This window comes from Gluconobacter sp. P1D12_c, assembly GCF_018812105.1.
Taxonomy (GTDB): Bacteria; Pseudomonadota; Alphaproteobacteria; order Acetobacterales; family Acetobacteraceae; genus Gluconobacter; species Gluconobacter oxydans_A.
Window position 1 is genome coordinate 1 of sequence record NZ_JACSIQ010000001.1, and the last position, 461,373, is coordinate 461,373.

Genomic DNA, 461,373 nt, shown 5'->3' on the forward strand with positions numbered 1-461,373 from the left:
AACGTYAGGCTTAATTGAAGCATCTTAAAAAGATACATCAGCGTCTAACACTTCGACACTCAGGTCTCAGGAAAATAATCCCAAAACCAGCAGCACCAAAACGCCGCCAACATATCCCTTCCAATTCCATATTCAATTTTCAAAGATCARCATCTCAACCAACCCCGCCAGACCCTCGAAGAAGGCCCCGCCGCGTCGGTGAACGGGCTTATACGGCCACCCACACACACCGTCAATCAAAAAATCATATAAAAATCAAAAAAGTTGCTGAAATTTTTCCTGACGACTCAAACCGTGCTCTCACGCCTTTTAACGCTGGCTGCACGCCCTTAAGATTCTAGCTGTATAAGTCCCTCACGCTGAACCATGACATTACTCACCTGAACTTAACGCTTATAGTGGATCATCATATGGCGTGCGGCACGCCACACACATTTTGTGAGCCGTTTTCGTTTCTGGAGTCCCCGAATGACGGTTGATGCACTTCTCTCAAACAGCAAACAACTCTCACCAGACGAAGTCGAGTGGCAGCTCATTATCGATGCCATTGACCCCACCATCCGTTCTGCGGTTGCCGAAATGGTAGAGAACCATGCTGCTGCAAGTGTGGAAGTCTTCTATTCGACCCTCCTGACCCACCCTGAAGCAACGCCTTTTCTTTCCAACCAGATTGTTAACGACCATCTTCATTCCGCCTTGCTGAAATGGCTGCAATCTCTCTTCTCATCTACAGCGCCCGACCTCGCGCAGCTTGTAGCGACGCAGCGCCGGATCGGATTGGTCCACGCCCGCATGCGCGTCCCGATGCACGTCGTCATGCATGGAGCACGCCTTCTTAAAAACACTTTGAGAAAACTACTTTTCGAGATTTTCCTCACGCCTGCCGATCTATCGACCGCCATCGACTACATCGAAAACATGATGGATCTGGCTATCGAAATGATGAGCCGAGAGTTTGTAAGGGATCTACAAAAAGAAATTGAGACAGACGAAGCGTATCGACTTGTTACGCTCGGACAGGACGTCACTCTTGAACGAGAGGTTCAACGTGCAGCACTCCTTGACTGGGGGCACAAGATTTTACTCGCCATTTGCTGCAACGCTCCCCCTCCCCTCCCCTCACTAGAAAGTTCAGGATTTGGGCTTTGGCTTAATCACAAAGGAAGCCTCCTGTTTCCGAATACGATGGGTATCGAGCACATTCGAACGTCAATGCGCCGTATAGATCGTGTTCTCATTCCAGCTCTATCGGCTCAGGTTCCCCCTGACACAGCTCGCATTCATGAGCTACAGGCCCAGATAGAAGAAATCCGCTTTCTCATGGATGATCTCTTTAAAGAGAGTGAGGCACTTGAAAGCGGGCGCGATCCTTTAACCTCAACGCTCAATCGTCGTTTTCTACCGACGATCATGGCGAGGGAAGTCGCGCAATCTCTCCGTCGGGAAGTTCCGTTCAGCATTCTTATGATCGACATTGATCATTTCAAATCGATCAATGATCGCTACGGGCACACTGGTGGGGACGCCGTCTTGAGAGGGGTAGCCGAAAAGCTAATCTCATCCTGCCGGACGAGCGACTTTATCTTCCGGTATGGTGGTGAAGAGTTTCTAATCGCGTTGGTTGAGACGGATATAAAGAGAGCGTTCCAGGTTGCGGAGCATATTCGCGAAAACGTCACGCATATTCTCACTCAGCCAACAGGTTCTTCGTTTTCTGTGACTGTTTCGATCGGAGTGGCCACATTTGATGGACATCCGGACTATACCCATCTCATCGAAGATGCCGATCGCGCCCTCTATTATGCCAAAGCTGAAGGAAGAAATCGAAGCGTCATTGCTACCGATGCTTTAGCGAGCCTTCCGCAGCTTCAGTAAATTTATATACTCTAGGAAAAACACTCTTATCTGAATTTGTTCTTACACAAATTCAGATAAGAGAAGCGCACTTGAGAGCTTACTGCTCGTTCATTGCGGTATTCAGGATTGCAGCAAGACGGACACCTGCCTGCTGCAACCGAAGCTCGATGATTGGCCAAGCAAGAGCTGTATAGGCGTCCTTAATATCTGCCCCTTTAATCTGGGGAAGTGCGCCATAAGCAACAGACCGTGCCAGGGAATGGCTTTCGTCAGCCCAATCAATAACGGCATGGCGAACATCACCACCAGAAAGATCAGCTACCCAGTATGCCGTCTCATCAGGTGTGATAGTCGCCCCCAGTCGAGTGGCTTCATCACGAGCACGACTGAAGTCGATGGAATAATGAGGCCCAACAACCAAATTAGCCTGCCGATCCAGCACGCCTTCATCCCATAGGGCATGAAGATTCATATGCCCATTTGCGGTATCGCCAAAATATGACAGGCGGATAGCATTCCCGCCTTTATCATTATTCCGCTCCGCAGCATGCAACGGCTGATGCAAGTCGCCAACCAGATGTACAACCCACTTCAAAGCATAAAGCCGCCGCTCCGGAGAGGCCGTGTGATCAGCGAGCGTTTTTTCCAGCTCGGGCAGTTTCTCAACAACGCAGTTTCCATCCGCACAGTCGCGGGCCTGGTCATATGCTGGCTGAGAAACGTCTGTATCAACGTAATGCCAAAGTAGCGTCTCTGGCTCTCCGCCCTTCTTTTTGGGAACATGTCCGATCGTATCTGGCCATGATGCCACCTGATCCAGCGTTTGATGACCTTCCATTGCCAAAAGTGCCGTTGTTGCTTTCGCAGCCGCTGGCGTCAGGCGATCCTGCGCAATATCCGCGACAATCGCATGACCATACGGTCCCCAGGCGAACGCCTGAGAAGTCATTCCTATCGTAGCAGCACAAAGCAAAGGGACAGAAAGAAGCCAGGAGCGCATAAAAGAACCATCTCGGACGTTATGAAGTCTGATTGCTTTTCTCACCCTTCCCAAACACTCACAAGTGACTCTCTCGGTACACTGAAGCGATTAAAATGACCGAACGGTTCGGCCTACCCCTTCCCTCATGGCTTCTGACCTCGTAGAGAGGATAAAGACTAAAATGACTGAAATGGCGTGACGCAATTGCAAAAGCCACCTGCCCCGCTAGACCCGTCTCAATCTCCGCAGTGGAGCCTTACGTCAGAAGGGAACAGCCCTCTTCTGACACTTCGGGGTGTGTGGCTGGCAAGAACAGGAAACATTCCTCAGTTTCCGAAAGACGGGCTGCGTGCAGCGCCTGCTGGAAGCACCATCACTTTTGATATGTCCCCCATCACCGACTGGGACACAGGGCTAATCGCATTTCTTTGGGACATTAAACGGAGCGGGCACGACAGACATATTACTCTGGATGCTCAAAGCTTACCGGCCCCTGTAAGACAGCTTCTCGAACTCCTACCCGACGCCTCTGATGGTCCTCCTCCCGCGTCCGCCAAGCGTCTCCCTGTTCTTGAACAGATTGGCGGACACACGATCAGTAGCCTCACTGAAATCGGTACTGTTACGAGTTTAGGTGGAATGACCCTTCGCGGAGGGCTTCAGGCCCTTACGGGGCGAAGCCGGATGCGTCTTTCAGATCTTCTGAGTGACACTGCAAATGCCGGCCCTCAGGCATTGCTGATTGTAGGCATCGTCAATTTTTTGATTGGTGCCATTCTTGCGTTCGTTGGGGCGGTTGAGCTTCAGAAATTTGCTGCCGGTATTTACGTTGCAAGCCTTGTTGGCATCGCCATGGTTCGCGAAATGGCCGCCGTCATGACCGCCATCATCATGGCAGGACGAACCGGAGGCGCATATGCAGCGCGCATTTCCACCATGCAGGGCAATGAAGAAATTGATGCCCTCAACGTCTTCGGCATTCCAACATCCACTTACCTGATACTTCCGGCAGTTCTATCGCTCGTTATCACGATGCCATTTCTCTACCTCTACGGCTGCCTGATCGGCATGCTGGGAGGGTTCGTGGTCGCAATTTCCATGCTCGATATTACGGCTGCTGGCTATTTTCATCAGACGATCACGTCCTTCGGTATCGGCCAGTTTATTTTCGCATTTGTTAAAAGCATTGTCTTCGGTGCCTTCATCGGGCTGACCAGCTGCCGAATTGGCTTGAAGGCCGGACGATCAGCCGCTGATGTCGGCATCGCGGCTACTCGGGCTGTTGTGGTGGGAATTGTCGGGGTCATTGCGATTGACGCCATTTTCGCCGTTATCGCCGACGTGCTGGGAATCTGACACATGACCGATACCCGAAAAACCGTTCTTTCAATGCAGGATGTCACTCTCGCATTTGGACCGAAGGTTATTCAGAAGAACATCTCTTTAGAAGTTAAGAAGGGCAGTATTTTTGCCGTTATGGGCGGCTCTGGCTGCGGCAAGAGTACACTTCTGAAAAGTATGATCGGCCTGCTTCGCCCCACGGCTGGCGAATATCAGGTCGATGGCGAAGATTACTGGTCTGGCACTGAAGCAGAACGAACAGAGCTCAACCACAGGTTCGGCGTTCTTTTCCAAAGCGGCGCTCTATGGAGTTCCATGACACTCGGGGAGAATGTCGCCCTTCCCCTTCAGATGTTCACGGATCTCAAACCAGATGTCATTCGTCGGCTCGTGGAACTCAAACTAGGGTTTGTAGGTCTCCTGCCAGCCATCGACATGTCTCCATCAGAAATCAGTGGTGGCATGCGCAAGCGTGCTGGTCTCGCGCGGGCCATCGCACTGGATCCGGATATCCTGTTTTTTGACGAACCCTCTGCGGGTCTGGACCCCATCACGTCTGCCCGCCTGGATGACCTGATCCTCAATCTCCGAGATGGTCTCGGCGCGACGGTCGTTATCGTCAGCCATGAACTCTCCAGTCTGTTTCATATCGCCGACGATGGCATATTTCTGGACGCTAAAAGCAAAATCCCCATCGCACATGGCTCTCCGCGAGACCTGCGCGACCACTGCGACGAACCTCAGGTCCATGCTTTCATGCATCGGGAACGCAACGAAGAAGGACGCAATTGATGAACAAGCAGGCTCTCGTAGGCGCCTTTGTTGTAGGTGGGATCGGTCTTGGCGTGGCAGCTTTTGTGCTGTTCGGCAATTTCCATCCCTTCACCCGTATGGAAAAAGCTGTCCTTATTTTTCATGGCGCATCGTCCGGCCTATCCGTGGGGGCGCCCGTTACCTTCCGTGGGGTTCAGGTGGGCGCGGTCGATAAGGTCGTCATCGAATATAACCCGGAGACACGAGACGCCTATATTCCGGTCTATGTCACGATGCGGCCAGATAACATTACCCTTACAAACAGTAGTGCCCATCATTTTCCAACAATCCGGGACCTCGTATCCCAAGGCCTCCGTGGAGAAATGAATCTCAAGAGTTTTGTCACAGGCTCTTCAGAGATCGACCTCGATTTTGCGCCTGATACGCCAGCAGTCATGCATCCTGACATTGCCACCCTTACGGAAATTCCGACAAAGCAGTCTTCCATCCAGGCGATGACCCAAACCCTGCAGAACCTGCCTATAAAAGAGCTCGGCGACAACGCTAACGCGACCCTCGCAGCTGTCCGGGAGCTTTCTGACAAGCTGGACAGGGATATGCCGACCCTGATCGAAAGTATTCGTGCGACATCCGACCATAGTCGCGACATGATCGATGCAAGCAAAGACCTTGTTACGCACCTTCAACCGGAGCTTGAACATACCCTCAACAGCCTGAACCGACTGGCTGATGCCGGGTCCGATCAATTGACTGCACGTGGCAAAGAGCTTCAGGCCCTTCTGCTGAGCAGCAATCAGACGATCCAGAAGGCTGGTGAGAGTCTGAACAATATTCAGAGCATTACATCTCCGCGCTCAGCGGACAGGGCTAACCTCGAAGCCAGCCTGCGCGATATCGCAGCAGCAGCCTCTGCCCTACGCGGCTTCGCAAACGATGTTGAACGTAATCCGCAACTTCTTCTGACAGGACGTCACTGATGAGACTGCACCTCGCCTCGCTCACTCTTGCCGGACTGCTTCTCAGCGGCTGCACCTCTCCACCAGTGCGGTTTTATACGCTAGGCGCGCCCGCGATCGGAAATGATCTACCGCCCAGCACCGTATCGGCAACCGTATTAGCTGTCGATCCTGTCATCGTTCCTGACTACCTCGATAGTCAGGACATCCTTGTCAGAAATGGTGATCTTCTGGATCGCAGCGCGAATGGACGATGGGCAAGTCGCCTGTCCAGAGGCATTACAGATCTCGTGACAGCGCAGCTCTCTCGCAGCTGGCCTGCTGTGTTCGTCACCACCCATCCAACAGCAGGCTCTCCACAAACCCGGCTGGCGATTACTATCAACCGGCTGGATGTCACAAAAGCCGGTCAAGGTACGCTAGAAGCAGATTGGTCCTTTATCCCGGCAGACGAGCATTACCCGGTTGTACACCAGCGCGCCAGCTTCAGTACTCAGGGATCAACAGCCACGGATGACGGGATCACTGCCGTGACACGCGCGCTCGTCGATCAGCTTGCCGCTAAAATTGGAAATTCGTCCCCCGGAATGTGAGGGATTTTCAAATTTATGGAGGCCTTGGAAAAAAGACCTCCCCTTTGATCTGTCTAAGCTTCTGGCTGCGCATTCATCAAAGCAGCCACAGCATCCCATGTGGGAGCAGCATCAGCAGCGCCATGACGTGTTGTTGCGAGCGCCCCGCACGCTGACGCAACCCGGACAGCCTCATCGAGTAGCTTTCCCTGCGCCAGAGCAAATGCAAGCCCGGCATTGAAACAATCCCCAGCCGCCACAGTATCGATGGGCTCTATGTGGAATGGCGTACTGTGGCCGCTCCGTGTTCCATCATGCCAGAAAACGCCCCGGCCCCCCATTTTCACAAGGACGGATTTCACGCCCTTTGCCAGAAGCAAGTCCGCAGCCCTCGCCGCGTCTTCTACAGTTTCTGGCCGAATGCCTGTTAGCTGAAAAGTTTCACTTTCGTTCGGGGTTATAATATCGATTTCCTGCCAGAGCGCGTCCAGAAGCCCTTTTTCCGGTGCAGGCGCCGGATCGAGCACAACTATAGCACCCTTGGTCCGCGCTTTGCGGGCTGCTGCCAGAACTGCCTGCTGCGGCACTTCAAGTTGCAATAGAAGTACTGCCGCACGCTCAATCCAGTCTGACGCCGCGTCAACATCGGTTTCATCGACTGCCATGTTCGCACCACCAACGACGGTGATACAGTTTTCTCCGCTCCCATCTATACCAATCAGCGCAATTCCCGTGGCATGAGAAGCGTCTTCCTTTAGCGGAGAGAGATCCACCCCAAAGCGCTCCAGTTCCTGGCGCGCCTGCGCACCAAAACTGTCATGCCCGATACGCCCTGCCAACGCCACCTGCACGTCAGAGCCCGTCGCCAGGCGTCCAGCGGCAGCAGCTTGATTACTGCCTTTACCGCCGAGCATGACGGCATAGCTTTCACCATGTACGGTCTCTCCGGGGAGAGGCAAGCGAACAGCCCGCGCGGTTACATCAATATTAATGCTTCCGAAGGATAGGATCAGAGGCTTTGAGTTTGGCATCGGTTTGATCTCAGAAAATGCGAAGGATATTTCTTTAGCATTGGGACAGAGAAAGCGTCAGCAGCAAAGGAACATCTTGTTTCCACGGGCTTTTTTTTTGCATCCTTACTCCCGTAATTCCGCGATTGTTTTTTATTAAAAAGCCATGAATTTTTGATATTAATGGTTTCATTACTAGGATAGGGTTTCGCAGGCCTTGGGGAAACAAGGGGGCCTTTTACCGGCGTTTCCACAGCAGAACCAAAAACATTTTAACTGACAGGGTAAGTCTAATTATGTCCTCTGCCAATCGACAGACATCCTCTCGAACTGCCACGAAAAAGGTAGCGTCCACCTCTCGTAGCAAAAAAGCCACCCCTGTCGTTCTGGAGGCCGTTATCGAAGAGTCTCCTGTCGTGGTAGAGCCAGTTGAAATCACGGAAGAGCCTGCAAGCGGCCCATTTCTTCCTGACCTTGTCTGTGCTTTCGACAAGGCATGGTACATGCGCGAATACCCGGATGTGGCAGCATCTGGCCTGGATCCGGCAACGCATTATCGGGAAGCCGGATATCGGGAAGGTAGAAAACCCAATCGCTTTTTTGACCCGGAAAAGTATCGTGCAGCCAACCCGGATTTAATGGAGTATGAAGATGATCTTCTGATGCACTTCATCTTCTACGGTCTGAACGAAGGTCGCAGCATCAGCTAATCCCTCTTTCAGCTTATTACACAGCAGGGCGCAGACGTCTGTCATTTCATGAACCCATGCGCCCTGCAGCTTGCCCTTCCCTCCTGAACAGAAGAGAGTTGTATCTCCGAACTCTGTCAGGAGTCCCTGTCTCGTGAAAAAATCTCGCCCCCGTCTCGCTATCGATATGGATGAAGTGATTGCTGACGCCTTCACCGCTCAGCGCCTGTGGTACAAAGACACGCACGGATATCGCTGGACAGAAGACGAGTTGAAAGGGCACCATTTAGGGGATCTGGCAACTCCGGAACACGCTGCGGGAATGCAGGCACTTCTGCACGAGGGACACTTCTTTGCTGACCTTGAGATCATGCCCGGCGCCAGGGATGCGCTAAAATTTCTAAGCCAGCATTTCGACATTTTTATTACGACAGCCGCGATGGAATACCCGGCGTCCTGCGCTCCCAAGTTCCAATGGCTTCAGAAACACTTTCCCTTCATTCCCGCTCTAAACATCGTATTCTGCGGCCATAAAAGCATTCTTGCTGCCGATTTCCTTATTGATGACAACGTACGACATTTTCAGCATTTTCAAGGACAGGGAATTCTGTTCTCTGCTCGACACAACCTGAATGTGGAATGGTCTCCGCGGGTCGCTAACTGGAACGATGCCGTTGCATACCTGATGCAGCAGCATCCAGAAACAGAAGCTCCGTAAAACGCTTCTTTTGAAGCCTCGAAACCAGAAATTACAGCATTGTAAGCTAATAGTCTTTTTTGCTTTTGGATTTGTGGTTCTGTTTGAGATACAGGTTTTCACCCTAATTTTTTCAGCTTCTGGTCAGTGAGCACATTCCGTTTATGTCCACCCCTTATCGCGCTGGTGCGTTTCGCCTCTCCCCTGAAGATTATCGCGCGCTAACGGATGCCGCTCAGGCAAATCCAGAAGCATACTGGCAGGATCAGGGAAAAAGGCTGGACTGGATTAAAGTACCATCCCGCGCGCAGGACACGGGGACGGGGTGGTTTTCAGACGGAACGCTGAACGCCAGTTTCAATTGCCTGGACCGGCACCTCGAGACCCGTGCAGATCAGCCGGCTCTGATCTGGCAGGCAGAAGAAGCGGAGCACATCATCCGCCTCACATATCGTGACCTGCATGAGCGCGTATGCCGCTTGGCGAACGTTCTGCGCGATCATGGTATTCGTCGCGGTGATCGCGTTGCAGTTCACCTGCCAACCGTGATCGAAGGCGTCGTGAGCATGCTGGCCTGCGCACGGCTGGGTGCCATCCATGTCGTACTGTTCGGCGGCTTCTCGCCTGAGGCTATTGCAGACCGGTTGGCCGACAGTGGCGCCAGTCTGGTGATCACGGCCAATGTCGGGCGGCGTGGCGCGAAACGCATTCCTTTCAAGACGACAATGGACTCTGCTCTGAGCCTGCGTCCGGACAGTTTGTCCGTGAAGTACGTTCTGGTTGTTAGTGTCACAGACGAAGCCGTCCCCATGCAGGCGGGCCGTGATGACATGCTCAACCCACTGCTGGCATCGGCTTCAGCGGCTTGCCCAATTGAAACGATGGCCTCCACGGACCCGCTGTTCCTACTGTACACGTCCGGGAGCACAGGCAAGCCAAAGGGCATTGTGCACGGAACAGGCGGATACCTGACCTGGGCCTCCTACACACACGAACTTGTCTTTGATCATCAGGCTGGTGATGTGTTCTGGTGCACGGCCGATATCGGCTGGATTACCGGTCATACCTACGTGGTTTATGGCCCGCTCTCAAACGGTGGCACCGTTCTCCTGTTCGAGGGCATGCCGTCTCATCCGAAACCCGGTCGCTGGTGGGATGTTATTCAGGCCCATAAGGTCACCACATTCTATACATCTCCCACCGCCATTCGTGCCCTGATGCGCGAAGGAAACGATGTTCCCCGTGAATACGACCTGACCTCTTTGCGGGTACTTGGAACTGTCGGTGAGCCGATCAGTCAGGAGGCATGGTCCTGGTTCGATGATGTCATCGGTGGTGGGCGTTGTGCCTTCGTAGATACCTGGTGGCAGACTGAAAGCGGTGGCATCCTGATTTCGCCCGTCCCAGGGGCTGTCAAGGAAAAGCCAGCGTCTGCAACACTCCCACTTCCGGGCGTAAATCCCATCCTGGTAGACGACAAGGGACATCCGCTGGAGGGCGCAACAGAAGGTGTGCTCTGCCTTGATGGATCATGGCCGGGTCGCGCGCTGACGATCTGGAATGACGATGCGCTCTTTGAAACAACCTATCTTCGCCCCTACCCCGGCCATTACTTTACGGGCGATGGCGCACGACGGGACGAAGACGGCTATTACTGGATCACCGGTCGGGTTGATGACGTCATTAATGTTTCTGGGCATCGCATCGGCTCTGCCGAGATTGAAGACGCACTGGCTGCAGAACATGCGATTGTTGAAAGTGCCGCGATCGGTATTCCACATGACCTGAAAGGTCAGGGCATTGTCGTATATGCTGTGGCCCGTGATCCATCCCATCCCGATTTGGAAATGCTTGCCGTTCGCGCCATAGCTGCGAAAGTCGGGCGTTATGCGGTGCCGGAAAAAGTATATATCGTCCCTGATCTTCCAAAAACGCGCTCTGGCAAAAATGTCAGACGCCTGATGCGCAAAATTGCCTGCGGCGAAACTGACGGCCTTGGAGACCTCTCCACCTTGGCTGATCCAGAAATTGTGGAAGTTCTGATCGCTATTGTTCAGGGCTAACCAACCGGCACGATCAGCTTTTCCAACAAAAGCTGGTCGTTGTCCTGCGAGGTTAATGTGATGGAGCTTCCCTGGCGCCGAAAGCTTCCCGCATCATGGCGAACGGATGTTCTGGCAGGACTTTCGCTCGCTTTTACAAACATCCCGCAAGTCCTTGGCTATGCCCGCATTGCGGCCATGCCATCCGTCACCGGGCTTTATACAGTTCTTCTGCCTCTGGTGGGCTTTGCCGCCTTCGGCTCTTCCAGGCATCTTCTTGTCGCGGCAGATTCCGCCACTGCAGCCATTCTCTCTGGCGCCATTACAGCCATGGCTGCACCAGGAAGCGCGCACTACATGGCTTTGGTCAGCGCTACCGCGCTCCTTGCCGGGATGCTGCTTCTGGCCGCCAGATTGTTTCGCCTCGGTTTTTTGGCAGACTTTCTTTCTCGAACAGTCCTTGTTGGCTTCATGACAGGGGTCGGCGTCCAGATCGCCATTTCCATGTTTCACGACATGCTCGGCATCCAGACGACATCGCATAACCCCGCGAAGCAGGCGGTCGAAACTCTCACTCAGGCCGATCATCTCAACCTGACATCCACCCTTACCGCCGGCGCCACCGTAGGCGGCTTGCTCCTTCTAAACCGGTTTTTCCCACGATGCCCTGCCGCATTACTGGCCGTCGTTGGCGCTATTCTGGCAGACAGAACTATCCCATTCCTGACGCGGAATCTCCCGACGCTTGGCCCTATCCAAAGCGGAATGCCGACCTTCCAAATACCCATTATCAGCTGGAATGAACTGCTTGCGCTTTTTCCAGTGGCAGCCTCATGCGTCTTCGTCATCATCACCCAAAGCGCTGCGACATCCCGCGTGTACGCAACACAATTCGACGAAGAACTGAATGAGAACAGGGATCTGACGGGATTGGCAGCTGCCAACATACTTGCAGCAGTCAGTGGTACTTTCACGGTTAACGGCAGCCCAACCCAGACAGCTATGGCGGTACGAGCAGGTGCCCGGAGTCAGGTGGCACAAGTTGTCTTTTCTCTTTCCACCCTGATCGTGCTCCTCTTCCTCACCACGCCTTTGCAATACCTTCCACAATGCGTACTCGCCGCGATTGTCTTCACTGTCGCGCTGGGAATGATCGAAATCCGCGCACTTCTCTCAATCCGTCAGGAAAGCCCGGGGGAGTTCTGGCTTGCGCTTGTGACGGCGGCAGTCGTTGTTGGCGCCGGAGTAGAACAAGGCGTTCTGACAGCCATCGCCCTGTCGCTGTTTCGTCATGTGCGCCACAGTTACGATCCTCACACGGCCGTTCTCCAGCCCTTTACTCCTCAGGGAACACTGGAAGCCGTTCCAGCCCGCGGCGGCCTGGAGAGCGAGCCTGGGCTCATCATCTTCCGCTTTTGTGCTGACCTCTTCTACGCCAACTCTACTCGCTTCAACCGAGACATCCTGACGTTGCTTAGCGATGCCCCTCACCCCGTTCACTGCGTTCTCATTGAATGCAGCCCCATCACGGATATTGATTATTCGGCAGCCAACGACCTGCGCCTGTTACTCGCAACACTCAAACAGAGGCGGGTGACGATGATTTTTGGACGTGTAAGCCAGGATCTCAGGGCAGATATGAACCGGCATCATTTGATAGCCGCAATCGGTCCAGAAAATATTTTTGAAGAACTTCACACTGCCCTTGCCGCCGCCAGGCGTTATACAGACGCGACAAACCATACACCGGGTAGCTTCGTTCCAACACACACGCCATCATGATGACCTTCTGGACAACACCAAGATGATATCCCCCGCTTACTGGAAGACCGTCAGACCATGATGGATGGCGAACAGGACAAGAAAAAAGATCTCGGCAGGCGGCAAAGCAAAAAGGATCGCACCGCGACGGCCCTAGCGTGGGAGGCACTGCGACTGTTTTCTACTCAGGGATATGAAGAAACGTCTGTCGAGCAAATCGCGGAAGCTGCCAATGTCTCCCGCAGGACACTGTTTCGATACTTTTCAGGCAAGGGGGACATCATCCTGGCGTGGACCAGCGACATGACTCAGGCATTTAATGATGCGATTGCGTCTGCCAGTCCGGATGCTTCGCTGCAGGATATGGTCCTTCTGGCCCTTCTTCCGGTTGTTCGACGGATCACCGCCAACCGAGAATACGCCTACGCGCTCGTACAACTCCTTGAGCACGAACCCGCACTTCGGAGTGTCAGCCTGCAGAAATATGAGGAATGGGAAGAGGCGCTTGCCAAAGCCCTCATGGACCGCCTCCCCCCCACAGATATGCCATCACTGGCAGCGCGCCTGATTGCGCGGACTGCAATTGCAACTTATCGCACAGCTGTAGACGAATGGATGAAGACGGAAGGCCGCACAGATCTGGAACATATCCTGCGCCGTGCCTTTACGTTCCATCCTCTTCTCTGGATGGAAGACAGCCCTCTCAGCCTTGGCTGAAAGGGCTTTATTGCCTCAGAGATCCAGTTCAATCGTGAAGTGATACGTCCGCGGCAGGCCAGCAACCGCAGAGTTTGTAGCGCTTCCACCACCGTTGATGCTCGATGGGTAAACAGAAGCCCAATAGCTCTGGTTCGTGACGTTATCGACCCCGAAGCGGAACACGAGAGGCTGATGATAAACGTGCGTTGCATAGCGCGCGCCCAGATCCAGCGTCACATAAGATGGAGCAAACGTGGTGTTATATACATTGGCCGCCCGGCGCCCCATGTAATGCACGTTCGCATTGACAGCGCCGCCTTTAAGAAATGGCAGTCGATAATCAATCAACATGTTCGCCATCAAAGGTGGTACGCCAACAACCTGCTTGTAGGACGTCTTGGCCACACCCGTGTTCAAGAGTTGAGCATCCAGCCAGGTCATACCGCCCAGGATGCTCAGGTCCTGCGTCAGATTTCCGGAGGCCTGGAATTCAACGCCATAGTTCCGCTGCACACCGTAATTGGAATAAACATACGTAACAGGGTCTGTATAGGCGAATGGACGTGACATTCTAAAGCCGGCAATATTCAGCTGCAGTCTCTTGGCCACCAAAATCTTGTAACCAACCTCATACTCTTCTGAACGCAGGGGAGCTGTCACTTCGTTTTCATTCACAGCACCTGCTGGCGCCGAAGTACCAGCCTGCAAGGACCGCCCCCAGGTGAAGTAAGCCGTCTGATTGGCTGCCGGCTTATAAAGCAGACTTGTCATCGGGCTAAAGGCAGCGGCACGACTGTAGGACGACGTTTTCGTGCCACTCGTTCCATAGTTATTGGTGCTCAGCCAACTCCAGGCCAGCGTCCCCATGATGGACCAGTGCTTGCCCAGAGAAATCGTATCCCCGGCCAGCAGGGACTGCGTCATGGTATCGGCAGATTTATAACGTCCGGAATAATAAGGCTGTGCACTCGGAAATCTTTGGGGGTTACCAATTGTCGCCTGTCCCAGAGTCAAAGTACCGGTCGATGACGTCGGGTTGTAGTTCCCCATGACGTAGCCGTTGGTTCCAATCTCGATCTGGTGCTTCAGTGGGCCCGTATGGAACGATCCATTCAAATAAGCCATATTGCTGCCCGCTACGAAATCATTCGCCGTCGTCGCAGCTGAGATTGTCTGACGGTAAAGTCCCGCAGAGTTCAGCAGCTGGTTACCCGTACTGAAAACATTTCTGGCAGCATTCTGCCACATCCCACCCAGCTTCAGGCTCCAGTCATCATTGAAGTGATGAATGATCTTCATCAGGGCAGTATCGGTTTCCATGTTGTAACCGGCTTGCTTCTGACCGTATCCCTTCTGGCTAAGATCAGGAGCATCCGGTAGCTGAATAGTCGTTGCGTACGAAAAGCCACCCGGATAGCCGCGCTGGGCATAAGTGTACTGGCTGGCATCAATCTGGATGACTGTCTTCGGTGAAAGGTGAATGTCGAAATCACCGCTCACCAGGTTACGCCGCAGGTGGGAGTCTGCGACGTACCCCTCTCCGTTCTGGTTCAACAGGTTCAGGCGGTAGCCAAACCACTTGTTGTGGCCGACCCGACCTGAGACATCGAGACTTTCCATGGGGGCGCCAATGGAATCAACACCCACAACAAAACGCTCTGTCTGTCGGTCCGTCGGACGCTTCAATGTGAAGTCAAATGTGCCCGCCGGATTTTGCGGACCATACACCGCACCAGCCAACCCATTCAGAACCTGGACACTATCAAACTGCTCCGCAGCATAAGGTGTGGTGATGACCATGTTGAGGCCATCCATGCGCGTATTGGCAATAACGTCGCCCTCAAACCCACGGGACTGAGGCCGACTGGTATTCGGATCACCGCGCATTTCAAGCTGGGCAGATGGCACGAATGCAATCAGATCATTGATGTTTCTGGTCTGCTGGTTAACCAAAACGTCGTGGGGCACCACCATGACAGACATCGGCGTGTCCAGAATGGATCGCGTGCCAAGGGGGCCAAGAGAGGCTTCCTTCGTGCGGTATTCTGCTGCCGTGCCACTTCCGTTACGACGATGAACAGTGATATTCTCAGGTTCAGACGCGCGTACAGACTTCTTCGCGGCTGCTTCCGGAGTAGCTTTTTCTTTGGTTTCTGCCGCATAAGAGGGAACATTGCCCATGACAGATCCAGCCAGAAGGTACAAAGCCAGCCGCGAGAGTTTCATGCCTGAATCCTGTTCGTTGTTCTAAATTCTCCGCACCTTCTACATTTTGGCACTCAGTGCCACAATTTGAGTTTGCTCAAACTGCCTGATGTGGCGATCTTTTGAGGCGCACTGTCTCTTCAGAAACACAGTTCGTCATGGTCTGCATTCCGGAGCGCCGTTCTCTTAACTGGGATGTGCTGCTGGAAACCGCCAGAAAGCGGCTTTCTTTAATGCCCGATGTATCGTCCAGGCCGATGGAACACCATGAGCACACTGCTCATGGCAAAAGCGCTTACGGCTGACAGAACAGCCTTTTCCCACGGCAAAAAGAAAGCAGACAGCGTCAGAATGGCTGCATCAATCATGATCTGAACGCGGCCGGCGTTCAGGCCACGGCTTTTCTGAAGCCAGAGCGTGATAACGCCTGTCCCGCCTACACCCGCCTGATGACGAGCCAACGAGAGAATACCCATCCCAATCACTGTCCCGCCGAATATCGCCGCGAACAGAGGCTGGACATACGCAAGTTCCATAACGCTCGGAATAACGCTCGCGAGGGCAGTAATACCAAAACTGGCAATCGTGGTCTTAAGCGCGAAACGGGCACCCATGGCGCGAACGGCAAAAAGAAGAAACGGTATGTTGATGACCGTGAACAGATTTCCAGGCGTCATCGGCACGATATAGGACAACAACAAGGCAATACCTGCCACACCACCGGTCACAAGCCCGGCCTTGTGCAGACACATCAGCCCCATCACAATCAGAGAACAACCAATCAGGAAGGCGTAAACATCTTCTGCGTGGGAGTGACGCAGCCCTGGGCCATAAGGCGAAGTCATATCCGGAAATCCAGTCGATCGGCGGCTAAAGCTTTAAAAATAGCCGCGTCAGATCCATGAGAATTTCGCCAGATAGTGTAGTCTTTGCCCCCTGCACAGCCCCTTTCATTCCAAGGGAATATTGTTTCAATCGGGCTTCCCTATTCTTGTTTGAAACTGCTGATAGCAACCCGTTTGCGTATGTTTGGAAACACGCTTTTCACAGCTGGCGATTCTTGGACCCGCGTCATTATGAACGCACTGAGATCACACATTTCCTACGATACCGGGTTCGATAGCCGGCCATTCGCGATATGCTCGTGAGCAACCTCCTCCTAGCGAAGGGAAACCGAGAGGATTTTTCCGGAAATCTCGCAACAAAGTCCGAGGTTTTGTCTCTCTGTTACAATGGTGACCAATTTTCGCCACATCGGGAGACCTTTGATGGCGCATTACGAACGGAGTTTTTTATGTCCACCAAGACTAAACGATCTGTAGCTCTGCTGATGGGCTTGGCACTCGCTATCGCCCCTACAATAGCGAGTGCTCAGGGAGGTCCAGGAGGCGGCCGTGATGGCGGTGGCCCGGGTGGCGGCGGGGGACATCGCGACGGTGGTGGCCCGAATGGTGGTGGAGGACATCGTGACGGCGGCGGCCCAGGCGGTGGCGGACGCGGCCAAGGTGGAAATGGTTATCGTGGAGGCCCCGGCGGGGGCGGCGGTGGTTTCCGTGGCGCAGGCCCTCATCGCGGCATGTGGCGCTCTGGTGATCGTTACAATGGCGGGGGCGTGTTTGTTGATAGCTGGCACAGATACCCCGGCCTTTATGCCCCACCTCCGGGATATCGCTGGATTGATTACGGAGGAAGCTTTCTCCTCGCCGCAATCACAACAGGCATCATCAGTAACGTCATTATGGGCAATGTGAACGGCCCGGCGGTGGTCGCTCCGACGCCGTATCCGAGCTACGGGCCTACCCCCGCTCCATACCCCGCACCTGGATACTAATTTCCAAGTTTGACAAAAGGCGCGTTGAAGACGACGCGCCTTTACGAACCTTTTCCACAATAAACATCATAGACGGCCATCAGATATCGGTGGCCATACACCGTCTGAGACGGACTGCCCTTACCCAACAGTGAGAACCAAGAGCCAATTGCTTGAACTAATTCAACGGCTGCGGAGGCTCTTCCAATGGAGGAGGCTCTGTTGGCAAAGGTGACGGCGGCATGGGAGGCTGAGGCGGTCGCGGGGTTGGTAAATCAACCACCCCTGCACTGACCGTCTTCAGACCAAACGGCGGATATGGCGAAGGCCCCGGCTCTTCGGGCAATTCCACATCGGGCCATTCGTCTGGCTCTGGCGTTTCTTCTTCCTCAGATGGGTCGTCAACCATCGGGTCACCATCTGGAAATAATGGATCCGTCGTACCCGGATAATCCATTCGGAAGACAGATTTGGAAAGTGATGTGCTGATCAGGATCGACATGTTCGCCTCCTACAGGGTGAACACTAAATTCTTCACCACAGCAAAGGTTCAAATTATCTCAAAAGAAACCTGATAGGCGCATGATATATGAGCGCGCCGGGAGAACGGAGAAGCAAAGCGACGGAGGTCACTTTCTTATAATATACTGCATGCCTCTCCAGTGACGGACACGGCGGTATTGGAAACGGCATCCGCACACGTCAGTTTTCTTTGCGGCCCGGATTGTCCCGTAGTACACTAGCCCTTATGCGCTACCTTCCTCTTTTTGCCCTCATTTCTCTTTCCGCATGCTCATCAGCCCCGTGGTTGACTGGCCAGACAGACAGCCATTGTGTGCGTGAGCAGATGCTTACCGGGACACAGGGCAATCCTCTTCCCTTTAGCCATGCGATGCAGGTGTGTGCGGTCGCAGCGCAGAAGAGCAACGACGGGCATCCAAGGCCTCTCGATCTTAGAGACGATGCGACACTGCAGGCGATGGCAGAAAACCCGGATTACAACACGACCTCTGCCTCATTTGTTCACCGAGAGGCAAAAACGAAGGTTCCAGGCGGTGTTCGAAGAGTGAATATCGACTAAAAACTCCCTACTCAGGGGAAGAGGTATGGACACGAAATTTTTCAGGATGCGAGAAATAAAGCAGCTTTAATAAGATTTTTATGCATAAAATTCATACAAGTAGCGGGCATTATCTTTTATAATCGCAACAAATAAATATACGCTTTGAATAGTATTTTACAGTCTGAGTAACATTTTATTTTACTCCACTCAGATGTTTTCCCTTGCATCTCAAACGCAATACCCCCATTGTCCTTTTAGCGGGTGCTTTTACTGGGGTAACCGGCGCATGTTGCGCCATTCTTTCTCCGTAAAAGTTATGATTTCGTGTGTGTTTTGTGCACGACCGCTATTGTTAAAAAAGGAGCCTCGTTATGGCAACAGGCACCGTAAAATGGTTTAACTCCACCAAAGGCTTCGGCTTCATTCAGCCGGACAATGGTGGTCAGGACGCGTTCGTTCACATCTCTGAACTTGAGCGTGCCGGCATCCACACCCTCAACGAAGGTCAGCAGGTCTCTTACGAGCTCGAAGCTGGCCGTAACGGCAAGACGTCTGCAGTAAGCATTAAGGCTCTTTGAAGCTTTAATCAGCAGCTCGTCTGTGCGAAAAGCCGCTCTTCGGAGCGGCTTTTTTTATGCCTGAACGCCAAATCTTAATTTAGGCGTATATGCTCCTTAGCCTCGTTAACGCTGCACACCCCTACAACTCGCCAGATTCAGATTTTTAGCGCCCCAAAACAAATACAGAAAAAATATTTTACGTGTCATCAAAGGTAGAAACAGATATGTGCAAATATAATTTTATTGTCGTGTATCTCTACTGATTTGAAGAAGGTTCTGTATGGCGCTATCCGCTCAAAAGAAAGAATGGATGGGTTTGTTCTTTGCAATCTTCCTTGTCACGACCTTAGCAATATTTGGGTGGATCGGATGGCAGAAAGTATCTGGCGATGATTCCATCACACATGTCACCATCGCAAAAATCGTCTCTGTAGACAAAATCAATGCGGGCTTGGGTGCACCAACGTCATACAAAATAACGTATGACCTGCGCGGAACAATGATCAGTAATTATTTTACGGATGATTGGTACCAGACACACAAGACAAGAAAGCATTTTCTTGTCACATACCGAATGTCGAACGGCTACCATATCGACAGCATTCGCTAATATCGAAATTTACAATCCACAGAGAGGGCTATTCATCGCCCCCTCCGCACAGTGCAGGATCAGGCCAAGCCTTCTTCCTGCAGCGCCCGCTTTGCAGACGGGCGAGACATCACTCTCTCCCGCAATGCCCATGCTTTGCGGTGATGAGAAATATCCAGTTTCTTGAAAACAGCCCACGTCATGATAACAGCCGCGTAAGCGTCGGCTTGCGTGAAGTCGTCTCCAAGCCAGTAAGCTTTGTCGTCAGACAGCATATCCTCGAACTGCGTCATCCGCCAATGGATCTGTGCATGAACAGACTTCTCAGCCTCCTCCGTCAGGTTCGGGGCAAACAGGCCGCCGAATGCGCTGTGCAGATCACCACAGAACCCGAGAGCTTCCTGCAGCCTCGCTCGTTCCAGTGTGCCGTAGGCTGGACGAAAAGCCAGAACGTCCGAATGATCTCCAATATACTGAAGAACCGCCGAATTCTGGGTTAAAACAACACCCGGCTCAATCTCGATTGCCGGTACGGCTCCTCGTGGATTGATGGCAAGATAATTTGCGCCGGTCTCTGTTTTCTTCGTGGTCGTATCTACTTTTTCAAGCGTATACGGCTGACCGATTTCATTCAGAATAATATGCGCTGCAAGCGAACACGCACCAGGCTTATAGTAAAGCTTCATAATCACTTCTCCATTGCGCGAAGACGCAGGGAATAGAATGATCTTATTCCTCATCAGAGAAAAGGCGGGAAATATCCCGCCTTCTTTATGTGAGAAAAAACTCAGGGCTGCTTTTCAAAAGCTCCCGCAATGGTCAGGCTAACGTCATCGCCAACATAGGGAACATACTTTTTGACGCCGAAGTCACTGCGATGGATCGTTCCGGTAGCTTGGAAGCCAACCGTATAGGCCTTGTCCATCGGGTTCACACCAGCGCCAACGAAGTGCACATGCAGAACAACCGGCTTTGTGATGCCATGAAGTGTCAGATTACCACTGACAACCGCATCTTCAGCACCTACCGGGGAAACTTCCGTCGAGACGAAAGTCGCATCCGGATATTTCGCAGCATCAAACCACTCATTGTTTTTCAGCTCATCCGTCAACACCGAGCTGGATGTCGCCACGCTGGAAACCGGAATTGTCACGGAAAGCTTCGATTTCTCCGGATGGCTGGCATCCAGCTTCAGGCTGCCACTCACGTTAGAGAACTGTCCCGAATAGTAGGAAAAACCAAAGTGCAAGACTGAAAAATTGACCTGGGTATGGCCAGCTTCAACCTTATAAGAGCCACTCTTCACATCGGCCGGCGCAGCGGCAAAGGCCGTAGTGGATACCGCAGCGCAAGCAAGAGCTGCAAAAGCACCAGAGAGTATTTTCTTCATGGGAAGATCTTTCTTTTTTGAATTGAAACAGAAGCAAGTTCAACCGAAGCGGAAGCCGGACAACGCCTTCCCCATGACGGTATCATTATAATCTCGGACACCCGGGTCCGTTCCTGCCGCCCCCGCCACAAACATCAATGGTAACAGATGCTCGGCCTTCGGATGGCAGTCCTGAGCAAACGGAGCTTCTGCCCATTGCGCCAGCCGGGACGAACGCTGGTCAGGCTCTTCACTTACAGACCGATAAAGCCAGTCATCGAAATGCCGGGACTGCTCATCAGCCTCTGCGCCTGGACGCAGGAAACGTCGCAGATTGTGATACGTCATCCCCGCCCCCACCAGCAGCACGTTTTCATCTCGTAGCGGGGCCAAAGCTCTGCCGATTTCCATCACGTCCTCAGCCGTCGCATTCAACGGCAAGGAGATTTCAACGACAGGAATATCGGCCTTTTCGAACGCCAGCATGAGCGGAATGAACACTCCGTGGTCAAACCCACGATAGGCATCTCCACCACTCGCAATTCCAGCCTTTGCAAGAAGCTTCTGGATGTATTCAGCAAGCTTCGGAGAGCCTGGGGCCGGATACTGGAGCTCATAAGTGTGGGCGGGAAAGCCGTAATAATCATAGATCAGTTGGGGATGGGTACCTGTTGTCACAGTAACCCGGTCAGTCTCCCAATGCCCCGACATAACAACCAAAGCAGCAGGACGCTGAGGCAACGTAGCAGCGACCCCACGCAAATGCTCCGCCATTCGATCCCAGACATCCGGCCAGTCCATGAAAAAGCAGGGACCACCCCCATGAGGAATAAAAATAGCAGGCTGGCGTTCTATCGGCCCTGTCTGCCTCGAATTATCCGTCATGAGAAACTCCGTCGTCAGTCGATCTGTCGCGAAGGTTGTCATCAAACTGCGACAACGATAATCCTGACTACAGGAAAGTCATCTGGCACCAGGAGTGTGAAGTGCTCGACCGGATTACCAGTATGCAAGCCTTTGTTAGGGTAGTGGGACAAGGAAGCTTTGCTGCCGCCGCACGGTCTCTGGGCCTATCCCAGACGATGGTGACAAAACACGTTTCAGCGCTCGAAGCTCATCTGGGCGTGGCACTTTTCCATCGCAGCACGCGCCGCCTCTCACTGACTGAACCTGGACAACTCTATCTCGATCGGTGCCAGAAACTCCTGAGCAGCCTTGAAGACATGGAGCAGGAAGTCACCGCCGGCGCAGCCGAGCCCCGCGGGCTGCTGCGCATGAACACGCCCGTATCTTTTGCCATTCGCCATGTCGCCCCTCTCCTACCGGAATTCAGCCAGAAATACCCTTTGGTGACAGTCGAACTGGGCGTGGATGATCGCCGCGTCGATCCCATTGCCGAAGGCTGGGATCTGACCCTCAGGATCGGTCATCTGTTGCCCAGCAGCCTCAAAGCCCGGCGTCTGGCCCATATCAATTTCACGCTTTGCGCCGCTCCCTCCTATCTAGCGAAACACGGCACTCCGGCCACGGTCAGTGACCTCGAACATCACACCTGCCTCGGCTACACCCTCAGCGACCCCGTGGGCACCACACGCTGGAGTTTCGGACGCCGGGGAGAACGGACCATTCCGGTCAAAAGCAGCCTTCGCTCCAATAATGGAGACGTTCTGCGCACGGCAGCATTGGCGGGCCAGGGCATTCTTTATCAGCCAACATTTATTGTCGCCGATGAACTTCATTCAGGCCTTCTCAAGCCTATCACGCTCGATACTCCCTTGCTTGAAGGGCCAGATCTGCATGCAGTGTATGTGCCCACAACGCACGTACCGCTCAAAGTCCGAGTGATGATCGATTTTCTGGCGGCACGTTATGCGCCCGTTCCTCCATGGGAACGAGCAGGTCATCAGTCCTGAAGACGATATCTGGCTCTCACCAGAACATCCTGTTCAAGCATTTGCAGAACGTCCCGCTGCTCCTGAACATCAACAAGAACGACCACTCCGCGAATTGTCGATCTCGCCCCCGTCACATGATCCTGAAAAACTTGGGCCAAGACCATCGACAGCCCCTCTCGCGAGCAGCAGGAACACCCGATGCCGTGTCTCTTGCGAAATGGAGAGGGTGCCGGCAAGGACACTACGTCTGACCAGCCCTCTCCCGGTACATCTGCTACAAGAACGACGTCTGCCCTGCGCGATGACGGCCAGTTAGAAAGATCCGTGACAACCGAGAGAAAGAGCTGAGACATCAGTTATTCAACCGGCCGCTTGGCGCCGCAACAGGGTGGCGCCCCCATGTGTTGGTGACAATAACGCCAGCCATAACAATGGCACCGCCAACGAGTGTCCGGAACGTCGGAATCTCATGGGTCAGAATATAGGCCAGAACCATCGTGACAGGCGGGAGCAGATACAGCAGCGCAGCGCCCCGCGTAGCTCCCAGATGCCCGATCACAAAAGCCCAGGCAGCATATCCGATTGCGGCGGGGAAAATGCCCAGTTCCAGCACGGATGCCCGTCCCGCCCATGATGCATGAGAAAAGCTGGCCAATCCTTCTGGCAGCCATGGCAGCAGGAACAGAGCACCACTGATCAAGATATAAGCGATCGTTGTGAGAGCACCGTACCGGCGGATCAGCCCTTTCTGAAGATTCGTGTACAGCGCTCCGCAAACAGCCGCTCCAAACACGAATGTCGCACCTGAACCGAAAGACAATCCCCCGGCCTGCCCTTGGGCAATTAGAACAACACCGGCAAAACTCAGGATGGACCCAGCCCATCCCAAAAGAGACATGCGCTCACCAAGAAACGCCATGGCGATGAGCCCGGCCATAAGAGGCGCTGCGCTGATAAGGAGGCTCGCGGCCCCCGCGGAGACTGTCACTTCGCCGCAGTTGAAAAAGATATTGTACAGCGTGATGCCCACCGCACCGCATCCCAAAACCTGCGGGATATCCGCTTTCTGCAGGCGAGCTGGGCGTTTCCAAAGCAGCCAACCACCCGCAGCAATGGCGGCGATGGCATACCGCACGGCCGCGAGCGGAATAGGCGCAAAATCATGCAGGGCAATACGCACAACCGGATACGCACTAGCCCAGGACAGAATAGCGACTGCTATAAAGAGTGGAAGGAAACGACCAACTGAATTTGTCATTGCTGTTCCGCGAGAAGGGATTCCCAATTCAGGGAGATGCACCACATATGACAGGCCTCTTAAAAGAAGGACAGGACAGATCCGGTTTGCCAGCAGCTTCCCTCAACCGTTATACAGGCATGCCTCCATGCCGGGTCCAATCGCCTGGCATAATATCCTGTCCTGATTTTATTCCTGAAGAGCGCCTCAATGTCCTCACGTCCCCATCTGCTTGATGCCCTGTCAGACCAGGTTCTGCTGTGTGACGGTGGTATGGGATCGCGCGTGCAGATGCTCGATCTGGAAGTTGAGAAAGACTACTGGGGCCAGGAAAACTGCACGGAAATCCTGAATCTTTCCCGCCCTGAGCTGGTTCGTGAAATTCATCGCGGCTATTTCGAGGCTGGCGCGGATATGGTCGAGACCAACACGTTTGGTGGCTCGATCGTCACGCTTGCTGAGTTCGACCTCCAGGACCGCAGCCGCGAAATCAACCGTGTTGCTGCCACGCTGGCCCGAGAGGCGGCAGAGACCTTCTGTGACGGCCGCCATCGTTACGTCATGGGCTCCATCGGCCCAGGCACAAAACTGCCAACACTTGGCAACATCGATTATGACACGCTTGAAGCTGGGCTGATTGAACAGTGCCGTGGCCTGATTGACGGCGGTGTCGATGGGTTCCTGATTGAGACGTGCCAGGACACGCTCCAGATCAAAGCTGCCGTCAACGCGGCCAAAGCCGCACGGATCGAACTCGGGTCGGACGCTCCTATTTTCGTACAGGTGACGGTTGAAACCACCGGCACCCTCCTCGTTGGACCCGACATCGCCGCGGCAGCCACAACCGTCAACGCTCTGGACGTCCCGTCTTTAGGACTGAACTGTGCGACCGGCCCGCAGGAAATGGCAGAGCACGTCCGCTGGTTGTCTGAAAACTGGCCAGGCCTGATTTCCATGCAGCCCAATGCCGGTCTCCCGGAACTGGTAGACGGTAAAACGGTCTATCCTCTCAGCCCGGACGAAATGGCTGTGTGGATGGAGCGTTTCATCCGTGAAGACGGCCTCAACCTGATTGGCGGATGCTGCGGAACGTCCACTCCTCATATTCAGGCTTTGGACGGCATGCTGCGCCGCGTGGGTGGCGAAAAATACCGTCCTGCTCCGGTCAAGCGCAGCACGATCTGGATGCCGTCTGTATCCAGCCTCTACTCGCAGGTGCCGCTGCGGCAGGAAAACAGCTACTTCTCCATCGGAGAGCGCTGCAACGCCAACGGCTCCAAGAAATGGCGTGAACTTCAGGAAGCGGGCGACTGGGATGGCTGCGTCGCTGTTGGCCGGGAACAGGCTGCCGAAGGCTCCAATGCTCTGGACGTCTGCACGGCATTCGTTGGCCGAGACGAAGTCGCGGAGATGAACGAAGTCGTCACCCGCTTCACGTCATCCGTGAATGCGCCTCTGGTCATCGATTCAACCGAAACGCCAGTCATTGAGGCCGCTCTGAAGCTGCATGGTGGCAAGCCGATCATCAACTCAATCAACTTTGAGGATGGTGAAGAGCAGGCGCATGCCCGCATGAAGCTGGCAAAGAAGTTCGGCGCCGCGATGATTGCCCTGACCATTGACGAAGTGGGCATGGCCAAGACGCCAGAAGACAAACTGCGCATTGCAGAACGTCTGGTTGATTTCGCCTGCAATCAGTACGGGCTGCCCCAGTCCGACCTGATGATCGACCCGCTGACCTTCACCATCGCAACCGGCATGGAAGACGACCGTAAGCTCGGCGTCTGGACACTTGAAGGTATTCGGATGATCCGGGATAAGTTCCCTGACATCCAGATCGTGCTGGGTCTTTCGAACATTTCCTTTGGTCTGAATCCTGCGGCACGTGCAGTTCTGAATTCAGTATTTCTGGACCATGCCGTCAAAGCAGGTATGACCGGCGCGATCGTGCATGTTTCAAAAATCCGTCCGCTGCACCTGATTGCACCGGAAGAAGTGAAAGTCGCGGAAGACCTGATCTTTGACCGTCGGACTGCCGATTATGATCCGCTCCAGAAGCTTCTGGAGCTTTTTGCTGGCCGAAAAGCTGCGGATGCCGTTAAAAAGCGCCGCGCTGAAACACCTGCGGAACGCCTCAAGGACCGGATTGTAGACGGGGACCGTAAAGGCATCGAGGACGACCTTGATGCCGCCATGCAGGATATGGCCCCGCTCGACATCATCAATACCGTTCTGCTGGACGGCATGAAAGTCGTGGGCGAACTTTTCGGGTCTGGCAAAATGCAGCTTCCGTTCGTGCTGCAATCTGCCGAGACCATGAAAACAGCCGTAGCCTGGCTTGAGCCGCACATGGAGCGCAAAGAAGGCCAGCATCGCGGCACGATGGTTCTTGCTACGGTGAAGGGTGACGTCCACGACATTGGCAAGAACCTTGTGGACATTATTCTGACCAATAACGGATATCAGGTGATCAACCTCGGCATTAAAGTGCCCTTGGCTGACATGATGGCTGCGGCCAAGGAACATAATGCTGACGCTATCGGCATGTCGGGGCTGCTCGTAAAATCCACCGTCATCATGCGTGAGAACCTCGCGGAGATGAAACGGCAGGGCTTCGATGTTCCCGTTATTCTTGGTGGCGCGGCTCTGACCCGAAACTACGTCGAAGAAGAATGCGCCCTGTCTTACGGAGACGGCGAGCCAGGCCGCGTCGCATATGCCAGAGATGCGTTTGATGGATTGTCCCTGATGGACAAGATCGCGCAAAATGAGTTTGACGGCTATCTGGGGGCGATCCAGAGCCGCCGTGCGGGCAAGGCAAGCCGCAAAAATGCACGTGCTCCGGAAAGTGCTGAAACTCGTGGCTTCGGCACAGTTGATCCTGCCACCGCACGGGAGCGTCGCAATCGGATCTCAGGCGAACTGCCTCCTCTCACGCCACCTTTCTGGGGCGCCCGGGTTGTGGAAGCTGCGCCTAACGCCGTGCTGCCGTTCCTGAATGAGCGCTCACTCTATCAGTTCCAGTGGGGCTTCCGGAAACAGGGACGCTCCCTTGAGGAGTTCATGGAGTATGCGAAGATGGAACTTCGCCCCGTCCTGAAGCGCATGCTGGCGCTCAGTGCGGAACAGGAAATCCTTCGCCCGCAGGCCATTTATGGATACTGGAAAGCTGCAGGTGACGGAAACGATCTGATCCTGTTTGAAGAAGACGGCAAAACAGAAGCCGCACGCTTCACCCTGCCCCGCCAGCCGAAGGACGACGGCGAGTGCATCGCGGACTTCGTGCGTGACATCAATGATGAGCATCGCGACGTTGTTGGGCTTCAGGTTGTCACCGTTGGGCAGAAAGCGTCAGATCTTGCCCGGGAATGGTTCGAGGCCAATCGCTATCAGGATTACCTCTATCTGCATGGCCTTTCGGTCGAGATGGCGGAAGCCATGGCTGAATACACCCACAAACGGATCCGTGCAGAGCTTGGTTTTGCGGCGGAAGATGATCGTGACATGGAGAAAATGCTCTCCCAGTCCTATCGCGGGTCACGCTATTCCTTCGGCTACCCTGCCTGTCCCCGTCTTGAGGATCAGGAACCAATCCTGCGCCTTCTGGATGCCGAGCGCGTCGGGATTTCCCTGTCTGACGGGTTCCAGCTTCATCCTGAGCAGTCAACGTCCGCTCTCGTGGTGCTGAATCCGCGCGCCAAATACTTCACTGTCTGACTCAACGGAGAACCACGGTCATGGCATCACAGCAAATCGGCGGGCTTCTTGCCCAGCTTCGACTCATCAACGGTGAACGTGGCTTCTTCGCCAACTTTTTTGGCCTCTTCTGCGTGGCCTGTCTTTTGGGACTGGCCAACATGTTCAGCCGCTCTGTCCTGCACGCAGATATGGGATGGCTGCTTAAACCACTCATGGTGGTTATGGCCCTGTATTTCTTTCTTCCCTGTCTCCTGTTGCTCATTCTCGACAGACGCAGCACCAACTAACTCTTAATTCAGCCTACACCTTCAAAAAGACGCCCCAACATGGGGCGTTTTTCTTATCTGTGTTCCGTGAACGCGCCGCATATAGATTGTCTTTTCAGCTATCGGATTTATAATAATTTTACAAAATTGAAGATTTTTCATTTCGGATATTCCATGACGGTTCTTTCCCCCTCCGCAGAAGAGCGCCTGCACACTGTTCTCTCCCGGCTTGAAACACGGCTGGGCAGCCGGATCAGCAGGGCCCCTTCTGTGCTGGAAGAACATAGTCACGGTGAAGCCATGGAAGCAGCTCGCCTACCAGGAGCTGTCATCTTCGCTGAAAGCACGGACGATGTTTCAACCGTTCTGAAGGAATGTCATGCCTCCCGCGTACCTTTAGTCGCGTTTGGTGCTGGCACTTCTGTTGAAGGGCATGTCACGCCGCCAGAACACGCCATCAGCCTCGATCTCTCCCGCATGACCGGCATTGTGGAGATGAACCCGGAGGATCTGGACTGCCGCGTCCAGGCTGGTCTCACCCGACAGGCTCTCAACACACAGATCCGCGATACCGGACTTTTCTTCCCCGTCGATCCTGGCGGTGAAGCTACGCTGGGCGGCATGTGCGCGACCCGCGCTTCCGGAACGGCAGCCGTGCGCTACGGCACGATGAAGGAAAACGTGCTGGGTCTGACTGTCGTGCTTGCAACAGGCGAAGTGATCCGAACCGGCGGTCGCGTCCGCAAATCTTCCACTGGTTATGATCTGACGTCCCTCTTAATCGGCTCTGAAGGCACCCTCGGGATTATTACGGAAATCCAGCTCAAGCTGCATGGCCGCCCTGACACCCTCTCCGCTGCAGTTTGCCAATTTGAATCTTTGAACGATGCCGTTCAGACTGCAATGGAAATCATCCAATGCGGCATTCCGATTAACCGTGTGGAATTAATGGATAGTGTTCAGATGGATGCATCCATCCGATACTCCAAACTGACCGGTTATCGCCCTCTTACAACGTTATTTTTTGAATTTGCTGGCGCGCCTGCAGCCGTACAGGAACAGGTGACAGCAACCCAGGAGATCGCTCTCGCAAACAACGGCTTAGGTTTTGCCTGGGCCGAGAGCGCGGAAGACCGGGCACGTCTGTGGAAAGCTCGCCATGATGCCTACTGGGCCGCAAAGGCCATCGATCCAACCGCCCGGGTCATCTCAACAGACTGCATTGTTCCAATCTCACGACTGGGGGAGCTGATTGCCGGTGTCTCAAGCGACATTGCCGCGTCAGGTCTGAAAGCCCCGCTTCTCGGCCACGTTGGAGATGGAAATTTCCATACGCTCATCATCACTGAACATTCCCCAGACGGCTATGCTCAAGCCCTGGATCTGGACCGAAAAATTGTCGGTCGGGCGCTGGCTCTCGGGGGTTCCTGTAGTGGCGAGCACGGTGTTGGACTGGGAAAACTGGAGTTTTTGGCTCAGGAGCACGGTGAAGGCTCACTCGGCGTCATGCGTGCGCTGAAGAATACGATGGACCCTCACCATATTCTCAATCCGGGAAAGCTGCTTCCCAACGGGCCCGTTTATCGGGGATAACACCACCCTTCTGATATTCTGCTTTTACGGACCCTGCCTGCAATGTCTTCAGCCTCTGCCGCGTTCCCGGATGTCGTTCTGATTGGAGGCGGCATCATGAGCGCAACTTTCGCCGCCCTCCTGAAAGAACTGTCCCCCGAACTCTCCATTACGCTGTTTGAAACACTGGAACAGTGTGGGCAGGAAAGTTCAAAGGCGTGGAACAATGCCGGGACCGGGCACGCAGGAAACTGTGAACTGAATTACACGCCGCAGCGTGCAGATGGCAGCGTGGATATTTCCAAGGCTCTGGCGGTCAACACCGAGTTCGATATTTCCCGCCAACTCTGGGCGCACTGGGTACGGACCGGCCGCATTGCAGATCCGAGCACGTTCATTCACGCCTGCCCTCATGTCAGTCTTGTCTGGGGTGAAGCTGACGTTGCTTTTCTTAAAGCGCGCTACACCGCCATGGCTAACCACCACTGCTTTGACGGAATGGAATATAGCGAAGATCCTGCTGTCATTGCGAGTTGGGCCCCTCTTGCGATGGAAGGTCGGGATCTGTCTATTCCTGTGGCGGCCACCCGCATTAAAAGCGGAACGGATGTCGATTTCGGGGCCCTGACCAGAAGCCTTCTCTCTGACTTGCAGACCGCCCCCGGCTTCCACAGCTTTTATCGTCATCGCGTGACGGACCTGACCAAAACAACCGATGGTCGTTGGCGTGTCACTGCGGTCAATATGCAAACCGGGGCGCACAGGACTGTCCTGACGCGATTTGTCTTTATCGGCGCAGGAGGTGCAGCACTGCCCCTCCTTCAGAAATCCGGTATTCCTGAAGCACGCCGGTACGCAGGCTTCCCAGTGAGCGGCTTATGGCTGCAATGCACCAACTCTGCCATCACGCAGCGCCATCATGCGAAAGTTTATGGAAAAGCGCCCGTCGGATCTCCCCCGATGTCTGTCCCACATCTGGATACGCGGGTGATCGACGGGAAATCCTGCCTTCTTTTTGGTCCGTATGCGGGTTTTTCCACCAAATTTCTCAAGAGCGGCTCCTGGAGGGACTATTTTCACTCCTTGAACAGCAGCAACATCATTCCCGCCATGACCGCAGGCAAAGATAATCTTTCGCTCCTGAACTATCTGGTGCGCGAAATATCACAGAGCAACCACAAGCGCTTCCAGTCCCTTCTGAACTTCTATCCGCAGGCCGATGAAAGCCAGTGGACGAAAATTGTGGCTGGGCAGCGAGTTCAGATCATCAAGCCGGACAAAGGTCTTCATGGTGTCCTGCGCTTCGGCACAGAACTGGTCCGCAGTTCCGATCAGTCGCTTGTTGCAATTCTCGGTGCATCGCCGGGCGCATCCATCGCGGCCTCAGTAGCTCTGCAAGTCGTGGAAAAGTGCTTTCCTCAGAAGATTTCTTCAAATAAGTGGCTGCCACGTCTTAAAGAGATTTTCCCCGCCTATGGGGTGGATCTGAAACAGAACGCTGCCCTTTGCCGTGAACTACGTACGAGCACCGCTGCTACCTTGAATATTGATGCCTGAGTGCGTCTAAAATTGTAGAAAAGCATTTATCCGTTGTGTATACACAACATCGATGCATAACCGTATTGCTCTTTTCCGGGCTGAACGAGGTCTTTCGCGTAAAGACCTCGCTGAAGCCGTACAGGTTAACCCCCAGACGATCGGCTATCTGGAACGCGGCGATTACAAACCCAGTCTGGAACTCGCGATGAAGATCTGTGCGGTTCTGAAAGCAGAGGTCGAAATGGTTTTCTCTCTGACGCCATTTGATTCACTGGTCGAACAGATGCGCAAGCGTATGGAGGCTGGAAAGCAGTGACATTCTCTCCTCGCCCCACTGACAAATTTTTTAGCGTCATGGACAATGTAGCCAATATCATTGGCCGTCCTGTTTTCTGGCTTGGGGGACTGTTTCCAGACGGAACACCCGTGTCACCGACAAGCACAATTCCCCTCTGGAAACCTGTCACGATTGCAGTATGCGCGACCATACTTTTCCAAGCGCAATATTCCTGCTGAGCCCCGGCTGGATGATGTCAGTATTCTTCATCAGCGGAACGTTTCTTTTGAATATTTGCGCCCGGATAAAACTGCAGCATCCTTTATACAGACTGAGTGCCTGGGACAGGGATGAACGAGAGCAGCAAACCATCCTGACATGCCGAAACTCTGCCCTCGTCGTGATGAGTGCAGGAGCTGTCATCATGCCTCTGTTACTGGCTTTTACGCTCATTCATGACCAATTTCAGCTGAGCCAACTGAAAACAATCAGCCTCATTACTCAAGCTTTCCTGTGCCTGAATTATCTTGTGACCCTCGCGTCGGCAGCACAAATTGGCACATTGGCCTGGCTGGAACGCGATCAGCCATCATCACCGGATGCCGCCTGAAATTCCAATTTTTCCTGTCCAGCCCAAAACATAAAAAAGGCCGGCCTTCGTCCCCCGACGAATAGACCGGCCATATCAAGCAGACCTGAAGAGCGGTCAGGCTGCCTGAACTGTATCAACCTTTGGCTTGCTGGCGCGCACTGGGGCAGCACTCGCCGCATGCGGCGTTAGGGTGCGCTGAACTGCATTCTGCCAGCCGTCCAGCATGATGCGGCGCTGGGCAGGATCCATACGCGGCGAGAACAGACGCTCCTGAGCCCAGGTTGCTGCAACTTCTTCCAGGCTACCCCAAACACCAACGTACAACCCGGCAAGGAAAGCAGCGCCAACGGCCGTGGTCTCAACGTTTACAGGGCGCTCCACATCGGCCTTGAGCATGCTGGCGAGGAACTGGGCAAACCAGTCGTTAGCGGCCATGCCACCGTCAATACGCAACGTCTTGGCCCGCATCGCACCGTCCTGACGCATGGCGTGAACGAGGTCATAGGTCTGGTACGCAACAGATTCCAGCATCGCGCGGGCAATGTGTGCCTGCGTCGAGCCCAGCGTGAGACCACAGATCATGCCGCGTGCTTCAGGATCCCAATGTGGCGCGCCAAGTCCAACGAAAGCCGGCACCATGTAAACACCATGGCTGTCCGGAATACGGGTTGCCATATCATCGGTCTGTGACGCATGCGTGATGAGTTGCAGACCATCACGCAGCCACTTGATACCGGCACCCGCGACGAAGATGGATCCTTCGAGAGCATAGGTCGTCTTGTTGCCAATCCGGTAACCAATGGTCGTCAGTAGACGGTTATTGGACTGAATTGGCTTCTCGCCTGTGTTCAGGAGCATAAAGCAGCCCGTACCATAGGTTGCTTTCGCCATGCCTTCTTCAAAACAGGCCTGTCCGATCAGAGCAGCATGCTGGTCACCCGCCATACCACCGATCACGATGGACTCACCGAACAGGCCAGGCTCTGTTTTGCCAAACAGGCCGCTATTGTCCTGGACTTCAGGCAGAAGCGCACGAGGCACATTGAACAGGTTCAGCAGTTCATCATCCCACTGAAGGGTGTGAATGTTGAACAGTGAGGTACGGCAGGCATTCGTAATGTCGGTTGCATGGCGTTTGCCACCCGTCAGACGCCACAGGAGGAAGCTGTCGATCGTGCCTGCAGCCAATTCCCCTGCTTCGGCGCGCTTGCGGGCACCTGCAACGTTATCAAGAAGCCAGGCAATCTTGCTTGCTGAGAAATATGGGTCCAGCAGAAGGCCCGTCTTATCACGCACAATTTCTTCAGCCCCCTGCTCACGCAGGCGATTGCATTCCTGAGCCGTCCGGCGATCCTGCCAGACAAGCGCATTATGAATGGGCTTGCCGGTCTTGCGGTCCCAGACCACGACAGTTTCGCGCTGATTGGTAATGCCAATCGCAGCAATCCGCCCAATGCCACCAGCCGTGGAAATCGCTTCACGCGCCGTCTCGAGAACGTCTTCCCAGATATCTTCCACGTCATGCTCGACCCAACCCAGCTCAGGATAGTGCTGGGGGAATTCGCTACGTGAAATGGACACGGCGCGGGCATTGCTGTCGAAAACAATACTACGAGTCGATGTCGTGCCCTGATCGATCGCGAGAATGTAGTCTTTCTTTGCCATGCTACTTACTCCGGAAACGGACAGATCAAGAGACCTTGTCGATGACGGGACCTGTTGAGGCAGGTACGGAAGGGTTCGAAACAACGAGCACAGGCTCGGCTAGGTTTAGCGCTTCAGATGATGGCGCAGATGCTACCACAGAAATCCGAGGCATGAAGGGGCGAAGACCATACTGGTAGATCGCGGCACCAATCGGACCACCGACCATTGGCGCTGCAATGGGCACCCACCAGTAGTTGGACGGAGCCGGAATGGCAGCCTGCCCCCACCCTGCAAAGAAGCAGAACAGGCGTGGACCAAAGTCACGAGCCGGATTGATGGCCCAGGCTTCCAAATATCCGGCAGACGCACCGATGATTGCAACCAGAAGACCAATGATCAGCGCACCGGAATTCGCCTGCGGAGCCTGCGTATTGTACTGGCAGGTTACGGCAAAAATACCGAACACCAGAATACCGGTCAGAACAGCCTCATCCCAAAACGCATGAGCGACACTGATGAAATCGCCCGGATGCGTGAAGAACACACCAGCAGAGCCGCCATCCAGTGCACGCGTCAGGCCATGAGCCGCATTGTAATGGTCAATGACAGGCACATAGAGCGAGTACACGAGTGCCGCGCCTGCCAGACCACCCAGAACCTGAGCACCGATGTAGGGTACGACCTTCTTCCATGAGAACCCACGGAAGAGCGCAAGTGAGAGCGTCACAGCCGGGTTGGCGTGCGTGCCACTGACTGCCCCGGTCGCGTAAATCGCAACCGTAACGGACAGTCCCCAGACGATACAGACGCCCCAGTAGGCCGTCTTGTACGGGCTGGGGTCGTAAAGCGAATACATGGCAGCGACGCCATCTCCGAAGAGAATGATGATGGCGACAGCAAAGAACTCAGCAAGGAGTTCACCAAGGTAGCGTTTATTCTCTGACATGACCGGATGTCCGACATGAGAATTGAAGGAAAGATCAGGCGACGTCCTGCCGCCATGTTCCGGAGGTCTCGGAGCCAGCCGAACGTTCTGTTCCGGCACGCTCCTCGATATAGGTCTGGAGTGCGGCTTTCTCGGCATCGGTCATGAACAGACCCAGCTTCGAGCGGCGCCACAGCACGTCCTGCGCAGACCGTGCCCATTCGTTGTCGATCAGATAATCGACTTCGCGCGCACTCAGTGTCTTGCCGAACCACTGCCCCATATCGGCTTCTGCCTGCGTAGCGATATCAAACGCCCGCAAACCGTAATTCCGCATAAGCCGCCATGCTGTGTAAGGAGCCAGATGAGGCGCATACGCCTGCAGCTTCGCCACCTGACGGTCAAAATCAGCCGGTGCAAAATCCCCGCCAGGCAGTGGCGTCTCAGCAGTCCAGGATGGACCGCCGAGCACGGGAAGATGTGGAACCAGTTTCTCAAGTGCATGCTCGGCCAGCTTGCGGAACGTTGTGATCTTGCCGCCAAAAACAGACAGGATCGGTGCACCAGACGCATCAACATCCAGCACGTAGTCACGCGTTACAGCGGAGGCATTACCAGAGTTGTCGTCATAAAGCGGACGAACACCGGCATACGTCCAGACCACATCATCCGGGCTGACTGACTTTTGGAAATAGCGGCTGACGCTTTCGCAAAGATACTTGATTTCATCTGCCGAGATTTCAACCTTGCCAGGGTCCTGCTCCCAGGGAACGTCCGTCGTGCCGATGAGTGTGAAATCCTGCTCGTAGGGGATCGCGAACACAATCCGCTTGTCCGGATTTTGCAGGATATAAGCCTGCTTGCTCTCGAACAGGCGCGGCACCACAATGTGGCTTCCCTTGACGAGACGCACCTTGTTACGGCTTTGTACGCCAACACGATCCTGAAGAAGCTCTGCGACCCATGGTCCAGCTGCATTCACAATGGTCTTGGCCTGAACCGTCCGTTCTTCACCACTGTCGCGGTCAAGAAGCGTTGCGGTCCAGAGCTGTGGCCCGCGTTCAGCTTTCACAAGTTTGGTGCGCGTGTTGATGGAGGCCCCCAGACGGGTGGCATCCATGGCATTGAGCACAACCAGACGACTGTCCTGCACCCAACCATCGGAATATTCGAACCCACGCACGTATTCGCTCTTGAGCGGGCGCCCTGTCACATCCGTACGGAGGTTCACCGCGCGCGTTTTCGGCAACGTCATGGTCGTGCAGAGGTGATCGTACAGGAACAGGCCTGTCCGTAGCAGCCACGCAGGACGCAGCATCTTAGAGTGCGGCAGAACAAAACGCATCGGCCAGATGATATGCGGCGCAATCTTCAACAGACGCTCACGCTCAATCAGGGCCTCGCGCACCAGCCGGAACTCGTAATATTCCAGATACCGCAGACCACCGTGGATCAGCTTGGTGCTGGCAGAAGACGTATGGCTTGCAAGATCATCCTGCTCGACAAGGATGACCTTCGCACCACGGCCTGCGGCATCACGGGCAATGCCGCAGCCGTTAATGCCCCCACCGACCACAAGCACGTCATAAGGCGCGCTGTGCGGACTTGAAGGCGAAACTTCACGAATCGATGACATAACAATCTCCTGCCACCACGCTCCAAAACGAGCATCTGATGTTCGTTTTCGCGCATATTGAACGATAAAGTAAAGAGGGATCTTCGGTTTATAACAGATTAGTGTTATTTTTTTCGCGCACTACTGTGATGTTTGAGCGATATGTAGCGTCACATTTGCCGCTTCCAGCAGCGCCTGAAATGCGTCCGAGACGGGGCGATCGGTAATCAGATCGTCAATATCTGCCAGTCCACCCACGCGCCCCATGGGCTGCCGACTGAATTTTGTATGATCTGCCAGCAGCAGAACACGGCGAGAATTTCGGATAATCGTACGGGCACACTGAATTTCATTCAGGTCGAAATCCAGCAATGTCCCGTCATCTGCGATACCGCTGATACCGATGACGCCGAACTCTGTCCGAAAAGAATCCAGGGTCTCAATCGCAGCAGCACCCAGAATTGCACCATCTTTGGGCCGAAGCTCTCCCGCCGCGATCACGGTTCTAAAATCAGGTCTTCCGGAAATAAGAGACGCGACATGGAGGTTGTTAGTCACGACCCGCAGGTCACGATGTCCACCCAGAGACCGGGCGAAAGCCTCGGTTGTCGTACCAATATTAATAAACAGGGACGAACGGTCAGGAATAAGAGACGCCGCGCAATGGCCGATCGCATCCTTGGCCTTCAGGTTCAGAATCTGCCTTTCATTGTAGGCGATATTTTCAATGGTGGAGTTCGGTGTCGCTCCACCGTGATGTCGGGTCAGAAGCCCCTGCTCTGCCAGAAATCCAATATCCCGCCGAATGGTTTGAACCGCCACATCGAACTGCTGTGCCATGTCCTCGTTCGACACATAGCCCTGACTGCGAACCAGTCGGATGATCTGTTCCTGACGAGGGTTGATCCTGATGGTGGGGTTGCTCATGCACACTGACCTGAAATGATTTCCAAGACAGTGTGACAACACGAACAAAAACGCGCAATCACGAACTTTGTCAGTGACAGAACCCGTGACGCTTTTTAATCACCCCACCATCAAAGACGTTTCAGATTTCAATATTCTGAAGAACCTTGAAGCCTTCAAAGACTGGCGGCCCCACGGTCAACACTTTGCCTTGTCCGGCGCCGGCATGAGCAGCACGGAACTGCTCAGACTGTGTCCAACCAACAAAAGCCTCATAAGATTCCCAGACCGTATGAGACGCATAAAGAACATGATCTTCTTTGGCTGGTCCCTGTAGGAATTGAAAACTGACAAATCCCGGGACTGTCTTCAGCAGGACTTCCCGCTCCAGCCAGCGCTGCCGAAAAGCATCTTCGCTATCAGGTCGTACTTTGAAACGGTTCATTGCAATATACATGGTGTCTCTCTCTTGTTGATATCTTCCGGCATGACGAGATCATGCGGAACAACGAACGGACGCCCCGTGCTGCAATGTTGATGAATGCAGCCATCAGGAATCCCAAAAACGTCGTGGAGGAGTTCAGAAGTCAGGATGTCACGGGGGAGACCGTGTGACTGTATCCGCCCCTGATGCATAACGACGATACGATCGGCACAGGCCGCAGCCCAGTTCAGATCATGAAGAACCAGCAACACGCTTCCGCCATGCGCGGCATGCATCTTTGCAATCTGAAGAATGAGGCGCTGCCGTGCCATATCCTGTGCGGACAACGGTTCATCCAGCAACAGACAGCCAGGCGCGCCGTTCCGGGCTGCGGCCTCAAGCTGCGCCAGCACTCGCGCGAGATGGACGCGCTGCCTTTCTCCGCCGGATAGCGTCATAATGTCGCGTTCCATGAACGATGACAGCCCGACGCGATCCAGCGTATCCTGTGCAATCGCGACACGCTCAGCCATCGGGCGGCCCTGCCCCGAAATAGCAGTCCCCATGAGAACCAGTTCCAGCGACGTGAAGCGCGCACGCATCGGACATTCCTGGGGCAAGAGCGCCCGGCGGCGAGAAAGTTCGCCCGCAGAAAACGATCCAATTTTTGAGCCATCAAAGCGTATCTCACCGCCATGTAGCGGCATTAAGCCGCATGCGAGCTTCAGGAGCGTACTTTTGCCCGCGCCGTTAGGTCCCACAACAGCAACAATTTCTCCTGCCGCGAGCGCCAGATCAAGATTGTGAACAATCTCACGACCACCTGCTCTGGCTGAGGCGTTCTGAATTTCCAGTGTCATGATGGAATGTCCGCTCCATGAATGCGGCTCAAAAGCCAGACAAAAACCGGGGTTCCGAGTGCTGCGGTAATTATGCCAACAGGCAGTTCCGCAGGAGCCGCAACCAGTCTGGCAATCGTATCAGCCGCAGTGAGAAGAATAGCCCCAAGAAGAGCGCTCCCAGGCAGAACCAGACGGTGGTCTGGACCGGTGACCAACCTCACAAGGTGAGGAACCACAACGCCAACAAACCCAATGGCGCCCACAAACGCGACTACCGGCCCAACGGACGCAGCCACCCCCAGCATTGCCAGCCGTTTTGTCCGCTCGACAGGATACCCCATCAAAGCAGCATCCGCTTCACCAAGAAGCATGGCGTTCAGAGGAACAGCGAGACGTGTCGCAATCACGCCTGCAAGGACAAGAAATGGCGAGAGCAGGCCAATACGCTCCCAATTTGCTCCAGAAAAACTCCCGAGAGTCCAGAACGTCAGATCCCGCAGAGCCGTATCATTGGCCCGAAAAATGAGAATGCCAGTCAATGCACCAGAAAAGGCTCCGAATGCGACACCAGCCAACAGAACAGTCGTGACAGAGGTGATGCCAGCGCGGGTCGCAAAGACGTAAAGAAGGAGTGTGACGAGAAAGCTGCCCAGCATTCCAGCCAAAGGCACGGCCCAACCGTTTAGAAACCCTGACTGAGCCATATCGACGCCCAGTACGATGACGCACGAAGCAGCCAGAGCGGCCCCGGAAGATACACCAATCAACCCCGGATCAGCCAATGGATTTCGAAAAAGCCCCTGCATCGTTGCACCCGCAGCCCCCAAAGCTGCACCTGCCATCGCGGCGAGCACGACACGTGGCGCACGAATATGCGCGATCACCATCCAGGCCAGATTTCTGGTCGCAACGTCAGGTGCATGCAGGAGCGTACCAATGCCTGCCCCGCTTGCACCAACCTCGACTGCGACCAGCATGACAAGAATTAGCAGCGGCAGAAGCGATAGTAAGATCCAGCCCGCATGCACGCGCATTGCCCTCACGCAGGATGCTCCGCTTTCGCCATCAGTCGTGCCAGATCCAGCGCAGCTTCGGGCGTTCTCGGACCAAATCCCAGAAGGCGCTCCCCTTCCATTTCTACAATGGCTTTTTTTTGCCCCGCTGGCGTCAAACTAAATCCGGGATCGCTCAAGAGAGCTTTGCGGATATCCTCGCCCCCTTGGTTCATAGTGAGAATGATATCGGGCTTCAGGGTTACAAGGGATTCCGTGTTCAGAAGCTTGTAGCCCTGCAGATCTGCCCCAACATTGACGCCTCCTGCAAGCCGGATAACGGCATCGGCAGCCGTGCCCCGCCCCGCCGCTAGCGGACGGTTATTCGTCATGCGCATAACAAACAGGACGCGCGGTGACGCAGCATGTGTGTCGCGCCAGTTTTTAAGAGCAGAAAACTTCTGCTGAATATCCTGAGCAAGCTGCGTGCCTGCCTGCTCACGGTTCACAACTTTTGCCAGAAACTGCGTCCGGCCAATAATAGCGTCGGGCGAAGGCGTTGAATCTACGAACACAATGGGAATATCTGACGCCACCAACTGAGACATGGCATCGGCTGGGCCTGCTGCGTCCATCGCAAGAATGAGATCCGGCTTGACGGATAAAACCCCTTCCGAGGAGATGGCCCGCATATAGCCCAGAGATTTTTTATCTTTCAGTGCGGCTTCCGGCCAGGTCGAAGTCGTATCAACGGCGACAATTTGATCGGCTGCACCAAGACGATAAAGCGTCTCGGTGATTGTTCCCCCAATGCAGGCAATTCTGGAAGCGGCTCCCAGAACAACCTGACGACCGCGACTGTCCGTCACCGTCCGGGTTGCTGCATGCAGGCAGGATGGCGTCAAAGCACTGGCACAAACCAATGCAAGAAAATTGCGGCGTTCCAATCCTGATTTATTCATCGCCCCTGCCCTTCTCGTATCGGCAGACATTCGCCGCCGAAAAAATACGATATCATGCAATCAAAAGTCATTCTCATTTAAAGACTAACTCTTTCATTCTGACTGGCGGAGAAAATCTCCTCCGAGTTCAAAGCGGCCATCTGATCCAGACAGCTGGAGAAGCGGGCGAAAGCCTCCTCAGCAGCCGAAACACAAATTGCCCGATCCAGATCAGCGCTATCAATCGCCGCCTTAAACGTTTTCCACGACAGGCCCCGACCTTCCGGTGCAGGAGCCAGGTGCCGCGCCCCGAAACTTTCTGTCAGCCCAAGAGACATTGCCATCTTGGACAGGATATTCGCGCCCAGCTTCGATCCTTCAGCAACGTATAGCCAACCTACGGCAACCGAAGGGTTGAACGGAATCACGTTCCCACGATGCGCCATTGGGGCTGCCAGACCCAGATCACGCATGTCAGCTTCCACCCAGGGAAACCGGTTGCGTGTCTCAAGATCGGGAAGAAGGTTTCGTAACATTTCGTTTTCGTAAATATTTGTCATATCTCTCAGGAAGACATACTGAGACAGAAGAAAGATCCGATACCCGTCCAGACTGGAAAAAATTCCCATGGACATGATCTTGTGATCGGTCCGGTCATGAATGGATTTTGTCTTTTCCCGTAGCGCCAGGGAAAGCGTATTGTCGGTGAAAAACGCGCTCATATCCGCCATTTCTCCTTTTAATCTCAGTCGGAATAAAGACGTGAACCGTTGGCTCTCCTGCCTGAAGAAGAGAGTCGACACGAGGCCTGTGTGGCATATTCATCGATCCGCTTCAATGAAAATGAGAATCACTATCATTTAGATTGACGCCATGAAATTCCATCGCCATTAGATGCGAACAATTCTCATTTAAGGGTGTAAGTTTCCATGAGCAGGCAAAGCGCTCGTCCAACACGTTTTCTGCGACAGTCCATGCTGGCAACGTCTGCGCTCGTCTGCATTTTTGCAGCTTTATCATCTGCTCAAGCCCAGACGAGCAAAGACTCTGAGAAGGTGACTGATGCAAAAACAGACGGCATCCCAGCACGTCCCGGGGCAGCCTCTACAGTTCAGCTCAAACCCCTCCACGTCCGTGGGCAGGCTGCTGCAGACATCATTGATTCCATGAAGGTTGATCCGGATGCGGACTATAGTGCCGTCGGAAAGCCGCGTGTCATGACTACAACGACCACGCTCAAAACCCTTCAGTCCCGCATGATTGACAGCATTTCGGACTATGCTCGTCGCGTGGACGCGGGAGTGAATTACAACAATAATAATCTCAGCATTAATATGCGTGGACTGGATCAGAACCGCATTCTCACCACCATAGACGGCATTCGAACAATCTGGGCGAATGACGGCGCACGTGGTGTCAGTGGGGGTGTTTCATCCTATGATTTTAATTCTCTTGGCTCGATCGACATTGTCAAAAACGCGAACTCTGGCTTTTTCGGAACAGGTGCGCTCGGCGGCGTTGTTTCACTCAAGACACTTGACCCGGAAGACCTTCTGACAGGCAACAAAGCCTACGGCGGCCTGACCAAACTGACATATGACGGGTCCAGCGAGAGTGGATATCTCAATCAGGCCCTTGCCGGACGTTATCATAATACAATGATTTTAGTGCAGGGCGGCTATCAGACTGGCAGCCAAACCGGAAATATGGGCGGCACAGGCGGCGTTGGATCCACACGATCTGACAAAGATCCAGCCTCCTACACGCAAGGAAACTTTCTGGGTAAAATTCACCAATACGTGGAAGGCGGTCATCGCTTCGGTTTGACCGGCGAAGTATTTGATCGAAATTATAACGAAAATACCCTAAGCAGTATTAGCTCAACATATAGCCGCTATCACACACTGGAAGAAAGCAAGCGCACGCGCGTTTCAGGAAGTTACGATTACAAATCGGAAAAACCAACAGCCTTTATCAGTGAAGCACATCTCATTGCTTATTGGCAGAAGGTCAATTCAATCACAGATACAGCAGCCAATCGTCTGACAGCGCCCATTGGCGAATATGACCGAGACAGTAATCTCGCTGTCCAGTCTTATGGAACGACGGGCTCAATCACGTCCAATGTTTTCACCGGCCCATTTCATCATGTGATTACCCTTGGCGGAGAAGCCTACATCACGGATACGAGCCAGTATGCTGCTGGCCTCGATAATTGCACGGCACAAGTTTATGCGTGCAGCTTCTTGCATGTAAACCAGTCTGATATGCCCGACGTTCACGGAACTGATCTCGGAGCAATTGTTCAGGATCGTATTGGTTTCGGAAAAATGGAATGGCTGCACGTCACACCAGGCTTCCGCTTCGACCACTACAGACGCAGCCCACAAGACACGCCCAGCTACACCAAGAATGCGGCGTATGAAGGCACACCAAACGGAGCCAGTGGCTCGCATTATTCCCCGAAGGTTCTGGTCGAAGCTCGGGTCCTGAAAAACCTCACACTTTACGGGCAATACTCTCAGGCCTTCCGTGCTCCGTCTGCGACAGAAATGTATCTGACCTATGGTGGTACAGGCAGCTACGTCTCAATCGGAAACCAGAACCTCAAACCGGAAACCAGTCGTGGCTGGGAAGTTGGCGCGCGATATGGAGATTCCAAACGAGGCGCCACAGTTTCGTTCTTCGATAATTACTATCACAATTTCATCGATACGATCACAACAACGGCAGCAGCAGCCGGCATCGGCGGATATTACCCGTTTGGTGTTTTCGAATACGTTAATCGCCAGCATGTCCGTATTTACGGTGTAGAAGCACGCGCTAACTGGACTTTCGCCAATTATTGGCAGGTATGGACGTCCCTTGCCTATTCTGATGGTCAGGATACCGATGAACATGTTCACCTGAACTCCGTTGCACCATTCCGCGGAATTGTGGGCGTTGCTTATAACCGAGAGCACTGGGGCGCGAATTTCTCCACCACCTTCGCGGCTGCACGTAACAAGGTGCAGAACATGGCGTCTAATGTGAATAAGACTCCGGGCTATGCGCTCTTCGATTTAACGGGTTGGTACTCACCGAAATTCTTCCCGAACCTCCGCGTTCAGGCAGGCATGTATAATATGTTCAACAAGCGTTATTATAATGCACTGGATGTGCCTGACAGCATCAGTGTCCCTAAGTCCTATTACACGCAACCTGGCCGTAGCTTCAAAGTCACGACGCTTATCAATTTCTAAACGTCAGAAACCAGTCCTGAAGCACCGTGACCCACGCCAGAACACGTCACGGTGTTTCAAAAAAAACCCAGGGTCTCGCACCCAACCCCAGCTTTCACTGTTCGCAGTACTTTACGACTGGAAAGCTGGATTTCAGTTAGCGTCCCGTCATCTTCATTTGCGACAAGCACAGTTGTTCCGTCTGGACGGAAAGCAGCGTCCATTGGCTTCTGCCCCACCGGAACGGGGTACTGGTCCCACTGTGGCAGACTGATCAATGTCACAATCGGCTCGAAATCTCCGATAACCAGAAGCCATTTTCCATCGGGACTAACGCGCACAACCTGCGCACTTTTACGGTGATGCTTCAGTTCAACTTCCTGACGCAGCTCTCCCGCATCTACATCCATAAGAAATAAAGTTGGTTTGAGCGCATTACTGACCACCAGGAATTTTTCATCCGGCAGATGATCGATGCCAGCAGAGGGCGCGGGCAGAACGATCGTGCGCCTGACGCTGTCATCACCAATACGAAGAACGGTCAGCGTCGCGTCTTCTTCGTTTTCCGTGACGATCAGCTTACGCTGCGGCAGAACAGTGAGCCTGTGTGCATTCCGGGAAAATACCTGCAGGATATGAGTAACTCTTTTCGTCTCAGGATCAATCACCGCCACAGCAGAACTGTTCTCACAGCAAACATACAGCAACCCGTCCGGCCCAAACCGTAATGTATGCGGTGCCTCAAGAGGTGTCAGATCAATGTCCGAAATTCTGGTTCTGGCATACAGATCTATAACGGAAACAAAATGGTTTGGTATGGGATTGTTGCCGTGAAAACCATTCCCATATGCTGGAACAAATGCAAGCCCGCGCGTCTCATCTATAGCCAGCTCATGCGGCAGACTTGGCATCCCCCCAATATGATCCAGCACTTCAAGCGTTGTTGGATGTAGGAAAAGAAGCTGTGCCCCCTTCTTGTCCACAACAATTAGCCCACTGCAATGACTAAGGGTCATAGGACTGTCCTTACTCTTATTTGTGTCAGGTTACTCCCGATATAAAACAATATAAGAGGCATTTAGTTTTGAATGGTCTGGTCAGGATGCTGTCACAAAAATGCCAGCCCTAATAAAAACCCAGACCAAGTGTTTGGCAAAAAACACGTTAGAGAGAACTAACAGTCGATAATTCTTCTAAATTCAAAGAAACAGTTTCAGGCCATCATTGCCATGGGCATGTCAGCAGACGGAATTTCTGCAATATGCAATTTGACACCTGCCCCCATCATTCTGTCAGCGGTCTCTTCAGAGAGGCCTGAGTCCGTGATGACAGCATCAAAATCCGTTAGGTTTGCCAGATGATTCAGCGCGCTAATTCCAAATTTACGACTATCCACCATTAAAACGCGGCGATCAGCCATGTTCATGAGCGCACTCTTGGCTTTGATCAGATCTTCGTCCTGATGATAGGCAGAAAGACCGTGAATAGCCGAGGTAGACATGAATAATGTGTTGATCCGAAGCGACGTAACGCTGCGTTCACATAAAACCCCGAGAAATGCATCAAATGTTGGATTGTAACGCCCACCCAGTGCAATCAGGCTGATATCACGAGACCGCCCGATCTTCGTACTGATCCCCAGACTGTTCGTCACAACTGTAAGCTGACCGATTGCTGTCAGGCGTTCGGATAGAAAGCGCGATGTGGTGGAGTCATCCAAGGCAATCGTATCGCCTTCTTCGATCAAACCAGCAGCAATCGCTGTAATACCAAGCTTTTCCTGCACAGCCTGTCGAGCACGAAGCATGATGCTGCTTGCTGCCACAGCATTCGAAAGCGTCGTAACGCTTTCACCAACTTTACGGATCAGGCCCTGTGTCGCAAGCGCGTGCAGGTCACGGTTCATGGCTGCACGGGTCATGGTGAACTGAACCAGCAGATCCTGGATCAGAACACAGCCATGCGCCGTAACGTAATCCAGAACGGCTTGACGCCGTGCGGACAATGCGCGGCTTCCATGAAGAATATCTGGCATCATGCAGGTGCTCTTTCCTCGATCACACGATCAATCAGCTTTTCGAAGTCAGGAACTGACCAGCCTGCGCGCCCTACAAATACGCCATCCACATTCGGCTGGCTCACATAGCTACGGGCATTATCCTGCGTAACACTTCCGCCATAGAGTAGCGGTACGCGATCGCCGATATCCTTGCCGGCAATTTCGCACAGAACATCCCGCAATCCGGCATGGACTTTTGCAACACAGTCGGTGTCTGCAGCCCGTCCGCCCGCACCGATGGCCCAGACCGGTTCGTAAGCAATCAGAATATTCGGAAGGTCTGCATGTGCCACGTCGTGCAGCGCAATTTTGAGCTGGCGGGAGAGTGTCTCCGCCGTGACACCGAAATCATACTCTTCGAGGCTTTCGCCAATGCAAAGCAGGGGACGCAAGCCATGACGAAGGGCAGCGGACATCTTGCGACTGACAGTCCAGTCCGTTTCCGCAAAATGCTGCCGACGTTCCGAATGGCCGATCAGTACGATATCTGCACCGCACTCCTTCACCATGCCGGGAGAAATTTCGCCCGTCCAAGACCCGCTCTCTTCCCAGTGCATGTTCTGTGCGCCGACAAGTACGTCCGTACCCTTCAGAACACTCGCAACAGCCTGCAAGGACGTAAATGGTGTGATGATGAAAGGCTTTACGCCATCCGGCGCTCGATAGGCCTTAAGCGCTTCTGCAGCAGCCAAGGCCTCGGCAGGTCCCTTGTTCATCTTCCAGTTCGTACCGATCCAGACCGTTTTGCGAGTCACCATTCATCTCCCGACAAGAAGGCAGCGACCATCGAATCTTGATCGCTAAACCCAAGCCATGTTTAGCGTTAAATCATAACACTCCAAAGACATGAAGTTCCGAAGGGAGTGATATTTTCAATTCAACTCTCCGTACCTGCTCTCCAGCAAAGATCTGAAGGCAGGTACGGAGGCGCTGAAAACAGGAACTTTATTGCCTCTATGAGTTTTTTAAGCTGCCCGCTCCAGCAGAACGCTTTCCGTCACCTGACTATCGGCATCCGCTGGGCGCAGGGTGGCAATGCCCTTGCGGGCAAGCCCATCATGATAGAAATGCGTAGCTTCGTTAGGAGAGAGGTCCCCATCCGTAACGCGACGCATCGCTTCAATCAGCAAGAGCGGGTCAGCTGCATCCACAATCTTGCGGCCGAACAGTGCCGCTCTGGCACCACTGTTCTGGGCCTGATGAATCAGCTCCAGACAGTCACGCGTCGTCCCGCTTCCACCGCCCATAATCCCAACGATAACGCTTGGATCGTACTCGCACAGCTCCGCAAACGCCTCGCTGCCATTAAACGGCACCTTCAGGAAGACAGGCTTTTCTTCCTTGCGAAGACCCGCAAGCGCACGGGTAACCATATCATTCAGGAACACTCCGAAATCTTCAGGCGCGATATGCCCTTCATTTGGGTTGAAGACTTCGAGGAAATAAGAAAACCCGTTGATCTTAGCCTCTTCGCGGAATCGAGCGAACTCTTCCAGAGCCAGCGTATCTTGGTCAACATCGCCGTTAAACGTCATCGAATAGAGGCCAAGGTTTGTCTGCGCCCGCTCCAGTGACGCAGAGCGAAACGGAACAGACTTCTGCGAGCGATAATGCCCTCCCCGTCCACGCCAGAGGTCTGTCGTGTCGTTTGCACGAATAGCCGTCTGAACTTTGGTCCCGTCAAACGCATCACGCTCCAGCAGATCTTCCAAAATGGAAACCGAGGTCAGCATGATATCCACAATATCCTGACGGATAATGGACTGGATCTCTGACAGATATTGCGGCCGTGTACGGAACAGCGACTGTCCGGCCCGAGGATTGCGGCGATTACCCATCGCGCTGATCCCGGCTGCCATATCTGAGTCCTTGGCGTCAGCAAGGATGAAATCATAACGCGTGTCCTTGCCAGCGCGCATGCGTGCAATTTTTTCTTCGTAACGGTTCATGGCTCAAGCTTTCAGAATTTCTGGGGTTTCAGCCGATAGAGGGAACTCACCCTGAAGGTTGTGGCGCTGCTGCCCTTCCCTCCACGCGTCCTGAGCCTGACGTGCGGCTTCCCGCTCATCCCAACCCAGCGTTCCTCCAATGATATTTGCAACTTCCAGCACGACTGCCGGCGTCATGGCGCCACTGAGTGCAATGGTCGTACGGCGGTAAAGAACGTCCGACAGACGGCGAACCAGCTCATTTTCAGCAATGAACATCAGTTCACGACGGGTGTAGGAGGGTAGCGTCCGAAGAGGAGCATCTGCCGCCTCCTGACAAAATCCCGCGATCTTTCTGGCCAGCGTTCCGTACCGATCCAGCAGCACGGACGCACGCGGGCGCGGCAGCCCATAAGAACTCGCAAACCTGTCCAGATAGGCTGTGTGCTGATCTGCATCCGGGAAGCCACGGCCGCCGCCGATGGCCAATTCCTGGGTTGATGTGCTTCGTGGGTGCCCCAGCAGCGCCAGTACTCGGTCCGCGACTTCTTCGCCTAACCCACGGAAAGTCGTCCATTTTCCACCCACGAGAGACAGAACAGGCGTTGCACCCACCCTGTCTTCATGAACGATGTGATCACGACTGATCGCAGAAGGATCAGCGGCATTGGTGGCTGGTAGCGGACGAACGCCACTATAACGGTAGGTGACCTGCTCCCTTCCGATATGGAAACCGGGGAACAGATCAGCCAGCATCCGCAGCATGTAATCCTGCTCTTCGTCCGTACAGACTGCCTTGTCTGGATCATCGATCCGGATATCGGTAGAGCCAACCAGGACATGACCAAAAAACGGATATGCAAGACAGATCCGTCCATCCGGCGTCCCGAAATAGACCATCCGGCCCTTCAGTTCCCGGAGCAAGTCATCATGCTTCAACAGCAGATGAGACCCTTTTGTCCCGCCAATATATTTCGTTGGATGCCCCAGGGTCGTATTGATCTGATCAATCCATGCGCCACCCGCATTAACCAGAACACGCGCCTTTACCGTTCTCACGTCATCGGTGAGCACGTCTCGCAGGACGAGTTGTCCGCTTTGGAAAGTCTCGGGGACAACATAGGTTACGGCCTCACAGTTCGGAGCTGTTTCCAGCGCATCCTGCACGCATTCATATCCGAGGCGTTCAGGCTGCGTGATCGCAGCATCGTAATACTGCGCTGTTGCGACAACATCCTTCGCCATATGGGGCCATTCACGGCGCGTTTTCTGGCTGAGGGAAAGGGAATGCCGTGGCATGACGCGAGCACGGCGCCCCAGGAAATCGTAAATCTGAAGCCCAACTTCCAGAACCAGCGCGCCACGATCCGTCATTTTGCCGCCAAGGTTCAGGAAGCGACGAAATGATGTGACGATCCCTCCAAGCCATGTGCGGATTGGCAGAACAGTCGGCAATGGCCGAACGAAATGCGGGGCATTCCGCAGAAGCAGATTTCGCTCCAACGTCGACTGCGCCACGAGCTTGAACTCGCCCGTTTCCAGATACTTGATACCACCATGGATCAAGCGGGAGGGTGCGCAGGATGCCCCTGTACAGATGTCGCTTCGATCCAGAATAAGCGTCTTCACACCCTGAAGAGCCAGTTCACGAAACAAGCCAGCACCATTAATGCCAGCCCCGATAATGACGACATCAAATTCGGCATTATCCGGCACGGCTGAAAGTGTCTTCACGAATGCATTTCCTTCGCGATTTCGGCTGAGAGCGCATAATTCATGACGGGCCCCATTGGGGTTTCCGGGCCATCGCTGACTTCGCTACCGGCCTCGTACAGACCGGACCAAAAAGGTTTCATCGCCAGCGTCAATGCGACATATCGGCGGTAAATACCCTCATAGATCCGTGCGCGAGCGGGGGCCGGCTGATAGACATTCATAGGAATTTCCTGAGCAGCCACCGCCTCCTCAAGATCTCCATAAAGCCCAACAGCAACACTTGCCGTCAGAGCCGCGCCCAAGGCTCCAGCCTCCCGAACGCTGGAAATTTCGACTGGCATATTGAGAATATCCGCAAACATCTGGGCAATAGAGGCCTGACCGCTACCGCCGCCCGAAACACCGAGGCGATGCACATCCCCTGTTTGACGCAGGGTTTCAACATGCTCGCGATGGTTGAAGATTGTTCCCTCAATCATCGCCTGGAACAGATCTGCTCGATCATGCCAGGACTGCACCCCGAAGAGAGAGGCACTTGCTGGCGCTTCGTAAGGCGAGCCAAAAAGAAACGGATGATACAGCGGTATTGGTCTTTCACCGCGAGAACGCCCAAGCTTCGCCTCAACTTCCTTCGTGAGAACTTGCGCGGCCTCTTTTTCCTCTGGAAGAAGCATGCGCGCGAGCCATTCCAGATTACTGGACGATGCAGGCGAGATGGCCATGCAGTTCCACAATCCATGGCGATAACCCGCCCGGCAGGACCAGCCATCACCTATGACAGGGCGACTGCGGAAAATTTCGTTGATAGAAAAAGTGCCCGCCGTAATCGAAAGATCACCTGGTCGCGTATAGCCTGACCCTACAGCGGCAGCCGTCACATCGTGGAGTCCGACAGCAACTGGCGTTCCTTCGCGTAGGCCGGTCGCACGAGCAGCTTCTGCCGTGATCGTTCCACCCTGGTCACATGACAGTAGCATTTTAGGGAGCGCACCGCGGATTTCACGCAGGTCCAGCACATCAAGGATGCTATCGCTGTAGTCCTGCGTGTAGAGATCCGTGAAAGATGTACTGGCCTCTGTCAGATCTGTCGCAATTTTCCCGGTCAGACAAAGCCGGATCCAGTCTTTGGCAAAAAAGACGGTACCAATGGCCTGATAACGATCAGGTTGATGGCGCTTCATCCATGCCAACAGGGTTGTGGCGGAGTAAGGGTACGGACGCTGCCCCGCAATAGGGACGATCTTTTCCAGCCGCCCTTCCCGTTTCCATTCATCATGAATTTCTGTGGCCCGACTATCGAGCGACATAATCCCACGGCCTAACGGTTGACTTGAGCGGTCAAGAACGAAAAGTCCATCACCGTGCGCAGTGACCCCAACGCCAGCAATATCCGCACCACTCAGTCCAGAAACGTCCAAAGCTTCCCGGACTGCCTCTACAACAGCCTGCCACGCCTCATGCATATCCCGCTCAACGTGGCGCGGTTCATCCGTATGCTGGGGAACACGACGACGGCCAGTCCCCACAATTCCACCTGTCTTCGAGAAGATGACAGCCTTCGTCGTAGTAGAACCGCAATCGATCCCGATCGTGAAATCCTGGCGCATTTCGCCCTCCGGACATTCTCGCCATCAGCTTTAGCAAATTGCCCAACTGATAACACCATAAATGTTATTATTAGGTGATATAAGTGTTATCATGCCTTCGTCAATGTGATAAATATCACTTTCGTCGCGTCAAGAATCTTTGTGTGATTAATCCCGTGAAAAGCACACCGCAGAGCCGATCAGAACATTACAAATTTGGTCAGCGCTGGTATGTAGATGTCGCGATGCCATAATTGGCCTTACCCGGTGACAAGGATCTTTTTGACAGATGACTGATGGTTCGGGCGTTCCAGCTACCTCTCCCGCCGTCCTTCTCAGCAAACGCCGGGATAACAGTGCCCGTCAGCAACAGATCCTCGACGTCCTTCTGGAGACAGGAAGTGCCACAATTGAGAATCTGTCTGAGCGTTTTGACGTCAGCAGGATGACAATTCACCGTGATGCTCACGCACTGGCAGCGCAGGGTCTGATCGACAAACTGCACGGCAGCATTGTTCTCAAGAATCGTGTCGTCACTCAAAAAACCGTCAATTTCCGAAAATCACGCGCGCCCGACCTGAAAGAATCAATTATTCAGCGGGCCATTTCGATGATTACGCCGGAGCAAATTCTTGTTCTGGACGACTCAACAACGGTCGCAGCGATGCTGCCGCTCCTTCCGGCTCTCGCGCCCCTGACCATCATTACGAATGCCGTAGGCGTCATTCAGGCGCTTGCTCCCTATCCCAACCTGAAACTGATTTGCCTGGGGGGCGACTATAACCAGCCTCGGAATGCTTTTTTTGGTTTGGTCTGTGAGCAGGCTGCAAAGTCGCTTCGCGCCAATACGATGTTTCTTTCCACATCTATCATTCACAACGAAACAGCGTTTCAGAACGATCAGGACGTTGTGAAGGTCAAACAGGCACTCATGCAAATTGCGGATCAGACCGTACTACTGGTCGACAGCACAAAATTTCGAAAAGGCGGTCTGCACCGCCTCGCCGCACTAAGCGATTTTGACGTTGTTCTGACAGACTCCCAATTGAAGCCCGCTATTCGCAAAGCACTTATTCAGGACGGAATTCACGTCGAAACTTGTGGTTAGGAATTTAACGGCGAAAGTATGGAGACCAGAATAACAGGGTAGGTATATTCCATACAAAATATATCATATGCGCAGACCAAATTTTGGCTCCGATGGCACTCGCATTACCTTAGGACTGTTTGCACTCATTTAGTCTTCTAACAAAGTTCCAACACCAGCTGTACCTGCGGCCAGCTATCGCCAAGACCAGCCCCATACAGTTGGTGTTAAGAGCGTCACGGCTGAGGACTGCATATGCTCAGACGTCAACAAGAATCGCAGTGACTATGTCGGCGCCGTTACCTTTTTTTCTGAAGGAGAAGGTTCTCTAGTGATGACTTAATCTTCACAAACCCGCGAACATAAACTCAAGCCGGACACATCAATGTTCCTTCCGTCCATGACAGTTGTGTACATCGGACGCAGTACTATCTGACAGAAATCCTCAGCACATCGTACCGCCCATGGGTATCTGGGCAAGAATGGCGCTTTACCGTCAATCAGAACCGTTTCTGATCTCGTGTTTCAAAAAATAACATAAGCTGAAAAAATGAAATTAACGATATATTGACGAAAAAAGCAGGCTTCGCGTATCAGGGCGTGAGAGCTTCTTTGAGACACAGGAGATGCTGAAATGTGCGGCATTACGTTAAACGATTTCCTGAGTGTCACGAGATGGACACCTGCAGATCTGGCCATCCAGATTGATCGCCCTGAAAGCGATGTCGAATGGTGGCTCGATAACCATGAACACATTCCTGAGCGACTAAAGCTCTGGATGAGTAAGATCGTGGATACTTTTCAGAACAACCCGCCCCCCAAAGGCTATGCTATGGAACGCTCCAAAGGATGTCTATTTAACGATGACCCCTCTGCGACTGTGGTTTGCTCCATTTGTCGCTTTAAAGGGAAATGCCATCTCACGTAATGTCGGCCTCAACGTAACTTTGCATCGATAGTATTAGTCGACGAAAACTGCGCTAGCCCTTTTTTAAGCGCAGTTTCGAAAGCAGCAAGAGTTTCCGGACCAACATAATGTTCAATGCCTTCGGCATCGATCCGGGCATTTTCCTCACTAATTCCCAACGCCAACAGAAACGCCTCCACAATTCCGTGCCGATGACGGGCCTTATGCGCCATCTGCTGGCCAGCATCCGTCAGGAAAACGCCCCGATACGGCTTTTGTGTCACCAGCCCTTCCGTTGACAGGCGAGCCAGCATCTTAGCCACCGTTGGCTGAGACACACCAAGACGACCGGCAATATCGACTTGGCGCGCCTCCTGCCCCTCAGCCAGAAGATCAGAAATCAGCTCGACATAATCTTCTACCAGCACCTTCTGCCTAGCAGCTCGATTGGCCCTGAACCCTTCTGAGTGGAGTTGCATGTCCACCAGGGATTTCTGCTTTTTCTTCTTCTGTTCCATTCTCAAGAAAACCGCTCAATCAATTATTCCCGACCGAATAAAACATTCTTCCTGTTAATTCCAGAGGCCTTTGAGCAATCTTCTGTGGAAGAAAAATAAGACAATGTTCATGAATATAGCATATTGCATATTTTGTAGTTCCAAGCTTGAATGACATTCTGATGTCCGACCAACGCTCCGATGCCCCCACCCAGAAGTCCGCGCCCAGCAAAGCCTGGCGCTTTTCGCGTCATGACGATGCGGAACGACCAAGCCTGCCTGAAGTGTTTTCAAGCGTTCGGGTTCCTGAAGGGTCAACAACGTGGCTAAAGCGCTTCCTCGCTTTCGTTGGGCCCGGATACATGGTCTCAGTTGGATATATGGACCCAGGAAACTGGGCGACGGACCTGCAAGGCGGCGCGCAGTACGGCTATACGCTGCTCTGCGTCATCATGCTGTCCAACCTGATGGCAATTCTTCTCCAAGCTCTCTCTGCACGCCTTGGCATCGCCACTGGTCGGGATTTGGCACAAGCCTGCCGTGACCATTTTCCCCCTGCACTGAACGTAGTGCTTTGGCTGGCATGCGAGTTAGCGATTATCGCGTGTGATCTGGCTGAAGTGATTGGAACGGCCGTTGCATTGCAACTGCTCTTTGGCATCCCCCTTCTGGGTGGCGCGCTCCTCTCCATTCTGGACGCCTTTATAGTTCTTCTGCTGATGGGTCGCGGCTTTCGGTATCTGGAAGCTTTTGTCATCGGCCTTCTTTCGATCATTGCACTCTGCTTTGGGGTACAGCTCGTTGCGGCCACACCACCCGTTGCAGCAATCCTGAAGGGCCTTATTCCGACGCCGGAAATCGTGACCACGCCGGGAATGCTCTACATTGCGATTGGCATTATCGGTGCCACAGTCATGCCGCATAACCTGTATCTGCATTCGTCTATTGTACAGACGCGAGCCTATGAGCGAACACCCGCTGGACGTCGTGATGCCATTCGGTGGGCAACATGGGACAGCACAATTGCTCTCATGCTCGCGCTGTTTATCAACGCGGCGATCCTCATTGTGGCAGCCGCAGCTTTTCATGAGACAGGCCACCAGAATGTGGCCGAGATCGAAGATGCGTATCATCTTCTCTCCCCCATTCTTGGGCTCGGCATAGCCTCTACGCTTTTCGCACTGGCACTGCTGGCTGCGGGCACAAATTCAACCGTTACCGGAACACTGGCAGGCCAGATTATTATGGAAGGCTTCCTGCGCCTCCATATCCCGCATTGGGCAAGACGACTGCTGACCCGCGGCCTGGCGATCATTCCCGTCGCGGTGGTAACTGTACTCTACGGAAGCCATGGCGTAGGCGCTCTTCTGATGGCTAGTCAGGTCATCCTGTCCCTTCAGCTTCCTTTCGCAGTCATTCCCCTTGTGATGTTTGTGTCTGACCGTCGCAAGATGGGCGAATTCACAATCAACCGCTTCATGACCGCACTGTCATGGATCGTCGCGGGTCTTATTCTCATCCTGAACTTTAAACTTCTGTACGACACTCTGGTCGGCTGAACGACACCCCAGAAAAATTGAGAACCAGCTATGGCAACAGCATTTTTGCGCTCAAAATTCGCTCCTCAATATAGCAAATGCTATATTAAAAAGCACCCCGCAAACTCGAGAATTTCAACTGTACCTTTTCGGATAGCAATTGCCGGAACCACGCTCCTCACAGGGCTGCTGGCAACTGATGTGTGTGCTGCCGATAATGCGCCATCCAGCGAGCTCCAAAAGAAGATTTCCAAAAAATCTGAAAAGAGAGCTATTCAAACCAAAGACAAACCCGCTGAACACGTCACTGTCATGGGGCACCTAGATCAAGCCCGCGGACGTATCTTCCCCGGCCTGGGCGCAGTCTCCTACGGCATCGATCAACGACAGATCCAGGCTACGCCTCAGGGGCAGAATGCTTCTTTCAGCCAGATTATGCTCAGAATGCCTGGCGTCGTGCAGGACAGCTACGGAGAAGTGCATGTCCGTGGGGAACATGGCGGCCTGACTTACCGGGTCAACGGTGTCCTGCTTCCCGAGGGCCTGAATGGTTTTGGTCAGGAACTGGATACACGCATTATCCAATCGGTTGACCTGCTGACGGGAACCCTCCCCGCTCAATTCGGGTTCCGTACGGCCGGCATTGTGGACGTGCATACAAAGAGCGGGTCCACCCTGAAAAATAACCAGCTTTCACTCTATGGCGGCAGCTACAACACTTTTGAACCGTCCTTACAATTGGGCGGTTCAAAAGGGCGCTTTGAATATTTTACGACGCTGTCCATGAACCGGAATAATATTGGTATCGAGAACCCAACCGCGTCCTTCCGCGCAACGCATGACACAACGCAGCAGGAAAAGGCGTTTGGCTATTTTTCATGGAAGCTAAACGACACCGACCGTATCTCACTCCTGACAAGTGCATCTTACGCAGATTTTGAACTTCCAAACACGACAGGCCTGCAACCGGTTTATCAACTTGCAGGAACAGACTGGTCACATCCCTCTGTGCAATCACGCTTTCTGGATGACAGCCAGACAGAGCAAAACTATTACGCAGTCGTTTCATACCAGCACAGCGCCGACAAACTGAACCTTCAGCTCTCACCGTATTTTCGTTACGGGCGCATCGATTATACGCCAGACCCGGCTCGGGACCTTATTTTTCAGGGTGTGGCTGAACACGAGGTCAATGACTTTACAACTGGCGGCGCACAATTCGATTTGTCTTATGATATCGCTCCGCACCATACCCTTCGGGCCGGTCTTCTGGGTCAATACACCTCCGAGCGCCTCGATACTGACTCTCTTGCATTCCCGGTAGACGAAACTGGCCAACAGACTTCGTCTACCCCTCTCCGGCTGATAGACAACACGGGCAACTGGTCCGTTGAAGCTGGGGCTTACCTTCAGGATGAATATCGCATCACCCGCAAGCTCACTTTCAATTATGGTATTCGCTACGACCGGTTTGCATCGTCTTTTGGAAACGAAGGACAATTCAGCCCGCGCGCCAACCTGGTGTGGAAGCCGTTCCGAAGCACGACCTTGCACATCGGCTACTCCAGGTTCTTCGCACCGCCTTCTCCACAGTACGTTTATCCTTCAACACTGGCGCGTTTTGCAGGGACCACAAATGCCGCAGCCAATTTGACAGATACGCCCACGAAAGTTGAAACCTCCAATTACGTGGACGCTGGCATTCTCCAGCATATTACCCCCGAATTACAGATTACAATCGACGCCTACAGCAAGTGGGCACACAATCTTACAGATCTTGGACAATTTGGCCGCGCTGTTATCCTCGCGCCATTCAGCTATCGCCGAGGTCACGTCTATGGTGCCGAGTTTGGAAGCTCCTGGAGGCGCGGCCCCTGGTCTCTATTTGGCAATTTCTCGTTTGTGAAAACGGCAGCTCAAGAAATCAACTCCGCCGAGTACCAGTTCGATCCGGAAGAATTGAGCTACATTCGCGCACATGCCATCCAGTTAGACCACCAGGGACAGTATACGGCCAGCACTGGCGCATCCTATTCCAGCAAGCATCACCTGGCTTATATAGATTTCCTGTATGGATACGGCCTGCGGAGTGGCTTTGCCAATCTTGATAAACAGCCCCAGTACGACATTTTTAACGTCGGATACCAGTACACTTTCACCCGCGTCCCGCTGGGGCATGATCTGAAAGTTCGCGCTGACATCGTAAATCTGTTCGACAAACGCTACCAACTTCGAGACGGTAGCGGCGTCGGCATTTATCAGGCGCAATACGGACAACGACGAGGCACTTATTTCTCACTCGTGTCCGATTTCTGAAAACACCCTAGCCTCAGGCCCGCTCAGGGTCTGAGGGAAGTCCTTTACGACGCAGCACAGGCTGACCGGCCTCGGGGCGCACCGCCCAGAGCATCAAAAAGGCTCCATAAAGAATTGCAAATGCATCTACTGCCAAAGCTGAATCCTGCATGCGTGATAATGGTGTAACCACAAGTGCGGAAATCGGCATCATCCATGTCAGAATCGCCGAAACTATCAGTAAAATGCGAATAGCTTCCCGCTCCCTAAGCCAGAACGCCACCCCATTGCACAGCAGGAAAATCCCGAAATAAACAAGCTGCACAGTGACCGTTTGACTGCTAGCGGGCAGCAGAGGCGCCGCGCACAACACAGCTGATATACCGGCTACACACCCAAGCGAACATCCGATCGTCAAAGCACAGAGTATTCGTGTTGATTTTGTATCCTCTACACGTCCTGTTCCGCGCTCACGACGCCTGCGCGACACCACCCAGAGCTGGTTGCCCGCATAGAACATAAATGCGCCACCAAGCCCAAGAAGCACATATCCCCACCGTACACTTTCTCCGCCAAAACTGCCAAAATGCAGAACGAAGAATGATGTCAGCACGGACTGCGACCAGCTCTGATGACCGGGCATATACTCGGTAGACATGAGCCTGCCGCTATATGGATCGACGCCCGCAAATCCTCCACCCGCCCCACGCGCGCCATAGCGTGGGTCTCGTCCCGTTATTCTGAGAGCCAAATGACCACCATGAGCGCTGCTATAAGCCAGAGTATCGGGAATGAACCCCGGCGCTTGTGTCGCAACAGTTTTAATAATCTGATCTGGATCGAGAGGCTTCCGTAGCTCTGCGGCTGGACCATGAGAATGCGGCCCATGACTAGGGCCTGCTGGACCATGCTGAGCCTGCGGGTGTTGTATCAGGAGCGCCTGCTCCGCCATGTAGATCTCATCATGAAATGCAAACACCACTGAGGTGAGCGCCATGATGATATGAAAAGGCAGAGAAAACAGGCCCAGCATACTATGCATGTCGAGCCACATTCTTTTGACGTTTTGACCCAGTCGAATTGCAAACAGGTTTTTCACAAGCCCTGGAATTACGATGAGCGTCCCTGAAATCAGGGCCACCGCATAAAGCAACGCGACCACGCCCATAAGGAGCCGCCCGGCCTCATGAGGCATGGAAAGCCCGACCTGCTGATGAAGCATATTGATGAAATGTGCGGCCTGTGAAGGCTCCTGACGCACTGTTACCAAAGAGCCATCCGGTGCCAACGCTGAAAAATTGGCAAAAGACGGGCCGTGCATCCGCTCTGGCATTCCCCAAATCAAGGACGCGGGCTGAGAAGGCGTTGGATGCAAAACAATCGTATAATTACGTTGCGCTTCCGGATGCTCAGAAAATGTCTTTTCCAGCAGTTCTGGCATTTTCTCCAGTGATACTGGCGGCGGCAAAGCCACTGGTGCCGATGCCCAATCCTGCAAAGGCCGCTCGAACATCGTTGCTGATCCGGCATAAAATGCCACGAACAGGAAAAGGCCACAGACAATCCCGACCCAGCTATGGATTTCCCGATACATGCGGACAATGTCAGCGCGGATTTTCACGACATCATACTCCGCACACCCATATAAATAGCCCAGAGAACAGCATTCGCTATTCCAAGCGTTCCCCACGCACGCCAGCCTGATCGAAACAGAAAGCAAGTCCCGAGAACTCCCGTCCAAACCGGAACTACGAGCCACATCAGGAACTGTGAACTAACTGCCCTAGGCTGCCCGTCAACATGCGCGAGTAGACCGAGAATGCCCATCAGAGCAAAGGAAAGCGTGAGTCCAAGGATAAAACCGGCGCTCGCTTTGGGAAACCAGTTACGACTGCTTAGCATCACGGGAGTGGATGTCATGACATCCTCCTTCGCCAAACCGCGGCAGCCAGAGGAATCAAAGACCAGACAATCATAATAAGCGTCAGAAACTCGGAAACTGCGGTGCCGCTACCTTCGCTTGCGAGCAGCATGAGCAAGGATGCACAAAGCAGCGTGCTTCCGGAAATCATACAGAGCCGAAATGCTGGACGCTTCTTACACAATTGTTGAGCAGGCGACGCCATATAGAGCATAAGCGCACCACCTGCCCCCAGAACCGCCGCGACCCATATCGTTATCATAACGTTTTACTCGAATTACCAACGATATTCCAAACGAGCAGTCAGATTACGACCCTGCCCATAATAGCAGGCGGACACGGCTGTGCAGGTCGCAACAAAACGCTTGTTGGCGATGTTTCGGGCATTAAAGGAAAAGGACAATCCTTTGTAGCGCGGATGAGCCGTCGCGAAATCATACCGAAGGAACAGATCGAACAGCGTATAATCCGGAATATGCAGAGTGTTTGCCGTATCCCCGTAGCTTGTGCCTGTATAACGCACACCACCGCCGAGACCGACACCCGCAAAAGTGCCGTGCTGGATGCGCTGGTCTACGAAGAGAGACGCCATCCACTTTGGGGCCTGCCCAAGATAATTACCAACCTGAGATGCCGTATTGGAACGAGTAATCTTCGCTTCGCTGCGGGTACCGGTAAAGATCACCGACATGTCCCACGGCAGGTTTGCCTTGCCTTCAAGTTCCAGTCCACGAACGCGCCCCTGCCCTGTCTGGACCAGGCACGTTGATGTGCCACAGAGTGTGCCGTTCGGATCATAAGTGGTCATATTGTTTTGGGTAATCTGGTATCCACCAAAAGTGACATAGATACTCTTCCCGTACTGATACCGAATACCACCTTCATACTGATCACCAGTTGTCGGCTTAAAGGCCTTTCCCCCCAATGACGTGGATGGATCAGAGACTTGTGGCTGAAACGACTGAGCGTAGCTGAAATAGGGCACGAGACCGTTATCAAACAGATAAACGGCACCTGCTCGCCAGGTGAATGCATTGGAATTCGTGATGTACCTAGATTTGGTGAGAACATTGAGCGTGTTATCGCGCGCCCAATCCTGACGTCCACCAATCGTGACCCGAAGGCGGTTGAACTTCAACTGATCCTGAAAATAAATTCCGTTCTGGCTGCTAATGGTTGCCGTATAGACCTGCGGGCTCAGATTGTCTGAATACCCAGCACTCCCACGTGCTTTCGGATTAAAGATATTCAGGATCGGCAGAACATAGGAAGACGCCACCAGATCGCGGCTATGCCGCCAGTTCGTATAGAAATAATCAGTGCCAACCAGGAGTAGATGCCGCACAGGACCTGTACGGACATGCCCTTCAAGTTGCGTATCCGTCGTAACACCCTGAGACTGCCCCCGGCCTTCCACAGCACGTCGATTAACCGTTTCGCCTGCAACACATCCAGCCACTGTCGCCGCGCATTTGGCTAGCGTATCGCCAGAAAGCACCGTCGCTCTGTAAAGCGTGTTCAGATACGTGTAACGTGTATTATTTCGGACCGTCAGGAAACGGTTGAATTTATGCTCCAGAAATGAGCCTGCCAAAGCTTGGTTTCGGTCAAACGTATCCCAATTCGGCTCACCAATATTTGCATCATTCGCGATATGGCGCCCCTTGGATGCATACAGCGTGCCCGTTGCTGGCAGGAACTGGAATGTGGAGCCACCCTGATCCCGCTGATACTGTGCAAGCAAAGTCCAGACCGTCTTGGGTGTAATTTTCCAGGTCAGGCTCGGGGAGATGTAGTAACGGCCGGTCCGTACTTCATTGACCTGAGTATCACCATATCGAGCAAGGCCGACAATCCGGCCTGTCAATGCCCCATCGTGCGTCAGTCGGCCAGACACATCCCCGGAGGCTTGCCCCTGCCAGTTGGACAGGTTGGTAAATCCGCTGCTCTGTAAAAAGAACTCGCCTTCGCTCTTTTCCGTCGGGCGCTTCGTCACAAGGTTGACTACGCCCCCTGGTGCCGTCTGACCATAAAGAGCGCCGGAAGGCCCCTTCAGGACTTCAATCTGCTGAAGTGCAAACGGATCAAAGGACGTTCTGGTCCACTGCCCGCCTGATGGCAGACGCAATCCATCGACAAAGTTGTTGTTGGATGAAAAACCACCTGCACCAAACCCACGGACAGATACTTCATCCACTCGACTGTCGATGCCGGATGGCTCAGCCTGTACTCCCGCAGTATAGGCCAGCGCATCCGCAATTGTCGGAGATGCGCGCAGTTCGATTTCTTCGCGGCTGACGATGGAAATGGACTGGGGCGATTCAATAATCGGTGTGCGTGTCTTTGTCGCAGAAGACGCATGGGACATGCCGGTCGCCGTCACGACAATAACTTCCGCTTTGGACTTTGGCGGCTGTCCAGTCTTCTGAAGTTGTTTCTGGCCCTTGGACTGAGCTTCATCCGTAACAACAGACGTATCTGCACCTGTAGCGGCGGAAGTCAGTCCTGCCAGCACAAGAGCGGGAAAGACAGTATATTTGACGACAGAAAAAGACATGCTGGCCCACCGAGAGAGGATCGGAACTTGGAGCCCTCATATTTGCAATTGATAATTATTGTCAATTAGATGTTATCAAGGAAATTGCATCAAAGAATGCCTAACCCCACCACAGCCAGATATACCTCAATAAATATTATTGTTTTTCAATTATATAGAAGGTGAATACGCTCTCTCCGGTTCAATGACTGGCGCGAAAAACGTTCCATCCCGTATGCTGAACAAGACGCTCAAGGGCCCGTGTTCCCAGCAGCGAATTGCCCTGTGCATTCAAACCCGGTGACCATACCGCAACCGACGCTACACCGGGAACAACGGCCAGAATGCCCCCCCCAACGCCCGACTTTCCTGGCAACCCAACCCTGATCGCAAAAGAGCCGGACCCGTCATAATGTCCACACATCATCATGAGAGCGAGTACGGTCTGGGCATTCCGCGTGGAAATGACGCGCTCGCCCGTTCGGGGATTAATACCGCCCGTCATCAGATAGGTGCCCATTTCCGCAAGCTGCCTGCAACTCATGGTCAACGCGCACTGATGAAAATAGAGGTCCAGCGTTTCATCAACGGGATTATGAATATTCCCGAATGTCCGCATGTAATTGGCCAGAGCCTTGTTGCGAAATCCGGTTTCTTCTTCCTGCCGCGCCACATCCCGGTCAATCAGGATGGTATCCGGATCTGAGCTTATGGGCTTTAGAAATCCCAGAAGCTCACTCTGCGCACCGTCCAGGCCATATTGGGATGTTAGAATGTCCGATACGACAATCGCCCCCGCATTGATGAACGGATTCCTCGGAATGCCGTTTTCACTTTCGAGCTGGATGATCGAATTGAATGCACTCCCTGACGGTTCCTGCCGCACGCGGCTCCAGAGCCCGGCGTCCACCGCATTAAGCGCCAGTGTCAGGCCGAAGACCTTTGAGACGCTCTGAATGGAAAAAGCTTCTTCAGCATCCCCAACAATGTGACTGCCGCCTTCTGCATCGATAATGGCCATTCCAAACCGGCCAAGATCGACGTTTGCCAACGGGGGAATATAGTTTGCCACCTGCCCCCGATCTGTCTCGGCACGCATTTCTTCTGCGATTTCCGTGATAATGGCGGTCAGTGACGGCATGAGGGGTCATCTCCAGTTCAGGCGCTTGTAAGACCTTTCACAGAGCAGCCTATTGAAAAAAGGCGTTTTTTAAAAACAGGAGCCATGCATCTTACGCGCAGCTCTTTATTCAGGGTGAAACAACGCGATGACGAACAACCTCACCCACAATCACGAGCGCGGGGGAAGAGACCTGTGCTTCGGCGGCCTGAGCCGCCATTGTTCCGAGTGTTCCCGTCAACACGCGTTGTCCGGGCTGGGTTCCCCGTTCCACGATGGCTGCCGGCCAGTCTGACGGCAGGCCATTTTTTACCAGACCAGCCATCAGAGCTGGTAACGTCGAAATTCCCATATAAATAACAACAGTCTGACGACGATCCGCCATGTCATCCCAAGGCAGATCGAGCACGCCATCCGCCCGTGCGTGCCCCGTCACAAACAGACACGCCTGAGCACAATCCCTGTGTGTCAGGGGAATGCCCGCATAGGACGCACATCCGCTGGCAGCGGTAATGCCCGGCACAACACGAAAGGACACACCCGCGTCCACTAGCGATTCAATTTCCTCGCCACCGCGCCCGAAGATGAACGGATCGCCCCCCTTCAGACGCAGAACACGCTGACCGGCTTTCGCGTGACGGACCATCTCGCTGTTAATTTCGGACTGTGGCATCGCGTGGCGATTACGCTGCTTGCCCACAAAAATCAGCTCCGCATCCCGTCGAACACGTTCGAGCAACACTTTGGGTAACAGATTATCGTAAAGCACCACGTCAGCATTCTGCATGAAGTGGAGGGCCTTCAATGTCAGAAGATCGGGGTCGCCGGGCCCAGCCCCCACAAGCCAGACCTCGCCAGCAGCCCGCTGTGCTGACAGGAGCACATCAAGCACACTGTCAGCCCGAACCTCATCGCCTGCCAGTGCAGCTTCTGCGCCTGCTCCGTCCAGAAAATCTTCCCAGATCCGTTTCCGATCCTGAACTTCCGGATATTGGGCAGACACCCGCGCCCGGCGCGACTGCATATACGCGGCGAGTTGCCCCGTCCCATGCGGCATCCAGCTTTCAATTTGTTCCCGCAGTCGACGCGCCAGAACCGGTGCTCCACCAGCGGTTGAAATTGCAACACGTACAGCTCCACGCCGAACCTGCGCAGGCGTAATGAACGTGGACGGCTCCGGATCATCAACGGCACAGACTGGAATATTTAACGTGTCAGCAAGAGCAGCCACTACGCGATTGACGCTCCGATCGTCTGTTGCCGCATAGACCAGACGACACCCCGGCATAACAGTCTGTAAAATATCGGCGTCAACGCGACCGCCTACATGCCGCGCCAATCCCGCATCCACCCACTCCTGAACAACGGTATTCAGGGCTTCCGCAACAATCTCGATCTGCGCACCATGATCAAGCAAAAGCCTGCCTTTGTTGACAGCAACTTCGCCACCGCCAACCAGCAATACACGTGCGCCCTCCAGACGAAGGGAAATGGGAAACCAGCCTGTCTCAACCCCGGATGCGGGCATTTCTATATCCATGTGCGTTCAGAATAACAGTTCCAGAACGGAACGCTGTTTCTCTTCCCTACACGCCCACCCCGAACAGGCAAAGACAGGATGCCCTCAGAAAAACCCAAACGACCTTGAGTTCAGGCTTCTCTGTAAACGGTAAGGGTCACCGGTGCCCGTACCCTCCGCCACCACCAACGTAAGGTCCGCCTCGGCCTTCGTGATGATGATGCCCCCGTCCATGATCGTATGGTCCGTAGCACGCCATCAGAGGTGCCATCATGGCAAAAGCAAGCACCATCATTGCAAGACGCTTCATGGGAAAATCCTTTTGAAAGACTGAACCGATAAGATTCCTATTGAGGAAATATGGCTGCTTTCCGGCGACAGTTTCCCCTGATGTGACGCGGCAAGCCCTTGAAGAACCGCTTGCATTTCTGTCCTGCACGGACGGGGAGTTACCATTTTAACCATTTTCGCATATAATTTCGTACGACTGTAGGACAACCGTTCGCCTGCACTCGCCCCAGGAGCGCGACATGATGGCTGAATTTATCGTCAAGGCGATCAAATCGATTCAGAACGGTATGGGTTTTCCAATCCTTCTTGGAATTCTGGTTTTGCTCGTGATCGCCGGATATCTGGTGCTTTACGCACTGGTGATGTGACAGGACGCCATCTTTCAGGATCAGGCCTGACTTTGGCCTCAAATTCCTAATCGTCAGGACCGATTTTGATGACCACACACGAGATCAAGAAGCGTCTCGACTTTCTCCGCGAAGCCTCCAAGCTCAAAGATGTGCTCCGCCGCGCTTTCACTCTGGGTGGTCAAGCTGAAAGCACCGCAGAACACACTTGGGGTCTATGCCTTCTTGTCATGACCTTCGCCGACCAGCTTGAAGGCATCGATCTGCTGCGCCTCCTTAAGATCTGTATTCTCCATGACCTGGGCGAAGCCATCCATGGCGATATTCCGGCCATTTCCGTTGAAGCTTCTAGCAACAAGTCCCAGCAGGAACGTGAAGATCTCCTAACCGTTATGGCTCCTCTTCCCGAGCATTTGAAAGAAGAGTTTCTTGAGCTTTGGGATGAGTACGAAAATGCCTCCAGCCCTGAGGCCAGGATGGCAAAGGCTTTCGACAAACTCGAAACAATTTCCCAACATAATACTGGCATTAACCCGCCAGACTTCGACCATGAATTCAATCTGACTTATGGGCGCCGCTATACCGACCACTCAGCATTAACCCGTGCGATCCGGGACGTCATTGACAGTGAAACCATGCGAAACGCTGAGAAAGTCTGAACATAGACTGACTGTTTCGAAGAATTTTGTTTCTCGACAAAAAGAAACAGTTTCCCCAAAAATACCCCATCATGGTTTCTGCGTCAGGGAATGACCTGATGATCCTTCGCTGCTCCAGACACAAACGGGGCGCATAAACTCGCATTTCCGGGAGATCGGCAGGCCACAGCATGACCAGCCACCATTCTGGCACTCCAGCCGCTACACGCTCCCGATTAAGTCTTAGAAAACTGACGTGCTGCGGTTTCAGCGCCGCCCTCTCCTGCGGCTCAGCCTGGGCACAAAGTACCAATACGGCGGGCACAACCTCATCCAACGCCTCCGGCAGCACGACATCCACAACGGAGCATATCGTCGTTACCGGCCATAAACCGGAAGGAGCCGTCCTTGGTGCGCCAAAACCACTCATGCAGATTAGCGCAGATGAGATTAAGTCCTATGGCGTCGATACCGTAACGGATCTGTTGACCACCATTTCACCTGAGACACGCTCTGGACGGGGAGCAACAGAAAATGCTCCCGTTGTTCTTTTAAACGGCAAACGAATTTCCGGCCTTCAGGAGGTTAATGACCTTCCCTTTGAAGCAATTGCGCGTGTGGAAATTTTTACGGAAGAAGAAGCCCTCCGTTATGGCTACGCCGCAGATCAGCGCGTCGTAAACATCATCACCGTCAAACACTTCCGGTCCGTTCGTGCGCGCGTATATGGCGAAACATCCACGGATGGCGGCGGAGAAAATGGCGCACTTTCCCTTAGTTTCACGCAATTGCAAGACGAACGACGCATCAACCTCAGCGCTCGTTACACGGCCAGCTCCTGGCTGAGAGACAGCCAGCGCAGCGTGGCTCCCCCGGCGGCAAACTCACTCTATGCCACACAGGGCAACCTCAGTACGTCAGATGGTGCGAGTCTGGACCCGGCCCTTGATGCTCTGTCCGGACAGACAGTCACTACGGCAGGCAGCCCATCCTTGCCTTTTGGGCAGGCTGCAACGCTGGACGATATTCTTCCTTACGCGAACAATCCCAATACCAGCACGAATGCCTCAGCGTATACGCTTCAGCCACGCAAACACGAATTGAACCTAAACGGGGTTTACGCTGATCGTATCACTGAAAATATCAGCTCATCTCTCAATGTGAGTTTTGATCATCAAGATCAAATCAGTCTGCAGGGGCTACCGCATGGGGTACTCACGCTGCCTGGCGGAAGTTTCTATTCACCATTTACCCAGTCTGTTCAGCTTTTCCGCAGCTTTGGAAACATCGCCCCCCTTCAGCAGACCGCACACACCGAAACAGGACACGCCGGCCTTAATTTTAATGGCGAGCTCGGGGACTGGAAGTGGAATGCCAAGGGCAGCTACGATTACACTCAAACAGTCACGAACAGCCAGACTGGGCTGTCGCTCACAACGGCCCAAGCAGCCCTGAATTCCAACGACCTTTCTTTCGACCCATGGGCAACAGTTTCTCCAGCCTGGTTAGGCACGCGCCTCGTCAATCACGGTCGCACCACAAGTAATCAGGGTCAGATCAGCGGACTGCTCTCCGGTCCGGTTTTCACGCTTCCTGCTGGAGATGCCTCCACCAGCATTGCAGCCACGGGAACACTCAGCCAGCAAAACGCTGTATCCACCGTCAATACCGTGACATCTCGCGCGGCCATCAGCCGAGATATTGGTACAATTCGGATCAACGGCGACCTTCCGATCGCAAGCCGAAAGAACCACTTTCTGTCTTTTCTTGAAAAGCTGGATGCCAATGTGAACGGTGCGGTCAGCCAGGTGTCCCACTTCGGAACATTGGGAACAGTCGGTGGGGGCGTCACATGGGCGCCTCTCACATGGATCCAGCTGCCGCTCTCCATCACTGAACAGACAGAAGCACCCGCAGCCTCCTCCCTTGTGGCGCCCACAATCGAAACTCCGAACGTCACAACATATGACTATGTGCGTGGAGAGTCCGTTCAGGTCACGACTGTATCTGGAGGCAACCGGAACCTGCGGTCAGCCGATCGACATGAAATCAGTCTTGGTGCCATCCTGTCACCTCCGTTTCTGGACGGATCACGACTGCACATCAATTACGTGCACGACAACACACATAACCCGGTTCTATCTCTACCCACTGCCACCGCAGCCATTCAGGATGCTTTCCCGGATAACTACCAACGAGATGCTGACGGCGTTCTGGAACGTGTGGATTTAAGGCCAGTCAACGCCGACTATGAGAAGCGGACAGAATGGAACACCACTTTCTCGCTTTCACGCCCCTTCGAAAATGAGCCTGACAAAGCGCACCATAAAGGACGGCCAGGCAATACCACGCAGGGTCGGTATTACGTTGTCCTGACCCAGGTCTGGCGGTTGAACGATACTGTGCGATTACGATCCGGCCTCCCCGCGATAGACCTCCTAAACGGCGGAACGATAGGTGGTCTTGGCGGCAAACCCCGTCATGAAGTGGAACTTCAGGCAGGGGCCTATCGAAACGGTATTGGCATCAGGCTGGACGGCAAGTGGCAATCGAGCACATCAACTCTGGGCAGCACGTCCGCAGGCAGCCTGTATTTCAGTAGCCTCGCAACCCTGGATTTTTCGGTTTTCGTTACTTTGGGAGACGTCCCCCGCTGGAAACACAGCGATTGGGCTCAGAATTTTAGAATCATGTTGTCGTTGGATAATGTCTCGAACAACCGCATTCACGTTCATAACGGAACCGGCGCCACACCGGCTGGATACCAGCCCGCCTTCATGGATCCCATGGGGCGGACTATCGGGTTGTCCCTTCGAAAATCGCTCTAAAATCGATCATCACGCCTTCTTGGCACTGCCGTCCAAAGATGTGCGGAAGGTTAGATTACACACTGACACAGAACGCGAGCTTGCCTTCAAACAGTTGAGATCCTTGCAATTCTGCAGATTTCTCGCGTGTAGGCCTCGTCCCCAAACGGTCCATGTTCATCTCTCCGTAGAGGTGAATGCAACGTTTGGTCATAAAATGTGAGTTTAGATTTTCTCTTGAGACCCTATGTGTGAAGCAGATTTATGACAACGATTTGACAGCCATGAAAGTTTCCTGCGCCTGATGTCGGCCGAAGAACCGCCTTTACAACTCCCGAAAGTGGCCGGTATCCGACGCGTCATGAGCAATGTTGGTGTGTTGCTTGGAGGACGTGTCGTGAATGCGCCCCTGAGCCTCCTCCATATCTGGATGGCAACACATTTCCTTGGAAGTTATGGCTTTGGTCTCATCGCCATGATGTACGCCTTCGCGCGTACCATGGGCGATCTGGTCGATTTCCAGTCCTGGCAGACAGTGCTGAAATATGGCCTTCGCCCGCTGACGGACGGAGACCGGAAAGGGTTTCAGCGCGTCATAGCGTTCAGTTTTCTGCTGGATGGTCTTGGAGGGTTGCTTGGGTTTTCTGGCGGCCTGTTCATCAGTATCTTTGCTATGAAAATGCTGGACTGGCCGCCTGAAATTCACCAGACAGGGACGATATTCTGCCTGTCGATCCTGTTCATGGCATCCGCCACACCCACAGGTCTTCTGCGCATCTTCAACAGATATGATCTGATTTCCATTCAGGGCGTCGTCGCCACTCTCGTTCGCGTCGTGGGTACTTTTTTCCTCGCCGTTAAAGGCGCGTCCGTACCAGCATTGGCATTCGTGTGGATGTTCGCCGAATTTGCAGCTTGGGCAACACTCGGGTTTATGGCCGTCCGGGAGTTGATCCGCCGAGACCTGATGCGTGGACTGACAAAAGAACTAGGCGATCTGATCCCTGACCTGCTGAATGGGCATTTCTTTCGAACCCATCGCGGTATCAGGCGCTTTGCGCTTTCCACAAACCTCAATTCTGCCCTGGCTCTGACCTTCGGGCATATTGGAACGCTTGTAGTGGGAGCGTTCGTTGGCCCCGCAGGTGCCGGGTATTATCGGGTAGCCAGCCAGATTGCCGCGGGGATCGCCAAGCCAGCCGCACTGATTCAAACAACCGTGTACCCGGAAATGGCACGCCTTTGGCGTGATCGCGCGACAACCAAGCTTTACCGCCTGACCATTCAGGTAGCTCTTGCCGCCGGTGGGATCGGGACAGTTCTTCTTGCCGTGACCCTCCTGGCAGGGCGCCCCCTTTTACAGCTTTATATCGGCCCAACAGGTGCAACGCAGACGATGCCAGTTACACTCTGGCTTCTCGCGGCGGAAGTTGTTGCTGTCTGGGGCCTTCCGCTCGAACCCCTCCTGTTCACAACAGACCGCTCCGGCGCTGCGACATCTGTGCGTTTCCTGGACTTTCTTGTGTTTTTTCCTGGGCTTGTTCTCGTTGTCCGCAGATACGGTCTTGATGGCGTTGGCCCCATTACACTCTGCGGGGTCATGCTCCTGATCGGACTTCAGCTTCTTCTGGTTCTTCGTAAGCCCTCTCTGCGCACGATTTCCCAACCATGAAAGTCGTCTTTCCCTTAATCGCCCAGCGACACCAGACGCTACACGCTCTACCAATCGCACTGGAAATGTCAGCTCGACATCCAGAAGTCGCCGTCCATATTGCGTGCCTGACAGCAAGTCATCTCGAACTCGCACGTTCGTTGGCTACGCTCTATCCGGAGTCTCGCGTTCAGTTTGACCTGCTTCCGATTTCAGATGCACTTCGGCATCGGATTGAAGCACAGGGGCTACGAGTCCTTGACCGCCTCATGGGGCTGTTTTTCTCCCGGAAGTATTTCAAGGGCTTCGATGCCATCATCGTTCCTGAAGCGACCTCTCTTCAGCTTCGACACATGGGCGTTCGGACACCCCGTATGATCTGGACGGGCCATGGGGCCGGAGATCGTGCCATCGGCTTTGCCAAACATCTCAGAAAATTTGATTATCTTCTGGTTCCCGGCCGTAAAGTCGAAGAGCGGATGCTGGAAAAAGGGATCATCCGTCCCGGCTTCTATCACCGTGGCACATATGCAAAGTTTGATCTGGTTCGCCGGATGCATGCACGTCGACCACCGCTTTTTAATAACGGTCGTCCGACAATCCTGTATAATCCGCATTTCGTGCAGCGTTTCTCGTCATGGCGCATGATGGGCAAGAAGCTGCTTGATTTTTTTGCAGCACAGGATCAGTACAATCTGATCTTTGCTCCTCATTTCCGGCTGTTTGATAACCATCGCCCGGAAGGAGAAGCCCTCAGACGAGAATATGCGGGTCTGTCCCATATGCTAATCGACCCAGGGAGCGAACGAAGTATCGACATGACCTATACCATGGGCGCAGACCTCTATCTCGGGGATGTCAGCAGTCAGGTGGCGGAATTCATGATACGACCGCGCCCATGCCTGTTTCTCAACGCTCACGAAGCAGCCTGGCAGGATAACCCCAATTATCAGTCTTGGACGCTTGGCCCGGTGACGGATAATATTGCCAATCCTGAACAGGAAATCATGAAGGCGTTCGATACACACTCACGTTTTCTTGAGACCCAGCGCCAATATGTACTAGAGACATTCGAAACTTTGGGCGAACAGCCCACGGCACCCGCCGCAGCGGACGCCATAGTTAACTTTCTACACAAGGCCGCCTGATGTCCGGCGATCCTAATGGAGCTAGTCTAGGTTTGACCGAGGACACCCAGAACCCAACTCTTCCCTCCGCTCCGACGCCGAGCCGCTCTGGCCTGACCAGACGGTACGGGGACTTCACGAGCTTTGCCGCAGCCCTGGACTATGCAGCCCAGGGCGAGAGTGGATTCAATATCTACTCTGGCCGCGGGCAACTGCTGGAAGCCTTGCCGTATCGAACGCTCCGCGAACAGGCAATTTCCATGGCCCAGCGTCTGCTTGGCCTTGGACTGGCAGCAGGAGACCGGGTGGCCATCGTCGCAGAAAGCGATGGTGACTTTGCCCGTATCTTCTTCGGTTGCCAGTATGCAGGGCTCGTTCCAGCTCCGCTGCCGCTTCCTGTCGCTTTTGGTGGACGTGAAGGATATGTTTCCACCCTTCGTGGCATGATTCAGAGCGCTGCAGCACGTGCGGTTGTGGTTCCGGACGTAATCGGAAGCTGGACATCGGAGATCGTTGAAGGGCTGGATCTGGTTTTCGGCGGCTCCCCCGCTGACCTCTACCGTCATGCTGAAGCCAATGTAGAGCTTCCGGAAATTAAATCCGAAAATCTGTCCTATCTCCAGTTTTCATCCGGCAGCACGCGTTTCCCAATGGGCGTTTCTGTCACTCAGGCTGCTGGAATGGCCAATGCACGCGCAATTGCCCGTGACGGTCTCAAGGTTTATCCCGCAGAAGATCCCCGCGATGATCGCTGCGTGTCCTGGCTGCCACTCTACCATGACATGGGCTTGGTCGGATTTTTCCTGACTCCCCTGACATGCCAGTTGACGGTTGATCTGCTGCCGACCCGCGAATTCGCACGTCGCCCCCATGTGTGGCTGGACCTGATTTCGCGCAATCGCGGCACGATCGCCTACAGCCCCTCCTTTGGCTACGAGCTATGTTCGCGTCGCAGTGGCCAGGCCGATCTGGACCTCTCCTGCTGGCGCATTGCGGGGATCGGCGGCGACATGATCCGCCACCATATCCTCGAAGGCTTTGCCGAGCGTTTTGAGTCCAATGGATTTGATGCCCGCGCATTCGTCGCGAGCTACGGTATGGCCGAAGCGACGCTGGCCATCAGCTTTGCCCCGCTCAACACCGGCATTCAGACTGACACGATCGATCTGCGCACGCTGGAAAAAGACGGCCTCGCACAGCCCTCCAATGATCCTTCTCACGCGCTCCGCACTTTTGTGCTTTGCGGTGAAGCACTTCCTGAGCACGAGATTGAAGTCCGTGACCCGCTCGGTAACATTCAGCCTGAGCGTCACGTTGGCTGTGTTTTCGTCCGTGGACCGAGCCTCATGTGCGGCTATTTCCGCCGCCCCGAAGAGACCGAAGCCGTTCTAGATGCTGATGGCTGGCTGAACACTGGCGATCTTGGCTACCACCTGAACGGCCAAATTGTCGTAACGGGCCGCGCCAAGGACCTTATCATCATCAACGGCCGGAATATCTGGCCGCAGGATCTGGAATGGTCTGCCGAGAGCGAGATCAGCACACTTCGGTCCCGTGATGTCGCAGTCTTCTCCCTGGAAACGGAAACAGGTGAGAATATCGTGGCACTTGTTCAGTGCCGTGCAACCGAAGAAGAAAACCGCAACACGCTCCGTGATGAAGTCACGAGCCTGTTCCGCCGGCAGCATGGTGTGGACGTGCAGGTTATTCTGGTTCCGCCCCGCACCCTTCCACAGACGTCTTCCGGCAAGCTGACGCGTGCCCGTGCCAAGACAATGCTTCTGTCAGGTCAGTTCGATCTACAGACCGAGCCAACCAACTCCGCAGCCTGACGGACACACCTGACCGCTTTTCCTCTCCCTGCTCAGGGAGGGGGTGGCGAACAGACGTGCTTTGACGCATAAAGCGCTCACAAACTGCATAGTAAGACCGAGAGTTCAATTCCATGACTGACAGCGTCGCCGGCATCTCCGGAATGATCATAGAAAAGCTGCTTGCCAACCCGAAAGTGCCGCGGGACATCAATGGCAACAGCAAGATCGTCGAAGATCTGGCTTTTGACAGCCTCGCCGTCATGAACTTCGTCATGGAAATCGAAGATGAGCTGGACGTGTCTGTCCCGCTCGACAAACTAGCAGATATCCGCACCATCAATGATCTGGCTGCCTGCCTTCATACACTGAAGGCAAGCCACGCGTGATTGACATCTTTGCAAAACATGCCGCCCTCCGGGCGGCCTATGAAGGATTGACGGCAGTTTCGCCACGCAATCCGTTCGAGGTCGTGATTGAACGCCCGCTCTCAGCCACGGTTGGTCTGATCGAGGGGCGCGAGACGCTTCTGTTCGGAACTAACAATTATCTGGGCCTCAGCCAGTCAGGACACGCAGCGGAAGCCGCGATTGAGACAGCCCGCACAATGGGCGTCGGCACAACGGGCTCCCGAATTGCCAACGGCACTTTCGGCCTGCATCGCAAGCTGGAAGAGCGCCTCGCCTCTTTCTTCGGCCGCAAGCACTGCATGGTGTTTTCTACGGGATATCAGGCCAACCTCGGCACAATTTCCGCGCTGGTCAACAAGGACGATGTGCTGCTTCTGGATGCAGACAGCCATGCCAGCATTTATGACGGTGCAAAACTGTCTGGTGCGCAGGTCATCCGCTTCCGACACAATGACCCGGCCGATCTTGAGAAGCGCCTTGCACGCCTGAGCGATCATCCTGGCGCCAAGCTGATCATCGCAGAAGGCATCTATTCCATGACGGGAAACGTTGCCCCGCTGGACAAGTTTGTCGAAATCAAGAAGCGCCATGGCGCCTACCTGATGGCTGATGAAGCACATTCCTTTGGTGTGCTGGGTGAACACGGTCGCGGCGTTGCGGAACTCCAGGGCTGTGAAGACGGCATCGACTTCGTAGTCGGAACCTTCTCAAAGTCGCTCGGAACAGTGGGCGGCTATTGCGTCACGGATCATGATGGCGTTGATCTGATGCGCCTCTGCTCTCGCCCGTATATGTTCACAGCCTCCCTCCCCCCGGAGATCATCGCGGCAACGCTGGCTGCTCTTGATGATATGGTTGCACATCCAGAACTTCGCACCCGCCTCCAGGACAATGCCGCACGTCTTCATGCCGGGTTGAAGGCCGCAGGCCTACAGACTGGCGAACATGTTTCGCCGGTGGTTGCCGTGACGCTTGAAACGGTGCCTCAGGCTGTCGGGTTCTGGAATGCCCTTTTGGAGAATGGCGTTTACGTTAATCTGTCTCTCCCGCCCGCAACACCTGACAACCGTCCGCTGTTGCGCTGCTCGGTTATGGCTGCTCACAGCCCTGAAGAAATTGATCAGGCAACCGCCGTCTTCAAGCAGGTTGCCGAGCATTTCCGAGACTGAGTACGGCGTCGCTTAAAACGCAAAAAGGGGACGGTTCCAGACAGTCCCCTTTTTTTATGGGCTTTATCCTGAACAATAACGTCAGGCGGCTTTGCGCAAACGCTTCATACGCAAAAGCAACGCAGGCAAAGTAAGCAAAGGATGTCGCCGCTCAAAATCAGAGAGGGCTAGATCAAGCCCTGTATGACGCTGGATTTTCCACGCCAGATAAGACGCACCGTTTTCAAAAGTAAACGCAGCTTTCACAAGCCGAGCAACGTTTCGAGGCTTGCCTGACGTCCCAACAAGCGCCCAGCGCCGTGCTGCCCGTTTGCGCAAAGTCGGCGACACAGCCGGCTCAAGCATTTCGCCCACTGCAGAATAACCAAGATGCGCTCGCGCCCATCCCAGGGTCAGCATGCTACTGAACCGCACCTCTTGGCCAGCAAGCAAACTATTGCCGCGCCCCTTTTTCTCAACACGCAATTCTGAGGCGTAAGTATGAGCAAAAAGGGTCCGCCAGTATTCAAGCGCCGTCATGTGCGGCGCACCCAGGAGGGCAGCCCAGCAGGACGCAGTCGTTACACACCGCGCCAGCAAGTCCAGCAACATATCCGCTGCATGCTCGTCTCGAACCCACACCAGACGTACAGGCTGACAGAACCGAGCCCATAGTGTCGTATCGAGCGCGCCAAGTGACGTACGGTCTTCGAACTGCTCCCGCGACAATACCGCAATCTTTGCGCGCAACGTGCGATGACCGTCTTTGAACTCTGCGTAACGGACATTCGGGGGAAGAATCAGGTTGCCGGTCCGAGCGACCATACTGCCCGTAAAATCCTTTGAGCTTTCCGTCACGATATAAAAATCGAGAATCCCGTCCGGGTCTGCTGCGCGCAGCACCGAACCATAAAACAGAACACCCAGAGGCGGACGTGGGAAAGCACGAGCCAAAGCATCGGCGAAAGCTACAGTGCCCTCATCAACCGGCGTTGTCAGCTCTTCAATCAGGAGTTTTTCAAGGACATCAGGCATGGAGGAAACGGAAGGCTGGCCCACGTTCAAGGCGAATACGTCCACTCTCTGAGGGCGTAAAAACTTCCCCGTCGAGGACAAAGTCACTTCTTGTTTCAAGCATCATGTCGTCCGTTCGGCCACTCACATAGTCAGGATGCCGCCGCAACCAGCGGGGCGCACGTCCACACAGAAGCGCAGCCGTCGCACGGGCAAGGTTTTCCGGATAGGCGCTGACATCAAGATATCGCAGACCTTCCACATTCGGTTCCGCATCCCAGAATGGCCAGATTCCATGGGAAAGCCGTGACAGGCCCGTTGAAAGGAACATGAAGCTGTTCCCGTCATAAGCATGACCAGACGTTTCAACCCGTAAAGGCTCGCCCGCCAGCCAACTCTTGCGGCTTTTCCGGAACAGCAGACTGATAACTGTGCTGAACAGCGTGAAACCCACTGCCAGATCATGCGGAGCAAACCGCACGACGGTCGGAGAATGTGCGGTACGGACAGCTCTCGCGTAGCCCGTACACCCCCCGAACAATCCCAGAACCGGCTTACGATCGGTATCTGGCCAGGACAGGCAGATAGGCGTGCGAGTACTTGATCGCATGGCAGCTCCCTGCTCCAGGCGGTCAATGGCTTCCATTCCCCTCAATCCAAATCCGACATCACCCGCAATGAGGTTGGTGTTCCCCGAGGCAATGACAGCGATGTCAGGAAGACGATCAGCGGGATACGCGCGGGCGATAGCTGTCAGCGCTGCGCTAATGGTTCCATCTCCGCCATCAATAGCGATGGTTCGGACTCCCTGCCTGCAAAGGTGATGAACATGCTCTGTCATTCCTTCACGGCTGTCTGATGGAACGAAATTCTCTCCGAGAAGCGCCTTGGCCTCCGTAGCGAATACGGAACCGCCGCGCCGGTTCTTACGGCTGCGAGCATTATGAATAAGGGCAAATCGCACTATAGGGGGAATTCTTCGTTTTTGTTCGGAGCTATGCGGGCGGGTCTAGCACGGCTATGATGTTTCGGCCAGAATGCGAGCTTCCCCTTCCGGCAGAAAGACTGACAAGGCTTCATTTCCTCCATGCCCCATGATCTTCCCGCAGAAACGTCTTCTCAGCGGGAGACGTGCGCCGTCGTTCTGGCCCATCTCTCGGACCCTCACCTCCCACCTCCTCCGGTTCGTTGGTGGGAAGCTCTGAACAAGCGGGCTCTCAGTCTCATTTCGTGGAAAAAGCACCGTCGGCACGTTCACCTGGCGGCTACATGCGCGGAAATTGTACAGGATATTGCCAGAGCCAACGTCGATGCCATTCTTGTCAGCGGAGACCTGACAAACTTCGGTACGCCGGCAGAGTTTGCCCTCGCTGCCGAATGGCTAGGAAAGCTCCCAGCGCAGGCATTGGTCATTCCGGGCAATCATGATTGCATGATCCGTCAGTCCCCTGAAAAGGGGATCCTGCAATGGGAAAAATGGTCCGCAGCGACTTACCCGTACGCACGCATCCACAACGGCGTTGCCATTATCGGTGTGAACTCCGGCATCCCCACCCCACCATTCATGGCTTATGGCCGGGTTGGCCACAAACAGCTCGCCCGACTGGAAGCTCTGCTGACCCAGTTAGGCGATGCCGGACTCTGTCGTGTTGTCATGATCCATCACCCACCCCGTAAAGGACTGGTGCCATGGCGGAAGTCGCTGCTCGATCATCCCGCCGTGGCAAAGCTTCTTCAGAGAACCGGCGCTGAAATTGTTCTCCATGGGCACTCCCATGACGCGACCCTGACCCACATTGCCGGAACCGAAATACCGCTTCTTGGGGTCGCATCCGCATCCCTGACAGACAAACGTGCTCATCGACAGGCCTGCTGGAATCATCTGACCATTCGCCCCAGAAAAAGCGGTTGGACGATTGATCTTGCCCGACACCGGCCGGATGGGAGCATTACGGAGCAGGCCTCCTGGTTCCGCCCGCAAGGTACGCAGGCATGAAGCAACGCGCCTCCATTCTGGACAGATATCTGCTGTGGCAGATGATGCCACCGTTCGTTATCGCCCTCTTTGCGATGCTCGTGGCGCTCCTTCTGGAACGTCTGCTCGTCCTGTTCGATTATCTGGCCTCAGCCGGAAGCTCCCTTGCGACCTGCATCGCGCTGCTGACAGACCTTCTGCCGCATTATTTCGGGATCGCTCTTCCTGCCGCTCTCTGCATCTCGGTCTTTCTCACCATCCATGGAATGAGCGACAATAACGAGATCGACGCACTCCAGGCTGGGCGTGTGTCTCTGCTGCGGATCAGTCGGCCCTTCATGATCGTTGGTCTGCTGCTGGGGGCCGTGAGTGTGCTGCTCTACGGCTATATCCAGCCGGTTGCACGATATGATTACCGGGCAGGCTTCTATTTCGCGGCTCATACAGGCTGGGCACCGCATCTTCAGGCAGGAATGTTCGCGTCCACGTCTGATACGGCAGTGATGACGGCAGACAGCGTCAGTCACGGCGGCACCCACATGAGGCGTGTCTTCATCCGGGAAGTGAACAAGAATGGTCTTGCTCACATCATCACCGCGCGCCGCGGTATGCTCACAATTTCAGACAAAACCCGCAGCACCCAGATGGATCTCTGGGACGGTGAAATCGTCGACGATCCCTTCCCCGGAGCTGCTAATCACAAACCGACGGTCACGCATTTCTCGCATGTCGTTCGCGTCATTGATCATCCTGCAAAAGAGACGACCTTTCGCTCTCGTGGAATTGACGAACGGGAACTGACACTTTTCGAGCTCGCACATGACCTTCGTTATGGCGTACCCGGCATCGAATATCGGACGCTTCGTGCAGAAATCGATTTCCGCATCGCGCATGCCCTTGCCATTCCGTTTATCCCTCCCCTGGCCGTGGCACTGGCCATTGGCTCAAGACGGAGAAAGTCCGTGTGGGGATTGATTGCGGTTTCGGGCATTCTTGTCGGGTTTGATCAGATGCTGATGTTTGGACATAGCCTGGCTGCGACGGGCCGCCTTCCCATCTGGCTTGCCATCTGGGTGCCGGAAGCGCTCTTCTGCATTGGCTGTCCCGCCACTCTGCTGCGCCGGTCGCGCGGTTCCTGGAAACGCCGCAAACTGGTTCGCCCATCATGACCGCCCACGCACCACACTATGTTCTGTATCGTTATCTGAACCGTGCACTTCTGGGGCGCTTCATGCTCTGTGGTGGCGTGCTGGTCTCGCTGCTTGAGATCCTTGCGCTCCTTGAAAAAACGACGCCCATTCTCAACCGAAATCTGGGCTTCAAGGGCATCCTGACATTTGCACTGCTGCATCTTCCTGCGCTCAGCGTCGAGATCATGCCTCTGGCATTCATGGTCGGAGCATTGTTCCTCCTGATGCAGATGACGCTGTCATCCGAAATGTCCGCCCTTCGTGCAGCCGGACTTTCCACGATCAATCTTTACAAGCGCTTTCTACCTGCCATCCTGATTGTGGGTTTCACCGGAACAGCCATGCAATACTGGCTCATCCCCCCTTGCGAAAACGCGCTTGCAACATGGTGGAACAAAACGGACCCTGATGCAGCAAAACCCGACACGCCCGCAAAGCGTATTCTCTGGTTTCGTGCAGGGCCGACTCTTGTCCGGATTGGCCAGTTTGCGCACGGTGGGGCGTTCCTGCGGGATGTTACTATTTATCACCGGGACCCGGGTGGCCTTCTGACAGGGACCGAGCACGCCGCGACCCTGACGTATGACGGCAAGGACTGGCACCCGACGGGAGCGCAGGATCTTACGCTGACGGATAATGGCGCTTTTGTAAAAATCACTGGTGGTGACAATAATTTTGCCATTCCGGCGACACCATCAATGATCATGACGTTATCGGAAGATAACGCTGCCGTGACCCCAAGTCAGATCGGGGCCATCCTCCACAAAGGTGCACCTGCCAGTCTTCCCCGCGCAACGTACCGCATGGCGCTCTTCAGTGGCATTATTCTTCCGCTTCAGGTCGCAGTAATGCTTTTATTAGCGCTACCAGTGATCTATATCCCCCCTCGGGCAGGACTTCGAAACCCGCTTCCGGTCTATGTACTGGCCGCGGGAATGGGCTTCGTGATCCTGCAGGGAATGATTTCCGCACTGGGCAATGCTGGAACGCTTGCCGCGCCACTGGCGGCTTGTGCGGGCCCACTTCTGGGCGCCCTCCTTGGGCTGACCTGGGTCCTGAGGATGGAGGAAAGATGAGCAAGTTCAAACCATGGCAGAACATGTCGTCCCTCCGAACGGGGCGCAGCTTCGATCTTGGCAAGATGTCGCTGCCTCAGTTGTGGATTGCCTATCTCACCTACCCTACCATCCTTCTGTACTTCTTATTGATCGTTGCCGCAGCTTTCGGAGCACTTCACTTCTCCCATAACCTGCTGACAACGCTGATACCCGTTCCTGTCGTAATCGTGGTGTATCCACTGGCTTGGTACATGATCCATCGCTTCATCCTGCATGGACGCTGGCTATACCGGAACCACTGGACCGCTTCGCTCTGGAAGCGCATCCACTTCGATCACCATCAGGACCCCCATCTACTGGATGTGCTGTTTGGATCACCCCTGAACACCGTCCCGACCATGGGCATCATCACCATGCCAATCGGATATCTGATCTGCGGCTGGAGCGGGGCATTCTGCGCCCTGTCCACAGCCCTCGTGATGACGTGCATCTATGAATTTTTTCACTGCATCCAGCATTTGGCCTACAAGCCGCGCTGGAAGTGGGTTGCCCGGATCAAGCAACTTCATGTTCTTCATCATTTCCATGATGAAAATGGCAATTACGGGATTACAAACTACGTGCCAGACCGCTTTTTTGGCAGTTTCTACCGTGAAGCCCGTGACCGCGCACGCAGCCAGCACGTCTTCAATCTTGGCTACGATCTGGATGAAGCCAAGCGCTATCCCTGGGTCATGAACCTTACAGGCGCTCCGCCCAAAGATCGTCCTGATGGGGCACGCTCTTCCTCCGACAACAGCCGCACAGCGTGAGCCTTCCTGTTCTCGTACTTGCTGGCTCTCGTGATGGTGAGCATGATGTTCTGGCACAACTCGGGAAAGTCTCGCACAAAGCGCTTCTTCCGGTTAACGGCCAACCCATGCTGGGGCGCGTCCTGCGCGTGCTGGAAAGCATGCCTGCTCTTGGGCCCATCACGATCAGCATTGAAGCACCAGACCGTATCCGGGACATTTCCGGCCAAGCCCATGTCCTCCAATCGGCACCGTCTCCCAGCGAAAGCGTTGCTGAAGCTCTCAGCAAGGTTGGGACGCCCTGCCTGGTGACAACGGCCGATCACGCGCTGCTGCGTCCAGAATGGATTTCAGAATTTCTTGGTAAAACGGCTGGATGTGATCTTGCCGTAGGCGTCGCTCTTCGGGAGACTGTAGAGCGAGACGTCCCGACCACGAAGCGGACCTATATTCGCCTCGCGGATATGAGCTTTTCCGGATGTAATCTTTTCTGGATGGGCACACCTCAGGCTGCGGAGGTGGTCGAACTGTGGAAGCGGCTTCAAAAAGACCGCAAACGCCCCTTGAAAATGGCGCGGATACTCGGGTTCGGAACACTTCTTCGGGCACTGACAGGCCGCCTGGATTCCACCGCTCTATGCCGTCGGATCGAAGTTTTGACGGGCGCGAAAATACGTCTCGTGCCGCTTTCTGACGGTCAGGCCGCCGTAGATGTCGACAAGCCTTCTGACCTGACACTCGCTGAACAGCTTCTGGCACAACGATCTTCATGAAAATCGCCTACGTCATCAACTCGCTCGAATGCGGTGGCGCGCAGCTTCCCATTCCGGACATTGTCTCCGTTCTCCAGCAGCGAGGTGGCGAAGTCACAGTTTTCAGCCTCGAAAAGCGTGATGGACTGGCCATTCCCGTTCTGGAAAGCCACGGCATTGAGGTTCGTGTACGGTCAGGCGGCAACAAAGACCATTTAGCGGCCTGGCGCTGGCTGCGTGATGAAATGGACGCATTCCAGCCGGATCTGATCTGGACGTCCTTGACCAGAGCTACGCTCCTCGGCCAACGCGCAGCCAACAGGCTTGGTGTCCCGGCTGTCCACTGGCAGCACTCTGCCCGCCTGAAATCCGCCAATAGCTTCCTGCTCCGGCTACTCTGCCGGAAAGCGAAGCTGTGGATTGCAGATTCCCCTACGGTTGAAGATTTCGCCCGCAAAAGTCTGGGACTACGGAACCGCGTTATTTCCTGGCCAATTTTTCGGGCCAATCCTCATAGCCCCACAGCAAAGGCCTGGCGCAAAGGACAAACTGTCCGCATCGGGAGTCTTGGCCGACTGCATGCCGTCAAAGGGTATGACCTGCTTTTCGAAGCACTGGATCTGCTCCGTGATCATCCGGACCTTCCCCCCTATCGACTGTCCTTAGCCGGAGACGGCCCAGAAAAAGAAGCACTGGAGCAGATCGCCAGGGAGAAAAAACTCCCGGTCGATTTTCTTGGACATTGCGATAAGCCGTTCGAATTTCTGTCGACGCTGCATCTATATGTTCAGCCATCCCAGTGGGAGGGCATGTGTGTTGCCGCCCATGAGGCCATGGCCTGCGCGCTGCCCGTAATTGCCACGCCGGCGGGCGAAATCCCCCACACCATGGAAGACGGGCATTCCGGTCTTGTGGTCCCGTTCAACAACGCCCCGGTTCTGGCCAGTGCGATTGCTGAACTCATCATGACGCCGGGAAAGCTCAAACCCATGGGGCGCCTCTCGCGGGAACGCGTTCTGGAGCGGTTCGGCCCGACGGCGTTTCTACGTCAGGGAAATGCCGTTCTGGACCGAATTCCTGGCTTTAACCCAGCCCCAGACGACGTTTCACATTCATAAGATCCCGACGTGGGCCAATTCCAACACGCTTGACGTCAACAAGCGTCACTTGACCAGCGGCTGAGAGCGTGTGGAAACCGTCCGGAAAACGACGGCGCAGCACGGCAGGCGCATCCAGCACATCACTTGGCGTTACTTTCGGCAACCCGCGCTCAAGCCCTTCAATTTTCAGCAGACGAATGCCTTGGCCATAAGTGTCACGGCAGTCTTGCGTGGGCAGAAAGAGCTCTCCATCGACAACAACCGGCGTACCACCCGGACGCGCTCCCGCACGGTCACTCAAAAACAGTCCAAGATGTGTCCAGGGCCCCGTAAGACTATCTGCTACAGAGATGTGCAGAGCGCTTTGTCGTTCGTCTCGCGTACCTGCGGGCGTCCAGAACATCCACCAGCGCTCGGCGTAATGGAACGGCGTGGCGTCAATTGCGGCCTCTCGGAAATCAAATGCTTCGACCTTTTCCCATTCCAACGGAAAAGCTTTGGCCCGATACAGGGTCAGGCGGCCTGAAGCACTGGCCTCGGGCAGCATGTACGTCTCCCCGCCATGCTCAAAGACGTACGGGTAGGACAGATGCCAGTCCTCACACAGGACAGGCTGTTGCTGAATCAGCTTTCCCGTCCGGTCATAGACCAGAACATCAATGGTGCCTTTGGGGGCCCGATAGTCGAAGGCTTCCGCAAAAACATGCAGCTTTCCGTCCCGCCAAAGACCAAAAGGATCGGCCAGAAAACGGTGATCTCCGATATCCGGCAGGGTCGTCACCTCAAACCCGTTGAGACTACCCGCTCGGATCAGGTCCGCCAGAGGAGCATGGATAATGGCGCAACGCCAGTGGTCCGTGCGTAGAAACGGCATGCCGACTCTCCTTGAAAAACGCGAACAGGGGCAGACGTAAAGCGCAGATCCGGGCAATATGGAACCATGAGTTCGGTCCTTTCCGAGATCCCGCCTGGTTTCCCTGAACGACAGTTTGCCATCCGGCGTGCTGTTTTGGGGCTGTGTCGTGCCATGGGCTGGGCAGCAATCAACGAATTTGCTCTTCCCTCGGCCGGGCGTCGCGCAGACGTGATGGCCCTCCTGCCCGATCACAGCCTGTCCTGCATTGAGATCAAATCCGGACTCCGCGATTTCCAGACAGATCAGAAATGGCCGGATTACCGGAACTGGTCGGACAGGCTGTACTTTGCGGTGGATGATGGCTTTCCGCTGGAAGTTCTGCCTCCGGACGTTGGCATTATCACTGTCAGTCTCAGCATGGTGCCCAATAGCCTCTTCCACAGTGTGGTGGCGGAATGCGCCATCATCCGTGACCCCGTAGAACACCGGATCGCACCGGCACGCCGGCGGACAATTCTGCACCTGTTTGCCACCACGGCCGCCAGTCGCCTCATGTCTCTTGAGGATCCGGCCATCACAGCCTCCCTGCGCGCAGCACGCCGCACAGAATAGGATATGTCCATGAGTTTTGACCCTATTGCCGTCCGTCTTGAAGCCGCCCGCAGTGTGGTCCGGGACGCAGCGGCCCTCGCCCTTTCCATGCGCCCTCAGCCTGGTGGCCCGACGGGCACCCTCAAAGGCCGTCAGGACTATCTGACGGAAGCAGACGGAGCAGTTGAAGCGCTCGTCAGCCGTCGGATTCAGGAGCTCTTTCCGGAAGATGGTTTTCAGGGCGAAGAAGGCGGCCTGACGCGTGAGGGGCAGTTCCGTTGGGTCGTGGATCCGATTGATGGAACCTCCAATTTTGCACGCGGGCGAGACCGGTGGTGCGTGTCGCTGGGTCTACTTGAGGGCAATGTGCCCGTTGCTGGCGTTATTGAGGCTCCAGCCCTCAATGAAGTGTTCACTGCTCAGAAAGGCAAAGGCGCCTTCCTGAACGGAAAACCCATCAAAGCCTCCCCTATTAGCAACCCGCAGGAAGCCATGATCGAAATGGGATGGTCCTGCCGGGTGTCGACAGAACTATTTGGAAAAAAAATCGGTGCCATCATGTCTCTGGGCGCCATGCCGCGTTCAGGTGGGTCCGGAGCCCTGGCGCTGGCAGACGTCGCATGTGGCCGCAGCGATGGTTACCTGGAAATTGTGATCCAGCTTTGGGATGTGGCCGCAGCACTGATCATTCTGGAAGAAGCAGGCGCTACTGTCTCGCCGTTCCTTCAGACGGGCGGCCTGACAGGGGGAGCCACTATCCTTGCGGCTGCACCGGGCATTGCACAAATCCTGTCAAACGCCGTGAAGGTGGAAATCTGACACGACCTGTTGCCCCGCACTCGTGATTTGGCCTCATTTCACGCATAGTGCGGGACAGATCCATTTTTGCCGTTAGCAGAAGGTAAGTTTTATGACCCTGTCCGGTCTCCTGCGTTCGACCGTTCTTGCCGCCACAGGGTGTGCAACGCTCGCTGCGTGTTCTGGCACAACCACCACGACAGCAAGCGAACAGCAGATCGTTGTGGATAAAGCGACGCTGGCTGTTCAGGACCTGTTTGCAAAAACAACCTCGACATCCCGCTCACAGCAGCTTCTGGCGGAAGCCAAAGCCGTCATGGTGTGCCCGTCTGTTCTGAACATGTCTTTCGGTCTGGGAGGCTCGGGCGGTCGCTGCGTCCTCATGAGCCGCGATGCGCGTGGGTCATGGTCTGATCCCGCATTTTACCGTCTGAGCACGGGGTCTCTGGGCGTTCAGGTTGGCGTCCAGAATTCCGAGATGATTTTCTTCATCATGTCCCAGCGCGGCATTCAGGCCCTGCTGGATAGCCAGTTCAAGTTTGATGCGACAGCATCTGCATCTTTCGCCACGATCGGAACTGGTGTTGAAAGCAGCACGGCCGGAGCAAAGAATACGGACATCTATGCTGCACAGAAGGCTCAGGGCCTTTATGCGGGCGCAGCCCTTGGTGGCTCCAAGCTGACAGTGGATAGCGGCGCGAACCGCGCTTACTACAATCAGGCTGTTGGTCCTGAAGACATTATCGTGACGATGCGCGTCAACAATCCGTCTGCCGATCCGCTTCGTCGCATGATGATGAACATTGCGAAACTACCAACGGCATCCACTGCCCGCTCAACAAGCGCAACGGCTCCAGCCTCTCAGGGAAGCACGTCAACGGATATCGACCCCGTAAGCAGCAGCCCTTATCCCAGCAACTACGACACCTCGAAGCCGTACAGCACCCAAACGCGCGGCGTGCAAAGTTCATCTCTGAACCCTGTGAAGTAAGACAAAAAAAGCCCCGCACATGAAAATGCGGGGCTTTTTTTATTGTGGGACGACCGGGATTTTTTCTCGGTATGCCCGGATATTTCGGTCCTGCTCCTGAAGTGTCTCAGAGAAACTATGACCACCCTCACCCGTAGCGACGAAATATAACGCCTTACCTTCCGCTGGATGTGCCGCAGCCTCAAGAGACGTCTTGCCCGGTGAGCAGATTGGCCCCGGTGGCAGACCGGTTTCCAGGTAGGTATTGTATGGGCCAGGGACCTGAAGATCGTCATGCGTCAACGGGCGGTCTAACGTCCCCAGACCTTCGCTAAGGCCATAAATGACGCTTGGATCCGTCTGAAGGCGCATGCCAAGTTTGAGGCGGTTCAGAAAGACGCGCGCCACCATTGGACGTTCAGTCGGTACCGCTGTTTCCCGCTCGATCAGGGATGCAAGCGTCACCAGATCCTGTGGGTTCTGAATCAGGCCATCCAGAGCTTCCACATCCCGCTTGTCCCAGATGGACTGCACCTGAGCGTCCATCATGCGTTTCAGGCGATCAACCATGGATTGCCGTGCAGTACCACGAACATAGGCAATCGTCTGAGGAAGGACGCTTCCCTCCACGATTTGAGGGACGTCTCCCGTCAGGAACGGTGCTTTGCGAAGAATATCCGCAATCTTCAGCGCAGTCAGACCTTCAGGAACAGTCAACTGATGGGAGACAGGTTTACCATGCCGCAAAATTTCCAGCACGTGAGCCACAGACGCTCGTGCGGGAAACTGAAGTTCCGCCGCATGAATCTGTCCATCCCGATGCGTCAGGAAGGCTGACAGCCGGAAGAAGGCTCCCGAGGACCATGTTGGGGAAAGAATTCCGTCATCCTGAAGAGCTTTTGTAACCGTCGCATTATTACCGCGCGGAATGACAAAGGCTTTTGTTTCAGGAAGCGGACCAGGGTCAGTGTAATGACCGTACCCGGCCACCGCTGCTGCGACAAAGAGCAGCGGCGCCATAAAGATTGCCAGCTTACGGCCAGCCTTGGGGGGAAGAAGAGGTTTTCTGTTTTCTTCGCCGTCCGGCTGGCTTTCAGGCATAAATCAAAACGACTCCGCTTAGTCCTTGCAGCGCTTCAGGATAATGCTGGCATTCGTGCCGCCAAACCCGAAGCTGTTGGACAGAGCGACATCAACCTTACGCTTCTGAGCCTTCAGAGGCACACGATCGATTACGCTTTCGCGTGCCGGATTTTCAAGGTTCAGCGTGGGCGGCACGATGCCGTCACGGATGGCCTGAAGGCAGAAAATCGCCTCCACAGCACCAGCTGCGCCAAGAAGATGACCAATGGCGGACTTGGTGGATGACATCACCAGGTTCTTGGCATGGTCGCCGAAGAAACGCTCGACCGCATCCAGTTCCAGATCGTCAGCCATGGTGGAGGTACCATGCGCGTTGACGTAGTCGATATCGGATGCCTGAAGACCACTGTTCTTCAGGGCGGCCTTCATGGCACGGAACGCGCCTTCATGACCTTCAGCCGGGGCTGTGATGTGATGCGCGTCGCCGGACAGACCATAACCGCCGATTTCGCCATAAATCTTGGCACCACGCGCCTTGGCATGTTCGTACTCTTCAAGCACGACCACGCCAGCACCCTCACCCATGATGAAGCCATCACGATCCTTGTCCCACGGACGGGAGGCCTTGGTCGGATCTTCATTAGAACCGGTGGAGAGCGCACGTGCCGAGCAGAAACCGGCAATACCCAGCGAACAGATGGCAGCTTCCGCGCCACCGGCAATCATGACGTCTGCATCACCGTACTGAATCAGACGGGACGCATCGCCAATCGCATGCACGCCTGTAGCGCACGCTGTAACGACAGCGTGGTTCGGTCCCTTGAAGCCGTAACGGATCGAAAGGTGACCGGAAATGAGATTGATAAGCGCAGACGGGATGAAGAACGGTGACAGACGACGGGCCTTGCCGCTCGAAACTGTCAGGGAACCTTCATAAATCGTCTGCAGACCACCGATGCCGGAGCCGATCATCACGCCTGTGGCGCAGCGATCATCTTCGTTCTCAGGCTTCCAGCCCGAGTCCTCGACGGCCTGGATGGCAGCGGCCAGACCAAGATGGATGAAGCGATCCATTTTCTTCTGGTCTTTGACCGGCACCCAGTCAGACAGCGTGAGACCGCCTTCTTCGGTCGGTCCCTCAGGAACCTGACCAGCGACCTGCGCAGGGAGTTCGGAAGGATCAAAATGGGTAATACGCCCGATACCGGACTGCCCTTCGATCAGACGCTTCCACGTCAGTTCCGCACCCACCGCAAGTGGGCTGACAACACCGATTCCGGTAACGACGACGCGTCTTCCGTTTATTGCATTCCCGCTCATCGATGCCTCATGTCTCACGTTGTAAACGACCATACGATGCGGCCTATAAGCCGCTCCGTGTATCCGCCCCTGGTAATCGAGGCGGGATGGGACCAGCCTTAGACCAGTCCCGAAAGCGCCTTAGGCAGCCTTCTGCTTCTCGATGTAGTCAATCGCGTCCTTGACGGTGGCGATCTTCTCGGCTGCATCTTCCGGGATCTCGACGGAGAAAGCTTCTTCGAAAGCCATGACCAGCTCAACCGTGTCGAGGCTGTCTGCGCCCAGATCGTCAATGAAAGACGCTTCCGGCGTGACCTTGCTTTCTTCAACGCCGAGGTGCTCGACAACGATCTTCTTCACCTTGTCAGCGATATCGCTCATCTGTTTGTTCCTTCTGCCCGTTCAGGGCGTTACAAAAAACTCGTATTGCCGTCTGCCAGTCCGGGAACCCATCTGGGCTTCCAGCGCAGGCCACCTCTCCTTTCGGAAAGGCGTTGCCACCGGCCGAACCGGACATCGGCCTTCATCAGACCGGGCAAAGCAGCGCGCGATTAGCACGCTTTGACCTGAAACGCCAAGCGTCTCAGACCATGGCCATGCCACCGTTGACGTGCAGGGTCGTTCCCGTGACCCAAGCAGCCTCGTCAGAAGCCAGATACACCACTGCCGCGGCCACGTCATCCGGGTTTCCCATTCGACCGAGCGGAATAGAGCCAACCAGCTTTTCGCGGATACCCTCAGACAGCACATCCGTCATTGGCGTTTCAATGAAACCAGGAGCCACAACATTGACCGTCACACCGCGAGGACCTGCTTCCTGAGCCAGAGACTTGCTCATACCAACGATGCCAGCCTTTGCCGCTGCGTAGTTGGCCTGACCCGCATTTCCTGTCGTTCCAACAACCGACGCGATGGAAATGATGCGGCCAGCGCGACGGCGCAGCATACCCTTAAGGGCAGCGCGGGCCAGACGGAACGGGCTTTCCAGATCCACCGTCATGACCTGCGACCAGTCACTATCCTTCATGCGAATGGCGAGCGTATCGCGCGTCAGCCCCGCATTGTTCACCAGAATGTCCAGCGGAGCCCCGGCTACTTCTTCAGCCTTAGCCACAAGACCATCAGCTTCAGACGCATCCGACAGGTTGGCAACCGCAATATGCGTGCGCTCACCCAGGCTGTCTGCCAGTTCCTTCAGAGCCGCTTCACGCGTACCGCTGAGAACAACCGTTGCGCCAAGGGCGTGAAGCTGACGGGCAATAGCTGCACCGATGCCACCGGATGCACCCGTGACGAGTGCGATCTTGCCAGAAAGAGAGAACATGGTTCGTTGTCCTTACAGAGCCTTGAGCAGGGCTTCGATTTCAGCAGGTGTGCCAGCATTGTCCGTGGCAAGATCAGGAGCAATACGACGCGCCAGACCGCACAGCACCTTGCCAGCTCCCAGTTCATGCATGTTTGTCACGCCCATGGCCGCCATGGCCTGAACGCTTTCGCGCCAGCGGACCGTTCCCGTAACCTGCTTCACCAGAAGGTCGCGGATCGCATCAGGATCCGTGACCTTCGCAGCAGTCACATTGGCAATAACCGGGACGCTTGGCGCATTCAGTGTAGCCGTTGCAAGCGCTTCGGCCATTTCACGACCGGCAGGCGCCATCAGCGACGAATGAAACGGCGCGGAGACCGGAAGTTTCACAGCCCGCTTGATGCCACGCTCCTTGGCAAGGGCAATGGCGCGGTCCACGGCATCCATGTGTCCAGACACAACGATCTGGCCACCGCCATTATCGTTAGCGATCTCAAGGATCTGCCCCTGGGCTGCATCTTCGCAGATGGACTGCGCCTGCTCAGCCTCAACCCCGAGAAGAGCTGCCATGCCGCCCTCACCTGCAGGAACAGCCCGCTGCATTGCCTGACCGCGCAGACGCAGCAGACGGGCACCTTCAGCAATACCGAGCGTGCCAGCAGCTGCAAGAGCAGAATATTCTCCAAGAGAATGACCAGCCAGCAAAGCGGCCTTGTCTGCCAGCTTAAAGCCACCTTCGGTTTCAAGGGCGCGAACTGCAGCGAGCGATACAGCAAAAAGCGCTGGCTGCGTGTTCTCGGTCTTTGTCAGTTCGTCCGCTTCGCCGGAGAACATCAGCTTTGACAGGTGCACTCCAAGGGCATCGTCAACTTCCTGAAAAACGGCACGGGATGAAGCAAAGGCATCATGCAGGGCCTGCCCCATTCCGACTGACTGACTGCCCTGACCCGGAAAGACAAAAGCGTGAACCGACATGGATCCCCCTGCTGGCATGAAAAACAGGCTCAGGGTGATGCTGTTTCACACGCGATCTGTCAAATTCTGCGTTATCTGTCAGGCGTGAATGTCGCGTATGCCTCACCGGGAATTTTAACCCGGACCCGGCCAAAAGGCTTACTGGAACGGAATACCGTATCCTCTGCATAGTCCTGCGGCCGAAGCAGAACAGTCATTGGCTCCCTGCTCGCGTTTGACGCCAGCACCCGAACGGTGCCGCTCGTCACCGCTTCAAAATTCGCTCCCGGAGCAATATCTATCTTGAGCCGATGAGCATCAGGCATGAACCAGGACAGGATCACACCCGTCAGATCACGGATGCACGCATTGACCTGACGAAGCCAGTGACGGGCCTCTGTGCCGGTAAATGTCTGCGGCGCAGGCAACGCGGCCACCAGAGACAGCTCCGTTCTGACATTATGCCCGATGGCTTCTGTCTGAAGGACTGGCGGGTTCTCTGCCTTCAGGCGGTCTGTCAGCGGGAAATGCATGTCCCGGTCCTGGCCGAAGAACAAGGGAATATCGCCATCCCGGCTATGAATCATAAGCCGCGCTTTTGAGGGATAATCATGGTCAGGCAGTAATTCGCCTGTGAAATGAAGTGAAAGACCCTCTTTTGCCGCCTGCGGGAAGCGGTCAAACCGCTCATAGATGCGTGCGATGTCCTGATATGTCGCAACGCGCACGTCATGTCGGCCAGCGACAATAAGATGCTCCTCAGAAGCACCGCGCGCCTCGTGAAGACCGACACAGGAAAGGAATGCGATGAAACATCCCGTCAGAAGACGATAGGTCATGAATTTACTTTACAACAAATGATGTCTTATTCAATTTTTTGCAGAACAATCAGAACCTGCGGCAGCCTTACTGGATTATCCAGATATTCGATCAGGCGAAACATCCCGCCCCAAGCTTTAAGAATATAATTCCGTGGTATGATGGCCTCTCCATAATGCGCCTGAGGCTGAGGACGCCTTGCAGACGCGGCATGCAGGAACCGCCCGGCTTCAAAATGTGAATTTGCCTGCGCTTCATCCACAAAACTGTTTGCACAGGCTTCATGCCATGGATGCTCCAGCTGCATCCCAGAAGCACGACGCAAGCGCTGCTCTGCACAAAACGACAGAAACCGCCGGCTCTGCGTCGTAAAGACAACCAATCCATCTGGCTTCAGAAGCCGATAAAACTCCCTCATCCAGTGGCCGGCCAGAAATTCATCCAGATGTGAAAATGTCGACCAGGACGTGATTAGATCCAGCGTACTGGGCACGAGCGGCAATGGTGGCACCAGCCCTGCCTGCAAGAAGGCAAGAAATGGATTGGCGCGCCGTGCTGCCATGAGAAAGCGGTCCGTATGCTCGACGCTGACAAGGGACTGTGATCGCACATCTTTCATGAAAAGACGCGCCATCCGCCCCCACCCACATCCGAAATCAAGAACGGAAGTCTCAGGCCTCACAGGCCTTCCCGCGTAAGCGCAATACGCCTTTATCTCTCGATAAAAGACATGCGCCTCATGAATGGAAACCTCCCCGTGATGCCCATGAATTTCACGCTGAAGATCATCCGGGGGGAACTCTGGCATCCGAACGCCCCGCACCTCGTGTCCCCCAAGGGACGAGACCAGAACATGCAGCCATTCTTCATCCGCAAGCCCGTGAAAGGCTTCAAAAACAGCATCCGTCCTGTCGGAGTGGGTCATTCTTCTACCGTTACGCCATATCAGTAACGATTTATTAACGCATTTCCACCGACAAGAGAACCAAGCCGCCCCCCATGAAAAATTCTGCCCCGCGCTTTTCAGATACACCGCAAGAAAGAGTTCTCACATAAACTGGATATGGCTCTTAAATCCCAAAAGAGCAGCATCCCGCAGATTGTATTGGGCGTTCGGGTGAATGTAATACTCAAACAGAGGCGTAAAAATTACACCCTTCACAACGTGGATAGCGTAGTTGAACTCCATCACGACCGCGTCCTGCTGAACACCTGTCGCATGATTGGGGAGTGATTGCCCTTTACGGATCAGCCCAGCTTCACTTCGGCTCACACCGGATGCAATCTTGGTGTAGGTCAGAGAAAATCCGAGCGTATCGTAGGGTCGAGACTTCAGAAATCCGCGGTTAACCAGTGCGCCATAAACGAGATACCGGCGCAGGGATGTATGAGGATCATTGTAAATAAGCCCCGTCATCGCCGTCAGGCCTGAGCCCTTTGCCCGATAGTGCAGCAACTGCTGATCCAGCATGACCCATGTTGACCAAGACGCGCTTCGCTTTTTATGCGCAAGCCCGCTCTCTGCATAAGAACCGTCATATAGATCGTAATAGTTGTCAGTCTGCGGCGTACTGAAGAGCTGGGCACCGAACTTGTAATGACCCGGCAACGTGCCATGCCCGAAAACCGGTTCCCAGGCTGTTTCAATCGGTGCCGCATATCCGATGATATTGGCTCCATTGAACTTAAAGCCGGTCCGATGCTGATAGACTTGATAAATTCCGTTTTCGATCGGATATACCCCTGTCTGGACATAGACAGAGCGGACCGGCCGTCCTCGAACCCGGAATCCCCAGGTCGCAGCAGGATAGCCGGCGTCAAAATTCGTGTCCGTAATCCCTTTGGGACGACCGCAGAAACTACCGTTCTGGAAATTGCAGAACAAAGGGCTCGCCGCAAAATCCGAAATTTCTGACATACGGCCAGCTGCGATCGCCAGACGCCCACCGTAAAGCGTCTCTTCGCCATACATATAGACCAGATGCACGACAACATTTCCGCCGCCGCCATAATCTTCGGAAGCATGATTGAGCCAGTCACCAAACATGCGATTGGCCGTCGTACCGTACCGCCCCACCGTAATCATGTGCGTCGCAAAACCAGGCAGACCAGCAAGCTTTTCCCAGTCTACATCAAGCTGCATGGCATACTGGCCCGCATTGCTCGCGCCCTGCTTGTAGTTTTCAAATCCCGACGTTGTTCCGCGCGTCGGTTTCGTTATCGCTCCGGCAAATTCATTCGTATTATCGACGAGGAAATTGATGCCACGCTTACGCAGCCAGCCTGACAAGGGATTGGAGACGATAGCCTCAGGATGGGAAAATGCTGGAACGGTTGTTTCACGCGATGCATGGACAGGAAGAGGCGTTGAAACCAACTGACTTGGCGCAGATCCAATATCGCGGTCCATGACCTGAGCAAAAGCAGGCAGCGATATGAAAATACTGAAAAACCACACGAACCATGAGATTTTCAGAGCATAACCCAGCACACGAAGATGCAAATCTGGCGCCCCTATTTGAACAGGAATAATGTCACATCACGACCTCTGAAACGAATTGCGTCCGATCCAGAGTGAGCGTGAAAAATCCCTACGCGACGGAGCACGGTAGCGTAATTAACATTTTAGAATTTCTCGTAAATTTGATTAATAATTCACAAACATAAAATAATTAAAATATTTTTTATTATTTATCTCAAAGTAAAAATACTTATAAAAGTGAAGTACATTTTATACTAATATTTGAATATATAAAAAATATTCAATTTAGAAAATTGTTCATGTAATATTTCTTTCACATGAAACACGTTTGCGTGCCTATTTTCGAAAACATGTCTTTTTTTGTGGAAAATCAAAGCCTGAAAGCAGAAGACGTTTACCATTCGTGCGAACCACATTTCGTGGCGCATGAAGAGAGAGGAAATTTCTGCATGTCTCTTTCTGGTAAAATTGCCGCTGTAACCGGGGCGGCTCAAGGTATCGGCAAGGCCATCGCTCTTCGTCTGGCGCGCGAAGGAGCTGACATCATTCTACTGGATGTCAAACAGGAAACCGTTCAGCAAGCCGCCAAGGAAGTTGAAGCTCTTGGCCGACGTGCTATCGCTCTAACGGCTGACATCAGCAATCGCGATGAATTTCAGAAGACTTTGAAAGAGGCCTCCAGCCAGCTTGGCGGCCTCGATATCATGGTCAATAATGCCGGCATCTGTCAGGTGAAGCCTATTCTGGACGTCACCCAAGAAGAAGTTGAGAAGATTTACCGCATCAATGTTCAAGGCGTGATCTGGGGTATCCAGGCTGCAGCCAACATTTTCAAAGAGACCGGCAAGAAGGGCAAAATCATCAATGCCTGCTCCATCGCTGGCCATGAAGGCTTTCCGCTTCTCGGGATCTATTCTTCCACAAAGTTCGCAGTTCGCGCTCTTACGCAGTCGGCCGCCAAAGAACTGGCAGCCTTCGGTATCACCGTGAACTCCTACTGCCCGGGCATCGTCGGAACGGATATGTGGGTCGAGATCGACAAGCGCATGTCTGAGATTACCGGCGCTGAGCTGGGCGCAACGTACAAGAAGTATGTTGAAGGCATTGCGCTCGGACGGGTCGAAACAGCAGACGACGTTGCTGGCTTCGTCGCATTCCTGTCGGGGAAAGATTCCGATTACATTACTGGCCAGTCCATCCTGATCGATGGCGGCCTCGTCTACCGCTAAGGCTGTAGATACAAAAAAGGGCCGGAGAAATCCGGCCCTTTTTTGAAATCCTCAGGCATCCCGCGGGATAAGGCGTCCACGCTGCCATGCTTCGGCAGCGTCGTCCGGGTCCTGCCCTTCAACGCCGATGTTATAGTCCAGCGCACTCATGACCTTGTTGCCGAGCATCATCTCGGACAGTTCATCAAGAAGATCCGTGTCTGCCTTGCGGGCTACATCTTCCCGCAGAACCATGCGCGCAGACATTTCCCCGCCAAGCAGCTTGGCAGGGTCCTCAACCAGCGTCAGCAACGCGGTGTGAAACACCGCATGAGGCTGAGTGGCGACCACAAGCGGAGATTCGCCGTCTGCCTGCGCCTTTTCCAGACGACCGATCAGAGCGGCTTCCCCCACAACTTCAAGCGGCAGGGAAGAAAGGGCAGGAAGCTGCTTGAGAGCTTTTTCAAGAATCTCGCGGCTGTCTTCTGCAACGATCACCCGATCCACTTCAGCTGATGTCAGCGCATTGACAGGACCGAGCGCACGCAGCGCAGCAAACGAAATCTGTGGCTGATACAGATCCCCGATGACACGAAAGCCAGGTCCAGCGAATTTTTCATCACGCGGGAACCAAGCAGAGACCAGAAGATCGACTTCGCCCTGCTCCATGGCTTCCGCCACATCTTCAGGGTCGAGGTCCACAAACTCGACGTCCACCTCATGCGCTTCGAGAACACGGGCGACCGCACTGGCACACCCGGCATGAAGCGAGGTGTACAGATGGCCGATCGTCATTTGCGTCATGAGGCAGTCCGTCAGTCAGAAAATTGAAACGTGAGACCGTGGATAAGCCTCACGCTTCATTTTGTCACGACCCTTACCAGATCTTTACGCGCTGATCCGGGGCCAGATAGAGCTTGTCGCCCTCTTTTACGCCGAATGCATCATACCAGGCATCAATATTGTGCGCTGGCATGTTCACACGCGTGACGGCTGGGGCATGCTCATTCGAAAGCATCTGCTGGCGTAGCGCATCCGGACGATCCTTCTCACGCCACACCTGTGCCCACCCCAGGAACACGCGCTGATCGCCCGTCAGGCCATGAACGGTTGTCTGCGGCTTGCCATGCAGGGAGTCATGATAAGCCTGCAGACCGAGGTTCAATCCACCAGAATCCGCAATGTTCTCGCCCATGGTCATCTTGCCGTTCACATGCGTGCCCGGCAGAGGCTCCTGCGCGTCATATTGTGCACCAAGACGATCCGCCAGCTTCTGGAAGGCATCCGAAGATGCTTTGGTCCACCAGTCATTCAGACGGCCATGTTCATCATAATGACGGCCCTGGTCGTCAAAGCCATGGCTCATCTCATGACCGATCACGCCACCAATGGCACCGTAATTCACAGCCATATCGCCCTTCGGATCGAAGAACGGCGGCTGAAGGATGGCAGCCGGGAAAACGATCTCGTTCATCGTCGGATCGTTGTAGGCGTTCACGGTCTGCGGCGTCATGCCCCACTCGTCACGATCCACCGGCTTGTCGAGCTTGTTCAGCTCATGCTGCCAGTTAAACGCGGCGCCACGCACAGCATTGCCATACACGTCGCCCTTGCGAACTACGAGGTTGCTATAGTCCCACCACTTTTTAGGATAGCCAACCTGAATAGCGAAGTGATCCAGCTTGTTCAGAGCAGCCTTACGAGTCTGCTCGTCCATCCATGTGTTGTGCTCAAGGCGATCATGGAAGGAAGACTTCACCTTCTGCACCAGCTCCGTAATCTGAGCCTGTGCTGAGGGCGGGAAATAACGGGCAACGTAGATCTTGCCCAGAGCCCAGCCCATGGCGCCATTGGTCACGCGCGTCGCACGCTTCCAACGCGGAGACTGCTGCGCCACGCCCGACAGCGTGCGACTGTTGAAGTCAAAGGACGCGTCAGAGAAATCATGAGACAGATAGGCTGCGGCATTATCTGCCAGATGGAAGGCTAGCCAGGCCTGAAGTACGCTGTAATCAGCCTTCTTCAGAACGCGGGACATGGCTGCAATGCCATCCGGCTCACGCACATCCACCTTGCGGTCGGCAATATTTTCGGCCGGAAGCCCTGCAGTCGTCAGGAACGTGACCCAGTCAAAGTCTGGAGCGATCTTTTGCAGCTGCGTGACCGTCATCGGGTTGTAGAGCTTGAGCGGATCGCGCGTCTGATCGCGGGGGATCTCAACCTTGGCAAGCGCCGTTTCAAGATCGACAACAGCCTGCGCGTTCTTGGCTGGATCAGCCCAGCCCACAAGCGTCAGCATCTTCGCGATATAAGCCTGATAGGCCTTCTTCTTGTCGGCCAGCTTCGGGTCTGTGTAGTAGCTAATATCAGGCAGGCCCAGGCCACCGCTGACGCCAATGCTCATGCCCTGATCGAGCATCAGCATGTAATGTTCCGGATCTTTCTGATCCTGCTCGACGCCAATCTGGAACGTCGAGAACGCCATGGAATTCAGGGACGTACCAAACGCTTCAGCCAGGCTCTTGGCATCACTGACCTTGCGGATCTTCTCCAGATCCACAGCAAGCGGCTTGGCTCCCAGAGCATCAACGGCCTTCTGGTCCAGATAGCTGGCGTAGAAGGTGCCGATCTTGCCCATGTCATCAGACGGCTCGGCAGAAACGTGCTTCTGTGCTTCGCTCAGGATCGCCTTCTGGCGCTCCATGGACAGTTCGTACAGAATACGAAACGGACCATAGCTGCTCATATCGCCTGGAATTTTCAGGTTCTTGAGGTACGTGCCGTTGGCATATTCGAAGAAATTGTCGCCCGGCTTGACGCTATGATTCATGCCGGCTTCATCAAAGCCCCAGCCTGAATTGTAACCGGCGGCCTGGGCACTTGCGGCTGTAAGGCCCATAGCCAGCGCAAGTACACTCGCACCTTGCGTCAGGCGGCGTTTAACAGAAACTGTAGTCTTCACATTATGCCTCATGTTCTGGCGATCGCCGTAGCATGAGGCATAAAAGATCATTTCGTCAAAAGGCCGTCCATACAAACGGAGACTTTTTGTTACTTCCCGCTTTTGCGGGTTGTCTTGCGTGCTTTGTCAGCCAGCGCGGAGACGGCCAGTACGTCATAATCAAAGACCATGACCTTATCGAGATATGGCCCGGCAAATTCCTTGAAGGCCTCATGGGCGGGGTCAAAGAACGCCGGATCTGTCACGACGGGCTTGCCAACATAGTAGTTCCGGTCCCCTTCAGAGCGGAACGTCACGAGGAACGCCTGCTGCAGGCCGCCCTCTACACCTTCCCCACTATTCTGGAACCCGGTCTCAATGCTGACCACAACCGGGCGACCGTCCGGGCGACGGCTGTCCTGCGCAAGATGCAGAAAACGGCCGGACACTTCTGCACGCTGTGCCGTCGTGGCGTCCTTCTTGTACCGAAACATCACCATGTGCCGCACGGTGCCAACATGCCAGTCCGCTGCTGTAAACTGCGCGTATCCGACCTGTCGGGCAAGCTGCTGGGAGGCCACCGTTGCGGCTGCCGGTGTATCGCTTGTCACCGGGCCTGATGTCGCGATCGGCAACGAGTACGGATCTGCTTTGGCTGAGAAGCCCTGCGACAGCCCTGCGATGGACAGAAGGGCAGCTGCTCCCCAGATAAAGCGACGGGACAGAAGTGGTCGAACGTCCATTCTCAAGCTCCAGTTACAAGACAGAAAATGCAGCCCTTCATGGCACGAAATAGCCCCTTCCGTCTTGTGAATTTCCGTAAGTCTGACGAACCCTCAGGCCGCAATCTGGCGCTGAAACGATTTGCGACGCCACTGGATCAGTCGATACACCCCATTCGCTGCCAGCTTCTGCCAACGGGAATGCGGAGTGAAGCCGATTGTCTTGAAGATCATCGCCGTCACACGATCAATGTGCTTCTGCTGATAAAACCCCATGGCTTTGGACATGTAAGCCGCAATGCACCGCTTGTGATCATAGGGCATGTCCGGGGATTCATTGGTCGTGTGATAGGCGGACGCCAGTTCATCGTCCTCACTCTCGGTCACACGCCCAAGAGCAATACGCGTCCGTGCCCAGACACTGAGCTTCTCGCGCTTCAGATAGCGATGCATGTGATCATAGAAGAGTTTGAAATGCCGGTATTCATCGGCGGCAATCTGCTTGCAGATGGCTTTTAGCAAGGGCTCATCCGTCGCATCCGCCAGTGCCGTGTAAAAAGACGACGTTCCCGTCTCGACCATACAGCGCGCAATCAGTTCGCCTGTGCGGGACCCGCGGATAGACGCATCGACGTCTGCATCAATCTTGTAACTTGCGCGATAGCGCTCAAACGCCTCTTCATAGTCCCAGCTCGGATCTGCCAGCATGGCCCAGCGGCCCAGAGCATCTCCGTGCTGAACTTCTTCCACTGCCCAGTTGGCTGTTGCTGCGCTGAAGTCCGGGTCTCCTACAAAGACGTGTCTCAGATATTCAGCGTAGTCCAAGCCATTCTTTTCAACGACTGAAGCAGACTTCACCAGAGGAATGATATCCGGGTCCACGCGGGATGGATCAAAGGAATCCCAGTCCATCTGCTCGATACGCCAGTGTTTCATCGCTTTGCCTCGTCCGTTTTCCGGCTCATAATCATGACGATGAGATGACACGCCGGGGCCATTTTGGGTAGGTGTGACGCAACAACGTTGGAGAAAGCCCCGTGACGGCTCAGAAAATGACACAGCCAGACGTCCGCCACGACTGGACGCGCGCTGAGGTTGAAGCGCTGATCAACCTCCCCTTCCCGGACCTGATGTTCCGCGCCCAGGAACTGCACCGTCGTTATTTCGACCCCACAAAAGTGCAGATTTCCACGCTTCTTTCGATCAAGACAGGCGGTTGTCCCGAAGACTGCGCCTACTGTCCGCAGAGCGCCCGACACGAAAAAAGCGTGAAGGCCGAACGTCTGATGGCCGTCGAAAAGGTGATGACCGAGGCGCGTGCAGCAAAGGCAGCAGGCGCAGGCCGATTCTGCATGGGCGCTGCTTGGCGCTCCCCGAAGGACCACGATCTCGACTCCGTCTGTGAGATGATCGAAGGCGTGAAGTCCCTTGGTCTCGAAACATGCGTCACGCTGGGAATGCTGGACTCCGTACAGTCTCAGCGCCTGAAGGATGCCGGGCTGGATTATTACAACCACAACCTCGACACCTCTGAGGAATTCTACGGCTCCATCATCACCACCCGCACGTATCAGGAGCGCCTCGATACGCTTTCCAACGTGCGTGATGCGGGCATCAATGTCTGCTGTGGCGGAATCGTGGGTATGGGCGAAGATCTGTCCGACCGCGCCGGCCTGCTGATGACACTCGCCAACCTGCCGAAGCATCCCGAGAGCGTGCCCATCAATCTGCTCGTTCGCGTTGAAGGCACACCGTTAGGTGAAGCTGAAGCTGTCGATCCGATCACATTCGTTCGCATCATCGCTACGGCCCGCATCATGATGCCGGAAAGCCATGTGCGTTTGGCAGCAGGGCGTGAAAACATGACCGATGAGGCACATGCTCTGTGCTTTCTCGCAGGTGCCAACTCCATCTTCTGTGGCGAGAAGCTCCTCACGACGCCAAACCCTGCTGAACACCGCGACCGTCAGCTTCTGTCCGCTCTGGGCATGACGCCGATGGTTCAGTCTGAAGCAGAAATGGGAACGCTACGTCCTGCCGTTCCGGACGTTGCTGCCTACGAAGCGGCTCTGTCCTAACCAACAAGGGCGAGGCATGCTGTTTGCAGCGCCTCGCCTCATACATTGCTGATTAAGCTTTCAGACGCGCCGCAATATCAGCCACACGACGGCCATAGCGCTCAGCCGTCAGCAGATCTCCCTTCTGAACACCATCGACACCCGCATTTGCCGGAGCGCGCGCCAGAAGACCAACTGACCCGCCCAGATTGTTCGGATCGTCGCCCGTTGCCTCAAGAGTGTTGGACGGCGGAATTCCCAAACTCACCCAGATGCCACCATGCTGGGATGCAAGTGTTTGCAGCGTAATCAACGTCACCTGCTTGTCCCCGTTCGGACTGGCGGAGTTCGTGAAACCACCGAACACCTTGTCCTGCCAGCCTCGCGTGAACCAAATTTTGGACGTGGCATCTGCAAATTTCTTAAACTGCCAACTCACATTCCCCATGTAGGTTGGCGTTCCAAAGATGATGGCATCCGCGTCATCCAATGCGGCCCACTCTGCCTCGGTAATTTCGCCATCCGCGCTAATTGCCACGAGTTGAGCCTGAGCACCCTGAGCCACATGCTCCGCCACCACTTTGGTGTGCCCATACCCTGAGTGATAGACGACCAAGACTTTAGACATCGTTCCTGTCCTTCGAACCAAGAAATGAAACATAAAATTCGATACGTGGTATCCATTGGAAACCAGTACTCTTTCTGGTATTACGCTGGAAAATTCGGGACAAGAAGGCACTTTCAAGACACATGGTAACCTCGCAGAAACCAGACACCCCTGCACGAAACCTCTGTTTCAACGTCTATGCGAAAGAGTGTCCGACGCGTCTGGTGCTGGACCGGCTTGGTGACAAATGGGCCCTTTTGGTGCTGGACCGCCTTCAGAATGACGTTGTGCGCTTCAATGCCCTCAAGCGGGACATCAATGGGATCTCGCAGAAAATCCTGTCTCAGGTGCTGAAAAACCTTGAGCGTGACGGGCTTATTTTAAGACAAGCTTATCCAACCGTGCCCGTCACTGTTGAGTATAGCCTCAAACCTCTTGGAGAGACCCTGATCCAGGCTGTTTCAAGCCTCACGCACTGGGCTGAAACCCACATGGCTGACATTCAGGACTCCCAACGTCTTTACGATGAGGCAAAAAACAGCGCGCTCTGATATTTTGCGCTTTTCATAAAGCCGTTTTTCAACTTTTCCCTTGGCCTCATAGCCGTTCTTTCCTAAACCCTCGCCCTTCGCGAATTCGGGACGGGACCAGCCAAAATGACGACGCAACCTCTTAAAGCGCCAAAAATTCGCGTCGGCATCGACTTTGGAACGACCAATAGTGTCGTCGTCATCGCAGATGAACAGGGCAACACGCAGCCTGCCGTCTTCAACTTCATTGACAGCCCGTCTTCCGAAACCTGCCGCACCCTGCTCTGTCTCTGGATGGATCAGGAGGGCAATCGACGCGTTCTTCAGGATGCTATCGGGCTTGATGCCATTGAGGCCTATCTGGATGATCCGGCAGAAAGCCGCCTGATCATGTCCATGAAGACCTATCTGGCTCAGGGCTCGTTCCGCGAGACACGTGTTTTTGCCTCGACCATGACGCTTCAGAACCTGATCGCCCGGTTCCTGCGTTCCCTGATGGACAAGGCCGGCATTACACCAGAGCAGGTCAGCACAACGATCGGCAGGCCCGTGCGCTTTGCTGGTGAACTGGCCGATGACGATCTGGGTGTGAAGCGCCTGAAGGAAAGCTTTGTGGAGGCAGGTTTCGCTGAGCCGAACGTCGTGCTTGAGCCCGAAGGAGCTGGCTGGCGCTTCATGCAGCGACTGGATGCGCCAGCAACCGTGCTGGTAGGAGACTTCGGCGGCGGCACAAGCGATTTCTCTGTCATGCGCTTTGACCCCCATGGCACACCGCGCACCGTCACGCTGGGTCATTCCGGTGTCGGGATTGCAGGAGACCAGTTTGACTTCCGCATTATCGACAATGTCGTCGCACCCGCACTCGGTCGGGACACGACATATCGGGTGATGGGCGGGCAGCCTCTTCCCGTCCCTATTGAATGGTATGCGAGCCTCGGGCGCTGGCATCGCCTGTCCCTGATGCGGACCCCTCAAACCCTTCGCAGCATTGCAGACGTCGCCAAGACGGCCTCTGATCCGCAGAAGCTGCGAAATCTTCTGCGTCTGATTGAAGATCAGGAAGGCCAGAACCTGTATCGGGCGATTGGTCAGGCCAAAAGCGATCTCTCACGGCACGACAGCACGGTCCTGAAGTTCACCCACCGGGACCTGAAAATCGAGCAGACGATCACGCGTGCAGATTTCGAAAGCTGGATCAAACCCGATCTGGAAAAACTCGCAGCAGCCATCGACGATGCCCTGAACGTTACAGGCCTCGGCATTGACGATATCGATCACGTCTTCCTCACCGGCGGCACGTCTTTCGTTCCGGCTGTTCGGAAGCTATTCACGGATCGCTTTGGTGAAAGCCGGGTCGATGGCGGATCAGAATTCGTCTCTGTCGCTGAAGGTCTGGCCCTGATCGAAGTGGAAGCACGAGCCTCGGTCTGAATGTTCAGGCCGGGCTACTGGTCAGGCGATCTGGAGAAATGGGGCTCATCGCACGGGCAGAGACAACGGCCTCGCGGAATGTGCCTTCCACAGACAACTTGAAGGCCGTATCCGTATTTCCATAAGCCCGGGTCGTGAGACAGACACCTGAAGAGGTGAAAATTTCCACGACCGAACCATCTACGAAAATATCCAGCATATTGTGAGCGGCCAATGGCAAGGGTGCGGAATCTCCATTGGCCATCAATTCTTTTCCGGGCCGGTATGGATCGTAATCAAGCTCCAGAAATGACCCCTGCCCTCCGAATGTCAGGCGCCCGGCTTCAGTTCCGATGAAAGTCAGACGAATTCGGCCGTTCGGTCCATCTGGAGCGGCCCAGGTCGAGGGCGTGAGCTGGCGGAAATGCAGGCCTTCCAACGCCGTCAGATTGGGATGGGGTGCAAGACGCAGAGCGGCATCTCGGTCAGCCGTGAGAACCCGAGGCAAAGACATGACACCACTCCAGCCCGCTTCCATGGCCCCATGACTGCGCTCAGGCTTCTCAGGCACCCAGCCCCAGAGAACACGCCGCCCGTGCTCATCCAACATGGTCCGTCCGGCGTAGAACGAGCCATACCCAAGCGGCTGAATAATGCGCGGATGAAATGCGCCTTCGCTGTAAATGCCTGAAGCATAATAAACAGTGCTGCCCAGCGAGTAGATCAGGACCCAGCTATCGCCGAGCGCAAAAAAGTCTGGGCATTCCATGGCATCGTCGTAAGCGCCAGCCTGATGCGTGGGGCCATAGAAAAGAGTGCGATAGGTCCAGTCTTTTAGATTTTCGCTGTCGTATTTCAGAATGACGCCACCCGGACCAAACTTGGATTGCCGAACGTTGGCGCCGAGCAGCATGTGCCATCCCTCGTGATCCTTCCAGACCAGCGGATCGCGAAATCCATCAACATGCAGTCCTGGCGGGGGCTCAGACAGAACCGGCACGGGGTTCTGCTTCCAGTGCATCATCTGGAGATCAGATGTCGCCGTGCACTGCACGGATGGCTCAATCCCCGTGTAAAAAGCGATCGCCTGATCTTCAACGATCACAACGCAACCACTGAAAACTCCGAGGGCATCTGGTCCCCCGGGGACAGGGCTCATCGCAACGGGTTCGTGACGCCAGTGAACGAGATCAGGGCTGGTCGCATGGCCCCAGTGAATATTTCCAAACGCAGCTTTGTCCGGCCCCCACTGATAGAACATGTGATAGCGACCATTGACCCAGACCGGGCCGCAGGGATCGTTCATCCACCCATAAGGAGCAATCAGATGATATTGAGGGCGCAATCGATCCGCGGCCATCACGGCGGCTGACGGAAGACGATAAGGTCGCGCCTGACTCCTGTGCGTCAGCCCCAGAGCGAGCAAGGCCACTCCAGACCCAAGAACCATTCGCCTGGATGTATGGCTCATCTTCTCTCCTTCTCGTTCCGATTTCGTTACTATCGAATGAGAGGGGCTGCTCTGGCAATGACGGAAAAAATTTCCTTTGATCAGCGAATGGCTGCTGCAGGCGCACTCACGGCAGAGACCGTAATGGAGGCTTTCTCCACATGGCCAGTCTGCTGCACGCTTCGGCTTGAGAGTTCCTGCTGTCGTAAAGCGGCAGCGGTGTTCATGTCACCCTGTGCTTCAGCCGCCTGAGCAGCAACCAGCAGAGCACGCCGCATTCCCTCATAATCCTGCGCATCTCGTCTCTTCTGTGTCAGGGACATGGCCTGCTCCAGCGCAAGTGCTGGCGCATGATTCAGGAGTGCCAGACGCGCCGCCAGATCCTGATGATCCAGCATGGCAGCAGGGTCTTTTGAGGGAGCCAATAATGCTTCCATGCGGGCCAACTGCGCTGTGTCACCCTGATCTGCAGCCCCCAGACCAGCCAGATAAGCCGCACGATTGCGAATGCCCATATCAGGCGACTGAAGTGCCACGAGCGCTGACGACTCAGAACCCGTCAGATCATGCTGCCGATAGAGCGCTGCACTTCTGACAAGCTCCAGATCACTGGTCTGACTGTACTGACGCAGCTTCAGAGCTTTTCCGGTGCGATCGAGCGCGGTCAAAGCGTCGGCAGGCTTGTTTTCTTCCAGCAGGGCCGTCGCAAGATTGAAGCCCGCATCATGGATCTGGGCAGCATCATCCCGGATAAGGGCACGGTCCATCGCCGCACGGTACTGACTTTCAGACTGGTCTGGATGTCCAAGCTCAAAAGCGCTCCGCCCGGTGTCCATGGCGTTTTCATAAGCCTGATCCGGATCAGGCCCCTTCGTCACAGACGAGCAACTTGCCATGGCAAGACACAGCAGAATCATGCGCTTCATGGACGGACAGCCTCCGCTGGCAGACGATGACTGGGCGCTTTCTGCGCTGTACCACCCAGCAGCCATAGGCCCCTGAGCTGATCTGTCAGCTTGCGGAGGCTATTGGCACTCGCTTCCGCCTGCGTAATGAGTGCCGGGAGCTGGGCCGTTGCGGCGCTGGTATGGTTAATCGTTTCCTGCACCTGCGGCATGCTCTTGCGAAGAGTGTCCGTGGCCGATTTGGCATTATCCATCGTGCCATCAGCTTTCGTCATGACACCCCCAAGCTGCTTTTCGATCGGCTGAAGGCGGGCAATAACTTCTGTAAGATTTTCCAGCGCCTGATTGGCTTTCTGCAGGGTATCATCCTTCGAAAGAAGCCCCCCAACCGTGCCCTTGCCAGCCCGCATGTCCGTCAGCATGTCATTGACCTGCTTGGTAATGGCCTGAACGCTATCCATTGCAGGAACGAGCTTGTTTCTCAGGTCCGTAACCGTCTGGGTGATCACGTCTGCCGGGTTTGCCTCTACCGTTGCGTTCAGCACGGCATAGCCCCAGTCCATGTCTTCCCCACGGCCACGGCCTAACTCGATATAGCTGGCACCTGCCACCACGAAACGATGCCGGATCACCGCGGCACTATCCTGACGGATGAAGGGCACAAACTGTGGCTCGATGTAGCCCTCGGCATACATGCGGCCAGTGCTGTTCAAATCCAGATGGCGAATTTCACCGGCATGTACGCCCATGATCTCAATGTCGTCACCAATAGCCAGCCCAGCCACGCCGGTTTCCGGCAGGACAAAGTGAATCTTTTTCTCGGGTGTCAGCCACTGCTTGAGAAAGCCGGCTTCTGCCACCGCCACAGCAAAGAGGACGATGGTCACAAGGACCAGCAACCCCACCCATTCATCCGCATAGCGGTTCTGGAAAAGCGGGCGGGCAGTGTCAGGGCGGCGTACGCGAAACATCAAGACCCTCGCATCGAAAACAGTCCATCATCATACAGTCGGAGGCGAATGGTCGCATCCGCTTCATATGCCCCCCAGCCGCTGTCATTCGGGGCAAGCCAGACAACAGCACAGCCCCGGTCACGCGCATCCGTCAGCGCAGACAGAAAGGCATTCATGAGCGGAGGGTTGGCACTTCCCATCGGATTTTCCAGCAGAAGAAGTGCGGGCTCCCCCAGAAACGCACGCACGCAGTCCGCGCGGCAACGATCCAGAGGAGACAGTTTGCCCGGAGAAACGACTGGCAGACCAGGCAGGCCAAACTGCATTCCCAACTGCACGGCCTGTTGCATCAACCGTTCCTCGGGCACCCGAGTATGATGCAGTTGTGGCCAGAGAATGTTCATGTGAGTGCCATACAGGTCGATCCATCCGCCATTGGCCACCATCCGCCCGATCCGCCCCCGCAAAGCCGCAGCCCGGCGTTCATCCAGATCAGACCATTCAAGCCCCATGCAGCGGGCAATTCCGTCATCTAGGTCCACTAGCCCGACACACATATCGGCAAAGAGGCTGGCCTGCTGCATATCCCGACATTCAATCAGGGCGCAGTCACCCGGATTCAAACGCAGGTTATAACGGACAGAGGCCAGGCCACTGCCATCAAAGCGTGGACGAGCATCCAGCAACTCCAGAATAGGATCGAGGATGTTCAGTTCAGCAGACGGGACTGTCTTTTCGTCGGCCATATCAACCGAGCCAGACGCTGAGGACGACATTAATCGTCATGATGGACAGAATGCCACGCGCAAATCCTCGGGGCATCAGAGACGACAGATCGTCTTCAGTCGTGGCATCCATCCCGGACAGGCATGAGCACACACCCACCGCAAAGCCACTGAAAATGAATTTGGCCGGAATGGCGAAATAGTCGACCGGGTGCATACTGCTCACCACCTGATCCAGAAACGCCCAGACCGGCATGGTGATGACACCTTCAACACGGCACACAGCATAACCGACCAGCAATGCCGTCAAACTGAAGATGATGCCCAGCGTGAACCCACTGATGGTCATGGCGAGACTTCGCGGCAGCAGAAACGCCACGAACGGATCAATCCCCATGCCCGTCAGAACGCGCATCTGACCACCCGTCGTCAGGGTTCCCAGTTCCGTCAGCATCAACATCCCGGAACGCCCGAGAAGAATGACGCCAACCAGCACCGGAGCAATCTCCCGCACCATCACGGTAGACAGGATCGAGCCCGTCATCTGGGCCATCCCGGCAAAACCCAGCCAGTAAACGGCCTGCGCCACAATCCCGAACCCTGTCAGAGCGGCCGTCACCAACACACTCAAAAGACCACCGCCTGTGGCCTGCTGAAGGGAATGCCAGAATTCGATCCGCACAGTCCGGCGCCATGACGTCGGTGAGAGACCAACACGAATGACACCCCACGAGGCACCAATGACCATCAGGGTGAACCGCATCTGGGTCCGGGTAAAATGCCCCAGAGTGCCCAGAGCATTCTGCACGCGCGGAATACGATCGAAGCGGGTTTTCATCGCCGCCCTGCCAGAATGAAGCTGCGGGTCACACCGCTGTTTGGCAGATAGAACATGCCCCGGGCTCTGAAGAGGAAATGCTCCCGAAGCTGAAGATAGGCCTGTTCCGAAACCTGAATTGTCCCCGCATCCGGCGCGCTGGCGGCCAAAAGCTCAGCCACATTGATAGCCTCGCCCCACAGATTAAAGACGGACGGCTCCTTGCCGAGCATCGCCGCCATAACAGGGCCAACATCAATGCCCACGCGGAAGACCGGATCAATATCTACGGACGCCAGCAGTGACAGGCAGGCTTCACGGATGGACACCGCAGCATCTGCCAGACGCAGCACGGCACCCGGATCGGGCTCCTGCGAACATCCGCCAACCAGCACAAGACGGTTACTCACCACCTGAACAGAGAACAGCCCTGTTTCCCGGGCAATGCGTTGAATATCCTCACTGAGCGACGAGACAACTTTCATGGCGCGCTCGGCGCTGTGGCTATCCATTGCATAAGGATCAGCAAAGGAAATCACCATGACCGGCACCTGTGGGTAAATCCCACTTGGCACCACGCCGTCCTGAACACCCGAACCCGGTGGCAGGAGGAAGCCCTCATCGTAACGCGTGTCTTTTAGCTCATGCGACACGCTTGGACGCGCCCCAGCCTGCTGGTCGCCCTGATCCAGAGCTTGGGAAAACCGTAGTGCCACGACCGACGAAACAATCGCGACAACATGCTCCATCGCATCTGCTCTGGAGGGATCTTCCAGAACAATAACACCAACAGCCTGATGCCCACGCATAACCGGATGAAAGACGAGCGACTTGGCCTCGACGGATCGCATGATGATGCGCTGGAAATTCTGACTGCGCTCATCCTGACGCGCATCTTCAATGAAAAGGGAATGCCCTTCCATCAAAGCATCGAAAAGCTTGCTGTGCTCGCGTTTCGTAATCTCGATGCCCGTGCTGTGAACATCCCGCACGGGATCAAAAGCGTCTTCGCACAGTAGACGTTCTCCATCCGGCAGCAATCGCCAGAGGCTGGCACGGCGTGAGCCAGTCCGCGCTGCCAGAGCTTCGGTCAGGATCGGGACATCATGCGACGCTTCAAACAGATCCGGGGTACTGGCAATTTCATACAAAGAGGCATTTTCCGCGCGCATCTGCTCACGACCGACTTCAAGCCGTTTGCGCAGGCGTTCGATACGCCGCCCCTGTATGATCAACCCAAGCGCCAGCAAAGAGGCCAGCCCGACGACCAGTGCTGAAAACCAGAGGTTCTGACGACGCGCCGTAACGGCAAAGTCCGAGAAATCGTTTTCTGGCGCATTCAGCAACAGAACCCAGCGCCTGTGCACGAAGGGGAGCGTCGCGGCGATGGTCACGTAATTCTTGTTGCGCGCCGTCACGAGGCCCGGCCCAGGTCCTTTGACCCTGAAAGTATTCAGAGCCCGAATGAAAACAGGCTGCGTCTTCGGATCAAGCTGCATATGGGCGGGATCGAAGGACGGCTCCGCCCCATCCTCGCCCATATTATGCCCGGCGATGATCTGCCCCTTCATGTCCACGATCACCGCTCGACCGCTGCGGCCGACCTGAAGCTCGTTAAGAAAAGACGTCAGCCGGTTCAGGGAGATATTGGTAGCGAAAACCGCGTGGTGCCCATCCTTCATCGGGAAAGCAATGGACGCGGTGATGGTAAACTCGCGAGCCGCTAAATATGCGTAAGGGTTGGTCCAGTAGAGCGCTCCATCTCCCCGTCCAATCCTTTTGATGGCGCCCTGAAACCATGGACGCGCCGTGACATCATATTTATCAGCCGGATCAAATGCCGTGCCCAGATATGTGCCATTCTGGTCCACGTATGTGTGCCGATAGACTTCATGACCATTCTCGACCTGAAAATGGGTCTGCTCGTAGTCCTTGCCGTGTCGTGTCACCATCCAGAACTGGCCCTGATCACTGGCCAGATAAAAGCTGTCTACCTGGGGCGTATGAGCCAGCATGGAACGGCCATAGAGCATGAACGAGTCTGGTGACGTATCCGTCAGCGGTGAACCAAACATGTCCGGGGCAATGCTTGCACTGTCAGATGCCGGAGACAGATAATTCCGGACCTCTTCCGTCACATACTTCTGCTGGCTGCGCAGCAAGTCCGAGGAAAGCGCAATCGCGCCCTGACGGGTGGTCCGATAGTTGTGCAGACTGATCGCAATAATGGCGGCAATGACCAGCAGCACACCAACAATAGGCCCAAGAAACTGCAGAACCTTTTGCCGGCTACTGGCTGGGCTACGTGTCGGATCAACAATCTCGGCAGCTGACAAGGGCGTGTTACTCCGGAAGCACGGATAGTCTGATGGTATTTCTGACAGGCTTTGACATGCCAATATCTCCTGCCGATTAATCTACCGCAACCCATACGATACTGAACGAACGCTCGAACCAGCAGGTTTTTTGCCTGCTTCCAATAAACTTTCGTCAATTCTTGCTCTGTACAAAGAGACAGCTTAATCCGTATCGTACAAGTCCTCTTTTATTCGTCTTCAGTCGGCAGCATATCATACTGCCCCGCCTTTCATTCACGCATGCCCCGGTGCCTCCCATGATTGAACTGCTCCCCCACCGCTCTGTTCTGACTTTTTCAGGCGCTGACAGAGCGTCGTTCCTGCAAGGGCTGATCACGAATGACGTTCAGTCCCTCTCACCTGGTAACGCGGTCTGGAGCGCCCTTCTGACGCCGCAGGGCAGATGGCTAAGCGAGTTTTTTCTCTTCAGCGATGGCGATCATATTCTGATGGACTGCCCATCAGAGCATGCAGAAATGCTGGTCAAAAAGCTCTCACGCTTCCGTTTGCGTGCAGACGTCAAAATTGAACTGACAGCACTGCATGTCATTGTTGGTGCCACTGAGACGATACCACCTGAAGCGCTCTGCTCCGCGACAGACCCACGCTGCGAGAGCGCCGGGTGGCGAGCGATTGTCTCCCAGCCACCTGTCGAAACCACACAGGGCCATGACTGGCTGGACCGACGCCTCACTCTTGGCCTTCCCGACACGGACGACTTCGAGAGCGAAAAAACGCTCGCCCTGGAAGCCAATCTGGACCTGCTGCACGGCGTGTCATGGAAAAAAGGCTGCTACATGGGGCAGGAGTTGACCGCTCGCACCCATTATCGTGGTCTTCTCCGCCGCCGCATCCTGCCAGTCACGGTGAAAGACGGCACTTTTCCGGAAACAGGCGGCATTCTCACGATGGGTGACAAAGAGGTCGGTGAATTGCGCTCGCGCCATGGATCGCACGCCCTGGCCCTCTTGCGGCGTGAGGCGTGGCTGTCGCCAGACCTTGCTTTTGAGGGCAAACCAGTCTCCGTTGTGTGGCCTGACTGGTTCCCTCTGGAGATGCGTTCGTGACCTATACCCCGCCTGCCCCCGCCATCGTCGATGACATCGTCAGCCAGACGAAGTTCGATGCGAATGGTCTGATTTCCGCCATCGCGCAGGACACGAAAGGCATCATTCTCATGCTTGCGTGGATGAATGCGGATGCTCTGCGGGAAACACTTTTGACGGGACGTGTATGTTACTGGTCCAGGAGCCGACAGTCTCTCTGGCGCAAAGGCGAAACGTCAGGCCAGCAGCAGCATCTTATTGAAGCCCGGCTGGACTGTGACATGGATGCCGTGCTGATGATTGTGGATCAGACTGGTGTCGCCTGCCACACCGGGCGTCGCAGCTGTTTTTATCATGGCGTCACACCAGACGGGCTGCGCGACACCGCACAGCCCGAAATCAGCACCAAAGAACTATACGGTCACTGACTGACGTTAACCGGCACCTCCGCTCCCGGCAGCGGCCAACCCGGCATCATGAACGTTGCCGGGCAGTTGTCCTGCACCTGCGGGGATGAGAGATAAGCGCCACTCCCCGGGAAGACTGAAAGCTTCTTCGGGTCCAGAGTGAACCAGAACTGCGTCAGGACAACCCGACCCTCGTGGTCCGCCTCACACTGAAACTGAAGCGCTCTTTCCTCCCGAACGCCCGTGAGTTGCACGAATATCGACAGCAGATCGTCTTTCCTCACCTGGAAGCCGCTATGCTGTGCGAGCCACTGTCCATAAGCTGAAGACGCAAAACGATCCCGCAGGATCATGGACGTAACGAAGAACTTGTCAGCGTCATATCCGAAACAGCGGGCATGCTTGGTATATTCATGCACATGCAGCGGGTGCTTGAGATGTGGCACCACGCTTGCCAGCGCATTCTCAGTGGCAGGCTGAAGCTTTGGCGGCGCGTCGTCATGGTCATAAATATCGCACCCCTTCATCCACCACTGCTGCACGGGCACTGCCTGCGCTTCCAGGGCATGCGGCTCGGATGCCCAGAGCCCATGTAGCCCGATCAGATGGTTATGCGGTTGCCCTGTGAGGCATCCTCCGCCCGTTGCACAAAAGCCGGGCTGCCAGGTCAGGGCCAGTGTATCGTGGCTGAAATCCGCATGCGTGACAGGGGTCAAGGCTGGCCCAACAGGAGCCTGCGACGAGACGCAGCCCCCCAGAACAAGCAGGGCGGCGACTACAAAACGTCTCATGCCTTTAGTCCTTTGGCGTGATGGCTCAGATGATCAGCAATGACGGTCTGGATAAACCAATAGGAATGGTCACTGTTGTCATGTCGGCGCATTTCCAGCGCTTGCCCACATTCTTTTGCGGCTTCGACAAGCGCGTCCGGACGCAGGTCTGCGAGATACTGATCCTGAAGCCCCTGATCCACGAGAATTGACGTTGGATGCTTATGCCCGCTCCGCAGTAAAAGCGTGGGATCACATTCCTTCCACTTCGCAGGGTCTCCGCCGAAATAGGCATCAAAGGCTTTTCGGCCCCACGGAATAACGCTGGGATGACAGATGGGCGCGAGGGCTGAAACTGTTTTCCAGAATTCGGGATGGTTTAGGGCCTGATTGAGAGCTCCCATGCCGCCCATGGAATGGCCCATGATCCCGCGTCGATTTCCATCCAGCGGAAACAGGCTTTCGGTCAGAGCGGGAAGCTCCTTCCGGATATAGCTCTCCATCCGGTAATGGGCACTCCATGGCGCGTGCGTCGCATCCACGTAGAACCCAGCCCCGGTTCCTAAGTCATATTCATCATCTTCACCGGCTGTTCCGGTGTTCCGGGGAGACGTATCAGGCGCCACAAGCGCAATGCCGTGTTCCGCAGCGAAACGAACGGCATTGGACTTGATGAGAAAAGTCTCGTGCGTACAGGTCAGACCGCCGAGAACATGAATAACCGGAACCTTTTCTCCCACCAGAGCCTCTCTGGGCAGAAAAATCCCAAAAGTTGCAGGCACGCCCAGCTCAGCCGACTGATGCCTCAGAAAACGGACAGACCCGCCACAACAGGCATGCTGCCCCAGCGTCTCAACATCAGTCATGCTCAATACTCCACGACGCTGCGGATGCTCTCGCCGCGCGTCATGAGGTCAAAACCGTGATTGATTTCGGAGAGCTTGAGTTTGTGGGTGATGAGGGAATCAATGTCGATCCGTCCCTCCATGTACCAGTCCACAATCTTGGGAACATCCGTGCGGCCCCTCGCCCCACCGAAGGCTGAACCAATCCAGCGGCGACCCGTCACAAGCTGGAATGGGCGCGTGCTGATTTCCTGCCCTGCCCCGGCCACCCCGATCACGCAAGACACACCCCAGCCACGATGAGCACTTTCCAGAGCCTGCCGCATAAGGGTGACATTCCCCACACATTCGAAAGTGTAGTCTGCGCCGCCGCCGGTCATCTCAACCAGATGCCCCACCAGATCACCGTTCGGGCCCAGGTCCTTGGGATTAACGAAGTCCGTCATGCCGAACTCGCGGGCCATCTGCTCCCGGGCCGGATTGACGTCAATACCGATGATGCGTGTCGCCCCGACCATCTTGGCGCCCTGAATGACATTCAGGCCAATCCCGCCAAGCCCAAACACGGCGACAGTCGATCCCGGCTCCACCTTGGCCGTAAACATGACTGCCCCGAGGCCAGTCGTGACACCGCAACCGATGTAGCAGACCTTGTCGAACGGAGCATCAGGACGGATTTTCGCAAGGGAAATTTCCGGAAGAACCGTAAAATTCGCGAAGGTCGAGCACCCCATATAGTGATGGATTGGCTGGCCCTTGTATGAAAACCGGGATGTCCCATCCGGCATGACGCCCTTGCCCTGTGTGGAGCGGATGGACGTACACAGATTGGTCTTGCGAGACAGGCAGGACGGGCACTCACGGCATTCCGGCGTGTAAAGCGGTATGACGTGGTCTCCCGGCTTCAGATGTTTGACGCCCGGCCCCACTTCCCGAACGATACCCGCGCCCTCGTGCCCGAGAATGGCCGGAAAGAGGCCCTCAGGGTCTTGACCGGAGAGCGTGTACTTGTCCGTGTGACACAGACCAGTCGCCTTGATCTCGACCAGAACTTCACCCGTTTTCGGGCCTTCAAGCTGCACGGTGTCAATTTCAAGAGGCTTTCCGGCCTCAAAGGCAATCGCGGCGATGACATCCATCTGAACTGGCTCCCTGATATATGTGTACAAAGTGTCTCATGAGGGAAACGGGACGCAAGAGCCGCGTTACGCTTTACACTCTTCTCATGCCCTGACACTTGACGCTCGAAAGGTTTCTTTTCCGGTTCGAGTGGCAAAAGAGTGCAAGAGAGTGGACATCTTTTGGTGTTGGCCGGTCACACTTTTCACGGTTAGTTTCACCGGCCATACCGTTTTCAGGCAAGGAGCACAGGCTTGATCGTCAATCGCCAACACGGGCTAGCCATTCTTTTCAGAGAGTCCTTGCCACCTCTTCTGATTCTGGCGCTCTGGGACCTCGTGGTCGTCATTCTCTTCCAGATCTATCATCAGGAGTGGATGGACCAGCCAGCGCTGCCCATTTCTCTCATGGGCTCCGCACTGGCCATTTTCCTGGGCATGCGAAACAACGCGGCCTATGCCCGGTGGTGGGAAGGACGAACCCTCTGGGGCTCCATCACGAACAACTGCCGGTCGTTTGGCCGTGAGGCTGCATCCCTGCTCGGCGGCCGGCCTGACCTGGCCAGATTGATGGCGGCCTACCCGCACGTCCTGCGCGCAGCTCTGCGCGGCGACAAGACCGGCGAGGAAGTAGATCGCCTCCTTCCATCCGATATCCGTGAAAAAGTCTTCGCCTGCTCCAACACGGCAAACGCCCTGCTTTACGAAATTGGTCTTGGTGTGCAGCAGGAAGTAGCTCTCAAGAATATCGACGGCGCCGTCCATGGTACCGTGGATCGCATCCTATCCGATATCGCCAATGCTCAGGGCGGCCTTGAGCGTATCCGCAACACGCCGCTCCCTGTGCAGTATTCGGTCATTCCAGAAATCGCGACGCATCTTTTCTGCATCATTCTACCGCTCTCTGCCGTGCAGACCCTGGGATGGATTACGCCGCTTGGTTCCAGTGTCATCGGGCTTCTGTTCCAGATGCTGGATCGCAGTGGCCGTGACCTGCAGGAACCGTTTATTGCCAGCGTTCATGCCCTCCCGATGCACACGATGGCGCGGACCATCGAGCGTGACCTGCTTCAGCCGATTGGAGAGCCTGCTCCGGGCGTCATTCAGTCCAAGCACGGCGTTCAGCCCTGATCGGACATGATAATGCAGGACAGGACGGGGTTTTTCTGGTACCATTCGTGACTATGAACACCTTCAAGACCCCCCCGAAGGGCGGCATGACCGACGAAATGGCTCGTGCCGCAGCCAAGTACACCGCCCGTCAAACCGACCCTGAACACGGCACTGACCCGTTCAGCGAAGGTGACTCCATCGTCTATGCCGCCCATGGCGTAGGCCGCGTGGAAAAGATTGGTATGGTCGAAGTGGCCGATACCATGATCGAGATGATCCAGATCTCGTTCCCCGGCAATCAGATGATGCTCCGCATTCCGCTTGCGAAGGCCCGTAAGGCTGGTCTCCGCAAGATCGTGACGCGGGATATCGTGGACAAGGCGATGACGGTCATCAAGGGCAAGCCGCATGTCAGCAAAGGCATGTGGGCCCGCCGTGCTGTCGCCTATCAGGAAAAGATCAACTCCGGTGATCTGATCCAGATTGCGGAAGTTCTTCGTGACCTGCGTCGTAACGTCGACAGCCTTGATGGCAGCTTCTCCGAGCGTAAGCTTTTCGAAGCTGCACAGGAGCGCTTTGTTGCGGAAGTTGCCGTTCTCGAAAATACGGACCCCGCAACGGTCCTCGAGAGCCTGACCAAGACCATGAAGGCCGCCTGAGCCTTCCAGAATTCTGTGATGTTTTCGCTTAATTACGAAAACATCACAGTTTGAAAAGCATCCTTCAGGCCGCTTCCGCGTTGGCGACACGGAAGGCCGCTCCCGGATGCCCTATCCCATCTTTAAATCACTGACGTTCAAGGAGAGGTGAGGACCTATGCCCGCCCCTTACAGCAATCGTTTCGCCGGCAAGAAAGTACTCGTTACGGGTGCGTCCCAAGGTATTGGTGAGGCAACAGCCTTACGCTTTGCAGAAGAAGGCGCTCAGGTTGCGCTGAATGGCCGCAAGGAAGACAAGCTGATTGCTGTCCGCGACAAGCTTCCAAAGGTTTCTGGCGGTGAACACCCGATCGCCACGGGTGACATCTCCAAGGAAGAAGACGTCCGCCGCCTGATGCGCGAAAGCATTGAGGCCATGGGTGGACTGGATGTGCTGGTTTGCAATGCAGGCTATCAGATCCCTTCCCCGTCTGAAGACATCAAGCTGGAAGACTTTGAAGGCGTGATGGCCGTCAATGTGACGGGCGTGATGCTGCCCTGCCGCGAAGCCATCAAGTACTGGCTCGAAAACGGCATTCAGGGCGCGATCATCGTGAACTCCTCTGTGCACCAGATCATCCCGAAGCCTCATTATCTCGGTTATTCCGCCTCCAAGGGCGCCGTGGGCAACATCGTCCGCACGCTGGCTCTGGAATATGCAAGCCGTGGCATCCGCGTGAATGCAGTCGCACCAGGTGCAATCGTGACGCCGATCAACATGTCCTGGGTCAACGATCCAGAGCAGTACAAGAACGTGGCTGACCACATTCCGATGAAGCGCCCGGGCGAAGGACGTGAGATCGCGGATGCCGTCACATTCCTGGCCGCCGAAGACAGCACTTACATCACGGGTCAAACCCTCTTTGTTGATGGCGGCCTGACGTTGTATGGTGACTTTGAAAAGAACTGGTCCTCGTAATTTATGACATCTTCCCTCACTGTTCTCATCATTGAAGATGATTTTCTGATCCGGACCTGTCTTGTGGAGTTTCTGCAAGACAATGGGATTACAGTGAGGGAAGCCAGTAACTGCGTGGAAGCCATTGCCTGTATTTCTGCTGAACGCAGCCTTGATGCTCTCGTGGCAGATATGTCTCTTCCTGATGGCGACGGCATGAGCCTCAGCCATCAGGCCAGAGAAAAATGGCCTGATCTCCCCGTGATTTACATTAGTGGTCATGGGGACCTTCGGCGGGATGAAGCCTCTGACAATCCGGCTCTGGCCCGCTTTATCTCCAAGCCTTATTCGCTTGCAGCCATTCTGAAAGCACTTCGGGAGATGGCTGAACCTGTTTCAGGATAACACTGTGACGGCTAGCCAAAGTACTTCTACGACGGACGGTGAGGCCCTCACCCGCGCTGAAAACGCCATACAGGCAGGCAATCCGAAACAGGCACTGGACATTCTGGGGCCACTCCCCCCGAGTGACGCCGTTCATCTGGCGAAGGGGCGCGCTTTTTTCCGTTCCGCTCGGTACGCGCAGGCTGCGATAGAACTTGAAGCCGCGAGCAAGCCTTTCGGCGGCCATGCCATCACTACCCTCATTGAGGAAGCAGTTTCCCTTCGTCGCCGGGCTGATCTGCTCCTGCTTATCAAGGAATGCCGTCGCCTCTCCCCGCAAGACACACGTCTTCTGGATGCCTACGGCACCATTCTGATGCATATGGGGCGCTTCGAAGAAGCCGACGTCGCCTTCCGGGAGAGCCTGCAAAGACGCCCCAACGATAAAAATACCCTTAATCTTCTTGTCATGAACCTGACGGAACAGGGCCGGTTTGACGAAGCATTGTCCATTATGGATGACCTCCGCCGCCAGCATCCGGAAGACTGGAAGATCGGCTGCAATACAGCTGCGATCCTGAACAACATCGGCAGGCTGGAAGAGTCAGCTAATGTCTATCGAGAGACCATTCCGCTCGCTCCATACGAACCAGCGCTGCGACTGAACCATTCCATTGCCATGCTCAAGAGCGGTCGAATGGCGCAAGGATGGACAGAACATGAATGGCGCTTTGGCGTCCCTGGGCACACCAACCTGCCCAAAGACACCCTGCTGCCCAATATTTCCCCGACTCTCAATCTTCAGGGCAAGCGCGTGCTCGTCACGCAGGAGGAAGGACTGGGTGATACGTTGATGTATCTGCGGTACATCCCTGCGCTGGCACGAACAGGTGCAGTTGTGCACATCTGGGGATCTTCAACACTGGCAGATCTGTGCCGTCGCGTTGAAGGGGTAGCCGTTGTTCAGCATGGCGGCGAGGCCCCTGCTTTTGACTATCACTGCCCCTTCATCAGTCTTCCCCGCGCATTCTCGGCCACACCTGACGCCATGGGTGCTCCCGTTCCTTACCTAACGGCTGATCCTGGCAAGGCGTCTCAGTGGAAAAAATCCCTGAAGGCTGATCGTAATCTGCGTGTTGGTCTAGTCTGGGCCGGAGGTGCACGCCCGGAAAACACTGGCGCGCAGATGGTGGACCGTCAGCGGTCAATGCCTCTTGCGGCGCTGGCACCCCTCGCGGATGTAGAAGGCGTTACGTTCTACTCCCTGCAGAAAGATGACGCAGCGCTTCAATGCCTGGATTTTCCGGCTCCGCTGGTGGACTTCATGCCCCAGTGTTTGGACATGGACGACACAGCTGCCTTGGTGTCCTGCCTTGATCTGATCATCTCCGTGGATACATCCATGGTTCACTTGGCTGGGGCGTTAGGTAAACCGGTCATCATGATGGACCGCTTCAACAATTGCTGGCGTTGGCTCCACGAGCGCGAAGACAGTCCGTGGTATCCACAGATGCGGATCGTCCGCCAGACCCGTTTCCGGGAGTGGTCGGACGTCGTGACCCGCGTGAAGGTCCTTCTGGAAGACGCCGTTCAGGCTCAGTAATCAAACCCGTAAGACAGACCCACACTTGAGCCGGGATCGTTCTCTGGCGTGGTAAAGCCTGTCACCTGGCCGCCCGTCCCGACTGTCGTATTGAGCTTCAGCCGCTTGGTCAGATCAATCTGGACCTGAGCCTGCGTACCGGAGCCAGAGGTGGCCTGTTTTGCGCCAACATACACGCCCTTCATAACGTATTTTCCCGCTTCAACGCTGGTCCCACCGTTATCAACGCCACCACCGCCACCGACAGCCAGTCGGTCCAGACCAAGGGCATTCCGCACCTTCCCAAGTGGATCGAATGATGATCCGCCGGCAAGCTGTGCGACGGCGGCAGCAAGCTCTGCAAGCTGCGTTGTGGAAAGTGAATGGGCATCCGTTCCGAACAGCAGAATGGCCATGACTTCATCGCGAGGCTGAGTCGGTACAGACGAGAAGTCAATCTTCGGCGCACTGGCATAACCCGTGACAAGAAGGCTCGCGAGCGTTCCCTTGGCATTACGGTCCGCGCGGAAATCCAGTGTCGGGTCAAGCTTGTGGTTAACGCCTGTTCCGTTGAACGCGACGCGACCATGCGTGAAGTTCAGATTAATTCCCGCCAGATTGAAGTTGCCCCGCTTGAGATCGAAACCGCCTGTGATGGACGGGGCGCTACTCGTGCCGCGTACATGCAAGCGGCCCTGCATTTCCGCATCCAGGCCATGCCCCTGGACCACAAACTGTCCCGGCGAAATTACATCAATCCCCAGTCCGATGATGAGGCTGCTGGTATTGTCAGGTGCCTTCTGCCCCGGCCGGACTACGTCAAGCTGCGCGACCGATGCTGGCATCGAGTTCGGAATATTGACCGTCACGCTTGGTAGAACAATCTTCCCATCCACATCCACACGCGTCGTGGCCTGACCGTGGATGTGCAGGTCCGTGTTAATGACGGCTGTTACAAGATCACTTGAGACAGGGCGGGCCTTGTCGGAAATAACCTTGATGTCCACCGGCAGACCGGGACGGAAAATTCCAACCGTACCGTCAAGTGCGATCGTTCCCGGCCCAGCGTGAGCCAGAATATGCTCCAGCGTGAGACTATCGCCCGAAGCGACAACGGCACCATTGATATCCGTCAGACGAACGCCCTGTGCATAGTGGTCAAATGAAACGTTCTGAAGCTCTACACGTCCCGTCGCCCGTGGCTGGCTGGCCGTGCCTGCGACGTTCAGATTGATGCCAACCTGCCCTTTCGCTGCCATTCCACTCGCACCGAGCACGCCATTGGCAACGGAAAGATCGACATGACCTGTTGTGGCCAGTGCAATCGCTCCTTCCTTGGAAAGAGGCGCTGTTCCCCGAACAGCCAGAGCAACTTTCGGCCCGGCTCCAAGCGTCACATCAACTTTAGCCGTCTTTCCGGCCAGACCGATATTGGCCAGAATCTCAGCTGCTGGCAGTGATGCTGCGGGGCCTGTCTGCATTTTCAGGCCATGCGCCGTCAGAGCGACAGTCCCGGTAGGAGCGTCAATCGTTCCCGACAGCTTTGCCTTCGCAGAAATGACACCACTGGCAGCAAGTTCGGGGGCAAAAGGCTTGGCTATGGCGGGGGTCAGCCGGTCAACAGTCGCCGTAAGCGCCAGACGAGGTTTGATGGACCCGGCAATATCAATCGTTGCAGGCGCAACACCCTGTGGGGCCAGTGTCGCCCGCAGATGATCGACCCCCATGACATCTCCGAAAGAGACGTTCGCAGGGCCACCCAGCCGGATATACTCTTCCTTGGCCATTGCCGTCAGACGGTCCACACGCACCGTCTTTTTGGGCAAGTTGAGCAGAACCGCCGCATCCACGTTGGCCGGTGAACCCATGACGTTCTGGAAGGCGCCATTCAGGGTCACCGCCATGGCGGACTGAGGACCTTTGACTGTGGCATGAGCTTTGCCGGTAATATCCCGAGAGCGAACACCCGTTAGATCCAGCGTCAGATCTGGAGCGGGATCGTCAATCGGGTTGGAAATCGTTCCTTTTAGATTGAGAGCCTGCACACTGGCCTGAGCCATGGCGAGTGCACCGTCCAGTCCCAGCTTGACCTGCGGTGGCGTGCCCTGCGGTTCAGTCGTATGGATGGCCAGCGCCAGATGACCTTTGATGGCCTGCCCAATCAGTCGCTGGAAATCCGAAAGATTTTTTATGCTGACGTCCAGATCGCCCAGCGGCACTTTCGCGCCATTCGGGAGGCGGAGTTTCCCCTGCCCCGTCAGGCTGTTCCAGCTCAATTTGTTCAGATCGAGATGGAAAGCACCGTCATCCGTTTTCTGAACAGCCGTATCCAGCGCCAGCGGGGCATGATCCAGTGTTCCATGTGCCGTAAGGGTACCTTGTGGTCGGCCGGGCAAATGCTGGAAATCAGCATCCAGCGCGACTGGGCCCTTGGCGACATCCTTGGTGCCGAACTCACCCTCAAGCCCTGCTTTGACAGCCAGATCATCGGTAGGGCCATCGGCCGTTGCCGTTAGGGTCATGTTGCCCAGAAGTGCTGGGCTGGCCTGCCGCAGATCAGGAAGAGCAACCGTTGCTTTGGTTTGCATCGTGTTGCCATGCGCCAGATCAACAACGGCAGACACCAGTAAATGAAGCGCCTGACCGTCCAGACCAAAACTCTTCACCGTCAGAACATTGGCGGGTGACTTGCTGAGCTGAAGCGCCAGATGACCATCCTTGCCAATCAGATGGAGAGCCTGTGGCTGACCACCCGTAACAGAGATCGTGCCTGAGCTCTCAAGTGTCAGATCATCATGATCGGTCACTGGCATGGCGAAGTCAGCAGCAAGGACCGCGCTACCACTCAGATCCGTACTTCCGATCGCAGCAAGAGGATGCAGATCTGGCAGCGCCAGTGTCACATGACCCTTGGCCGCTGGCTTGACATCAACATTGGCTGCGACGTGCATCAAAGGATGGTCAATCCTGGCGATAACTGGAAGTGTCGCCGCCAGAGGATGAGCCGTCACATCCAGCGTCAGAGGCGCCGAAGCCAGAAGCGTTGGCTGGCTTCCCGGAATGCGCAGACCATCCAAAGCAGCTTGCAGATGGGCAACGGTATCTTCTGGCTTGGCGGCTTCCGTGCCATCGAACGTCGCGTGCAGATGGCCGATGGATGCGCCGCCAGCAGTCAGAGCATCAATATCCAGAAGCCCCTGTCCGGCAGGTGCCTTGAGCGGACCGTGTAGATCCGTGTTCAGAGCTATCGCGTTCCAGCCAATGCCAGGTTTCAACGTCATCGCAGGGGCATTGGCCTTGACGTGAAGGTTCGCGACGTTCGTGTAGAGATTGATCTGCCCTGTTGAAGATGCCGTAATCGGTCCGGCACTCAGGCCGAAATCAAGGACCGCCGCCGTGCGGGGGCCTGCAAGGTTCAGATGCATGTCCACAGGATCAAGCTGCGGAAGCTGTCCGAGTGTGGTTGCAAAGCCGTTGACACCTTCCTTGAAGGTAACGGCGAGAGCCAAACGATCTTTCGGTGTCTGGGCTGAAAGCGTAAGTCCCCCGGCCGCATCCAGGCGGGCCAGTTGCAGGGCAATATCCATCTTGGGCAATGTCTGCATCGTCACGCCATTCAGGAATGGCGCGATAGATGCAATATGAGCGTGACCGTTCAGGCTGAACAGCGTTGCCTTGCCCGTGAAATCAGGACCAATTTCGATCCGACTGACTTTCAGGGCATCCAGATCAACCTGGATATTCAGCTTTGATGGGCTGGAACTGGCTTGGGTTTCAGTCGTCTCTGCCGTTGTGTCAGAAATTGGTTTGCGCAGAAGAGCGAGGCGGTCAGCGCTCAGAACCTTGACGTGCGCATCCATGCCCGCAAGGGACAGAGGCGACCAGCGCAGTTCAAAATTATCCAGTTCGAGCCAGACACCCTTGCTGTCCTTCACGGCAAGTCGCGCAAGCTTCAAATGCTGCGGAAGCGCACCGGACAGACCGGAGATCTGCACCATTCCACCCGTGAGTGGACTAACCTTCTGTTCAATCAGGCGTTGGCCCGGGCCGATGTTGATCCCGACAAGAACGACAACCAGCGCCAGAACAACCAGTCCGAGCGGAACGCCAATAACGAGAGAGACGATCCAGAGAATAATCCTGCGGGCGCGCATCAGAATGTCTCTCCAAGACCAATATACAGTTCCCATTTGTCGCCGTAGGCTGGTCTGTTCATCGGCAGCGCGACATCGACACGAATTGGCCCGATAGGAGTGAAATAGCGCACCCCTCCGCCATAACCCACGCGAAGTGTTCCCTGTCCGGGGCGGGAACCTGTGCCGACCTGTCCGGCGTCCACGAAGCCTGCCAAACCGAGGTTCATGGGCAGTCTCTGCCTGAACTCAACTGTGCCGGCATCCAGAGAGGTGCCACCGATCGCATATTTCGTGTGACCGTATTGCGGGCCTACACCCTGATATCGGAAGCCACGCACTGTCGCCGGTCCACCCGCATAGAGTCGTTGATCTGGCGGGATCTGATACGTTGAGGCGCCCTGCACAGACCCAACTGTTCCACGAACCGCGATAACGCTCTTGCCCGGCTTCGTCAGGCCGATCTTGGCCAGATCGAAATAAGTGGAGACCTGCGCGGACAATAGTGTGAAGAACGATGTTCCGTTCTCCAGCGACACAGAAGGTGTGGCAGACAGAGAGGCCCGAACACCATGCGTGGCCGGATCAATCGGATTTTCCAGCTGAGTGCTATCGTAGGCCGCACTCAGAGGCGCCGATACGATGAAATAGCTTCGTGTATCGCCGAACTGCTGGATCTGCTCCTGCATGCCCATCAGGCCGCCGGACACATACCAGAACTTGCCGAGACGACGTCCGATGCCGCCACGAATAAGGAAGGCGGTCTGATGATAGGAGTACAGAAGCTGACGAATAGCTTCGACACGCAGGCTCAGGTTTTGGTTCTTATGTAGGAAGTCCGGTTTGCTGAAGTCCGCGTAGACATCATAGCCCAGCCCCTGCTGCGCTGACCCTCCAAGACCCGTAATAAGAGCTGTGAGCTTGAGCTGCTCTGCATTGCCCAGCAGATTATGGTGCGTCCAGGTTGCACCGGCACGCCCACCCAGATCCGTCGAATACCCGGCCTGCACCGCAACAGTGCGTCTTTTTGCTTCCTTGAAGCTGAAATTGACCGGCATGGCCTGAAGAACGCCAGGCATGAGCGTCTGGCTTGCGGGAAGTGTGATGATGGGCGGCGCATTATGCACCTGAACGGAAGAAAACACGCCGACTGCTGCCAGATCCTGACGGGCCGCTTCAATTTTGGAGGGCTGGTAAAGCTGCCCTTCCCGGATCGTCAGACGCCGCCGCAGAAAGGACTGATGCACACGCTTGAGGTCATCCATCCCGATTGGACCGATGACAACCTTCGGCCCTTTCCCGACACGAAAAACGATATCAAGGGTCTCATCATGCGGCTGAAGATAGGCCAGCGGCGTAGAGACATCCGCGACGGCGTAACCCTCTTCCTGCAACTGGGTCAGCAGGTTGCCCTGGGCAGCCAGAACGTCTGAAGCAATCGCGGGCTGGCCCGCCTTGAGCTTAAAGGCCTTCTGTTCGTCAGACGTAAGCTCGACCGGCACTCCCTGCCCCGCAGCCTGCCCGGAGGTATCAACGGCGCCCATTTTGTCGGCAGTCTGCGCTTTACTCGAGACCGGGGCAGCACTTCCTTTGGGGGATGGCACTATTTTCGGAACGCCAGAAACATCCGGCTGAGGTTCTGCTTTCGGTGGCGGTGTCGTCAGGATAATTTTGCCAAGGTGAAACTGGTTTCCCTTGCTGACGGAAATCGTGATGGTGACTTTGGCGTCTTTGGGAAGAGTGTTCAGCACGTCCGGCACGGCCGGATCACGTCCGTCTAACTCTCGTGCTCCCGCCTTGATAAGAATTGTAACCGTCCCGGCATAGTACCCCTGAGACTGCAGTGCCGTGTCCACACGGTCATAATCTGACCTGATACGGCCAGCGAGGGCATAGGGCCCGACGGCATGCGTATTCTGAAGCGATTGCAGCTGGGAGGACGCATTTACAGCGGCATCAAGATCAGCATTTTTCGTTGGCTGTATCGTGACCTTGTAGGGAACAGCCTGTTCAGCAGTTTCGCCGGCTACGGGCGCCGTATCTGCCTGGGCCCTGGGCGTATGGCAGCAGACTGCCATTGCCCCAATGGCAAGAGAAAGGGAAACAGCAGATGAGCGACCGCGTGACTTCACCGGAGGTCCTGATAATCCGTTTTGAGAAATGATCGACCCCGAAGAGGCCGAACCACGAAAAGCGAACCGATCGGATGTGGCCGCATACCCTTGTGGCAGTACCCCACGACGCACTGTCAAGTCCATGACAGAAAGACCTTTCGAGGCAGGTATACAATGTTCGTAAGACAAACGAGATTGTCTCCAGCGCCTGAAATCCTTATCACTCAGCACCCATGCCCCATCCTGATGCTCAGCCACCACTCGGCCGCCGTCGCCATAACCGACCGATCATTGACGAAAGTGTCAATTTTCCGGCCGAACAGGCAACGACCCAGTTCTCTGCTTTCAGCCGTACTGCCTGTGTGGCAAGGCTCGCAGCTGTTCTGATCTGGGCATTCTGGGTCTCTATCATCCAGTTCGTACTCATTCGCCTTCCTGGCTCCGGCAAGATTCGGGTGCCCCGGATATTCTGGCGCATGATCAGCTGTATTCTCGGCTTGCAGGTTCGCATCGTGGGAACAAGAGCCGGAAAAATCCTGAACGCCAAGGACGTCCAGCGCGGAGAACGTCCTATCATTTATGTCGCGAACCATTGCTCGTGGCTGGATATCCCTGTTGTTGGCGGCACGCTTCACACTGTTTTTGTTGCGAAAGGTGAAGTTGGCTCCTGGCCACTGATCGGCACCATCTCGCGGCTGGGCAGAACAATATTTGTAAGCCGCAACAGGCAGAATACTGGCAAAGAGCTACAGGAAATGACTGAACATCTCTGGAATGGAGATGACATCGTTCTGTTCCCTGAAGGAACATCGACGGACGGCTCCCGTGTTCTGCCCTTTCTTTCCTCGTTTTTTGCCGTCGCAAAGCCTGGACGGCTTGATCAGGCTGGCATGCCAAAGCCTCCACCAACGCTCGTTCAGCCTGTGTCTATCGTTTATGATCGCCTGGAAGGGCTGCCAGTCGGCCGCAGTCGCCGATCTGTTTTCTCCTGGTACGGAGACATGGACCTGACGCCTCACCTGTGGTCTTTCTGCCAATGGCGCTCAATGCGGGCTACAATTCTGCTGCATCCCCCGTTGGATCCGGAAAATTTCCGTTCCCGGAAAGAGCTGGCAAACGCCACATTCAAGGCTGTCAGCGAAGGCGCAGCACAACTCCGGCAGGGACTGGTTCCTGACGACCAGAACTGAACTTCATTATCTTTGGACCAAACCAAGGTTTGTCTTGACTTGCAGGCGAGCGCCGCGTCACTTTCAGTTTCATTGATGGGAGCAATTCAGCGTCCATCCGGAGATGGTGATGCCGCTTCAGGCCAGTCTGACATGCCGGTCCAGTCTCATGTTTGACCTTTCCTCTGTCAGGGTGGGCTTGACCCCGCTGCCCGCAGCCCTGATGTGTGTGCCTGATATTGCCAGCCCCGGATTGAAACCTTGACCACCGAGACTTCCGCCTCCGCGCCCGCCCCTGCCGAACGTGCCCGTCATGGCCTGCATGTCATTACATGGGGCTGCCAGATGAACGTCTATGACAGCGCGCGCATGGCCGATGTCCTGCGCCCGCTGGGGTATGGCCCTGTCGACACGCCAGAGGCTGCTGACATGGTGATTCTCAACACCTGTCACATCCGTGAACGGGCTACGGAAAAGGTTTTCTCCGAGCTTGGACGGCTGCGCAAAATTCGTGATGAACGAATTGAGAACGGTCAGGATCGCAGCATCATTGCTGTCGCAGGATGTGTGGCACAGGCCGCAGGAGAAGAAATTCTTCGCCGTGCGCCATACGTCGATCTGGTGCTTGGGCCTCAGACCTACCATCGCCTTCCGGAAATGGTGGCTCGGGCCGCACGCGCTGGTGGCGCTGTCATCGAAACAGACTTCCCGGCCGAACAGAAATTTGACTTCCTGCCCGCCGAAGCTGCGCCGCAATCCTCAGGCAATCTCACAGCCTTTCTGACCATTCAGGAAGGCTGCGACAAATTTTGCTCTTTCTGCGTCGTTCCCTACACGCGAGGCGCGGAAACCAGCCGCCCCGTTGCATCGGTCATGGCAGAAGCCCGCCGGATGGTTGCTGCAGGCGTGCGGGAAATCACCCTGCTGGGCCAGAACGTCAACGCCTATCACGGCGACAACGGCCAGGGCGGAAGCGCAACACTGGCTGAGCTGGCTGCCGAGCTGGGCCAGCTGGATGGGCTGGATCGCATTCGGTACATGACTTCACACCCACGCGATGTGGACCAGAGCCTCATTGACGCGCACCGTGATAACCGTGCCCTGATGCCTTTCCTCCATCTGCCGGTTCAAAGTGGTTCGGACCGCATCCTGAAAGCCATGAACCGTGGCCACACGGCGGATGAATATCGCGAGAGCGTCCGTCGCCTGAGGGAAGCTCGTCCAGACCTGGCACTGTCTTCTGATTTTATCGTGGGACATCCCGGTGAAACAGAAGAAGACTTTGAAGCCACGATGCAGCTCGTCCGCGATATTGGCTTCGCCATGGCCTACAGCTTCACATATTCCCCCCGTCCCGGCACCCCAGCCGCTGGCCAGCCTTTTCAGGTGGCCGAAGACGTGAAGACCCGTCGTCTGGCAGAGCTTCAGGCCCTTCTGCGTGAACAGCAGGATGCGTTCAATGCAGACATGGTCGGCACGGTTCAGGATATTCTCATTACGGGGAAAGGCCGCAAGCCAGGACAGCTTTCCGGCCGGTCTCCGTATCTCCAGCCCGTTCATTTCGAAGGGCCGGACCATTTGATTGGCACCATCGCCAAGGTCGCCATCACCACTCGCATGACCAACTCACTTGGTGGAACCCTCATCCGGGAGACAGCCTCCGCTTGCTGACAACACCCCCGACGCGCTCCGTCGCCGCCCCTGGTGGTACCGAAGGCAATCGCACCGTCGCATTGCGCTTCAATGACAATATTCTCCTCCAGAGACTTCTGGGAGATCATGACAGGCACCTCGTCCAGCTTGAGGAGGGGTTCAATGTCAGGCTTTCATGCCGCGGCAACAAAATCGCCATTTCAGGCGAAACAGATGCCGTAGGCCGCGCTCAGGCAGCTATCGTTGCGCTGTACAATCAGCTTGAACAGGGCGGCACTATCGACAGCTCGCAGGTTGATGGTGTGATCCGGATGACTGCGCTCCCTACACGGCATCACGAACGCCAACGCGCTGCTGTTCCCCCGGCCCCACCCTCCAGGCAGCAACAGCCTCGTCGCGAAGCAGGTCAGCACAAACCTACCCCTCAAAATTTCCAGACCTCTCCGACGTCTGCTCCTCTGACCGATCTTCCGGCCATTCGCACCAAACGCGGTGTGATTGCTCCGCGGTCTCATGGGCAGGCCGCATATATGGAAATGTTGGGCCGGACTGATCTGGTTTTCGGAATTGGCCCTGCCGGAACCGGCAAAACATATCTGGCAGTTGCTCAGGGCGTTGCCATGCTTCTTGCCGGACAGGTGGACCGGATCATTCTTTCCCGCCCGGCTGTTGAAGCAGGCGAGCGTCTGGGTTTCCTGCCCGGCGATATGCGGGAAAAAATCGACCCCTATCTTCGCCCGCTTTACGATGCCCTGAATGACATGATGCCGGGTGACCAGGTCGTGCGACGGATGGGCACGGGCGAGATCGAAGTTGCCCCGCTGGCTTTCATGCGCGGCAGAACGCTCGCCCATTCTTTCGTCATTCTGGATGAAGCCCAGAACACGACCCCAGCCCAGATGAAGATGTTTCTGACCCGCATGGGTGAAGGCACACGCATGGCTGTTACAGGTGACCTCAGTCAGATTGATCTGCCCAACGGGGTATCATCTGGGCTAAGGGAAGCCGTCGAGACCCTGGAAGGTATCAAGGGAATCGGCATCACTCGCTTTACATCCGTTGATGTGGTGCGCCATCCGCTGGTCGCCCGTATCGTCGATGCCTATGAACAGAAAGCGCCTGCCCCCCTGGATAATTTCCGGGATCGGCCGCGCCGGGATAACAATGGAACCTCCAAGTCGTCACGCCGGTACTGACATCATCATCGAGGACGCCAGATGGCGTTCCTCGGTCTCTGATACAGAGCGCACGATCCATCGTGCGCTCACCGTCGTCGCCCGTCAGGGTGGCCCGGATTTCAGCCGGTCTCCTGCTCCGTCGATTCTTCTCTCGACAGATCGGATCGTAAAGCGGCTCAATGCCCGCTTCCGCAACAAGAACAAACCCACGAACGTTCTGACGTTCGAGCCGGTCTCTCCCCTTCACGGCGGAGATATCATTCTGGGTTACGAGACAGTCCGGAAAGAAGCGGATGCTGCCCATCGCAGCATGCGCGCTCATCTGTCCCATCTCGTGGTTCATGGGGCCCTGCATCTTGCAGGCTACGATCATTATCTTCCCGGCGAAGCCCGGGACATGGAAGGGGTTGAAACCCGCACGATGCGCCAGCTTGGTTTTGGCGATCCATGGCGACAGGCAGGAAGACGGGCATGAGCGAAGACATTACTGACCGTTCAGACGACGGTAGAAAGAATTCCCGCGGATTGTTCGGACTGTTCGGCCGCCGCAACCGTGATCAGGGTCTGCGCGAGTCCATTGCTACACTTGTCCACGAAGCCGCCCAGCCCTTCGAAGAGACGGGAGATGAGCCGGAACTGGACAGGCAGGAACGTGCCCTCATCATGAATGTCCTGCGCCTGCGAGACATCACGGCAGATGACGTGATGATCCCGCGAGCAGATATCATTGCCATGTCAGAGAGCATATCCTTCAACGATGCCCTGGATCACATGCGTCGGGAAAACCATTCCCGTATGCCGGTCTATCGCGGCCAGCTCGACGATATCGCGGGCATGATCCATGTGAAGGATCTGGTGGCGTATGTTGATGACCCTGAGGCATTCGACATCCGCCCGCTTCTTCGTCAGCCGCTGATGATTGCTCCGACCATTCCGGTGCTTGATCTGCTGCTACAGATGCGTCAGCGCCGGATGCACATGGCCCTTGTCATTGATGAATACGGTAGCATCGACGGCCTCGTCACGATCGAAGATCTGATCGAGACGATTGTGGGTGATATTTCGGACGAACACGACGACCCTGTCACGACCCCGTGGGTAGAACGCGCGGATGGGTCTTTCGATATTGATGCCCGTCTGCCCGTCCGCCAGCTTGAGGAACGGCTGGGGGCTGTGCTCACAGATGCTGAGCGCGAAGCCGAGATCGAGACAGTTGGTGGACTTGTCTTCCGTCTGGCAGAGCATGTTCCGGCAAAAGACGAAGTTCTGACCCATGAGAGCGGGCTGGAATTTCGCGTTCTGGATGCGGATGCGCGCCATATTCGCGCCTTGCGGATGCGGGTGCCGGAAAGCTGGGAAAAGAGGCCCCTGCCCGATACGGGACAGCAGGACGACGAACGCGGGTCTTGACGTCTGAGCCAGATCAGCGTTGTGAGTAGGACATCTTGTCCGTAGTGGAGCCTTGTCCATGACCCTTGGCCGTCGTGCATTTCTCGTTGCCGGGCCTGCCCTTGCGGCAGTTGCGTCATTTTCTTCCGCGCATGCAGAAGAAAATGGACTTCCCTCGACTGATCCCCGGATGGGTCCGCGCGTTCTGGGATCGCCAGATGCCAAGGTTCAGGTCGATGAGTGGTTTTCGCTCACCTGTTCTCACTGTGCTCACTTCGCACAGACCATCTTTCCCCAGATCAAGACCAACCTGATCGATACTGGAAAAATCCGGTATCGCTATCATGACTTCCCCTTGGATCAGGTCGCACTTCTGGCCGCCATGCTAGCCCGGTCTCTTCCTGCAGATCGCTACGCCCCTTTTGTGGACGATCTTCTACGGACACAGGATCAGTGGGCATTTGCTCAAAACATCGATCCCATACAAGAACTGAAGAAGCGCGCCACCCTGGCAGGCATCTCAGCGGCTGAGTTCGACAGGATCAACACCGATAATGCTCTGCGTGAAGCCATTGTGAACCGTCAGGACCGCGATGGTGCTTTTCTTCAGATCCAGGGTACTCCTTATTTCCGCATCAATGACGTTCCGGCACCGGATGTCGTCTCCAGCTATGATGCGTTCGCCAAAGCAGTTGCAAAGGCTTCCTGAATGACCCGTCCCATGATTTCCCGCCGCTTCATCCTGTCCGCAGCACCAGCGTTGGCCGTTGCTGGTACGGCAGCCCGTGCAGCAGATGCGCCGCCGGCCCTGCCTGCCAATGACCCGCGCATGGGACCGCGCATCATTGGCAATCCGAATGCCAAGGTGCTGGTACAGGAGTGGTTTTCCCTGACCTGCACGCATTGCGCCCATTTCGGAACGGAAGAATTCCCGAAGATCAAAGAACAGCTCATTGATACCGGTAAGATCCGCTATCAGTTCCATGATTTCTGCGGAGACCGCGTCGGCCTGACCGCCGCCATGGTGGCCCGTTCCCTGCCAGAAGACCGATACGTACCTTTCATTGGTGCACTGCTCTCCAGCCAGATGCAGTGGGCCTTCGCTTCGGGTGGCGACCCGATGCAGCGGCTTCAACAGATGTCGGCTCTGGCGGGCGTCTCCGCTGCCCAGTTCAAGAGCATCAGCGAAGACACGGCGTTCATGCAGGCCATGTTCAATCAGGTGCAGAAGGATGCGGACACCTATAGCATCCAGGGCACGCCATATTTCCGCTTCAACAACACGCACTACGATCAGGACCCGGAAACCTACGAGAAGTTTGCCGATCTGGTCTCCAAGGCCTCCTGACCTCTTTCAGGGCGTTTCATAAACACCAATGTCAACGCACACCACGACGATCAGCCGCCTGACGATCGGCGGCTTCAAAAGCTTCGCCGATGAGGTGCGCGTTGACATCCTTCCGGGCCTGACGGGCATTATCGGCCCGAATGGCTGTGGCAAATCCAATGTTGTCGAAGGCCTGCGCTGGGCCATGGGTGAGACTTCCGCCCGCGCCCTTCGGGGTGGCGAGCTGGACGATCTGATCTTTGCAGGAACAGGCGCACGTTCCGCCCGGAACATCGCTCAGGTCACGCTCCATCTGACCGGCGCGAAGGGTCTTGCCCCTGCTCCGTTTCAGGATGCTGAAGACCTCGAAATCACGCGTCGTGCAGAGCGTGGCTCGGGCAGCGAATACCGTATCAATGGCCGCGTCATGCGTGCGCGTGACGTACAGACGCTTTTTGCTGATCTGGCGTCCGGTGCGCGCAGTTCCGCCATCGTCAGCCAGAACCGTGTTGGCCAGCTTATCGCAGCCAAGCCGGAAGAGCGTCGCCTTCTGCTGGAAGAAGCCGCTGGCATCACCGGCCTTCATGCCCGCCGTCATGACGCGGAACTGAAACTCCGCCAGACCGAGACCAACCTGTCCCGTGCGGAAGACCTTCGCCTTCAGATTGAAGAACGCCTTGGCAGTCTCGAAGAGCAGACCGTTCAGGCGCGGAAATATCGTGAGCTCTCCGAGAAACTACGTGAAGCCGAGGTTCAGCTTCATGCGCTTCTCCATGCCCGCGCCAATCTTGCCGTACAACGCAGCAAAGATGATCTGGCCAAAGCCCGTGAGGCTCTCCGAAAAGCTGAGCAGGAAGCCGAACACGCGACTATCGCGGAATTCGAAGCCCGCAAGGCCACGCCACAGGCCCGAGAAGAAACAGACCGCCTCCGCAGTGCTTTAGAGCGCCTGAAAGTGCAGTCCGAGACGGCACGGGTCGATGTCACGCGTGCAAGAGAAGCAGAGGCCGAAGCACTGGCGCGCTTCCAGCAGGCCGAAACAGATTTTACCCGAAGCACGGAACGGCTCTCGCAGGATCGAGCCGCCCAGGCGGCCGCTCTTGCAGATTTGGAAGCGCAGGAAAAGGAACACGCCCAGCTTCCTGAACAACGCGCTCAAGCCACCGAAGAGCAGAACCGGCTCGCAGCACTTGAGCGAACGCAGACAGCATCTCTGGAAGCAGCGGTCCGTCTGCGGGACGCAGAAGCGATCCGCCGCGATGGACTCAAAAGCGCTCTGGATGCGCTGACAACGCGGCTCGATGCTGAAACAGGCGCTCTTCAGGCGCTTGAAGCAGAACTGACTGCGCTGGAACAAGAACGACCTGACGATGCTGCTCTGGAGAGCCTGCGCCAACAGGTTGATGTCGCCATCAGTGAAGCTGAAGACGCCAGACAGATCGAAGCTGCTGCTCTTGCCACGCTTCAGGATGCGCGTCTGGCAATGGAATTGCAGGGCCGCACACTCGAAGACGGACGGCAACGGCTGACTGCTCTGGAAAAGACCGAGGCAGATTTGAAGCGTCGCCTTCAGGCGGCGACAGACCGCCTGTCTCAGGACCGGAGCGCCCATGCCCAGACAGCAACCGCTCTTCTGACGGATGCAAAGCGCGCCGAGCTTCGTGCTCAGAGGGAAAAGACCCTGCAGGCATTGGAAGATATTTCTGCGCGGGAACTCATAGCACGGCAGGCTCTGGATGAGGCCAATGCGGCATGGCTTGAAACCCGCGCGAAGGCCGAGGAAGGCGTTCAGCGCCATAAGGGTCTTCTGCGTGCAAAAGAAAGCACACAGCAGGCCGCCAATCAGGCGACCCAGCGCACAGAAACGGCTCTTCGAGAGCGGGATACCGCCGCGAACGTTCTTGTGCCGGACACTGACGTAGCAGTCCTTCGAGCAGCCGTCGCAGATCTGGAAACGAGACTGGACGCCCTTCAAGGCGCTCTTTCCGAGGCTGAAAAGGCCCTTTCTTCCGCGTCCGAATCGGAGAGCTCTACTCGTGAGACTCTGACTCGCACAGAAGGCACGATCCTGCGCCTGCGTTCGGAATGTGAAGGGCTGGAACAGACGCTTGCAGCCGTTGCCGCGCAGCCAGACCCTCTGGAAGACAGACTTGATATTCCTGCGGATCTGGCACGGGCCGTCGCTGCAGCACTGGCGGATGGGCTCGATGCCTCGCTCGCGCCCACGACCGTCGCAGCCGACCGTCGATGGCTTGCTCTCACAGCGCTAGACAGCCCACGGATTGATTCCTGCCCGCCCCTCTCGTCTCTAGTTGCGGCACCAGACGCTGTTAAACGCTGCCTAGACGCTGTTTTCCTGCTGGATGATCCCGGTAGAGGTGCCGCTCTTCAAACACATCTCCAGCCCGGTCAGGCGCTTGTCTGCCGGAATGGCGCTCTGTGGAGATGGGACGGTTTCATTCGCTCGGGAGACGCGCCTGATGCCGGCGCCGCCCGTCTGGAGCAAAGGCAACGCCTGACACAGGCCCGCGCCCTCCTAACGGAGCAGGAAAAGGGCCTTCCGGCCGTACAGAGCGCTTTCCAAGAAGCCCAGCGCACTCGCGTCGAAACGGAACAGACCTTGCAACGTCTTCGGTCGGAACGTTCGGGGCTGGAGCCTGAACTGAGCAAGGCCCGCACGCAGCTCTCGTCACGCGAACAGCAGGCTGCACTGGCAAAAGGTCGATGGGAAGAAGCGGAACGTCGTTTGTCAGACGCCGAGGCCGCTGCGAAAAGCGCACGCTCGGACGCTGAGAAAGCCGCGGCCGATTATGACGCTCATCCTTCTCCGGCAGCTCTGACGGACACGGCTGGACATGCGGCTCAGGTCGTGGAGGGGACTCGAACAGCTCTCACGGCACTGACGCGGGACCTCCAAAAAGCCCGAACAGAGACCGAACAGGCTGATCGCACGTTGGATCAGGCTGTTCTGCGTCATGAGACAGCGCAGACACGCCTTCAGGAACTGGAAGAGACCTTGAAAAGGCTGGAGCGGGACATTGATGCTCTTCAAACAGAACTTGAAGCCACAAGAACCGCCACAGACCGCCCGGATCTTCCGGATCTGGAGCGCCGTGAAGCCGTAGCCCGTCAGCAACATCAGGACGCCCGGCAGAAACTTGAAACCGCGAGTAAGACCACGGGCGACCTCCGCCAGAAGGCAGATCGCCTTTCTGCCGAATTGCAAACCCTGGACCAGTCCGCCACAGCAGCCCTCGCGCGCCGCACAGCTCTTGCGCCACGTGCGGCGGAGCTTAAGGCGCTCGTCGAGAAGCTCACAAAGGACCATCAGGCGCAGGACGCTGCCATAGCAGAACGTCCCAACCCCGCACGTCTGGAACGAACCGTACTGGACGGCACTGCGGAGCTGGAACAAACGCGCACGGCACTTCAGGCGGTCCGGGAGAGCCTGTCTCATCTTGCGCTGGAAGATATGCGCCTGAACGGGAGTATCGCGGCGCTCAGAGGACGGCTATCCGACCTTGAGGGACAGATTTCTCTAGCCGTTCAATCCCATGCGGAACTGGAAGAGCGCCGGAACACGCTGGAAGACGCTTGGAATAAAGCAGCCCATAGTCCGGTTCGCCTCGAAGCTGCCTTGAAGCAGCAGGATCTGGATCTCGAGAAGGCTCAGGCGGCCTATGATGAAGCCCGCGCCAAAGACGAAGCCACCGATCAGGCTGGTCAGGCTGCGCAGGAGCGTCGTCGGGAGGCTGATTTGGCTCTGTCCTCCGCACGCGAGGCCATTGCCCGGCACACGGAACGCGCTGAACAGGCGATGGCTGCCCGTGAACGTCTATTGACGGAAAGCGACCCGCCAGAAGGAGGCGTTTATCCGTCAGATCTGTCAGAGCAGGCTGAAACGTCCACCCGCCGCCGCCTTTCCCGCCTCACCCGGGAACGGGACGATCTGGGAGCCGTCAATCTACGGGCCGAGACAGAATATCAGGATGCAAAGCAGACTGCCGAGACCATCGCCCGCGAGCATGAAGAGCTGACAGCGGCCATCAATCGACTGCGTGGCGGCATCGGAACCATCAACCGTGAGGGGCGCGAGAGGCTTCTGGCCGTCTTCACGGAAGTGGACCGGCATTTTCAGTCATTGTTCTCACGCATGTTCGGGGGTGGCCGTGCACATCTGGGTATGGTCGGGAGTGATGACCCACTGGAAGCCGGTCTGGAAATTTTTGCCCAGCCGCCGGGGAAAAAGCTCTCCACCCTGTCCCTGCTGTCCGGCGGCGAGCAGGCTCTGACAGCCCTTTCTCTTATATTCGCGACGTTCCGCTGTAACCCTGCGCCAATTTGCGTACTGGATGAAGTGGATGCGCCGCTCGATGATGCCAACGTGGAACGCTTCTGTTCCCTGTTGGCCGATATGACCAAGGAAGCCGGTACGCGCTTCCTTGTTGTGACCCATCATCAGCTCACCATGGCACACATGGACAGGCTTTATGGTGTTACGATGCAGGAACGTGGTGTAAGCCGGGTATTGTCGGTTGATCTGGGGCGTGCTGCCGCTCTTGTCGAAGGCTGAAGTCTTTTTTCTTCAATCGAAAATTGACGTTAAGGCGTTGAAGCCTTTTGATAGACAAAAAGCCTGAAAGATCGAACCAATTTTCCCCGAACCACCTCTCTCTGCCCCGATCATGACGCGAATCCGCGAACACGGTCTTCGTGTAGTGGGAGACGTGCACGGTGATCTCAACGCTTTTCGTCACGCGACAGCGACGGAGCGTTTTATCATTCAGCTTGGGGATCTGGTGGATCATGGGCCGGACAGCGCAGGTGTGATGGAGCTCATGCTCGACCTGCTTGAAACCCAGCGGGGCCTCTTCATTCTCGGCAATCACGATCGGAAGCTCGGTCGTGCCCTGGAAGGGCGTCGTCTGCGGCGAGACCCACCGCTTGAAGAAACGCTGCGCCAATTCGCGCTTCCCGAGTACGAAGGACTTCAACAGCGCACTTATGACGCCATTGCGGCAGCCCCGACATGGCTTCAGCTCGGCCGCGCGCTGTTCGTACACGGCGGCTTCCATACAGCGATGCTCTCAGAACCCGCAGTCCCGGGTCTGGGCGAAATGTCCGCGCCCCTGTCCCGCGCTCTTTTTGGCGAAACCACCGGCCGCATGCAGCCGGACGGATATCCCGAACGCCGCCTGACCTGGATCAACCGCATTCCGGACGGAATGACGGTCTATGTCGGCCATGACCGCCGCTCGACTGACGGACGCCCCTGGCGCCGGACAGGGCGTCTTGGCGGCACGGCTGTCTTCACGGATCTGGGCGCAGGAAAAGGCGGCCACCTTGCATGGATCGATATCAATGACTTCTGACAGCTCTTCCGCCCTCGCAGAACTTGAGCGCCTGCGTGCCAGCATCGACAATATCGACGCCGCCCTGATTCATATGCTGGCAGAGCGGTTCCGCTGCACCAAGGCCGTTGGCGAACTCAAGGCGCGTTCCAGCCTGCCAGCCGCAGACCCTAATCGGGAAGCCCGGCAAATCGAACGCCTGCGCCAGTTGGCACGAGACGCACATCTGGACCCTGATTTTGCTGAAAAATTTCTCGCATTTGTCATTCGTGAGGTCATTCGCCATCACGAGGCCATCGCTGCCCAAGCCAACGGTACCCACTGAATGACCGACCGCCTGCTCCTCATCCTTCGGCATGCTGAAGCGGGTCCGCACCTTTATTCAGGATCGGGTGATATTGAGCGGCCACTGACACCAATGGGCCATCAACAGGCGGCCAGAATTGGTGCCCAGCTTGCAAAGCTGGGGTTACCAGGGCCTGTTCACGTGCTTTGCAGCCCTGCACGCCGAACACGGGAAACGGCAGAGGGCGTGCTCTCTCCTCTTCCAGCCGCGGCTGTTCCACAGCTTGAGAGCAACCTCTATGGGGCTGGCCTCGACACGCTTTATGGCTTCATTCACGCCACACCAGAAGATATCCGGACGCTACTCCTGATCGGGCACAATCCGGCCATAGGAACACTGGCTCACGACCTTGCCGGGCCAGCTCTCCAGAGTGATACTTTTGCGGCTCTGAGACATGGTTACGCGCCTGCAACCTTAACCGTTTTTCAGACACAGGAAGACTGGATGAATATCCGGCCTTCCACTGTCAAAGCCAGTCAGGTTCTTATCCCTTGACTGGCGTACCAGCCTCGCTCAGGCGCAAAGAAGGCTGATGCGTTTTTCAGTGGTCTGAGGCTTTACATAGGGGCCAGCCTCAAGAATTTCGATTTCCAGAACACCGGCGTCAGTGGCCGAACGCGCCCCGAGTTCGAGAAGAGCATTGCCATTCGTCCAACGAATTCCTGACGGATCTGCTGGATACCATCCCTCAGCATCTGCGGGCTGGCGCGCCATAAGTTCTTGCATTCCATCTCCATCCCAAAGACGGATCGTGCGCGTCAGAACGCCGAGCATCCGGCGGTCATCCAGATAGGGACCAACCGAATCACACAGCCGAGACGCGCGTGACACCAAACGAACCGTGCGCGTACCCGTCGGAAGTGAAAAGAGGAGCCTTCCTCCGACCTGACGCATAGGAGCAATACGCTGCCCTAAACGTGTTTCAAGATGGAGGTTATGTACACTCGTGGTCTCAGGTTCAGACGCCACATTCAGGCCAAGCTGTTCAGAGCGCTGAGCCAAACGAGCATGAACAGGCTCTACGACTGCCCGATCCGTCACCAGTGGTGCAGAAGCGTCATGCTCCCAGCTTTTTACAACAGTCGAGAAGTGAGCAATGCTTCCTGGCTGAGCAAAGCTGTTGCGATTTCCTGTGTCGAGATAGCTCTCTGTCGTCAGACCGTTCGCCACAATCACATCATGGCTGGCTGTCTCGACATGGTAGTAATCATAGGACGTGATGTCTGTTGCGTAGGTAATGCTGCTGCCATTCACGAGCATACGCACTGGAATGAAAACACCATTGAGATAAAGGCAATGCTCTGGCGTCAACAGCAGATCCGTATGAGGAACGCGCTTAGACACGGCCCCTTTGCAGATGCGGACCGGATAGCCAGCTTCATCCAGATGCGGCCCTTTACGAACCTGTGCTTTCTTGCGTCCTACCCAATTCAGACGTTCAACCTGCTCGGTGCCGTCCCGGATGACCACAACTTCGTCCCCGGCACGCAGGTCTTCAACAGCGACCTCACCAGTCGGTGTCTGGATAAGGCTCCCTCCAAGAAAGCAGACCGGACCTAGCTCAGCGATTGTTGAACCGTCATCATCTTTCGTCAGGGTCACACCATTGCTGCTGTAATCGCCCTGCATCCGCGTGGAATAAACGACATTTCCACCAGAAGTGACGTTCAGATAATAAGCGCCCCCACTACTCACAAAGGTCGCTGTTTCCCCGTCCGAATAGCTGAGCCCATCAAGGTCAATCCGCCCGCCTGACGACAGGATCGTCTCGGTCAGGATGCCCCCGCTTTGGAGCGTCAGGACAGCACCCGACGAAATAACAGTCGTATCTGCAACCGCTCCGGATGCAACGTAGAACGAGGCTCCACTGCGAACTTCAGCATGATCAACAATCGAGCCAGACAGAGCCGAAAGGGCAGCGCCGGGATTCAGCTGTGTATGGGTCAACTGACCGCCCGAAGACGTAACCTGCATTCCCCCGCTGCTGACGGCTACATTGTAGGCATGACCGCCGTTCGTAACAGCCTGAAGCCCCCCGGACAAAACAGTCGCGTTGTAGGAGGTACCCGCGGACCCGACGGTCAGGGTTCCACCATTGCTGATGGTCAGAAAACGATCTTCTCCTTCGTTAGAAACAGCACCACCGCTCACAATGGTTACCCTTTGAATAGAGCCACCATTTTCAACGGTCAGAATATTACCCTCTCCGCTGACGCTACCCCCGGAGACTGCCTGACCTGAAGAAACTATCTGAGACATGAAGATCCTGTTTTGACGGGAAAGGAAATCGCAGATTTTCTAAACATGACGATGTGAAGAGCGCGGGTTGTAGCGGAAACGCATTCAAAAACACAATTTTATTAACAAAAACTTTAAGACGCGCAGTTTCACGGCTGTTTTTAGGTTTTTCCGCTTTTTTTGAGGCCATCGACGGCCTGACAGGTAGTGTCTCTGGACAGGGAAAACCCCTACACCCTAGACTTTAATCCTTTCCGTCCCTCTGCCAGACAGGCGCCTGTTCCATGCACGATCCAAAGTCCGAAACTGCTACCCTTCATGCTGGCGGCGCTTCCATGCAGGCGCCCCTCCTGAAAGGCACCATGGGGCCGGACGTCGCAGACCTGCGTGGAATCCAACAGAATCTGGGTATTTTTTCCTTTGATCCGGGCCTGACGGGAACGGCAACCTGCACCAGCAAGATCACATTCATTGATGGCGATGCAGGAACACTTCTTCATCGGGGCTATCCCATTGAAGACCTCGCCCTGAATGCAAGCTTCACGGAAACGGCCTACCTGCTGCTTTACGGAGAACTGCCGACCACCCCGCAATATCAGGCTTTTCAGGCCGACATGAACACCCACCGGCTGCTCAATGAGCAGATCCGCAATTTCTTCAACGGTTTCCGCCGCGATGCCCATCCGATGGCTATTCTGTGCGGGACTGTTGGTGCGCTGTCCGCTTTTTATCATGATGGTCTGGATATTTCTCAGGCAGAAGACCGGGATCTCTCTGCCCGCAGGCTCATTGCCAAAGTGCCGACCATTGCAGCCTGGGCTTACAAATATTCCATCGGAGAGCCTTTCATCTATCCAGATGAAGAGATGTCGTTCTCCGAGAATTTTCTGCATATGCTTTTTGCCCGCCCGGGCAATCACTACCGGGTCAATCCGGTTCTGGCGCGCGCCATGGACCGTATCCTGCTTCTGCACGCCGATCATGAGCAGAACGCATCAACCACGACGGTTCGACTTGTTGGTTCTACCGGCGCGAACCCTTACGCCTGCATCTCTGCAGGCATTGCCGCACTCTGGGGACCGGCTCATGGGGGAGCCAACGAAGCAGCATTGAACATGCTTCAGTCTATCGGAACACGTGAGGGCATCCCTGCTTTCCTGGAGCAGGTTAAAGATAAAAATTCCAGCGTTCGTCTGATGGGCTTTGGCCATCGCGTCTACAAGAATTTTGATCCTCGCGCGAAAATCCTACAGGCGACGTGCCATGAAGTAATTTCCGAGCTTGGCCTGGAGCGCGATCCGCTGCTCGACCTGGCCAAGGAACTGGAAAGAGTGGCCACAGAAGACGATTATTTCGTCAGCCGTAAGCTCTATCCGAATGTGGATTTCTACTCAGGTCTGATCCTGAAAGCTCTCGGGATTCCGACAAGCATGTTCACTGTTCTGTTCGCGGTTGCACGGACAGCGGGCTGGGTCAGCCAATGGAAAGAAATGATTGAAGATCCGGCCGGGCGGATTACGCGCCCTCGCCAGCTTTATGTAGGGGAAACAAAGCGGGAGTTTGTTTCCATGAGTGACCGGGGCTGAAAGGCCCCTGTCACATGGGCCGGATTAGCAATCGCAGCCCGGAGTCTGGCCATCAGCCTTGCGGACAACATGATGGTCGATCCATTCCGCAACAAGGCGACGTGCTTCCGTAATGGAAGATTCAGGATGATGGATGCGGTAGAGCGTCGTGCATGCAGCAAAGGCTTGCATGTCCGGCTGACCGACCTCACGCAGTTCCTGATAGGCTGTGACAACGGCACGTTCGCATTTCCGGCCGATCCGGCTGGTTTCGATGCTCACTTTTGATCCTGCTTCAGAAGAGGAAAAACGGTCTTACTCCTTAGGGGGCAAGGCCTGACTGCGCAAGCATAGATTGGGTCTCCCTATAACAGCAACAAGTGCGTACGAATTTGGCACTACCCTTTGCGTCTTGTGGCCGGTAAACCACAGAAAACGACGTCAGTGGAGAGCAGCATGACACAACATGGAGAGAGCCCGATCGCGGGTCGCACCCAGTGGGACCGGGACGCAGCCCTGACCACCGCCCGCATCCTTCTGGAAATCAAGGCCGTCAACTTCCGCCCGGAAGAGCCTTACACCCTGACGTCAGGCTGGAAGTCCCCGGTCTATATCGACTGCCGCAAGATCATCTTCTTCCCCCGCGCCCGGACCAAGATCATGGAACTGGCTGTCGAGAAGATTGGCCGCCACATCGGCTATGAAAGCATCGATGCGGTTGTCGGCGGCGAGACGGCAGGTATTCCGTTCGCTGCGTGGATCGCAGACCGCATGATGACGCCGATGGCGTATGTCCGCAAAAAGCCGAAGGGCTTTGGCCGCAATGCGCAGATCGAAGGCGATGTGCCCGATGGCATGCGCACCCTGCTGGTCGAAGACCTGACAACGGACGGCGCATCCAAGATCCGATTCGCCAACGCCCTGCGCGATGCAGGCGCCATCGTGAACCACACCTTCGTCGTGTTTTTCTATGGTGTCTTCCCCGGCGCCCACAAAACGCTGGCAGACATGGATATCTCCCTGCACGCGCTGTGCACCTGGTGGGACGTTCTGGAAGCCTGCGCAGGCGGCGATTATTTCTCTGAAAAGGACAGTGCCGAGGTTCGTCGCTTCCTTGAAGATCCCTGTGGCTGGTCCCGCAAGCACGGCGGTGTTGGCAGCGCCGAAGAAGCGCTGGCGCTCAAGGCCAAAGCAGAAGGCTGACGCCCGTGGGCTCTCCTGCCCTTTTGTCCCGATGCCTTGTTTTTGACTCGGGCATCGGAGGGATGGGTGTCGTTCAGGCTCTGCGCGACATCCTCCCCGCCCTCACGATCGACTATCTGGCTGACACCGCGCTGTTTCCATATGGGGAACAACCTGATGACCGCCTGACCGGCCGCATTGTCAGCCTGCTCGAAGCAGCCTGCCGTGAGGTTCAGCCAGACGTTCTGGTGATTGCCTGCAACACGGCGAGCACTATCGCCCTGCCAGCGCTCCGGGAACGTCTCTCCATCCCCGTTGTCGGATGCGTCCCCCCTATCCGCTGGGCTGGACGTGTTTCCACAACACGGACCGTTGGCCTGCTGTCCACGTCCGCAACAGCTCGGCGCCCCTATGTACTGGAACTGCATCGAGAGTTTGCCTCGGATTGTCGTCTCATCACCCATGGTGCGCGCGGGCTGGCTGATCTGGCCGAACGCGCCTTTCTGGGCGATACCATTCCGGATGCAGACGTCGAACGCGAACTGACCTGCCTGTTCGAACAGCCTCATGGCGAGGATATCGATACCGTCGGGCTTGGTTGCACGCATTACACGTTTCTGATGCCAGCGTTGCAACGCCTTGCACGCCCCAATCTGAACTGGCTTGACCCGGCTCCGGCCGTCGCCCGTCAGGTGCGGACTGTGCTTGAGACACTCGCCCCCATCGCAACAGACAACGTCGCAGCACCGCCCCGACTTTTCATGACAAGCGCACCGTTCAATGCGCCACGCCTGGAAGCCGCCGTAAGCCGTTTAGGTTTTTCGGAATGGTCTCTTTTCAGCCCGCTCGCACTGACGGCCTGAGAGCAAAGTCTACGCCAGCCCTGAGCGGACTGACGCAGAACAGGGTTTTTTAGCGCGCCCGGTTCACCGTGAACTGAACAGTCTCAATCAGAAGGCGACGCAGTTCGCTGTCCGGGAAAATGGACAGGGCTTCAACAGCCGCATCTGCATAGACCTGCGCCCGGGCGATCGTCGTATTGATTGCACCGGTTTTCGCAATCAGGTTTAGAGCGTGAGGCAGATCTTCGTCAGTCTGCTCGCCTTCCCCGATAACGCGCTCCCAAAACACACGCTCTTCCGGTGAGCCGGCCTCATAGGCGGCCAAGACTGGCAGAGTGATCTTGCCTTCCCGCATGTCATCGCCAACGGTCTTGCCCAGAACCTGCTGGTCCGCGGCATAATCGAGAGCATCATCGACAAGCTGGAACGCCATACCAAGATTGGTGCCAAACTGCTCCAGAGCATCCTCTTCGGCATCCGGACGCTCAGCGACGACAGCGCCAACACGACAGGCCGCCGCGAACAGTGCGGCCGTCTTGCCGTGAATGACTTCGAGATACCGCTCAACAGGCGTCGTGAGATCGTTCTGCACAACCATCTGAAGGACTTCGCCTTCAGCAATCGTTGCAGACGCATCTGACAGGATCGCCATGACCTTCAGGGAGCCGTCTGCCGTCATAAGCTGGAACGAACGGGCGAACAGGAAGTCCCCCACCAGAACGGACGCCTTGTTGCCGAACACGGCATTGGCTGAAGCCAGACCACGACGCAGCGTGCTCTCGTCCACGACATCATCATGCAGCAGGGTTGCGGTGTGAATGAACTCCACGCAGGCTGCGAGCCCGACATGACGCTGATGGTCAGGGCCCGGCTGATAACCACACAGCCGTGCTGAAGCGAGCGTCAGAAGGGGACGAAGGCGCTTGCCGCCAGCAGCCACCAGGTGAGCGCCAAGCTGCGGGATCAGGGGGACAGGGCTCTCCATCCGCGCGATAATGGCGCGGTTGCAAGCCAGCATGTCCTCTTCGAGATAGGCTGACAGCGCTGACAGTGCGCTTTCGCCACCTGTACCCTGAACCACAGCTTTATCAACGGTCACGGCAGCATCCGGTGCGGCAGAATCCAAGGGTCTTTACTCCAGTTCCTGCACACTATCCCAGGACTGCCCAGGACCGTGCAGGCACGATATGATGTGGCGTATCCCTGCTCGTTCTTCCTGTCTGGAAAAGCGACCAGGCCATATTAACGCCGGACGACAGGTTGGAATGACCATATGAGCGGCAGCAGGAAGGTGGTCAACCCATTGCAGCCCCCTAAGGCCCATCTGAAGAGCACTTCCCTCCTTTCTGAAAACGAAAGGGACGGAACATTGCTCAACGGACGACTCCACTACCGACAATTTCGAAAGGGCTATCGTACGGGGCTTGAGCCCGTCCTGATGGCGGCAGCGGTCCCTGCACGAGGCGGAGAGACCATTCTGGAAGCAGGATGTGGTGCAGGCGCAGGATTGCTATGCCTTGCAGCACGTGTTGCTGGCGTGAGCGGCATTGGGCTGGAGGCCGATGCGGACACAGTAAAACTGGCGGCTCACAATTTCCTGAACAACCCGTTTTCAGACTCGCGAACATCACTTTCCGCTCTTCAGGCCGTACTCCCGACGATCCCATCATCTTTGCGAGCTCTGGCTCCGACAGCCAATGGTCGCTTCCATCACGTGATGGCCAATCCTCCTTGGCACAGCGCACATGGTACGCCCTCCCCCGACGAACGACGGCGGCTGGCCCTCAGCGCAGAAGACACCGACCCACAAGCGTGGATCCGCAGCCTCACCCGCTGGGTTCTGCCCGGTGGAACACTGACGTTCATCATATCCGCAGCGATCACGGACAGAGCCTGCCAGACGCTTTTGGAAAACGGGTGCGGTTCACTCCAGCTCTACCCCTTCTGGCCCAAACAGGGACGGGAAGCGAAACTGGTGCTGATCCAGGCCATCCACGGCGGCAAAGGCATCTTTCGCCTGCGTCCGGGACTGGTTCTGCATGAAGAGGATGGCCGCTTTACCGATGCGGCCGAACGGGTTCTGCGACGGGGAGAGAGCCTGCCCGAAAGCTGACTCTTTCCTATCCGCAGATTATTCGAAGACGCTGCCTTCGAAGGCTTCTTCCCAGGTGCCGGACGTAGAGGCACGGGAGTATTCCGTAGAGCGGTTTTCGAAGAAGTTGGCATGCTCAACAGCGTTCAGCATGTCATCAATCCACGGAAGCGGATTTTCTTCCTCACCATAAACCGGATCAAGACCAAGCTGCGTCAGACGACGATCCGCAATGAAGCGGATGTAACGCTTGACGTCTTCCGAGGACATTCCTTCAACCGGGCCCATTTCAAAGGCCAGATCAATAAACGCGTCTTCGTGCTCAACGGTCGTGCGGCAGATTTCCTTCAGTTCTTCACGGAAATCTTCCGTCCACAGTTCCGGATTCTCACGAATGAACGTCCGGAACAGACGGATCATGGACAGGCAGTGCAGCGTTTCATCACGCACGGACCAAGAGACAATCTGCCCCATACCCTTGAGCTTGTTGAAGCGCGGGAAGTTCAGCAGGATCGCGAACGATGCGAAAAGCTGAAGCCCTTCCATGAAGGCGCCGAATGCCGCCATGGTCTTCGCGATCTCACGCTTGTTGTCGATGTTAAACGACTGCATGAAATCGTATTTGTCCTTCATCTCCTTGTACTTCAGGAAGGCCGAATACTCTGTTTCTGGCATCCCGATGGTGTCGAGAAGATGAGAATAGGCCGCAATGTGGATCGTCTCGATGTTCGAGAACGACGACAGCATCATCAGCACTTCAGTCGGCTTGAAGACCTGGCTGTAATATTTCATGTACGCGGAATTCACTTCCACGTCCGCCTGCGTGAAGAAGCGGAAGATCTGCGTCACGAGATGCTGCTCGGCTTCCGTCAACGTACGGTGCCAATCCTTCACGTCATCAGCCAGCGGCACTTCTTCCGGGAGCCAGTGAACGCGCTGCTGGGTTAGCCAGGCATCATAGGCCCACGGGTAGCGAAACGGTTTGTACACCGGGTTCGCAGTCATCAGGTCATAATGCTGCTCGGTCGCTGGCGTTTCGCCAGCATTCGGGGTCGTGTTGCTCATGACCTTACCTTCCTCAAAGACACGTTCTTCCTGTGGTCGCGTTTCATCCGATCCGGACGAGACAGACACGTGAAAATTCGTGTTTTTCAATACCTTAGTCCGACTGAAGACCATCGCAGGGGCGCAGCGACGCACAACCCAGGTCATCCAGAATCATTCTGAAGCAGATCATAACGTCCGACGCTGCATCAGTCGACAATCCATTCGCTTGTGGGACGAAAACACGGGGGTTATGCAATCAACACAACCCTCCACCTGGAGCTTCCATGCCCCCGAAAATGCGTCGCTTCTGGCCTTGCTCTCACCTTCTCGCGCTGATCCTCCTGCCAATCTGCATCTACCTGCCGGAATGGCTCGGATTACGCTCCAGCGACCCAATGATGACGACATCACTGATGGTGCAGAACTCCGCCAGTGCCGCGAAGGGACTGATACCGGGACATCCAGGCTGGATCGACGGTTGCGCAGGCGTTTTCGTAGAAGCCCTCGGCCGACTTGTGGCGCACGACTGGGTGCATGGTGTCATTCCCTGGTGGAATCCCTACAGCGGTGTCGGCATGCCTTTGGCGGGCGAATACCAGCCTGCCGCATTTTTTCTACCATTCGTGCTGTTTCTGGGGCTGCCGAATGGTCTTTTGATGATGAAGTGCACTCTGCAAATCATCGCGGGTCTGTCGACATATGCTTTTTTAAAACAGCTGCGCCTCGATCCGCGTGCCGCGCTGATGGGGGGCCTGCTCTACGCTTTCAACGGCACCTATGCATGGGCTTCGGACGGCCCGTCTGAACCCCTCGCCTTTCTGCCCCTCGCTCTCTATGGCGTAGAACGCGCCCGAACCGGGAATTGGGGCTGGCTTGCTCTGAGCCTGACCTATCTCCTGTTGGCAGGCTTTCCCGAAACTGCCTTTCTTTTAGGACTGATCGCGCTGGGGCTTGCCGTTCTGCGCTTTTTCCAGACTACTCCTGACAGCAGATCCCGCTTTGCCCTTCACATCTGCCTTGGGGGCCTCACGGCAGGTTTGATTGCCGCCCCGCAACTCCTCGCCTTTCTGACATTCCTACCCCATGCTGACATCGGTGTTCACGGCGGCATCAATGATGAGACCTTGCCGCATCAGGCATGGTCGATGCTGCTATTCCCCTACATCAACGGCCCCATATTCTACGGCTCCGAATTGGATGCATGGTATGCCCTAGGAGGCTATTGCGGGCTTACTCTTCCGTTTCTGGCTTTATGCGCCATCGGGGGCAAGAATGAGCGAGGGCTGCGCTTCCTGCTGCTCGGCATTTTCCTTGCTGTAGTGGGGAAACAGGCCGGCGTTCCGGGGCTCACTCAACTCGTCGATTTGGTGCCAGGACTTGGGCACACCGTATTCTTTCGCCTTTGCGAACCCATGGTGGAAAGCTGTCTGATCTTTCTTGCAGCCTTCGCCCTGGATGACATGTTCCGTGGTGTGTGGCACCGCAGAGCAATCATCCTGTCTGCTTGTGTGATGAGCGCCCTGATTGTCACGACTTATGGTCTGGATCATCAGTGCCTGACTAAACTTCGTTCAATTTCCGAAGGACCAGTTTCCTCCCACATTTATGCGGTGGCATCTCTAATTTTTGGCAGCCTTTGCTTGGCTGTTGTGGTTTTTCTTGCAGTGAGCAGGAAACATCCGAAAATTATTGGAACGGTTCTCTTTTGTGAGACCCTTTTATTATTCGGAATTCCTCTTCTAAGCGCCTATCCGGAACAACCCCATCCAGACCAACGCCTTATTACGGCACTACAGGGTGAAACCGGCCTACAGCGCTTCGTGACCATTGGCCCGATTGAGCCGAATTATGGCGCTTATCTGCGGATCGCCTCTATCAATCACAACGCCATTCCCACGCCGAAAGCATGGATCGAGCGCCTGAAACAGGACTTCGGCTCAAAAGTTGACGCCGTAACCTTTAATGGCTCCTATCCTTTTGCTGAAAACGGGGATGCCTTTCTGGAAGCCTCTTTAGCCCGGCATCCTGATCTATTTTCCAAACTTGGCGTGTCAGCCCTGCTGGTTCCTCCGGGTCATGGCATGCCAAGCATCGCGCCCTATCCTCTAGAAAACCGCCAGCCAAACGGCTTTCCTCTGACGCCAAACGCCCCAGAAGTCACAATCAATATTTCATCATGGGAAAAGCCGGTCAGCCGCCTCGCAACGCTGCAATTGGGCACTTACGCTGGAAACTCGAATGGAATTCTAATCCTGTCCATTTGTTCCGACACGCAATGCGCAACGGGTCAGACACGGCTGAAAGAGGCAACAGACAACGGTCTGACGTCGATCGAACTGGATAGAATCATTCCCGCCGATGCCCACACCCTGACATTAAGCCTCAAAGAGGCCACCACAGACGTTATGATCTGGTCCACCGTGAAGGATCATGTGGCTTGGCCGCGCATCCGCTTTGAGACAGAGGCTGTACGCGAAGCCATGATGCCCGTCCTACACACGGGAACCGGAGATCTCATCCGACTGAAGAACACTGCCCCCTATTTTGAGACTGAAGCAGCCTGCACCCTTACTCTGAAAGACCGGGAGACGCTTGCCACAAACTGCCCGGCGCCGACTTATCTGATCCGTCGCGAGGTGATGCTGCCGGGATGGACGGCCGAGGTGAATGGCACTTTCATCGCCCCGGAAGTGTGGGACGGATTATTTGAACGTATCCCGCTTCCTGCAGGGCCAACCCGGATCCACTTTCATTATGCACCTCCCGGCGCAACATTCGGATGGATCGCTACAGCACTGGGGCTCGTCCTGCTTTGGCTGGGTTTCCGTCGTGTTAGAGCGCCTGACACGCCCTGAGAACATAAAAAAACCCAGCTCCCCAAACGAGGAGCCGGGCTTTCCAAACCGATAGTCCCAACCTGCCTTACTGACAGGCGAGGCACTCGTCGTAATCGCCACTGCTCATTTTGCCACGCGGAGCAGCCTGCAGGGTAGCTTCGTACTTCTCGTCGTCCAGAATGTCGCTCTTCACGGCCAGCGTAGAGACCGCATCGGCACGCTGCACCGACAGGGAACGGCAGTAATACAGAGACTTCAGGCCTTTCTTCCAGGCCTGGAAGTGGATCTGATGCAGGTCGCGCTTATGCACATCCGCCGGCAAGAAAAGGTTGACCGACTGTGCCTGACAGATGAACGGCGCACGGTCTGCCGCATGTTCAACAACCCAACGCTGATCCAGTTCAAAGGCCGTCTTGAAGACGTCTTTCTCATCCTGCGTCAGGAAGTCCAGATGCTGAACGGAGCCTTTGCTCAGGGTGATGTCAGACCACACCTTGTCCGTGTTCTGGCCGCGCTCTTCAAGGATCGTGGTCAGATGACGGTTACGGACCGAGAAGGAACCAGACAGGGTCTTCTGAAGGAAGACGTTGGCACTGATCGGCTCGATGCCGGGGCTGGCATTACCCGTAATGATGGAAATGGACGCCGTCGGAGCAATCGCCAGCTTGTGCGAGAAACGCTCCATGAAGCCGTATTCTTCGGCATCCGGGCACGGACCACGCAGTTCTGCCAGTTTCTTTGAAGCCGCATCGGCCTGAGCGCGGATATGCTGGAAGATCTTTTTGTTCCAGACCTTCGCCATCACGCTTTCGAACGGGATCATCCGGGCCTGAAGGAAGGAATGGTATCCCATCACGCCAAGACCGACAGAGCGTTCCCGTGCAGCGGCGTACTTGGCACGCGCCATGTCATCCGGGGCACGGTCAATGAAATCCTGCAGAACGTTATCGAGGAACAGCATGACGTCCTCGATGAACTGCGGATCATCCTTCCACTCGTCCCAGGTTTCCAGGTTCAGGGAAGACAGGCAGCAGACAGCCGTCCGGTTCTTGCCGTGATGGTCGATACCGGTTGGCAGCGTGATCTCTGCGCAGAGATTGGAGGTCTTGACCTCAAGACCGGCCAGCTTGTGATGCTCGGGGCGGGCGCGGTTCACATGATCCGAGTAGATGACGTACGGCTCGCCCTGCTCCATACGGGCCGTCAGGATGCGGATCCACAGCCCACGAGCAGACACCTTGCGGATGATGCTGTGATCCTTCGGGGACAGCAGCGGCCATTCCTCGTCCGCCTCAACAGCGCGCATGAAGGCGTCTGTGATCAGAACGCCATGATGCAGGTTCAGGGCCTTACGGTTTGGGTCACCACCCGTTGGGCGGCGCATTTCCGTGAATTCTTCGATTTCAGGATGCCAGACCGGCAGATACACAGCCGCAGACCCACGACGCAGGGATCCCTGCGAGATAGCCAGTGTCAGGCTGTCCATCACGCGGATGAACGGAATGACGCCGGACGTCTTGCCGTTACGGCCGATGTTCTCGCCGATTGAGCGCAGATTGCCCCAGTAGGACCCGATGCCGCCGCCTTTGGATGCCAGCCAGACGTTTTCGTTCCAGAGGCCGACGATGCCTTCCAGACTATCTTCGGCTTCGTTCAGGAAGCAGGAAATCGGCAGACCGCGGGACGTTCCACCGTTAGATAGAATCGGTGTGGCAGGCATGAACCAGTGGCGCGAAATGTAATCATAAATACGCTGGGCATGGCCCTGATCCGCCCCGTAATAGGACGCAACACGCGCAAACAGATCCTGATAATGCTCGCCCGGCAAAAGGTAGCGGTTGTTCAGAGTCGCCTTGCCAAAATCCGTCAGAAGCGAATCACGTGAACGATCCACACGGACGGCATGATGACCCGGAAGCTGTACGACATCATCGAACATGTCTGGCGTTTCTTCCCCCTCCCCGACGGCTTGCTCGCCAACAGGGTGGTCAACAGGCGGAAGCACGTCATGCGGGCGGTCGGCCGTATGTGGCGTGTCCATCGTCACGTCATGAAGTGTCATTGCGCTCTGCTCCGGCAGTCTGATTTTTTCGATTTGATATCCTTCCAATTCCACACCCGTGCCCGTCACTGCAAGCGAACTCTTCTCTTGCAAATTGGAACAAGCTGTGAATTTGGAGTCATCCATATCTAGGGGCATAAACGATCCACACCCCTATATATTGGGGCAATCGCAGAAAACCGCCATAGGTTCCCATTCATCCCCAATGGGCTTTTCCTGAGTGGCATCACAACCACACCACCCGGTTTTTTCACGGCAACGTTTCCTGTCTGGTCACGTTGGAGACAGCATCCCCAAACACGCGGAGAGCGTCTCATGACTATCAACAAGAAAGCTTCGGCCCACTGGAGCGGCACCATCAAGGAAGGCAAGGGCACCATCTCGACGCAGAGCGGCGCCCTTCAGGACCAGCCTTATGGTTTCAATACGCGATTCGAAGACAAGCCCGGCACGAACCCGGAAGAACTGCTCGGCGCGGCCCACGCCAGCTGCTTCACAATGGCGCTATCTCTGATCCTTGGTGATGCTGGTTTTACAGCCGACTCCCTCGATACGGAGTCGACAATTTCCCTGGATAAGGTTGGTGATGGCTTTGCCGTCACGAAGGCCCATCTGACGCTTCGTGGCACGGTGCCGAACGCGACTGAAGCCGACTTCCTGGATGCTGCCAACAAGGCGAAGATTGGCTGCCCGATGTCCAAGGTTCTCAATACGGAGATCACCCTGGACGCCAAGCTCACCAGCTAAAGCCTTGATGGCTGGGATCAGTTGTCCCAGCCGCACTGCGCATGATTGCGCAGCAGATGGTCTGCCAGAACACAGGCCATCATTGCTTCCGCCACAGGCACGGCACGGATACCGATACACGGATCGTGTCGTCCTTTGGTGCGAACCTCCACCGAATCCCCTGCACTGTTAATGCTCGGCACGGGCGTCAGGATCGAACTGGTTGGCTTGATGGCAAAGCGGGCCACGATCGGTTGCCCCGTGGAGATGCCTCCCAGGATGCCGCCTGCATGGTTCGATGCGAACTGCGGTCCGGGCGCAATCGGGTCGGCGTTCTGCTCACCGCGAAGAGCCGCGACGGCGAAACCATCGCCAATCTCAACGCCCTTCACGCCATTGATGCCCATCAGAGCACCAGCAAGGTCTGCGTCCAGCTTGCCATAGACCGGCGCACCAAGACCGGGGGGCAAACCTTCTGCAACAACTTCAACAGTGGCCCCGATGGATGAGCCATCCTTGCGAATGGAGTCGAGCAGCTCTTCCCAAGGACCGACGCTCGCAGCGTCCGGGCACCAGAGCGGGTTTCGTTCCACTTCGTCCCAGTCCCAGCGGGCCGGATCAATGGTCTGACCACCAATGCCTGTCAGGGCTGCGCGAATCTTCACGCCTTCTCCGACTAACGTTTTCAGCAGCACACGTGCAACAGCACCGGCCGCAACACGCATGGCTGTTTCACGCGCGGACGAGCGACCACCACCACGGTAATCACGGATGCCATATTTCAGATCATAGGCAATGTCAGCATGGCCCGGGCGATAGCTCTGGGCAATCTCACCATAATCTTTCGACCGCTGATCGGTGTTTTCGATCATGAGCGAAATAGGCGTGCCGGTCGTCTGGCCTTCAAACACCCCCGACAGTATCCGGACCTGATCCGGTTCCCGACGCTGGGTCGTGAAGCGGGACTGCCCCGGCCGACGGCGATCAAGCCAGGGCTGGATGTCCGCTTCGGACAGCTTCAGGCGAGGTGGACAGCCATCTACGACACAGCCAATGGCCGGCCCGTGGCTTTCACCCCAGGTGGTGACGCGAAAGAGTTGCCCGAAGCTGTTGTCTGACATGTCAGTCCCCGGAGCTGACAGCTGCAATGTCCGGAGCTGCCGGGTTCTTCATGCCAACCGTATGGTAGCCACAATCCACATGGTGGATTTCGCCCGTCACGCCGCTGGAGAGGTCGGAGAGCAGGTACATGCCCGAACCACCAACGTCCTTCAGGGTCACGTTACGCTCCATCGGGGCGTTGAGCTGGTTCCAGCGCAGGATATAGCGGAAGTCGCTGATGCCGTTGGCTGCCAGCGTCATGATCGGGCCTGCGGAAATACCGTTCACGCGGATATCGTCACGGCCGAGATCAGCGGCCATGTAACGCACGGAGGCTTCTAGAGCCGCCTTGGCAACACCCATGACGTTGTAGTGCGGCATAACCCGCTCTGCACCGAGATAGGTCATGCTCAGGAACGAACCACCAGCATTCATCATGGCAGACGCGCGACGGGCGACGGACACGAAGGAATAGCAGGAAATGTCCATGGCCTGCAGAAAGGCATCCCGCGGCGTGTCGATGTAACGGCCGCGCAGGTACTGCTTGTCAGCAAAAGCGATGGCGTGAAGCACGAAGTCGATCTTGCCCCACACCTTTTCGATTTCATCGAACGTCGCATCGATCGCGGCATCGTCGCTGACATCACACGGCAGAACCAGATCAGAGCCAACGCTTTCCGCGAGGGGACGCACGCGCTTGCCAAGAGCTTCACCCTGATAGGTGAAAGCGAGTTCCGCGCCCTGTGCAGCACAGGCACTCGCGATGGCCCAAGCAATAGAATGCTTGTTGGCAACGCCCATGATGACACCGCGCTTACCCTTCATGAGGGTGCCGGTCACGGGAGCCGGAATGTTGTCTTCTGTTTCAGACATTGAAGGTTTCCTGAATCGCGTTGGCGTGTTAGCGCCGTGGTCGCACAAGAGATGCCAGCAAACAAGAGTAACACGACACTCAATGCCTCTTGGACGGCAGTTTCCAGCCGTAGTGTGGATTTCAGGCCCATGAGGCAGGTCAAGGCAACTGCTCCTGCTTCCTCTATATAGTGCCTCTGACGCCATAATTCGGAGCCGGAACCTGACAGGGTCTGTTCCGGGACCCGGACGGAGCCGCTATGGTTCTCACATCGCCCTTTCGGGCTGTCCCCGCTGCTTCAGGAGACTTCCATGCCCTCTCTGCCCCTCATCGAGCTGACTTCTGATCCATTTGCCCTGTTTGCAGCCTGGATGTCAGACGCGGAAGCGTCTGAGTCTAATGATCCCAATGCCATGGCTGTTGCAACATCCACGCCAGATGGCCGCCCTTCCGTTCGCATGCTTTTGCTCAAGGGCGCGGACGAGCGCGGGTTTGTCTTCTATACCAACGTGGAGAGCCGCAAGGGTGGCGATCTGCTGGCCAATCCGCATGTCGCTCTGCTGTTCCACTGGAAGTCCCTGCGTCGGCAGATCCGGATCGAAGGACCGGTTACGCAGGTCAGTGACGAGGAAGCAGATGCTTATTTCGCCAGCCGGTCGCCCATGTCCCGGCTGGGGGCCATTGCATCTGACCAGTCGCGTCCTCTGAATGAACGCAGCACCTTTGAAGAGCGCCTGAAGGCCGCAGAAGAAAAATATGGCAATGGCCCTATTCCGCGCCCGAACAACTGGACAGGTTTCCGCGTTGCTCCAGACGCCATAGAGTTCTGGCAGGACCGGCCTTTCCGCCTCCATGACCGAGCATTATGGACTCGTGATGGATCTGAATGGAACGTCACGCGTCTTTATCCGTAAAGATAGAGAACACCCTTTTCCCAAGGTGGGGAGCCTTACGCTATGCTTATCGAAATCAAGAACATCCTTCTCCCCCTCACCGGGGCCGACGATCTGGATTCAGTCATGTCGGTGGCCCTGGATTTTGCCCGTCGTTTTGATGCACACCTGTCTGCTGTCGTTGTCGGATCAGATCCGACCGAAGTTGCCACACTCGCTGGCGAAGGCATTTCTGCCGGAATGGTGACGGAAATGATTGATGCGGCGGCCACGGAAGCTCACCGCCGCGCCATCAGGATCCGACACAGCTTCGATAGCTTCGTGCATAATAACGGACTTCGCCGCGTCGAAGCCTCCAAGATCGGCATGTCCATTGGCGGCGGTGTCAGTGCCAGCCTCGAAGTGCTGGATGGCACGGAACATGATGCTCTGACATGGCGCTCACGTCTGGCAGACATGACGCTCGTGCCCAATCTCATTTCAGCCACTGACCCGCGCGCATCAGAAACACTGCATGCCATTCTTTTTGACAGCGGGCGCCCTCTGGTCATTGCTCCGCCAATTGCTCCGAAAACAGTAGGCAGCCGCATTGCCATTGCCTGGAACGGAACGCCCGAGTCTTCGCTTGCACTCCGCTGCATCCTGCCATGGGCGCATACCGCGGAAGGCGTTCAGGTTTTGACATGCCAAGAATATCAGCGTCGCGGCCCTACGGGCGACGATGTTGTCCGTTATCTGCGTCTGCATGGCATTTCCGCTACGACACGCGCCTGCGACCCCATCAATAAAGATGTCGGTGCTGGCCTGTTGAAGGGGGCTGAAGATTTTGGCGCCGATATGCTGAGCATGGGGGCCTACTCCCACTCCCGTCTTCGCCAGATGATTCTGGGGGGCGTGACCCGTCATATTCTTGAGAACATGAAACTCACGGTTCTCATGAGTCGCTAATCATGCGTCCTTTTCGGGAGTTCTGCGTTGAAACAGTCATCTGACGTCACACCCAGAACCCCGGAAGGACACATTATGATCTCCCGACTTGCTGGCCCAGCTTTTTGCCTGAGTGCTCTAATCGCCATGCCCGTGCATGCCATGGATGTACCTCAAGCGCCGGATATTTCAGCTTTTACACTTCAGGAACCTGCCAACCGCCTGAGCCTGCATCTCGTCTCTTCCGCCACATTGGGTTCTGGTTACAACACAGCCTTCTATTCACGCGACCAACAAGCAGGCGCCCTGACGCTGACGACTGACGGTCTCCAGCCAAAAATCCGCAGCAAGGTCGCCCCGGAAACACTGCTGCGCGAAAATACCGCCTGGTATTTCCAGCAGACGAACTCTGACATGAAGGCAGCGCTGCACATTGATCGCCTTCCTCGAAACGGAAAAGTCGTCATTGGCCGTCTGGCAAGCACCCAGCACCCAGTGGCAGAACTGAGTGTTCAGGGTGACCGTATTCTTGCTGTGGTAGACAATGGCACATCCAAGCAGAACGTCGTTGTCGGGACGGTCTATCCCCATCAGACCGTTCGCTACGAAATTCACACGTCTCCGAATGGTTTAATGCGTATCATCGTCAATGGGACGGAAAATCACTTCTCTCTGCCCTCGGCCGCAATAGCACAGGGTGTCTGGTTTGAAGCGGTTGCCGGGGAACAGGGCTGGCATATGCCGTCTCATGAGGATATGGCCCGTGTGACCTTCACGGGACTTCAGGTTCATCACGAAGCTGCCTGACAGGCTGTCACAAAGTTTTGCGAGCGCCACCTGACCATGCTACCCGACTGCTCATGATATCGCCCGCTCGCATGATCCATGTCTGGTTAGGTGCCTGCCTTCGCTCCACACACTGGGATGTCGGAGGGACCATACAGTCCAGAGCGCTGCTGACACAGGCTGATGAGGGAGTCGTCGTAGCCTTCTGGCACCGCTCCCTGACACTGGCGCCCGCGCTCTGGTTCTGGGCCCGCAAAATTGAACCGAGAATAAAACTGCGGGTCCTGATTTCGCGGAATGCCGACGGTCGCCTGATCGCGGACGCCGTCCGCCCATGGGATATCATCGCCATCCATGGCTCTACATCCCGCAAGGGAAAGGACAAAGGTGGCGCCGCTGCCCTGAGAAGCGCCCTACATGAATTAAAGCAGGGCGCATTCATCGCCATCACACCGGACGGTCCCCGAGGCCCTGCGGAGAAGGTTCAGCCAGGGATACTGGCACTTTCGCGAATTTCCAGACGCCCCATCGTCCCTTTGGGTTTGGCATGTAACAGCATTCGCCTGCCCTCGTGGGATGGTCTTGCCCTCCCCCTTCCGTTCGGACGAGGGTCCCTCGTGGTGGGTGAGCCACTTCTTGAACCCGATACAGAAACGCTCCGCCTTGCTCTTAACACGGTCGCTCGCCAGGCGGAGGACCACGTCCAGAACCAGAACCTATCTGTAATGGACCGCTTCTGGGGAGCAATTGGTACTCTTCTGGCACCTACTCTAACAATTATGCTGCGCGTCCGCCTGAAACGGGGCCGGGAATTGCCAGACCGTCTGCATGAAAGAATGGGGCTGGGAGGCGGTCAGCGCCCAAAAGGCGCCCTGCTCTGGATTCACGCAGCAAGCGTAGGTGAAACCCTATGCGCCCGACCGTTACTTGATGATCTGCTTGAAAAGCAGCCGGATTTAAATGTCCTGTTTACCACAGCCACTGTGACAGGCGCAGAAATTGTCAGTCGCCACCCGGAATTCGGACGCCGCGTCCTTCATCGTTTTATTCCTCACGATGTGCCACGGTGGTTTGGCCGATTTCTCAAGCGCTGGCAGCCGGACGGTGTTGTCTTTGTAGAAAGTGAGCTCTGGCCCGGGATCATTGCAGCCTGCTACCGCAAAGCTATTCCCGTCATGCTGGTCAACGGTCGCCTCTCGGATCGCTCGGCTCGCCGGTGGAAAAAAGCCGCCAACCTGACTGGACGCATGTTTTCTCGCCTCTCCTGGGTTGCAGCCCGAGGCCCGGAAGACGCGGCACACTTCCGCTCGTTAGGCACAAAAGCCGTTTATGAAGATGGAGACCTCAAACAGGACGCTCCTCCTCTGTCATGCGTCTTCGCTGAATTGGAACGACTTCAGGACGTGATTGGAAATCGCCCGGTTTTCGTCGCGGCTTCGACTCATCCTGGTGAGGAGGAACTGGTTCTGGCAGCAGCAGCGCTTGCCAGAGAAAAACAACCTGACCTTCTGACGATCCTCATCCCCCGGCATCCAAAACGCGGCGAGGAACTGGCTTCGCGCTTTGATCTGCCCCGGCGATCCGTTGGGCAGAAGCCGAACAACAAGACTCATGGCTGGATTGCCGACACATTGGGGGAACTGGGCCTGTTCTACAGACTCGCGAATTGCTGCTTCCTGGGCAACTCTCTCGCGGGGAAAGGCGGTGGCCATAATCCTTTCGAGCCACTTCGCCTGGGCATTCCAACGGCAACCGGCCCTCTTATGGAAAACTGGCGGGAAGCGGTTAGCCTGCTGCACGATTATCTTCACATCGTTAAGGATATCGATAGTCTGAGCCACTGGATCACTGGACCTCATGTCACGCCTTCACCCGCAGTGCTTCAGCGCTCCGTGGTGTCCAGACTAAGCCCCCGCATTCTGGAGACACTTGAACGATGAGACTACGGGCTCCGCGATTCTGGTCCATCCCGAGGGTAGGCCCTGCGGCATTCATGCTACGCCCTTTGGCAGGAATCGCGACCCGTTTGACCCGTCGCCGCATGACCCGCAAAGGCTACCGAGCCGTAGTCCCTGTACTATGCTGCGGTAACGTGACTGCTGGGGGCACAGGAAAAACACCCCTGACACTGGATCTGGTCCAAAGACTAAAAGATCGTGGACATTCTCCGCATATTCTCAGCCGCGGTCATGGGGGCAGAGAGAAAGGTCCGCTGGAGGTCAATCCGGGGCGTTCGAGCGCCCGCGATGTTGGCGATGAGCCTCTTCTTCTGGCAAAAGCCGCGCCAACATGGGTCGGAGCAGACCGTGCCCAGACCGCGAGACTGGCGGTTGGTCAAGGCGCTGACTGTCTTGTAATGGATGACGGTTTCCAGAACCCTGGCCTTCACAAGGACCTCTCGGTGTTGGTTGTGGATGGCGTCGTAGGGTTTGGCAATGGACAGGTTATGCCCGCCGGTCCTCTGCGTGAACCGGTGCTGGATGCTCTAAAGCGTGCACAGTGTGTGGTCATCATCGGGGAAGACCGCCAAGGCCTGCTGCTCACCCTTCCACCGTTTCTCTTCAAAGCTCAGGCCAGACTGGTTCCCGGCCCTGAAATCCGCGGTCTGCAAGGCCGGAGAGTCGTCGCTTTCGCGGGGATCGGCCGCCCCGATAAATTCTTCACCATGCTGCAGGACGCAGGCGTCTCCCCTGTTCGCTGCCTTCCCTTTCCGGATCATCATGCCTACTCGGCCAATGACATCCAGCGCCTTGAAACGCTGCGTCGGGAATCCGGAACCACGCTCGTGACCACAGCCAAGGATGCGGTCAAACTTCCCCCCGCTTTCCGGGCGCAGGTCACCGTCATCAACGTTGAGCTTCTTTGGGCGGACCCAAAAGCGCCGGACCATATTCTGGATCTTCTGTTCCCTCACTCATGACTTCAATTCCACATCGGGCGGAAGCCCTGCTTGTGCGCGTCCTGCTGGGCTGGCTGCGCATTCTCCCCCCTGCGGCCGCGTCCACACTGGGTGGCTCCGTCGCGCGCCATATCGGACCTCTTATTCCCGTTTCCAGAGTGGCCGACCGAAACCTGCAACTGACCATGCCACAACTGACCAGGGAAGAGCGGCGCGGCATCGTCAAAGACTGCTGGGAAAACCTGGGGCGCACCGTGGCGGAGTTTCCGCATGTGGGCCGATTGAAACAGAACACGCCGACCGGCCCAGGATGGCGTGTTGAAGGATCAGAATATCTGGAAGCCGCTCGCGCAACGGGGCGCCCGATCATTTTCTTTTCCGGCCATATTGGCAACTGGGAACTTATGCCCCCGGTCGTCGCACGATTCGGGATGCCCTTTGCTTCCTTCTATCGGGCAGCCAGCAATCCGATTGTAGATTCCATCATCCATGCCCTGCGCCGCCGAGCTATGCGCATGGATGTTCCGATGTTCCCCAAAGGAGCACGTGGAGCACGCTCTGCGCTGAAGCACCTGTCTCACGGCGGGCATTTAGGCGTGCTTGGCGATCAGAAAATGAATGATGGCATCGAGGCCCGTCTTTTCGGTCGTCCCGCCATGACAGCCTCTGCAACTGCCGTGTTTGCTCTGCGGCATAAAGCCTTGATTGTAACCGGACATGTGCGCCGCGAAGGGCCTGCCAGACTGGTACTCGTTGTGGATCCCCCCATTGATCCACAACCTACCGAGAATCGTCAGGCAGATGTCCTGAAGCTGACACAGCAACTCAACGACCGTCTTCAGGAGTGGATAAAGCAGGAGCCCGGCTCATGGCTCTGGCTTCACCGGAGATGGGACAAGGCGCTGTATCGGAATATGACAACAACATGTTGAGCCATGCAATTTTTGCATGGCAGATTTGTCACAGTGGGGAAAGTTTATGTCGCGGAAAGGGGTTTTGGCGTCATTTTAGATTGTGAAAGGGGCCGTTTGGATTTTAGCCTGACCTTATCGCAATCCACGGGCTCCCCCGCCCCGCTCTGATGAGGACTTTCCTGATGGCGCAGGCAACTCCCCTATACGATCTTTCACCCGTTTCGATGGGCGGTAATGTCGTGACGTTGAGGCAGGGTGTTCTCCCTCGTCACCGCGAATATCTGTCACGGTGGCTGGAAGCCGGAATGCGGATGGGTCTCTTCGATGCAGAAATCACACCGACGGATTCCGGGGTCACGAATTTCGATGGAACAACGCCCATTGAGCATGTTCTGGTCTGGGTCCGTGAGAACCCGGATCCAGCCTACATGCTCCGCCCGCAGGGGATGCGTTGGGTCCTGATCGATCATCTGCGCAATCATGAACTGGGCAGCTACGCCAGCTTCGAACTGGCTCTTCACACTATTCGCCCGGTTCTGCCGCTGGCCGAGACCTACGCAGCCTGATCTGCGCGGTCAGGCTCACCCCTGACACGCCAGTTGGCTTTCAAGAAAAGCCATAAAAAAACACGCGCCAATCGCCATGGACGCGTGTTTCTGTTTCTGAACCAGCAGTATTTTCTCAGCTTGGACGGACCGCAATATCCCGCGATGCTGGAACAACGATGCGGGCACCTCCGCCACGCTGAATCTGGAAAATAGCCAGCGCGCGAGTGACATGACCGTCAGCGCGCAGGCGGAACAGGCCATCCACACCCATATAGCCGTCCGGACGGGTCAACGCCTGAACGGTCGGGCCTCCCTGCTTCATCAGGTTGCCGGCAAGAGCTGCGGCATCATAGGCGAAATCCGTCACAGGTGATGGCGCCTGATGATAAACCGCCTTGTATTGGGCCACGTACCCATTGCGATCCTTGGCATCGGGCGCAGCATACCAGGCACCATGCAGGGCACTGAGCTTGCCATCAAATGCCTTCCAGAGTGCTGGCCCCATGATCTGCACCTGATCTGACGTCACTTGGTCAGCGTGTAGCGCAGTGATGATGCGCCCTAGCTCCACACCGGTATCTGCCAGCAGAAGAGCATCAAACGGAGGGGGCGGCACCACTGGCGCAGCAACTGGAGTTGCTGGGGGCTGCGCAGGCGTTGTCGAGTCGGCAGGCGAATCGGCCGTAGGATCAACAGCCGATGGACCGGTCGGCGTCGAAACCACAGGTGCCGGCGGCTGGCGATTGGCAATATCTGAAAGGGATTTGAGGCCATTGTCGATGGTTTGCGCATCCATGGAATGGAAAACGATCTGCGGATCTTTCAGACCGTCATCCCGGCAGGCCCGCTGTAGTCCTTCCGCCATCGCATGCCCCAGCGCACTATCTGGCAAAAAGGCTGCAAAGTTCTTGCGGCCCGTTGCGCGTGCAGCATCCACCATCCGGCGAACCTGCTGCTCCGGCGTCAGTCCCATCACCCAGACGCCAGGACGAGCCTGCGTGGAATCGCTTGTGAACGCCAGAACAGGCTTGCCTGCTTCAACAGCCAGCGGTGCGAGAGCCGCAGTTTCTGTAGCCGTTAGCGGCCCAAGGAGCATGGCATCGCCACGCGTCAGGGCGTCATGGGCAGCCTGAGCTGCGCCACCGGCGGCGTTGCTGTCATGAACGTCCAGCACAGGCGAGCCTTGTGAAGACAGAGCCAGCTTGGCTGCATCACGCATTCGCGCACCGATGGCACCGTAGCGTCCCGTCAGGGGAAGGATAAGGCCAACGTCATGTGCGCCAGGAGCCTGGCCTGAGCCGGGAATTCCACCCACGCCAGATGTCAAAGAGGAGTTTCCGCCGGAGCAGGCGGCCAGCGTCAGGAAGGTTCCTGCGGCCAGCCCAGTGCTTACACCCTTGCGCAGACGGCTCATCGGTCCAGAATAGACCCTTGAGTTCGTCACCGAGGATGCAGATGTCCGAAAAGTCATGTTCCGCTGAAACTCCCTTGAGCGATACGGCTGAAACGTTAACGACCGCCCCGCCTTCGGAGCATGGCCCGAGAGTGGGGGGACAACTGATATTGGTTGCGACGCCGATCGGCAACCTGGCCGATATCAGCGAGCGCGCGATTGAAGCCTTGAACAGTGTTGAAGCTATTTTATGCGAAGATACACGCGTTACGGCAAAATTATTGATGTCGCGCAACATCTCCACTCCCACACGAACGCTTCACGATCATAACGAACAGGATCGCGCACCGTTCTTTGTGGAAAAAATGGTGGCTGGTGCCAGCTTTGCCGTGGTGTCAGACGCAGGCACTCCCCTTGTCTCAGACCCGGGCTATCGGCTCGTCCGGGCAGCGATCGCGGCTGGCGTTCATGTTACGGCCATTCCGGGTCCAAACGCTGTCATCACGGCTCTGACTCTTTCAGGCCTCCCCCCTCTTCCCTTCATGTTTCTCGGCTTTCCCGCGCCGCGAAGCGAAGCCCGCAAGACAGGCTTCGCGACGCTTCGGGCCGCAGAACAGGCTGGCGTTCGTTCCACTCTGATCTGGTATGAGGGGCCGCACCGCCTCGTCGAGACACTGGAAGATCTGATCACCGTCTTCGGCCCTGACCGCGAGGCAGCGGTTGGCAGAGAACTGACAAAACGCTTCGAAGAGATGGTGCGGGGAACGTTGGCGGAAGTGCTCGCCCATTTCCAGGAAACTGCACCACGGGGTGAGATTACACTCCTGATCGGCCCCTCAGCGGAAGACGATAGCGGTGCAGACGATCTGGATACGCATCTCCGGGAAGCGCTGACCAGTCATTCGGTGAAGGATGCGGCCACTCTCGTGGCGGGAATTATCAAACTGCCCAAGCGCACGGTTTATGCCCGCGCACTGGAGCTTTCCCGCGAAACAAAGGACTGAACGTCAGTCCTCAGACTTCGGGAGCGTGAACAGAGACTGGGATACGCTTCCGCCCGTCCTGATGTCTGACAGGGCGATACGCGTTGTTCGGCCCTGAGCATCCACGACTTCCCACCCCAAAAGAGCAAGTGGCGCTTCGGAGAACATGAGGGTCAGATTCCCCTCACCCGGGCTCTCCGTTTTTTCAACCTGAAGGTTGATCTGACCGTTCTTACGCTCAAATCCTGTTACCGTGACATCCCCTGAAAGCTTCAGATCAGGCCGCAGCAGCAAACCGAGGGGAGTACGGTCCAGCGGCATAACCGTTACCTGTCCGACGCTCCGATCCTGAAAAACGACCTTGCCATCATTGGCGACAAGAAGAAGCGGGCTGGGACTGTCATAGTCGAAGCGCATTCGCCCCGGACGATCAAGCGTGGCTGTCCCGGCAACAGCTTTCCCATCTGGTGCAATTTGTTGAAACCGCGCCTGAAGCGTTGTGATCTGCGCCAGCGTATCCTGAACGCGCGCAACCCAGCCCTGATCCACAGGACGGAGTTGTGCGGGAACGGCCTGAGCCATGGCAGGGAGCGGAAGAGCTGCTACGGATATGAAAGCGCTGGCCACAGCCGCGCGGAAGAAAAGACGGTTCATCATGCCTCTGGAACTGCCGATCAGGTCACGGGTTGCAAAAAGCTTCGCACCTGCATTCCATAACGTGTTCCTGCACAAACCGGAAACTGATCGCAGCAGGGCTTAACGCCCTACTCCAATACGTCTGACTTCAGATCGATGCTTCGCGGAACAGCGGCTTCACATTTCCGCCCCATGCACCTTCATACAGGGCAAGCCAGTACTCAGCCTGGTTGGGACCACCATCTGCAATCAGATGCAGCGGGTCCAGGAACTGTGCTTCGTTGCGAACACGGGCACGAAGTCCCTGCTCCGCGAGAGCCACAACGCGCTTTGCCAGTGCTTTCAGGCCACCGGGAAAATCAGCCTGCATGCCCTTGGCAGGAACATCCGCACGGAGTTGCTGATAAACCTCCCAAGGCTGTTCCAATACCAGCTTTTCAGCGGCTTCCAATGTTGCGGCATCGTAGAACAGGCCAACCCAAAGCGCAGACTGGGCAACCATCATCTCCGGACGACCGGCGTCCGCGCCACGCATCTCAAGGAACTGCTTGAGGCGCACGTCAGGGAAAACAGTCGTGAGGTGATCCTCAAAATCACCAATAGTCGGCGTCAGACCGTCCAGAGCGGGCTGCGCACTGCCTTCCAGCCAACGCCGGAAGGAGCAGCCACTGGCGTCAATGTTTTTCCCGTCCCGAGCGACGAAATACATCGGCACATCCAGCGCCCAGTCCACGTATTTCTCGAAGCTGAAATCTTCTGCGAAGAACAGCGATGGCTGGCCTGAACGCTGATTATCGGTATCGGTCCAGATACGGGCGCGGTTGGAAAGGAAGCCGTTTGCTTTGCCTTCCACAAAAGGCGAATTCGCAAACAGAGCCGTGGCCAATGGCTGAAGCGCCAGCGATACACGCATCTTGCGGGCCATATCGGCTTCATCACCGAAGTCCAGATTGACCTGCACAGTACAGGTCCGCGTCATCATATCCAGGCCCAGCGTGCCAACCTTGGGCATATAACTGCGCATGATGGCGTACCGACTCTTGGGCATCCACGGCATCTCGTCGCGCGCCCAGAGCGGCTGGAAACCAAATGGCAGAAAGCCCAGTCCGAGTTCAGCTGCAGGACCGCGGATCAGATCGAAATGCTCCTGCATCTCGCTCTGCGTTTCCTGCAAGGAGACAACCGGCGCACCGGAAAGCTCGAACTGTCCAGCGGGCTCCAGAGAAATGGACCGCCCTTTCTGGCTGTTCTGTCCTGCCAGACCGATCAGCGCCTCACCGTCGTGGATAGGAGCCCAGTCCGGTCCCTCCAGTTTCCGCAGCAGCGCGCCAATACCTTTGGGTTCATAAGGCGGCGCTGACAACGGTGTACGCCCATCATCCTGCCCCGGCAGTACAAAGCCGAACTTCTCGTGTTCGGTTCCGATCTTCCATTCGGACCGTGGCTTGGAGCCCCGTTCCAGAACCTCGACGAGCTGCGCCCGATTCTCGATCGTTGCGCTATTAGACGTGCCGGGATTGGACATGGCGGTTTTGCCTCGATTTGCGATCGTTGTTCGATATTGATTGAACTTGTAGCACCTCAGACTGTCCTGTCACCCTCAGGCCCCACGGCGCAGTGCAAGTCGCGCCAGTCCGGCGCAGACAGCCGTCTCGGCGCGCAGCACCAGCGGCCCCAGTGTCAGCGCATGAACAGCAGGATGCTTCTGAAGCAGCGCCACCTCCGCATCGGAAAAGCCACCTTCAGGCCCAATGAGAAGAGCAGATGCGACCAAAGGGCCATCCGCCCCGGGACGTCGCTCAAGAGCCGCAAACAGCGGCTTGTCCTCAGGCCATTCCGCAAGAACGGATTTCAAGGGCTCCAGCGGCTGGATTTCAGGAATATCCAGCCGCTCGCATTGTTCAGCAGCTTCACTGGCAATCAGGGCAAGACGGTCGAGGTTCAGACGGTGCGTGTTGGTTCGTTCGGTTACGACGGGCCGAAAACACGTCACTCCGAGTTCAGTCCCCATCCGGATAACGAGTTCTGTCGCATCACGCTTGAGGGGCGCAAACAGCAGCTCCACTCCCTCTGTGACCTGAGGTGCGCGCTCTCGCGTTCCCAGCCGCACTGTTCCCTTGTCTTTTCGTAAGGTCTGGATGATGGCATTCCACTCTCCATCGCGCGCATTAAAGACACGTACCGGATCTCCAGTGCTCTGCCGCATGACATTGCCAAGATAGTGGGCCTGACTGGCGGGAAGAGGAAGTTCCAGCCCTTCCGTGAAGGGAACATCCGGCACTTCAAGATAAAGACGGGGATCAGATCGGCTCATCCTTTTCCGATAGCGCGCAACAGCCATTGACGGAAGCGCATCTGCCCCTCATCACGTGCTTTGATGAGTGAAACCCGCCCCCATACCGATATCAGCCTGACAGGCTGGACCGGCCGCCTGCCCGAACCATGGCGGTCCTACGCACTTTTGGCCCGACTGGATCGCCCGGTTGGTACATGGCTGCTGTTTCTCCCGGGGGTTTGGGGATTGTTCCTTGCCCTTGATGCGCCGCTCGGTCTCCGCGTTGTCTACACAGCGCTGTTCGCGTTCGGCTCACTCGTTATGCGCTCTGCCGGATGTGTGGTGAATGACATCTGGGACCGCGATATTGATGCCAAGGTTGCTCGAACCGCGGGCCGTCCGCTTGCCAGTGGTGCGCTCTCCCTGAAGCAGGGCCTTAAGCTGCTGGCCTTTTTACTTCTGTGTGGTCTGGGCGTTCTGGTGTGCCTGCCCCGCGCATGCTGGCTTCTGGCGCCCTTTGCTTTGCTGCTTGTGGCGCTCTACCCTGCGGCGAAGCGTGTGACGTGGTGGCCACAACTCGTCATGGGCTTCACGTTCGGTTTTGGTGCGCCCATGGGCTATGCCGCAGCAGGAGGCGGCCTGGATGGAAATGGCGCGCTGCTGTATGGCGCCGTCATCCTTTGGCAGCTCGGCTTTGATACCATCTATGGCTTCCAGGACATGGAAGATGATGCCCGCATCGGTGTTCGCTCCACGTCTCGCTTGATGGAAAAGCGCGCTCAGCCCTTTATTGCCACCTGCTACAGCCTGATGCTTCTGGCGCTGGGACTCGTCGCCATTCATGCCCATCTGCATCTGGGGTTCTGGCTGTTCTTCCTGATCGCCGGTGGCCTCCTTCTTCAGCAGGCTCGCACGCTGAACCCATACGATGCGCCAAACTGCCTGCGACAATTCAAGCAGAACGTTCCAATCGGTTTCCTTCTGGCTCTGGCCTTTATCTGCGGAAGACTTTGAACATCATGTCTGTCAGACTGCAGGACCCCGCGGCATTTATCCGCGAGAATACGGCGGTCGAGACCGCCAGCCTTGTTCCCGAAATTCCCCTGCATCTGGCAACAGACATCACTCCCATCTGGCAGGCCAGCGAAGCCTTCCTCGAAGCGCACGGTATTGAGCCCCCGTTCTGGGCATTTGCATGGCCAGGCAGTCAGCTTATTGCGCGATATATCCTGGATAATCCGCAGCGCGTTGAAGGCAGAAGAGTTCTGGATGTGGCGTGTGGATGCGGATTAGCCGCCATTGCCGCCGTAAAAGCGGGTGCGTCTATCGCAGCGGCCAATGATATTGACCCTATGGCTCTCGAAGCAACGGCCTTTAACGCCACGCTCAATGCCGTGACAGTAGTGCCTTGTCCAGGCGATCTTGTCGGTTCAAAGCCGGACTGTGATCTGCTGGTAATCGGAGATGTCTGTTACAACGAGGCGATGGCTGCACGCATCATGCCTTGGCTGCTGGAATGTGCCCGGCACTGCGAAGTCTGGCTCTGTGATCCGGGGCGCCATTATGCCCCAAAGCTGGATCTGGACATCCTGATTCAACAGAACGTCCAGACCACTCAGGAGCTGGAAAGTACCGATCAACGAACGACGACGCTCTTCAGTCTGCGAGGTATTTCCGCCCAAGACTAAGGGCAGATCCCGTTAGCGCGGCGATCATCGCCCCTCCAAGGCAGATGAAGGCTGGATGTGGGAAGATCGTGAAAAGAGCTGCGACGAGTAGCGCACCCGTCGTCTGGCCACCCAGTCGAGCGACGGACAGCATGCCGCTCGCCCCACCTTCCCGCCCAGCCGGCGCAGAGACCATGATGGCCCGATTGTTGGGTGGCTGGAAAAGCCCGAACCCACATCCCGCCAGAAGCGTCCGCCACGCGATCGCAGCGTTGCTTGCGTCCAGGGGCAACAACCAGAGCAACATAAAGCCGAATGCTGTCAGGAGCAGTCCGAGCGAGGAGAGAACTGAAGCGGGAAAGCGGTCAGCAATCTTTCCAACGACAAACGACATCACCGCGACGCCAACAGCCCAAGGCGCAATCAGCAAGCCAATCGTGGAATCTCCACGATGAAAAGCCGATGCCAAGGTGAACGGCATGGCGACGATGTAGAGGTTGGAGGCCACAAAACCAAGAAATCCGACCAGACACGCCAACAGAAAAGGCCGCCGCGCGAGAAGATCCACCGGGACAATAGGCTCACGCCGTCCCTTCTGATACCGCAGGAGGAGCCACCAGCAGATGATGCCCGCTCCCGTGAGCAACGATCCGGGTAGAAAATCGCCGTGCATCAATCCGTCCAGCCCGATGCCTAGCAAAGCGAAGGACGCTATGGTCAGAAGCGAACCCGGAATATCTGCCTGCGTCTCGCTCCGCGGTGTCTGCGGCAACGCGAAATGGGCCATGACGAGAGCGGCAAGTGCGAGTGGGAGATTGATCCAGAAAATCCAGGGCCAAGTCGCGACCGAAAGGACGATCGACCCAATCGTCGGACCAAGAGCGACGCCAATCCCAACAAACAGACCGTTCAGAGCAATGCCCTTACCAAGCTCTGCGTGTGGATAAATGAAGCGTACGAGCGCAATATTCACGCTCATGATGCAGGCACCACCCACACCTTGAAGGGCGCGCGCCAATGTCAGTTCCAGCAGGTTCTGGGACAGGGCACAGCCAACAGACGTAATGAGGAATAGAAAAATCCCAATCTGGCTCATGCGGGCGAAGCCTACTCGGGAGCCAAAAGACGCGAGTGGGAGCAGACAGGACAGATTGGCGAGCTGATAAGCGTTCACCACCCAGATCGCCCGAGACGACGGGGCATTCAGATCATGGGCAATGGAGGGAAGCGCCACGTTTGCTATGGCGTAATCCAGAACGGAGAGAAGCAGCCCAAGAAGAACGGCTGACATTGCTTTGGCACGCTGGGCTCCGTAGAGCCCAGCGTGCCGTTGAGGGTCGACGCCGAGATCACTCTCGTCCGCCGCCTTGGCTTTCATCACGATTTAACGTCCCAGATTTCTAAGTTTCTTGCCCGAAAACAGATTGGCCTCAAGTGTCTCCAAGGAAACACCTTTCGTTTCCGGAACCATCATGAGGGTGACGAGAACAAAAAGTCCATTGAACGCTGCAAACATAATGAATGTTGATGCTGCCCCCATAGCCACCATGATCATGGGGAAAGTCTTGGAAATGGCCCAGTTTGCAGCCCAGTTCGTAACCGTTGAGCAGCCGATTCCAAAATCACGTCCGCGCGTTGGCTGAACTTCGGAGCACAGCGTCCAGACCAGCGGCCCCTCTCCGATTGCGAATCCAGCGACGAACAACAAAACAAATCCACACAGTGCAATCTGCGCCTCAAAGCTCGACGCGCCCACAGCCAGCAACGCACCCACGCCCAGAAGCGCAAAGCCCGCGATTGCGCAGCTTAGAATAAGCAAAGGACGGCGCCCCCACTTGTCCACGCAGGCAATTGCAACACCCGTCAGAATCATATTCGTCAGACCCACGAGTGTCGTGGCCCAGATGGACGCGTTAACCCCGAAATGAGCGGCCTGAAAGACCCGTGGTGCATAATACAGGAGCGCGTTGATACCCGTGAGCTGCTGCATGACCTGCAGAAGCATTCCGAGATAGACGGAGCGGCGAAAGTTGGGATTGCTCCGGAAAAGGCCAAAGCCAGCGTCGCTGCTTTTGTGAAGACGCGCCTGAATATCTGCGAGCTCAGCTTCTGCCACTTCTTCATCAGACCGAAGGCTATTGAGCACGCGACGCGCATGATCCTTGCGTCCCTGCATCATCAGCCAGCGCGGGCTGTGTGGCAGGATCAGGACAATGCCCAGAAACAGGGTGGCAGGAATGGCCATGATCCCCAGCATCCAGCGCCAATGCTGACCTGTCGCCAGCAGACTGTCAGACACAAAGGCCAGAAAAATCCCGAGCGTGACCATGAGCTGATAGAATGAAATCATGGAACCGCGCGCAGATTCCACCGTGATTTCAGAGATATAGAGAGGAGCAGCAAACGCCGCCAAACCGACAGCAAGGCCCAGAAAGACGCGCCCAATAATTAGCACCAGAGCAGAAGGCGCCAACGCGCACAGTAACGTTCCCACAAGGAACAGAACTGCAGCCACGAGCATGGCTCCTGTCCGGCCGTAGCGGCTGGAGATCCGACCGGCGACGAGAGAGCCGAATGCTGCCCCCGCCATCATCGATGATACGATCCACCCTTGCAGGGCGTCACTCGCGTGGAAATCTGTAGCGATAAAGGGCAAGGCGCCAGCGACAACGCCGGTATCGAGACCGAACATCAGACCAGCGAGAGCTGCCATGATGCCCAATGCCGTGGCGCGCGCCGTGCTGCGTTGAGGCTCTCCTGAGGAGCCTTCACTGCGAACCGCAGCAATCCCGACCATAATCTGTAATCCTCATCTCTAACTCAGGCCTGATGTAGGGCTTGGCGGCTCTTCTAGGGCCGAACACCATGCACCGCCATAGGCTGACGAAGGATTAGGTATACGAAAATGGGGAGTTTTGCAGTCCTGTGAGAAGATTTTGTTCCGCTATGCGTTCATTGCATAACGGAACAAAAAACAGCTCTCACTTATCCGCGTAAGGATTTGTCGTCCCACGAAGCTGAATACGAATGGGCACGCCAGGCATATGGAATGTCTCGCGCAGCCCGTTTACCAGATAGCGCTTGTACGCATCGGGCAGCATTTCTGCTCGGGTACCGAAAAGAATGAATGTGGGCGGACGAGCCTTCACCTGCGTCATATAACGCAGCTTGAGGCGGCGTCCATCAACCAGAGGCGGCTGATGACGGTCCAGCATTGCTTCGAACCAACGGTTCAGCTCACCCGTCGTGACGCGCGAATTCCAGACTTCGTACGCTTTCCGGACAGCTGGAAGAAGACGGTTAACGCCAGCCCCCGTCAACGCCGAGAACGTGACGACCGGGATGCCACGAACCTGAGCAAGAGATGTCTCGATCCGGTCTGAAATGGCCTGACGTGTAGCAACGCGGTCTTCAACAGCGTCCCACTTATTGAGAGCCAGAACGCAGGCGCGGCCTTCCTTCTCAATCAGACGGGCAATTTGAAGATCCTGCTCGTGCACACCCAGTGTGGCATCGATCGTCAGCACGACGACTTCTGCCATTTTCAGCGCTTCGATAGAGGCAGAAACAGACATGCGCTCAAGATGCTGCTCGACACGGGCGCGCTTCCGCATCCCTGCCGTATCAACAAGCTTGATCGGACCGTGTTCGTCATGCAGATCGACGGAGATCGAATCGCGGGTCAGACCAGCTTCGGGGCCGGTGATCATCCGCTCTTCACCGAGAAGGCAATTCAGAAGCGTGGATTTGCCTGCATTCGGGCGCCCCACAATTGCCAGATGAAGCGGGCCAGCCGGACGTTCTTCAGGCTCCTCGCCCTCTTCCGGCTCCTCGTCACGACGACGACGGCGCTCCTGCTTCGGAGCCCCGGGAAGACGATCGACGATCTCTCCCATGAGGTCACTGATGCCCTCACCATGCTCGGCGGACAGCGCCAGTGGCGTGCCCAGACCCAGCGAGTAGGCCTCAAGTGCGGAATTGGTTCCAGCCTGCCCTTCTGCCTTATTGGCAATCAGCAGAACCGGACGATTCTGGCGACGCAGCCAATTGGCAAAATGAGCGTCAGTTGGCGTGATGCCTGCGCGTGCATCAATGCAGAACAGCACCAGATCTGCCATGGAGACGGCGGATTCAGATGATGCGCGCATACGACCGAACAGCGTGTCCGGCGCAGCTTCTTCGAGGCCCGCCGTATCAATCACACGGATGCGGCGACCGCGCATGTGGGCTTCGCCCTCCTTGCGGTCACGCGTCACACCGGGCTGATCGGAGACGAGCGCCTGACGACGCCCGACAAGCCGGTTGAAAAGAGTGGATTTCCCGACATTCGGGCGCCCGGCAATAACAACTACGGGCAGATTCTCAGAGGTCATTCGTTCAGCCATAGGCCCGCAGAACAGCATCCTGGGACAGCGTCAGAACCAGACCGTCACAGACGATCGGCTGAACCTGGCATGGAGCCGTGGTTTTACGGGTCGATTCAATTTTGCCGGTTACGGCATCAACAATCACCATGCCTTCCTGCGGCAGGGTAGAGAAACAGACCAGCTTGCCGTTTACGAGCAGAGGACCGACCCACTGGATGGCGTCCTTCTGCACTTCCTGTCGGCGGAAGCGGCGAAGCTGGGTAATCCAGCGTACGTGGCCGGACAGACGGTCCAGACAGGCAAGCTGCTGATCGGTGGACAGGACAAACATCCAGTCCCCGCAGATTGTCAGGGGCGTCTGGCCACTGACTTCACGCTCCCACAAGCGACGTCCGGAGCGCATATCCACAGCCACAAGAACGTTGGACATGGAAATAGCATACGCCGTGCCATCCTTGATGACCGGAGCCCCGCGGATGCAGGAGAAATCCAGCATGGCGCCCATACCGTTGGCACCGCCAAGGCTATCGCTCCACACCATTTCACCGGAAGCCGCACGCAGGGCGACGAGGTCGCCACTGCCGAAGCCTGCCAGAACCACACCATCTACGATTGCAGGGGCAGCCTGCCCGAAGATGACGGTATCCGCACCCGTTGCCTGATATGTCCAGACCTGTCGGCCAGTTGCGGCCTCAAGTGCGTAAAGACGCTCGTCAATTGTCCCGAAAACGACAAGACCATCGGCAATCGTGGGGGCAGAGCGCCCGGGTGTGCCGAGATCGACAGCCCACTTGATCTTGCCACTGGCAGCATCGACGGCCAACGCCTGCGCAACGCCATCCACGATGTAGAGGGTCTCTCCATCGAGTGCGACGCCTCCGCCAATATTGGTGGAGCGGGACTTTTTGGGAGCCGGCTGATGGGACCAGAGCTGCTTCATGCCCGGCCACGTCCACGCCTTCACCACACCCTGTGCATCCGTGGTGAAAATCCGACCATTCCCGATCACCGGCGGGGACTGAATGGCCCCGCGGCTGTTCGGCATGATCGCCACCATGGACAGGAAGCTCGTCGGGTTCACCTCGGCGCCGATAGAACGGCTCCACTTGATGTCCGAACCGTTCCAGACAGCATTGACGGCAACATGGTCCGGCGTGCGGTCAGGCTGAAGCCATTCCGTCACGGACTGCGGTGCAGACAATGTGATGGGCGTATGATCTTCCGGATCAACGGTCAGACCTGCCCCAGTGGAGAGCACGTCAACGCGATGGCCGGCCAGCGTAGGCTTCTCATCATCGTTGAAGAGGCTGCATCCACCCATCGCAGTCAGAGCGGCGCCGGAACAGGCAACACGCAGCATCGAACGGCGGTTCATAGGCGCAGAAGAACGGTCAGGACGGCGCATTAACCAGCGTCTCCAAAAGTTTCGAGAAGAGCCTGCGCACGCGCACGAGCCCCTTCAGGTGCAGATACACTTCCAACAATCTGCGTCAGAAGGCGACGGGCTTCTTTCTGCTGGTCAGCCGTCGCATCCGGACGCAGATCCAGAGCAACCAGACCTTCCTGAGCCAGAGCTGACCAGGCGCCACCATTCTGCGCAAGCGCTTCATAGCCGGGACGCAACGTCTTCGGGTCCGCCGTGTTGGTCTGAGCATTCAGGACCATGTAACGGGCCATGTCCTTCAAGGCAGGCTCAGCGACAGAATCGGACGCGACGCTGTTCCAGGCCTTCAAAGCAGATGCCAGATCATGATCCTGCATCTTCAGATCTGCCAGACGCAGCGCTGCATAAGACCGCACGCCAACAGGTCCATGATCTGCCAGATCCTGAAAAACCGTCTCGGCTTTCTGCGTGACAGTCTTGTCGTGCTTGGGATCAGCCAGCGTCTCAAGTGTATTGAAATACTGAGCTGAGGCGGCCTGCTGAGCCTGCTTCCGGGCGTGATTCTGCCACTCCCAGACACCGCCGCCAATCGCTCCCACGACGACGACAGCTGCCACAACAGCACCCCATCGGCGCGCAGCTGCCCGTAGGCGCTGAAGCCGAATTTCTTCGTTCACCTCTGTGATGAAATCGTCCGCCACCTGGTCCCCTGCTGGATCGGTCTTGTAAAGTTCTGGCGGAACCATACAGGCGCCGCACGTTTGCGGCAAACGCTTCGCTTGAGAAGCTGTTACCGAAAGAAACCGGCTATCAATTTAGGGCTTCCTTAACCCCTGCCGCATGATGCTGCCAAACATGAAAAAACCAGCTCTGCTTCTATCGCCGGTTCTGATGCTTTGCACACTGTGCGGCTGCGCGCCGGACCGGATTGCCTCTGCCATTACCGGAAAAGATTGCAATACGGCCTATCTGTATGATGACGAAAGCTTCTGCTCCCGCCCGGTTGGCCCACCCCCGCCCCAGCCATACTGCACCACCAGTTTTGAAGGCACGGATTGCTGGGCCAGGCCGGACCTGATGCCAAACGTCGCGCGCCAGACCTATGAAGGTCCGACTTCTCTAACGCCACACCAGAATCAGGTGCGGATGGGCCAGTGAAAACCCGTCAGTGATGCCCGAGCTTACGTCCTGCGGCAGTCAATTCGGAAGAAAGCTTCTGGAATGATCCGGCAATACGCGTCTGGACAGCAGCACTGGCAGAATGAATACGTAAAATTTTCGCGCTGGCTTCCTGGCTGATGGCCGTCTCTTCACGGTTTGCCTGCCCTGAAACGCATGCGTTATAGGCCCGCGCTTCTTTTTCATAGGCTGTCACTCGGTCCACGCTCTCGTTGTACTGGGCAACTGTCCCAGCTTTCACGGCCGGAGCGTCTGGCTCGGCACCACATTTTGGTGCGCTCCAACCGGATTCGGCGGCACTGGCTGTTCCAAAGGCGAACACGGACAAAAGGGACAGGCCGCAGAGTGCGGCGACAGGGCGAATCATAAAACTCTCTTTCATGGTCGAAGCGTCGCGCGCCCTACGCCCCGATCAAGGCGCAAATTTGGCAAACCGTCCCGTCGCTTCACCAATCACCTCACCGTCCTGCATGACTATCGTACCACGCACGATGGTTGCCATTGGCCAACCCGTCACAAGGGTTCCGTCAAATGGCGTCCACCCTGCAGGCGAGACGATCCAGTCATTGGTGATTTCCTGCTGTGCTTTCATGTCCACAAGCGTAAAATCTGCGTCGAAACCGACAGCCATGCGGCCCTTGGTCTGAAGACCGTAAACACGCGCGGGCCCGGCGGACATCAGATCTACCAGACGTGCTAGTGACAGACGGCCTGCATTCACATGATCAAGCATGACCGGAACAATGGTCTGGACACCAGTCAGGCCAGCCGGGCAATTCGGCCAAGGACGTTTCTTTGCTTCCAGTGGATGCGGCGCGTGGTCCGAAGACACAACATCGACGCGACCATCCTGAATGGCTTTCCAGCTTGCCTCGTAGTGATAGCGATCCCGCAAGGGCGGGTTCATTACGGCAAGACCACCCAGCTTTTCATAGCATTCCGGGCCAACCTGCGTGAGATGATTGACCAGCACTTCTACTGTTGAGACATCCCGAAAGTCAGCGAGATACTCCAGTTCTTCGGCTGTAGACGTGTGGAGAATATGGGCCGGCCGGCCCGTCTTGCGGGCAATCGCCATGATGCGGCGCGTTCCCAGAAACGCACATTCCACATCCCGCCAGACACTATGCGTGGCATAGGGCTGACCCTCATGAAACATCGGTTTGCGTGCCTGAAGACGGTATTCATCTTCTGAGTGAAAGCAGACACGACGATGGCCGGAACGCATGACGGCTTCGATGCCTTCGTCGTCCTCGATCATCAGGTTGCCGGTAGAAGACCCCGCGAACACCTTGATCGCACAAACCCCTGGCTGCTGCTCCAGCATGCCAAGGTCAGGCGTGTTGTCACGGGTCGCCCCGATATACATGCCAACATCGACATGTGCGACGTTGCTGATGTGCTCGCGCTTCCAGTCCAGCATTGCCTTGTCCGTCACGCTGGGCGAGGTGTTTGGCATATCGAAAACTGTTGCGATACCGCCCAAAGCTGCCGCGCGCGTTCCGGTTTCAAGAGTTTCTACCGCAGCGTTTCCGGGGTCACGCAGGTGGACATGGCTATCGATCAGGCCCGGCAGGACATGCAGCCCCGTCGCATCAATCACCCTGTCAGCCTCATCGTCGTGCGAAACGGACAGAGAAGCGATGCGGCCGTTCCGGACACCCAGATCCGCCTCCGCTTCCCCCCACGGGAATACGCAGCGGCCACCCCGGATAATCAGATCGTAATGCATGGTCTGTCCTTGTCAGTCTGATGAAAACCGCACTTAGCGAGCGCGGGAAAGTGTCTCGAAAACATCTCCGTCAGCCGGAATGCCTTCAACATGGTGTCGGAACCACAAAGCGTAGAACAGCAACGTCCAGGCTTGGCGGGCGTGACCGCGCTGGGTCGCAGTCGAGAAAATACGTTCGACCTTGTGCGGAGCCATGACGTCCTGAATGCAGGACTGTTGCGCCACCAGCGGGCCCAGTCGTTGAGACTGTTTCTCGATCCACGGCCCAACAGGCACAGTGAAACCCTGCTTTGGGGCGAAAGGCTTTGCCTGTGGAAGCGCATCCTGAAGCCAGCGGCGCAGAAGCCACTTACCGTATCCATCCCGCACTTTGAAATGATCCGGGAGAGACCAGACAGCCTTGGCCACAACAGGGTCCAGTAGCGGTGTGCGCCCCTCAGCAGAATGCGCCATCAGGCAGCGGTCCAACTTGAGCAATAAGTCATTCGGAAGCCATTCGGCGATATCAAGGGCCTGCACAGCGGGAAGACCCGTCAAACGCTGGGACAGTTCCATAGCCGCGAGCCCGGCGCGCCACTGACGCCCCTGCCCCGGCACACAACGACCAAATGTACCCGAACGCCAGGGCCCTCTTCCGCCGCGCCACCACGGCTTTATGGCCCGACGATAGCGCCCATATCCGGCAAAGAGCTCATCTCCCCCTTCGCCGCTCAGGATCACAGTGACGTCCTTGCGCGCTTCCTGCGCCAGAAACCACGTTGGGATGATCGCGTAATCTGCCGCGGGGTCATCCATGCAGGCCACGATGGCAGGCAGATGGGACCAGACCATTGCTTCTGTGACGGTCAGAACATGATGATCTGCACCAACGGAAGCCGCCAGCGCTGCGGCATCGGCAGCTTCGTCCGCTTTTCCAGTGTCAAAGCGCGCCGTCCAAGTCATGGGGCGCGGTAGCCCGAGTTTATGAGCGGCAGCGAGAATAGCAGAACTATCAATTCCGCCCGATAGAAACAGTCCCAGAGGAACATCGGCCCGAAGGTGCGCATGAACACTGTCGGTCAAGGCGGCATCGAGCCTGCGCAGAGCCTGCTCGTCAGTCAGGTCAGCGGGGATGGTTTCCGTGGCTTCCTGCAAAGCGTGACGACGACGCGACTCAACAATCCGCCCATCCACAATCCGCAGGGTTTCACCCGGCAACAAGCGCCGTATTCCCGGGAAAACTGTTTTTTGCCCGGTTGTGAACTGAAGCTGGAGCAGTTCATTCCGCGCCTTGCTCCTGACCCGCCGGACACCAAAGCCTCCGGCCAGCAAAGCCTGCGCCTCTGAGGCGAAAGCGATTCCACCTTCGTATTCCGCAATATAAAGTGGCTTGATGCCGAACGGATCGCGGGACAGCAGCATTTCGTGCTGGCCTTGCTCGTTCTCAACGGCAGCGATGGCATACATGCCGCGCAGTTCGTGCGTGTAACCCGTTCCATCTCTCAGCCAGAGGTGCAAAGGCGGTTCACAATCACTCTTGGTCTGGAAACGATCAGCAGGAAACGTACTGCGAATGTCCGGATCGTTGTAAATCTCTCCATTGGCAATCAACGCCGCATTCCCGACCCGGAAGGGCTGGGTTCCGCCAGCAATATCCACGATGGACAGGCGGCGATGTCTCAGCGCGGCGCCTGTAAGATCCAGGCGCCCTTCCCCATCCGGCCCACGATGAAAAATCGCAGCAGACATTCGTTCCAGCGCGGCTTGATCGGGTGCCTTTCCGGGCAGACAGGACAGACCGGCGATTCCACACATCAGGTCAGCCCTCCGTCCAGAAATTCGGACCAGCGGGCCATCACAACATCCTGTGCAAACTCGCGCTCGAACCGGGCACGACCATTGTGTCGCAAACGCTGGGCAAGCGCCTTATCTTCCAGAATATTCCCGATCTGGGCAGAGAAGGCTTCAGCATCCTCAACGGGAGCAAGAAGGCCATCTTCGGTCCCGGAAAGAATTTCCTGAGGCCCCTGAATAGCACTTCCGACAACAGGCACCGCTGCTGAAAGACCTTCAATCACGACATTTCCAAGCGGCTCGATCCGCGATGGGCAAACCATAACATCACAGGCCCGCAGCCATGGCCCACTCTCCGCGACCCACCCCGGAAGATGAACACGGTCTGAAAGATTTTCGCTTCGGATCAACGCTTCCAGCATCGCACGCTCCGGACCTTCCCCGGCAATGACGAGATGCACGCCTGGCAGACGGGTCATGGCACGGATCAGGACATCAAACGCCTTGTTTTCATGCAGACGCCCCAACGCCAGCACAAACGGAACATCGGGAGGCAGGAAATCCGGGCGTACCGGCGTCACAGACGCAAAATCTGTCGCAAAATTCGGTAGGTAATGAACGCGGTTCGCAGGCCATCCCTGGGCTTTCATCCAATCGGCCAAACCACGCGTATTACCAATCAGATGCTCGCAGCGCCGATAATTGGATAGATCGTAGTATCCCCCCAGACGCCCCGCTGTCCGCCAGGGACCAATCGGCAGTTTGCGCGCCGCACGACTCATCCAAGCCACAACGACATCAGGCTGAAACTCATTCAGATTCCGCCGCAAGTGCGACCGCGTTCTGACATCCAGAGCGCCACCAAACCTGAACGTCTGTGTTTCCACGCAAGCGGCACGAAGACGATCTTCCCGCGCGACATCATGCCGGATCAGAGCGCGAACAGGACGCTTATCCTGTGTTTGAGCCATGGAAAGGCGCTCAAAAAACAGTTCCGCCCCGCCGCGTGCCGACCCTGCCATGACATGGGCCACTCTGGCTTTGCGCCCCGGAAAAGAAGAAGGCGACACCACAGGCGAAGGCTGGAAAGAAACGCTCATACTTTCTCTATCGGCCATGCAGGGCAGCGCTTCAAGATCAGGTCCTGAAGGAACCAGCGTTTCCTGCCAGAATGGCTTTGGCAACATCCAGAACCGCTTCGACACTCAGGTTTTCCAAAGACGCTTTTCCTTCCGGACCGGGAGCCGCGATTGCGAACGCCTCGGTTCCCGACGGAGCATATTCGGACATGCGGGAGGGCCCAAACAGACCAAGCGTGGGCGTTCCGGCAGCGGCGGCCAGATGCATGAGGCCTGAGTCATTGCCTACAAAGAGAGCACAACGAGCAAGCAGCGCTGCCACCTCTCCGAGAGACCTGTCTCCGCCGAGGTCCAGCGCTTCCGGCAGCGCTTCCAGAACAGGCCTGGCCCGTTCCTTTTCGGCGTCTCCCGGCCCATAAAACAGAACAGGGCGCATTCCCTGACGACGCAGGCTCTCAGCAAGCGCGACAAATCGCTCTGGAGGCCAGATCTTGCCATCCCAGTTCGCAGTTGGCCCCAAAGCCAACCAAGGGCCACCCGCAAGCAGATCTTCTGCAGTTTTGTCATGCTGCCTAGAGGTCCAGACACACGGCATCGGGGTTTTGTGACGGCCAAGTGCATCACGAAGCTGCTCGATCTTGCGTCCGTCCCGACGCCCTCCCTGGACGATCAACCTTCGACGGGTTCGCAGTGTGAAGCTGAGGAGGGAGCCTCGCAGATCCACAACCATAAACCAGCGCGTTCGGACGCAAGCAGACCAGAGGTCCAGCCAGTGTCGATCGTGGCGGCGTTTTTCAAGAGTAATAACCCGCTCACAGCGAGGGTCTGGCTCGAACAACCCTGCCGCGACCGGCCCACAGACAACGGTAAATACAGCTGCCGGATAACGTTTTTCCAGAGCATCCAGCACACCGGTGGAAATAACGGCATCGCCAAGCCTGTTGGACGTGATGAACAGGATCTTCATCAGTCGCGGCGCCACACCGGGTCCTTCAGACCGTCCACAAAAGCTGTATGAGCCGCCAGCTCTTCTGCATTCGGGAGCGCCATTTTCCGTGGAGTCCGGTTCGCGAGCATATCACCTGCTTCTGCGATACTGCGGCTTCGTGAAGGTCCAGCCAGTCCAAGCCCGCGCTGGCGGCCGCCCATCAGTTCGACATACACTTCTGCCAGCAATTTACAGTCCAGCAGAGCATTATGGGTGCCACGCTGGGACAGGTCGATGTTGAAACGGCGACACAGCGCATCAAGGCTAGCCGGCATACCCGGATATTTTTTGCGCGCCATTTCGACAGTATCGATCGCACGGCTGGCGTAATCCAGCGGCGCGCGGCCACATTTTTGCAGCTCGGCGTTTACGAATTTGAAGTCGAAGCGCGCGTTATGCGCGATCATCGGGGCATCGCCGATAAACTCCAGAAATCCGTCTGCGATTTCTGGAAACTTCGGCGCACCCTCCAGATCTTCAATCCGAAAACCATGTACCTTCGTAGCCTCGGCCGGAATGTCGCGCTCCGGATGCACCATCACGTGGTAATAATTGGTCGTCGGCAGATCATCGATCAGTTCGATGGCCGCGATTTCGATGATGCGATCGCCCTGATCCGGGTCAAAGCCTGTGGTTTCCGTATCGAACAGGATCGAGCGTTTCATGAAGCCTCGCGCAGACGGTGCAAAAGAGCGCGAACCTGCCGGGCAGCAGATCCGCGGGAAAGGCCGGTTCGTATCACGATGTGTGCCCGGCGTCTGCGTTCATGGTCCGGCATTTGCCGTGCGATAAGGGAACGTGCCTGTGCTTCGCTCATTCTGGCACCCGTTTTCCCGCGCTGATGAATACGGGACAGGCGTGTTGCCATGGGGGCCTCAACCACCACTACCACATCGCATTTCCGGTCCTCACCGATTTCCATCAGAAGCGGAATATCCAGGACACAGAACGGTTCTTTTCGCGCACGACATTGACGCAGGAACCTCTCTCGCTCGGCTTTTACAAGCGGATGCATGATGGCCTCCAACGCTTGAAGCGCGGCCACATTTCCAACCACAGCCTGACGCAGGGCTATACGATTCAGAACGCCGTCCTGCACTGCAACAGGAAAGACGCGGGCAATGGCGGGGAGCGCCTTTCCTCTTGGCCCCTGGAGGGTCCGCACAACAGCGTCCGCGTCAAAAACCGGCACACCGGCCCGACGAAACAGAGCGGCGACTGTACTTTTCCCCGCCGCCATTCCGCCTGTCAGACCGATGATTTTCATGGGTTAGCGCAGACTTGCAGCCAGCAGATTAAAAGTTGCCTCATCGGCTTCCGGATCTACTCCGAACCAGGATCGAAACCCTGCCCGAGCCTGATGAATCAGCATCCCGAGACCATCAACCGTTTGCAGATCCGCGGCTTTTGCCGCCTTCAGAAGCGGTGTCTCCCGCGGAGTATAGACAATATCCGTCACGCACAGGCTGGACCCGGCCTGCCTTAGCATTGCACTCCAGTCTACGTCGGCCTTGCCATTCATCCCCAGTGACGTAGCATTGACAAGAAGTGAACAGCCCGGAAGGAGAGACGGCCAGTCATACCACTCGACAGCTTCCCCTCCCTTCAGGGCCTCGACCATCGCTTCGGCGCGCGCCATGGTTCGGTTCGCGACTACAACCTCACAGCCACGATCCAGCAGTGCAGCCGCAACCGCGCGCGCTGCGCCTCCAGCCCCAAGGATTAGCGCTCGGCCGGACAAGGTGACGCCATGCGCGGTAAGGTTGTCACAAAAACCCGTGCCGTCAGTGCAGTCGCCGATAATGTGACCATTCTCAAAACGCACAGTGTTAACGGCTCCCGCACGTCTGGCGGTATCCGTCATGCTGTCGCAGGCGCGCATGGCAGCTTCCTTGTGCGGAATCGTGACGTTCACGCCCCGAAAGCCCGCCGCAGCCAGGCCCTTGAGAGCAGCCTCAAAATGTTCCGGTCGCGTGGGGAGCGGCACATACGTCCCGTTCACATCGTGCACCCTGCACCAGTGATTGTGCAGCATGGGCGAACGGGAATGCTCTACGGGCCATCCCATGACACCAGCAAGTTTTGTGTGTCCGTCAATCATGCAGCCAGTGTCTCCCAGACCTGAGGCAGAAGTCTTGCGAGACGCTCCGCCCATGCACGTTGCCCCTCCTCATCCGCAATAAGGTCCTGTCGAAGTTCAATTTCCAGATAGGGCAACCCGTTTGCTTCTGCATGCCGGGGGACTGTGTATTCGTTGGTATCGGTCAGAACGTAAGGCTCGTTGTCTCCAACGCAAAGGTCACCTTCTGCCCGCAGAGTATCGATCATCACACGAGCCATTCGGCTATCCTTGTGATGAAGAATACCGACCTGCCAGGGGCGCCGAACACCCGCCATTTCCGGGGTAAAGCTGTGCAAGGCAATCAAGGCCGTCGGGCGCGATGCCCGCTCTGTCAGAACCTCGGCAATTGCATCGTGATAGGGATGGAGGATTTCGCGCTCGCGCCGTGCCCGGCAATGAACAGGCGCTTCACTGTTTCCTGGAACGTGGGTCCCATCACTGACATGCGGCATGGATGTCGGGTGACCCGGTGCGCGGTTACAATCGATGACCAGCCGGGAATAGACCTGCTCAATCAGGGGAGAGCCCAGCAGGTCACGCAGAAACCGCCCTACCCCGACGATCCCGATGTCCCATGCAATGTGCCGGTGCCAGTCCGGTTCCCCAACGCCGAGAAACTCCAATGCTTTGGGAACAGCTTTTCCCGCATGGTCACTCACCAGCACAAACGGTGATGGCTGGGTCTCGGGGAACAGGAGGAACGGTGCCGGATCATCGGCACCCAGCAGAGAAAGGGACATCGACTCTTTACGTTGTTAGCCTGCGAGGACGGACAGGGTATGGCGGACCGCATCGGCAGACCAGTCCATATTCCCAATGGCCTCAGCAACAACCTCACCCTTGGCGTTCAGCAGAAGGGACCGGGGCACGCCATGCAGCGCCATGACACTCGGTGTAAGATCTTTCAGATCATCTGGACGCACATGCTTGATAGAAGCCACCAGAGCATCCTGATCCGCCGTTTCCATCATTACAGAGGACGTCGGGTCCACGAGAAGCGGCAGGGCGTCAATCTTGTGTGCATCATAAAAGGCCCGGACCTTGGGCACCGTACTGCCGCGTACGGCGGCCGTCACAATCTGTGGCCCGTCTGCGCCCAGAGCCTTGGCCGTCGCGTTAACGGACGGAAGTTCACGAATGCAGGGCGGGCACCAGGTCGCCCAGAAGTGCAGAACGAAGGGCTTGCCGAACCAATGCGACAAAGGGACTTCCTGCCCCTGCTCATTCTGGAAAGAGAGCACTGGCAGAGCACGAGGCTTGGCCAGAACGCCGAACGAATTCGGGACAAAGGGTATGCCTTTGTCTTCAGCTGAAGCGCTGAAAACACGGGAAGAAGCGAGCAGTCCGGCGGCTCCGGCGAGGGCGGCACGGCGGGTCAAAGAAAAAGTCATTAGTGGAATTCCTGGTGTCGTCAGAAAATTAAAATCAGATTCCGGCAAGAACGTCGTGCAGTTGACGCGCGGCATCAGGGGCGGACCAGTTCACGCCACCTTCGGCCGCAGCCCGAAGACGACCCGACGAATCAATCAGGTATGTGACTGGAATGGCGACATCGGATGTCTTCAACCATGCTTTGTAAGCAGCCTTGTCCATCGTCCACGCCGGGAGGTGCTTCAGACCCGCCGCATCCAGAAATGACGCAACCTTTTCCGGTGTGGCACTGGCTACAGCAGCGGGAATGATGGGACAGTCTGTCCCCAGGGCAGCACAGAAAGCGTCGAGCTTTGGAAGCTCCTGTTTGCAAGGACCGCACCATGTTGCCCACACATGCAGCAGGAATGGCTTACCCCGCATCGAGGCCAGCGATTGCGTTGCCCCTGCTGGGCCAATCAGTTGCAGCGCTACGGGCTCAAGCTGCGGCTTACCCGGCGCTAAACTCCTGACCGAACGAAGATTTTCCTGCTTTCCAGCCCATGCGGCACCAGACAGGCCGGCAGCCACGCTCAAACCGCCTACGCCCGCAATAAATCCACGCCGACCAATCGTCACTGCCATCAAATCACTCGTTCTGCTGTCACTTTCGCCAGAACACCATTACTTTTTCAAAGCTGCAATAACTTTTCTGAACTGCGCCACACTCTCTGGCGCCCCCCAGTCCGTTTCGCCTTCAATCACCGCGCGAAGACGACCCTCTGCATCAATCAGATAGGTAGAAGGAAAGCTTAGCGGCTTGTCACCCAGCCAGCTCTGGAATTCATGAGCATCCGCAGACCACGGATCAATATGGGTCAGATTTTGCGCCTTAAGAAACGCAGCGACCGCATCCGGCCCATGACTGGCCATGGCGACCGGGACGATAGGGCTGTCGTCTTCAAGCGCCTTCATAAAGGCATCCAGCTGCGGCAGTTCACGCTTGCAGGGCGCACACCAGGTTGCCCAGACATGCAGAACAAATGGCGTGCCACGCCAGGCGGACAAGGCACGACTGCCGCCCTCCGGCCGCTGAAGCTTCAATTCCAGCGGAGTAAGACGTGCCGCCGCCGGCTCCAGAGACGGAACAATCGGTTTCGGGCGATCTTCAGCACGTGCGGAATTGCGCAGGCTGGCCGCCGCAGCTAGGCTTAGGCCTCCTGAAAGAAGGGTTCGCCGGTCGATCTGCTTCTGTTTCATCCTGTTACGGTTATCATGAAAAACGTTCCTGTCGAAAAAGAAACCGATCCTGCCTCAAGCTTTGAAGGTACGGCTGCCAACCCGCAATGGGGTGGCCGTTTCGCCTCCGGACCGGCTGCGATCATGAGTGAGATCAACGCTTCCATCGGCTTTGATAAAATCCTCTGGCGTCAGGATATCCGCGGCTCTCTCGCACATGCAGCGATGCTTCAGAAGGTCGGCCTGCTGACGGAAACCGAACTTGCGGAAATTCGGCAGGGACTGGGTGATATCGCGCAGGAAATCGGCGAAGGACGCTTCGAGTTCTCCCCGGCCCTCGAAGACATTCACATGAACATCGAGGCACGCCTCTCCGAGCGGATTGGCGAAGCCGGCAAGCGCCTGCACACGGCACGGTCCCGCAATGATCAGGTGGCCACAGATTTCCGCCTGTGGGTGCGTGATGCGATTGACGGCCTTCAGGAACAGACTGCCTCCCTCATGCGCGCCCTTGCGACACGCGCACTGGAACATCACGCAACGCCGATGCCCGGCTTCACGCACCTCCAGGTCGCTCAGCCTGTGACGTTCGGCCATCACCTTCTGGCTTACGTCGAAATGCTCTCCCGCGACCGTGGACGCCTGCGCGATGCACGGGCTCGGTTGAACGAGTGTCCGCTGGGATCAGCGGCTCTGGCTGGAACGTCCTTCCCGATCGACCGTGCAATGACGGCAGCAGCGCTGGATTTTGATCGCCCGACGGCCAATTCACTCGACGCCGTTTCAGACCGTGATTTCGCTCTCGAATTCCTGTCAGCCCTGTCTCTTCAGGCCATGCATCTGTCGCGACTGGCTGAAGAAATCGTCATGTGGGCATCCGCTCCCTTCGGATTCGTAACCCTGTCGGACGCATTCACGACTGGCTCGTCCATCATGCCGCAGAAGCGTAACCCCGACGCAGCTGAACTGGTGCGCGCCAAGATCGGCCGCATTATGGGGAATTTCGTTGGCCTGCTGACTGTTATGAAGGGCCTGCCGCTAGCCTACGCAAAGGACACGCAGGAAGACAAAGAGCCTGTCTTTGACGCGACAGAAGCCATGACGCTGTCCCTGGCTGCCATGGACGGGATGATCCGGGACCTTAAGCCCAACACAGACCGTATGCGTGAAGTCGCAGGCATGGGCTTCTCCACTGCCACAGATCTGGCGGACTGGCTGGTGCGTGAACTCCGCGTGCCTTTCCGGACGGCTCATCACGTTACAGGCCGTTTGGTCGGCCTCGCTGAACAGAAAGGCTGTGATCTGGCTGATCTCTCCCTTGCCGAAATGCAGGCGGTGGAGCCGGGCATCAATGCAGGGATTTTTGATGTTCTGACGGTTGAATCTTCCCTCGCCTCCCGCACCAGCTTTGGCGGCACGGCTCCGTCCAACGTTCAGCAGCAGGCTCAGGCCTGGCTGAACAAACTTGGAGAGACGACATGAAACGTTTTTTGATTCTCAGTCTGACTTTTCTCGCCCTCAGCACCAGCCTGAGTGCCTGTGGAAAGAAAGGTGCGCCACGCCCACCGGGCCCAGACTCTGACGTCACATACCCGCGGAGCTATCCCGCGGAGTAACACTTTGCTCCGGTAAACACTTTTCATGGGATGGCCCCCACTCCGCTGGGTCATCCCATGATTTCAGCTCTCCGCGAGTGCTTCGAGCACGAGCGGATGAGCCAGAACCTGCTCGGCAGTCCATCCAGCAGCACGCAGGGTTCGAATACCTTCCACTCCATTCCGTTTTGAGAGCTTCTGGCCACTTTCGTCTTTGATAAGGGCATGATGGCGATAGTGAGGTTCTGGCCATTTCATCAAGCACTGAAGAACACGATGAATGGATGTTGCGTCATACAGATCCCGACCACGCGTGACGCAGGTCACACCTTGTTGGGCATCATCATGCGTGACGCAGAGGTGATAGGAAACACCCGTGTCCCGTCGGGCCAGCACAACGTCTCCAAATTCGTCAGCGCGGCCAGAAATTCTTCCCTGCCCCACTTCGTACCAGGACGGCACCTCCTGAAGCTCATCAAGCGCGCGCTGCATGTTCAGACGCCAGGCTGGTATACGCCCGGATAGTGATCGGTCGCAGCGGAGACAGGTGCCCGGGTAAACAATACTTCCGTCCGGAGCATAAGACGTAGAAGCCGCAGCAATTTCAGCTCGTGTACAAAAGCAGGGGTAGAGAAGCTCTCTGTTTCTGAGTTCAGTCAAAACATGGGCATATTCCGCCAGATGACGGGATTGCTGACGCACAGGTTCCTGCGGCCATAGCCCCAGCCATTGCAGATCCTCGCCCAGCGCATCGGTAAAAGCTGATGTGCACCGCGCGGTATCAATGTCCTCAATCCGCACAAGAAACCGGCCATCCTTTCCGGCGGACGCGCGCGCGTGAAGGGCAGACACAACGTGTCCAAGATGCAGAAAACCAGTCGGGCTGGGCGCAAAGCGCGTTACAGGAGGCGGCGTCATCAAGCTTTCATCAGGGTTTTCTTGCAGTTCATGAAGTTTACTGAAATAGTCATCTCAAAGAAGCCGACGACGCATGTTTATCGGCGTTTGTCTTAAGTTTTCTACGCCGAAGTTCCCGCATGTGCCGTCCTTCAAAAAAGGAAGCGCGTGGTGCCTGTCAGTAGTCAGCATTTTCCGGCTCTTGTTCTGAATGCGGATTTTCGTCCGCTCTCATACTTTCCGCTGTCGCTATGGTCATGGCAGGAAGCCGTGAAAGCTGTGTTTCTGGACCGGGTATCCGTTCTATCAGAGTATGAAGACGCCGTCGTTCACTCTCCCAGCATGGCCATGCGCCTTCCTAGCGTCATCGCACTGAAAGATTACATTCCTTCAGCACGAAAACCCGCTTTCACACGATTCAATGTCTTCTTGCGGGACAATTTTTCGTGTCAGTACTGCCATGATCGATTGCCAACACATGAGCTGACTTTCGATCACGTCATCCCCCGTGCGAAAGGGGGAAAAACAACCTGGCAGAACGTTGTTACCGCCTGCAGCCCCTGCAATCTCCTCAAAGGCTCCCGCCTCCCCAGCGAGATTGGCATGCACCCCCACCGAAAACCCGATCAACCCAGCAGCCGCCTTCTTCAGGAAAACGGGAGGACCTTCCCGCCCCACTATCTTCACGAAAGCTGGCGTGATTATCTGTACTGGAACACTGAACTGGAGACCTGACACCACGTTTAGTGTCTCCAACTCCTGCAAGGATCACGTTCCATGCGTACAGGTCTCTTTGTTACCGCTCTCGCGCTGGGTCTCTCCGTTACGGCCCTGCCTGCTTCTGCTGAAACGATCCATCTTTTTGGTCCCTTCAAGGGCGAACATGGTGCAACATCCCCGATCAAGGGGTCTGCGTCTGCCATGCTCGACACAACCAAGAACACCCTGTCGTACCGTTTCGAAGACAACGGCCTGACAGGTCCGGTCAATGCAATCCACCTGCATGGTCCGGCAGCCGAGGGTGAAGATGCCGGCGTAATTGCGCCGATCCCTGGCCCTTACCAGACCCGGATGACGGGAACCCTGACACTGACAGCAGATCAGGTGAAGGACGTGCTGGCAGGCAAAAGCTACATCAACCTGCACACGGAAAAATTCCCATCCGGTGAGGCCCGCGCCCAGCTCACGACTGAGCTGACAGGCCACAAGCACCATATGGAACACTAAGGTCTTTCCAGCCTAAACAAAGGCCTGCTTCGAAAGGAGCAGGCCTTTGTTCTGGATAGAGCTTAACGAGTGTCTATACCCGCCTCTGGTGGCCATCCGGTTAGCCGAGGCATAGTTTTATGCGGATAAAGAGAAGATCTGCCTCCTCTATCTACCCTCCTTAGCTGCGATGAATTCGAGCCGACACATAAGGTTTCGGCGTGTACGTCAGATCAGGCACCCAAGGCCACGTCGGTTTACGGCGATGATTACCGATATTGACGATATCCTGATTGATAGCCCCCGGCGAAAGCGCCATGAGTGCCGGATTGGCAAGTGGCTTCATGGTTGGGTTGAGATACCCGCATTTCAGAACGACAATACTGAAATTGGTTGGCTCCAGCCCAATATCCCGGAATGCTTCCGCCGAATGATACAGACGCCGCCGAGCAGACAGCGTTGCCGTAATACCATTGAATTCAATGACAGCTTCACCTTCATCGGGATGCGAGACCGGCGTCAGATGCTTCACAGTCGCGCGGACATGCACAGGCTTGCACATCACGGGGTCCAAAGTCGCACCGATAGATAACGGAAGAACTGCGCCAACACCCGCCTTGTAACAGGCATCCGTTGCAGGCCGGTCCGTCATGCCACCCAGCAGGACATTCTTCGCGCCAGCTCTTAGCAAAGCCTGAAGGAAAAAAGTCTGGTCAGAGTTTCCGCCACCGCCCGGATTATCTCCGGAATCTGAAATGACCACGGGATGCGTTTTTGACGACATCGCACGGCTGAGACACTCATCGATCGTCCCGGTTGGTGTGCCGAAATGAAAGTCGTGTCGCGCGTCCCAGTATCGCTGCGCCAGTTCCGTAGCAATGCGTTTCTGCTCTTCGACGTTCGTACCCGTGACAACCACAGATGCGGCCGAACGGGGCTCATCAGCCCAGACATATCCAACCAGTTGAGAGACATCGAGAATACCCGGCAACCGATTGTATTCAGCCAGATCCGCCCACAGGCGGCGGCCCGGCTCCCATTCTGTGCTGCTCTGCTCACCCGGAAGCAGCGCCGGTATGCTTGCCCACACAATTCCAGGTCGCAGGCCGTAACGCAGACAATGCGTAAGCATATCCGTAGCCCGCATGACATTCTCGATACGATCAACATGCGGCGCCGTGCGGTATGCCGTCATAGCATCCAGCGTATCGACACTGCGCTGACTGAGATTGCCGTGAAGATCGTAATAAGCAGACAACAGGCAATCCGGCCCGACGACAGACCGCGTTGCGGCATACCAGTCCCCCTCCGCATCATCCATGCCTTCGACACTCAGGGCACCGTGCATAGCCAGGTAAACACCATCCAGCGGTAGGAGCTTACGCAGACGCTCAAGATATTCTGCTTTCAAAGCCTCATACGTCTTGCGCTCAATGGGCCCGCCTGGTGGTGCGGATGCTTCCAGGGTCGGCAGGAGGTCAAAATCATAACGATGCAGCGGCTGGGACAGCGGCGCTCCAAAAATCTCATCGCCTCGGAGCGTAGTGAACTCCGGCATGCGGGAGCGAATACGGCTGTAAGTACTGCATTCTGACGCAATCCCCCCCACGGCAATCCGGGGCGTACCTTTAAAAGCTGGTATCAGTCCGGTTCCGCGATCTTGGGCATACCCCTGCCCTCGTAATGCCAGTAGCCCCGCTGGAAGCATCTTCAAGATCAGTCTGCGACGCACGTCGTTAGCCCTCGTCCTATGGTCCAGATGTTCAAAAAGCAGGAATTGTCGCAGCTCTCTTAAAGCGGAGGCCCGCCCGGAGCACTTCGCTGGAGGCGCCCATGAGCAAAAAATGGACCGGCCTTCGAACTGTCACCGTGCCTGACACCGGCAATTCCTCACTTGTTTTGTCCACCAGAAAATGGCGATGACACGAACATGGAAAAGTCTGAACGAGATCGATATTGTTTTGCTACAAAAACTAATGTCGCAATGCGCGTTAAATTGACGCGAGGCGAAACAAATGCCCGCCTTGATGGCAAGATCATAAAAAAGGCCCGTCCCTCTCGGGACAGGCCTTTCCAAATGACAGAGGTTTAGAACCTCATTCCCACTCGATTGTAAATAGAAAGAAAAACATCTTTTATATCAATACATTTGAAATGTAACTTCCCGCGATACCAAGAAAAATGCCATTTTGAGCTGAGCAACCCCCTCACTACGCCGGCGGACTGTGTGGCATCATCAATCTGTCCCCCACAACGGGATGCCGGCGCTAGCCATTGAGCCCTAAGCGGGTGAAGAAGGCCGAATTCCGCGCCTTGGCATCCTTCAAGAGTTTAGAAAAAGGTACGATTTCGACGAAAGCCTTGGGGTTGTCAGTATAACCGAACATCCCCTCGCCGTCCGGGGTTGGTTGTAACGGCAGGCCGATCAGTTGCTTTCTCAGCCCCTCGGTGAGGTCGGCGACGATATAACAGTCGAAGGATGTCCGCTCCCCGACATTCGAGATGACGCGGCCGCTCTTGTCGCGGAAGGTTTTCGACGATTTGATCAGGTTGACATACCGCAATGCCTGGCGGATAGGGTCTTCATTTGGGTAGGCTTCAAGGCCGGGACGCTTGAATTCCACCAGCACAACTTTATCGCCGGATTGCTCACCCTCGCGCCATGCCAGGCAGCTATCGTAAAGGAATGCCAGATCGGGCCGCTCCTGGCTTCCGGTGTTGAGGTATGACCGCGCTTCTTTGTCGGAAGCAAAGAAATTAAAGAACGCCAGGCGATCATCCAAAAGCCACAAATTGTGGTCGTCGATGTCAGCAATTTGTGAGGAGTCAATCTTCATGGGACAGATCAGCGCATGCACAGCGTCTTCAAGGTGATGACGTCGCCTCTCCGGGTCTTCATAGGCGGTCAACGCATCAAGAAAATCTAGGATCGCCTTTCGCTTGCTAACATATTCGGCAAGCGCGCCCTTCTTTTCGTCGTCAACGTAGCGCATATACTCATCGACTTTTTCCTGAATTTCTTCCTTATGGCTGGGTGGCGACGCAATCTCTTCGGACAGCCGTCGAAACTCACGCTGCCGACGGTATCGCCGCCGGCTCATCGATACGAATATTTCCTCTTGCTTCCCGGCACTGTTCAACGGCAGCGCCTCCACAAATGTATCAATCTCATTGTTGATAAAGAGAAACTGCGGATTTTCACGGACCAAGGCCTGGGTGTTGCGCACCATCTCCGCCCGTGAGACGGCGATATAGTCCGCGAGATATTCCCGCACACTGGATGCTACGCCCCGCCGGATCAAGGTTTCTTTGCTGGAGGAAAAAGTGAACCCATCGCGCTCCTGGTTCACACTCTCGTCGAGATAGGCCCCGGAGGCGCAACCGATATAGATAGACTCGCCGTCAAGACTTCGAAGACCGATCTGATCGTCGATGCATTGCTCTGTGACGCTGCGTTCATGGGCGCAAAGGAACATCCAGTTATAGCTTTGCCCTCTTGGCCGGATGTCCTTGTTGCACTTCATGTGCCGCACGGAGATCGTGATCTCACTGCCATCATCCAGCTTGACCGGCACGTCCGCGACTGACGTGTTAACAATTTTGTCCTTGAAATAGGTTGGAAGGTCGAACGCGTCATCACCATCGATCAATTCGGCGCTTGGGCAGGCGCCGGATGCCAAGATGGGGAGGAAATGGGCGATCAGCCGCTGAACCAGGGTCTCCGGCTTGGAAGGGCAGCGGCTTTTGTACTCGCTTTTGAACTCCCCAAGCGTGATGATTGTCCGAGGCGCAGTCGCACCAATGGCAGCGCCATTTAGTTCGTTCCGAAGCTGGTTGCTCTCGTCGAGCACGAAATCGAACGAGCGCCGTAAAAATTGACCGCCATCAACGTAGACGCTTTCAATCTTCGCGCCACCGAAGACACGCAGCCAAGAAAGGCGCCCTACACCCTTGCCGCCTAGGCCGATTTTGTGCCGGCTGTCAGGAGTGCGGAAAGAGCGGTAGTTCTCGTCGGTGAAGCCGATCCCATTGTCCTCTATCTTAAAGCCGATCACTTCGTTGCTGTCGCGGAGGATGGTAATCTGGATGCGCCCTTTGCTCGGGGCATCATCTCCGAACCGGAGATTGACGGCATGCAGCGCGTTGCTGAACGCCTCCATCAGCGGCAACAACGCGTTTGTCTCCGACGGCTTAAGCGGGAGGCGGCTCACCCGCCCAACTATATCACTTACAAGATCAGCCATTGTCGCCCCCCTGTCGCATCCGCTTTCCCATCAGCCCGCATCTTCGCAAAGATCATGCACGCAAGCCGACAGGCCGACGAAGACCAACGCTGCCAAAACAGCGTCCTCTCGCCGCAGGTCGCGCTTCACGACGGCATGGTTCCCTGGGTGGCGTATGTTGGGATACGTGTTCGCAAAGGTGTACGCGCGGTCAAAGATATTGGCGAACTCGTTGCTGGGGAAGCGGTTTCCGTTCCGCATCCGCGTCAAGGCTCGGCTGAATTCGTTTTCTTGTCCAGCCGAAGCCGAGACCAGCATGTTTTCAGCCAACAGGGAAGCGGTGCGGATCGCCTCCTTTGCGTTGATTTGGCTCCAATCTACGGACTGGCGCTGCCAGGCGTTTTCAAAGCCCGCAAGGGCTTCCTTCAATTGGGGGCTGACGGCGGTGCGGGCGAGCAAGCTCTGGTAGAGACCGTCAATCTCGCCATGCAACAGAGGCGTCAGCCTAAGGGGGGCGCAATCAAGGCGATAGGGGAGCATGTGGCGTCCTACGAACTGTTCAAGGCGCGTTCGGTAGGCCGCTTCCAGATTGGGGCTATCATATTCTTCCAACGCAACAGCGATGTCTGCCAAAAGGATTGCGATCGCTCGGCCGCCGACAAAAAACTGCGGTTTGATCCGGCGAAGTGCCACGCGCGCGTCTGCCACACTGTCAAGATAGGTCGCTGCATCGACACGCAGCGCATCCAGCGCCGAATAACGGCCCGCATCTACAAATATTGTCGCCATGCCACGCGGACGAACAAGCAGGGTCCGGACTATCTCGACAGGTAAGTCAGGGTGGGCATCCGCGAACTGCGCAAACAGTGGCCGCCAGAGTTCTGCCCCGGTGTAGCGCCAGGCGGATTGCAGACGATCTCCGGTCATCCGAACACCTCTGCCGATAGTCCGGCTGCCATGGCTTGAGCCTTGGCAGCGGCGACGTCGAGGCGGCGGGCGGTGGCTTCGAGGCGCTGGGCCTGTTCGGTGAAGGCGGTTTGGAGTGGGAGGTCCGGGAGGGGAATCTCTAAAGCGGACAGCCGTCCCTTCGAGATTCCCGGCATGGAGGATGCCGAGCCGCTGGCGAGTTGCCTAATCGCTGGCCGGAAACAAGGCAGGTTGATGAGGGTACTGACATAACGCGGCAGGAAACGGGCGGGGTCACTCGGCACCAATCGAAAGATAGTGTCGGGCAGCATCCTGTTGCGACCGCTGCCGTCCGCCACGGCGGCAGTCCCGACAAGATCAATCGTGTTCTTGCGCGTGATGAGCAAATCACCATCGCGAACTTCGAGGTCTTCGCGAGGAGCGATCGTTTCCGGTAGTCGCTTTGCCTCCGAGCCGACAAAGCCCAAGGATTTTACCGCGCTGAGTTTCAGCACACCCCATTGATCGGGTTCTGGCGCACCGTCACCGCAAACCGGACTCCATCCGCCATCAATTCGCCCGAGCAAGCTGCCCAACTTGGCGACCGGCCATCCTTTAGGGTTGGTCACCGGGTCGCCGAACAGGTCGAGGAAGAGAGCTGGGATGATGGCGCGGGCCTTAGCGCGAGCCGCGTCTGCATGGCGCCTGATCTCCGCCGCCCGATCTAGCAGCCCCCCGATCCGCCGCTGTTCCTCCAGCGGCGGGAGGGAGACCTTGGCAGCTTTGATGAGCGAAAGAGGCAAGGACGGGAGGCTCGTAACCTGAGCCTGAGAGCGGGGATCATAGCGCTGCGACCAATGGAAAAGGTAAGACGGCAGAACCTTTCGCTGATCCGGTATAATCGTGGCAAGGTGCGATACGACATAGGCATCCTGGCCAAGCATCGCGCGGTGATTGAGGTTTACCGACGCGCCGCTCTTCGGGATCAGCAGCGTTCCAGCCGGATAAAGGCGAAGCCCACATTCGCGGACGGCCAGCGGCGAGACCCTATCCGTGGTTTCGACAAGGGCCGGGTCAATATGCTTGCGCCCAACATCTTGCATCCGAACGAAAGGATGGCCATCCTCGCAAAAGTGTTTGGCTTCCTGCGGCGCAGGATTGCCCGCAGAAATGTCCGAGACCTCTTCAAGATTGACCAGCGGCCAAGCACTCACGCCGGCTCTCCCTGCAATTCTGCCGCCAGCGCCTGAATGTCGCCAAGGATGGTCTCCACATCTTCCTTCAATTCCTCCAGCAACTCGCGCGGGTCGCGATGCTCGGCCGCTTCACGGCTCTCGGGCCGGTAGCGGGAGGCGGAGAGGTTCCAATCTTCACGTTCAATCACATCGGCCTCGGAGAACCACCAGTTTTCCGTCCAGGGCGCGGCCGGATCGCGCCCTTGCCAATCTGCCCACATCTCCTCTCGACTGTTAAAGGCTGCGATCAAGCCGGGCATATCGTCGGCCTGGATCGGTTGGTCATGATTGGCATCGAGCTTAAAGCCGTCATTACTGGCATGGAGGAACATCACTCGTTCAGTACGGCCGCCCTGGCGGAAGACCAGCACCGAGGTCTTCACCCCCGAGTAGGGCTGGAACACACCGCCGGGCAGCGACAGCACTGCCTCGACGCTGTTGTTCTGCAGGAGGATCCGGCGTAGTTCCTTGTGCGCGCCTGTGGAGCCAAAAAGCACGCCCTCGGGAACGACCACGCCGCATCGCCCACCGGGCTTCAGGTTGTCGATCATATACTTGACAAACAGCAGCTCGGTCGCCGTGCTGGTGCCGATCTTCACGTCATCAACGATGCGGTCGCGGTCTAGCCGGCCAGAAAATGGCGGGTTTGCCAGCACCACGTCATAGCCATCGAGTGGCAAGCCGCGTTCTGCCTTCATCTGCCGGTCGAAGCTAGTGGTCAACACGTTGCGCTTAAGGATGCGCACATCCGGCAGGCCGCGCAGCGCCAAGTTCATGCTGGCGAGGCTGACCATTTTGGGGTCGACATCATTGCCGTAAAAAGTCGCGGTCTGGAGCTTACGCCATTGCGCGTCCCTCAGCCGGTCGCCATGTCCGCGCTCAAAGGTTTTGCCCTCCGGTTCTGCTAGCTCGCGTCCATTACTGGAGGAATTGGCGAGACGGATATGCTCATAGGCGGCAACCAGAAAACCCGCAGTACCGGCGGCGGGGTCATAGACCGTCTCGCCGATCCTGGGATCAACGAGATTGACGATGGCGCGGATGATGTGGCGTGGCGTGCGGAACTGGCCTAACTCGCCTGCTTGCTTGATCTGACGCAGCACATGCTCGAACAGGTCGCCTTTGGTGTCCGGGTCCGCCTGCTCCAACCGCAGCTCATTCACCAGCGTCACGACCTGAGTGAGAACGGTGGGCTCGTCGATGGCGAGGCGGGCTTGGGACATGAAGCTCATGCCGAATTCATCACCAATGGTGGCGAAGAAGGGGAACACCTCGTCGCGAACGAAGGTGACGAGCTGTTCGCCCGACATCGCGTTGGCCCAGATCGACCAGCGCATCCGCTCGCGGGGCACAATGTCCACACCCTTCGCTGGCGCGTTCAACGGATTGCGCAGCGTCCAATCGCCTGCGAAGAGGGAGGTATAGTTCCGCTTGGTGGCCTTGGCCTGGCGCAGATTGGCGGCGTCGATGCCCTCGATCATGTAGAAGAAAAACAGGAAGCTGAGTTGTTCGGCATTGGACAGCGGATCAGGGTAGCCGCCGCCGTACAGGTAGTCACGAATCTGATCGACCTTGCGACGCATGTCAGGGGTAAAGGGCATAAATGGCCTTAGTTCACGGGTTTATCGGGCTGAGCCGCGTCATCGCCAAGTGCTGCTTGGGGCGCACCAGTGGACGTGATGCCGAACACAGCTTCGTTCATGCTTTTCAAGATGCGTTCAAGCTCGACTTCGCCGCCGAAGACGGCAAGTGCGCGCTCGAATCCGCCATTCATAGAGAGCGGCGGAGCGTCGAAACGCCAACTATCAAACACAGTCAGTTCGGCCGAATTCGCGTTGATTTGTTCTTTGACGAGATGCAGCACACGCAACTGATCTGAGTCAAAGCTCTGGCCGTTCAGCCAAGTCTCAAAAGCGCCGCCGAATGCTTCGGCGCGGGCCTCGTCGACATCCATGAAGGCATGGCCAGTTTCATCAACCGTGACCCATTCGCGTGTGGTGGGGTCAATTTCGTCATGCACATCCAGCATCAGAAGCCGCCGTGCGGGGCCGGCCGGCGGCTTGCCCTCGCGTACGACAATGACGCCGCCTTCACCGGGCGTTTCATCATCGCCATGGCGCAGGGTGACGCCAGTGAAATCCCACATCGTGAAGCGGTCTTTACCCGGTGCTAGGCGCGTGCCGCGACCGCGCATCTGCTGGTAGAGGATCGAGCTATGCGTGAAGCGTGCCATCACCAGGTTGCGCACGTCAGGGCAGTCGAATCCGGTATCCAGCATATTCACGCTAACTAAGATTTGCGGGAATTCCTCTTTCTTGAAGCGCTTGATCTTGGCCGGACCATCGACGCTGTCGTCCGGCCCCATGCCGGAGACGACGAAATCCGCATAGCGCGTGGTGGGGCTCGGCTTTTTGTCGGCAAACACGTCATCGAATATCCGGGCCAAGGTCTCCGCGTGGCGTTTGGTGACGGCGAAGACGATTGTCTTGCCCCAATCGGGCGCGCGGCGAATGCCGTTCGGGCCAGTATAGCCGTTCTCCAGCACCTCGCGAAACTCGCGCACCATGGCGCGATTGCGCTCCGGAATGGTAAACTTCCGCTCCAGAGCAGACGGATCGACGATGATCTGGTCGCGGTCGGCGAACAGCCGTTCCAGCTCCGCGCGGGTTGGCGCATCGAGCGCAGCCCAATCGATATCACTACGCGCAACCGGAAAACCGTTAGATGCAGCTGTGCGCGCGGTCATGGCGCGATAAATCTCGTAGGGGACGAGATGCCCGTCCGCGATCGCTTCTGACATACTGTAGCTGTAGGTCGGTCGACTGACCTCAAAGAATCGCAGCGTGTCGCGGATCGCAGCGCGGTCTTCATCATCCACATCGGGCGCATCCTGCATAACGCAGGGTGTAGCTGTCAGGCCCACCTTGATACCGTCAAAATGGTCGAGCGCGCGCCGCCATTGACCGTAAATGCTGCGGTGGCATTCGTCGATGACGATCAGGTCGAAATAGCCCGACGAGTATTTTTCGTACTCGTTCACTAGCGTTTGCAAGGTGACAATGGTGACGCGTTTTTCGTCCTGGAATCGGCGACCAGTGCGCGGGACGCGGTAGCAGGGAAGATGCGGCAAATGTTCTGCGAAAGCGTCTTCGGCTTGTATTGCAAGCGTGTTGCGATCGACCACGAACAGAGCTCGCGTTGCCCAATTCGCTTCGAACAAACGCTTGAGCAACGCCGCCGCCGTTCGTGTCTTGCCGGTGCCGGTCGCCATTTCGACCAGCATCTTCCGCCGTCCGTTGGTGATCTCACGGCACACCGCCTCAATGCACGCGCTTTGGTGCAGACGACCACCTCCACCGGCTATCCGGCTGTCGATCGGGATGTCAAGCGGGCTGCGGCGAATATCGCCAGCGGCTTTTCGGCGGGCGAGGTCGTCTTGGCTGAAAACGGTCTCGATCCTGCGGAAATGAGCGTCCTGACCCTTGTCGCAGAACCATATTTCCTCACCGTTTGACAGGAAGATAAAAGGCACGTCAAGCAGATCGGCATAACGGCGACCTTGCGCCTCGCCAGCGCTGAGACTGACGCTTGTGCTCTTCGCTTCGAGCACTGCGAGTGCTCGGCCCTGGCGATCGAACAAAGCGTAATCGGCACGACCACCGTCATCGAGCGGATATTCGTAGCGCACGCTGATGCCGTCGGTCAGACGCCATTCGGTGTCTTTCAGGAGTTGGTCGATTTTGATCCGGGCGAAGGCTTCGTTCGTCACTTCCGGGTCGCCCTCGTCTCTCGCTCAAAAAGCTCGGCTTTCAAAGTCAAGTCGGCCGTCAGTCGTCCATATTCTTCCACCGCGATCACCACGCAGCAGCGAACGGATGAGCCGTTCTCGATGTATGGAGCCGCATTATACATTCACGTCGCTCGAGTTCATGAGCGGCACAACACCTACATGTTTGTACAACGTCGTTCGGGATATCCCATAGCGCCGCGCCACGTCCGCTACTTGGATGTCAGGGTCTCGCAGGAGCGCTTTGATCTCTCGCACCTGCTTCTCCCCCAGCTTCGGCTTGCGGCCGCCGGACCGGCCTCTGGCACGCGCTGCGGCAAGCCCCGCTCGTGTCCGCTCGCGGATCAGGCTTCGCTCGAACTCCGCAAGGGCTGCGAAAACGTGGAAAACCAGCTTACCTGCTGCGCTGCCCGTTTCGATTTTCTCGTTCAAGCTCTCAAAGCTAACCCCGCTGCGTTCCAGGTCCGCCACAATATGCACAAGGTCGGGCATGTTGCGGCCCAGCCGGTCCAAGCGCCAGACAACCAGCGTGTCGCCGGTTCGCAACGCCTTGCGGCACTGCTCCAACTCCGGGCGTTCCCCACTTTTCCCACTCGCGGCCTCCTCATAAATGACGCCGCATCCCGCCTGCTGAAGCGCATCACGCTGCAAGTCGAGGTGCTGGTCTTCCGTGGAGACCCGCGCATAGCCGATACGCTGATTCATTGACACAACCGGGACGTTGAAAACTTGACGGAAATGTTAACCCGGTAAGTGAGGTTCGGCTAGTCCATGAGGCGTTATTTTGGATGTCGGGAAAACGACCGTTTTCTGAACAATGCAGTAGGCGTTCTAACGTCGAATTAAGGGCCGCATCTCACTTATCAAATCAGCAACCTGCTCTTGGCGTTCCAATATCTCGACCAAAGTCTCCCGAACGACCTTATTTGGCACTACAGCATCAGGCCGATCGACCAGCCATAGCTTGAGAAGACCACCAATGCGGCCCAGATCTCCTCTCAGCCTGAATAGTTCAAGAAAGGCCTCCTGATCGACACGACTAGGCGGACTATAGCCAAGAGCTAGGTTCCTCATCAGGGTGGAAGCCGGTAGCCTCACTTGGCGAGCCGTGAGCTCAATGGCTTCTTTTTCTTCTGCCGTCACTTTGACCGGAATACGTTGACCCGCCCTCGGTCCGATATTTTTTTGGCGTTTCTTCTCGATCTCGGTCACTAGACCGCCCCTTTACCAGCGTTGAGCCACAGGCGAACAAGCACGTTGCCGTGTACACGGCAACCTATCTTGCTTTCAGCCATCACACGACAAAATGCAATTATATGCGAACGTACCGTCGGCCCCACGATCAGGAAGATTTTCGCATATATTCGCCTATAATTGCATATATTGGATTATATTAGCACATATCCGCGCTTTAACGCGGTAGACATACCAAGGGAGTATTTACAATGACGCCAAATAAGAAAGGTATGGCTCGCGTGAGGTTTCTCGCCCTAAAGACCGCCATCGCAGAAGAAGTGGAACAAGGTTACAACAGGTCAGATATCTTCCAAAAACATCACGATGCCCTTCAGATGAGCTATAGTCAGTTCACGCGGCACGTGAGGGAATTTATTTTGGGACTGCCCTCACAGCAGCCCAAAAGAGAGCTGCCACCTGCCTCCTCCACAACCATTGAAAAACAAGGCCTGGAGGTATCTTCCGAACGCCGTGCTTTTAGCCCAAGGCCGATAAACTTCCATCCGAGCCCTGATCGTAAGCTCATTGCCCACTGGCTGTCCCCTGCGGAGGGCACAGAGAAATAATGAATTGCATGCCGTTTAAACGCTACGAGCAAAGCGTTTAAACACTCTCGTCCTCGGCACGAAGAACGTCCCTGAAGACATATCCCCAGCAGGAAGGGCCCCGTAGACGTTAAAAGAATATATTTAAGTTAAAACGCGCGCGCGTGTTAAGGGTTAGAAAAACACATAATATTCAATATGTTATATACCACTCGTGTGGGTAAAAGTACGTGTCTGGGCGTGGGTAAAGGTACGTGCTAATCCACAGGAAAACGTGGGTGAAGGTACGTGTCATTCCACAAAGCTATCGCACTTATCAACAGTGTGTTTTGGGAGGATCAGCTCCTCAATATCGCCCTGCTACTGAGCAAGCGAGCGCTTCTCAGCTACAAATTGCGAGCAGCCGCGTTTCAGCCCCGCCCTCATTTGGTAAAGAAAGTTACGTGGTCATGCTCTGTATCAAGCGACATCTGATAATCAGGTAGCAGGTTAATACCCGACAATTCCTTTACCTGCCGTCGAAACTCTCTCAAAGTCGCAGTACTGCCGCTTTTCGCGTACAAGACCATTACAGACACGCGCCATTTTGGCTGAAGACCACAATGTTTACGGGCAAGCTCATATATGCGCCGCTCAAGCGGCTTGCGGAGTTTGAAATAGTCCCGCGACAGGGTGAGAACCCGCATGGTCGCAACAGAACGGAATAGCCAGTGTGGCAAATCCACCTCGATGGCTATCACACGATCATCTGTTGGCGACTTTTCTACGATCCGCCATGAATCGATCAACCCAAAGCCACGCCGCTCACGTTGTCCGTTCGTCTCAATGTTAGTCTCGATGCCAGTCCCTCTCAGCCTTGCAAGCATACCGGCTATACGACGGTAGCTGAGCCCCCCTGTTGAGCGGTTCGTACTACGGAGAAAATCATAGGCCGTAAAACGCACTGTAGGTGCTATGGGGCGCCCACGATTCTTTGCCTCCACCAACTGGCTTATGCAATAAATCCACAAGTCCTTGTCATGTATGCTCGCACAACCATCCGCCCCGGGCTTCACGGTCACCACGAGACCGTTACGCTCATAGGTTCTTACACGCCTATCGCCCGCTTTTAACGCAAACAGTGGATGCTCCATGCTAACCGTGTCACCCTTTGGTGCAGCGGCCAGAATGTCTGCAACGAAAAAACCTTCCCGATGGCAGAGTTCTGCTGGGGAACATTTTGATGCCTTGCTGACGGCATGCTGTTCCCAGCGAATGGGAGACACAGGCGTTACAAACAAGCTCTGGAATCAGAAGCGCATACCAGGACGCTGCGCCTGAGCACCCTGTGCCCTGCGCGTCTCAATCCACTCCATGACCTCTTCGAGATCCCACGCCACGTTTCTACTGGTCAGAGCGATACGACGCGGAAACTCGCCACGCCGCTCCATATTGAAAATGGTTCTTTCGGCTAACGGGATCATCGCGTGAAGCTTTTTGCGGTCGATAAGAACCCTAGCCGTGTTTCCCATTTCTCTTTCCTCTGCACCCCTACGACAATGTGCTTGAGGTTACCCGCCGCTGCCTGCTGCGGCTGGAAAAAAGATAGAATTTGGTTGACGACAAGGATATAAGTTGCCCATGCCTCAAGACCACGACATCTACCTTGCCTTTGATCCGATCCTTGGGCGCGTAATTTATCAAAAGGAAGCCACCGGTCGCATTAAGGCCAAGCTTTCAGATAATCTTACATGGTGCTTTTGTGAACTTTGCGAGAAACTTACCGAATATTCAGCTGTACGCTTCAATCCAGTAGTAATAAAAAGATTGAAAAATGGAAATGCTAAGCTCGTTCCCATAACAGAAAAGATGATTTTATTAGGGCTTGAGAAAGCAAAAAAACTAGCTGAGCATTATTCAGAGGCCTTATCAGGGAAATATGGACCTCATAAAGCAAGCCAAATGATCGCCCGCTATGGTGATCTAGTCGAGATGCGGGCAGATCGCTCTGTTGAGGGATTCCTAGAATACATTGAGCCAAAAATGAAATTTCGAGAGCATTTACTTCATGGTGAACTTGCTTGGACGACCCGCTTACCAGGATCCTCCCCTGATAGTCCCAAGCCTAGCAAGTTGTATTGCGAAAGGCACAATCCCCGCAGAAGTATTTCGTCGAGAAGAGCCTATCAACGTGATCGGAGGTTTATTTGGGAATACCGTGCGCTTATGGAACAAATTTGGAGTCAAGGTTTCAATACTCTAACGCTCTCTGGCTGGGACATTGAAGATCATGCTTTCGTTCGGAGAGAAGCATATAAGCAAGTCAAAGCCTTACGAGCCCCCACAAGCACGCTTGATGATTTTCTCTCAAAAGGCACAATGACGCAGGCGGAAATAGCTCGAGAACTAGGTATTTCACGCCAAGCTGTTTCGGCAGCCATTAAGCGGCGCGCTCTAAAAAATCTCCACGAAGGCAAGCGTTAGCCTGGCTTGCTCGTCCATTCCTCAATCATATCAGCCCAGTCTTGAAGCATAGCGGTGCGCTGGTCACGATATTCGGCCTTATTATAAACAGCTCTTACACCTTTCTGCTCATGGGCAAGGCACTTCTCGATCCAATCAGTATTATAACCTGCCTCGTGCAGCAGAGTGCTTGCCGTCCTGCGCAAATCATGAGGACCAAATTTTGCGAGTGGCTTTCCTTCTTTCTGAGCAAGCCTGTAGGTCAGCGTGAGTACCTGATTAAGCGTTGCGCTACTCATCGGCTGATCAGTGTCGTACCGGGACGGCAAGATGTAATCTGATCCTCCGGAAAACGTCTTCAGGGCGATGAAAATATCGAGCGCCTGTCGCGACAGAAAGACCAAATGGGGGTTACGTCGTTTCATCCGCTCTTTTGGGATCGTCCAAAGCGCCTGACTAAAACTGATCTCGCTCCATGTTGCGTTGGTTAGCTCACTCTTCCGAACCATCGTCAGCAAAAGCAGTTTGGCTGCGGCCCGGATCGATGGGGTAGTGCCGATGCGCTCGATGTACTGATACATCAGGCCGATCTCTTCAGGCGTCAGAGCGCGATCCCTTGGCTCAAATTTTGCTATGCTAGTCGGACGAACCAGTTCAGCCGGATTTTCGACCCTCTGCCCTCGTTCGATAGCCCACCGGTAAACTTGAAACATCACCTCCCGGGCATGCACCGCAGTCGCCGGAGCGCCTCGTTCGACGATGGCATCGGTCAGCGCCCGCAGGTCTTCGTGGGTGATTTCAACAAGCTTCTGACTGGCAAATTTAGGCTTCAGTTCACGCTCGTAAACAGATTTGCGCATATCACGGGTGGAGTCCGCCATCTGATATCCGCGCAGCCACTTCTCGGCCCACGCTCCGAACGTCTCCACGCCCTTGATACGCGCCTTGTCGCGAGCTTTTTCTTTCGCAGGCGACTTACCTGCTGCAATCAGCTTTTTAGCCTCTCCTAATTGCTCACGGGCTTCGGCCAGAGTGATGCCCCCAACGCCATATCGCCCGAAGGTCAGGGTCTCCTGCCTGCCATGGATCGCATAGTTATATCGGAACGAGATGCTACCCGCAGGCGTCACGGCGACGTACAACCCATCGCGGTCGTTCACCTTGTAGAGCTTATCCGTCGGCTTAAGGTTGCGCAGTTTGGTATCGGTCAACATCAGTTCGTGGCACTCCAAACAGCGATACCATGATTGAAAACCATTAAAATAACTGGATAAAATCCTTATTATTCATATAGTTACTTCTTATTGATACCATGACACCCATAGAGTGCCTGACATGGTATCGATAAGAAACATAGCATCAGACTTAGTCAGTGCCATGCACCATGCCATAAAAAGTTGCTGCTTGGCGATACCGTTCGGTGCCAGACAATGCCGGACCAAAAAACAAAAAAGCCCGCATTTCTGCGGGCTTTAAGGCACTTTCATGCCGGGTAATACCATCCTATGCCAGACGCGGGATCATTCCCACTCAATCGTTCCCGGCGGCTTGGACGTAATGTCGTAAGTCACGCGGTTAACACCCCGGACTTCATTGACAATACGGCCAGCAACGCGATTCAGGAACGCGAAGTCGAACGGATAGACTTCGGCCGTCATGCCGTCAGTGCTGGTCACGGCACGCAGAGCGCAGGCCTGATCATAGGTCCGACCATCGCCCATTACACCGACAGTCCGCACAGGAAGCAGAACCGCAAAAGCCTGCCAGATGGCATCGTACAGGCCGGCATTGCGGATTTCTTCGAGGTAGATCGCATCCACCTTCCGCAAAAGATCCAGCTTTTCCTTGTCGATCTCACCTGGAATACGAATAGCAAGCCCCGGCCCCGGGAACGGATGACGTCCCACGATGTGTTCCGGAATGCCAAGTTCACGCCCCAGCTCACGAACTTCGTCCTTGAACAGTTCGCGGAGAGGCTCGACCAGCTGCATGTTCATGCGATCCGGCAAGCCGCCAACGTTATGATGGGACTTGATGGTAACGGACGGGCCACCCGTGAAGCTGACGCTTTCAATCACGTCTGGGTAAAGCGTGCCCTGAGCAAGGAACTGTGCGCCACCAAGCTTTGCAGCTTCTTCCTCAAACACTTCGATAAAGAGACGGCCAATGGTCTTCCGCTTGATTTCCGGATCTTTGACGCCTGCAAGTTCACTCAGGAACAGGTCAGATGCGTCGCGATGAACCAGACGGATATTGAAGCGACCGCGGAACGTCTTGACGACTTCGTCAGCCTCACCGGAACGCAGGATGCCCGGATCAACGAAAATACAGGTCAGCTGGTCGCCAATAGCATCGTGAATCAGCTTCGCTGCCACGGAGCTGTCCACACCGCCGGACAGACCACAAATAACGCGGCCGTCCCCGACCTGCTTGCGGATACGGGCGATTTCCAGCTCACGGAAGCCAGCCATTGTCCACGTCCCGGTGCAGCCAGCAACATTATGCGTGAAGTTGCGGATCAGGGCAGCACCATGCGGCGTGTGCACGACTTCCGGATGGAACTGCACACCGTACAGGCGACGGCCTTCATCAGCGATGATCGCGAACGGAGCCCCTTCCGAATAGGCAACAGCGCGGAAGCCCGGCGGAAGCTGCGTGACGCGATCGCCATGGCTCATCCAGACTTGTTCACGCTTGCCGCGTGCCCAGACGCCACGGAACAGGGCGCAATCTTCAGCGATGTCGATATAGGCGCGACCGAATTCACGATGTTCGTGCGTTTCGACCTTACCGCCCAGCTTCTGGCACATGGCCTGCTGGCCATAGCAGATACCAAGAACAGGACGATTCAGTGAAAAGACGATTTCCGGAATCGCCGGAGCATTTTCGTCATGAACGCTGGCAGGGCTGCCAGACAGAATGATACCGCGCGGATTGAATTCACGGATCTTCTCGTCCGTCGCCGTGAACGGCCAGATCTCACAGTAAACACCGCTCTCACGCACACGGCGGGCGATGAGCTGCGTTACCTGGCTGCCGAAATCCAGAATGAGGATACGGTCTTCGTGAAGTGTTTCGTCGAGTTTCGCGACGGTGCTGGCGTCCTGCTGGGTCAATGTGATGGCCTCGCGTTCCGTGTTCATGGTGCCTTTTGATGCTCTCCTATAAGGTGTTGTGTCGTCTGCGTCATCCATTCTGCATCACAGGACAGGCACAACATGCGTCCGATTGCTCTTTTTTCTCTTTCTGCCATGGCTTTTCTGGCAGCCTGCGCCACTCCTGATCCCGGAAATGATCCATCAGGCCGTTGGGTAGGCGCGCTCGTCACGGATCAGGGCTCCTGCCCGACAGAACGCACGTCCACGCTTGATATTCGTGGGCGAAAGATCGTTTTTACACCGGGAGATGGGTCTGAAGTGCTTTCTGGCATCTATCAGCCCGGCGTTCATCACTACCACGCAGAGCTTGCCAGCAAGGACATGAACGGTCATCCGACCGCGTTGGTTTTTAACGGATATCCCGTTGGTCAGGCGATTGGTGGCACTTTTGGTTCCAGTGCCTGCCGGGCCCACATCACCATGACAAGAAAGTAGAAATTAATTTTCAGAGGGGGGTTGTCAGGTTTTGAAAGCGCCTGTAAAACCCCGCCTCAAGACGCACCCGTAGCTCAACTGGATAGAGCACCAGACTACGAATCTGGGGGTTAGAGGTTCAAGTCCTTTCGGGTGCACCATCTTATTTTTGGCTTTGCCAAAAACATACAGTGTTCGCACCCGTAGCTCAACTGGATAGAGCACCAGACTACGAATCTGGGGGTTAGAGGTTCAAGTCCTTTCGGGTGCACCACACAACATCTTCACAAAACTCAGTGCTGCAGTGCTTTCAGAGCACGATAGACGTCCTCCCATTCGTATGGCTTGGGAAGAAACATCGCCTTGTTTGGCAAAGGTCGCTTTTCCTGAAGATAAGCACCTGACGTCAGTACAACGCCGATCTGCGGCCAGCGAGCTCCAACTGTCTCAGCCAGATCCAGTCCGTTGAGCCGTCCGGGCATGTTCACATCCGAAAAGACGAGATCGACTGACTCACCTTTGGAAAGAATATCCATCGCCTCATCGGCAGTGGCAGCAAGAATCGGGTTATAGCCGGCGTCTTCAAGCATATCCGCAGCCAGAAAGCGCAACAGGGCCTGATCTTCAACAACCAGAACATTCTTGCGGTGCGTCAGATAGGCGTTGCTCGCATGCATGCCACGAGACTGCCCGACAGACGCCGTTCCTTTCCCTGCCATGACATACATAAAGTGCCCCTTTCCGGAACGAATAAAGAGTGGGGACACCAAAGATGATGTTTCCCGATCCTTCAAACGCGTCATGCAGGCGATGTTTGCAGAATTATGAAAATTCTTCTGCCATCAACTAAGGAACAAGCGGAGCAGCCAACCCACCCGGGCCCACATCTGCCGCGACAGCAAGCCCGCCGATACCCCACGTTCCATCAGGCTTTTGAAGCAGAAGCGGAGCGCCGCTCACTCCTTTTGTCGCCTCGCAATCGTGATGGACAAGACCACTGACTGTCACTCCGTTGATATGACAGTCCAGATCGCCGAATGGCACTTCGTTTCGATCTTGCGAATACCCAACCAGCATAGCCCTTGCGCCATCCTGCACAGGAATCGCCGGGAGAAGATCCCGCGTCGCGATAACTGGTTCCGACAGCAACAGTGTTGCCCGATCACTGGCCCCGGTAGCGGATTCGTTTTTCGGGTCGTATCCGGGTGGGATAATGAATCGGACAACATGGGCGTGTTGGCGGTATGAGCCCCGCCAGTATCCCATCAGCACATGAACGTCGCTTGGTCGTATATAAGTGTGCGTCTTCGGCAGCCAGAGACAGTGAGCTGCCGTCATGACCACATTGGGAGCTACGGCAAAACCCGTACATTTAACGCCGAGTTCAGTCTGTACACGCCCCAGAATTCGCCAGGGCGCCGCACGGACGTCAATCAGTTCACGTCTGGCCCCGTCCCCGAGACCGGGCAGAGACGAAAGAGGCTGCGCACAGACCGTTCCCACCACCAGCAGTCCCAGAAAACAGGGCCAGTATTTCATTCCAGATTGTCCGGACCGAATGCGTCAGGCAGCAACTCTGCGAGGGTGCGTGTCAGGAGCAACGTTCCTGTGGGCGAAATCATGTGCACTTTCAGATCAGGCAAGCCGAATTCACGGAGTTTCTGCCGACAGCCACCGCACGGTGTGCAAGGTTGATCTCCACCACCCACAATCACGATTTCCTCAATACGTCGGCCCCCGGCAAGAATCATGGCCGAAATGGCTCCGCCTTCAGCACAGGTTCCAAGCGGATAGGCTGCATTTTCGACATTGCAGCCTGAATGAACCACACCTTCACAGCGCAGGGCCGCGCCAACCTGAAAGCGGGAGTATGGCGCATAGGCCCGGGATCGGGCTTCAAGAGCCCGGGAGATCAGTTCTTCCATCATAATTCAGACACTAGCGCCTGTGTGAACAGCTTGGAACATCCAAGCGTCCACGATACGGTAGGAAGATCATGAATGCTCTCTCTTCCGAACCCACGCTCAACGACCTTCTGACAAGCCGCCCTCCTCTGGAGGTCAATGCGCGCGATGGTCTTCTTTTTGAAGGCGTGCCTCTGCATGTCATCGCCGCCGTAGCAGGAACCCCCTGCTGGATCACGGGAGCAGGCACTCTGCGTCGCCGTGCAAACGCGCTCAAAGCTGCGTTTGAAGCCCGCAGGTTGCCGGTGCATTTCCATTTCGCGATGAAATCACAGGATCATCAAGCCACACTGACGATCCTTCGCGAATGTGGCTATGGCGTGGACATCGTGAGCGGTGGAGAGATGACCCGCGCGCTACATGCCGGGATCAAGCCGAATGGAATCGTCTTTTCAGGCGTCGGGAAATCGGATCTTGAACTTCGTGCCGCAGTGGAACACGGCATCCGGCAGATCAATGTCGAGAGCGTGGAAGAGCTTTATCGCCTGAACGATATTGCACGGGCCTGTGGCAAGGTTGCTCCGGCGGCACTCCGCGTGAACCCGGATGTCGACGCACAGACGCATGACAAGATTAGCACGGGCCGCGCAGGAGACAAGTTCGGGATTGAGCATCGCCGTGCGGTTGAACTGTACGCCGAAGCTGCTGCTTTGGAGCATGTGGAGCTTGTCGGCCTGGCGGTTCATCTTGGCAGTCAGATGCTAACGGCCGAGCCCTTCCGCCAGGGCTATTCCCGTCTGGCCGATATGGTTCGGGAAATTCGTGCTCTGGGGCATACCGTCAAAACAGTGGACTGTGGCGGCGGCCTAGGCATTCGCTATCAGGACGAAATCGCTCCGCCACCGGAAATGCTGGCCGGTGTCATTGCCGAAACACTTGGAGACCTTGGGGTAGAGCTCAGCATTGAGCCCGGCCGCTGGCTCTCTGCTCCGACAGGAATTTTGCTGTCCCGTGTGATCGAAACAAAAGCAGGCAATCCGGATTTCGTCGTGATCGACGCGGCAATGAACGATCTCGCCCGTCCTGCGCTTTATGATTCTTGGCACGGTATCCTGCCCGTCGCTCCGGCGGCATTTAACGATGCACTCAAGCCGTGGGACGTGGTGGGGCCAGTCTGTGAAAGCAGCGATATCTTTGCCAAGGACCGGGTTCTGCCCGCTTCCCTGAAGCGCGGAGATCTTGTGGCCCTTCTGGATACGGGAGCGTACGGATCCGTCATGAGTTCGACCTATAATTCCCGGCCGTTTGCTGCGCAGGTTCTGGTCGATAATGGTCGCTGGGAGATCATCCGCCAGCGCCAGAGCGTCGAAGACCTGATCGCTGCAGAAACTATTCCGGACTGGCTCCTGCCCGCCCATGGCTGATTCGTTTGCCGCAGCAGCTCGCCTGGCTTCCGTCCGCCGTCGCGCTCGACGCGTTCTGTGGTGGGAACACGCCTGGCCAGCTCTGCGCTGGTCTTTGCTTCTTGTGGCATTCTATCTGCTGGCCTGTCTGGCCCGCATTCCCCAGTCACTGCCTGACTGGTTACACACTCTTTTCGAGCTCACAGTCTTAGGAACTGCCCTCTGGCTGGGCGTCAAAGGGCTGCGTGCTATCCCGCAGCCTACGGATTCTCAGGTTGATCGTCGGATCGAGCGCGACTCTCGCCTGGCCTATCAGCCCCTTCTGACCTTAGCAGACCGCCCCGCCTACGCAGCAGATGGCGAACAAGGCGCCATCTGGACGCAGCACGTTCAGCGTGTGGTTGCTTCTCTGGGGCCGCTTAAGGTCAGCCTGCCAAAGCCAGACGTCACGACGCAGGAAAAACTCGGGCTTGCCTCTATAGCCGCAGCCCTTGCCATTGCGGCCGTTCTGAGCGGATCACATTCCCAGTCTCGCTTGCACGCTGGTCTTGTACCCGGTGTCGATGACGACAGTATTCCACTCCCGTCCGTTCAGGCCTGGATCGACCGACCATCCTACGCTCCTGGCGCGCCAGTGTTTCTGTCGCAAACGCAGCAGGGCAATTCCATCCACGTGCCTCAGGGCGCCATTCTGAACGCGACCATCACAGGCACATCCGGGCGTCCGGTTCTTCGGGGGGCGACTTCCATCAGTCATGACCGTCTGGACGAACAGAGCTGGAGCGAAAAAGCCACGTTGCAGCAGACTGGCACGGTCACGCTAAAAGCCCGCGGCCGCACGCTGGGTTCATGGCGCGTGGACGTCGAGCCGGATCTGCCCCCCGTCGTAGCCTGGGACGGAAAACCTGCTCCGCAGAAAGATGACTGGCGCACCAGCCTTCCGTGGCACGTTCAACAGACTTATGGCGTAGCCTCTCTGGAGGCGGAAATCCGACTGCCTGACATGCCCAAAGGCCGCGTCGTGCGTGTTCCAGTGCCACTGAATGGGCACCCCAAAGATGCGAAGGGAGAGGCACGCCCGGATCTTTCTTCGGACCCGTTTGCCGGAATGGAAGTCGAAGGCCGCCTTCATGCCGTTAGTGTCTCTGGTCGAGAAAACCACAGTGCTTTTGTACGCTTCCACCTAGGTTCCCGGAAGTTTTCGGACCCACTGGCACGAGCCATTGTCGCATTGCGTCGCCGATTGATGCTGGGACAGGAACGCCCCCAGCAGGCAGCAGACGAACTGAAGCTCCTGACGCAGACAACGGATGTCCTCGCCCTCCTCGCCCCACTTGGCCTCGATATTGCTTCCCTGCAGTCCAATGCTCCCGAAGGAGCGGCGGAACAGGTGCCGGGGCAGCTTTGGGCACTGGCTCTGTATCTCGATGATCTCCGCCGGGACGGCCCGGAAATTGCGGATGCAGCCGCGGCCGTCCGTGCAGCACAGCAGAGTGTTCAGCAACAGCTCGATCACATGCAGTCTCTGGGAGATAAAGGCCATACTCTGGCTGAACAAGAAGAACTTCAGAAGCGCACGAAAGCTCTCAAGGACGCCCTTAACCACCGCATGCAGCTTCTTTTTCAGAAGGCAGCCCAGAGCGGCATCATGATGCCGCAATCCGGCACAAGCTCTGCTGATCCATGGTCGGATCAGATGCAGCGCCTTCAGAACGATGCATCGCAGGGGCATGGGGATGAAGCATTACGTAAACTCCAGCAGATGGAAGACATGGCCGAGCATATGCGTCAGGCCACGCCGGAAGATCTGAAAGCCCTCGCGGCTCAGATGAAGGCTCAGGAAGAGGCACGCGCGCAACGTGCCGCCCTTCATGATCTGGTTCATCGGGAAACGACCCTGCTGGATCATGCACAGGCCCGTTTATCTGCCGCCCGCAAGGCCGCTCTGCCGCCTGACCAGCAGGACGGCCATGAAGACATCAGCCAGATGTCTACAGCCGATTTGCTGCGCCAGCTTGGAATGCAGCCGCCGCCAAATATGGAACAGTCAGCATCTCCTAAACCGGCAGCGCCTGTTGATCCTGCGACAGTCGCGGCGCAGTCGCCTGAACGCCGCGCAGATCATGCCTTTCAACGTGCACTGTCTCGGGTGGATGAAATTCTTGGCCGGCGGGTCAAAGACCTGACAGGCAAGCCCGCCACTGCGTTCGACAAGGCAAAAGCGGATATGCAAGATGCTCGCAAGGCCTTGGCAGACCGGAAGGATGATCAGGCGCTTACGGCAGAACAGAAGGCTCTCGCAGATCTGTCTGAGGCCGGAAAGCAGATGCGCCAGAGCCAGAAGTCCGGCGGGTCGGGCCAGGGTAAAGGCGGAAGCCTGAGTTTCATCCCATCCATGGGCGGTGGTGGCTCCGGGCAACAGCAGCATGGCAAGGCTGGACAGCAGGGTGACGGAGGCGATCAGCCTGACGCCGGGGATGACGACGACGGGGACGAAGACCGCAAGGATCAGGATCCACTGGGCCGCAAGCTTGGCGAAGGCCAAAGCGGCAAGGATTCGGACGCCCACATCCCTGATCGTAACGCCCGTGATCGGGCGCGGGACATCGAACGTGAGCTACGTCGTCGCGCTTCCGACAGAACCCGACCTCAAGGTGAACTGGACTATCTGGAACGTCTTCTAAAGTCGTTTTGAAGCCACAAAAAAAGTGCTCAGGATTTTCTCCTGAGCACCTTTTTTATACCGAAAACAGATATGTCTCAGGGAACGCGATAAAACGGGTTGGGGAGAAGGAAGCCCTTCTCTGCATGTCCGTCAGCAAGATCAGAAGGCTGATCTCCCAGGCTTGCAATGATCGTATACCCCTTAGCCTCGATAGCAGCGCGTGCCGGTGCCTTATAGTGCGCCGCATACCCATGAGATGTCATTGGACGCAGATCCAGCCCGTCCCAATGCTTGATTCCAGCCAGATGAAGATTGCGTGCCGTCGCTTCGCGCTCATCTTCATGACGGCCTGTGATGAAGAACACAGCGACATGATTTCGCTCAGCTTCATCAATCAGAGCCAGCGTGGAAGCGAACGCCGGAGCACGGCCGCTCTTTTCCCAGGCAATCGCCCCGCAAGGACCTTTCGGCAGCGCATCACAGGGACCATTGGCAATATAACCAAAGTTGTCCGCACGGATCTCGTCCCAATTGGAGAGCGTCGTCTCATCAATATCGAGAACAATAGCCGGCTTGCGAACCTGAGGCGCCCGCTCGGCCACCCAGTGACGAGCCTGTGCGATCACCGTGTCAAAATCGTGCTGGTAATCACCACTGTCGTGATACGCGCTGGCAGCCATGACAGCGTCACCAACGTTGGCAGGCTGCTCGGCGTAAGCTGCAAATGGCGTGAAAGCCGCACTGAAGAAAAGCCCGGTGGCGAGCAGAAAGGAACGGGTCATGGCGGGGCCACCTTTCGCGAAAAGAGAACAAGACCGACCCCAACGAGGGCCAGAGCCGTTCCGATAACGGAAACACCGGGATAACCCAACCCCATGGACAGGGCGACACCACCCAGAGCGGCCCCGATCGCATTGCCAAGATTGAAGGCACCGATATTGACCGAGGACGCCAGGGCGGGTGCATCGTGAGCAGCCTGCATGACCCGCATCTGAAGAGCTGGCATCAAAGCAAATGTCGCTGCGCCCCAGACAAGTGTTGCGATCAGCGCACCTGGGACGGTTTGAGCCACCCAGGGGAAGAGCAGCATGACAGCACCCAGAATGGGGAAAAACATCAGCAGACTGCCATCCAGAGAGCGATCCGCGCTGCGACCACCAATCGCATTTCCGATGGAGAATCCAACGCCCGTCAGCATCAGGGCAACCGTAATGACCAGTGGGCTGGCATGCGTGATGTGCTGAAGAATAGGCGTGATGTACGTGTAGAGCACGAACATGGCCCCTGCCCCGATGGCCGTCGTGGTCAAAGCGAGCAGAACATTCGCCCTCAACAGCGCTTTGAGTTCACTGGCAACGTCTGGAACAGGACCGGCTTCACGGGCTGGAAGAGCCAGTTGCACGGCAATCATGGTCAGAACGCCCAGAATGGCCGTCACACCGAAGGCCATGTGCCAGCCGAAATTCATACCAAGCCAGGTGGCAGCCGGGACGCCGATAATGTTGGCGACTGTCAGCCCCATGAACATTGTTGCAACGGCACTCGCCCGGCGTTCTGGTGCGACAACGGCAGACGCTTCAACAGCACCCAGCCCGAAGAACGCACCATGCGCCAGACTGGTCAGAACGCGTGAAGCGAACAGAAGCTCGTAGCTTCCTGCCACGGCAGACAGGAGGTTCCCTGCAACGTAAAGCCCCATCAGGAGCGTCAGGGCGAATTTCCGACGAAGTCTTGCGAGAAGAAGAGTAATGAAAGGCGCGCCGACCATCACGCCCACAGCATAGGCCGTTACAAGTCCGCCCGCTTTCGGGACAGTAACCTGAAGGCCCTGTGCAATGACAGGCAGAAGACCCATCGGAGTGAATTCGGTGGTTCCGATGGCGAACGCGCCCACGGCCAGCGCCAATAAAGGCCAGTTCACGGGCAATCTCCGGGATTAACAAGTGTTCGAGGATGATCGAACCATGCCAGTCCCGGAGGCAGAGAACAAGATGGAGGGTTACATCATCCCGTTCATGTGCATGCCCGGCTCCATGCCGTCCATATGCATGCTCTTATGTTTTGGATCATCAATCTTACACTTGTGATCCTGAACTTCCTCACCGGATGCACGGTCCAGAGCATGAGCGACATCGTCGAGAATGACGAAGCCGCCATGATGGCCCGGTGTCACCACGATCGTATGATCGCCCATGTTCTCCGCACCAATCAGCCGGAAAGGCGACTGATCAAGGGTCTGCACCAGCCTGGCACGATACGGATGACCGTAAAGAGAGACCGGGGTCCAGTCCTCACCAATCATGTTCTTGTCAATTTCCCCACGGACATAGGGCGTCAGACAGTCAATATGAATGTGGAGCTGATCCTGCGTCCGGCCATCACGGGAATTGATAGCCAGCGAAAGGTGATCGTCTGAAACGGGGAAACCATATCCCTCAGACACCCGGTGACGTTCGGCCCAGGCTTCGGAGAAATAGTTTGGCGTGTCAGTCTGAAGCAACGAAGGATCTTCGATGCCAGGCACTTTCCGTGTCGGGATGAGCAGATACTGACCATGCCCGGCCAGATCTTTCAGAAGAGCATAACCATCCTGCGGATCATACACCGCACATGGATGATGCTGGGCGTCCTTCGCGCAACGGCTCCCGACGAGTTCCCACAACTTGTTACGGTCATGCCCAGGAACCTTGCCACAACCGACAAGGCCGGCACCAATCGTGAGGGCCGCACACAGTCCTAATGCAGCCTTCGTCCCGATCTTCATTCTCAAACTCATTCTTCCCTTACCTGAGCCTCAAGCTGCATGGCTGCCGCCAATCGTTCAAAGCGCCGACGGACTGCACTTCCTGCTGCACGGACACTCCGTGCACCGAGGATCAGCACAAGCTGAGGTTCTTCCACCAGCAGGCGGCATTCTTCCAGCAACACTTCCGTTCCCGCGCACAGCGTATAGGCCAGACGTAGCGCCAGACCCAGCTTCACAGCACGATCAATTTCAGAGCGGGACAGAAGGCGGCGCGATGGCTCAATCAGTGGAGAGTCCATCGCCACTTCATAACGGACGGCCAGGGTCAGACCGATAAATGCACGGGCCGTGTGTTCGAACCCCACGCCGTGACAATGCATCACACGCTGATAGGTCTGTTCAGCACGATATTCCGGATGATCGTAGGATCCGATATCCGAAAGGGTACAGGTCAGTTGACGCAGACGCTTCTGGGACGGTGTTTCACCCCGAAAAATCGGTGTCGTCCAATCTACGAGCGCCTTTGAGAGCGTTACGCTTCGCGCCAAACGGTCCGCCATTTCCTCCGCCAGCGTCGTCATGGGGTCCTCCCCGGCGACAGAGGAGGCGACGTGCCGCATGTACCAGCCTTCCCGCAGGCCATCCACGCTGAAGACCACTTTGGACGGACGAACACGTTCCATCAGGCACTTGAGGACGACCGCAGCGAAGGGCGCATCGCCCAATCGCTTGCGTGGGGCATTCGGCAGTTTTTCAAGAGTACGTTTTGAGGCACCGATGACCCAATCCGACATCTCGCGTGCTTCACCCTCAGAAAGCGTGAAGAGATGGACAAGATTCAGAGGATACTGCGTCCGTGCGATCTGAAGACGTGCCAGAGCCCGGAACGCTCCGCCGACCAGATACAATGGGCGGCCACTCATACCCGGAAGCCAGTTGACCTCCTGAAGCATTTCAGAGGCAATCCGCTCAGCTTCCAGCAGAACACCCTTAGCCCGATCCTGAAGACGAATGACACCAAGCTTGGTTGTCAGGGCTTCGTAATACTGTCCGTCAGCAACGTGGATGAGCTCCAGGGAGCCGCCGCCAATATCAGCGACCAGACCATTGGCTTCCGGCAGCCCGCAGAGAACACCACGGGCCGCATAATCTGCTTCCTCAGTGCCTTCGAGCACACGGATAGCCACACCCGGCATTCTTGCACGGATGGCAGAAACGAAGTCAGGCCCGTTGGAGGCATCACGCACAGCCGCCGTAGCCAGAACCTCGAAAGGTTCCGCTCCCATGGCCCGCGCGACGGTGTGGAACCGGCCCAACACGTCCATCGCCAGGGTAACGCCCTCGTCGTTCAGGCGACCCGTTGCATCCAGACCGCGCCCCAACTTGAGTGTCACTTTCTCATTGAAGATGGGGAGCGGATTGCGCGCTACGCCTTCGAAGACCACGAGCCGAACGGAGTTGGACCCGAGATCGACGATGGCGGAGCGCTGTGCAGATGATGACATGAGGTTTCAGTCTTCCAGAATCCGGTCAGGCCGTTCGCGCGGGCGATGGGCCTCCGGAAGAGCTTTTTCCCGTGCGGCCGAACCACGGCCAGACAGGGAGGGATTGTTCATGAAGTACTCGTGTGCGGAGAACGGGTGTGCACCAGGAGACACCCGATGCCAACGCCCGTCCTTGGAGAGCGTCCAGCTCTGAAGGTTGTCCTTGATATTCATGGTCATGATCTGGCCGAGAATCTGCGCGTGGACGGTTGGGTTGGTGATAGGCACCATTGCTTCTACCCGCCAATCCATGTTTCGCACCATCCAGTCCGCGGAAGAAATGAAAACTTTTGCCTTATGCGACGGCATCCGGTGCCCATTTCCAAACGCAAAGACACGCGCATGCTCCAGAAAACGACCGACAATGGACTTGATGTCGATGTTGTCAGACAGCCCTGGCACACCTGGGCGAAGGCAGCAGATGCCACGAATGATGCCGACGATCTTCACACCGGCCTGCGATGCTTCGTAGAGCAGGTCGATCAGCTCAGCATCGACCAGACTGTTCATTTTCAGCCAGATCCGGGCGGGACGGCCTGCCTTTGCATGAGCAATCTCGTCACGGATGAGCTGTTCAAGCGTGGAACGGATCGTCATGGGAGAGAAGGCTAACGCGTCCATTTTTTCCGGCGTGGCATAGCCGGTCATGTAATTGAACAGCCGCGCAGAGTCGGACGCCAGTTTCGGATCACAGGTGAAGAACGACAGATCCGTGTAAATCCGGGCGGTAATGGGATGATAGTTCCCGGTCCCAAAGTGGGCGTAAGACCGTAGTGTCCCGTTTTCACGACGCACCACAAGGCTCAGTTTCGCATGCGTTTTCAGATGCGCGAACCCGAAAACAACTTGTACGCCAGCCGCTTCCAGCGCACGCGAAAGACGAATATTGGCTTCCTCGTCGAACCGGGCACGCAGCTCAACCATGGCCGTGACGGATTTTCCAGCTTCCGCCGCCTCGATCAGAGCATGAACGATCGGACTATCGCGTGAGGTCCGATACAGCGTCTGCTTAATGGCCAGCACATTCGGATCACGCGCAGCCTGCCGCAGGAACTGTACAACCACATCGAAGCTCTCGAACGGGTGGTGGACGACAATATCCTTTGCCCGGATCGCTGCGAAGCAGTCTCCATCATAATCCAGAATGCGTTCCGGGAAGCGTGGGCTGTACGGTGGGAAAACTAGATCCGGGCGGTCATCCACAATCAACTGCTTCAGATCTACAACGCCCACAAAATTGGGCATGACCACGACATCTTCGTCACCCACACCCAACTCTTCACCCATTTCGCGCCCGAGCGTTTCAGGGAGCTTATGATCAAGAGCCAGATGAATACCGACGCCACGACGGCGCTGTTTGAGCGCTGTTTCATAAGAACGAACGAGATCTTCCGCCTCGTCCTCAAACTCAACGTCCGTATCACGGATAATCCGCAGGACACCGGCCGCACCAATCATGAGACCGGGGAACAGGCGATCTGCAAACAGGCTGATCAGGTCTTCAAGCAGGATGAAGCGGATGTCACCCGTGGCATCCTTACCTTCACCAACCCGGGACGGAAGGCGCAGGAACCGCGGCACCTGTGCGGGAAGGAGGATAAGCCCGTCCATAACATGCTTGCCCGAGGCGGGGTCTTTAAGACGCATCACCAGCGCCAGCCCCATGTTCGGAATAAACGGCAGCGGATGAGACGGATCAACGGCCAGCGGCGTCAGAACCGGGAAAACACGCTCATCAAACAGGGCTGAGAGCTGTGCGAGATCCGTAGCGTCCAGACTTTCGGTCGACAGGATAGAAATACCTGCTTCTTTCAGCTCACCTTCAAGCTGATGCCAGACCCGCTGCTGCTCCGCGAGAAGGAACCGGGCTTTCTGACGTACCGCCGAAAGCTGCTGAACAGGTGTCGCTCCATCCGGGCTCCGCACAACCATGCCTTCACGGACCTGCCCTACCAGCCCCGCAACACGGACCGAGTAGAACTCATCAAGGTTACTGGCACTGATGGAAAGAAAACGGACACGCTCCAGAAGCGGATTGCGCGAACTTTCGGCTTCTTCAATGACGCGTTGATTAAAGTCGAGCCAGGAAAGCTCCCGGTTGATGAACCGCGCTGGGGATGTTGGCATGTCAGCATAGTCTTCAGCTGTCGGAACAACCATTCTGCGCCGCCGGGCCCGGGTTGCGGCTGGCGTCAGATTCCCCTCTCGCGGCTGGTTGCGCGAACGTCGACGGGGAGTTGGCTTATTATTTTCAGTCGTCACGATGGTCTCTTCCGGGAAGCTCGAACCAAAACCCGTTTAAGATCAAGGCTTGGGAGAAGTGTGTCAAACGTAGGTTTTATGTCATTCCTCTGACATATCAGGCATCAGAAGATCGGGAAGCATTTCTCGCGCCAATGCCCGTGTGATTGCAGTTCCACGGGCGAGAGCCGCATCATCCAGCCGCTCCACCGCCGAAACCAGAGCATTTCCCGTGCGCGGCAGATGACGCCAGAGCCATTCTGTAACGGACTGCGAAACAACGAGCTGACGATCTGCCAGAAGAGAAAGCAGCAACGTTGCCCGCAGATCGTCTTCCGGCTCTCCCGTGGCCGTCGTTGCGGTCGCACGGAGACGGCTTCCCAGATCTGGCAGGGAGACATGGCTGCGTGACGGTGGAAGGCGCCCGACCATCAACACCCGGTCTCCCTGCGTCAGCGCGTCATTGAGCAGGTGAAGCATAGTTGCCTCATCACCCGGCGAATCGGCATTATCAATTGCAAGGTTTCCCCTTACGCGAATACGCCCTCCCGAAGAGGCGTGAGAAAACAGGCGCGCATCCAGAATGGTCGCATCGTGCTCCTGCGCCCAGACAGACAACAGATGGGTTTTTCCCGTGCCCGCTGGCCCCCAGAGCCACAATCGGCCATCAGGCCACACTTTGCGTGAAAGCCACGCGCGCGCAGGCGCATTTGAAGGGCTCGTGATGAAGCGTTCAGCTGTCATCGCGGTCGGACGGCGCAGAGGAAAGGCCATCTGAGGTCCGGCATCGCTTATGGCGTGCCCTTCCTGTCCGTCCTGTTTTGTCATCCCTCATCCCTTTTCATGCCGTTACGCCTTCAATTCAAGCGTTCCGCCCGCGTGCAGGATGCTCTAGAACGGCGTCACGTCAACCAGCGGGAAGCTTCATCATGACCGATCAGCCCGACACCTCACAGGGCGCCAGCTATGCACAGGCTGGTGTAGACATTGCAGCAGGCGATGCCCTGGTCGATGCCATCAAGCCCGCAGCCAAAGCCACGGACCGTCCTGGCACAATGGGCGGACTGGGCGGCTTCGGTGCCCTGTTTGATCTGAAGGCTGCCGGTTTCACCGATCCGGTCCTTGTCAGTTGCACAGACGGCGTGGGCACGAAACTCATGGTCGCGATCGAAGCCGGCAAGCATGATGAGGTCGGAATTGATCTCGTGGCCATGTGCGTAAACGATCTCGTCGTTCAAGGCGCAACCCCGCTGTTCTTCCTGGACTATCTGGCAACCGGCAAACTCTCCATTGAAGATGCCTCTACAGTCGTGAAGGGCATCGCCCATGCCTGCGCAGAGTCCGGCTGTGCGTTGGTCGGTGGCGAAACTGCAGAAATGCCGGGTATGTATGCACCGGGACATTATGATCTCGCCGGCTTCAGTGTCGGCGCGGCAGAACGCGGCGCTCTCCTTCCCGCGGGCATCCGCGAAGGCGACGCACTGATCGGGATGCCTTCCTCAGGCGTTCACTCGAATGGCTTTTCTCTGGTTCGGGAAGTTGTTCGCCGTTCAGGCCTAGGCTGGAATGATCCGGCTCCCTTCTCTGAAGGACACACACTCGCCGAAGCCCTGCTGACACCTACGAAGCTTTATGTTCGCAGCGTGCTGGATCTGCACGCCAAGGGCCTGCTCCATGGCTGCGCACATATAACCGGCGGCGGCCTGCCAGGTAATCTGCCGCGCGTCCTTCCGGAAGGTCTGGGTGTTCGCATTGACGGTTCGTCGTGGGTCGTCCCTTCCGTATTCCGCTGGATGGCAGAAACCGGAAATGTTTCAGCTGATGAAATGCTTCGTGTGTTCAACTGTGGCATTGGCATGGTTCTCGTCACTCCTGAGCCAGAGCGCGTTCTGGCTGAACTGGAAGCCCGCGGAGAAAGCGCTTTCCAGATCGGTGAAGTTGTCCGCTCCGACGAGGCTTATGCCCTGACCGCACCGGTCTCCTTCGCATGATGCAGAAGATGCCCATCGCTGTGCTTATCAGCGGGCGTGGCAGCAACATGCGTGCACTGATCGAGGCCTGTGAAAGGCCGGATTTTCCGGCTCGGATCGTACTCGTGCTCAGTAACAAGCCGGATGCGGCTGGTCTGGAGGTCGCCCGCGCGGCCGGTCTTCAGACGGCGGCCATTGACCACAAGGCGTTCGGGAAAGACCGTGAAGCTCACGAACGCAAGGTGGACGCTGCCATCCGCGCTTCCGGAGCCCAACTCGTCTGCCTTGCCGGATATATGCGTGTCCTGACGCCTTATCTCGTCAATGCCTGGGATGGCCGGATGCTCAACATCCACCCGAGCCTCTTGCCCGCATTTCCGGGATTGCACACGCATGAGGCTGCCATTGCTGCCGGCGCAACCGAACACGGTTGTACTGTCCACCTTGTGACTGCGGGCGTGGATGAAGGGCCTATTCTTGGGCAAGCGCGTGTTCCGGTTCTGGAAAGTGACACACCCGACGCACTTGCTGCACGCGTACTGGAACAGGAACACGCCCTGTATCCTTCGGTTCTACAGAACTACATCAACAGACAGTAAACAGGCGGCGGGATGAACGGAAATTTCTTCTTTCATCCTGCTCCTCATTTTATCTGGGCACTGTGTAGTAAAGACACCTCTCAGTTAAATGCCCTGCCGATAATGACCGCAAAAACGCTCAGCGCTTCCAAAACTCAGTTTTATAATTTGCGGATTGCCTTACTCTGAGTGGGTGCATATGAGCCCGGATGGCAGTCGGTCATGTGCCCCAACAAGGAAATAAGCACTGATATGAAGTCCGTTTCGTCATTTTTTGCGTTCTGCAAAACAAACCTGCGGCTTCTTGAACTCGCTTATCTTCTCGCAATTGCTGTTATCGGCGTTTTTCTTGTGTACCGCGTCACGCCTGTTAGCGGCGTAGATGAAGAATTCCATTTTTACCGCGCGCAACAGATCGCTCAGGGAAATCTTCTGGCACAGCGTTATTCGGGGCATATGTTCGGAGGTGGGCTCGACACCAGTATGCTGACCTGGGTGCGCTATTTCAATGCAAACCGGGACCAGCATAAGCCTTCTGACAGCCATGTCGCTGCGCAGATTGCAAAGGATCTGGAGAATGCCAAAAGAGCCCGGGAAGTCGTTCATTTCCCCTCGACCGCTTCATATTCCCCACTGATGTATATTCCCTCCGCTGCCGCCATGATAATCGCCAATGCCGGACATGGCGGCGTGGATACAAGATATTACGCTGGTCGTTTAGGGAACCTGTTTGGATACATCGGGATGCTCGCACTCGTCCTTGCGGTGCTGCCCGTAGGGCGACTGGCCGTCCTTGCCCTGATGACCACGCCAACAAGCCTCCATCTGGCGACAACATATAGCGCCGATCCCGTCACCAATCTGGGATCAATGCTGTTCCTCGCCTGCTGCCTACGGGCCCGGATGGCCCCTCCCGAAGACCGGAAAATCTGGATCCGGCTGATTATCGCTTTGGCCGCTCCATTGGGGTTTTTCAAATTAACCTGCAGCTTTCTGAGTCTTGGCTGCTTTCTTGTGCCGACGAATTCTTTCCCGACCCAGAGAAAATATGTCCAGTTCTGTATGACGGTCGTCGGATTGAGCCTTGTCTCCGCCGTTGTCTGGAACGGAATTTACCCATTCACTCCTGCGCATTACTGGAATACGGGAGGAGATCCTAAAGTCCAGATCCTGACCATGCTGGAGCACCCATGGTCTTTTGTTCGGGAAATCGCTGAAACTTACCGTGTTGGCTCGCACTGGTGGTGGGAGGACGCATGGGGACGTTTTGGCGGCGGCCCAGTGCCACTTTTCTTCAAGATTGGTGAAGGCACTGGGTATTTAGCTATAGCTCTGATTGTTCTGCTGGCTCTCGCTGACAAACGGCCCATTGCTAGTCCACGATCCGGAGCAATCCTGATTACGCTTGGTGCGCTTTATTCGCTCTTAACCCTTCTGGCATTCTACGTTGGCTTCTCTCACCTTGGAGAAGACACTGTAAGCGGCCTTCAGGGACGTTATTTTTATATGAGCTGTGCTGCTATTCTAAGTGGCGTTCTGTTGTTCCTGCCACGCCAGAACAAGACGTATCAAACGGTCTGTGCGGGCCTTTTAGGCGCCTATTTCGTTTGCGTTGCGCATGTCTGCATTGAAGCTACTGGCATTTATGCGCGTCTTTGGAATTAACGCATAAAACCCAAGGGGGTCGGCTACTTCTTTCGCAGCAACCGCTCCCCTCACTATTAAATGGTCACGGCAATTACCAATACCGCGCCAGTATCGTCTGAACGATAGCACCAAATCCTACCCATAAACTCACCGTAAGAAGCGCGATTTCAACGGCCTTTGCTTTAGCAACGGATAGAAAATGGGGCGTTGATGCGAAAGGAAGGATCAGCACTGAGAAAATTGCAGGAGGGATATAATATCGACCCTGAAGCCCTCCAATATAACTATCACCGACTGGGGTCCAAATAAGATAGAGAGAAAGGCTGACAGCGCTGACAGTCCCAATAGACACACAAAGTATGAGCGCCTTTCTCAGTATCTTTTCCCTTCCAATTTTTCTTGTCAGGTAAAGGCAGGAGAAAATACTTGTGAGAATAAAAAACATGACTTCGAACTGGTAGAACCAGTCTGGAAGTCGTGCATCAAGCCATCCCAGAACACCGACAAACTGGCCCATCAAGGAATTAGCAGAAACCCTGAATGTGTGCAGAAGTACTGTGATTGTTTTGAACGGGTGAGAAAGAACGAAATGTAGCTGACGCGCCGCATCAACCCCATCTGCTGAGCGAAAAGGGATCTTCGTTGAGTGAACGCCCATGACCGACCATGTCAGAGCAGCCAGTGCGGCAAACACACACGCACCCGCAGCCGAGCGCCAGGCCGCCCATGGAGCAATGATCAGCGGTAGAAACGCGATAAGAATATAAGGCGGCTTGGATGCAATAATGGCCCCCATCAGAAGCGCGAGTGTCGGCCAGAACCATCTGTTCTTGCAGAAATCATCATTTAATCGCGTCATAAGAGCCGTACAGACTGCACAGGCTGCGATCAAAGGCCCATCCTGAGAGCAGGACGCGAACAACGACAGCGACATCGGCATTGAGAGAAATGCTGCAATAATCAGTCGTCCCTGACGGACAATCGCAAGGGCGAACATTCCGGCAAGTACGCAAAAGACGGCGCTGGACAGGCGCGCCAGATAAAAGGACTTTAGAATATCTTCATGAAGTCTTTTGCCGACTTCAATCCCCACCACTGATGGGAAATAAAAGATCGGAGAATAGATCACCGTGTTTGGAAAGCCTGCTTCCCGCTTCGGACTTTTCCAGCTCAACGGTGCGCTGCCGAAGATACGGTTCCAGTCTACTTTCCGTTCGTATCGACCTTTGAGATCATCATATCTGTAAGCGAATACAACGCTGTCTTCAGGAATGACACCACCGCTATCAGAGGCACTGAAACGATGGCCGATCAACTGTCCCTGAGAGATCTGTATGGCTCTTTGAAAATGATTTGGCTCATCGGCGACCTGTAATGGCGGCGTCGCGATCACCAGAAACATCAGGCAGGCAGAGACTAGAAGTCCCCAGACGATAGCCAGCGGATATTTGTAAAGGAAAGAAGTTGTAGCGTCGTTGCCCACAGATCGAACCATGCCTCTCTTCCATCATCATGCCGCAGAGTGGGCCTGGATGACAGCGGAACCGGGAACGTGTGAAGGCTGACCAGTCGGGGCGTTCAGATACCGTCCCAAATCATTGGAAATGGAGAGCCACAGAACCTGCGGCTCTCCATTGGCAGAAACCCAGACCTTACGGCAGGATTTCTGTCTCAGCGAAGAAGAAAGCGATCTCGTTCTTCGCGTTCTCAAGGCTGTCAGAACCGTGCACGGAGTTTGCTTCGATGCTTTCAGCATAAAGCTTACGCACGGTGCCCTCAGCTGCATCAGCCGGGTTCGTTGCGCCCATGACTTCACGGTGCTTTGCAACAGCGTTCTCAGCCTGCAGAACCTGCACGACAACCGGCTCAGCGAGCATGGAGGACACGAGGCTGCCGTAGAACGGACGCTCCTTGTGAACTGCGTAGAAAGCGCCAGCCTGCTTCTCGGTCAGCTGGATGCGCTTCTGAGCAACGATGCGCAGACCGGCTTCCTCGAACACGGCATTGATCTTGCCGGTCAGGTTACGCTTCGTGGCGTCGGGCTTGATGATTGAAAGCGTGCGCTCGAGAGCCATCTTTCTTCTCCTGTTGGACAAAGGGGTAAATCCCGCCGTTCCACTAGAGCAAATTCGTAGTTCCTGATAGGTCTGTCGCGGTTTTTTCACTCTTCCCGACTGATCGAGGCGCCCGTGAGCCTGCTCACCATCACTGACCTGACTCTCCGCATCGCCGGCCGTACCCTGCTGGATGGCGCATCGCTGACAGTCGACCCCGGTCGGAAAATTGGCCTCATCGGAAAAAATGGGGCTGGAAAATCAACACTTCTTGGCGCGATTGCAGGGGATATTGCCCCGGATGGGGGCACCATCACGCTTGCAAATCGGGCGACAATGGGCCGCGTGAAGCAGGAAACACCATCTGGTGACACCTCGCTGATCGACACGGTGCTGGAAGGCGACATCGAGCGCGCGGCTCTCCTTGCCGAAGCCGAGACTGCCACGGACCCTGCCCGTATCGCAGATGTGCATGAGCGCCTGATTGCCATCGACGCCTACACCGCCCCGGCCCGTGCCGGTGCCATCCTGTCGGGGCTGGGCTTCGATCAGGACGCGCAGCTTCGTTCGGTCTCGGACTTCTCAGGTGGCTGGAGAATGCGTGTCTCGCTGGCGACGGCCCTCTTCCTCAGCCCCGATCTCCTTCTGCTGGATGAGCCCACCAACCATCTTGATATCGAAGCCACCCTCTGGCTCGAATCCTGGCTCGCAAAATTCCCTGGTGCGGCTCTGATCGTCAGTCATGACCGATCACTTCTCGACAATACAGTCGATGCCATTGCTCATCTGGATCATCAGAAACTCAGCCTGACGCCTGGCGGCTACGACAACTTCGTGCGCATCCGGACAGAACAGGCCCTTCAGCAAAATCGTATGGCTGAGCGCATTGCAACACAGCGTGCGCATATGCAGTCCTTCGTCGATCGCTTCCGCGCGAAGGCCACGAAAGCCAAGCAGGCTCAGGCCCGCCTGAAAGCGCTTGAGCGCCTTCCTCAGATTGACAGCGTGGTGGAAGACACGCCGACGCGCTTTTCATTCCCGGAACCGCACCCCCTTCCCCCACCGATGATCACCCTCGATAACGTCAGCCTTGGATATGACGGACGGGTGGTTCTCAAAGGGCTGAACCAACGGCTCGATATGGAAGACCGAATCGCGCTTCTAGGCCAGAACGGGCGCGGCAAGTCCACATTCGCCAAGCTACTGGCCGGACGTCTTGATCCCATGACCGGATCTTACAATCACTCGCCAAAGCTCAAAATCGGCTATTTCGCGCAGCATCAGGCCGATGAACTTGTCCTGTCTGAAACACCGATCGACCACATGGCCCGCGCCATGCCTGACGCGACGCCGGTTGCCGTACGCTCACAGCTCGCGCGCTTCGGACTTGATGTTAATCGTGCTGAAACCCGTGTTTCAGAATTGTCCGGTGGGGAAAAAGCACGCCTTCTTCTCGCGCTCTCCACTCGTGACGCCCCGCATCTTCTCATCCTCGATGAGCCAACCAACCATCTTGATCTTGACGCACGCGATGCCCTGATCCGTGCCCTTTCCGAATTTGAGGGCGCGGTCATCCTCATCAGCCATGACAGCCATCTGGTGGAATCCGTGGCGGATCGGTTCTGGCTGGTTGAAGACGGGACCATTGCGCCGTTTGATGGCGACATGGCGGAATACAAGGCATGGCTGGTGGAACGTGCTCGCAAGGCCAGAGCGGAAAATACGGAGCGGAACAGAAACGCCAATCGCCCGGCCTCTCAAGAGGCGTCTCAGGCGACAGCTCCCCAGAAGAAAATTGACCGCAAGGAGCTCACACGAGCGCTGGCCCCTCTCCGCCGGAAAATTCGTGATGCTGAAGCGAAGCTGGCTCAGATCAATCGGGAAAAAGAGAAAATTGAGACCAAGCTTGCCGATCCGGAGCTCTATCAGTCAGGGAATCCCGGCGAAATCGCGTCGCTGAATGCTCATCTTTCTGCTCTGAATGCGACACAGGAGAAAACAGAAGAGCTTTGGCTCGAAGCGCAGGCGGAACTTGAAGATGCTTCTGCCTAACCAGAACCGAACTCAACTGTAGCCATCAGAGAGCTAAGTGAACCTGTACTCTCACGGATGTCAGCACTCCGTGAGAGTATCGTTAGATCAACTCAGCCAATTGACCCGCCTTCCCGAAGTCCATAAGCCAACACCGGCCTACAGATTCAGGATGGACCGGCTGATGCCTATTTCGTTTTCCGACCCGAAGGACCGAGACGAGAAGGAACCGCGCGCGCGCGAACTTTCAAAAATTGCCAGCCTGTTACGGATCGCCCTGACTGTGACGCTGATCCTTCTGGCCGTCTGGCTGATGAAGGATGTGCTGGCTGTTGTTTTCGCCTCAGCACTGATGGCCGTCGTCCTGCATGGCCTCGCCCGGATCGTACGGCGCCACGTCTCGTTCATCCCCTATCAGGGCGCTGTTGCTCTCGTCACAGTGATTATCCTGCTCGCACTGGCAGGCCTCGTCTGGAGCAGCGGCCCGGCGATCGGGGACCAGTTCATTCGCCTCAAACAGGCCCTTGTCCAACAGTCCGGCGATCTGAAATCGCATCTTTCAGGGTCTACTCTCGGCCAGCTTGTTCTGGATCATCTTCCAACCGCAGTTGGCGGAAATGATGCAACGTCTGGCAGCCTTGGATCACTGGGCTCCGGCCTTGCGGGGTCCGTGACTGGCATTCTCAGCAGCGCCTTTGGTGTGCTGGGCACACTGGCTGTCATTCTGATTGCAGGGCTGTACTTTGCCTTGTCGCCTGCAATTTACATTGACGGTTTTCTACGCCTCGTTCCTTCCCAGCACCGCGCATCCGCACGTGAGTTACTCATGGCGGCTGGCACGACACTCTGGGCGTGGACAGCAGGTCAGGCCCTCGACATGCTCGTCGTGGGCATTCTGTCCGGGATTGGCCTCTCTTTGATTGGTGTCCCACTTGCGCTTGCACTCGGTGTGGTCGCTGGTATCTGCAACTTCATTCCCTATATCGGCGCCATTCTTGGTGCGGTCCCGGCCGTGCTGCTGGGCCTCTCCATGGGAAGCAAAGAAGCCCTATTCGTGGCTATTCTTTACAGCGTGATCCAGTTCTTTGAAGGCAATGTTCTTGCGCCACTCATCCAGCGGCGTGCAGTCCATATGCCACCTGCCGTTGCTATTCTGTCCCAGACGGTTTTCAGCACCATTCTTGGCATTCCCGGCTTGATTCTGGCATCCCCAATCACGGCAGCACTGCTGGCCATGGGCGATAAGGCCACTGCTCCTCTCGAGGATGAAGAACAGACCCGCCGCGACGTCGGCGAAATTTCCGAAGACGAAGCTCGGAAAGACTGAATATTTCGCTTGCTCCTGACGTAACATCATCATTGCAGATGATGCGTCAGGGGGAAGATCAATGACTGCGAAGACCTTGACCATTGGCGAACTTGCCAAAGCCAGCGCAACAACACCCCGGACACTTCGACATTTCGAAGCTTTGGGACTCATCAAGCCAGGCCGGGCTGAGAATGGCAGACGCATTTACACGCTCCAGACAATCAGCACGCTGGCACGCATTTTTCTTTTAAAGCGCATGGGATTCAGTCTCGCTGAGATCCGCTCCCTGGAACTGAAGCCGGCATCCCCAAAAGATACCATAGGGACCCAACTTTCCCTGCTGTCAGCACGCATGACAGTATGAGAAAGAACAATTTCCGAACTCCGCACCACCCATAATCTAATTTCTGACCAACTCTCTGGTTCGGAGAGCCAGATTTACGATGGTCCGATGGATCTGGTGGCATTTTGACGTCTGCTGCGAGAAGGAGAAGCTATTCTACAACGGGAAAACATTCAGCCCGTTTTTGAAAAATACTTTACTGCGGAAGAACAGATGGCGTGGCAGACGCAAATGGATCGTCACTTCCCAACTGAAGACAGAACATCCTATCAGGTGCTCTGGGAACGACTTATCATGCGCTGTGAAGATGCTCTTGCCCGCTCGGTATTCCCATCTGCCCCAGAGGCTCAAAGCCTCGCAAAGGATTGGCTGGAACTTCAGAAGCCTTTGCAAAAGGCCGTGGGCCCGGAACTCTGGCGCAAGACGGGTACGATGTACGAAGACATGCAGGACTGGCAGACACCTGAACGGCAGGCGCCCTTCAGCCCTGAAGTGTTCAGCTTTATCCGTGAGGCTGCAATTCTGCTGGCTGGAGCGCCGTAAGAGACGCGTCTTCAAACGCGTTCATGCGGTATGGGCCATTGTCCTCAAGCTGAACGCCGACGATGTCCGCTTGATGCTTATGCTTCCAAATGGAAATGATGACCGGATGATTGTCCGCGTTGTTCATGCGTAGGATGACCTGCCCCTTCGCGGGCGGCTGCTCCCCGCTGGGGCCCCAGGCCGTTGTGTGGGACTGAAGCCACAGATTAATGTCCTGAACTTCAGTTGCACTCAGATCCCGGCTGACAGGAGCGACTATCTTGCCTTCAGTCACCGGCGGGAATTTCCATGCGTGGATCAGTGGCCACGCCACGAACCAGACGATACCCACGGGAATGAAAACCAGTGCACAAAAAGCCAGTAACAGCTTCTGCTCGCGCCTCATAACGTGTCTCCTGCCCAGCTTTTCAGGGCTTCCGTGATACGATTCACTTCTTCATTCGTCAGCTCTGGCTGAATAGGAAGTGCGAGAATACGTGTTCCGAGATCTTCCGAAACAGGAAGAGCCGCACCGTCATGATGCTCGCTATACGCGGGCTGATGATGGAGAGGTTTCGGGTAGTACACTGCCGTCGGCACACCCGCGGCCTTCAGGTGTGCCTGAAGGGAATCCCGTTTCGCCGCATCTGGCAGCAACACGCTGTAAATCGCCCAGGCACTTTCGCTGTCAGGCACGCGCACCGGCTCTTGAATACCTTGCGGCATGGCACGGTCATATGCGCAGGCAATGGCTTCACGCTTGGTCAGCTCATCTTCAAAGGCATCCAGTTTCGCCAGAAGAACAGCAGCCTGAATCGTGTCCAGACGACCGTTGATGCCGATCCGCTCCACTTCGTATCGCGTCTTGCCCTCACCGTGCGTTCGCAGGGAACGATAGAGGGTGGCCAGGTCCTCATCATCCGTCAGAATAGCGCCGCCGTCTCCGTAGCCACCCAGAGGCTTGGACGGGAAAAACGATAACGTCGTAGCACGCGCCTCGTGCCCCAAACGGCGTCCGTGATAAGAGGCCCCGAAAGACTGTGCGCAGTCCGCAATGAGCGTCAGATCTTCCTGGACAGCAAAAACTTTCAGTTCATCCCAAGGCGCAGGCTGACCGAAAAGATCCACCCCGATCAGAGCTCGCGGCTCCAGTTCCTCAGCGTCCCGCACAGCCGTCAGCCTCTCCGCGAGAGACGTCAGACTGATCTGGAACGTATCTGGTTCCACATCAACGAAAACGGGCGTTGCGCCCAAAAGGAGAACAACTTCAGCCGTCGCCGTATAGGTGAAGGCTGGCAGAAAGACCGCGTCGCCCGGTCCGATCTCTTCTGCCATCAGAACCATCAGAAGTGCATCGGTGCCCGAAGAGACGCCAACTGCATATTTTGCGCCTCCGAACTGGGCCAGCCGCTGCTCAAGTTCTTCGACCTCAGGGCCCATGACAAAGCGGCAGTGCTCAAACACTGCGTCAACACGGCTCTTGATCGCGTCTTTCAAACGAGCCTGCTGTTTGGGCAGATCCAGGAAGGCTATCGGGGTAATCATGCAGTGACCTCCGCATCAGGCTGTGAAAGCGCGACCGCAGACGGCGCCTTTCCATCCCGGTTATGGTTGAATTCCGGCACTAACCGGTGAAATATTTCCATGACAGCTGAAAGATCTTCGCGGTGGCACGCCGCTTCCAGCGCATTCATGGCATCAGTCGCAATATTAAAATCCACTGTCCGGGGAGACGCCATCCTCAGACCTGGCGCATCTGTCGGCACTGGGGCTTCCCGGCCATGAAACAGCTCTTCAAAAAGCTTCTCGCCAGGGCGTAGGCCCGTAATCTGGATTTCCACGTCTGTTTCTGGTTTGAGGCCAGCCAAACGGATCATCTGACAGGCAAGATCCATGATCCTGACCGGATCGCCCATATCCAGAACGAAAATGCCGCCCTGCCGGAGACGCTGATCCGTCGTATCTTCCCCACAAGCATCCTGAGTGCCACGGACGGCAGCCTGAAGCACCAGACCCACCGCTTCTGGGATCGTCATGAAATAACGGGTCATGTCCGGGTGGGTTACAGTCAGCGGGCCGCCATGTTCAAGCTGGCGGCGAAACAGGGGAACGACAGAGCCCGTAGACCCCAGGACATTCCCAAAACGCACGGTCACACACCGCAGACCGCCTTTACCAGCACGCGCACGCATATCGAGTGCCTGTCCATAGACCTCAGCGCAGCGCTTGCTGGCCCCCATGAGGCTGGAAGGGTTAACGGCTTTATCCGTCGAAATCATCACCATCGCCTGCGCCCCTGAACGCTCGGCCTCATCCAGAACAATACGGGTGCCCACGACGTTGGTCAGAACACCCTCGATCGGATTTGATTCCACGATCGGTACATGCTTAAGCGCGGCGGCATGGAAAATAAGTGCTGGACGATACTCCATGAAAATTTCGGATATCCTGCCGCGATCGCGCACATCAGCAATAATCTGATGCCGCTGAACCGCAGGATATCGCTCTGAAAGATCCAGGTTGATCTGCCACAGCGCATACTCGCTGTTTTCAATCAGAAGAATGGCAGCAGGTCTGAACGAAGCAATCTGTCGCGCCAGTTCAGATCCAATGCTGCCGCCAGCCCCCGTTACAGCAACGACCTGACCAGCGATCAGGCGGCTCATCCCTTCGCTGTTCAACGCTACCGGGGGTCTGTTCAACAGATCCTCAATAGCGACTGGGTGAAGTTCAACACTGTCTGCGGGCTTCAGGTCAGTCAGAGAGGGCGTTCTCTGAACATCAACGCTATACTCACGCGCCACTTCAAGAATGCGGGACAATGGAGCGCCTCGCAGTTCGGACGTCGTGATAACCAATGTATCCGGCAGACGGCCTGCGGCTGACATCTGCTTCAGAATTTCAGGCGTCTCATCAATCGTTCCAAGAATGGGACAACTGTGAATGCGTCGCCCTGCCTGCTGCGTCCCCCCCGTCAGAAGCCCGACAACGCGACGTCCCGCCTGATGATCGCGCTCCATTGCGCGAATGAAAAGATCCGCTTCGTGATCAGCGCCGAGTAACAGCACGCGCTCACGCTCAGCGACCATAAGGCGACGGCGCGCTGTGAGCCGCCAGAACATGCGTAGAGCGCCCAGACATGTCAGGAGGACCAGTGCATGAATGACCGGGAATGTCGTGCTTGGAAGCGGGTAACCAGCCAGGTGCAGCAAAGTTGAGAACAGCGTGGCACTGACAACTGACGCGCAGGCAATATTAAAGAGATCGGAAAGACCGGAAAATCGCCAGTATTGCTGTGCCATACGAAAAGGCAGCCCGCTGACGAGGAGCGTGATCCCCCCGCCCGCCACAAACCACAGCGGATGAAGCAGTCCTCCATGAGGGTCAGCCAGCCAACGTGCCACAGGGGCTGCCGCTGCGGACACGACTCCATCCAGAAGAACATTGAGAGCGATGCGTCTCGCCTGTGCGGTCGTGCGACCTGTACGGCTGATAGCGCTAGACGGGGCCGGAAACTGAGGGCCAGAAGATGGTGTGACTTTCACGTCTCCCTTATAACGCCAAAACCACTGTTCCCATAAAGTCCGTCCATGCCCTTTTCTTTGTCGTCCTTTCTCTCCGGTCTTACCCTGCTGGACTTGTGTGCCGCAGTCCTGTGCACGGTCCTGGTCGTCCTGATGATTCAGGCCGGAATTATGGACACTCCCGTGCACCGCAGCTCCCATACGCGGCCAACACCCAAAGGCGGAGGCATCGGCATTATCGGAGCTTTTCTGCTCTGCGCGTTACCAAGCCTGTTTCTCAAAGGGCAGCCCATTCTAAATCCGTCAGTCATCGGGATGCTGGCCGGCGTTATTCTACTCGCTGCCGTTTCCTGGCTGGATGATCTGTATTCTTTCAGGGCGCGTTACAAGCTTGGTGCACAGTTCATAGCCGCCTTTTTGGCCGCGGTTGGAACGGGCGCGTCCTTGCCAATGATGGGGATTTTTATCCTGGGGGCCGTGTTTATCACCAATGCCCTCAACTTTATCGACGGGATTAATGGGTTAGCCTCAGGCACGATGATGATCGCCGCGGCCCTTCTCGCGTCAGCAGGAATACAGCCCGTTATTTTCGTGCTGTTCGCGGTGTGCCTTGCAGCATTTCTGCCATGGAATTTTCCCAAAGCCCGCATTTTTATGGGAGATGTTGGCAGTCAGGCAGGAGCGCTTGTCATCGCTTGGGGGGCCATGCAGCCTCTCCACAGTTCGGCGCTCATCGTACTCGCAGTGCTTTCAGGCGTGCTGTGGGATGTCCTCTTTACGCTGGCTCGCCGCTCCCGCGCAGGCGATCGACTGACCGAGGCCCACCGTGGGCATCTTTATCAGCTCGCGATCCGCTCAGGACTGCCAATGCCGCTTGTAACGACTGTCTATTGGGGATTTGCACTGTGGGGTGCTGCGGCTTGTCTGGCCAATGAGTGGCTTGTAACTGCCCTGCTCATTCTTCTGCCTCAGCTTTGCTGGACAGGATATATCTGCACGCGAGCCAGAGCCCGCGTGCAGGATCGTTGGTAATCAGCCAGCGCGACGTGTGCTGATACGCTCGACAGAAGCAGCTGCGCGCTCTGCACGAACCGGACGGGTGCCGGAAGCTTCAGCCATGACAGCGCGCATTTCACGAAGGAAGGACGAACCCTTCAGCGTGCGCTGCACGAGTACGGAACGACGGTCCAGCGGATCAACCTTACGACGTGCCAGATCCAGCTCCCCCAGACGGTCCAGAGCGCGTGTAATAGCAGGCTTGGACACCTTGAGCTCCGAAGCCAGACCACGAACGGTGTGTGCACCGTCACGCAGGTAGCAGGTCAGGAACACAGCAAGCTGGCGGGCAGACAGATCAGGACCATCACGGCGCACCATGGAGACGACGGTGTCGCACAGAAGGTGAAGCATCTGGTCGTTGTTAGCCTGAGGCATTTCTCTCTCCTTAACGGTCTGCCCTGCCTGTTACCCGATCGAGCAACAGGAAAAAGAACATTCGAGCCTTGCCGGCCCGAGGGGTTGCATCTGTGGCTCACCCCATCATGGGATTGAGCGTTGGTCTTCTACATCTGGTGTTTTGAAACGCATCCGCAAGTATGCGGGTTTCAAAACGATTTACGCTGCGGCTAGCAGCTTTCGAACATGGAAGGCCGTATGCCCTATCAGAAGCAGATTTACACCCCATAGTTTTAAGACAATCATATTACGGTTCGTTAAGGATCACCTTCCCGTCAGGTTCTTCACTTCACGAAGACCTGCGAATGTTTGTTATCATTTTAAGAAGAGCACGAAGTGCCAGCGTCTCGCCTCCCTCTGGCCGACCCGGAGAATTGGCGTCATTCCACGCGTAAGTGTCTATATGCAGCCATTTTTGTCCGGCCGGAACGAAGCGCTGAAGGTACAAAGCGGCTGTAATAGCGCCCGCCATAGGCTTGGATGTAATATTTCCGACGTCGGCTATTTTACTATCAAGCCATGCGTCATAGCCATGCCAGAGTGGCAATCTCCACAAAGCATCTGCAGTATCTGAGCCCGATTCGAGCAATAATTGAGCCAGTTCATCACTGTTACTGAACACCGCTGGAAGGTCTGGACCGAGAGCTACGCGCGCAGCGCCGGTCAGGGTTGCAGCATCCACAATGTAATCTGGGGCAGATTCAGCGGCTTCCGTTATCAAATCGCACAACACCAAACGCCCCTCTGCGTCCGTGTTGCCAATCTCTACTGTTTTTCCGCTTCGCGTCCGCAGAACATCGCCGGGACGCATGGCATGGCCAGACACACTGTTCTCGACACATCCCAAGCGCAGCTCCAGATCAACATCCAGTTGCAGATCAATCGCCGCGCACATCACAGCCAGAAGCAGGGCCGCGCCGCCCATGTCTTTTTTCATACGAAGCATGCCTGCTGCGGGCTTCAGGTCGTATCCCCCCGTATCGAAGCACACGCCCTTCCCAACAAGAGACAGACGCGGCGCGCCTTCACGGGCTTTCCAGCGGGCCACAACAACAGCAGGCTTGCGCTCAGACCCCTCACCCACCTCTGCCAAACAGGGATACGCGGCCTTCAGGTCATCGCCTTCAACAATGCGAACGTCTGCTCCACGATTTTCCAAAGCCCGATAAGCCGACAGCGCCAGATCTTTCGGGCCAAGCAGATTGGCGGGCGTATTGATCAGATCCCTGCCAAACCAGTTTGCTTTCGCATAGGCAATAACGGTAGTCGCGTCATCCGGCACAACCAATCGCGTGGTGAATGACCGCACGACCCCGACACGATATTGATATGTTCCCATGGCGAACCCGAGAAGAGCAGTCTCCTGAACGGCGCTTTCCATCCCGTGCAGCAGAAGGCTCCAGTCACCCTCCGGAAGGATCGTTCCCAGCACGCCAAAGGCTGTCGGGTCATTCAGGCGCCCCTCATCGACACAAAGCAGAGCCGCTCCAGCACCACCGTCACCGGGCAGAAGCGTGAAAGCGCCATCTTTTGCTTTGAACCCCTGCGCCGTCAGAAAAGATGCGTGCTCGCCCAGAAGACCGGCAATCGTCTTGTCATCCTGCACCTTCACCAGATGCACAACGCGGGGTGTTGGAGCCTCGCTGGCGGAAACAAAAGGGAGCTGGATGTGAGAACTCATGAACCTCTTTCCTTAAAAGATCGAACCTTTTGGCTCGAACGCTTGCTTTTGTTCCGCAGGCACCCGACCATTCACACATGAAGGGTGCACACCGCGGTAACCATTCCGCTCATCATATCATGCCAGCAAGCGTCCGTGCGGCACTTGGCCCAACCAATACGGGCAAGACGCACTATGCTCTGACTCGCATGATGGCTCATTCCTCCGGCATCATCGGTTTTCCGTTGCGCCTTCTTGCGCGCGAAAACTACGAACGTCTGGTCGCGGCCAAAGGGGAGCGTTCCGTCGCCCTTATAACAGGAGAGGAAAAAATTATTCCTCCAGGAGCGCGATGGTTCTCCTGCACGGTCGAGGCCATGCCGCTGGACCGAAAAGCCGAGTTCGTGGCTGTCGATGAAATCCAGCTCGCGTCTGACCCGGACCGTGGACACATCTTTACGGATCGTCTCCTCCACGCCCGGGGAACCGTAGAGACACTCTTCCTGGGTGCGGAAACAATTCGTCCGCTGCTGCAAAAGCTGGTGCCCGGAATCGAAATCGACACACGCACACGCCTGTCGAGTCTTGTCAGCACCGGACCAACGAAGCTTTCTCGCCTTCCACCCCGATCGGCCATCGTGGCTTTCTCGATGTCAGAAGTTTACGCTCTGGCCGAAGTCATACGACGCCGAAGAGGTGGTTGTGCTGTCATTATGGGGCAACTCAGCCCACGGACGCGAAACGCCCAGATCGAGCTCTACCAGAACCGGGAAGTCGATTACCTGGTGGCCACCGATGCCATCGGGATGGGGTTGAACATGGATGTCGACCATGTTGCGCTTGCCCAGCTTTCCAAATTTGACGGCACAACACCCCGCCCGCTCTTCCCGCAGGAAATAGCACAGATTGCCGGCCGTGCTGGCCGTGGCATGAAGGACGGTACATTTGGCACCACGGCTGATTGCCCGCCCATGTCTGCCGCGACCATAGATGCCGTAGAACAGCACCGCTTCGATCCGATTCAACGGCTATACTGGCGCAATCACGCACTGGATTTCAGCAATCCCCGGGCTCTGCTCGCAAGCCTTACGGTCGCGCCGCCCTCCCGCGGCCTGATGGCAGGCCGCGTTGCGTCTGACGTTATAACCCTTGAATCCCTGATCCTGGACCCGGAAATTCGGGAGGTCGCCAAAGGAAAGCGTGCAACCTCTCTTCTCTGGGAAGTCTGCCAGATCCCTGATTTCCGCAAACTTGGCGATGACAGCCATACACGGCTCTGCGCACGCCTGTTCCTGCACATCCTCAAGGATGGCGCTGTTCCGGCAAACTGGATGGAAGGACACATCAAGGGGTTTGCACGTACCGAAGGTGACATTGATACCCTGATGCATCGTCTGACAGGCGTACGGGTCTGCTCTTATGTAGCCGCCAGAACAGAATGGAGCCGTCACTCATCCGTCTGGCAACAGCGCGCCCGGGAAGTGGAAGACCTGCTTTCAGACGCACTGCATGAGCGCCTGACGTCCCGCTTTGTGGACAGGCGCGCCACGTCCCTGCTTCGCCGACTGGATGCTGAGACAGATCGTAATCTCCTGTCCGCCGTAACAGCCGATGGAGAGGTCATTGTTGAAGGCCACAGCATCGGTAAGATCCGTGGCTTTTCTCTCCAAACCGACACCACAAACGGGCCTGATCATCAGATCGTTCTCAAAGCCGGACGCAAAGCGCTTCTGCAGGAAATTCCACGTCGGGTCCGTCTTTTTCAGGAGACGCCAGATAGTGCTCTGTCCCTTGAAACAGAAACCGGCATTCTATCGTGGAACAACATCCCCCTCGGCCGATTGACGGTTGGAAAAACGTTTCTACAGCCAGCCGTCAGATTGTTTTCCGCTGAGTTCACTGACACCAATCAGCGAATTCAGGTCGAGCAGCGCCTTCTCCGTTATGTAGACAGCACACTTCAACGGGAACTCTCTGTTCTCTACAAAGCACAAAGCGCCGTAACGGATCAGCCTCAACTCAGAGGCATTCTTCATCGATTGCATGAAGATGGCGGTATCTCCTCTCTCCTGCCGTCAGATCAGTCCCTTCCGCCACCAGCTCAACGCGCCTTGCGGAGGCTCGGCGTGGAAGTGGGTCGTTTTGCCGTTTTCTGTCCCGCACTTCTGCGCCCACGCGCATCGGCCCTTCTGACACTTCTCACACAACTTCGCCTTGGCCTTCCCCTGATGCCCCCGCCAGCCGGTCGTGTCTCGTTGCCATGGCATATGGTGGAAGGCGTTCCAGGCTGGCTGCAGGCAGCCAAGACAGGGGTTAGACTCGATATCGCCGAACGTATTGTGAAAGAGCTGGAGCAGTTGACCCGCAAGCGGGATCATCCTGCTCCCGTCGGTCTCGCCTCACGTCTTGGAATCAAAGCCGATCTTCTTCCTGAGGTTCTTGGTGCCCTTGGCGTTGCCCACAAACCACCGTGCTCTCCCAGCCAAACGCATGCTGGGCCACCTGCACCACTGATGCTCCTGGCTGACCGCCGCAATCGAGCAACACGCAGAAAGGCCAGACCATCAGGAGCGGCCAGCAACGCAAGACGCCCTGTTGTCCGACCAGACAGCCCCTTCGCCGCCTTGGCCATTCTGAGAGATCGTGCCGCCCCATGAGTGATGCATATCAACGTCTGGATCAGTGGCTTTATTATGCCCGCGTCGCCAAGACACGCCCGCTCTGTGCAACCATTGTCAGCAAAGGACGCATCCGGGTCAACAGACAGCCCACCAGCAAGCCACATGCCAAACTCAGGGTGGGTGATGTGGTAACTCTCCCACCTCTCAGCCCTGGTGAAGACGTGCGTGTCTGGCGCGTTCTGGACCTTGGGGAGCGTCGGGGCCCCGCGAAAGAAGCATCCCAGCTATACGAGATCGTGAGAGAAGAGCCTAAGAAGCTTGCTTCCTAGGCCAATCCTTCGCATATCATCCCGCACAATATGAAATTGGGCCGCAAAGCCGGGCCCGAATGAGGATCGGAGACACCAATGAGCTATGTGGTCACGGAAAACTGCATTAAGTGCAAGTTCATGGACTGCGTGGAAGTTTGCCCCGTAGACTGCTTCTATGCCGGAGAAAATTTCCTCGTCATTAATCCGGATGAATGCATTGACTGCGGCGTTTGCGAACCTGAGTGCCCTGCAGAAGCCATCTTCCCGGATAGCGACAACCGTGCCGCTCCATGGATCGAGATCAACTCCCGCCTCGCCGCCCAATGGCCAAACATTACCCGTAAGGGCGAACAGCCAGCTGACGCTGAAGAGTGGAAAGATCAGCCTGGCAAGGCAGCCATGCTGTCCGAGGCTCCTCATAAGGACTGAGGTTTTTCCCTTGAAGACATCAAGCCCGGCCGCTGTGCCGGGCTTTTTTTTGCGCTCGTCACACCCCTCTCAATGGGAAGCTACGAGGAAACGCCTGAGTGCCAATCAAAAAAGCAGGCATAAAAAAAAGCTGACAGGATTTCTCCTGCCAGCCTTTCCTGCCGCGATCCTTGGAAGGATCTTAGCGGGACATCATGTTGATGGCCGTGTCATGCATGATGAACAGCGTGCCGCCGACAATGACGATGACCGATGCTGCTGCAAAGATGAAGCACATCAGGTTCCAGCTCTGCTCGTTGCTGGTGTTCAGGTGAAGGAAGAACACCAGGTGAACCACGATCTGAACGACCGCAAGAACACCAAGAGCTGCAAGTGCCATCCCCGGGGCAAGTGCGTGTGTCATGACTGCTGCGAAAGACGCAACAGTCAGAACGACCGCAAGAACGAACCCGATGATGTAGGACTGATAGGAGCCGTGGCTACCATCGTGGGTTGTATGTGCCTGGGCCATTACATCACACCTGCGAGATAGACGAAGGAGAAAACACAGATCCAGACGATGTCCAGAAAGTGCCAGAACAGGCTGAGGCAAGTCAGCTTGTCCATCATCCGCGGAGACAGATCCTGCGGGCCCATCATCTGGACCATCAGAACTGCCATCCAGATCAGACCGCAGGTAACGTGCAGACCGTGCGTTCCAACCAGCGTGAAGAATGCGGAGAGGAATGCAGAACGGTCAGGACCATTTCCTTCGGCGATCATGTGGGTGAACTCAGTCACCTCAAGACCAACGAAGGAGAGACCCAGAACGAACGTCACGGCGAGCCACAGAAGAACCATCCCCTTGTTCTTTGCCAGCGCACTGAGCGAGGCAAAGCCGTAGGTGATGGACGAGAACAGCAGGATAGCCGTCTCAATCCCGACATTCGTCAGATCGAACAGTTCTTTCCCCGAAGGGCCTCCGGCGTACTGGTTCCGGAGGACTGCGAAAGCAGCGAAGATCGACCCGAAGAGAATGCAGTCGGTCATCAGGTAGAGCCAGAAACCGAAAACGTTCGGGCTCTCATGATGATGCTCGTGGTCGTGACCGTCAGCGTGTGCCAGAGGCGACATGGTTGCTTCGTGAGCCATTAAACTATGCCCCCCTTACTCTGCTGCCTGAGCAGCGGCGATACGACGGGAATAGACTTCCTCGTTGTGCTCGATTTCGCTGACAGGGACGTAGTAATCGATATCACGGTTCGCGCTGCGCATGATCATGGTGACAGCAATACCGAGCAGACCAAGACCGGCCATCCACCAGATGTACCAGATGGCACCGAAACCCAGGATGAAGGAGAACGCACCGATAAGGGCACCGGCTGCTGTGTTCTTCGGCATGTGGATCGGAGCCAGCGGCTTGTTGTGTGCACGACGGCCAAGCTGCTTCTCGGTGTGGAACGTGTCCAGACCATGGATGTCCGGGATAACTGCGAAGTTATAAGCCGGCGGCGGAGAAGAAATGGACCACTCCAGCGTACGGCCACCCCACGGATCGCCCGTCAGGTCGAGGTTTTCCGGCAGGTTACGGTCACGGATGGAGACGTAAAGCTGCGTAAGCTGGCAGACGATACCCAGAGCGATAACAACCGCACCAGCTTCTGCAATCAGCAGCCACGGACGCCAGTCCGGATTGTCGTAGTGGTTCATACGACGCGTCATGCCTTCGAGACCGAGGACATACAGCGGAACGAAGGCAAGATAGAAGCCAACGAACCAGCACCAGAACGCGCGCTTGCCCCAGGCTTCGTTCAGCTTGAAGCCGAAAGCCTTCGGGAACCAGAAGCCCATACCTGCAATGTAACCGAAGTACACGCCGCCGATGATGACGTTGTGGAAGTGGGCAATGAGGAACAGGGAGTTGTGAAGGATCCAGTCAGCAGCCGGCATGGCCATCATGACGCCCGTCATGCCACCGATGGAGAAGGTGATCATGAAGCCGATCGTCCAGTACATCGGAGCCGTGAATTCAACACGTCCCTTATACATGGTGAACAGCCAGTTGAAGATCTTCACGCCAGTCGGGACTGCGATAACCATCGTCATGATACCGAAGAAGGTATTAACGTTGGCGCCTGCGCCCATGGTGAAGAAGTGATGCACCCACACGACGAACGACAGCACCATGATGGAGCACGTAGCGTAAACCATCGTGTTGTAGCCGAAGAGCGGCTTGCGGGAGAACGTTGAGGTAACTTCAGAGAAAACACCGAAGGCCGGGATGACCAGGATGTAAACTTCCGGATGGCCCCAGGTCCAGATCATGCTCAGATACAGCATGACGTTGCCGCCGGCATCGTTCGTGAAGAAGTGCATGCCGAGGTAACGGTCGAGGCTGAGCAGTGCCAGCGTAACCGTCAGAACCGGGAAGGACACCATGATCAGCACGGTCGTGCAGAACGCTGTCCAGGTGAAGACCGGCATCTGCATCCAGCCCATGCCAGGAGCACGCATCTTAACAATGGTCGTGAAGAAGTTCACGCCCGTTAGAAGCGTTCCGACACCGGAGATCTGAACGGCCCAGATGTAGTAGTCAACGCCGACGCCCGGGCTGAACTGCATTTCGGACAGAGGCGGGTAAACCAGCCAACCGCACTGAGCAAACTCACCGATGAACAGGGAAATGTTGATCAGCAGAGCGCCCACCAGCGTCATATAGAAGCTGAGCGAGTTCAGGAACGGAAACGCAACGTCGCGTGCACCGATCTGGAGAGGCACCACCAGGTTGAGCAGCCCCGTCATGAACGCCATGGCCATGAAGAAAATCATGATCGTGCCGTGAGCGGAGAAGATCTGGTCGTAGTGATGTGGCGGAAGGTAACCGGGGTTACCGGCATAGGCCAGCGCAAGCTGGGTACGCATCATGATGGCGTCCGCGAAGCCGCGGAACAGCATGACAATTGCCAGGATGATATACATCACGGCAAGACGTTTATGGTCGACTGTCGTCAGCCATTCACGCCACAGGTAACCCCACTTACCGAAGTAAGTAACGGCACCCAGCACGGCAAGGCCGATGACAGCCACACCCAGGAATGTGCCGACAAGAATCGGCACATCGAAAGGTATGGCTGAAAGGGAGAGTTTTCCGAGCATCTGTCGGTTATTCCTTCATGCCAGTGTCGGACGGTGCAGCGCTGGAAGCGGACTGCATATGCATGACCTTGCCCGTCGTCTTCTCAACCATCATGCCATTGTTGTACTTGGCGACGATGCCGTCGAAGAGATCCGGCTGGACATGCGCGAAGTACTGAACCGGCGCAGCTTCCTGCGGGGCGGAATACTTCGGATATGTCGTGTCATCGAGGTTTTCGCTGCCGCTCTTCACCTTCTCGACCCAGGCACTGAATTCTTCAGGTGCCATCGCGAGGGTGCGGAACTTCATGTCTGAGAAACCGCGACCACTGAACTGGGAAGCTTCCCCCAGATAATCACCGGACTCAGTTGCGAGAAGGTGCAGCTGCGTCTGCTGACCTGGCATGGAGTAAATCATCGATCCCAGACGCGGGATGAAGAAAGACGTCATGACGGTGTCAGAGGTGATCTGGAAGTTCAGCGGCGTGTTCGTCGGGACATCCAGCTGGTTGATCGTTGCGATCCCCAGATCCGGATAGATGAACAGCCATTTCCAGTCGAGAGAGACCACCTGCACGTTCAGTGGCTTGACATTGTCAGCCGTCTGAATCGGGCGATACGGGTCGTAAGCGTGAGTGCTGTACCAGCTGATCGCACCGAGAGCGATAATGATCAGGGAAGGTACGCCCCAGATGACATACTCAATCTTCGTTGAGTGATCCCAAGTCGGAAGATACTCGGCCTGGGTGTTGGAAGCACGATACTTCCAAGCAAAGTAAAGCGTTGCGATACAGGTCGGAACCACAACGAACATCATGATGACAAATTCTGCCACCATGACATCGCGGTTCATTTCTGCGATCGGACCGCGCGGCTGAAGCAGATCAACCGTGCAACCCGATAGCATCAGCGCCGGCAACGCTGGGAGATATCGCCAGAGTTTTTTCATCGGTCCTGCTTTCATCATCCGTTCCGGCATGGAGTATTCGCCGGGAAACGGTTTGACACGATAAGGGCCGCATCAGAGCTGCCGAACGCTGCCATAGTCTGCTGCCTTTCTCGTTCGTATCCTGACGTCAGGAACCGGATCAAAGATCCGACCCTGAAATTCATTCAGCATGGGACACGACTGTCCCGGTTCCTCAGGTTTTTTCTGCCTGAATCGCCCGGAAGACAAGGCTTATCACGGATTTCGTGAGGGATGGGGCATGACCCTCTCTTCGCTGCAAATGGCTGTTTTTCGCCACATTTGATTTCATTACCGCTTTCATTAAACGATAAAGTTACAATTTTTTAATGTAAACCTTTCAGAATGAGACGGAAATAATTCAAGACCTTTTTAGTCCGCAAACAAGAAAGGGAGCGACATTGACTGTCGCTCCCTCTGGAAACTTTCGAGTAACGTGAATGTACTGTCAGTCGCTATTACTGGAGCGAACACCTGTGAACTGAATAAGAAACTGAAAGAGGTTCACGAAATTGAGATACATCGACAGCGCATCGTAAATGCTTAGTCTGGCAATATCATCTGAAGACGCGAACGACATATATTGCTGGTAGTTAATCTTGATACGCTGGGTATCGTAAGCCGCGAGACCTGTAAAAAGAGCAACCCCGATTAGAGAAACAAGCATTGCCAGTGGTGCACTGTGCAGGAAGATGTTCACTACCATCGCAATCATGAGGCCAATCAGGCCCATGAAGAGAAAGGAACCGAGTCGAAGAAGGTTAGCTCCGGTGGTGTATCCCCACAGAGCCATACCGCCGAACATCGCCGCACTGATGAAGAAGGTCCGCGCTACGGAAACGCCTGTGTAGCTCAGCAGCAGACTGGCCATGCTGGCCCCCATCGTCGCGCTGAAGAGCAGGAAGATCGCCTGCACTGCAGGGCGCGACAGCCGGTTGATCCCGAAGGACAGGACCATCACAAACGCCAGCGGCGCGAAGATCATGATGCCGCCCAGGAAAGTAGGCCGCAGCACAAAGGCGCCGCTTGAAGTTTCTGCGATGTGGAAGAACAGCGCGCGCAGAGAGGTTTCCGCCACGCCATAAGCAACGAGCCCCGTAACAACGAGGCCAATCGCCATCCAGTTGAAGACGCGGCACATATAGGCGCGAAGACCGGCATCAAGACTGCCTGCGCCCGCCTGAGTGCCGGCCCTGCCGAAGTTGGAATTAAAAGCCATGACACCTTTTCCAGTAAAAGGCCCTTTTAAAAAGGGCGCTTGACGAACCTTGGAAGCTCGCCCGTACTTTCCCTGAATGTGGGGCTTTTCACTGTACGGTCAAGAAGACCCTTCATATCTGTGTTTCATTTCCTCGGGAAACGAGCCTCTTGAGACTTTTTGTCGCACTCGACCTCTCCCCCTCCCAGCGCGAAGCGCTTGCTCTCCTCCGTGGAACGCTTCCTGGCGTGCAATGGGTACCTTCGGAAAACTACCATCTTGCCTTGCGCTTTATCGGCGAAATTACCGATCGCTATGTGATGGGCGAAATCGACCTCGCCCTTTCCCGACTGTCCTGGAAGCCATTCGATATCTCATTTTCAGGTGCCGGACTGCGAGAAGGCGTGACAGCTGACAGTCTGACAATCGGCATCGAACGATCCTCTGCACTAGAGACACTTCAGGCGCAGGTAGAAAAGACCCTTCGCAAGGCGGGATGTCCCCCTGCCAAGCGTCGCTTCCAGCCCAGTGTCACGCTAGGCCACCTCGCGACAAGCCAGAGGGCCGATGCGGCTCGCTGGGTTCAGAGACATAATCTCTTCAGGAGTGAGCCAATGCCTGTCGAGCACGTTACGCTCTTTGAGAGCCTGCGTGGCTACGACCAGCACGTTTATGTCGTGCAGGCCGAATATGCCTGGCACCCTGAAATGCCACTTCTTCCTGAGGATGAATGATTTCCAGCCCAACGACGCAAGATCGCCTGACAGCCCTGGTCCGCGAGGTTCGTGCGTGCCGGGTCTGTGAGGAGCACCTTCCCCTTGGCGCACGCCCGCTGATCCATGTTTCAGCAACCTCCAGGCTTCTGATCGCGAGTCAGGCGCCTGGAACCAAAGCCCACCTCAGCAACACATCTTTTAAGGATCCGTCCGGAGTTCGTCTCAGAGAATGGCTTGGCCTGTCAGAAGAGGTATTTTACGATACCCGGCAAGTCGCAATTCTGCCTATGGGACTTTGTTATCCGGGGAGACTCCCAAAAGGAGGAGACTGCCCGCCGCGCCCAGAATGCGCGCCAATCTGGAGGAAGCGGGTTTTGTCCCTGATGCCCGCTCTCCGTCTTACATTATTGGTTGGCAGTTATTCCCAGCATCACGTCCTAGGTCGTGGGTCAGTAACGGCGCGCGTCAGGAATTTTCGCCATTATCTGCCTGAGAACTATTTTCCACTGCCTCATCCATCATGGAGAACAGGGGTCTGGGAAAAAAGGGCGCCCTGGTTTCAGGAGGAAGTCATCCCTGCCCTTCGGGAACAGGTCCAGAAGATACTCAGTTCCGATTGAAATATCAGTGTCGAGCTAGACGTAAAGTATCGACAAGAACGCCCTGTACGCCTGAAATGAAAATCTGGATTCCGATAGCCAGAAGAATGAGCGCGGCCAAACGACTGACAATCCGCGCGCCAGTGATGCCAAGCATGGAAACGATCCGCTCCGCATAGGCGTAAGCAATGGCAACGACGATGCCCATGGCAGTCGCCGCTGCTGATACGCCCATATAATAATCCGGCGCGGGCATATGGGGCGGACATGAAGAACTCAGAGCGATTGCTACGGAGATGCTCCCTGGCCCCACGGTGAACGGCATGGCCAGCGGAAAGAAAGCGCGCTCTTTGAGATCAGGCGCAGCAACGGTTCGACCACCCTGAAGAGCCTGCTTTTCTTTCCGGGCCTCACTTGTCTCCGGCTGCTGCAGCATGACCCACGCGCGCGAGGCCACAACAAGACCGCCGGTAATGCGCAGCGCATTCATGCTGATGCCAAAGAAACTCAGAATCCAGCTGCCAAACCAGATGGACACCAGGAGGATCGCCAGAGAATTCAGCGCGACCAGCCGCGCCAGTTCGATAACCTCTTTGCGTGTCCGCCCCTCTGTCGCCTGAGCGAAAATCAAAGACGCACCAAGGGGATTAATGATCGAAAACAGCGCTGGAAATGCAATCAGCCAACTGTTGACCGCATTACCCAGACTGGGAGGCAGGCTCATGCCCCTGTTGTGCCGGAGGCGACGTCCGAACGACACGACGCCCGCTTTTTGCGAGCGCGCCGCTCTTCTCCCGTGAGGAATGCCCGGATCATACGATAGTCCTCGGAAAAACAGCAGATCGTCCCTGCTCGGCCTTCCAGACACACCGTCAGACCAAGATCGTTATAGACCGCCATCAGAGACTGGCCAACACGCACAAAAGCAAGTTTTCGGCCTTCCTGACGCGCAAGATCTCTCAACCGCCAGATGGCAGCAATGCAGTTGCGCTCAGCACCCGCCGGATCTCCGAGGCCAATAATGAACTGACCCGTGCGGAAAAAGGGAATAGCCGCTCGGCCTGCTTCATCATGCAGCAAACCACTGGGACGACGCGGGCCCAATTCTTGCAAAGCATGAGACAGGCTTCGATAGTGGCTTTCGTTCTCCGCATTCCACGCTTCGAAGCGAATGCGCGTTCTGCGCATACCAACCCAAAGGGCGAACAGGCCGCAAAGCGCAGACAGACCCAAAAACCACCGACCTACAGCCGTGTGCGCATCATAAATCATGGAGCGCCACCAGATGGGGCCTAAATGCCGCTGCACAGCAACCCAGCCGACCCCAACAAGCCCCAGCGCCCATAAGGACATTGGCGCCAGCATCGCAGGTGTTAGGGGAGCCACAAGAAGATGGGCCCTGCGATAGTAGCAGTTTCGGAAAGGCGCGATCAGTAGCATCACGAGCCCCAGCGCAACCGGAGCTTCCCAGGGTGCATGCCGCAACACAAGCAGAACGACTGATGCGCCAAGAACGCCGAGAGAAACCTTCCATGCAAGCGCGACGCGCTGGGACAGCCCCATGGCCAGCCCAACAAGAGCAACGCCCGACACGGTAAGGAACAAGTCCGCAATCTGCGAAACTGCAGCACCAAGAGACGTGCGCAACGGTGGTAGCTCTGCGACCAGCGCATAAAAGACGAGAAGAATTCCCACTACAGCCTGAACACTGGTTGCAATTGTGACCGAAAAATCCGCTTCGGACTCTCGTACAACCTGACTGGGACGAATACGCCGCGGTGCCTGTCCTGCAGAGACAAGCGCCTGCTCTCCCCGCAGAAACAGTTCATGCCCTGCGAACATCAGACCCGCCATGACCAGCGGAATAATGTAATAGAAGAGGCGGAAAACAAGGATCGCGCCCATGATTTCCGGCACCGGAAGATACGGCCGCAATGCCAGAAGCATGGCACTGTCAAAAACGCCCAGCCCCCCCGGAACGCTCGCCACCAGACCTGCTGTGTAAGACGCGATATAAATGGCAAGGAATGTCCCGAAGCCAAAATGGGCTTCAGGAGGCAACGGCGGCAGCACGCTATACGCAATCAGGGCCGTCGCAGCCATATCAGCTGCACTGACCGCAATCTGTGCAATTGCTATACCCGTGCTGGGAATTTCAATCTCGTAACGCCAGATTTTTACGTGCCGGCGGATGCGAGAAAAAACGACATACGCAACCAGAATACCCCAACATCCAAGACCAGCCAGCCTCAGCAGAAAAGCAGGCAGATGGGACAAAACCGGAATGGCGTGCGGCTCAATGGTCAGAATACTCCCGACCAGCGCCAGCGTTCCCAGAAGGTAAGTTGCGGAGCAAAAAGCAATGATCTGTGCAATATCTGCAGGGGCGACACCCCAGCTCCGATAAAGCCTGAACCGCACTGCGGCACCCGAAATCGCGGCGCATCCAAGATTGTGCGACAGGACGTAAGAACAGAATGCAGCAAAAGACGAGCGCTTGAACGAAACATCAGCCCGGACATGAAGGCAGGCCAAGCGATCGTAAAATGACAGGATAAAATACGACAGGAATGTCGCCCCGGCTCCGGCCAGGAGCGCACCATCCGGAATATCGCTGAGACTTCTGGCAATGTCCCGCAGAGAGAGATTGCGCAGCTCGCGCCAGATCACCACAACAGCAGCAATCAGAAGCACGAGCCCCACAATCGCCGGGGCACGTGTCAGCAATAATTTCCAGCGACTTTTAACAGGGCCGCTCTCGTCTTCCACGTCGAGAGCAAGCCCATCATTTTGCCAGTCGTCTTCCCGAGGCGGGCACATCGACGTTAGGCCTGAGGCGTCCCGGCAGCCGAGCGAGCCAGTGCCCCCCTGATCAGGGCTATGGTCTCAGGCAAACCGAAGAGTGACGCGAAAATGCCGAAGCGCGGGCCTTCACTCTGACCCAAAAGCACTTCGTACAGACAACCGAACCAAGACCGCAGCTCAGACTTCTCAAAGTAGCGCTTGCCGACCTCGAACACGACATCCTGCACATCGCCCGGAGACGTATGAACAGGAAGCTTCTCCAGAGCGACAGCTAGGTCCTCCAGACCTTTCCGTTCAGTTTCAGAGGGATCACGATAGACCTTGTTCGGGTACACCTGCTCCTGGAAGTACGTCAGAGCGCAACGAACAAGCTTGTCGACATACGGATGCGTTTCTGGCGACAGCGTCTCGTCATAGCGACGCAGGAATTTCCAGAGTGTCTCTGGATTGTCTGCGTTTGCCACGTTCGCGAGGTTCAACAGCGCTGTGTAGGAAACCGGGCTGGTATCTTCCGGGCGCACAGTTCCCCCGTGAATGAACCAGACCGGATTTGCCATCAGGTCTACCGGTTCCTGCGTCTCAGCCTTCTGAACAAGTGTCAGGTAGTCATCCGTTGCACGGGGAATAACGTCAAAGAACAGACGCTTTGCACGCGTAGGCTGCTGGTACATGTACTGGCCGAGGCTTTCCGGCGTGCCGTAACGCAGCCACTCCTCGACAGACAGACCATTACCTTTTGACTTGCTGATCTTCTGACCCTGAGCATCAAGGAACAGCTCATAGGTTAGTCCGGCAGGCGGCTGCTTACCCAGAATACGGCAGATCTTCGAAGACAGCTTCACGCTATCAATCAGATCCTTGCCGGACATTTCATAATCGACACCCAGAGCATACCAGCGCATGGCCCAGTCGGCCTTCCACTGCATCTTGGCGTGTCCACCGAAGACGGATGTTTCAAACGTCTTGCCCGCTTCATCTTTCCAGACGACCGTACCGGCATCCGGGTCCACCTTGATGATCGGGACCTGCATCACCTGCCCTGTTTCAGGGTGGATCGGCAGAACAGGGGAGTAAGTCGCCCGGCGCTCCGGACCAAGTGTCGGAATAATGGTCGCAACAACTTCATCATGCACTTCGAGCATACGCCGAAGTGCAGCATCAAATGTCCCGCTCGTATAATAGTCTGTCGCGGATGCAAATTCGTAGTCGAAGCCAAAACCGTCAAGAAACTGACGCAGGCGGGCATTATTGTGAGCGGCGAAACTCTCGTATTCACCGAAGGGGTCGGGAACGCGCGTCAAAGGCAGGCCGAGGTGCTTTGCAAGGAGGTCCTGCTGCGGCACATTCGTCGGAACCTTGCGCAAGGCATCCATATCATCCGAGAACGCCAGCAGACGCGTCGGGCGGCCTGTCAGAGCCTCAAAAGCCTGCCGTACCCACGTCGTACGGGCCACTTCGCCAAACGTACCGATGTGTGGCAGCCCGGACGGGCCATACCCGGTCTCAAGCAGTGCGGGCACTTCTGGAGCGCGCGCGCCAACATGCTCGGCAATTTTTTTTGCCTCTTCAAACGGCCATGCTTTTGGAAGCGGCGCGTCAGATGCGAGGGACGGGATGATATGTGTTCTGGAATTGTGCATGATTATCGGAAAACGTAGGCAGACACGTATCGCGGGTCAAGCAGTACGAGAGCAAACGAAGTTTGTCCAAGGCCCCCAAACCATGACGAAATGTGTCAAATTTACTTCCAAACCGATATGACAGCCCAAGCCTCTTCATTCTTTCACGGTCTGTTCTTTAAAGCACTCGCTCGCTTCTGCCCTTCCAGTTAGACTGACCGCAATGCCGCGCTCGCCATCTTTCCCATCTCCGTTTGACGCACCCGCTCTTGTCGCGAGGCGAGGCCTGTCCTCTCTCCTGACACCCGATGGTGAGCTTCTGGACCTTCCGGCCGATGAGGTACGGGAAAGACTGGCGCAGCTTCCGCCTCCCCTTCTCGTTCATGGGCCGGCCGGCCTGCGCGCCCTAGACCTCACACCGCTATCCCAACCTGTTCCCTGGTTTGATCTTCTGGATCTCTTTCTGTTTGTGTGTCCCGCCACCACCGTTGCACCCACCCCGCGCGGACTGGCGATCGCTCTTGGACTGACACCACCAGAAACCACCACGGCAGACCTCCTGCCGCTGCTCTGCGAGACCCTGCTCGGCAAGTTACGGGAAAAAGCTGATACTCCTGAAGGAAAGCGCTTACGGGCCCTCCTGCTCCCGCTGACGCGGGCCGGCTGGATCTGGAGTGGCGAAGTCGCGGATGCCATCGGCACAGCCTCCGACCCGGGCAGTGCGCATCCTTATGATGCCGTCCGCGTCTGGCGCCGCCTGCCACGCTGGGAGGAAACAGCCCCTAGACCGGCTCCCGGCAGCCAGCCCGTTTCACCGCAGGCTGCGCGTGAAAGACTACGCCAGATCCTTGGCAAGAATGCAGAAGCACGGCCCGGACAGGCTGACTTTGCATCTGTGGCCACTGCGGCTTTCGAGCCCCGGGAAACGCTCGGATCGCCCAATGTCGTACTTGCTGAAGCCGGAACAGGCACGGGAAAGACCCTTGGCTATATTGCGCCTGCAAGTCTGTGGGCTGAGCAGAATGATGGAGCCGTCTGGGTCAGCACTTACACGCGACATCTTCAAAGGCAGATCGAGCAGGAACTTCATCGTCTCTATCCCGATGAAGCAACGCTGAGACAAAAGGTCGTCGTCCGCAAAGGACGTGAGAACTACCTGTGCATCCTGAATATGGAAGATCTGCTCAATGCCGCCACCTCTCGGGGGAATGACGGAGCGGCAGCCCTGCTTCCCCTCAGTCTTCTCGCACGATGGGCTGAAGCGAGCCGCGACGGTGATCTGATGGGTGGCGACCTCCCGGGATGGTTCGGCGATCTCTTCGGCCAGGGTACGTTGCACGGTGTGGCAGACAGGCGTGGCGAATGCATCCATGCTGCGTGCCCGCATTACCAAACCTGCTTCGTGGAACATGGTATTCGTCGTGCCAGACAGGCAGATCTTGTTGTGGCCAACCATGCGCTTGTCATGTCGCAGGCGGCCTGGACTGCTCTCGCACCTCCTAGCCTGCCCGATGAAGATGCGACGCCAACGCGATATGTTTTCGATGAAGGGCATCACGTCCCCGAAGCGGCAGACAGCGCGTTTGCCATGGTTCTGTCAGGGCTTGAAACAGCCGAACTCAGACGCTGGCTCCTCGGTGCAGAAGGAAGCCGATCCAGAGCGCGCGGACTCCTGCGGCGCCTTGATGATCTGGTCGAACGTATTCCGGCAATAGACGCACCGCTTCATGCCGTGCTGCAAGCTGCCCGAGCGCTGCCAGCTCCGGGCTGGAGCGTAAGACTGAAAAACGGAATGGACGCGCCGGTTCCGCAGGAAGACGAAGCACCCGCGTTTCTTCCGCTCATGGCACCCGAGCCGGAACTGGATAACCCTGCCGAGTTGTTTCTTCAGGCCCTCGACCATCAACTCAAAGCCCGACGCACCCAAGGCCCACAGCAAGACACCACATACATCTCTACCGAGTGCGATCTGCACCCCACGAATGATACAGTACGGACGAGCGCAGAGGACTTGGCCAGAGCGTTGCGACGCCTTCAAGCCCCACTGGTCCAGCTGACAAAACGGCTTGAAGCAACGGTAGAAGACGATCCGGAAATGGAAGCCCCCACGCGCCAGCGGATCGAGGCTTTCATCCGGACTTTGCACCGTCGCGCCATCAGCCGCGTTGCAGGCTGGATCGGAATGCTGGATGCCCTTCAGACGCCCCCTGAGCCTGACCTGACACCCGTCCATATTGATTTCATCCGGACTGAACGTCTTCCCAGAACACGTGGGGCGCAGGGGGACCATAACGTGGGCCTCTATCGTCACTGGCTGGACCCGACAATTCCATTTGCATCGACCATTCAGACCCCGGCTCATGGCCTGCTTTTGACATCTGCCACATTGCGCGATCAGACCGGCTCAGAAGACGGAGAAGAGAGCTGGCACGCGGCAGAGCTGCGGCTTGGGGCCACGCATTTCATGAAGCCACCAATCCGCGCTTCACTCATGAGCCCGTTCGATTACGCCAAGCAGACGCGCGCTTACGTTGTAACCGACGTTTCTGTCGAAATCGCGTCTCTGGCCCATGCATTTCGGGCATTATTCGAAGCCGCGGGCGGAGGAGCTCTTGGGCTTTTCACGGCAATCCGTCGGCTACGCGAGGTCCATCGTCGTATTAACGAGCCGCTGGAGGCTCAGGGCTTTCCCGTATATGCCCAGCACGTTGATGCCATGGATAACGCGACACTCGTCGATGTCTTCCGTACGGAAACCCACAGCTGCTTATTGGGCACTGACGCCATGCGCGATGGGGTAGACGTGCCGGGGGAAGCCTTACGCATGGTGGTGTTTGAGAAGACCCCATGGCCCCGCCCGGATATTCTGCATCGTGAGCGACGCCGCCTTCTCTCAGAAGGAAGACCCGGTGATTATGACGATCGCATTACCAGAATGCGCTTAAGACAGGCTTTCGGCCGCCTGATCCGGAAGGGTGATGACAGGGGTGTCTTTGTGATGCTTGATCGCAGAATGCCCTCGCGTCTTCTCTCTGCCTTCCCCGCAGGTGTAGAAGTCCGGCGCCTCAGTCTGGCAGAGACCATCAGTGATATTGCGGAATTTCTAACTCCGTCCTGATCCGACCGTTTCGACGACAGTGAAGCATAAAAAAAAGGCGGTGGAGTTTCCACCGCCTTTTTCATGTTCCCGGAAAACCCGAGGATCAGAAGTTCACGCCTGCCTGCAGGAAGACGTAACGTCCCATGTAGAGGTTGCCGTACAGCGCGGCTGCACTGTTGTCTGTTGCGCTGGCAACAAACGGTGGCTTCTTGTCGAGAAGGTTGTTCACACCACCTTCGAAGTTCCAGCTCTTCCAGCGATAGGACACCGTCACATCATGAGAGAAGATGCCCGGGGTGCTGGTACGGCCATAACCGTTGGCACGCTTCAGATCTGTCGTGCCGTCGTTCCAGACCATGCCGCCCATGTACTGCATCATGTACGTCACGCCGAACGCACCGTGCTGCCAGCCAACCGTTGCGTAGTCACGAACACGAGGGTTGCCGGTGCCGCTTTGATACATCATGCGACCAGCATAGTTGTACCACTGACCACCTGCCTCATTCTGCTGCAGGTAGCTGACGAGTTGCTGGAAGTTGTTGGACAGCGTCAGAACATCGTGCTGCGTGACACGGATACGGTAGTCGAGGTCGAAGTCGATACCGCTCGTCTTCAGACCGCCAATGTTGTCATACATGGACGTCACAGCATTCAGCTGCCCGGTGCTTGCAACACGGGTAATACGATCACAGTAAGACGTGTTCGTGCCCGTATAGCACTGGTCCATGATGTACTGGCTGCTCAGGTACGTGATCATGTTCTTGAGCGTGTAGTGCCAGTATTCAACGGACGCAGACAGACCCGGGATCCAGCGCGGCGTGATCACCGTACCGATCGTGTAGGTCCGGCCCGTTTCAGGACGCAGCTTCGCGTTACCGCCATACAGCGTCGGTGCCTGTCCAGAGAAGTTGGACGAGAACGTGCTGCTGTTGATGCCCTGACGTGCACAGTTAGCTGCTACGACAGGAGACTGTGCACCGTAGGATGCGGCCTGCACGGAATCACACGGATCGGTCGCTGAAGCGTAACCCAGGGACTGACCACCATACAGCTCATACACGTTCGGCTGACGATAGGACGTGCCGAGTGTTGCGCGGAAGCGGATGTCCTGAATTGGTGCCCAGTTGATGGAGACCTTCCAGTTCTTCGTGCCACCAAACGTATTGTAGGCAGAGTAACGACCCTGACCGTCGATCGTCAGATCCTTGGCGAGGAAAGCGTTATGCAGCAGCGTTGCCTTACCTTCGATGTAGCCTTCGGAAACATTGAAGCCACCGCCGGTGTAAGACGCAGAGTTCGTCAGCGTCTGGCCGGATTCAACCAGTGCATCCGGGTGATAGGCAAGCTGCTCACCACGGTGTTCCATACCGAGCGCAAGACCCAGGTCGCCACCGTTGTTCCATGGCATGTGAACAACATGGTTGTTGTTGATGCGCAGGTTCAGGTCACGAAGCTGGTAGTAATAGTGATCATGCGACGTGTAGTTGGAATAAGCTGCGGCTTCCGGTGAAAGCTTGCCGAACGGGTTCGACAGAACGCAACCTGCAGCAGCATTACAAACAGATGGATTGTAGCTCAGCGTACTGTCGGAATCACCCGGAGTATCCTGCTGCAAGCCGTATGTCTGTAGAAGCTTGGCGTAGTTACCAACGCCAGACGTCTGGGACATGACCTGGTTCCAGCCGTAGGTGTAGGACAGATCGTAGTTCCAGCCGTGGGTGATTTCACCCTTTACGCCAGCAATACCCGTGTAAGTATCGGTGGCCGTTTCGCTGCGGCGGTTGCCCCACTCACCCATACGCTTGGACATGTAGGCGTCTTCACCCAGCGTATTTCCAGGATAGTTCTCCGGAACATACAGCGCGGTCGGCAGCGTGGAAGGATAGATGCTGCCGGCAACGGGGATCGGCGCCATCGTCGTGGATGAGTTACGATGGGCGTAGTTGAAGTTCAGGTACGGTGTGAAGTGACGGTTGATGTCATAATGGGCATCAAACGACAGCGTCCCGTTCGTCAGGGAGTTCGTCAGGTTCTGGTCAGCACCATAGTTATAACGATCAGCCTTCGTGTAGGAGTGCAGAGCGCCACTCTCACTACCGACATAGTTTCCAGTGCTGGTCTGGAAGAGACCACCCGTTGGATAGCCTGAACCAAAGGAAAGATTGGCCGGGTTGATCGGATCGTTACCCTGAACCGGGGTTGCCCAGGAGCGATTAGCCTGCTTGATGCCGCTTGAGGTCATGTAAGACCCGAAAAGCGTTACGTTGCCCTTGCCATGATCGAAGTTCCAGCCCTTGTAGCCGGAGATCATGCCTGTCTGGCCGTCGCCATGATCCGTTCCGATGCCGCCACGAACCGTGAGGTTTGCGTCATTGAGGTCATGACGGAGCTTGATGTTGATAACGCCGGAAACAGCGTCAGCACCATACAGCTCGGAACCTCCATCCTTCAGGATTTCAATGCTGGCAACCTGATGAACGTTAATCGTGTTCATGTCGAAGCAGCTGTTGTTGCCATTGATGGCAGCACGCTTGCCGTCGACCAGAACCAGAACGCGGTTCTGTCCAAGGTTACGCAGATCCATGCAGGATGAACCGCCCGTACCATTGGTCTGGCTGTTCGTTGTGCCCGAAGACCCCATGGACGGCAGACGCTGCAGGTAGTCACCAACCGTGGTGGCTCCTGTCTGTTCAATCTGCTTGCTGGTCACAATCTGGACCGGGTTAGCGTTGGAATTGTTCGACGTGCTCAGAGCCGAACCCGTTACCACAACGTTCTCGGACCGACCTGAGTCGATGGAACGCAGGGCACGTGTATTGCTGACCGCAACAGGCGCAGCATACTGCGGAGCGGCAACCTGACGAGTTGCAGCAACCGGAGCTGTCGTTGCAGGCGTCGCAGCAGAACGCACCGGACCGTGTGACACAGTCTTGTGGCGCACATGTGAGGACGTGGTTTTAGCGTGATCGGTTGTTGCGGCCTGTGCCGCGCCTGACAGCGCACCCACACCCATAACCGACGCGCAAAGTAGCATATTGCGACGCGATACGATCATAATAAGACGAAATCCTTCTAAAGGCAGTGACGTCCTTTAGACATTTCATTGCGAAAGTGTCACCCCAACTTCCAGCGAGTAAGATCGTTACGTGATGGTTTTGTGACAAGCGTTGCATAAGGGTCACATATGTGTCTGACGCATATCAAAACAAGTCAAAAAAAAGCCGCCCCACCCTGAGGTGAGACGGCTTTTTTGCAACTGTTCGACATATTCCCCAGCTTTTGAAAACTGGGGAATCTGAAGCGCTGGATTAGAAATCCATATCGCCCATGCCACCCATGCCACCCGGAGCAGCCGGAGCCTTCTTCTCGGGGCGTTCAGCAACCATAGCTTCCGTGGTGATCAGCAGACCACCAACCGAAGCGGCATCCTGCAGAGCCGTACGAACAACCTTCGTCGGATCGATGATACCTGCACCAACCAGGTCCTTGTACTCAGCGTTCTGAGCATCAAAGCCGAAGTTGTAGGTGTCGTTCTCAAGCACCTTGCCAGCGATCACGGCGCCGTCTTCACCAGCGTTCTCAGCGATCTGACGCAGCGGCGTCTGAAGCGCCTTGCGAACGATCTCGCCACCGATACGCTGATCGTCGTTATCGAAGGTCAGACCCTTCAGAGCAACGGAAGCGCGGGCAAGAGCCGTACCACCACCCGGGACGATGCCTTCTTCAACAGCTGCGCGGGTTGCGTGCAGAGCGTCGTCAACGCGATCCTTGCGCTCCTTCACCTCAACTTCACTGCTGCCACCGACGCGGATGACGGCAACGCCACCAGCCAGCTTTGCAAGACGCTCCTGGAGCTTCTCACGATCGTAGTCAGAGGTTGTTTCTTCAACCTGAGCACGGATCTGGTTGCAACGACCCTTGATGTCGTCGCTGTTGCCAGCGCCTTCAACGATCGTGGTGTTTTCCTTCTCGATGTGAACCTTCTTAGCGCGGCCCAGCATGTCGAGGGTAACGGATTCCAGCTTGATCCCAATATCTTCGGAGATGACCTGGCCACCCGTCAGGATCGCGATGTCTTCCAGCATGGCCTTGCGACGGTCACCGAAGCCCGGAGCCTTGACGGCAGCGATCTTCAGGCCACCACGCAGCTTGTTCACGACCAGCGTAGCAAGTGCTTCGCCATCGACGTCTTCAGCGATGATCATCAGCGGGCGGCCGGACTGTACGACGCTCTCGAGCAGCGGCAGCATAGGCTGAAGCGAAGATAGCTTCTTTTCATGGATCAGGATGTACGGCGCATCGAGATCGGCCGTCATCTTCTCCGGGTTCGTCACGAAATACGGGGAGATGTAGCCGCGGTCGAACTGCATGCCCTCGACAACGTCGAGTTCGGTGTGCAGGCCCTTGGCTTCTTCAACCGTGATGACGCCCTCGGAGCCGACCTTCTGCATGGCAGAGGAGATCATCTCACCGATTTCACGCTCACCGTTGGAAGAGATCGTACCGACCTGAGCGATTTCCTCCGGGGAGGTCATCTTCTTGCTGTTCTTCTTCAGCTCTTCAACAACGACGAGGACAGCCTTGTCGATGCCGCGCTTCAGGTCCATCGGGTTCATGCCAGCTGCAACAGCCTTGGCACCTTCGCGGATGATTGCCTGAGCAAGAACCGTGGACGTCGTCGTGCCGTCACCAGCCAGGTCGTTCGTACGGGACGCAACTTCGCGCACCATCTGAGCGCCCATGTTCTCGAACTTGTCAGCCAGTTCGATTTCCTTGGCGACAGACACACCGTCCTTGGTGATGCGCGGTGCGCCGAAGCTCTTGTCGAGAACAACGTTACGACCCTTCGGGCCCAGCGTTACCTTGACGGCATTTGCAAGAATATCAACGCCACGCAGCATACGGTCGCGGGCGTCGGCACCAAACTTAACTTCCTTGGCAGCCATGTTCTTAATCTCCTGTTGAGGTTTTTAACGAGAGGAAACGGGGATGGCTTTTCAGCCGATCACACCCATGATGTCGCTCTCTTTCATGATCAGCAGTTCTTCACCGTTGATCTTCACCTCGGTGCCGGACCACTTGCCGAACAGCACCTTGTCGCCTGCCTTGACGTCGAGAGCCACAATCTGGCCCTGCTCGTTCCGGGCGCCTGGGCCTACGGATACGATCTCGCCTTCGGTCGGCTTGTCCTTGGCGGTGTCAGGGATGATGATGCCGCCAGCGGTCTTTTCTTCACCGGTCAGGCGGCGGACTACAACGCGGTCATGCAGGGGACGAAATGTCGTCATGGATCGCTCCATTTTAGGCCGTGCCCTTCTACGAAGCGACGCGGCCGGGTTACGCGCTCAATTGCTGCAGCGCAGTTGGCACTCTCACATCGAGAGTGCCAAGAGAGGTAGTGCCACCACCCGTTTTCGTCAAGAACCATCGCCCTCGGCCGAAAAAATTTTCTTTCCGTCCAATAGGGCTTCAGAACGCCTTTTCTCCAGCATATCCGCCATTTTCTGACCTTTCGTCCTGCCATAAAGACGACGATTGGTCTCAGCTTCCTTCGCATCCTCTACGGACTTGCGGCGTTTGCGTTCCCGACGGAGATGGATGACGTCGCTCATGGCATCTGCCTTTCCGGCGTTACAGAGACTGGACAGAAATCAATGGACCACAAGCATTCCCAAGAAAAGACCGAGGGCCACATGATCCGCCTCACGGCGGCAGACGGCCACGAATTCGAGGCATGGGAGACGGGCTCCCCCGAGTCCACACGCTCCATTGTCGTAGTGCAGGAAATTTTTGGCCTGACCGGGCACATCAGGGACGTCTGCTCTGATCTGGCTCAGCAGGGCTTCCATGTTCTCGCCCCTGCCCTCTTTGACCGCGTCAAACCCCATACGGTTCTGGCGTACAACGAGGCTGGCCTGAAGGAAGGGCTGGAATTTCGAAGCGGCATTTCTCCAGATCTGATCCAGCAGGATCTGGAAGCCTGCGCTCAGAAAATGAGACAGGATGATGGTCACCGCCCAGTCGGGATTATCGGCTTCTGCTGGGGCGGCCTCATCGCGTGGCTTGCGGCAACACGCACGCACCACTTTAATGCCGCCGTCGGATGGTATGGCGGCGGTATTGCCAACCATTGTGACACAGCCCCGCACTGCCCGACGCAGCTCCATTTCGGCGGAGAAGATGCGTCCATTCCGCCAGGTGACGTTCAGAAAATTCGCGCAAGTCGGCCAGAAGTCGAGGTCTTCCTTTACGATCAGGCTGGACATGGCTTTGGATGCCCAGAACGTTCCAGCTTCAATCAGGACGCCCGAGATCTGGCCTGGAGCCGGAGCGTCGCGTTTCTGAAGCATCACATCAAGCGTACGTGAGGCCTGACATGGAAGGCATTGCAGGAAAAATTGTCCTCATCACAGGCGGCAGCAGCGGCCTCGGTGAAGCAACCGCGCGTTATCTCGCAGCACGAGGGGCTTACGTTGCTATCGCCGCCAGACGTCGGGACCGACTGGACGAAATTGTCTCCGAACTCGAAGCACTGGGCCAGACTGCACGGGCCTACACACTGGATGTCACGAACCGCCAGAACGTTGCGGACGTTGTAAAAGCCGTTGAGCAGGACTTCGGACGTCTTGATGTCCTCGTAAACAATGCCGGGCTGATGGCGATTGCCCCCATGAAACGACTGATGGTCGACGAGTGGGACCGGATGATCGACATCAACATCAAGGGCGTTCTGTACGGCATCGCCGCAGCACTACCGATCTTTGAGCGTCAGAAATCGGGACATGTCATCAACCTGTCCTCGGTTGCCGGGATCAAGGTCTTCGCCCCTGGAGGCAGCGTCTATTCAGGAACGAAGTTTGCCGTGCGGGCCATCAGTGATGGCCTTCGTCAGGAGGCTGGCAACGCGTTTCGCGTTACATCCATCGAGCCCGGCGCAGTGGAAAGCGAACTCAAAACGGGCAGCGGCGACAGTGAAAGTCGTCAGCATGTTGAAGCGTTCTACAAGATTGCAATTCCGGCGGAATCCGTGGCGAGGGCCATCGCTTTCGCCATCTCACAACCTGACGACGTGGACATCAACGAGATTGTCCTGCGCCCAACCCTTCAGGAGTTCTGATCATGAGCAACAACCCACTCGAAGCAGATCCAAAACGTGACGCAGCAATCCGCCGCGAGGCCAAGTTACTTTGGGAAGCTGACGGAAAGCCGGACGGCGGCCCTGAAGCCTATCTGGACAAAGCGACGGACCTGATTTCCATCAAGGGCGTTCCCGAGGGCACGCCTGTTGAGGATCTCCCGCCCCCAGAGTTGGCAGATGTTCAGATCGAAGATCCACGCTTACAGGAAAATCTTGGGGAATTCCCAGAGCGCAGCACGGACCAGGGCGATCACCGCCATTTTCCCGTCGCGGATCGAAAAGAAGAACGCGAACTGCTGGATGATCCCAGCACCGACGCCGGTCAGCCGGGGTACGCTCAAATCGACGAAAAACAGGAAGGGCACTGATCGCCCTCCCCTATTGCCGCCCGTTTTTTGCGCGGGCGGCGGGCTATTCAGGCTTTGTTCAAAACGCGACCTGCGATGGCATCCAGCTTGGCAACAAGAGCCGGATCGCGTTTCTCGGGTGCGGTGATAATCGCAAAGTCGAGTGCACGCTCGGCAGAAAGATCGAGCGGGCGCTTCTGACCCAGAACCGGGATCACAGCCTTCACGAGACGGCGGGCATTATCCGCATTCCCCTTCATGACCTTCACCACACCTTCAACCGTCACGCTGTCATGCTCGGTGTGCCAGCAGTCATAATCCGTGACCATGGCCACCGTTGCGTATGTCATCTCGGCTTCACGGGCGAGCTTGGCTTCCGGCATGTTGGTCATGCCAACCACCGAACAACCCCATGACCGATAGAGCTCGCTCTCGGCACGCGTAGAGAACTGTGGCCCTTCCATGACGATGTAGGTTCCACCACGTGTCACAGGAATATCGAGCTTACGGGATTCCGCTTCCAGCACATCCAGCAAACGAGCAGACACCGGGTCCGCCATGCCGACATGCGCCACACATCCCGTCTCAAAGAAGCTTTTTTCGCGCGCGAAGCTGCGATCGATAAACTGATCGACAAGCACGAAACGGCCCGGTGGTAGCTCTTCCTTTAAAGAGCCCACAGCTGAAAGCGACAGAATATCCGTTACGCCTGAGCGCTTAAGGGCGTCGATATTTGCGCGAAAATTGAGGCGTGATGGCGGGATCGGATGACCACGACCATGACGCGGCAGGAAGACGCATTTTACGCCCTCGAACGTCCCGAAAAGCAATTCGTCAGAAGTTTCGCCCCAAGGCGTTTCGACCCGACGCCATTCCTTGTTTTCCAGACCGTCAATATCATACAGACCGGAGCCGCCGATAACGCCGATAACCGGCTGAATTTCTGTTTCCGAAGACATGATTGTTCAGTCCGCCCCTGATGAATATGTTTGAGGACCGTTCAGGAACACGAGACAGAAGATTGGCGCAAGTCTCCGCTGATCCGTGTCCAAAAAAAATCACGCAAGCATTTACGAAGCGGCAAGATGCTCTCTGCCATCATCGCGCCACAGAGCGACAGCAGACATGCAGCCAGCCAACTGTTCGTCTTGAGCGCAATTTGCTACGACACTCCGCGTAACAAGAATTCGTCCTTAGGATGGTAGGGGAGAGAAAAATGGACCAGATCAGCCCCGATTTTGCTGAACTCGTTCGCCCGGATGTGCCTCATGATACGCTAAAGCGTGAGGCGAAGGCCTGGTTTGAATCTCTTCGGGACCGGATCTGCGCGTCCTACGAGCAACTTGAAGACGAAGCCGTTGAGGGTAGCTCGCAGGTTCTGCGAGACCGCACGGAAGCCGGTCGCTTCACTCGCACCGCCTGGAGCCGACCGGAAGGCGGCGGCGGTGTCATGTCCGTGATGCGCGGTCGCGTCTTTGAGAAGGTTGGCGTGAACGTCTCTACGGTCTGGGGCGAATTCTCTCCCGAATTTCGCAAAAACATTCCCGGTGCATCCGAGGATCCACGCTTCTTTGCGACAGGCGTCTCTCTCGTTGCTCACCCCTGCAATCCGCATGTCAGTGCCGCGCATTTCAATACGCGCATGATCATCACGACCAAGGGCTGGTTCGGCGGCGGTGGCGATATTACGCCAATGTTCCCAGACAGCGCCGAAGCCCGCAGTGACGCCGACTACTTCCACAAGATGTTCGAAGCAGCCTGCAACAAGCACGATCCAGAGCACTATCCGCGCTTCAAGGAATGGTGTGACCGGTACTTCCATCTGCATCACCGTGACGAACCCCGCGGTCTGGGTGGCATCTTCTACGACCAGTTTACAACAGGCGGTCTGGAAGGCGATTTTGCCTTCACGAAAGACGTCGGCATGGCTTTCCATGACGCCTATCCCGCCGTTGTCCGTCGCCGAATGTTCAACCCATGGACCGAAGCCGATCGTGAAGCACAACTCATCCGCCGTGGCCGATACGTGGAATTCAATCTGCTTCATGACCGCGGCACGCTATTTGGCCTAAAAACTGGCGGAAACACGGAAGCGATCCTGATGAGCATGCCTCCGGAAGTCCGCTGGCCGTGACGTTTTCTTCCCCGACCCGCCGTGACTGCCTGAAAGGGCTGGCCTTGCTCGGTGCCGGAAGCGCCATACCCTCTCTGCATGCCCGCGCTGCGGACATGCCTGACGCACATCTGCTCCTTGGTGGAACACTGGCATCTATCCAGGGGCAGTTCGGAGAACTCGCGGCGGGCGTTATCTCCCGCACGCTGGGACTGGACGCTCCCTTGGAGATCACTCCGGATATCGGTCAGGACGGAGTACGCGCTGCAAATCTTTTTGATGCCAATAGCGCCCCTGACGGAAGCACGGCCCTTATTGCACCGGGAAGCGCCCTGCTGGCCTCCCTGACCGGTGACTCTCGCGTCCACTATGATTTTGCACGGTGGATTCCCCTTCTGACGGCTCACACGACAACTGTCGTCATTGCGCGTGCAGAACTGCACAAAACGCTCCGAAGCCGCCTAAAGGGTTTCTTTCACGATCATCCGGTTCGACTGGCTGTTTCTCGCCCAACGGGAACGGAACTTGATGCCCTTCTTGGCCTGACGCTCCTTGGCCTGCGCCCTATTCCGGTGTCTGGGTTCAGCCGAACGGAAGACGCACTGGAAGCACTCGCGAACAATCAGGTCGATGCCGTTCAGCTGCTTCCTTACACGCTGGATGTGCCGGTAGAGACCATTCTCGCCAAGCTGCCGCCCGGTACCGCGCCGCTCTATCATACAGGCGACCTGTCAGACACAGGGTCAGATACGATCCCGAATTTTCTGGAGGCCTATCAGGAGGCTCGCCGCCGTCCGCCTGAAGGAGCACTATACAGAGCCTGGCAAGCAGTCTCCGCAAGTACCTACACAGCTCTGACGGTGGCACTCCCGATGCTCACCCCACCAGATATGGTCAAGAGCTGGAAGCAGGCCTGCTGGGACGCAGCGGTAGATCCGACCGTGCGCCACTGGGCGGAAAAGCACCATTTCATGCTGGCTGCGGGCGACAATGCAGCGCCATTTCTCTCTAGAGCAACGCCTGATATTGGCGCAATCCTTGCTCTGAGACGCTGGATTGCCATGAATACGCCGCGCTGGCGTATCGGCCAGGAAACACGGCCGCTCTGACCTTTTACCGGCGTTTTGTCCGCAGCAAAATTCGGACGGAGCCATGGTTGGCAGCATGAGGGTGGACAACGGCCAGCACCATGGGCCGGATGTCTGCTCTTTGGAGCCAGAGCGGCAGCTCCCTACGGATCAGTCCGCTCGTGGCGCCACTCCCCAGCCCTGTCACAACTTCAACGCAACGCCAGTTTCGTGCCTTGGCGCGATGCATGAAGTCCAGCAGGCGCTCAAAAGCGTCCTGCACAATATATCCATGCAGATCCAGCTTTGCATCGACCTTAAGCTCCCCGCGAGAGAGGCGCTTCCAGCTCGTGTCATCCAGACCCGGTGATCGAACACCGATCCGCAGATCCTGCGGTCTGGGTCGACGAAGAACTGGACGCGCCAAAAGAGCGCGGAATGACAGGTCCTGTTCAGCGGGCGGAGGCGGAACAAGCGAGACCCGAGCAGGCTTTACGGCTTCAACTTTTGGCGTTGGTACCGGAACGGGTTTGGATTTGGGTCTGGAAGGGTGCAGTGGCACGATGTCGCGCACGACCATGCGCCACAGGCTTTCCTCCTCCTCTTTCAGAACCCGTTTTGCCACCAAAGACCCCACCTGACCTGATTCAGTCTTGCATCCCGCAAATAACCTGCACTGCGTGTAACTGTTTCCATACCGATCGAACAATGGAAAAGACGTAATTTCAGACCTCTCGCAACTTTGGCATCAGGCTCTTCTTCCGAACGTTCGGCCCTACACCTCTATGACTGGCCACGGTGGCTCCGTCCTATCACGAGAGAGCCGAACATTTCAGGCGCACGATCACTCCGGAAAGAGGCCATTATTTTTGTCCGCGCTGCGCCTTGTAGAACTGTCAGCAGCGTTCCCAAGTCTTCTCATGAGGGAGACAGACCGTGAGCAAACTGACCAAAGCAGAGCGAGACAGCCTACCTGACGATGAATTCGGCCTTCCTGAAAAAAGAGCCTACCCCGTCGACACAAAAGCTCGGGCACGAAATGCAAAAGCGCGCGCAACGCAGGAGCTTGAACGCGGCCTTCTGACGCCGGAGGAGAGGAATGAAATTGATCAGGCGGCAGATCGCAAATTACAGGAAGAATAATCCAGAATCAGAAACGGCCCCGAATTTCTTCGGAGCCGCTCGCTGACGTCATTGGAATATTCAGTTGGCTTGCGCGCCCCGAAGCGGCGCATCTGCCGGAACATCCTTGAGCGGAATGCCCTGATACTTTCCTGTCAGAGTTTTCAGGAAGGCCACAATGTCCGTAACATCCTGCTCTGTGATGTCATGATCGGGCGTCTCATAACGGGCCATGGCACGAACCGCAGCATCCAGCGTCTTTGCTGATCCGTCATGGAACCACGGGCCTGTCAGCTCAACGTTTCGCAGGTTGGGGACCTTGAAGCGCTCACGATCAGACGGATTGTTCGTGAAGGCAAAGCGACCATCATCCACAGCCGTCAGCTTGGTGTGACGATCCTCGAAATACGGCCCTTCCAGACCCAGAATTTCGTAAGCGTCTCCACCGACTGCAACACCGCTATGGCAACCAGAGCAGCCAATTGCCTTGAAGCGTTCATAGCCGTGCTTTTCCTGAGCCGTAATCGCGTCTGCCTTACCCTTCAGGTACAGGTCAAAGCGGCTGTCTGGGGTGATCAGTGTTTTTTCATATTCAGCGATCGCGTCCGTCACCGTATTCTTGGTGATATCGTCCGAACCATAGATGGCCGTGAACTGATCAGCATATCCAGGCTCAGCACGCACACGATCGGCAACGGATGCCCAGTCATGGGATCCCATTTCCAGCGGGTTCATCACTGGGCCTGCAGCCTGCTCAGCCAGATCCTTGGCACGACCGTTCCAGAACTGACCGATATTGAAGACGGAGTTGTAAACCGTCGGTACGTTAATCGGGCCGGTCTGACCATTAATGCCGGTCGCCGTGGTCTGATTATCCACACCGCCCTTGTTCAGGCCATGGCAGCTCGCACAATTAAGCTGGCCATTGCCTGAAAGCTGCTTGTCGAAGAACAGGGTCCGGCCCAGTTCAGCCTTTTTCCAGTCTACGGCAATTGTTTCCGGGATCGGCTGAAGAACTTCGCCACGGAATTCTGGGGCCACGTCAGAGCTGGCATAATAGCGCTCACGCTGATCACGTACCCACTTCAGAATGTCTGCACGCTGTTTCTCGTCCAGATGAGCATGGGGATGCATCGTCAGGTAAGCAGCAGGCGGCATACGGTTCTGAACAATCACTTCCTCAATACGGGAAAGCTGTTCAACCGATGGGGGCTTGCCCTGCTGGAACGCTTCAATGATCGGCGCAAACTCAAAATGACGCTGCCCCTGCTCCAGATCACGGCTCATAATCTGATTGGCGAGCGGCAATTTAAAGTAAAATGGCAGATCGGCGTTGCGCGTGTGGCAGTAGTCACAACGGACTTCCTGAAACGCTGCAAACGCTGTCATGGCGATAGGGTCATGCCGTGTGGGGCTGCTCGCGGGAAGCTGCGGCGCACCAGCATGATCGAAATGCTCAAGATAGGTGACTGTTCCGCCCCAGGCGACAACGCCCAGTGCCACCAGACCGGCAATTCCTTTGGTAATTGTGCTGCGACGCACCGCAAATCTCCTCACTGTCACGAGAATGTGAGGTTTGGAGATTGTAACACAAGAAGTCAAAACGATTGATCCTGTCAGACCTACAGGTCTGACCGATCATTCGTCTTCCCAGTCTTCCTCCCGGGTCCCAATCGCAGCCCTGAGACGCTTACGGGCAATGTTGACGTAACGTGTGTCCTTTTCCACGCCAATGCCGGACAAGCCCTTGCGTTCCGCCGCAATCAGGCTGGTCCCCACTCCCATGAACGGGTCCAGCAGGACCCCGCCCGGCTTGGCGCCATGCAACCGCAGACAGGCTTCCGGCAACGCGATTGGAAACGTCCCCGGATGGCTGAATTTTTCTTTTCGGCTTCGCACGGTCTCATAGGGAATGAACCACGTGTCCCCACGGCATCGACGATCCATCTCATGCTGTCGGCGCGAGATATTGCTCTTGTCCGTAAATGGAACGCCAGCATCCAACCGGGCGACTTTGACGTCCCCCTTTTTCGTCAGATGAAAAATATGCTCGTGATTACGGTTAACAAAGCGGGGTGAATTCAGCGGCTTGAAATGCCCATAGGTAATTTCACCCACCGAAATCGACTTGATCCAGGTGATATGGTTCTGAAGCACAAAGAGCTTCCGCAACCGGGACATCAGTTCAAACGGCAGCCAGGGCTGTGAAGATGAGCCAGCGATATTCAGAAAGAACGATCCATCGTCCTTCATGATCCGTTTCACACTGGCGCAGACGTCTTCCATCCAGTCCAGATAGGCATCTTCCGGCAACTGGTCCTGATAGGTCCGATATTCAATCCCAAGATTATAGGGCGGAGACGTCACCACGACATCCACCGTCTGCGACGACATGCGCCGCAGAACTGTGGTGCAGTCTCCCCGGATCAGCGTATGGGCGCCGAGTGTTTCCCGGCGGCTCCGGATCATAGGGTGGGCGAATCCGCTGGAGGACGCGGCAACAGAATGACCATCCGGCCATTTTCATGCAGATTGCCGGCAACATACTGGGCAAAAGCACCCCATCCGGTGAACAGATCGGCACGTCCCGCCCCCTTGATATCGGTTCCAATATCCTGAGCGAACACGAGGTGCTGCCATGGCGCTGGCTGACCCTTTGCATCCGGCAGCTTTGTCTCAACCCAGAGCGGGGTCGCAAACGGCACGATCGATCGGTCAATCGCAACGGACCGCCCAGCAGTCAGCGGCACACCAAATGCTCCGGTAGCGCCCTGCGCCAGACTTCCCGTATCTTTGCGGAAGAAAACGTAATTCGGGTTACGCTCCATCATCGCCATCATGCGATCTGGATGCGCCTCCAGCCATGCACGGATGCTTTCCATACTGACAGCAGAGGGAGCCAGCTCGTTATCCTGAACCAGCACACGGCCAAGCGGGACATAAGGCTGGCCATTCTTGCCGTCATAACCAGCCCGGATCTGTGATCCATCTGGCAGGATCAGACGACCGGAGCCCTGAATTTGCAGAAAAAACAGGTCCACAGGGCTTTTTAGCCATGCGATTTCCAACCCGCGCCCCGCCAGAGCACCACCGTCAATCTGGGCACGATTGTAATACGGTTTGAACTGACCGTTCTCCCAACGTCCCGTGACCATCTGACCGTTGGTTGCTTTGGCACGAACCAAATCTGCCGGGCGCCCATAAAGAGGCGTTTGATATGGCCCCTCGCGCGTCAGGGATGCCTCAATCTGGGGTTCGAAATACCCAGTGTAAAACGCTTTGGTATCGGTCTCGTAGGGCTGGAACCATGTCTGCAGATAAGATTTGGCATCCGCAGCACTCTCAAGTCCGGCGCAGGCACCAGACCAGTCTCCAACCTGACGGCCATACGGAAGGGTCTCAGCCCCTCCAAGAGGCGTTTCAGGCGGCAATTGCGTCAGCCGATGACACTCCTGCCGCAGAACGGGCAGGAGCGAAGCGAAATCCTCCCGATCCCACCCCGCGAGTGCATCGAAGCCTACAGGCGTCAATGAAACAGAAGATGAGGGTTCATTCGACGTGGTGCACCCGGCCAACATGGCCAAGGCAGCCAGACTCAGCAGCTTTTTCATAATGAACGAACTATTTTCAGGCTGGGCGCGATGCCGCAAGACGCCACCGCGCGTCTGACGTCCCGAACTGACGTTCAAACAGCCACAGATCATGGAATTCCGTCACGGCATCCGTACCCTGCACCGGGTCTCCGTTGCGATCCGTCAGCATATTCACCTGACGGGACACAATCCGAACTTCGATTCGACCGATCTGGGCAGCTACATCGTCGGTGGGAAGCATCGCATCCAGAATGGCCATGCTTTCGATACCGCGCAGATCGCTGCGCTGTGTTTCACCGGCTTCGGCACGCGCGTTGATCGCGGAGAGAAAGGCGTCTTCAGTCTCCGGGGTCATCAGACCTGACAGAGCCGCTCGGTCCCCTGCAGCGAAAGCCGGAACAATCTGGCGGAACGTGTTTTCAGCATCCTTAAGAAAAGCCTGAGGCGTAAAACCCGCATCAAGCTGGGTCATACGACCCAGTACGCTGCCCACCCGGGTTGCCGGAGCAGGAATGTCGTATTCGACCTGCGCCACGACAGTTTCCTCACCCCGCTGGCTTGTACCAGGCAGCGGTGGAGGCGTCGGACGCGCGGAAGTCTGTCCACCAGCAGCGAAAACCGGCGGACGCTCCTGACGCACACCCTGCACGCCAATGCGACGCCCCAGCACGCGGTACAGGCGAAAGCCCAAGGCAATCGCCAGAATCGCCAGCACCACGATGTCCCATGGGAACGTGTGGCCGGAATGGCCAATCAGAGCAGAGGGAAGATGAATGTCGTCAGAAGACATGAAGATTATGTTTCACACAGATCGTTGGAATTTCCGTTGTCTTACAGATAGGGCGACAGCGGACCAATCTCAACCTTCCGCATGCAGGAACCCCGTCTTGGCGCGCATGACACATCATGCTACCGCCACTGTATCGCAATCGTTCCATCGCTATCCGCCTCGCGGATCCGGAGACCGTACATGTCCGAGAATACCACCGACAACACTGCACAGAACATGGAAGGCGCTCCGCCGCAGATGCCGCTTGCCGTCAATCTGCAGTACACGAAGGACCTGTCCTTTGAAGTCCCGGCTGGCGCTTCCATTTTTGCTACCCTGCGCGCTGCACCGCAGATCTCGGTGAACATCGATGTTCAGGCAAATCGCCTGGAAGAAGAGCAGCCGGTTTATGAAGTTGCCCTGGCCGTCCGCGCTGAAGCCGCAGAGCCGGCAGCTGAAGAGGGTGGCAAGGCTGGCCGCACGGTTTTCATTGCCGAACTGACCTATGCTGCCATCGTGACTCTCGGCAACGCTCCGCAGGAACTCGTCGAGCCGATCCTGCTGGTTGAAGTGCCGCGCCTGATCTTCCCGTATGTGCGTTCCATCATCAGCGACGTCACCCGTGACGGCGGCTTCCCGCCGGTGGTTCTGCAGCCGATCGACTTCGTTGCCCTGTGGCAGGCCAAGCGCGCCCAGCAGTTCCCTGAGCCAGCTGGCGAAGCCTGATCCTTCAGGTGACGAAAGGCCCGAGCCGTTCCAGCGGATCGGGCCACTCCACTGCACGCCAGTCCTTTTCGGTCAGGCGTGCAGCGATGGCCTCTGACAGACAGAGCGCCCTCACACCGGACAGAGCATTTCGCTCCGGCGCTCCCAAAGCCTCCATGAAGGCTTCAGCCGTTTTCCCGGAATAAAGAACAACCCCTTCGACACGGTCGCTCAACAAAGCGTCTCGCGCAGCATCCGTAAGAGCTTTCCTCTTCGTCACTGCGTATGCGTCGATGCGCCTGGCCCCCAACGCCACTGCCAGATCGAGGCCATAGCCCTTGCCACATGCCAGCATAAGGGACTGTCCCGTCAGGTTGTGACGACGGCAGAATTCCAAGAGAGCTTCAGCGTCGCCATCTGCGGCATGAACATTCGCGAAGCCCATGGCGCGGGCATGTTCAGCCGTCTTTGCTCCTACCGTGACCATCAAACGGTCTCGCGGCCAATTTTTGAGAGCGGCCAGCGCATTGGCGCTTGTCAAAGCTACAGCCGCGCAGTCAGTCAAGGCTATGGGTTCGTAGGTCTGAATTTCCAGCATCGGGCAGGCAATCGCCTCCCATCCCTGACGCTGAAGGGCCTCCGAGGTAGAAGCCAGACCCGGCTCGGGACGCGTGACCAGAACAGCGCGCCGCGGCATGATCAGGCGCGTGTCATCTCGGCAAAAATTGCAGCTGGCGTATTGCGGCGCAGTTCGTCTGCCAGTTCCGTTCCCATCCGGGCGGCCTCAAGTGGCGCACCAGTGATTTCACGGCGGATCAGGAACGTTCCGTCTTCGCTCGCAACCATACCTGTCAGTTTCAACACGCCAGCTTCAATTCTGGCATATCCGCCAATTGGTGTTCGGCAGGACCCATCAAGCTCGGCCAGCAAAGCACGCTCCGCAGTGGAAACAGCCCGGGCTTCCGGGTCTTCGATAGCAGACAGAAGCTCACGCAGCTCCGTGTCACTTTCGCGCACCGTTACGCCGACGATACCCTGCCCTGCGGCTGGAAGCATCTGGTCCGGCTCAAGAACGATATCGACACGGTCTTCCATCCCGAGACGCCGTAGTCCAGCAAGAGCCAGAAGCGTGGCATCACAAGCCCCCGCCTGTAGCTTGTCGAGACGCGTCTGAACATTGCCACGCAGCAGCCCAAACCGGAGATCCGGGCGACGGCTCAGCATCTGCGCCTGACGACGGACGGACGCACAACCGATCAAAGCGCCCTCTGGCAGGGACGCATACGGATCAGCCGGGTCAACTTTTGTGGACCGGTCACGCAGGATAATGGCATCGCGGGCGTCTTCACGCTTCAGCGTGCACGCAAGGACAAGGCCAGGAGGAAGATTGGTTTCGAGATCCTTGAGGCTATGAACTGCGAAGTCGATCCGGCCCGCTACAAGAGCTTCGTGGATTTCCTTGGCAAACAGGCCCTTGCCACCAATTTCCGCCAGACGCTGGCTGAGGTTCCGATCACCTTCAGTGCTGATCTGATGTTCCTGGAACGCTCCCATATCACGCAGGACCGGGCAAAAACGGGTCAGACGTGTCAGGAACGTCCGCGTTTGCCACAGCGCCAGCGGTGACGCGCGCGAGCCCACTCTGAGTGGGAGTTTGCGCTGGCCGGACGGGCTGGCGGCATGAGATCGGCGGACGGCTTCCGCCGCGACCTTTTGAAGGGCGTCGGAAGACAGGACGGAAGCATTCATGGACCGCACCTGTAGCCCATTCAGGCGGGGCTGTCATGATATGAGAGACTCGGTCATAATGCATGCCATGTCTGACCCTGCTGCATCCCGTCCCCTTCTGGCGATCGAAACGTCCTGCGACGATACCGCTTGCGCTATTCTGGCCTATGACGGCACCATTCTCGCCGAAGGTGTTCTTTCCCAGAACGATCATGCCATTCTTGGTGGTGTCGTACCGGAAATTGCAGCACGAGCTCATCTTGATGCCCTGCCTGCCCTTGTCCAGTCCGTTCTCGACAAGGCCGCCCTCACCTTGCAGGACATTGATACCTTCGCAGGAACGACTGGCCCGGGCCTGATTGGTGGGCTGATTGTGGGCAGTTCCTATGCAAAAGGGCTGGCTCTCGCGCTGGGCCGACCTTTTATCGCCGTCAACCACATTGAAGGGCACGTCCTGACGGCCCGCCTGCCGTCTCTTAAGGCCGATCTTCAGTTTCCCTTCCTGACGATGCTGGTCTCAGGCGGTCACTGCCAGTGCATTTCCGTGGAACAGACAGGCCAGTACGTGCGCCTTGGCGGCACCATTGATGACGCCGCCGGCGAGGCCTTCGACAAAGTTGCCAAAATGCTTGGTCTTGGCTGGCCGGGTGGGCCTGCTCTTGAAAAACTGGCACAGGAAGGCCGCGCTGATGCTTTCGCCCTTCCCCGCCCGCTTAAAGGGCGTGAAGGCTGCGACTTTTCTTTTTCCGGCCTAAAAACAGCCGTCAGCCGCCTGATCGAGCCCTGGGGATCAGGCGCTCTGCCGCGCCAGTTCGCTGCCGACGTCGCCGCATCCTTCCAGCAGGCCGTGGCAGATGTCATGGCAGACCGTGCGGAACACGCGCTTGCAATGGCGGTACACGCGACAGCGCTCGTCGTCGCAGGTGGCGTAGCTGCGAACCGGACACTTCGCGGTGCGCTGGAAACTGTCGCAGACCGCCACGGTATCCCATTTATCGCTCCTCCGCTTCGCCTCTGCACGGACAATGCTGTCATGATCGGCTGGGCAGCCCTTGAGCGCCTCCATGCGGGTGAGCATCCCAACGAAATAGATGTCGCAGCCCGCCCCCGCTGGCCTCTTGCGGAACGTCATCCTGCTCATAGCCCTTCCTGATTCCATAGCCGGAACCTGTCTCCCGTGAACTACAGACACGCCTACCACGCCGGAAATTTTGCGGATTGCATGAAACACGCGATCCTTCTGGTGCTTCTGAAGTCTCTCGCGCGCAAGCCTGCGGGATTTTGTGTTCTCGATACACATGCAGGCTGCGGACAGTATGACCTGTCTTCTGAAGAAGCCCAAAAAACCGGCGAATGGAAAAGCGGGATCGGCCGACTTCTGGACTCGGAAGATCCCGCTCTTCAGGATTATCTGTCCGCCGTGCGCGATCTCGGTCTTTATCCGGGATCACCGGCCCTCGCTCGCCATGCGCTGCGCCCCCAGGACCAGCTTGTGGCCTGCGAACTTCACCCAGAAGATGTTCGCCCGTTACGTCGCCTTTTCCGGGATGATCCGCAGGTCTCCATTCATCATCGCAACGGTTATGAAGCTCTGCGCGCGCTTCTCCCCCCGAAAGATCTGAAGCGTGGTCTGGTTCTGATTGATCCGCCATTTGAGAAGCTGGACGACTTTACGCAATGTGCTGAGGCGATCTCGCTGATCCGCAATCGCTTTCGCGCAGGCATTGTCGCGGTTTGGTATCCCATCAAGCACCGCACCCCGGTTCGGGCATTTTACAATGCCCTGAAGGATGCAGGCATTCGCGACATTCTGGCGTGTGAATTTCTTCTGCGCCCGGCGTTGGACCCGTTTCGCCTGAATGGATGCGGAATGCTGGTCGTGAATGCTCCTTTCGGATTTGAAGAGGATGCCGCTCGTGTCCTGAATGCGTTGAAGCTGGGGCTTGCGACGGATGACCCGGAAGACGACATGCAGGTGCATATCGAACGTCTGGTAGAGGAATGAACATGAACGGGCGCCATATCGCAGTCATCGGCGCAGGCGCCTGGGGAACGGCTCTCGCATGTGCCGCGGCCCGTACCGGAGCACGCGTTACACTCTGGATGCGAACTCCAGTTCTTGAGGGCGTCCGGGAGCTTCCTCGATTGCCCGGTATTCAGCTTCCTGATGCGGTTACCGTTACAGGCGTTTTCCCAACACATGCGGACGTTGTGCTTCTGGTTGTGCCTGTTCAGACTGCCCGATCCGTATCCGTCGCACTGGAAGGTGTTCTCGCGCCAGGTGTGCCGGTCGTGACGTGCTGTAAGGGCCTGGAACAGGCGACCTCGCTTCTGCCGCTTACAGTACTCGCCGAAACGATGCCTGATCGGCCAACTGCCGTTCTCTCCGGGCCAAACTTCGCCATTGAAATCGCAAAAGGCCTTCCGGCAGCAGCGACATTGGCCAGCACAGATCTGGCGCTGGCAAAAGATCTCACCAGTATCCTCAACTCGTCATCGCTTCGTCTCTATGCCAGTGATGACATTGCAGGTGTGCAGCTTGCCGGAGCAGCAAAAAACGTTGTGGCGATCGGCGCGGGTATCGTGATCGGAGCAGGCCTGGGTGAAAATGGCCGGGCAGCCCTTATCACCCGGGCTGTCGCCGAGATTGCGCGTCTGGCCGAAGCTCTGGGTGGACGTGCTGCCACTCTGGCGGGCCTATCTGGCGTTGGAGACCTGATCCTGACCTGTACCGGGCGAAGCTCACGGAACTACAGTCTTGGTATTGAGCTCGGAGAGGGTCGCCCCCTGTCAGAAATCCTCGCTTCCCGCACAACGGTTGCTGAGGGCGTTTTGACCGCGCCGGCGCTCGTGGCTCTCGCTCAAAAGATGGGCGTGCACGTCCCGATCCTAGAGACAATCACCCATCTGCTTTCAGAAAAACTTACACTGGAAGAAGCCAGAACGCTGCTGCTGGACCGGCCGCCGACGTTGGAATAATCGGTCTTTCAGACGAACAGCCCGGCGATCACGGCGCTCATGGCATTGGAAAGTGTACCGGCCACCACGGCGCGAACTGCCAGCTTCGATACATCCGTCCGCCTGCGCGGCTCCGCACTGCCAAACGCACCAATCAAAATGCCAATGGTAGAAATATTCGCAAATCCACACAGTGCGAAAGACAGGATCGTAATGGTTCTATGCGAAAGGACATGCGCATGAATCATGGGAGAAAGATTTACGTAGGCGACGAACTCGTTGAATGCGATTTTCTGACCGAGCAATCCACCTGCCACTACGCACTCAGACCACGGCACGCCCATGAGCCAAGCAAAAGGCGCAAAAACGTAACCGAGGATTTGCGCGAGAGATAGCCCGACCATCGCCAGAAGACCATCTGTCAGGGCAATAATGCCAACAAAGGCAATCAGAACTGCCCCGACTGCAACCGCGATTTTGGCACCATTCATGGCACCTTCGGCCAAGGCCTCAAACATGCTGTGATGGCCATGATCCGCCCCAGCAATCTCTGTGCTGACATGCCTCGGGCCGGGGAACAGAACACGTGAAAACAGCAGGCCACCCGGAATAGCCATTGCAGACGCAGCGAGCAGGTTCTCCATCGGAACCCCTAGCGACGCATAACCTGCCAGAACCGAGCCTGCGATGGATGACGTCCCGCTGCACAGAACAGTCGCCAATTCTCCAATAGAGAGCCCGGCCAAACAGGTCTGAAGGGCAATCGGCATTTCACTCTGGCCAAGGAAAATGGTCAGAACGGCTGAAAAGGATTCCAGCTGCGTGGTGCCGAGAATTTTCGCGAGAGCGCCACCGATGATGCGCGACAGGAACTGAAGCACACCCCAGTGCTGCATCAGCCCCAGAAGCGCCGCGACATACACGATTTCAGGCAGAACCTTGAGGGCGAAGATAAATCCTCCGTCCCCGAAAACCGTGTCCATTTTCGGCCCTACAAGACCACCGAAAAGGAAGGCACTTCCCTGATCCCCGTAAGACAGGACCTTCGTCACGGCCCCGGAAATCATGTGGAGCCCATGTGCCCCGGCGGGAATCCAGAGAATTACGGCTGCAATAGCCACCTGAAGGGCTAAGGCACGCGCAACCAGTTTCCAGTCGATCGCCCGCCAGTTCGTGGAAAATAACGCGCCAAGACAGAGAAGACCGGCCATACCGATCAGGACGCGCAGGATCACGAAGGCAAGCTCCCTTTCAAAAACAGAACGGTTGCACAACCTGTCTGCATGACAGCGCCATGTCCAGCCCTGCTCTCGCCTCTTTAGCAGTATGATATTACAGTAGATGAAAATGAGGGGGAGAAACCATGACCTGCGCCTATGATTTCCACCTGCCCGGGCTGTCTGGGGAAACAATTGATCTTTCCCAGTTCCGTGGTCGGCCACTCCTGATCGTCAACACAGCCTCGAAATGCGGCTTTACCCCCCAGTATGAAGGCTTGCAGCATCTGTGGTCCCTCTACGGGCGCGATTACCCGGATGGGATGACGGTTCTCGGCGTACCTTCGAATGATTTTGGCGAGCAGGAGCCGGGCTCGGCAGAAGAGATCAAGACATTCTGCCACCGCAATTACGGGGTCTCATTCCCTATGGCGGCCAGAGCCCATGTCAAAGGGCCAGATGCCATCCCGCTCTTCAAATGGTTGGGTAAAGAGGGCGGATTTTTATCTCGCCCCCGCTGGAATTTTTATAAGTACCTCGTGAACCGCGAAGGACATCTCGTGCGGTGGTTCACACCGCTCTCAAAACCGACGCCCGGACGGGTAGAAGAGGCCGTCCGCCGGATTCTTCTCGATCACTGAATTATATGGTGCCCCGGTTTCTGGCCGGGCCAGCGCCTCTTCAATCAGGCGGACATTGCGCATGTCGGCCTTGAACACGGTATCGAACAGGTCCCCCATTAGCGGAACAACACCAACTACCGCTTCGATGCCCACATTAAGCAGCATCTTGCGAACAGTTGCTGCCCCCACGCCCATCCGGTGGCCTTCCCAGACAATATAGAGGGACAGGAGCGTTCCAAGAGCCAGCCCTCCTCCGGGAATGAGCCCCAAGACCGTATCAACACCCGCTCTCAACCGAAGCCCGGGGATTCGGACAGCCGAGTTCAGAACCCAGGCCAGACGTTTGAGCCGCTCCAGCCTTCGTAAGAGTTCTGCGGTGTCTGACGGAGATGAGGAAAATGCGGTTTTGACCATGATACAAAATAACACGCAGACGGGATCGAGAGTTTCCTCTTTTTCCTTGACGCAGCGTATCAAAAAACGCGAGCCTCATGACAGGAATATGACAGGAGACTTCTCATGACAGCGTCTCTCCTTCGGCCCATTCTGCCGCTTCTGGTCGTTGCTGCCCTTGGCGCCTTCACGCCTTCTGTCGCACATCACGTCACGAGCTTTCTGGGCCTGCCCGGCATCTTCTGGGCAAGCGTCATGCTGACGCTGGAAATCGTTCTGCTTTGTATCGGCCTGGCTGCCGTTCGCCCTTCCATGACGCGTCCATCGGAAAAACTTTACGCTCGCGAGACTGTTCTTCGCTAAAAATCGTTCCTTCTGGCTTCAGGAGGATATGTTACCTGTCAGCGGGATACGCTAGAGACAGGAAATGCTTCGCAATTTCCTGACAGTTGGCAGCTGGACCATGCTTTCGCGTGTTCTGGGCCTGATTCGTGACCAGCTTCTCGCTGCCTTCCTTGGAGCCGGCCCTGCACAGGACGCCTATCTGGTGTCCCTGCGCCTGCCGAACATGTTCCGGCGACTGTTCGGAGAAGGCGCGTTCAACGCAGCCTTCGTGCCGATGTTCACCGCCAAGTATGAGACTGAGGGACGCACCGCAGCCCTGCGTTTTGCGGGGCAGGCCCTGTCCGCTCTGGTGGCATGGCTGGTGATCCTGACGATCATCTGTGAACTGTGCATGCCCCTCATCATTTCGATTCTTGCCCCCGGTTTTCAGGGCGAGCGTTTTGAGATGGCCCTGACGCTGACACAGATCACTTTCCCCTACATGGTCATGATCTGTGCGGCGGCTCTGGTTTCCGGTGTGCTGAATGGTCTGGGAAAATTCAGCGCTGCATCCGCCGCCTATCTGAGTTTCAACGTCATCGGCATCGCAGCGATCTTTCTGGGGGCCTATGTCTGGCACAGTGTTGCGCTGACCAGTGCATGGGGTGTCGTTATTTCGGGCATCGTTCAGCTGGGTGCTCTGTACTGGGCCGCTCATCGGGCCGGTGTCGCGCCGCATCTCGTCCGCCCCAGCTTTTCAAAAGACATCCGTGGTCTGATGCGCCGGATGGGACCGGGCCTCGTCGGATCGGGTGTCACACAGATGAACCTGATGGTGGACACGATCATCGCCACCAGACTTCCCGTTGGCTCCCCGTCGATTCTGTACTTCGCAGACCGGATCAACCAGCTCCCTCTTGGCGTTCTTGGTGCGGCGGCGGGTACAACCCTCTTGCCGCTTCTCACGCGACACGTGGCCAACAACGACCGCGCTTCCGTACATGCCAGCCTGAACCGGGCCCTCGATTACGCCCTGCTTTTGACGCTTCCCGCAACGATGGGCCTGATTGCACTGGCTCCCTCGATCATGGCTGGCCTGTTCAGCTACGGTCACTTTACGGTCGCAGATGCACTGAAGTCCGCCCAGTCCCTGCGGGCCTACGCCCTTGGGCTTCCAGCATTTGTACTCATCAAGGTCTTTTCGCCCGGCTTTTTCGCGGAAGGGGATACCAGCACTCCGGTCCGGATTGGTTTCTTTACCCTTGGATTAAATCTGGCGCTCAATCTGTTGCTCTACAAGCCACTGGCTCATGTAGGTCCTCCGTTAGCCAGCACGATTGCGGCGGTCGTGAACGTCGCCATTTTGGCCGTGCTGCTGCATCGCCGTGGCATTTTCCAGCCTGACCCACGGCTGAAAAGCCGCTCAGCCCGGATAATTGGCGCCTCTCTCATGATGGCCCTCTGGGTTGCCGCAGCACAGAAGTTCGCCGCTCCCGACCTGCCGAACTGGCACGGAATCTGGCGCCTTGGCATGCTGGGCGCACTGATCGTGTTCGGAGGCGTGGTCTACGCCATTTCTCTCGACGCCCTGAAGGTTCTGAAACTCAGTGAGGTGCTCGCAGCGTTGCAAACGCGCATCGCCAGAAGACGCACACGCTAAGACACTAATCCTGCCGGTTCACACACCGGCGGGGACACGGTAGTTTCCCCTCCCCTCCTCATATCTCACCACCGGAGACCGGACCCATCGGCACGTTCATGCCCCTGCCTTCTGCCGCCAATGCTACGCCTTCCATGGCGCAATGGTTCGCGCTCAAGCATCAGGAGCCAGATGCTCTTCTGTTTTTCCGAATGGGTGATTTCTACGAGCTATTCTTCGCAGATGCCCAGGCCGCCGCGATGGCACTCGATATCGCACTGACAGCACGGGGCAATCATAACGGCGAGCCGATTCCCATGTGCGGCGTTCCGGTTGCCGCGGCACCGGCCTATCTGTCTCGTCTGATCCGCCGAGGCTTTCGCGTCGCCGTTGCTGAGCAAACGCAGGCCCCTCAGAAAGGCCAGAAAGGCCCGCTTCCCCGTGCGATCGTCCGTGTCGTCACTCCGGGCACTCTGACGGAAGACGAACTGCTCGAAGCTGGCCGCGCCAATCTGCTTCTGGCTATTGCCCGCTCCGGAGACCGCCGCTCCAAAATGATTGGCGCAGCCTGGATCGATATTTCTACAGGCGCGTTCGAGACAACGTCCGTGCCTGAAGTCGCCCTTCCAGAGCTGATGGCCCGCCTGGACGCTGCGGAAGTTCTTTCCGATCCAGAGCTCATCCCGGCAGACCACGCCAGCCGGCTTGCACCAGTCGCTGTTCCGCCGTCTCTGGATAGCGCCCGCACTCTGATTTCCCGTGCCTATGGGGTGGCACAGATTGATGCGCTCGGAGACTTCCCGGACGAGCAGGCCATCGCCTGTGCCATGGCCCTTCACTACGTTCAGCGCAGTCAGGCCGGAGCGCTTCCCAGACTCTCGCGCCCGATGCCGCAGGGCATCAGCGGCGTGCTCGGGATCGACCCGGCAACCCGCGCCAGCCTCGATATTCTGCGCACCCGTGATGGGGAGACGAAATACAGCCTGTTCGGTGTGATCTCCCGCACCGTCACAGCAGCAGGCTCCCGCCTGCTCTCTCAGTGGATTTCTTCTCCACTCACTGACGCTATAACCATCACCGAGCGTCAGAACGCATGGCTGTGGCTTCAATCTGTCCCGGGTTTTACAGCCGCATTGGGCGATATTCTTAAACGCACACCCGACCCGGCTCGCGCCCTCGGCCGCCTGTCGGCAGGACGTGGCCAACCGCGCGATCTTGCATCCATTCGCGATACTCTGATTGCCGCTGACGACCTGACGGCTCTTTTCCAGCCGGCCTGTGACAAGAGCACACCGTCTCTGATCCGCACGTTGACGGCTGGCCTTTATGGCCGCGCCGATGCGCTGTTGGTCACGCTGAAAGCTGCGCTTGCGGAAGAATTGCCTGCACGCATCGAGGACGGTGGTTTCATCGCCGTCGGATTTGATGCCGAGCTGGATCGATACCGGACACTCCGGGATGAAAGTCGCCGGATCGTCGCAGCACTTCAGGGGCGCCTCTCCGAAGAGTACGGAATCGGCAATCTCAAGATCCGCCATCATGCCCAGCTGGGTTACGTCATCGAGGTCCCTGTTGCAGCCGGGGCGAAGCTGAAAGAGCGACCTGAGCTTTCTTTCCGACAGGGCACAGCGAGCCTCGCACGCTTCTCCACCGAAGAACTCGCTGCGCTGGACCGCGCCATTCTCGAAGCCGCAGACAAAGCGAGCACGCTTGAGCGCCGCCTTTTCACTGCCCTCTGCACCCGCATCCTCGAAACTCCAGCGCTCGACGAAGTCGCAGAATATCTTGCCCTGACAGACGTCTTACGATCCTGCGCAATTCTGGCAGAAGGAGGCTCGTGGTGCCGTCCAACTGTCACGGACGATACCGATTTCGAGCTTGTCGCTTGCCGACATCCTGTTGTCGAAGCCGCCCTCACAGAAACCGGCAGCGCGGACGCACGCTTTATTCCCAATGACTGCGCTCTTCCCCCAGAACACCGTGCCATGCTCCTCACCGGCCCGAATATGGCGGGTAAATCCACATTCCTCCGCCAGACTGCCCTTGCCGTGATCATGGCGCAGGCCGGGCTGCCGGTTCCGGCGAAACGCGCCCGTATTGGTGTTGTGGACCGGCTATTTTCCCGCGTCGGCGGTGCAGACGATCTGGCGCGTGGCCGCTCCACCTTCATGGTGGAAATGACTGAAACCGCTGCCATTCTCAATCAGGCTGGTCCCAAGTCTCTTGTCGTCGTCGACGAAATCGGGCGCGGGACAGCAACGCTAGACGGCCTCTCTATTGCCTGGGCTACGCTTGAGGCGCTTCACACCCAGCTTGGTTCACGCACGATTTTCGCCACGCATTTCCATGAGCTGGGCGCTCTGACCGAGTTCCTGCCGCGCCTGGCTCCGTACACTATGGCCGTCAAAGAGTGGCGCGGCGAAGTCATTTTCCAGCATGAAGTCCGCCCTGGCTCAGCCCGTAAGAGCTGGGGCCTTCATGTGGCCAAACTGGCCGGGATTCCGCAATCGGTGGTGAACCGTGCTTCCCGGCTTCTCAGCACATTCGAACGTGAACAGGCTGAAGCCCGCTCTTCTCTGCCATTGTTCGAAGCCGTTGCAGACGCATCAGAAGACGCCCCGGAGCCGCAGGTTCTGCACTCTCCGGCCCTCGATGCACTCACGACCATCAACCCTGATGATCTCTCTCCCCGAGAGGCGCTAGCCGCGCTATATGATCTTAAACGCCTCGCTACAGGAGACAGGACTTGAAAAGTGCTGGTTTCTGGGGCGAAAGTCTTCCTTCCCCTTTCGCTGACGATACGGATACGACCCTGTCTGACCGCAAAGCCATGACCCCGTCGCTGCAAACAGCTCTTCAGACTGCCGCCGCACAGGGACTGACGTCCCGAGATGACGTCCTCTCCATCCTTCGTCGTCATCTTGGCAATGGCCATGCAGATATCCGCATCAGGTTCGAAAAGCGCCTGATCTCCGGGATCGATGCGGCACGCGCGCTCGCGGCTCAGGCCGACAGCGTTGTCTGTGCGCTGGCTGATCTTTCTGCCGCCCAGGACAATGCGTCCTCCGAAGAGCCACTCTGTCTGTGTGCCACCGGCGGCTATGGAGCGGGCCTTCTCGCCCCCTTCAGCGATATCGACATCCTGTTTCTCATTCCGGAAGATGCATCTCCGGCCCTGACCACACGCATTGAGTTCATTCTCTATGCCCTCTGGGATCTTGGCCTCCGAGTCGGTCACGCGACGCGTTCCATCAGTGCCTGCATCAAGGACGTGGCCGAAGATCTGACCATCCGCACAGCCCTTCTGGACCTGCGCCCCCTTTATGGTGATCGGACGCTCGCCCGTAATCTCCGTTCTGCCCTCGGTGCAGACCTCCAGAACGACACGCTGTGCGATTTCGTCCGTGGCAAGATTGAAGAACGTGAGCTGCGCCATCGCCGTTTTGGCGACAACCCCTACATGGTTGAGCCGAACATCAAGGAAGGCCGCGGCGGCCTCCGTGATCTTCAAACGCTGAACTGGATGGGCCGTGCCGCTCTTGGCTGCGCCATTACAACCCCAGACCAGAGCACGGCCCCTGCCGAAGCCGTCCCGACACCATCTTTTATTTCCTTTGGCCTCCTGACCAACCGTGAAACCCACCGCGCCCGGCGTGCGTGGGATTTTTTCTGGACTGTCAGGCTGCACCTTCACTACATCACCGGCCGCGCGGAAGAGCGGCTCACCTTTGACGTGCAGCCCGTCATCGGTGGCCGGATGGGCTATGCCACGCACGGACGTCAGCGCGGTGTCGAGCGCTTCATGCGACACTACTTCCTAACGGCACGGGACGTCATGCGCCTGACGCATGTTCTTCAGCCGATCGTGCTGATGCGCCTGCAGGATCAGGCCAGCGACACTCATCCGGAAGCACTTCCGGGGCCAGAAGGCTTCGAGCGTATTGCCGGACGCCTCTGCCCTGTTGATCCCGTCACGTTTGCGAAAAACCCGCGTGACATGTTCCGAATGCTGGACTGCGCGCGCCGGCATGATCTGGAACTGCACCCACTTGCCATTCAGCAGTTGATCCGCAACGAACGGCACGCCGTTGAACTGCGGGATGATCCGGAAACAGCGCAGATCTTTCTTAATCTGCTCTGTGAACCGAGTGCGGATGAGACAAAGACCGTTCCGTTCTGGCTTCCCATTCTGAACGAAACCGGCCTGCTCGGTCGCCTGCTGCCGGACTGGTCACGCGTTGTCGGCCAAATGCAGTTCGACAGCTATCACATCTATACGGTGGACGAGCACATCATCGAAGCCGTCCGTATGATGGGCCAGATCGAAGCGGGTCATATGGCGGATGAGATCCCGCTGGCTTATGGGCTCGCCAAGGATCTGCGCTCACGCCGGGCCCTTTATGTCGCGGTTCTTCTCCATGACATTGCCAAGGGCCGTGGCGGCGATCATTCCGAGCTCGGGGCTGATCTGGCCCTCACCATCTGCCCGCAACTGGGTCTGGATCCTGAAGAGACAGAGACAGTTTCGTGGCTGGTTTTGCATCATCTGCTGCTGTCTCAGACAGCATTCACCCGAGACATTGATGATCCCCGGACGATCCTTGATCTTGCAGACACCATTCAGTCTCCGGAACGCCTGCGCCTTCTCCTCCTCCTGACAATCGCTGACATGCGCGCCGTCAGCCCCAAAGTCTGGAATGCATGGAAAGCCACGCTTCTACGTGAGCTGTTTTCCCGTGTAGCAGAAGTTCTGGAAGGCGGACTGGCCGCAACGGAGCAGGATGGCCGCGTTACGCATGCCCGTGAATTGGCCCGGGATGGTCTGAGTTCGCTACTGCCAGAAAGCAGTATCGAGCATTTTCTGGCTCTCGGATATCCCAGCTACTGGCTCGGTTTCGACACCGATACCCACATGCGCCATGCGCGCATGATCCACGATTCGGACCGATATCGCTCACCGGTCACGGTCGAGGCTTATCCAATCCCGGAACGCGGCGTGACAGAGCTGACCGTGCTTTGTGCTGACCATCCGGGGCTGTTCTCACAGATTGCTGGCGCCCTTGCTGTCGCAGGCGCATCCATCGTGGATGCCCGCATCCACACCCTCAGCGATGGCATGGCTCTGGATACTTTCTGGGTTCAGGACGCTGATGGATGTTCTTTTGAAGATCCTCACCAGCTTGGGCGTCTTAATCATCTGGTCGAGCAGGCCCTGTCTGGTCGCCTTGACCTGAAGAAAGGTATCGCGGAGGCGCGTCATCGCGGAGCTTCCCGCCGGATGCGCGCTATTCACGTTCCACCCCGTGTAGTGATCGATAATACCGCTTCGGACCGGCACACCGTCATCGAGATCAACGGTCGTGACAGATCTGGCCTGCTCCATGACATCACAACGACGCTGAGCGAGCAGTCGCTTCAGATTTCCTCTGCTCACATTACCACCTATGGAATGCGGGCTGTGGACGTTTTCTATGTTCGTGACCTTCTGGGCATGAAGATCACAGATCCCACTCGCCTGGCTCACATACGTGAGACACTCCTTGCTTCCCTGACGCCACAAACCGTCAAGAAAGCTGTTGCTGCACCCACGTCCTGAGGTTTTCGGCCACCTGTTCCACAACGGGTGGCCATGCTTCTGGCAGGAATTCTTCTGGCCTGAACTGCCGAATATTCTGGTACCAGGGAGTTGTTTTCCAGCGCCAGTCACCGCCTCGGCGATTCAACAGCCAAAGCGGGCGCCCCATGGCACCGGCCATGTGTGCAACCGCGGTATCCACACTAATAACAAGCGAGCACCGCCCTACGGCGTCCGTAAGCTCTTCGGGGGTTTCGAGAGAGACCTTTTCCATCCATTCCGGGCAATTTCCCTGTTGAAGGGATACAAAACGAATGCCCTCAACACGTTGCAACGGCTCCAGCCATTCCAGGTTTAGAGAGCGACGCCGATCAAACCTGTAAGACGGATTTCCCGCCCAGCAGAGTCCAACAACCCGCGGCTCCGCAATCGACGCGGACTCCAGATAGGGCGCTGTTCCTCCCTGGCCCGCCAGCCCCAGAACAAATGGTAAGCTCAGAAGACTGATTTCTCCTACGACGGGTCCTTCTGGTTCCAGAATCCGAGCATGGTCCATCGTAGGCATCCGGCTTACTAACGAAGCCACTGGAAAATGCAGTCGGAGAGGTCGTCTGGTGGTGGCTAAAGGCAGAAACCTCAAAAACTGGATGCTATCTCCCAGACCCTGCTCTGCCGTCACGGCAATCGGTAATTCCCCTTCGGAGCCATCCCACGCTGGAGAAGACTGCGGCGTCTTTAGAAGGCGATGTCGACTTTCAAATTCCTGCCAGCCTTCCGAAAACTCACCTTCTCCCAGCAAAATAGTCGCGTGATTGAAGCGAGCCTGGGCTTGCTCGTAATCAGACGTCCGACCAGCGATGACCGAAAAAAGCCGCTTGGCTGTCTCTTCCTCGCCCATCTCCATCAAAACCGTTCCAAGGTTATTAGCAATCCGAGCATCCTCGGGAGCAAAACCCAGTGCTTCTTCCAAGGCTCTGCGTGCTTCCGGCAAATTCCCAAGAGCCATCTGAACCAAACCAAGACTATTCAGGGTTGCTCCGGTTCGGGCTCCCAACTCACATGCCTTTTCCAAAGCTTGTAGGGCTGACTCTAAGAGCCTACTTTCAAAAAAAGCCGCGCCGAGATTTGCCCAGCCACGCCCATCGAACGGCACACGTTTCGTCACCCGGTCAAAATAAAAAAGTGCCTTATCCAGACGCCTATCCTGCAGATGGATTTCACCAAGCCTTGTGAGATATTCGACATCGTCCCGCGCAAGGGCACACGCTTCCTCCAGAGCTTCACAGGCCGCGTTACGCTGCCCCAGCAGCAAAAAGACTTCAGCACTCGCGGCATGGGCGCGCGGGTCAGCTGGCTGCAATGTTCGCGCTACGGAGAGAGCCGCACGTGCGGGTTCAAAGTGGCCCTCTGCAGCGAGTGCCAACCCCAATGTGATATGAACACGCGCTGATCTTGAAGCCAGAAGGCCACCAGACTGCAAAGCCCGCCCCGCCATCGCAATAGCTGTCGCATTCTGCCCGCGAGCACGAGCCAGACAGGCCATGCCGTGCCACGCATCAGGTTGCGCAGGGTCATGAGCCAGGATGTCACGAAAGGATTTTTCAGCGCTCGCGAGGTCGCCTCTGGCGAAGCAGTCAAAAGCAAAACGCGTTGGATCTGGCTTGTAGTGACCTGTCATCCGTCAGTGATGCGGCCAAATGCCCTGAAAATCCATTCCTTCGAGAAGATTTCGGCAAGACGCCCCAAAGAAACACCATGAGACGTTAACGAAATTTTCAGACTCTGGGCGTCATAACGTCTTGTAACAAGACTAGCCAGAGGCGTCTGACCATGCATCTTGAACAACGGACAGGCAGCGTTCCGGGCCTGGTTTATGCAACTGTGCGCCAAGGTATGACCACGCGCACGTTCCCTATTGAAATCAGACAGACTGCATCCGGTCATTACATTGCCAGGATGCCAGACCAACGCTGGTCCATTGAGTGTATGACTGTAGATGCGGCGTTGCTTATGCACGCAGCCGTGCTTTTCCCGGTTGAGCATGAACACGCCCCCTGGCTGTCCAACCCACGACCGGCACTGTCGCCCGTGCAACGTCATGCAGCCCGCATTCTTTCTTCAAAAACCCGAGAAGAAAAAACGGGGCGAGAAGCCACGCTGGATTATTAGTCCTGTTTGAGACTTGCCAAATTTTCTGGACGGGCCGATGTCTGGAAATATGAAAAGCCGGTTTTTATATTCCGTCGCGGGCGCCCTTCTGGGCGCTGCTGGTCTGTTCTCTTCACCTGCCTATGCAGACCATCCGTGGAAAGATGCTCCGCAGTCAGCACAGATTGTTGCTGATGCTGCGCTTGATCGTGTTCAGCTTGGCTCCCTGCTTCCACATGGCGCAGACACTTTCCTGGCTTTGAGTGAAGAGGGTCGCCCTGTTTTACTCGATTCCCAAAATCACACTCATCCGTTTCCGATTGATGCCGCTGAGCAGGGACAAATCCCACCCCTCGCATTTCTGACGCAGGCAGGATCGGATTACTGGGGCCTGGCAGTGTCGCCTCAGGCTCAGCTTGTTCATCTCTCTGTGGATGGAAAGCTCCTTGGAGAGGTGCCATTCGTCGGTGGAACGCTGAAAGGCAGCAATCTCACGGCACTTCAGGTCCATGGCAGCTTTGCCTATGTGACGGACGAAGGAAAACCGGCCCTGGTTGTCGTCTCCCTGAAGGACGGTAAAGCACAGCGCTTTCTGCCGTACGATCCATCCGTCACAGGACGCAGACCGTTCACGCGCAACGCACAAATTACCAACGGGCCAGACGGGCACCCTCTGACTGGCGGAAATGTTAGGTTTCTGGCGCTCGACGCAAAGGGACAATGGCTGTTTTACATGCCCGCCTGCGGCCCCCTGTATCGGATTGACGCTTCTCTCCTGACAGATCCGGCTTTCACGCCTGTTGAGCAGCTTGATGGCATCGTGGAATGGCGCGATACGCCGAGCCTCGGCGGCATCACCCTAAGCCCTGAAAACGTCTTCTACATGTCTGACCTTACGGATGGCGCCCTCCTTCAGTTCGGCAGCGAACGCAATCCTCTGATCCTCATCCGGGATACTCGCCTTCTCGAGGCTGGAGCACTGGCGGTTTCTGACAGTCATCAGGTTGCCGTTCTGACATTAGAAGATGGAAAACCGCACATTCTTCGCATCGCCTTGCCATAGAAGGTCATGATATAAACTTCCCATGCGCTACCGATCTACTCGCGGCGACCTGACCGCCGACGCACCCAACTTCTCCGACATCCTCCTTGCCGGCCTTGCTGGAGACGGTGGTCTCTACATGCCGGAGAGCTGGCCAAAAATCAGCGCCCAGACGTTCCGTGAATGGCGCACGCTCTCCTACGCGGACCTGACTGCCGAAGTCATTTCCCTGTTTTCCGAAGGCGCCATTGACCGCGATACTCTTCGCGACATGGCCCGGGATGCCTATGCGGGCTTTGATCACGCCGCCGTCGCGCCACTTTGCGAAGTGGAGCAGGACCTTTTCTCACTTGAACTGTTCCATGGTCCTACGCTCGCCTTCAAAGATATGGCGATGCAGATGCTCGGCCGCCTGTTCGATCATGTCCTGACGCAGCGGAACCAGAAAGTTACGATCGTCGGTGCAACATCCGGTGACACCGGCTCGGCTGCCATCGAAGCCTGCCGTGGCCGCGAGCGCCTGTCTGTCGTCATTCTTCACCCAAAAGGCCGGACGTCAGAAGTTCAGCGCCGCCAGATGACGACGGTTCCGGACGACAATATCCTGAACATTGCTGTCGAGGGTGACTTCGATACCTGTCAGGACATGGTAAAGGCCCTCTTCGCAGACACGACGTTCCGCGACGAAGTCTCTCTTTCCGCCGTCAACTCCATCAACTGGGCTCGTATCGCCGCCCAGATCCCGTATTACGTCCGGGCAGCACTGACATTGGGCGCACCGGACCGCGAAGTGTCTTTCTCCGTTCCGACCGGCAATTTCGGCAATGTGCTGGCAGCCTGGGCCGCACGCCAGATGGGCCTCCCCATCCGTCGCCTGTGCATTGGGTCGAACCGCAATGACATTCTCACGCGCTTCCTGATTGAAAACGATATGAGCGTCCGTACGGTGGAGCCAAGCCTCTCGCCGTCCATGGACATTCAGGTCTCGTCCAATTTCGAACGTCTGCTGTTCGAACTTCTGGACCGCAACCCGACGCGTTGCGCTGCGATCATGAAAGAATTCCGTGAAACTGGCCGAATGGCCGTACCACACGATGCGTGGACGCGCATGAAAGACGTCTTTGACGGCATGACGCTCAGTGATGAGCAGACCAGCGAAGCCATGCGTCACTTCTACAGCGAAAGCCTCTATCTGGCGGATCCCCATACGGCGATCGGCCTGGCGGTTGGCAAGCACTTTCAGGAGCCGGGCATTCCGATGGTCGCTGCAGCCACTGCGCATCCTGCCAAATTCCCGGATGCTGTTTTCGCGGCGACCGGGATCAAGGCTGCTCTGCCGCCTCACCTCGCTGATCTTTTCGAGCGCCCAGAGCGCTATGACACCATGAGCAGTCAGCTCGCCGGTATTCAGGATGCGGTTCGCACCCATATCCGCCGCCACTGACAGGCTTGTTCCTTCCTACAGGCTCCCCATCTCAGGGAGCCTGTCTTTTTATGATTTTACGGAAACTCATGCCCGATACGATTGAAGTCACCACGCTCGACAACGGTCTGACCATCATCACGGAACGCATGGAACGCGTTGAGACCGTATCCTTCGGCGCCTATGTTTCGATCGGCACACGCGACGAAACTGCCGAAAACAACGGCGTCTCCCACTTTCTAGAGCATATGGCCTTCAAAGGCACAGAAAGACGGTCCGCAGCCCGTATTGCCGAAGAAATCGAGAATGTCGGTGGTCATATCAATGCTTACACTGCGCGAGAAACAACCGCGTATTACGTCAAGCTCCTCAAGGAGGATCTGACGCTTGGTGTAGACATTATCGGGGACATTCTTACGCACAGCACGTTTCTGGATGCTGAAATCGAGCGTGAGCGTGGTGTCATCCTTCAAGAGATCGGTCAGGCCAACGATACACCAGATGACATCATTTTCGATCACTTCCAGGAATGCGCCTTTCCGGCCCAACCTATGGGCCGCCCGACGCTAGGAACGGAAGAGCTCGTTTCAGATATGACGCGTGAGACGCTGATGGGCTACATGCGTGAACATTACACCACGCATAACATCACGATCGCCGCAGCCGGCAACCTGCATCACCAGCAGGTCGTGGATCTCGTGAAAGAGCACTTCGCCGACCTTCCCACTCATCAGACTCTAACGCCCCGCAATGCGGACTATGCCGGGGGTGACATCCGCACCACGCGTGAGCTGGACCAGGCCCATCTGGTGATGGGCTTCCCGTCTGTCAGCTATCACCACCCTGATCATTACGCTGTCATGATCCTGTCCACCCTGTTGGGGGGCGGCATGTCTTCGCGGCTCTTTCAGGAAATTCGCGAACGCCGCGGACTGGTTTACAGCGTCTATTCGTTTGCCTCCCCATTCAGCGACAGTGGTCTGTTCGGACTTTATGCGGGAACGGGCGAAGCCGAGGTGGCTGAGCTGGTGCCGGTCATGATTGACGAACTCAAGCGCCTTCAGGACGGCCTGACCCCTGAAGAGCTTTCGCGTGCCCGTGCGCAGCTCAAATCATCCCTGCTGATGTCTCTGGAGAGCACGGGTAGCCGGTGTGAACAGCTGGCACGCCAGATTCAGGTTCATGGCCGCCCTGTTCCTGTCACGGAGACAGTCGGCAAAATTGATGCCGTAACGGAAGCTGACATCCTACGGGTTGCGAAGACCATCTTTGCGGGCACTCCAACTTTTACGGCTATCGGGCCAGTGAAGAATGTGCCTGCCATTGAAGACATCACTGCGAGGCTTGCTGCATGACCACTACGCCCATTGAGGCCCTCCTCGCCGCTGCCAAACGACATGGTGCCGATCACGCCGATGCCGTGTTCATCAGAAATGAATCCGAATCCGCGATGGTTCGGAAAGGCGTCCCTGAAGGCATAGAGCGCTCTGAAAGTGTCGCGCTTGGCCTCCGTGTTTTCCGGGGCCAAAAAGCCGCATCAGTGTCAACCAGCGTTCTGGATGAGGCCGAGTTTGATCGGCTGGCAGAACAGGCCTGTGCCATGGCGCTCGTCGTGCCAGAAGACCGCTTTGGCGGTCTTGCGCCTGACAGCATGGTTGGACATTTTGATGCGTCCGGTCTGGATCTGGAAGACACGGCAGCACCGCACATGGACGCGCTCTTGGCGCGCGCGCGGGAAGCGGAAGACGCTGCCTTGGCTGTATCTGGTGTTACCAACACGAACGGCGCTTCTGCCGGACATGGCCGCACAGTTATTGCGCTTGGCACGTCTGCGGGATTCATGGGGCGTTACAGCCGTACAGGGCACTCCATCAGCGCCAGCGTACTGGCCGGTGATGGCGCGCTGATGCAGCGGGACTATGCTCATCACGGCAGTGTCCATTTGGAAGATCTGGACGCGCCTGCGCTTATCGGCCGTGAGGCAGGAGAACGTGCTGTCTCGCGCGTGAACCCCTCTCGTCCGAAGACTGGCACATACAGCATCATTTATGATCCGCGGGTTTCCTCCAGCCTGTTGGGTCATCTGGCGAGTGCCATTAATGGCGCATCCGTTGCGAGAGGCACGTCATTCCTGAAAGAAGCCATGGGGACGCGTATTCTGTCCGCTGGCCTGACAGTTCGTGACGACCCTCGCCGTATTCGTGGTGCGGGCTCGCGCCCCTTCGACGGTGAAGGCTGCCCTGCGACAGCTCTGGATCTGATTTCGGACGGCGTTCTCACCACATGGCTGCTGGATTCCAGAAGCGCCCGTCAGCTTGACCTGCGGTCCAACGGGCGCGCAAGCAGAGGCGTTTCAGGTCCACCGAGCCCAAGTGTGACAAATCTTCATCTTGAACCAGGTGATCTTTCCGCAGGGGATCTGCGTTCCGATATAAAGGAAGGGATACTGGTCACGGAACTCATGGGATCATCCATCAATATGCTGACGGGTGATTACAGCCGAGGGGCTTCCGGCTTCATGATCCGTAACGGCGAGCTTGCTGAGCCCGTTGCGGAACTCACGATTGCCGGAAATCTTCGGGACATGTTCTCCCGTATGGTTCCAGCCAGCGATCTTTCCTTCCGGAGCAGCGTGAATGCGCCGAGCATCCGGATTGATGGCATGAGCATTGCAGGACTTTGATGCGTAATTTTCGTCTTTTCTCCGTCGCCTGTGCGCTGCTTTGCGTGCTGGGTTCCGCCGATGCCCGTCCGGGTGGCGGTGCCTCTATGGGGAGCCGTGGTTCACGCACCTGGAGTGCGCCTCCACGGACATCCATCACGCCGAGTTGGACACGCCCAATGGACCGGACAATGGCGCCACAGTCCAACTATGGCGCACAGACCGCTCCTCGTCCGATGGCGCCCATGACGCCGGGTTATCGCCCATCCTTTCCAAACCGTCATCCGTTCATGACAGGTTTTGCAGGAGGCCTGCTGGGCGCTGGTCTATTCGGAATGCTGAGTGGGCACGGGTTCTTTGGTGGCATGAACGGCGGCACGTCATTCCTTGGATTTTTGTTCCAGGTATTCGTGATTGGTGCCCTGATAATGTTCGTTCTTCGGCTGTTTAATCGTCGCAAGATGGCAGCAAACGGGATGTCTGGCAGCGCTCCGTTCAATGCAGCTGGAGGAAGCGCTCCCGTCACGTTGAGCAACGACGATTATACCAGCTTCCAGCGCCTCCTTCTTGATATCCAGGCAGCCTGGAGTGCACAGAACACACGTGCGCTTTCCAGCATGACCACACCGGAAATGGCTGGATACTTCAACGAACAGCTTTCTGATCTCGCCAGCCGTGGCGCACGTAACATTGTCTCCAATGTTCAGTTCCAGCGTGGCGATCTGTCTGAAGCCTGGCGTGAACGCAACCTGACCTATGCGACGGTTGCCATGCGTTATTCCATGACGGACGTCACAACCGACTCGTTTGGCAATGTGATTGATGGAAGCTCAACAGAGCCCGTCACCGTTACGGAACTCTGGACGTTTGTCCGCGCAGACGGGCGCGGGAACTGGATCCTTTCAGCCATCCAGCAGGCTGGCTGAAAGCCCGTTCTTAGAAACGGATCAGTGTAATCACATAGAAAATTGCAGCGAGGGTAATGACCCCTCCTGCAATTCCGACGATACGGCTCTGACGCCGTTTCGCTGCGAGATCAGGCATCGTTGTTTTCATGACAGCAGAACCCGATCCACCAGAAGACCACAAAATAGAAAAAACAGATAAGCCAGCGAGTATCGGAAAGCGAAGCGCGCTGGCTTGTCTTTTGTCAGGCTCACGCCCGTTGCATCCTGCTGGTCCATCAGCACACGCACGGCACACAGGATGAAGCCCAGATCCAGCAGGCTTGTCGTCACTGTGTAAAACATTCCGCATTCATGCGCGAAAGATGGCCACAGTGAGACGGCCGTGAGGATGAATGTATAAAGAAGGATCTGCCAGCGTGTGTGACGGGCGCCTTTGACGACCGGCAGCATCGGGATGCCCGCTTTGTCGTAATCCTTGCATGCGTAGAGCGACAAAGACCAGAAATGCGGAGGCGTCCAGAGGAACACAATGGCGAACATAGCAACAGGCAGAACTGCCATGGAATTCATGGTCGCTGCCCAGCCGATCATTGGAGGAAACGCCCCGGCGGCACCCCCGATCACGATGTTCTGCGGCGTACTCCGCTTGAGCCACATCGTGTACACAACGCTGTAGAAAAAGATCGAGAACGCCAGAATACCTGCGGCAAGCACATTTGTGGCAAGCCACAGCACGACAACCGACATTACGGACAGCGCGATACCATAAACCAGCGCACTATCCGCTGGCATTCTGCCATCAGGGATCGGGCGTACATTGGTTCGGCGCATGACTGCGTCGATATCGCGGTCGTACCACATATTGATCGCGCCAGCGGCGCCAGCACCGATACAGATGCACAGGATGGTAATGAGACCGATGGGAATGGACGGCCACTGTGGAGCCACAGCCATGCCCGCAGCGCCCGTAAACACAACAAGAGAAATAACCCGCGGCTTCAGCAGAGCCAGCCAGTCCTTGAGCGACGAGTCTCCTTTATCGCCCAGAACTGAAAAAAGCCCCGAAGGAGCTAGGGGTGTTGCGTCACTCATGCTTTGGCCCGGGCGCGGCCGGTCTCCTTGATCAGGAAAAGTCCGAGTATGCCGAATGTCAGCAGGCTGAGGCCCATCAGGCCTTCTCCGACCACCATCAGCGCTGGCGTCAGAGAGCAAAGAGCACCCACAAAGGTCAGGCCTGCATGCATACGGCTCAATGGAGACGGAATATGATCTGGGAGCACACGCATCATCCAGGCGTAGAAACCACCGCAGAGAGCCATGATGCCACCAAACGCCGCGGCTGAATGATCCGTTCCATGACCCGGCATGAACTCTGCAATCCAACCCGCTGAGAAAAGGATCACGCTACCCAACGCCCAAAGCGTCGTTCCGTCCAGTTCCTGTCGCTGCTTCCAGACGTCAATGCAAAGCGCAGTCACCAGCAGGACTGACGGTACAAGCTGCGTCAACACCACGAGGCTTCCCTGCACTGCCGCAGGCACACCATCGAAGAGGCCGTCCATCCAGAAGAGCGGACCAACGACAGCCATCACGCCAAAAGCATAGGGAGCCAGCTTGTCAGCCAGTCCTGGCTTATTCCGGCTCGACGACAGCAGATAGCAGACCAGCCCCAGAGCTGGCGTAAGCATCAGGGATGTTTCTGGAAGATGAAGCAGACTGACCAGTTCATGAGCAGCATTGGCCGGAGCCCCGTTGATCATCATCCGCGTCGTGATTGCAGCAAGAACAGGCGCAACAATCGTCACACCTGATGCCGTGGTAAGCATGGACCAGGCCAGTGGGGAAAGCTTCCGGAACTGAAGAACACGTCCTTCAAGAAAAGTCGTGATTACATCCAGAGCGACCGCGAAAACCCCGACAGCCCAGAGCGCGAGTGCAATGATTGGCTGGATCGGAAGAAACACAACGCCGGATGACAGAAAACAGAAGCCCGTCAGTGTCAGAGCTGGAAGGGTTGTTCTGTCTGTCCCAAGTTCAGCGGGGAGTAGCCACTGTCCGAATCCACCGAGCGCAGCCGGGCAGATTACAAAGAAAGCCATCAGAATGCCGTGGCAGAAAGCCTGCCCGGCAGTTGGATGAATCTGAAGGAATGGCAGAGCCAACAACCCACCCAGAAGACCAGCAAACAGTGCCAGTAAAATAAAGGATGCGCCGATCCGTCTATTGGAAAGAGCGGGGGTAGAGTCGAAGGCCTGATAAGTCATGATCGCGTAGTCGGTCCCTGCCAAGGAATACCGCAGCGAGCGTCGGAATACTCGGCGCCGGCTTAACCGGAGCCATACGCCGATCAGGCGACCAGGGCTGCGGCGTCGCTTTTACTCTCGCATTGCGGCAATGTCACGAGTGTAAACAGCCCGGCAGGCGGAACGGGCATCATAGTCGCGCGTTTCAGGTCTTCTGGTGGCAGAAGAGACTCGATTGCGAAGTCCGGATGCCAGCCGAGGGAACGCGAGGCACGGGCCATGCCGCGCTCTACCGTCAGCCGCAGGCCACCCGTTGCAAGAAAGTGGTTCACAAACAGGATGTGACCACCCGGACGAACAACGCGCTTCAGTTCGGCAAGAAGACGGTCGGGGTGTGGAACGACGGACGCGACGAACATTGCAACGGCAATATCAAAGCTGTTGTCTTCGAAAGTCGTGGCTTCCGCATCCATTTCCAGCAGATCGTCGACGTTGGTCAGACGGTCCTGAAGAACGCGCTGGCGGGCACGGTCAAGCATGTCTTCCGACAGATCAATGCCAGTAATGCGTTTATCCGGAGAATATGACGGCAGCGCGAGGCCTGTCCCAACGCCAACTTCAAGAACCCGCTCTCCTGGGAGAGCATTTACGGCTTCAACAGCCCTCTTGCGTCCATAGCCGGAGATACCACCAAAAACAGTATCGTAAACTCGCGCCCATCGACGATAGGCCGCCTTGACGGCCTCCGCATCCAGTGCAGAACGCGGGGAGAGGGTTGAAGACATAATATATGCGACCTTCTGTGTCCGCTCCCCATCAAGACTGGAGAGCTTGTCCGGAAACTTCGTTCAGTTGGGTCCTTCTTGCCCTTCCAGACATGCATCTGGCAAGACACGCGTTGCGGATGACGGGCGAGTTACCCCTTTTTCACCGTTTTGGAGGTCCCGGATGCTGAATTTCCTGCTGATCTTGCTCTGCCTCGTTACATGGGGCGGCGTCTATGCGTTTTATTTTCGGCTACAAATTACGGAATGGTGGGATAATCGCTTTGTAAAAGACAAAGCACCGGAAGCACAGGACGAGCCCGTGCCCGAGTTACAGCTTCCCCTCCGCTACGATGCAGCTTCAGCTGAGACAGAAAAAAAAGACGCCTGAGCTCTTACGCCCAAGCGTCTTTCCTTATTCTTTACTTCAAGACGGGTAGCGCCGCTCAATCGCGTCCCAAACCAGCCCGGCACTGTTGATGCCCTCGAACCGGTCCAACTCCTGGAGCCCGGTCGGGGATGTGACATTAATCTCCGTCAGCCAGTCCCCGATCACGTCAATACCAACGAAAATCAGGCCGTGATCTCGAAGGTACGGACCGATCGAATCACAGATCTCCCGATCGCGCTCCGTCAGTTCCACCCGTTCTGCACGCCCGCCAACATGCATGTTTGACCGCGCTTCACCCGTAGCAGGAACGCGGTTAATCGCACCGATTGGCGTACCATCCACGAGAATGATGCGCTTGTCTCCAAGGCGTACAGCGGGCTCATAGCGCTGGATCATCAACGGTTCGTTGGTGCGGGCAAAGTGCATTTCCAGCAGAGCCTTCAGATTTTCATCATCCGGCTTGATACGGAAAATTCCGGCGCCCCCATTGCCGTACAGCGGCTTGACGATGATGTCCTTGTGCTGCTCGCGGAATGCCAGAATATCCCGGCTATCCCATGCGACCAATGTCGGCGGCATAAGGTGCGGGAAATGCGTGACAAGCAGCTTTTCAGGCGCATTTCGGACGGCGACTGGATCGTTCACGACCAATGACAGCCCTTCGCCCACCCCATGAACGTGCTCAAGCATATGAGTCGCGGTGATGTACCCCATGTCAAACGGCGGGTCCTGCCGCATCAAGATCACATCGGTCTCGCCCAGCGGAAGAATTTCTTCTTCACCAAACGTCGCATGATCTCCACGAACACGGCGAACCTCAACCCGGCGCGCGCGCGCCTGAAGGCGGCCGCCCTTGCCCTGACCTTCAATCAGACTAAGCGTGGTTACAGGATAAACCCAGAGCTCGTGTCCACGCGCCTGCGCTTCAAGCATGAGGGCAAAAGTGGAGTCGCCATCGATATTGACCTGTTCTAACGGGTCCATCTGTACGGCGACCCGGAGTGAGCGGGACATGTCGGAAACTCCGGCTAAGGAAAAATAGGATTTTATTCTGTAGCGGCCAGAATGGCTTTTTCAAAGCCACTCACAGCTCGCTCTCAAAAGATGTCGGCCCGGCTACACAAAGCTGCCATAGCCTGCACTGTCGGTGTGGTCAGGGGAGAGGGAAGCTCGCCCAAAGGAAACCAGCCAAAATCACTAAGCTTTTCTGGCTCCATGAGCCTCGGCGTTCCGGTCAGTTTCGTCACCAGATAGACGGGGGCGATCCAATGCGTACCGCTCTCACGATCAGACTGCTCGACCAGACACAGCATGTCCCGAGCCTGGATCGTAATGCCCAGTTCTTCTGCAACTTCCCGTTCGACAGCATGCGAAACAGGCTCAAACAGATCTATTTTGCCGCCTGGCAGTCCCCAGTATCCAGCTTCTGGCGCCTTTTTGCGACGAATCAGCAGAAGCTTTCCATCCACGAGAATGGCAGCGCCACATCCAACACGCGGTTCAGATTGCACGACGCCCTCTTTCAACCCTGTGGCTCAGGATAAGTGATTTTGAGAATCTCGATTTCGACAGGGCCACGGGGCGTCTGCAACATGGCTACATCCCCGACACGGGTTCGCATCAGGGCTCGTGCAATGGGCGAAATGAGACTGACCTCCCCTCGCACCAGATCCGACTCGTCCACACCGAGGATCGTTACGGTGTGTTTGACATCGTCCTCATCGACATAGGTCACGGTCGCGCCAAAAAAGACCCGATCCCGCGTGGTCTGCGCCGCTGGATCAACGATCACGGCATTTTCCAGCCTTTTTCCTAGGAACCTCAGACGCCGGTCGATTTCTCGCAATCGGCGTTTGCCGTACTGATAATCGGCATTCTCAGATCGATCCCCATTGCCTGCGGCCCAGGAGACGATTTCGACAATGCGCGGACGCTCTTTCTGCGCCAGTTCCTTGAGTTCAGTTCGCATCACCTCCGCACCACGCGGGGAGAGATAATGAGAGAGGGGTGTTTTCTCAGACATCAGAGCGCCTGAACCCGAAAGCGCATCCGACCACCAATCCGTGTTTTCGGTTTGAGGAGATGCAGCCCGCTGGCGACAACATCAGTCTGATTAATGGCGTCCGTCATGTTCGTGACGGGTTCCACAGCGACAAACGGGCTATCCGGGGAGGTAAAGACGACCAGATGCTTGAAGATTGGGTCCGCCTCAACCGTCACTGCCAGCCCATCGTCCGGACGCTTCAAAACAACCCGCCCGCCAAAACCTGCAAAGCAGTTATCGATAAAACGATCATGAGCGGGCTTGGGCGTATGAAAAGACCACTCCCCGTCACAGGGAGCACCCTGCACAGGCAAACCATCCGGAGACGTCAGCCAGACCTTTTCAGCGTCAAATGAAAGCGTTGCGTTTTCATCTGCCGCGAGAAATGGATGAAAACCGAACCCGACTGGCTGTTCCACCTCACCCCGATTTTCAATGGCAATCTGCACGTCCAAACCTGCGTCTGTCAGTTGGTAAGACAGGGCAGCCCGATAGGCGAACGGCCACGCCTGATCATTCTCTTGCGGGACGTGATCCAGCGTCAGAACTGCGTGGCTTGCCCCCTGATGAGCAACAGTCCAAGGCTGCCCCCAGGCGTTGCCGTGAATCGTGTGCGGATGATCCGCCATGTTTGGAGCCAGATCATAACTCTGTCCGCCGAACGAAAAGCGGCCATTGGCAATACGATTTGAATACGGAATCAGAGGATACGCACCGACTGCTACTCCGTTCAGTGCGCGCAAAGCGTCATTCGGGGTTGGAAGAAAAATATCTTTTTCGTCCCGTTGCCAGAGGCCGACAGAGCCTCCTGTTTCGGGAAGAATAGTGAGCCGGCTCTTGCCGCAACTCAGTTCAATCATGACAGTCTGCAATCCTGATAATGGCGGTCGGTCATGGGCAACCCGGGGTCCTCATATAGCTGGATCAGCGACGCCCGCCACGTTTGCGGTTGTTGGGGTCATAACCGCCCCCGCCCGGCCCGAGGGGCGTTGGGCTTTTTGGCTTTTTCCCGCCCCCCGGTCGCCCAGCGGTAGACGTTGCCAGCGGCGGTGGCTCCAGGCCCATATCAATAGCCTCCAGACGCCGCACCTCATCACGCAGCCGGGCAGCCTGCTCGAAGTCCAGATTGGCGGCAGCTTCGCGCATCCGCTTTTCCAACTCCTGAATCGTAACAGGAAGAGACTTGCCAACGAATTCTTCCGTGTCGCCGGCGTCGTCAGGCGCAACGGTGACGTAGTCCTGCTCAAAGATAGACGACAGCGCATCACCAATTTTCGAACGCACCGTCATCGGCGTAATCCCATGAGCGTCGTTCCACTCGGTCTGTCTTGCGCGTCGCCGAGCGGTTTCCTCAATCGCGAATTTGAGGCTGTCCGTCATCTTATCCGCATACAGCAGAACTCGACCATCCACGTTACGGGCTGCACGGCCGATTGTCTGGATCAACGACGTCCGGGATCGCAGGAAGCCTTCCTTGTCTGCATCCAGAATGGCGACGAGGGCACATTCCGGAATGTCGAGCCCTTCTCGCAGCAGGTTGATCCCGACCAGAACATCAAAAGCACCCAGACGCAGATCACGAATAATCTCGATCCGCTCCAGCGTATCCACATCAGAATGCAGATAACGCACTTTGATCCCGGCTTCGCCCAGATAATCCGTCAGATCTTCAGCCATCCGCTTGGTCAGCGTTGTGACAAGAATGCGTCCACCCTTGGCAATCGTCTCACGCGCTTCGTGCAGCAGATCATCAACCTGACCTTCCACAGGCTTCACATCCGTGACTGGATCAATCAGACCTGTCGGACGAATGATCTGCTCGGCAAACACACCCCCCGTCTGTTCCATTTCCCACGGACCAGGCGTTGCCGAGACAAAGATACTTTGCGGCCGGAAAGCATTCCACTCACCAAAGGCGAGCGGGCGATTATCAATGCAAGAAGGCAGCCGGAATCCAAAGTCAGACAGCACGGACTTCCGCGCCCTGTCTCCGCGCTCCATGCCGCCAATCTGCGGCACTGTGACGTGGCTCTCATCTACAATCAGAAGAGCATCTTCCGGTAGATATTCGAACAACGTCGGCGGCGGATCACCAGGGCCACGGCCTGAAAGGTAACGGGAATAGTTCTCAATCCCTTTGCACGCCCCCGTCGTTTCGATCATTTCCAGATCAAACGTTGTCCGCTGCGACAGGCGCTCTGCCTCCAGCAACTTCCCTTCTTCGGTAAACTGCGCAAGCCGCTGCCGCAGCTCGTTCTTGATCCCGATCATCGCCTGATTCAGCGTTGGTCGCGGTGTCACATAATGGGAATTTGCGTAAACACTGATCTCAGCCAGATCAGCCGTTTTATTTCCCGTTAAAGGATCAAACTCGGTGATCTGATCAATTTCATCCCCGAACAGAGAGACACGCCAGGCGCGGTCTTCATTCTGCACGGGGAAAATGTCGATCTGTTCGCCACGTACGCGGAATGTCCCGCGCTCGAACCCGGCATCGTTCCGGCGATACTGAAGCTCGACAAGGGCCTTGATGAGCTTCTCGCGATCAATCTCGCCGCCCACCTCAAGCCGGACCACCATTTTCGAGTACGTCTCAACCGAACCGATACCATAAATGCAGGATACAGACGCAACGATGATGACGTCATTCCGCTCCAGCAGAGCCTGCGTTGCCGCATGGCGCATCCGGTCGATCTGTTCGTTGATCTGGCTGTCTTTCTCGATATACGTATCTGACCGTGGAACGTAGGCCTCCGGCTGATAGTAGTCGTAGTACGAGACGAAATATTCGACGGCATTATCGGGAAAAAACTGCCGCATCTCGCCGTAAAGCTGGGCCGCCAGCGTCTTGTTTGGCGCAAGGATCAAGGTAGGCTTTTGTGTCCGCTCAATGACCTTGGCCATGCTGAACGTCTTGCCCGACCCAGTCACACCAAGCAGAACCTGATCCCGCTCTCCGGCCTCTACACCTTGAACAAGTTCCCCGATTGCGGTGGGCTGATCCCCTGCGGGCTCATAGTCAGCCTTGACTACAAACTTCCGCGTTTTTGCCTTGGCAGGCTGCTTTTCAGGGATGAATGCCGTCAGGGGCATTTCGGTCGCATTGCGGAGCGCGGAAGGTTTTTTGGCCATAGGGTCCAAGATGGGAAAGAAACGGGAACATCACAAGAGCGTCTCACCGGGTCTATCGTTTTGTTCTTCGCAAAGAATTCTTGGAAGCCGCTACCAAGCTAATGCTGAACGAGAGGGGATGAACTTTCGTAAGCCTCCCCAAAAGCCTTTAAATTCGCGCCTGTGACAGAATCATGATCCATATCAGCACCTAGCCGCACATGAACGCGAACTCCGGGCCAGACCTGAACATCACGTTCCGTATGCCCATCAGAAAACTGACGCATCAATGGTTCTTGCACAGCAGGCCGCATTATCGACTTACGGCCCTGCACGTGAATGAACTCTCCTTTCACACCCTCCGGCTGTGATGTGGCGGAAAAAGACAAATCCTTTGCAGACAATCGCGGCATGCTCGCAATCGTGCTGACAGGCCAGGCTCGCGCCATAGCACTATGCAGGACAATTGCACTGAAGATACCCCAACCAACTGCCCTGCTCCGACGGGGTGAGCTCCTGCAGTCCCGCATTCTGACATCCGGAACAGCCGCATTTTCCCAGTAGGGCAAGTGATGAAATATCATTCATGACATAACATTTCTAAAAATGGATAGTGAAACTCGTTTTCCCGCGCTATGCAGGCCAGCATATTTCTGAAGGAAGACCGATCATGGACGTCCAGACGATCGAACAGACGTATAATCAGCTTCAGCAGCAGGCTCAGCAGTCTGCGCAGGCGCTCCAGGCGCTGGGAGCAAAGATGCAGACCGCGGCTCAAACCGGGGATATGCAGGCGCGCGAGTGGTCTTTGGACCTGCGGGAGTTGGCGCTCTCTTTTCAGGCTGAACAGCAACAGGTCACGAACCTGCTTCAGCAATTACACGCGGCACTCACAAATGCAGCGTCAAACCCGCAGCCAATGGCGACCGCGCAATCGCCATATGATGCTCAACCCCCTGTTCAGGTTGTTGGACAAGCGCAGGATAACGGATTTTTTTCGAATATCCTTAACTCAGGCTTTGCACGGTCCGTAGAAGCTGGTGCAGGCTTCAGCATCGGAAACGACCTGATTAAAGAGATTTTCTGAGTGTCTTCATTCTGCTGCGGCGCTTGAGGCGAGCTTTATATTCCTCCCCTCAATGGGGGCATACATTCGTGCTCCCATTAAATTGCCACCTTTGCCGAAGACACCAGGGTGCGCTCACGCATTGACCGTCTTGAGGCTGAAGCGCTAACCCACCACGAACTCATGCGGCCGGAAGACAGTCGCGGATCGGGACCGAAACCGGGATCAGGAAAACCATGACTACAGCGCTTATCACAGGAATCACCGGCCAGGACGGTGCATATCTCAGCCAGCTTCTGCTTAAAAAGGGCTACCGCGTTGTAGGTCTTCTGCGCCGCTCCGCCTCAGCAGATGTTGTCGGAGAAAGACTTCGCTGGCTCGGAATTATTGACGATGTTGAGCTGATCGATGGTAACCTAACGGATCTCTCTTCCCTGATCCGCATCATGGAAACCGTCCGACCGGACGAGATTTACAATCTAGCCGCCCAGAGTTTTGTTGCAGCGTCCTGGCAGCAACCGCTCCTCACGGGGAATGTGACGGGCATTGGCGCTGTCAACGTTCTGGAAGCAGCTCGTATTGTTCAGAGCAAAGCCAGATTTTATCAGGCGTCTTCATCTGAAATGTATGGCCTGATCCAGCAGCCGATTCAGAACGAAAACACCCCGTTCTATCCCCGTTCTCCCTATGCAGTTGCCAAGCTCTACGCTCACTGGATGACGGTGAATTATCGCGAAAGCTTCGGAATGCATGCATCGTCGGGCATCCTCTTCAACCATGAGAGTCCTCTTCGCGGCATTGAATTCGTAACCCGCAAAGTTACGGACGGCGTAGCGCGCATCAAGCTGGGGCTTGCGAAAGAACTTCCGCTTGGGAACCTGGACGCCACACGGGACTGGGGCCATGCCCGCGATTACGTTCGCGCCATGCATCTTATGCTGCAGCAGGACACCCCAGACGACTATGTCGTCGCGACCGGCCGCACGACGAGCATTCGTGACCTGTGCCGCATCGCGTTCTCTTACGCTGGGCTGAACTACGAAGACCATGTGGTCACAAACCCGGCTTTCCTGCGTCCTGCTGAGGTGGAAGTTCTCTTGGGGGATGCCGGCAAAGCCAAGCGCGTTCTTGGCTGGGAAGCTGAGACAACCCTTGAAAGCATGGTTGCCGAAATGGTCGATGCTGACCTGGCCCGCCATCGCAACCGAACGGCCATTTAAGGACGCTTCATGCGTATTCTTGTTACTGGCCAGCGGGGCTTTGTCGGGCAGCATTTAAAAAACCGACTGAAGGCTCGCTTTCCGCAAAGCGAGATCCTTCCGTCCAGTCCGGACATTCGGGATGCAAGAGCCGTCGATGCGGCTGTAGCAACCAGCAAACCAGATCACTGCATTCATCTGGCAGCCATCTCAAGCATTGGAAACGCCAGGCAGGACCCCGATCATGCCTGGCAGGTCAACCTGCAGGGCACGCTCCATGTTGCACGAAGCATGCAGCGTCATGCTCCGCAGGGCCGACTTTTGTTTGCGTCAACGGCTGAAGCCTATGGCTCCACCTTCCAGCGCGGAACTCCCGTCGCAGAAGAGGCAGCTCTTGCCCCTGGCAATACTTATGCCGCCACCAAGGCTGCCGCAGATCTGGCCCTGGGTGCTATGGCAAAGGAGGGCTTGAATGTCATCCGGATGCGACCGTTTAATCATACTGGCCCGAACCAGTCAGCTGATTTTGTCGTTCCGGCTTTTGCCTTGCAGATCGCCCGCATTGCCAAGGGGCTTCAGGCCCCAGAAATCCGCGTAGGCAACCTGGAAGCCCAACGTGACTTTCTGGACGTACGGGATGTCTGTGAGGCTTATCTTGACGCCCTGATGCCAGACAACGCTCTGGAACGCGGTACAATCCTCAACCTCTGTTCCGGACGGACACGCTCAATTCGTTCCATTCTGGATGATCTCATCGCCCTCAGCGGGGTCAAAGCCGACATTCTCACGGACCCAAACCGTTTGCGCCCTTCAGACACTCCCGTCGCCCGTGGTGATGGATCCTTAGCCAGACAGCTTCTCTCGTGGACACCTCGTATCCCCTGGGAACAAACGTTGAGTGATATTTACACAGACTGCTTGCAGCGCGTTGAAACTGACTAAACATATTCTACATTCACAGATTCTGCAGAACAGTGTTTCAAGTCGTACAACGTTCCTAAAGCAGACATCAGAAAAACACGCGCTTAAACTCTTCGGACCTTATCTGCGATCAAGCATAAGCGGACACCAATTGTGAGCCATTTTCCTGTCCGACAATGTGTGATTCTGCTCGAATTCAGAGAGCCGGACGTTGGAACAGATACACCTCCACACGCTCTCATGCAGTGTGGAGACAGACCGTTTCTGGCATGGCTCATGCGCGAAATGCAGCGTTTTGGAATAGACGATTTCCTACTGCTGGCGACAGAGCGGTCCGTACTGTACTTCGAAACTGCTGTTGAGTTGATCCGCTCACGCCTTCCAAAACCGGCAAACATTACTCTTCTAACAGTACCTCATCATGCGGGCAGTGGCGGCATGCTTCATCATGCGCGTCAGCACCTTCAGGAATGCTTCCTCTTTTGTTACGGAGAGGTTCTCTTTTCGGGCAATCTGGCACGGTTCCTGACGCATGCCGGACAAGGAAACTGGGCATTGCTGCGTGCGAACGACAGCGACGATCAAGAGAGTTTGGCTTGCTCGGGGGAAGACGACGAAAAGGTCGCTCCGTCTCTTTTAACAACACAGCACAGTTATCCAGCCGCCCCTGAAAAGAGCGGTATCTTTCTATTCGACCACTCCATATTCCAGTATCTGACGGCAGCATGCTCGCTAGAGCAAAACGTCCTGCCCGCTCTCGTTAAGAACGGTGTCCTGAGAGGTTTGTCGCTTCCCGGAGATGTTTGGGATGTGCGGCGACCAGAAGACCGAGCCAAAGCGAAGACGCACCTCCCGACCACACTCCTCCGTCCAGCGGTATTCCTCGATCGTGATGGCGTGATCAATCACGATCATGGTTGGGTTGGAACACGCGACCGCTTCGAATGGGAGCCGAATGTGCTGAAGACCATCGCGAAGATTACTGACAGCGGCCATCACGTTTTTATCGTGACAAACCAGTCTGGAATTGCCCGCGGGTTTTATACTGAGGACCACCTCGAACAGCTTATGAGTTGGGTGATCAACACAATTCGCGAACATGGTGGAACAGTCGATGACTGGCGATACTGCCCCATGCATCCGGAAGCCGTGGTGGACCGGTATCGTGGCCAAAGTCCGAACCGCAAGCCGTCGCCTGGTATGATACTCGACTTATCAAGCCGCTGGGAGTTAGACCCCGCGCGCTGCGTTATGTTTGGAGATCAGACTTCTGACATCCAAGCTGCCGAAGCCGCTGGAATGGAAGGCATTCGTGTTGGTCCGCTGCTTCTTTCGGAACTAGCCTCCCAGATAAGCGCATTTCAGTAACCAAAGAATTTTCTGGTGCTGTCAGATGCCTGCTTACTCAAATTTTCGCGGGCATTGGAGGTGGCCTAATAGAGCGAAGGCCGTGAAATCAGCTCTTCTTCGCGCAGAAGCCATTACCTTGGCACTACTGGTGCGTATCCGTCATAGTTGGACCTGATAACCTGCTCTCTGTCTTGTCTCTATATCCACAAATCCAACAATTGTGTCAGAATCAAAGTAATATCGAGAAATAAATAACAACTTCTCGATACCCAGGAAGTTAGACACGCGCCCTTGATCATCAGATGACACTTGTCATACAATCTTCGTTCAAAATAATTTGAATGAATGCCGTTCCTGTCGGCCAAACCGAAGCTAGCCTGGACCCATGAACAAAGATTACGTTATCTGGATCGACGTCGAAGACATCTTTCAGTACTTCGAAAATAATGCGCGTCCGAGTGGAATTCAGCGCGTTGTCTTTGAAATACTGCATGTCATCCGACAGCAGGCTGCCCAAAAACCTGGTATTGGTCGCATAGTTTTGACGCGACGCGGCAAAGAGGAAGCCTGCCTTCTCTCGTCAGTTACTTTTGAAGAACTGGAAGCGCTTTTCTCCGTCCGGTCGGAAGAAAAAATCACACTGCCCCGGACGACAACCGCCAAAAAAACGCGCCAGAACGCCCGCTCGCTCATGCGCAGCTTTCGTCACGCCGTTATCCGACGCCTGGAAAGTCTGCCGCCAGAGCTTGCCCGCCCACTCCTGAACATCGCTGTTAATCAGTTGCGCGCATTACAGCTCCTGAAACGCTACGCGCGTTCAAAGCTTCATCGTCCGGCATCAACTGCTGTACAGCCCACTCCTGTGGCTCAGCCCTCCTCCGCCTATATCGCTGCACACCCAGAGGCATCACCGAGCCCAGGGGATATTTTTCTGATCCTTGGTGCGGCATGGTCCGAGCCAGATTTTGGAGAGCGCCTGGCGCGCCTGCGCAAGGTTTTTGGTGTTAAGCCCGTTCTCCTTGTTTACGACCTTATTCCAGCCGTCAGGCCCGAATGGTGTGCTCTTTCGCTCATTTGCGATTTCCGTCACTGGCTGGACACAACGCTCCCGCAGTGCGGCCGCCTGTTAGCCATCAGTCATTCCACGGCTAGCAGCGTTGAGGAGTATGCACGCAAACAGCGCCTGACCTTGCAGGGTCCGGTTCAGACCATTCCGATTGGCAGTGGCTTTGGCCCTCCTCGACATGCTGAGGGCGAAAGACCCATGGGTCTTCCCGCGAAGGACAGCTATGTCCTTTTCGTCTCAACACTTGAAGCACGCAAAAACCATCTACTAGCGTTTCGGATCTGGCGGCGTATGGTCATTGACCTGCCACGAGATCAGGTACCAACACTCGTTTTTGCAGGACGCGTGGGTTGGCTGGTTTCCGACCTCATGCAGCAGCTTGAAAACACGGAGTGGCTGCGTGGGAAAATTCGCCTCCTGCGCGATCCAAGTGACGATGAACTGGCCCATCTTTATGACGGCTGCATGTTCACTCTTTTCCCATCGCTTTACGAAGGCTGGGGGCTACCAGTTACCGAAAGCCTCGTGAATGGCCGCCCCTGCGTAGCATCCAATTCAACCTCCATTCCCGAAGCTGGTGGCCCGCTGACGCGCTACTTTGACCCTGAAGACTTTGACGACGCCTATCGTGTTGTGCGCGGAGCAATCGAAGATCGGGCTGGTTTGAAGGCTTGGCAGGAACAGGTCAGAACCGAGTTCAAGCCCGTGCCATGGGAGGACAGCGCAGATGCAGTGTTGGATGCATGCCACGCCGCTTATCTGAGCGGAGGCCTGTCATGACCCTTTGGGTAGATATTGATGACCTGCTGTTCCATCTCCTGCATCATGGTCGTCCGAGCGGAATTCAGCGCGTCGTTTTTGAAATCTGCGCAGCCTTGCGGGAACTGCGTAGCCATGAAGTTCAGTTCGTCCGCCGTGGTGCAGACGCTGGGGACCCCCGTGGTTTTCGGACAGTAGACTGGTCTTCCATTGAAACTCTTTTCCGGCAAATCATGGAAGGCAGTAGTGCCCCGAAAGGGTCTTCCCGCTCAGCCGGTTCGTTCCCTGTTGCTCCGCCGATCGACAAAGTGGCATCGCAAGACGTTCTTTCCACTTTCCTGCGGGCAGAAAGCTGGGCGCTCAAAGAGCTTGTTACTGTCCCGCGCGCCCTCGGCCATTTTGCTCTGGAGCTCGGTCGGGCAAAAATGCAGGAGCGCCAGCAGGAAAAGCCAGCTGCCCAGTACGACGAGGGCACCAAACTCGCTGATGCGGCCCAATCAGGCGACGTTTTCCTAACTCTCGGCGCACCGTGGCATCATGCCAACTATGTTCAGAGTATTCGATGGATGCGCGACGAACTGCGCATGTCGTTTGGAATGCTCATGCATGATCTGGTTCCCGTTCGTCATCCCGAATGGTGCGATCGTGGCATCATCATCACGTTCAAGGCTTGGCACAGTGCAATCCTTCCTTTGGCAGATATGATTTTTGCCAACAGTGACGCAACTGCACGGGACGTTCAGTCTTATCTGGCGGAACAGGATGTGGGCACTCATGTCACGGTCCAGACCGTTCCACTCGGTACGGGCTTTGGCCTTGCCGATGCCCCCATGGCTCCTGAACAAATTATGCAGGAGCCATACGTTCTTTTCGTTTCCACCATTGAAGCACGCAAAAACCATGCCCTTCTTTTCCGGGTCTGGCGGAAAATGCTTGAGGAAATGCCCCTAGAAAACGTTCCCACGCTCGTCTTCGCAGGCCGCGAGGGTTGGCTGGTTTCCGACCTCATGCAGCAACTCGAAAATGCTGAGTGGCTGAATGGGAAGATCCGCTTCATCCAGAACCCTACAGATGCCGAGCTACGGCGCCTTTACGCTGATTGCAGTTTCACGATTTTCCCATCCTTTTTCGAAGGCTGGGGCCTGCCTGTAACGGAAAGCCTGTCCATGGGGCGCCCTTGTCTGGCATCAGGAACCACATCCATTCCGGAAGCCGGTGGCAAGCTGAGCCGCTATTTCAACCCCGACAATATCAATGAAGCCTACACGCTCATTCGTAAGACCATCGAAGACACCGAAGGCCTGAAAGCCTGGACGAAGCAGGTCCGCTCAGAATTCAAGCCAGTCTCATGGACTGAAAGCGCCAAAGCCATTCTCAAAGTTATAAACTGAGAAAATTGTCGATCATGGGCTTGGATAGAACTTAAAAAAAGGGCGTCTTCCATATGGAAGACGCCCTTTTTTATCAGAAGGACGACAGCGCGGGAGGTACCTTGGCTTTAGCCAAAGCTTCTTTCTGACGTGCCGCCAGAACATTCACGTCGAAACCGTCAATCAACTCCTGGAACATCTGATGCCAGTTCAGACGCGCGCCCAGACGGAGGAACGCACTTCCCAGGCCAATTGCCGAGCGATCCATCAGAACAAACTCACGAGGGAGCTTCACCCCTCCCGTTCGTTTTAACCCGTCATAGACCCTTTCCAGAACCTGCTTGGCTTCAGCTGGATCATTACTCTCCTGCATAGAGCAAACACGATCTGTCATCAGCGGCCGATAGAAGAAACGAGCCCACTCGTTCAGAACCTCAGCGGTCTCCCGCGACAGACCTTCGAAGCCCCACTTGCTATAGGCGTGGAAAGCTCTGTCTTCATCGTTATCCCGGAGCGCGGCAAACAGATCCACCACGCCCTCAACAAACCGAGGGGAGAAAATACGGACAGCGCCGAAATCCAGCAGGTTCAGACCGTAATCATCGCGCACAGTGAAATTGCCCATATGCGGGTCACCGTGAATGACACCATAGCGATAAACCGGTGTGTACCAAGCGCGGAACAACGCCCGAGCCATATCGTCCCTTTGTTCCTGCGTCGCTTCAGACGCCAGAACTGCCTTCATGCCACGACCAGACACCCAGTCCATCGTCAGAAGACGCCCGGTGGACAGTTCCTCAATGGGGGCCGGAACGGTCACAGTAGGGGTTTCGGACAGCATGTCCCGATACAGGCGCAGATGGCTGGCTTCCCGACGATAATCCAGCTCTTCCCGAAGGCGATCGGAGAGTTCGGTATAGACCTCGTCCTGACGGATCGTTGTCTCAAACCGCTTATACACGCCAAGAGCCGCACGGAACTGCCGTAGATCGGAATCTACCGCGCCCTGCATGTCCGGATACTGAAGTTTGCAGGCCACTTCGCGTCCATCAACCAGACGGGCCCGATGCACCTGCCCCAGAGACGCCGCCGCTACGGCTTCGTGACTAAAAGAGCGAAAGTTCTTTTCCCAGCCGGCACCCAGTTCCGCCGTCATCCGACGACGTACGAAGTTCCAGCCCATCGGGGGCGCATTGGCCTGAAGATGGGCCAGTTCCTCCGCATATTCGTCCGGCAAGGCACCGGGAATAGTAGAAAGAAGCTGAGCGGCCTTCATGAGCGGCCCCTTCAGATTGCCCAGCGATGATTTCAACCCCTCCGCGTGGACACCCTTGTCCGTCTTGATGCCAAGACGGTTTCCAGCCAGGCGCGCAGCGATGCCGCCGACTGCGCCAGATGTCCGAGCCATCCGGCGAAGTTCGCCCATCAAACCGGTATTATCGAGATCGCGCGCCATGTGCTCTCAGCCCTCCTGCTCGAGCTGATCAATCAGACCCGAGATTACATCCAGTCCTTTACGCCAGAAACCCGGATCCGTCGCATCAAGACCGAACGGTGCCAGCAATTCCTTGTGGCGAAGTGTCCCGCCGGCTTCGAGCATGGTCCGGTATTTGTTCGCAAAGCCGTCAGGCTGATCCTGATAGACGCCATACAGAGCATTCACCAGACAATCCCCGAACGCATAAGCGTACACATAGAACGGTGAGTGCACGAAGTGCGGGATGTAGGACCAATAAGCGTCATAATCCGGCGTGAAGTGGAACGCGGGACCCAGGCTTCGTTCCTGTACGTCGCGCCAGATGGAGCCAAGCTGCTCTGCTGACAGCTCACCCTTGGCCCGCTCATCATGCACGCGAACCTCAAACTGATAGAACGCGATCTGGCGGACTACCGTGTTCAGCATGTCCTCCACTTTCGCTGCCAGAAGATGACGGCGACGCTTTGGATCGGTTTCACGATCGAGCAAAGACTGGAAGGTCAGCATCTCACCAAAAACGGAGGCCGTTTCAGCCAGCGTCAGAGGTGTCGCCGAGTTCAGGTAGCCCTGCTTCTGGCCTGCAAGGATCTGGTGCACACCATGCCCAAGCTCGTGAGCCAGCGTCATCACATCGCGGGCACGACCATGATAGTTCATCAGAATATAGGGATGGACGGACGGTACGGTCGGATGGGCAAAAGCACCTGAAGACTTGCCCGGCGCAGCTTCCGCATCAATCCACGGATGCGTCAGGAAGCGGTCCACCAGTGTTCCAAGCGCGGGGTCGAAACCCGTATAGGCATTGAGAACGATCTCTTTGCCGCTCTCCCACGGAATAACCGTGTCAGCCACACCCGGCAGGGGCGCATTCCGGTCCCAGTGCTCCAACTTTTCTAGGCCGAGCCACTTGGCCTTCATTGCGTAATAACGATGGGACAGACGCGGGTAAGCCTCATCAACTGCGCTGACCAGCGCGTCCACAACTTCGTCCTCGACCATGTTGCCACGGTTCCGGCTGCTGGACGGACGCGGATAACCACGGAGCTTGTCCCCGATTGCCTTGTCCTTGGCGAGCGTGTTGGTAATCATCGTGAGCAGACGGGAATTGTCTGCCAGTACAGCGCTGATCTGCTCTGCGGCTGCGGCACGCCTGTCACGTTCAGCACTCGTCAGAGTGTTGAAAGCCGCACCGAGGGGCTTTGTCTCCCCATCAAGCGTGACGGTCAGGCTGGCCATGGTTTCATCGAACAGGCGGTTCCAGGCACTCCGTCCCGTTACGGACTTGTCCATCAGAACCTGCTCAACCTCATCCGAGAGCTGATAAGGACGGAATACCCGCAGATCCCGTAGGAACGGCTGCCATTTGGTCATTTCTGGCGCAGATGACACGTTGTCCAGAACATCGTCATCCAGACGGTTCAGTTCCAGCGAGAAAAAGAGCAGATCAGCGGAAATGTCTGTGACACGCTCCTGAATGCCCTGTGTGAAACGACCCCACACCGGATCTGTCGTATGAGCGGCAAAACCTAGCTGGGCAAAGGAACCGATGCGTCCCAGCCCTTCCTCGATCCGCTCATATTCTGCGAATGCCTTCGCCAAAGCAGTACCATCGGCCTGACCAAGCTTGCCTTTCCAGGTTTCGCTGAAAGCCCTGGCGGAGGATGTCAGAGTCGCGAAATCCTGTTCGATCGCCGGATCGTCCAACGACGCGTACAGATCGGACAGGTCCCAGCGCGGCGGAGCACCGTTCTCGGCCGAGGGGGCAGACGGGCCAGTGGCCGCTGAGAGATTTTGACTGTTCATATTTTGAATTTAGACGTCCCTGCCGCCGGGTCAAACGGGAGGTTGATGACAAATCGGTAGGAAATGCACGGACCCCATTCAGAGCAGTATTTAATGGGCCGACTGAACAGCAATCCTCAGATCTTCAATCGTGTCCTGACTGAAAACCTGAATCCCGTTCTGGCGGAGCAGCGCAGCCGTTACGCCAGCTCCGGCATGTTTCTGCCCGCTGAAACTGCCGTCATAAATCATCTGACTTCCGCAGGACGGGCTACCTTCCATAAGCAACGCGAACCCACATCCCTGTGCCTGCGCGACGTTCAGGGCAATCCGGGCTCCCGCTACGAACTCATCCGTCACATCTGCACCGGACGTGTCGGTCACACGCGCCTCGCCCAGAAGAACATCTTTGCCATCCTGCCGCGCCCCGATTTCCGCCGGGGGACGTGGAACGGGCATCCCACCTGCAAGCTCGGGACAGACCACAACCAGACGTCCCTCTTCCTGCCATTGCTGAAGCAGCGGGTGCAGAAGGGTCTTTGCCTTGCCATCATATCGGACTGGCTGACCCAGCAGACAGGCACTGACCAGAATTCGGTTCTTCACAAGCGGCAATATCCTGCTTTCGGAGCATCTGAGAATTCTGTTCTGATACCCTCATCTGCCTGAAAACAGAACGCCTTCTGGTTCTGCTTCAGTTCAGACCCGCCGGCATTGGCCCCAATATGAACGTCGCAAACCCATTTGGACGAATATAGCTTTTGAATGCCGCCTGAACGCTTTCAGGTGTCGCAGCCTGATAGGCTTTGGCGACATCGTTCAAATGCTCCCAGCCCAGCCCCTGTAATATCAGAACGTTATCAAGACCGCTTGGTGCAGTCATAATCGCATTTGAGAGAATCATATCGCGGATCAAATGAGCTTTGGCTCTGTTCAGTTCCTCAACAGGAACCGGCTTTGCCGCCATGATCTGCAACTCCTGCACAATATGCTGCCGCGCGACCTTCACAGATGCCGGGTCTGCCCCAAAAGCGAACACGTAATTTCCAAAATTCTTCTGCGAGGAGAGCTGTGACCCTACCGAATAAACATACCCTGTTCTGACCCGGAGATCCTGGTAAAGGCGGCTGTCAAACCCCTGGGTCAACATGACATCGGCCAGTCCCATGTCATAGCGCTGGGGGTCATTCCATCCACGCGCATTGATTTGCGCCATGATAACGGCATCCTGTGACCGAACAGGATCGCTCACGGACTGAGCGGCCGGTGTCGGATTAAAAGGAATTGCAGCCAGATCAACATCTGGCTTCGGCCCGATGGCCTTCCATTCGCCAAAGACCGCTGTGATCTTCCTGCGTGCCTCTTCTACAGAAATATCGCCAACAACTTCTATCGTCGTCATGTCCGGTCGATAAACAGACTGGTAATAGGAGAGCACGTCGTCACGCGTCAGACCCGAAAGACTCTTCACGCTCTGCACACGAAGCGCCGGAGAACCTGCCGGCATCATGGTCTTCATGATGCTTTGGTGGAAACGGTAACCAGGCGTCTGCTCAACACCCGCCTGCATGCGGATCATGTTCTGGCGCACAAGATCAAAAGCATACTGCGGAAACGCAGGGTGCAATTCGAGATCTGCCAGAATAGACAGAGCCGCGTCGAAATCCTGCGTCCGGCCACTGACGGAGAAATTCGTACCACCATGTGCATTGGCTGCCAGATCATCCAGACTTTTTTCCAGCGTCGCCCGATCCCGTGTGACTGACCCGAAAGAAAATAACTGACCTGTCAGAGAGCCAACACCCTCTTTTCCCGCTGGCGCCTGAATATCTGGGTTCGACCTGATACGTCCAAACAGAAAGACCGTTGGGCTGACATGCTTGGTCCGCACCACAATACGCAGACCGTTTGGAAGCGTGAAATCCGCATCCGGAGCTGCGTAAGCTGGAGGCGCGGGAACGTTATTAATCGGCTTGGCCCAGTCCGGAAGCGGCCCTGTCGCGCCGCCCTGACCGCCAAAGGATTCTGCGCCACCAAAGCCTTTCCCGGCAGGCGGTGTAGCGTGATCTGACGCCAGCATCGTCACCGCGACAGCGTGCTCCGGGTCCAGCAGCTTCCGAGCCAGCGCATTGACGTCCTCCACGGTTACTTTCGCAAAGCGATCAAAGGATGAATCAGGACTGTCAGTATTTTCCGCCGTTACAGCGCCAGACCAGAGACTGCCCAGTCCGGCAATGGAATTTTTCTCGAAGTCTTTCGATGCCAGCCACCGCTTCTTCATGCCCTCGACAACATCCGCCGAGACACCTTTGGTCCGGATATCCGCAAGTGTCGCCTTGAGAAGGGCCATGGCGGCTTTCGGATCACCGCCCCGGGGAATTGTCAGAGACGCCTCAACGGTTCCCGTATGAATGTCCCGGTCAACATCCAGTCCGGCCGCCAGCGCCTTATGTTGTAGAACCAGCGGATACATAGGACCACGATGGCTCGACAGAACAGCGTCCAGAAGAGCGACTGCGGGACCAGCGCTATCGCGAAGAGACGGCCCTCTCCAGAACAGAGCCACGATATCAACCGGATAGTTCGATTGCGCCTGAACCGACTGGGCCACAACTGGCGTAGCAGGAAGCGGAGGCCGGTCCGGAAGTGGTCGCGACGGAATAGAGCCAAAGATCCGTTCAACCTGCTTTAGGGTCGCCACGGGATCAACATCCCCGACAAGAACCAGAACCGCATTATTGGGAGCGTACCACCTGTCATAGAAATCCCGCAGAAGCGTGACATCGGTCGCTTCAAAAGAAGCACGCGTTCCAAGGGGTGAATGATCGTACGCGCTGTTCTCAAACAGAATGGGCCGTAACTGTTCTTTGACTTTGAAGCCCGGACTTGAAAGATCCCGCGAGACTTCCTGCTCAATGGCTCCCCTCTCCTTTGCCCACTGCCCCGCATCCAGTGAAAGATGCTGCATCCGGTCTGCTTCCATACGCAGGACAACATCCAGATCCTGCGCCGGAATCAGACAGTGGTAGCGGGTCAGGTCCGTCTCGGTGAAAGCATTGAACTGGCCTCCCAGCGTTCCCATCAGCGTTAAAAGCTGGTCTCCACTGAGAGACGGCGTTCCACGGAACATCATGTGCTCAAGCGCATGAGCTGTACCCGGAAAGCCTTTCGGAGCCTCGGCAGACCCTACCAGATAGGTCAATTGCACGCTGACGGCAGGGGCGATCGGATTGCGGACCACAACGACCCGCAAACCATTCGGCAAAGTTTCGCGCCCAATGTCTGCGCCATAGGCCGTTGAGCAGGCCAGACCCGTGAGCAGGGAAATCGCTAGAAATGTCTTTTGAAAAATATGCATCGACATGACTTCATAAGTGTATCGGTCAATGTAACGTAACAGTTACAGATCCCAAGTCATGTGGATATTTTGTGACCCCGCTCGGTGCGGGGATACCGCCCTTGTGAGACTACTGTTTCACAGGGGCAGCCATTTATTCAGTGACGAATAACTTCGTGGGTATTTTCGTCGTCTTCATCATCTTCGTCATCGTCTGGAGGACCAGCAATCTCGTCGTCATCCACGAGACGACGCGGATCAATAGCGCGCCAGTCGCGCTCCATGGGTGTCGCCCGATTGGCAACGAAGTCATCCAGTTCCGTGGAAGACTTCCAGCCATCATCTCCCGCATCAACAACTTCCGCGTTTTCACCAAAAGCCATCCAGCTTTCCAGCACTTCACGACTTGTCGCACCCGGAACACGGCAGCGCTCAATACTGTCTCGCACATAGGCGCGGGCGTAAGCATTGGCATGCATCAGGTCCATGAAGTCTTTTACAACTTCTACAGTGTCATCCTCGGATGCCCCGGAGAGATCGATGATCCTGACACTCCAGGACTGGCCCTGCCCGGCAGTTTCCGTTCCCGGGTTTTCGGCTTCGTCGCTCATGAGACCTCCTGTTCGGCTTTTGCCTTGTTCAGCAGAAATTCACGCCCAACCTTGACGCGAAGCGTGCCGTCATAGGCCACGATGTCTGCCGTTGCATAGGTCTCGGACCAACGATCCGGAATAAAAGAACCACTGCCAACAACGTCAATCGGCGCGTGAGCATCGCGCATGCTTGTGCACTTGGACACATTGAACCCTGACGACACCGTAATTTTCACTTTCGGAAAACCCGCCTCGTTCAGAGCTTCGCGCATCCTCCAGATCGCAGCAGCCGAAACACCCGTGCCAACCAGATCCCGCAGCTCTGCATCGGAGCGGTAGCGGCGGATCGTGCCTGGCGTGTAGCGTTCCAGCACGGCGTAAGACGACTGTGGGTCCAGCCCTTCCAGAAAGCGCCCACCATGCGTGTCGAGGCGGACACTCAACAGCCCGGCAGCAGCTTTTTCCGGGAAACGTCGGCAGACTTCCAGCGCATCCGTCACTTCCTGTCCGAAATAGTCCACCAAAATGGTCAGCGGATCATTCGGGTAGACTTCGGCATACATCTCGGCAGCCCGAAGCGTTGAACCTGCATACCCGATCAGGGCATGCGGCATGGTCCCAAGACCGCGCTCCTGACCAAAGAAGCCAGCTGTTGCATCATTGGCATTCCCAATGAATCCACGAGCCCCTTCCTTTTGAGCCGCACGGGAGCCGACGGCTGCCGCATAGCCCATTTGTTCCTGCATTTCGAAGCCAGCACAATGACGCGCTTCCATTGCCAGGAACGGGACTTCCGGCAAGGCCATCGCCATTTGATAGGCATTATGGGCAGCGACACAGGCAGCGCCAAGACGCTGAAGGAGCAGGGTTTCAAGAGGAGCAAGTTTTGTGAACGGGCCAGTCAGATACAGAAGCGGTTCGCCCGCGCCGACCCACTGCCCTTCTTCATAAACTTCGCGGATATGGAGATCGAAACTCTGGGCCTTGGCCACATTCCGCAGCCAGGTGACTGCTATGCCACAGGCTGCGATGACCGGGCGGCGGATAAAAACCGCATAGGTGACTTTCGCGTCACCAAAGTGTTCGACGATTTTTCGGGTTCGCCCGAAATAAGCATCGGTCCTGGATTCAATTGTTTGTTGATCCAGCGGGCCAATGGCACCGCTGGACTGTTCTAATGCGCTTTGAGAAACGGAAGAATTCATTCCTGCTTTCCTGCTCGTCGGCCTGTCAGTTCATGCGCAAGTAGAAACGCCATTTCAAGCGACTGTTCCGCATTAAGGCGTGGATCACAGAATGTTTCATACCGATCACCCAGATCGGCTTCCGTCAGACACTGGGCACCACCAATGCATTCGGTCACATCCTGACCTGTCATTTCAAGGTGGATACCACCCGGACGACGGCCTGCGGCTTCAAATACATCGAAGAAACCAAGCACTTCGCCCAGAATGCTCTCGAAGGAGCGCGTCTTGACCTTGCTGGACGTCGTAGTCGTGTTGCCATGCATCGGGTCACACAGCCATGTGACCGTACGCCCCGTCTTGATGACGGCGTCCAGAAGCGGCGGCAGATGCTCGCGCACCTTGTCCTTGCCCATACGCGAGATCAGCGTAATACGGCCGGCCTCGTCATCCGGGTTCAGGATCTCAAGCAGCTTTTCCAGATCGGCGACTGTGGTCGTCGGGCCAACCTTGATACCGATCGGGTTCTGAACGCCACGCAGGAACTCAACATGCGCGCCATCCGGCTGACGGGTGCGATCACCAATCCACAGGAAGTGCGCAGAGCAGTCATAGTAGTTACCGCTGGTGCTATCGATGCGCGTCAGAGCCTGCTCGTATGGCAGGAGAAGAGCTTCATGAGACGTATAGAATTCCGTCTCATCAATCTGGGATGCTGCACTGTCGAAGCCACAAGCCCGCATAAAGGACAACGTTTCGTCAATGCGATGGGCCAGATCCTGATAACGGGCCGCAAGCGGTGAGCGCTCTACGAAACCGAGGTTCCAGCTATGAACCTGATGCAGGTTTGCATAACCGCCGTTTGCGAACGCACGCAGGAGGTTCATCACACCGGCAGACTGGAAATACCCCGTTTCCATGCGGGCAGGATCAGGAATACGGGAAGCCGCCGTGAATTCCGGACCATTGATGATGTCACCGCGGTAGCACGGCAGCGTCACACCATCGATTGTTTCCGTATTGGACGAGCGCGGCTTGGCGTACTGACCCGCCATACGGCCAATCTTCACGACAGGCACCTTGGCGGCGAATGTCAGAACCACAGCCATCTGAAGCAGCACACGGAAAGTGTCGCGGACGATATCGGCCGTAAATTCGTCGAAGCTTTCCGCACAGGCCCCCCCCTGAAGCACAAAGGCTTCACCGCGGGATGCTGCGGCCAGACGCGTCTTCAGACGGCGGGCTTCACCCGCAAAAACCAGCGGGGGATATCGATGCAGACGAGCCTCGACAGCAGCAAGCGCAGCTTCGTCTTCATAAGACGGGGCCTGGACGATCGGACGGGAACGCCAGCTTGCAGGAGACCATGACATCGTGTTGTCGGACGTCTGGGTCTTGGTCGAGGGGTGCATTGAATGCCCTCCGGGGGTCGGGAAGTGAACAGAATTGCGGGGCGCTGTTTATGGCTGAAAAAGCGCCGGGTTGATAGCGCGAAAAGTTAGATTGTAACGCATGGCACCTGTCTGCTGATGGAATGTTTCACGCACGGGCGACACGCCGTGCCATGCCAGCCGAGACGGCCCGCCCCACACCACGACGTCTCCATGCCTCAGATCAAAGCGCCTGACCGGGTCTGTCTTCAGCAAGCCTCCAAACGCAAATCGGGCCGGAACCCCCAGAGAAACAGACACAATCGGAGACGCCAGGTCATCTTCATCCCGATCCTGATGAAGCCCCATCTTCGCGCCTGGCTCATAGCGGTTCACCAGACACGACCTTGGGGTGAAATCTGGAAATCCGACCTCCTGCGCGGCCGCGACCGCGATATGACGAAATATATCCGGCATATCCGGCCAGTGTTCGCCAGTCATCGGGTCGTGTCGAACGTACCGGTATCCACGGTTGTCAGTATGCCAGCCGCAGGCCCCACAACTGGTCATGGCAACAGACATTGAGCGACCACCCGGCGTCATCATGAAGCGGAAGGGAGAAATCTGGGAGAGAGAGTGGATATGCTGCAAAAGCTGGTCCGCAACGGAGTCGACAAAGCCTGGAAGCCAGACCGCGCCTGTCCCGAGCTCTGTGCGAACCCGCATTTCCGTAAAGAGATCCTCCACTGCTTCCTCCTGCTCCCGCCATTCAAGATGAAAAGAACTCTTGAACCTCAGCCCAAGCGGACCGATTATAAAAAAATATGCGGTTCTGCTTTCCATATGGTGATGGGGCCGTTGATTTCCATGATTGGTTCAGGACCAGATCCCATGCTGCCCTCTTCCCGCTTTTTCTGCCATGCCCTGCTGGCGACCGCTCTGCTGGGAGGGGTGGCTCAGGCTCAGAGCACGACTTTCGGTCAGCCCTACGAAACAGCCCCCCAGCAAAACAGCACCCAGTCTCAAGTGCCGGGCGCTGAACAAAAGGCCAATGGCGGAGAGCATTTCCGTGCCCGTGGCCACCGGTCTCTGCCACCTGGCTATCAGGATGCTCCGAGCACAGAATTCGAGCACGGGCCTGATCCGGACCATGAAGCCGGTGTGGAGCGTGATAGCGTAACTGGCGCTAATCTTTCCAAATTCGGGTCAGCCTATCAGGGCAGCAACAACACTCAGTCTGGCCAGCTCGGTGATGCTACCGGCAACGGTTATGTCGCACCACGCGGCAACGGCTGGTAAAAGAAACCAATCTCCAGCGCAGGGGTTCTGCTCTTCAGGATGCGGCTGGTATTATCCAGCCAGATCGTATGAGGAGCAGACTCCATGCCGTATATTACTGCTACTGACGGAACGAGCCTTCATGTGAAGGATATGGGCGTCGGACGCCCGGTTGTTCTGATCCACGGCTGGCCGCTGACCGGTGACATGTGGGAAAAACAGACCCTCGCACTTGTCGAAGCTGGCTATCGCGTCATTACCTATGACCGGCGCGGCTTCGGTCTCTCAGGCCACCCCATCAACTGCTACAATTATGACGTTCTGGCCGATGACCTTGCGGTCATTCTGGAACAGCTTGACCTGTGGGATGCAACCCTCGTGGGCTTCTCCATGGGCGGCGGCGAAGTTGCCCGCTATCTGACACGTCATGGTCGCTCAAGAATTTCAAAAGCTGTGCTTCTGGCCTCCATCGTCCCATTCCTTCTGAAAACTGCGGACAATCCGGAAGGCGTGGATATTTCTGTTTTCGATGGTATCAAACAGGAAATTCGACAGGATCGCTTTGGCTTCCTGAAGAGTTTTCTGCCGGGCTTTTATGGCACGACCATGCTGCACCACCCTGTCAGTGAGGGCGTGCTGGACTGGTCTTTCACACTGGCCAGCATGGCAAGCCCGATGGCAACGCTCGACTGTGTGGACGCTTGGGGAAAAACCGATTTCCGCAGTGACCTTCAGTCTTTCACCATTCCCACCCTCATCATCCATGGAACGGCTGATTCAGCGGTTCCGGCTGATATCGCTGGCCGGCGTGCCGCCGATCTGATTCCGGGATCGATTTTCCGGGAATACGACGGTGCTCCGCATGGGTTGTTCTTCACCCATGCCGAACAGGTCAATGCAGACCTGCTGGAATTCCTGGCGTCCTGACTTTGAAACTCAGGTTGTTGCCCTGAGAAACGCCCTGCTGGTCGGCAATTCTGATTGCACGATTAGCAGGGAGCCAATCGCTAATACAAGATCATGACGTATGGACGGATCCTGAGACTCACGCTCAAGAGCGTAAAGCTCCGCCAACGTCGGTTCAATCGTCGCGGCTGTGTGGGTGAGCGGCAACTTACGACGCAGAAGGTTTCGGATCAGCCCATCCACTGCAGCTACAGCAGTGTCTGGCAGGGCGCCATGCTGCGCCAGCTTACGCAGCATCAGAACGTTTCGCCCAACCGTCATGACCGACAGCGTTCCACGCAGCATTTCTTCGGCACGGTCACTCTCCAGAGATCCTGCAAAACGAACCGCACGCTCCATGCTCTGCGTGCCGTCATTGATCCAGACATATTCATCCATCACAACACCCGGCAACGCCAAGCGCCGCAGGCTGCGCTTGAGCTGATAGCGGAGCACTTCTGCTGCCCGACGCGGCGTAAATGGCAGAACCGCACGGAAGATGACCACGCCGGCCCCGAGGCCAAGCAGCAGCGCAATGGTCGTATTGAGCCATGACAGCTCATCCATACGCCCCTGATTGTCCATGCCTAGCAGGAAAGGAAAAAACGTACCGTACGACGCGGCCATGACTGCCGTGCCCGGATTACGGGTCGCAAGACCACCGAGCATCATGAAGAAGCCCACTGTCAGACAGAAAAACGCATAACTGGCTGTAACCGGCATCACGACAAAGACAGGAATGACGCTTGCCAGTGCCGCGAAAACTGCTCCGTAGAAAAACGCCGCGCTGAGCAGGACGGTATTTTCGAAAGTCGCAAAGCGGGCACAGACCACCGCAATAAAGGTCAAAAAGACGCTTCCCTGAGGCCACGCCGTCACTTCCCAGACATACGCCCCGAAAAGAAGCGCAGCCATGGTCCGAACCCCGTTTCGTGCAGCCGCGCGCCAGTCTGTGTTCCGGGTCAGGCGGTGACGCTCAGAAATCGGAGCACCATCTACGCTGGCACGATAGGAGCGCAGTGTTTCACAGAGGTCCGAAATCATGACCTCCACGCCGGTCAGAATAATGCCTTCATTTAGGGAATCTTCGTCGTCACGTGGCAAAACCGCCTGCATTCGACCTCGACATTCGGCCAGTAAGGCTTCTGTCTGAACAAGAGCTGCAATGCCGCGACGGTCGCTTTCCAGACGTGCTGGCAGCCCTTCAAGGGCAACCCCCATGTCGTGAAGAAACGGGAGAAGTGCTTCCGGAATATGAGACACAGACGTCATACGCGTCTTAAGCCCTAGTCCGCGCGACAGAACACGCGCCACGAGGCCCAGCGTCACATAGGCATGTTCGACCTCGTTGCCCTGACTGCGAATTTCGATCCGGGAGAACTCGATCTGATCGCTTGATGCCTGAAGCGATCCCATGAGGGCACAGAGCGTATCTGTGGCGTTGGCTTTCTGGTTCAGAACATCCGTCAGAGCACCGCTGGCTTTTGTAAGAATAGCCTGCAGCCGCTTCCGCAGTTCTTCGCGGGCCCGGTCTGCCACATTGGGAACGAACACCATTCCCATGACCGTCTCGCAGATCACGCCCAGAAAAATGTATGTTCCACGCGCCATGGCAATGTTGAACACATTGTCCGGCTCTTTGACGGCGCCAAGAGCAATGATCGTGCAGGTGTAGCCGGCAAGAACGAGTGCATAGCCTCGAAAGTTATGCGTCAGTGTGGCGAACCCGGCGCAAAGTCCGACCCAGATCGCCAAGGCAGGAAGAAAGAGCCAGGGATACTGCGGAAACATGCCCATCAGGGCGATGGCGGCAACCATACCGGCAACCGTGCCAACAAGACGCCAGCGGCCCTTGGATATACTTTCTCCGCGGGAATTTTGCGCGACAATCCAGACCGTCATGGCGGCCCATTGCGGCTCACCAAGTTCCATCCACAGAGCGATGGCCAGAGCCAGTAGCGAAGCAATTGTCGTACGCAGGGCGAACATCACAGAGGTGATGGACGGCGCAAACAGCCAGCCGAGTTTCACGCCTGCACCTGCCCTGCTGTATAATGGCTCATGATCTTCAGAGGCGGCAAAGGATCGTCATGAGCCATCGGAATATCAGTTCTGTTTGTCGGAAGAAGGAGGAACATGGCGCGTTGGCGTCCGCATGGTCACGAACTCCTCCGCACTTGTGGGGTGAAGGCCGATCGTGCGGTCCAGATCGCGCTTGGTCAGACCTGCCGTGACGGCAATGGCCAGCCCTTGGATGATTTCCGGTGAATCCGGACCAATCATATGGGCACCCAGCACGACCTGGCTTTTTGAATCCACAACCAGCTTCATGAACGCCTTGCCCTTACGACCAGACAGCGACTGACGCATCGGTGTGAAGGACGACGTATAGATATCGAGCGTGTGGTGTTCCGCAGCCTCTTCTTCTGTCAGCCCAACCGAAGCGAGAGGCTGACTGAAGAAAACAGCTTTTGGGGTCGTTCCGAAAGACCATTCACGGCCCGTCTCGCCGAACAGACGCTCGGCCAGAAGATGACCTTCGGCAATGGCGGTCGGCGTGAGGTTGTAAGTGTCGGTGACATCCCCGATGGCATAAATGCCCGGAACATTCGTCTTTGCATCTTCAATGCGCGTCACGATGCGACCGTCTGTGACCTCGACCCCGGCCAGATCCAGCCGCAGGGATGTCAGGTTCGGATGGCGGCCCGTCGCCATGAAGACGCAGTCGGAGTCGATGACCTTTCCGCCCTTCAGATGGAGGCGATACCCTTCAGAAGTCTTCTCAATCTGCTCCGGCGTACTGCCGGGATGAGACGTAATACCATTCAGTGGCACTAGCTCTGCGATATGGCGACGCATTTCCTCGTCAAAGCCACGCAGCGGCAGGTCCTGCCGATAAACGAAGTCCACCTGCGAACCGAGACCCGCAAAAATTCCTGCGAATTCAATTCCGATATAGCCGCTGCCAATTATGGCAACGCGCTCGGGCCGGTTCTCCAGATGAAACGCATCATCCGAAACAATCGCGTGCTCCGCACCGGGAATATCGAGGCGCGTCGGTGCACCCCCCGTCGCAATGACAATGTTCTTGGCACGAACGGTCTGAACCGCAGCATCCGGAGCAAGCTCAGACGGACCGATTTCAACCGTATTCGCATCCACAAAGCGTGCATCGCCCGTGAAAAGCTCAACGCCAGCCTTCTTCAGCATTGAGACGTAAATGCCATTCAGGCGCTCGATCTCGCGGTCCTTGGCATCAATCAGCGTGCGCCAGTCATGCGCTCCCGGAGTTACATCCCAGCCATAAGCGCGGGCATCGTCGATCTCGCGGCCATACTCCGCCGCATAAACCATCAGCTTCTTCGGCACGCAGCCGAGATTAACGCAGGTTCCGCCCCAGTGACGACGCTCCGCAATCGCGACGCGCGCGCCGTTCTGGGCAGCAATACGCGCACAGCGTACACCGCCCGATCCGGCTCCGATGACGAAAAGATCGAATTCCTGCATAAATCCCGGCCTTCCGTGCCTGTGGTCTCAGCGCTCTGCGAACGCCTTCTCGACAACATACGAACCCTGACGGCTCATGTTGCCTTCTTCGAAGCCCATACGCTCCAGAAGTGCTTCCGTATCCGCAAGCATTTCCGGCGAACCACAGATCATGACGCGATCATGCTCAGGGTCGAGCTTATCGATGCCCAGATCCTCGAAGATCTTGCCGCTTTCGATCAGCTTCGTGATGCGATCCGTGACAGCATAGTCTTCACGCGTCACAGCCGGGTAGTACTTCAGCTTCTCAGCAACGAACTCACCCAGGAACTCATGCTCCGGCAGTTCATGACGGATGTGGTTTTCATAAGCCAGTTCGCCAGAGATACGGACCGTGTGGCTGAGGATCACATTCTCATAACGCTCGTAGGCTTCCGGGTCCTTGATGAGGCTCATGAACGGCGCGAGGCCTGTGCCTGTGGACAGGAAGTACAGGTTACGACCCGGCTTCAGGTTATCAAGAAGCAGCGTCCCCACCGGTTTACGACCGATCAGAACCGTATCGCCCACTTTCACATGACGCAGACGGGACGTCAGCGGCCCCTCCGGCACGGCAATGGAGAGGAACTCCATGTGGTCTTCATAATTGGCCGATGCGATAGAGTAAGCGCGCAGAAGCGGCTTGCCCTCGACCTCAATGCCAATCATTGCAAACTGGCCGTTCTCGAACCGCAGTCCCGGGTCACGCGTTGTGGTGAAGCTGAAAAGACGGTCCGTCCAGTGATGAACGGTCAGAACCTTTGCAGGATACAGATGAGCGTATTCCTTGCTGGGTTCAGCCAGACGATACTGTTTCGGATGGCCTTCATACGGCGTCAGGCCCGTAATGGGTTCGTCGATCTCAGGAGTCGGGGCGGCAAAACTCGGGGTGGACATATCGGTTTCTGTCTCCGGTGTGGCACGGATAACAGGTCTCGGACCTGATAAGAGCCGGACCTTTTAGCGCAATCATCACGTTTCGGAAAACCCATCTGCGTTGAACCCGATAGCCGAATGACGCAAAAGTCTTTTCATGACAGACGACTCCGTGAGCGACGCCCCCCTCTCTCCCGCCGAACGGGCCCTGAACCAGGCTGAAGCCGATTTTGGGACACCACTGGACATCACCCCCCGTGAGCGGCCAGCGCTGCTTCGGCAGGTCGCCCGGCGGCTTGAGGGTAATGAAGCTACCCTCCCCCACGAGGCCTTGATCGACGCGCTCTGCGTCGTTCGGCGTAAGACATGGGCGTCCCAGCTCATGAATGTCGCCCGCCGTGCCGGTGAAGTCTGGGTCACCAAGGCAGACACACAGGAAGCTGCCGCCCGCACGCACGACCCCCGTGCCGACATTGCGGCTCTGCGCCTCACGCTAGAGGATGTTCTGGTCTCACGCTGGCAGGATCTGGGAGACTCGCCACGCAGCGTTCTGGAAGAGGTTCGTGCAGATCTCGCAGATGCTGGCCTGATCCTGTCTGGCGGCCAGCTTGAAAAGCTTTCCCGCAGTATTGCGAGCGCATTCGGAAGCGTTGACCTCGGCTTCGAAGACGATCTCCGCCTGGCGGAAGAGCGCCGTGCCCGCGAACAGGCTGACATTCAGGCCCGTGCAGAACGCCGCCGGGAGCGTGAGCTCGAACGCCTGAAAGAATGGGAAGCCAATCTTGCCGGGTTTGAAGAAGTCCCGGGCATTCTCCATTGTTCCCGGCGTGAAGCGTTGCGGTGGGTGGCGGAAAACCGTCTTCCCATTGCCAAACGCGAAACACGTGACGACGGCATCGAGCTGTTCTTCTTCGATCCAGACGAACTGAAGAAGCTTCGTGCACGCCTTCCCGAGTGGCGCAGCGGCACACCGGATCGTCCGGAGAAGCTGGAGCGTGGCACCAAGGTCGGCAATGCTGCCATTGCCCGCGTCGCAGCGCTGGATCGTTTTGCGGCTCATTTCCGCACGGCGCGTTCTCTCAAGCGCCGCATTACGCTCGTTACGGGCCCGACCAATTCGGGAAAGTCGTACACAGCGCTCAATGCTCTCGCCAATGCAGAGAGCGGCCTGGCCCTCGCCCCTCTTCGTCTGCTGGCGCATGAATTCCGGGAAGCTCTGCTGACCCGAGGTGTTCCCGCATCGCTGGCCACAGGCGAAGAACGCATTGAAATGCCCGGTGCCCGCCACTTGGCAGCAACGGTCGAAATGTGCCCGTTCCATAAGCCGGTGGACGTCGCCATCATTGATGAGGCCCAGATGCTGGCGGACCCGGATCGGGGCGCAGCATGGACAGCCGCGATCATGGGTGTGCCGGCTCGGCATGTGTACATTCTTGGCGCTGCGGACTGTATCCCGCTCGTCAAACGGATTGCCGAACTCTGTGACGACCCAGTGGACGAGATCCATCTCGAACGGAAAAGTCCGCTCAAAGCTGGCGGAACGGTTCATCTCAGCGAATTGACGGTCGGAGATGCCGTCATTGCGTTCTCACGGCGTGAAGTTCTGGACATGCGGGCCGAACTTATGGCCCGTGGACGCCGGGTGGCCGTTGTTTATGGCGCCCTCAGCCCGGAAGTGCGCCGCGCGGAAGCCGCCCGTTTCAACAATGGCGATGCAGATATTCTGATTGCGACAGACGCTATCGGAATGGGATTGAACCTCTCCATCCGCCGCGTTGTCTTCAGTGCCCTGCGCAAGTTTGATGGGCGTCAGACCCGCGATCTGATCTCGCAGGAGGTCAAACAGATCGGTGGGCGTGCTGGCCGCTACGGCAAGCATGAGGAAGGCCTTGTCTGCGTTCTTGCAGAATCTGGAAGCCCGACTTTCGTTCGCCACATGCTGGCGGCTCCTCCAGAACCTGTGACGGAACTGCGTCCACTGGTTCAGCCCGACTCAGACATCGTGCGCGCCGTTGCTGAAGAAATCGGCAGCGACAGCCTCTATGGCGTTCTGACACGCATCAAACACGCTGTTTTGCGGCCGGATGATCCAAACTACCGCCTGGCGGACATGGAACAGTCTCTCGAGATTGCGGCAGCCCTGGAAGGCGTCGAAAACCTCGATCTGACCACACGCTGGACGTACGCCATGTGCCCGATTGATGAGCGGGACAATGGAATTCAGCGCTTGGTAAGCTGGGCCGCGGATCACGCTGCTGGTCGCCCGGTTCCGCCACCGGGAACGGGTCGCCTGCCCCATCCGGAGCAGGCAGGCCGTGAAGAGCTGGAACGGGCCGAAAAGCGCCATAAGCGCCTCGTCGCCTGGCGCTGGCTCGCGTTGCGCTTCCCGGAAGCCTATCCCGCGCAGCAGAATGCTGAGATCAACACGTCGATCCTGAATGACTGGATTGAGCAGGTTCTGCGTACCCAGAGCCGGATGCGCGAAAGCCAGAAGCAGCAGCGCGGCGGGTTCACGCCGAGAGGCCGCAGTGACAAGCCTTTTGCCGGAAAATCAGGCCATCCTGCCAAGCCGGGCTTCAAGAAAAAAGGGAAGCCTGGTGGCTTCCCTCGGAAACGAAGCTGAAAAGCTGTTCCGAAGGGCAGGAAACATCCTGCCCTTCGAAGCACCCTAACCTTCTGCGGCGTCTTCAGCCTGCCGAACGCGCCGTTCTACCCATTTCTGGGCCTGCAGCTTGATAAGCGGGCTGAGCTGCCGATAAAGGTTCAGGAACATGCTTTCATCGGGAGTCAGTGTTTCCTGAATCTCCTTGTACGCCATGCCGGTCAGGAGCACTTCAGCGTCCACCCCAAGGGCCTCAGCCAGTGCGCCCAGATGTTTACCGACGTGGCCGGAGCGCCCGGTTTCCCAGAAAGCCACGGCAGACCGCGAAATTCCAACCCGATCTGCAAGCTGCTGCTGATTCAGTCCAACCATTTCCCGAAGAAGGCGGATACGGCGTCCAAGCTCCAGCCCCGGTGAGAGCCGCTCTGGCCCATTTTCTTCCGTAGGTTGAGTCATTTTTTTCATCCCAAGCATCACCGTACCTTCAAGCACCTGAAACGCACGCTCTTCAGATTGAGAAGGTATCAACAAGACCGCAGCTATCGGAAAAACTTCATCAATTTGCAAATAATTTTTGTCACAGGGTAAAGTTAAAAATAATCTGACGCAGCTTTGCGCGTCACCATTACTTCACATCAGGCGAAAATTAAGCGAACCTCGGTTGCAATCATAATTTTTGACTATCAATATTAGACGAAGTCAAAACAATCATGGCAATCCCAGATTGTGAATTCAAAGTGAGTTCGCCTCTCTGACCGATAGACCAGGAGCGCACATCTTCCAGATTTTTGACGAAATGACTTTCGATCCCCATCCCAGAGCCAATACAGGCCATCCGGGTCATCGCCATCGGGGCGAACCGTATTGTGTTCCCTTTAATTACGGCATGACCCATCAGCCTGTTACAGCCACCAAACCCCGAAACGCGACCGTTTTGATTGAGCGTTAATACAGGCTTTCTGGCCGTCGGCTCCAAAGGCTTGCCGTCCAAGGCCTGCACGCTCCATGTTCCGTAAGGGGATGATGCAGCGGGCGCAGAAACGCGATGAACAAGAATGTTCGGCTGATCGGGCCCATGAAAATCTTCCGTGGTGAACAGCAAGGTATCACCCACACGAATTTCTGCACGCAGCGCGTAGCGAAACCCGCTTTTCAATGCAGGGTAGCGCAATGTGTAAGCAATCGGGCCCGGACGGAGAATATCCTGGCGGCTCTCGGCCAGAGTAATCGCGGGGGCGTCTGCGCGGGAAATGTCTTCAAGCTGAACTGTGAGAACAGCTCCAGCCGGGAGCGCCATACGCTCCCGGTACGTCACCGTCCCGCTCAGAGTTTCCAGAGGCTCGGCTTTTGCCATCTGGACAAAGGCACTTCCTGCCACAAGGGAAAGAGCGAAACGGCGTGTTATCATCTTAGCAATAGTCCTTAGCCAATACGGGTTAGCCCACCCATATAGGAACGCAGAACTTCAGGAATGGTTATGCTGCCATCTTCGTTCTGGTAGGTTTCCATCACGGCAATCATGGTTCGCCCCACAGCTAGACCGGAACCGTTCAGCGTATTCACGAAGGCCGGACCATTGTCGGAGCGATACCGGGCTTTCATGCGCCGAGCCTGAAATGCGCGGGTGTTGGAGCAGGATGAAATCTCGCGCCAGGCCTGCTGGCCAGGGATCCATGCTTCCAGATCGAAGGTCTTGGCCGCACCAAAACCCGTATCGCCAGCACACAGCAGAATACGGCGGAACGTGATGCCAAGGCGCTCCAGAATGGTTTCGGCAGCCTGCGTCATGCGCTCATGTTCGGCATCGCTGTCTTCGGGCTTCACGATGGAAACAAGTTCGCACTTCGTGAACTGATGCTGGCGCAACATACCGCGCACATCACGGCCCGCAGAGCCTGCTTCAGAACGGAAACACTGGGACAACGCCGTCAAACGGATCGGCAGCGCATCGGCGGGCAGAATATCGCCCATGACAGAGGCCGTCAGTGGAACTTCTGCTGTCGGGATGAGCCAGCGGCCATCTTCCGTCCGGAAGGAATCCTCAGCAAACTTCGGCAGCTTGTCGGTGCCGTACATCGCCGCATCATTCACCAGCAGTGGAACGCTGGTTTCGCTGTAACCAAACTCGGTCGTATGCGTATCCAGCATGAACTGACCCAGCGCACGCTCCAGACGGGCCAGTGCACCACGCAAAACGACAAAGCGCGTCCCGGACAGCTTGGCCGCCGTCGGGAAGTCCATCAGGCCAAGAGCTTCACCCAGCTCGAAATGCTGCTTCGGCTCAAATGTGAATTCGCGCTTCTCGCCACGATAGTGAACGACGACGTTCTCATCCTCGCTCTTCCCATCCGGCACGGACGGGTCAAGCTGGTTCGGCAGGGAGGCCAGAACATCGTCGATGCTCTTTTCGATGATGGCCGCACGCTCTTCCAGACCCGTAATCCGGTCACGCAGTTCGACTGCCTGCGCTTCCAGAGCCGACGTATCGGCGCCAGTGCGCTTGCCCTGCCCAATTTCCTTGGCCAGCGTTTTGCGGGTCGCCTGAGCCTCCTGCAGCGCCGCCAGAGCGGCGCGGCGCTCTTCATCTTCCGAGACGATTTTCTGCCCCACGGGTGACAGGCCCCGACGCTCAAGAGCAGCGTCAAATGCGGCCGGATCGGCGCGCAGGGCTTTCAGGTCATGCATGGTTCAGGGCTCCGTCAGTCTTCTTCGTCAGTCACGGGCTTCGGCTCAACCAGCCGCGCCACAAGAATGGATACCTCGTACAGCGCCACAAGCGGAATGGCGAGGCTCAGCATGGTAATGGCATCAGGCGGGGCAATCACGGCCGCAACGGCGAAGGACGCCACCACCGCATAACGGCGGAATTTCTTAAGCTGTGCCGTTCCGATCAGCCCCACACGCACCAGCAAGGTCAGGATCACCGGAAGCTCGAAGCAGATTCCGAATGCCAGGATCATCTTCGTCACGAGCGTCAGATATTCAGACACCTTGGCCTGAAGCTCGATGTCCATTCCGCCATTGCCCGATGTCTGGAACGATAGGAAGAACTTCCAGGCGAACGGGAACACGACGTAATAGGCCAACGCGGCGCCAACGGTGAACATGACAGGCGTTGCGACGAGGAATGGTGCGAACGCCTTCTTCTCACTGCGATACAGGCCGGGCGCGATAAAAATCCACGCCTGAATGGCAATCATCGGAAAAGACAGGCACGTCGCGCCAAACACCGCCACACGAATATACGTGAAGAACGCCTCATAAAGCGCCGTATAGATCAGGTGTGGCTGCTCACCCTTCTCGCGCATGATATTGCCGAGAGGCGCCGCAAGAAACCGGTAGATATCGCCCGCATAGTGATAGCAGATCGCAAAGGCGATCACGAACGTTGCAATGGACCAGATCAGCCGACGTCGAAGCTCGACAATATGGTCGAGCAACGGCATCGGGGTGTCCTGAATCGTATCGGAGTCCGTCATGCGTCTTTCTCCGCGCTCGAAATGGCAACGCGCCGGCCATGATGAATCGCACGGACAGGCGGTAGAATATCGGGCGCCCGCCACCGGGCGCGCTCATGCATCAGGCGCCGTGCTGTGGCGGGTGGAAGGATGGATGGCGCGTCCACAATGTCATCATTGAGCTCTTCTTCCGCCTGATCCTGAACCATCGCGTTGTAGGGACGGCTCTCACCCCCGCCAAAAGAAGATGGAGGCATCGGTGGAGGAGCCGGGACCCGTGGCAGATCATTAACACTGGAAGACGACACTGCTGCGCCGCTGGTATCAATGTCCAGGCTACGGCGAATGGAATTATCGCTATCGATCGCCTTCGTGACGCGGTCCCGCAGATTGAAGTTCTTCAGATCCCGGAACTGATCCCGCGCTTCAGACAGGTCCGCTTCCCGTACCATATCGTCAATATGAGACTGGAATTCACCAGCCATCCGGCGCATCGCCTTGATACCGTTCGAGAGTGTACGAATGGCAACCGGCAGATCTTTTGGCCGAATAAAAACCATTGCCACGACGACAAAAAGAGCAATTTCAGAGAAACTGAAGTCAAACATGCAACAATCCTAGCCCTTCCCGTCAGTCTCGCCTACGGGTGAAGGCGCATCCGGTGCTGCTTCAGTGGGAGCCCTGTCCAGCAGGAAGTCTTCACGCTTCGGCAATGACCCGAGATCGGGCAGTCCGAAACTTTCCAGAAATATGGGTGTCGTTCCCCAGAGAACCGGACGCCCGGGCACTTCCTTTCGGCCTTTCGGCGCAATCAGACTATCTTCCAGCAGTGCATCCAGAATAGCCTGCCCCAGGGATACACCACGGATCGCTTCAATTTCTGCCCGTGTGCACGGCTGGTGATACGCAATAATTGCCAGCGTTTCCATCGCCCCCCGGCTAAGCCGACGGGGCTTTTCCACGATCTTGGTCAGGGCAGACGCATATTCAGCGCGCGTCCGGAACTGCCAACCTCCCGCCACTTCAACAAGCTCTATAGCATGGGTCGCATAACGCTCTCCCACGGCGTCCAGAGCTTCCGCGGCCGCGATTTTCAGGCCCTGTGTATTCAGCAGGTCCGCAATGATGGAAAGGCGCACCGGCTCAGGGCTGGCAAAAACAAGAGCCTCCACCAGCAGGCAGGCGCGCTCCATATCGGAAGACATCACGAAACTGCCCGCCATTCAATTTCAGCAAAAGCCTCTGGCTGTCGGAGTTCCACCGCACCGCCCTTAGCCATTTCCAGTCCGGCAAGTAGCGTTCCTGCAAGAGCTGCATTGCGATCATACGGACCGGCTTCCAGCCCTTCCCCCAAATGTTCGGGCAGAAGGGACGTCAGCGTCTGCCAGTCCGCCACGGCATCTGTGCCCAGCATGCGGCGCAGACGGGCTAAGGCATCCTGCACGCTCCAGTACCTGCGGGTGCGTGGCGTATAGACACGTTTGCGGTTCGTACGCCTGCGGGCAGAAAGATAAGCCGTAATCAGCGTTGACAGGTCCACTCGCAGACCCGAACGGTCAATCTCGGTGTGGTCTTCCCCTTCACCGCGACGGAACACATCCATACCCAGCCTTGGTTGTTTCATGAGCCAGACTGCGGCCGCACGCATACGTTCCAGTTCGAACAGACGCTCCTGAAGCTGCTCCACCGCTTCTTCGGCATCTTCTCCATTATTTTCTGCGGGAAGAAGCAGTTTGGACTTCAACCAGGCGAGCCACGCTGCCATCACCAACCAGTCTGCTGCCAGTTCAAGCCGCAGTGCCCTTGCTTCCACGCGGGCCTGCTCCACAACGGACAGATACTGCTCGACAAGCTGAAGAATGGAGATTTTTGCGAGGTCCACCTTCTGGGACCGGGCGAGGTCAAGGAGCAGATCCAGCGGCCCCTCGAACCCGTCCAGCGTCAGATGCAAAACCTCGCTCAAGCCCGGTCTCTCAGAACTGTGCCGGAGTGCAGGCGATGGACTGTGCGTGCAGCTTCACGCAATACGCCCGGGCAGCCTTCAGATCCGCGAAACCACCGATACGCAGCCGCACAAACGTCTTGTCACCATGAGCAGTCTTCTCAAAGAGCGGTGAATGACCTGCGAACAGTCCGGGTGCCTGATGGCGCAGTGTGTCCCACTCCTTGCGCGCAGCGGCTTCACTGTCGAGCGCGGCAAGCTGAACTTCGCGTGCACCACCAGCCTCAGCCTTCGGAGCACCAGCAGCCGCTTTCTGCTGAGGAACAGCATTTTCTGGCTCAGCCACAGGCGCCGGAAGCGGCTTCTGCACTGGCTTTGGCGGAACAGCCTTGTGAACAGGCGCATCAGGGGCCTTAGGCTGCGGCTTAACGGCTGGAACCGGCTTTGGTGCTGGAGCGCCTTCAGGCGTCTCGGCGTCCGCAGGCGCTGAAGAGGCATCTTTGCTTTCAGGAGCTACGGGAGGCACAGCCGACGGTTCAGCGGCAACCTTGTCCTTGCCTGCTGCAGCATCTGGAGCTGCCGGAGCCGCGCCATCAGGAGGCGTAGCGTCAGCGGGCGCTGCTGGCTTGTCCGGCTGAGTCGCAGGAGGCGTCCCGGGTTGCACACCATACTGACGAGCCAGCGCCTTCGCGTCCGGCTGTTCCGGTCCCGGAGCCAGATGCGCTTCCCCGTTGCCTGTCAGATCCGTATCGCCACTATCACTCCCCATGATCTGCATTCCTCCCGGATCGGTTGGAACGTCTTTCACAGGGCCTGGCGGTGGGCCGATAATGGGAATTCCGCCGTGATGGCCTCCCGTCAGAGACCATCCCCCGACAGCAAGCAACAACACAGCGCCGATGCCGATGGCGCCACCAACAAGCTTGCGCGTCGCCGGATCACTGCCAAGAAGGGATGCAAGGCCACCGGCGCGGCTCGCAGTCTCCGGCGCTGCCGCCGCACGACGACGCGGTGGGGCGTCATCGTCGTAGTTGTTGCTCAGGCGCTCACGCTCCGCACGCGGGGCAGACGAAGGGCGGGGAGAAGAAGGTCCCGCGCCGTAATCACCCGGATCCCGGAAATCGCGATCATTCTCGCTGTCAGGGCTCATCGCATTTCCTCCACTGGCACAACGCCAAGAATGGTCAGTGCGCAACGCAGGGTCCCGGCAATCGCAGAAACAAGCGCCAGTTTTGCCAGGCTCGTCTTACGATCGTTCTCATGCAGAAAGCGCAGGGTCGTGTCTTCGCGTCCACGATTCCACAATGTGTGGAAATCAGACGCCAGATCAATGCAATACGTTGCAATCCGATGCGGTTCACGCGCTGCAGCAGCCGCTTCGACAGAACGTGGGAAAGACGCGATACGGTGCAGAACGGCCAGTTCCACGTCTGACAACAGACCGGAAAGATCAACAGTTGCCAGCGTTTCAGGCGTCACGGACGCGGCACCAAACATCGCTTCTGCTGAACGCAGAACCGAGCGGCAGCGGGCGTGAGCATACTGAACGTAAAACACCGGGTTATCACGCGTCTGGGCGACAACGGCATCCAGATCGAATTCCATCTGCGCATCGGCCTTACGGGTCAGCATCGTGAAGCGCACAGCATCACGTCCGACTTCATCCAGCAGATCGCGCAGCGTCACGAACGTGCCAGCACGCTTGGACATCCGGACAGGTTCGCCGTTCTTCACAACGCGCACAATCTGGCACATCACGACTTCAAAGCCGGTCTTGCCATCCGTCAGCGCCGAAATTGCAGCGCGCATGCGGGAGACGTAACCGCCGTGATCCGCACCGAGCACATCGATCAGAACGTCTGAGTTCTCGGCCTTCTGAGCGTGATATCCGATGTCATTGGCGAAATAAGTGTTGGTGCCGTCAGATTTGCGAAGCGCACGATCCTGATCGTCCCCGCAATCTGTAGAACGGAACAGGGTTTGCGGACGCGGCTCCCAGTCTTCGGGGGTCTTGCCCTTAGGTGGCTCAAGCACGCCTTCGTAAAGCAGGCCCTTGCTTTCCAGCTTGGCAATCGCGGCATCAACCCGTCCGCTCGCCAGCGTTTCCGCTTCACTGGCGAAAACTTCATGGGAGATGCCCAACCCTTCCAGATCTTCGCGGATTGCGGCCATCATCTGCACCAGCGTTTCAGCGCGAATGATATCGAACCAGACAGACGGATCAGCCGGGCTGCCATCATCATTGGCGAGAGCGCGACCATGCTTTTCAGCAATGCTCTCTGCAACCGGGATCAGATAGTCACCCTGATACTGCAAACCATTCGGCGTCAGCGGGCTGAACGTGTCAGCATCAATGTCCGTGCCAATAACCTGCAGATAACGCCAGTAAGTTGCCCATGTCAGGGCGACAACCTGCGTCCCGGCGTCATTGATGTAATATTCGCGCGTGACCTTGTAGCCTGCCGCCTGCATCAGGTTTGCAAGTGCATCCCCCACCACAGCGCCACGACAATGACCCACGTGCATCGGGCCAGTCGGATTGGCGGATACATATTCAACATTGACGCGCGTTCCCTGCCCGATCGAGGAACGACCGAAGGCTTCACCGGCCTCCAGAACAGCCTTCGCCACACCCTGCAATACATATGGCTTCAGCGTCATGTTCACGAAGCCAGGACCGGCGGCTTCAGCATGATCTATGTCTGGCAGGTCGGCGAGCTTTTGTACCAGTTCTGCCGCAATCTCCGCTGGCTTGCGCTTGGCAGGCTTTGCGGCCAGCAAAGCAGCATTGGTCGCCATATGGCCATGGGACGGGTCACGCGGCGGCGTCACTTCAACGCGCTGCACCACCTCTTCCGGCAGGCCGGGGACAACGGACCGCAGCGCCTCGCACACCTGGTCTCTGGCGCGGGCAAAAAGGCAGTCAGTCGTATGGGCAGTGGGTGCAGCGACCATTTCAGCTCGATTCCTGTAACCTGTATCGTCTTGGAGGGGCTTTATCAGCCCAGCACGGAGAGGTCCGTCAACCGTCGATGTTCTTCCATCGCGAAACGATCGGTCATTCCGGCGATATAATTGGCCACCAGACGCCGACGTTCCATATCATCTGCGGCCTTGGCACGATCTTTGAGCGGGTCTGGCAGAAGGCCGGGCTCTTCTGAAAGGATCGTAAAGATTTCAGCCAGCGCGATCTTCGCTTTACGCGCCATGCGATTGACTCGCCAGTGGCGATACATGCGGGCATAAAGAAATTTGCGGATCGCCTTGTTCTTTTCCCGCATCTCGGGACTGAACGCCACAACCGCATGATCGGCATGGCGGATGTCATCCGCGGACTGCGGATCAAGAGCCTCAAGATTGCGGCGCGTCTGATCCGTCAAATCCGTCGCAAGGGCGTTGATCACCACGCGGATTGTCTCATGACGGACACGCTGTGCCTGATCCATCGCTTCGCGACCCGTGCGACGCTCCATCTCACGCGACGCGCGAAGCGCATCACCCACCAGGGGAAGATCTTCAATATCATCGAACGTCAGAAGACCGGCCCGTAGCCCGTCATCCAGATCGTGCCCATGATAGGCAATATCATCCGACATGGCCGCGACCTGCGCTTCGGCTGACGCGTAGCTGCTGAGATCAAGATGATGGCGCGCATCATATTCAGCCAGATACGGCGTTGGGCGCTTTACCGGGCCATTGTGCTTCGCCAGCCCTTCCAGCGTTTCCCATGTCAGGTTCAGGCCATCGAAAGCATGATAGCGCGTCTCAAGCGACGTCACGAGGCGAAGGGATTGCGTGTTGTGATCGAAACCACCCCAATCCTGCATGGCAAGGGCCAGAGCATCTTCTCCGGCATGGCCAAACGGCGTGTGACCCATGTCATGGGCTAGCGCGAGCGCTTCTGTCAGATCCTCATTCAGGTCGAGGCTTCGGGCAATCGAACGGGCAATCTGGGCAACTTCCAGGGAATGGGTCAGACGGGTGCGAAAGAAATCACCTTCATGATTGATAAACACCTGCGTCTTGTACTGAAGCGTCCGGAAGCCGGCGGAATGCAGGACGCGATCCCGATCCCGCTGCCATGGAGAACGGACAGGGCTTTCTGCCTCCGGGTAGAGTCGGCCTCGCGCACCTTTTTCCTGAACCGCATAGATGGCAGGCATCAACACACTCCCCTGATGATCCTTAGGCGCGGAAAGCACTCTAATTGCTGGATCAAACGCGTCATTCTACGACAGGCTCCCTTCAGCGCAACTCTACCCCTTTGCCCCTGAGCCCAGTCTGACCATATAATCAGGACCAGAACCGTCCTGCCTTTCAGCAGACCTCCAGAAACCGGGAACGAGCAATGTCCGAAACCCCTTCCTTCACCATGTCTGCCAGTGCGGCAGCACGGATTGTGGAAATCATTTCCGCCCAGCCGGAACCCGAAGGGCTGGCTTTGCGCGTCGCTGTTCTGGCGGGAGGCTGCAATGGCTTCCAATACCAGTTCAAGCTGGATCGTACGAAGAACGATGATGACGTTCTGATCCAACGCGATGGCGCAACTGTCTATGTCGATGAAACCAGCCTCGATCTGCTTGAAGGCGCCGAGCTGGAATTCGTGGACAAGCTGATGGGCGCGCACTTCACGGTCACGAACCCCAATGCCGCTTCAGCCTGCGGCTGCGGTACAAGCTTCTCGCTGGCCTGATCGAATGTCCTTTACCTTCGCAAGCTGGAACATCAATTCCATCCGCGCCCGCGCACATCTCGTTCAGGACTGGCTGGAGCGTCATCCGGAGTGCGACCTGCTCTGCCTTCAGGAAATCAAATGTGAGGACAGCCAGTTCCCAGCGGTTTTCAAGGACGCAGGCTATCACGTCGCTACAACAGGCCAGAAAGCTTACAACGGCGTAGCGTTCATTGGCCGCCGCCCATTTGACGTTACAACGCATACTCTGCCCGGCTTCGATGACCCCACGGCTCGTTATATTGAATGTGAGCTTGATGGTCTGACGATTGGTAACCTCTACCTTCCCAACGGAAACTCCGGCGGAGAAGACGGCTACAGCAAAAAACTTGCATTCTTTGAGGCTCTTGCGGTCCGCGGGAAAGAGTTTCTGGAAAGCGAAAAGTCATTCGCCTTCATCGGAGATTATAACGTCTGCCCCACAGATGAAGATCTCGCGCCCAAGGCTCTGTCGCCTAATGATGCGCTGGTGCGACCGGAAACCCGCGCAGCCTTCCACCGCCTGCAATGGCTTGGCCTGACAGACGCTCTACGCGCTATTCACCCAACGGGTCGTCACTACACATTCTGGGACTATCAGGGTGCCGCATTCCAACGGAACTCCGGCCTGCGCATTGACCACGCCCTGCTCTCCCCACGCGTCACCGAACGGCTTGTCTCGTTCACGATCGACCGTGACGAGCGTTCGGCTGAAAAAGCTTCAGACCATGTCCCGGTAATTGTAACCCTCCGATAAGCCACAAAAGAAGCCGCTCCCTTTCAAGGAGCGGCTTCTCCGTTTTAACCCCGCGGTGAGTATGGCGGCGGCCTATGGGCTTGCACCCGGGCCAAATGGCCTGGCACCCACTGATAGCCATTTCCGACCCATTTCCACTGCCCTGGGATCCACTGCATCGTCCGTGCATGCGGTGGAATTCTCTCATTGGGGGGATGTGGCGGAGGGGGCGGCGTCTGGCGATATGGCCCTTGATAAGGAACGAACTGGGCATGGGCCGTGCCACTGATAGGTGGCAGAGCCATAGCTCCGACAAAAAGCGCCGACACGGCGAGCAAGCCCGACAGATGTTTCAACATAACGTCTCACTCCTTTTACAACAGGCGCTGCGTAGGAGTGCACCCTGCTGCCGTCACAAGGCAGTGATCAGGCGGAGTTGTGGCGGAAAAAAGATTCTCTGCTGCGCTCTGTAACAATTTTCTCGCGGCACGGAGATCAGGGCTCAACCTTCTGAAGACCGTCAACAATTTCAGTCACAAAATCTGCCATGGCTCGCACTTTGGCACTGACCATCCGTCCCGCAGGAAATAACAGCCAGAGCTCTACCGCCTCCAAAGACCAGTCAGGCAGACACCGTTGCACTTGTCCGGCTGCCAGTTCCGGTGCGAACATCCAGTCTGCCGCAATGGTCATGCCCTGCCCCGAAAGAACAGCAGCCCGAATTCCCTCCGCTGCACTCAGACGAAGCCCGGACCGTAGCGAAACCTCCTGACTGTCATTGTCCCTTGTAAAAGCGGCTCGGAGCTGTCGGCCCTGTGCATACAGAACCATCTGATGGTTTTCCAAATCTGCCGGGGCTGATGGTGCAGCGACTTTTTCCAGATATGCAGGACTTGCCATTACGGATCGGCGTCCCCGCGCCAGACATCGACCAATCACGGCTGTATCTTCAGGGCGGCCAATCCTGACGGCCATGTCGATCCCTTCCGAAATCAGGTCTACGCGCCTGTCATCCATTTGAACGTCAAGCTCGAGCCCGGGATATCGTGCGGTGAACTCCCCAAGCTGTGGCACCAGATGGATACGCCCGAATGTGGTGGGAATAGCGATCCTCAAGCGCCCTGACAGTTCCTTGCCGCTCCCCCGCGCCAGACTGTCCGCTTCCCTGGCATCCTCGATAATTCTGGCTGCACGCTCGTAGTAACGCTGCCCGGCATCCGTTGGGGTGAGACCGTGCGTGGACCTTAAGAGAAGCGCCGTGCCCAAATGAGCTTCAAGCTGTGCAATGACTTTGGAAACCGATGGCTGACCGACGTTCAGAAGGCGCGCAGCCCCTGAAAAAGATCCGACCTCCACTACCTTTACGAACACCGTCATGGCCTGAAGACGATCCATATTTATTCCCTTTGAGAATAATAAATATCTGAAAAACCAATCTACTCATATTATTAGAGAATAACCATTCTGGCTGTCACAGGACGCATCCATACCGGACATCCTTTTGAGACAACGGAACACCATCAGCATGACGACGCTTCTCTTCACACCACGCTTCGTCGGTCCCACACGACTAAGCCATCGGGTTGTTATGGCACCACTCACCCGTATGCGGTCCAGTGAGGGTAACCTGCCGAATGATCTGATGCGCACCTATTACAGCCAGCGCGCAACGGAAGGCGGCCTGCTGATTTCGGAGGCGTCCCCCGTCTCCCTCACCGGATATGGCTTTGAACGCGCGGCCGGAATTTACGATGACAGCCAGATCCCGGGATGGAAGCACATCACGGATGCTGTTCATGCCAAGGGTGGCAGAATGGTTCTTCAGCTCTGGCACGTTGGCCGTCAGTCCGCACGCATCCTTCAGCCGGGTGGTGTTGCTCCCGTTGCCCCTTCAGCCATTCGCGCCAATGGAGAGGCATGGACGCTCACGGGGACGGTACCCTACGACATGCCACGCGCGCTTGATCGGGATGAAATTCCCGGGATCATCAAGGATTACGAACAGGCTGCCGAACGCGCACTGAAAGCCGGCTTTGATGGCGTGGAAATCCATGGTGCGAATGGATATCTGCCGGATCAGTTCCTTCAGGATGGCAGCAACACGCGCACAGACGATTACGGCGGCTCGCTCGAAAATCGCGCCCGTTTCCTGCTGGAGGTGACTCAGGCTGCAATGACCGTATGGGGGCCGGACCGGGTTGGCGTACGAGTAACTCCAAGCGGGCGCTATGGGTCCATGGCAGACAGCAACCGCCCTGCAACGTTCCGCTATGTGGCTTCTGAACTGGATCGTCTGGGCGCTGGGTATCTCCATGTTGTGCAACCTCGCATCGGAGGCGATGCAGAGCTGGATCCTGTGGATGCCGGGACGCTTCGGCAGGTTTTTTCCCGCACCATCATTGCCGCGGGCGGATTTGAACGATCAAGCGCCGAAGCCCTGCTGGCTTCTGGACAGGCGGATCTGATCGCCTTTGGTCGCTCATTCCTTGCAAACCCGGATCTGGTCGAGCGTATGCGTCAGAACTGGCCGCTGAATTCCTATGATCGCTCTACATTCTATGACGGCGATGCACGGGGATATACGGACTATCCATTTTACGCTGACGCAGCACAGCATTGAGCAAAAAAAAGACTCCGGCCTGTGTCTGGCCGGGGTCTTTCTGATCAGGATTGCAGAAAAGACAGCAGATCCGCGTTCAGTTGATCTCCATGGGTGACCGCAAAACCGTGCGGCGCACCGGCATAGACCTTGAGAACCGCTCCCGGAACCAGTTTTACCGGCAGGGCACCTGTGGCCTCAAAAGGCACGATCTGGTCATCATCTCCATGAATAATCAGGGTCGGGACGGTGATCTGCTTAATGTCTTCCCGATAATCCAGCCTGGAGAATGCCTTGACGCACTCGATCGTGCTCCGCAAGGACGCCTGAAGAGCAATCTGCTGCGTCTGCCCCAGTCCTTGAAATAAATCTCTGCCCCGTCGGATGTCGTAAATCTGGCCATGAGTGTGCTCCGTTAAGAGGTCAGGAAAGCAGCAGCTCCCCCTGAAACCTTGCTCTTACGATAAGCTCTGCTCGTCATGCTCAATATAGACATCGTGGAATAGTAAGATTTCCATTCATCACTGATGCCAGGCCGCACCTGTGTAGAAAAACCGCCCTAACCCCACAGTGAAAATGAGACATCCGTACAGGCTATGTTCAAAGCAGGTCAGGGTGAGCGAACGATGCCGACTGTAATCGCTCGCAAACAGCGCTCCCCCTATAAGCGTCATGCCCACGGCAATCCAGTTCAGAAACAGAATATGCGCAAAGCCGAATGCCACGGCACTGGCCGCAATCGTCACTGGCGCGATACGGAACAAAGAATCGTATCGGGAGAACAGAAACGCCCGGTACAGAACCTCCTGCGGCCAGACGGACAGAATGGGATAGAGCACCATGACCAGCAGCCAGAACAGCGGCTTTTGCCTCGGCAGGCTCAGGAATACGTCTGGCCAGACCCACCATGTCAGCAGCACGATCAGTGGAGCGAGAGCTGTGAAACGCAGTAAGATTCTGCGTGCTTCTCCCGGAAAATCATGGACCTCTGACTTCTGGTGCCTGAGCGAGACGAAAGCCAGAAGCGCTGCAACCCAGAGCAGGCCGAACAACAACCCGGCCCGGCGAAGGGACAGAATGAGCAAAGGGCCGCCGCCGTATAGCGCTAGGAACTCCGCTCCCAGATACAGGCGCCTGCCAAGAGAGTCAGTCGGGCGAACGGGCATAGACAACAGACCTTCCGAAGTTCAGCCGGACGGGCAGACTATCATGATGCTCTTGAGTTTTTTGGAGTGCAGACAAAAGAAAAGCCGATACCCCTTCAGGAGTACCGGCTTTTTCAGACGTCAGGCTCGAATACATTACTTCGTGACAGCAGGCTTTGGCTTCGGCAGATCCAGCGCCAGATGCAGTTCCTTTAGGCGGGCTGGCTCGACCGGGGCCGGCGCTTCCATCATCAGGTCTTCGCCGCTCTGGTTCAGCGGGAAAAGAATGACCTCACGGATGTTCGGCTCATCAGCCAGCAGCATCACGATACGGTCCACCCCCGGAGCAGCACCACCATGCGGCGGAGCGCCGTAACGGAAGGCGTTCAGCATGCCACCAAAGCGCTCTTCCACGACTTCCGGGCCATAACCTGCGATCTCGAAGGCGCGCAGCATGACTTCCGGCAGATGGTTCCGGATTGCGCCGGACGACAGCTCTACACCGTTGCAGACGATGTCGTACTGGTAAGCGTTGATTGTCAGCGGGTCCTGCGTATTCAGCGCGTCCAGACCTCCCTGCGGCATGGAGAACGGGTTGTGGGAGAAGTCCACCTTGCCCGTTTCTTCGTTGAGCTCGAACATCGGGAAGTCCACAACCCAGCAGAAACGGAACGCGTTCTTCTCGATCAGGTCCAGCTCTGTCGCTACCTTGGTGCGAACAACGCCGGAGAACTTGGCAACTTCGTCACCCTTGCCAGCAGCAAAGAAGACAGCATCACCAGCCTTCAGGCCGCAGATCTCGCGGATGCTCTCAACGCGCTCAGCTTCAAGGTTCTTGGCAATCGGGCCCTTGCCACCTTCTGCCTCGAAAATGATGTAGCCCAGACCACCTGCGCCGCTCTCACGCGCCCAGGTGTTCAGTTTATCGAAGAAACCACGCGGACGATCGCCCGCACCCGGTGCCGGGATTGCACGGATCTGACCGCCGGAAGCTGCGATCTTGGCAAACAGACCAAAACCGGAGTCCCGGAAAGCATCCGTCACGTCCTTGATGATCAGCGGGTTCCGCAGATCTGGTTTGTCGGAGCCGTAGTCGCGCATGGCGTCAGCATACGGAATACGCGGGAATGCGCCGTCCGTGATCTTCCAGCCTTCCGGCGTGAATTCGTTGAACACGCCAGCCAAAACCGGCTCCAGAACCGTGAAGACATCTTCCTGCGTAACGAAGGACATCTCGAAGTCGAGCTGATAGAACTCGCCAGGGCTACGATCAGCGCGTGAGGCTTCATCGCGGAAGCACGGAGCAATCTGGAAGTAACGGTCGAAACCCGCCACCATCGCAAGCTGCTTGAACTGCTGCGGGGCCTGCGGAAGCGCATAGAACTTGCCCGGATGCAGACGCGCCGGCACGAGGAAGTCACGCGCACCTTCCGGGGAAGACGCCGTCAGGATCGGGGTCTGGAACTCGGTGAAGCCCTGCTCGATCATGCGCTGACGCAGGCTGGTGATGACACGGCTACGCAGCATGATGTTCTGATGCATCTTCTCGCGACGGAGGTCGATGTAGCGGTATTTCAGGCGCAGTTCTTCAGGGTAGTTTTCCTGACCTGCCACCTGGAATGGCAGAACAGCCGCGTTGGACCGGACTTCCAGCTCTTCTGCAAGAACTTCAATGTCACCCGTCGGCAGGTTCGGGTTCCGCTGAGAGCCCTGACGGACCACAACCTTGCCGGTGACGGTAATGACGCTCTCAACGCGAAGGCGCTCGGCCTTTTCCAGCAGGTCTGTGCCAGCCGGAATAACAACCTGTGTTACGCCATAATGGTCACGCAGATCGATGAACAGCAGGCCACCATGGTCGCGCTTGCTGTGCACCCAGCCGGACAGGCGGACGGTCTGTCCGGCGTCCTGTTCACGCAGGGCGCTACAGTCATGGGTGCGGTATGGATGCATGTCGGGCCTCTTCAACGTCCTGGCGGATAAGTGGGCGCAGGAAGCCGGGACGGCCCGCTCATGTCAAGCTTCGTGCGCGGTTCAGACCTTTTCCTGCACAAAACCTTCGAAATCGACGGCGGCTCTGGCCATGTCATACGCATGACCCGAGCCCGCCAGCGCAACCGGCTTTCCGTCCTTGAGATATGTTGCAAGGAAGCTGAAGCCCTTGATATCCCCTTCAAGGCTGACGTTATCGAAGCTCTCGCCCCAACCTAACAGCTCGATCTTCTTGCCAAACTGCTGCGTCCAGAACCATGGCGTCGGCATATGGCTGGTCTCGTGTCCCATCATGGCCATTGCGGCGATCCGTCCCTGCACCTGCGCATGACGCCAATGCTCGATTCGCCGTAGTTTCCCCTCATGCAGGATCGCGGACGCATCCCCTGCTGCGTAAACACTTGGCGCTGCCCGCATCAGATGATCGACAACGATGGCGCCGTCCTCATCCCGGTCCAGACCTTGCACAAATCCGGTTGCAGGCGTCACGCCGATGCCGGCCAGAATGAAGGATGCTGGCAGCTTCATGCCATCTTCCAACTCCACGCCTTCGGCCTTTTTCTCTCCGTAAATTTTCACGACTTTTGCGTCGGAAATGAACGCCACACCATTTTCTTCGTGTAACTGGCGCAGACGCGTTCCAATCTCTCGACCAAAGTGTTTTTCCATCGGAACGTCCGTGGAGGCGATGACAGTCACTCCCACACCGCGCTGTCGCAGGCAGGAAGCCACTTCCAGGCCTATGAAACTCGCACCGATGATCGTTACGGCCTGATCCGGGTCAATAACCCGGGCAATGTCTTCCGCATCCTGCTCCCTGTGCAGCGTAAAGACGCGCTTCAGATCTGCGCCAGGAATGTCCAGGCGCTTGGACCGCGCGCCCGTTGCGATCAGAACATGATCGCCAGCCACGCTCGTTCCGTCTGATAATTCAGCCGTCTTGGTAGCAGGATCGAAGGTCTGGATGGTTGCATGCTTCAGACCAATACGGTGCTGGCCATAAAAAGATTCGCTTCGCAGCGAAGGAGCGTGCGCTTTCTCCGGCTCGCTCAGCAATACGGTCTTACTCAGCGCGGTCCGGTCATATGGACGATGCTTTTCTTCCGTCACCATCGTGATTTTCCCGGCAAACCCCTCCTGACGGAGTGTCACCGCAGCCATCAGGCCTGCTGCACCGGCGCCAAGGATCAGGACGGTTTCATCCTCCTGACGCGCTGCTGGCACATCCCGCTTCATGGGGCTGGTACCGACCAACACACGGCCGTCAACAATTTCCACCGGATACCGTGGCAGGGGCTCAAGAGCGAGCGGCTCTACGAGACTGCCATCAACGGCATCGAAAACCGCCTTATGCCAAGGACAGACCAATACACTGCCTTTTTCAGTCTTGCAGAACGCGCCCTGCTCCATCGGCGCTTCCTTATGGGGGCACTTGCCACCCAAGGCATGCACTTCCTCGCCGTCCTTCACCAGAACGACCGAAGTCCCCTCAATGGAAAAAGAGGCAATCTGTCCCTCTTCCAGATCCTTGAAGGCCACTAGGTCGCGAAAATCATTGGTGCTCATCGGACAGCCCCTGAAAATAGTGGAAAATCTCGTTACAGAAACAAACGCAGCATAGGCATTTGGGTTGGCAAACAGCAAAAAACCCGCCGGGACAACGCCCGGCGGGTTTTCTGGATAGAAGCTCTATCAGGCGTAACACGCTGCGCCTTCAGAACATGTCGTCGAAGCCACCACCGTCTCCGCCACCGCCGAAGTCTCCTCCGCCGCCGCCAAAATCGGAATCCGTGAAGCCGCCGCCTGCATCCGTGCCTGCACCACCGAACGGATCGGAGCCAGCATCACCATAGTTGTTGTTGATGATGGTTTCTCCGCCGCCACCAAAAGCACCGGCGTCCCCACCGGAATGATGATCGCTGAACAGACCTTCAAGCGCGTTCGCTGCCATCATGCCGCCAGCTACACCCGCAGCCGTCGTCAGAGCGGAGCCGAGGAAGCCCGATCCACCGCGCTGGAACATGCCAGGCTGATATCCTGGCGGATAACCATACTGCTGCTGCGGCTGGAAGTTTGGCGGAGGCATGGCGCCACCTTGCGCTCCCCAGCCCGGAGGCGGAGCAGAAGCCTGCTGGCGGTTGTTATTGCCACCGCCGAACAGACCACCGAACAGTCCGCCACTTCCGGAAGGACGGCTCTGCTGGGCCTGCTGAAGCTGCTGTTGTGCCTGCTGAAGCTGAAATTCCAGCTGACGGATACGGTTCTGTGCCTGAGCAAGCGCTGCTTCCTGCACAACCGCCATCTGCGTCACGCGATAACGGGCTTCCGGATATTTCTGGAAGTTATCAGCAATGAAGCGATCAGCTTCAGGGTCGATCGGCGGAAGAGCTGGCATCTGCTGCTGGCTGAAGCCACCTCCCTGCTGCGCACCGCCAACACGGCCGATAAAGCGGGAAATGACTTCGCGTTCTTCGTTGTTCATCGTCTTTGATCCTTCCAGACGAAGAAGTTACGTTCTCCCCCATCATATGAGGCACCAGCGCTCAATCGACAAGGGATCGACCTGCAGCTCCATCAGGCGCGCCCTGAAAATTCAGATCATCAGGGTCTGACAGGTCAAGGGGCCGAACAGCCGGGGTATCGTACCGTCAAACACCGCACCCGATCTTTGGTTTCATGGCTGTGTTCAGCGTTCAGCCTGTCGCGTCAAACCGCCTGCGGTATTCATTTGGCGCCACCCCGCTCAGACGTCGAAACTGTTTTCTGAAACCAGCCTCTGACTGAAAGCCGCTCAGACGCGTAATTTCCGCGATGGGACTACGCGTCGTCTCCAGCAGGTCCCGAGCCAAAGCGATTCGCTCATTCAGCAACCAGACCAGTGGCGTCACTCCTGTTGCTTGACGCATGTGGCGATGCAATCCCCGCGCACTCATCCCCGCTTCCAATGCCATCCGCTCGACCGGCCAGCTCTCATCCAGCCTGGTGCGCACCACATCGAACAGAGCACCCAGACGACGACCGGGCCGTTTTGGCACCGGCCGGGGAAGAAACTGGGCCTGCCCCCCATCCCGATGCGCGGGGATGACCAGCCTGCGCGCCACTTGATTGGCAATCCTGGCCCCAAAATCCTGCCGCACGACATGCAAACAGAGATCCAGTCCCGCAGCACTGCCTGCGGATGTCAGCAGGCTCCCATCTTCCGTATAAAGCACGTCGGGCTGCACACGAATATTCGGGTATTTCCGGGCCAGATGCTGCGTATGGTGCCAGTGGGTCGTGGCCCGACGTCCATCGAGCAGACGTGTAGCCGCAAGAACAAATACGCCTGAACAGATCGAAACGAGCCGCGCGCCCCGTGCATGAGCCCGCTGCAAGGCGAACACCAGTTCCGTCGGCACAACCGTATCCACACCACGCCAACCGGGGACAATGATCGTATCCGCCTGCTCCAGAAGCGACAGATCGCCATCGGGCATGACGCTCAGTCGCGGTCCCGCCCGAAGTGGCCCCTCTTCCACACCCGCTACGACACACCGATACCAGTATGCACCGACTTCCGGTCTGCTCAGACCAAACACCTCTATGGCGCAGCCAAATTCAAAGGCACACAGCCCGTCATAAGCAAGAATGGCAACAAGAGGACAGGCACGCACAGGCAAGAGCACTCTGGCAGGATTGGATCGGAAATGACCGTTCCTGACACTTACATCACCCGCCCTATAGCGGGAAGATAACGGCTCCACGTCCCACGGAGCCAAAGCCATGAAACTGATTGGAAAGCTGGACTCACCTTACGTCCGGCGCGTCGCCATCTCCCTGACACTGATGGATATTCCGTTCGAGCATCTTTCTCTTTCCGTGTTTCGGGACAAGGCCGCCTTTGCCGCCATCAATCCCCTGCTAAAGGCCCCCACCTTCGTGACGCAGGACGGGACAGTTCTCATGGAGTCAACACTCATCCTCGATCATCTCGAACACGGATTACCCTCCGAGAAGCGCCTGATGCCCGAAGACCCAAATGAGCGGACACGCGCGCTTTACATACTGGGCCTGGCTCTCACAGCCGCAGACAAATCGGTTCAGCTTGTCTACGAAACAAAGCTTCGCCCGGAAGAGAGCCAGTATGAGCCATGGGTGGAACGCGTTACCGCACAGGCCCGCACTGCCTTCGCCGCGCTTGAGAAAAGCTACGCCTTGCGGGAGAGTAACTGGCTGTCGGGCCCACTCTCGCAGGCGGACATCACAACCGCGATTGCCTGGACGTTCGCGCAAAATGAGATCCCAGACGTCCTTGACGCCGAAGCCCATCCGGCCCTCATCCGCCTTGCCGCCGAGACAGAAAAGCTGCCTGCGTTCCAGAAGTGGCAACCGGAATAGAAACCAGTTCGACATCATTCCATCCGGGTCGGCAGAGATTTTCCGAAGATCTGCCAGTCCATTTATTCCGCTCACTTCCGGTTATGGACCTCAGGCTGTAAGGTAACCGCCAATTTTGCCAACCGGAGCCTATTGAATTGTCTGCGACCCGGCCGCTCAGCTTTCAGGACCTGATCCTGCGCCTTCATCAATTCTGGTCTGAGAAGGGCTGCGCCATTTTGCAGCCCTATGACACAGAAGTCGGAGCCGGAACGCTCTCCCCTCATACGACCCTGCGCGCCCTGGGCTCGAAGCCATGGGCTGCGGCCTATGTGCAGCCCTGCCGCCGCCCATCGGACGGTCGTTACGGCCAGAACCCGAACCGCCTCCAGCACTATTACCAGTATCAGGTGCTGCTGAAGCCAACCCCGGAAGAGAGCCAGAATCTGCTTCTGGAGAGCTATCGCGCCATCGGGATTGATCCCGAAAAGCACGATATTCGATTCGTGGAAGACGACTGGGAAAATCCGACGATCGGCGCCTGGGGTCTGGGTTGGGAAGTCTGGTGTGACGGCATGGAAGTCACGCAGTTCACGTATTTCCAGCAGGTTGGCGGTATCCCGACCGTCATGCCCTCCACCGAACTGACTTACGGTCTGGAACGGCTAGCCATGTATGTTCAGGGCGTCGAGAACGTTTACGACCTGGACTTTAACGGCAAGGGCCTGAAGTACGGTGACGTCTTCCTGCGGGCCGAGCGTGACTATTCCCGTCACAACTTCGAACTGGCCGACACGCAGATGCTGCTCACACATTTCAACGATGCGGAAAAAGAGTCCATCCGCCTGGCAGAAGCCGGCGTCGCACAGCCTGCATTCGACCAGTGCCTGAAGGCTTCCCACTATTTCAATCTTCTGGATGCCCGCGGCGTGATTTCCGTCTCTGAACGCGCATCCTATATCGGACGCGTCCGGACGCTGGCGAAAGCCTCCTGTGAAGCGTGGCTTTCTGGCGAGGAGGAGACGTCCAATGGCTGAACTGTTGCTTGAACTGTTCTGCGAGGAAATCCCGGCAGGCATGCAGCCCAAGGCTGCGAGCGAACTCGGTGCCCTTCTCACCAAAGCGCTCGATGGCCTTAACCCGTCCGATGTTCAGACGTTTTACGGCACCCGCCGCATTGCGACCGTTTTGAACGTCGACGCCGAAATCCCGGCTCGTACCGTCTCCGAGCGCGGCCCCCGCGAAGGCGCTCCGGTAAAGGCCCTTGAAGGCTTTACCCGCAAGCATGGCGTCACAGTTGATGAACTGACGCTGGAAAACGGCTTCTGGGTTCTGAACAAGCAGCTTGATCCCGTGAGCGCGGAAAGCCGCGTGGCTGAAGCCGTGCCAGACCTTCTATGGAAGTTCCCCTGGGCCAAATCCATGCGCTGGGGTGCTGGCTCAAACTTTTCATGGGTCCGCCCGCTTCGCCGCATCACCTGCCTACTTGATGGCAAGGTCGTTCCCTTCTCGCTGGCCCGCGATGGTGACGATGCTCACGGCCTGAAGTCCTCCAACCTGTCCGAAGGCCATCGCTTTCTGGCGCCCGGCGGGTTTGAAGTCCGTTCAGCAGACCAATGGCTGGAAGAACTGGAAACACGCTCTGTCATCGTTGACGCGGACAAGCGCCGCGACATGGTCCGTACCGGTGTTCACCGTCTGGCTGAACAGCAGGGCATTACGGTTGTTGAAGACGAAGGACTGGTCGATGAAGTCGCCGGTCTGGTCGAATATCCGGTTCCGCTTCTGGGCCGCATCGACGACGCATTCATGGACCTGCCTGCCGAAGTCATGCAGGTCTCGATGCGCATCAATCAGCGCTATTTCGCCCTGCGCAATGCAGACGGCAAGGCCGCACCGTTCTTCGCTTTCGTCGCCAACTTGCCGTTCAAGGACGGTGGCAAGCTGACGATCGCCGGAAACGAGCGTGTTCTGCGCGCCCGTTTCGCCGATGCTCGCCACTTCTGGGATCTGGATCGCAAGACAAAGCTCGCGGACCGCGTGGCAGCCCTCGATGCCGTGACGTTCCATGCCAAGCTGGGAACGCAGGGTGAGCGCGCCAAGCGGATTTCCGACCTCGCCGGAACTGTCGCTTCTGCCATGGGCCTGAGCGCAGAGCAGATCGCACAGGCAAAGCGCGCAGGTCTGCTTTCAAAAGCCGATCTGACGACCGGCATGGTCGGCGAATTCCCGGAACTTCAGGGCATCATGGGCGGCTATTATGCGGCACATGATGGCGAAGGCGACGCCGTTTCAAGGGCTGTGGCCGAGCATTACATGCCGCGCGGCCAGTCCGACGATACGGCAAAAGCACCTGTCTCCGTTGCCGTGGCCCTTGCGGACCGCCTGGATCTGCTGTCTGGCTTCTTTGCCATGGGCGAGACACCGACCGGCTCCGGAGATCCGTACGGCCTGCGTCGTGCGGCACTGGGTGTGATCCGCACCATTCGTGACAACGGCCTGCGCTTGGATCTGACGGACCTCTTTGCCAAGGCGGCAAATGGTCGCACCGGCGGAGAACTCGCCAAACTGCCGGACTTCATGGCAGACCGTCTGCGCGTTCAGCTCCGCAGCGAAGGCGAACGTCATGACGTTCTGGCCGCCACACTGGCAGGCGGTCTGGATGGCGATCTTGTGCGCCTTCTGGCCCGCACTTCGGCGCTGTCTGACATGATCCAGACGGAAGACGGCAAGAACCTTCTCGCCGCGGCCAAGCGTGCCGCCAACATTCTGCGCATCGAAGACAAGAAGGACGGTCCCCACAAGGGAACGCCGGATGCGTCTCTCTACGCGCAGGACGAAGAACGCGCTCTGGCAGACGGCCTGAGCAGCGCTGTGCCCACAATCGAGACGACCCTAAAAGACGAGCGTTTCACCGATGCCATGCAGGCTATTGCAGCCCTCCGACCGACGCTGGACAGCTTCTTCGACGCAGTAACCGTCAACGCACCAGAAGCAGACATTCGCGCCAATCGTCTGAAGCTTCTGGCGACCTTCCGCGCCACAACAGCCCTGATCGCCGATTTCGGTCAGATCGAGGGCTGAGCCTAATGGGAGCGTGGTGGTCCGGCCCAGTCGCCACGTTCCTCAACACGGACCCGGATCGTATTAGAGAGCGCCTCGCCCATGAAGCCGGGCGCAGGCGCTTCTCCAGCGAGCCTCAACAACTCCGTGCCTAGGCCACCCAACTTGATCTTCTCCGCACCACGCTAACCGCTCTGCCGCAAACGGCAGGCTGGCAAATCCTGTTCGAATTCCCCATTCCCCGCCTAGGCGGCCGGATCGACACTGTCCTCATTTCCCCGGATGCGACGTTTGTTCTGGAATTCAAGGTTGGTGCGTCTCAATTTGACGCCGCGGCTCTCGCCCAGACCGAAGGTTACGCGCTGGACCTTCAGGACTTTCACGCGGGCAGCAACCATCACCCAATCATTCCCGTTCTGATTGCGACAGAAGCCGCACAACCGCCTCAAACATCGCCGCTCCTTTTAGGATCTGGCGTTACGCCAGTTCTGAAGTGCAATGCACCAAACCTGACGGGGCTATTATCGGACCTCGCGCGCCGGACATTGCACTCCGTAGCACCATGCGACCGGATGAGTGGGAACAGGCCCCCTACAATCCCGTCCCAAGTATCGTTGAAGCGGCTCGCCTCATCTATTCCACACACAGCGTCACAGATATTCACACGGCGAGAGCAGACGCGACCAATCTGACCCTAACGTCTGACCGTATTACGGAACTCCTTGAAGCCGCCCGGAGACAGCACCGGAAAACAATCATTTTTGTCTCTGGCATTCCTGGTGCCGGGAAAACGCTTTGCGGCCTGAAGGCTGCGTTCGGCACGACAGAGCCCGATAACTCCGCGACATTCCTCACCGGCAACCCAACGCTCGTCCACGTTCTGCGTGAAGCCCTGACTCGTGACGCCGTGGCACAGGGTCAGAAACGCGCAGCCGTAGAACAGCGCATGGAATCCACCATCCAGTCCCTGACCAAGTTCCGGGATTATTATGTTGGACAGTCAGTCGAATGTCCGCCAGAACGGATCATGGTCATCGACGAAGCCCAGCGTTCCTGGAACGCCGATCAGGCCATTCGCAAAAGCGCACAGCGGCCAGTTAAGCTAATGCAGTCTGAACCTGCGCATCTTCTCGACATCATGCACCGGCATGCCGGATTTGCGGCTATCATCTGCCTTATCGGACAAGGCCAGGAAATTCATGATGGCGAAGGCGGAATGGCTTGCTGGGGAGACGCTTTGGCGAGCCGCCTTGAATGGCAGATCCACGCATCACCGGATGTCGTCAGTTCTACCCCTAGCCTCACCACTCTGCCTCCGTCCTTGCCGGTTCAGAAAGACCCCTCTCTGCACCTCACTGTGCCGGTTCGCTCTCTACGGGACACTGCAACGCCCAAATGGGTAAATGCCGTACTGGAGGGAAATGTCTCTCTCGCCCGCAATATTGCGGAGAACGCCAGTCTTCCATTCAGCCTAACGCGAAGACTTCCGGAGCTCCGCAAAGCCCTGCGAGAACGAAGTCGCCTGACCTATCGCTGCGGTCTGATTGCCAGCTCTCAGGCAAAACGATTGCGCGCAGAGGGCCTAGGAGCAGAACTGGCTCACATGGACTCCAACGCGGTCGCTCAATGGTTTTTGAACCGCTGGGTTCCTGACAAGGACGTTCGGGCCTCTGACGCGCGGGAAACTGTTGCCACTCAATTTGCCATCCAGGGACTGGAGCTGGATTTTGTCGGTCTTTGCTGGGATGGAGACCTCATTCGTACTGGGTATCCACAACGGTGGCAGTCCCGGCGCTTTAGCGGAACAACATGGCAGACCGTTAAATCTTCTGAAAAAGCCCTCTGGTCCCTCAATACCTATCGCGTGCTGCTGACCCGTGCACGCTATGAGACCATCATCTGGGTGCCGGAAGGTAATCCCGATGATCCAACACGCTGTCCGGAGACACTGAATGGCATTGCTGACTTCCTTCTGGACTGTGGCATTGAACCTTTAAAAAATGCGGAAACTCTTCAAGCAGTCGACAGATTCCTTCTGGATGTATGAGAGAATAATTAAGCGACCCGCTTCGCCCAAACGTGACTGCCTTTAGCGCACAAGATCGGCCATATCTGAGTAACGTTATTCACGCTGCTCAGATGAAAGAGGCACAGCCATGCCCGGCCTTTCCGCCCCTCAGACGACCGAAGCCCTGGTTATTCATGAAAAAGGTGATCTGCGTTTAGAGACTGTTACCGTCCCGTCCCTCAAGGCGGGCCAGGTGCTGGTACGTCCAGCCTGGGGCGGGATATGCGGGTCGGACATGCATTATTTCCTGCATGGCGGCGCAGGAGCTTCCGTACTGCGTGAGCCTATGATTCTTGGTCACGAGGTTTCAGGAGTTGTAGAGGCTGTCAGCCCGGACGAGACGCGTTTCAGGATCGGGGACGCTGTTGCCATCCATCCGGCTCGCCCGTGTGGGCACTGCCCTGAATGCGAGCGAGGCGCGAAGCACCTGTGCCGGAACATGCGCTTTTTTGGCAGTGCCGCGTTTCTTCCCCATACGGATGGCGGTTTCCGGCGGGATATGGTCGTCGACACATCCCAGCTTTATCCCCTGCCATCAGGTCTGGATGTAAAGAGGGCCAGCCTTGCCGAACCTTTCTCAGTCGCGCTCCATGCCATCTCTCGCGCTGGCGACGTTAAGGGAAAGCGGATTATGATCCAAGGAGCAGGCCCGATTGGCGCCCTGATTGTCGCGGGCCTCAAGGTCGCAGGAGCTTCAGAGATCGTCGCAACTGATCTTCAGGACTTTGCGCTTGATGTTGCTCGAAAACTGGGCGCGACCACGACCATCAACACCGGCCGTGACAGTCATGATGAAGAGTACGAAATCGTTTTTGAGGCCACCGGGGTCATACCTGCCCTATCAACCGCAATCGCCAAGACGCAAAAGGGCGGAATTCTCGTACAAGTCGGGATTTTCCCACCAGGCGATGTACCAGCCCCGCTAGGACAGATCATCGCGCGGGAAATCGACTATCGCGGGACGTTCCGCTTCGATGAAGAGTTTGCAAAGGCACTGAAAATCCTTGCGGATAATCCATGGATTGCGGATGGCCTCATCACCCACAGCTTTCCGCTAGCTCAGTACAAAGACGCTTTCGACGCCTCGCTGGACCGCAAAAGCTCCTCCAAGGTTCTCCTGGAACTGTAAGAGATCAGTCGTCTTCGTCCTCAAAGCCTGGATCGCGCTCATTGCGATGGACCCAGGCGGACATCAGAAGCCCAAAGCCGAACATCATCGTCAGCATGGCTGAGCCGCCATAGGAAATCAGCGGGAGCGGCACACCACCGACCGGAATAGCACCCATCACCATCGACAGATTGACGGCACAATACAGGAAGAAATCCATTGCGATGCCGAGCCCAAGCAACCGCCCAAATTGATTCCGGCTCCGCATGGCAATGAGCATTCCTCCCAATGTGAGAGTGGTCAGCAATCCAATGACTGCAATGCCCCCTGCAAAACCCCATTCTTCGCCGATCATGGTGAAAATGAAGTCTGTCTGTTTTTCCGGAAGAAAGTTCAGCTGCCCCTGGCTGCCATGCAGATATCCTTCCCCCCACATTCCGCCCGAGCCAAGTGCAATCTTGGACTGGATGATGTTGTAGCCGGCCCCTAAAGGATCATGCTCCGGGTGCAGGAAGGTATCGATCCGGGCCTTCTGATAGTCATGCAAATGGCCGTAAATGAATTTTCCAAGGAACGGAATTGGCGCGACGAGAAGGATGATTTGCCATAGCCGCATGCCTGCAGCGAAAAACAGCGTTGCACCAATAACGCCAATAATCGTCGCAGTCCCAAGATTGGGCTCCTTGAGCACCAGGACGACCGGCAGAAGCGTCAAGATGGCAGGCATTATCAGACGCAGCGGGTTCCCCATCCGCTCGTTACCAATCCGGTGAAACCACGTAGCAAGCATCAGGATCAGGCCAATTTTGGCAAACTCTGAAGGCTGGAACTGCATTCCTGCCAGATTGATCCAGCGTTCGGCCCCCTTACCCACATGCCCCATTCGCAGCACGAGCCCGAGCAGCAGAATGGACAAAAAATAGACGGGAACAGCCATGATGCGCAGAATGCGTGGGCTGACCAGCGCCACTGCAATCATCATGACCAATCCAAAACCGAACCGAACCATTTGCGGCCCAGCGAAAGGTTTGGCTGATCCGCCACCGGCCGAATACAGCGCCACATACCCAACACCCGCCAGCAAACAGACCAACAGCACATACAGCCAGTTGACCTGAAGCAGCCGGGCCATAGGGCGGAAATCAGGTTCAGCACGCAAGAGCCGCTTATCAGATTTCAGAAATCCAAATGTATTCATGATACCGCCCCTCACCCTTGCTCCGGTTCTGCCTGCGCCACAGTCTGCCCGGGAGGCCTGGATTGATTGGAGGGATCGCGGAGCAAAGTATCTGTCATGATCTGCTTGGCCAGTGGCGCAGCTTCATCTGCGCCTGCATTGCCGTGTTCCACCACAACCGACACTGCATATCGGGGGTCATCATATGGGGCGAAACAAATGAACAGAGCATGAGGACGATACTCCCATGGCAAGCTCATGGAATTAAAATGCCCTGACTCACGCAAAGCCCGGGACACGCGTCGCACCTGCGCTGACCCGGTTTTCCCCGCCATCTGGACATCAGGCAGATCCAAACGGGCTTTCGGGGCCGTACCATGCTGCTCATTCACGACCGCAAACATACCGGCGCGAACAACATTCAAATGTTCCTGCGGGATATCCACTGCCGGAGCGGCATCCAAAGACGCCAGTCCGGAAATTTGGTCATTCGTTGCGCGGATCAGATGCGGTTGAACATTTCGACCTGAAGCAATCCGGGACACGTAGGTTGCAAGCGCCAAGGGCGTGACCTGCACAAAGCCCTGACCAATACCCGCATTCACCGTATCACCGCCATTCCAGTGAAAGCCGTGCTGCTGTCGCCATTCCGGCGTCGGGATGACACCTGCGCGGACATGCGGCAGCTCAATATCGAGTTTCACACCCAGCCCCATGGCGTTCCCGACGGCCTTGATCGGGTCCATGCCACAGCGGCGGGCTACTTCGTAAAAATAAACGTCACAGGAAAATTTGAGGGCTTCACGCATGTTGATCATGCCGTGCCCCCATTTGTTCCAGCAGTGGAACCGCACGCCACCCATGTCGAAATAACCGGGGCAATTGAAGCGGTCCTGCGGCGTCACGGCACCAGCTTTCAGGGCGCCCATCGCCACTGCGGGCTTGAAGGTAGACCCAGGCGGATACAGCCCGGAAACAGCCTTGTCTACGAGTGGCGTCCGCGGATCATTCGCCCACTCATTCCACTGGGCATGGCTGACACCAGAATCAAACAGAGAGGGATCGAAAGACGGGGTACTGACCATCGCCAGCACTTCACCATTCCGGCAGTCCATGACCACGGAGCTGGCGACGCGATCACCCAGCCGCTCTAAGACCTTTGACTGGAGGCCGACATCCAGAGTCAGGCGAACATCCTCTCCCTGCTGGCCTTCCACACGGTCAATCTCGCCAATCACACGCCCCAGCGCGTTGACTTCCATTTCAACAGACCCCGGATCTCCACGAAGAACCGATTCCTGCGTCTGCTCTATGCCAGCGCGCCCCACGCGCATTCCTGGCAGGGACAACGTCGTGTCCTTGGCCACATCGTCTTCATTCGGCGGAGCGACGTAACCGACAATATGCGCCGTCAGGTCCTGAAATGGATAAAGCCGGGTGGACCCGACATCGACGAGAACACCTGGCAAGGAAGGCGCATTCAGCTCAATCCGCGCCATGTCATCCCATGACAGGAACTCATGGAGCGTGACCGGAACATATTTATGAACGTGCTTCAGATCGCGCTCAATACGTGCCCGATCATGCTCATCAAGCGGCACAATCTGTGCAAACCGTTCGATGACAGAGGCGATGTCTGTCGTTTCTTCCGGCATCAGGAGCGCGCGCCAGCTGACCTTGTTATCAGCAAGGGCCACACCAAAGCGGTCATGGACGGTTCCACGCGCGGGGGCCAGCAGACGCTTGCTTGTACGGTTACGCTCCGCAAGCTGGCGGAGATGATCGCCCTCAACGGTCTGAATATTATAAAGCCGTCGACCCAAAGCCCCCAGAACACCCGCCTGGACCGCCATCACCACGAGGGCACGGCGCGTGAAGACGCCACGCCCTGAACGAACAGGCGCATCCTGGCTTCGCGAGCGCAGCAGGGTCCGAAAAGGGCGTTTTCTGGAAAACATCAGGTCAGGCGTTCAAGTCCGGAAAAGAAAGCGGCGATTTGCGCGGAGAGCGCGAAAATGCGCCGTCAGGCCTGATCGGGATTGGCAAACGTGCGGCGGCCCCAGACAAACAGCGCGGTAAGACTGGGATAGATACCGATTGTTAGCGCAGCCTGAAAGAGGCCCGGCGCGGGCGATAATAGCGCAAATGCATGCAGACAGACGAGAGCCCACTGAAAAAAGGATGCCAGCGCCGCCAGAAAGCTGAAAATCAGCCAGCAGGCTACGAATCCTAGACGGGACAATCCATAGCGCCAGTGATGGGCCACTCCGTAAATCACAAGCAGTGACAGAAGGATGGCACCCGGCGGACCAAAACTGAACAGTTCCAGAACGAGTCCACACACAAAGACTGCCAGGGCCGGCATGGAACGTGGGCGACTAAAGGCCCAGAACCAGACTGTACACATGGCGATGCCAAACTGTAGTTCTGCCTGCCCGGGGATTCCAAAAGGCGCAGACAGCAGAACTGCAACCAGAATGATGAACAGCGACGGCATGGCCGCACGAACAAACATGTCCAGCCGTCGGCGGAGCGTCTGTTTCGGCTCAACAGCAGAATGCAAATGGGGGGTGGAGTTTTCGGCAACCATCCGATTATTGCCCTCCCTTCCCCAGAGGTTCAGACATTCCCGGCAATTTGGGAAACGACAATCCGCCCGGCAACGCAGGTTCTGAAGGAGGACGCCGGATCTTGACGCGCCCTGGCGCATCAGGGGCTTGGCCGCCATCGTCACCGTAGTCAAAGACGCGCACGATATCCAGACGGCGCAAGTCAGCGTCCGGCATTACAACCGGCCGGTTGGGAGCGAGGTAATGAACCGTTCCAATCGGAAGGCCTGCAGGCATTGCGCTCTGCCCGCGCGTCTCCACACGTTCCCCTTCAATGGGATGGTGGTCCTGCGGGTAATAAATCAGTCGGGGTGTATCCGTGTCATCCCCGGCCATAATGGCATCTCCATGAGATGCCGCCAGCGTAACAGGAATTCGGCTGGCATCATCATTGATGAGCAGAACACGAACCGTGTGAGGTCCGACCTCTGTGACACGCCCTAACAGCCCAGACGAATCCAACGCCACATCGCCCATATGAACCTGATGCCCGCTGCCAACATCCAGCAGAACAGCACGTGAGTAGGGGCCACCATCATCACGCGTAACGCGGCCGGTCACGTACTGGGGGATACTTTCCGGAATCCAGTGAAGGCTATTCTTCAGGCGGCCATTTTCGGCTGCCAGAGCCACAGCCACATCATACCAGTGACGCAGAGCACGGTTCTCATCTCGCAGACGGGAGTTCTCCCGTGCAAGATCCGTCGCACCCCGTAGATCCACCAGCCAGTCCCGCAGTTTGGCCTGGGGTAGAACAAGAGCCTGATAAGCAGGCGCCAGAATATCGGTAGCCTGCAGACGTGCCCCATCCACTACCGGCCGCCGAACCAGCCCAAGCAGGACCAGTGCCACTGCGAAGAGGATCAGGATCGGCAGAGTTGCTCGTGCGAACACCTGCCGAGTGTGGATGGAGAACACTGAACTGTGTCCTGGTTCAGTACATGCTGCTCAGAACACTGCGCAGACGGCGCATTTCTTCGAGCGCACGCCCCGTTCCCAGCGCCACACACGACAGCGCATTCTCAGCCACGGTCACAGGAAGCCCGGTGTAGAGACGCAGAACCTCATCGAGGCGGTACAGCAGCGCACCACCGCCGGAGAGGACAATCCCCTTGTCCACGATATCGGCAGCCAGTTCAGGTGGCGTATTTTCCAGTGCTGTCGTCACGGCATCCACGATCTGCATGACCGGTTCTGCCAGACTTTCGGCAATCTGGGCCTGGCTGACCATCACTTCACGCGGCACGCCGTTGATCAGGTCCCTGCCTTTGATTTCCGTGATGGGGCCATCCGGATTGGATGGATCATCCGGCATCATGGCGGCGCCAAGCTCGATCTTGATACGCTCGGCAGAGCTTTCGCCTACGAGAAGATTATAGGTCTTCCGGATGTAGGAGATGATGGCCTCGTCCATCTTGTCTCCACCAACACGGGCAGAACGAGCATAGACAATGCCACCGAGCGAGATCACGGCCACTTCCGTCGTCCCGCCACCAATATCCACGATCATGCTGCCAGACGGTTCAGTAACCGGAAGGCCTGCACCGATTGCGGCTGCCATCGGCTCTTCGATCAACATGACCTTGCGGGCACCCGCGCTCTCGGCACTTTCCTGAATGGCCCGACGTTCAACAGCCGTTGCACCGGAAGGAACGCAGATGATGATCTGCGGACTCGCGAAAGCCCGGCGATTGTGCACTTTACGAATGAAGTGCTTGATCATTTCTTCCGCGACTTCGAAGTCCGCAATGACGCCGTCCCGCAGCGGACGGATGGCAGTGATGTTGCCAGGCGTACGCCCGACCATCTGCTTGGCTTCGTTACCAACAGCCAGAACCTGCTTTTTGCCGCGCACTTCAGCGATGGCAACCACAGACGGCTCATCGAGCACGATGCCGCGGCCTTTAACGTAAACGAGCGTGTTGGCAGTGCCGAGGTCGATCGCCATGTCAGCAGACATGAGACCCAGCAGACGAGAAAACATCCAAAACTCCTGGCGCGGCTCTGTGCGGCAGACAGATTATATATCGTAAAGTGGGGCGGGCTCCCCGCGGGTGGACTTAACGATGCAAAGGCCGTTCAGCAAGGGTAACAGTTCGGATAATGTCATTCATGACGAACAACTTTTCATCACGCGACATCAGGACATGGAAAAAAATCTTTCCGCGCCTCAATCCTGCCACCCTTCAGTCACGTTCTCCACGTTACCACTACATGGTCTTATCCGACATTCCTTTCTGAAAGATGACTGGAGTTCGGAGAAACCAAACAGAACAGGGCATAAAAACATGAACATCACCAAGACTCCTCGCCTGATCGCCGTCCTGACTCTTTGTGGCGCTGCCCTTGCTGGTTGCGGCAGCCCGTACGACAGTGGCGCCCGTGCAGGTTCTGGCGCGCTTGTAGGCGCAGGCGCCGGTGCAGCAATTGGTGCACTTGCTGGCGGTGGACGTGGCGCGGCTATCGGCGCACTTGCAGGTGGTGGTACAGGCGCTGCTGTTGGTGCGGCGACCACGCCAAGCCAGCGTTCACGGAACGGTTACTGAGCCTGACATCGGACTTGGCGACCATGAACTCTAAGGATTTGTGACATGAGGTCCGTTATCGACCGCTCTGCTGTTCGGGGCGTGGCCCTGATTGGAGCTTTTGCGACCGTTCTTTCCCTCGGCGGTTGCCAGGGAAATTATGACCCAGGATCCCGCGCGCTCGGCGGTGGTCTTCTGGGTGGTGGTGCAGGCGCAGCCATCGGCGCACTTGCTGGCGGTGGTCGCGGTGCAGCAATTGGTGCACTTGCCGGTGGCGCCCTCGGCGCGACGACCGGTGCTGTTACCGCCCCTAATCGCCCGAGCTACCAGCAGGGTGGGTACCAGAATGGTTATCCTCAGCAGGGTGGTTACCCTCAGGGCTATCAGCAGCAGAACGGTCAGTACCCGACCTATCCGCAGCAGCAACAGCAGTATCAGTGCCCACCCAACACGAACTGCCAGAACCCGTACCCTCAGCAGCAGGGCTATAACAACGGCGGCTACCCTCAGCAGAGCAATTACGGCTACTGAGTTTCACGGTTTCCGGATGTTAAATCATCCGGAAACCAATAACAGCAAGCAGAATGCCCAGAACCCACCGCTGGGTGTCTTCATGCAATTTGCCCGCACATAACGTTCCCAAAATAATTCCCGGGATGGATCCCATCAGCAACGCGAGAAGCACGGCAGTATCAACCGCCCCTTCCAACCAGTGACCTCCCCCTGCAATCAGGGTCAATGGCACTGCGTGCGCGATATCTGTTGCAACGAGCGTTCGTGTTGTCAGACGCGGATACAGCATCGTCAGAGCAGCCATACCGACAGCCCCAGCGCCCACTGACGACAGCGTCACCAGCGTTCCCAACAAAATACCAAGTAAAACGGTCAAAACGGTTTCGGCCGTATTGCTCAGAGGCTTACGCCCTTCAGCCCATGTTCTGAGCCTCGGCTTCAGCAAAATTGCCGGTGCCGTCAGAAGCAGAGCTACACCGAGAACAACTTGAATCAGACGGGAGGCAGCATCTGACATCCCTGCATGGTGCAGGAAAATCAGGCACAGGAGACCTGCCGGAAGACTCCCCGCCATCTGCCAGCCAACAATCTTCCAGTTCACAACGCCCATATGGCGGTTGAGGCCGGTGCCAACAATTTTCGTAACGGCTGCGTAAAGCAGGTCTGTTCCGACAGCTGACTGAGGCTTTGCCCCAAACAGCAGAATCAGCAGCGGCGTCATGAGGGACCCTCCCCCCACTCCGGTCATGCCCACCAGAAAGCCTACAAAAAGACCCGACGCCGTATAAAGCCACGAATGCGGCATAGCTGCCCCTTCCAAATTCAGAAGGAGACAATATCAATCGTGTTATTTTTGTCTAGATCATCAATAAACTATATTAATTAGTTTATTGATGATCTCTCATGGTTCGTTCGAAACTTAGAGTGCTTCAGGCTCGGTCCGCTCACGCTTGGTGAGCAGCTTATTCAGAGCATGGATATAAGCACGAACAGCAGACACAACCGTATCGGCATCAGCACCCTGACCGTCTACGAGCTTACCATTTTCCTGCAAACGGACCGTGGTGCGGGCCTGAGCGTCCGTTCCTTCCGTGACGTTTGCCACAGAGAACAGCGCCAACTCTGCTGAATGAGGGAATGCCTCCCCGATGGCACGGAATGCGGCATCAACCGGACCATTTCCACTGACAGCCGCATACTGGATGGCGCCATCAACGCTGATTTCCAGCTTGACCTGAGACTTCTGCTTGGTGCCGGACGCAACTTCCAGAGAAATCAGATGAACGCGCTCGTGGTCGCGGCTTTCATCATCGACCAGTGCACAGATATCGTCATCGAACACGACCTTCTTGCTGTCAGCCAGATCTTTGAACCGGGCAAAAGCAGCGTTCAGAGCCTCGTCTTCCAGCGGCGGGTAGCCAAGCTGAGCCAGCTTGTCGCGGAATGCCGCACGGCCGGAATGCTTGCCCATCACCAGCGAGCTCTTGTTCCAACCCACGCTTTCCGGCGTCATGATTTCATAGGTGGCAGCGTTCTTCAGAACACCATCCTGATGGATGCCGCTTTCATGTGCGAAGGCGTTCCGGCCAACGATGGCCTTGTTCGGCTGCACGTCGAAGCCCGTGATCGTCGCCAGCATCCGGGACATGCCCAGCAGCTTCGGCGTCTCGATGCCCGTCACTTTGCCGTACTGGTCATGGCGCGTCCGCAGCGCCATGACAATTTCTTCCAGCGCAGCATTGCCAGCACGCTCACCAATGCCATTGATCGTACATTCGATCTGACGGGCACCGCCTTCGACAGCGGCCAGCGTATTCGCAACACCCAGGCCCAGATCATTATGGTTATGGGTGGAGAAGATTACCTGATCCGCACCCGGCACCCGTTCACGCAGCATATCAAAAATACGTCGCATTTCTTCGGGCGTTGCAAAACCTACGGTGTCAGGAATGTTGATGGTGTTCGCACCATTCTTAATGGCGACCTCGACACAACGGCACAGGAAGTCAGGGTCCGTACGGGACCCGTCTTCAGCAGACCATTCCACGTCGTCCGTGTACTGGCGTGCCTTCTGATTGCCAGACGCAATGATGTCCAGAACCGTTTCCGGCTCCATCCGCAGCTTGTACTTCATGTGCAGTGGAGATGTGGAAATGAAGTTATGAATCCGGGAGCGTTCAGCGCCCTTCAGGGCTTCACCACAGGATTCAATGTCGCGCTTGCCACCGCTCCGGGCCAGACCGCAGATCACGGAACCACGGACTTCATCCGCAATGCTGCGCACGCTCTCGAAGTCGTCCTTGGATGCGACCGGAAAGCCTGCCTCAATAACGTCCACGCCCAGAGCGCTCAACGCATGAGCCATGCGGAGCTTCTCTTCGAGGTTCATGGAGAAACCGGGGGACTGTTCACCGTCACGCAGCGTCGTATCGAAAATGATAACGCGGTCGTCGGAAATTGTACCGAAGGACGGGTGTTGGAAAGTCATGTCTTGATCATCTCGCTGGTCAGGAAATTTTCTGGTCTGTCATCCCCTGAACGCAACGGAACGCTGCCCGCCTTGATGTGGCGTTCAGGGGCCGATAAGTCGAAGCGAGAGGATCGAAAGAAATGTCATGGGCACGGAAAATGTCCGATTCTTTCGTCATGCGCAACCCACATGACTAAAAACTCTGCCCTGCGTTCTTTCAGGGTCAACCTGTCATCACACCGGGGCGGGTTGAAAAGTACCGATCAACCGCAGTTTTCATAGCGCTGGCAACCTGCGTGCGATGCACAGCCTGCCGTAACGCAGCCTCATCCAGCCGGTTGGACATGAACCCCATTTCCACCAGAACTGACGGTATTTCTGCAGACTTCAACACCACAAAAGCCGCATGACGTGACGGATGCGTCAGTAGCCCTATGCGACTACGAAATGCGCCTACAACGCTGGATGCCATGTGCGCAGACCCGCGCCGAGTTTCTTCAGAGACCAGACTGGAAAGGATCTGCTGGACGTCGGGAGACATGCCATGAAACGCAGGGCCACCAAACCGATCTGCACTATTCTCCCGCTGAGCCAGCGCTGCTGTCTGAGCGTCAGACGCTCCGCTGGAAAGCGTATAGACACTCGCCCCGCGAACATCGCGGTCATGCAATGCATCGGCGTGCATAGAGATAAAGAGATGTGCCTGATGCTGCTGGGCCATTTCCACGCGCCCTTCCAGGGGAATGAAATGGTCTTCTGAACGGGTCATAGCCACGCGGTACTGGCCGGATGCCAGAAGCTGGCGCCGCAGTTCTGTTGCCGCAGCTTCGGCAATATGTTTCTCATACGTACCGGAAATACCGATTGCGCCAGGATCTTTCCCGCCATGTCCGGGATCCAGCATGACCAGCGGTTTGGGCGGCGGCGCATTTCGATGAACAGCTGGTGCCTGAAGCGGCTTTGCGGATGTGGAATGGGGTGACGGATGCCTGGTCCGGGCAATGGCACCCAGGGGAGCCACCGTGGAGAGGCAGGCAAGACCTTCCATTACCATGCGTCGCGTCAGCATCCGTTTACCCTGCGTCTTTTCGATCATCTGGACCTTCAATCATAACAGACACAGGACAATGTCTGAAACAAGGCAAAGCATCTTTTGGAGAGCCGGAAAAAGCCCTGCTTGCCAGCGGCTCTTCTTTAAGTCATCCTGTGTGCCAAGGACCTGAAGAGAGCGGTCCGATCGTTTGTGGGCTTTTATCCTTTTCCCACAACGCTCCCGCCTCGATCGTCCGAGCCGCGACGCCCCATCGTTTGACATGTGCCGGACATTTTCTGCGCCATGTCCTGATCGGGCTGCTCCGGCAGGATTAGTTCAGTCCGGCACAGGCTCACAACCTGACCGGAGTGCGTTTTCATCCGGTACCAGACCATGGGCCGGACGTCTGTCAGGGGTCGAATGTCACGCGACGTGATCACAGCCAGGAGCCTAACCGAAACGGGACCAGATGCGTCCCGCGGTCTGGCATTCCGGCTGATCCGCCCCCTCCACCCCGTACAATCAGGTGTTCCCTCTGGCCCAAAGCGCCACACTGGAGCATCGTGGAGTTCAGTTTTCCATGACCAAGCGTATGCTTATCGACACCACACACGCGGAAGAAACGCGTGTTGTGGTCATGGACGGTGACCGCGTTGAAGATTACGACGTCGAGACATCGTCCAAGAAACAGCTCAAGGGCAACATCTACCTTGCCAAAGTCATCCGTGTTGAGCCGAGCCTTCAGGCCGCTTTCGTAGAATACGGCGGAAACCGTCACGGCTTCCTCGCCTTCAGCGAAATTCACCCGGATTACTTCCAGATCCCCGTCGCCGACCGCGAGAAGCTTCTGGCCATCCAGGAAGAAGAAGTTGCGTCTGAACAGCGCGCCGAACTTCCGGACAGTGAGGAAGAACCTGCTTCTGACGAGACGGAAGAGAACGACAACCAGGATCGTCGCGCACCGGAGACCGTTGGTGGCGAGCACGACACAGGTGAGGAAAGCGCGGCTTCGCGTCGTACGGCTCGCTTCCTGCGCAACTACAAGATTCAGGAAGTCATTCGCCGCCGTCAGGTCCTGCTCGTTCAGGTCGTGAAGGAAGAGCGTGGCAACAAGGGTGCGGCCCTTACCACCTACGTCTCTCTCGCTGGCCGTTATTGCGTCCTGATGCCGAACGCCCTGCGCGGTGGTGGTGTCTCTCGCAAGATTACGTCTGACACGGATCGCCGCCGTCTGCGCGACATCATTGCAGAGCTGAACCTGCCCAAGACGATGGCCATGATCGTCCGGACAGCAGGTGCAGGACGCCCAGGACCGGAAATCATCCGCGACTGTGAATACCTGCTTCAGCTCTGGGATGACATTCGCTCACACGCCCTGTCTTCCGTTGCTCCAACGTTGGTTTACGAGGAAGCGAGCCTCATCAAGCGCGCCATTCGCGACCTGTTCTCCAAAGACATCGAAGACATCATGGTCGACGGTGAATCTGCGTGGAGAAGTGCGCGTGAGTTCATGCGCCTGCTGATGCCGCACAATGCTGGCAAGGTGAAGCTCTGGCAGAACCGTGGGCAGAGCCTCTTTGCGCGTTACAACGTCGAAGGGCATCTGGATGCAATGTTCTCCCCGACCGCACGCCTGAAGTCTGGTGGCTATCTGGTTATCAACCAGACGGAAGCGCTTGTCGCCATCGACGTGAACTCCGGTAAATCCACGTCCCAGCGCAACATTGAGGAAACGGCACTCCGCACGAACCTTGAAGCTGCTGAAGAAGTTGCACGCCAGCTGCGCCTGCGTGATCTGGCCGGCCTGGTCGTCATTGACTTTATCGACATGGAAAGCCGTCGCCATAACGCTCAGGTCGAGAAGCGCCTTAAGGAATCCCTGCGTACTGATCGCGCGCGCATTCAGGTCGGACATATCTCTCATTTCGGCCTCCTCGAAATGTCCCGCCAGCGCCTACGTCCATCCATCGCTGAATCACTGCTGACGCCTTGCCCGCACTGTCAGGGCACTGGCTTCATTCGCGGTACAGAAAGCTCCGCTCTTCATGTGCTGCGTGCCATTGATGAAGAAGGCACCCGCCAGCGTGCTGCCGAAATCGATGTTCACATCGGATCGGACATTGCCCTCTACATTCTGAACAACAAGCGCGACTGGCTGTCTGACATTGAGCAGCGTCACCGCATGCGCGTGATCTTCCGCACGGAAGAAGATCTGCCCGCAGCAGACATGCGTATCGAGCGCATCCGTCCGCAGACGGCTGCACCGGCACCAGAGCCAGTACCGGCTCAGATTGCTGCACCTCACAACGTCCGCACGATCGAAATCATCGAGGACGAGGCACCTGTCATACCTCAGGCAGCCGCGGTTGAAGCGCGAGCTGAACTGCCTGCCCGGAGTGAAGACGTCGAAGTCAACACGGGCGATGAGGAAGAGGGCAACAACGGCAACCGTCGTCGTCGTCGTCGCCGTCGTCGTGGTCGCCGTGATCAGAATGGCGAGAACGAGACCGTTCAGGGCAATGCTGCCGAACCAAACGGTGAACAGCCTTCCGTCCACCGGTCTGACGATGAAACCGAAGAAGTCGGTCTTATCCCGGGTCGTCGTCGGACGCGCTTCAAGCGTGTTCAGAAGGAAGACGAAGTCGCAGCAGAAGCCCCGGTGCAGGAAAAGGTGTCCGTCCAGGAAGAAGCACCTAAGCCAGCACGCCACGCTCCGGTTCAGCAGCCTTCCCAGCGCCGCCGGGAAGAACGCCAGCCTGTTTCGCGTGGATATGCAGGCCCGACGCCGGCTGATCCGTTCGGTGGAAGCTTCGATATTTTCGATGTGATCGAACAGGCTGAAATGGAGCAGGCTTCCCGCCCGCTTCAGACATCCACAGCAACCCCTGCCCGCCTTTCTGTCGAAAGCGCTCCGGTAGTTGACGTTGCCGAGATCGCTGCCGAGCCGATTGCTGCAGAACAGGAAAAGCCAAAGCGCACCAGAGGCCGCCGCAGCACCAAGGCTGTGAAGGCTGAAGCAGCGGCACCGGTAGTGGCAGAAGAAGTTGTCGTGGCTGCTCTGACTGCTCCGACGGAAGAGGAAGCTCCGGCAAAGCCAAAGCGCCCACGCACCCGTCGCACGACCAAGGCTACAGAAGCCAAGGCAGACGACGTTGTTGTGGAAGCAATGGCTCCGGAGGCCTCGGCTCCTATCGCCGAGGAAGAGGCAACCGCCAAGCCGAAGCGTACTCGCGCCCGTCGCGCAACCAAGGCTGTCAAAGCCGACGATGCCGCAGCAGATGATGGAAACACGCTACAGCCCATCAACATTGACGAGTTGCCACCGGTGACGCGTCGCATGGGCTGGTGGAAGCGGTAACACCCGCTTCTCACCCCAACAAAAAGCCGACCGGATATTTCCCGGTCGGCTTTTTTTATGCCCGGTTCATGCGTAACGCTTCAGGCAAACTTCAAGGCTTGTGGAGCCCCGCACGGGGTCTGCGGGGCGGTCATAATGTTGATGAACAAAGAGCCCGGTCATGTTCGCATAAGACTGCGCGGCTTCTTTCGAGAAACCATTTCCGCGATAGGCCTCATACCACCTCTCCTGGGGAATAACCTGCACTTGGACGGCGCGTCCAACCAGTCTGGAAAGGACAGCAGCAACATCTGAAGGCGTATAGCTCTCCGGCCCCTCAATATTGTGGATACCCCTCTCTTCGACGTCAGACATCAGTAACTGACCTGCCAGGCTTCCAACGTCTTCTGGAGCGACCATGGGAAACGCCTGTGTTGGCGGCAGAAATGTCTGTAGCACTCCTGTTGCTTTTGCAGCGCTTATCGCCCCTGCCCAGTTGCTCATGTAATAGGCTGCGCGGACAATACACACCGGAACGTTCAGGGCCTGCGCACCCTGTTCCAGCTCATACAAAACGCCGAGATCGCCACAGTGCTCACCAGGCTGCACGCCATAGGTGGATTGCACGACGACCTTTTCCAGAGCAACGCCCCGCAGTGCTTTCAAAATGGAGCATACGGTCTTGCGTTCTTCCACATCCGTATTACCAGACACTGCAGCAGGGGGATTGAGGACGAACACGCGTTGCGCCCTCTGAAAAAGCGCCCTCAGAGTATCGGTGTCGTTCACATCTACTGCCGCATAATCTACGCCGTCATGGCGTTGTTCAGAGGCCGCAACCACCTGCCGGGTTACTACCGTGACATCATGCCCAGCCGCCAGAACAGTCTGTGCAACAGCGCGGCCGACATGGCCCGTCCCGCCAAGAATGACATACATGCCTACATCCCCTGTATTTGCCGAACGGCGTATGCCCCAGAACTGCATCAGCCTTCGCAAGGAGACCTCACGAAGGCTGATGAAAGCACACACGATGTAACTAAATGGCGTAACCCGTCAGGATTTTTTTACGAATTCAGACTTCAGGTTCATTGCGCCAATTCCCGCGATCTTACAGGCAATATTATGCCCGTCCGTCGCATCAACAAGACGAATATTCTTGACCTTGCTACCGCTTTTCACAACCAGCGAAGATCCTTTGACCTTCAGGTCCTTCACAACAGTAACGCTGTCACCATCTACAAGAACATTGCCATTGGCATCTTTGATTTCCGCAGATGCGTCGCCAGCGTCGGCCTGACCGCCCTCTTCCGGGTTCCATTCATTGCCGCAGTCCGGACAGACCCACAGGGTCCCATCCGGATAAACATGCTCCGACCCACATTTGGGACATTTCAGCTCATCAGTCATATCAAACCTCACTCTTTCGTGAGATCTACTTTAAAGCACTGAAGATGATAGGGAAATGCGCCAGCTCAATCTGCCAGGAAAACTTTTACCGGCAGACGCTCTTGTTGCCGTTTGCCGCAATGAACGTTCCCGTCAAAGGTTCAAAACACGCATTCTGCGGGCAGGACGACGTTGTGGTGGCCAAACCCTGCGCATAAAGCGCTGATCCTGCCTGATTGGCTTCACGCTGCGCTGTCCCGCAAAGCGGCGTATTTGACGCCGCAGACGGGTCATTCAGAAGCACCTTATGACCATCCGCCGGAGCTTCTTCGGCCAATCCCGGAGCAAAATCCTGCGGAGGAATCTTCTGGGCGCGAGCCTGCACGTCCGCGCTGGAAGATGGGGCGGAAGGCTGCTCCGCACAAGCTGCCAGAAGAGGCAGGACAACAAGGCTCAACCAGAACGAACGCATGTGAACTCCGGATCACAAACCGGGCCACGCCCGGACACTTCACCATTAAAGACCCAGATCGGCCTGGGACGTAAGAAGGGTATCGAGTTTTGCCCCACGTTGGCCGTCAGCGAAAGACAGAACCACACGTCCGTTCAAAGGTTCCGCGTCCGAATGGGTCACGGGACGCCCTTTGCTATCCTGAACGAGCACATATCCCCGACTGAGGATCGCCCTCGGGGAGACCGCTTCCAGATGACTTCCCAACCCATCAAGACGCGCTTTCTGAAGCCGGATGGCGCTCTTAAGAGCCTCAGGAGACAGTCTCTGTCGTTCTACCCGAAGGTGGAACAGTTGGGACGCGCGCTGCCAGGCCGTGACAAGAGCAGTCTCTGACGCACGAAGAGCGCTCTGTCGCCGTTCGATCAGCAATCGTGGTGACGGAAGTTGCCTTGAGGGCGCCGTCAGGGCGGCCCTGGCCCGGCTGACAATCAGCTCCGGCGACGGCAGTTGCCGTACCGGAGCATCCAGACGGCTTCTTGCGCGCATGACAAAGGCTGGAAGAGCAAGATCAAGGCGCTGGCTCCGGTCATCCAAACGCATGCGTGCAGTCTCAAGAAGAGACGGCAGATCTGGCAGTCGCGATGTAGCCTGCTCCAGCCTTGCCCGGGATGTCTGCATGATGCGGCTCAAACCACCTGCCAGACGGGCCGTCCGATGTGCCAGATCTGCGACCAGTTCAGAGCGCAAGGGCACAGCCATTTCTGCTGCGGCCGTTGGCGTCGGTGCACGACGATCTGAAACAAGATCGATCAGTGTGGTGTCTGTCTCGTGACCCACAGCAGAAATAACCGGGATGGGACAGGCTGCGACGGCACGTAAAACACGCTCATCATTGAAGGCCATAAGATCTTCAAGAGAGCCACCACCACGGGCCACAATCAGAACATCCGGGCGACGAGCCCTTTGTGCCATACCGTCAATAGCCGCAGCGATTTGGGCCGCGGCCCCCTCTCCCTGCACGGCAACGGGCCACAACAACACATCCCGGGGAAAGCGACGTTCAATGGTCGTACGGATATCATGAAGAACCGCCCCGGACCGTGACGTCACGACACCGACAAGCGATGGCAGAAACGGAATGGGTTTCTTACGATCGGCTTCGAACAGTCCCTCATCAAGCAGTTTGCGACGCAGGCGCTCAATATTGGCGAGCAGAGCTCCCTCACCTGCGAATTCCATCCGATCAATGATGAGCTGATAGCTGGAGCGCTCGCCGTAGGACGAGACCTTCCCCGTCGCGATGACTTCATTACCGTTCTCAGGCGCCATACCAAGCCGGGACACGGTTCCGCGCCAGATGACGCCAGAGATCTTTCCGCCCTCATCCTTCAGGGACAGATAAATATGTCCGGACGGGTAACGCTTGAGTTCCGTCACCTCACCGCGCACACGAACACGCCCGAATCCGGTCTCAAGCGTGCGCTTGATGGCTCCGGAAATCTCGGAAACTGAATATTGCGGCACATTCCCGCGTGCAGACGCGGCATCACTCTCCATCATGGCGCCAGTCTATGCTACGCACGCCGTCAGACGAAGCCCTGATCTCAGGGACCCGCAGATGAAAAAGGGAGAGCGGAATGCGCGTTTTGCTGGTCGGTTCCGGAGGGCGCGAACACGCCCTGGCAACATGTCTGGCGCGCTCGCCCAGTCTTACGGCCCTTTATGCGGCGCCTGGCAATCCTGGCATGGCGTCTTTGGCCACCTTGGTTCCCCTCAAGGTTGATGACGTCGCTGGTCTTGTTGCCTTTGCAAAAGAGCAGAAAATTGATCTGATCGTCCCCGGACCTGAAGCCCCTTTGGTCGCAGGCCTTGCTGATGCCTGTGCGGACGCTGGCATTCCATGTGCTGGCCCGACCAAGGCGGCAGCTCTGCTGGAGGGTAGCAAGGCCTTCACCAAAGAAGTGGCAGACGCCGCAGCCATTCCAACTGCAAAATGGGAGCGCTTTGAAGAAGAGGCTCCTGCCCTTGAATTTGTGCGCCGACGCGGCGCACCGATCGTGGTGAAAGCAGATGGACTAGCCGCCGGTAAAGGCGTCGTCGTAGCGTTGAGCGTAGACGAGGCAGAAGATGCCATTTGCAAGCTGGGCATGCCGCTTGTGATTGAAGAATGCCTTGTGGGCGAAGAAGTCTCCCTTTTCGCATTCTGCTCTGACGAAAAAGCCGTTCTGATCGGTGCCGCGCGAGACCACAAACGCCTCGGAGACGGCGATACAGGCCCCAATACGGGTGGCATGGGCGCTATTTCTCCACCACCAGCTTTTGACCGAGCAGCTCAGGAAAAAGCCCTTGATCTCAGCGTTCGCCCGATGCTGGCAGAAATGGTTCGCCGGGGAACACCTTTCCGCGGTGTGATCTTTGCAGGGCTGATGCTGACCAACGAAGGTCCGAAACTGATTGAATATAACGTCCGGTTCGGGGACCCTGAAGCACAGGCACTGTTGATCCGCCTGAAGTCAGACCTGCTCCCCATTCTCGCAGCGCTTGCTGATGGCAATCTTGAACATGCTGCTGCCGAATTTTCGGATGAGGCTTCCATTTCTCTGGTGCTGGCCGCCAATGGCTATCCGGATGCCCCAAAGAAGGGAGGGCGCATCACAGGTATCGAACGCGCTGAAGCTGTGCCGGGCGTGTCAGTTTTCCATGCCGGCACAAAACTGGTCGATGGAGTACTTGTCGCTGATGGCGGGCGCGTCCTGACCGTTTGTGCCAAAGCAAGCACCCCGGAAGAGGCACGCCGCCTTGCCTATGAGGGTGCCTCAGCCGTTCAATGGGAAGACAAGATCTTCCGGACCGATATCGGCCTCTAGAAAGCCTGCTCAAGAAACAGGCTTTCTGTTTCTTCGGGCATCAGGATGTGGAAAGGGCTCGCAGCGCATCGGTTGTTGGAAGAATTTTTATAAAGTTCAACCAGAACCCATGCGGGCCTTTCTGCTCCACCACAAATTCGGTGCATTCTGCAGGGAAATTTACCGCGTAAAAACGGAGTTCGCCTTTCTGCAGCAGAAAGCTGACGGGCATGATTTCGAAGCTGGATGCTACGTCCTTTCCCTTAACATCAAAATGGGATGTTAAATCAGGATCACGCGCAGCCAGAACAAGAGTGTATGCCCCACTCTCCCCAAGCGAAATCGGCAATGCTACCCCGTGATCGAAGAACATTGAGTGGCTTCGTTCGTAACTTGGCAGAGATGCGAAAACTCTTTCGGGAAACTCAGAGTAAACCTGGGTAAGAGCCTGAGTTAAATCTGGCGACATTCCTTCGGACGCCAGATCGAAATCAATCCCCGTGAGAAGCTCACGCGCATCATCAACAACATCCTCGCGCAAAACCGGATTATTATAGATCCGAGGGCAATGGAAAAGTCGTGAATAGACTTCAAAATCGTTAATCCTCCGAGATCTATTTCGCGAAATCCCATTACTGATCTCTTCTTCCGAAATCATACAATGGTAATCTTGTACAAAATTAGACACAATAAATTTTTCATTCATCTCTGTAACTGGATGAATAAACGTTTTTTCTGTTTCGTTTATGATTTCTTTTTCAAGATAAACCGGCGCCCAATCATACTGCCTTAAACTATCGCAGTAGTGCGCGAGTTCTTCTGTTCGCATACCTGCACTGATAATTTCATGCGACATGACGGCTTCGCCAATTGGCCACGTCAGTAGGCCTTTTTCCTTCTTAAGAAAGGACATTTCCAACCGTCTCTTCAGAATGAGCAAGGCTGCTCTTCTCGAAAAGAACGAGATACAGAATAACCCTTTATGGACATGTTGAGAGAGATCGTAATATCCCTCACAACTACCAGAATGAGCCCACGCATGATTTTCAGCTTCAACATGCTTATAGACAGCATCAATATTTCTCGCTGCCATATCATCGAAGATGCTGTCGAGATCATTTAAAACCGCGACATCATTTTCAATTGAACATATATAATCGTATTCGTTATGATTTAAAATAAACAGGTTTTGGTGGTAATCTCCATTGTACCAATATCCACCATAATTTCCTATTTCTGTACCCCAGGCGAGCCCAAGGCTTTCCACTTCGGAATAAGGAGCAAGAAATATATTTTCTACTTCCTGTATATGCTCGGGGATTTCTACTGTTCCCCTTGAATTGTCGTAAAGTATATAAAAATCTGATTTGTTAGATTTTTTTTTGCAGCGCTCGTAAGACCGCTGGATGACTGCATCCCAGTTATGGCACTTGAAGAGAACAGCGGTCTTTTTTCCCATGATGATTTATTCTTTCTCTCGGACAGTCATCTCATGCCTATCCCTTAACATGGCTGAAAATTTGTGAATATATGATCCGAATTCAATTTAATCTATCACGCGCCATGGTTCGGCATTAATTTTCGAGCCTTCCTGCACATCTGCGAAGAAGAACTTTTATGAGCACAATATATGAAGGCGATCATTACATTGTTCGTGCATTGGAAGGTACTGACGAAAAAAATATTATTGTTACCAGCTTTACCGGCGTAGGCGCTCCCGAAAGACACGACGGTACATTCTTTGGATATTCACTTGCAAAAAAACTCGATCTTCCTTGGGTAGGAATTATTGCCAAGCATGACTGCTGGTACAGGGACGGAGATTATCTGCAAGCGTTCGGTGCAGCTCTTCACTGGATCAAGGCTAGAAAGCAAACTTTGCACACACAGGATATTTCTCTTCTGGGATACGGCGTATCCATGGGAGCCTATGCTGTTATTAAATATTCCAGACTATTTAATTTTGACTATGTCATTTCCATGGCCCCACAATGGAGCATTGATAAAAGCGAAGTCAGTCATCACTCCCACTTCCAGAATTTTTTCCAACCAATACTCAAATCCATGGGCATTCAGACCGAAGACACTCATGGAAAAACTTATGTTTTCTTTGATCCGTATGAAAAACCCGACGCCGAAGAAGTAAAACTTATACAACAAAAGACCCCTGCGTTTTCTGTTCCCGTCTGTCACGCAGGCCATATGGTGACCGCACGTCTCAAAGGCACGAAGATTTTCCAAAAACTCGTGAGCAACCTAGACAATCCCACCGCAATCCGCCGTATTGCAGCACGCACTCGCAGAAATGCCCCTGAAAATATTTTCAGAATTCTTCGATATGCTCAGAGAAAAAGTCCACTCTGGGTTTTTCGCTTACTAACCTCTGACCACCCCGCCAATCGGGATATCCTCGATCAGTTCATGCGCCATCATGACGCTGACATGCGTACTTTGGCCGCTGACCTTGCCCGTGCTGGTCATTCTACGGAGGCGACACAGCTATTTCGTCAACTCGGGGGAAATTACCGTCAGGTTTTCACCCCTTCCTATGTCCTAACCTGGACCGGTGAATTGCTGTGTTACGACATTGCCGAAAAAGCTTTCCTGCAAACCAAGCGCCATATTCCAGAGCGTGGCGCACCTGTCATCCTGAATGAAGATGGTCTTTACGCCTTTACACCCGCAGGACTTATCCCATTAGCCTGCCAGATCCAGCAGGATGGTCTCTGCTTCTCGATCCACACCGAAAACGGGCATCTCTCTGCGCGTCCGGATGGAACAGTTGCACCCGTCTCTCATGTCATGGACTGGGAAAAATTCTGCATCCTGCAATATCAGCAGACTTAATCCGACATGCGGCCTTACTTTACCCACACGTGAGAGAACAGCATGTGGCTGAGAAGCGTCGAGTAGTAATTCCCAAGCCTCTTGGACACAAAATCAATTGTCTTCATCTGGATCATGGGGGCACCGGGCATTTGCCTCATGATCTCATGGCCAGCGTCCTGCCAGATCGGTGCTGCTAAAGCTGGATCTGTCTGGATTTTGGCACGCTCAAAAAGAGACTGAACATGCTGGTCACAAAAGCCGGTAAAATTCGGGGAAATCGCTGAATTCGGATGGTAATTATCGCATCCAAACAGATCATCAAGAAACGTCGATGCTGAGGGATAATCTGCGAACCAGTAAGACAGACTAATCTGCACATGGTTGGCTGTATTCTGTTCGTAGGACTCTGCCAGTCCAGCTGTTATGGGACGGAGCTGTGCCTTGAAACCGATCTGCTGAAGTACATTTCGCAGATATGTTCCCATTCCAAGTTCAACGGCCCGGTTGGGAACCACCAGCGTTACGGTCGCCCCCTCTTCACCGGCTTCACGCACAAGCTTTCTGGCTCTCTCCAGGTCCTGTGGGCACGAAAGACCAAGGTCAGCGCCTGGAATGCCGTGTGGAACCATCTGGCAGAGAGGTTCGGAAATCGCTCCACCTCCGAACAAAATGGTCATGGCATGTCGGTTCACAGCCATACTGACAGCCTGACGAACCCGCTGATCTGTGAACGGCTTTTCGTGCACATTCATGGCCAGATAATACAGCCCCAGCAGCGGCTCGATATGAACCTGCGAGGTGTATTTCGCGCCGAGCTCACCCAGTCGGTCAGAGGGCTTGGCATCGAGCATCCAGTCATATTGGCCCTGTTCGACCGCAGTGATCTGCGCCTCGTCAGAGAGACCAAAATTATACTCGATCCGGTCAGCAAACCCGTCTGTCTGGGCCTGTGGGTTCCAGACATGAAAGTAGGAGTTTCGTTCCAGCACAATGCCATGCTCGGGATCGTAATGCGTGATCCGATAAGGCCCTGTGCCCGGCACGGTCTCATTCCCCACATCGTGTACAGACACTGACGCAGGCAAAATAACCGCATGAGGGAACGCAAGCTTGTAGAGAAACTCTCCATCCGGATGAGCCAGATGAAACACGATTGTTCCATCTGGGCGCCCTTCCACACCCGGCAACGTGCAGTGGTCCGGCGCATCCAGGCACTCTTTCGCACCGACAATCCCACCGTAAAATGAGGCCGCCGTCGGGCTGCCGACCCGATAGATCCGACGAAAAGACGCGACTACGTCCTCAACACGAACCGGCGATCCATCCGAAAATTTTAGACCGGACCGTAAATGAAGTGTCCATGTCAGCCCATCAGGGCTGATAGTCGGCATGGCGTCCGCAAGATCGGGAACGACCTCCAGCCCGGTAGGGCCACGCGCCTCTCTGAACGTCAGCAGGGGATCGTACATATTGACGAACACCTGCATGTACTGCGTGCCGTAATTAACCTGCGGGTCTAATGTCCCACCGGGACCATCAGCGGTGAGTCGAAGCGTTCCACCTCTATGCGGGCTGCCCAGCGTCTGCCCATCCCAGTCAGGAGGTGTCTGCTCCTGAGCAAACGCCGTCCCGGCCACGCCAAGTGCAAGAGCGAGGAGAAAGGCCGGGACACGCATTGCCATTTAGCGCTTTGATAGCTGACGAAGGCGGGCAATCAACGCATCTGCATCGCCAGTCGCATCGATTGTACCAGCATAGCGGGCACTTGGATCCATGATAACGATCCGCGGGGCCGGAACGTAATGGTCACCCTCTTTCTGATCCGGGGCATGATACTCAGCGGTCATGGCCTTAATCATGTTCGGCGTACCCGTGAACGGCATCACATGGGGAGCGACCGGAATGACGTAGTTTCTGAGGGCTTCGTTTTCATCAAACGGGTCCAGAGACACCGCAAGCGGAGAGACACGGATGCCTTGTGCATGAAGGGCCTGATACGCCTGCTCCATGCTTTTCAGCACCGGCTGGCAGCGATCTTCCGGGCAGTTGGTGTCAAAGAACCACACCAGAACCCAGGTTCCGTGGAAGTCCCCTTCCGTGACCGTGCTTTCCCCAAGGGAATCAAGACGGAAGCTACCGCCCACTTCATTTCCGTTGGACTGTACCAGCAGCCCCGGTCCACCATGAGAGGCTAACTGGAAGCCGACCCCGGCCAGAACTGCCGCAACTGCCAGCACCCCCCAGATGATGCGATTGCTGATCCGCTTGCGGCGTTCGTGTTGGGTTTCCATGGTCGTTCAGTCTCTCAGTGTGCGTCAGCCCAGCTCGGGCCAATACCGGTTTCAACCTCAAGTGCCACATCCAGCTTGGCAGCACTTCCCATTTCCTGACGGACGAAATCCGCCAATGCCTGTGCATCCTGCTCCTGAACTTCGAAGAGCAGTTCATCATGCACCTGAAGCAGCATCTGCGCTTTCAGGCCCGTCTCAGGCAGCTTTCTCGCCAGCCGCACCATAGCCCGCTTGATGATGTCAGCAGCCCCCCCCTGAAGCGGCGCGTTGATCGCCTGACGTTCGGCATAGGACCGACGAGCGCCATTCTTGTCCTTGATGCCGGGCACATAGCAGCGGCGACCAAACGGCGTCAGAACGTACCCATGCTCCTTCGCCTCTTCCTTGGTGCGCTCCATGTAGGCGCGAATACCAGGATAGCGGGCAAAATACGCATCAATGTAAGAGCGTGCTTCACCCGGCGAAATCTGAAGTTGGCGCCCCAGACCGAACGCTGAAATACCGTAAATAATGCCGAAGTTGATGGCCTTGGCCCGGCGACGAGTCAGCGGGTCCATGCCTTCGATGGGAATACCAAACACTTCGGACGCCGTGCGGGCATGAATGTCCTGCCCCAGATGGAACGCCTCCAACAACGGCTCGATCTTCGCCACATGGGCCAGAAGCCGCAGTTCGATCTGGCTGTAATCCGCAGACACCAGAACATGCCCCGGAGCCGCCACGAAAGCCTTACGGATCAGCGCGCCTTCTTCCGTACGGATCGGAATATTCTGAAGGTTCGGCTCATTGGAAGAGAGACGCCCGGTGGTCGTAATGGCCATCTGGAAGGACGTATGAACGCGCTGCGTCCCCTGATCCATCTGCTCAACCAGCGCATCGGCATAAGTCGATTTCAGCTTGGCCAACTGACGCCAGGACAGGATTTTCTGCGGCAGGTCATGCCCCTGCTCCGCCAGTCCCTCAAGGACAGAGGAATCCGTTCCCCAAGAGCCGCTCTTGGTGCGTTTCCCGCCCGGAAGCTCCATTTCATCGAACAGGATCTCACCAAGCTGCTTGGGCGAACCCACGTTGAAACTGCGCCCAACCTGCTCGTGAATATCCTTCTCGATCACCGCCATACGCGTTTCAAAATCGGCCGACATGCGCCGCAGTTCAACGGCATCCACCTTGATCCCGACGTCTTCCATATCCGTCAGGACTTCAATCAAAGGTCGCTCAATTTCTTCATAGAGGGCCAGCGACTGACGAATACGTAACTGAGGACGAAGAACCTGCCACAACCGCAGCGTGACATCGGCATCTTCCGCCGCATACGCGGTCGCCTGATCCAGCGGAACTTCGGCAAACGGAATGCGCTTGCGCCCCGTTCCCGTCACGGAATCATAAGTAATCGGCGTATGACCCAGATGAAGCTGCGACAACTCATCCATGCCCTGCCCGTGCTCTCCCGCAGACTGTGCATAGGAAATGAGCATCGTATCGTCGATCGGCGTTATTTCAGGCAGTCCAGCCTTGCGGAACACCGTCAGATCATATTTCGTGTTCTGGAAGATTTTCAGAACAGACGCATCCCGCATCAGAGGCGCAAGACGCTTCAGTGTTTCCGCACGATCGAGCTGCTGATCGGTCGGCTGATCGTCCGCCCCATCCTGCAACAGATCCCGCTTGCCTTCATGCAGGAACGGCACATAACAGGCCTTGCCCGGCGCAACAGAGAGCGACAGCCCGACCATATTGGCCTGACGCGCATTGAGACTGTCCGTTTCCGTATCCACAGCCACAAATCCGGCGGCCCGCGCCTCGGCAATCCACCGATCCAGCGTCTCGAAATCTGTAACCGTTTCATACGGTCCATAAGACGCTTCAGAGAGCGTCACTGTCGGCGCCTCACCCTCCGCTGGCGCTGCCTTGGGACGAGGCGTGGGCCTTGGCTTTGCCGCCAACCCGAGGCCCATCCGCTGGATTGTGGAATGAAAGCCCATCGTGTCGAGCCAGTCCCGGAGCGTTTCCTGAACCGGCTCACGGCACCCCAGTTCCTCAATCGGCTGAGGCAACGGCACATCGTCGGCCAGCAGAACCAGCTTGCGAGACATCCGGGCGGCATCCGCAAATTCAATCAGGTTCTGGCGGCGCTTGGAGGCTTTCATGCCCTCCGCAGCATCCAGAACCTTTTCCAGCGTCCCATATTCATTAATGAGCTGGGCCGCGCCCTTGGCGCCGATGCCCGGCACACCCGGCACGTTATCGGTAGAATCCCCCATCAGGGCCTGAACATCGACAACCTGATCTGGCCGCACACCGAACTTGGCCTCAACCTCAGCTTCCCGAATCGGCTTCTGCTTCATCGGGTCCATCAGTTCGACACCAGGGCAGATCAACTGCATCAGATCCTTGTCTGATGAGATGATCGTGCACCGTCCACCCTGCGCCACAACAGCTTTGGCATAGCTCGCGATCAGATCGTCTGCTTCCCAGCCAGCCAGTTCAATCGACGGCACATTGAACGCCGCTGTCGCATCCCGGATCAGTCCGAACTGCGGGCGCAGATCTTCCGGTGGCTCGGGACGATGCGCCTTGTATTGAGGATAAATCTCGTTCCGGAACGTCTGACGACCGGCATCGAAAATAACGGCCAGATGCGTGCCGACATGATCGCGCAGGAGGCGGGTCAGCATATTCGTGAAGCCATAAACCGCGTTGACCGGCACGCCTTCCGGGCTCGTCATGGGCGGGAGGGCGTGGAAAGCACGGAAAATGAAGCCGGACCCGTCAATCAGAACCAGATGAGGCGTTTCAGACGGCACGAATATCTCCCTTCTCGCCCGGAAGGGCCGGACGTTCTAAAATCTTCGCGATGATAGGCTCATTCCCATCCGTTTCAAACCGCCTCTGGCGTCTTTCCTGCACCTTGGTCTGCTTTGCGGCGTGCACGCTGCTTCTCGGTGCCTGCACGCACCGGCCAATGCCTGACCTGCATCCGACAGCGAAAGAAACAGCCCTCATCCCCCCGGATGTGACGCTTAGCATGTCGGATGGTGCTCGCATTCCTTTAAGAATTTATCCCGCAGCCCACCCCTTGAAGGCCGTTATTCTGGCGCTTCATGGCTTCGGAGACAGCCGGGATGCGTGGGAATTCTTTGCACTACCCCTGAGCGCTGCCGGTATCGAAATCGTCTCCCCAGACCAGCGCGGGTTCGGCGCTACACAGGACGCAGGTGGCTGGAGCAGCACGGCGCGCATGGTTCAGGACACACGAGAAGAGCTTACGTGGCTCCGCAGGCGTTACCCCGGCGTGCCTCTCTATGTCATGGGCGAGAGCATGGGCGGAGCCGTCGCCCTGCTCCTTGCGACCGAGCCGCCACCAGAACTGTCCGGAACCATTCTTCTCGCACCAGCCATCATGAAACTCGGTGAGCCCTGGCAGACCGTTCTGGATGGCCTCGATACAGTCGCGCCTCGCTGGAAACTGGATGGATCAGCCGTTCCCGGAGAGCGCGTTGCGAGCGATAACATCCGTGCCCTGCGACGCATGTATTTTGACCCGCTGACCCAGCATAGTTCGACCATTCATCCGCTTTTTGGCCTGACCCACCTCATGGCAAAGGCTTTTAATGACGCACCACGGGTCAGAACGCCCATGCTTATGATTTTCGGCGGTCGGGACCAGTTTGTTCTTCCGCCTTACACAGCACGTTTGTTGAAACGCCTTCCCAGCTCAGTACGACTGGACGAATTTCCGACGGCCCACCACCTGATGAGCCGGGATAAACGGATTACAGCACAGGACGTCACCTCATGGATTTTGACGCCTGAAAGCGCCCTCCCATCTGGCGGAGACGTGGCAGCAGCTCTCTGGAAAGCCACAGCGCAACCTTGAACAAACAAAATTCTACTAAGGGCTTGGCAAGCCTATCCTGAACCGTCTATTGGAGACCCGACGGACCCGTAGCTCAGCTGGATAGAGCGTTGCCCTCCGAAGGCAAAGGTCACGCGTTCGAATCGCGTCGGGTCCACCACCAATCTCAGAAATCGCCGTTTTAAACCGAGTGAGTTTTCCTTACGGGAACAACTGCACTGCATTCTTCATTGAACACGCTTGAAAGACCATAACGCGGCCTGCCCAGCATAACCCTGGCCAAACCGCGAAAAGGTCAGGCCGCAGTGCGGGCCGTAACGCCCAGACGGAAGCCTTCTTTCTTCAGCGCCTGAATGGATGCTTCAGAGTACTTGGCAACCAGCGGCGTTACGTTGCCCGGCGCGCACCAGAAGCCAAGCGTAACGGCGATATTGGCCGGACGCGGCAGGAACGAAACGGATGGCGCGGGCGTCTTCAGAACCAGAGCATCATTTTCAAACAGCCCCAGAAGCAGTGCACGAGCCTTGTCGATATCATCGTTATAATCAATCAGCAGACTGACCGACGCCAGAAGCCGCTCTGACTGCGAGCTGTTGATGACGACATTGTTCGAAAGCGTTCCGTTCGGCACATAAACGATGTCATTGGTTGCGTCCTGCAGCACGGTGCGGAACATCTCGATTGAAACAACAGTTCCCGTGTTGCCCGCTGCCGTAATGGAATCACCCACCTTGAATGGACGGAACAGCAGGATCAGCACGCCACCCGCAAAGTTGGCAAGACTGCCCTGAAGCGCCATGCCAACAGCCAGGCCAGCCGCACCCAGAACAGCGACGAAGGACGTCGTAGCGATCCCCACCATCGAGGCAACGCTGATGAGAAGAAGCGCCTTAAGCAACAACCCGACGACACTGAGCAGGAAGCCCCGCAGGGTGGGCTCGATGTTGCTGGCGGCCATCATGCGGCCCATTCCGCGCGTGATCATATTGATGATGGACCAGCCCACCAGCAACACGATAATCGCCAGAACAAGCTGCCCGACATAACTCAGAAGAGTGGGAAGCCAGCCATAAAACTGTCCCCACAATGTATTGACGTGATTTTCCATAAACCCCTCTGTCGCTCGTTCAGTTGGCACAGCCGTGCCTACAGATGGGTCACAGGGTAGTGGGCTTCCATGGGCGGCTTCAAGTCTGGCTTGACCAGTTGGTCGCCCCCTGAGTTCACAAATCATCCGGCTCAGAAGGTAGCCACAGACAAAAGACAGGAATTCCCATCACGTTCGAGCGAGAGGCGCTTCTGTAGCCCTATGTTACGGTTCCAGAAAGCATGGCGAACGTTGAGTGCCCTGTACGACAACATTTCGTCGTGCCGGGCGACCCTGGCCGCAAGGGATGGCCGCTGCCCGAACCTGGAGAGAAGCCATGTCTGACGAAAACAGAGGGGTCGTTTATCTCGGCCCCAATCATGTTGAAGTCCAGCGGATTGATGACCCCAGAATGGAAACACCCGATGGCCGGAAGATTGACCACGGCGTCATTCTCAAGGTCGTCTCCACCAATATCTGCGGCTCCGACCAGCATATGGTTCGAGGCCGCACAACAGCGCCGTCCGGGCTGGTCCTCGGCCACGAAATCACCGGCGAAGTCATCGAAACCGGATCGGATGTCGAGATGGTTCGCAAAGGCGATCTGGTCTCCGTTCCCTTCAACGTCGCCTGTGGGCGATGCAGATGCTGCCGGGAACAGCACACAGGCGTATGCCTGACGGTCAATGCGAGCCGCGCGGGGGGCGCCTATGGCTATGTGGATATGGGCGGATGGATCGGCGGACAGGCCCGCTACGTCATGGTTCCTTATGCCGATTTCAATCTGCTGCGCTTCCCTGACAAGGCTCAGGCACTTGAGCGCATCAGAGACCTCACAATGCTGACCGATATTCTCCCCACCGGCTTTCATGGCGCCATCAATGCCAAGGTGAGTGTAGGCTCAACGGTCTATATCGCAGGAGCTGGCCCCGTCGGCATGGCAGCGGCCGCGTCGGCGCGCATTCTTGGCGCCGCCGTTGTCATGATCGGCGACTTCAATCCTGAACGCCTCGATCACGCCAAGGCGGTCGGGTTTGAACCCATAAACCTCCAGAACCACGACAGGCTCGGTGACCTCATCGAACAGGTCATCGGGACACCGGAGGTCGACAGCTTCATTGATGCCGTCGGTTTCGAGGCCAAGGGATATGACGGAAAGGAACAACCTGCCGTCATCCTCAATCAGGCCATGGAAGTCACCCGTCCAGCCGGGGCCATCGGTATTCCAGGCCTGTATGTGACGGAAGATCCGGGCGCCCATGAAGCTGCGGCGCAGAAAGGCAACCTGACACTCCGGCTGGGTCAGGGCTGGGCCAAAAGCCAGTCTTTCCACACCGGCCAGACACCCGTTCTGAAGTATAACCGGCAACTAATGCAGGCCATTCTGCATGGACGCCTTCCCATCGCCGATATCGTCAATGCAACCGTGATTTCACTGGAAGATGCCCCACGCGGCTACCATGACTTCGACAACGGTGCGCCACGCAAGTTTGTTCTCGATCCTCATGGCATGCTGAAAACCGCAGCCTGACTCACTTCGGCGTCATGTCATGGTTGCCCTAGCTTTTGGCCATGACACGACCGACGCTTCGATGGAGACCTGTCTATGCCCAACGATACGCCCCTGCATTTCGTCACCCTGCTCGGAAGCCTGCGCAAAGCGTCCTTCAACGCGGCTATTGCTCGTGCTTTGCCAGAGCTTGCACCTGAAGGGATTTCCATTACCCCGCTCGAATCGATCGGGGATTTTCCCCATTATGACCAGGATGTTCAGGACGCAGGGTTCCCGGCCCCTGTTCTGGCCATGGCCGAGCAGATCCAGGCCGCAGACGGCGTCATTATCGTGACCCCGGAATATAATTATTCCATTCCCGGCGCACTGAAGAACGCCATCGACTGGCTCTCACGCGTATCGCCCCAGCCCTTTAGTGAAAAACCCGTCGCCATCCAGACAGCTTCTCCCGGTATGATCGGAGGTGCCAGAGCGCAATACAACCTCCGACAGAATATGGTGTTTCTGGACGCCTTTGTTCTTAATCGCCCAGAGGTCATGATTGGCATGGTCGCAGGGAAAGTAGATCCAGAAACGCTGAAACTGACGGACGAACCAACCTGCAAGTTTATTTCCAGCCAGATCGCCGCGCTCGTCACCCTGACCAGAAAACTCAAATCCTAAGCCACAGAAAAAACGCCCCGCACCAGAAACCTGATGCGGGGCTTTTCAGACTTTAACCGATCGAAGCAATCAGGCCGAAAGCTTGGACAGGTCTTCCTGCACATAGCCAATGACCTTGGCATATTCGCGGGGAACGATGTGCCAGAACTGCTCCAGCGTGCGCTCCCAGCAATGCAGCAGGTCCGCGGCGTAAGTGCTGCCTGTTTCTTCCACATGCTGCTCGACCAGCGTGCGCAGTTCCACATCCCAGCGGCTACCCGGCTGCACGCGGTTCCACATCACCGTGTCCGGATTGATGCGGGATTCAAAACGGTCCTTCGGATCGAGCACATAGGCCATGCCGCCCGTAAAGCCGGCACCGAAGTTATCGCCCGTCTCACCGAGGATCACGACCTTGCCGCCGGTCATGTACTCGCAACCGTTCGAGCCACAGCCCTCAACAACAGCCGTCGCCCCAGAGTTACGAACCGCGAACCGCTCACCAGCCTGACCCGCCGCAAAGAGCTTGCCACTCGTTGCACCGTACAGGACCGTGTTGCCAATGATCGCGTTCTCTTCCGAACGCCACTGGGACGACGGGGACTGACGCACAACGATCGTCGCACCCGAAAGCCCCTTGCCGACATAATCGTTGGAATCCCCTTCCACGATCATCTTCAGCCCCTGCACCGCGAATGCGCCAAGGGACTGACCAGCCGACCCGCGAAGCGACAATGTGAGCTGACCCTCGGGCAGTTCGTGCATCCCGAACTGACGGGTGATCATGCCGGAAATGCGCGTCCCGATCGCGCGATGCGTGTTCTGCACGTTGTAGTGCAGATGCAGCTTCTCACGACGCTCGAACAGCGGGATCGCATCGGCCACGATCTGTGCGTCCAGCGTCTCCGGAACCTCATTACGGCCTTCACGGGTGCAGTAACGGGCATGTTCACCCGGATCGGCCTGCACCAGCAGGGAGTTCAGATCCAGATCGTCCAGATAGTCCGCGCCGCGAGACACCTGACGGAGCATATCCGTCCGTCCAATGACGTCCTTCAGGGAGCGAACGCCCAGATCGGCAAGAATATGGCGAATGTCTTCAGCAATCAGCGTGAAGAGGTTGATGACCTTCTCCGGGGAGCCTTCGAACTTCGCGCGCAGCTTTTCGTCCTGAACGCAGACGCCGACCGGGCAGGTGTTGGAATGGCACTGACGCACCATGATGCAACCCATGGCCACCAGCGCGGCCGTACCAATCCCGAACTCTTCCGCACCCAGCATCGCCGCCATGACCACGTCACGGCCCGTCTTGATGCCACCATCCGTCCGCAGCACCAGACGATGACGCAGACGGTTCAGCATCAGAACCTGATGCGCTTCGGACAGGCCCATTTCCCACGGCAGACCCGCATAATGGATCGAAGACTGCGGGCTGGCACCCGTACCGCCGGAATGACCGGAGATCAGGATGGCATCAGCCTTCGCCTTCGCCACACCTGCCGCAATCGTGCCGATACCCGTCCGGGCAACCAGCTTCACGGTAACGGTTGCCGTTGGGTTGACCTGCTTCAGATCGTAGATGAGCTGGGCCAGATCCTCGATCGAATAGATGTCATGATGCGGCGGAGGCGAGATCAGCGTCACACCCGGCGTCGCATGACGCAGGCGGCCAATCAGTTCCGTAACCTTGAAGCCCGGAAGCTGTCCACCCTCGCCCGGCTTCGCGCCCTGGGCCATCTTGATTTCGATCTCGCGGCAGTCATTCAGATACTGCGCGGTCACACCGAACCGGCCAGACGCCACCTGCTTGATCGCGGAAGACGCATTGTCCCCGTTCGGGCGCGGCTTGGAGCGCTCGGCGTCCTCGCCCCCCTCACCGGAGTCAGACTTCGCACCAATCCGGTTCATGGCAATCGCCAGCGTCTCATGCGCTTCCGGGCTCAGGGCACCCAGCGAAATACCCGGCGCGACAAGACGACGACGGATCTGCGTGATGCTTTCAACCTCGTCCACCGGGATCGGTGCATGAGGTGCCTTGAAGTCCAGCAGGTCACGCAGGGCGACCGGCGGCATCTGACGCACAGCATCCGCGTAACGGCGATACAGCGTGTAGCTGTTGGCCGAAACAGCGCTTTGCAGCATGTGCACAAGCTGGCCGGAGAAGGCATGCGTCTCACCCTGACGGCGCAACTTGTAGCGACCACCGACCGGAAGCGCCTCAACCTTCTGATCCCACGCAGCCGCATGAGCCTTCAGGATGTTCCGGGCGATACCCGGCAGACCAATGCCGGAAATACGAGACGGCATCCCCGGAAAGAACTCAGCCACCAGCGCACGGGACAGACCAATGGCTTCGAAGTTGTAGCCACCGCGGTATGCCGAGATTATGGAAATCCCGAACTTGGACATGATCTTGAGCAGACCCTTGTCCACCGCCTTGCGGTAACGCTCCATCGCCTCACGGATTGTCATCTGGCCAAACAGGCCGCGACGCAGACGGTCCGCGATGCTGTGTTGGGCCAGCGCCGGATTCACCGTCGTCGCACCAACACCGATCGTCACGGCGATGGCGTGAACGTCGATAGCACTGGACGTCCGCACGTTCAGGGACGTGAACGTGCGCAGGGAATGACGCACAAGGTGAACATGCACGGCAGCCGTCGCAAGGATCATCGGCACGGCCACACGATCCAGCCCGGTATTCTCATCCGTCAGGAACAGATGGGTGCAACCGCCACGGACATGATCTTCCGCCTGAACGCGGATGGACGCGATCGCCGCACGCAGCCCTTCTTCGCCGTCCTCAACCGGGAAAGTACAGTCGATCGAGGCAGCGTTCTCACCGCAGACTTTCCGCAGTTCATCAAACTCACCAACCGTCAGAACCGGGCTGGGAAGCTGAAGCAGATCGCACTGTTCCGGGCGCTCGTCGAGAATGTTCCCCAGATTGCCCAGACGCGTAATCAGGCTCATCACCCGTGTTTCACGCAAGGAATCGATCGGCGGGTTCGTAACCTGGCTGAAGCCCTGACGGAAGTAATGTGACAGACCACGATAGATCTTGGACAGAACCTGAAGCGGCGTGTCATCCCCCATGGAGCCCAGAGCTTCGGCAGCCGTCTCGACCATCGGGTGAAGGATGGTTTCCAGCTCTTCATGCGTCAGGCTGACGGCCATCTGCTGGCGACGCAGCACGTCGGCGGCCATACCTTCCGGCTCAACCACATCCCGCACGATCGGCTCGATATTGCGGATGCGCTTGACCCAAGACTGGAAATCCTGACGGGAGGCCAGCATTTCAAGCAGTTCATCCGGCTGGTAGAGGCGACCTTCCTTGAGGTCGAGCGCCAGCGTCTGCCCCGGACCAAGGCGCCCGCGACGCTGAATACGCGCTTCCGGCACGCGAACCATGCCCGCTTCTGAACCCACGATCAGCAGGTTGTCATTCGTGATGGAATACCGCAGCGGACGCAGACCCGCACGATCCAGCCCGGCGATGACCCAGCGCCCATCCGTTGCACAGACCGCAGCCGGGCCGTCCCACGGTTCGATCACCGCATTGCAGTAGCGGAACATGGCGCGCGCTGCCGGAGAAATCGCGGAGTTCGCACCGCTGGAGGCCGGAATGAGCATCATCTTGGCCATCGGCGCGCTGCGGCCACCGAAGGTCATGAGTTCGAAGACGTTATCCAGCGCCGCTGTATCCGAGCCAGCAGCCTGCACGACCGGCTTCAGATCATCCATGTAAGGGTCGAGCGCCGCATGTGACAGGCGCGTTTCGTGCGACCGCATCCAGTTGGTGTTGCCGGAGATCGTGTTGATCTCACCGTTATGCGCCACCTTGCGGAACGGCTGGGCCAGCTTCCAGGTCGGGAACGTGTTGGTCGAGTAACGCTGATGGTAGATCGCGAACCGCGAAACGAAGCGCTCGTCCAGCAGATCCGGATAAAAATCCGTCAGGTTCTCGGCAAGGAACATGCCCTTATAAATGACCGAACGGCAGGACAGCGAGCAGATATACAGATCTACCTGCTGACGGGTCGCCTGCTTCTCGATGCGACGACGCAGAACGTACAGATCACGCTCGAACTCGTCTTCCGAGCGAGCCAGCGTATTGCGGATCATGATCTGTTCGATTTCGGGGCGCGTCTGGTTGGCTTTCTCGCCAATGCAGGCCGTATCGATTGGCACCTGACGCCAGCCATAGATTCCGTAGCCGAAGTTCAGAACCTCGGTTTCGATGATCTGACGACCGGCTTCCTGGGACGCCAGATCCGTCTTCGGCAGAAACACCATGCCAACGGCAATGCGACCGTCGATCGTATCATCGCTGGAACTGTTATGAATGGCTTCGGCAAAGAAATCCTGCGGGATTTCGACATGGATACCCGCACCGTCACCCGTCTTGCCATCAGCATCGACAGCACCACGATGCCAGATGTTGCCCAGAGCTTCGATACCCGCCTTCACAACAGCGCGGGACGGCTTGCCATCCAGAGCAGCCACAAGGCCCACACCACAGGAATCGCGCTCCTGCGTCGGGTCATAGAGACCTTTCAGGCGCTCGACGTTCTCAGTGTATTCGCGGATGAAATCGGTGTTCTGTGTCATTCCGCGGCCTCCAGCGCCAGGGTCTCGGTCAGAGAAAGATGAATTGCGTCAGCCGCATCACGGCCGTCCTTGATGGCCCAGACAACAAGGCTCGCACCACGGACAATATCGCCACCAGCGAACACGCCCGGCAGGCTCGTCTGGAAACCACCCGGCGGAACCGTAAGCGTGCCCCAGCGCGTCACGGCAAGCTCCGACTGCTGCCACTGACCCGGCAGGTCTTCCGGGTCGAAGCCCAGCGCACGGATCACGATGTCGCCTTCAATAATGGAATGCTGGCCCGTGCCTTCGATAGAGCGGCGGCCCGTGGCATCCGGTGCACCAAGACGCATTTTCAGCACCTTCACACCTTCAACCGTGCCTTCGCCCAGAAACTCTTCCGGTGCTGCCAGCCACTCGAAGTTCGCGCCTTCTTCCTCGGCGTTGTAAACTTCCTGACGAGAGCCCGGCATGTTCGCACGGTCACGGCGATAAACGCAGGTGACCTTCTCGGCGCCCTGACGGATGGACGTCCGAACGCAGTCCATGGCCGTATCACCACCACCAATGACAACAACACGACGGCCCTTGGCATGAAGCGCTGCATCTTCGCCTGGGTCTTCGTCATATCCGCGACGGTTTGAGGCCGTCAGGAAGTCGATCGCATCCACAACGCCGTTCAGGTCTGCACCCGGAACATCCACGGAGCGCGAACGATACACGCCCGTTCCAAGGAACACTGCGTTATGACGCGTCCGCAGATCATCCAGCGAGGTTTCCCCCTCACCCGCACCGATTGGCGTGGAAAGATGGAAAATGATGCCCTGCTCTTCCAGCAGCTTGTGACGGCGGGCCACGACATGCTTTTCCAGCTTGAAGCTCGGAATACCGTAAGTCAGCAGGCCGCCCACACGGTCCTGACGTTCATAAACGTGAACCTCATAGCCGCGTGCCCGCAGACGCTCCGCACAGGCCAGACCGGCAGGGCCGGAACCCACGACGCCAACACTGACTTTGAGTTCACGATCCGGCAGACGCGGCTGCACCCAGCCCTGCTCAAAAGCATTTTCCGTAATAAAGCGTTCGACAGCCCCAATAGTGACGCTCTCAAACCCCTTCTGGATCACGCAGTTGCCTTCACACAGGCGATCCTGCGGGCAGATGCGACCGCAAATCTCCGGGAAGGTATTGGTGGCCGAAGACATCTCATAGGCTTCCTGCAAACGGTCTTCTGCCGTCAGCTTCAGCCAGTCCGGAATGTTGTTACCAAGAGGGCAATGCACGGAGCAGAACGGAATTCCACACTGAGAGCAGCGAGAGGCCTGCTCTTCAGCGCGGCTCATCGCAAACCCACGGTAAATCTCTCCAAAGTCTGCACGACGCTCAGCAGCGTCACGCTTCTCCGGAAGGATCTGTGGGTGATTGACGAACTGCAACATCCGTTCGGCCATGCGCCGTGTCTCCTAAAAACAGAACGCACGCCAAAGCGTACGAAATTTGTGGAATACCAGCTATTCCGTCAGTTTACGCGATAATAGTCAGCAATGCTTACCAATATAAAAAAACCGACCTCATAACGTCACTTTTCTTGCGTCAGTGTCACATTTTATAGGTCCGATATGGACCAATCAGGCTTTTAGCTGGCGATAAAGCTTACAGACGCTTCCATTCAGATACCCCGGAACCACCATTCCCAGTGATGCGGGATGGATTCCGAGTGCCTGCAAGGTCTCACCCCCCGGCTGCACGACATTATCAACAGACATCATGGCCACCTGGTCCCGCGTCAGCAGATGGCCGGGCAACGTCTCCAGAACAGTCGCTTCAAGGCGGGCTACCACTTGCGGGATCGGGAGCAGAATTCTTTTACGACCCGACGCTTCGAGTACGAACGCCATAAGCTCACGCATACTCAGGATATCGGGACCACCGGCCTCAACCGTTAGACCTGCATTCTCCGGCTGCAGAAGTCGTAGCGCTGCTTCTGCAACATCTTCCACAAATACCGGCTGATAATATGTGCGACCAGCAAAAACCGGCAAAACAGGCGATAGCGCTGCGATCAAGGCAAACAGATTGAAAAAGCTGTCGTCCGTCCCGAACACCACAGACGGGCGAAGCAGACGCGCATCAGGAAAAACGTCCCGCACGACACGTTCTGCAGCCGCTTTACTCCGGCCATATGCCCCTGGAGACGTCAAAGAAGCACCGATGGCAGACATATGAACGTAATGCTTCACACCTGCCAGATGAGCCCGCACAGCTGCGAGCCGAGCGCCCTCGACATTAATGCGATGCAGAGTCTGCACATCTTGCGTCATGACAGACACAAGATTGACGACAGCGTCCACACCATCAAACAGACGATCAAGCTGCGCTGCATCATTGACTGACGTTTTCAGGAACTCGACGCGCCCTGTTCCACGCGCCCTTCCAAGCCCCTGAATTTTTTCGGGATTTTGGCTTCCCACACGAACGACATGCCCCGTGGCAACCAGTTTTCTCACCAGACTGCGCCCGATAAAACCACCACCACCAATGACAGCGACCTTCTGCTGCCCCGTACCCGAAAAAAGTTTTTCCATTTCCCTGTTTTCTTTCATTCCAACTGTTGACGCTCTCATTCAGTCAATGTAAACGCCTCTTCACCAACCCGGGATGCCTCAGGAAACTGAAAAAACCCGGTGCTTTCTGAGCCCAGATGGCGGAATTGGTAGACGCGCAGGTTTCAGGTACCTGTGTCCGAAAGGACGTGGAAGTTCGAGTCTTCTTCTGGGCACCACAGACGGTCAGGTTCATAAGAGCCCTCCCCTCTGAGTTCATAAAAATTCGGTGACAACAAAATGAGCCAGCAGAACGCCATCCATCTTCATGACGGCGACCTGCCGGAAGATTTTGATATTGGCCCTGTTGTTGCCATAGATACCGAGACCATGGGTCTCAATCCCTACAGAGATCGCCTCTGCCTTGTGCAGCTTTCCGCCGGTGACGGTGAAGCACATCTCGTGCAGATCAAGCCTGTCTCCATGGGTGGCCGTGGCTATGATTGCCCTAATCTCAAAGCTTTCCTTTCGGATGACTCGATCACCAAGCTGATGCACTTCGCCCGCTTTGACGTGGCCGTGCTCCAGAAGGCCTTTGACATCACGATCTCTTCCGTCATCTGCACCAAGATCGCTGCCCGCCTCGTCTATACGTTCACGGACCGTCATGGACTGGCCTATCTGTGCCGCGACCTGCTTGGCGTCGAAATCAGCAAGCACCAGCAGAGCTCGGACTGGGGCGCTGAAACCCTGACGGACGATCAGAAGCGCTATGCTGCATCTGACGTGCTCTATCTCCATGCCCTGTGGGACAAGCTTGAAGCCATGCTGATCCGGGAAGAGCGCCGGGAGCTGGCTCAGGCCTGCTTCGACTTCCTTTCAGCGCGCACCCGTCTGGATCTTCTGGGCTACGACGAGCCCGACATCTTCGCACACCGCGCGTAATCGCCTACACTGCGCCCCGACATGATAAACCCGGCTACCTCGCCCCTTCCCTCGGCCCTGCACACTCTTGCTGTCGAGCGACAGGGGCTTGAAGCGCTCGAAAGCGCCCTTGGCGGCTCTCTGGGCCAAGCTTTCAGCCATGCCATAGAGCGGATCCTTCTCTGTTCTGGCCGGCTGATTGTCACGGGGATCGGGAAGTCCGGTCATATTGGTCGCAAGATCCAGGCCACCCTTGCCTCTACCGGAACTCCCTCTCTTTTCGTTCACCCCGCAGAAGCCGCACATGGTGATCTGGGCATGGTCGCGGCAGGGGATGTCATCCTTGCTCTCTCGAATTCCGGCGAAACCACAGAGCTTGCCGCAATTCTGTCGTATGCGTCGCACAGACAGCTGGATGTGATTGCCATAACATCCGTCGAGACCTCGGCTCTGGCCCGCGCCGCCAAGATTGCTCTGGTTCTCCCTCCCGCCAGAGAAGCCTGCCCCATGGGATTGGCACCAACCACCAGCACGCTTCTTCAGCTTGCCCTTGGAGACGCGCTGGCCATCGCCCTTCTGGAAAAACGCGGCTTCACAGCCAACGATTTCAGCGTGTTTCACCCAGGCGGCCGTCTGGGCGCGCGTTTGCGCCCGGTGCGGGAGCTGATGCACACCGGAGAGGCCCTTCCACTTGGGGAAAAATCTCTCTCGCTTCGCTCAGTCATTCTGGAAATGACGCACAAAGCCTTTGGCTGCATGGGCGTGACAGACGAAAATGGCGTGCTGTGCGGTCTCATCACGGATGCGGACCTTCGGCGGGCCCTCCACAGCGATCTTGACACGACCACGGCGGAAGAGGTCATGAATCTCTCTCCGACCACGACAGCCCCCTCGACCCTGGCACAGGACGTCCTTCTTCTCATGAATGCACGCTCCAAACCGATCACGAGTCTTTTCGTCGTTGGAGAGGACGGACGCCCACAGGGCATCATTCACCTGCACGATCTCCTGAGGGCGGGCCTCGCATGACCGAATTGCCCAAGGATGACAAACGCCCCAAACGGGACGACTTTTCAGGGAACCGGAGCGAAAGCCTCGCCAAGCTTGATGCCCTGCGCCGTGCAGCATTCCAGAAAGTACGCACTGCCCCAAATCCGGAAGAGCTGGCTCGCCGCCGCTCTCTTCTGGGGTTTGCCAAATGGGCACTTCCGGGGCTTGCACTTGTTTTGCTGAGCTCAATTGCGGCGTGGCCCGAGATCTCTCATCTCGTCAATCAGAACCGTGCTGCTCTGAAGGAAATGGCCCGCCTGCGCGTTGAGAGCGGCAATATGGAAAATGCCGTCTATCGCGGTCTGGACGCCCATAACCACCTGTACATGATCACGGCACGCGTTACGCATCAGGAAGGCCCGGACCGTGTAGATCTGGTTGATCCGGTGGCGGATATCGAGCTGGCAGGTAATTCCTGGGCGCATATCAAGGCGGACCGTGGCGTCTACATGCAGCACGAGCAGACCTTGAATCTGGACGACAACGTAGTGCTTTACCGCGATGACGGGACGCTCATGAACGGCCCTTCCGCCGATATGGACCTGAAGCAGGACGTTATTGCATCCCGCGACTGGGTCCATGCCGAAGGCCCATTTGGCAAGCAGGACGCGCAGGGCTATTTCCTGGACCAGCATGCAGGTATCATGCAGTTTACAGGGCCGGGTCTGACGGTCCGCAACGACGATAACGGCCCCCCTTCCATGGCGGCCCGCCTCCGCCAGGAAGGAGCCAAGACAGAGAAATGATGAGCCGCATCGCCAGACTGCTTCCCGTTGCAGGACTTCTCCTCGCTACCACCGCCACACCTGCCGCTTATGCGGATGGGCTGGATATGTCTCACGGCGAGGCCGTTAAGCTGTTCTGGAAAAGCGAGGAAATCTACGACCGGAGCGCCCAGACAGTTACCTTGACCGGCGGTGCCCGCGCCGTACGAGGGGATGTAACGGTCGATGCCGATACGCTGATTGGCTATCTGCGCAAGAAAGCGGCTCCACAGGGACAACCAGCCACACCGCCGCCGGCCGCAAATGGACAGACGGGTGAAGCCGACCCGATGGGTGGCTCCCTTGAGCTGTACCGCATCGAAGCCCGCGGTCACGTCCATATCTATAACCAGACGGACCAAGGCTGGGGCGACCGTGCCCTGTATGACATGGATCAGGCCGTCATGGTCATGACTGGCAAGAACCTGAAACTTACGACGCCGCAGGATGTGCTCACTGCGCGTGACGTCATGGAATATCATTCCAAGACCCGCATGTCGGTCGGTCGTGGAAATGCAACTGTCACCACCAATGACGGGCGCCAGATCAAGGCTGACGTGCTGGTTTCCTTCAGTGCACCGGACTCCCCTGCACCAGCAGGACAGGCCCAGCCTGCGAAAAGCGACGGCAGCCCTCTTGGTGGCGGTTCTTCCAAACTGGATCGTGCTTATGGCTGGGGCCATGTCGTGCTGCGCACCCCTACCCAGACAGCAACCGGAGACAGAGGCGTTTATGTCTTTGCCAGCCAGATCGCCCGCCTGATCGGCCACGTGCATGTGACGCAGGGCCAGAACCAGAACAACGGGTCTCAGGCTATCGTCAACATGAAGACCGGCATTGCCACGATGCTGCCAGGATCTGACTCTCCTATTCAGGGACTTGTCGTTCCAAACGAAGCCAACAGTAGCCAGGCACCAAAGTGACAGACACATCCCCCTCATTTCCCGTGCTCCAGACCGGTCTGGTCGCCAGCGGGATCGGCAAGACCTACAAAAAGCGGGCTGTCGTCAAGAACGTGTCCATTCAGGTGCAACGCGGTGAGGCTGTTGGCCTCCTCGGACCGAACGGCGCAGGCAAGACGACAAGCTTCTACATGATCGTAGGACTGGTCCAGCCAGACACGGGCACCATTACGCTGGATGGCGCAGACATCACCCAGTTGCCGATGTATCGACGGGCGCGTCTGGGTGTTGGTTATCTGCCACAGGAAGCCAGCATTTTCCGCGGCCTGAACGTCGAACAGAACATCATGGCCGCGCTGGAAGTGATCGAATCCGATCCGGAAAAGCGCGAAACCATGCTGAACGGCCTTCTCGCCGAGTTCGGCATCACGCACCTGCGCCACTCGCCGTCCCTGGCCTTGTCAGGCGGGGAACGCCGTCGTCTGGAAATTGCCCGCGCCCTGGCAAGCCAGCCGAACTACATCCTGCTGGATGAGCCTCTAGCCGGTATTGATCCGATTGCCGTGGGCGAAATTCGCGATCTTGTGTCTCACCTCAAGGATCGTGGCATCGGCGTGCTGATTACGGACCATAACGTCCGCGAAACGCTTGAAGTCATTGACCGCGCCTACATCATGCATGGTGGCCAGGTTCTGATGGAAGGGACACCGGAGGCCATCGTCGCCAACGAAGATGTGCGCCGGGTCTATCTTGGAGAGAACTTCTCGCTCTAATCTGACGGGATGCTCAGTCCCGGTCTGATACAGCGCCAGTCGCAGTCGCTCGTCATGACGCCACAGTTGCGTCAGGCGATTGCGATGCTGCAACTGGGCCATCAGGAACTGACGCAATCACTTCAGCAGATTGCGGAACTGAACCCCCTTCTCGTTTTGGAATCCACGGACACCGCTCCCGACACAGAGCCCGCGGGTCCTGCGTCTGAATTGCACGACGATGACCCCGAACGCTTTACTTCGGGTTCGGGACAACCAGAGACTGCGGCCCCCGGCCCCACACTTCATGATGATCTGATTGCCCAGATCCACCTCCGGTTTCCCGTTCAGCAGGACTGTGCCGCCGCTCTTTATCTTCTGGCTTGCCTCGATGAGGCCGGACGATTGCCGGAAGCAGTTTCAGGCCTTGCGGTCGAACTTGGTGTCGAGCCCGCTGCTCTTGAAACTATCCGCCAAGTTCTGATGCGACTGGAGCCTGCTGGTCTTTTTACACGCTCCTTGGAAGAGTGTCTGGCGGTCCAGCTGGAACAGAAAAATCGGCTAGATCCTGCCATGAAAGTTCTTCTGGCTAATCTCGATCTTTTAGCCCGAAGGGACTGGCGGCTGCTCCGCAAGAAATGTCAGCTCGAACAGGACGACCTGCTCGATATGCTCGCGGAAATTCAGGCCCTCAATCCCAGACCGGGCTTTGATCCGCGCCAGCCAGTCTCCCCCATTCAGCCAGACCTGATCCTCCGCAAAAATGGTCCAGGGTTCCGCCTGACATTCAATCATCGTCTGCTGCCCCACTGTCACGTGGATCTGGAGATGCAAAGCGCGCTCGACAGTTCAACAGACGCCGGGCGACAGCTTCTTGCTTATGCAAACGAGGCCAATGCTGTCATCCGCGCGCTGGAAATGCGTCGCCAGACTATTCTGAAGATTGGAGCCGAGATCGTCCGTCAGCAGGCGGCGTTCTTTGAAGAGGGCCTCTCTGCTCTCCGCCCTCTCACCATGCGCGACCTCGCCACCGGCGCAGATGTCCATGAAAGCACGGTCAGCCGGGTTGTGAACGGGAAGTACATAGACACACCCCGCGGTATTCTGCCACTTCGTATGTTTTTCTCTACGGCTCTTCAGGCCAGCGACGGCTCTACGCAAAGTGCCAGCGCCATTCAGCACCGCATCAAAATGCTGATCGCTTCGGAAGACGATGACATCCTGTCAGATGATGCCCTGACGACCCAACTTCAAAAAGAAGGGTTCGCCATCCAGCGCCGAACAGTGGCAAAATATCGGGAAGGCATGGGGATCGCAAAATCCAGCCAAAGGCGACGCCTGAAAAAAACCTCCTGACGTCCCAACCTGCTTAATGCAGGCCCGGCGCTTCCTGACCCGTACGGGCCACATATTCCGTATATCCGCCACCATACTGGTGCACACCTTCCGGCGTGACTTCCAGAACGCGATTAGACAGGGCTGCCAGAAAGTGACGATCATGGGAGACGAAAAGCATGGTTCCGTCATAGTCCGCGAGGGCCGTGATCAGCATTTCCTTTGTAGCCATGTCCAGATGGTTAGTTGGCTCATCGAGTACGAGGAAGTTCGGTGGATCAAAGAGCATCAGAGCCATGACGAGGCGCGCCTTTTCGCCACCAGACAGAACCCGGCAGCTCTTTTCCACTTCGTCACCCGAAAATCCGAAACCACCGGCGAGCGAGCGTAGAGCCCCCTGATTGGCCTGCGGGAACGTATATTCCAGCATCTCGAAGACTGTTCGGTCGCCATCAAGAAGATCCATGGCGTGCTGGGCAAAATACCCGATCTTTACATTACTGCCGACGGTCACCGTTCCGGAATCCGGCTCTGTTGTCCCTGTCACGAGCTTTAGCAATGTGGACTTGCCGGCACCGTTCACACCCATGATGCAGCAGCGCTCACGCCGACGGATCATCAAATCCAGTCCATCATAAATTGTGCGGCTGCCATACCGCTTGTCCACGCCCTGAATATTCACGACCACATCGCCCGAACGCGGAGCCGGGGCGAATTCGAAGCTCATGGCCTGACGACGCTTCGGCGGCTCCACACGGTCGATCTTGTCCAGCTTCTTCACACGGCTCTGAACCTGCGCGGCATGAGACGCACGGGCCTTGAAGCGCTCGATGAAGTTGATTTCCTTGGCCAGCATGGCCTGCTGACGCTCAAACTGTGCCTGCTGGTGCTTCTCGTTCAGGGCTCGTTGCTCTTCATAGAATTCGTAGTTTCCAGAGAACGTCGTCAGGTTACCGCCATCAATTTCGATCACTTTGTTAATGATACGGTTCATGAAGGCGCGGTCATGGGACGTCATGAGCAATGCGCCATCGTAACCAGCAAGAAACTGCTCAAGCCAGATCAGACTTTCCAGATCAAGATGGTTGCTCGGCTCATCGAGCAGCATGACATCAGGCTTCATCAGAAGAATACGGCCCAGCGCCACGCGCATCTTCCAGCCGCCAGACAGAAGACTGACGTCTCCGTCCATCATTTCCTGGCTGAACCCGAGACCATGAAGAACCTCACGCGCCTTGCCATCCAGCGCATAACCACCGAGATCCTCAAAGCGGCTCTGCACTTCACCAAAGCGCTCAATGATGCTGTCCAGTTCATCCATCCGCTCCGGGTCCGCCATCGCGGCTTCCAACTCGGCCAGCTCGGCAGCCACTTCCGAAACGGCACCTGCTCCGTTCATGACTTCTGCCACAGCACTATGGCCGGACATTTCACCAACATCCTGGCTGAAGAAGCCAATAGTGACGCCACGATCCGTCAGGACATTCCCTTCATCCGGCTCTTCCTGCTTTGTGATCATGCGGAATAGCGTGGATTTTCCCGCACCGTTTGGACCGACAAGGCCCACCTTCTCGCCCTTCAGAAGAACGGCCGAAGCCTCAATAAAAATGACGCGCTGGCCGTTATGCTTGCTGATGTTGTCGAGACGAATCATGGGTCCTCGGAGGAACTGAAAAGCGGGAAACAAAGGGCTGTCGGGACTTACCGTTATCCCAACACAGGCGGAACCCCTGAAAGCCAAAGTCTATGCCGGAACCCGCTTTATTCACGCATCCTAAAAACCAGTGGGGCCTCGCCACGCACGCATTTATCTCTGGCGACAGACGCAATCTTCTTCACGCCACACCTACCAAGAGCAATGCTGAAAAGGCCGGTCATTGCAAATGGTTGAGGAGCGTTAACCCTGTCACGGCATGACACTCACGCATCACGCAAGAACAAGCCTCTCAAATTAAAATAAGGGCAAAATGATCTTTGACTGGGCTTATAGCGCGTTACCGTTCCCCCAATCCCAACCAACTGGCCTCCGTCGAATGTGATCCATGTTCGAGACGACATAGCAAAGCGAATGAGCATTATCGCTTTTAAAACATTTTGCGTGTGATATATCCACTTAATATAACAACAAACCAATCATATGCGTCTCTTACGCAGATACATCCTCATCCCAAACTTTATCGCTCAATAAGCTCCTGTGAGGCAATCCGTGGCCAAGTCCGATCCTGTCGTCCAACTCCCGGACGGCTTTTATCTAAACCGCACACCCCTTCTGGCTTTTGGCCTCCTATGTTGCCTGTTCTCCCTCTGGGGCTGTGCGATGAGCCTCAATGACGTGCTGATCGGGCAGTTCCGCAAAGCCTTCATGCTGTCAGATTTTCAGTCCGCGCTCGTGCAGTTCTCATTCTACATCAGCTATTTCGTGCTCGGCATTCCCGCAGGCATGATCATCAAGCGCTTCAGCTACAAATGGTCGATCCAACTCGGGCTGCTCCTGTATCTGATCGGCTGCTGCCTCTTCTTCCCTGCTGCCCATTTCGCGACATATCAGATCTTCTTCATCGCACTCTTTGTCGTCGCCGCAGGATTGGTCTTTATTGAGACTGCGGCCGATACCTACTGCACCCTGCTCGGCCCTCCGGGACGCGGCACACACCGTCTGAACTTTGCCAGCGCGTTTCAGCCGATTGGCGCCATTCTGGGGTCCAGCATGGGGGCCTACCTGATTTTCAAGGACGGCGATCTTTCCCGCGAACAGCTTTCCGCTATGCCCGCCGCTCAGGCCTGGCAGCATCAGCTCAGCATGATCCACGCCACCCTTGAGCCGTATGTCTATATCCTCGGGGTGCTGCTGGTCGTCATGATCGCCATTGGCGTCACGCGTTATCCCGCCTGCAAAGGGCGCGATCAGCAGCGTAGCCACGAACTGGATACGGCCGGCGCCCTCAAACGGCTGTTCGCCAACAAGCGCTTTGTCCTCGGTATCCTGACGCAGTTTCTATATGTCGGCGCACAGGTTGGCGTCTGGAGCTTCATCATCCGGCTTTCCATGCGACTGGGGCACATCAACGAACGACAGGCCTCAGTGTATCTGATCGCCTCATTCTGTGCGTTCTTTGTTGGCAAGCTGATAGCCAATTTCTTCATGCGGCACGCCCGCCCGGCACGTGTTCTGTTTGTTTACAGCCTGCTCTGCATCGTTGCGCTGGGCTATGCGGTGATGGTGCATGACTTTACGGCTGTGTACGCGGCCATCCTCGTCAGTGGACTGCTCGGCCCCTGCTGGCCAACCATCTATGGCCTGACCGTCGACGAACTCGGCCATGACCGCGCTTATGGCGGGTCCATTCTGGTGATGAGCATCAGTGGCGGTGGCATTCTTCCGCTTCTGCAAGGCTACATCTCGGACGCTACCGGCGGAAACATGCAGCTTGCCTACATTGTGCCGATGGGATGCTTCGTCGTGATTGCAATGTTCGCGGCGTACTGCATGAAAAGCGGCGACGAAACGGCGGAACACGTCGCGTTCGACGCCACGCTTTGATCCAAGAAAAAGGGCGAGCACTCGCTCGCCCTTCGTGACCTAACAGCCTGAAGTTCTCAGTCCTTGATCAACGCGCCATCGTGGCAGTCCTTGGGAGCATTAACAGGGTTGCACCGCGCCACCGCCTGATTGGCAAACTGAACCTTGTAGTCATGCCAGGGCGCAGGCTCGATGGCCGGATAATCTGTGCTGATAATCTGCGCGCCACTCTTAAAAGATACGTCTCGGCGGCTCAGGTCATTCTGTCGCGCCTCAACCGTGTTGGCATCCGCCCGCGTCCGCACGAGATAACCCTGTCGAACCAATTCCGGGATTTTCCGGGCAGCCTCAGCGTTATCAAAAGACGCGCCCTTCTGACCGGCGAAACCTTCATTGACCTCCGTATAAGCCGCATCTGGATCACCCGGTCGACCATTGGTGAACAGAACGCGCCCTTTCAGGCCCGGATGGTTCAGCACATAACGGGCGGTATCCTGAGGGCGATCCAGCACAAAGATAATCTTGCCACGCGCAGACGCCAGTGTCGGCCAGCCTTTCGTCCGGATCGCTTCATTGACCGAGGCTGACGTCCCCCGAACATCGTCAGGAACTAGAAGATGATCACGGCCAATAATATCCGTGATTTCCTTGTCCAGACGATCATAGGTTGCAGGCGTAAACGTCTCGGGAACCGTGAATGTCATCTTGTCGCTTTTGAATGGGATGTCCTGTTTTGTTTCGACATCAATGAACACCGGGAAATGCCCCGGATGCTCATCTGACCACGTCCGGATGATCTGAAGACATTTACTGAAAGGTTCGCAGTTCGAATGCTGGTCAATGTCCACAATATGCATGACCTTGAAATCGGTACCCTGCATGGCTGCGGCGGATGCCGGATCAGCATCGGGGGTAATCCCGCTTTTACGCTCCCACTCCGGCCCCTTTGGATGACTGTACTGGCCGCCCTGAGTATCAGCATAAATATCAATTTCGAGCTGGCGAACGCCACCATCAAGCTGCCGGTCCAGTGTCGTGTGCTTGTAGTCCAACGCTTCTGCGGCTTTTGGGGAAACGGCCTGAAGCCATTTCAGCGTCGCGAGGGAAAGATCCGTTCTGTAACTATTATGGGTTCCAATGATCTGAACCTGATTCAGATGTAAATCCTTGGTAATTTCCTGCGCCAAGGCAGATGACGAAAGACCAAAGAAAGAAAAGACCAGTCCATACGTGAAGCGGTTCATGCGATTTCATCCATTTTTCAGAAGCGACGGGATGACAGATCACTACAAGACATATGACAACCGTAATTTTTTGAACGTTTTATGATGATGACTTATTTATTTCATTTCATGTTCATAAAAACATCCTTTGAAATGATCCGGAAGCGCCCGTAGTTCCACCCATGCCTCCTTCCGGGAGGTGGCCCCAGGCCAAACGTGCCGTGTGATGGAATAACAATGCCTTCCTACAAGAGACGTTCTTTTTATCTGCTCTGCGCCTCCGCACTCGTTCCAGCATTGATCTGCAGCACCGGTCCGGCACATGCCCGCGTCCATCACACCGGAAAAACCCAGACAAAACAGACGCCTGTCGCTCCCGCTCCAAAAACCGCACCTAGAGTTCCACACGATCTGGAAGGCCACTCAGCCGAGAGCATGAGCATTCGCGCCAGTCGCCGGGCACAGGGCGGCGGCATGATGGTGCATCATACGGAAGCCAAAACCATCAGCACCGTTACACAGGACTATATTTCCAAACAGGCCCCAACCGTTACGCCCGGCGTTCTGGCCTCCAGCCTTCCGGGCGTGCAGGCCACCAATGAAGGACCACTCAGCACAACCGCAGAAACCATCCATATCCGTGGCCTGGATCAGACGCAGATCGGCATGGTGTATGAAGGCATTCCCCTCGCCGATCCGTTCACTTACGGCGCCTATACGTCCGCTATGGTCGATAACGAGAACCTTGGGTCCGTCTCCGTCAGTCAGGGCTCGTCAGACCTCACGGCACCCGTTTACAACGCTGACGGCGCACAGATGACACTGTCCCTGCGACACCCCGCAGACAAGATGACAGCCTATGCCGAAGCCTCCGGCGGCACACACAGCACGAACAAGGAATTCGTTCGCTTCGATACGGGTGAAATCGGGCATAGTGGCGTCCGGGCCTTCGCGTCTGGCTCTTATTCCAGCGCCAATCTCTGGCGCGGCCCGGGACAGATGGATCGCTGGCATGTGGATGCCGCCATCGAAAAGCGCTGGGCGCCTAAAAGCAGCTCCGAGCTAATTTTCGGATACAACAAAGCCAACCAGACCGAGTGGCTCTACCCGACGCTGGCGCAGTGGAACACCTACGGCACCGGCTATAACACGCACGGGACCTACACCAAGGGCGACACCCTCTATTACAAGCTCAACACCAAGGCGACGAATGCCGTAGTCGGTGCGCTTAAAAACCATTTCGACTTCGGACATGGCCTGACACTTAACGCCGAACCCTATGCCATCGAGACGTTCGGCCCCAACAACTACGGCGTCAATATTCCAGCATCCAACGGCTATGTCGGCACCCAGCAGTATTCATCCCTGAACGGATATGAAGGCCAGACCGGGAATGTCACGGCCATCAGTATTCACCCATGGGTCCAGACGTCCAGCGGCATCAACCTTGTTGGTGCCTGGCATCGTGGTTTCAATACGCTGAAACTCTCCTACTGGTATTCTTATGCGGTCCATACCGAGTACCAGAACCATTATCCGGTCAATGCATCCGGTCAGTACACCGAGAATAACGGGTACCTGACAGCCTTTAACAACGTGTCCGTCAGCCAGTACAACATCAATGGCTTCCAGCAGCTCAACGCCATCGGCCTGGAAGATCAGGTCAAACTCTTCCATGACCGCCTGACCATCGACGCGGGCCTGCGCGCCAACATGATCTCCCGCAGCTTCAGTCAGGATCTGCCAGGAGCCAATTTCAAATCAGTGGAGAACATGTTTGTTCCCATCCCGCAGGTCCTGATCAGCTACCAGTTTGATCAGAAAAACCAGATCTACGTGAACGGTACGACCGGTTATCGCGCACCGTCTTCTTTCCAGGCGCAAGTGCCAGTTTACAGCTTCACAAGCGCAAACAAAGCCTCACTTCCGCTGACAAATTTCCAGCCGGAATACATGATCGGCGAGGAAATCGGATACCGCCATTCGGGCGATATCATGTTCAACGTGGCGCTGTTCAATTACAACCTGACGCATCACCAGATCACCAGCGTCTCTTATCTTCCCAACTCCACCATCATGATCAGCCAGCCGATCGACGCTGGTGGCGAAAGTGCACAGGGCGTACAGGCTGAAATTTCAACGCGTCCCTGGCACCATATCAGCGCCTATGCATCCGGCCAGTTCATGCATACGCGTGTTGGCAACAACATCGCCTATCAGGGCGACTATCTTCGTACGAAGGGCAAGCAGGAAGTCGCGTCCCCGAAATTCACCGGCGCTCTGGGCCTGACCTATGACGACGGCACCAACTTCGCGAACTTCAACCTGCGCTACACGGACTCCCAGTACGCAACGCTGATGAACGACCAGTCCATTCCGTCCTACATCACGTCCGATATTTCGCTGGGTCGCTACCTTCCGAAAATCGGCCGGGTTCGACCAAAGGCGATGCTGAGCCTCATGAATGTTGGGGACAATCACTATCTGGCACAGGTCAACGGCTTCTCCGGCAACGCCACCACAACACGCGGCGTCTATGGAAAGACACTCTCCGCGTCCCAGCCGACCTATAGCGTCGGCACTGGCTTCGCTGCGGTTGTCTCCGTCTCTGGCACATTTGAATAAAACCCATACCGGGATCTGACGGGTCCCGGACAAACAAAAAAAGCGGTACAGCCTCTTTGGCTGTACCGCTTTTTTATTGGGAGTTGCTTCTGCTCAGCGCAGGGCAGCAATCGCTGTAATTTCCACCCGCCAGTCCGGATCGGCCAGCTTGGCCTCAACCGTAGCACGAGCGGGCTTATGGCTCGTATCCAGCCACGCATCCCAAGCCTTGTTCATGTTCCCGATCTCGTTGATGTCGGTCAGGAAGATCTGAACAGACAGGATACGCGTTTTGTCCGTACCCAGATCCGCCAGCAGAGCGTCAATCTGGCGCAGGATATCAGCCGTCTGGCCTTCAGTATCCAGCGTGGCATCATCCGCGACCTGACCGGCGAGATAAGCCAAGCCGTTATGGGTCACGACGCCAGCAAGACGATTTTCCTCAAGATGGCGGGTAATGTCGGGATTAGTGCTCACGCCGGAACCTTCACTGAAGAAGAGTAGGAATCAATTCGTGTTCGAGGATCGCGTCCATAGCGCTTTCCTCATCCTCAGCGACTGCCATCGGTGTGCCGTCAGCAGCGTGAATCGCCACCATCAGCTCGCCGTCATGCAGCACGGATTTGACATAGGCCAGTTGGGACATGCCCAGCGTCCGGAGCTGCGGCCCCGTGATCCGCCTCAGATCTGCGGGGAGCACATCTTCCTGCCCATCACTGTTTTCGAACGGGTTGTTCAATTCATAATCCTTACTGACACCTGAGGGCTTTTTCAGCCACAGTCAGGTTGAAACATTCATACTGTCGATACGTGACTTACTCGTCGTCGAGTTCCCGCACAGGCCGGGTCCGCCGCGCCGTCTTGACCACAGGTGGGACAACTTCGTGCTGAACCGTCTGCGGGCTTCCGCCAGTGCGTCTCCCTTGGGTAATAGCAATCCGTTTGACACGGACTTCAGGCTCCGGACGCAGAAGATCGATATGAAGCAGGCCATTATCAAGCCATGCTCCGCCAATCTCTATGCCCTCAGCCAGAACAAACGCCTTATGGAACTGCCGTGCAGCAATACCACGATGCAGGAAGATCCGTCCCTGGCTGTCATCCGTCTGACGTCCACGGATCACCAACTGGTTGTCTTCCTGCGTGATCTGAAGATCATCCATCACGAACCCGGCTACAGCCAGGGTAATCCGGAGCGCCGTCTGACTCAGCTGCTCGATATTGTAGGGCGGGTAACCGTCTGACGTAGACTTGGAGGCACGCTCGAGCATCTGCTCAAGATGATCAAAACCAAGGAACATCGGGGATGTAAACAAGCGACCGGACATAGGGCTAGAGCCTCCTCCATGAGCGAGACAGCAGGAACCAGACCCTCCATGAGGCATCTGACGTGACCCTAGGATATGGTGGAGCAGGCTTTCTATGCAAGTTCTGCCTCGGGAAATGCTTGCTCGGGACTGGCATAAACAGCCGTCGCTCGCTACATCGCAAGGCATGAGCGAATTCGATTTCCTGTCCGGCATCGACGCGGTGCCGCCGACCCCGATCCTGATTGCCCCTGCGCCCGTGCTGCGTCAGGTCACCCGTGACGTCCGCGCAGAGGACATGGCGTTCCTGCGTGAGCAGCTTCCAGGCATGTTTTCCGCCATGTACAAGGCTCCCGGCATTGGCCTAGCGGCCCCGCAGGTTGGTCTTGATATGCGCTTTGCCCTTGTGGACGTCGCTGAAGAAGATGCCCCACGCGAGCCCATGGTTCTCATCAATCCGGAGATCGTCACGGATTCCGAACAGATGGCGGTACGGGAAGAAGGCTGCCTCTCGCTGCCGAACCAGTATGCGGAAGTCATCCGTCCCGAATCGATTCGCGTGCGTTACCGCGACCTCGCGGGGGAGATCATCGAGCGTGATGCTGATGGCCTGCTGGCGACATGCATCCAGCATGAAATGGATCATCTGGAGGGTATCCTGTTCGTGGATCACCTCTCCACACTCAAGCGCAACATGATTATGCGCCGTCTGGCCAAAGAGCAGAAGCTGAGAAGGCGTTAATCTCTGATGCGTCTGATCTTCATGGGTACGCCGGATTTCGCGGTTCCGGCCCTGCATGCCCTCATGGCCGCAGGACACGAAATCGTTGCCGTTTATACACAGCCCCCGCGTCCGGCAGGACGTGGCAAGGCCGTGCGGCGCTCCCCTGTCCATGAAGCAGCCGAAGCGGCAGGCATTGAAGTACGTACGCCTGCCCGCGTTCGCCGGGACGAAACAGAGCATGAAGCCTTTGCTGCACTCAATGCTGACGCAGCAGTGGTTGCTGCTTACGGGTTGATCCTGCCGAAGGCCATGCTGGACGCCCCTCGCCTGGGATGCCTGAATATTCACGCAAGCCTGCTTCCCCGCTGGCGCGGAGCTTCTCCTATCCAGTCCTCCATCGTGACCGGAGACAGCCAAAGCGGCGTTTCCATCATGCAGATGGACGAGGGACTTGATACAGGCGCCGTCCTGCTGGAAGAAGCCACGCCGATCAGTCTGTCAGACACCGCCAGCACGCTCCACGATCGTCTGGCGGAAATCGGCGGCAGGCTGATTGTTCGAACACTGAATGAGCAGCCTCAGCCTGTGCCACAGCCTGAAGATGGCGTGACATACGCGCATATGTTGAAGCGCGAAGACGGACGTATTGACTGGTCTCGGTCCTGCGAGGAAATCGATCGCCAAATTCGCGGACTGACACCATGGCCCGGCGCCTTCACGATGCTAAACAATGTCGTCCTCAAAATCGGCGCAGCAACCCCACGTCCCGAAATTGCGGGGCCTGTCGCCGGTAGCGCACTGGATGATGCCCTGACCATTGCCTGCGGCACCGGCGCACTGCGGATCGACCGTATCCAGAAGCCCGGACGCAGCATGATAGACGCTGCAGATTTCGTACGCGGACAAGCAATTCCGGCAGGCACACGCTTTGACTGAAATGGATATCTCCCGCTGGGCGTTACGTCTCGAATATGACGGGACGGGCTTTGTGGGGTGGCAGAAACAGCAAGACGGCGTCTCTATCCAGAGCCTCATTGAGGCGGCAGCGTCTCGGCTTGTTGGAAATCGTCCGGTCTCCAGCATCACCGCAGGCCGTACCGATGCCGGTGTCCATGCCTCCGGGATGGTCATTCACATCGATTTCCCAGGCGATGCCAAGATCAACGGCCGTCAGATCCGCGATGGCATGGGTTATTACCTCAAGCCTCACAGGGTTGTGGTTCTGGAGGCTGCACAGGTCAGCCTGGACTGGAGCGCACGTTTCTCCGCCATCTGGCGCAGCTACCAGTTCAAGATCCTGAACCGCCAGGCACGCCCCGCTTTGCAGGAGACACACGTCTGGCACGTCAAGCGCGTTCTGGATGTAGACCTGATGCAGGAAGGCGCGAACTACCTTCTGGGCTCGCACGACTTCACGTCATTCCGGGCGATCGCCTGTCAGGCCAGAAGTGCCGTCCGCACCCTTGATGTTCTGACCATTCACCGGGAAGGCGAATTGGTCATTGTGAACACGAAGGCACGCTCGTTCCTACACCATCAGGTCCGGAATATGGTCGGCTCTCTTGTCATGGTGGGTTCTCGCCAGTGGCCACCGGAAAAGATGCGCGAAGTGTTGGAAGCCCGGAACCGCTGCGCTGCCGGACCAACGTCTCCACCGGATGGCCTCTGCCTCACAGGCGTCGGCTATCCGGAAGATCCGTTCGCTTAAGCCCCGAACAGATCGGCTATCGCATTATAATGCGGTGGGACCAGCAAGAGCAGGCCGATCAGGACAAACACACTCACCGTCTGCAGTACAGTCATAATGGCGGCCTGCCATGCCGTCATAACAAGCCCAACCCGCGTGACGTACCAAGTTAGCCACAGGCTATAGAGCCACACACCCACCGCAACACCGGCCAGCGCTGCAGAAGACGAGGCAGCGGCAGGCATGATGATCCTCATGATGCCTTCGGCCATGATCATCATGATAACCGGTAGCCACGCACACCAGAGCGAGGCCGTCGCATACCGGGTCCACAAGCCTTTCCGGCCTACGAATACGGCATAACGTTCCGAGACGATGAGCTGAAGCAACGGGCAAACCAGCTGAACCATTGCGCGTATGGCCTGCAATTCCCGCTGATCCGCTGGCAACAGGAAGACACTCACCAGTTCGATCAGGGTTATGGCAATGGTGGGCGCCAGAGCCGCCATCAGCGGCTGAACCCCGGGGGAGAAACAGTTGATCCCCACCGCACGTCCACGCCCCAGCAGCCAGACGCCCAGTGGGATACTCATTCCTCCAAGCGGGGGAATACCGGTTGGACGGTCTGGGGTCACAGGCCAAATCTTTCCATGAACGTCAGATAGATCTGCGTCAGATCTTCAAGGGTCGAGACATCAACATGCTCGTCCCGCTTATGCATTGTCGCCCCGACCAGACCAAACTCCGCTACGGCACAGTACTGCGAAATGAAGCGTGCATCAGACGTTCCTCCGCCCGTATCGAGTTTCGGCTGCCGCCCGGTCACATCCTGAACAGCCCGCTCAAGACATTGAACTGCCGGTCCCGGCTGCGTCAGAAACGCCTCCCCGCTGATGGAAACCGTCGCGTCACTGTCAGGGGCATGCCGGGACACAACGTCACGGATCCACTCAGTCAGGGCCGCACCCGTGTGACAGTCATTGAACCGAATGTTCAGACACGCCTTGGCCTCAGCAGGAATAACGTTCGTTGCAGGGTTGCCGACGTCAACGCTCGTGACCTGCAATGAAGACGGGGAGAACCACTTCGTCCCCTCATCAAGACAGCGTCCAGTCAATTCACTGAGCGCTGGAAGAAGGCGATGGATGGGGTTATCGGCCAGATGCGGATAGGCAACGTGTCCCTGAACGCCCCGAACCACAATTTCCGCGTTCATGCTGCCCCGACGACCAATCTTGATCGTATCCCCCAGAGCCGAAGGATTTGTGGGTTCTCCGAGCAGGCAGAAATCAGGCACGTCATTTCGAGCCGCCAGCCATTCAATGACAGGCTTCGTACCGAAATGAGCCGGGCCTTCCTCATCCCCCGTAATGAGCAGGGAGATTGACCCCTTGAGGGTATTGTTCTGAAGAAAACGTGCGATGGCTGCCACCGAGCAGGCCACGCCGCCTTTCATGTCCGCAATCCCGCGGCCATACAGTCGACCATCCTGAATTTGCGCTGCAAAGGGATCGTGTGCCCACCCTTCACCGGGGGGAACAACATCCGTATGGCCCGCAAAGCAGAGAGACGGACGCCCAGTACCGATTTTAGCGTAAAAATTCGGCGTCGGAGCGTCCGCTGGTCCGAACGGCAAATGGACCACTTCAAACCCCATCCCTTCCAGCACAGATGCCAGAAGAGCCTGTGCCCCGTCATCGGCTGGTGTGACGGACTGACAGCGGATCAGATCCTGCGCGAGAGCCACAGGATCAGTCGTAAAAGATGGGGACGGCATGACTTTAGTCGCGCAGCAGTTCGTTGATGGACGTCTTGGAGCGGGTGCGCTCGTCAACGCGCTTGACGATCACAGCGCATGCGAGGGACGGCTGACCTGCCTCTTTCGGTGGTAGCGTGCCTGGGATAACCACAGAATAAGCCGGCACACGTCCCATGAAGATTTCACCCGTCGCACGGTCCACAATCTTCGTGGAGGCACCGATAAACACGCCCATGGACAGGACGGAGCCCTTCTCCACGATCACGCCTTCAGCCACTTCCGAACGGGCACCGATGAAGCAGTCATCTTCAATGATGACGGGAGCAGCCTGAAGCGGCTCAAGAACGCCACCGATGCCAGCACCACCGCTGATATGGCAGTTCTTGCCAATCTGGGCGCAGGAACCAACCGTGGCCCAGGTGTCGACCATCGTGCCGCTATCTACACGGGCACCCACGTTCACGAAGCTCGGCATCAGAACAACATTCGGCGCAATAAACGCGGAGCGACGAACAATGGCACCTGGAACGGCACGGAAACCGGCTTCAGCAAACCGGAACTGATCCCAGCCTTCAAACTTCAGCGGAACCTTATCGAAAGCAGGCTGACCGCCACATCCACCCACCATCACGCGGCTGTCGTACAGACGGAATGAGAGCAGAACAGCCTTCTTCAGCCATTCATGGACAACCCAGCCATCTTCGCTCGGCTCGGCAACACGCAGCGTACCAGCGTCCAGCCCTTTGAGAGCGGTTTCGACGACCTCACGGTCCTCTCCCTCAGTCTGGGCGTTCAGAGTAGCGCGACGCTCCCAAAGAGCGTCAATAGCGGTGCGGAGCGTATCGTGAGGCATCAGGACCAATCCGGAAAAGGAGCAGAAAACCGCCGGACCATGCGGTCCCCGATCCCGACTGTCAACGGCTCTTTCCCTGTGAGCAACATCCAGACCAACGTTAAGGCTTTGTTTACCTTTTGATCCTATGAAAAATCCAAGCCCTTTCGCTTCTGGAAAAGACCCGGAATGCCCAAGACGCCAGACGGTGTTCTCACATCGATTCACGACGCAGCATATCTCTCGCTTCAACGATGCGGCACATTCAGCCGCAAAATCATGGACCCTTTGCGGCAATGCATGACATTGGCCTGAAAAGCCCGCCCCCTCCGGTGACCGAGCCGACCTCCCCTCAAAGCTTTCAGCTCTTGCGAGAGAGTCTGGCCTGTATGCGCAGCGCCATTCTGCCGCGACTAGGCATCGCAGCGGCTCTCTCCAAAGTACAGGAAGCACTTGGGACTGAGTGCCTACTCTTCAGCTCATTCACAGCCTCAGATCATAGTCTGATTTTGCATCAATCCGCCCCAATTCCCGACGGGTTTCAGGGTGAACTGCAACAGTTTGATTTTTTGCTCAATCACGACGTCATTCAGTTCTTCTCAGCGGCCCGTCACGCGCTGTTGGTGTGCGAGGCCATCAGAAGCCAGGCACCTCTCGGCCTTCTGTGCTGGAAAGAAACACCGTGGTCAGCGGAAGAGATCGAATTTATCCGCACTCTTCTGGCCTTCATTGCGACGTTGCAAGTTTTGGAAGGGCTGCACAGGAACGTCCTGAAGGGCGCTCACTATGACCTCTCGTCCAACCTTCTGAACTGGGAAGGTCTGAAGCAGGAAATGGAGCGACGCATTCCGCGTCTGGATCGTGATTGCCTCGCGGCGACCCTCATGATCGCGCATGTTCCAGGCCTGAGCGAAATAACCCAAACACATGGGTTTCAGGCAGGAGAAGAAGCGCTCACGCAATGCGTTGCCTTACTCCGCAAGGCCGTGCGCCCAACCGATGCTATTGCCCGGCTTAGTGGCAACATGTTTGCTCTGTGGCTGGACGGAGGGGATCGCTTCGCTATGGCTGAGCGTGCCGAACGGATGACGGCGCATGGCATCCCGATCCTGATTAATCCACCAGTGCATCTCCCGTTACACATCGGACTGATGTGCCGCGAGGCGAATGATCCGGAAAATACGGCAGACAATCTTCTGGAAAGAGCCAGTCAGGCTCTCCAGACCGGAGAAGAAGAGCAAAAAAAATGGCGCTTCTCACACGAAGCGCCATAAGCCACATCAGGCTTTAATGAGAGTTCCTGGGCCTGCTCGGGTAAAGAGTTCCAGAAGGCAGGTGTGAGGCACGCGACCGTCGAGAATAACCGCAGCCTTGGCACCGCTCTGAACAGCGTCCAGACAGGTCTCAACTTTCGGGATCATGCCGCCAGAAATCGTGCCATCATTGATGAGGTTGCGCGCTTCTTCCGCGCTGAGCTCTTCAATCAGCTTACCCTCACGATCCAGCACGCCCGGAACGTCTGTCAGCATCAGTAGTCGTGATGCATGAACTGCACCGGCAATCGCGCCTGCTGCCGTGTCGGCATTGATATTGTAGGTCTCACCATTCTCGCCAGCACCCACAGGCGCAATCACGGGGATAAGACCTGAGCCGAGCAGAGCATAAAGAACGCGCGGATCAATCTTCTCAGGTTGCCCCACGAAACCGAGGTCAATGACGCTCTCGATCTGGCTGTCCGGATCACGCCGCGTACGGGTGACTTTACGGGCTTGGATAAGGCTCCCATCCTTGCCCGAAATTCCGACAGCCATCGCGCCAGCACTGTTTATAAGCTGGGCAACCTGCTTGTTTACACTCCCGGCCAGAACCATCTCGATCACATCGACCATGGCACTATCGGTAACGCGCAGACCATCCACAAACTCTGAACGAATATTGAGACGATCCAGCATGGAGCTGATCTGAGGACCACCACCATGCACAACGATCGGATTGATCCCGACCAGTTTCAGCAGAGCAATGTCATAGCCGAAAGCACTGGCAAGTTTGCCTTCTCCCATTGCATGACCACCGTATTTCACGACGATCGTGTCACCGGCATAACGGCGCAGAAATGGCAATGCGCTCGCAAGAATGGCCGCCTGCTGCTGGGCATCATCCATATTCACCGCCGGAGGGATTTCCGGCAGTTTTTCACTGTGGGTCTTTTTACTCATGGCCGGACATCTCCTTCCCCTGACGTCTGAACAGGATCTGCAAAACGGGCAATCTCCGCCCGGAGATCTTCAATCCCTTCCCCGGTCTGGCTGCTGGTGCAGACGATCCGTGGGTAGGCCGCAGCCTGCTTGAGAGCGAGCGCTTCAACTTCCGCTATCTTGGCTTTCAGTGCAGTCGGTCGAACCTGATCGCACTTGGTGAGTACAATCTGAAACACCACAGCCGCACGCCCTAGCAGATCCATGACGTCCCTGTCGGACTGCTTGATCTCAATCCGCGCATCCAGAAGCAGAATGACTCGGGCCAGCGTGGTCCGTCCACGAAGATAGGCGAACATCATGTTCTGCCAGTCTTCCTTGACGGATTTCGCAGCCTTCGCGAAACCGTAACCGGGCATATCTACGAGAGAAATGCGATCAGCCAGATTAAAGAAGTTGAGCTGCTTGGTGCGTCCCGGCTCCGAAGATGCTCTTGCCAGCGCACGACGCCCGGTCAGGGCGTTGATGATGCTGGACTTGCCAACATTAGAACGCCCGGCAAAAGCAACTTCCGGCCGACCGACCGGCGGAAGCTGGTCGATCTTCTGTGAACCAAAAAAGAACTCGCACTCCCCTGCGAAGAGCAGGCGACCGTCTTCGATCTGTTCAGGGGTAGGAGGGCCAGCGGCTTCTTTCATGGTGTCTCAGCGCCCACTTTTAGTAACAGGAACCGGCAGCTTGGCACGGCTCTGAATGAAGGACTGCTGGGCGAACGTCAGCAGGTTGTTCCACGTATAGTAAACCAGAAGGCTGGCCGGGAAATTGGACATCACGAATACATAGACCAGCGGCATGAACTGCATGATGCGGGCCTGAGCCGGGTCCATGCTGACCATTGTCTGGCGCTGAAGCAGCCAGAAAGTCACACCCAGTGCGGCTCCCCAGATACTGACATGCAGGAAGGAGAAATACACAGTCGGGTCGAAGGGGATCAGACCAAACAGGTTAAAGATGTTCGTCGGATCTGGGACGGACAGATCGTGAATCCAGCCGAAGAACGGGGCATGACGCTCGTCAATGCTGATGTTCAGCATCTTGTAGAGGCAGAAGAAGATTGGAGCCTGGATCAGAACAGGAAGGCACCCACTGGCAGGGCTAACACCCTCTTCGCGGTAGAGCGCCATGACCTTCTGGTTCATCACCATCGGGTCGTCCTTGTTCTTCTCACGGATCTCCTTGATCTTCGGGGCCAGTAGACGCATGCGCGCTGAAGATCCTGCCGCCTTGGATGCCAACGGAAAGAGCACAATCTTGACGATCAGCGTGAGCGCCATCAGCGCCAGACCGAAATTGCCCAGGTGCAGATACAGCCAGTGCAGCAGATACAGGATCGGACGTGTCAGAAAGCTGAACCAGCCAAAGTCGATGGCTTTGTCAAAATCCGTAATGTGCAGGTTGCTGCTGTAAGCCTGCAGAAGGCTTGGCACCTTTGCACCAGCAAAAAGATGGCTCGTCTGCGTAACCGTGCGATTCGGCATGATCTGCTGCGGGGCCTGAGACACGAAACCGATACGATAGGACCCTGCGTTTTCCGGAACGTAAGCAAAGCTCGCAGTGACAGAAGACGTAGACTCAGGAGCAACAGCCGTGAGCCAGTACTTGTCGCTGATACCACCCCAGCCACCTGTGCCACCCTTGGCCCAGAACGTGTGATCAGGATGCTCAGCACCCTTACGAACATTCTTGTAGGTCTCGTCGTTCAGGCGACCGTCCATGACGGCAATAGGGCCTTCATGTGCCGTCCAGAAACCTTCCGGAGCCTGATAGTCACGCTGCACACGCTGGAACGGAAGCAGCGCAACAGGCTGGGAGGAATGATTCTCCACCGACTGCACAGCCGAGAACATATAATGCTCATCAACTGAAAGGTGGATCGAGAAAATCAGACCTTCGCCGTTATCCCATGTCAGTGTGACAGGGTGGCCAGGAGAGAGTGCCTCGTCTGCACTGGTCCAGACCGTGTTCAGATCCGGAACCTTCGCATTGGACCCCGGAGCGTTGCTCCAGCCAATTACGAAGAAGTTCGGATGCTCGCTGCCGGGCTTGTCCAGCAGACGGACAAGCGGGCTGTCCTTTGCAAGAGTGGCACGGTACTTCGTCAGCACCGCATCATCCAGAAGCGCACCCTTGAGGTTCAGGGAGCCCTGCACGTCGTCGCTGGTAATCGCAATGCGACGAGCGACCACTTCCGATTCAGGCGAGGCCTGAGCCGGACCAGCAACAGCCGGAGTGGACGGAGACTGTGTCGCAGTGGTTTGCGTCACAGCCGGATGACTGTCCGGACGGGGTTTCGGCATGAAATAGTCGAAACCGATCAGGATGAGGGCCGAGAGGATAATGGCCGCAATGATGCGCTTGATTTCCATCGGGCTGATGCCGGTCTTTCGTCTCTAACGGAGGAATGCTGAGCCTCAAGTGGCCGAAAACCGTTACCAAAACAATAGGCGCACGCGTTTTTAATGCCGATGAGCCTCGGGCGGGAGGTCACATCCCCCTTTTGACCAGGGGTGACAGCGGAGGATTCTCTTCAATGCCAGCCAGCCGCCCCGAACAGGCCCATGCCCCTTGATCGCCATGATGGCATAGGTGCTGCACCCGGGTTCAAAACGACAGTTTCGGCCCAGATAGGGACTGATGAAGAGCTTGTAAGCGTCAATCAACGCAAGCAGGAAAATGGTAACAGCCTTATTGAAAAGGCGTGTCATTTTTCCAAGCCCTTGCGGAGCGCTTTACGAAGATCATCCTGAAGAAGGGGGAATTCTCGTCGGCGCGTTCCATCGCGGCCGATCAGGACAAAGTCTCCCGAAGGAAGACCGTCCTCACGCGCTACAAGACGTAACGCCTCACGAAGGCGGCGTTTTGTGCGGTTACGGATGACAGAGTTTCCAACCTTTTTCGTGACGGTAAAGCCGACACGGCTATCAGGCTGGCTATCATCCTGCAGCATCTGCACAACCATTCCCGGGGTAGCGACTTTACGCCCCTTCCCGGCAACACGCAGAAACTGCGGCCGCTTTTTCAGGCGGCCAGCTGTGTGGTTCCGGCTCAGGCGGAGAGCTTCGAGCGGCCCTTGGTGCGACGGTTTGCCAGCACGCGGCGGCCACCGACTGTAGCACTACGTGCACGGAAACCGTGACGACGCTTACGAACCAGCTTGGAGGGTTGATACGTGCGCTTCATGACATCGATCCTTTAAAACCATGCAGACGCCTCTCTGGACATCCGCGTCGATCGGGCGCACGAAACGCCCGGTGAATGAGACCCGGGCTTGTACTCACCCGACCCTCTCCTGTCAATACTACACCCTCAGGAACTTAAGGATATGAGCCAGAATCCCGCTCTACCACCGTCATCAACTGACGACTCCAAAGCATTTCGACATGATCTGCGAAATGCCCTGTCCCCGGCAATGCTGTGTGCGGACATCCTGACATCCCATTCAGACGAATCCGTCAGAAAACATGCAGGAACAATTGTCGAGGCGCTGGAAAAAGCACTGCACCTCCTGAAGAAACCTACTTCTTCTCAATAAGCTCGATCTTGTAGCCGTCTGGATCTTCCACGAAGGCAATGATGATCGTGCCGAACTTCAGTGGCCCGGCTTCACGGGTCACTTTGCCGCCGCCGATCCGAACAGCCTCTACAAGCGCAGCCACATCCGGCACGCCAATCGCGAAATGGCCGAATCCCGTACCGACGTCGTAATCCGTTTCCTGATCCCAGTTATAGGTCAGCTCAATTTCAGCCTGTCCGTTCTCATTATCAGCGAATCCAATGAAAACGAGTGTGTAACGGCCTTCACGAACTTCCTTGCGGCGCAGTTCTTTCATGCCAAGAAGGCTGTAGAACGCCAGACTGCGATCAATGTCTCGAATACGAACCATCGTGTGCAGAAATGTGCTCATTTTTCTTCTTTCAGATCTTCGCTTGTCAGCCCGTAAAGGAATAGCCCGTATCGGTCAGCCAAGGCGACGCAGCGGTCAGGGTCTGTCAACAACGTGACACCAGGCTGAAACGCGACGCCCCGCAATCCGTTCCGGGCCGCATTTTCCAGCGTCTCAGGACCTATTGTCGGCATATCTGCCCTCAGGTCCTGTCCGCTTTTAGGCATTTTGATAAGAACGCCGCCACTGCCAGCCTGCATCAGTTTGCCGCAGCGTCCCAGCATGGCATCCGTACCCTCAAGAGCTTCGACAGCCAGAACCAGACCGCTCTGAACGACACACCCCTGCCCGATATCCAGCGCAGCCATGGCCCGCAGCACCTGAACACCACGCGCTATGTCCTGACGCGCCTGTTCGTCCGGCACAACGCGACCAAGCGTCCCGCTTTTACCGGTAGCATGATCAAGGAATTCGTGGGCGCCACGAACAATGAACCCTTCTTCCCCGAGCACGCGCACAACTGCTCCGAGAAGCCCGTCGTCGCCAAGGAAGATTGCGCGTCCCAGACGTGCAAGAACACGCGCCCCTTCCGCATCAGGGCGAAGGTCACGCCATGCAGGGCGCCGAACCGGTCCGATCAGAACCAGCTCCCGGCATCCATGCTTTTTAAGGGCTGTTAGGATTTCTCCTACAGCAGCGAGGCGGATGATTTCATGTGGATACGGTGCCAGGCGGGCCATGTCCGCGAAATCACGAAAGCCGACCACGAAAACCGACTTCCCCTTTTCCAGAGCCGCCGCAGCGACCTTTGCAGGCAAGGGGCCCGCCCCGGCCAAAATACCGACGCAACCTGCCCCCATCACGCTCAGGCTCCTTCGGTTTCGGAAAGCCCCTCATTACGGGCCACACGTGTCAGCCCGCGACGGCTTGGCGCTTCCATAAAGTCCAGCATTTCAGCAATGCGCTGCAAATGCCCATATTCACGGCGCACGTCCGCAAGTCGGGCTTCAAGCACCACATCCGTACTGCCATGACGCGGATAAAGCGTCCGGAACGCACGACGCATGGCCTGCATTTCTTCCGGGCCCACACCAGACCGCTTCAACCCGATCCAATTCAGACCGACCAAACGGGCGCGGTTCCCGAGAACACTTCCATAGGGGATGACATCCATCTCAACGCCGCAAACGCCACCCACAACAGCCCCGCGACCAATGCGCACGAACTGATGGAGCGCTGCTGACCCCATGACCTTGGCATCATCAGCAATCTCGACATGACCGCCCATGACAACATTGTTTACGATAATCACACGATCACCGAGAACACAGTCATGCGCCACATGAGCATTCGCCATGATCAGGCAGGACGCACCGATTTTCGTCAGTGCATGTCCCTGCGCCGTTCCACGATGAATGGTGACGTTTTCACGGATGATGGTTTTCGCGCCGATTTCACACAGTGTCGGCTCACCAGCATATTTGAGGTCTTGCGGAGCCATCCCAATCGTGACGAACGGATAGATTTCCACTTCCTCACGCAGTGTCGTGTGCCCATCGACAATCACCGAAGCATGCAGGTGCACACCGTCGCCAAGTGTCACATGAGGCCCGACGATGCACCAGGGGCCAATGCGAACATTTTCCCCAATTCGGGCACGTTCATCGACAAGAGCAGTCGCGTGAATCTCAGCGCTATCGGATCGTTTTCCTGCAATCTGCATCAGTTCAGCCCATGATCATGGCACTGAAGGTTGCCTCTGCAACAGCAACCCCGTCAACACGTGCAGTACCTTTGAATTTCCAAACGTTCGCCCGGGACCGTTCCTTGACCACCTCAATACGAAGCTGATCACCCGGCCCAACCGGACGGCGGAACTTGGCGCCTTCAATGGTCATGAAATACACCAGCTTTCCTTCGAAGGCCTTGCCCAGCGTCAGGACAACGAGCGTTGCTGCTGTCTGAGCCATGGCTTCGATGATCAGAACACCTGGCATCACCGGATGGGAAGGAAAGTGCCCCTGAAAGAAGGGCTCGTTCACCGTGACATTCTTGATGCCAACAGCGGACTCACCAGCTTTGATTTCCTGCATCTTGTCGATCAGCAGGAACGGATAGCGATGAGGGATCGCCTGCATGATCTGCAGAATGTCGATGCTCTCAGGAACCTGGTGCGTTCCCGAAGCCCCTTCTGCCGGGGTCGTCTTTTCAGCCGGAGCGTCCACTCGATCCATTTTGTTCACCATGCCCTTCTAAGGGAAAATTTTGTCAGTTTTCTGCTCTCCGAGCAGTGCGGATGGCCTCCCTTAGCAAAACTGGCTCCGGGATACCATCCGTCACCGGAAAGGTCAGTCGCCGCTTTTGCGAGAGAGCTTCCGCAAAGTGGCTACGTTTCGGAAGAATTCCCGGAAGGGCATGGCGGGGCTGCCGATAACGTCCGCTCCCGCATCCACGTCAGACATGACACCGCACTGAGCACCAACACGGGCCTTGTCACCAATCTTGATATGACCAATCAGGCCGGCCTGAGCAGCGATTGTGACGAAGTCACCCAGTTCGGTCGAACCGGAAATACCAGCCTGTGAAACAACAATGCAGCACTTTCCGAGCTGGGCATTGTGTCCAATCTGAACGAGATTATCGATCCGCGTGCCTGCCCCAATGATCGTATCGCGCATGGAGCCACGATCAATCGTTGAGTTAGCACCGATCTCAACGTCGTCCTCAATGACAACCAGACCAAGCTGCGGCACGGTCTCGAAACCAGCAGGGCCGACAGCAAAACCAAATCCGTCCTGACCGATGCGGGCGCCGGGATACAATGTTACCCTGTTCCCGACACGGGCGTGCGTCAAACTGACATGGCTGCCAATGCGGCAACGCTCACCGAGCTCGACACTCCGGCCAATCACGGCATGCGCGCCAATCAGCGTGCCGGAGCCAATTTTCGCGCCGTCTTCGACAACCGCGAAAGCCCCGATCTCGACATTCTCGCCGATCTCAGCCGTCTCACTGACATAAGCCGAAGGATGGCGAACACCCGTCGATGATGGTGCAGGATGAAAGAGTGCTGCAATACGTGCCCATGCAAGGTAAGGCGTTTTGCAGACAAGGCCCGCCGTACGTGCTGGCAGCTTATCGACAAAAGCCGGCGCAAGAATGACCACGCCTGCACGCGTTTTTTCCAGAAGAGGGAGGTAGCGGCGATTATCCAGAAAACTCACGTCTTCCGGCCCCGCAACGTGCAATGGGGCAACCCCGCGGAAATTGACTTGATCCCCCTGCCCTTCAACAGCAGGACGAACCTCGCTTCCCGATACTTCCGCTAGATGAGCCAGACTGAAAGGTCCAGCTCTCAGGAAGAAGCGCTCATCACCAGGTCGGTTTTCGGTGAGTACCTTATCAGCCACGGGATCAGGCCTCAGTGATGCTGCCGGAGAACGGACTCAGGCTGCGCTGGAGCCGAAGCCGGCGCTACCTGTTCAGGCCCTTGCGGTGCACGCTGTTCGTCTGCCGTCGTTGGCATTTTGCCAGACTTGGCAAGTTGCTCAGGATCAACGCCTTCGTCAGGAATAAACACGTGTGGCAGCGTCTTGTTCAGCTGGTTTGCCACTTCTTCCGTGATGTCCTGCTCGCCCACGTGCAGGACAACCTGCTCGGCATGCAGAACCAGGTTCATGTTATGCGCACCAGCAACGGCGGCAATGATGCCGTTACCCTGTTCAAGCTCACGCTCGATCTGGTGGAAGGCGACCTGCGCAGCTTCCTGAACAATACGGGCCTGATTGCCAAAATCGCGCTGATCCTTGGCGCGACGCTCCTGAAGATGGCGCTCACGAAGCTGGATTTGATCAGCTGTAAGACTGCGGGCTTCGGATTGCAGTTTCTGCTGCTCGCCGCGCCAGGCGCCCTCTTCACGCTGCACCGCCTGTGCCAGCTTGTCACGACGTGCGCCAAGAACCTGCTGGATCTCCTGCGCAGCAGATGACATCTGCATGACAGCCTGAACATTGATCACGCCAATGACCGCAGCTGGCGGCGGAGCACCCTTCGCAACAGTCGGCGGATTAGGGATCGGCGGCAACGGCAGAACCGGGGGAGCCTGTTGCGCATTCGGAGCAGCCTGCTCGTCTTCAACGGGCGCCTCAGCCATGGGCACACTCCGGCGAGGTGCCGGACGTGCAGCAGCCGGTGCATCCGGATGTGCGGCCTTGGGAACGAACCATCCACCGTTGTTGGCGGCCTGGGCGTGAGCAGCGGGTGCAACAGCAAGAACCGTCGCAGCCAGAAGCGCACCGACCGAAGCCGGGCGCATCAGGGAAATAAAGGTCATAACCACCTCTGGGAAAGGGGATGGAATTGCTTGGAGCTCGAAATCAGACACGCAGTTCTTAGAACTGCTGTCCGAAGCCAAAGCGCAGCGGGTAAAGACGATCGCCCTTTTCCTTACGCAACGGAATGGCACCATCAATATTCACAAGGCCGAACGGGCTCTTCCAGGAAATACCAAGACCCGTGGAAACACGCGGGATCATGGTGTCACCATTGATTGGGGTATAAGGATACCCGGCCTCGAAGCGGCGAGAATAGTCCGTGTACTTCTTCTGCACACGTACGCTCGACAGGCTACCAGCATCGACGAAATAACGACCGGAAATACCGAGATCGTCACCCATAGGCATCGGGAAATTCAGCTGTGCAGAAGCCGTGTACATGAAACGGCCACCCAGAAGATCTTCCTGACCCTGACGCGGAAGATAATCAAGCGTTGGGCAGGAGCCACTAACGTATGCTCCCGTACAGATGTGGCCAGAACGCGGGCCTACACCACCCTGCAGGAAGCCTCGCAGGTTTTCACCACCAAGATAGAAGTTATCAATGATGTTGCGCTTGCTGTTGGAATCCCAGTCACCCATGTAACCAACGCCGCCCTTGAACTGCATGGTCCAGTCATGGCTGCCGGTAATGCTGTCCAGCGGCAGGTAGTACGCGCCATCAGCCTTCACACGGTAGTATTTGGCATTTCCGCCGACACCCGCGAAATCACCACCCAGCTTCATCATGTACCCGTCATGAGGATTCATACGACGGTCACGGCGGTCATAGGTCAGGGAGGTGCTCAGCTGCGACAGAAGCGACCAACCTGCAGACTGCTGAACGTAAACAGACGGCACCCATTCGATATAGGACGGGTCAGCTGCAACCGTTGCGGCATCATAGAAGTTGCCAACCTGACGATCGACCAGCGTGTAGCTGAAGGACTGCGACAGATAGCGGTTATACGCATACCCAAGACGCAGGCTCATACCGTACTGGGATTCTTTGTAGCTCTGATACGTCTGGTAGTTGTTCTGGATGAAGTAGAAATCAGCACCAGCCACCAAGTTACGGTTCAGGAAGTACGGATCCGTAATGGAGATGTCAGCCTGCTTCTCATAGTACGCAACCGTACCCGAGATACCGGCGTCGATACCCGTGCCAAGCATGTTGTGCTGCTTGATGGACGCATTACCCAGCACACCAACGTCTGTGGAGTAACCACCACCCAGTGAGAACTCACCTGTCGGCTTCTCGACCACGTTGGCAGACACGTTCACACGGTCAGGAGCGGAGCCCTGTGTCTGATCAACAGACACAGTGCTGAAATATCCGAGGTCCTGAAGGGCCAGCTTGGAATATTTCTTGTCAAACGGGGTGTACGGGTCGCCCTCTGCCATGGGCAGGTTGCGTCGGATCACGTTATCCCGGGTAATGGTATTGCCGTTGATGTCGATACGCTCGACATACACGTGCGGCCCTTCAGTCACATCAAACAGAAGGTCCACAATCCGCTTTTCCGGATTACGGGCGATTTCAGAGCGCACCATCGCAAACGGATGCCCCTGTGCCTGCAACCACTCCTGCATGTTTGTCGTGTTATGTTGGATGGCTGTGCCATCATAGATCTGATGCTTGAACAGCTCGATGTGCTTGCGCATCATTTCCGGCGTTACACGACGCACGCTGGAGCGAACGTCCATCTTACCAATGCGATACTGTTCACCTTCATGAATGGTGAACGTCACATAAAACGACTTGTGATCAGGGGAAAGCTCACCCGTCGCGTCGATCATATGGAAATCGACAAATCCGTTATGGAGATAGAAGCGGCGCAGAAGCTCCGCATCGTACTTGATACGCTCAGGATTATACTCATCCGAGGATGAGAAGAAGCGATACCAGGTATTCTCCTTGGACGAGATCACCTGCGCCAGACGTGCTTCACTGAAAGCGTGGTTGCCAACAAAAACGATCTTGTGGATCAGCGTCTGCTGAGCTTCATTGATCTTGAAAACAACATCGACACGGTTGTGAGAGAGCTTGATAATCTGCGGCGTGACTGTCGCGCCGAAACGCGCCTTGCCCGCATACTGATTCAAAATCTTCTGGCGGTCGGCAGCCGTGGTCTGAGACGAAAATACCGCACGAGGACGAAGACTGATTTCCTTGCGGAGGTCCTCATCCTTCAGGGCATGATTGCCTTCGAAGACAATACGATTGACGATCGGATTTTCAACCAGATTCACCAGCAGCGTATTACCATCGCGGTGAAGGGTGACATCCTTGAAAAGGCCCGTTGCATAGAGCGTCTTCAGGGAGCGATCCAGATCGTCCTGATTGAAAGAGTCACCCGGCTGAGCAACCATGTACGACAGAACCGTACTGGTCTCAATACGCGTGTTACCAGTGACCGAAATGGCCTGGATCACGTTGTTGCCTGAGGTTGCACCTGATGTCTGGTGCTGACGAGCAGAGCGGGCCTCCGCCACACCGAGAGCGGTCGGGAGAAGACATGCGGATGCCAGCAGCATCAAACGCATGTTCGGGGACCGGGAACCTCTTGACCGTGATCCTGACAAACCGGTTTTCCTTGTAACAGATTTTTCGCAGGCGCCTGACACGCTACGCCATTGGCGGAGGTATCCGAAAATCCCCCCACCATGCAAGATCTCCCTTCACTCACGAAGAGTTACCGGGCGTATCTCACATTAGCTTCCGGCGTGAAACATCCAGTGAAACAGACCCAGATTCGTGAGATCATTCACTGTTGAAAAGAGGAAAAGCGCGCCAATAAGCGCCATTCCGACCTGCATACTGACTTCCTGAACACGGCGTGAAACAGGGCGTCCCTTAATGGCTTCGACAGCATAAAAGATCAGTCGTCCACCATCGAGAACCGGGATCGGAAACAGATTAATCAGCCCCAGATTGATGGAAAGAAGCGCCATGAACGACACAATACTGGCCATGCCATAGCTGGCAACCTGTCCGGAGATCTGCGCGATTCGGATTGTTCCGCCCAGCTCCCGTGCACTGCGCTGCCCGGAAATGATCTGCCAGACGCCCTGCAACGTCCGCACCGACATGGTCCAGGTTTCCTGAACACCCATTACCGCAGCTTTGATCGGCGAAACCGGTTTTCCGGGAGAGGCCGCAAAACCAACGCCCAGAACACCAGTCGGATGGGAGCCAGCCTTTACGCTGCCAATTGTCACGGGCAACCTCAGATCCTGGCCATTCCGACGCACTTCAAGTGTGGTCTCAGCGCCTGGTCGTGCCGCTACTGTCCCCATGACATCTTCAGGACCGGAAATGGACAGCGAGCCAATCCGGGTAATGACATCACCTGTTTTTACACCCGCCTTCTCTGCGGCACTGCCTGCCACAACCTGGGAAATATCCCCGCGAAGCTGCGGCTTTCCCACCGTTGCGAACAGCAGGGTAAACGCCACAATCGCAAATAGAAAATTGAAAACAGGCCCCATTACGATCACCAGCGCGCGGGAACCGACAGGCTTGTCATGAAAGGTACGCCCAGGAATCCAGGCTGCTTTCTGCTCATCCGTGGCATCGTCTGGGCCTTCAAACCCGTGCGGTTTGACATACCCACCAAGTGGAATCGCACTCAGGCGCCATTCAGTGCCGGATTTGTCATGCCACCGGCGAAGAGCCGGCCCAAAACCGATGGAGAATGTCTCAACCTTTACCCCGCGCCACCGAGCAGCAAGGTAATGGCCAAGCTCGTGGATAAACACGAGAACACCAAGAATCAGAACATAGGCAAGAATGGTACGCAGAAAATCATGCATGCAGGGCAGTCTCGCTTACTGTGTTCCGCAGTCGGCCGCTTTCGCGAAGAATATGCTCTTCTGCCAATGCCCGACCGCGCGCATCCCATTCCAGGACTTCATCCAGCGTCGTCAGTTCAGGATTTTCCGTCATGGCCTGAAGAGCGCTATCGATGGTTTCACCAATACCAAGGAATCCTATCCGACGGTTCAGAAAAGCGTCCACGGCAACTTCGTTGGCTGCTGAAAAAACTGCGGGAGCAGCCCCTCCTGCCCTGAGAACCTGACGGGCAAGTCGTAGGGGAATAAAACGCGTCTCATCTGGGGCCTCGAAATCGAGGCGCCCGAAAGCCGTCAGATCCAGGCGCTGGCATGGTGTTTCCATGCGGTCAGGCCATGCAAGAGTGTGAGCGATGGGGATACGCATGTCTGCTGACCCCATCTGCGCGACCAGACTGCCATCCCGGAACTGAACAAGCCCATGCACCACAGACTGAGGGTGCACCAGAACATCAATCCGGTCTTCTGTCAGACCAAACAGACGTGCGGCCTCAATAACCTCCAGGCCCTTATTGGCCATGGAAGCCGAATCAATCGTGATTTTCGCACCCATCGTCCAGGTAGGATGCTTCAACGCCTTTTCAAGCGTCGCATCACGCATCTCTTCCAGAGTGGACTGACGGAAGGGACCGCCTGAAGCTGTCAGCACAATCTTTTCGACCGTACTCATGTCACAACCACCGAGGGCCTGGGCGATCGCATTATGCTCTGAATCGACTGGAAGAAGTGTCGCGCCAGCTTCGCCAACAGCCCGGAGCATCACATCGCCCGCACAGACGAGAGCTTCCTTGTTGGCGAGCGCGATTGCATGACCATTGCGTGCGGCAGCAAGTGTTGGCTCCAGACCCGCTGCACCTGTGATGGCAGCCATGGTCCAGTCCGCTTCCATCGCACCGGCCTCGATAACGGCCTGGCGCCCGGCTGCGGTGCGGATACCGCTCCCTGCCAACCGTGCTTTCAGATCATCGTGCAAGCTCTCATCGTGAATGACAGCAATTTCAGCGCGAAGTTCACGAGCCTGCTCCGCAAGAAGGGCCACATTACGCCCCCCGACCAGCGCTCGCACTTCAATATCGCCGCCCATCTGCTTGAGTAGATCGACCGTCGAAGTCCCGATGCTACCTGTACTGCCTAGAACACTGATCCGCCGAGGCTTGGCCACAGAACCGTCAATCATGAGAAGAGTCCCCCTGAGGAATGATACGATGCGCAGACCCGCCTATCAGATCCGCAGGAGTGGCAGACCAGAACACCTGCCCTGCAACTGCCAGTGACAAAAGCGCGGCAAGCGGTGCCGCAGCCAGTAGGCCATCAAAACGATCCAGCAGGCCGCCATGACCTGGAATCAGACGGCCGGAATCCTTGACGTTCAGTCTACGCTTGGCCGCACTTTCAAGCAGATCACCACTCTGGGAGAAAACACCCAGAACCGCGCCCCACAGGAGACCACCACCCACAAAACCTGCTCCAGATAGCCACGCCACCATTCCCCCGGCAAAAGACGCACCGATCAGGCCGCCAATTGCGCCCGAGCGGGTTTTTCCGGGAGAAATTGAAGGGGCCAATTTAGGGCCACCAAAGATGCGGCCTGTCAGATAAGCAAAACTGTCGCTGGCAATCACAACGCACAGCACGAACAGAACGCTCTCCAAACCATAGGGCAAATGTCGAAGCCAGAGGAGCGAGAGACCGCCCAGAATGGAGACGACAACAGGAATACAGGCTGGAATACCAAAAATGAGGCTTGGCCAAACCATCCAGAATGCGCCGCTCCATTCACCGCGAAGGGCCGCAACCCCAGATACCATCGGCCAGAGAAGAAGGAGGACGCCCCGCCAAGTGTATAATGGCTGCTTGATGAGGGTAAGCCCTTCCCAAACCAGCCCGAACATGGCCAGAAGGATGAGAGCATTATAGATCATGCCGCCTTGCCAGAGGCATCCCCCGGCAACGACAACGAGAATGACAGCTGACGTCAGACGCAGCTTCAGATCAGACCACCGGGAAGATCCGCTCATGCTGGCCGACCGCCAAAACGGCGCTGCCGTCCAGCAAAATGCGAGAGAGCCTGAACGAACTCAGCTTCCCCGAAATCCGGCCACAAGACGTCCATGAACACCAGTTCCGCGTAAGCACTCTGCCAGAGCAGAAAGTTGGAGAGACGACATTCTCCACTTGTCCGAATAACGAGATCCGGATCTGGCATATCGGACGTCTGAAGCGCCTGATCCAGACGCTCCTCAGTAATATCCGACGATGCCAATGTTCCATTGGCAACCTGATCCGCAAGACGTCGTGCCGCCTGAACGATATCGGCTCGCCCGCCATAGGACAGGGCGAGCGTCAGAGTCAGGGTCGTGTTGGAAGCGGTCTTTGCTTCCGCACGGCGCAATTCCTCGCGCAATGCTCCTTCGAACCGCTCAGGTTCTCCTATAACGCGCAAGCGCACCCCCTGCTCATGCAATTCATTGAGCTTGTGGCGCAGATAGAAACGCAGGAGCGATGTCAGGTCACCGACTTCCTCAGCAGACCGCCGCCAGTTTTCCGAAGAAAAAGCATACAGCGTCAGATAGCGTACGCCCTGGCGAATGGCTGAACGAACGCAATCCTGCACAGCCTCGGCACCTTTCCGGTGTCCGGCTGCAACTGGCAGATTGCGCGAGCGCGCCCAACGCCCATTCCCGTCCATGATCATGGCGACATGGACGGGAACAGCGGCGCCTTCGCCCTCTCTAGATGAAAGAGATGGCGTGCTGGCCTGAGGAAGAGATCCCATTGTCAACGAAGGTATCAGACCTGTTTGATCTCGCGTTCTTTCTCCGCGAGAATATCGTCAACTTTCTTGACGTACTGGTCTGTCAGCTTCTGCACGGAATCCGTCCAGGACTTCATGTCGTCCTGGCTGATGTCACCCTTCTTTTCGAGCGACTTCGTCTGTTCCATGCCGTCACGACGAACACCACGTACAGCGATCTTACCGTTTTCGGCGTAACGATTGGCTGCACGCGCCAGTTCGTTACGACGCTCTTCCGTCAGCACCGGAATAGGAACGCGGATCGTCTGACCGTCAGCAGCAGGGTTAAGACCCAAGCCACCATCACGGATGGCACGTTCCACTGCACCAACCAGCGTACGATCCCAGACGGAAACCGTCAGCATCCGGGCTTCCGGAACAGCGATAGATCCCACCTGAGAAAGCGGCACTTCGGAGCCATAGGCTTCAACCCGGATCGGCTCCAGCAGGTTCGGGCTGGCACGACCAGACCGCAGGCCAGAGAGGTCACGACGCAGACTCTCAATCGCACCATCCATACGGCGCGTGAGGTCAGCCATCAGGTCTTTCAGGTCAGCAGACATTAAGCTGTTCCTTTCTGAATCAACGGAAGTTCAGGAGAATATCCTGAAAGGTTCGTTAAAAATGAGGCGATCAGCCTGCTTCGATAACCCGTGTAAAGCGACCTTCACCACGCACAACGGCTGCAAACGCGCCCGGAGCATGCATGTTGAAGACCACGATGGGCAATTTATTTTCACGGGCAAGACTGATCGCTGCGGCATCCATGACATTCAACTGACGAGCCAGAACATCCATGTACGTCAACTGATCATAACGCACGGCATCAGGATTACGACGCGGATCATCGGAATAGATGCCATCGACCTGCGTTCCCTTGAACACGACGTCGCATTCCATTTCATTGGCACGCAGGGCAGCAGCTGTATCCGTCGTGAAGTATGGATTACCTGTCCCTGCGGCAAAAATGACAACGCGCCCCTTCTCCATATGGCGAACTGCCCGACGGCGGATATAGGGCTCGGCAATCGCGGCCATCTGAATGGCCGTCATGACGCGCGTTTCAAGCCCCTGACGTTCAAGGCCGTTCTGGAGCATCAGTGCGTTAATGACTGTTGCCAGCATACCGGCATAGTCACCCTGCGCACGATCCATGCCACGTGCCGCCGCAGACAGACCACGGAAAATGTTGCCACCACCGACAACGAGGCAGACCTGCACACCAGACGCCACAACTGCGGCGATATCGGCGGCGACCATGTCCACCATTTCCGGGTCCACTCCACCCGAGCCCTTACCCATCAGGGCTTCACCTGACACCTTGAGCAGAACACGTTTGTAGGAGGGGCTTTTGTCTCGTTGTTCGGTCATCGTGCCCGTCTCTTGCTGGATTTGTGGTGACTTTGCGCCTGTCATACAGACGCAGAGGGCTGGGAACAAGCGATGTCAGACACGAGGCTTCTTATGAAAAGCCCCGTTGACAGCGTTTCCACCCTGTTACTCTTCGAGGCCAATCGCCCTCAGGCGTGCCTTCTCTTCATCCCAGCCTGCCCGCTCCTTGACGTTCAGGAAAAGATGGCAGGTTCGCTCAAGTAGGCCCTGAAGCTCCATTCGTGCTCGTGCGCCAATGGATTTGATTTTATGGCCCCCTTCGCCAATCAGGATCGCCTTATGACCCGGGCGTGACACGTAGATTGTAACTTCTACGCGCACTGATCCATCGGGGCGCTCCTTGAAGCTTTCGGTCTCGACAGTTGCCTGATATGGAATCTCTTCATGCGTCTGCATGAAGATCTGTTCGCGCACCAGCTCAGCCGCGAGAAGACGATCCGGAAGATCCGTCAGATCATCTTCCGGATAGAGATACGGGCCTTCCGGCAGCTCACGTGCCAGATGATCCATCAGGTCATCAACACCGTCTCCGGAACGGGCGCTCAGCATGAACACATATTCAACGCTGATCAGGCTGCTGACATCCTTCGTCAGCGGCAGCAATTCTTCAGCACCAACAAGATCCGTCTTGTTCAGAACAAGCCAGACTCTCTTGCCACTTCCCGCGAGCTTGCCAATAATCTCACGGACATCATCCCGCAGGCCAGCCTTGGCGTCGATCAGCAGAAGCGTCAGATCAGCATCCTGGGATCCCGTCCAAGCCGCGTTGACCATGGCCCGGTCAAGCCGACGGCGCGGCTTGAAAATACCGGGCAGATCCACAAGGATGATCTGAGCATTGTTGCGAACCACAATTCCCAGCGTGCGAAAGCGTGTCGTCTGAGCCTTGGGGCTCACAATCGACAGTTTGGCACCGGCAATCCGGTTCAGAAGTGTTGATTTTCCAGCATTCGGGGACCCGACAAGGGCCACGAAACCGCAGCGTGTGGTCATGTACCAATCCTTTTCCACATGCGCCTCACGACGCTACGTTCTGACCAAGACGTTTCAGAAGATCTATTGCCGCCGCACTTTCGGCCACTCTCTTACTGCCTGCTTCTCCATGCCCCGTCAGGCCAAATGCCTGAACGGCCACACGAAACACTGGCGCATGAGACGGCCCCTCTGCGGCGAGGAGTTCATATTTCGGGAGCGGAAGCCCTTTGGACAGGAGATATTCCTGCAACAGGGTCTTGGGCTCCTTGTGAGGCCGGGCATGACTGTCAATCCGCCCTTCCCATTGTTGACGGACGACACGCCGTGCAGGCTCCAGCCCGGCATCCAGATAAAGAGCACCTAACAGCGCTTCCATGGCATCTGCCCGGATGCTGGACAGGCGCCGAATACCGGCGGCCTCTTCATGCGGTGAAATCGTCAGAGCCGAAGACAAATGGATGTTATCCGCGATTTCGGCCAGAACCGGCCGGGAAACAAGATGCGCATGCCTCGGACCCAGCGCGCCTTCCTGCTCCAGCGGATAGTGTTCGAACAGCCACTCTGCCATCAGAAGGCCCAGCACCCGGTCTCCAATGAATTCCAGTCGCTCATTCGAACCGGTTCCCTTAGGGCCCTGCGTGCGTTTGCCACGACGAGGATCACGCCCACTGACCGCAGAACGATGCGTCAGAGCTTCCACGAGCAGATCCCGGTTCGCAAAGCGATGACCGAGCGCCTGCTCCATGGCCTCCATGGCCTCTTCCTGTGAAAGTTTCATGTGACAGGATGCAGAAAACGGTTCCAGCGAATTTCGACCGGCCAGTACCAGAACTGCCATGCCGGATGCCGCAAATCCATGGAGAACAGAACAAGCGGCGCACGCCCAACAAGGTTCTGCATCGGGACGTAGCCGAGATCATCCGGGCCATCGCCCTGGAAACGACTGTCAGCGCTATCGTCCCGGTCGTCCCCCATCGCGAAGAAATAACCCTGCGGCACGACATATTCTGGCGTGTCGTTGGCAAAGCCTTCATCCGTCAGCTTGAGAATATCATGCTCAACAGGAGGGCGCCCGGCACTCCCAGGCAGCGCTTCCCGATATCGGTCACCGCTCAGCAGACGGTTATTTTCGTCGACAACCTCGTAATGCCCCAGGGACGTCCGCGGCACTTCAATTCCATTAAGGAAGAGCTTTCCGCCCGTCATCTGAATGTGGTCACCCGGCAGCCCGACAATCCGCTTGATGTAATCAACGGAGGTATTCTGGGTGAACCGGAAAACAGCCACATCGCCACGATGCGGCTCAGAGCCCATGATCCGTCCGTGAAAGAGATTGGGCGAAAACGGAAACGAAAACCGTGAATAGCCGTAGCTGGATTTCGATACCAGAACGAAATCACCGATCTGCAAGGTCGGGATCATCGAGCCTGAGGGAATATTGAACGGCTCAAACACCAGAGAACGCACAGCGACGACGGCCAGCACCATAAGGGCAAGCCAGCGCACGCTCTCTCCCAGAGATTCTTCACGGGCCGCCGGCTTTGCACCAGCCTTCTCTGAACCCTTCACGGGGCTTTTCTCCTGAGTCATGGGACGCTCTTAACGCAGCTTGCCCGCAATGGCGAGCGCTTCAAACCCTAACAGACTGAATGATGACCTGCGCCAATGCAAAGGGAGGGTCATCCGTCAGGCTCACAAGGACGTCTGCCCGACATCCTGATGGCGTCAGACGCTCCAAAGCAAGCTGAGCTCCGCCGGAAAGAACGAGCCTTGGAGCGCCTTTTTTATCGTTCAGAACCCCAATGTCCTGGAGCTGCACACCGTCAGCCACCCCTGTCCCCAAAGCTTTGACGCACGCTTCTTTGGCCGCCCAACGCTTGGCATAGCTTCCCGTTCGGGCCGGACCAGACAGACGCTCGGCATGACTACGCTCGGCTTCCGTAAATACCCGGTCAAGAAAGCGATCTCCAAACCGTTCAATGCTGCGTTCGATGCGGGAAATCATGCACAGGTCTGTTCCCATGCCAAGAATCACGCCGTCATCCCTTCGCACGCTCCACCTGCATCACACCCACGGCAGTCCGGAACGCGGCAATAAGTGACGAGAGATGCCTTAAGTCGCGAACTTCAAGATCAACCAGGATTTCCATGAAATCGAGCTGACGGTTCACAATCTTGAGGTTGATGACGCTGCCATTATATTTGGCTGCGGTATTGGTCAGGGTCGCCAGAACTTCGGGCTCATTTGCCGCAATAACCGACAGGCGCGCCGTGTAAGGAACCGCATCCTTACGTCTTCCGAGCGCCTCATAATCCCAGTCCACCTCAATGAAGCGCTCTGGCGTATCTGCAAAACTCGACAGGTTCTGGCATCCACGACGATGGATTGTCACCCCCTTACTCTGCGCGATGATGCCAACAATCGGGTCACCTGGCAGCGGACGGCAGCATCCGGCAAAACTGGTCGCAATCCCCGTTCCAATACCCTTGAGGATATTCGTCGACTGAACAACTGGCGCCGGACGCGCAGATGTACTTCCCGCCCCCAAAAGAAGCGACTGACCAAAGCGCGGTGACAGACCCGGCACCATCCGAGGCGCCCGACCATTCTGTCGCAGATCCGGATATGCGGTATTGACCACATCCTTCGGACCCAACTGCCCGTTCCCGACAGCCACATAGAGATCTTCGATGGAACTCTGCCGAAGCTCCTTAAGGATTCCATCAAGAACTTTTTCGGAGCCATCCACACCTTCCTGACGGAAGGCCTTGGCAATGGCTGCACGTCCATTGTCCAGATGTACCTGACGCTGCTGTGCGGCCACAAACCGGCGCACGCGCGCACGAGCCTTGCCCGTAACAACAAACCGTTCCCATGACGGCGACGGTGTACCGCCACGAGCCGTCATGATCTCGACCTGATCACCGTTCTGGAGCTCATGACGCAACGGCAGAAGCCGCCCGTTCACCTTGGCTCCGACGCAGGTATCGCCCACCTGACTATGCACGGCATAGGCAAAGTCGACAGGCGTTGCACCCCGGGGAAGCGAGATCAACTGCCCTTTGGGCGTAAAGCAGAAAACCTGGTCCTGATAGAGTTCAAGCTTGGTATTTTCCAGAAACTCATCCGGGGCCTGGCTGTCTTCCAGAATGTCCAGAAGATCCTGCACCCAACGCAGCTTCCGGCTACCGGCGCCAAAAGCCGAAGATAGCGCTGCGGCTTCACGCTCGCTTGGCGTCGCATCTTCTTTATAGGCCCAATGCGAGGCCACGCCGTTTTCAGCAAGATCGTGCATTTCCGCCGTGCGGATCTGCACTTCAATCTTCTGATTACGCGGGTGACGGAGTGTCACCCCCGTATGCAGGCTCTGGTAGCCGTTGGCCTTTGGGGTGGAAATATAATCTTTAAAGCGGCCGGCAATCATCGGATAGGCGCCATGAATGGCACCCAACGCCATGTAACAGGCATCACGAGTTGGAACGAGCAGACGGAACGCCATGATGTCCGAAAGCTGTTCGAACGCCACATTGCGTCGCTGCATCTTCTCCCAGATTGAAAAGGGAGATTTTTCGCGCCCGGTTACTTCGACCTTGTCGAGACCAGCTTCCGCACAAAGAGCAATCAGCTCCTTGCGGATGTGTTCGATGATGTCTGCGCCCTGCCCGCGCAGGAAGTTCAGACGGGCACGGATCGTGGCGTCCGCTTCCGGCTCAAGTTGGGCAAAGGAAAGATTTTGAAGCTCCGTCTTGACCCGGTCCATACCAATGCGCTCGGCGAGCGGCGCATAGATATCCATGGTCTCACGGGCAATACGCTGCCGCCGGTCCAGACGCTGCACATAATGCAGCGTCCGCATGTTGTGCAGACGATCGGCGAGCTTGACGATCAGGACGCGGATATCCCGCGACATGGCCAGCACAAGCTTACGGAAGTTTTCCGCCTGCTTCGTCCGGTCAGACTGCAGCTCAAGCCGCGTCAGCTTCGTCACACCATCGACGAGGGATGCAACGTCTTCGCCAAATCGGTTTTTCAGGGAGGCACAGGAAACGCCCGTATCCTCAACCGTATCATGCAGTAGCCCCACAATGATGGACGTCGTGTCCATCCTGAAACCTGCCAGAATATTGGCAACAGCAATCGGATGAGTGATGTAAGCGTCGCCGTTATCCCGCCGCTGCTCATTATGAGCATCGGCTGCCAGATCATAGGCAGCCTCGACGCGGGATAGATCGGCCGTCGGATCGTAACTCTCGATCCGACGGAGCAGCCCGCTGATGGAAGGTTTAAAGTCTCCCGTCGCGACAGCGGTGCGCTCAACAGGAGGAGATGCGTCAGGCATGAAGCATACCCCCCTCAGTCAGGATAAAGCAGAGAAAATCAGCGGCGGCCCCGGCCACCCAGCTCCGCCTCAATGGCAGCAGCTTCATCGGCAGACATGTTGTCTGCCATGTGAGCGTGCTCTTCTTCAGCAGAAACATCCTGCAGACCAAAAATGTTCTGGTCCGTCGGGATGATGTCCATGACTTCTTCGTCCACAGGCTCCGGCTCGGGAGCGCGGGCGAGCGAACGGATGATACCGTCACGCAGGCCACCAAGGTTCAGCTTGTCTTCAGCGATCTCACGAAGTGCAACGACCGGGTTCTTGTCGTTATCACGATCGAGCAGCATCTCTTCGCCACGAGAGAGTGCGCGGGCACGCTGGGCAGCCAGCAGAACCAGCTCGAAACGGTTTGGAACCTTCTCGATGCAATCTTCGACGGTTACACGCGCCATGCGACTGGCCCCCTTCGGGTAAAACTATAGAAAATGAATACAGAAGAGGCTGGCATTAGCATGCTGTTCATGCCAATGCAACGCAGCCCCGCTTTTCTGCCACAATCCTGACCAAACTTGCATGCTGGCTGAATCGTTTCATGTTCTATCGTTGGGGCCTGTCTCTGTCAGGCGAGACAACACATTTTACAACCAGGAATATCATATGATTTTGCGTCAAAACGAACGCACCGCTCTCTTCATCGATGGCGCGAGCCTTCATCACGCTGCACGCAACCTTGGATTTGAAGTAGATTTTCGTAGCCTTCGCAGTCTCTTTGAAAGCCAGAGCCAGTTTCAGCGCGCCTTCTATTACGCCGCCATGCCTGAGACGGACGACTATTCTCCACTTCGCCCCCTGACAGACTGGCTGGCCTACAACGGCTACCATCTTGTGTTGAAAAACGCCCGCGAGTTTACGGATCATTCAGGAAGACGCCGTATCAAGGGGAATATGGATGTCGAACTCACCGTAGACCTGCTTGAGCAGTCCTCCAGATTGGATCACGCCGTCATCATCAGTGGCGACTCGGATCTGCGTCGTGCTGTTGAAGCCGCACAGAGCCGTGGCGTACGCGTAACTGTCATTTCTTCCATGCGCTCGACCCCGCCCATGATCGGCGATGACCTGCGCAGACAGGCTGACCGTTTCGTGGAGTTGGCTGATATTGCTCCGTCCTTCACCCGGCGCCAGTCAGAAACGAGGCCTCGTCAGGCTCCGCCGGTTCGTCATCCAGCAGACATCAACAGTGACGAGAGCAGCGATACATGACGCCTCAGGCTTCTTCCGGTTCAACACCATCAGACGGTCACTCACCTGTTCGTTCAGAGGTCCACCCATCTTTTCCTTTAAAGGAAGGGCTTGGACCACTTACGGCTGAGTTGCTGGTTGTCTGCCTCGATCCGGAAAGAGCCACCAAAGCCCTTGTGCCGTTTCTGGAAGCACAGGGCATTTGTTTCACTGAAGACAAACATGATCCGCTTCTCATTCGGGCGCGCATCACGTCTGTTACCAGACACCTGCCTCCGCAGCAGGTGTCTCTTCCGGCCGATATGGAATCCTGCAGTGCCGCACTATGCGACGAATTACAGGACATGGGGCAACTGCGCCTTGTCCTGGTTTTGGGCATAAGTGCTCACATTGCTGTCCTTGGTGCGTGCGGTATTCCCTTGACGCGGCTCGACTTCCGGCCTGGCGAAATTACACGTTTGCCAGACGGGCTCCTGCTTGCCGATGCATGTCACCCCCTCTCTGAAGAGGCCGACCCCGATCTTCTAACTCAGCGTAAAAATGCTTTGATAAAGCTTATTCCGCAGATCAGGAGCGCCTTGCGCCCGAGTGCGTGAACACGCGCCTGCCAGCGCTCACAAGCGCTGGCACTCTTGTCAGCAGCACTAGCCCCATTACCGTGAGATAAAAGGCAGTCGTGCTGTTCAGCGTTTTGAACGAGAGAAAGAAATGTATGCCTGCCAGAACGGCAGCGACATAGACCAGTCGATGCAACCGCTTCCAGTTTCGCTTGAGCCCTCGCATGGAGATGCGGTTTGATGTCACGGCAAGCGGCAGAAGCAGCACCAGCGCCACCATTCCCAAAATGATGAATGGGCGCCGCGTTACATCTCGCCAGAAAATCGAAATATCAAACTGCAGATCCAGCGCGAGATAAGAGGCCAGATGCATTACAGCGTAGAAAAACGCTAACAATCCGGTCAACCGCCTGAACCTTAGCAGATTGATGCCGATAATTTTTTGCATCGGAGCGAGCGCAAGGCAGATCAGCAGGAACCGGAAAGCCCAAAGACCTAAGCTGCGCTCAAAGACATTGACTGGATCAGCACCAAGCTCTCCGTTTTGTCCCTGCCAGACCAGCCAGGCCGCCGGAATGAGACCAAAGGGGTAAAGCACGACGTGCCAGTATCTCCGTAAAAAAGCAGTGCTTTTCCCTGATACTCTAGAAGCTTTCATGCAGGTTCATGCCTTTATAGAGATTGGCGACCTGCTCGGCATAGCCGTTGAACATCAGTGTTGGCTGACGTTTCGTGCCAAAGAGAGTCTTGGAGCCAATGACACGTTCACTCGCCTGGCTCCATCGCGGATGGTCAACCTGCGGATTGACGTTGGCGTAAAAGCCATATTCGTCTGGCGCCAATCGGTTCCATGTCGTCGGGGGCTGCCGATCCAGCAGACGGATACGCTGGATGGATTTAATTCCCTTGAAACCATATTTCCACGGCACAACAAGCCGGATAGGAGCACCATTCTGGTTGGGCAGGCTTTCGCCATAAATGCCGACGGCCAGCAATGTGAGTGGGTTCATGGCCTCATCCAGCCTCAAACCCTCAACATAGGGCCATGAAATTCCTGAAAATGCACTGCTCTGCCCCGGCATTTCAGAGGGCCTGACAACACTTTCAAAAGCAACATAGCGAGCATTGCTGTCAGGCTCAGCCAATGCCAGAAGCTTCGCCAGCGGAATGCCATCCCACGGGATAACCATGGACCACGCCTCGACACAGCGCATGCGGTAAATGCGCTCTTCAATGTCGGAAGATTTCAACAGTGCTCCAACATCAATGTGTTGAGGCTTTTTTACCATCCCTGAGATTTCGAGTGTCCACGGCAGTGGGTGGAAATCACCTGCATGAGAAACAGGATCATCCTTCTCCATCCCGAATTCATAAAAATTATTGTACCCGGTTACGAATTCTTCCGGCGTGGGCGTGAGGCCGCCCGAATAAGGGCCAGGATGTGCTTTTAGAGCGTCCGCTTCAGCCGTCCCAGCGAGAGCAGCCATGAGACTCATGGCACTCCCCCCCAGCATTCCCCGGCGAGAAAGATAAACCTCTTTTGGGGTGATCTCCGATGGTGCAGGACATGGATAGCGAAAAATCGCCATGATCAATTTCCGATCTGAATGAAACTCTGGCAGCCATAGTGCGTGAACTGAAGCAACGCATCGTAAGGAGCCTGTTTGCATGCCCGATATGAAAATCGGTTTTATCGGCTACGGCGCCATGGCCCAGCGGATGGGCGCCAATCTCCGCCGTGCCGGATATTCCGTCGTGGCCTTTGCGCCCTCCGGCGGCAAAGACGAGACGGAGATGCTTCCCTCCCCCCGCGCCATTGCAGAGGCTGCCGACGTCATCATCCTTTGCGTTCCTAACGATGCGGCTGAAAATCAGTCCCTTCAGGGGGACAATGGAATGCTTGCGGGCATTTCAGAAGGGAAGCTGGTGCTCGACACGTCAACAGTGTCTCCCGAGCAAGCACTGGCTCTTGCCAAGATCGCCGCAGAAAACGGATTTGTCGTTCTGGACGCCCCGATGTCCGGCAGTACACCCGAAGCCGAAACCGGCGATCTGGTCATGCTGGTTGGTGGAGATGCCGAAACTGTCGAACGCGCCAAGCCGATTCTGGATGTCGTTGGCAAGCTGACAATCCACGCCGGGCCTGCTGGCTCTGCCGCGCGGCTTAAACTCGTCGTGAATGGCGTCATGGGTGCCACGCTCAATGTCATTGCCGAAGGTGTGAGCTACGGCCTGAAAGCGGGTATCGACCGCGATGTCCTGTTCGATACACTCCAGCAGGTCGCCGTTGTCAGCCCCCATCACAAGCGCAAACTGAAAATGGGTCAGGACAAGTCCTTCCCATCCCAGTTCCCGACGCGTTTGATGTCCAAGGACATGGGCCTTCTGATTGATGCGGGACGTAAAGTAGGTGCCTTCATGCCTGCCATGGCCATAGCCGATCAGGCTCTGGGCCTTTCCAACCGCCAGCACGCTGACGAGGACTACTCAGCTCTCATCGGCGCGATGGAACATAGCGTTGCCAACACGCCTCATAAATGAGATCGATTATGACAGTGGTCCCCCCTCATCCCTGAGAGAGTGACTTCTTCATTTTGCCAAGGAGTAACATCATGGCCTTCGAACTGCCCTCACTGCCCTACGCCGCCAACGCACTCGCAGGCGCTGGCATGTGCCAGGAGACCCTGGAACTTCACCACGGCAAGCATCATCAGGCCTATGTCACAGCCCTGAACGGCTTCGTCGAAAGCAAGCCGGAACTGGCTGGCAAGTCCCTTGAAGAGATCATCGCGTTCTCTCATGGCAAGTCTGACATTGCCCCGGTTTTCAACAATGCCGGCCAGCACTGGAACCATATCCTGTTCTGGAAGAACCTGTCCCCAACAGGTGGCAAGCTGCCGACATCGCTTGAAAAGAAGATCACGGAAGACTTCGGCTCCGTGGATGCTTTCAAGACCGCATTCAAGCAGGCTGCCACGACGCAGTTCGGTTCCGGCTGGGCCTGGCTCGTTCTCGACAAGTCCGGCAAGCTTGCCGTGACGAAGACGGCCAACGGCTCCAACCCGCTTGCCGAAGGTCAGGGCAAGGCTCTTCTCGGCCTCGACGTCTGGGAGCACGCCTACTACCTCGACTTCCGCAACCGCCGTCCGGATTACATCACCAATTATCTGGACAAGCTGGCGAACTATGAGTTTGCAGAAGCTGAACTGAAGTCTGCCTGACTTTTTCAGGCAGTAGCTTTTCAGACAGCCTGAAAACGGAAAACGCCCCGACCGGTCTCCCGGCGGGGCGTTTTTCTTAATGCCTTACGACCCGATCAGGAGTCGTTTGCAGCCTTGTCGCGAGACACGATGTTCGTGATCGTGGTGCGAACGATCTTCACACGGACACCCTGAGCGATTTCGACATCAACTTCGTCGCTACCATCACGCGTGGCCTGCACGATGCCAACGATACCACCAGCCGTCACAATCTTGTCACCACGGCGCAGAGCGCCTTGTTCTTCACGGAGTTTGCGCTGACGCTGCTGCTGCGGACGGATTAGCAGGAAATAGAAAACCACGAAGATGAAGATCATCGGGGCGAACTGAAGCACCGTCGGGTTCGCGAGGAGCCCACCGCCATCGGCGGCCTGTGCGGAAGAAATGAACAGACTGCTCATGGAATATTGGTCCAGTCTTGAGTGAAACGTGCGGGGACCATATCGTCCGGAGTTTCCCCGTCAAGGACGGGCGCTTCCTTCATCACTGGCACAAAGCGAATTCCATGACCGATCACGCCCTGCTCAACGTCCTTGAACGTATTGCAGACAGCCTCGAACGCATGAGCCCCAAACCGCCAAGTGCTGATATTCTGAAGCACCATGATGCCTTTATCTGGCAGGCCGCGATGGGAACGCTTGCTCCGGTTGAGAAGGTTTCCGGCGTTACCCTTTCACTGCTTCGGGGGATTGAGCGACAGATTTCACAGGTCATGACGAACACACGTCATTTCGCAGAAGGCTTCACGGCCAATAACGTGATGCTCTGGGGCGCTCGCGGCATGGGCAAATCCTCGCTGGTGAAGGCTTCGATTGCCACGGTGAACGCCGAGCAGCGCGCCAAGGGACAGCCGACGCTCGCGCTCATCGAAATCCAGCGTGACGAGCTTTCCACCTTGCCGAAACTTCTGGCCGTTCTGCGCACGACGGATCGCCGCTGCATCCTCTTCTGCGATGATCTGTCGTTCGAAAGCCAGGACGCTGACTACAAATCCCTCAAATCCGTTCTGGATGGTGGTATCGGCGGACGTCCGGATAATGTTCTGGTCTATGCAACCTCAAACCGCCGCCATCTCATGCCGCGTGACATGATTGAGAACGAAACCGGAAGTGCCATTAATCCGTCTGAAGCCATTGAGGAGAAAGTCTCCCTATCAGACCGTTTTGGCCTCTGGATCGGCCTCTATGGCGCCAGTCAGGACGAATATCTGGATATCGTCCAGACTTATGCCGCAGCCCGCAAGCTTCCTGTTTCGCCAGAAGACCTTCGCCGCAAAGCGCTTCAGTGGGCTCTCACGCGCGGCAGTCGTTCTGGACGTGTCGCGGCGCAGTTCATTGATGACCTGAGCGCAGACCTCGGTATTCCAAACTCATGAAACGCCGTTCTTTTCTCGCAGGGGCCACCTCCGCCTTCACTACGTTCCCACACATTGCGTCAGCAGAACCCCGCGAGCAGGAGCAATCCGGATGGTGGGCACTGGATCTGGAAACGAACCGAACACTCGGTGAAAACCCGGACATGCACCTGCCCATGTGCTCGACATTCAAATGGTTGCTGGCTGCTGCCACCTTGTCACGGACGGACTACGGCCGTGAACACCTGGGTCGAGAGATTGCCTTCAGCCGCAAGGATCTTATTGCCGCGTCCCCGGCGGTCAAAGACGCTCTCGCGGCTTCAAAAACAGCGCACGCCAGTCTGTCTGTTGGCGAACTTTGCGCTGCAACAGTTTCACTGAGCGACAGCACCGCCGCAAACCTCCTTCTGAAGAGGCTTGGCGGCCCGGCGGCCCTCACACACTGGCTGCGCGATCATCATGACCCAGTGACAAGAGTGGATCGTTATGAAACGGCGCTGAACCGTGTTCCGATGGGGGATCTGCGAGACACCACCACGCCACGCGCCATGGTCTCAAACCTTCAGAACACGCTCTATGGCAACAATCTGAGTTCGGCTTCTCAGGCGCAGCTTCTCAAATGGCTCCTGGCCACCACAACCGGTCCAAAACGTATGCCGGCCGGATTGAGAGAAGGATGGCGCATTGGTCACAAGACCGGAACATGGACTGTTAAACCCGGCTACAATCCAGCTGTGGAACGGGCCGCGTCCGGCGACGTGGCGATCCTGCTTCCCCCGACAGGCAAGCCCGTTCTCGTAGCCGCCTATGCAGCAGGATATTCTGTTCCTCAATCAGAGAAAGAGGGCTGGTTTGCCGATATCGCTCATCGTGCAACAGACCCCGACTGGCTACAGCGGCATTAAAAAAACTGGGAGACCTGTGTCTCCCAGCCTCTGAACATACTTAGAACGATGCGCTGACCGTTCCAAAGAACTCACGAACGGCTCCGCGTTCCATGGACTGATAATCGCCCGTCGCAGGATTGTCGTTCTGGCCCATCATGGCGATGTATTTCGTGTTGAACAGATTATAGACGTTGAAGCTCGCCGTGACGTCTTTCAGCACACTCAGCTTGCCGAAACGGTACTGCATCCCGGCATTCGCCAGCCAGTATCCACCAACGGACGTATCATTCATGAAGCTGTAGTAACGGCGGCTATAGTAGTTGGCATCGAAATGCGCCGTCGCACCCTTCCAGGTATATGAGACGGACGTTTTGTACATCCAGGCCGGGTAATTGACGATGTTCTTGCCCGCCAGCGCGTAGAAACCACCCGCCGTATCGACGTCCCGGTCGTAGGTACCCTTGTTGTAGCTCAGGTTATTGCTGATGCTCAGACCTTCGATCGGCGTCAGCGTGATATCGCCATTGGCACCCGTCATGGAGATATGACCGAAGTCGATCACCTGGGACACCGGATTGGTCAGAGAGCCAACAGCCGCCGCCAGGATCGGATGGATCAGACTGGCATGATAGACGGTTGCATTGGCCTGAAGATACTTGGACGTGTAGCGGTATCCACCCAGATAGACCCAGGCTTTGGAAGGTTCGAGAGACTTCTTTTGCGCCTGAAAGGTCGCCTGATCTTCAACCGAGTAAACAGAATTCGCCACACCATAGGCCGAGACTTCATAGGCGCGCATATTCTCAGCCACATCCACATACAGTTCATGGTGGTTGTTGATGTGCCAGTCTAGGTTGATATGCGGCAGGAAGGCCTGAGAAGCCGTTAGCGAACCATTCGGCAGTTCATCCGAGCCGGTCCAGTCCGCGTTATTGTAGTTCGCGCCACCAGAGGTCGTCGCGACCATGGACTTGAACCCGGCGTGAAGTGTCAGACCTTCGGTCAGGCGGATGCTATCCTGAAGGTGAAACTGCATGACGTTGGTCGTCCACTGGAAGTTATACCCTTCCAGAAAGGCCTTTCCATAAACGTCATAAGGCCCGACCGCTTTGAGCGGGGCGCCCTCACCCAGCACCGGCTGCTGGTAATTGAATAGGCCAGCCTGCTGGTTGTTGTTTTCGTACCAGACCCCACCCTCGATCGTGTGCCGTCCCCACTTATAGCGAAGGCTCGTATCAAGACCGTAGCGTTCCTGACGGTTCTGCCAGACTTCTTCAGAGAATGGCGCACCGTTCGGGGATGGGTCTTCGGAGTCCGTATAGCTGTAATAGCCGGTCTGACTATGACCGTAGACCGTTGTGTTCCAGGTCAGGTTATCCGTGAGAGCCAGATCGAAGTGCAGGCCGCCCATGTAATTGGTTTCAGCCTGACCGCCATCATACATAGCGATTTCGGAGCCATCGATACCCGGCACGCCACCATACCCAGCCGGAAGCGCTGCCGTACCCTTTGCAATGCCGTAGGCCAGACCATAATTCGGATAGAGATGCGGCGTCCGCCATCCAAGATTTTTCAAAATCCCGACCGACGTATCCGGGTAGTTCCACTGAGCAAGGCTGGACCAGTTGAAGAAGGCAGACATGCGGCTGCGCTGCCCGATGGGCTGCACAAGCTTGGCATCAACCTGCTGCATGAACTGGTCACCACTGCCCATCCACATGCCCTCGTCGGTACGGGCATAGGACGTGTAGAACTTCGTGCCTGAGCTGTTCAGCTTACCGGAATCCAGCCGAACATAGGTGCGATAAGAATTATAGCTGCCGAAAGACTGGCTGATCTTGCCGCCACGCTTGTCGTTCGGGTCAGACGACCCGATCTGGATTGTTCCACCCAGCGTGTTTGTGGATGGTAGCTCGACGGACCCAGCCCCCTGAGACATCCGCATAGACTGGATATCATCCGGGATAATGGCCGAAGCAAGGCTCATGCCACTGACGGACTGGTAAGTCTGATCATTCAGGGGCACGCCATCAACCGTCACACCCATCTGGTTCATGAAGAACCCGCGGACGTAAAGATTGGCGCCGAAGCTATCGATTCCGAATGGATCCGTGGATGTGAAGCTGACCCCCGGCATCCGGTCCAGCATACGGTAGGGGCTGGTTCCCGGCACAAACTGGCGCATGACGGCCTTCGAAACAGCCTGCTCCGCATCTCGACCCGTCAACTGGCGAGCCGTGACCGAAACGCTTTCCGTTGAACGGGATTCCAGATTCGTCCGCTGTGAATGCTTCGCTGGAACAGCTGTTTTCTGAGCAGGCACCGTCGAGCTTACTGCCGGTGATGCCACGCCATGCCGTGATGGCACATGCCGATGCCCTGAAGCGACCTGTTTTGTCGTCTCAGCAGCGTGTGCCTGCGATTGAATAGCCAACAGTGCAATGGAAGACAGAAGCAGGGGTTTCGTGCGCACTGAGGCCAATACTCCGGGAACATAAGGGCAAGAAGAAAGGAAGCGGTGTCCTAGCCAAGCAATACTCATAGGCAAAGCCTCTGAGGCTCAGGATGATGTTTCCATGACATCTAGCCTGTGCTTTTCCTGCCTCATGTTGCGCAAATGACGCGACTTGCCTTGATACATCCTGCCCTCTTCCTGCGAGAACCCTTTGCCTGTTAGGCTCGTTTAGAAAACATGCCTTTTGAAGGCCCGTCTTTACTCAGGATCGGGATATCCATGTCGCAGAGTACCTTAGAAGAAGCTGATATTGTCAGCAGCGTCTCTCCAGAGCCCCAAGGACACAATGCGGACCTACGGCGTATCCGTTCCAACCCGGACTACTGGTACCCTGTCGCGTGGTCTCACGAGCTCAAAAGCGGAAAAACCATAGGCACACGCTACGCCGGGCAGCCCATTGCGCTTGTTCGCCCTCTGGATGGCAGTGTATTCGCTCTGGAAGATCGCTGTGCCCACCGGCAGGTCCCGCTCAGCCTCGGCCGTGTCAGTGGTGAAGCGGTACAGTGCTGCTATCATGGCTGGGCCTACGGGCGATCAGGTCGGTGCATTGATGTCCCCTATCTGGGCAAGAACAAGCTTCCGAACGGTGTACGAACCTATCCCTGCCGGGAAGAAGGCGGCCTGATCTTCATTTTCCCGGGCGATCCGGCAAAAGCAGAAACCACGCCCTTCCCCGCGCTCGGCTCAGTTCGTGATCCCGCGTACAAGACGCGCCGTTTCGGCAAAAAAGTCGCCTGCCATTACAGTTTTATGCATGAGAACCTGATGGATATGAACCATCAGTTCATGCACATGAAGCAGATGGGCCAGATGAAGCCCCGCTTTCTTGGTGGCAAAGATGAGCCCACTCTCGTAGAGGCCCGCTACAGCTTCGCACGGACAAGCGGCAAGCAACCCTGGGGCGAAGCGCTGATCTTCGGTGAACGTCGGGACGCAAGCGAGCGCTACGCTCACCGCGACGTCATGACGATCCGGACAGAGTATCCTTATCAAACCCTGAGGATCGCCACGGGTGAAGAACCGCCCGTCATGGATCTGTGGATCGTCTATGTGCCGCAGGATGCAGAAGAGAAAACCTGTCGCGTTTTCGGCCTCCTCTCGGTGCGCAAGCCGAAAGTCGGCGTTGTGCTGGATATGGCATGGCCTTTCCTTGTCGCCTTTACGGAACGGATCTTTAAGGAAGACCGTGATATCGTGGAACTCGAACAGGCTGCCTGGAACGAACTGGGCGGAGACCACAATCAGGAAGTTTTCCCTGTCATCAATACGCTGCGCCGACTGTTGGCACGTTGCGGTGTTCCTGAGGAGCAGGATACAACAAGGCCGACATGACACCTGAACTGAAAGCGGGGGATTTTCTTTTACGTCCCCTTCGCCCGGAAGACGCGCCAGCCGTCCATCGCCTCGTGAACGACTGGAGCGTGGTCCGCATGCTCAGTCGTCTCCCCTTCCCTTACCCGCGTGACCTTGCTGAGAAATGGATTGCCTCCACGCTGGAGGACAGTGCCCGGGGAAGCGCTCATCACTTTGCCATCACGCGCGACGGCGTTCTTCTGGGAGCTGTCGGGCTGGTCCTGTCGGACGACAAGCGTTCTGCTTCTCTAGGGTACTGGGCGTCCCCCGCTACATGGGGACAGGGCATGACAACATCTGCGGCCCGACGCGTCACGGAATGGGCCATTCAGGTGCTCAAGCTTGAGAAGCTCACGGCAGACGTCGCGGTTGATAACCCCGCATCCTCCGCCGTCCTTCGCAAACTTGGCTTTCGGGAAACTGGCCGTTCAAGCCGTCGCTTTGTGTCACGCGGGACCGAATGTCCCATCATTGTGCACGAATTAACGCGGTCGACCTTCCTTCAGCTCGACACACCGGCGCCCGCTGAAACGGCTCCTTCGGCTGCACTGGAAGATCAACCGCCCTCTCCCGCACCAACACGCAAACCACGGACTCTTCTGGTCGTCGCAGCAGCTCTGCTGGATGCGCAGGGGCGTATTCTTCTTGCGCGCCGTCCCGAAGGGAAACGTCTGGCTGGGCTTTGGGAATTTCCGGGCGGAAAGGTCGAGCGGGACGAAACACCGGAACAGGCTCTCATCCGGGAAATGAAAGAGGAGCTGGATGTCGATCTGACAGGAGCCTGCCTTGCCCCTTTCACCTTCGTCAGTGAAAATGCAGGCCCATTTCATCTTCTGATGCCACTGTATGTTGTGCGGCGGTGGCGCGGCGTTCCTGCCCCACGGGAAGGGCAGGCACTGGCGTGGGTGGAGGCAGCCGATCTGGCAAAATATCCAATGCCAGATCCGGATCTACCACTCATCCCACTCCTTCAGGAACTTCTGGGATAAACAACCGGAACCGCTTCAATCATTCCGGCTGCCTGTTAAGGATCAATCGTTCAGCTGGAACTGGTTCTGCGGCACACCGGCGATGTCTGTACGAAACACAAACAGCGATCCGGCCTGTGGCTCCCTGGCAAGAACATCGTCATCCAGACCTTTGCGCGCCGTTGTCACAAAGACCGTCTTGAGATCATCCCCGCCAAACGCAACCTTCGTCACGTTCGTTACGGGCATATCAATGGATGGCAATTCTGTGCCATCGGGACGGAAGCGCGCGACGCGACCGCCTCCCCAGGTCCCACACCACAGATTGCCCTCGCTATCCGTGACGATTCCGTCCGGATACCCCTTTGTCAGCGTGGCAAAAACACGCTCGTTCGAGAGATCTCCGTTCTCATCAACATCGAAGGCATAGATCGTCTGTTTCGGGCTATGACAAACATACAGGACACGCCCGCATGGCGAGACAGCCGGACCGTTCGAGACAATATACCCCTCGGTATGATGCGTGATTTTCAAACCGTCTTCCGTATGAACCACACGGTAGATGGAGCCAGTCGGCTCTTCTTCGCCATCATCCATCGTGCCAAACCACACACGGCCCAGCGGATCCACACAACCATCGTTCAAACGGTTCCCTGGCATGTCAGGTTCAATCCTGGGGCCAGCTTCAAAGTCTCCGCTCTCCGGGTCGAAGCCATGCAGCCCGTCGCGTAAGCCTGCAAGGAAGGTTCCGTTTGCAACAGGCAGCAGGAAGCCCAGACGGTCCGGAGCATCCCATGTCTTGTGATCGCCTGTTTCCGGCGTAAAGCGATGAACCTTGGCGGCAATGATATCGACGAAATAAAGCGACTTTTCAGCCTCACTCCAGACGGGTCCCTCACCCAGCGTTGCACGCAGATCGAGAATACATTCAGGGAGATGGTGCTTCAGAGTGCTCATGGGTGTCCTGTTTGAAATGGGCATGGCCAGACGTCCGACCCTGCTCGACAACGCGGCACAACGCGCTACGTTTGGTCCCCAGACTATCAGGACGAGACTCATGCTTCAAAAAAACGCCTGCCTGCTCGTCATAGGCAACGAAATCCTTTCCGGTCGCACACAGGACGCCAACACACAGGTTCTGGCGCGTGCGCTGAATGCCCAGGGTATCCGGCTTCTCGAAGTCCGTGTCATTCCGGATATCGAAGACCACATCATCCGAACCGTCACAGAATGTCGGGAGCGATTCGATGTAATTTTCACGTGCGGCGGCATCGGCCCTACCCATGACGACATCACGGCTGAATGTATCGCCAAAGCCATGGGGGTTCCCCTGCTCCGGCACGAGCCGACATTCCAGAAGCTTGAAGCCATTATGGGGAAAGAAAAATTCAACGCAGCCCGTCAGCGCATGGCCATGCTCCCGGATGGCGCAACCCCCATCGAAAACGCTATTTCGGCGGCGCCCGGCTTCAGCATCGGGAATGTGCACGTCATGGCCGGGGTCCCGTCCATTTTCGCAGCCATGGTGGACTCGCTGGTGCCCCAGATGGAGAAAGGACCGCCCCTGACGTCCGTCAGTTGGCATGCCGCGGGGCTGAAAGAGGGTGACTTCGCGGATGATCTGCGCCGTCTGCAGGAACAGTTCCCGGGAATTGATCTGGGCTCCTACCCATACGGCCTGACGAACGGCACGACGGGCACAGCTCTCGTCGCCAAAGGATACGATGCGTCAGCAGTTAAGAGTGCAGGCTCTCTCCTGCATGACCTGATCATGGCGCATGGACGTGATCCAATCAGTGGTGATCCGCCGCATAAAGCTTAGGAGGTCTAAAAAAACAACCGCTGCTCCGAAGGGCAGCGGTTGTTTTGTATCAGTTCAGAGACCCACGGGTCATGGCCAGGAACTTGTCCCGCCGCTTCTGAACCAGAGCCGGGCCTGTCAGCTTCTGAAGCTCCAGAAGCTCTTCGGCAATCACATTACCCACCGCGTGCACGGCGTCATCTGGAAGGCGCTGCGCCCCACCGACCGGTTCAGGAATGATCCGGTCAATCAGGCCAAGCCCCAGAAGATCCTGAGCTGTCAGCTTCAGAGCTTCAGCAGCGGCCGGAGCCAGCTTAGGATCACGCCAGAGAATGGATGCTGCGGCCTCAGGGGAAATAACGGAGTAGATCGAGTTCTCAAGCATCAGAACACGATCGCCCGCGCCGATAGCAATCGCACCACCGGAACCACCCTCACCAATCACGGTTGCAATAAGGGGAACAGGAGCCTTGAGGCAGATATCGATTGAGCGCGCGATGGCCTCGGCCTGGCCGCGTGCTTCAGCATCAATACCAGGCCATGCTCCAGCTGTATCGATGAAGCTCAGAATCGGCAGCCCGAAACGGCCGGCCATTTCCACAAGGCGCTGTGCCTTCCGGTAACCTTCTGGGCGGGCCATGCCAAAATTATGAAGCAGACGCGTTTCCGTGTCGTGACCACGCTCCGTCCCAACCACGACAACCGGCTCACCACGGAATCGGGCAAGACCACCAATCATGGCCTTGTCGTCTCCGAAAGCACGATCTCCGGCCAGCGGCGTAAAATCTGTTGTCAGAAGACGAACATAGTCCAGAGCCTTGGGGCGCTGGGCGTGACGGGCAACCTGCACCTTCTGCAGCGGCGTAAGCTTTGCATAGGTTGCACGAAGCTGTTTGTCCGCCTTGTCAGAAAGACGGGCAACCTCGTCATCGATGTTGATGCCGCTGGTGCCGGAGTCCTTCTCCTGGCTGCCCATCTGGCGGAGTTCGTCGATTTTGGTCTCGAGTTCGGCGACCGACTTCTCGAAATCTAGGAATTGGCGCATGGCTGCCGGATAGCACGGCAACGCATCCGGAAATAGCCCCCCGGTTTTTTACGGGGCAGATCAGTCCCCAGACTGGATTTTCGCCAGTGGGTGATGCGCCGTCACGAGTTGCCTCAGACGTTCCGCCATGACCTGTGTGTAAATCTGGGTCGTCGCGATATCCGCATGACCCAGCAGCATCTGAAGCGCTCTCAGATCCGCGCCATGAGCCAGAAGGTGGCTGGCAAAGGAGTGTCTGAGCACGTGCGGGCTCACACGTTCAGGGTCAATTCCCGCCTTTAGCGCGCAGGCCAGCAGAATTTTGTCGAACCCCTGCCGGGTCAATGGTTTGTCAGGATTTCTGCCCGGGAAAAGATACGGGCTTCCCAAGTCCCGGTCATAGTGAACCAGAGCTTCAGCAGCCTCCCGCGCACTGCGAGACAGAGGAACCAACCGCTCACGGCCACCTTTGCCTCTCACGAGAAGCATCGCCCCCTTTGCCTTCACACATGTCGCGGGCAAAGACAGAAGTTCTGAAATTCGGAGGCCCGTTGTGTAAAGCAGTTCAAGAGCCGCACGGGACAGCAGATCACGCCGTTCACTGTCGTGCCCTCTGGTGCCTTCTTCCAGAAGCAGTCGAATTTCTTTCTCATCCAGAGGACGAGGAAGAGAGGAGCTGACTTTCGGAGCCTGCTGGCGATCCGTTGGATCATCGGACCGAATCGATTCCAACATCAGGAATCGATAAAATTGCTTGAGACAGGACAGTCTACGCGCTGCCGTACGGGCAGCCATCCCAGCCTGGGACAGTGATGTCAGGTAACTCCTGACCTGCTCCCCCGCCGCCTGCGCCAAAGACGTTGGAGCACAATGACGGGAAAAATCCGCGAGGTCAGAGGCATAGGCCTGACGCGTTTTCAGAGCTGCGCCCCGCTCTGCCGCAAGCATCTCAAGAAATGCCTCGACATGCCGATCAACCACCTCTGACATGCGTCAGGCCTGCCTGATCAGTGCGCGGGAACGCCAGCAGGCGCCGGAACAGCCGCTCCCTGCAGAGGAGCAGGCTTGGGTGCCGGCATTGTGGGTAGCGGCGTGGATGGCGTCAGAGCGGGAGCGGCTGGAGCCACGGGTGCCGCAGCAACCGGAGCCGGAACAGGCGCAGGCTGAGCAGCTCCTGCGGTCGGAACCGGCGGCATCGCCGGGAGAGCCGCAGCAGCAGAACCGGACGTAGCGAACATCGCCGCTGGCAGCTCTTTGTGAACCTGTGTCTGCTCAGGCGGGACAACCCCCATCCCCAGACGCAGAAAAAGTCCCCCCAGCACTACCACCAGAACCAGAGCACCAGCTCCAGCAATCATGGGCAGACGGGAAGATGAACGATCAGATTGTGCCATTATGTTCAGGTCTCAAAGTGCGGGCAGGACGTGATGCCCTCTCCTATGATAGGTAGCAGAGCATGTCACCTCTGCCACCCTCACTTTCCGCCGATCCGGCGGTATCTCTTCCCGTCCCGACCTGCACTGTTGTTCTGGTTGGCATGATGGGAGCTGGAAAAACCACCGTAGGCCGCCGCCTGGCGCAGGTCTGCCGCCTGCCCTTCGTTGATGCGGATGCAGAAATCGAACGCGCCGCAGGTTGCACGATTCCGGAAATCTTTTCCCGTCACGGAGAAGCCTATTTCCGTGCTGGCGAGCGCCGGGTCATCGAGCGCCTGATCAAAGGCCCTCCCTGCATTCTCGCCACGGGTGGCGGAGCATGGATGGACGCCCAGACGCGCCGCCTTGTTCGCAAACATGCCGTCTCGATCTGGCTTCGCGCGCCTGTGCACGTTCTGCTCAGACGCGTTCAGGGCCGCGGCGGCAGGCCTCTGCTTGCTCAAGGCAGCCCGGAAGAGGTCATGACCCGGCTGGTGGGCGTTCGTTACCCTGTCTATGCGGAAGCAGACATCATTATTGATTGCGGAGACGAAACCGTGGAGCAAGGCGTGCAACGCGTCCGTGAAACCCTCGCAGAATACCAACATCCACAGAAAGTTCCTGTCGCTCTGACCCAGCACAGCTACGATGTTCTGGTCGGGCCGAATCTGATCTCACGTGCGGGGGCGTGGGTTGCTCCATATCTGCGCCAGAAGCGAGTGGTCGTGATCACGGATGATACCGTGGCGGCCCTCCATCTGCCCCGTCTGCTTCTGTCCTTTCAGGAAACAGGCATTCAGGCAGACGTCATCTCCGTGGCTGGAGGTGAAGAGAGCAAATCCCTTCACTGCTATGGCGACGTAATGACGCGTCTCCTGTCACTGGGAATCGAGCGTGGCACAACAATTGTCGCTCTGGGTGGTGGTGTTGTTGGCGATCTGGCCGGTTTCGTAGCCGCAACAGCCTTGCGCGGAATCCCGTTCATCCAGATTCCCACGACTCTGCTCGCACAGGTGGATAGTTCCGTCGGCGGAAAAACCGGCATCAATTCCCCGTCCGGCAAGAATCTGATTGGCGCATTCCATCAGCCCATCATCGTTCTCGCAGACAACTCCGCACTCGCGACTCTACCGCGCAGGCAGCGGATTGCGGGTTATGCCGAAATTGTGAAGTCAGGCCTGATCGCAGATCCTGACCTGTTTGCATGGTGCGAAACCAACGGGCGATATGTTCTTGATGGGGATCCAGCGGCTCTCGCAGAAGCCGTTCGACATGCCTGTACTTTCAAGGCTGCAGTCGTCGCAGCAGATGAGCGCGAACAGGCAAAGCTGAATGGTCGCGCCTTGCTAAACCTTGGTCATACCTTTGGTCACGCCCTTGAGGCAGAGCTTGGTTATGACGGACGTCTCCTACATGGCGAAGGCGTTTCCATAGGGTTGCATCTCGCGATGGCACTGTCTGTTCAGCTTGGATATGCGCCCGCTGAAGACCTTTCCCGTCTGGATGCTCATCTACGCAGCCTCGGAATGCCGGTTAGCTTTGACTGGTTCGATATTCCCTTCTCAGCGCAGATACTTCTCGATCACATGACTCGGGACAAGAAAATGCAAGACGGGAAAATTTCCTTTGTCCTCCTGCACGGTATTGGCAAAGCATTCACAAGTCGTGACGTTCCCATGGATACCGTCCGTAACTTGCTGATAAATGAAGGCTGCAAACCATAAGGACCGTTACAGTCCTTTATGGTTCAGCCTAACTTTTTGTTTTTTAACTGCATTTGAGCAGCTGAATTTCCCGGAAGACTCTGGCGTCCCTGCAAGTGTTCAGCTATGGCAGCAAGGACGCGAGGCGTAGATCGTGAAGCGGGCGGAATGAAATGTGACTTTTTTGTCACTCCTTCCACCCGAGTAGGTCTGGAAGGCTCTGTCTGGCTTTGTCCGAGGGAACTCCCCGATCTATATGCGCTTATGCATCGCGCTGGGTCCGTTGGTTGAAGCAGTTTTGCCAACGGCTCGAAACGTTAGTCACTAAGAGGACGAAAACATGCGTCTCCGCACGGCACTCCTTGCCATGACGTCGATGGTCGCCGCACCGTCGCTCGCCATGGCCAGCACGATCACCGGCCCGTACGTCAACATCGGCGGTGGTTACAACCTGGTTCAGCAGCAGCACGGCCGCTTCTCACCAACCACACAGGCTGACGGCACGTCTAGCAACAACGCTAGCAGCTCACGCCTCCGCCACAAGGACGGCTTCACGGGCTTCGGTTCGTTCGGCTGGGGCTTCGGCAACGGTCTGCGCGTTGAAGTGGAGGGTGTGTACAACTACTCCCAGATCAACCACCGCACGCCGACGGCAGTTCGTGGCTCTACGAACGGTTCTGACCAGGCTTATGGCGGTTTCGTCAACGTCCTGTATGACATCGATCTGGCCCACTTCGGCCTGAACGTTCCTGTCACGCCGTTCGTTGGTGTTGGCGCTGGCTACCTGTGGCAGCACTACAACCCGATTACGACGAACTATGCCAATGGTTCCGTCAACCGTATCGGTGGCACGCAGGGCAGCTTCGCGTACCAGGGTATCGTCGGTGCAGCTTACGACATTCCGGGCGTTCCGGGTCTTGCTGTCACGACCGAATACCGCTTCATCGGTCAGCAGTTTGCTGATGGCCCGTACCGCTCCACGGCTTACAACAGCTCTGGCGTTCACAAGGGCAACGTGAACTTCGACCCACGCTTCTCGCACCAGTTCATCTTGGGTCTGCGTTATGCGTTCGACACGGCTCCGCCGCCGCCGCCGCCGGCTCCGGTTATCGTTCCGCCGGCTCCGACGCCAGCTCGTACGTACCTCGTGTTCTTCGACTGGGACAAGTCTGACCTGACGGGCCGCGCCCGTGAGATCGTTGCTCAGGCAGCTCAGGCTTCCACGCACGTCCAGACGACACGCATCGAAGTTAACGGCTACACCGATAACTCCGCTGCCCACCCGGGCCCGCGCGGTGAGCGTTACAACATGGGTCTGTCCCTCCGCCGCGCACAGAGCGTTAAGGCTGAGCTGATCCGTGATGGCGTTCCGGCAGCTGCTGTGGACATCCATGGTTACGGTGAGCAGAAGCCACTGGTTCCGACCGGCCCGAACACCCGCGAGCCGCAGAACCGTCGCGTCGAAATCATCCTGAAGTAATTCAGTTTGAAAAGACGTCGGAGCCCTCGGGCTCCGGGTTTCTGGAAAAGGCGTCCTTCGGGGCGCCTTTTTCTGTTTCAGAGCCTTTGCAGCCTAAATCTGCACACGCTAGAGCAATACCCACAGCCCCTCCGGAGATGTCCACTTGCGACGCACCCGAATTTTCTACCCACGTTCACGCCCGCAGGTGATTGATCAGTTCCTTCGATTTGGCGTCGTTGGAGCATTCGGCTTCTTCGTAGACTGGGGAAGCGTGGAGGCTTTGCGGCCAGAAATTGGCCTCATCGCTGCAACCATTGCAGCCTATTTTGTTGCCGCCACAGTCAACTGGATTCTGAACCGCGCGTGGACGTTTCGAACCTCGGCGGCCGATAATCAGCATCTGATCCTTCAGTGGCTCCGGTTCCTGATCGCAAATTCCTTCGGGTTCCTTCTGAACCGCGGAGCAGTCTTCCTGCTTTACGCCTTCGTGCCCTTCACAGTGCACCACCCTGTTACGGCGCTCGCGATTGGTGCAGGTTGCGGGATGATGGCCAATTTCAACCTGTCCAGGCGCCTGGTTTTCAGAGCCAAAATTCCCGAAACCCCAATGGAACTCATGCAGATGGCTGTGGAGATCCCGGCGGCGGGGCTGACCTCTCCTGACCCGGAACCTCAAATGCCTATTCCACAACCAACCATGGAACCCTTTGAGCACAAGGCGCCCTGAGGCGCACATTTCCAAGCTGCTCACAATGGTCTAGGAGTAACGCTGGTTTTTCCCGTTTTCTCCGGAATCTGACGCTTCATCCCATGACCAGCACAAACGACATCCGCTCAGCCTTCCTCGAATATTTCGGGTCGAACGGCCATCGCATTGTTCCTTCAGCGCCCCTCGTACCGCAGAACGACCCTACCCTGCTGTTTACGAACGCTGGCATGGTTCCCTTCAAGAACGTTTTTACCGGCCAGGAAACGCGCCCTTACTCCCGCGCCACAACCGCTCAGAAGGTTGTCCGCGCAGGCGGCAAGCATAACGATCTCGACAACGTCGGTTACACCGCGCGCCATCACACATTCTTCGAGATGATGGGCAACTTCAGCTTCGGTGACTATTTCAAAGCCGAAGCCATTGAGTTCGCCTGGAACCTGCTCACCAGAGACTTTGGCCTCCCCAAGGAAAAGCTTCTCGCCACGGTTTACGCTGAAGATGAAGAAGCTGCAGATCTCTGGAAAAAAGTCGCTGGCCTGAGTGATGATCGCATCATCCGCATCGGTACGTCCGACAACTTCTGGCGGATGGGCGACACCGGCCCGTGCGGTCCCTGCTCCGAAATCTTTTACGATCACGGCGACAGTGTCTTCGGTGGCCCCCCGGGCAGCCCGGACGAAGACGGTGACCGCTTTGTCGAGATCTGGAACCTCGTGTTTATGCAGTTCCTGGATCAGGCCGATGGTTCCCGCGACAATCTGCCGCGTCCTTCGATTGATACCGGCATGGGCCTGGAGCGTTTCGCTGCAATCATGCAGGGCAAGCGCGACAACTACGACACAGACACGATGCGCGCGCTCATTGAGTCTTCTGCTGACGTCATGCACCAAGATGCAGACGGACAGTTCAAGTCCAGCCATCGCGTCGTAGCGGATCATCTCCGCTCCACGGCTTTCTTGATCGCGGACGGCGTTCTTCCGTCCAAGGAAGGCCGAGGCTATGTGCTGCGTCGCATCATGCGTCGTGCCATGCGCCATCTGCACATCATGGGCGCCAAGGAACCAGTTTTCTATCGCCTGCTCCCGGCCCTGATCCAGCAAATGGGCGCGGCCTATCCGGAACTCGTGCAGCACCAGGCTCTCATCACTGAGACGATGAAGGGTGAAGAAGAGCGCTTCACAGCCCTTCTGGAACGCGGCCTGACCCTTCTGTCCGACGAAGTCAGCAACCTTGGAGACAAGCAGGCCCTTCCGGGCGATGTTGCCTTCAAGCTGTATGACACTTTTGGCTTCCCGCTCGATCTAACGCAGGACGCCCTCCGCGAGCAGGGTCGCACTGTCGATGAATCCGGCTTCGAAACAGCTATGGCTGAACAGCGCAGGCGTGCTCGCGCTGCGTGGGTCGGTTCCGGCGATACGGCGGCCGAGACTGTATGGTTTGACGCACGCGACAAGCATGGCCCCAGCGAATTCCTAGGCTATGTGTCTGAAAAAGCCGATGCTGAAGTGCAAGGCATTTTCCGTGGGAACGACGAACTCGCCGAAGCGCTGGCTGGGGAAGACATTATTGCCATCCTACTGAACCAGACACCGTTCTATGGCGAAAGCGGTGGTCAGGTTGGCGATCACGGCACACTCACAGCGAACGGTCTGCAGGTGCAAATCACAGACACCCAGAAGCGCAACGGCGATCTGATTGTCCATTACGGCAAGGTTGTCGAAGGCACACTGAAGCCTGGTATGGCCGTTCATGCAGAGATCGACCATCAGCGCCGTACGGCCGTCCGTGGCCATCACTCAGCAACGCATCTTCTGCATGAGGCTCTGCGTCGCCAGATCGGCACGCACGTCACTCAGAAGGGCAGCCTGAACGCCCCTGAACGCCTACGTTTCGACATCAGCCAGCCTCGCCCACTGACGGACGCAGAACTTCAGGCTGTTGAAGCCGAAGTCAACGCCCGTATCCGCGAAAATGCGCCTGTCGAAACGCGTCTCATGACGCAGGAACAGGCTGTTGCCGAGGGTGCAATGGCGCTCTTCGGTGAAAAATACGGCGACGAAGTGCGCGTTGTTTCCATGGGCGTCGGAGAGGAAGGCCGTCCCGCCTACTCCATCGAACTTTGTGGTGGCACGCATGTTGGTCGCGTGGGAGAAATCGGCCCGTTCCGGATCGTGTCAGAAAGCGGTGTGTCTGCAGGCGTTCGTCGTATTGAAGCCGTCTGCGGAATTGCCGCAGAAAATCTGGCACTTGAAACTGAAAGCCGCCTGAAACAGATCGCCGATCTTCTGAAGGTTCCGGTTTCTGATGCCGTCACACGGGTCTCGGCTCTGCTGGAAGAGCGTAAATCGCTCAACAGCCAGATTTCAGAATTGCAGCGGAAACTGGCTACAGGTGAAGGTTCGGCGGCAACCGAGACCATCAACGGCATCACACTTTCAGCTCGTAACCTGGGAGACGTCAGCCCCAAGGAACTCAAAAGCCTGGCGGACAGCATCTCCAAGCAGATCGAATCTGGCGTTGTTGCTCTTATCTCGGAAGCCGATGGCCGGGGCAGCATCGTGATTTCCGTCACACCAGATCTCAATGACCGACTGAATGCTGTCACGCTTGTCCGTGCAGCATCTGAAGTCATGGGAGGAAAAGGTGGCGGCGGACGGCCAGATATGGCGCAGGCCGGTGGCCCCAATGCAAATGCAGATGAAGTCTTTGCAAAGCTGCGCGAGCACCTTGCTGCGTCATAAACCGTAACGACAACAGATGTCAGGGCAGTAACAAATCATGAGACTACCGTTTTACTGCTTTACCTGCCCTGACAAAGCCTCCTAACTGCTCACTAGTTTATAAAAAGGAGAACACCATGGCCTGTGGTCGTGATACTCTGGCAAAACTGCTGAGCGGTGTCCGTACATTCGAGACGGACGTCTATCCTGACAGTGCGGAGCTTTTTGAGAGCCTGGCCTCCAGCCAGTCTCCTTCCACGCTGTTCATCACCTGCGCCGACAGTCGGATCAGCCCGAGCCTCATCACCCAGACTGAACCGGGTGAGCTGTTCATTGTCCGGAATGTTGGCAACATCGTGCCGGCTTACGGTGAGATGCTGGGTGGCGTTTCTTCTGCCATCGAGTACGCCGTTGCGGCACTCAAGGTGAAGAACGTCGTCATCTGCGGCCATTCCAACTGTGGCGCCATGAACGCACTGCTGGACCTGAACGCGCCGAAGCTGGACGCTCTTCCAACCGTTCGCAGCTGGCTGCGCAACGCAGAAGCAGCACGCGCGGCCATGGGTGATCTGAAGGCAGAAGATGCCGGCCCGGCGGACATCCGCCAGCTGGCAGAATACAACGTCCTGCTTCAGCTTGCTCACCTGAGAACGCACCCTGCGGTCGTTCGCGCCCTCTCTCAGGGCACACTGACCCTGCAAGGCTGGTTCTACGACATTCCGAAGGGTGAAATTCTCATTCTGGATGAGAAAACCCGCACGACCCGCTCTATCGAAAGCGTTCTTTCGGAAATGGGCGCCACACAGAAAGAAGCCGTCTGAGGTTTCTTTCCACACTGACCCTCGCCGCATGTTTTCTATGCGGCGAGGCTTTTCCAGCCCAGGCCAGAGACATCAAGCTCTCAACCTGGAATCTGGACTGGCTCTCCCTTCGCCAGACGGGAGATCCGGCACTCCCCGACGATGTTCACGGTCGTAAACCCCGAGACTTCATTCGGCTGCACCAATACGCGACCCACCTGAACGCAGATCTCATTGCTTTTCAGGAAGTGGACGGCCCCGAACCTGCAGCGCAGGTCTTCGATCCCCAAACCTACGAGATCATTCTGTCCAACGCGCCCATTATCCAGCGTGTCGGCCTAGCCATCAGACGCCCGCTGAACGTGACAGTGAATGAAGAACTCTCAGCCTTGGATGTTACCGCTCCCGATGCGCCCCATCACCTGAGAACCGGCCTTGATGTCACGGTGTCAGACGGGAAAAGCCATCTCCGTATTCTGGTTGTGCATCTGAAAACCGGGTGCTGGGATCAGCCTCTCACTCAACGCAAACATTCCTGCCCGACTCTGTATCAACAGTTCCAGATCCTTGAAGACTGGATTGCAGAGCGTCAGGACGAAGGAGAACCCTATGCTGTTCTTGGTGACTTCAACCGCCGCCTGACCATGCACGACCCAC

The 461,373-nt window shown here is 56.5% G+C and carries 416 protein-coding genes and 4 tRNA genes (1 of these 420 only partly in view); 182 read left to right on the top strand and 238 right to left on the bottom strand.

The annotated features are described in order from the left end of the window. The first annotated feature begins 468 nt into the window (after positions 1–468). Positions 469–1,875 (top strand): diguanylate cyclase, encoded by a 1,407-nt coding sequence (locus KP705_RS00005; RefSeq protein ID WP_046899471.1) that lies wholly within the window; start codon positions 469–471, stop codon positions 1,873–1,875. Between the two features lie 79 nt (positions 1,876–1,954). On the opposite strand, the gene KP705_RS00010 is transcribed toward KP705_RS00005, so the two are convergent. Next, entirely contained in the window at positions 1,955–2,806 is an 852-nt protein-coding gene (locus KP705_RS00010) for a S1/P1 nuclease (protein WP_252348148.1), read from the bottom strand. A 315-nt stretch (positions 2,807–3,121) separates the two neighbouring features. Here KP705_RS00010 and KP705_RS00015 point away from each other — a divergent pair, with 315 nt between their 5' ends. The 4 genes from KP705_RS00015 to KP705_RS00030 are packed head-to-tail and all read left to right on the top strand — an operon-like array spanning position 3,122 to position 6,503. After that, entirely contained in the window at positions 3,122–4,195 is a 1,074-nt protein-coding gene (locus KP705_RS00015; RefSeq protein WP_374195547.1) for an ABC transporter permease, read from the top strand. A gap of 3 nt (positions 4,196–4,198) precedes the next feature. Then, entirely contained in the window at positions 4,199–4,972 is a 774-nt protein-coding gene (locus KP705_RS00020; protein ID WP_046899474.1) for an ABC transporter ATP-binding protein, read from the top strand. Next, a complete protein-coding gene (locus tag KP705_RS00025; protein WP_046899475.1) occupies positions 4,972–5,931 on the top strand; it encodes an MlaD family protein in 960 nt (319 codons plus the stop codon). Before KP705_RS00020 ends, KP705_RS00025 begins: the two co-directional genes overlap by 1 nt. Continuing rightward, on the top strand, positions 5,931–6,503 hold the full coding sequence (locus KP705_RS00030) for a membrane integrity-associated transporter subunit PqiC (protein ID WP_215763787.1): 573 nt from the start codon (positions 5,931–5,933) through the stop codon (positions 6,501–6,503). The genes KP705_RS00025 and KP705_RS00030 overlap by 1 nt, the downstream gene beginning before the upstream one ends. Positions 6,504–6,556: 53 nt before the next feature. Here KP705_RS00030 and KP705_RS00035 read toward each other — a convergent pair whose 3' ends face one another. Beyond that, positions 6,557–7,513, bottom strand: a complete 957-nt coding sequence (locus KP705_RS00035; RefSeq protein WP_046899477.1) for a ribokinase — start codon at positions 7,511–7,513, stop codon at positions 6,557–6,559. A 275-nt stretch (positions 7,514–7,788) separates the two neighbouring features. On the opposite strand from KP705_RS00035, the gene KP705_RS00040 reads away from it, so the two are divergent. From KP705_RS00040 to KP705_RS00060, 5 genes are all read left to right on the top strand, one after another. After that, positions 7,789–8,202 (top strand): hypothetical protein, encoded by a 414-nt coding sequence (locus KP705_RS00040; RefSeq protein ID WP_046899478.1) that lies wholly within the window; start codon positions 7,789–7,791, stop codon positions 8,200–8,202. A 133-nt stretch (positions 8,203–8,335) separates the two neighbouring features. Beyond that, the gene (locus KP705_RS00045; RefSeq protein ID WP_046899479.1) at positions 8,336–8,899 is read left to right on the top strand and encodes a 5' nucleotidase, NT5C type; all 564 of its coding nucleotides are present in this window, start codon (positions 8,336–8,338) and stop codon (positions 8,897–8,899) included. Between the two features lie 143 nt (positions 8,900–9,042). Beyond that, entirely contained in the window at positions 9,043–10,941 is a 1,899-nt protein-coding gene (acs, locus tag KP705_RS00050; protein WP_215763788.1) for an acetate--CoA ligase, read from the top strand. Positions 10,942–11,001: 60 nt separating this feature from the next. Continuing rightward, complete coding sequence (locus tag KP705_RS00055; protein ID WP_215763789.1) at positions 11,002–12,702, top strand: SulP family inorganic anion transporter; 1,701 nt, start codon at positions 11,002–11,004, stop codon at positions 12,700–12,702. A gap of 57 nt (positions 12,703–12,759) precedes the next feature. Beyond that, a complete protein-coding gene (locus KP705_RS00060) occupies positions 12,760–13,398 on the top strand; it encodes a TetR family transcriptional regulator (protein ID WP_086633914.1) in 639 nt (212 codons plus the stop codon). 15 nt (positions 13,399–13,413) lie between these two features. Here KP705_RS00060 and KP705_RS00065 read toward each other — a convergent pair whose 3' ends face one another. Both KP705_RS00065 and KP705_RS00070 read right to left on the bottom strand, forming a co-directional pair. After that, positions 13,414–15,606, bottom strand: a complete 2,193-nt coding sequence (locus KP705_RS00065; RefSeq protein WP_203548652.1) for a TonB-dependent siderophore receptor — start codon at positions 15,604–15,606, stop codon at positions 13,414–13,416. A 209-nt stretch (positions 15,607–15,815) separates the two neighbouring features. After that, entirely contained in the window at positions 15,816–16,430 is a 615-nt protein-coding gene (locus KP705_RS00070) for a YitT family protein (protein WP_046899483.1), read from the bottom strand. 449 nt (positions 16,431–16,879) lie between these two features. Here KP705_RS00070 and KP705_RS20590 point away from each other — a divergent pair, with 449 nt between their 5' ends. Then, on the top strand, positions 16,880–17,416 hold the full coding sequence (locus KP705_RS20590) for an RcnB family protein (protein ID WP_080951373.1): 537 nt from the start codon (positions 16,880–16,882) through the stop codon (positions 17,414–17,416). 157 nt (positions 17,417–17,573) lie between these two features. On the opposite strand, the gene KP705_RS00080 is transcribed toward KP705_RS20590, so the two are convergent. Then, positions 17,574–17,897: a hypothetical protein gene (locus KP705_RS00080; RefSeq protein ID WP_211500195.1), complete on the bottom strand. Its 324-nt coding sequence runs from the start codon at positions 17,895–17,897 to the stop codon at positions 17,574–17,576. A gap of 932 nt (positions 17,898–18,829) precedes the next feature. Between KP705_RS00080 and KP705_RS00085 the strand changes: the two genes are divergently transcribed. Further along, positions 18,830–19,036: a cold-shock protein gene (locus tag KP705_RS00085; protein ID WP_046899487.1), complete on the top strand. Its 207-nt coding sequence runs from the start codon at positions 18,830–18,832 to the stop codon at positions 19,034–19,036. A 262-nt stretch (positions 19,037–19,298) separates the two neighbouring features. Then, entirely contained in the window at positions 19,299–19,628 is a 330-nt protein-coding gene (locus KP705_RS00090; RefSeq protein WP_046899488.1) for a hypothetical protein, read from the top strand. Positions 19,629–19,687: 59 nt separating this feature from the next. On the opposite strand, the gene KP705_RS00095 is transcribed toward KP705_RS00090, so the two are convergent. The 3 genes from KP705_RS00095 to KP705_RS00105 form a co-directional block, all read right to left on the bottom strand. Next, positions 19,688–20,293: a glutathione S-transferase N-terminal domain-containing protein gene (locus KP705_RS00095; protein WP_046899836.1), complete on the bottom strand. Its 606-nt coding sequence runs from the start codon at positions 20,291–20,293 to the stop codon at positions 19,688–19,690. 101 nt (positions 20,294–20,394) lie between these two features. After that, a complete protein-coding gene (locus tag KP705_RS00100; protein WP_046899489.1) occupies positions 20,395–20,997 on the bottom strand; it encodes a YceI family protein in 603 nt (200 codons plus the stop codon). 39 nt (positions 20,998–21,036) lie between these two features. Next, positions 21,037–21,861, bottom strand: a complete 825-nt coding sequence (locus KP705_RS00105) for a class III extradiol ring-cleavage dioxygenase (protein WP_046899837.1) — start codon at positions 21,859–21,861, stop codon at positions 21,037–21,039. 101 nt (positions 21,862–21,962) lie between these two features. Here KP705_RS00105 and KP705_RS00110 point away from each other — a divergent pair, with 101 nt between their 5' ends. After that, positions 21,963–22,889, top strand: coding sequence for a LysR family transcriptional regulator (locus tag KP705_RS00110; RefSeq protein WP_064274128.1), 927 nt, complete (start codon positions 21,963–21,965; stop codon positions 22,887–22,889). On the opposite strand, the gene KP705_RS00115 is transcribed toward KP705_RS00110, so the two are convergent. Beyond that, entirely contained in the window at positions 22,880–23,224 is a 345-nt protein-coding gene (locus tag KP705_RS00115) for a hypothetical protein (protein WP_215763790.1), read from the bottom strand. The two genes, KP705_RS00110 and KP705_RS00115, sit on opposite strands and share 10 nt — an antisense overlap. Further along, positions 23,224–24,129, bottom strand: coding sequence for a DMT family transporter (locus KP705_RS00120; RefSeq protein WP_046899492.1), 906 nt, complete (start codon positions 24,127–24,129; stop codon positions 23,224–23,226). Before KP705_RS00120 ends, KP705_RS00115 begins: the two co-directional genes overlap by 1 nt. A 189-nt stretch (positions 24,130–24,318) precedes the next feature. Between KP705_RS00120 and metH the strand changes: the two genes are divergently transcribed. The 6 genes from metH (at position 24,319) to KP705_RS00150 (ending at position 32,071) form a co-directional block, all read left to right on the top strand. Continuing rightward, positions 24,319–27,825 (top strand): methionine synthase, encoded by a 3,507-nt coding sequence (gene metH / locus KP705_RS00125; protein ID WP_215763791.1) that lies wholly within the window; start codon positions 24,319–24,321, stop codon positions 27,823–27,825. Between the two features lie 20 nt (positions 27,826–27,845). Then, positions 27,846–28,094: a hypothetical protein gene (locus KP705_RS00130; protein WP_046899494.1), complete on the top strand. Its 249-nt coding sequence runs from the start codon at positions 27,846–27,848 to the stop codon at positions 28,092–28,094. A gap of 153 nt (positions 28,095–28,247) precedes the next feature. After that, positions 28,248–29,666, top strand: a complete 1,419-nt coding sequence (locus KP705_RS00135) for an FAD-binding oxidoreductase (RefSeq protein ID WP_215763792.1) — start codon at positions 28,248–28,250, stop codon at positions 29,664–29,666. Between the two features lie 42 nt (positions 29,667–29,708). Beyond that, on the top strand, positions 29,709–31,202 hold the full coding sequence (gene mqo, locus KP705_RS00140) for a malate dehydrogenase (quinone) (RefSeq protein WP_215763793.1): 1,494 nt from the start codon (positions 29,709–29,711) through the stop codon (positions 31,200–31,202). 52 nt (positions 31,203–31,254) lie between these two features. Then, on the top strand, positions 31,255–31,500 hold the full coding sequence (locus KP705_RS00145; protein WP_046899496.1) for a helix-turn-helix transcriptional regulator: 246 nt from the start codon (positions 31,255–31,257) through the stop codon (positions 31,498–31,500). A gap of 160 nt (positions 31,501–31,660) precedes the next feature. After that, positions 31,661–32,071 (top strand): hypothetical protein, encoded by a 411-nt coding sequence (locus tag KP705_RS00150; protein WP_215763794.1) that lies wholly within the window; start codon positions 31,661–31,663, stop codon positions 32,069–32,071. 96 nt (positions 32,072–32,167) lie between these two features. Here KP705_RS00150 and glpK read toward each other — a convergent pair whose 3' ends face one another. The 9 genes from glpK to KP705_RS00195 form a co-directional block, all read right to left on the bottom strand. Further along, entirely contained in the window at positions 32,168–33,718 is a 1,551-nt protein-coding gene (glpK, locus tag KP705_RS00155) for a glycerol kinase GlpK (protein WP_215763795.1), read from the bottom strand. Positions 33,719–33,743: 25 nt separating this feature from the next. Beyond that, on the bottom strand, positions 33,744–34,646 hold the full coding sequence (locus KP705_RS00160; protein WP_046899839.1) for an MIP/aquaporin family protein: 903 nt from the start codon (positions 34,644–34,646) through the stop codon (positions 33,744–33,746). Positions 34,647–34,680: 34 nt separating this feature from the next. Next, entirely contained in the window at positions 34,681–36,261 is a 1,581-nt protein-coding gene (gene glpD, locus KP705_RS00165; protein WP_211502178.1) for a glycerol-3-phosphate dehydrogenase, read from the bottom strand. Between the two features lie 120 nt (positions 36,262–36,381). Then, a complete protein-coding gene (locus KP705_RS00170; RefSeq protein WP_086633930.1) occupies positions 36,382–37,167 on the bottom strand; it encodes a DeoR/GlpR family DNA-binding transcription regulator in 786 nt (261 codons plus the stop codon). A gap of 121 nt (positions 37,168–37,288) precedes the next feature. Then, positions 37,289–37,603 carry an antibiotic biosynthesis monooxygenase gene (locus tag KP705_RS00175; protein ID WP_046899501.1) on the bottom strand — a complete coding sequence of 105 codons (315 nt, stop codon included), beginning with the start codon at positions 37,601–37,603 and terminating at the stop codon, positions 37,289–37,291. Continuing rightward, positions 37,588–38,430 (bottom strand): heme ABC transporter ATP-binding protein, encoded by an 843-nt coding sequence (locus tag KP705_RS00180; RefSeq protein ID WP_215763796.1) that lies wholly within the window; start codon positions 38,428–38,430, stop codon positions 37,588–37,590. The genes KP705_RS00175 and KP705_RS00180 overlap by 16 nt, the downstream gene beginning before the upstream one ends. After that, positions 38,427–39,446: an iron ABC transporter permease gene (locus KP705_RS00185; RefSeq protein ID WP_086633933.1), complete on the bottom strand. Its 1,020-nt coding sequence runs from the start codon at positions 39,444–39,446 to the stop codon at positions 38,427–38,429. Before KP705_RS00185 ends, KP705_RS00180 begins: the two co-directional genes overlap by 4 nt. A 5-nt stretch (positions 39,447–39,451) precedes the next feature. Continuing rightward, positions 39,452–40,366, bottom strand: coding sequence for a hemin ABC transporter substrate-binding protein (locus KP705_RS00190; protein WP_086633934.1), 915 nt, complete (start codon positions 40,364–40,366; stop codon positions 39,452–39,454). 77 nt (positions 40,367–40,443) lie between these two features. Further along, the gene (locus KP705_RS00195) at positions 40,444–41,067 is read right to left on the bottom strand and encodes a biliverdin-producing heme oxygenase (protein ID WP_086633953.1); all 624 of its coding nucleotides are present in this window, start codon (positions 41,065–41,067) and stop codon (positions 40,444–40,446) included. A gap of 252 nt (positions 41,068–41,319) precedes the next feature. Between KP705_RS00195 and KP705_RS00200 the strand changes: the two genes are divergently transcribed. Continuing rightward, complete coding sequence (locus KP705_RS00200; RefSeq protein ID WP_215763909.1) at positions 41,320–43,587, top strand: TonB-dependent hemoglobin/transferrin/lactoferrin family receptor; 2,268 nt, start codon at positions 41,320–41,322, stop codon at positions 43,585–43,587. A 56-nt stretch (positions 43,588–43,643) separates the two neighbouring features. Here KP705_RS00200 and KP705_RS00205 read toward each other — a convergent pair whose 3' ends face one another. The 6 genes from KP705_RS00205 to KP705_RS00230 form a co-directional block, all read right to left on the bottom strand. Beyond that, on the bottom strand, positions 43,644–44,582 hold the full coding sequence (locus KP705_RS00205) for a surface layer protein (protein WP_215763797.1): 939 nt from the start codon (positions 44,580–44,582) through the stop codon (positions 43,644–43,646). A gap of 197 nt (positions 44,583–44,779) precedes the next feature. Beyond that, a complete protein-coding gene (locus KP705_RS00210; protein ID WP_046899507.1) occupies positions 44,780–45,604 on the bottom strand; it encodes a DeoR/GlpR family DNA-binding transcription regulator in 825 nt (274 codons plus the stop codon). Then, on the bottom strand, positions 45,601–46,383 hold the full coding sequence (locus KP705_RS00215) for a triose-phosphate isomerase (protein ID WP_203548637.1): 783 nt from the start codon (positions 46,381–46,383) through the stop codon (positions 45,601–45,603). The genes KP705_RS00210 and KP705_RS00215 overlap by 4 nt, the downstream gene beginning before the upstream one ends. A gap of 207 nt (positions 46,384–46,590) precedes the next feature. Continuing rightward, complete coding sequence (locus KP705_RS00220; RefSeq protein WP_086633938.1) at positions 46,591–47,574, bottom strand: hypothetical protein; 984 nt, start codon at positions 47,572–47,574, stop codon at positions 46,591–46,593. A gap of 3 nt (positions 47,575–47,577) precedes the next feature. Then, entirely contained in the window at positions 47,578–49,287 is a 1,710-nt protein-coding gene (locus KP705_RS21085) for a glycerol-3-phosphate dehydrogenase/oxidase (RefSeq protein ID WP_215763798.1), read from the bottom strand. Continuing rightward, positions 49,284–50,876, bottom strand: a complete 1,593-nt coding sequence (locus tag KP705_RS00230) for an FGGY-family carbohydrate kinase (RefSeq protein ID WP_215763799.1) — start codon at positions 50,874–50,876, stop codon at positions 49,284–49,286. The genes KP705_RS21085 and KP705_RS00230 overlap by 4 nt, the downstream gene beginning before the upstream one ends. A 268-nt stretch (positions 50,877–51,144) precedes the next feature. Here KP705_RS00230 and KP705_RS00235 point away from each other — a divergent pair, with 268 nt between their 5' ends. Further along, a complete protein-coding gene (locus KP705_RS00235; protein WP_046899512.1) occupies positions 51,145–51,963 on the top strand; it encodes a DeoR/GlpR family DNA-binding transcription regulator in 819 nt (272 codons plus the stop codon). Positions 51,964–52,576: 613 nt separating this feature from the next. Continuing rightward, positions 52,577–52,870 carry a hypothetical protein gene (locus tag KP705_RS00240; protein ID WP_064274108.1) on the top strand — a complete coding sequence of 98 codons (294 nt, stop codon included), beginning with the start codon at positions 52,577–52,579 and terminating at the stop codon, positions 52,868–52,870. Positions 52,871–52,878: 8 nt separating this feature from the next. Here KP705_RS00240 and mntR read toward each other — a convergent pair whose 3' ends face one another. Further along, the gene (gene mntR, locus KP705_RS00245; protein ID WP_046899514.1) at positions 52,879–53,367 is read right to left on the bottom strand and encodes a manganese-binding transcriptional regulator MntR; all 489 of its coding nucleotides are present in this window, start codon (positions 53,365–53,367) and stop codon (positions 52,879–52,881) included. A gap of 161 nt (positions 53,368–53,528) precedes the next feature. Here mntR and KP705_RS00250 point away from each other — a divergent pair, with 161 nt between their 5' ends. Together KP705_RS00250 and KP705_RS00255 are read left to right on the top strand one after the other, a co-directional pair. Continuing rightward, on the top strand, positions 53,529–54,905 hold the full coding sequence (locus KP705_RS00250) for an Nramp family divalent metal transporter (protein WP_215763800.1): 1,377 nt from the start codon (positions 53,529–53,531) through the stop codon (positions 54,903–54,905). Positions 54,906–55,196: 291 nt separating this feature from the next. Next, positions 55,197–57,200: a TonB-dependent receptor gene (locus KP705_RS00255; protein WP_252348150.1), complete on the top strand. Its 2,004-nt coding sequence runs from the start codon at positions 55,197–55,199 to the stop codon at positions 57,198–57,200. Positions 57,201–57,213: 13 nt separating this feature from the next. Here KP705_RS00255 and KP705_RS00260 read toward each other — a convergent pair whose 3' ends face one another. The 6 genes from KP705_RS00260 to KP705_RS00285 form a co-directional block, all read right to left on the bottom strand. Then, positions 57,214–58,800, bottom strand: coding sequence for a PepSY domain-containing protein (locus KP705_RS00260; RefSeq protein WP_046899516.1), 1,587 nt, complete (start codon positions 58,798–58,800; stop codon positions 57,214–57,216). After that, on the bottom strand, positions 58,797–59,099 hold the full coding sequence (locus KP705_RS00265; RefSeq protein ID WP_046899517.1) for a hypothetical protein: 303 nt from the start codon (positions 59,097–59,099) through the stop codon (positions 58,797–58,799). The genes KP705_RS00260 and KP705_RS00265 overlap by 4 nt, the downstream gene beginning before the upstream one ends. A 278-nt stretch (positions 59,100–59,377) precedes the next feature. After that, the gene (locus KP705_RS00270; RefSeq protein WP_064274102.1) at positions 59,378–61,657 is read right to left on the bottom strand and encodes a TonB-dependent siderophore receptor; all 2,280 of its coding nucleotides are present in this window, start codon (positions 61,655–61,657) and stop codon (positions 59,378–59,380) included. A 181-nt stretch (positions 61,658–61,838) separates the two neighbouring features. Continuing rightward, positions 61,839–62,777: a glutaminase gene (locus KP705_RS00275; RefSeq protein WP_203548628.1), complete on the bottom strand. Its 939-nt coding sequence runs from the start codon at positions 62,775–62,777 to the stop codon at positions 61,839–61,841. A gap of 109 nt (positions 62,778–62,886) precedes the next feature. Beyond that, a complete protein-coding gene (cysG, locus tag KP705_RS00280) occupies positions 62,887–64,284 on the bottom strand; it encodes a siroheme synthase CysG (protein WP_235271696.1) in 1,398 nt (465 codons plus the stop codon). Positions 64,285–64,432: 148 nt separating this feature from the next. After that, positions 64,433–64,585, bottom strand: a complete 153-nt coding sequence (locus tag KP705_RS00285) for a hypothetical protein (protein WP_200898298.1) — start codon at positions 64,583–64,585, stop codon at positions 64,433–64,435. A 220-nt stretch (positions 64,586–64,805) separates the two neighbouring features. Between KP705_RS00285 and KP705_RS20600 the strand changes: the two genes are divergently transcribed. The 8 genes from KP705_RS20600 (at position 64,806) to spt (ending at position 74,526) form a co-directional block, all read left to right on the top strand. Then, complete coding sequence (locus tag KP705_RS20600) at positions 64,806–64,934, top strand: hypothetical protein (protein WP_256445572.1); 129 nt, start codon at positions 64,806–64,808, stop codon at positions 64,932–64,934. Between the two features lie 68 nt (positions 64,935–65,002). Further along, complete coding sequence (locus tag KP705_RS00290) at positions 65,003–65,572, top strand: HD family hydrolase (protein WP_046899522.1); 570 nt, start codon at positions 65,003–65,005, stop codon at positions 65,570–65,572. Between the two features lie 170 nt (positions 65,573–65,742). Next, entirely contained in the window at positions 65,743–68,379 is a 2,637-nt protein-coding gene (locus KP705_RS00295) for a TonB-dependent receptor plug domain-containing protein (RefSeq protein WP_215763801.1), read from the top strand. A 283-nt stretch (positions 68,380–68,662) separates the two neighbouring features. After that, on the top strand, positions 68,663–70,030 hold the full coding sequence (locus KP705_RS00300) for a lipopolysaccharide biosynthesis protein (RefSeq protein WP_215763802.1): 1,368 nt from the start codon (positions 68,663–68,665) through the stop codon (positions 70,028–70,030). After that, positions 70,027–71,157, top strand: coding sequence for a hypothetical protein (locus tag KP705_RS00305; protein ID WP_046899526.1), 1,131 nt, complete (start codon positions 70,027–70,029; stop codon positions 71,155–71,157). Before KP705_RS00300 ends, KP705_RS00305 begins: the two co-directional genes overlap by 4 nt. Further along, positions 71,157–72,968, top strand: coding sequence for a fatty acyl-AMP ligase (locus KP705_RS00310; RefSeq protein ID WP_198150456.1), 1,812 nt, complete (start codon positions 71,157–71,159; stop codon positions 72,966–72,968). The genes KP705_RS00305 and KP705_RS00310 overlap by 1 nt, the downstream gene beginning before the upstream one ends. 113 nt (positions 72,969–73,081) lie before the next feature. Then, on the top strand, positions 73,082–73,336 hold the full coding sequence (locus tag KP705_RS00315) for an acyl carrier protein (protein WP_046899528.1): 255 nt from the start codon (positions 73,082–73,084) through the stop codon (positions 73,334–73,336). Next, entirely contained in the window at positions 73,333–74,526 is a 1,194-nt protein-coding gene (gene spt / locus KP705_RS00320; RefSeq protein ID WP_215763803.1) for a serine palmitoyltransferase, read from the top strand. Before KP705_RS00315 ends, spt begins: the two co-directional genes overlap by 4 nt. 81 nt (positions 74,527–74,607) lie before the next feature. Here spt and KP705_RS00325 read toward each other — a convergent pair whose 3' ends face one another. Together KP705_RS00325 and KP705_RS00330 are read right to left on the bottom strand one after the other, a co-directional pair. Then, a complete protein-coding gene (locus tag KP705_RS00325) occupies positions 74,608–75,540 on the bottom strand; it encodes a hypothetical protein (protein ID WP_046899843.1) in 933 nt (310 codons plus the stop codon). After that, positions 75,533–76,483, bottom strand: coding sequence for a diacylglycerol kinase family protein (locus tag KP705_RS00330; protein WP_046899529.1), 951 nt, complete (start codon positions 76,481–76,483; stop codon positions 75,533–75,535). Before KP705_RS00330 ends, KP705_RS00325 begins: the two co-directional genes overlap by 8 nt. Positions 76,484–76,606: 123 nt before the next feature. Here KP705_RS00330 and KP705_RS00335 point away from each other — a divergent pair, with 123 nt between their 5' ends. From KP705_RS00335 to KP705_RS00360, 6 genes are read left to right on the top strand one after another with little or no spacing between them, the layout of a single operon-like run. After that, the gene (locus tag KP705_RS00335; protein WP_046899530.1) at positions 76,607–77,515 is read left to right on the top strand and encodes a metallophosphoesterase; all 909 of its coding nucleotides are present in this window, start codon (positions 76,607–76,609) and stop codon (positions 77,513–77,515) included. Next, entirely contained in the window at positions 77,512–78,663 is a 1,152-nt protein-coding gene (locus KP705_RS00340) for an LptF/LptG family permease (protein WP_046899531.1), read from the top strand. Before KP705_RS00335 ends, KP705_RS00340 begins: the two co-directional genes overlap by 4 nt. Continuing rightward, positions 78,660–79,760: an LptF/LptG family permease gene (locus KP705_RS00345; protein WP_046899532.1), complete on the top strand. Its 1,101-nt coding sequence runs from the start codon at positions 78,660–78,662 to the stop codon at positions 79,758–79,760. The genes KP705_RS00340 and KP705_RS00345 overlap by 4 nt, the downstream gene beginning before the upstream one ends. Next, positions 79,757–80,554, top strand: coding sequence for a sterol desaturase family protein (locus tag KP705_RS00350; protein ID WP_080951376.1), 798 nt, complete (start codon positions 79,757–79,759; stop codon positions 80,552–80,554). The genes KP705_RS00345 and KP705_RS00350 overlap by 4 nt, the downstream gene beginning before the upstream one ends. Further along, complete coding sequence (locus KP705_RS00355; protein ID WP_215763804.1) at positions 80,551–81,306, top strand: nucleotidyltransferase family protein; 756 nt, start codon at positions 80,551–80,553, stop codon at positions 81,304–81,306. The genes KP705_RS00350 and KP705_RS00355 overlap by 4 nt, the downstream gene beginning before the upstream one ends. Further along, on the top strand, positions 81,303–82,403 hold the full coding sequence (locus KP705_RS00360; protein WP_215763805.1) for a glycosyltransferase: 1,101 nt from the start codon (positions 81,303–81,305) through the stop codon (positions 82,401–82,403). Before KP705_RS00355 ends, KP705_RS00360 begins: the two co-directional genes overlap by 4 nt. On the opposite strand, the gene KP705_RS00365 is transcribed toward KP705_RS00360, so the two are convergent. Continuing rightward, complete coding sequence (locus KP705_RS00365) at positions 82,369–83,259, bottom strand: hypothetical protein (protein WP_215763806.1); 891 nt, start codon at positions 83,257–83,259, stop codon at positions 82,369–82,371. The two genes, KP705_RS00360 and KP705_RS00365, sit on opposite strands and share 35 nt — an antisense overlap. 66 nt (positions 83,260–83,325) lie before the next feature. Between KP705_RS00365 and KP705_RS00370 the strand changes: the two genes are divergently transcribed. The 3 genes from KP705_RS00370 (at position 83,326) to KP705_RS00380 (ending at position 85,621) form a co-directional block, all read left to right on the top strand. Beyond that, positions 83,326–83,853 (top strand): MmcB family DNA repair protein, encoded by a 528-nt coding sequence (locus KP705_RS00370; RefSeq protein ID WP_215763807.1) that lies wholly within the window; start codon positions 83,326–83,328, stop codon positions 83,851–83,853. A gap of 9 nt (positions 83,854–83,862) precedes the next feature. Next, positions 83,863–84,651 carry an inositol monophosphatase family protein gene (locus KP705_RS00375; protein WP_215763808.1) on the top strand — a complete coding sequence of 263 codons (789 nt, stop codon included), beginning with the start codon at positions 83,863–83,865 and terminating at the stop codon, positions 84,649–84,651. Positions 84,652–84,742: 91 nt separating this feature from the next. Further along, complete coding sequence (locus tag KP705_RS00380; RefSeq protein WP_046899537.1) at positions 84,743–85,621, top strand: lipid-binding SYLF domain-containing protein; 879 nt, start codon at positions 84,743–84,745, stop codon at positions 85,619–85,621. Positions 85,622–85,660: 39 nt separating this feature from the next. On the opposite strand, the gene mltG is transcribed toward KP705_RS00380, so the two are convergent. From mltG to KP705_RS00420, 8 genes are all read right to left on the bottom strand, one after another. Then, positions 85,661–86,701, bottom strand: coding sequence for an endolytic transglycosylase MltG (mltG, locus tag KP705_RS00385; protein WP_215763809.1), 1,041 nt, complete (start codon positions 86,699–86,701; stop codon positions 85,661–85,663). 18 nt (positions 86,702–86,719) lie between these two features. Further along, positions 86,720–88,003 carry a beta-ketoacyl-ACP synthase II gene (gene fabF / locus KP705_RS00390; protein ID WP_202206687.1) on the bottom strand — a complete coding sequence of 428 codons (1,284 nt, stop codon included), beginning with the start codon at positions 88,001–88,003 and terminating at the stop codon, positions 86,720–86,722. A gap of 120 nt (positions 88,004–88,123) precedes the next feature. Next, positions 88,124–88,363 carry an acyl carrier protein gene (locus KP705_RS00395; RefSeq protein ID WP_007282219.1) on the bottom strand — a complete coding sequence of 80 codons (240 nt, stop codon included), beginning with the start codon at positions 88,361–88,363 and terminating at the stop codon, positions 88,124–88,126. Positions 88,364–88,565: 202 nt separating this feature from the next. Continuing rightward, positions 88,566–89,306 (bottom strand): 3-oxoacyl-[acyl-carrier-protein] reductase, encoded by a 741-nt coding sequence (gene fabG / locus KP705_RS00400; RefSeq protein ID WP_046899539.1) that lies wholly within the window; start codon positions 89,304–89,306, stop codon positions 88,566–88,568. Between the two features lie 12 nt (positions 89,307–89,318). Continuing rightward, positions 89,319–90,263 (bottom strand): ACP S-malonyltransferase, encoded by a 945-nt coding sequence (gene fabD, locus KP705_RS00405; protein ID WP_046899540.1) that lies wholly within the window; start codon positions 90,261–90,263, stop codon positions 89,319–89,321. A gap of 71 nt (positions 90,264–90,334) precedes the next feature. Next, positions 90,335–91,081: a hypothetical protein gene (locus KP705_RS00410; protein ID WP_046899541.1), complete on the bottom strand. Its 747-nt coding sequence runs from the start codon at positions 91,079–91,081 to the stop codon at positions 90,335–90,337. Between the two features lie 26 nt (positions 91,082–91,107). Next, positions 91,108–91,986, bottom strand: a complete 879-nt coding sequence (locus tag KP705_RS00415; protein ID WP_046899542.1) for a bifunctional 2-polyprenyl-6-hydroxyphenol methylase/3-demethylubiquinol 3-O-methyltransferase UbiG — start codon at positions 91,984–91,986, stop codon at positions 91,108–91,110. A 123-nt stretch (positions 91,987–92,109) separates the two neighbouring features. After that, the gene (locus KP705_RS00420) at positions 92,110–93,519 is read right to left on the bottom strand and encodes a carbohydrate porin (protein ID WP_374195548.1); all 1,410 of its coding nucleotides are present in this window, start codon (positions 93,517–93,519) and stop codon (positions 92,110–92,112) included. 473 nt (positions 93,520–93,992) lie between these two features. On the opposite strand from KP705_RS00420, the gene KP705_RS00425 reads away from it, so the two are divergent. Beyond that, on the top strand, positions 93,993–94,772 hold the full coding sequence (locus KP705_RS00425; protein ID WP_046899847.1) for an acetoin reductase: 780 nt from the start codon (positions 93,993–93,995) through the stop codon (positions 94,770–94,772). Positions 94,773–94,823: 51 nt separating this feature from the next. Here the strand turns inward: KP705_RS00425 and KP705_RS00430 are convergent, their stop codons facing one another. The 4 genes from KP705_RS00430 to KP705_RS00445 all read right to left on the bottom strand — a co-directional run bounded on the left by KP705_RS00430 (position 94,824) and on the right by KP705_RS00445 (position 99,350). Next, entirely contained in the window at positions 94,824–95,555 is a 732-nt protein-coding gene (locus KP705_RS00430) for a glycine betaine ABC transporter substrate-binding protein (protein WP_215763810.1), read from the bottom strand. Between the two features lie 73 nt (positions 95,556–95,628). Continuing rightward, the gene (locus KP705_RS00435; protein ID WP_046899545.1) at positions 95,629–97,788 is read right to left on the bottom strand and encodes a M13 family metallopeptidase; all 2,160 of its coding nucleotides are present in this window, start codon (positions 97,786–97,788) and stop codon (positions 95,629–95,631) included. A gap of 14 nt (positions 97,789–97,802) precedes the next feature. After that, positions 97,803–98,435 carry a Dabb family protein gene (locus KP705_RS00440; protein WP_046899546.1) on the bottom strand — a complete coding sequence of 211 codons (633 nt, stop codon included), beginning with the start codon at positions 98,433–98,435 and terminating at the stop codon, positions 97,803–97,805. A gap of 93 nt (positions 98,436–98,528) precedes the next feature. Beyond that, positions 98,529–99,350: an acyl-ACP desaturase gene (locus KP705_RS00445; RefSeq protein WP_046899547.1), complete on the bottom strand. Its 822-nt coding sequence runs from the start codon at positions 99,348–99,350 to the stop codon at positions 98,529–98,531. A 116-nt stretch (positions 99,351–99,466) separates the two neighbouring features. On the opposite strand from KP705_RS00445, the gene bioB reads away from it, so the two are divergent. Continuing rightward, on the top strand, positions 99,467–100,492 hold the full coding sequence (gene bioB / locus KP705_RS00450) for a biotin synthase BioB (RefSeq protein ID WP_046899548.1): 1,026 nt from the start codon (positions 99,467–99,469) through the stop codon (positions 100,490–100,492). A gap of 52 nt (positions 100,493–100,544) precedes the next feature. Here bioB and KP705_RS00455 read toward each other — a convergent pair whose 3' ends face one another. After that, positions 100,545–101,099, bottom strand: a complete 555-nt coding sequence (locus KP705_RS00455) for a flavodoxin family protein (RefSeq protein ID WP_046899549.1) — start codon at positions 101,097–101,099, stop codon at positions 100,545–100,547. Between the two features lie 122 nt (positions 101,100–101,221). Here KP705_RS00455 and KP705_RS00460 point away from each other — a divergent pair, with 122 nt between their 5' ends. Next, positions 101,222–101,629: a helix-turn-helix domain-containing protein gene (locus tag KP705_RS00460; RefSeq protein WP_046899550.1), complete on the top strand. Its 408-nt coding sequence runs from the start codon at positions 101,222–101,224 to the stop codon at positions 101,627–101,629. A gap of 105 nt (positions 101,630–101,734) precedes the next feature. Next, positions 101,735–103,039 carry an Hsp70 family protein gene (locus KP705_RS00465; RefSeq protein WP_046899551.1) on the top strand — a complete coding sequence of 435 codons (1,305 nt, stop codon included), beginning with the start codon at positions 101,735–101,737 and terminating at the stop codon, positions 103,037–103,039. A 4-nt stretch (positions 103,040–103,043) separates the two neighbouring features. Here the strand turns inward: KP705_RS00465 and KP705_RS00470 are convergent, their stop codons facing one another. From KP705_RS00470 to KP705_RS00495, 6 genes are all read right to left on the bottom strand, one after another. Next, positions 103,044–104,489: a glycoside hydrolase family 32 protein gene (locus KP705_RS00470; protein WP_046899552.1), complete on the bottom strand. Its 1,446-nt coding sequence runs from the start codon at positions 104,487–104,489 to the stop codon at positions 103,044–103,046. A gap of 80 nt (positions 104,490–104,569) precedes the next feature. After that, positions 104,570–105,394 (bottom strand): hypothetical protein, encoded by an 825-nt coding sequence (locus KP705_RS00475; RefSeq protein WP_046899553.1) that lies wholly within the window; start codon positions 105,392–105,394, stop codon positions 104,570–104,572. After that, positions 105,391–106,344: an MlaD family protein gene (locus tag KP705_RS00480; RefSeq protein ID WP_203549239.1), complete on the bottom strand. Its 954-nt coding sequence runs from the start codon at positions 106,342–106,344 to the stop codon at positions 105,391–105,393. Before KP705_RS00480 ends, KP705_RS00475 begins: the two co-directional genes overlap by 4 nt. Continuing rightward, the gene (locus tag KP705_RS00485) at positions 106,344–107,072 is read right to left on the bottom strand and encodes an ABC transporter ATP-binding protein (RefSeq protein ID WP_215763811.1); all 729 of its coding nucleotides are present in this window, start codon (positions 107,070–107,072) and stop codon (positions 106,344–106,346) included. The genes KP705_RS00480 and KP705_RS00485 overlap by 1 nt, the downstream gene beginning before the upstream one ends. A 1-nt stretch (position 107,073) precedes the next feature. Further along, positions 107,074–107,889, bottom strand: coding sequence for an ABC transporter permease (locus KP705_RS00490; RefSeq protein ID WP_046899556.1), 816 nt, complete (start codon positions 107,887–107,889; stop codon positions 107,074–107,076). Continuing rightward, entirely contained in the window at positions 107,886–110,204 is a 2,319-nt protein-coding gene (locus tag KP705_RS00495) for an adenylate/guanylate cyclase domain-containing protein (protein WP_215763812.1), read from the bottom strand. Before KP705_RS00495 ends, KP705_RS00490 begins: the two co-directional genes overlap by 4 nt. 278 nt (positions 110,205–110,482) lie before the next feature. Between KP705_RS00495 and KP705_RS00500 the strand changes: the two genes are divergently transcribed. Beyond that, the gene (locus KP705_RS00500) at positions 110,483–111,292 is read left to right on the top strand and encodes a folate-binding protein YgfZ (protein ID WP_215763813.1); all 810 of its coding nucleotides are present in this window, start codon (positions 110,483–110,485) and stop codon (positions 111,290–111,292) included. After that, on the top strand, positions 111,289–111,699 hold the full coding sequence (gene hisI / locus KP705_RS00505; protein WP_215763814.1) for a phosphoribosyl-AMP cyclohydrolase: 411 nt from the start codon (positions 111,289–111,291) through the stop codon (positions 111,697–111,699). Before KP705_RS00500 ends, hisI begins: the two co-directional genes overlap by 4 nt. On the opposite strand, the gene KP705_RS00510 is transcribed toward hisI, so the two are convergent. Genes KP705_RS00510 through KP705_RS00520 form a run of 3 tightly spaced genes read right to left on the bottom strand, consistent with a single transcriptional unit; the run spans position 111,693 to position 114,432 of the window. Next, positions 111,693–112,469 carry a ribonuclease T2 family protein gene (locus KP705_RS00510; protein WP_215763815.1) on the bottom strand — a complete coding sequence of 259 codons (777 nt, stop codon included), beginning with the start codon at positions 112,467–112,469 and terminating at the stop codon, positions 111,693–111,695. The genes hisI and KP705_RS00510 overlap by 7 nt on opposite strands. Then, on the bottom strand, positions 112,466–113,314 hold the full coding sequence (gene fghA, locus KP705_RS00515; RefSeq protein ID WP_046899561.1) for an S-formylglutathione hydrolase: 849 nt from the start codon (positions 113,312–113,314) through the stop codon (positions 112,466–112,468). The genes KP705_RS00510 and fghA overlap by 4 nt, the downstream gene beginning before the upstream one ends. A gap of 2 nt (positions 113,315–113,316) precedes the next feature. Next, complete coding sequence (locus tag KP705_RS00520) at positions 113,317–114,432, bottom strand: S-(hydroxymethyl)glutathione dehydrogenase/class III alcohol dehydrogenase (protein WP_046899562.1); 1,116 nt, start codon at positions 114,430–114,432, stop codon at positions 113,317–113,319. A 234-nt stretch (positions 114,433–114,666) separates the two neighbouring features. Between KP705_RS00520 and KP705_RS00525 the strand changes: the two genes are divergently transcribed. The 5 genes from KP705_RS00525 (at position 114,667) to KP705_RS00545 (ending at position 119,107) form a co-directional block, all read left to right on the top strand. After that, positions 114,667–115,542 carry a bestrophin family protein gene (locus KP705_RS00525; protein WP_046899563.1) on the top strand — a complete coding sequence of 292 codons (876 nt, stop codon included), beginning with the start codon at positions 114,667–114,669 and terminating at the stop codon, positions 115,540–115,542. Positions 115,543–115,595: 53 nt separating this feature from the next. Then, positions 115,596–116,183, top strand: coding sequence for a CarD family transcriptional regulator (locus tag KP705_RS00530; protein ID WP_046899564.1), 588 nt, complete (start codon positions 115,596–115,598; stop codon positions 116,181–116,183). Between the two features lie 157 nt (positions 116,184–116,340). Then, the gene (locus KP705_RS00535; RefSeq protein ID WP_215763816.1) at positions 116,341–117,141 is read left to right on the top strand and encodes an SDR family NAD(P)-dependent oxidoreductase; all 801 of its coding nucleotides are present in this window, start codon (positions 116,341–116,343) and stop codon (positions 117,139–117,141) included. Positions 117,142–117,144: 3 nt separating this feature from the next. After that, positions 117,145–117,525: a response regulator gene (locus tag KP705_RS00540; RefSeq protein ID WP_211513102.1), complete on the top strand. Its 381-nt coding sequence runs from the start codon at positions 117,145–117,147 to the stop codon at positions 117,523–117,525. 4 nt (positions 117,526–117,529) lie between these two features. Continuing rightward, entirely contained in the window at positions 117,530–119,107 is a 1,578-nt protein-coding gene (locus KP705_RS00545) for a tetratricopeptide repeat protein (protein WP_215763817.1), read from the top strand. On the opposite strand, the gene KP705_RS00550 is transcribed toward KP705_RS00545, so the two are convergent. Continuing rightward, the gene (locus KP705_RS00550; protein ID WP_215763818.1) at positions 119,101–123,240 is read right to left on the bottom strand and encodes a translocation/assembly module TamB domain-containing protein; all 4,140 of its coding nucleotides are present in this window, start codon (positions 123,238–123,240) and stop codon (positions 119,101–119,103) included. The genes KP705_RS00545 and KP705_RS00550 overlap by 7 nt on opposite strands. Then, positions 123,240–125,351, bottom strand: a complete 2,112-nt coding sequence (locus KP705_RS00555) for an autotransporter assembly complex family protein (protein WP_215763819.1) — start codon at positions 125,349–125,351, stop codon at positions 123,240–123,242. Before KP705_RS00555 ends, KP705_RS00550 begins: the two co-directional genes overlap by 1 nt. A 215-nt stretch (positions 125,352–125,566) precedes the next feature. Here KP705_RS00555 and KP705_RS00560 point away from each other — a divergent pair, with 215 nt between their 5' ends. From KP705_RS00560 to KP705_RS00610, 11 genes are all read left to right on the top strand, one after another. Further along, positions 125,567–126,523 (top strand): 1-acyl-sn-glycerol-3-phosphate acyltransferase, encoded by a 957-nt coding sequence (locus KP705_RS00560; protein WP_215763820.1) that lies wholly within the window; start codon positions 125,567–125,569, stop codon positions 126,521–126,523. 240 nt (positions 126,524–126,763) lie between these two features. Further along, positions 126,764–128,173: a tRNA (N6-isopentenyl adenosine(37)-C2)-methylthiotransferase MiaB gene (miaB, locus tag KP705_RS00565; RefSeq protein WP_215763821.1), complete on the top strand. Its 1,410-nt coding sequence runs from the start codon at positions 126,764–126,766 to the stop codon at positions 128,171–128,173. Further along, positions 128,167–129,351 (top strand): PhoH family protein, encoded by a 1,185-nt coding sequence (locus KP705_RS00570; RefSeq protein WP_215763822.1) that lies wholly within the window; start codon positions 128,167–128,169, stop codon positions 129,349–129,351. The genes miaB and KP705_RS00570 overlap by 7 nt, the downstream gene beginning before the upstream one ends. Further along, positions 129,320–129,808, top strand: a complete 489-nt coding sequence (ybeY, locus tag KP705_RS00575) for an rRNA maturation RNase YbeY (RefSeq protein WP_046899572.1) — start codon at positions 129,320–129,322, stop codon at positions 129,806–129,808. Before KP705_RS00570 ends, ybeY begins: the two co-directional genes overlap by 32 nt. Continuing rightward, positions 129,805–130,743, top strand: a complete 939-nt coding sequence (locus KP705_RS00580) for a hemolysin family protein (RefSeq protein ID WP_046899573.1) — start codon at positions 129,805–129,807, stop codon at positions 130,741–130,743. Before ybeY ends, KP705_RS00580 begins: the two co-directional genes overlap by 4 nt. Positions 130,744–130,801: 58 nt before the next feature. Then, positions 130,802–131,431 carry a thioredoxin domain-containing protein gene (locus KP705_RS00585; RefSeq protein WP_046899574.1) on the top strand — a complete coding sequence of 210 codons (630 nt, stop codon included), beginning with the start codon at positions 130,802–130,804 and terminating at the stop codon, positions 131,429–131,431. Then, positions 131,432–132,070: a thioredoxin domain-containing protein gene (locus tag KP705_RS00590; protein ID WP_052750010.1), complete on the top strand. Its 639-nt coding sequence runs from the start codon at positions 131,432–131,434 to the stop codon at positions 132,068–132,070. It begins immediately after the preceding gene. 28 nt (positions 132,071–132,098) lie between these two features. Then, positions 132,099–136,622 (top strand): AAA family ATPase, encoded by a 4,524-nt coding sequence (locus KP705_RS00595; RefSeq protein WP_215763823.1) that lies wholly within the window; start codon positions 132,099–132,101, stop codon positions 136,620–136,622. A gap of 112 nt (positions 136,623–136,734) precedes the next feature. Beyond that, positions 136,735–137,421 carry a metallophosphoesterase gene (locus KP705_RS00600; RefSeq protein WP_046899576.1) on the top strand — a complete coding sequence of 229 codons (687 nt, stop codon included), beginning with the start codon at positions 136,735–136,737 and terminating at the stop codon, positions 137,419–137,421. Beyond that, positions 137,411–137,725, top strand: coding sequence for a chorismate mutase (locus KP705_RS00605; RefSeq protein ID WP_046899577.1), 315 nt, complete (start codon positions 137,411–137,413; stop codon positions 137,723–137,725). Before KP705_RS00600 ends, KP705_RS00605 begins: the two co-directional genes overlap by 11 nt. Then, a complete protein-coding gene (locus tag KP705_RS00610; protein ID WP_046899578.1) occupies positions 137,726–138,241 on the top strand; it encodes a histidine phosphatase family protein in 516 nt (171 codons plus the stop codon). Positions 138,242–138,259: 18 nt separating this feature from the next. Here KP705_RS00610 and KP705_RS00615 read toward each other — a convergent pair whose 3' ends face one another. Continuing rightward, positions 138,260–140,005 carry a Hint domain-containing protein gene (locus KP705_RS00615; RefSeq protein ID WP_252348153.1) on the bottom strand — a complete coding sequence of 582 codons (1,746 nt, stop codon included), beginning with the start codon at positions 140,003–140,005 and terminating at the stop codon, positions 138,260–138,262. A 263-nt stretch (positions 140,006–140,268) separates the two neighbouring features. Here KP705_RS00615 and KP705_RS00620 point away from each other — a divergent pair, with 263 nt between their 5' ends. After that, positions 140,269–141,570, top strand: coding sequence for a citrate synthase (locus KP705_RS00620; RefSeq protein ID WP_046899579.1), 1,302 nt, complete (start codon positions 140,269–140,271; stop codon positions 141,568–141,570). Positions 141,571–141,594: 24 nt separating this feature from the next. Here KP705_RS00620 and KP705_RS00625 read toward each other — a convergent pair whose 3' ends face one another. After that, complete coding sequence (locus tag KP705_RS00625; RefSeq protein ID WP_046899580.1) at positions 141,595–141,831, bottom strand: hypothetical protein; 237 nt, start codon at positions 141,829–141,831, stop codon at positions 141,595–141,597. Between the two features lie 174 nt (positions 141,832–142,005). On the opposite strand from KP705_RS00625, the gene KP705_RS00630 reads away from it, so the two are divergent. Both KP705_RS00630 and murI read left to right on the top strand, forming a co-directional pair. After that, positions 142,006–142,752: an orotate phosphoribosyltransferase gene (locus KP705_RS00630; RefSeq protein ID WP_016737749.1), complete on the top strand. Its 747-nt coding sequence runs from the start codon at positions 142,006–142,008 to the stop codon at positions 142,750–142,752. 5 nt (positions 142,753–142,757) lie between these two features. Beyond that, positions 142,758–143,594: a glutamate racemase gene (gene murI / locus KP705_RS00635; protein WP_080951380.1), complete on the top strand. Its 837-nt coding sequence runs from the start codon at positions 142,758–142,760 to the stop codon at positions 143,592–143,594. 49 nt (positions 143,595–143,643) lie between these two features. Here the strand turns inward: murI and KP705_RS00640 are convergent, their stop codons facing one another. Then, entirely contained in the window at positions 143,644–144,699 is a 1,056-nt protein-coding gene (locus tag KP705_RS00640) for a polyprenyl synthetase family protein (protein WP_046899581.1), read from the bottom strand. 312 nt (positions 144,700–145,011) lie between these two features. Between KP705_RS00640 and KP705_RS00645 the strand changes: the two genes are divergently transcribed. Continuing rightward, positions 145,012–145,686, top strand: coding sequence for a tRNA1(Val) (adenine(37)-N6)-methyltransferase (locus KP705_RS00645; protein ID WP_252348154.1), 675 nt, complete (start codon positions 145,012–145,014; stop codon positions 145,684–145,686). Positions 145,687–145,704: 18 nt separating this feature from the next. Here the strand turns inward: KP705_RS00645 and KP705_RS00650 are convergent, their stop codons facing one another. Further along, complete coding sequence (locus tag KP705_RS00650; protein ID WP_046899852.1) at positions 145,705–146,730, bottom strand: ribonucleotide-diphosphate reductase subunit beta; 1,026 nt, start codon at positions 146,728–146,730, stop codon at positions 145,705–145,707. Positions 146,731–146,996: 266 nt separating this feature from the next. Between KP705_RS00650 and KP705_RS00655 the strand changes: the two genes are divergently transcribed. Beyond that, positions 146,997–149,567: a YfhO family protein gene (locus tag KP705_RS00655; RefSeq protein ID WP_215763824.1), complete on the top strand. Its 2,571-nt coding sequence runs from the start codon at positions 146,997–146,999 to the stop codon at positions 149,565–149,567. Between the two features lie 67 nt (positions 149,568–149,634). Here the strand turns inward: KP705_RS00655 and KP705_RS00660 are convergent, their stop codons facing one another. Further along, positions 149,635–151,488, bottom strand: a complete 1,854-nt coding sequence (locus KP705_RS00660; RefSeq protein ID WP_235271710.1) for a ribonucleoside-diphosphate reductase subunit alpha — start codon at positions 151,486–151,488, stop codon at positions 149,635–149,637. 438 nt (positions 151,489–151,926) lie between these two features. On the opposite strand from KP705_RS00660, the gene KP705_RS00665 reads away from it, so the two are divergent. Beyond that, positions 151,927–152,358, top strand: a complete 432-nt coding sequence (locus KP705_RS00665) for an OsmC family protein (RefSeq protein WP_046899582.1) — start codon at positions 151,927–151,929, stop codon at positions 152,356–152,358. A 17-nt stretch (positions 152,359–152,375) separates the two neighbouring features. On the opposite strand, the gene aroC is transcribed toward KP705_RS00665, so the two are convergent. Both aroC and fabI read right to left on the bottom strand, forming a co-directional pair. After that, positions 152,376–153,458 (bottom strand): chorismate synthase, encoded by a 1,083-nt coding sequence (gene aroC, locus KP705_RS00670; protein ID WP_046899583.1) that lies wholly within the window; start codon positions 153,456–153,458, stop codon positions 152,376–152,378. A 1-nt stretch (position 153,459) separates the two neighbouring features. Continuing rightward, positions 153,460–154,311: an enoyl-ACP reductase FabI gene (gene fabI / locus KP705_RS00675; RefSeq protein ID WP_015074825.1), complete on the bottom strand. Its 852-nt coding sequence runs from the start codon at positions 154,309–154,311 to the stop codon at positions 153,460–153,462. Positions 154,312–154,602: 291 nt separating this feature from the next. Here fabI and pdxH point away from each other — a divergent pair, with 291 nt between their 5' ends. The 7 genes from pdxH to KP705_RS00710 all read left to right on the top strand — a co-directional run bounded on the left by pdxH (position 154,603) and on the right by KP705_RS00710 (position 161,276). After that, positions 154,603–155,205 carry a pyridoxamine 5'-phosphate oxidase gene (gene pdxH / locus KP705_RS00680; protein WP_215763825.1) on the top strand — a complete coding sequence of 201 codons (603 nt, stop codon included), beginning with the start codon at positions 154,603–154,605 and terminating at the stop codon, positions 155,203–155,205. Between the two features lie 42 nt (positions 155,206–155,247). Continuing rightward, positions 155,248–156,132, top strand: coding sequence for a universal stress protein (locus KP705_RS00685; protein ID WP_046899585.1), 885 nt, complete (start codon positions 155,248–155,250; stop codon positions 156,130–156,132). Positions 156,133–156,207: 75 nt separating this feature from the next. After that, positions 156,208–156,918 carry a polysaccharide lyase family 7 protein gene (locus KP705_RS00690; protein WP_215763826.1) on the top strand — a complete coding sequence of 237 codons (711 nt, stop codon included), beginning with the start codon at positions 156,208–156,210 and terminating at the stop codon, positions 156,916–156,918. A gap of 71 nt (positions 156,919–156,989) precedes the next feature. After that, complete coding sequence (locus KP705_RS00695) at positions 156,990–158,837, top strand: glycosyltransferase N-terminal domain-containing protein (RefSeq protein WP_252348155.1); 1,848 nt, start codon at positions 156,990–156,992, stop codon at positions 158,835–158,837. Then, a complete protein-coding gene (gene lpxK / locus KP705_RS00700; RefSeq protein ID WP_215763828.1) occupies positions 158,834–159,817 on the top strand; it encodes a tetraacyldisaccharide 4'-kinase in 984 nt (327 codons plus the stop codon). Before KP705_RS00695 ends, lpxK begins: the two co-directional genes overlap by 4 nt. Beyond that, the gene (locus KP705_RS00705) at positions 159,814–160,728 is read left to right on the top strand and encodes a lysophospholipid acyltransferase family protein (RefSeq protein ID WP_215763829.1); all 915 of its coding nucleotides are present in this window, start codon (positions 159,814–159,816) and stop codon (positions 160,726–160,728) included. Before lpxK ends, KP705_RS00705 begins: the two co-directional genes overlap by 4 nt. 164 nt (positions 160,729–160,892) lie before the next feature. Beyond that, positions 160,893–161,276: a hypothetical protein gene (locus tag KP705_RS00710; protein WP_174694759.1), complete on the top strand. Its 384-nt coding sequence runs from the start codon at positions 160,893–160,895 to the stop codon at positions 161,274–161,276. A 115-nt stretch (positions 161,277–161,391) separates the two neighbouring features. On the opposite strand, the gene KP705_RS00715 is transcribed toward KP705_RS00710, so the two are convergent. Continuing rightward, entirely contained in the window at positions 161,392–162,672 is a 1,281-nt protein-coding gene (locus tag KP705_RS00715; RefSeq protein ID WP_046899591.1) for a penicillin-binding protein activator, read from the bottom strand. A gap of 149 nt (positions 162,673–162,821) precedes the next feature. On the opposite strand from KP705_RS00715, the gene rsmI reads away from it, so the two are divergent. Next, positions 162,822–163,655, top strand: a complete 834-nt coding sequence (rsmI, locus tag KP705_RS00720; protein WP_099211074.1) for a 16S rRNA (cytidine(1402)-2'-O)-methyltransferase — start codon at positions 162,822–162,824, stop codon at positions 163,653–163,655. 3 nt (positions 163,656–163,658) lie between these two features. Here the strand turns inward: rsmI and KP705_RS00725 are convergent, their stop codons facing one another. From KP705_RS00725 to KP705_RS00735, 3 genes are all read right to left on the bottom strand, one after another. After that, positions 163,659–164,291, bottom strand: a complete 633-nt coding sequence (locus KP705_RS00725; RefSeq protein WP_064274045.1) for an outer membrane lipoprotein carrier protein LolA — start codon at positions 164,289–164,291, stop codon at positions 163,659–163,661. A 127-nt stretch (positions 164,292–164,418) separates the two neighbouring features. Beyond that, positions 164,419–165,795 carry a glutamate--cysteine ligase gene (locus KP705_RS00730; protein WP_099210279.1) on the bottom strand — a complete coding sequence of 459 codons (1,377 nt, stop codon included), beginning with the start codon at positions 165,793–165,795 and terminating at the stop codon, positions 164,419–164,421. A gap of 75 nt (positions 165,796–165,870) precedes the next feature. Further along, complete coding sequence (locus KP705_RS00735; protein ID WP_211507614.1) at positions 165,871–166,611, bottom strand: 16S rRNA (uracil(1498)-N(3))-methyltransferase; 741 nt, start codon at positions 166,609–166,611, stop codon at positions 165,871–165,873. 36 nt (positions 166,612–166,647) lie between these two features. Between KP705_RS00735 and ubiA the strand changes: the two genes are divergently transcribed. Both ubiA and KP705_RS00745 read left to right on the top strand, forming a co-directional pair. Then, the gene (ubiA, locus tag KP705_RS00740) at positions 166,648–167,559 is read left to right on the top strand and encodes a 4-hydroxybenzoate octaprenyltransferase (RefSeq protein WP_203548576.1); all 912 of its coding nucleotides are present in this window, start codon (positions 166,648–166,650) and stop codon (positions 167,557–167,559) included. Between the two features lie 5 nt (positions 167,560–167,564). Then, on the top strand, positions 167,565–168,233 hold the full coding sequence (locus KP705_RS00745; RefSeq protein ID WP_215763830.1) for a methyltransferase: 669 nt from the start codon (positions 167,565–167,567) through the stop codon (positions 168,231–168,233). Here KP705_RS00745 and KP705_RS00750 read toward each other — a convergent pair. From KP705_RS00750 to KP705_RS00770, 5 genes are all read right to left on the bottom strand, one after another. Continuing rightward, the gene (locus KP705_RS00750; protein WP_215763912.1) at positions 168,202–169,590 is read right to left on the bottom strand and encodes an MFS transporter; all 1,389 of its coding nucleotides are present in this window, start codon (positions 169,588–169,590) and stop codon (positions 168,202–168,204) included. The two genes, KP705_RS00745 and KP705_RS00750, sit on opposite strands and share 32 nt — an antisense overlap. Positions 169,591–169,596: 6 nt before the next feature. After that, a complete protein-coding gene (locus KP705_RS00755; protein WP_215763831.1) occupies positions 169,597–171,009 on the bottom strand; it encodes a sugar porter family MFS transporter in 1,413 nt (470 codons plus the stop codon). 184 nt (positions 171,010–171,193) lie between these two features. Beyond that, positions 171,194–172,585 carry a ribosome biogenesis GTPase Der gene (gene der / locus KP705_RS00760; protein WP_046899857.1) on the bottom strand — a complete coding sequence of 464 codons (1,392 nt, stop codon included), beginning with the start codon at positions 172,583–172,585 and terminating at the stop codon, positions 171,194–171,196. 4 nt (positions 172,586–172,589) lie between these two features. Next, on the bottom strand, positions 172,590–173,984 hold the full coding sequence (locus tag KP705_RS00765) for a PQQ-binding-like beta-propeller repeat protein (RefSeq protein WP_211496465.1): 1,395 nt from the start codon (positions 173,982–173,984) through the stop codon (positions 172,590–172,592). Continuing rightward, positions 173,984–174,709 carry a tetratricopeptide repeat protein gene (locus KP705_RS00770; RefSeq protein ID WP_215763832.1) on the bottom strand — a complete coding sequence of 242 codons (726 nt, stop codon included), beginning with the start codon at positions 174,707–174,709 and terminating at the stop codon, positions 173,984–173,986. The genes KP705_RS00765 and KP705_RS00770 overlap by 1 nt, the downstream gene beginning before the upstream one ends. A gap of 109 nt (positions 174,710–174,818) precedes the next feature. On the opposite strand from KP705_RS00770, the gene KP705_RS00775 reads away from it, so the two are divergent. Further along, the gene (locus KP705_RS00775) at positions 174,819–175,121 is read left to right on the top strand and encodes a hypothetical protein (RefSeq protein ID WP_215763833.1); all 303 of its coding nucleotides are present in this window, start codon (positions 174,819–174,821) and stop codon (positions 175,119–175,121) included. Positions 175,122–175,128: 7 nt separating this feature from the next. On the opposite strand, the gene KP705_RS00780 is transcribed toward KP705_RS00775, so the two are convergent. The 12 genes from KP705_RS00780 to KP705_RS00835 all read right to left on the bottom strand — a co-directional run bounded on the left by KP705_RS00780 (position 175,129) and on the right by KP705_RS00835 (position 185,446). Beyond that, entirely contained in the window at positions 175,129–175,509 is a 381-nt protein-coding gene (locus KP705_RS00780; RefSeq protein WP_215763834.1) for a hypothetical protein, read from the bottom strand. 45 nt (positions 175,510–175,554) lie between these two features. Continuing rightward, complete coding sequence (locus KP705_RS00785) at positions 175,555–176,874, bottom strand: dihydroorotase (protein ID WP_215763835.1); 1,320 nt, start codon at positions 176,872–176,874, stop codon at positions 175,555–175,557. Positions 176,875–176,907: 33 nt separating this feature from the next. Then, the gene (asnB, locus tag KP705_RS00790; protein WP_215763836.1) at positions 176,908–178,668 is read right to left on the bottom strand and encodes an asparagine synthase (glutamine-hydrolyzing); all 1,761 of its coding nucleotides are present in this window, start codon (positions 178,666–178,668) and stop codon (positions 176,908–176,910) included. Next, positions 178,668–179,669, bottom strand: coding sequence for a glycosyltransferase (locus KP705_RS00795; RefSeq protein ID WP_046899859.1), 1,002 nt, complete (start codon positions 179,667–179,669; stop codon positions 178,668–178,670). The genes asnB and KP705_RS00795 overlap by 1 nt, the downstream gene beginning before the upstream one ends. Positions 179,670–179,784: 115 nt before the next feature. Continuing rightward, a complete protein-coding gene (locus KP705_RS00800) occupies positions 179,785–180,693 on the bottom strand; it encodes a glycosyltransferase family 9 protein (RefSeq protein ID WP_046899860.1) in 909 nt (302 codons plus the stop codon). Continuing rightward, a complete protein-coding gene (gene dnaQ / locus KP705_RS00805) occupies positions 180,693–181,379 on the bottom strand; it encodes a DNA polymerase III subunit epsilon (RefSeq protein WP_046899604.1) in 687 nt (228 codons plus the stop codon). Before dnaQ ends, KP705_RS00800 begins: the two co-directional genes overlap by 1 nt. Then, positions 181,376–181,981 carry a dephospho-CoA kinase gene (gene coaE, locus KP705_RS00810; protein ID WP_046899605.1) on the bottom strand — a complete coding sequence of 202 codons (606 nt, stop codon included), beginning with the start codon at positions 181,979–181,981 and terminating at the stop codon, positions 181,376–181,378. The genes dnaQ and coaE overlap by 4 nt, the downstream gene beginning before the upstream one ends. 3 nt (positions 181,982–181,984) lie before the next feature. After that, a complete protein-coding gene (locus KP705_RS00815) occupies positions 181,985–182,815 on the bottom strand; it encodes a shikimate dehydrogenase (protein ID WP_046899606.1) in 831 nt (276 codons plus the stop codon). Beyond that, positions 182,812–183,576 carry an N-formylglutamate amidohydrolase gene (locus tag KP705_RS00820; protein ID WP_046899607.1) on the bottom strand — a complete coding sequence of 255 codons (765 nt, stop codon included), beginning with the start codon at positions 183,574–183,576 and terminating at the stop codon, positions 182,812–182,814. Before KP705_RS00820 ends, KP705_RS00815 begins: the two co-directional genes overlap by 4 nt. Before the next feature lie 15 nt (positions 183,577–183,591). Then, on the bottom strand, positions 183,592–184,227 hold the full coding sequence (locus tag KP705_RS00825) for a TlpA disulfide reductase family protein (protein ID WP_086634042.1): 636 nt from the start codon (positions 184,225–184,227) through the stop codon (positions 183,592–183,594). Between the two features lie 34 nt (positions 184,228–184,261). After that, complete coding sequence (locus tag KP705_RS00830; RefSeq protein WP_215763837.1) at positions 184,262–184,831, bottom strand: TlpA disulfide reductase family protein; 570 nt, start codon at positions 184,829–184,831, stop codon at positions 184,262–184,264. A gap of 39 nt (positions 184,832–184,870) precedes the next feature. Beyond that, positions 184,871–185,446, bottom strand: coding sequence for a TlpA disulfide reductase family protein (locus KP705_RS00835; RefSeq protein WP_215763838.1), 576 nt, complete (start codon positions 185,444–185,446; stop codon positions 184,871–184,873). 15 nt (positions 185,447–185,461) lie between these two features. Between KP705_RS00835 and argH the strand changes: the two genes are divergently transcribed. Together argH and lptM are read left to right on the top strand one after the other, a co-directional pair. Beyond that, the gene (gene argH, locus KP705_RS00840) at positions 185,462–186,907 is read left to right on the top strand and encodes an argininosuccinate lyase (protein WP_046899611.1); all 1,446 of its coding nucleotides are present in this window, start codon (positions 185,462–185,464) and stop codon (positions 186,905–186,907) included. Continuing rightward, the gene (lptM, locus tag KP705_RS21735; RefSeq protein WP_215751551.1) at positions 186,904–187,041 is read left to right on the top strand and encodes an LPS translocon maturation chaperone LptM; all 138 of its coding nucleotides are present in this window, start codon (positions 186,904–186,906) and stop codon (positions 187,039–187,041) included. Before argH ends, lptM begins: the two co-directional genes overlap by 4 nt. Before the next feature lie 63 nt (positions 187,042–187,104). On the opposite strand, the gene gluQRS is transcribed toward lptM, so the two are convergent. Beyond that, a complete protein-coding gene (gluQRS, locus tag KP705_RS00845) occupies positions 187,105–187,938 on the bottom strand; it encodes a tRNA glutamyl-Q(34) synthetase GluQRS (protein ID WP_215763839.1) in 834 nt (277 codons plus the stop codon). A 150-nt stretch (positions 187,939–188,088) separates the two neighbouring features. Between gluQRS and KP705_RS00850 the strand changes: the two genes are divergently transcribed. Both KP705_RS00850 and KP705_RS00855 read left to right on the top strand, forming a co-directional pair. Next, complete coding sequence (locus tag KP705_RS00850; protein WP_046899613.1) at positions 188,089–188,652, top strand: HNH endonuclease; 564 nt, start codon at positions 188,089–188,091, stop codon at positions 188,650–188,652. Between the two features lie 42 nt (positions 188,653–188,694). After that, complete coding sequence (locus KP705_RS00855; RefSeq protein WP_046899614.1) at positions 188,695–189,144, top strand: CHRD domain-containing protein; 450 nt, start codon at positions 188,695–188,697, stop codon at positions 189,142–189,144. A 160-nt stretch (positions 189,145–189,304) separates the two neighbouring features. Here the strand turns inward: KP705_RS00855 and KP705_RS00860 are convergent, their stop codons facing one another. From KP705_RS00860 to KP705_RS00895, 8 genes are all read right to left on the bottom strand, one after another. Then, positions 189,305–190,831 carry a M81 family metallopeptidase gene (locus KP705_RS00860; RefSeq protein ID WP_080951382.1) on the bottom strand — a complete coding sequence of 509 codons (1,527 nt, stop codon included), beginning with the start codon at positions 190,829–190,831 and terminating at the stop codon, positions 189,305–189,307. 559 nt (positions 190,832–191,390) lie between these two features. Beyond that, the gene (locus tag KP705_RS00865) at positions 191,391–193,367 is read right to left on the bottom strand and encodes an ATP-binding protein (protein WP_215763841.1); all 1,977 of its coding nucleotides are present in this window, start codon (positions 193,365–193,367) and stop codon (positions 191,391–191,393) included. A 30-nt stretch (positions 193,368–193,397) separates the two neighbouring features. After that, positions 193,398–194,273 carry a hypothetical protein gene (locus KP705_RS00870; protein WP_215763842.1) on the bottom strand — a complete coding sequence of 292 codons (876 nt, stop codon included), beginning with the start codon at positions 194,271–194,273 and terminating at the stop codon, positions 193,398–193,400. After that, on the bottom strand, positions 194,270–195,466 hold the full coding sequence (locus tag KP705_RS00875; protein WP_215763843.1) for a restriction endonuclease subunit S: 1,197 nt from the start codon (positions 195,464–195,466) through the stop codon (positions 194,270–194,272). Before KP705_RS00875 ends, KP705_RS00870 begins: the two co-directional genes overlap by 4 nt. Then, positions 195,463–197,088: a class I SAM-dependent DNA methyltransferase gene (locus tag KP705_RS00880; RefSeq protein WP_215763844.1), complete on the bottom strand. Its 1,626-nt coding sequence runs from the start codon at positions 197,086–197,088 to the stop codon at positions 195,463–195,465. Before KP705_RS00880 ends, KP705_RS00875 begins: the two co-directional genes overlap by 4 nt. An 8-nt stretch (positions 197,089–197,096) precedes the next feature. Next, the gene (locus KP705_RS00885; protein WP_215763845.1) at positions 197,097–199,256 is read right to left on the bottom strand and encodes a DEAD/DEAH box helicase family protein; all 2,160 of its coding nucleotides are present in this window, start codon (positions 199,254–199,256) and stop codon (positions 197,097–197,099) included. Positions 199,257–199,391: 135 nt separating this feature from the next. Beyond that, positions 199,392–199,979, bottom strand: a complete 588-nt coding sequence (locus KP705_RS00890) for a recombinase family protein (RefSeq protein WP_215763846.1) — start codon at positions 199,977–199,979, stop codon at positions 199,392–199,394. A 126-nt stretch (positions 199,980–200,105) separates the two neighbouring features. Then, positions 200,106–200,486, bottom strand: coding sequence for a plasmid mobilization protein (locus KP705_RS00895; RefSeq protein ID WP_194266493.1), 381 nt, complete (start codon positions 200,484–200,486; stop codon positions 200,106–200,108). 233 nt (positions 200,487–200,719) lie between these two features. On the opposite strand from KP705_RS00895, the gene KP705_RS00900 reads away from it, so the two are divergent. Next, complete coding sequence (locus KP705_RS00900) at positions 200,720–201,076, top strand: TraK family protein (protein ID WP_194266494.1); 357 nt, start codon at positions 200,720–200,722, stop codon at positions 201,074–201,076. 401 nt (positions 201,077–201,477) lie between these two features. On the opposite strand, the gene KP705_RS00905 is transcribed toward KP705_RS00900, so the two are convergent. Continuing rightward, complete coding sequence (locus tag KP705_RS00905) at positions 201,478–202,335, bottom strand: replication initiator protein A (RefSeq protein ID WP_235993230.1); 858 nt, start codon at positions 202,333–202,335, stop codon at positions 201,478–201,480. Positions 202,336–202,344: 9 nt separating this feature from the next. After that, positions 202,345–202,566 (bottom strand): AlpA family transcriptional regulator, encoded by a 222-nt coding sequence (locus tag KP705_RS00910; RefSeq protein ID WP_086659313.1) that lies wholly within the window; start codon positions 202,564–202,566, stop codon positions 202,345–202,347. Positions 202,567–202,675: 109 nt separating this feature from the next. Between KP705_RS00910 and KP705_RS00915 the strand changes: the two genes are divergently transcribed. Continuing rightward, entirely contained in the window at positions 202,676–203,518 is an 843-nt protein-coding gene (locus KP705_RS00915) for a winged helix-turn-helix transcriptional regulator (RefSeq protein ID WP_215763847.1), read from the top strand. Here the strand turns inward: KP705_RS00915 and KP705_RS00920 are convergent. Both KP705_RS00920 and guaA read right to left on the bottom strand, forming a co-directional pair. Continuing rightward, positions 203,515–204,711: a site-specific integrase gene (locus tag KP705_RS00920; RefSeq protein ID WP_194266496.1), complete on the bottom strand. Its 1,197-nt coding sequence runs from the start codon at positions 204,709–204,711 to the stop codon at positions 203,515–203,517. The genes KP705_RS00915 and KP705_RS00920 overlap by 4 nt on opposite strands. Before the next feature lie 306 nt (positions 204,712–205,017). Continuing rightward, on the bottom strand, positions 205,018–206,640 hold the full coding sequence (guaA, locus tag KP705_RS00925) for a glutamine-hydrolyzing GMP synthase (RefSeq protein WP_203548559.1): 1,623 nt from the start codon (positions 206,638–206,640) through the stop codon (positions 205,018–205,020). Between the two features lie 75 nt (positions 206,641–206,715). On the opposite strand from guaA, the gene KP705_RS00930 reads away from it, so the two are divergent. From KP705_RS00930 to KP705_RS00940, 3 genes are all read left to right on the top strand, one after another. Beyond that, entirely contained in the window at positions 206,716–207,090 is a 375-nt protein-coding gene (locus KP705_RS00930) for a hypothetical protein (protein WP_046899615.1), read from the top strand. Positions 207,091–207,153: 63 nt separating this feature from the next. Further along, positions 207,154–207,230 (top strand) — tRNA-Arg (locus tag KP705_RS00935). A gap of 36 nt (positions 207,231–207,266) precedes the next feature. Then, positions 207,267–207,343 (top strand) — tRNA-Arg (locus KP705_RS00940). A gap of 19 nt (positions 207,344–207,362) precedes the next feature. Here KP705_RS00940 and KP705_RS00945 read toward each other — a convergent pair. From KP705_RS00945 to KP705_RS00955, 3 genes are all read right to left on the bottom strand, one after another. Further along, positions 207,363–207,788: a response regulator gene (locus KP705_RS00945; protein WP_235271701.1), complete on the bottom strand. Its 426-nt coding sequence runs from the start codon at positions 207,786–207,788 to the stop codon at positions 207,363–207,365. Between the two features lie 127 nt (positions 207,789–207,915). Further along, the gene (locus tag KP705_RS00950; RefSeq protein ID WP_215763848.1) at positions 207,916–208,608 is read right to left on the bottom strand and encodes a serine protease; all 693 of its coding nucleotides are present in this window, start codon (positions 208,606–208,608) and stop codon (positions 207,916–207,918) included. Next, positions 208,605–208,997 (bottom strand): cytidine deaminase, encoded by a 393-nt coding sequence (locus KP705_RS00955; RefSeq protein WP_202206617.1) that lies wholly within the window; start codon positions 208,995–208,997, stop codon positions 208,605–208,607. The genes KP705_RS00950 and KP705_RS00955 overlap by 4 nt, the downstream gene beginning before the upstream one ends. A 68-nt stretch (positions 208,998–209,065) precedes the next feature. On the opposite strand from KP705_RS00955, the gene lysA reads away from it, so the two are divergent. Together lysA and KP705_RS00965 are read left to right on the top strand one after the other, a co-directional pair. After that, complete coding sequence (lysA, locus tag KP705_RS00960) at positions 209,066–210,397, top strand: diaminopimelate decarboxylase (RefSeq protein WP_215763849.1); 1,332 nt, start codon at positions 209,066–209,068, stop codon at positions 210,395–210,397. Next, on the top strand, positions 210,390–213,071 hold the full coding sequence (locus KP705_RS00965; RefSeq protein ID WP_215763850.1) for a DUF4175 domain-containing protein: 2,682 nt from the start codon (positions 210,390–210,392) through the stop codon (positions 213,069–213,071). The genes lysA and KP705_RS00965 overlap by 8 nt, the downstream gene beginning before the upstream one ends. Before the next feature lie 65 nt (positions 213,072–213,136). Here the strand turns inward: KP705_RS00965 and KP705_RS00970 are convergent, their stop codons facing one another. The 6 genes from KP705_RS00970 to KP705_RS00995 form a co-directional block, all read right to left on the bottom strand. Then, positions 213,137–213,823 carry an HAD family acid phosphatase gene (locus tag KP705_RS00970; protein ID WP_046899621.1) on the bottom strand — a complete coding sequence of 229 codons (687 nt, stop codon included), beginning with the start codon at positions 213,821–213,823 and terminating at the stop codon, positions 213,137–213,139. Further along, positions 213,820–214,962, bottom strand: a complete 1,143-nt coding sequence (locus tag KP705_RS00975; RefSeq protein WP_046899622.1) for an MFS transporter — start codon at positions 214,960–214,962, stop codon at positions 213,820–213,822. The genes KP705_RS00970 and KP705_RS00975 overlap by 4 nt, the downstream gene beginning before the upstream one ends. 78 nt (positions 214,963–215,040) lie before the next feature. After that, the gene (locus tag KP705_RS00980; RefSeq protein WP_046899623.1) at positions 215,041–215,805 is read right to left on the bottom strand and encodes a CDP-diacylglycerol diphosphatase; all 765 of its coding nucleotides are present in this window, start codon (positions 215,803–215,805) and stop codon (positions 215,041–215,043) included. Positions 215,806–215,813: 8 nt separating this feature from the next. Then, complete coding sequence (locus KP705_RS00985; protein ID WP_046899624.1) at positions 215,814–217,292, bottom strand: Ppx/GppA family phosphatase; 1,479 nt, start codon at positions 217,290–217,292, stop codon at positions 215,814–215,816. Positions 217,293–217,298: 6 nt separating this feature from the next. Next, positions 217,299–219,491 carry an RNA degradosome polyphosphate kinase gene (locus KP705_RS00990; protein WP_046899625.1) on the bottom strand — a complete coding sequence of 731 codons (2,193 nt, stop codon included), beginning with the start codon at positions 219,489–219,491 and terminating at the stop codon, positions 217,299–217,301. Positions 219,492–219,674: 183 nt separating this feature from the next. Further along, positions 219,675–220,400, bottom strand: coding sequence for an HdaA/DnaA family protein (locus tag KP705_RS00995; protein ID WP_052750013.1), 726 nt, complete (start codon positions 220,398–220,400; stop codon positions 219,675–219,677). A gap of 101 nt (positions 220,401–220,501) precedes the next feature. Between KP705_RS00995 and purM the strand changes: the two genes are divergently transcribed. The 3 genes from purM to KP705_RS01010 all read left to right on the top strand — a co-directional run bounded on the left by purM (position 220,502) and on the right by KP705_RS01010 (position 223,785). Next, complete coding sequence (gene purM, locus KP705_RS01000; protein WP_046899626.1) at positions 220,502–221,563, top strand: phosphoribosylformylglycinamidine cyclo-ligase; 1,062 nt, start codon at positions 220,502–220,504, stop codon at positions 221,561–221,563. Continuing rightward, positions 221,560–222,141 carry a phosphoribosylglycinamide formyltransferase gene (gene purN / locus KP705_RS01005; protein WP_046899627.1) on the top strand — a complete coding sequence of 194 codons (582 nt, stop codon included), beginning with the start codon at positions 221,560–221,562 and terminating at the stop codon, positions 222,139–222,141. Before purM ends, purN begins: the two co-directional genes overlap by 4 nt. Before the next feature lie 231 nt (positions 222,142–222,372). Next, positions 222,373–223,785 (top strand): DUF2142 domain-containing protein, encoded by a 1,413-nt coding sequence (locus tag KP705_RS01010; protein ID WP_215763851.1) that lies wholly within the window; start codon positions 222,373–222,375, stop codon positions 223,783–223,785. Between the two features lie 73 nt (positions 223,786–223,858). Here the strand turns inward: KP705_RS01010 and KP705_RS01015 are convergent, their stop codons facing one another. Next, on the bottom strand, positions 223,859–225,262 hold the full coding sequence (locus KP705_RS01015) for a DUF2142 domain-containing protein (RefSeq protein WP_046899629.1): 1,404 nt from the start codon (positions 225,260–225,262) through the stop codon (positions 223,859–223,861). A gap of 157 nt (positions 225,263–225,419) precedes the next feature. Continuing rightward, a complete protein-coding gene (ndk, locus tag KP705_RS01020; RefSeq protein ID WP_046899630.1) occupies positions 225,420–225,842 on the bottom strand; it encodes a nucleoside-diphosphate kinase in 423 nt (140 codons plus the stop codon). Positions 225,843–225,956: 114 nt separating this feature from the next. On the opposite strand from ndk, the gene KP705_RS01025 reads away from it, so the two are divergent. From KP705_RS01025 to KP705_RS19950, 4 genes are all read left to right on the top strand, one after another. Beyond that, positions 225,957–227,873 carry an ABC-F family ATP-binding cassette domain-containing protein gene (locus KP705_RS01025; protein WP_046899631.1) on the top strand — a complete coding sequence of 639 codons (1,917 nt, stop codon included), beginning with the start codon at positions 225,957–225,959 and terminating at the stop codon, positions 227,871–227,873. Between the two features lie 163 nt (positions 227,874–228,036). After that, positions 228,037–229,179, top strand: a complete 1,143-nt coding sequence (locus tag KP705_RS01030; RefSeq protein ID WP_215763852.1) for an AI-2E family transporter — start codon at positions 228,037–228,039, stop codon at positions 229,177–229,179. Between the two features lie 61 nt (positions 229,180–229,240). Next, the gene (locus KP705_RS19945; protein WP_235271702.1) at positions 229,241–229,525 is read left to right on the top strand and encodes a MerR family transcriptional regulator; all 285 of its coding nucleotides are present in this window, start codon (positions 229,241–229,243) and stop codon (positions 229,523–229,525) included. A gap of 192 nt (positions 229,526–229,717) precedes the next feature. Continuing rightward, on the top strand, positions 229,718–230,047 hold the full coding sequence (locus tag KP705_RS19950) for a TipAS antibiotic-recognition domain-containing protein (RefSeq protein ID WP_232309114.1): 330 nt from the start codon (positions 229,718–229,720) through the stop codon (positions 230,045–230,047). On the opposite strand, the gene KP705_RS01040 is transcribed toward KP705_RS19950, so the two are convergent. The 3 genes from KP705_RS01040 to KP705_RS01050 are packed head-to-tail and all read right to left on the bottom strand — an operon-like array spanning position 230,007 to position 233,520. After that, positions 230,007–230,432 carry a hypothetical protein gene (locus KP705_RS01040; protein WP_046899633.1) on the bottom strand — a complete coding sequence of 142 codons (426 nt, stop codon included), beginning with the start codon at positions 230,430–230,432 and terminating at the stop codon, positions 230,007–230,009. The genes KP705_RS19950 and KP705_RS01040 overlap by 41 nt on opposite strands. Beyond that, positions 230,429–231,571 carry a DegT/DnrJ/EryC1/StrS aminotransferase family protein gene (locus tag KP705_RS01045; RefSeq protein ID WP_046899634.1) on the bottom strand — a complete coding sequence of 381 codons (1,143 nt, stop codon included), beginning with the start codon at positions 231,569–231,571 and terminating at the stop codon, positions 230,429–230,431. The genes KP705_RS01040 and KP705_RS01045 overlap by 4 nt, the downstream gene beginning before the upstream one ends. Continuing rightward, positions 231,568–233,520 (bottom strand): nucleoside-diphosphate sugar epimerase/dehydratase, encoded by a 1,953-nt coding sequence (locus tag KP705_RS01050; RefSeq protein ID WP_308267176.1) that lies wholly within the window; start codon positions 233,518–233,520, stop codon positions 231,568–231,570. The genes KP705_RS01045 and KP705_RS01050 overlap by 4 nt, the downstream gene beginning before the upstream one ends. Before the next feature lie 96 nt (positions 233,521–233,616). On the opposite strand from KP705_RS01050, the gene KP705_RS01055 reads away from it, so the two are divergent. Further along, a complete protein-coding gene (locus tag KP705_RS01055; protein ID WP_215763854.1) occupies positions 233,617–234,582 on the top strand; it encodes a glycosyltransferase family 4 protein in 966 nt (321 codons plus the stop codon). Here the strand turns inward: KP705_RS01055 and KP705_RS01060 are convergent, their stop codons facing one another. Continuing rightward, complete coding sequence (locus tag KP705_RS01060; RefSeq protein WP_046899636.1) at positions 234,583–234,984, bottom strand: MarR family transcriptional regulator; 402 nt, start codon at positions 234,982–234,984, stop codon at positions 234,583–234,585. A 310-nt stretch (positions 234,985–235,294) separates the two neighbouring features. Continuing rightward, positions 235,295–236,686: a leucyl aminopeptidase family protein gene (locus KP705_RS01065; protein ID WP_215763855.1), complete on the bottom strand. Its 1,392-nt coding sequence runs from the start codon at positions 236,684–236,686 to the stop codon at positions 235,295–235,297. A 77-nt stretch (positions 236,687–236,763) separates the two neighbouring features. Here KP705_RS01065 and KP705_RS01070 point away from each other — a divergent pair, with 77 nt between their 5' ends. From KP705_RS01070 to fdxA, 3 genes are all read left to right on the top strand, one after another. Continuing rightward, entirely contained in the window at positions 236,764–239,322 is a 2,559-nt protein-coding gene (locus KP705_RS01070; RefSeq protein ID WP_046899638.1) for a helicase-related protein, read from the top strand. Next, on the top strand, positions 239,319–239,615 hold the full coding sequence (locus tag KP705_RS01075) for an RNA-binding S4 domain-containing protein (RefSeq protein ID WP_046899639.1): 297 nt from the start codon (positions 239,319–239,321) through the stop codon (positions 239,613–239,615). The genes KP705_RS01070 and KP705_RS01075 overlap by 4 nt, the downstream gene beginning before the upstream one ends. Positions 239,616–239,693: 78 nt before the next feature. Continuing rightward, the gene (gene fdxA, locus KP705_RS01080) at positions 239,694–240,026 is read left to right on the top strand and encodes a ferredoxin FdxA (protein ID WP_046899640.1); all 333 of its coding nucleotides are present in this window, start codon (positions 239,694–239,696) and stop codon (positions 240,024–240,026) included. A 181-nt stretch (positions 240,027–240,207) separates the two neighbouring features. On the opposite strand, the gene cyoD is transcribed toward fdxA, so the two are convergent. From cyoD to KP705_RS01105, 5 genes are all read right to left on the bottom strand, one after another. Continuing rightward, positions 240,208–240,537 carry a cytochrome o ubiquinol oxidase subunit IV gene (gene cyoD / locus KP705_RS01085; protein WP_046899641.1) on the bottom strand — a complete coding sequence of 110 codons (330 nt, stop codon included), beginning with the start codon at positions 240,535–240,537 and terminating at the stop codon, positions 240,208–240,210. Beyond that, on the bottom strand, positions 240,537–241,157 hold the full coding sequence (gene cyoC, locus KP705_RS01090; protein ID WP_046899642.1) for a cytochrome o ubiquinol oxidase subunit III: 621 nt from the start codon (positions 241,155–241,157) through the stop codon (positions 240,537–240,539). Before cyoC ends, cyoD begins: the two co-directional genes overlap by 1 nt. 15 nt (positions 241,158–241,172) lie before the next feature. Continuing rightward, positions 241,173–243,161, bottom strand: coding sequence for a cytochrome o ubiquinol oxidase subunit I (gene cyoB, locus KP705_RS01095; RefSeq protein ID WP_046899643.1), 1,989 nt, complete (start codon positions 243,159–243,161; stop codon positions 241,173–241,175). A 7-nt stretch (positions 243,162–243,168) separates the two neighbouring features. Continuing rightward, positions 243,169–244,107, bottom strand: a complete 939-nt coding sequence (cyoA, locus tag KP705_RS01100) for a ubiquinol oxidase subunit II (protein ID WP_046899644.1) — start codon at positions 244,105–244,107, stop codon at positions 243,169–243,171. 448 nt (positions 244,108–244,555) lie between these two features. Beyond that, the gene (locus tag KP705_RS01105) at positions 244,556–245,326 is read right to left on the bottom strand and encodes a Bax inhibitor-1/YccA family protein (RefSeq protein ID WP_046899645.1); all 771 of its coding nucleotides are present in this window, start codon (positions 245,324–245,326) and stop codon (positions 244,556–244,558) included. Between the two features lie 149 nt (positions 245,327–245,475). On the opposite strand from KP705_RS01105, the gene thpR reads away from it, so the two are divergent. Both thpR and KP705_RS01115 read left to right on the top strand, forming a co-directional pair. Then, complete coding sequence (thpR, locus tag KP705_RS01110; RefSeq protein WP_046899646.1) at positions 245,476–246,039, top strand: RNA 2',3'-cyclic phosphodiesterase; 564 nt, start codon at positions 245,476–245,478, stop codon at positions 246,037–246,039. After that, the gene (locus KP705_RS01115; RefSeq protein ID WP_046899647.1) at positions 246,036–246,641 is read left to right on the top strand and encodes a uracil-DNA glycosylase family protein; all 606 of its coding nucleotides are present in this window, start codon (positions 246,036–246,038) and stop codon (positions 246,639–246,641) included. The genes thpR and KP705_RS01115 overlap by 4 nt, the downstream gene beginning before the upstream one ends. Positions 246,642–246,645: 4 nt before the next feature. On the opposite strand, the gene KP705_RS01120 is transcribed toward KP705_RS01115, so the two are convergent. Genes KP705_RS01120 through KP705_RS01130 form a run of 3 tightly spaced genes read right to left on the bottom strand, consistent with a single transcriptional unit; the run spans position 246,646 to position 251,065 of the window. Further along, positions 246,646–247,344, bottom strand: a complete 699-nt coding sequence (locus KP705_RS01120) for a MarC family protein (protein WP_046899648.1) — start codon at positions 247,342–247,344, stop codon at positions 246,646–246,648. Continuing rightward, on the bottom strand, positions 247,341–249,440 hold the full coding sequence (locus KP705_RS01125) for a lysylphosphatidylglycerol synthase domain-containing protein (RefSeq protein ID WP_215763856.1): 2,100 nt from the start codon (positions 249,438–249,440) through the stop codon (positions 247,341–247,343). Before KP705_RS01125 ends, KP705_RS01120 begins: the two co-directional genes overlap by 4 nt. Before the next feature lie 5 nt (positions 249,441–249,445). Then, positions 249,446–251,065: a lysine--tRNA ligase gene (locus tag KP705_RS01130; protein ID WP_064274008.1), complete on the bottom strand. Its 1,620-nt coding sequence runs from the start codon at positions 251,063–251,065 to the stop codon at positions 249,446–249,448. A gap of 202 nt (positions 251,066–251,267) precedes the next feature. On the opposite strand from KP705_RS01130, the gene KP705_RS01135 reads away from it, so the two are divergent. Continuing rightward, entirely contained in the window at positions 251,268–254,162 is a 2,895-nt protein-coding gene (locus tag KP705_RS01135; protein ID WP_215763857.1) for an ATP-dependent DNA helicase, read from the top strand. 85 nt (positions 254,163–254,247) lie between these two features. Here the strand turns inward: KP705_RS01135 and KP705_RS01140 are convergent, their stop codons facing one another. The 4 genes from KP705_RS01140 to KP705_RS01155 form a co-directional block, all read right to left on the bottom strand. Then, a complete protein-coding gene (locus tag KP705_RS01140) occupies positions 254,248–257,199 on the bottom strand; it encodes a TonB-dependent receptor domain-containing protein (protein ID WP_203548538.1) in 2,952 nt (983 codons plus the stop codon). A gap of 253 nt (positions 257,200–257,452) precedes the next feature. Continuing rightward, positions 257,453–259,090, bottom strand: coding sequence for a chaperonin GroEL (gene groL, locus KP705_RS01145; protein WP_064274005.1), 1,638 nt, complete (start codon positions 259,088–259,090; stop codon positions 257,453–257,455). Between the two features lie 51 nt (positions 259,091–259,141). Next, positions 259,142–259,432, bottom strand: coding sequence for a co-chaperone GroES (gene groES, locus KP705_RS01150; RefSeq protein WP_046899653.1), 291 nt, complete (start codon positions 259,430–259,432; stop codon positions 259,142–259,144). A 129-nt stretch (positions 259,433–259,561) separates the two neighbouring features. Further along, positions 259,562–259,756, bottom strand: coding sequence for a DUF4169 family protein (locus tag KP705_RS01155; protein ID WP_215763858.1), 195 nt, complete (start codon positions 259,754–259,756; stop codon positions 259,562–259,564). 81 nt (positions 259,757–259,837) lie between these two features. Here KP705_RS01155 and KP705_RS01160 point away from each other — a divergent pair, with 81 nt between their 5' ends. From KP705_RS01160 to KP705_RS01170, 3 genes are read left to right on the top strand one after another with little or no spacing between them, the layout of a single operon-like run. Beyond that, positions 259,838–260,512: a dienelactone hydrolase family protein gene (locus KP705_RS01160; protein ID WP_252348157.1), complete on the top strand. Its 675-nt coding sequence runs from the start codon at positions 259,838–259,840 to the stop codon at positions 260,510–260,512. Between the two features lie 8 nt (positions 260,513–260,520). Then, the gene (locus tag KP705_RS01165; protein WP_046899655.1) at positions 260,521–261,261 is read left to right on the top strand and encodes an SDR family oxidoreductase; all 741 of its coding nucleotides are present in this window, start codon (positions 260,521–260,523) and stop codon (positions 261,259–261,261) included. Between the two features lie 2 nt (positions 261,262–261,263). After that, entirely contained in the window at positions 261,264–261,650 is a 387-nt protein-coding gene (locus KP705_RS01170; RefSeq protein WP_046899656.1) for a DUF2934 domain-containing protein, read from the top strand. A 47-nt stretch (positions 261,651–261,697) separates the two neighbouring features. On the opposite strand, the gene KP705_RS01175 is transcribed toward KP705_RS01170, so the two are convergent. After that, complete coding sequence (locus KP705_RS01175) at positions 261,698–262,588, bottom strand: S-methyl-5'-thioadenosine phosphorylase (protein WP_046899657.1); 891 nt, start codon at positions 262,586–262,588, stop codon at positions 261,698–261,700. 257 nt (positions 262,589–262,845) lie between these two features. Between KP705_RS01175 and hemF the strand changes: the two genes are divergently transcribed. Beyond that, the gene (gene hemF / locus KP705_RS01180) at positions 262,846–263,763 is read left to right on the top strand and encodes an oxygen-dependent coproporphyrinogen oxidase (protein ID WP_046899658.1); all 918 of its coding nucleotides are present in this window, start codon (positions 262,846–262,848) and stop codon (positions 263,761–263,763) included. Continuing rightward, positions 263,760–264,851 carry a hypothetical protein gene (locus KP705_RS01185; protein ID WP_046899659.1) on the top strand — a complete coding sequence of 364 codons (1,092 nt, stop codon included), beginning with the start codon at positions 263,760–263,762 and terminating at the stop codon, positions 264,849–264,851. The genes hemF and KP705_RS01185 overlap by 4 nt, the downstream gene beginning before the upstream one ends. Positions 264,852–264,855: 4 nt before the next feature. On the opposite strand, the gene KP705_RS01190 is transcribed toward KP705_RS01185, so the two are convergent. Further along, a complete protein-coding gene (locus KP705_RS01190; RefSeq protein WP_052750016.1) occupies positions 264,856–265,434 on the bottom strand; it encodes a Smr/MutS family protein in 579 nt (192 codons plus the stop codon). Between the two features lie 311 nt (positions 265,435–265,745). On the opposite strand from KP705_RS01190, the gene KP705_RS01195 reads away from it, so the two are divergent. Continuing rightward, entirely contained in the window at positions 265,746–265,952 is a 207-nt protein-coding gene (locus KP705_RS01195) for a hypothetical protein (RefSeq protein ID WP_046899660.1), read from the top strand. 60 nt (positions 265,953–266,012) lie between these two features. Here KP705_RS01195 and KP705_RS01200 read toward each other — a convergent pair whose 3' ends face one another. The 4 genes from KP705_RS01200 to KP705_RS01215 form a co-directional block, all read right to left on the bottom strand. Beyond that, complete coding sequence (locus KP705_RS01200; RefSeq protein ID WP_215763860.1) at positions 266,013–267,473, bottom strand: cytochrome-c peroxidase; 1,461 nt, start codon at positions 267,471–267,473, stop codon at positions 266,013–266,015. A 96-nt stretch (positions 267,474–267,569) separates the two neighbouring features. Continuing rightward, on the bottom strand, positions 267,570–268,400 hold the full coding sequence (locus tag KP705_RS01205; RefSeq protein ID WP_046899662.1) for a site-specific DNA-methyltransferase: 831 nt from the start codon (positions 268,398–268,400) through the stop codon (positions 267,570–267,572). Then, entirely contained in the window at positions 268,397–269,542 is a 1,146-nt protein-coding gene (locus KP705_RS01210) for a murein transglycosylase A (RefSeq protein WP_046899663.1), read from the bottom strand. Before KP705_RS01210 ends, KP705_RS01205 begins: the two co-directional genes overlap by 4 nt. A 16-nt stretch (positions 269,543–269,558) precedes the next feature. Continuing rightward, positions 269,559–270,314, bottom strand: coding sequence for a Tim44/TimA family putative adaptor protein (locus KP705_RS01215; protein WP_046899664.1), 756 nt, complete (start codon positions 270,312–270,314; stop codon positions 269,559–269,561). Between the two features lie 180 nt (positions 270,315–270,494). On the opposite strand from KP705_RS01215, the gene secB reads away from it, so the two are divergent. Beyond that, positions 270,495–271,019, top strand: a complete 525-nt coding sequence (gene secB, locus KP705_RS01220) for a protein-export chaperone SecB (RefSeq protein WP_046899665.1) — start codon at positions 270,495–270,497, stop codon at positions 271,017–271,019. 4 nt (positions 271,020–271,023) lie between these two features. Here the strand turns inward: secB and KP705_RS01225 are convergent, their stop codons facing one another. Continuing rightward, a complete protein-coding gene (locus KP705_RS01225) occupies positions 271,024–271,695 on the bottom strand; it encodes a uroporphyrinogen-III synthase (protein WP_046899666.1) in 672 nt (223 codons plus the stop codon). 2 nt (positions 271,696–271,697) lie between these two features. Then, the gene (gene hemC, locus KP705_RS01230; RefSeq protein ID WP_064273994.1) at positions 271,698–272,747 is read right to left on the bottom strand and encodes a hydroxymethylbilane synthase; all 1,050 of its coding nucleotides are present in this window, start codon (positions 272,745–272,747) and stop codon (positions 271,698–271,700) included. Positions 272,748–272,805: 58 nt separating this feature from the next. On the opposite strand from hemC, the gene tsaD reads away from it, so the two are divergent. The 3 genes from tsaD to KP705_RS01245 are packed head-to-tail and all read left to right on the top strand — an operon-like array spanning position 272,806 to position 275,705. After that, positions 272,806–273,879, top strand: a complete 1,074-nt coding sequence (gene tsaD / locus KP705_RS01235; RefSeq protein WP_215763861.1) for a tRNA (adenosine(37)-N6)-threonylcarbamoyltransferase complex transferase subunit TsaD — start codon at positions 272,806–272,808, stop codon at positions 273,877–273,879. 24 nt (positions 273,880–273,903) lie between these two features. Continuing rightward, positions 273,904–274,731, top strand: coding sequence for a 23S rRNA (adenine(2030)-N(6))-methyltransferase RlmJ (locus KP705_RS01240; protein ID WP_215763862.1), 828 nt, complete (start codon positions 273,904–273,906; stop codon positions 274,729–274,731). Continuing rightward, complete coding sequence (locus tag KP705_RS01245) at positions 274,728–275,705, top strand: NAD(P)H-dependent glycerol-3-phosphate dehydrogenase (protein WP_215763863.1); 978 nt, start codon at positions 274,728–274,730, stop codon at positions 275,703–275,705. Before KP705_RS01240 ends, KP705_RS01245 begins: the two co-directional genes overlap by 4 nt. A gap of 8 nt (positions 275,706–275,713) precedes the next feature. Here KP705_RS01245 and KP705_RS01250 read toward each other — a convergent pair whose 3' ends face one another. Beyond that, entirely contained in the window at positions 275,714–276,958 is a 1,245-nt protein-coding gene (locus KP705_RS01250; RefSeq protein WP_086634543.1) for a NupC/NupG family nucleoside CNT transporter, read from the bottom strand. 89 nt (positions 276,959–277,047) lie between these two features. On the opposite strand from KP705_RS01250, the gene KP705_RS01255 reads away from it, so the two are divergent. After that, entirely contained in the window at positions 277,048–277,542 is a 495-nt protein-coding gene (locus KP705_RS01255) for a glutathione peroxidase (protein ID WP_083956279.1), read from the top strand. On the opposite strand, the gene KP705_RS01260 is transcribed toward KP705_RS01255, so the two are convergent. Further along, positions 277,483–277,938 carry a DUF4112 domain-containing protein gene (locus tag KP705_RS01260; RefSeq protein WP_046899672.1) on the bottom strand — a complete coding sequence of 152 codons (456 nt, stop codon included), beginning with the start codon at positions 277,936–277,938 and terminating at the stop codon, positions 277,483–277,485. The genes KP705_RS01255 and KP705_RS01260 overlap by 60 nt on opposite strands. Positions 277,939–278,043: 105 nt before the next feature. Between KP705_RS01260 and KP705_RS01265 the strand changes: the two genes are divergently transcribed. The 4 genes from KP705_RS01265 (at position 278,044) to KP705_RS01280 (ending at position 285,476) form a co-directional block, all read left to right on the top strand. Continuing rightward, positions 278,044–278,280, top strand: coding sequence for a hypothetical protein (locus KP705_RS01265; protein ID WP_046899673.1), 237 nt, complete (start codon positions 278,044–278,046; stop codon positions 278,278–278,280). A gap of 64 nt (positions 278,281–278,344) precedes the next feature. Continuing rightward, complete coding sequence (murJ, locus tag KP705_RS01270) at positions 278,345–279,901, top strand: murein biosynthesis integral membrane protein MurJ (protein WP_046899674.1); 1,557 nt, start codon at positions 278,345–278,347, stop codon at positions 279,899–279,901. A 98-nt stretch (positions 279,902–279,999) separates the two neighbouring features. Beyond that, positions 280,000–282,630, top strand: coding sequence for a DNA mismatch repair protein MutS (mutS, locus tag KP705_RS01275; RefSeq protein WP_215763864.1), 2,631 nt, complete (start codon positions 280,000–280,002; stop codon positions 282,628–282,630). Next, a complete protein-coding gene (locus tag KP705_RS01280) occupies positions 282,627–285,476 on the top strand; it encodes a [protein-PII] uridylyltransferase (RefSeq protein WP_046899676.1) in 2,850 nt (949 codons plus the stop codon). Before mutS ends, KP705_RS01280 begins: the two co-directional genes overlap by 4 nt. Here the strand turns inward: KP705_RS01280 and KP705_RS01285 are convergent. Beyond that, a complete protein-coding gene (locus KP705_RS01285; RefSeq protein WP_046899677.1) occupies positions 285,445–287,133 on the bottom strand; it encodes a tetratricopeptide repeat protein in 1,689 nt (562 codons plus the stop codon). The two genes, KP705_RS01280 and KP705_RS01285, sit on opposite strands and share 32 nt — an antisense overlap. 152 nt (positions 287,134–287,285) lie before the next feature. Here KP705_RS01285 and KP705_RS01290 point away from each other — a divergent pair, with 152 nt between their 5' ends. The 6 genes from KP705_RS01290 (at position 287,286) to KP705_RS01315 (ending at position 293,656) form a co-directional block, all read left to right on the top strand. Then, positions 287,286–287,624: a hypothetical protein gene (locus tag KP705_RS01290; protein WP_235271703.1), complete on the top strand. Its 339-nt coding sequence runs from the start codon at positions 287,286–287,288 to the stop codon at positions 287,622–287,624. A gap of 37 nt (positions 287,625–287,661) precedes the next feature. Continuing rightward, positions 287,662–288,666: a major royal jelly family protein gene (locus tag KP705_RS01295; RefSeq protein WP_252348159.1), complete on the top strand. Its 1,005-nt coding sequence runs from the start codon at positions 287,662–287,664 to the stop codon at positions 288,664–288,666. A 22-nt stretch (positions 288,667–288,688) separates the two neighbouring features. Further along, the gene (gene thrC, locus KP705_RS01300) at positions 288,689–290,089 is read left to right on the top strand and encodes a threonine synthase (protein ID WP_046899678.1); all 1,401 of its coding nucleotides are present in this window, start codon (positions 288,689–288,691) and stop codon (positions 290,087–290,089) included. A gap of 68 nt (positions 290,090–290,157) precedes the next feature. Further along, positions 290,158–291,423 carry a pitrilysin family protein gene (locus KP705_RS01305; RefSeq protein WP_046899679.1) on the top strand — a complete coding sequence of 422 codons (1,266 nt, stop codon included), beginning with the start codon at positions 290,158–290,160 and terminating at the stop codon, positions 291,421–291,423. Beyond that, positions 291,420–292,751 (top strand): TldD/PmbA family protein, encoded by a 1,332-nt coding sequence (locus tag KP705_RS01310; protein WP_046899680.1) that lies wholly within the window; start codon positions 291,420–291,422, stop codon positions 292,749–292,751. Before KP705_RS01305 ends, KP705_RS01310 begins: the two co-directional genes overlap by 4 nt. Next, positions 292,751–293,656, top strand: a complete 906-nt coding sequence (locus KP705_RS01315) for a TIM44-like domain-containing protein (protein ID WP_046899681.1) — start codon at positions 292,751–292,753, stop codon at positions 293,654–293,656. Before KP705_RS01310 ends, KP705_RS01315 begins: the two co-directional genes overlap by 1 nt. A gap of 126 nt (positions 293,657–293,782) precedes the next feature. Here the strand turns inward: KP705_RS01315 and KP705_RS01320 are convergent, their stop codons facing one another. The 3 genes from KP705_RS01320 to KP705_RS01330 all read right to left on the bottom strand — a co-directional run bounded on the left by KP705_RS01320 (position 293,783) and on the right by KP705_RS01330 (position 296,666). After that, the gene (locus KP705_RS01320) at positions 293,783–294,730 is read right to left on the bottom strand and encodes a heme o synthase (RefSeq protein WP_046899682.1); all 948 of its coding nucleotides are present in this window, start codon (positions 294,728–294,730) and stop codon (positions 293,783–293,785) included. Continuing rightward, positions 294,727–295,902, bottom strand: a complete 1,176-nt coding sequence (locus KP705_RS01325; protein WP_215763865.1) for a cbb3-type cytochrome c oxidase subunit I — start codon at positions 295,900–295,902, stop codon at positions 294,727–294,729. Before KP705_RS01325 ends, KP705_RS01320 begins: the two co-directional genes overlap by 4 nt. Before the next feature lie 83 nt (positions 295,903–295,985). Then, positions 295,986–296,666: a class I SAM-dependent methyltransferase gene (locus tag KP705_RS01330; protein WP_215763866.1), complete on the bottom strand. Its 681-nt coding sequence runs from the start codon at positions 296,664–296,666 to the stop codon at positions 295,986–295,988. Between the two features lie 163 nt (positions 296,667–296,829). On the opposite strand from KP705_RS01330, the gene KP705_RS01335 reads away from it, so the two are divergent. Continuing rightward, the gene (locus KP705_RS01335; protein WP_046899685.1) at positions 296,830–297,036 is read left to right on the top strand and encodes a hypothetical protein; all 207 of its coding nucleotides are present in this window, start codon (positions 296,830–296,832) and stop codon (positions 297,034–297,036) included. A 36-nt stretch (positions 297,037–297,072) separates the two neighbouring features. On the opposite strand, the gene gshB is transcribed toward KP705_RS01335, so the two are convergent. From gshB to uvrB, 5 genes are all read right to left on the bottom strand, one after another. Next, positions 297,073–298,050, bottom strand: coding sequence for a glutathione synthase (gshB, locus tag KP705_RS01340; protein ID WP_064273979.1), 978 nt, complete (start codon positions 298,048–298,050; stop codon positions 297,073–297,075). 83 nt (positions 298,051–298,133) lie between these two features. Next, a complete protein-coding gene (locus KP705_RS01345) occupies positions 298,134–298,547 on the bottom strand; it encodes an NUDIX domain-containing protein (protein ID WP_215763867.1) in 414 nt (137 codons plus the stop codon). An 11-nt stretch (positions 298,548–298,558) separates the two neighbouring features. Further along, a complete protein-coding gene (gene greB / locus KP705_RS01350) occupies positions 298,559–299,059 on the bottom strand; it encodes a transcription elongation factor GreB (RefSeq protein ID WP_215763868.1) in 501 nt (166 codons plus the stop codon). After that, positions 299,059–299,940 carry an aldose 1-epimerase gene (locus KP705_RS01355; protein ID WP_215763869.1) on the bottom strand — a complete coding sequence of 294 codons (882 nt, stop codon included), beginning with the start codon at positions 299,938–299,940 and terminating at the stop codon, positions 299,059–299,061. The genes greB and KP705_RS01355 overlap by 1 nt, the downstream gene beginning before the upstream one ends. A gap of 64 nt (positions 299,941–300,004) precedes the next feature. Beyond that, positions 300,005–302,212 (bottom strand): excinuclease ABC subunit UvrB, encoded by a 2,208-nt coding sequence (gene uvrB, locus KP705_RS01360; RefSeq protein WP_305798433.1) that lies wholly within the window; start codon positions 302,210–302,212, stop codon positions 300,005–300,007. A 649-nt stretch (positions 302,213–302,861) separates the two neighbouring features. Here uvrB and KP705_RS01365 point away from each other — a divergent pair. The 6 genes from KP705_RS01365 (at position 302,862) to KP705_RS01390 (ending at position 309,943) form a co-directional block, all read left to right on the top strand. Beyond that, positions 302,862–303,278 (top strand): hypothetical protein, encoded by a 417-nt coding sequence (locus KP705_RS01365; protein ID WP_046899693.1) that lies wholly within the window; start codon positions 302,862–302,864, stop codon positions 303,276–303,278. 215 nt (positions 303,279–303,493) lie between these two features. After that, positions 303,494–304,477: a GDP-mannose 4,6-dehydratase gene (locus tag KP705_RS01370; RefSeq protein WP_046899694.1), complete on the top strand. Its 984-nt coding sequence runs from the start codon at positions 303,494–303,496 to the stop codon at positions 304,475–304,477. Between the two features lie 9 nt (positions 304,478–304,486). After that, positions 304,487–305,398 (top strand): GDP-mannose 4,6-dehydratase, encoded by a 912-nt coding sequence (locus KP705_RS01375; RefSeq protein ID WP_046899695.1) that lies wholly within the window; start codon positions 304,487–304,489, stop codon positions 305,396–305,398. Between the two features lie 132 nt (positions 305,399–305,530). Then, a complete protein-coding gene (locus tag KP705_RS01380) occupies positions 305,531–306,745 on the top strand; it encodes an HAD-IIIA family hydrolase (RefSeq protein WP_235271704.1) in 1,215 nt (404 codons plus the stop codon). A 367-nt stretch (positions 306,746–307,112) separates the two neighbouring features. After that, positions 307,113–308,573: a glycosyltransferase family 1 protein gene (locus KP705_RS01385; protein WP_046899696.1), complete on the top strand. Its 1,461-nt coding sequence runs from the start codon at positions 307,113–307,115 to the stop codon at positions 308,571–308,573. Beyond that, complete coding sequence (locus tag KP705_RS01390) at positions 308,570–309,943, top strand: glycosyltransferase family 1 protein (RefSeq protein WP_064273971.1); 1,374 nt, start codon at positions 308,570–308,572, stop codon at positions 309,941–309,943. The genes KP705_RS01385 and KP705_RS01390 overlap by 4 nt, the downstream gene beginning before the upstream one ends. A 73-nt stretch (positions 309,944–310,016) precedes the next feature. On the opposite strand, the gene KP705_RS01395 is transcribed toward KP705_RS01390, so the two are convergent. From KP705_RS01395 to alkB, 8 genes are all read right to left on the bottom strand, one after another. Beyond that, positions 310,017–311,378: an AarF/ABC1/UbiB kinase family protein gene (locus tag KP705_RS01395; protein ID WP_215763870.1), complete on the bottom strand. Its 1,362-nt coding sequence runs from the start codon at positions 311,376–311,378 to the stop codon at positions 310,017–310,019. Positions 311,379–311,384: 6 nt separating this feature from the next. After that, positions 311,385–313,202 (bottom strand): M3 family oligoendopeptidase, encoded by a 1,818-nt coding sequence (locus KP705_RS01400; RefSeq protein ID WP_215763871.1) that lies wholly within the window; start codon positions 313,200–313,202, stop codon positions 311,385–311,387. Between the two features lie 90 nt (positions 313,203–313,292). Next, the gene (locus tag KP705_RS01405) at positions 313,293–313,787 is read right to left on the bottom strand and encodes a DUF523 domain-containing protein (RefSeq protein WP_211500061.1); all 495 of its coding nucleotides are present in this window, start codon (positions 313,785–313,787) and stop codon (positions 313,293–313,295) included. Positions 313,788–313,875: 88 nt separating this feature from the next. Further along, the gene (locus KP705_RS01410; RefSeq protein ID WP_215763872.1) at positions 313,876–316,539 is read right to left on the bottom strand and encodes a pitrilysin family protein; all 2,664 of its coding nucleotides are present in this window, start codon (positions 316,537–316,539) and stop codon (positions 313,876–313,878) included. Positions 316,540–316,676: 137 nt separating this feature from the next. Continuing rightward, the gene (locus KP705_RS01415; protein WP_046899702.1) at positions 316,677–317,129 is read right to left on the bottom strand and encodes a hypothetical protein; all 453 of its coding nucleotides are present in this window, start codon (positions 317,127–317,129) and stop codon (positions 316,677–316,679) included. Then, a complete protein-coding gene (locus tag KP705_RS01420; RefSeq protein WP_046899703.1) occupies positions 317,126–318,316 on the bottom strand; it encodes a nicotinate phosphoribosyltransferase in 1,191 nt (396 codons plus the stop codon). Before KP705_RS01420 ends, KP705_RS01415 begins: the two co-directional genes overlap by 4 nt. Beyond that, entirely contained in the window at positions 318,313–319,707 is a 1,395-nt protein-coding gene (locus KP705_RS01425; protein ID WP_046899704.1) for a class II 3-deoxy-7-phosphoheptulonate synthase, read from the bottom strand. Before KP705_RS01425 ends, KP705_RS01420 begins: the two co-directional genes overlap by 4 nt. Before the next feature lie 48 nt (positions 319,708–319,755). Then, entirely contained in the window at positions 319,756–320,412 is a 657-nt protein-coding gene (gene alkB, locus KP705_RS01430) for a DNA oxidative demethylase AlkB (RefSeq protein WP_046899871.1), read from the bottom strand. A 96-nt stretch (positions 320,413–320,508) separates the two neighbouring features. Here alkB and KP705_RS01435 point away from each other — a divergent pair, with 96 nt between their 5' ends. Then, positions 320,509–320,964 carry a hypothetical protein gene (locus tag KP705_RS01435; protein WP_046899705.1) on the top strand — a complete coding sequence of 152 codons (456 nt, stop codon included), beginning with the start codon at positions 320,509–320,511 and terminating at the stop codon, positions 320,962–320,964. Between the two features lie 84 nt (positions 320,965–321,048). Further along, on the top strand, positions 321,049–321,870 hold the full coding sequence (locus KP705_RS01440; protein ID WP_046899706.1) for an alpha/beta fold hydrolase: 822 nt from the start codon (positions 321,049–321,051) through the stop codon (positions 321,868–321,870). Between the two features lie 9 nt (positions 321,871–321,879). Here KP705_RS01440 and KP705_RS01445 read toward each other — a convergent pair whose 3' ends face one another. From KP705_RS01445 to KP705_RS01455, 3 genes are all read right to left on the bottom strand, one after another. Then, positions 321,880–323,919, bottom strand: coding sequence for an FUSC family protein (locus KP705_RS01445; RefSeq protein ID WP_046899707.1), 2,040 nt, complete (start codon positions 323,917–323,919; stop codon positions 321,880–321,882). A 75-nt stretch (positions 323,920–323,994) separates the two neighbouring features. Continuing rightward, positions 323,995–325,395, bottom strand: a complete 1,401-nt coding sequence (gene gorA, locus KP705_RS01450; RefSeq protein WP_046899708.1) for a glutathione-disulfide reductase — start codon at positions 325,393–325,395, stop codon at positions 323,995–323,997. A gap of 27 nt (positions 325,396–325,422) precedes the next feature. Continuing rightward, positions 325,423–326,310 (bottom strand): ferredoxin--NADP reductase, encoded by an 888-nt coding sequence (locus KP705_RS01455; RefSeq protein WP_046899709.1) that lies wholly within the window; start codon positions 326,308–326,310, stop codon positions 325,423–325,425. A 136-nt stretch (positions 326,311–326,446) separates the two neighbouring features. Here KP705_RS01455 and KP705_RS01460 point away from each other — a divergent pair, with 136 nt between their 5' ends. Then, complete coding sequence (locus KP705_RS01460; protein ID WP_174694765.1) at positions 326,447–328,912, top strand: helicase-related protein; 2,466 nt, start codon at positions 326,447–326,449, stop codon at positions 328,910–328,912. A 45-nt stretch (positions 328,913–328,957) separates the two neighbouring features. On the opposite strand, the gene KP705_RS01465 is transcribed toward KP705_RS01460, so the two are convergent. From KP705_RS01465 to KP705_RS01510, 10 genes are all read right to left on the bottom strand, one after another. After that, positions 328,958–329,347 carry a helix-turn-helix domain-containing protein gene (locus KP705_RS01465; protein WP_099211091.1) on the bottom strand — a complete coding sequence of 130 codons (390 nt, stop codon included), beginning with the start codon at positions 329,345–329,347 and terminating at the stop codon, positions 328,958–328,960. A 211-nt stretch (positions 329,348–329,558) separates the two neighbouring features. Beyond that, positions 329,559–330,299: an META domain-containing protein gene (locus KP705_RS01470; protein ID WP_215763873.1), complete on the bottom strand. Its 741-nt coding sequence runs from the start codon at positions 330,297–330,299 to the stop codon at positions 329,559–329,561. A gap of 14 nt (positions 330,300–330,313) precedes the next feature. Next, entirely contained in the window at positions 330,314–331,576 is a 1,263-nt protein-coding gene (gene serS / locus KP705_RS01475; RefSeq protein WP_064273961.1) for a serine--tRNA ligase, read from the bottom strand. A gap of 14 nt (positions 331,577–331,590) precedes the next feature. After that, complete coding sequence (gene tatC, locus KP705_RS01480; protein WP_046899712.1) at positions 331,591–332,370, bottom strand: twin-arginine translocase subunit TatC; 780 nt, start codon at positions 332,368–332,370, stop codon at positions 331,591–331,593. Further along, on the bottom strand, positions 332,367–332,957 hold the full coding sequence (tatB, locus tag KP705_RS01485) for a Sec-independent protein translocase protein TatB (protein ID WP_215763874.1): 591 nt from the start codon (positions 332,955–332,957) through the stop codon (positions 332,367–332,369). The genes tatC and tatB overlap by 4 nt, the downstream gene beginning before the upstream one ends. A gap of 9 nt (positions 332,958–332,966) precedes the next feature. Next, positions 332,967–333,554, bottom strand: a complete 588-nt coding sequence (gene scpB / locus KP705_RS01490) for an SMC-Scp complex subunit ScpB (RefSeq protein WP_374195549.1) — start codon at positions 333,552–333,554, stop codon at positions 332,967–332,969. After that, positions 333,554–334,312, bottom strand: coding sequence for a ScpA family protein (locus KP705_RS01495; protein ID WP_046899715.1), 759 nt, complete (start codon positions 334,310–334,312; stop codon positions 333,554–333,556). The genes scpB and KP705_RS01495 overlap by 1 nt, the downstream gene beginning before the upstream one ends. 10 nt (positions 334,313–334,322) lie before the next feature. Next, the gene (locus KP705_RS01500) at positions 334,323–335,441 is read right to left on the bottom strand and encodes an SPOR domain-containing protein (RefSeq protein WP_046899716.1); all 1,119 of its coding nucleotides are present in this window, start codon (positions 335,439–335,441) and stop codon (positions 334,323–334,325) included. After that, positions 335,438–337,246, bottom strand: coding sequence for an arginine--tRNA ligase (gene argS / locus KP705_RS01505; RefSeq protein WP_215763875.1), 1,809 nt, complete (start codon positions 337,244–337,246; stop codon positions 335,438–335,440). The genes KP705_RS01500 and argS overlap by 4 nt, the downstream gene beginning before the upstream one ends. 44 nt (positions 337,247–337,290) lie before the next feature. Then, positions 337,291–338,454: a deoxyguanosinetriphosphate triphosphohydrolase gene (locus tag KP705_RS01510; protein ID WP_046899718.1), complete on the bottom strand. Its 1,164-nt coding sequence runs from the start codon at positions 338,452–338,454 to the stop codon at positions 337,291–337,293. Between the two features lie 185 nt (positions 338,455–338,639). On the opposite strand from KP705_RS01510, the gene KP705_RS01515 reads away from it, so the two are divergent. Further along, positions 338,640–338,984 (top strand): iron-sulfur cluster assembly accessory protein, encoded by a 345-nt coding sequence (locus tag KP705_RS01515; RefSeq protein ID WP_046899719.1) that lies wholly within the window; start codon positions 338,640–338,642, stop codon positions 338,982–338,984. A 4-nt stretch (positions 338,985–338,988) separates the two neighbouring features. Next, a complete protein-coding gene (xth, locus tag KP705_RS01520; RefSeq protein ID WP_215763876.1) occupies positions 338,989–339,759 on the top strand; it encodes an exodeoxyribonuclease III in 771 nt (256 codons plus the stop codon). Positions 339,760–340,233: 474 nt separating this feature from the next. Here xth and KP705_RS01525 read toward each other — a convergent pair whose 3' ends face one another. Then, positions 340,234–341,133, bottom strand: a complete 900-nt coding sequence (locus KP705_RS01525) for a LysR family transcriptional regulator (RefSeq protein WP_215763877.1) — start codon at positions 341,131–341,133, stop codon at positions 340,234–340,236. Positions 341,134–341,263: 130 nt separating this feature from the next. On the opposite strand from KP705_RS01525, the gene KP705_RS01530 reads away from it, so the two are divergent. Beyond that, positions 341,264–342,358 carry an alkene reductase gene (locus KP705_RS01530; RefSeq protein ID WP_215763878.1) on the top strand — a complete coding sequence of 365 codons (1,095 nt, stop codon included), beginning with the start codon at positions 341,264–341,266 and terminating at the stop codon, positions 342,356–342,358. 44 nt (positions 342,359–342,402) lie between these two features. On the opposite strand, the gene KP705_RS01535 is transcribed toward KP705_RS01530, so the two are convergent. The 6 genes from KP705_RS01535 to ftrA form a co-directional block, all read right to left on the bottom strand. Continuing rightward, positions 342,403–342,657, bottom strand: a complete 255-nt coding sequence (locus tag KP705_RS01535) for an alpha/beta fold hydrolase (RefSeq protein WP_235271705.1) — start codon at positions 342,655–342,657, stop codon at positions 342,403–342,405. 201 nt (positions 342,658–342,858) lie between these two features. After that, positions 342,859–343,503, bottom strand: coding sequence for a CPBP family intramembrane glutamic endopeptidase (locus KP705_RS01540; RefSeq protein ID WP_046899723.1), 645 nt, complete (start codon positions 343,501–343,503; stop codon positions 342,859–342,861). 135 nt (positions 343,504–343,638) lie between these two features. Further along, positions 343,639–345,435: an aspartate--tRNA ligase gene (aspS, locus tag KP705_RS01545; protein ID WP_046899724.1), complete on the bottom strand. Its 1,797-nt coding sequence runs from the start codon at positions 345,433–345,435 to the stop codon at positions 343,639–343,641. An 81-nt stretch (positions 345,436–345,516) separates the two neighbouring features. Next, positions 345,517–347,040, bottom strand: coding sequence for an FAD-dependent oxidoreductase (locus tag KP705_RS01550; protein ID WP_215763879.1), 1,524 nt, complete (start codon positions 347,038–347,040; stop codon positions 345,517–345,519). 148 nt (positions 347,041–347,188) lie between these two features. After that, complete coding sequence (locus KP705_RS01555; protein WP_046899725.1) at positions 347,189–347,956, bottom strand: DUF2076 domain-containing protein; 768 nt, start codon at positions 347,954–347,956, stop codon at positions 347,189–347,191. Positions 347,957–348,167: 211 nt separating this feature from the next. Further along, entirely contained in the window at positions 348,168–349,127 is a 960-nt protein-coding gene (ftrA, locus tag KP705_RS01560) for a transcriptional regulator FtrA (protein ID WP_235271706.1), read from the bottom strand. Positions 349,128–349,236: 109 nt separating this feature from the next. Between ftrA and KP705_RS01565 the strand changes: the two genes are divergently transcribed. The 3 genes from KP705_RS01565 to glyS all read left to right on the top strand — a co-directional run bounded on the left by KP705_RS01565 (position 349,237) and on the right by glyS (position 352,914). After that, entirely contained in the window at positions 349,237–349,851 is a 615-nt protein-coding gene (locus KP705_RS01565) for a glutathione S-transferase family protein (RefSeq protein ID WP_215763880.1), read from the top strand. A gap of 137 nt (positions 349,852–349,988) precedes the next feature. After that, on the top strand, positions 349,989–350,867 hold the full coding sequence (locus KP705_RS01570; RefSeq protein ID WP_215763881.1) for a glycine--tRNA ligase subunit alpha: 879 nt from the start codon (positions 349,989–349,991) through the stop codon (positions 350,865–350,867). Beyond that, on the top strand, positions 350,860–352,914 hold the full coding sequence (gene glyS / locus KP705_RS01575; RefSeq protein WP_215763882.1) for a glycine--tRNA ligase subunit beta: 2,055 nt from the start codon (positions 350,860–350,862) through the stop codon (positions 352,912–352,914). The genes KP705_RS01570 and glyS overlap by 8 nt, the downstream gene beginning before the upstream one ends. Before the next feature lie 2 nt (positions 352,915–352,916). Here the strand turns inward: glyS and KP705_RS19955 are convergent, their stop codons facing one another. Beyond that, positions 352,917–353,057, bottom strand: coding sequence for a hypothetical protein (locus KP705_RS19955; RefSeq protein WP_252348161.1), 141 nt, complete (start codon positions 353,055–353,057; stop codon positions 352,917–352,919). 81 nt (positions 353,058–353,138) lie between these two features. After that, positions 353,139–353,342: a hypothetical protein gene (locus KP705_RS19960; protein WP_252348162.1), complete on the bottom strand. Its 204-nt coding sequence runs from the start codon at positions 353,340–353,342 to the stop codon at positions 353,139–353,141. A gap of 113 nt (positions 353,343–353,455) precedes the next feature. Between KP705_RS19960 and KP705_RS01580 the strand changes: the two genes are divergently transcribed. Next, positions 353,456–354,940, top strand: coding sequence for a DUF2075 domain-containing protein (locus KP705_RS01580; RefSeq protein WP_252348163.1), 1,485 nt, complete (start codon positions 353,456–353,458; stop codon positions 354,938–354,940). A 109-nt stretch (positions 354,941–355,049) separates the two neighbouring features. Next, positions 355,050–356,090, top strand: coding sequence for an L-idonate 5-dehydrogenase (locus KP705_RS01585; protein WP_046899730.1), 1,041 nt, complete (start codon positions 355,050–355,052; stop codon positions 356,088–356,090). A gap of 4 nt (positions 356,091–356,094) precedes the next feature. On the opposite strand, the gene rodA is transcribed toward KP705_RS01585, so the two are convergent. The 5 genes from rodA to KP705_RS01610 form a co-directional block, all read right to left on the bottom strand. Continuing rightward, positions 356,095–357,267: a rod shape-determining protein RodA gene (rodA, locus tag KP705_RS01590; RefSeq protein ID WP_046899731.1), complete on the bottom strand. Its 1,173-nt coding sequence runs from the start codon at positions 357,265–357,267 to the stop codon at positions 356,095–356,097. An 11-nt stretch (positions 357,268–357,278) separates the two neighbouring features. Continuing rightward, the gene (gene mrdA, locus KP705_RS01595; RefSeq protein ID WP_046899732.1) at positions 357,279–359,204 is read right to left on the bottom strand and encodes a penicillin-binding protein 2; all 1,926 of its coding nucleotides are present in this window, start codon (positions 359,202–359,204) and stop codon (positions 357,279–357,281) included. A gap of 65 nt (positions 359,205–359,269) precedes the next feature. After that, positions 359,270–359,836, bottom strand: coding sequence for a hypothetical protein (locus KP705_RS01600; protein WP_046899733.1), 567 nt, complete (start codon positions 359,834–359,836; stop codon positions 359,270–359,272). 4 nt (positions 359,837–359,840) lie between these two features. Then, positions 359,841–360,773: a rod shape-determining protein MreC gene (gene mreC, locus KP705_RS01605; protein WP_046899734.1), complete on the bottom strand. Its 933-nt coding sequence runs from the start codon at positions 360,771–360,773 to the stop codon at positions 359,841–359,843. A gap of 16 nt (positions 360,774–360,789) precedes the next feature. Beyond that, positions 360,790–361,839, bottom strand: a complete 1,050-nt coding sequence (locus KP705_RS01610; RefSeq protein ID WP_007283695.1) for a rod shape-determining protein — start codon at positions 361,837–361,839, stop codon at positions 360,790–360,792. A 304-nt stretch (positions 361,840–362,143) separates the two neighbouring features. On the opposite strand from KP705_RS01610, the gene KP705_RS01615 reads away from it, so the two are divergent. Both KP705_RS01615 and KP705_RS01620 read left to right on the top strand, forming a co-directional pair. After that, positions 362,144–362,401, top strand: coding sequence for a hypothetical protein (locus tag KP705_RS01615; protein ID WP_046899876.1), 258 nt, complete (start codon positions 362,144–362,146; stop codon positions 362,399–362,401). Between the two features lie 45 nt (positions 362,402–362,446). Further along, positions 362,447–362,911: a hypothetical protein gene (locus KP705_RS01620; protein WP_046899735.1), complete on the top strand. Its 465-nt coding sequence runs from the start codon at positions 362,447–362,449 to the stop codon at positions 362,909–362,911. Between the two features lie 19 nt (positions 362,912–362,930). On the opposite strand, the gene KP705_RS01625 is transcribed toward KP705_RS01620, so the two are convergent. From KP705_RS01625 to KP705_RS01635, 3 genes are all read right to left on the bottom strand, one after another. Next, a complete protein-coding gene (locus KP705_RS01625; protein WP_099210484.1) occupies positions 362,931–363,698 on the bottom strand; it encodes a sulfite exporter TauE/SafE family protein in 768 nt (255 codons plus the stop codon). A 114-nt stretch (positions 363,699–363,812) separates the two neighbouring features. Continuing rightward, positions 363,813–365,381 (bottom strand): 2-isopropylmalate synthase, encoded by a 1,569-nt coding sequence (locus tag KP705_RS01630; RefSeq protein WP_046899736.1) that lies wholly within the window; start codon positions 365,379–365,381, stop codon positions 363,813–363,815. A 205-nt stretch (positions 365,382–365,586) separates the two neighbouring features. Then, on the bottom strand, positions 365,587–366,432 hold the full coding sequence (locus tag KP705_RS01635; RefSeq protein ID WP_232309132.1) for an N-acetylmuramoyl-L-alanine amidase: 846 nt from the start codon (positions 366,430–366,432) through the stop codon (positions 365,587–365,589). A gap of 544 nt (positions 366,433–366,976) precedes the next feature. Between KP705_RS01635 and KP705_RS01640 the strand changes: the two genes are divergently transcribed. Next, positions 366,977–369,754, top strand: coding sequence for an Rne/Rng family ribonuclease (locus KP705_RS01640; protein ID WP_215763883.1), 2,778 nt, complete (start codon positions 366,977–366,979; stop codon positions 369,752–369,754). Positions 369,755–369,820: 66 nt separating this feature from the next. Here KP705_RS01640 and KP705_RS01645 read toward each other — a convergent pair whose 3' ends face one another. From KP705_RS01645 to xseA, 4 genes are all read right to left on the bottom strand, one after another. Then, the gene (locus KP705_RS01645) at positions 369,821–370,672 is read right to left on the bottom strand and encodes an NmrA family NAD(P)-binding protein (protein WP_215763884.1); all 852 of its coding nucleotides are present in this window, start codon (positions 370,670–370,672) and stop codon (positions 369,821–369,823) included. A 117-nt stretch (positions 370,673–370,789) separates the two neighbouring features. Next, positions 370,790–371,143, bottom strand: coding sequence for a zinc ribbon domain-containing protein YjdM (locus KP705_RS01650; protein ID WP_215763885.1), 354 nt, complete (start codon positions 371,141–371,143; stop codon positions 370,790–370,792). A gap of 85 nt (positions 371,144–371,228) precedes the next feature. Further along, positions 371,229–371,594 (bottom strand): hypothetical protein, encoded by a 366-nt coding sequence (locus KP705_RS01655; RefSeq protein ID WP_215763886.1) that lies wholly within the window; start codon positions 371,592–371,594, stop codon positions 371,229–371,231. A gap of 45 nt (positions 371,595–371,639) precedes the next feature. Beyond that, the gene (gene xseA / locus KP705_RS01660) at positions 371,640–373,136 is read right to left on the bottom strand and encodes an exodeoxyribonuclease VII large subunit (RefSeq protein WP_215763887.1); all 1,497 of its coding nucleotides are present in this window, start codon (positions 373,134–373,136) and stop codon (positions 371,640–371,642) included. 77 nt (positions 373,137–373,213) lie between these two features. Between xseA and purD the strand changes: the two genes are divergently transcribed. Then, positions 373,214–374,443 (top strand): phosphoribosylamine--glycine ligase, encoded by a 1,230-nt coding sequence (purD, locus tag KP705_RS01665; RefSeq protein ID WP_215763888.1) that lies wholly within the window; start codon positions 373,214–373,216, stop codon positions 374,441–374,443. A 40-nt stretch (positions 374,444–374,483) separates the two neighbouring features. Here the strand turns inward: purD and KP705_RS01670 are convergent, their stop codons facing one another. Continuing rightward, complete coding sequence (locus KP705_RS01670) at positions 374,484–375,881, bottom strand: hypothetical protein (RefSeq protein ID WP_046899744.1); 1,398 nt, start codon at positions 375,879–375,881, stop codon at positions 374,484–374,486. Between the two features lie 158 nt (positions 375,882–376,039). Here KP705_RS01670 and KP705_RS01675 point away from each other — a divergent pair, with 158 nt between their 5' ends. Continuing rightward, complete coding sequence (locus KP705_RS01675; RefSeq protein ID WP_215763889.1) at positions 376,040–377,269, top strand: hypothetical protein; 1,230 nt, start codon at positions 376,040–376,042, stop codon at positions 377,267–377,269. A gap of 14 nt (positions 377,270–377,283) precedes the next feature. Here the strand turns inward: KP705_RS01675 and KP705_RS01680 are convergent, their stop codons facing one another. Genes KP705_RS01680 through polA form a run of 3 tightly spaced genes read right to left on the bottom strand, consistent with a single transcriptional unit; the run spans position 377,284 to position 382,346 of the window. Continuing rightward, positions 377,284–378,933 (bottom strand): ABC transporter substrate-binding protein, encoded by a 1,650-nt coding sequence (locus tag KP705_RS01680; RefSeq protein WP_080951393.1) that lies wholly within the window; start codon positions 378,931–378,933, stop codon positions 377,284–377,286. Then, positions 378,934–379,542 (bottom strand): SCO family protein, encoded by a 609-nt coding sequence (locus KP705_RS01685; RefSeq protein WP_046899747.1) that lies wholly within the window; start codon positions 379,540–379,542, stop codon positions 378,934–378,936. Between the two features lie 14 nt (positions 379,543–379,556). Continuing rightward, on the bottom strand, positions 379,557–382,346 hold the full coding sequence (gene polA / locus KP705_RS01690) for a DNA polymerase I (protein ID WP_046899748.1): 2,790 nt from the start codon (positions 382,344–382,346) through the stop codon (positions 379,557–379,559). Positions 382,347–382,396: 50 nt separating this feature from the next. Between polA and KP705_RS01695 the strand changes: the two genes are divergently transcribed. Both KP705_RS01695 and KP705_RS01700 read left to right on the top strand, forming a co-directional pair. Further along, entirely contained in the window at positions 382,397–383,419 is a 1,023-nt protein-coding gene (locus KP705_RS01695) for an alpha/beta hydrolase (protein ID WP_252348164.1), read from the top strand. Between the two features lie 62 nt (positions 383,420–383,481). After that, a tRNA-Arg gene (locus tag KP705_RS01700) sits at positions 383,482–383,558 on the top strand. Between the two features lie 135 nt (positions 383,559–383,693). Here the strand turns inward: KP705_RS01700 and KP705_RS01705 are convergent. After that, positions 383,694–384,506, bottom strand: a complete 813-nt coding sequence (locus tag KP705_RS01705) for a mechanosensitive ion channel family protein (protein WP_046899749.1) — start codon at positions 384,504–384,506, stop codon at positions 383,694–383,696. Between the two features lie 316 nt (positions 384,507–384,822). On the opposite strand from KP705_RS01705, the gene fdhA reads away from it, so the two are divergent. Both fdhA and KP705_RS01715 read left to right on the top strand, forming a co-directional pair. Beyond that, positions 384,823–386,016 carry a formaldehyde dehydrogenase, glutathione-independent gene (gene fdhA, locus KP705_RS01710; protein WP_046899750.1) on the top strand — a complete coding sequence of 398 codons (1,194 nt, stop codon included), beginning with the start codon at positions 384,823–384,825 and terminating at the stop codon, positions 386,014–386,016. 75 nt (positions 386,017–386,091) lie between these two features. After that, positions 386,092–386,661: an NADPH-dependent FMN reductase gene (locus KP705_RS01715; protein WP_215763890.1), complete on the top strand. Its 570-nt coding sequence runs from the start codon at positions 386,092–386,094 to the stop codon at positions 386,659–386,661. A 69-nt stretch (positions 386,662–386,730) separates the two neighbouring features. Here the strand turns inward: KP705_RS01715 and gltB are convergent, their stop codons facing one another. The 3 genes from gltB to KP705_RS01730 form a co-directional block, all read right to left on the bottom strand. Further along, positions 386,731–391,251, bottom strand: a complete 4,521-nt coding sequence (gene gltB / locus KP705_RS01720) for a glutamate synthase large subunit (protein ID WP_046899752.1) — start codon at positions 391,249–391,251, stop codon at positions 386,731–386,733. After that, positions 391,248–392,681: an NAD(P)-dependent oxidoreductase gene (locus KP705_RS01725; protein WP_215763891.1), complete on the bottom strand. Its 1,434-nt coding sequence runs from the start codon at positions 392,679–392,681 to the stop codon at positions 391,248–391,250. Before KP705_RS01725 ends, gltB begins: the two co-directional genes overlap by 4 nt. A 177-nt stretch (positions 392,682–392,858) precedes the next feature. Further along, positions 392,859–393,815 (bottom strand): complex I NDUFA9 subunit family protein, encoded by a 957-nt coding sequence (locus KP705_RS01730; RefSeq protein WP_235271708.1) that lies wholly within the window; start codon positions 393,813–393,815, stop codon positions 392,859–392,861. A 110-nt stretch (positions 393,816–393,925) separates the two neighbouring features. Here KP705_RS01730 and KP705_RS01735 point away from each other — a divergent pair. The 7 genes from KP705_RS01735 (at position 393,926) to rpoN (ending at position 399,521) form a co-directional block, all read left to right on the top strand. Beyond that, positions 393,926–394,012, top strand: a tRNA-Leu gene (locus tag KP705_RS01735). A 61-nt stretch (positions 394,013–394,073) separates the two neighbouring features. Then, entirely contained in the window at positions 394,074–394,718 is a 645-nt protein-coding gene (locus tag KP705_RS01740; protein WP_099210532.1) for a ribonuclease D, read from the top strand. Between the two features lie 21 nt (positions 394,719–394,739). Further along, on the top strand, positions 394,740–395,726 hold the full coding sequence (locus KP705_RS01745) for an SIS domain-containing protein (protein WP_046899756.1): 987 nt from the start codon (positions 394,740–394,742) through the stop codon (positions 395,724–395,726). After that, positions 395,723–396,493 carry an LPS export ABC transporter periplasmic protein LptC gene (gene lptC / locus KP705_RS01750; protein ID WP_215763892.1) on the top strand — a complete coding sequence of 257 codons (771 nt, stop codon included), beginning with the start codon at positions 395,723–395,725 and terminating at the stop codon, positions 396,491–396,493. Before KP705_RS01745 ends, lptC begins: the two co-directional genes overlap by 4 nt. Then, positions 396,490–397,434: an LptA/OstA family protein gene (locus KP705_RS01755; RefSeq protein ID WP_046899758.1), complete on the top strand. Its 945-nt coding sequence runs from the start codon at positions 396,490–396,492 to the stop codon at positions 397,432–397,434. Before lptC ends, KP705_RS01755 begins: the two co-directional genes overlap by 4 nt. Next, complete coding sequence (gene lptB, locus KP705_RS01760; protein ID WP_046899759.1) at positions 397,431–398,186, top strand: LPS export ABC transporter ATP-binding protein; 756 nt, start codon at positions 397,431–397,433, stop codon at positions 398,184–398,186. The genes KP705_RS01755 and lptB overlap by 4 nt, the downstream gene beginning before the upstream one ends. Positions 398,187–398,195: 9 nt before the next feature. Further along, positions 398,196–399,521, top strand: coding sequence for an RNA polymerase factor sigma-54 (rpoN, locus tag KP705_RS01765; protein ID WP_215763893.1), 1,326 nt, complete (start codon positions 398,196–398,198; stop codon positions 399,519–399,521). Between the two features lie 13 nt (positions 399,522–399,534). Here rpoN and KP705_RS01770 read toward each other — a convergent pair whose 3' ends face one another. Further along, positions 399,535–401,154 (bottom strand): ABC-F family ATP-binding cassette domain-containing protein, encoded by a 1,620-nt coding sequence (locus KP705_RS01770; protein ID WP_211513225.1) that lies wholly within the window; start codon positions 401,152–401,154, stop codon positions 399,535–399,537. A 552-nt stretch (positions 401,155–401,706) separates the two neighbouring features. Between KP705_RS01770 and fucP the strand changes: the two genes are divergently transcribed. Continuing rightward, a complete protein-coding gene (gene fucP / locus KP705_RS01775) occupies positions 401,707–403,041 on the top strand; it encodes an L-fucose:H+ symporter permease (RefSeq protein ID WP_215763894.1) in 1,335 nt (444 codons plus the stop codon). A 56-nt stretch (positions 403,042–403,097) separates the two neighbouring features. Here fucP and KP705_RS01780 read toward each other — a convergent pair whose 3' ends face one another. After that, the gene (locus tag KP705_RS01780) at positions 403,098–404,264 is read right to left on the bottom strand and encodes a phosphatidylinositol-specific phospholipase C1-like protein (protein ID WP_215763895.1); all 1,167 of its coding nucleotides are present in this window, start codon (positions 404,262–404,264) and stop codon (positions 403,098–403,100) included. Positions 404,265–404,480: 216 nt separating this feature from the next. On the opposite strand from KP705_RS01780, the gene KP705_RS01785 reads away from it, so the two are divergent. Next, positions 404,481–406,868, top strand: a complete 2,388-nt coding sequence (locus KP705_RS01785) for a TonB-dependent receptor (protein WP_046899763.1) — start codon at positions 404,481–404,483, stop codon at positions 406,866–406,868. A gap of 93 nt (positions 406,869–406,961) precedes the next feature. On the opposite strand, the gene KP705_RS01790 is transcribed toward KP705_RS01785, so the two are convergent. The 3 genes from KP705_RS01790 to KP705_RS01800 form a co-directional block, all read right to left on the bottom strand. Continuing rightward, entirely contained in the window at positions 406,962–407,324 is a 363-nt protein-coding gene (locus KP705_RS01790) for a RidA family protein (RefSeq protein WP_046899764.1), read from the bottom strand. A gap of 10 nt (positions 407,325–407,334) precedes the next feature. Then, positions 407,335–407,586 (bottom strand): DUF1150 family protein, encoded by a 252-nt coding sequence (locus KP705_RS01795; RefSeq protein WP_046899765.1) that lies wholly within the window; start codon positions 407,584–407,586, stop codon positions 407,335–407,337. Positions 407,587–407,662: 76 nt separating this feature from the next. Continuing rightward, entirely contained in the window at positions 407,663–408,175 is a 513-nt protein-coding gene (locus tag KP705_RS01800) for an Hsp20 family protein (protein ID WP_046899766.1), read from the bottom strand. Between the two features lie 166 nt (positions 408,176–408,341). Between KP705_RS01800 and def the strand changes: the two genes are divergently transcribed. From def to truA, 3 genes are read left to right on the top strand one after another with little or no spacing between them, the layout of a single operon-like run. Further along, entirely contained in the window at positions 408,342–408,896 is a 555-nt protein-coding gene (gene def / locus KP705_RS01805) for a peptide deformylase (protein WP_046899880.1), read from the top strand. Positions 408,897–408,902: 6 nt separating this feature from the next. After that, a complete protein-coding gene (fmt, locus tag KP705_RS01810; protein ID WP_046899767.1) occupies positions 408,903–409,814 on the top strand; it encodes a methionyl-tRNA formyltransferase in 912 nt (303 codons plus the stop codon). Position 409,815: 1 nt separating this feature from the next. Continuing rightward, positions 409,816–410,586, top strand: coding sequence for a tRNA pseudouridine(38-40) synthase TruA (gene truA, locus KP705_RS01815; RefSeq protein WP_046899768.1), 771 nt, complete (start codon positions 409,816–409,818; stop codon positions 410,584–410,586). Here the strand turns inward: truA and KP705_RS01820 are convergent. Genes KP705_RS01820 through dapD form a run of 3 tightly spaced genes read right to left on the bottom strand, consistent with a single transcriptional unit; the run spans position 410,583 to position 413,177 of the window. Continuing rightward, entirely contained in the window at positions 410,583–411,158 is a 576-nt protein-coding gene (locus KP705_RS01820; protein WP_200898306.1) for a hypothetical protein, read from the bottom strand. The genes truA and KP705_RS01820 overlap by 4 nt on opposite strands. A 38-nt stretch (positions 411,159–411,196) precedes the next feature. Further along, positions 411,197–412,342 (bottom strand): succinyl-diaminopimelate desuccinylase, encoded by a 1,146-nt coding sequence (dapE, locus tag KP705_RS01825; RefSeq protein ID WP_046899770.1) that lies wholly within the window; start codon positions 412,340–412,342, stop codon positions 411,197–411,199. 4 nt (positions 412,343–412,346) lie between these two features. After that, positions 412,347–413,177, bottom strand: coding sequence for a 2,3,4,5-tetrahydropyridine-2,6-dicarboxylate N-succinyltransferase (dapD, locus tag KP705_RS01830; RefSeq protein ID WP_046899881.1), 831 nt, complete (start codon positions 413,175–413,177; stop codon positions 412,347–412,349). A gap of 275 nt (positions 413,178–413,452) precedes the next feature. Here dapD and KP705_RS01835 point away from each other — a divergent pair, with 275 nt between their 5' ends. Next, positions 413,453–414,430 (top strand): diguanylate cyclase domain-containing protein, encoded by a 978-nt coding sequence (locus KP705_RS01835; RefSeq protein WP_052750014.1) that lies wholly within the window; start codon positions 413,453–413,455, stop codon positions 414,428–414,430. Positions 414,431–414,436: 6 nt separating this feature from the next. Here KP705_RS01835 and argB read toward each other — a convergent pair whose 3' ends face one another. The 25 genes from argB to rpoZ form a co-directional block, all read right to left on the bottom strand. Next, positions 414,437–415,372: an acetylglutamate kinase gene (argB, locus tag KP705_RS01840; protein WP_046899771.1), complete on the bottom strand. Its 936-nt coding sequence runs from the start codon at positions 415,370–415,372 to the stop codon at positions 414,437–414,439. Further along, positions 415,369–416,049, bottom strand: coding sequence for a ribosome biogenesis GTP-binding protein YihA/YsxC (yihA, locus tag KP705_RS01845; RefSeq protein ID WP_064273916.1), 681 nt, complete (start codon positions 416,047–416,049; stop codon positions 415,369–415,371). Before yihA ends, argB begins: the two co-directional genes overlap by 4 nt. 6 nt (positions 416,050–416,055) lie before the next feature. Then, entirely contained in the window at positions 416,056–417,777 is a 1,722-nt protein-coding gene (gene yidC, locus KP705_RS01850; protein WP_215763896.1) for a membrane protein insertase YidC, read from the bottom strand. A gap of 90 nt (positions 417,778–417,867) precedes the next feature. Beyond that, positions 417,868–418,116 carry a membrane protein insertion efficiency factor YidD gene (yidD, locus tag KP705_RS01855; RefSeq protein WP_046899774.1) on the bottom strand — a complete coding sequence of 83 codons (249 nt, stop codon included), beginning with the start codon at positions 418,114–418,116 and terminating at the stop codon, positions 417,868–417,870. Continuing rightward, positions 418,113–418,460, bottom strand: coding sequence for a ribonuclease P protein component (gene rnpA, locus KP705_RS01860; protein ID WP_046899775.1), 348 nt, complete (start codon positions 418,458–418,460; stop codon positions 418,113–418,115). Before rnpA ends, yidD begins: the two co-directional genes overlap by 4 nt. After that, positions 418,457–418,591 (bottom strand): 50S ribosomal protein L34, encoded by a 135-nt coding sequence (gene rpmH / locus KP705_RS01865; protein WP_010501271.1) that lies wholly within the window; start codon positions 418,589–418,591, stop codon positions 418,457–418,459. Before rpmH ends, rnpA begins: the two co-directional genes overlap by 4 nt. Before the next feature lie 335 nt (positions 418,592–418,926). Then, on the bottom strand, positions 418,927–419,316 hold the full coding sequence (gene gloA, locus KP705_RS01870; RefSeq protein WP_046899777.1) for a lactoylglutathione lyase: 390 nt from the start codon (positions 419,314–419,316) through the stop codon (positions 418,927–418,929). Next, positions 419,313–420,158 (bottom strand): LpxI family protein, encoded by an 846-nt coding sequence (locus KP705_RS01875; protein ID WP_083956267.1) that lies wholly within the window; start codon positions 420,156–420,158, stop codon positions 419,313–419,315. Before KP705_RS01875 ends, gloA begins: the two co-directional genes overlap by 4 nt. Positions 420,159–420,160: 2 nt before the next feature. Continuing rightward, a complete protein-coding gene (lpxA, locus tag KP705_RS01880) occupies positions 420,161–421,018 on the bottom strand; it encodes an acyl-ACP--UDP-N-acetylglucosamine O-acyltransferase (protein ID WP_215763897.1) in 858 nt (285 codons plus the stop codon). A gap of 4 nt (positions 421,019–421,022) precedes the next feature. Further along, positions 421,023–421,541 (bottom strand): 3-hydroxyacyl-ACP dehydratase FabZ, encoded by a 519-nt coding sequence (gene fabZ / locus KP705_RS01885; RefSeq protein WP_080951397.1) that lies wholly within the window; start codon positions 421,539–421,541, stop codon positions 421,023–421,025. Positions 421,542–421,643: 102 nt separating this feature from the next. Continuing rightward, positions 421,644–422,705, bottom strand: coding sequence for a UDP-3-O-(3-hydroxymyristoyl)glucosamine N-acyltransferase (gene lpxD / locus KP705_RS01890; protein WP_215763898.1), 1,062 nt, complete (start codon positions 422,703–422,705; stop codon positions 421,644–421,646). Positions 422,706–422,716: 11 nt separating this feature from the next. Further along, positions 422,717–423,628 (bottom strand): OmpH family outer membrane protein, encoded by a 912-nt coding sequence (locus tag KP705_RS01895; RefSeq protein WP_215763899.1) that lies wholly within the window; start codon positions 423,626–423,628, stop codon positions 422,717–422,719. Positions 423,629–423,686: 58 nt separating this feature from the next. After that, positions 423,687–426,155, bottom strand: coding sequence for an outer membrane protein assembly factor BamA (gene bamA / locus KP705_RS01900; RefSeq protein WP_046899781.1), 2,469 nt, complete (start codon positions 426,153–426,155; stop codon positions 423,687–423,689). Positions 426,156–426,323: 168 nt separating this feature from the next. Further along, positions 426,324–427,424: an RIP metalloprotease RseP gene (rseP, locus tag KP705_RS01905; RefSeq protein WP_046899782.1), complete on the bottom strand. Its 1,101-nt coding sequence runs from the start codon at positions 427,422–427,424 to the stop codon at positions 426,324–426,326. Continuing rightward, positions 427,417–428,640 (bottom strand): 1-deoxy-D-xylulose-5-phosphate reductoisomerase, encoded by a 1,224-nt coding sequence (gene dxr / locus KP705_RS01910; protein WP_046899783.1) that lies wholly within the window; start codon positions 428,638–428,640, stop codon positions 427,417–427,419. The genes rseP and dxr overlap by 8 nt, the downstream gene beginning before the upstream one ends. Then, positions 428,633–429,481, bottom strand: coding sequence for a phosphatidate cytidylyltransferase (locus KP705_RS01915; RefSeq protein WP_046899784.1), 849 nt, complete (start codon positions 429,479–429,481; stop codon positions 428,633–428,635). The genes dxr and KP705_RS01915 overlap by 8 nt, the downstream gene beginning before the upstream one ends. Beyond that, on the bottom strand, positions 429,478–430,239 hold the full coding sequence (gene uppS / locus KP705_RS01920; protein ID WP_215763915.1) for a polyprenyl diphosphate synthase: 762 nt from the start codon (positions 430,237–430,239) through the stop codon (positions 429,478–429,480). Before uppS ends, KP705_RS01915 begins: the two co-directional genes overlap by 4 nt. Before the next feature lie 14 nt (positions 430,240–430,253). Beyond that, positions 430,254–430,820: a ribosome recycling factor gene (gene frr / locus KP705_RS01925; RefSeq protein WP_046899786.1), complete on the bottom strand. Its 567-nt coding sequence runs from the start codon at positions 430,818–430,820 to the stop codon at positions 430,254–430,256. A 70-nt stretch (positions 430,821–430,890) separates the two neighbouring features. After that, positions 430,891–431,628, bottom strand: coding sequence for a UMP kinase (pyrH, locus tag KP705_RS01930; RefSeq protein ID WP_086634455.1), 738 nt, complete (start codon positions 431,626–431,628; stop codon positions 430,891–430,893). A 126-nt stretch (positions 431,629–431,754) separates the two neighbouring features. After that, positions 431,755–432,642, bottom strand: coding sequence for a GTPase Era (gene era, locus KP705_RS01935; RefSeq protein WP_046899788.1), 888 nt, complete (start codon positions 432,640–432,642; stop codon positions 431,755–431,757). Positions 432,643–432,667: 25 nt separating this feature from the next. Then, positions 432,668–433,402 (bottom strand): ribonuclease III, encoded by a 735-nt coding sequence (gene rnc, locus KP705_RS01940; RefSeq protein WP_046899789.1) that lies wholly within the window; start codon positions 433,400–433,402, stop codon positions 432,668–432,670. Next, positions 433,399–434,214: a signal peptidase I gene (lepB, locus tag KP705_RS01945; RefSeq protein ID WP_046899790.1), complete on the bottom strand. Its 816-nt coding sequence runs from the start codon at positions 434,212–434,214 to the stop codon at positions 433,399–433,401. The genes rnc and lepB overlap by 4 nt, the downstream gene beginning before the upstream one ends. Positions 434,215–434,254: 40 nt before the next feature. After that, positions 434,255–434,659: a holo-ACP synthase gene (gene acpS / locus KP705_RS01950; RefSeq protein WP_046899791.1), complete on the bottom strand. Its 405-nt coding sequence runs from the start codon at positions 434,657–434,659 to the stop codon at positions 434,255–434,257. 4 nt (positions 434,660–434,663) lie between these two features. Continuing rightward, on the bottom strand, positions 434,664–436,964 hold the full coding sequence (locus tag KP705_RS01955; RefSeq protein WP_046899792.1) for a bifunctional (p)ppGpp synthetase/guanosine-3',5'-bis(diphosphate) 3'-pyrophosphohydrolase: 2,301 nt from the start codon (positions 436,962–436,964) through the stop codon (positions 434,664–434,666). Between the two features lie 38 nt (positions 436,965–437,002). Beyond that, entirely contained in the window at positions 437,003–437,398 is a 396-nt protein-coding gene (gene rpoZ, locus KP705_RS01960) for a DNA-directed RNA polymerase subunit omega (protein ID WP_046899793.1), read from the bottom strand. Positions 437,399–437,603: 205 nt separating this feature from the next. On the opposite strand from rpoZ, the gene KP705_RS01965 reads away from it, so the two are divergent. Further along, positions 437,604–438,209, top strand: coding sequence for an NYN domain-containing protein (locus KP705_RS01965; RefSeq protein WP_046899794.1), 606 nt, complete (start codon positions 437,604–437,606; stop codon positions 438,207–438,209). Then, entirely contained in the window at positions 438,206–438,784 is a 579-nt protein-coding gene (locus KP705_RS01970; protein ID WP_200898308.1) for a hypothetical protein, read from the top strand. Before KP705_RS01965 ends, KP705_RS01970 begins: the two co-directional genes overlap by 4 nt. On the opposite strand, the gene msrQ is transcribed toward KP705_RS01970, so the two are convergent. Both msrQ and msrP read right to left on the bottom strand, forming a co-directional pair. Further along, entirely contained in the window at positions 438,756–439,403 is a 648-nt protein-coding gene (gene msrQ / locus KP705_RS01975) for a protein-methionine-sulfoxide reductase heme-binding subunit MsrQ (protein ID WP_052750015.1), read from the bottom strand. The two genes, KP705_RS01970 and msrQ, sit on opposite strands and share 29 nt — an antisense overlap. Next, the gene (gene msrP, locus KP705_RS01980; RefSeq protein WP_046899796.1) at positions 439,390–440,334 is read right to left on the bottom strand and encodes a protein-methionine-sulfoxide reductase catalytic subunit MsrP; all 945 of its coding nucleotides are present in this window, start codon (positions 440,332–440,334) and stop codon (positions 439,390–439,392) included. Before msrP ends, msrQ begins: the two co-directional genes overlap by 14 nt. 79 nt (positions 440,335–440,413) lie before the next feature. On the opposite strand from msrP, the gene KP705_RS01985 reads away from it, so the two are divergent. Both KP705_RS01985 and KP705_RS01990 read left to right on the top strand, forming a co-directional pair. Further along, on the top strand, positions 440,414–441,286 hold the full coding sequence (locus KP705_RS01985; protein ID WP_046899797.1) for an NAD(P)-dependent oxidoreductase: 873 nt from the start codon (positions 440,414–440,416) through the stop codon (positions 441,284–441,286). A gap of 71 nt (positions 441,287–441,357) precedes the next feature. Further along, the gene (locus KP705_RS01990) at positions 441,358–441,966 is read left to right on the top strand and encodes a superoxide dismutase (protein WP_046899798.1); all 609 of its coding nucleotides are present in this window, start codon (positions 441,358–441,360) and stop codon (positions 441,964–441,966) included. A 95-nt stretch (positions 441,967–442,061) separates the two neighbouring features. On the opposite strand, the gene yajC is transcribed toward KP705_RS01990, so the two are convergent. Next, positions 442,062–442,406 carry a preprotein translocase subunit YajC gene (gene yajC, locus KP705_RS01995; protein WP_046899799.1) on the bottom strand — a complete coding sequence of 115 codons (345 nt, stop codon included), beginning with the start codon at positions 442,404–442,406 and terminating at the stop codon, positions 442,062–442,064. 17 nt (positions 442,407–442,423) lie between these two features. Here yajC and KP705_RS02000 point away from each other — a divergent pair, with 17 nt between their 5' ends. Further along, a complete protein-coding gene (locus tag KP705_RS02000) occupies positions 442,424–443,380 on the top strand; it encodes an ATP-binding protein (protein ID WP_080951399.1) in 957 nt (318 codons plus the stop codon). Continuing rightward, positions 443,377–444,264 (top strand): class A beta-lactamase, encoded by an 888-nt coding sequence (gene bla, locus KP705_RS02005; RefSeq protein WP_215763900.1) that lies wholly within the window; start codon positions 443,377–443,379, stop codon positions 444,262–444,264. Before KP705_RS02000 ends, bla begins: the two co-directional genes overlap by 4 nt. 40 nt (positions 444,265–444,304) lie before the next feature. On the opposite strand, the gene KP705_RS02010 is transcribed toward bla, so the two are convergent. Continuing rightward, positions 444,305–446,719 (bottom strand): TonB-dependent receptor, encoded by a 2,415-nt coding sequence (locus tag KP705_RS02010; protein WP_064273899.1) that lies wholly within the window; start codon positions 446,717–446,719, stop codon positions 444,305–444,307. Positions 446,720–446,980: 261 nt separating this feature from the next. On the opposite strand from KP705_RS02010, the gene KP705_RS02015 reads away from it, so the two are divergent. Both KP705_RS02015 and KP705_RS02020 read left to right on the top strand, forming a co-directional pair. Further along, a complete protein-coding gene (locus KP705_RS02015; protein WP_046899802.1) occupies positions 446,981–448,093 on the top strand; it encodes a Rieske 2Fe-2S domain-containing protein in 1,113 nt (370 codons plus the stop codon). Next, positions 448,090–449,103, top strand: a complete 1,014-nt coding sequence (locus tag KP705_RS02020) for a bifunctional GNAT family N-acetyltransferase/(deoxy)nucleoside triphosphate pyrophosphohydrolase (protein WP_215763901.1) — start codon at positions 448,090–448,092, stop codon at positions 449,101–449,103. The genes KP705_RS02015 and KP705_RS02020 overlap by 4 nt, the downstream gene beginning before the upstream one ends. Before the next feature lie 42 nt (positions 449,104–449,145). Here the strand turns inward: KP705_RS02020 and KP705_RS02025 are convergent, their stop codons facing one another. Next, on the bottom strand, positions 449,146–450,039 hold the full coding sequence (locus tag KP705_RS02025; protein ID WP_215763902.1) for an SMP-30/gluconolactonase/LRE family protein: 894 nt from the start codon (positions 450,037–450,039) through the stop codon (positions 449,146–449,148). A gap of 100 nt (positions 450,040–450,139) precedes the next feature. On the opposite strand from KP705_RS02025, the gene KP705_RS02030 reads away from it, so the two are divergent. Continuing rightward, positions 450,140–450,904: a molybdopterin-binding protein gene (locus tag KP705_RS02030; RefSeq protein ID WP_046899887.1), complete on the top strand. Its 765-nt coding sequence runs from the start codon at positions 450,140–450,142 to the stop codon at positions 450,902–450,904. Positions 450,905–450,953: 49 nt separating this feature from the next. Here KP705_RS02030 and KP705_RS02035 read toward each other — a convergent pair whose 3' ends face one another. Genes KP705_RS02035 through KP705_RS02045 form a run of 3 tightly spaced genes read right to left on the bottom strand, consistent with a single transcriptional unit; the run spans position 450,954 to position 453,301 of the window. Continuing rightward, complete coding sequence (locus tag KP705_RS02035) at positions 450,954–451,928, bottom strand: acetyl-CoA carboxylase carboxyltransferase subunit alpha (protein WP_046899804.1); 975 nt, start codon at positions 451,926–451,928, stop codon at positions 450,954–450,956. A 60-nt stretch (positions 451,929–451,988) separates the two neighbouring features. Next, positions 451,989–452,897: a tyrosine recombinase gene (locus KP705_RS02040; protein ID WP_046899805.1), complete on the bottom strand. Its 909-nt coding sequence runs from the start codon at positions 452,895–452,897 to the stop codon at positions 451,989–451,991. Positions 452,898–452,914: 17 nt separating this feature from the next. Continuing rightward, the gene (locus KP705_RS02045; RefSeq protein WP_215763903.1) at positions 452,915–453,301 is read right to left on the bottom strand and encodes a hypothetical protein; all 387 of its coding nucleotides are present in this window, start codon (positions 453,299–453,301) and stop codon (positions 452,915–452,917) included. A 62-nt stretch (positions 453,302–453,363) separates the two neighbouring features. Here KP705_RS02045 and aroB point away from each other — a divergent pair, with 62 nt between their 5' ends. From aroB to KP705_RS02075, 6 genes are all read left to right on the top strand, one after another. Beyond that, on the top strand, positions 453,364–455,046 hold the full coding sequence (aroB, locus tag KP705_RS02050; RefSeq protein WP_215763904.1) for a 3-dehydroquinate synthase: 1,683 nt from the start codon (positions 453,364–453,366) through the stop codon (positions 455,044–455,046). Positions 455,047–455,365: 319 nt separating this feature from the next. Continuing rightward, positions 455,366–456,505, top strand: a complete 1,140-nt coding sequence (locus tag KP705_RS02055; protein WP_046899807.1) for an OmpA family protein — start codon at positions 455,366–455,368, stop codon at positions 456,503–456,505. A 145-nt stretch (positions 456,506–456,650) separates the two neighbouring features. Next, positions 456,651–457,214, top strand: coding sequence for a GtrA family protein (locus KP705_RS02060; RefSeq protein ID WP_046899808.1), 564 nt, complete (start codon positions 456,651–456,653; stop codon positions 457,212–457,214). 83 nt (positions 457,215–457,297) lie between these two features. Next, positions 457,298–459,937, top strand: a complete 2,640-nt coding sequence (gene alaS / locus KP705_RS02065) for an alanine--tRNA ligase (protein WP_215763905.1) — start codon at positions 457,298–457,300, stop codon at positions 459,935–459,937. A 116-nt stretch (positions 459,938–460,053) separates the two neighbouring features. After that, entirely contained in the window at positions 460,054–460,737 is a 684-nt protein-coding gene (locus KP705_RS02070; protein WP_046899810.1) for a carbonic anhydrase, read from the top strand. Positions 460,738–460,751: 14 nt separating this feature from the next. Further along, on the top strand, positions 460,752–461,373 hold the 5' portion of the coding sequence (locus KP705_RS02075; RefSeq protein WP_215763916.1) for an endonuclease/exonuclease/phosphatase family protein. 224 nt of this gene lie beyond the right edge of the window; 622 of the gene's 846 nt are visible here — the first part of the coding sequence; the start codon lies at positions 460,752–460,754; the stop codon falls past the right edge of the window.

Excerpts from the sequence above, each read along its gene's own strand:
- KP705_RS00005 (WP_046899471.1), top strand. The coding sequence starts at position 469 with ATGACGGTTGATGCACTTCTCTCAAACAGCAAACAACTCTCACCAGAC.
- KP705_RS00010 (WP_252348148.1), bottom strand. The coding sequence starts at position 2,806 with ATGACTTCTCAGGCGTTCGCCTGGGGACCGTATGGTCATGCGATTGTC.
- KP705_RS00020 (WP_046899474.1), top strand. The coding sequence starts at position 4,199 with ATGACCGATACCCGAAAAACCGTTCTTTCAATGCAGGATGTCACTCTC.
- KP705_RS00025 (WP_046899475.1), top strand. The coding sequence starts at position 4,972 with ATGAACAAGCAGGCTCTCGTAGGCGCCTTTGTTGTAGGTGGGATCGGT.
- KP705_RS00030 (WP_215763787.1), top strand. The coding sequence starts at position 5,931 with ATGAGACTGCACCTCGCCTCGCTCACTCTTGCCGGACTGCTTCTCAGC.
- KP705_RS00035 (WP_046899477.1), bottom strand. The coding sequence starts at position 7,513 with ATGCCAAACTCAAAGCCTCTGATCCTATCCTTCGGAAGCATTAATATT.
- KP705_RS00040 (WP_046899478.1), top strand. The coding sequence starts at position 7,789 with ATGTCCTCTGCCAATCGACAGACATCCTCTCGAACTGCCACGAAAAAG.
- acs (WP_215763788.1), top strand. The coding sequence starts at position 9,043 with ATGTCCACCCCTTATCGCGCTGGTGCGTTTCGCCTCTCCCCTGAAGAT.
- KP705_RS00055 (WP_215763789.1), top strand. The coding sequence starts at position 11,002 with ATGGAGCTTCCCTGGCGCCGAAAGCTTCCCGCATCATGGCGAACGGAT.
- KP705_RS00060 (WP_086633914.1), top strand. The coding sequence starts at position 12,760 with ATGATGGATGGCGAACAGGACAAGAAAAAAGATCTCGGCAGGCGGCAA.
- KP705_RS00065 (WP_203548652.1), bottom strand. The coding sequence starts at position 15,606 with ATGAAACTCTCGCGGCTGGCTTTGTACCTTCTGGCTGGATCTGTCATG.
- KP705_RS00070 (WP_046899483.1), bottom strand. The coding sequence starts at position 16,430 with ATGACTTCGCCTTATGGCCCAGGGCTGCGTCACTCCCACGCAGAAGAT.
- KP705_RS20590 (WP_080951373.1), top strand. The coding sequence starts at position 16,880 with ATGTCCACCAAGACTAAACGATCTGTAGCTCTGCTGATGGGCTTGGCA.
- KP705_RS00080 (WP_211500195.1), bottom strand. The coding sequence starts at position 17,897 with ATGTCGATCCTGATCAGCACATCACTTTCCAAATCTGTCTTCCGAATG.
- KP705_RS00085 (WP_046899487.1), top strand. The coding sequence starts at position 18,830 with ATGGCAACAGGCACCGTAAAATGGTTTAACTCCACCAAAGGCTTCGGC.
- KP705_RS00090 (WP_046899488.1), top strand. The coding sequence starts at position 19,299 with ATGGCGCTATCCGCTCAAAAGAAAGAATGGATGGGTTTGTTCTTTGCA.
- KP705_RS00095 (WP_046899836.1), bottom strand. The coding sequence starts at position 20,293 with ATGAAGCTTTACTATAAGCCTGGTGCGTGTTCGCTTGCAGCGCATATT.
- KP705_RS00100 (WP_046899489.1), bottom strand. The coding sequence starts at position 20,997 with ATGAAGAAAATACTCTCTGGTGCTTTTGCAGCTCTTGCTTGCGCTGCG.
- KP705_RS00105 (WP_046899837.1), bottom strand. The coding sequence starts at position 21,861 with ATGACGGATAATTCGAGGCAGACAGGGCCGATAGAACGCCAGCCTGCT.
- KP705_RS00115 (WP_215763790.1), bottom strand. The coding sequence starts at position 23,224 with ATGTCTCAGCTCTTTCTCTCGGTTGTCACGGATCTTTCTAACTGGCCG.
- KP705_RS00120 (WP_046899492.1), bottom strand. The coding sequence starts at position 24,129 with ATGACAAATTCAGTTGGTCGTTTCCTTCCACTCTTTATAGCAGTCGCT.
- metH (WP_215763791.1), top strand. The coding sequence starts at position 24,319 with ATGTCCTCACGTCCCCATCTGCTTGATGCCCTGTCAGACCAGGTTCTG.
- KP705_RS00130 (WP_046899494.1), top strand. The coding sequence starts at position 27,846 with ATGGCATCACAGCAAATCGGCGGGCTTCTTGCCCAGCTTCGACTCATC.
- KP705_RS00135 (WP_215763792.1), top strand. The coding sequence starts at position 28,248 with ATGACGGTTCTTTCCCCCTCCGCAGAAGAGCGCCTGCACACTGTTCTC.
- mqo (WP_215763793.1), top strand. The coding sequence starts at position 29,709 with ATGTCTTCAGCCTCTGCCGCGTTCCCGGATGTCGTTCTGATTGGAGGC.
- KP705_RS00145 (WP_046899496.1), top strand. The coding sequence starts at position 31,255 with ATGCATAACCGTATTGCTCTTTTCCGGGCTGAACGAGGTCTTTCGCGT.
- KP705_RS00150 (WP_215763794.1), top strand. The coding sequence starts at position 31,661 with ATGCGCGACCATACTTTTCCAAGCGCAATATTCCTGCTGAGCCCCGGC.
- glpK (WP_215763795.1), bottom strand. The coding sequence starts at position 33,718 with ATGGCAAAGAAAGACTACATTCTCGCGATCGATCAGGGCACGACATCG.
- KP705_RS00160 (WP_046899839.1), bottom strand. The coding sequence starts at position 34,646 with ATGTCAGAGAATAAACGCTACCTTGGTGAACTCCTTGCTGAGTTCTTT.
- glpD (WP_211502178.1), bottom strand. The coding sequence starts at position 36,261 with ATGTCATCGATTCGTGAAGTTTCGCCTTCAAGTCCGCACAGCGCGCCT.
- KP705_RS00170 (WP_086633930.1), bottom strand. The coding sequence starts at position 37,167 with ATGAGCAACCCCACCATCAGGATCAACCCTCGTCAGGAACAGATCATC.
- KP705_RS00175 (WP_046899501.1), bottom strand. The coding sequence starts at position 37,603 with ATGTATATTGCAATGAACCGTTTCAAAGTACGACCTGATAGCGAAGAT.
- KP705_RS00180 (WP_215763796.1), bottom strand. The coding sequence starts at position 38,430 with ATGACACTGGAAATTCAGAACGCCTCAGCCAGAGCAGGTGGTCGTGAG.
- KP705_RS00185 (WP_086633933.1), bottom strand. The coding sequence starts at position 39,446 with ATGCGCGTGCATGCGGGCTGGATCTTACTATCGCTTCTGCCGCTGCTA.
- KP705_RS00190 (WP_086633934.1), bottom strand. The coding sequence starts at position 40,366 with ATGAATAAATCAGGATTGGAACGCCGCAATTTTCTTGCATTGGTTTGT.
- KP705_RS00195 (WP_086633953.1), bottom strand. The coding sequence starts at position 41,067 with ATGAGCGCGTTTTTCACCGACAATACGCTTTCCCTGGCGCTACGGGAA.
- KP705_RS00200 (WP_215763909.1), top strand. The coding sequence starts at position 41,320 with ATGCTGGCAACGTCTGCGCTCGTCTGCATTTTTGCAGCTTTATCATCT.
- KP705_RS00205 (WP_215763797.1), bottom strand. The coding sequence starts at position 44,582 with ATGACCCTTAGTCATTGCAGTGGGCTAATTGTTGTGGACAAGAAGGGG.
- KP705_RS00210 (WP_046899507.1), bottom strand. The coding sequence starts at position 45,604 with ATGATGCCAGATATTCTTCATGGAAGCCGCGCATTGTCCGCACGGCGT.
- KP705_RS00215 (WP_203548637.1), bottom strand. The coding sequence starts at position 46,383 with ATGGTGACTCGCAAAACGGTCTGGATCGGTACGAACTGGAAGATGAAC.
- KP705_RS00220 (WP_086633938.1), bottom strand. The coding sequence starts at position 47,574 with ATGAACCGTTACGAAGAAAAAATTGCACGCATGCGCGCTGGCAAGGAC.
- KP705_RS00230 (WP_215763799.1), bottom strand. The coding sequence starts at position 50,876 with ATGCGCCAGGATTTCACGATCGGGATCGATTGCGGTTCTACTACGACG.
- KP705_RS00235 (WP_046899512.1), top strand. The coding sequence starts at position 51,145 with ATGACTGATGGTTCGGGCGTTCCAGCTACCTCTCCCGCCGTCCTTCTC.
- KP705_RS00240 (WP_064274108.1), top strand. The coding sequence starts at position 52,577 with ATGTGCGGCATTACGTTAAACGATTTCCTGAGTGTCACGAGATGGACA.
- mntR (WP_046899514.1), bottom strand. The coding sequence starts at position 53,367 with ATGGAACAGAAGAAGAAAAAGCAGAAATCCCTGGTGGACATGCAACTC.
- KP705_RS00250 (WP_215763800.1), top strand. The coding sequence starts at position 53,529 with ATGTCCGACCAACGCTCCGATGCCCCCACCCAGAAGTCCGCGCCCAGC.
- KP705_RS00255 (WP_252348150.1), top strand. The coding sequence starts at position 55,197 with ATGGGGCACCTAGATCAAGCCCGCGGACGTATCTTCCCCGGCCTGGGC.
- KP705_RS00265 (WP_046899517.1), bottom strand. The coding sequence starts at position 59,099 with ATGACATCCACTCCCGTGATGCTAAGCAGTCGTAACTGGTTTCCCAAA.
- KP705_RS00270 (WP_064274102.1), bottom strand. The coding sequence starts at position 61,657 with ATGTCTTTTTCTGTCGTCAAATATACTGTCTTTCCCGCTCTTGTGCTG.
- KP705_RS00275 (WP_203548628.1), bottom strand. The coding sequence starts at position 62,777 with ATGCCGTCACTGACCGCCATTATCACGGAAATCGCAGAAGAAATGCGT.
- cysG (WP_235271696.1), bottom strand. The coding sequence starts at position 64,284 with ATGCCCGCATCCGGGGTTGAGACAGGCTGGTTTCCCATTTCCCTTCGT.
- KP705_RS00285 (WP_200898298.1), bottom strand. The coding sequence starts at position 64,585 with ATGAAGCGTCTTGCAATGATGGTGCTTGCTTTTGCCATGATGGCACCT.
- KP705_RS20600 (WP_256445572.1), top strand. The coding sequence starts at position 64,806 with ATGATGGCTGAATTTATCGTCAAGGCGATCAAATCGATTCAGAACGGT.
- KP705_RS00290 (WP_046899522.1), top strand. The coding sequence starts at position 65,003 with ATGACCACACACGAGATCAAGAAGCGTCTCGACTTTCTCCGCGAAGCC.
- KP705_RS00295 (WP_215763801.1), top strand. The coding sequence starts at position 65,743 with ATGACCAGCCACCATTCTGGCACTCCAGCCGCTACACGCTCCCGATTA.
- KP705_RS00300 (WP_215763802.1), top strand. The coding sequence starts at position 68,663 with ATGTCGGCCGAAGAACCGCCTTTACAACTCCCGAAAGTGGCCGGTATC.
- KP705_RS00305 (WP_046899526.1), top strand. The coding sequence starts at position 70,027 with ATGAAAGTCGTCTTTCCCTTAATCGCCCAGCGACACCAGACGCTACAC.
- KP705_RS00310 (WP_198150456.1), top strand. The coding sequence starts at position 71,157 with ATGTCCGGCGATCCTAATGGAGCTAGTCTAGGTTTGACCGAGGACACC.
- KP705_RS00315 (WP_046899528.1), top strand. The coding sequence starts at position 73,082 with ATGACTGACAGCGTCGCCGGCATCTCCGGAATGATCATAGAAAAGCTG.
- KP705_RS00325 (WP_046899843.1), bottom strand. The coding sequence starts at position 75,540 with ATGCCTGATGTCCTTGAAAAACTCCTGATTGAAGAGCTGACAACGCCG.
- KP705_RS00335 (WP_046899530.1), top strand. The coding sequence starts at position 76,607 with ATGCCCCATGATCTTCCCGCAGAAACGTCTTCTCAGCGGGAGACGTGC.
- KP705_RS00340 (WP_046899531.1), top strand. The coding sequence starts at position 77,512 with ATGAAGCAACGCGCCTCCATTCTGGACAGATATCTGCTGTGGCAGATG.
- KP705_RS00345 (WP_046899532.1), top strand. The coding sequence starts at position 78,660 with ATGACCGCCCACGCACCACACTATGTTCTGTATCGTTATCTGAACCGT.
- KP705_RS00350 (WP_080951376.1), top strand. The coding sequence starts at position 79,757 with ATGAGCAAGTTCAAACCATGGCAGAACATGTCGTCCCTCCGAACGGGG.
- KP705_RS00360 (WP_215763805.1), top strand. The coding sequence starts at position 81,303 with ATGAAAATCGCCTACGTCATCAACTCGCTCGAATGCGGTGGCGCGCAG.
- KP705_RS00365 (WP_215763806.1), bottom strand. The coding sequence starts at position 83,259 with ATGCCGTTTCTACGCACGGACCACTGGCGTTGCGCCATTATCCATGCT.
- KP705_RS00370 (WP_215763807.1), top strand. The coding sequence starts at position 83,326 with ATGAGTTCGGTCCTTTCCGAGATCCCGCCTGGTTTCCCTGAACGACAG.
- KP705_RS00375 (WP_215763808.1), top strand. The coding sequence starts at position 83,863 with ATGAGTTTTGACCCTATTGCCGTCCGTCTTGAAGCCGCCCGCAGTGTG.
- KP705_RS00380 (WP_046899537.1), top strand. The coding sequence starts at position 84,743 with ATGACCCTGTCCGGTCTCCTGCGTTCGACCGTTCTTGCCGCCACAGGG.
- mltG (WP_215763809.1), bottom strand. The coding sequence starts at position 86,701 with ATGCCTGAAAGCCAGCCGGACGGCGAAGAAAACAGAAAACCTCTTCTT.
- fabF (WP_202206687.1), bottom strand. The coding sequence starts at position 88,003 with ATGAGCGGGAATGCAATAAACGGAAGACGCGTCGTCGTTACCGGAATC.
- KP705_RS00395 (WP_007282219.1), bottom strand. The coding sequence starts at position 88,363 with ATGAGCGATATCGCTGACAAGGTGAAGAAGATCGTTGTCGAGCACCTC.
- fabG (WP_046899539.1), bottom strand. The coding sequence starts at position 89,306 with ATGTTCTCTCTTTCTGGCAAGATCGCACTCGTCACGGGTGCATCCGGT.
- fabD (WP_046899540.1), bottom strand. The coding sequence starts at position 90,263 with ATGTCGGTTCACGCTTTTGTCTTTCCGGGTCAGGGCAGTCAGTCAGTC.
- KP705_RS00410 (WP_046899541.1), bottom strand. The coding sequence starts at position 91,081 with ATGACCTATCGTCTTCTGACGGGATGTTTCATCGCATTCCTTTCCTGT.
- KP705_RS00415 (WP_046899542.1), bottom strand. The coding sequence starts at position 91,986 with ATGACCCACTCCGACAGGACGGATGCTGTTTTTGAAGCCTTTCACGGG.
- KP705_RS00425 (WP_046899847.1), top strand. The coding sequence starts at position 93,993 with ATGTCTCTTTCTGGTAAAATTGCCGCTGTAACCGGGGCGGCTCAAGGT.
- KP705_RS00430 (WP_215763810.1), bottom strand. The coding sequence starts at position 95,555 with ATGACGCAAATGACGATCGGCCATCTGTACACCTCGCTTCATGCCGGG.
- KP705_RS00440 (WP_046899546.1), bottom strand. The coding sequence starts at position 98,435 with ATGGACGTTCGACCACTTCTGTCCCGTCGCTTTATCTGGGGAGCAGCT.
- KP705_RS00445 (WP_046899547.1), bottom strand. The coding sequence starts at position 99,350 with ATGAAACACTGGCGTATCGAGCAGATGGACTGGGATTCCTTTGATCCA.
- bioB (WP_046899548.1), top strand. The coding sequence starts at position 99,467 with ATGACACAGCCAGACGTCCGCCACGACTGGACGCGCGCTGAGGTTGAA.
- KP705_RS00455 (WP_046899549.1), bottom strand. The coding sequence starts at position 101,099 with ATGTCTAAAGTCTTGGTCGTCTATCACTCAGGGTATGGGCACACCAAA.
- KP705_RS00460 (WP_046899550.1), top strand. The coding sequence starts at position 101,222 with ATGGTAACCTCGCAGAAACCAGACACCCCTGCACGAAACCTCTGTTTC.
- KP705_RS00465 (WP_046899551.1), top strand. The coding sequence starts at position 101,735 with ATGACGACGCAACCTCTTAAAGCGCCAAAAATTCGCGTCGGCATCGAC.
- KP705_RS00470 (WP_046899552.1), bottom strand. The coding sequence starts at position 104,489 with ATGAGCCATACATCCAGGCGAATGGTTCTTGGGTCTGGAGTGGCCTTG.
- KP705_RS00475 (WP_046899553.1), bottom strand. The coding sequence starts at position 105,394 with ATGAAGCGCATGATTCTGCTGTGTCTTGCCATGGCAAGTTGCTCGTCT.
- KP705_RS00480 (WP_203549239.1), bottom strand. The coding sequence starts at position 106,344 with ATGTTTCGCGTACGCCGCCCTGACACTGCCCGCCCGCTTTTCCAGAAC.
- KP705_RS00485 (WP_215763811.1), bottom strand. The coding sequence starts at position 107,072 with ATGGCCGACGAAAAGACAGTCCCGTCTGCTGAACTGAACATCCTCGAT.
- KP705_RS00490 (WP_046899556.1), bottom strand. The coding sequence starts at position 107,889 with ATGAAAACCCGCTTCGATCGTATTCCGCGCGTGCAGAATGCTCTGGGC.
- KP705_RS00500 (WP_215763813.1), top strand. The coding sequence starts at position 110,483 with ATGATTGAACTGCTCCCCCACCGCTCTGTTCTGACTTTTTCAGGCGCT.
- KP705_RS00510 (WP_215763815.1), bottom strand. The coding sequence starts at position 112,469 with ATGAGACGTTTTGTAGTCGCCGCCCTGCTTGTTCTGGGGGGCTGCGTC.
- fghA (WP_046899561.1), bottom strand. The coding sequence starts at position 113,314 with ATGACTGATGTTGAGACGCTGGGGCAGCATGCCTGTTGTGGCGGGTCT.
- KP705_RS00520 (WP_046899562.1), bottom strand. The coding sequence starts at position 114,432 with ATGGATGTCATCGCCGCGATTGCCTTTGAGGCCGGAAAGCCTCTTGAA.
- KP705_RS00530 (WP_046899564.1), top strand. The coding sequence starts at position 115,596 with ATGAACACCTTCAAGACCCCCCCGAAGGGCGGCATGACCGACGAAATG.
- KP705_RS00535 (WP_215763816.1), top strand. The coding sequence starts at position 116,341 with ATGCCCGCCCCTTACAGCAATCGTTTCGCCGGCAAGAAAGTACTCGTT.
- KP705_RS00540 (WP_211513102.1), top strand. The coding sequence starts at position 117,145 with ATGACATCTTCCCTCACTGTTCTCATCATTGAAGATGATTTTCTGATC.
- KP705_RS00550 (WP_215763818.1), bottom strand. The coding sequence starts at position 123,240 with ATGCGCGCCCGCAGGATTATTCTCTGGATCGTCTCTCTCGTTATTGGC.
- KP705_RS00560 (WP_215763820.1), top strand. The coding sequence starts at position 125,567 with ATGCCCCATCCTGATGCTCAGCCACCACTCGGCCGCCGTCGCCATAAC.
- ybeY (WP_046899572.1), top strand. The coding sequence starts at position 129,320 with ATGGAACCTCCAAGTCGTCACGCCGGTACTGACATCATCATCGAGGAC.
- KP705_RS00580 (WP_046899573.1), top strand. The coding sequence starts at position 129,805 with ATGAGCGAAGACATTACTGACCGTTCAGACGACGGTAGAAAGAATTCC.
- KP705_RS00585 (WP_046899574.1), top strand. The coding sequence starts at position 130,802 with ATGACCCTTGGCCGTCGTGCATTTCTCGTTGCCGGGCCTGCCCTTGCG.
- KP705_RS00590 (WP_052750010.1), top strand. The coding sequence starts at position 131,432 with ATGACCCGTCCCATGATTTCCCGCCGCTTCATCCTGTCCGCAGCACCA.
- KP705_RS00595 (WP_215763823.1), top strand. The coding sequence starts at position 132,099 with ATGTCAACGCACACCACGACGATCAGCCGCCTGACGATCGGCGGCTTC.
- KP705_RS00600 (WP_046899576.1), top strand. The coding sequence starts at position 136,735 with ATGACGCGAATCCGCGAACACGGTCTTCGTGTAGTGGGAGACGTGCAC.
- KP705_RS00605 (WP_046899577.1), top strand. The coding sequence starts at position 137,411 with ATGACTTCTGACAGCTCTTCCGCCCTCGCAGAACTTGAGCGCCTGCGT.
- KP705_RS00610 (WP_046899578.1), top strand. The coding sequence starts at position 137,726 with ATGACCGACCGCCTGCTCCTCATCCTTCGGCATGCTGAAGCGGGTCCG.
- KP705_RS00615 (WP_252348153.1), bottom strand. The coding sequence starts at position 140,005 with ATGTCTCAGATAGTTTCTTCAGGTCAGGCAGTCTCCGGGGGTAGCGTC.
- KP705_RS00620 (WP_046899579.1), top strand. The coding sequence starts at position 140,269 with ATGCACGATCCAAAGTCCGAAACTGCTACCCTTCATGCTGGCGGCGCT.
- KP705_RS00630 (WP_016737749.1), top strand. The coding sequence starts at position 142,006 with ATGACACAACATGGAGAGAGCCCGATCGCGGGTCGCACCCAGTGGGAC.
- KP705_RS00645 (WP_252348154.1), top strand. The coding sequence starts at position 145,012 with ATGGCGGCAGCGGTCCCTGCACGAGGCGGAGAGACCATTCTGGAAGCA.
- KP705_RS00650 (WP_046899852.1), bottom strand. The coding sequence starts at position 146,730 with ATGAGCAACACGACCCCGAATGCTGGCGAAACGCCAGCGACCGAGCAG.
- KP705_RS00655 (WP_215763824.1), top strand. The coding sequence starts at position 146,997 with ATGCCCCCGAAAATGCGTCGCTTCTGGCCTTGCTCTCACCTTCTCGCG.
- KP705_RS00660 (WP_235271710.1), bottom strand. The coding sequence starts at position 151,488 with ATGTTCGATGATGTCGTACAGCTTCCGGGTCATCATGCCGTCCGTGTG.
- KP705_RS00665 (WP_046899582.1), top strand. The coding sequence starts at position 151,927 with ATGACTATCAACAAGAAAGCTTCGGCCCACTGGAGCGGCACCATCAAG.
- aroC (WP_046899583.1), bottom strand. The coding sequence starts at position 153,458 with ATGTCAGACAACAGCTTCGGGCAACTCTTTCGCGTCACCACCTGGGGT.
- fabI (WP_015074825.1), bottom strand. The coding sequence starts at position 154,311 with ATGTCTGAAACAGAAGACAACATTCCGGCTCCCGTGACCGGCACCCTC.
- pdxH (WP_215763825.1), top strand. The coding sequence starts at position 154,603 with ATGCCCTCTCTGCCCCTCATCGAGCTGACTTCTGATCCATTTGCCCTG.
- KP705_RS00685 (WP_046899585.1), top strand. The coding sequence starts at position 155,248 with ATGCTTATCGAAATCAAGAACATCCTTCTCCCCCTCACCGGGGCCGAC.
- KP705_RS00690 (WP_215763826.1), top strand. The coding sequence starts at position 156,208 with ATGATCTCCCGACTTGCTGGCCCAGCTTTTTGCCTGAGTGCTCTAATC.
- KP705_RS00695 (WP_252348155.1), top strand. The coding sequence starts at position 156,990 with ATGATCCATGTCTGGTTAGGTGCCTGCCTTCGCTCCACACACTGGGAT.
- lpxK (WP_215763828.1), top strand. The coding sequence starts at position 158,834 with ATGAGACTACGGGCTCCGCGATTCTGGTCCATCCCGAGGGTAGGCCCT.
- KP705_RS00705 (WP_215763829.1), top strand. The coding sequence starts at position 159,814 with ATGACTTCAATTCCACATCGGGCGGAAGCCCTGCTTGTGCGCGTCCTG.
- KP705_RS00710 (WP_174694759.1), top strand. The coding sequence starts at position 160,893 with ATGGCGCAGGCAACTCCCCTATACGATCTTTCACCCGTTTCGATGGGC.
- KP705_RS00715 (WP_046899591.1), bottom strand. The coding sequence starts at position 162,672 with ATGAGCCGTCTGCGCAAGGGTGTAAGCACTGGGCTGGCCGCAGGAACC.
- KP705_RS00725 (WP_064274045.1), bottom strand. The coding sequence starts at position 164,291 with ATGATGAACCGTCTTTTCTTCCGCGCGGCTGTGGCCAGCGCTTTCATA.
- KP705_RS00730 (WP_099210279.1), bottom strand. The coding sequence starts at position 165,795 with ATGTCCAATCCCGGCACGTCTAATAGCGCAACGATCGAGAATCGGGCG.
- KP705_RS00735 (WP_211507614.1), bottom strand. The coding sequence starts at position 166,611 with ATGGCTGTTGCGCGCTATCGGAAAAGGATGAGCCGATCTGATCCCCGT.
- ubiA (WP_203548576.1), top strand. The coding sequence starts at position 166,648 with ATGAGTGAAACCCGCCCCCATACCGATATCAGCCTGACAGGCTGGACC.
- KP705_RS00745 (WP_215763830.1), top strand. The coding sequence starts at position 167,565 with ATGTCTGTCAGACTGCAGGACCCCGCGGCATTTATCCGCGAGAATACG.
- KP705_RS00750 (WP_215763912.1), bottom strand. The coding sequence starts at position 169,590 with ATGAAAGCCAAGGCGGCGGACGAGAGTGATCTCGGCGTCGACCCTCAA.
- KP705_RS00755 (WP_215763831.1), bottom strand. The coding sequence starts at position 171,009 with ATGGTCGGGATTGCTGCGGTTCGCAGTGAAGGCTCCTCAGGAGAGCCT.
- der (WP_046899857.1), bottom strand. The coding sequence starts at position 172,585 with ATGACCTCTGAGAATCTGCCCGTAGTTGTTATTGCCGGGCGCCCGAAT.
- KP705_RS00765 (WP_211496465.1), bottom strand. The coding sequence starts at position 173,984 with ATGCGCCGTCCTGACCGTTCTTCTGCGCCTATGAACCGCCGTTCGATG.
- KP705_RS00770 (WP_215763832.1), bottom strand. The coding sequence starts at position 174,709 with ATGGTTCCGCCAGAACTTTACAAGACCGATCCAGCAGGGGACCAGGTG.
- KP705_RS00775 (WP_215763833.1), top strand. The coding sequence starts at position 174,819 with ATGAAAAAACCAGCTCTGCTTCTATCGCCGGTTCTGATGCTTTGCACA.
- KP705_RS00780 (WP_215763834.1), bottom strand. The coding sequence starts at position 175,509 with ATGATTCGCCCTGTCGCCGCACTCTGCGGCCTGTCCCTTTTGTCCGTG.
- KP705_RS00785 (WP_215763835.1), bottom strand. The coding sequence starts at position 176,874 with ATGCATTACGATCTGATTATCCGGGGTGGCCGCTGCGTATTCCCGTGG.
- asnB (WP_215763836.1), bottom strand. The coding sequence starts at position 178,668 with ATGTGTGGAATCGCCGGTCTGTCCTGTCTGCCCGGAAAGGCACCCGAT.
- KP705_RS00795 (WP_046899859.1), bottom strand. The coding sequence starts at position 179,669 with ATGGCAGGGTCGGCACGCGGCGGGGCGGAACTGTTTTTTGAGCGCCTT.
- KP705_RS00800 (WP_046899860.1), bottom strand. The coding sequence starts at position 180,693 with ATGAAGATCCTGTTCATCACGTCCAACAGGCTTGGCGATGCCGTTATT.
- dnaQ (WP_046899604.1), bottom strand. The coding sequence starts at position 181,379 with ATGAAACGCTCGATCCTGTTCGATACGGAAACCACAGGCTTTGACCCG.
- coaE (WP_046899605.1), bottom strand. The coding sequence starts at position 181,981 with ATGAAAATCATCGGTCTGACAGGCGGAATGGCGGCGGGGAAAAGTACA.
- KP705_RS00815 (WP_046899606.1), bottom strand. The coding sequence starts at position 182,815 with ATGATTGACGGACACACAAAACTTGCTGGTGTCATGGGATGGCCCGTA.
- KP705_RS00820 (WP_046899607.1), bottom strand. The coding sequence starts at position 183,576 with ATGTCCCTTTCTCTGCTGGGTGCCGATGATCCGGCACCGTTCCTCCTG.
- KP705_RS00825 (WP_086634042.1), bottom strand. The coding sequence starts at position 184,227 with ATGACTTTTTCTTTGACCCGCCGTGCCGCCCTCGCCGGAGCCGCCGGA.
- KP705_RS00830 (WP_215763837.1), bottom strand. The coding sequence starts at position 184,831 with ATGGCAGTGACGATTGGTCGGCGTGGATTTATTGCGGGCGTAGGCGGT.
- KP705_RS00835 (WP_215763838.1), bottom strand. The coding sequence starts at position 185,446 with ATGAAACAGAAGCAGATCGACCGGCGAACCCTTCTTTCAGGAGGCCTA.
- argH (WP_046899611.1), top strand. The coding sequence starts at position 185,462 with ATGAAAAACGTTCCTGTCGAAAAAGAAACCGATCCTGCCTCAAGCTTT.
- lptM (WP_215751551.1), top strand. The coding sequence starts at position 186,904 with ATGAAACGTTTTTTGATTCTCAGTCTGACTTTTCTCGCCCTCAGCACC.
- gluQRS (WP_215763839.1), bottom strand. The coding sequence starts at position 187,938 with ATGACGCCGCCTCCTGTAACGCGCTTTGCGCCCAGCCCGACTGGTTTT.
- KP705_RS00855 (WP_046899614.1), top strand. The coding sequence starts at position 188,695 with ATGCGTACAGGTCTCTTTGTTACCGCTCTCGCGCTGGGTCTCTCCGTT.
- KP705_RS00860 (WP_080951382.1), bottom strand. The coding sequence starts at position 190,831 with ATGCTTCCAGCGGGGCTACTGGCATTACGAGGGCAGGGGTATGCCCAA.
- KP705_RS00865 (WP_215763841.1), bottom strand. The coding sequence starts at position 193,367 with ATGGCTGATCTTGTAAGTGATATAGTTGGGCGGGTGAGCCGCCTCCCG.
- KP705_RS00870 (WP_215763842.1), bottom strand. The coding sequence starts at position 194,273 with ATGACCGGAGATCGTCTGCAATCCGCCTGGCGCTACACCGGGGCAGAA.
- KP705_RS00880 (WP_215763844.1), bottom strand. The coding sequence starts at position 197,088 with ATGCCCTTTACCCCTGACATGCGTCGCAAGGTCGATCAGATTCGTGAC.
- KP705_RS00890 (WP_215763846.1), bottom strand. The coding sequence starts at position 199,979 with ATGAATCAGCGTATCGGCTATGCGCGGGTCTCCACGGAAGACCAGCAC.
- KP705_RS00900 (WP_194266494.1), top strand. The coding sequence starts at position 200,720 with ATGACGCCAAATAAGAAAGGTATGGCTCGCGTGAGGTTTCTCGCCCTA.
- KP705_RS00910 (WP_086659313.1), bottom strand. The coding sequence starts at position 202,566 with ATGGGAAACACGGCTAGGGTTCTTATCGACCGCAAAAAGCTTCACGCG.
- KP705_RS00915 (WP_215763847.1), top strand. The coding sequence starts at position 202,676 with ATGCCTCAAGACCACGACATCTACCTTGCCTTTGATCCGATCCTTGGG.
- KP705_RS00920 (WP_194266496.1), bottom strand. The coding sequence starts at position 204,711 with ATGTTGACCGATACCAAACTGCGCAACCTTAAGCCGACGGATAAGCTC.
- guaA (WP_203548559.1), bottom strand. The coding sequence starts at position 206,640 with ATGAACACGGAACGCGAGGCCATCACATTGACCCAGCAGGACGCCAGC.
- KP705_RS00930 (WP_046899615.1), top strand. The coding sequence starts at position 206,716 with ATGCGTCCGATTGCTCTTTTTTCTCTTTCTGCCATGGCTTTTCTGGCA.
- KP705_RS00945 (WP_235271701.1), bottom strand. The coding sequence starts at position 207,788 with ATGGCAGGGAAAGGAACGGCGTCTGTCGGGCAGTCTCGTGGCATGCAT.
- KP705_RS00950 (WP_215763848.1), bottom strand. The coding sequence starts at position 208,608 with ATGAAATACTGGCCCTGTTTTCTGGGACTGCTGGTGGTGGGAACGGTC.
- KP705_RS00955 (WP_202206617.1), bottom strand. The coding sequence starts at position 208,997 with ATGATGGAAGAACTGATCTCCCGGGCTCTTGAAGCCCGATCCCGGGCC.
- lysA (WP_215763849.1), top strand. The coding sequence starts at position 209,066 with ATGAATGCTCTCTCTTCCGAACCCACGCTCAACGACCTTCTGACAAGC.
- KP705_RS00965 (WP_215763850.1), top strand. The coding sequence starts at position 210,390 with ATGGCTGATTCGTTTGCCGCAGCAGCTCGCCTGGCTTCCGTCCGCCGT.
- KP705_RS00970 (WP_046899621.1), bottom strand. The coding sequence starts at position 213,823 with ATGACCCGTTCCTTTCTGCTCGCCACCGGGCTTTTCTTCAGTGCGGCT.
- KP705_RS00980 (WP_046899623.1), bottom strand. The coding sequence starts at position 215,805 with ATGAAGATCGGGACGAAGGCTGCATTAGGACTGTGTGCGGCCCTCACG.
- KP705_RS00985 (WP_046899624.1), bottom strand. The coding sequence starts at position 217,292 with ATGTCATCATCTGCACAGCGCTCCGCCATCGTCGATCTCGGGTCCAAC.
- KP705_RS00990 (WP_046899625.1), bottom strand. The coding sequence starts at position 219,491 with ATGGTTGTTCCGACAGCTGAAGACTATGCTGACATGCCAACATCCCCA.
- KP705_RS00995 (WP_052750013.1), bottom strand. The coding sequence starts at position 220,400 with ATGACAAAACAGGACGGACAGGAAGGGCACGCCATAAGCGATGCCGGA.
- purM (WP_046899626.1), top strand. The coding sequence starts at position 220,502 with ATGACCGATCAGCCCGACACCTCACAGGGCGCCAGCTATGCACAGGCT.
- purN (WP_046899627.1), top strand. The coding sequence starts at position 221,560 with ATGATGCAGAAGATGCCCATCGCTGTGCTTATCAGCGGGCGTGGCAGC.
- KP705_RS01010 (WP_215763851.1), top strand. The coding sequence starts at position 222,373 with ATGAAGTCCGTTTCGTCATTTTTTGCGTTCTGCAAAACAAACCTGCGG.
- KP705_RS01015 (WP_046899629.1), bottom strand. The coding sequence starts at position 225,262 with ATGGTTCGATCTGTGGGCAACGACGCTACAACTTCTTTCCTTTACAAA.
- ndk (WP_046899630.1), bottom strand. The coding sequence starts at position 225,842 with ATGGCTCTCGAGCGCACGCTTTCAATCATCAAGCCCGACGCCACGAAG.
- KP705_RS01030 (WP_215763852.1), top strand. The coding sequence starts at position 228,037 with ATGCCTATTTCGTTTTCCGACCCGAAGGACCGAGACGAGAAGGAACCG.
- KP705_RS19945 (WP_235271702.1), top strand. The coding sequence starts at position 229,241 with ATGACTGCGAAGACCTTGACCATTGGCGAACTTGCCAAAGCCAGCGCA.
- KP705_RS19950 (WP_232309114.1), top strand. The coding sequence starts at position 229,718 with ATGGCGTGGCAGACGCAAATGGATCGTCACTTCCCAACTGAAGACAGA.
- KP705_RS01040 (WP_046899633.1), bottom strand. The coding sequence starts at position 230,432 with ATGAGGCGCGAGCAGAAGCTGTTACTGGCTTTTTGTGCACTGGTTTTC.
- KP705_RS01045 (WP_046899634.1), bottom strand. The coding sequence starts at position 231,571 with ATGATTACCCCGATAGCCTTCCTGGATCTGCCCAAACAGCAGGCTCGT.
- KP705_RS01055 (WP_215763854.1), top strand. The coding sequence starts at position 233,617 with ATGCCCTTTTCTTTGTCGTCCTTTCTCTCCGGTCTTACCCTGCTGGAC.
- KP705_RS01060 (WP_046899636.1), bottom strand. The coding sequence starts at position 234,984 with ATGCCTCAGGCTAACAACGACCAGATGCTTCACCTTCTGTGCGACACC.
- KP705_RS01065 (WP_215763855.1), bottom strand. The coding sequence starts at position 236,686 with ATGAGTTCTCACATCCAGCTCCCTTTTGTTTCCGCCAGCGAGGCTCCA.
- KP705_RS01070 (WP_046899638.1), top strand. The coding sequence starts at position 236,764 with ATGAAGGGTGCACACCGCGGTAACCATTCCGCTCATCATATCATGCCA.
- KP705_RS01075 (WP_046899639.1), top strand. The coding sequence starts at position 239,319 with ATGAGTGATGCATATCAACGTCTGGATCAGTGGCTTTATTATGCCCGC.
- fdxA (WP_046899640.1), top strand. The coding sequence starts at position 239,694 with ATGAGCTATGTGGTCACGGAAAACTGCATTAAGTGCAAGTTCATGGAC.
- cyoD (WP_046899641.1), bottom strand. The coding sequence starts at position 240,537 with ATGGCCCAGGCACATACAACCCACGATGGTAGCCACGGCTCCTATCAG.
- cyoC (WP_046899642.1), bottom strand. The coding sequence starts at position 241,157 with ATGGCTCACGAAGCAACCATGTCGCCTCTGGCACACGCTGACGGTCAC.
- cyoB (WP_046899643.1), bottom strand. The coding sequence starts at position 243,161 with ATGCTCGGAAAACTCTCCCTTTCAGCCATACCTTTCGATGTGCCGATT.
- cyoA (WP_046899644.1), bottom strand. The coding sequence starts at position 244,107 with ATGATGAAAGCAGGACCGATGAAAAAACTCTGGCGATATCTCCCAGCG.
- KP705_RS01105 (WP_046899645.1), bottom strand. The coding sequence starts at position 245,326 with ATGGCTTTTAATTCCAACTTCGGCAGGGCCGGCACTCAGGCGGGCGCA.
- KP705_RS01115 (WP_046899647.1), top strand. The coding sequence starts at position 246,036 with ATGATTTCCAGCCCAACGACGCAAGATCGCCTGACAGCCCTGGTCCGC.
- KP705_RS01120 (WP_046899648.1), bottom strand. The coding sequence starts at position 247,344 with ATGAGCCTGCCTCCCAGTCTGGGTAATGCGGTCAACAGTTGGCTGATT.
- KP705_RS01125 (WP_215763856.1), bottom strand. The coding sequence starts at position 249,440 with ATGTGCCCGCCTCGGGAAGACGACTGGCAAAATGATGGGCTTGCTCTC.
- KP705_RS01130 (WP_064274008.1), bottom strand. The coding sequence starts at position 251,065 with ATGCACAATTCCAGAACACATATCATCCCGTCCCTCGCATCTGACGCG.
- KP705_RS01135 (WP_215763857.1), top strand. The coding sequence starts at position 251,268 with ATGCCGCGCTCGCCATCTTTCCCATCTCCGTTTGACGCACCCGCTCTT.
- KP705_RS01140 (WP_203548538.1), bottom strand. The coding sequence starts at position 257,199 with ATGATCGTATCGCGTCGCAATATGCTACTTTGCGCGTCGGTTATGGGT.
- groL (WP_064274005.1), bottom strand. The coding sequence starts at position 259,090 with ATGGCTGCCAAGGAAGTTAAGTTTGGTGCCGACGCCCGCGACCGTATG.
- groES (WP_046899653.1), bottom strand. The coding sequence starts at position 259,432 with ATGACGACATTTCGTCCCCTGCATGACCGCGTTGTAGTCCGCCGCCTG.
- KP705_RS01155 (WP_215763858.1), bottom strand. The coding sequence starts at position 259,756 with ATGAGCGACGTCATCCATCTCCGTCGGGAACGCAAACGCCGCAAGTCC.
- KP705_RS01160 (WP_252348157.1), top strand. The coding sequence starts at position 259,838 with ATGATCCGCCTCACGGCGGCAGACGGCCACGAATTCGAGGCATGGGAG.
- KP705_RS01165 (WP_046899655.1), top strand. The coding sequence starts at position 260,521 with ATGGAAGGCATTGCAGGAAAAATTGTCCTCATCACAGGCGGCAGCAGC.
- KP705_RS01170 (WP_046899656.1), top strand. The coding sequence starts at position 261,264 with ATGAGCAACAACCCACTCGAAGCAGATCCAAAACGTGACGCAGCAATC.
- KP705_RS01175 (WP_046899657.1), bottom strand. The coding sequence starts at position 262,588 with ATGTCTTCGGAAACAGAAATTCAGCCGGTTATCGGCGTTATCGGCGGC.
- hemF (WP_046899658.1), top strand. The coding sequence starts at position 262,846 with ATGGACCAGATCAGCCCCGATTTTGCTGAACTCGTTCGCCCGGATGTG.
- KP705_RS01205 (WP_046899662.1), bottom strand. The coding sequence starts at position 268,400 with ATGATCCGGAGCCGCCGGGAAACACTCGGCGCCCATACGCTGATCCGG.
- KP705_RS01210 (WP_046899663.1), bottom strand. The coding sequence starts at position 269,542 with ATGAAAAAGCTGCTGAGTCTGGCTGCCTTGGCCATGTTGGCCGGGTGC.
- KP705_RS01215 (WP_046899664.1), bottom strand. The coding sequence starts at position 270,314 with ATGTCTTCTGACGACATTCATCTTCCCTCTGCTCTGATTGGCCATTCC.
- secB (WP_046899665.1), top strand. The coding sequence starts at position 270,495 with ATGTCCGAGAATACCACCGACAACACTGCACAGAACATGGAAGGCGCT.
- KP705_RS01225 (WP_046899666.1), bottom strand. The coding sequence starts at position 271,695 with ATGCCGCGGCGCGCTGTTCTGGTCACGCGTCCCGAGCCGGGTCTGGCT.
- hemC (WP_064273994.1), bottom strand. The coding sequence starts at position 272,747 with ATGAATGCTTCCGTCCTGTCTTCCGACGCCCTTCAAAAGGTCGCGGCG.
- tsaD (WP_215763861.1), top strand. The coding sequence starts at position 272,806 with ATGCATGCCATGTCTGACCCTGCTGCATCCCGTCCCCTTCTGGCGATC.
- KP705_RS01245 (WP_215763863.1), top strand. The coding sequence starts at position 274,728 with ATGAACATGAACGGGCGCCATATCGCAGTCATCGGCGCAGGCGCCTGG.
- KP705_RS01255 (WP_083956279.1), top strand. The coding sequence starts at position 277,048 with ATGACCTGCGCCTATGATTTCCACCTGCCCGGGCTGTCTGGGGAAACA.
- KP705_RS01260 (WP_046899672.1), bottom strand. The coding sequence starts at position 277,938 with ATGGTCAAAACCGCATTTTCCTCATCTCCGTCAGACACCGCAGAACTC.
- KP705_RS01265 (WP_046899673.1), top strand. The coding sequence starts at position 278,044 with ATGACAGCGTCTCTCCTTCGGCCCATTCTGCCGCTTCTGGTCGTTGCT.
- murJ (WP_046899674.1), top strand. The coding sequence starts at position 278,345 with ATGCTTCGCAATTTCCTGACAGTTGGCAGCTGGACCATGCTTTCGCGT.
- mutS (WP_215763864.1), top strand. The coding sequence starts at position 280,000 with ATGCCCCTGCCTTCTGCCGCCAATGCTACGCCTTCCATGGCGCAATGG.
- KP705_RS01285 (WP_046899677.1), bottom strand. The coding sequence starts at position 287,133 with ATGACAGGTCACTACAAGCCAGATCCAACGCGTTTTGCTTTTGACTGC.
- KP705_RS01290 (WP_235271703.1), top strand. The coding sequence starts at position 287,286 with ATGCATCTTGAACAACGGACAGGCAGCGTTCCGGGCCTGGTTTATGCA.
- KP705_RS01295 (WP_252348159.1), top strand. The coding sequence starts at position 287,662 with ATGTCTGGAAATATGAAAAGCCGGTTTTTATATTCCGTCGCGGGCGCC.
- thrC (WP_046899678.1), top strand. The coding sequence starts at position 288,689 with ATGCGCTACCGATCTACTCGCGGCGACCTGACCGCCGACGCACCCAAC.
- KP705_RS01305 (WP_046899679.1), top strand. The coding sequence starts at position 290,158 with ATGCCCGATACGATTGAAGTCACCACGCTCGACAACGGTCTGACCATC.
- KP705_RS01310 (WP_046899680.1), top strand. The coding sequence starts at position 291,420 with ATGACCACTACGCCCATTGAGGCCCTCCTCGCCGCTGCCAAACGACAT.
- KP705_RS01315 (WP_046899681.1), top strand. The coding sequence starts at position 292,751 with ATGCGTAATTTTCGTCTTTTCTCCGTCGCCTGTGCGCTGCTTTGCGTG.
- KP705_RS01320 (WP_046899682.1), bottom strand. The coding sequence starts at position 294,730 with ATGAGTGACGCAACACCCCTAGCTCCTTCGGGGCTTTTTTCAGTTCTG.
- KP705_RS01325 (WP_215763865.1), bottom strand. The coding sequence starts at position 295,902 with ATGACTTATCAGGCCTTCGACTCTACCCCCGCTCTTTCCAATAGACGG.
- KP705_RS01330 (WP_215763866.1), bottom strand. The coding sequence starts at position 296,666 with ATGTCTTCAACCCTCTCCCCGCGTTCTGCACTGGATGCGGAGGCCGTC.
- KP705_RS01335 (WP_046899685.1), top strand. The coding sequence starts at position 296,830 with ATGCTGAATTTCCTGCTGATCTTGCTCTGCCTCGTTACATGGGGCGGC.
- gshB (WP_064273979.1), bottom strand. The coding sequence starts at position 298,050 with ATGTCCCGCTCACTCCGGGTCGCCGTACAGATGGACCCGTTAGAACAG.
- greB (WP_215763868.1), bottom strand. The coding sequence starts at position 299,059 with ATGTCTGAGAAAACACCCCTCTCTCATTATCTCTCCCCGCGTGGTGCG.
- KP705_RS01355 (WP_215763869.1), bottom strand. The coding sequence starts at position 299,940 with ATGATTGAACTGAGTTGCGGCAAGAGCCGGCTCACTATTCTTCCCGAA.
- uvrB (WP_305798433.1), bottom strand. The coding sequence starts at position 302,212 with ATGGCCAAAAAACCTTCCGCGCTCCGCAATGCGACCGAAATGCCCCTG.
- KP705_RS01365 (WP_046899693.1), top strand. The coding sequence starts at position 302,862 with ATGGACGTCCAGACGATCGAACAGACGTATAATCAGCTTCAGCAGCAG.
- KP705_RS01370 (WP_046899694.1), top strand. The coding sequence starts at position 303,494 with ATGACTACAGCGCTTATCACAGGAATCACCGGCCAGGACGGTGCATAT.
- KP705_RS01375 (WP_046899695.1), top strand. The coding sequence starts at position 304,487 with ATGCGTATTCTTGTTACTGGCCAGCGGGGCTTTGTCGGGCAGCATTTA.
- KP705_RS01385 (WP_046899696.1), top strand. The coding sequence starts at position 307,113 with ATGAACAAAGATTACGTTATCTGGATCGACGTCGAAGACATCTTTCAG.
- KP705_RS01390 (WP_064273971.1), top strand. The coding sequence starts at position 308,570 with ATGACCCTTTGGGTAGATATTGATGACCTGCTGTTCCATCTCCTGCAT.
- KP705_RS01395 (WP_215763870.1), bottom strand. The coding sequence starts at position 311,378 with ATGGCGCGCGATCTCGATAATACCGGTTTGATGGGCGAACTTCGCCGG.
- KP705_RS01400 (WP_215763871.1), bottom strand. The coding sequence starts at position 313,202 with ATGAACAGTCAAAATCTCTCAGCGGCCACTGGCCCGTCTGCCCCCTCG.
- KP705_RS01410 (WP_215763872.1), bottom strand. The coding sequence starts at position 316,539 with ATGCATATTTTTCAAAAGACATTTCTAGCGATTTCCCTGCTCACGGGT.
- KP705_RS01415 (WP_046899702.1), bottom strand. The coding sequence starts at position 317,129 with ATGAGCGACGAAGCCGAAAACCCGGGAACGGAAACTGCCGGGCAGGGC.
- KP705_RS01420 (WP_046899703.1), bottom strand. The coding sequence starts at position 318,316 with ATGAATTCTTCCGTTTCTCAAAGCGCATTAGAACAGTCCAGCGGTGCC.
- KP705_RS01425 (WP_046899704.1), bottom strand. The coding sequence starts at position 319,707 with ATGCACCCCTCGACCAAGACCCAGACGTCCGACAACACGATGTCATGG.
- KP705_RS01435 (WP_046899705.1), top strand. The coding sequence starts at position 320,509 with ATGGTGATGGGGCCGTTGATTTCCATGATTGGTTCAGGACCAGATCCC.
- KP705_RS01440 (WP_046899706.1), top strand. The coding sequence starts at position 321,049 with ATGCCGTATATTACTGCTACTGACGGAACGAGCCTTCATGTGAAGGAT.
- gorA (WP_046899708.1), bottom strand. The coding sequence starts at position 325,395 with ATGCAGGAATTCGATCTTTTCGTCATCGGAGCCGGATCGGGCGGTGTA.
- KP705_RS01455 (WP_046899709.1), bottom strand. The coding sequence starts at position 326,310 with ATGTCCACCCCGAGTTTTGCCGCCCCGACTCCTGAGATCGACGAACCC.
- KP705_RS01460 (WP_174694765.1), top strand. The coding sequence starts at position 326,447 with ATGACAGACGACTCCGTGAGCGACGCCCCCCTCTCTCCCGCCGAACGG.
- KP705_RS01465 (WP_099211091.1), bottom strand. The coding sequence starts at position 329,347 with ATGACTCAACCTACGGAAGAAAATGGGCCAGAGCGGCTCTCACCGGGG.
- KP705_RS01470 (WP_215763873.1), bottom strand. The coding sequence starts at position 330,299 with ATGATAACACGCCGTTTCGCTCTTTCCCTTGTGGCAGGAAGTGCCTTT.
- serS (WP_064273961.1), bottom strand. The coding sequence starts at position 331,576 with ATGCATGACCTGAAAGCCCTGCGCGCCGATCCGGCCGCATTTGACGCT.
- tatC (WP_046899712.1), bottom strand. The coding sequence starts at position 332,370 with ATGACGGACTCCGATACGATTCAGGACACCCCGATGCCGTTGCTCGAC.
- tatB (WP_215763874.1), bottom strand. The coding sequence starts at position 332,957 with ATGTTTGACTTCAGTTTCTCTGAAATTGCTCTTTTTGTCGTCGTGGCA.
- scpB (WP_374195549.1), bottom strand. The coding sequence starts at position 333,554 with ATGTCTTCCGATATGGAGCGCGCCTGCCTGCTGGTGGAGGCTCTTGTT.
- KP705_RS01500 (WP_046899716.1), bottom strand. The coding sequence starts at position 335,441 with ATGAGCCCTGACAGCGAGAATGATCGCGATTTCCGGGATCCGGGTGAT.
- argS (WP_215763875.1), bottom strand. The coding sequence starts at position 337,246 with ATGGTCGCTGCACCCACTGCCCATACGACTGACTGCCTTTTTGCCCGC.
- KP705_RS01510 (WP_046899718.1), bottom strand. The coding sequence starts at position 338,454 with ATGCCTGCCATCTATGCGGTTCAGGAAAAAGGTGCGCGAGGCCGACTC.
- KP705_RS01515 (WP_046899719.1), top strand. The coding sequence starts at position 338,640 with ATGTCCGAAACCCCTTCCTTCACCATGTCTGCCAGTGCGGCAGCACGG.
- xth (WP_215763876.1), top strand. The coding sequence starts at position 338,989 with ATGTCCTTTACCTTCGCAAGCTGGAACATCAATTCCATCCGCGCCCGC.
- KP705_RS01525 (WP_215763877.1), bottom strand. The coding sequence starts at position 341,133 with ATGGATCGTCTTCAGGCCATGACGGTGTTCGTAAAGGTAGTGGAGGTC.
- KP705_RS01530 (WP_215763878.1), top strand. The coding sequence starts at position 341,264 with ATGACGACGCTTCTCTTCACACCACGCTTCGTCGGTCCCACACGACTA.
- KP705_RS01540 (WP_046899723.1), bottom strand. The coding sequence starts at position 343,503 with ATGCCCGTTCGCCCGACTGACTCTCTTGGCAGGCGCCTGTATCTGGGA.
- aspS (WP_046899724.1), bottom strand. The coding sequence starts at position 345,435 with ATGCATCCATACCGCACCCATGACTGTAGCGCCCTGCGTGAACAGGAC.
- KP705_RS01550 (WP_215763879.1), bottom strand. The coding sequence starts at position 347,040 with ATGAGCACCAATGATTTTCGCGACCTAGTGGCCTTCAAGGATCTGGAA.
- KP705_RS01555 (WP_046899725.1), bottom strand. The coding sequence starts at position 347,956 with ATGAACAACGAAGAACGCGAAGTCATTTCCCGCTTTATCGGCCGTGTT.
- KP705_RS01565 (WP_215763880.1), top strand. The coding sequence starts at position 349,237 with ATGAAACTGATTGGAAAGCTGGACTCACCTTACGTCCGGCGCGTCGCC.
- glyS (WP_215763882.1), top strand. The coding sequence starts at position 350,860 with ATGGCTGAACTGTTGCTTGAACTGTTCTGCGAGGAAATCCCGGCAGGC.
- KP705_RS01580 (WP_252348163.1), top strand. The coding sequence starts at position 353,456 with ATGCGACCGGATGAGTGGGAACAGGCCCCCTACAATCCCGTCCCAAGT.
- KP705_RS01585 (WP_046899730.1), top strand. The coding sequence starts at position 355,050 with ATGCCCGGCCTTTCCGCCCCTCAGACGACCGAAGCCCTGGTTATTCAT.
- rodA (WP_046899731.1), bottom strand. The coding sequence starts at position 357,267 with ATGAATACATTTGGATTTCTGAAATCTGATAAGCGGCTCTTGCGTGCT.
- mrdA (WP_046899732.1), bottom strand. The coding sequence starts at position 359,204 with ATGTTTTCCAGAAAACGCCCTTTTCGGACCCTGCTGCGCTCGCGAAGC.
- KP705_RS01600 (WP_046899733.1), bottom strand. The coding sequence starts at position 359,836 with ATGGTTGCCGAAAACTCCACCCCCCATTTGCATTCTGCTGTTGAGCCG.
- KP705_RS01610 (WP_007283695.1), bottom strand. The coding sequence starts at position 361,839 with ATGTTTTCTCGTCTGCTGGGTCTCATGTCTGCTGACATGGCGATCGAC.
- KP705_RS01615 (WP_046899876.1), top strand. The coding sequence starts at position 362,144 with ATGAACATCACCAAGACTCCTCGCCTGATCGCCGTCCTGACTCTTTGT.
- KP705_RS01620 (WP_046899735.1), top strand. The coding sequence starts at position 362,447 with ATGAGGTCCGTTATCGACCGCTCTGCTGTTCGGGGCGTGGCCCTGATT.
- KP705_RS01625 (WP_099210484.1), bottom strand. The coding sequence starts at position 363,698 with ATGCCGCATTCGTGGCTTTATACGGCGTCGGGTCTTTTTGTAGGCTTT.
- KP705_RS01630 (WP_046899736.1), bottom strand. The coding sequence starts at position 365,381 with ATGACTTTCCAACACCCGTCCTTCGGTACAATTTCCGACGACCGCGTT.
- KP705_RS01635 (WP_232309132.1), bottom strand. The coding sequence starts at position 366,432 with ATGCTGACGCGACGCATGGTAATGGAAGGTCTTGCCTGCCTCTCCACG.
- KP705_RS01640 (WP_215763883.1), top strand. The coding sequence starts at position 366,977 with ATGACCAAGCGTATGCTTATCGACACCACACACGCGGAAGAAACGCGT.
- KP705_RS01645 (WP_215763884.1), bottom strand. The coding sequence starts at position 370,672 with ATGTATGTCATTCTTGGCGGGACGGGCCATGTCGGCCGCGCTGTTGCA.
- KP705_RS01650 (WP_215763885.1), bottom strand. The coding sequence starts at position 371,143 with ATGACTGATGAGCTGAAATGTCCCAAATGTGGGTCGGAGCATGTTTAT.
- KP705_RS01655 (WP_215763886.1), bottom strand. The coding sequence starts at position 371,594 with ATGCGTTCGTTCTGGTTGAGCCTTGTTGTCCTGCCTCTTCTGGCAGCT.
- xseA (WP_215763887.1), bottom strand. The coding sequence starts at position 373,136 with ATGATGGAGAGTGATGCCGCGTCTGCACGCGGGAATGTGCCGCAATAT.
- purD (WP_215763888.1), top strand. The coding sequence starts at position 373,214 with ATGCGCGTTTTGCTGGTCGGTTCCGGAGGGCGCGAACACGCCCTGGCA.
- KP705_RS01670 (WP_046899744.1), bottom strand. The coding sequence starts at position 375,881 with ATGGGAAAAAAGACCGCTGTTCTCTTCAAGTGCCATAACTGGGATGCA.
- KP705_RS01675 (WP_215763889.1), top strand. The coding sequence starts at position 376,040 with ATGAGCACAATATATGAAGGCGATCATTACATTGTTCGTGCATTGGAA.
- KP705_RS01680 (WP_080951393.1), bottom strand. The coding sequence starts at position 378,933 with ATGGCAATGCGTGTCCCGGCCTTTCTCCTCGCTCTTGCACTTGGCGTG.
- KP705_RS01685 (WP_046899747.1), bottom strand. The coding sequence starts at position 379,542 with ATGGAAACCCAACACGAACGCCGCAAGCGGATCAGCAATCGCATCATC.
- KP705_RS01695 (WP_252348164.1), top strand. The coding sequence starts at position 382,397 with ATGATAGGCTCATTCCCATCCGTTTCAAACCGCCTCTGGCGTCTTTCC.
- KP705_RS01705 (WP_046899749.1), bottom strand. The coding sequence starts at position 384,506 with ATGGAAAATCACGTCAATACATTGTGGGGACAGTTTTATGGCTGGCTT.
- fdhA (WP_046899750.1), top strand. The coding sequence starts at position 384,823 with ATGTCTGACGAAAACAGAGGGGTCGTTTATCTCGGCCCCAATCATGTT.
- KP705_RS01715 (WP_215763890.1), top strand. The coding sequence starts at position 386,092 with ATGCCCAACGATACGCCCCTGCATTTCGTCACCCTGCTCGGAAGCCTG.
- gltB (WP_046899752.1), bottom strand. The coding sequence starts at position 391,251 with ATGACACAGAACACCGATTTCATCCGCGAATACACTGAGAACGTCGAG.
- KP705_RS01725 (WP_215763891.1), bottom strand. The coding sequence starts at position 392,681 with ATGGCCGAACGGATGTTGCAGTTCGTCAATCACCCACAGATCCTTCCG.
- KP705_RS01730 (WP_235271708.1), bottom strand. The coding sequence starts at position 393,815 with ATGGAAAAACTTTTTTCGGGTACGGGGCAGCAGAAGGTCGCTGTCATT.
- KP705_RS01740 (WP_099210532.1), top strand. The coding sequence starts at position 394,074 with ATGAGCCAGCAGAACGCCATCCATCTTCATGACGGCGACCTGCCGGAA.
- KP705_RS01745 (WP_046899756.1), top strand. The coding sequence starts at position 394,740 with ATGATAAACCCGGCTACCTCGCCCCTTCCCTCGGCCCTGCACACTCTT.
- lptC (WP_215763892.1), top strand. The coding sequence starts at position 395,723 with ATGACCGAATTGCCCAAGGATGACAAACGCCCCAAACGGGACGACTTT.
- KP705_RS01755 (WP_046899758.1), top strand. The coding sequence starts at position 396,490 with ATGATGAGCCGCATCGCCAGACTGCTTCCCGTTGCAGGACTTCTCCTC.
- rpoN (WP_215763893.1), top strand. The coding sequence starts at position 398,196 with ATGCTCAGTCCCGGTCTGATACAGCGCCAGTCGCAGTCGCTCGTCATG.
- KP705_RS01770 (WP_211513225.1), bottom strand. The coding sequence starts at position 401,154 with ATGATTCGTCTCGACAACATCAGCAAGCATAACGGCCAGCGCGTCATT.
- KP705_RS01780 (WP_215763895.1), bottom strand. The coding sequence starts at position 404,264 with ATGAACCGCTTCACGTATGGACTGGTCTTTTCTTTCTTTGGTCTTTCG.
- KP705_RS01785 (WP_046899763.1), top strand. The coding sequence starts at position 404,481 with ATGCCTTCCTACAAGAGACGTTCTTTTTATCTGCTCTGCGCCTCCGCA.
- KP705_RS01800 (WP_046899766.1), bottom strand. The coding sequence starts at position 408,175 with ATGTCCGGTCGCTTGTTTACATCCCCGATGTTCCTTGGTTTTGATCAT.
- def (WP_046899880.1), top strand. The coding sequence starts at position 408,342 with ATGAGCGAATTCGATTTCCTGTCCGGCATCGACGCGGTGCCGCCGACC.
- fmt (WP_046899767.1), top strand. The coding sequence starts at position 408,903 with ATGCGTCTGATCTTCATGGGTACGCCGGATTTCGCGGTTCCGGCCCTG.
- truA (WP_046899768.1), top strand. The coding sequence starts at position 409,816 with ATGGATATCTCCCGCTGGGCGTTACGTCTCGAATATGACGGGACGGGC.
- KP705_RS01820 (WP_200898306.1), bottom strand. The coding sequence starts at position 411,158 with ATGAGTATCCCACTGGGCGTCTGGCTGCTGGGGCGTGGACGTGCGGTG.
- dapE (WP_046899770.1), bottom strand. The coding sequence starts at position 412,342 with ATGCCGTCCCCATCTTTTACGACTGATCCTGTGGCTCTCGCGCAGGAT.
- dapD (WP_046899881.1), bottom strand. The coding sequence starts at position 413,177 with ATGCCTCACGATACGCTCCGCACCGCTATTGACGCTCTTTGGGAGCGT.
- KP705_RS01835 (WP_052750014.1), top strand. The coding sequence starts at position 413,453 with ATGCATGACATTGGCCTGAAAAGCCCGCCCCCTCCGGTGACCGAGCCG.
- argB (WP_046899771.1), bottom strand. The coding sequence starts at position 415,372 with ATGAGTAAAAAGACCCACAGTGAAAAACTGCCGGAAATCCCTCCGGCG.
- yihA (WP_064273916.1), bottom strand. The coding sequence starts at position 416,049 with ATGAAAGAAGCCGCTGGCCCTCCTACCCCTGAACAGATCGAAGACGGT.
- yidC (WP_215763896.1), bottom strand. The coding sequence starts at position 417,777 with ATGGAAATCAAGCGCATCATTGCGGCCATTATCCTCTCGGCCCTCATC.
- yidD (WP_046899774.1), bottom strand. The coding sequence starts at position 418,116 with ATGACACGCCTTTTCAATAAGGCTGTTACCATTTTCCTGCTTGCGTTG.
- rpmH (WP_010501271.1), bottom strand. The coding sequence starts at position 418,591 with ATGAAGCGCACGTATCAACCCTCCAAGCTGGTTCGTAAGCGTCGTCAC.
- gloA (WP_046899777.1), bottom strand. The coding sequence starts at position 419,316 with ATGAGCACATTTCTGCACACGATGGTTCGTATTCGAGACATTGATCGC.
- lpxA (WP_215763897.1), bottom strand. The coding sequence starts at position 421,018 with ATGCAGATTGCAGGAAAACGATCCGATAGCGCTGAGATTCACGCGACT.
- fabZ (WP_080951397.1), bottom strand. The coding sequence starts at position 421,541 with ATGGTGAACAAAATGGATCGAGTGGACGCTCCGGCTGAAAAGACGACC.
- KP705_RS01895 (WP_215763899.1), bottom strand. The coding sequence starts at position 423,628 with ATGACCTTTATTTCCCTGATGCGCCCGGCTTCGGTCGGTGCGCTTCTG.
- bamA (WP_046899781.1), bottom strand. The coding sequence starts at position 426,155 with ATGCGTTTGATGCTGCTGGCATCCGCATGTCTTCTCCCGACCGCTCTC.
- rseP (WP_046899782.1), bottom strand. The coding sequence starts at position 427,424 with ATGCATGATTTTCTGCGTACCATTCTTGCCTATGTTCTGATTCTTGGT.
- dxr (WP_046899783.1), bottom strand. The coding sequence starts at position 428,640 with ATGATTGACGGTTCTGTGGCCAAGCCTCGGCGGATCAGTGTTCTAGGC.
- KP705_RS01915 (WP_046899784.1), bottom strand. The coding sequence starts at position 429,481 with ATGAGCGGATCTTCCCGGTGGTCTGATCTGAAGCTGCGTCTGACGTCA.
- uppS (WP_215763915.1), bottom strand. The coding sequence starts at position 430,239 with ATGGGATCTCTTCCTCAGGCCAGCACGCCATCTCTTTCATCTAGAGAG.
- frr (WP_046899786.1), bottom strand. The coding sequence starts at position 430,820 with ATGTCTGCTGACCTGAAAGACCTGATGGCTGACCTCACGCGCCGTATG.
- pyrH (WP_086634455.1), bottom strand. The coding sequence starts at position 431,628 with ATGACCGAACAACGAGACAAAAGCCCCTCCTACAAACGTGTTCTGCTC.
- era (WP_046899788.1), bottom strand. The coding sequence starts at position 432,642 with ATGACCACACGCTGCGGTTTCGTGGCCCTTGTCGGGTCCCCGAATGCT.
- rnc (WP_046899789.1), bottom strand. The coding sequence starts at position 433,402 with ATGAAACTTTCACAGGAAGAGGCCATGGAGGCCATGGAGCAGGCGCTC.
- lepB (WP_046899790.1), bottom strand. The coding sequence starts at position 434,214 with ATGACTCAGGAGAAAAGCCCCGTGAAGGGTTCAGAGAAGGCTGGTGCA.
- KP705_RS01955 (WP_046899792.1), bottom strand. The coding sequence starts at position 436,964 with ATGCCTGACGCATCTCCTCCTGTTGAGCGCACCGCTGTCGCGACGGGA.
- rpoZ (WP_046899793.1), bottom strand. The coding sequence starts at position 437,398 with ATGGCGCGTGTAACCGTCGAAGATTGCATCGAGAAGGTTCCAAACCGT.
- KP705_RS01965 (WP_046899794.1), top strand. The coding sequence starts at position 437,604 with ATGATTTTGCGTCAAAACGAACGCACCGCTCTCTTCATCGATGGCGCG.
- KP705_RS01970 (WP_200898308.1), top strand. The coding sequence starts at position 438,206 with ATGACGCCTCAGGCTTCTTCCGGTTCAACACCATCAGACGGTCACTCA.
- msrQ (WP_052750015.1), bottom strand. The coding sequence starts at position 439,403 with ATGAAAGCTTCTAGAGTATCAGGGAAAAGCACTGCTTTTTTACGGAGA.
- msrP (WP_046899796.1), bottom strand. The coding sequence starts at position 440,334 with ATGGCGATTTTTCGCTATCCATGTCCTGCACCATCGGAGATCACCCCA.
- KP705_RS01985 (WP_046899797.1), top strand. The coding sequence starts at position 440,414 with ATGCCCGATATGAAAATCGGTTTTATCGGCTACGGCGCCATGGCCCAG.
- KP705_RS01990 (WP_046899798.1), top strand. The coding sequence starts at position 441,358 with ATGGCCTTCGAACTGCCCTCACTGCCCTACGCCGCCAACGCACTCGCA.
- yajC (WP_046899799.1), bottom strand. The coding sequence starts at position 442,406 with ATGAGCAGTCTGTTCATTTCTTCCGCACAGGCCGCCGATGGCGGTGGG.
- bla (WP_215763900.1), top strand. The coding sequence starts at position 443,377 with ATGAAACGCCGTTCTTTTCTCGCAGGGGCCACCTCCGCCTTCACTACG.
- KP705_RS02015 (WP_046899802.1), top strand. The coding sequence starts at position 446,981 with ATGTCGCAGAGTACCTTAGAAGAAGCTGATATTGTCAGCAGCGTCTCT.
- KP705_RS02020 (WP_215763901.1), top strand. The coding sequence starts at position 448,090 with ATGACACCTGAACTGAAAGCGGGGGATTTTCTTTTACGTCCCCTTCGC.
- KP705_RS02025 (WP_215763902.1), bottom strand. The coding sequence starts at position 450,039 with ATGAGCACTCTGAAGCACCATCTCCCTGAATGTATTCTCGATCTGCGT.
- KP705_RS02030 (WP_046899887.1), top strand. The coding sequence starts at position 450,140 with ATGCTTCAAAAAAACGCCTGCCTGCTCGTCATAGGCAACGAAATCCTT.
- KP705_RS02035 (WP_046899804.1), bottom strand. The coding sequence starts at position 451,928 with ATGCGCCAATTCCTAGATTTCGAGAAGTCGGTCGCCGAACTCGAGACC.
- KP705_RS02040 (WP_046899805.1), bottom strand. The coding sequence starts at position 452,897 with ATGTCAGAGGTGGTTGATCGGCATGTCGAGGCATTTCTTGAGATGCTT.
- KP705_RS02045 (WP_215763903.1), bottom strand. The coding sequence starts at position 453,301 with ATGGCACAATCTGATCGTTCATCTTCCCGTCTGCCCATGATTGCTGGA.
- aroB (WP_215763904.1), top strand. The coding sequence starts at position 453,364 with ATGTCACCTCTGCCACCCTCACTTTCCGCCGATCCGGCGGTATCTCTT.
- KP705_RS02055 (WP_046899807.1), top strand. The coding sequence starts at position 455,366 with ATGCGTCTCCGCACGGCACTCCTTGCCATGACGTCGATGGTCGCCGCA.
- alaS (WP_215763905.1), top strand. The coding sequence starts at position 457,298 with ATGACCAGCACAAACGACATCCGCTCAGCCTTCCTCGAATATTTCGGG.
- KP705_RS02070 (WP_046899810.1), top strand. The coding sequence starts at position 460,054 with ATGGCCTGTGGTCGTGATACTCTGGCAAAACTGCTGAGCGGTGTCCGT.